Genomic DNA, 461,373 nt, shown 5'->3' on the forward strand with positions numbered 1-461,373 from the left:
TACGTGGTATAAACCAAGGGCTATGCGCAATGAAGCAGATGCTAAAGCTTATGAACTCGAAACGATGGCTTATGCACAAGCGAAGGCTGACATAATCAAGAGCAACGCAGAGATTGAAATGGCTGATAGGGCACGACAGCGGCTGTATCAACAAGAAATGCAAAGACAACGAAATATTGAAAATATTCTTGATGAAACAGAAAATCAATTAAATGAAACTGTCTCTGATACTCCAGTTGATGAAGAGTGGAGAACAAGGTTTTTTAATAAAGCGCAAGATATTTCATCGAAGGATTTGCAGGCAGTTTGGGCAAAAATACTTGCTGGCGAAATAACCCAACCCGGCGGGGTCAGTTTAAGAACATTGGATGTTTTAAATAATCTCAGTAAGGAGGAGGCCCAAATCTTTGAAAAGGTATCCGATTTAGCAACATTTCATGGAGCCGTATATAAGATTTCAGAGTTTCGAAACGATTTAACAAAGTTTGGCGTCACATTTGGTGACATACAACTCCTCAGATCTGCGGGATTGATGGAAGGAAGTGATAACGCCGCTGTTAGATTTGATGAAGTTGATTTTATAAAGTTAGAAGAGTTTTACGTCGTAGATTTACACTATGGAAATCATCGGTTATTAGTTGGCAAAAAAGATGATCATCCCTTTGAACTATTAAATTTTAATTTGAACCAGTCTGGCAAGGAATTATTACGTGTTATTAGCCATAAATCAAATGAGATTTATCTCAAAGCCTTTTCTGATAGTTTAGCTACACAAGGATTTTCCACACGAATTGAAATTTTAAATCCGTAATTATTCATTGTCATTAGTTGTACCGCTTAGCTCACAATAATATTATTATATGCAACAAATAAGTTGCTATTTTACAATTATAAACGTGAACATTTGGACTGTTATAGGGGCAGAATATTATTTAGCAAACGCCCCAAAATGCCAAAGTATCCCACTTGGGTCGTGCACAAAACATTCCCTGCCCCAAGGTTCGGTTCTGATGGGGGTTATGCGTGCACCTTTGTATTTATCGGGTAGGTTTAAGGTGACAAGTTCTGTCCAAAACCTGTCCACATCATCAACTTCCATAAAAAGCATAGTGTTATCTACCCAATCTTTAACGTAGCTGTTTTGCAGGTAAAAGCTGAGTATGCCGCTTCTAAAAACGGACATGTCGGGAGATAATACCGTTTCTTCAAAACCAAGGTCGAGGTAAAAACTGCGCGAAACGTCAAAATCTTTAGCGCCTATAAACGGGCGGATGGAGATGCCTTTGTGTTCCATAATTTATTTAATGTTATTGATTTATTGAAGTTTAGTCTGGAAAACATTGTGTACCAACCGCACCGCCTTCGAAAAGCAAAACAATATTTTGCTTGTAAAAAATATTACCGCACCCATCGGTATATGCTTTTATTTGTTTAGGAGATAAGTCGTTATCGAATATAAGATATGAATATTTGCCCATACCACTTCTTGCAAAACCTACAGTTGTTATTTCGTCATTTTCAATGGAAACACATTTTGCGTTGGTAAGTAATTTCTTTATTGTTTTGAGTGTTTCTAAATTCCATTTAAGTAATGCAAGCATTTTATTAAGTTTAGGGCTATTATAAGTCAAATTCCAATCTTGGGTTACCTGTCTGTTTCCATCTTTTTGTACCTCCAGTATCATTATATCAATATCTTCCTTAGTGCTTACAATATTATTGGCAGGGTTAAACTCGATCCTAACGTTGAAATTTTTAGGGACTAATTTTGTATACTCACTTTTAAGCGTGTAAATGTTGCCGTAATTACTGTCGATATTTGCAATTAACTCTTTTTTACTACTTCTGGGCATTGATAATACAAATAGCAAAAACTCTTTATCTTTTTCACTGCCCGTGTGATATGCTTTAATAAAATCATCCTTTTTATCATTAGGTATGTTTTTTACCAATATTGTTAAAAGAGAATCTTTGTTGATCGATTTATTAAATTCTTGTGCCGATGCTTTTAGGGTGAGTAAAGCGCAAAAAAATATTATTGACTTAATTATTTTCATTAAAACTAGTTATTAAACTATCGTTATACATTCTTCTTCTATCAAAGCTTCGCCGCGGTACCTACGGATGAGTTGAGCGGTGGCTATCACATCTTTTTGGCAGTAGGTGCAAATGCGGGGAAGGTCGTCTTCCACCCAATAAACGTGGCCAACCTGGCTGCCGTCTATATCGTCTTTAGAGGTTGGGATATTAAATATTGCGGTGAGCAAACTAAGCGAGGTGTAGTTTTTATAATCGCCAAATTTCCAGAGCTCCATGGTATCCAGGTGGGGGATCTCCCAGGGTTTCTTACCCTGTATCTGCAAATGCGGCGGGAACTGTACGCCATTGATAAGCATGCGGCGGCAGATGTACGGTAGATCGAACTCCTTGCCGTTATGCGCGCAAAGGATCATACTCAGGGGCTGGCTGCTCAGCATCTTGCTGAAATCTTCCAGCAATTCTTTTTCCTCGTGCCCGGCAAATGATTTTACCCGCAGCCCGGCGCGTTTACCATTCAAAAATATCCCAACCGAGATACAGATTATCTTACCAAACTCGGCCCAGATGCCGGCACGTTCGTAAAACTCTTTGGGCGTTTCGTCCTTACGCTGGTATTGCGATTTATGCGCCCAAAGTTCCTGCAGGCTATCGGGCACCTCGTCGTAATTACTGTATTGTGGCACGGTCTCTATATCCAGCACCATCAGGTTGCCCAGGTCGTATTGTTCAAGCATAATTTAAAACATCTTCATTTAAAGCTATTTTCAAGATAAATTTCAGTTCCCTTAAGGCAGTACATTTGCAGCTGCCGTGTTTATCCCGTATCTTTGTATATCTTATCTCGCGCTGAAATTATTTAACTAAGTTATTTATTCTTATCCAGCACCTCAAAATTTATTTGCAGGGTATTGCCGTTGGCATCAACCAATGTAAGTTTATGTTTACCCGGCGATGGATTTAAAGCCATCTGGTGGTAGGCGCTGCTTTCGCCAATGTACTTATCGTCCAGGTGCCAAAAGATCTTTACACCGCTTTGTCGGTGTGCCGCGTTACAGATCAGCCTGCCACGCTTACCGTCGGCCTCCAGCGGAACGTAGATCTTAGCGCCATCTTTAGGGTAAATGAGTTCCATCGGGTTAGCCTCGGCCTGTTCGCATCCAGGCGCAAAAGGCGGCAGGGTACGGTACTGGTAGTTTTTGGTTTTATAATAGTATTCCATGGATGGTGGCAGCACAAACCAGGCCCTGTTAACGATGTTATCCGGCGAAGTGCAATTCCCCGTCACCTGGAATTTTTGATCTGCCGACAGGTGTACTAACTTATGCCACGGACAAACAGGCGCTTTCAACCCGCTTTTTGGCACCAATTGCTCAACAGCATGCTCACAGTTTGGCCCGGCGCGATAGCCGCTTTCTTTACACACGTTTATTTTCACCATTTCGCCGGTAGGAACATCAAACCATTCGCGGGCGGAAGGCAACAGGCGGAAGATATCAAACAGCACAGGCGCAGCCGTATGGATGCCCGTTAAGCCTGGCCTGCCTTCACCATCGGTATTGCCCACCCAAACACCAACCACATATTTTGGGGTGATGCCGATAGCCCAACCGTCCCTAAAGCCGAAGCTGGTACCCGTTTTCCACGCGATACGCTGGGTGGAGCTGAACTGCTGCCAAAGCATTTCTTCGCCGGGGCGCATCACTTCTTCCATTGCCTGCAGAGTGTAAAATATAGAGCCTGCATCAAGTAATCCGTTTTTTTCAGCCGTTGGTTTTTCCTTCGGCGATAAGGCATACACAGGGGCATGGTAATCTTCAGGATCGTAATTAGCTGTTTTGTTATAATGATTAAGAACCCTTGCCATATCCGCATAAGCGCCCGTAAGTTCCCAAAGGGTATTTTCGCCACCACCTAAAATCAGCGATAAGCCATAATGGTCGGCAGGTTGTTTTAGGGTTGTGATGCCTATCTTTTTTAGCTTATCATAAAAGCGCTCGTACTTGTACTGCTGCAGCATTTTTACCGCGGGCACATTCAGCGAGCGGGAGAGTGCATTTGAGGCAGGCACCGCGCCATCATACCCCAGGTCGAAATTCTCGGGGTGATAACCTGCTATTTGTGTAGGCACATCGGGGATCAAACTATTGGGCAGTATCAAACCATCGTGCAGCATGCTGGCATAAAGCAAAGGCTTCAGCGTACTACCCGGGCTGCGGGGCGCGTTTACTACATCAACATCGCTTTCCATTTCGGGGTCTTCGCGGTGCGCGATGTTGCCGGCGTAAGCGAGGGTGGCACCGGTTTCCACATCCAAAACTACGGCAGCAATGTTGTTAATTTCGTTGGCTTTTAACACCTGATGGTGCTTTTCCAGGATATCCGTAACCTGCCCTTGTAAATTGCTTTTCAAGGTCGTTTTTAGGCGGGTAAAAGGCGTTTTATGGTCGTGGAAATCCGCCTTAAAACGCTGCAATAAATGGGGTGCCATTTGGGGTAGCGGCATAGGTTTTTCGGGCACGGGCTCAAATTTGGCGAGGGCCGCAGTGGTGCTATCTATGGTGCCCCGGTGGTAAAGTTTATCCAGTAATTGGTTGCGCTTCTTTAACAGGATCTGCCTGTTTTTACCGGGATGTACTAATGATGGTGAATTGGGCAATACCGCTAATGCTGCCATTTCTCCCCATGAAAGTTTATCCGGCCCGCGGCCAAAGTATCGCCACGATGCAGCATCCAGCCCAATAACATTACTACCAAAAGGGGCATTGCTGGCATACAGGGCCATTATTTCGCTTTTACTGTAGGTGACTTCCAGTCGCAGAGCCATAAATATCTCACCAAGTTTATTCCATACGGTGCGGTTGTGATGGGTGCTCAAGCGAATCACTTGCATTGTGAGCGTACTGCCGCCACTGGTTACCCGTTTGGCTTTAATGTTTTGTTTAATGGCGCGGCCAAATGCCAGTGGGTCAAACCCCCCGTGGCTGTTAAAGCGCTTGTCCTCAAAGGCAATGATGCACTTGCTGAATTTTTCGGGCACATCCCCATTATAGGGGAAACGCCATTGCCCGTCGGTTGCTATGGATGCGCCTAAAAGCTGGCCTGCATCATCATCAATAACAAAAGAGGTTGGGCTGCTGAATAGTTGCCTGGGTAAACAAAGTGCAAACCACAGCACTAAAGCGAATAAAATAGCCATTAATATCATTACTTTTGGCTTTTTGAGGCTTTGCTTTATTCGCGATAGCATTAATTTGGCATTTTATAATCCATGATGAAAATAGGTAAATTATCAATAATTATCCCGGCTTATAACGAGGGCGGCACCATTCACCTCATTTTGAACAAGATAAAAGCTGTAGAGCTGATTGATGACATCCAAAAAGAGATTATTATTGTGGATGATTGCTCTACCGATAATACCGAACAAGCCGTTGCAGCATACCAGGCAGAACATCCCGACCTGCCAATAAAATACTTTAAGCATCAGTTTAACAGAGGTAAAGGTGCTGCATTGCATACCGGCATAGCGCAGGCTACAGGTGAATATACCATTATCCAGGATGCCGATTTGGAGTATGACCCATCAGAATATAACGACTTATTAAAACCCATTTGTAATGGCTTTGCAGATGTAGTTTATGGCTCTCGTTTTATGGGCAGCAACCCACACCGCATATTGTTTTTTTGGCATACCATAGGTAACCGATGGTTAACTTTCTTATCAAATATGATGAGCAACCTTAACCTGACGGATATGGAAACGTGCTATAAGTTGTTCGATACCAAGCTGATACAATCTATTAAATTAGAAGAACAACGTTTTGGCTTTGAGCCGGAACTTACGATCAAGATCTCCCGCATCCCACGCATCCGTATTTACGAGGTAGGCATTTCGTACTACGGCCGTACCTATGAGGATGGTAAAAAAATAGGTTGGAAGGATGGCGTGCGCGCCATTTACTGCATTATTAAGTATGGCCTGTTTAAATCATAATAGGTGTGGATATATTCAGGTTTAAACAATTTGATGTAGACCAAACCGGTTGCGCCATGAAGGTGAATACCGATGGCGTTTTGCTTGGCGCACTGGCCGAAGCTGATAACCCACAAAGCATTGTTGATATTGGTACAGGTACAGGTGTAATTGCCCTGATGCTTGCTCAGCGTTATGTAATAGCCAAAATAGATGCAGTAGATATTGACAAAGATACCGCTGAAATGGCCGGTGGGAATTTTAAGAACTCGCAATTCAGCAACAGGCTTACCGCCCATTTAAATTCGTTCGAAGACTTTTTTGATAGCCATAAAGGGAATACGTATGACCTTATTGTGTCCAACCCGCCCTTCTTTTTAGATTCGTTAACCTCGGCAAATGATAAGAAGAATTTGGCAAGGCATACGGATGGGGCTTTTTTTGAAAGGTTGCTAAAGTATGTTGCCGAATTTCTTACAGATTACGGGACTTGCCAGTTCATAATACCCTTGCCGACCGCTACGCTGATAAAGGGATTATTGCCGATATATCAGCTACGTCTGCAAAAAATTATTGCTATCAAATCCTTCGCTCATTCCGATCCGCATAGAGAGATTATTACTTTTGGTAAAGAACAAAAGGAAGTTTTGAAGAAAGAATTATTTATTTATGATGAGCCAAAAGTTTATGCCGAAGGATATCAATCGCTTTTAAAAGATTTTTTAACGATATTTTAGGTAAATACCAAATTGGACATTCGAAATCCGAAATTAACATGCGTCGCATAGGCCTAATATCTGATACCCACGGTTACCTCGACGATGCCGTTTTTAAACATTTTGAAAATTGCGACGAGATCTGGCATGCCGGGGATTTTGGAGATATCGAACTGGCCGACAAGCTCGCGGCCTTTAAACCGTTAAAGGGGGTGTACGGAAATATCGACGGCAAAGACATCCGACAGGTATACCCCGAGCACCTGCGTTTTATGTGCGAAAAGGTGGATGTTTGGATGACCCACATAGGCGGCTATCCAGACCGGTACGCTCCGGATGTTAAGCGTGAGATATACACTAAGCCTCCGGGGTTGTTCATTAGCGGGCACTCGCATATTTTAAAAGTTATTTTTGATAAAAAGATAAATTGCCTGCATATAAACCCCGGAGCCGCGGGGAAACAGGGCTGGCATAAGGTGCAAACATTAGTAAGATTTTCTATAACTGACGAAAAAATTCATACCTTAGACGTTATTGAATTGCATAAATAATATGTAATTTATACACTAAGCCATATGAAAGCAGTTAAAACTTTAGGACAATTTATTATAGAAAAGCAGGCCGATTTCCCATATGCCAAAGGGGAGCTATCAAGGCTTTTGCGCGACATAGGCATAGCTGCCAAAATTGTTAACCGCGAGGTGAACAAAGCCGGCCTTGCTGATATTTTAGGCGATGCCGGTACCATCAACATCCAGGGTGAAGGTCAAAAGAAACTGGATGTTTATGCCAACGAGCAATTCATCTCCGCTCTTAAATATGGCGGCGAGTGCTGCATGGTTGCCTCCGAAGAAAACGACGAATGCATCCATATCGAATCCGAGATTTCTAAGGATGCAAAATACGTTGTAGCTATCGACCCTTTGGATGGTTCATCGAATATTGATGTAAACGTGGGGGTGGGGACAATTTTTTCTATTTATCGACGTATCTCTGCCCAGGGCAAAGCCGAATTAAGCGATGTGTTGCAACGTGGTACTGAGCAGGTTGCTGCGGGGTATGTGATCTATGGTTCGTCGACCATGTTAGTTTACACAACAGGCAAGGGTGTTAATGGCTTTACGCTTGATCCATCAATTGGCGAGTTTTGCCTATCGCATCCAAGTATGCGCATCCCCGATGATGGTATTATTTATTCTATAAACGAGGGTTATTATTCGCACTTCCCCGATGGGGTGAAGAAGTATATCAAATATTGCCAGGTAGAGGATGCCAAAACCAACAGGCCTTATACCTCACGCTATATTGGTTCAATGGTGGCCGACCTGCACCGTAATATAATAAAAGGTGGTGTATTCATTTATCCGCTTACTGCGGCCGCGCCCAATGGCAAACTGCGTTTGGTTTACGAATGCAACCCAATGGCGTTTATTATTGAACAGGCAGGTGGTAAAGCCAGCAACGGCTATAGCCGGATCTTGGAATTAGAAGTTAACGAACTGCACCAGCGCTCGGCGATATTTATTGGTTCAAAAAATATGGTGGCAAAGGCCGAAGAAATGATGGCCTGCTTTTCACCGCAACTTACCAAAAAAAGTTTTGAGGGAGAGGTTTGTTTGCAGTAGTGGTGAATAATTGATTAGTTGAGCTATCATTAAAGAACCACTCACCTAATCAACCACTTACTATGCACTACCTTTTGCGGCTTCCACCTCAAAAACCGAATCTATCAGCAGGTCTTTTTGTTTGCCGGCGGCTACAGCAAGTTGGTCGCAACGTTCGTTTTCAGGGTGGCCGTTATGGCCGCGTACCCATACAAATTTAACGTTTTGCACTTTGGCAATATTCAGGTAACGCATCCAAAGATCCTTGTTTTTTTTGCCGACAAAACCCTTAATAACCCAGCCGTGTACCCAGCGTTTTTCTATCGCATCTATAACGTATTTAGAGTCGGAGAAGATGGTAACAGATTGGTTGGGTGATTTGATAGCCTCCAGCCCGGTGATAACAGCAAGCAGCTCCATACGGTTGTTGGTAGTTTTACGAAACCCGGCGCTCAGCTCCTTGTAATGCTGGCCCGACCTCATAATAACCCCATAACCACCCGGGCCGGGGTTACCACTTGATGAACCGTCTGTAAAAATTTCTATCATTTGTTAGTTAATGGTTGATGGTTCATTAGATCATAGCCTGAACCATTAAGTTCAAGCCTCAAAAGTATAAAACTTTATGATACCACAACGGCAAAGCAGCTGCTATGAACTATTATCTATTAACCCTTTTTACTTTCAAACGCAGCGAATTACCTATTACAATAACATCTGAAAATGCCATGGCCAATGCACCAACCATTGGGTTTAAAAAGCCAAGCGCGGCAACGGGTATCGCCACAATATTATAGGCAAAAGCCCAAAAAAGATTTTGCTTAATGGTAAGCAAAGTATGCCTGCTGATCTGTAAAAATTTCACTACAGATTGCAGATCGGTATTCAGCAAAATTACTTTTGCTGATTGAATAGCTATCTGGCTAGCATCGTTCATAGATACGCCCACATCTGCCTGAGTTAGGGCAGGGGCATCGTTTATGCCATCGCCTATCATAATGGTTTTACCTTTTTTGCGGTACATATCAACCAATTTCAGCTTGTCATCAGGCAGCATTTCGGGATGAACCTCATCAATACCCAAAGCGGATGCCACAACTGCGCAACGTGTTTTTTTATCGCCACTCACCAATACCGGGATAATGCCGTCCTTTTTTAACAGGGCTATTAAATTGGCGGCATCTGGCTTAATGGTATCATCAACCGCTATTTGCGCCATGCGTACCTGGTTGCGGTATAGCGTTAAATTGAAATTATCAAGTGTTTTATGCCTGGCTGTACCCAAGAAGTAATTGTTGCCTTCTACATCTTCGGCACGCATACCCAAGCCTTTTTCCTCTTTGGCGTTACGCAATATTACTTTTTGCTGTGGCAGCGATTGCAACTCGGCTACCATCGATTTCGCGATAGGGTGATTAGAACGCTCTTCAATAGCCATAATTACTCCGCGGATCTGCTCTATGGTAAAACCTTCCTCAGATTTAATTTGATGGATACTGAATTTACCCGTTGTAAGCGTGCCTGTTTTATCAAACAGCACATATTTGGTATTGGCTACAGCTTCGATAGTATCGCCACCTTTTATCAGGATACCATTTTTAGCGGCACGGCCTAAACCCACCATAACAGCAGTCGGCGTAGCCAAACCCATAGCGCATGGGCAGGAAATAACCAGTACCGCTATAGCATGTAGCATAGATTGTTGCAGGCCGGCATCGGTAGCGAAGTAAGTTATCACAAAAGTCGCTATTGCTATCAATATCACTACCGGCACAAATATCGAGGCCACTTTATCGCCCAGTTTTTGAACAGGAGGCTTGGCGGCCTGCGCTTTTTTCATAAGGTCGATGATCTGCGACAGCTTGCTGTTAGAACCGACCTTGGTAGCCATAATGCGGATGTTGCCCTGTTGCAGGATAGTACCGCCGATAACTTTATCATACTTGGTTTTAGCAACCGGGATGCTCTCGCCGGTTATCATGGCTTCATTTATCAATGCATCGCCAGATATTATCTCGCCATCCACGGGTACCTGGTCGCCTTCATTAACCAACAGGGTATCGCCCGATAAAACATCTTTAGCGGTTATTACTTCAACGCCGCCGTTAATAACGCGGTTGGCATTCACCTGCTGAAATTTCATCAGGTCTTTTACTGCCGATGTAGTTTGGTTAACCGAGCGTTTCTCAAAAACATTGCCCAATAAAACCAGCGTGATAATGGTAGCGCAGGTTTCATAGAATAGGTAATGCTCGCCAAGGTTTTCTACTGTGCCCACCAGGCTGTAAATAAAGGCCGAGGTTGAGCCGACGAAGATCAGCACATCCATATTGGGTACACCGTTCTTTAACGAACTGTAGGCGCTTTTACCAAAGTGCAGGCACCCAACCGCAAACACGGGCAGGCAAAGTATAAGCTGTACTATCGGGTTATGCAGAAAATGCCACGGGAACACCATGTGCAGCAGGAGTGGGGCGGTAAAAAAAGCGCAGAAGATGAATTTATTCTCCACCTTTTCGAAAAACGGGGTTGGCTGGATGTTTTCTTCATCAACAACTTTAAAGCCCAGGCCTTCGATATCTTTAATGATCTGGGGCAGGATAGATTTATCGGTAGTACTAAATTTCACCTCTTCGGACGCGAAACTAACCAGCACATCATGCAAGCCTTTCTTCTCCAATAACTTATGGATACTCATTGCGCAATTATTGCAATGCATACCGGTAACATTCAACTTCACTAATTGCTCTGCCATAGCTACAAAAATAACTTAAGGGCCTGTTAAACAGGTAAGCAAAGTGTAATTTTAAAAAATGCTTTGCAAATTGGGTTTAGATTTCTATTTTTGCAGCCTCCAATACGGTAGATGTAGCTCAGTTGGTTAGAGCATCGGTTTGTGGTACCGAGGGTCGTGGGTTCGAGCCCCATCATTTACCCTTTTTTATCTCTACTAGAGATAAAAAGCCAAATATCTAATAATTAACAGATTAGATATTTGGCTTCTCTATTATAATCCTAAAAGTACTTGTAAACTATATCAACGTATTTTACACTCAAAGATCTACTGTTACAAATATCTTATAAGATTTTCGGAGCGCTCATAAATATTCCACTGTCAAACTAGTAATGGATTAGGGCTCCAATTGTTGATAAGACGATTGCAATTGACTATAATTCCAAGCCCCTGGCGTTTAGCTGGCCATATCTCTGGCTGATTAAACCTGCTTCTTTCCTAATGAGGTTAATAATAGGCTGGTAGCATTAATACTTCAATATTGTTCGAGTCAGAATAGCTTTTACGACACATAATTTGCACCAATTTAACACACACGCAATTGCTACTGCAGACTTACTTTTTTAATAGTAATGTGCAATACATAGTACCTTATAATGTATATTTGTGGGATTCCAATTTTTCATTACTTATGAGAACTCCGAAGTTTGCTGCAGTTTTTTTTCTTTTATTGATTGGAGTAACAAAACTCAGGTCCCAGTCATTAGGTACACAACCAACAAATAGCTATAAAAATGCGGCTACTATAACGTATGACCTAATCCATACTGTGTTGGATGTTAGTTTTGATTTCCATCAAAGATCATTGATAGGAAAAGAATGGATAACCCTAACACCGCATTTTTATCCGGCAGATACGATAAAGTTGGATGCAAAGGGAATGAAAATCAATGCAGTCAGTATTATTAAAAATAAGAAATTACTCCCGTTGCGATATACTTATGACAGTTTGTATCTTAATATTAAGTTAGATCGTTCATACAATAAGGGGCAAAAAATAACTTTGTTTATAAGTTATAAAACCTTGCCCGACGTTGTTTTAGCAAAAGGAGAGCATGCTTTACATTTCATTAACCCGGACGATCTGAAAAATGGCAAGCCAACGCAAATCTGGAACAACGGAGAACCGGAAAATAATTCCTCATGGTTCCCGACCATCGATAAGCCAAATCAAAAGACAACCCAAGATATATCACTCACTGTGCCGACTAAGTACACAACACTTTCTAACGGCGCTTTAAGATCTCAAAAGATAAATAAAGACGGTACTCGAACAGACAGATGGGTAATGGACCTACCGCATTCTCCTTATCTGTTTATGCTGGCCGTAGGGACGTTTAGTATCATAAAGGATACTTGGCATGGAAAAGAGGTGAATTATTACCTTGATCCGCCTTATGCCAAAAATGCCAGATCTATATTTTTGAATACAGTTGAGGCAATTGATTATTTTTCTAAGCTTACCGGTATACCTTATCCGTGGAATAAATACAGCCAAATTAAATTGCACGATTACAGCGGAGCAATGGAAAATACCACAGCGACAGCTTTCGGCGAAAACGGACAAAACAGTCTTAGAGAATTAGCGGACAGGAATTACGACTCCGGGAATATACATGAATTGTTTCACCAATGGTTTGGAGACTATGTAACCGCGGAAAGTTGGGCCAATATTTCATTGAATGAGTCTTTTGCCGACTTGGGTGAGATTTTATGGGCTGAACACAAGTATGGCGCTGATGTTGCCGACGACCATTTACAGGTAGGTTTGAAAGGATATTTAGTCAATGCGGATGGTTGGAAAAAACCGCTTGTTAGATATTATTACGGTAATGAGCAAGAAGTTTTTGACGGAATTAGTTATCAGAAAGGTGGGCGGATTTTGAATATGCTGCGTCATTATATTGGAAATAATGCTTTTTATAAAGGCGTGCATATTTATTTAAAAACGTATGCTTTCAAAAACGCTGAGGTAGGACAATTAAGGTTAGCTATGGAGGAAGCGAGCGGCCTTGATCTTAATTGGTTTTTTGATCAGTGGTTTTTTGGAGCAGGGCATCCGGTGCTAACTATAAATTATGTTTGGGATGAATCGTTAAAAACAGAACATGTTTACATTCAACAAATGCAGGAAGGCAAATCTTTTGTACTACCAGTAGCCATTGATATCTATGCAGACGGCAAAACCGAACGGCATCGGGTTTGGTTACGTGGCACAGCTGACACTCTTTCTTATAAACTTAACCATAAACCAGATTTGGTAAATGTAGATGCTGAGAAAATACTCGTGGCCGCCAAAACGGATAATAAAACCTTAAAGGAATTTGCTTTTCAATATTTGAATGCCTCGTTATTTATGGATCGTTATGAAGCTATCGACGCTGCTGCTGTACAGCAGAGCGATCCTTATGCCCAGTCAATTTTAAATGCGGCACTAAAAGATAAATATTACGGCATCCGGATGAAGGCCATTATGGCGCTCGATCTTAAAAATAATGACCTTAAAATTTTGACTTTACCTGCCTTAGTTGAAATTGCCACTAATGAAAAGAATAATCTTACCCGTGCCGAAGGTATTAACAAGTTAGGAACCTTAAATGATCATAGCTACGAATCGCTATTCCGGGACGCTATGCAAAGTTCTTCGTATGCTGTCCAGGGTGCTGCTTTAAGCGCTCTGGGTGAGATAAACAAAGATCTTCAATTTAAATTGGCAAAGAAATATGAAGGGGATTGTAAAGGCAAATTAAAGGAAACAATCCTTGATATTTTTACAAGATCAGGAAAGGATCACGAATGGAACTTTGTATATCACAGCTACGCAGATGGAGATTCGCCCGAGCAATATACCTTTACAAGGCAATTTGCCGATTTTATTTCGCGAGTTGATAATTCGCTTTATGTACAGCAGGGAATATCAGCAATTAAAGCCTTGGTGATTGATGAGAGAAAATTTGGAATTGCCCCACGTATTATTGGCATCCTTAATCAAATCAGAGTTCAGCGCAGCAAATTAAATGATGCTGCAAGTGTTAAAGTAATTGATGACGCGATCACGGAAATAAGCGCTAAAACTAAAGTTTATTAGAAGACATATCAAAAACTGGTTAGTACTCAAGATGATTGTCTTTAATTGCAGTTTAACTAACAAATTGATAAGATCAGACATACGTATAACAACAACATAGAATATCCATAGTAGAGATGCTAATTACTCTACTATGATGTTACTTTTTATGATTTAAGCATTGAGCAAATCACCCGAAAAACACGAATTATGGTCTTTAAGAAGAGCATCGTATTCCTTGATTTTTTTTGGTAAATCGGCCAATCGCTTCAAATCAGCGATAAACTTTGAAGATATTTGTACCGTTAGGCACCCCTTATGGGGCAAGGTCTTTAAAAATAGATTTTTGCCCCATTTTTTTTGCCTGTAACTCTTTGTTCTTCAGGTAGATTAATTGGGCACCCTCATTCATTTTGAGAGTTCGACACCCCACCCCATCGAAGGTCAGTTTTTCAGGGTACAACATCCCTACTAGGTATCTTTTACCCTGTATCGTAGCATCATCATACAATTTATCCAGCAATTCAAGGCTTTTTATAGCTGCTTCAGCTATAGGCCTGATGTCTAAAAACGTAGAATTTTGTACCATTACCTCATTCAGTTTGGCTTCCAGTCGCGTAATTTTTTCATTGCATTCTTCTTTGATCCGGCGAAACTCAGCCAATTCTATTTCATCCAGCAACAGTAAATCCCTAGCTTTATCAGTACGTAGGGTCAGTTCATTGATTTGATGAATCAAATCCTTGCGTTCTCCACGAACAGAACTGGTTTGATTATTATAGCAGTCGGTGACCGTTTCGACAAATAATTCTGAATAGCCTTTACGTGGCAAAAATTGGGTTAATTCTTCCATAAATGCGCTGTTTACCAGTCCTGCGGGATAACGTAGCCCACATACAGACCGGCAATAGTAATAGACACGATAGGTCGTTTTTCCTTTTGATGCGCTGCCGGTAAGCATCCGGTGACATTTTGGGTACTTTAAAAAGTTACGTAACTGCAATTCATCCGGCGTGGCAATTGGCAGTCCATATTCTCGTTTTCTACCAACAAAGTCCATATTCTCGTTTTCTACCAACAATAGTAAACAGCGCATAAACTTAGAGATCAAAAATATCGGCGTGGGCAATGCGATCATCCCGGTCAACATTACTGTGTTTGATCAACAGGATTCCATGATCGGCTTATATGCACCTGAAGCGGTGATCACGGACGCGATCAGCGGCGGTGCCGATAATGCTTTGCAAAATATGCAGTTTGTCGGGGGAATGGATCAGTCTTTGGGTTTGCAAGCGGCCGGTGCCGTATCACGGCCGCTAAGGGGCTATTCAGTAAAAAGGTACAGCGCATCAAAGTCAAGCTGGATAATGGCCGGGCGATCCTACTGCGCGACAATACTAAAAAGTATAACCATTAACATATTCAATATGAACAGAACAAATTTAGAAAACTTATGGACGGAACTCAAAGGCCTGAAATTTGATGACAAGTATATTAAACAAATGGAGGAAATGATGGCCAAAGGCTTACCGTCATTCGAGTTAAAAGGCCTGTTTCCGATGGATAAAGGATAAATGGACGTAACCATGCACTTTAAAAAGTCGGGGCAGTCAGATTATTATTTGGTTTCGCCTGGTGATAAGGATAAAACACTAGTACGTAAGTTTGACAGCCCAACCGAGGCTGTTGAATTCTTTAAATCACAAACGGGGAAATCAGAATTGGCCATAGGTAAACACACCGGTAAGGATTTGCAGTTCCGGGACACGGTGGCGACTATGGCCGATGGTAAGGTTGATTATGTTACTATTTTATTTAAAAAAAATATTTGCGTAACCCATAAGTTACCTGTATGTTTGCGTAACTTAAAAGTTACGCATTATGATAGAAATTATTAAACATCAATTTTTCTTCCCTCATCCGGCTGAGACGGTTTGGGAATACCTAACTAAACCTGAGCTAATGGAGCAATGGCTTATGAAAAATAATTTCCAGCCCATCATAGGACTTGACTTCCAATTCAAAACAAATCCAATACCATCTCTAAATTTTGACGGAATCTTCTACTGCAAAGTATTAGAGGTAGTTCCATATAGAAAACTTTCTTATTCATGGAAGAGTGGCCCAGGTGAGGGCAAGATTACGCTTGATTCAGTAGTTATATGGAAACTGGAACAAAAGGATAAAGGCACGGAGCTATTCTTAGAGCATAGCGGGTTCTCGAAAACTGAAAACTTGAACATGTTCAATGCTTTGACTGATGGCTGGCTAAAAAATATGTACATAATTGCTGAACTCATAAACACTGCAAAACATGGCAACACCAACGCTTGACGCATTCCAGGTGATCGGCGATCCTAGTAGGAGAAAGATGCTGATGCTGCTCTCAGCTGATAGTTTGACAATCAATGGCCTGGCAGATAATTTTGGGATGAGCCGTCCCGCTGTTTCAAAGCATATTAAAATATTGGAGACAGCCGGGTTTATTTCGATTCAAAATATGGGGCGGGAACGGTATTGTACGCTAAAACAAGATGGTTTCAAGGAGTTGCAGAATTGGATCTCTTACTTCGACGAGTTCTGGACATTGAAACTGAAAAACTTAGAAACCTTATTAAATAATAAATTACCTAACTAAAAATTAACAAATGACAACATCAGATTTTAACACTACGTTTTCGGTAGATCAAACTCCGAATACAGTATTCAATGCCATAAATAATGTTCGCGGATGGTGGTCAGAAAATATCGAAGGCGGTACAAACCAAATCAACGATGAGTTTATTTACCAGGTAAAGGACTTGCACAAATGTACAATGAAATTAATTGAAGTTATACCAGACAAAAAAGTCATATGGCTGGTTCTGGACAACTATTTTAATTTTACGGAAGATAAAACGGAGTGGATTGGTACAAAAATCGAGTTTGATATCTCCGAAAAGGACAACAAGACGCAAGTTCATTTTACACATTGGGGCCTGGTTCCGGCATATGAATGTTATCATATTTGCTTTAATGCCTGGAGCGGGTATATCAACAATAGTTTGCGTAGCCTGATCACTACAGGTAAAGGCCAGCCGAATCACAAGGATGATGTTAACGTGTAAATAAAACAGGAGCATAATTGCAATATTTATTTATAAATATTGCAATTATTGTTCAGTCGTTTAGGGAAGCTATCTGCAAAGGTACGATCCTGTTAATACCAAAAATTATAAATAGAACACACCCTCCATTGTAATAACCGAAGAACCGCTTATCCATATGCCATCGCTGGTTACTTTAACATATATTGAAGAGGGCTGGTTTAATTCCACACCTTGAAGAATCTGGTAGTCCATGTTCTTTGAATAAACCCCTTTTTGTTCAAAAAACCAGCTAACGGTTAGGAGACATATCAAAACTAATTAGAACTCAAGACGATTGTCTTTAATTGCAATTTAAATAACAAACTGATAATCAGGTACAAGTAGAGCAAAAGCATAAAACATCCATAGTAGAGCTGCCAATTACTCTACTATGGATGTTACTTTTTATGATTTAAGTGTTAAACAAATCACCCGAAAAACATCTTTTTGCTCGTCTAATACTTATCGGTTCTTTACTGATCATTTTAGTCGCATCATAAAGCTCCTTAACCGATGCTGCAAATACCCTCGTGTTCTTACTAAAGGCTCCGGTTGTAGCAGTAGCGCCAAAATTTTCTTTATCGAAAGCAGTACTTGAAATTAGCACCACTAATAGTGTGAATATAGATAAAAATGTAAGCGACTTTTTTTTAATTTATCCACATACAATGGGATTGCTGATCCCGGAGCCAGATCGCTAACTCCGGGATCAATTCCTTAGTTAAGGTTACTTTTTAAATTGAAAAACCAATAATTTAAATGAACCCGGCACGGGGCTTTTGCCCCCTTGCTGGTAATCGGAAACCGGAAAATAGATTTGATGGGTCGCAGCGTCTATTGCCATTGTTTTTGCACGAGGTTGTGTAGTTAACGTTTGCAGTATTGTATAGTTATCAGCACTGTTTTGTTGAAATACATTAGCCGTGCCATCACCATTAGAGGCTATTACCAGTTTATTAACCGGATCATAAACTACTGCGTCCACTCCTGCACCAATTGGAAGTGTTTGTATGATTTTACCATTATTGGCATTAATTACGCTCATACCTTTATTTTCACGACAAACCGTAAACAACCGGTGATTAATTTTGTCCAAAGCCAAGCCAGTTGGCCCGCCGCATGGATCAAGCGGAAAGCTTTTTATTACCTTCAATGTTTTCGTATTGATAACAGCCAGGCGACTTTTATCTTCCAGATTGGTAAATATCAGGCCTTTGCCGTCAGATACTGCAAATTCTGGTGCCCCGCCCGCATCTATAGCGCCAACTTCTGTTAAATCCTGCGGATCTATTACCGCTACAGAACTACTGTGACCTTCAAACGCAAAAATCTTTTTTGAGAATGAATCATAAATAATGCCATCAGGGTTTTTGCCGGTCACAGGGATGGTTTTAATGATCTTTAATGTATTTATATCGAAGGCAATAATTGCGTTAGCCTTACCATCACTTATAAAACCTCTATTTAAATCGTTCGCTATAGCGATACCATGAACTCCCTGCATACTGTCGATTACGCCAATTGTTTTGCCGCTTTCCAGATCTACAACATTTACAATCGTGCCATGGGAAGCATACAAATGGCGGTTGATCTGGTCTATATAAACATAATCATTACTACCGTCCCCAGACAGTGGTATTGTTTTTTCCAATATGTATTGAGGACTTTGCGCAAAAACATTTACGGAACTGATTCCGATACAGAACGCAACACTTAAGAGACGGTAATATATATTTTTCATGAGCATAATTTAAATGTTTAATGTTTAGTTATTAATGCTGGTTGCCTTTTCCATCAGATGTATAGGCGCCCAAGTCGAGGTTATACTTGGGATTGCCTGCACTGAAAGCCGGTGAACTGTTCTTTAAGCGAAAATCATAATTGTTTGGGAAACCGTTTGGTGCTGCTACGGTGCCGTCAAAATTGACAAATAATGGGTCCTTATCGCCTATTTTTTTAGAGATAAGGTCTGAAATCTGTGGTTTACCCGCGGCCCCTGCGGGATAAAAATTATCACGGATGTTGATTTTTTGTGTAGGGACTACCAGGTCAGCATAGGTATCTACTGTTGCATAAAATAAGTTGTTACCATAGGTGGTTTTTGTTATGTCGCCGTCTGTAAATAGCTCGATGCCATGATAGCAGTTCACGATGATATTGTTGTAAATATGGCCAATGGCATTAACGCCTACAGAAACTGCCCGGCCAGGTTCTGCAGACCCCCTTCGCCAGCCATTAGATATAAGCGTGTTATTGTAAACATCAACTTCTGTTTGTGGAAAGGGTATTTTGGAGCTGGTCTCCAGTTTAATACCGGAACCTGCCTGACTAAAGATAACATTATAGGCTACCACGCCCTTAACGCCCGTTTTCAAGTTTATACCTTCACCGTCCGTACTGCCCGATGAACTGATTGTATTTCTTAAGATAGTAACCGTAGCACCGTTACTAATAGCCATTAAATCGTCCTGCCCATTGGTAAACCAGGAATCTTCGATATCTACGTTGATAGCTTTTTTTACTTTAAGTGATCCCCGGGCTTCGCCTTTTGCATCCGGGCCGCCGGTGTTGTCGATATGCGTCCATTTAATGGTGATCGCTTGAGCTGTATCACATTGCAGGCCGCCCCAGGTACCCGGTTTATTACTGTCTGAGTTAAATAAGATGGGCTGATCTTTTGAACCAATTAACATTAAAGCCCCCTGCACATTTATTTGGGCATTATTTTTTACTATCACTATAGTGCCTGGCTGTGCAGACAGCGTGTCTCCCTTTTTTATAGTTATATCGGCCGTAACGGTATAGGTTTGGCCTGTTACCAACGTCCCTTTTACAAACCCGCTGATATTACCCTGCGATATTGGGCTGGAGGTAGGTATTTTTATTTCATTAAAAGTGGTTAACTCGGCTTTTTGACAGGCGCTGAACGTAGCAGCCAGCAGCAAATTTGCTGCAAGTATATAGCTGTATTTTAATTTCATTCTCTTATTTAGTTTAAAGTGCATAACGGAAACCAATATTGAAACTCACATTATAAATATCCTTTGACTGGATGAGATCGTTGATCTTCACTGTTGTAGGTGTGTTAAGTATGTTGTTGACTTTGGTGGTCAGCGTAAAGTGCTTGCTTACCTGTTTCTCGCCCGAAAGTGCCAGGAATGACTGCGGCTGCTGGTAATAATCGTAACCGTAGTTACTGTACACCAAGGTCAGTGTACGGCTACTATAGGTATAAGCTAATTGAACAAAGGCTTTTTGCTTGTCGTTTTTATAAAGCAATGATAAGTTCACTACATTGCCGGTTTGCCCTTGTAGTGGCCTGCTTTGCAGCTTAGGGACCGAAGTGGTTACGCCGCTGGCATCAGTAGATGTATAAATTTTTGTAGTATTTATATTAGAATAAGTGTAGGTATAATTACCTGATACACCAAGATTGCCAAAGTATTTGCTGTAAACTACTTCGGCTCCTGCAACTTTTGCTGTACCAAAGTTTTGAGGTGTAGTACTCAGCTGGCCATTATTTGAACCATTTAAAGCAAATTCTATAGGGTTAACGATGTTTTTGTAAAAAACGCCTATAAAGAGTTGCTCTTCCTTTCTCGGAAAAAGTTCATATCGCAGGTCATAGTTGTCTGCTTTAGTGTGTTGCACTAAGGGGTTACCGGTTACATCAGTGCTTTGACCAAGTGTTGGGGTAGGTACAAGCTCATATAATGCAGGGCGAGAAATAGATTTAAAATACGAAGCCCGTAAATTTGAGGTTTCCGTAAGCTTATATTTTAATTGCAAACTCGGTAAAATGTCTGCGTATGTTTTTTTTGCGTTACTCCTAATATCTAATACAACCGGGTGAGTGTCATAACCTTGCTCAGTATCTTCTACACGAACACCGCCTAATACATCAAGCTTATTCAATGTAAGTTTAAATTCACCGTAACCAGCTGTGATGTTTTCATAGGCCGTATAATTGGCCTTATCGCTAGCCAGTGAGCCGGTAACATTGTAAACTATCCAATCTGCTGAGTATATATCAGTGAATGGGCTTTTCACACCATTTGCTGTTGCAGTAGGCCGTAGTGAATATTCGTTCTGAAGATTATAGCGCGTGGTGTGCCTGTACAATCCCCCGGCCTTTAACTCCAAGGAATTATTGATGCCAATTCCCGTTTTATATCCCAAATTAGCAATTGCACTCAGGTCCTTATTACCATTTTTTTGCCAAATGCGAGATACATTATTAAAGTAATCAGGCGTACTGGTAAAATCAGGATTTACTAAATGATTATATGAAATATCAGCCCGATCAGGCGAAACTTGTGAGGCATTCGAATAAACCCCCGCCCAGTCAAACAGGAAATGTGGAGATAACACATGTTTACCTGATAGTTTGAGATTTTCTACATATTGATTTTGTAGCGTAGAACGGTTGTCATTAAACACCGTACCGGTACCGGGCCCAACCCGCCCGCCATTTCCACCTAAAATAGATGTATCAATACTTAAACGGCTTTGAACAAGGCGGGTGTAAAGGAATACATTGTCGAGACTTAACTTATTATTGTCATCAAACTTATAGTCTAGATGGCCGGATAAACCATTATTCATTTGCTGGGTGGAGTAAGTACGGTTAGCTACATCAGAAATAACCGGCTGAAAACCTTTACCCGGCCTTGTATCCAACTGAGCGTTATTAAATTGTGAATTGGTGCCATAATACTGGTTTTGATAGCTATCCCCAATAATAAAACCTAATTTATTGTTAAAGAAACGACGGCCATAGGTAAAGCCCAACAAAGAAGTAGGCGGGGCGTTCTTTTGAGTAAAATCCAGGTTGGCCCTCGAAAAATAACCCGGCGGGGCTAAGTAAGCCGGGCCGAACCTTTGAACAGGGCTTTTACTTTGAACAGCACCCTGATTAAAGTTGTCATATTTTCGGTTGAAAAAAAGCCCGCTGTAACCGATAGAACCATTAACCTTAAAATATTCGTACTGCGGAGCATCTTTAAATACCAAATTAACAGTGCCGCCAATTGCATCTCCATCCATTTCTGGGGTTAAAGATTTGCTAACCTCTATATTTTCTAACAAATCCGAGGGTACTATGCTCAGTGATATAAACCGCGACACAGGGTCAGGGCTGGTCACCTTCACCCCGTTAATCAGCGTATTGTTGTAACGTGGCTCCATACCCCTGATAATGGCATAGGCATCGTCAGAACCGCTATTGCGCTGTATAGTTACTCCAGAAACTCGGGATAAAGCGTTTGCCGCATTGATATCCGGCGACCGTACCATAGCCTGTGCCGAAATGACATTAGTGATGTTATCTGCGTTTTTTTCTGAGCGGCGCGAGGAAGCTTCTGATTCTTTGTTTGCTTTGCCATAAACCCGCACCAGTTTAAGCGATTGTGCTTTTTCGACAAGTGGAATGTTTAACACTTGATTGCCGGAGATTTGTATTTTTTTTTCGTATTCGGTGTATCCGATATACTTTACCTTTAATTTATTCTGACCCGGATTGATACCGTTTATCGCATAATAACCAAAGGCATCTGTTATAGCCCCTCCCTTTATATCGTCAAAGTGTACATAAGCACCAGTCAGAGGCTCTTTTGTTGTCTCATCAACAACCTGGCCCTTTACCGTAAATTGTTGACCATAAGAAAAAGAAGCTGTAAAAAGAAGTAGCGAAATAAGGTAAATTATTTTCTTCATAAAGTATTTTTTTACAAAGCACCCCGCTAAATCTGTAGAAAAATTGAATAACTAATGAAAATTAAAATATTAACACATTGATAATCAGAAATTAATAAACAAAGGTCTTTATATAGATTATTGTGCTGAATTGGGTAAAAATTTAATTTTAGTTTAACGTAACACGAAGGCTATATACTAAATTCATCCAGTACGAGCAGCTGTATCCTTTCCAGTAAAGTAAGTTCCTTGATATACAAGCCGGCTGCCTTAGCCATCTTCAGTTTAACGATTTTGCCTTAGACATTCTGGCATAAAATACCCGTTAGCCAAACACACAGGCCTGATGGCCAATAGCGGAAGCCACATAGCTTTTACCGATTCCGGGGCTACCCGTAACCAGTATAGACATTAATTTATCATACTTATTTTTTCAGGGTAAAGTGATCTACCGGTTCCCCTCAATGGTTTATAATACTAAAACATTTAGTTGGCTTTACTATTCATTCGAAAGGAAAAAGTAATATAAAGTATAGAATAAGGCGTCTATCAATTGAACCTCAATTCCAGTTTAAAACGTAAATTCCCTTGCACATGTACTGTCCGGATGCGGTGGAGGTTATAAAATGGGGTATTCCACATTTTTAGTATAATAAAGATAACTTGTGTGTGATGGCGTCTTATAAAAGTCATTGCTCTTTCACATTCCTGAAAGACGAAATAATGAGCGATCCGCGTCTAAAAGCAAACAAAGGTTTGAAACCCATCCAAAAGTTTCTGGGAAAGGTCAATAAGCTAGGAAATCTGCCGCCGGACGAGGGATTTACATCTATGCTTGATGAAGCCATGCAGTTAAATGAGAAAGGCATCAAAATAAAACGTAAGATGCCTGTAAATGATAAACCCAAGGTACTTGAGACACCTGATTACCTATTGACCGCTTTAATTGTTAATCCGAAAGCAAAGGATATTTTTGAAAATAAGTCTAATTCGTTCCGCAGGGAGTACATTATTTGGATCAGCGATGCTAGGACTGACGAAACGCGTCAAAAAAGGATAAGTGAAGCTTTGGAATGGATAGGAGAAGGAAAAGGTAGATTTTGGAAGCATCAGAAATAACGGCTATATTGGATAAAACACATCAAAATGCCCCCTTTTGGCCAGTTCAAAAAGGTACCCTTTGCCAGTTGAAAGCCTTATCCCCTCAACCTCATATTATCGGCAATAATTCGTTCTATCAATTGGCTGTGCGATGAACTGTCGTCTGATACATTTACATCAATTGCGCCGTAGTTATTTAGCGCGTCGGCCGCTTCCTGTGCTTCGCGGGTTGATTGGGCATGAACGGTTACAACAGAGCCGTTACGTGCTAATGATGCAAAGTGTTCTGCTTTATTATCATCATCCACTAATTGGCTAAAAAAGTTGCCTATATGGTCGTGCTCATCAGGTTGGCCACCGTGTGTGTGTACATCCACATTTTCGCTTGTTAAACCATTAGCTAATAAATAAGAGCTTACTTCACCAGCAAGTTCTGCACTTTCAAAAATTCCAATTACTGTTATCATAGCTATTAAATAAAACTCGGGCTATAATTGTTTTATGCCATCTGTATGTATTAATTAGCCATATGTTTTTTATAAATAAGAAGAATAGCTAATATTGCGTTGTATTTACTTATGATAAAGATCTTCGTCGGCGGTTTCCCGCTTGATATTACCGAACTGGAACTGGTGCAGCTAATTAGCTGGCACGGTGCTGTTAGCACCATTAAAATTGTGCGCGATAAAAAAACACGTATTTGTAAAGGCTATGCCTTTGTAGAAATGGAAGATCGTATAGGTGCAGAAAATGCTGTAATTGCATTAGATGGCACCATGCTGCAAGGCCGCGAACTTACCCTGAATATCACCGAAGACCAGCCTGTAAAGAAAGCACCAAGCCCAAGGCCTTATACTAAACCATCCGCACCCGCTGATACGGCAGATCGCCCTAAGCGCCCCCGTAGATTATCCTCGTAATTTATGTCAAACATAAATTGTATTTCGCCGTTCAGTGTTAAGCAACTGTTATCGAATCGTTTAATATTATAATAGTTATCTGTTGAAAAAAGTACTTTTTTTAGGTTTGTGGTTTATTGCTTTTGGTGCGGGTGTGCAAACCGTACTGCCGATAATGGTGGATTAAAGCTTTTAGTTGCCGAAGGCGAATCGGTAGCAGGGGAGATCCTGGAGATAGGTAACACCAATAGCCGTTATAAATTCCCTTTAGGTGCCCGTGGTTTTGTAGAGGCCCGGAACTTCCATGCGCCTGTCCATTATTGCGCCATAGGTAAGGGGCATATCACCTCAAAAATTAAAAAACCGGGCCAAATATTAAAGATAGATACGGTTAAGGTTCGCTAAGCAGGCTTTATAATTTTAGCTTAGCACAAGTTTAAAAATGAAGAATTTTCTTAAAATATTAAAGATAGATGAATACTCGCTAACGCCTTATTACAGGCAGTTATGTAACTGTATTTTGCAGGGGATAGACGAAAAACTGATTGACGAGAACGATATCCTGCCATCAATCAATGATCTTAGTATCGCGCTTGATATTTCAAGAAATATTGTAACCAAATCATATAACACACTGAAAAAGAGCGGTATAATAAGTTCGGTACATGGCAAGGGTTACTATGTTTCAAACGTAAACCTCGACAGGCCGGTGAAGGTGCTACTGCTATTTAACAAACTTAGCAGCCATAAAAAGATCATGTATGATACCTTTGCCGAAGCGCTTGGAAATCAGGCGTCCATCGATTTTTATATCTATAATAACAGCTTTAACTTTTTCAAAAAAATACTGTTAGAAAAACAGGATAGCTACGACAAAGTAGTGGTTGTACCGCATTTTATCGATAAAATAGATAACGCCCACGAGGTGATCAACCAAATTCCTAAAGATAAGCTGATACTGCTTGGCAAACTGGTAGAAGGGGTTGAGGGCGATTTTGGCGCGGTTTATGAAGATTTTGAGAACGATATCTTTAATGCCTTAGAACAATTGCTGCCTCAAATAAAACGATACCATTCGTGTACTATTGTTTTCCCAAAAAATAGCTATTTCCCGGTTGATATCCTGATAGGGTTCCTTAGCTTTTGTAAGCAATACAACTGCGAATACGACATTCTATCCGATCTGAACAATCAAAAGATCAGAAAAGACACGCTATACATCACCCTTACCGAAGATGATCTGGTAGCCCTTATAAACCTATTGTTGCTTCAAAATCTGAAACTGAAGGAAGATGTCGGGCTGATATCTTACAATGAAACACCGCTTAAAAAATTCATCCTCAATGGCATCACCACCATATCTACCGATTTTGAATTTATGGGCAAGCACGCCGCCCAACTGGTTCTGAACAGCACCCACAGCCACATCAAAGTACCTTTTAATACCATTATCAGGGAATCGATATAGCTTTAATTGCTTACAAAGGTTTGAAACTTTAAAGTGCGTTTTGGTTCGGCTTTAAATGTTTTGGCACCATCTGTGCTTAATGATGCCCCACCACCAAGGTAAGGTGCGAAGTCGCTATAAGCAAATCCATAGCAGCCTTTAGTCGATGTCGATTTAAGCACAAACACATATCGTCCGCCTTTTACAACCCACAAATCAGGCTTAACAACGAAGTTTTTAGCCGACCAGCCAATTCTATCCGCAGAAATGTTGTGAACGCTTAACGCTTTGCCAACCGGTTGTTTAAGGTTATTGGCTTTGTAAAGCTCAACCACGAGATCAGCATCCGGATAATTATTTTTAAAGACGGTTATATTCAGCTTAGTAAGTTTTCCCGAGCGTTTAGCCGTAAAGGATTGCGCCCTTGCCGTATCGTTTTTAATATCGCCTTTTAAGCTAAAGTCAGTTTGGCCAGAGGTAACATCTAATCCTTTCGGCAAAGGCGCCGTACCTGCTTTCGGCATTTTATACGCTTCAAAACACTTTAACGCATTAATAGAACCATCTGCCGCGAATGTTAAAGGTGCCCAGTAAAAATTGGCAAGCGCTTCGTTTTTGGCGGCCTTGTTCCAAAGGTCGCTGCCGTATAGGTAAACGGTCTCCGAATTTATTTTGATGGTGGATACAAAGGATGGTTGCCCGCCGCAGGAGTTATCGCTTATCTTAGTCGCCTTTGACCATGGGCCAAGCGGCGACGGCGCTGTACGATAGGATGTACCCGTACCCGAGCAATACCCACAATTAGGGTCGGAATACACCACGTAATAAATACCCTTACGTTTAAACAGCCCCGGTGCTTCTGTTTCCCCTTCGGTAATTCCTTTTACAAATTCGCCGGTACCAGTCAGGTAATCGGCGCTTAATTTTTCAATCACGATGGTGCCTTTTGTGCGCCAATCGGTAAAGGCCAGGTATGCTGTGCCATCGTCATCAATAAAAGTATCATGGTCGCCGTTGTTGAGGCCGGCAACAGGCATGTCAGTATTCACGGCTAAATGTGGCTCTGCAACCTCGTTAAAAGGGCCCACAGGCGTTTTGCTGGTAAACACGCGGTAACCAACGCGGTTATCATAAACGTTTATCCACAGCACGTATAATTTAGTTTTTTGGTTATAAATCACATGCGGGCGAAAGCAGCCGTAAGTTTTGCCGTCGCAGCGGGTTTGCCAAACGGTTGTTGTGGCATCAAACAGGTATCCGCGATCCGTCCAGTTGTTCATATGCTTGGACGAATAAACCTTAAACCCGCAGAATGGCGCGCCTTTGTTTCCCCACTGAAAGCCGCAATCGTAGCTGGTGCCATAGAGGTAGTAGGTGCCGTCGAAATATCCGATCTCACCGTCGTGCGCGTCAACAGCGTTTCCAACGGTACTGAAGCGCGTTATCTGCCCGCCGTTCTTATTAAAGTTTTTTATCTGCGCGAGGGCAGTGTTTGCAGTTAAAGCAAGATAAGCAAAGCCCAAAAGCAGAGCGGCGATTTTTTTTTCGGGAAGGTTGTTCATAATTGGCTTATTACAAAACAAACCTAATTAAAAGCGATTTTTTAATGATACACTTTTTGATATATAAGATGTTAAAATTGATACCGTCGGTATTATTTGCGCAGTAAACCAAGCAGGTCGGCTTTGGAAAACGATTGCAGGAACGAAGTATCCGTTTTGATAAGGTCTTTAACAAGCTGTTGTTTAGCAACCTGCATCTCCATAATTTTCTCCTCAACTGTATTAGGGCATATCAACCTTACCGCTACCACATTATTGTTTTGGCCAATGCGGTGCGAGCGGTCTATAGCTTGGTTCTCTACCGCAGGGTTCCACCATGGGTCAACCAGGTAAACGTAATCGGCTTCGGTTAGGTTGAGGCCAACGCCACCTGCTTTAAGGCTGATGAGGAATACCCTGATTCCGGGGTTGTTTTGGAAATTATTTACGGTTGCTTCGCGGTTACGGCTGCTGCCGGTTAACCAACTATACTTGATGTTACGTGCAATCAATTCCTTTTTGATCAACTCCAGCATGGTCACAAACTGCGAGAACACCAGGATCTTATGCTGTGGCGATTTGCTTTCTATCTGCTCTATAAGTATATCGATCTTAGCCGATTCGCCGCCCGGTGGCTTATCGCCGGTAAGCAACATGGGCGAATCGCAGATCTGGCGCAAGCGGGTGAGGCCTTTCAACACATTCATCGGGCTGCGTTTTAGCACATCATCGGTAGTGGCTGAGATGTATTCCCTAAACTCTTTCTCATAAGCATCATAGATGCCGCTCTGCTGTGGCTGCATTTCGCAGTACAACACCATTTCGGTTTTTTCGGGAAGTTCTTCGGCTACCTGCTGCTTGGTACGCCTTAAAATGAATGGTTTTATTTTAGTCTGTAATTCAGCCGCACGCTTGTTGCTCTTGAATTTATCGATAGGCACCGCGTAAATATCTTTAAAGTATTGCTTGGTGCCCAGCAAACCCGGGCAAGCGAATGATAGCTGCCCGTACAGGTCAAAGGTGTTATTCTCAATAGGCGTACCTGTAATAACAATGCGGTTGCGTGTTTTAAGCAATCGCACAGCTTTATATCGTTGTGAATCCGGGTTTTTAATGGCCTGAGATTCATCCAGAAAAATATAATTGAAACGATAGCTTTTCAGGAAATTTACATCGGTTAGCAAAGTACCGTAGGAGGTAAGGATCACCTCGAAAGTATCAAATTCGTCGGTGTTCTTGATGCGGTCGGCACCGTAAGTGGTGTGGATACGGATGGATGGGGCAAACTTTTTCAGCTCCATTTGCCAGTTGAATATCAGAGACGTGGGCACAACCAGCAGGTTGGTGTTATGCTTTACTTTATCGCGTTGCGATAGTATAAAAGCGATAATCTGCAAGGTTTTACCAAGCCCCATATCATCGGCCAGGCATCCGCCAAAGTTAAGGTCATCCAATAAGTTAAGCCAGTTTAAGCCTTGGTGCTGGTAGGGGCGCAGCGTCCCTGTAAAATCGGGCGATATGGGAACTTCTTGCAACGCATCAAAATCCATTACCTTTAGCTGCAGGTTTTGAATATCGATTTTAGCTTCCTCATCCAGCATAGTGTCGTCAAAAAGCTCGGATACGGTCTGGAAGTTTGTTTTGGGGATCTGCAGCATATCATCTACTATCTCGCCAGAGTTAAAGTATTCGGCAAATTTCTCTATCCATTCGGCAGGGAGGATGCCCATAGTGCCATCGTCCAGCTGTACGTACTTGCTTTTATTGCGCACGGCTTTGTTCACCTGTTTCAGGGCGGCACGTTTGCGGCCAAAGCGTACATTAACTTCAGTATTGAACCAGTTGATGCCGCTCAACACCCTGATGGTGATGTTCACCTTGTTGGGGTTAAGCTTATTGCCTTCCAATTCGTTAAAGCCTAAAACGGTAATGTTATTGGCTTTCCAATCCTCAAATACATTCAGGAACCAATCCTCCTGCAAAAAATAGCGCTTGTGCAGGTAAAAGTAGGGCAGGTCGTCGCCCTCCAACTGTTCCGGGAACCATGGGTGCTGTTTGATGAGCAGGGCGGTAAAAGCCAGTTCGGCTTCTTCATTGCGGTCAACCAAAAACTCTTTGCCTTTAGCATCCTTGCCATAGATCATGCGCTTAGTGCGCACCGGGATCTCGGCCTCGCCATAACGCATCACGGGCAACAGCATCACGTGGCTGCCAAAATCCGACAGGTAGATGATCTGCTCGGTTTCCTTTGCGAAGCCCTGCTGCTGTAACTGCACGGGCGTAGCTGGCTTAACATGCTTGTAGGCGATTAATATATTATCCTCCAGCTTCGACAAAAACTCGCTTTTAAATTCCCCGAATTTTGATTGATGGACAAGCAGATTATCCGGCCTTTTTTTGAGCAGGTCTATCAACGCCAACACCTGCAGGTTATCTACCAGGTAAAGCGTGTCGTTTAATAATACAAAATAGTTAAAACGCAGATCGAGATATTTAAGCGGATGATCTGTTTTGCCGATCTTAACTGAGCCCAATATTTCAAAAAACTGCCCTTTACTGTCAACCGTTAACTTCACATCATGAGGGAGCAAGGCCATCTTAACCGGTACTACAGATGTAGCCGTAATATTTTCTGAGAGCGTATTATCGTGGTAGTAAAAAGGATAATCGGGTGTATTTTTAACGATGGCGCGCAGGGCTTTTATATCAGCCTCGGTGCGTTTTGAGTTGAGGTGGTTTTGGAATTTGTTGACGCCCGTATAAAACTTTAGGCGGTGGTTATCTTCCGTTTCCCAGATTAGGTCTAAGGGGTTTACGGCGGCCATCGGGTTCTTGATCTTGCCCTCTTTTGTGGTTTGGGCCAAGTACAATTCAATGAACAGGTACTGGTAATATTTATGCTGTTTGATAACTACACAAATCGTACGCTCATCGTCTTTAACCGGCTGATGTACAGATGGTATGATCAAATCATTTAAACTGGATAAGCTTTCTTTGGTAACCGGCATAAGCGAGGTGCTTACCGGGCTAACACTGATTACTTTATGCTGATAATCAAGCTTAAAATAGCGGTCAAGGTCGGGTTCCTTTTCCAACCCGTAATCATAAGCTGAGCGTTTTAATTTTTCGTGGCGAAGCTTATTATTGAAGAAAATGCCCAGCTCATCCCGGCGGGTAATGGCGCCCAAAACAAGCGACTGGTGCTCGCAAAGTTTGCCCGGTGGTGTATCACAATTGCAGGTGAATAATAAACCATCAGCTTGCTGCAAAACACCTACGGGCGGGAATATTCCGTTGGCTTGGTTGATGAATACCCCTTCGTTTACAGCAATATGCTTTGGGCTGATATCCTTGTATTGGTCGGCATCAGGATAAGCACCGGAAGCCGTATTTTTGGCAATAATAACCTCGGTGATATTTTGAAAGGAGATACCCCTCAAAATAAAAACACGGTCGGTTATATGGTTATCCTGTACGTTGCTCACCTAAATTTCGCCTTTGCCTAAGGTGTTAAATATCCTAAGAATAAAGTAGAGTATGCAATTAAATTATACACAAAAGAGTTGTTAACTCATATAATCCCATGCGCTTTGATAGCCGCCAATTTGCTCGGCATAACTCATCATATCCGCATAAAATGGCAGGCGGGTAATGGTTGCGCTATCGCCGATGATCACCAGCTTTTTGCGCGCACGGGTCATAGCTACATTCATCCGGCGGATATCCGACAGGAAACCAATAATGCCATCTGGGTTACTTCGCGTCATGCTGATATAGACCACATCACGTTCCTGCCCCTGGAAGCTATCGATGGTATTGATAGAGATCTGATCGGCATGCGGCAACAGGGCAGATGCGTCAAACAGCTCTTTTAAGATCCGTATTTGGCTTTTATATGGCGAAATAATAGCTATAGATGGGAATGGCAAACCTTTGGCTTCAATAATATCTGCCAGTTGCTGTAAATGTTTTAGCAGGAACACCGCTTCCTCGGGGTTTACGGAACTTGTGCCATCCGGTTTTTCATCAAAGCCACAGCCTGCGGTATCCACAAAGCTCATCGGTAAATCACCCTCAAAAAGTAAACGGTTAGCAACGGATGTATTCGCTTTTAATCGGTTGCCATAAAATTCCGAAGATGAAAAGCCCATGATAGCCTCGTTCATGCGGTATTGTTCCTCTAACAAAACAACGGCATTAGGATGCAGTACCGCGCATTTTTCCAGCAGGGTAGTGCTCAAACCCTCGTTAGCGGCTTTATTAGATTTTATGGTCGGCGGCAATTGGAAATGGTCGCCTGCCATAACCAATTTTTGCGCTTTTAGTATCGGGATCCAACAGGCAGGTTCAAGCGCCTGGCCGGCTTCATCAATCACAACGGTATTAAATTTTACGTCACGCACGGTGTAGTGGTTGCTGCCCACTAATGTTGCGGTTATGATTTGAGCCTTTGATACCAGATCATCGATAATGAACTGCTCTATCTTGCCCACATCTTTTATCATGCGGTGGGCTTCGTCAAAAAGGGCCTTGCGTTGGTCGCGCTCGGCCTTGCCAAAGCTGCGCTTGTATTTGTGGGCCATGTCTTTATACCCCGCCGCTTGCTTTTTTAGCTGCTTAATGTCCTTGGTATAAGCATGCGCCGCCATCTTACTATCCAAAGTAAGCGACATTAACTTTTCTGATACTTTAGACGGGTTGCCTACGCGCAAAACATTCAGGCCCTCATTTGCCAGTTTTTCGCTTAATAGATCTACAGCGGTGTTGCTTGGTGCTACCACCAATATCTGTTTGCCATCTTGTTTAATGAGGCGTTTAATGGCCTGCACTATGGTGGTGGTTTTACCCGTTCCCGGGGGGCCGTGTACAATGGTAAGGTCCTGCGCGGTCAATACCTTTTGCGCGGCTGAATATTGCGAAACGTTTAGCCCCTCTATAGGTGTCTCGTAGATCTCGTTAAATGATGGCTCTGCTTGTCCTGTTAACACACGGATTAGTTTACCCTCTGGTTTATCCGCTAATGCCGATGCCTGTTTAAGGGCATTCTGCATTTCATCATAGCTGTTATTATCAAAAAGCAGCTCGATGCCCATTTTGCCGTTGCGTGTCCAATCGGGCAGTTCATCGGTAAATAGGGTTATTTTGAGGCGGTCGCCACCTGTATAAGCTACTGTTCCTTCCACGCGGTCGGTGCCGGCATCATGGTTAGAGAACAGTACCGCCGGGGCACCAAACTTAAACTGGTGCGATAGATCTTTATTGGTAGTACGCTCAACTTCTACCGTAAGGTAATCGCCCCGGCTTGGTTCCGAGCCACGGATGGCGATAGGGTACCAGGTGATGCCTGCCGCGCGCCTGTCGGTTACGGATGAAGTTTGCGTGAGTTTTAAATATACGCCCCTGTCTTCCTCGCGTTCGGTTTTAAGCAGCGAAAGCAGGTTTTTAAAATAGTCCATTGCGGCAAAGGTAAGCTAAAGCCTTACCGTAAGGAAACAATTTACCCAAATTACAACACGTAGCCTTTACATATTTTAATATATCAAATGTTAAATGTTTGAGCCGGTTTTGAGCCGATCATCTTGCTATAGATAACCAATGCGCTAATTATCAACACCATTTTAATACAGTAACTTAAATAGCGGTTTAACGTATGTGTTAAAACCTGAAAAATCAGCTGCGTTTGCAGGTAACCGGCGAGAATCTGGGCAATTATAAAAACCCTGGTGCTATAAGCAACCTGCCGGGCACATTGGTTTACGCGGGCGTCACTTACAATTTTAACAAACTATAAAATAAAATACACACTTAACCAAACAACATGAATAAATTTAAAACCCTTGCAGTAGTATTATTTAGCAGTGCTGCTTTATTGGCAACATCTTGTACAAAAGAAAATGACGCTACACCAGAGCCGGTGAAAGCTACAACCCTTAGCGTTAACACCGTTACCGATCTTGATGGTAGTAAAGGTGAGGTATATTACAGCCTTAGCACTAACAAACAAGTTTTAGGTGATGACATCACCGCAGGCAAATGGGACCTAAAATTTTCAACCACCAGCATATTTGTAAATGGCGGCACATCCGGTACAGGCACTACGCAGGCGCAGGTAGTAAGCAGCATATTTGATGATGTGAAAACAGCCCCTGCCGATGGTTTTAAAACCGATGCTACAGGTGCAAATGCTATAACAGGCTGGCACCTATACACCGCGACTAATAGTGTACCAAACCATGCTATACTTGCTGTTCCGGGTAAGATCATCGTAATCAAAACAAGTGATGGTAAATATGCCAAGCTTGAAATGAAAAGCTATTACAAAGGCAACCCGGACACTACCACGCCTGCCTTTGCCGATCTGACTACTAGGCCTGCATCATCATACTACACCTTTAGGTTTGCTTACCAGGCTAATGGAAGCACAACTTTACAATAGCTAAATGAGTAATTAAAAATAATAAGTCCTGTTTTTGCCCGTGGTTTTATAGAGCGTTGGCCACGGGCATGCAGGCACAATTAAATATCACCATTATGTGCGAAACCAAGATCCTAACCCAAAAAGGACAAACAGTAATAAGCCACTGTACCGAATGCGGAATGTTAAACATATGGCACCAAAATTTGATGCTGTGTTTTACGCCCGATCAGTTCATGTCGTTCCACCGCTTTACGCAAGACATGGACTTTGAGGACAGGAGTTTCCCGTTCCCGGTTGGGAGTGAGCGACTGGTACTTTGCACACCAAACCGTGATATCAATTTTGTGTTTACCGATACCGAATGGGAGGATTTTAACGTCGGCATGCTGGAGGCATTATACGTAATGGAAATGTATAATACAATTTACCAAAGCAGATAGGCACAGTTGTTGCAAGGTTTATAACAAAGCTGCAAAGCTTTGTTATAAACTTAAATACATCTGTTATGAAAACCCAGGAAACAAAGAACAACGTAACCGGACAAGGATCATCAAACGCCGACCGCGCGTACGTAGATGCTAAGGAAACACAAAAACAAAAGGGTATAAGCAATGGCGGTGGCCAGCGTTCTGACCAAACATCAAACAAGGATAACACCCGTAAACACGAGAATAAACACTAATACATTTTGATTTAATACCCCTAAACGCCCACGGTGAAAACCAGGGCGTTTTTTATTGTCATGCTGAGCGATAGCGAAGCATCTATAGCCACCCTGTATGAGCGCCTTGCATATTGTACATTAGATAGTTCGCTATCGCTCAGGATAACAAAAAATGTATATGTTTGATATACAATGCCAATAGTACACATCATATTTTCCCTAATTGTACTTGCCGCGAGTTACGCCAGTTATAAAACGGGTAAACTTACACTTGCGGGCGCTGTAACCGGCGGGGTAGTGGCTACGCTTATTTACCTGGGTACGGGGTATATTGGGATAGCTATGCTGGCGATGTTTTTCCTGTTGTCTACGCTTGCGACATCGCATAAGAAAAGCGAGAAACGTAAACTTACCAAGGAACATTCCGAAAAGCGCGATGCGCGGCAGGTGCTGGCTAACGGTGGTTTACCTGCCATATTGGGTTTGCTGGCTTTTATTCTGCCTGAAAATGCTGTACTGGCAACAATCCTTATGGCTGCAGCATTCGCATCGGCAACGGCAGATACTTTATCGTCAGAACTGGGGACGGTTTACGGTAAACGGTTTTATAACATCATCAATTTCCATCCCGATGAAAAGGGCAGGGACGGGGTTATAAGTATAGAAGGTATGCTGATCGGTCTTGCGGGTTCGGTTATTATCGCTGTGATATTCGCCCTTGGTTTTGGGTTGAACAGCGTTTTCCTGAGCATTATCATAGCCGGAACCATCGGCAACCTTATCGATTCCGTTTTAGGCGCTACGCTGGAAAGGCGTGGCTATATGGGCAATAACGAGATCAACTTTCTGAATACATTTTTCGCTGTAATAGCCTGTTCTTTATTGATATTTCTTTAGAAATTACTTCAACACAACCTGCGCGGTATTCCTGCTGGTTTGTTTCATTAACACGGTTTTACCAAGGGTAACTTCATCTACAGCGCTGTTCGTGTAATGCCTTAGGGTTAGCAGCGTGAGTTCATTATTGTATTTTACTTTGAATGATTCCTTTAGTGTTTGTAAAAGCTTCTCAAATTTATCGGCAGCGTAATCGATACAGGCGGTAAAACTTAATGCCGAGGTCTGCATCATATTAACCTTAACATGGTGTTGGGCAAACAAGCCGAATATCTCACTCAAATGACTTTCAGATATAAACGAATAGTCGTTTGCTGAGAGGGATAGCAATACCTGGTTTTGCTTTACAATGATAACCGGTTTTTCAAACTTGTTTACCGCGCCTTCTTTTATAACCGTGCCGGGGGCGTTAGGATCGGTAAACGGTTTTACCAATAGCGGAATCCTGGCATTCTGTAAAGGTTTTATTGTTTTTGGGTGGATAACACTTGCGCCGTAATAAGTCATTTCTATGGCCTCCTGATAGCTTAGTTCGTCAAACTTTATGGTATTGGCAAAATACTTTGGGTCGGCGTTTAAAATGCCGGGGACATCTTTCCACGTAGTAACAGATTCAGCATCAAGGCAGGCCGCAATGATAGATGCCGTATAATCAGACCCTTCGCGGCCAAGTGTTGTGGTAAAGTTCTCTGATGTGCCACCTAAAAAGCCCTGTGTTACCACAACGCCGTTATTGAGCATAGCCGGGATGTCCTTCTGGATAGCAGCGCGGGTTTTATCCCAATCAACCACACCTTCGCGGTAGGTATTATCAGTATGGATATAACCACGCACGTCAAGCCATTTGCTGGTGATGCCGGTATGGTTAAACCAGGCGTTTACAATACGGGTAGATACCAGTTCGCCTATAGATACGATCTGGTCATAAATAAAGTCGTAATCATCGTGCGGGTCGTCTTCAATGGCCCAGTCGATCTCCACAAAGGTATTGGCGATATCATCAAATACCGGGTGGTTCTCGCCAAACAGTTCATGAACGATGTGGTAATGATATTCTTTGATCTCCTCGAAGATCTCGTGCATATCATCCGTGCCATTAAAATATGCGTTGGTCAATCGCTCCAGCGCGTTGGTGGTTTTACCCATGGCCGATACCACAACCAAAATTTGGTTACCCGCGTAACTGCCGACAACGTTCCCTAAATTAATAACACCCTGCGCATCCTTAACCGATGCACCGCCGAACTTAAATACCAGCATTTTTATGTAAATATTGTGAAGCGACAGATTGAGGCCGCATAAGTTTAGAAATTTCTGAATAAGGGATCAGCAACTCGGTTTGGCCGCTCGCGTATGGTTTTATCTCGTATTGGTTATACATAAACCTTAGCGCTATAGGTGTTATTGAGTAATTCTCATTCAGCTTAAAAATGTTCTTGTCGAAAAAGTAATCATCCAATGGTGCTGTTGTTGTTAGTTTTTCATCTTTCCGGAAAATGCGCTCAGCAATTTTGTTCAGCTCGGGTTTGTAGCCGGCTATTAAAATATCATCAAGGGTAACGTTTTTGTTAGTTTTGCCATCCCAGTTTATAAAACCGGTAAAGCTACCTCCATGCGCACCACCCTGGAACGCATAACCGCCATATTCCAAAGCGATCAATGCTGAATCCTGGCCAATAACCTTGGCGTAACTCTTTAGCGTGTAATACATTTCAGACCGTGGGTTGTCCTTTTTAGAATCGGTGTACGATTTTAAGAAAGCCGCGGTCATCATGTTTAAGCTGGTATCCAATTTTTCGCCCAGCATAAACATAGTAAGCAGTTTATGTTTAACGGTGTCGTTTAAAACAGGCTTGCCCTTAAAAACGGGATATTTAATATCCACCACGGTGCAGGTGCTATCGGGTTTGCTGCCGCAATCTGCAGCGCGTTCGTGTATGGCCTGGTAAGTGTAGGCAACTGTGTCCCTGAATATGCCGTCGGTTTCTTTCTTTTTATCGTCGCCCCATTTACATGAGCTAAGGCCTAAAACGGCCAAAAGCAGGATTGATGTAATTTTCATAAGCTTATAAGTTTGCTATCTGTTCTTTAGATAGCGATGCGTTTAACCAACCTGCTTCAATGTTCGAGCCATATTTTTCGTAAAATTTGATAGCAGGTTCGTTCCAGTCCAATACCTGCCAAACCATGCCGCTAAAGCCCAGTTCGCGCACTTCCTGAAATAGCCTGTCGAACAGTAATTTACCAATGCCCTTGCCGCGGTATTCCTCGGTTACGATCAGATCTTCGAGGTATAAACGGTTGCCTTTCCACGTAGAGTAGCGAATATAATATACCGCGAACCCAACGATCATATTGTCGGTTTCCACTACAAAAGCTTTCCAAACAGGTTTTGGGCCAAAGCCGGCATCTTCAAATTCTTCGAGCGATACGGTAACTTCCTCGGGCGCACGTTCAAACAGCGCCAGTTCGTTCACCAGCTCCATCAGGCGCGGGCAATCTGCTTTTACCGCAACGCGGACATTTTGTCCCCCAACCCCCTGAGGGAGGAAATTTTGATCAGTTGAGTTTAATTCACTCATTATATTCTGTTAATTATAAATTTTGTAAATTTTTGGTTCAGACAGTTTTTTTTACCCTGCTGCCAAAAATGGTGCTGCCCAGGCGTACCAGGTTGCTGCCTTGCTCAATGGCTACTTTATAATCCGACGACATGCCCATCGATAGGGTATCAAATGATTCCTCCTTGCGGAAAAAACTAACTTTCATGCCATCAAAAAAGGTCTTCAACTCGTAGTACTCGTCTTTTATCTGCTTTTCGCTGTCGGTATTGGTGGCAATGCCCATCAATCCGCGGATGCGGATGTTCTTTAATGCCGCAAACTCTTCACTGCGTAAAAGTTCAATCACCTCATCAAACCCTAAACCAAATTTGGTTTCCTCATCGGCAATATAGATCTGCAGCAGGCAGTCGATCACGCGTTTGTTCTTCTCCGCATGCTTGTTTATTTCCTGCAGCAGTTTAATACTATCTACAGACTGTATCATGCTCACAAAAGGGGCAATGTACTTTACCTTATTACTTTGCAGGTGGCCAATCAGGTGCCATTCAATATCTTTGGGTAGCTGTTCCTGTTTTTCAACCATTTCCTGCACGGTGTTTTCGCCAAACAGGCGCTGGCCTGCATCGTAAGCTTGCTGGAGGTCTTCTGCCGGTTTCGTTTTAGAAACGGCCAGTAGCTTTACCTTTATTTCGTCGGTTTCTTTTTTTAAGCTTTTGATATTATCTGCAATGCTCATTTATACGTAATTTTGTTTTTTATAAACGCCGCTAAATTACAGAATGCAAAAATATATAAGCTTGTTTTTTTTGGGATTGATTTGTTTGACTGCTTGCGAGCGTAACAGTGTACCCAAAGACATTATCCAGGAGCAGCAAATGATTAGCCTGCTTACCGATATCCACCTAACCGATGGTGCCATTTACAGCGCCCCGCAAGTGCCGGATAGTTTGTACAAATATGGCCGTGCCAAATACGATGCCGTATTTAAAAAGCATCACACAACCGACGCCGAATTTAAAAAGAGCCTTAAATATTATTCGGTACACCCCGAGCAGGTGCAGGACATGTACAACAAGATAGATGCTGTTATCAAGGCCAAAATAGATTCTACCAACAAGGCATCTAAAAAACCTTTAAAGCACTCTAAATAATGCTATATCCACAAAATAGCGCTGATAAACTGGGCTTTACCGAGGTTAAACAATTGATAAAGGCGCACTGCCTGAGTGTTATGGGCCAGGAGATGGTTGATAAGATACAGGTGATGAACAATTACGACCTCATAGCCAAATTCCTGAACCAGGCCAACGAGTTTAAGAACATCCTACAAAACGATGCAGCGCTGCCCATCAATAATTTTTACGACATTAAATCGCTGGCTAACAAAGCCCGGATAGAAGGGGCCTTTTTGTCTGAGGAGGAGTTCTTCCAGGTGCAGGCATCGCTTACTACGGTTTTCGCGGTGATCGCTTATTTTAACGAGCGTGCCGGTGTTTACCCCAACCTCGAAGCCCTATTTGAGCACCTGCAGATAGAAAAGGCCATCCTGAAAAAGATAGATGCCATTATCGACCCGAAAGGAAAGATCCGCCATAATGCATCGCGCGAGCTGATGGAAATAACGTCTGGCATTGCTAAAGCCGAGCAGGAGGCACGCAAAAAAATAGACCAGATCTTTAAAACAGCAACAGGCAACGGGTGGACGGCGGATGGCTCGTTAACCGTGCGCGACGGCAGGATCTGTATCCCATTGCTTGCCGAAAATAAGCGTAAACTGAAAGGTTTTATCCACGATGAATCTGCATCAGGCCAAACGGTTTACATGGAGCCCGAGGAAGTTTTCTCGCTCAATAACCGCATCCGTGATCTGGAATTTGACCGCCGCCGAGAGATCATCAAGATATTAACCGTTTTAACCGACGAATTAAGGCCATATGTGCCGCTTCTGCTCTCCTACCATGGTTTGCTTACCAAACTGGATTTTGTGCGTGCCAAGGCTTTATTCGCCATTGATATCGAGGCTGAAATGCCAAAGGTGGTTAACGAGGCAAAGCTGAGGTTGCTAAATGCCCGCCACCCTTTATTATACCTTAGTTTTAAGAAAGAGCGTAAAACCGTTGTGCCGTTAAATGTGGGCATTGATGAAGGTACGCGCGTGATCGTAGTATCAGGCCCTAACGCGGGTGGTAAATCTGTTTGTATGAAAACCGTTGGCTTGCTGCAAATGATGGTACAGGCCGGTTTATTAATACCTGCCAGTGCAGATAGCGTAGTAGGGGTGTTTAAGCAAATCTTTGTTGATATTGGTGATGACCAGTCGATAGAAAGCGACCTGAGTACTTACAGCGCGCACCTGTCCAAAATGAAAAAGTTTGTGGAAGATGCCAACGGCAAAACCATGATATTGATAGATGAGTTTGGTACCGGTACCGACCCGCAGTTTGGCGGCCCCATTGCCGAAGCGGTGCTGGAAGCGCTAAACCATAAAAAGGTGAGGGGTATGGTTACTACCCACTACTCCAACCTAAAGATCTTCGCCAGCCATACCGAAGGTATCGAGAACGCTTCGATGCTGTTTAACAATACCGAAATGCTGCCCATGTATATGTTGGAGGTTGGTAAACCCGGCAGCTCGTATGCTTTTGAGATAGCACAAAAGATAGGACTGCCGCAAAACGTGCTCAACCTGGCCAAAAACAAAATAAGCAGCGGACAAAAAAAGGTGGATAGTTTACTTATAGACCTTGAACGCGAGAAGAAAGAGATCTTCGATACCAAACTAAAACTGGACAGGCAACAGCGCCGGGTAGATACCCTGCTTGCGGAGAATGAAGAGCTGAAAAGCTTTTTAGACGAGAACCGCAAAACGCTGCTTAAAGAGGCCAAGCAAGAGGCCAAGAACATCATCCTGAACGCTAATAAGCTGGTAGAAAATACCATTGCCGAAATAAAAAGCAGCAATGCCGATAAAGAAGTTACCCGCAATCTGCGCGAAAACCTTAATAACGAGGTTAAGAAGAATACCGTTAAGCAGGATGTGGTGAAACCAAAAGTTGCTGCCGACGAAGACCTTAAAGTTGGCGACTGGGTAAAACTGATTGATGGTGATACCACAGGACAAATTCTTGAACTGATAAAAGACAACGTGGTAATTGCTATGGGCGAATTGCGTACGGTGGTGAAAAGAAAGCGACTTGAAAAAGTAGCAAAATCTACCATCCCGAAAGAGGCCAGGCGCAATACCGTTAGCCAGACCGGAGATATAGCAAGTTTTAGCCCGGAGATAGACGTACGCGGCCAGCGTACGGAGGACGCACTGTTCGCGATTGAAAAACTATTCGACCGGGCATTAATGATGGGATTTGGTACATTAAAAATATTGCATGGTAAGGGTGACGGCATCCTGCGAAAGATGATCCGCCAGTACCTGAAAAAATATGACCAGGTTGACCGCATGGAAGATGAACACCCGGACAGGGGCGGTGACGGGATTACTTATGTTTATTTAAAATAGTTAGGCTTAATGAAACGGTTTAAGATAGTTTTAATCGCGCTTTTATTATCAGTTGCTGTAGGTGCAAACGCTCAAACCATTGTCAACTCTAACAACCTCAAGATCCATTACATGGGGCGCACGCCTATGACAGACAGCACTGCCGAACTATCGTGGACTGCCGCATCTGTCATCATCAATTTTAATGGTACGGCTGTAAAAGCCACCATGAACGATGAGAACGGCATGAATTATTATAATGTAGTGGTTGATGGTAACGTAGCCAAGGTACTGAAGTTAGATAAAGGCAAAAAGGAGTATGAGCTGATATCCGGCTTAGCAAAAGGCCCGCATAAATTGCAACTGTTTAAACGCACCGAGTATGATTGGGGTCGCACCTGGTTTTATGGCTTAAGCATCAACGGCAAGCTGCTTGCGCCGCCAAACTTCAAGCATAAAATAGAATACTACGGCGATTCTATAACCTGCGGCATGGCCGATGAAGATAGCACCGGCAAGGATAGGGGCGATAACGATTACGAAAACGGCTATGCAAGCTACGCGAATGTGGCTGCAAGGCACTTTGATGCGGAATTCAGTTCGATCTCCAAAAGCGGGATAGGTGTATTTATAAGCTGGTTCAACTACGTAATGCCCGATATTTACGACCGTGCCTACGCGCACGATAAGGCCAAATGGAATTTTAACAAGTTTACACCCGAGTTGGTTGTTGTAAACCTGTTCCAGAACGACTCGTGGTTAAGTAAGGCCAAAAGTCACGAACAATTCAAAAAGCTTTTTGGCGATACCCCGCCAACGCCTGAATTTATCATTAGCCATTACCAGACATTCATAAAAAGCATCCGTGCCAAATACCCCAAAGCTAAAATTGTATGCGCCCTCGGCGCCATGGATGCCACGCAACCGGGATCGGCATGGCCGGGTTATATAAAAAAAGCCGTTATCGGCTTAAATGACAAGTGTGTTTATACCCATTTCTTTGTTTATAAGAATACGCCCGGCCACCCAAGTGTTAAAGAGCAGCAAGCTATGGGGGATGATATGATAGCGTATATCGGTAAGACGTTTAACTGGTAGAGGTTAGTGAGTGGTGATTAGTTTGCATTCAGATTAAAACCACTAACCGAGTGGATGTATTGCTTCCGCGTAAGCCAAAAGCGCCTTACAAACTGGTTCACAATCTCGTATTATCACGTTTGCAGGCTTAAAGCTTGTTAAACCATCCCTTGCGCCAAAATACAAACACCTGGAAGGCGCCGATCAAAAACATTCCTATTAACGCATAAACATACCCGTGCTGCACATACAGTTCGGGCATGTTATCGTGTATCACGTGCCCGTGGGCGTCCTCGCGGCTAAAGTTCATGCCGTAGATCCCGGCTATAAAAGTTAACGGGATAAATATTACAGAGATGATGGTTAATACCTTCATGATCTCGTTCATGCGGTTGCTTACCATGCTCAGGTAAAGGTCTATGATGCTGCTGGTTACCTCTTTGTAGCTTTCCACCATGTCCATCGCCTGGATGCAATGGTCGTACGCGTCTCTAAGAAATAGCTTGGTGTCCTTGGTAATTTCAGGGCTTTCGCTGCGGATCATGTCGTTGATCTTATCGCGCTCCGGCCAGCACGATCGGCGGATGATGATAAGCGTCCGTTTCAGTTGCTGCGCGTCAAACATGATGCTTTTATCGGGGCTTTGGTAAAGCTTATCCTCGGTGGCGTCTATCATGTCGCCAATTTTAGAGAGCAGCACAAAATAATTATCCAGGATTGTATCGGTAAGGGCGTAAAATATATAGCCCGGCCCTGCGGTGCGGATAACGCCTTTACCAGCCTTTAAACGGGTGGTAACCACTTCAAAATAATCCAGGTGGCTTTCCTCAAAGCTAATGATGATGTTATCTTTTACGATACCACTAAACTGGCAGTTCACCAGTTCATCTTCCTTATTAAAATATATAATGCGGCTTGTACCGAATACATAACCCTCATATTCGTCAAATTTGGGGCGCTGATGGGTGTTTACCACATCTTCTAACACCAATTGGTTAATGCCCAGGAACGTGCCGATATCTTCTATCAGTTTGGCATCGCCAATGCCGTTAATTTTTATCCAGTGGGTATGGTCTTTACACTTGGCAATTTGTTTGGTGATAGTCTCCATATCCTTGCCCTTGCTGGTCTGCAGGTCATCCTGCATAAAGGAGTATATGGTGATCTTTGGGGGGAGGGCATCATCGGGGATGATGATACTACCGGGGCGCGCACCCACATTAATATGTCGTTTCTCATTTTTATAGTGTACACGCCTGGTAAAAGTTCCCATTATAAATAGTTTAAGGCTTGTGGCCCCTGGTTAAACAACAGGTCTACAATGCTTAAATTTTGCAAAAAGCCCCGTCGTTCTTCAAAAACCTGAAAGTACGGCTTTTGTTGTGTATGGTCTGCATTTTTACCGTTTAGTATGGTACGCAGGTCGGTAAGGTTGGGGTAGGTGGTCTCGTAGGTATCAGTAACCTGTATATCCATCTTTATTTTAAGCAGGCGCAGCAATAAGGCCATCAGTTCGGTGTTATAATCTAACAAAAAGGCAGTTTGCTTTTCGTAGAACGGCGCGAAATCGTCCTCGTAATATTCAAAGTAAGCCGAGTTGCGGTAACAGGTTTGCAAACCCATCCAGTGCGCGCGCTGCCACCTAAAATCGTAGCTTATTTTAACGTCTTTAGTTACTGTATGATTTTTGGAGCCTTTTATCACAGGCACGGTAAGCACCTGTCGGCCATCGGGCGAGTAGATGTTTGCCCGGTTACGGTAGGTTTGTTTTGGGAAATGTTCTTCGCGCTCAAACACCACATCCGGCGTAAATGCAACAAGGTTTGTAAAATAATCTACCGGGGGCAGGTAAAACATCGGCAAAACAGCACCGTTCTCAATCATATATATTTTTTATGTTTGTGGCAAAATTGGTAAAAATGTTAAGAAAAGCGGCTTTAAATACGGGTATATTTTTTTTGTACCTGGTATCGTTGCTGCCTTTTTGGTTTTTATACGGCGTAGCCGATGTTATCTTCCTCGTTTTATACTACGTTATCCGCTATCGCAGGGATGTGGTGAAGACCAATCTTGCCAACTCCTTCCCCGAACGCAGCGGGGCCGAGCGCCACAAAATTGAACGCCGATACTACCGCTACATGGCCGATCTGATGGTAGAAACCATTAAGATGATAAGCGTAAGCGAGAGATCGCTCCGTAAACGGATGAAACCCACCAATCCTGAGCTTGTTCAGCATTACTTTAGCCAGGGCCGAAGCATTATTGCCGCAGCCGGGCATTACTGCAACTGGGAAATGGCTGCGCTGGCTTTTGGGTTACTGACTGAAGAAAAACGCATCATCGTTTACAAGCCACTATCTAACGAAGTTTTTGATGGGTTATTTAACCGCGTAAGGGCACGGTTTGGCGCCATACTGGTTGCCATGAAACAAACCCTGCGCACCATGATCGCCTTTAAAAACGACCTGACGTTTAGCGTACTGGTGAGCGACCAAACCCCCGTTAAGCACGAAATAAACTATTTCACCACATTTTTAAACCAGCCAACCGCTGTTTTTTTGGGGATAGAGAAACTGGCGAAGCTGATTGATGCGGTAGTTATATTTTACCGGATAGACCGTATTAGTCGCGGTTATTATACTTACACGCTGGTGCCGCTGATAGAGCAGCCAAAAGAAACAACCGGTCACGAGATAACCGAGGCGCATGTGCAATACCTCGAAAAACTTATCCGGGAAACGCCCCAATATTGGCTTTGGAGCCACCGCAGGTGGAAATACAAGCCGGAGGATATGAATAAATGATAGATAAACCAAAAGTTGCCGTAGTAATTCTGAACTGGAACGGTATTAAATACCTCCGCGATTTTCTGCCATTTGTACTGTCCTCTACCTGGCCCAACCTGGATATTGTGGTGGGGGATAATGGGTCGACAGACGGTTCGCTGGAGTTTTTGCGCGCTAACTACCCACCTATCCGTATCATCGAAAACAAAGAGAACTTTGGTTTTACCGGTGGTTATAACCGTGTATTAGCACAGGTTGAAGCTGATTATTATATCCTGCTAAATTCTGATGTTGAAGTACAGCCCGGATGGATAGAGCCTGTCATAGCCTTAATGCAAACTGATGTACAAATCGCGGCAGCCGCACCCAAGATTATGTCATACGCGCAGAAGGATCATTTTGAGCACGCAGGGGCTGCAGGAGGCTTTATTGATAAGTTTGGCTATCCTTTTTGCCGCGGGCGGATATTTTACGAGATAGAGCAGGATAAGGGCCAATACGACCAATCGGGCGAGATCTTCTGGGCATCGGGCGCGGCCATGTTCATCAAAAAGAAAAACTGGGACGAAGCCGGTGGTTTCGACGAAAGTTTTTTTGCCCACATGGAAGAGATAGATCTTTGCTGGCGATTAAAAAATATGGGATACAAAGTGATGTATTGCCCGCAATCGGTGATATATCACGTAGGCGGCGGTACGCTTAATGCCGAAAACCCTTTTAAAACATACCTTAACTTCCGTAACAACCTGTTGCTGCTGAAGAACAACCTACCATTCTGGCGTGCATTTTGGACTATCAGCCTTCGCTTTTGGATGGACCTGCTGGCACTTGTACGCTTCTTGATGGAGGGCAAACGCAAGGATGCCTGGGCTATAAGCCGCGCGCACCAAAACTTTGTGAGGCGCTTGTTTCAATCAAAAGTTAAGAGCAATATCATCAAGAAATACCACAAGCAGATCTCGAACGAGAAGTACCATCACGTTACCGGCGTTTACTCGCGCAGTTTGGTGTGGGACTTTTTTGTGAATAAAAAAACCAAGTTTACCGATCTGGAGAAGAAGTATTTGGCTTAGGTTTATAAACCCGCTAACCCTACTGATCCGGCGCAATAAGCCCCGTGCCTGCATCCGGCAGATCGGTATCGGCAGTATCCGCAAGCGGTTCAGTGGGTTCTTCGGTAACCGCTTTTTTCTTCTTCTTTTTAAAGAGTTCTTCCTGTCCGGTTGTCAATCTTAAATGAAGATCGCGTTGTGGGAATGGGATCTTGATGCCTTCTTTGTCGAACGTGGCGTAGATATCCGTTAACACATGGCTTTTAAGCGATAACCAGGTACTGATATCAGCCGCCCAAAACAACAACCTGAAATCGACTGAATTTTCGGTCAGGTTATGTACAAATATCAGCGGGGCAGGGTTGTCCATTATCTCTTCGCGGTTGCAAAGCAGGTCGGTTAAGATGCCTTTGACCCTTTCAATATCCGAACCATAGGCCACGCCAATAATCAGTTCGATACGGCGGTTATTATTACTCAGTGTCCAATTGATTACGTGGTGCGATATCAGGTCGCCGTTAGGGATAATAACTTCAGCGCCATCGCTGGTAGCTATTTTGCTGGAACGGATGCCGATCTCCATGATAGTACCACTACGGTTATCCACCTCAATAATATCACCTATCTGGATAGGTTTCTCAAAGGCCAGTATCAAACCCGACACCAGGTTGTTTACAATATTCTGCAAGCCAAAGCCGATACCGATACCAAAGGCACTGATGATGATGGTGATCTTATCCAACGGGAAGCCCGAAGCGGTTATCGCCAATAAAAAGCCTACGGCAAATACACCCAGTTTAATAAGCAGGGTAGATGTACGGTTCTTCTTTTTCAGCACATCCATATCATTGGCATGTTTACCTGCAACCTCGTACAGGTAGCTGATGATTCTTGCGGCTACGGACGATAACCATATCACTGCTATAAATATGATAATACTCTGAAAGGTAAAACTGGTATTGGTACCGCCAATGCTGCGGCTATCCGTCAGGAATTTACCCAACCAGTTAAACACCGCGTCTTCCACGCTCAGGTTCTGAAACAGCATGATCAGCCAAAGTACGCTTGCCATAATGGTTAAAATGCTTCTGAACTTATTCTGCAGCATCTTAAAATCAATGAACGAACTTAACCCGTTGCTGTTTTTGTTGGCCTCTAATTGCAAGAAAAGGCTCTGCATAATTATCCGCACTAAGTAGTACATCCCCAAAGCAAGCCAAAGGTTATAAATGCTGGTTACCCCAACAATTTTGGCTAAGGTAACCCGCCCAAACACATTAAACAGGAACGAGATAACCTGCAACCCAATAAATACTTTGACAATACTTTTAGTATGCGGCAAGAAATCTTCAGGGGCTTTGCTTACTTTTTGTAAGAAGTAATAGCTTACTACCGCGGTGATGGCCGATAGTATCAGCACAATAACCCTATCGGTGTTTGATACTTCTACAAACAGGTTGCTAAAGCTGTAAACAATAACCAGGCAGTACATGATGCGCAGGTATTTGAACAACTCTTGCGGGCAGGTTTTTTTAACCAGATACAACACAGCGCTTATCAGCACCACAAAAAACAATTCTAATACCACCACCGGCGGATGGTCATAAAAGTTAGGCACAATGGCAAAGGCGATTACAATGGCTGAAGCGATAGGGTATAAGGCCACATATTTTGCCTGGCTAAACACCCCCTGCGGCGATTCTTTTATCTTTAAAACTTTGCGGCGGTTGTTGTAGATCCATACAAAAAACAATATCAGGATCAAAAAGCCACTTAAATGAATCAGCGGATCGCGGGCAAGGAAAAACGTTAGCAATTTGGTGTTCATGCTCACCGTTTTGGTAAGCGCTGTTTTAAAGGTGCTTTGGGTATTCCTGTCCAATTCCCAAATGCTGTTATTCTCGTCGCTTAGGGCCTGGATGCTAAACTCGCGGATCTTGATGTCTATCTGGTCTTTCAGATCAAGCAGGGAAATATACACCGACGAGATCCTATTTTGTAACAAACCAACTTTAAGCAATAGTTTTTTATTGGTAGTATCCAGGCGTTTATGCTTGCTTTCTATCGCTATCTTCTGGATGAGAAAGCTGGTTAATAAACTACTATCGGCAGGTACAATTTTAAGGGTCGAATCCTTATCCATTGAGGCCAGTTCGTTTTGATTTTGTACCAGTTTGGTGTTGATATCGGCGAGTTTATCCTGCCACAAGTCCAGCTGGTCATCGCTGCGGGTTAGGATATCTCGGATAGCGTACAAATAGCGCAGGGTGCTGCTTTGATCGTCGTCTATCAGGTTTTTAATGAGACCGATGCGTTTCTCGAAAGCGGGTAGCTTTTGGCTGACCTCGACCGTATCGATATTGCGCGACAGGCTGGTTTTTATAGAGTTAAAGGATGCGGTGTAATACTCTACCTTTTGCAGCAGGTTGTTGATAGAGGTATCAGATTTTTTGAACGTCCGCATCATCGAATCGCGGCGCAGAATAGCCCTGCGGAGCGAATCGCGCACAGTTTGGGGCTTGCGGTGGCCTTGCGCCGATGCATTCGCCATGAACAAAGTAAACAGGAGTAGCAGAACGGAACTTATTTTGAATACTTTATTCATGATTTGATTTCGGATATCGGATTTACGATTTCGGATTTATCTTTATCGAGTTGACATTTAAACCTTCATTTAGAATTTAGGTTTTAGTGTTTAGAATTTTGAGCCTCAAGCTTAGTATTTCAACAAAAGGCTTTCGATAGCCAACCTATACGAATGCATGCCAAAACCGGCAATAACACCTTTGCAGCTTGCGGCCAGCATAGAGTGGTGCCTAAACTCTTCACGCTTATATACGTTAGAAATGTGCACTTCGATTGTTGGCGATCTTATGGCCGCAATAGCATCGGCAATGGCAACAGACGTATGAGTGTAAGCGCCCGCGTTAAGCACAATTCCATCGCAGGTAAAGCCAACTTCGTGCAGTTTATTTATAATTTCGCCCTCAACATTACTTTGGTAATAATTAATGGTGATGTTTGTAAAATGTTTTTGCAATTCGGCCAGGTAGCTTTCAAAATCGCTGCTGCCGTATATAGATTTTTCGCGTACGCCAAGCAGGTTTAAATTTGGCCCGTTTATAATTTGTATATTCATATGTTCAAACTTAGGTATAAAACATTAAAACTAAAATCAATTGGACTGGCCACGGGCAATAAAAGGGTTTAAAACTTATCTGAAACTGGAACGCTCGCTTGCGGCCAACTCTATTGAGGCCTATACCCGCGACCTGGAGAAGCTATACCAATACGCCGATAGCCTACCTGCGAAGCCATCGCCCATTAAATTTACCCTTACCGATCTTCGTGATTTTATCAATTGGGTAAACGGGTTGGGTATGATCCCGTCTACGCAATCGCGCATCCTCTCGGGCATTAAAGCCTTTTATAAGTATCTGTTGATGGAGGATTTTATAGCCAGTGATCCGTCAGAGTTATTAGAAACCCCCAAGATAACCCGTAAACTTCCCGATACGCTCAGCATCCATGAGATCAACAAAATGATAGCCGCTATTGACCTTTCCAAACCCGAAGGCGGCCGTAATAAAGCCATGCTGGAGGTTTTATACGGCTGTGGCCTACGCGTATCTGAGTTGACAGAGCTACGCCTCTCCAACCTGTACCTCGACCCCGACGTAGAATTTATAAAAGTGACCGGTAAGGGCAGTAAGGAACGATTAGTGCCGATAGGTAGCGAAGCCATAAAAGCGCTGAACATCTGGATCGGGCAGATCCGTGTGCATACGCCCATCCAAAAAGGAGAGGAGGACCTTGTGTTTTTAAACCGCCGCGGTAAAAGGCTTAGCCGGGTTTATGTTTTTTTGCTGATAAAACAATTGGCGGAGTTGACGGGGATCAAAAAAAGTATTAGTCCGCATACCTTTCGCCATTCATTTGCCACGCATTTAGTTGAAGGCGGCGCCGATTTGCGTGCCGTGCAGGAAATGCTTGGACACGAGAGTATCACTACCACGGAGATTTATACTCACCTGGACAGGGAATATTTGAAAAGTACAATTATTGAATTTCATCCAAGGAATTAACATTTCAATCTACTCCACGCGTCATTGCTGTAAGCGTAGTGTGGCAATCTTCGATAGGCTTGTCTGCGGCTCTGTAAGTAGGGGATTGCCATGTCGCTATCGCTCCTCAATGACGTGAGGGCAATCCCGATCACATTTTCCTTTGCGCTTTCTCCCATACTGAGCTTTGCTTTTTGGTGAAATAGCGGATGATGCCTGCTAAAACGGCGTAATTCATCACGCAAAAATAATAGGGGATAAACAGTGCCTTGATGCGGATGTGGCGTTTTTCCATTACGTAACCTAATAACGCAAGCAGGTAAAAAACAACCTGCCCGGCAAATAGCAGGGTGTAAATAAACCCATCGCCGGCAAAGGCTGTAGCAAAATTGGTGATGAATGCCAGTATCAAAAAGAATGGCGTAACCGTCCACCTCAACACACGGTGACTTACATATTGGAATGATAGCACCGGGAACTTAAACGGCAGCAACAAGCTTTGTAACCGCAGGATGGATTGGATACCGCCGGCAGCTATGCGGATCTTGCGTTTTAATTCTTCGGCCACATTTTCTGATGCGGTTTCCAGCGCGTAAGCTTCCGGTTCGTATATAATACGGTAGCCCTGGTTGGCTATCAGCATCGAGATCATAAAATCGTCTAGTACCGTATCGGCGGGAACATCCTGGTACAGGTTGCGGCGTACGCTGAACAACTCACCGGCAGCACCAACAACCGAGTATAGTTCCGAATCCCATTTCTTAAGAGCCGACTCGTACTTCCAGTAAAAACCTTCGCCTGCTGCGCTGGCATCAGCGCTTTCGTTTATCTGTACTCGTTTTTCTCCGGCCACGGCGCCAACAGTTTTATCGCTGTAATGGCGGCAAATGCGGGTAATGGCCTCAGCATTCAAAAAGGTATTGGCATCGGTAAATACAACCACTTCGGTATCCACATACTCCATTGCGCGGTGCACGGCAGCAATTTTACCGGCACGTTCCGGGCGGTGCAATAGTTGGATCTGCGGATGCTGGCATATAATCCCGGCTGTTCTGTCCGACGATCCATCCGTAACAAAAACAAATTTTAGCTTGCCTTCCGGATAATTCAATTGCAGGCTATTGGCTATTTTTTGTGAGATGAAATGCTCCTCGTTATAAGCGGCAACGACCAGGGTACAGGTTGGTAATTCTTCATCGCTCACAATGGGCAATACAGGTTTGCCTTTAAACGCGCGTTTAATTTTGATAATAAAATACAGCAGGAAGCCATAACCTACAAATGTATAGGCAACTATAAAAAGGCTTATCCAAAGGGCTATGATCATGAAACTTTGTTAATGGTGTAGCCTAATTCGGTGCTGTTTTTACTATGCGTAATATTCCACCAAACGGCGCGGAAAAGCAAACCGATAAAATTGTAACGCTTCTCTTTAACATACTTGATGATATTACGCGGAACCACCATCAGCACAAAATAAATATAGAAAACAAAGGCCTTAAAAGCAGGCGCGTTATGGCGGATGAACAGGATGCGGTTGCGGTTCATAAAGTATTCCTTAAATGGGCTGTTCTTGCCAACCGTCATCGATTCTTTATGGTAAATAACAGCATCGCCGCGTACCCAGGCCTGGTAGCCCGATTTATTGATACGCTCGCCCCAGTCAACTTCTTCGTAATAAATAAAGAAGTTATCGGCCATTAATCCGGCCTTTTCGCAGGTTTCCTTTTTAACCATCATGGCGCCGCCGTGGCAATAGCCGGTTTGGCCAAGCAGGTTATCATACTGGCCAAGGTCTTTCTCGTTTTTACCAACGGCCCGGTTGCGGCAGGTGTAGTAATCTACCTGGGTAAAGCCCACGTATTGTATAATACTTCTGTCGAAATCATAAACTAATTTTGGCGATATGATGCCCACCTCGGGGTGCGTATCCAAAATATCTACCAGTTTTTGAACAAGGCCGGGGCTAAACTCGGTATCGTTATTAACCAAAAAATAGTAGTCGCCGGTAGCCTGGGCAATGCCAATGTTGTTGCCACCGGAGAAACCCAGATTGGATTCGCTGCGTATAAACTTAATGCCGGGATATTTGTTTTTCCACAACGGGATGGGGTTTACCGTACTGCCGTTGTCAACTACGATCACTTCCATGTTTTCGTAGGTGTTTGTTTCGGCTATGGATACTAAAAGTTCTTCGGTAATTTTATCCTGGTTAAAATTTATGGTAACAACAGATACTCTTTTCATGTAGTATATTTATGGATAATTTTAATGCCATAATATTAATAAAAGTAAAGCATTATATAAGTATTTAAAACAATGAAGGGTAAACAAGATATTACTGACGCCGAATTATTAGATACAAAAGCGAATGAGCTGGTTGCCTTACTTAAAACCGGGGCGATTAATGCCGACCATGCGAAAATAATTCAGCAAAAAATTAATAAAGCCTTAAAAAAGTACGATAATTTACCATCCAACCTACAAAACGATCTGGAATTACTACTCTCGGCCCACCAATTACAAAAAGCAACCATTAAAGACCGTTTTGATTTTGAGACCATCAAAAAATATCTGCTTGGTATCATAGGAGCAGTGATGATCACCCTTGGCATGGCCATGATAATAATGCCCGCGCCACCGTATTTTGAAATGTTTACCATTTACCATTTCAACGCTAATGATGGCGTAACCCTAATGGACCTGATAGCGCTTGTAATTGTATTTACAGGTGTGTACTTATTTTTTAGCGCTTTGTCTAAAAAGGCTTCAGTTTAATATCCTACCGCCCATTTATCAGTAAAAAAACATTTATTGTTTTTAAAAAATATCTTGGCATGTTTTAAATGCAACTTTGATGCAATAATATATATATTGTTACATTTGTAAATAAATAGTACTAATTAAAGCAATTGGCAAAATTTCAGTGTTGTACAGTACATATTTTACCAATTCTTATTTATAATGAAAGAAACAGAATAGGATGTAATTATAGTAGGCGGCAGCTTTGCAGGGTTGGCCGCAGCTATGGCCTTAGACCGCTCGATGCGAACTGTACTATTGGTAAATAGCTGGGAGCCATGTAACAAAAAGGCTCCTCAATCGCACAATTTTTTAACGCACGATGGCGATACCCCTGCTGCAATAAGTTTTAAAGCCAGGCAAAAGCTTGCATTTTATGATAGCGTTACGCTGATAGCCGGTATTGCAGAAAGTGTGGTACAAAAGCACGGCTATTTTGAAGTAAGCACCGCCACCGCCGAAACCGCCACCGCTAAAAAAATACTTTTTGCTACAGGTTTAAAGGACCTGATGCCTGATATATCCGGCTTTACCGAGTGTTGGGGAAAATCAATTATTCATTGACCATATTACCATGGTTACGAGGTTTACCAGGGAAAATTGGCTGTTTTAGGTAATGGCGAAGAAGGTTTTGAGTTTGCCAAACTGATAAGTAAATGGAGCAACGATGTTACGTTATTTACCAACGGCCTGTCGACATTAAGCCATGGGCAGGAGCAAAAATTGTTTGACCATAATATTCATATAATTGAGGAAAAGATAGCCGCGGTTAATTGTATAGCCGGTAATGTACAAACAATAAATTTAATTGTTGGAAGTGAACAGCGGTACAATCTATATTTGCCCGGGTAGCTTTTGAGCAGCACTGCCTTATTCCGCAGGAGTTGGGTTGCGCAGTTACAAAGCTTGGGCATATACAGGTAGATGATTTTCAGGCAACAACCATTCCCGGTATTTATGCGGCGGAATGCCACACAAATGCGATCTGTAGCGTCTGCAGTGGCTGCGGGTACCGCTGCAGGGGTATTTATCAATAAAGCCCTCATAGAAGAAGAGTTTTAAAAACCATCAGCCATCCTTACTATATTTGTGATATGAATGGGCAAAAATATATCGGACTGCATTTAAGGGCTTTGCTTGATGAAATGGTGACGCATTTACATAAGCAACTGGAGATCGCCGGTTTCCCTGAGATAAAGCCATCGCACGGATATATCTTTCAGCACATTAGTGACGATGGCTCACGAATTACCGAGCTGGCTGCACACGCTAAGATAACCAAGCAAAGTATGAGTGCTTTAGTTTACCAGTTAGAGGATTGGGGCTATGTAAAACGTAGGGCAGACACCCGCGACAAACGGGGCGTACTGTTTTACCTGACGGGCGCTGGAACAATTATACAGCAAACTACACACAAAGTGAACTTTGATTTTGAGCGCAGGTGGGAGAGTAAATTGGGCATAACCAATTATCAAAAATTTAAAGAGAACCTGCAAAAACTTAATAGTATCAAGTAATTAGTATCAAGTATCAAGACTTAAAAATGCTCTCGAATTAATCGAGAGCATTTTATATAATATATCTACTACCATTTATCAAATCCCAATAACTTACTACCAAGGCGAGATAGCTCTGCAACGGGATTTTTCTTTTCGCGTTCCATTGGGTCGCCGGGGAAAGCGTAGCCCTGCATGGCCTCGCGGCTTTGCCAGCTGTTTATGCGCCATTGGCGTAGTTCTTCATTATCTTCTTGCGCGGGCATCATGGAAATGTATTGGGCAACGCGTACTTTATTGCCGCTGGTATTGGCGCGGATGCCGTGAGGCTCCAGGCTGTTAAATATCAGCAGGTCGCCGGCTTCCAGTTTTACTTTTTCAATATCGAAGCCTGTGGTGTCCGGTTTGTAATGGTCGCGGTCATTGGGTTGGGTAAGCTTCCAGGTATCATAAGTGCGGTACAGTTGGGGCACGCATTGAAAGCCGCCCATGGTCTCATCGGTTTGGTCGGCCAATGCCAATACACCTTGTACGTTTTGCGGTTTGGTTTCCGGGTCGTAATCCCAATGGATAAACCCTTTGTATTCAAAGCCCGGGCGCAGCGGGAAGTTGAGGTTAGCTCGGTCAATAGTTACCCAAAGTTTTTCGGTACCCCACACATCGGCAAATGCTTTGTGTATTTTGTCCATCTGGCGGTTATTCCACATAAACTGGTGGTTATATATCTCCACCATTCCTGTATTATTTAATTCCGACATTTGCATCTGGGCGTTGGGCCTGGCGTACCAGGTTTCAATATCGTTTTGATCTTTGCCTTCATACTCCCAAAGGTAATCGGCCAGCTTTTTAACCTGTTCTTTAGGTACCGCGCTTTTGATGACCACGTAACCATTATCCATCCAAAATTGCCAGTCGGCTTCGCTTAAAACCTGCAGCGGTTTGCCGTTGCTGCGGTCGTTTAATTTTATCTGGCTGCTTGTTGCGGTCGACGGGTTGCCAGGGATAACTTTATGCGCCTCGTTAGCTTTAGGGGCGGCGGGGGCCATTGTTGGTGTCATGGTTTCTGTTCTCATAATACTTATTGGTTCTGATAGGACAAATGTAGGTTAGCAATTAAACGCCAATATTCTGCGTAATGACCAGTATTTGCTCTTTATTGATATATTAAGTAGATTTATGAGAATAATTAATGCAACAGGCAGATGAACGAGATCCAATTAGAACGCGTAGACTTTGAACCCGGCAAATCATTTAAGCTGTTCTCGCCACGTTTGCGCAATACTTTCCTGTGGCACTATCATCCGGAAATAGAGTTGGTTTATGTGCAGGCTGATGCAGGTATTCGGCATGTTGGTACTCATATCTCCACCTATACCCAAAGCGACCTGGTGTTCATTGGCAGCAACATCCCGCACCTTAATTTCGATTACCGGTTGCGGAGCGATTACCACCAGATCGTGATCCAGCTCCGCACCGATTTTTTGGGCGAAGCCATCAGTATCTCGCCCGAGTTTTCGGCCATCCGACAGTTGTTTAAAAAGGCCGACCAGGGCATTGCATTTACAGGCGAAACAAAGGCGATTGTTGGTGAAAAATTGGCGAAATTAGGTCAATTAAGTTCATACAAGCAATTAATAGAATTGGTAGATATTTTTAACCTGCTGGCCCATGCATCAGATGTAGAGATACTCAACACCAATCAAAGCAGCAAGGACTTTATCCTGAAAGATAAGATCCGTATGGGGGCTATTTACGAGTACATAGACGCCAACTACCATCAAAAGCCCGATGTGAATGTTGTGGCTGCCAAAGTCCACCTGACCACCGCTGCCTTTTGCCGCTATTTTAAACGCCAAACAAACATGACGTTTACCAACTTTGTGAACCAATACCGAATAGAGCGTGCTAAAAATTTACTGATGCAGGGCAACAATGTTACCGAAACCTGTTACGCCATCGGGTTCGAAAGTTTGTCGTATTTTAATAAGCTGTTCAATAAAATTGTGGGGCAAAACCCGTCGGATTTTAAGCGTAATTATACCGGGAAGGTTTTGTAGTGATCTTTTTTGTAATGTTTTAGTTAATGTTTAAATTTACAGGTAAAATATTGCATTCTCTTGCTCGCTTTTGTAACTTAAACAACTGATAAACGTAAAAAAAAGAAATTATTAACATCCCCCTTAATTCCGATACTCTTGCCACACAAAAAACCATTGATCAACTTTAAAAAGTTAGCCCTGACGTTTGTGTCAGCCTTAACTTTGCTTAGCCACGTAAATGCCCAAACCACGGCCAGAGAGTGGAAAATTTACTCTCCCGACCGGTCCCTGCAAATAAATTTGGCTTTAAAAGATGGAAACATCACATATAAAGTGCTGAATGAAAATGCTGAAGTGATCCGCCAATCTAAATTGGGGGTAGAGAGTACAACAGAGAAATTTACCGGTAATTTGAGTTTTGTGAACGAGTTAACCCGTAAGATAAACGAGATCTATACATTACCTGTTGGGAAATATCATATTTATCATGCCATAGCCAACCAGGCCAGTATAACATTTGCCAATAAAAATAAAAGCCAGTTAACTATAGATTTGCGTGCTTATAACGATGGGGTGGCATTCAGATATCGCTTCCCGGATACTGCCCGTACCTATACGCTAACCAAAGAATTAACCGAGTTTGCCGTACCGCAAGCGTCTGCATGGATGCAACCTTATGACAAGGACCCTTCATATGAGAATATTTTTCAGAACGGTATCCCTGCAGGTACCGCTGCTAAAGAAAGCAGCGGCTGGGCGTTCCCGGCGTTGTTTCATACCAAAGATAATTGGTTGCTGATATCTGAAAGCAACACCACTGCAGATAATGCCGCCATGCACCTGTAGCAAAACTGCGATAACGGTGTTTATAATATGGAGTTCCCGCTGGCTACTGAAGGTTTAGGCCAGGGCAGCCAATATCCGGTAGCTAAAACACCTTTTGCTACCGCATGGCGAATGATAATTGCCGGTAATAGCGCTGCAACCATTGTACAATCGCCTTTGGTTAACCACCTGGCGCAGCCAAACGCAATAGGAGATATCGATTGGGTTGAACCCGGCCGTTCGGCATGGAGCTGGTGGAGCGACCACGCCAGCAGCCGCAACATCACTACCATGAAACGCTTTGTTGACTTTGCCGCGAAAATGAAATTGGAATATTTTTTGGTTGATGCCAATTGGAATATACCTACCGAAGGCGGTACAATAGAAGACCTGGTTAAATATGCCAAAAACAAAAAAGTTGGCCTTACACTTTGGTATAACTCGGGCGGGCCGTATAACAATGTTGGCGAGCAGCCACGCGATAAGATGTTTAACCCCAAAATGCGCCAGACCGAGATGGAAAAGCTGCACGAATGGGGTGTAAAAGCCATTAAAGTAGATTTCTTCCAGAGCGATAAGCAGGAAATCATGAAACAATACATTGATATTTTGAAAGATGCCGCTAAAGAAAAGATAATGGTGATATTCCATGGCAGCACCATGCCACGGGGGTGGGCGCGAACTTATCCAAACTTACTATCGATGGAATCGGTTCGCGGTGCGGAGAACTACGGATGGTCTAACGATTTTGCGAAGGACGCCGCTAAGATGAACACTATTTATGTTTTCACCCGTAATGTTGTCGGGTCTATGGACTATACACCGGTTACTTTTTCAGATTACCAATGCTGCCCGCACACTACAACTAATACCCACGAGTTGGCGCTGAGTGTTATATTTGAATCGGGTATGATGCATTTTGCAGATAGCGATAAATCATACCTAAGCCAGGATAACACCGTAAAGGCATTTCTTACCAATGTGCCAAACACCTGGGACGATACAAAACTGATACAGGGCGAGCCGGGTAAAGATGCCATAATTGCCCGCCGCAAAGGTAAAAACTGGTACATAGCAGGCATCAATGGCGAAAATATCGCCAAGAATTACAACTTCAGCCTACCGTTTTTATATAATAAAAATGTTTACCACGGCACGTTATTCACGGATGGTAACACGCCTCGCACAATAGTGCATAAACACATTGTGCAGGAAAAGGATAATAAGGTTGCCATTACCATGATGCCTAAAGGTGGATTTGTTTTGGAGCTTAGGCCGCAATAATCAATAGTATTTATAAGAAAAGCTTGGCTAAAAATGGACTGCCCCCAATAAGTGTCTAACTTTTTGGGGGCAGTCCAAAATAGCCGGGCTTTTTAATTTACAGATCTGGACTAAAGCCATTATATTTATTGGACTATGTTATAACTGCCGCAGGTTTTCATATTTGGATAATGTTAAACCTTAAAATTTATTAAAATGTCTATTTCAGATGTTGTATTTCAGCGCGAATTGACGCTTGGTGCCGATGAATTTATTGATGTATTAAATCGCAGTACCCTTGCCGGGCGCCGCCCGGTTGATGATGCCGAACGCATACAGGATATGCTGCAAAACGCCAACCTTATTGTAACCGCGCGCATAGATGGTAAACTGGTAGGTGTATCGCGCGCGCTTACTGATTTTGCTTTTTGTACCTATTTGTCAGACTTGGCGGTTGACCAGGCTTATCAAAAGATGGGCATTGGTGTACGCCTAATTGCCGAAACCAAAATCCACTCGCCAAAGGCAAAGCTGATATTGCTGGCAGCGCCTGCAGCGGTTAATTATTACCCAAAAACAGGTATGACCAATTTTACCCATTGTTTTTTACTGGACGATGTGAACAACCTTAAACTGAAAGAATAGGAAGCAAAACCTTCAATATTGGCCTGATATTTCAGTGGGAGATACTTTATATCTAATCACATTTCGCCAGATCGGCATCAACCACATCAACGGGTATAGTGCCCATTTTATTACCAAACGAGTTACCAACATAGGTAAGTACCTTGGCAACATCAATGGCAGGCAGATCTACATTGGCCGGCATAGCGCCTTCATAGGCTTTTCCTTTTATGATTATAATGGTTTCCTTTATCCCGTATTTAACAAAGCAGCTCAGCTGGTTGCGGTTCTTGTTCAGGTAAGCCGAATCTGTAAGTGGTGGGATCAGGCTCGATAAACCTTCGCCGTTAGCGCCATGGCAGTTCTGGCAATTGGTTTTATAGATAGCCGCGCCGCCGGTGTAATAACGTTTAAAATCCTGCTCGGCATCGCTTTGGCAGGATATTACGATCACACAAATTAACAGCGTTAAAAAACCAATTACCTTTAGCTTCATTATTGGGCTATTTCGGTATTAACCTCGGCACGAAGGATCTTGATATCTTCTATCATTTTGGCAACCTGCTTTTCTTCGGTACCATCATAATATCCGCGGATGCGTTTCTGTTTATCAACCAATACAAACCAGCCCTGGTGTACATAACCACCGGGGGTACCGTCGTCTTGCTTTACAGCAACCAGGTAGTTCTTTTGGCCAAGTTCGTAGGTTTTTTCTTTATTGCCCTGTAGCAACCACCAGCTACTACCGCTGATGCCAAGCTTGTCTGCGTACTTTTTCATCACCGCAACGCTATCATGTTTTGGGTCGATGGTGTGGGATATGATCTTAAAATCGGGTACGCTCTTAAATTCGTTGTATACCTTTAACATATTGCGGTGCATTATCGGGCATATAGATGGGCAGGTAGTAAAAAAGAAATCGGCCACATAAATATCACCCTTTAGGTTTTTTTGGGTGATGGTATCGCCATATTGGTTCACAAACTTAAAATCTGGGATGGTTTGGTAAACAGTATCAACCACCTGTTTGCCGTTAACCGTTTTTGTAACCGCATCACGGTTGCCCATAATAGGCAGGGTAGGCTTATTGGAGCTGTTAAATTTACAGGCTGCTAATATTAAAACAATAAGTGCTAATGTCGCTAATTTTCTCATTTGGTGGTTTTGTTTTGCTTGATAAATTTTGCCGCAGCGGCCACAGTGTTATTAAAACTACTGTCAATGGCATCTATCAGTTTCTTTTGGTCGGTAAGGTAGGTCATTATCTCGTCGTGGCTTTTACCCTTATTTTCCGCGTCGAAGTTGTGCATCCAAGTCTCCATACGGGCATCTGTACTATCCAGAGCGATACTGTGTGTTTTGGCAGCGGCGGCGGTTACCTCGGTAGTTGTGCTGTTCCTTATCAAAGTATCCAGCTGCATCTTGTTGGTCATGATGAGTTGTTCTTTACCCATCACACGGTCGTGCACTTTTATTACTTCGTTAAACAGGTCTTTCTCTTGCTTTTTGGTATCGGTACAGCTAAAAATAATAAAGCTTAAAAATAATAAGGCTAATAATCTTTTCATTGTGTTAAATTGAAATGTTATACATTTTGGTTTAAGTTTCTGATGTAAAGTACGTAATCGAGCATGGGTAAGGTTGCCCCGTCCAGTTTTAATAGTGTGCCTATTTGTGCGCGATGATGCGTGCCATGATTTATTAAATGGGTAAGTATATCGGTTATGGTATTTTCGCAATACCCAACAGAGTTTGTGTAGCCTATAATATTTTCAATATCCTGTTCAGGCATTGCTTCTACACAAGCTACAAGCTGTTGGTGGTTATCATTGTTAATTGTAGTCAACGTATCTGCAGACCAGTTGGGCCATAGGTTGGCAGGAGGCGCGGTTGTTTTACTGAGCCGTTTTAACCATGTTTGCTGTGCTGTTAACAGGTGGGCCATCAATTCCACAGGTTTGCCCGTAGTAGCGGTTTGTACGATCAGCTCCGCTATTTTTTGATTAGCAAAATGGTCGTACTTAAGCAGGCGGATAAAATGGCTTTTCATAGCGGTAAAAGTAAACATCATTCGCTAAAATATTTTAATGCGAGGTTGATATTTATTGTCAGCTAATCGCAATTAATTTATATGCTGGTATATTACAGGCTTTAGCTTATCTACGTCAAAATCTCCGGAGTAAATCACAATTCCGGTTTTGTCTATCAGCACAACCTGTGGGAAAGCTGCCACACCGTAATCCTTATTTACCGATGGATCGGCGCCAAATACTACATTATAATTTACCGGGTGTTTTGTTATAAACGAGGTTATAGCGGTTTTGCTATCTTCTAAAGCCGCTTATTACTGCAACTATTGCCAAACACATTACTGCTGCTACGCAGCCATTAAAGATTTTCATGCGATAGGTTTTAAACAAAGATATTTTAAGTTAGCACATTTTCTGTTAACATTATAATAATGATACGCTGATGATAACTACACACTACCACTTTATATTTGAATAAACATAAATATCAGCACCATGAAGATCATCACAAAATTAGCAGCTATAGTAAGCGACCTGCGCGAGTGGTTGTTCCTTAAAAGCATGCGTTCGTCGTTCATACACTAAGTTTTTTAACGTAGCGCTTTATTTATACAATAATAATGTACATTTTGGGCTTCGCATCAGCTCAAATTAATGGATACCGAGAAACTGGATACATCTCTTTCTAAACAACTTTTTGGCGACGGTTTTGCCTGGGGAGTTTCTACTGCCGCGCTTCAAATAGAAGGCTCTTGTGATGCCGATGGTAAAGGCCCGTCTATATGGGATACTTTTAGTAGCCGTAAAGGCAAAATATTAAACGGCGATAAGCCACATACAGCCTGCGATTTTTATAACCGCTATCAAGAGGATGTAGACCTCGTTAAGCAACTCAATATCCCCAATTTCCGGTTTTCTATAGCTTGGAGCCGCATTTTACCAAACGGCACCGGCGAAGTTAACCAGGCCGGGATAGACCATTACAATAACCTGATAGACTACTGCCTGCAAAAGGGCGTAGAACCATGGGTAACCATTTACCATTGGGACCTACCACAGGCGCTTGAAGATAAAGGCGGCTGGACTAACCGCGAAATGGTAAGCTGGTTTAGCGACTTTGCCACCATTTGCGCCAAAGCATTTGGCAACCGCGTAAAAAACTGGATGGTAATGAACGAGCCTGCGGTATTTACCGGCGCCGGATATTTTTTAGGCATCCATGCACCGGGGCGTACCGGTTTACGTAACTTTTTACCGGCCATCCATCATGTTGTTTTAAGTATTGTAGCAGGGGCGAGGATCTTAAGAGAACTTGTGCCCGGTGCCAATATCGGCAACACCTTCTCCTGTTCGCATATCGAGCCATATGCCGATAAGCCAAGGCACATTAAAGCTGCTAAACGGGCCGATGCGCTTATCAACCGCCTATATATCGAGCCATTGTTAGGTTTAGGATACCCTACAGATGAAGTTACCGCTTTAAAAGGCATTAACAAATATATCTTACCCGGCGATGAAGCCAATATGAGTTTTGATTTCGATTTTATCGGTGTGCAAAATTATACCCGCGAGATCGTCAAATATTCCTTCTTCACCCCATACATTGGCGCCAGCTTAATTAAAGCGGAGAACAGGGGGGTAGAACTTACGGATATGAAGTGGGAGGTATTTCCACCGGCCATATATCATATGCTAAAAAAGTTTGATGCTTATTCGCAGATCAAGAAATTGATCGTGACTGAAAACGGTGCTGCATTCCCCGATGTGGTATTTGATAATAAGGTTAATGACCAGCGCCGCGTTATTTACCTGCAAAACCATGTCCAACAGGTTTTAAAAGCTAAACAGGAGGGTGTAAAGGTTGAAGGCTACTTTGTGTGGACGCTTACCGATAACTTTGAATGGGCCGAAGGCTACCAACCAAGGTTTGGTTTAGTTCACGTTGATTTTGACACACAGGAGCGCATTATCAAAGCATCAGGCCATTGGTTCGCTAACCTGCTTAGGTAAGTCGGTAGGTACGCTGCGCGATATGATGGGCAGGCTGATGAAGAATGTGCTGCCGATGTTGCTCTCACTCTCAAACCAGATCTTTCCGTAATGCTTCTCCATGATCTGCCTGCAGATAGATAAACCTAACCCATACGATTTTTCGCCGGATGTGCCCAGCCTTTGCGCGGTGGTAAACATATTGAAAACCTCGTCTTTAAGAGTATCCGGGATGCCTATACCGTGGTCTTGCACGGCAATAATTATCTTGCCATTTACTTCGGCAATCTTCACCTGGATCTCGCCACCGGTAGGGCTAAATTTAATTGCGTTACTAATGAGATTACTGATAACCCGCCAGATCTTCTCACGACTGATGTATAACTCCTGCTGCATGTTCAAGATATCCAGTAAAATCTTCTGGCCCTTTTCGGCGGCTTTAAAACGCAATAATTCTACGCTATTGCTTACTAACGAATTGATCTCAATTTGTTCAAGGTTTAGCGCTATAGCATTCATATTGGTAGCCTCCAATATCTCGTTTATCAGTTCCAGTGAATTGAAAGATGTTTCCTTAAGCAAGTTTATCAGTTCCTTTTGTTCTTCTGTGTAATCATCCTCGGACATCATGGTGGTGAGCGAAGCTATACCACCTATCGGGTTACGCAAATCGTGTGCTACGGTTCGCAAGATGCGGTCTTTCTCCTGGCTGCTGGTATTAAGTTCGTTAAAGGCTTTTTCTAAAACGTGGTTTTGATCGTTTATTTGCCTGTTAAGTAGGTTAACGGTCTCCAAATCCTGTTTAGAGCGCGTCCAGTTACGATAAACCAGAAATACGATTATTAACGCCATCGCCGCGAAAAATACGCTTACGCACAGGTAAATCGCTTGTAGCTTGTTATCGTTACTCAGTATGTTTATTTCGTGTTGTTTCTCGTAATTAGATAGTTGCTGGTTTACATCGGTCTGCATTAAAATGCTGGCGCGCTGTGCTATCGAATCTTTTAAAAGGTTATATTTCTGTATATGTGCTAACGCTTGTTTAAGGTCATTTTTCCGCTCGTAATAGTTTCCAAGTAACCGGTTGTAATCCGCCTCTGCGTCATCGTTTTTAACGGTATCTAACTGTGTGCGAATTTTAGCGAGCAAATTAAGCAGCAAGTCCTTTTGATCCAGATTTAAGTAGATCTGCCCAAGTTTTATCTCGGTTAACTCAGCGTCGTGATTGTCATAACCAGGTTTAAGGTTAATAGCGATACTTTTTTTAAGAAGATCGGCAGCTTGAGCGTATTTTTTTTGTTTGATATAGATATCGGCTATGTTGCCGTAAACCACGCCTTTTGCAGATTCTAAATGAAGTTTCCTATCAGGGTACCTAAAGCCATTCTTATCTATAAAAGCCAAAGCCTTATTAAAATAGGTAAGAGCGCTGTCCGGCTGCCCCATGTGGCGAAAACACAAGCCAACGTTATCCAATAATTCCTGGCGGCGATAGAATAAAACAAAGCCATCGCCCGAGTTTTTGAAGTTTTTATAAGTATCCTTAAAGTAGCTAAGGGCAAGTGGGTATTGGCCTTTTTTATACATGATCATGCCCATACGGTAGGTGTAATCGCCCAGGGCTTCAGCATTAATATTGGAACGGTTGCGGCCTATGTAGTAACCACGGTAATATGACTCGTAAGCTTCTGAGTATTGTTTTAGTTCAAAAAGCGCGTCGCCACGCGCAAAACTAACTTCGGCAACGTTACGGGAATGTGCTTTTGTATTGGTGATTTTATTGTTTATAGCAATCATGCTATCGGTGTAGGCCAGGCTTCGTTCAAACTGGCTTACCGTTTTTTGATAGTAAACAAAATGAAAACCATAAAAACGGTAACGGTCGTTAAGGGTAGGGTTGGGCAACTTGTTAAAAGCCGAATCCAAATAATCAAGGCCGGGTTTTACTTTACCTTGCGACCAGAGCCTCTCGGTGTTTTTTGCAATTGCCTGGAACTCTTCAGAAAATTCGCCGTCGTTGACTTTTTTTTGCGTGCAGGATGCAAAAATGAACAGAATTATATATACACAAGTATTCCTTGTTAAAATATAGGCATATCTATCTTTTAAAAAAATCAAAGCAATAGTGTATTAAGGGTACACGAATATAATATTTGCGAAGCAATCTTACTACTTATAGCTATATTTTCTTATAAGTTATTTGAATGCGTTTTCGCCTGTTACATCCATACCTGTAATTAACAAGTGGATGTCATGTGTACCTTCATACGTAATAACCGATTCAAGGTTCATCATATGTCGCATAATTGGGTACTCGCCGGTAATACCCATGCCGCCAAGCATCTGGCGTGCCTCGCGGGCTATATTTATAGCTATTTCCACACTGTTACGCTTAGCCATCGAAATCTGCGCGGCGGTGGCACGGCCTTCATTTTTAAGTGTAGCCAGGCGCCAAACTAACAGCTGCCCTTTAGTTATTTCGGTGATCATTTCGGCCAGTTTTTTCTGTTGAAGCTGGAAACCACCAATTGGTCGGCCAAACTGCACGCGCTCTTTTGAATAGCGCAGAGCAGTATCATAACAATCCATAGCGGCACCTAAAGCGCCCCATGCAATACCGTAACGCGCCTGGTTAAGGCAACCCAACGGGCCGTTTAAACCGGATACATTGGGCAATATGTTTTCTTTTGGAATTTTTACATTATCAAAAACTAACTCGCCGGTAGCGGAGGCACGCAACGACCATTTATTATGCGTTTCCGGTGTGGTAAAACCTTCCATACCACGCTCTGCAATTAAGCCACGGATCTTCCCTGCTTCGTCTTTAGCCCAAACAATGGCAATATCTGCAAAAGGGGAGTTGGAGATCCACATTTTGGCACCGTTTAATATGTAGTGATCGCCGGCATCTTTGATATTGGTAACCATGCCGCCCGGGTTAGAGCCATGGTCAGGTTCGGTCAATCCGAAACAGCCCATCAATTCGCCGCTGGCCAATTTGGGCAGATATTTATGCTTTTGCTCTTCGCTGCCGTAAGCCAATATTGGGTACATCACCAATGAGCCCTGCACCGAAGCGGTTGACCGGATACCCGAATCGCCACGCTCAATTTCCTGCATAATTATACCATAGGCCATATAGTCCAACCCAGCACCGCCGTATTCTTCGGGAACGGTTGGCCCGAATGCGCCAACCTCGGCCAAACCTTTTAACAAATGCTTAGGGAATTCCGCGCGTTGGGCATAGTCTTCAATCACGGGGCTTACTTCTTTCTTCACCCACTCGCGTACGCTGGCGCGAATTAGTTTATGTTCTTCGGTTAAAAGTTCATCTAAAAGATAGTAATCCGGTGCTTCGTACAGGTCGGTCTTAGCCATGGCATTATAAATTGGTTGTTCAAATATAGGGCATTAAATATGAGTTAAACAAAGCCAAAATCGTTGTTTTTGAATACCAAAAGGCACTTTATGCCAAAAAGCAGGTTTAAACCGTTTAAACATATTTTTTGGGTGAAAATCTTTTTTGAGAAAAACAACAAGCCTCATGCCGGCCCTCTCCAAAAGAGAGGGGCAAAACTTTTATCCGTTGGCTTCAGCCAACGGATAAGGATATGGGTACTTCCTGGCTTTAGCCAAACATATTTGCTTGTTTCTGCTAAAGCCATCTTTACCTACTTACCATCCCTTGAAAGGGACGGCAATGAATTATGCAGGGAGCTAACTCACCGCCCTACAAATTTAAAACCCGTTTCATTCCACAAATCAAATATTCCCTTACTTTTGAAATATGATAAAAGTAGCTTTAGAAGGCGCCGAGTTTTTTGCTTACCATGGTTTTTACCCCGAAGAGCAGGTGATAGGTACGCGTTTTTTGGTTGATGTACAGGTTGGGTTCTATGCCGATATTTATGTGGACGAGGATAACCTGCATAATACCGTAAATTACGAGGTTCTGTATAATATCATCGATGAAGAAATGCAGCATACCCGCAAAGTGATAGAAACTGTTGCGCAAAGCATACTTAACCGCATTAAAACCGAGTTTACTTTTATTGAGACTGCCGAGGTAACCATCCGCAAGCAAAGGCCACCGTTCCGCGGGCCGCTTAAACAATCGGTTATTACGCTTTTTTATACTAAATAATATGAGTTACCATAAAATTACTGTAGAGATCCTTAGTCAGCTAACCGCTATTGTTGGCGAAGAAAATATACTGACGGCCAAAGCCGAAATAGAGAACTACAGCCACGATGAAACCGAGGACCTGGTTTATTACCCCGAGGTAGTAGCCAAACCACAAACCGTAGAGCAGGTTTCGTTTTTAATGAAGGTTTGTAACGAGAACCTCATCCCTGTTACCCCGCGTGGTGCAGGTACGGGTTTAGCAGGCGGTGCGTTAGCTGTGCAAGGCGGCTTAATGATCTCCATGGAACGCTTCAACAAGCTTTTAGATATCGACGAGCAAAACCTGCAGGCTACTGTAGAGCCGGGGGTAATTACAGAGCTATTCATTAATGCTGTGGCCGAAAAAGGGCTGCTTTACCCGGTAGACCCGGCAAGTAAAGGCAGTTGCTTTATAGGCGGTAATGTGGCCAATTGCAGCGGCGGGCCAAGGGTTGTAAAATACGGTACCATCCGTGAATATGTATTGAATCTGGAAGTGGTGTTGCCAAACGGCGATATCATCTGGACTGGCGCAAATACGCTAAAATATGCATCAGGTTATAACCTAACCCAATTGCTGATAGGAAGCGAAGGTACGTTAGGCATTGTTACCAAAATAGTAACCAAGCTTATCCCAAAACCAACGCTGGATGCTTTGATGCTGGCTTCATTCGCTACTAACGAGGATGCCTGCGCGGCGGTATCAGCGATATTTAGGGCAGGGGTAGTGCCATCTGCACTGGAGTTTATGGAACGCCGTGGCATTGAATGGGTGATAGAACATGACGGCATCGCGTTCGACCTGAAAGATGGGATAGGGGCTTTCCTGCTGATAGAAGCCGACGGCACCAACCAGGACGTGATATTTGCCGATTGCGAGAAAATAAACGAAGTTTTAGAACAGCATAATTGCCAGGATGTACTGTTTGCAGATACATCGGCACAAAAGGAAGAACTATGGCGCATCAGGCGTACCATGGCAGTTTCGGTTAAATCAAACTCGATATATAAAGAGGAAGATACCGTTGTGCCTCGCGCAGCGTTGCCTCAACTGATAAAAGGCATAAAAGAGATTGGCGCTAAATATGGTTTCGAATCTGTTTGTTACGGCCATGCCGGCGACGGTAACCTGCACGTTAATATTGTTAAAGCAGGGATGAGCGATGTCGATTGGAACAGCAAACTAAAAGATGGCATCACAGAAGTTTTCGAGCTTACCGTTGCACTTGGCGGCACATTATCCGGCGAGCACGGCATAGGCCTGGTGCAAAAAGACTATATGGCCTTGAAATATACGCCCATGCACTTCGCTATCTGGAAAGGTATCAAAAACGTATTTGACCCGAACGGGATCTTGAACCCGGGGAAGATATTTTAGCGGATATATAAGCTACACGGTATAACAATTCGTTCAGTTATAATTTTATTGTGTATGAGGATTTAGACCTGCGGACAATGCTTTTACCTCCGATACTCATCCAGCCCATAATAGAAAACGCTATTTTACACGGCTTAATTGTAGACACTAAACCCGACGCACATTTGGAAGTACGGCTGGCAAAAAATAGCTACAGGCGTCTGTATCGCCGTATCAGACAACGGACTTGGCATAAATTACACATCCAAACAACCCAGAAAACCGGCGGCATTAAAGAGTAGTCGATAGGCATCATGCCATTAAAGAACGCATCCGGGCTATCAACCTTCAAAATAAAACAACTAAAGCTAAATTTGAAATCAATAGGGGAGAAGGCGGGAAAGGAACGGTAGTGGCGGTTTTTTTGCCGATGTTTGAGGCGGAAACGACGGTTGTATAGCCAGAAACATCATTGCGTTACGAAGCAATCTCTTTAGGACAATTATACACCTTGCATAATGGATTTACTTAAAGAGATTGCTTCAGCAATGAGGCGCGAAGAGAAGCTCCTCATTAAATCAATTTGTATTCAAAATTAACCTCGGTTCATCATAGTCTATCATATTCTTGCGGCCATCTTTATCAATGGCGGTAGATTTATTTGTATCATAATCATAACTAATACATACCGTTTTACAAGTGGTGCAGATCTCTTCGCCTTTATCGGTATGCTTGGTTAGTACATGCATTACATCAAAACTGCTGTTGCCTATGCGGGTAACGCGTACATAGCAATTAAGGGTATCATCAATAGTAACGGGCTTAAGGTAATGAATCTCCGAGCGGCCTACTACGATGCCGATCTCTTTTAAATTCCAACGGGCAACATCGCGCCAGTAGTTAAAACGAGCCACTTCAAAATAGGTGAGGTACACGGCATTGTTCACATGGCCGCGTGCGTCGATATCCGAAAAGCGGATGGCTATATCGGTTTTGTACTTGTAATCGGTAAGTTTTTCAGTCATTATAAGACATTTTGTCGGTAAAAAACGAAAATGCAAGACATTTTGTCTTGATATATTAGGTTTATACTATTGGTATAACAGTTGATTGATTGGTTACGAAGTTAATAAAAACAAAAACTTAAATATCTATAAGACCATGACATTAATAAAATTTAATAACGGACTTAAAAATAATGCACATCCATTCTTTAACGATGTTTTCGATTCTTTATTGAACGATTCATACATCGGCGACAAATTAGTTGCACGTGTGCCTGCGGTTAACATTGCCGAAAACGATAACGAGTTCCACATTGAATTAGCGGTGCCGGGCTTAAAGAAAGACGATTTTAAGATCAACCTGGATAAAAATATCCTGACCGTATCTGCCGAAAAGAAAACGGAAGCAAACGCCGAAGCTAAAAAATACAGCAAACGCGAGTATAGCTACAATTCATTCGAACGGTCGTTCACCTTGCCGGATTCTGTAGATCACTCAAAAATTGAAGCTGATTATGCCGATGGGATCTTAAAATTAACCGTAGCAAAAAGAGAAGAAGCTAAATTTCAAACCAGAGAGATAGCGATTAAATAAGTATTAGTATGTCGGATTAACTCCGTTGAGGGCTACGCCGTTTTCAATTTCGAATTTTAATTTAACAAATCCGAAATTGAACATTCGAAATTCGAAATTTCAAAGAGTGTTTTCATAAGTTGGTTTTAGTAAAAAGGCCGTTTCCTTTATTAGGAGCGGCCTTTTGTTGTGTATGTTCAGTTATTAAGTGCTAATTATCCAGCAACCGGCGATGGTAATTTACCTGTCCTAAATGATAGCTGAGGTGCATAGCCAGGTGCACAAAAAAGTATTCGTTAGTAATATCTTTTACTGTATTTTCAAATTTAGAAATCTCGTTCAATTGTTCTTTAGAGATCATATCGAAAGCTTTACCGATCATGGATACTGTTTTTCCTATTTTATCTACCAATTCCGCTCTCGGTATATTTTTTAGCGCGAATTCATCAGGACGGTTTCTTATATATCCGGTGTGCCCAAATTCAGCGCCGAAATAGGTATTAAGGTTACCAATCAAATGCAAGCAAAGGTTGCCTGCCGAATTCAATATCCCTTTTTCGATATACCAGAGTTTTTCCTCGTTTTGATAAGCCAGTATCTCCTGCTTTAACGTTCCAAGGTCGCGTATGATGAGGTTTTTCAGCGTATCTGTAATCATAAACCAGCCCGCTGTTAATTCCTCATATTAATATACTGTAGCGGCTGGCCAAAATCTTCGGTGCGGCACAGGGTGATAACAGCCTGCAGGTCGTCTATCTTTTTGGCGGTAACGCGCACCTGGTCGTCCATAATGGCTGCTTGTACTTTTAGGGCACTGTCTTTAATTTTTTTGACAACTTTCTTCGCAGCTTCTTTATCAAGCCCTTCTTTAATTTTGATCTCCTTGCGGATCATGTTGCCGGATGCGTATTGGTCTTTACCAAAATCAAGCGCTTTAGAGTCGAGGCCTTGCTTAACCATACGGCTTATGATAGCATCGGTGATGGCTTTAAGGCGCATATCATCTTCGGTAACAATGGTGATCTCGTTGGTTTTCTTATCCAGGTCGATGGTGCTTTTTGATCCGTTAAAATCGTATCGGTTAAGTATTTCTTTTTTGGCAACGTTAATGGCGTTATCTAAAGTTTGTCCGTCTATCTTGCTTACTATATCAAATGAAGGCATAATAATAGTTTTTTATAATTAATGCAAAGCTAAGGTAAGAAATGTATCTGCTGTATATATTGCCGCCGAATATTAAATTTAATATTGAAAACATGTTTATATACAAATAAGTTAATACTAACTTAACAAATAAATGAGCAGTTTTGTTGCTATCACAATATGGATACTAAGAACATTCCGTTAATTAACAGAGAAATAAGCTGGTTATACTTTAACGACAGGGTGCTGCAGGAAGCTGCCGACCCTACCGTGCCGCTTATTGAAAGGATAAAGTTCCTGGCCATATTTTCATCAAACCTGGATGAGTTTTACAGGGTACGAGTGGCTACGCTAACACGCCTGGCAAACCTCAACGAAAAAGCAAAGGAGATACTGGGTTACAACCCCAAAAAGATTCTCAGCCAGATAAAAACTACGGTTGTAAAGCAGGAAAAGAAATTCAACAACCTTTACGAGAACATCATTGTAAAGCAGCTTGCCGAAGAAAAGATCTTTATCCTGAACGATAAGCAGCTTAACGTAACCCGCGGCGAGTTCGTAAAAAGCTTTTTCAGGGACAGGTTGCTATCTACCCTTGTACCTATTATGCTGGATGACAGCCTGCCGCTACCCGAACTTCGCGACCGTGCTATCTACTTTTTTGTAAGGCTTACCAAAAATAAAAAATCGCGCTACGCGCTGATAGAGTTTCCAGACAACCTGTCGAGGTTTTTAGTACTGCCGGAAACTAATAACCTGAAGTTTATTATTCTTTTAGATGATATTATCCGCTATAGTTTAGAGGATATCTTCTTCATATTCGACCATGATTCGATAGAAGCTTACTCGCTGCAGCTAACCCGTGATGCAGAGCTTGACCTGGATAAGGAAGTAAGCGTAAAGTTTGTGGATGCGTTAAGCAAAAGCCTGCTTAAACGCCGTAAGGGCAAGCCGATGCGTTTATTGTATGATAGCGAAATGCCGCTGGATATGATAAGCTATTTGGTTAAAAAAATGAAACTGGATAAGGGCAGCCTTATCCCGGGAAACCGTTACCATAATTTTAAGAATTTTATCTCGTTCCCCAACGTTGGGCGGCCCGACCTGGAGTACAAGAAGAACATACCATTACCTGTCGCCGATCTTTCCTTCGGGAAAAGTTTGATGGGGCTGATCGCCAAGAAAGATTTCCTGATCAGCACGCCATACCAGTCGTTTGATTATATCATTCACTTTTTGCGCGAGGCCGCTATTGACCCAAAAGTAAAGGAGATCAGCATCACCGTTTATCGCCTTGCGGAAAACTCTAAAATAGTGCATGCGCTGATAAACGCCGCCAAAAACGGTAAAAAAGTAACCTGCTTGGTGGAGCTGCGCGCCCGTTTTGATGAGCAGAATAACATTTACTGGAGCAACAAACTGGAAGAGGAGGGCGTAAACGTACTTTACGGCATCGATGGTTACAAGGTACACTCTAAGATCTGCCTCGTAACCCGTATGGAAAAGGGTAAACCGTTCCATTACGCGTGTTTATCAACCGGTAATTTTAACGAGAAAACGGCCAGCATTTACGCCGACCATACCATACTTACTGCCGATAAAAAGATAACTACCGATTTGGTGGCCATATTTAAATCGTTAAGCAGGAATGTACTGCCTAAAGGGTTAAAAACACTGATTGTATCGCCAATAGATTCGCGTTCGGCCATTTACAAGCTGATAGATAACGAGGTAAAGTTTGCCAAAGCGGGTAAAAAGGCCTATATGATCTTCAAGATGAACAGCCTTGCCGATGAGCAGCTGATCAACAAGCTTTACCAGGCCAGTAACGCGGGAGTGAAGATAAAACTCATCGTGCGTGGGATGTGCTGCCTGATCCCGGGGGTAAAGGGTTATAGCGAGAACATCGAAGTAATTAGTATTGTAGATAAATACCTGGAGCATGCCCGTGTGCACATATACGGCAACGGCGGTAAGGAATTGATTTACCTTACCAGTGCCGATTTCATGACCCGTAACATCGATAACCGCGTAGAAGTTGGCTTCCCGGTGTTGGATGACGACCTGCGCCGCGAGGTGAGGGACATTATCAAGATCCAGCTGGAAGATAACACCAAGGCACGGGATATTACCGGCAGCGCCATTAACAGGTACCACAAAACAAAGTCGGAGGTATTAACCCGTGCACAGATAGATATTTACACCTACCTAAAAAATAAAAACACAAATTGAGATACGCCGCCATAGATGTTGGGTCTAACGCCGTCAGAATGCTGATTGCCGAGATCATCGAGAATAACGAATCGATATCCTTTAAAAAAATTACGCTCATCCGTGTGCCGGTAAGGCTTGGGGATGATGCCTTTTTGAACAAAGAAATTTCTGAGAAAAAGGCTATCGACCTCATCAAATCTATGCAGGCGTTCCGCAACCTGATGGATGTTTACAAGGTTGCCGATTATATGGCCTGTGCTACATCGGCCATGCGCGAGGCTTTAAACGGCCCTGAGGTTGTGGCGAGAATAAAAACCGAGGCTAATATCGATCTGCAAATTGTGCATGGCGAAAGCGAAGCCAAGATCATTTACAACAGCCACGCCGAGATCAACATCGACAAAAGTAAAAACTACCTGTACATTGATGTAGGTGGCGGTAGTACCGAACTTTCATTATTCAGCGAAGGGCAGATCATCGCCTCACAATCATTCAACCTGGGTACTATCCGCATCCTGGATAACCAGGACAAGGACGAAACCTGGACAGAAATGAAGGATTTTATCCGCGAGCATACCAAAGGGTTAAAGAATATTTACGGTATTGGTACAGGTGGTAATATTAACAAACTATACAAATTATCGCAGGAAAAAGATGGCGCGGCTTTAAGCTATTTAAAGCTGAGGGCGCTGTACAATTATTTGGATAGCTTCTCCCTTAAAGACCGTATAAACGTGCTGGGCTTAAACCACGACAGGGCAGACGTAATTATCCCCGCCTGCGAAATTTATTTAACCGTGCTAAAATGTGCCAATATCAAGAGCATTTATGTGCCAACGGTGGGTATGGTTGATGGAATTATACAAACTTTAATTGAAAAGAACTATACAACAGCGCGTTAAATTTATTTTAACAAATTATTTAATAATTAAGAAACTGTTGTTATATTTGTAATGCCCGCTCAAAGGGCATGTTTTTCATAGGTAGATGTAGGGTCGAGTACGAGTTATTCGACCCTTTTTTGTGCCTGTAACTTTTCTTCCGTTTATTTGTACCTATATCATGATCAAAAAGAAAATTATTGTCGCGGTTACCGGTGCAAGCGGATCCATTTACGCTAAGTTATTGCTTGATAAATTACAAGTATTGCAAAACCAGATAGAAGAGGTGGGAATTGTAATGAGCGACAACGCCAAACAAGTTTGGGAGTTTGAGCTGGACGACAAAGCGCACGGCAATTATCCGTTTACATATTACGCCAAAAACGATTTTATGGCGCCATTTGCATCAGGCTCGGCCAGGTTTGATACCATGGTGGTGGTGCCATGCTCTATGGGTACACTTGGCCGCATAGCGGCCGGTGTATCTGATGACCTGATCACCCGCGCTGCTGATGTGATCCTGAAAGAGCGCCGCAGGTTGATCCTGGTCGCAAGGGACACTCCGCTCAACCTCATCCACATACGCAACATGCAAACCGTTACCGAAGCCGGCGGTATCATTTGCCCCGCCATACCATCATACTACAGCAAACCCAAAACCATCGAAGAATTGGCTATGACAGTAGTAAACCGTGTGATTGACCTGATTGGGTTGGAAAATGAGAGTTATAGGTGGGAGGGGATATAATACAGGGATTAAGCGGATTTTAAGGATTAAAAGATTGCCTGTCATGGTGAGCCTGTCGAACCATTTACCGGGCACAAATGTCTTTAAAGTTCAGACTTACAAAAACACCAATGCCATTTTCCGTCATCTGAATTATACGCACTGCATTAGCCAGTTAATACTTTTTTTGTCTATTAATTAGGCCCTCAAAACAGTCAAAAAAAAAATTCAATTTCACTTGATAATTTAAATAAAACTAAATATTTTAGCACAAATTTAAACCTTATTATATGAGTTTCATTGAGAAAAACTTAAGCAACAACGAACTTGTTCTTTACAAAGCTAAATTACATTGGATAATTTATCTCCGCGGCGTATTTTGGGCGGTTTTAGGATTGTTGATTGGTAGCGCTTCATATGCCGCCTGTGGCTTATTGTTTATAGTTGGTGTCATTAGCTTTATAATGGCCATTATAACAGATCAATCGTCAGAATTTGTGGTGACTAATAAACGCGTAATTCTAAAAACCGGATTAATAAAAAGGAAATTTTGCGAAATCCAGCTTAACAAATCAGAAGGCCTTCAAATCGAAGAAGGTATGTTAGGCAGAGTTTTGAGTTTCGGAAAAGTAAGAATAACGTCTGGAGGTGTAGTTGAAGTTTTTTCACCCATTGCCAAACCTTTTGACTTTAAAAAACAAATTAACAATGCAATCGAGGGTTCTTTCAATATTAATCCTGTTAATGTTTAACTAAAATGATTTTTAGTTAGCTCACCGTTGTTACAGCGGTGAGCTTTTACTTTATATCGTAATCCTGAACTTGTTTCAGGATCCCACAGCACAGGCTGACCACTTAGCATGTGAGATGCCGAAACAAGTTCGGCATTACGCTTGGGTGCTGTTCTCACCCAATTTTACACTCCCGTTAATAACCAATCTCTAACCACTAATCAACTAATCTCTAAAAATCTTATCTTTGCGGCTTACAAATGAATAAGAAAGTAGCTTTTTATACACTTGGCTGTAAGCTTAATTACTCGGAGACCTCCTCAATTGGTCGCCTGTTTAATAACGCCGGTTTTGATACGGTCGATTTTACAGACACGCCGGACGTATATGTGGTAAACACCTGTTCGGTAACAGATAATGCCGATAAAAAGTGTAAAAAGATAGTGAAAGAGGCCCTCAGGATCAATCCAAACGCCTTTGTTACCATTGTAGGATGCTATGCGCAGCTTAAGCCAAAGGAGATCGCTGAGATTCCTGGTGTTGATATGGTTTTAGGCGCTGCCGAGAAATTCCAACTGGTAGATCACATTACCGATCTCACCAAAAAACCAAAAACAGTTATCTTAAACCAGCCCGTTAGTCACGCTAACGAGTTTGTGCCCTCATATTCCTTTGGCGACCGTACCCGCACATTTTTAAAAGTGCAGGATGGCTGCGATTACTCCTGTACCTTTTGCACCATACCGCTTGCACGCGGCAGCAGCAGGAGCGATACCATTGAAAACGTTATTGCGCAGGCAAAAGACATCGCTGCATCGGGCGTAAAAGAAATTGTATTAACAGGGGTAAACCTTGGCGATTTCGGTATCCGCGATGGTAAACGCGAAGACCGATTCTTAGACCTTATTATGGCGCTTGACGGGGTTGAAGGCATCGAACGTATCAGAATATCATCTATTGAACCAAACCTACTTAACGACCAGGTAATAGCCTTTGTGGCTACCTCAAAAAGGTTTGTCCCGCATTTCCATATCCCGCTGCAATCGGGGTCAGATAAAATTTTGGGGCTGATGCGCCGCAGGTATAAAAGAGAACTGTACGCCAATCGCGTAGCAAAAATAAAACAGCTGATGCCCAATTGCTGCATTGGCGTGGATGTTATTGTAGGCTTCCCCGGCGAAACCCGCGAGGATTTTGTAGATACATACAATTTCCTGAATAATCTTGATGTTTCTTACCTGCATGTGTTCACCTATTCGGAACGGGAGAATACCCCGGCAGCCGAAATGAGTGGGGTAGTGCCCGGCAGTACCCGTGCAGATAGGAGCAAGATGCTACACATCCTTTCCGATAAAAAACGCCGTGCCTTTTACGAAAGCCAGATAGGCAAAACCTACGAGGTATTATTTGAGGCCGATTTAAAAGATGGCATTATGCACGGTTTTACCCGCAATTACGTTAAAGTAAAAACCAAGTACGACCCTATACTGGTTAACGAATTACGCACCGTTCAATTAACAGCAATTTCACCGGATGGTGATGTTGAAATAACAGAAAGCGAAGAAATATTAGTGCATTAACTATTATATTCGCAACAAACTTAACATTTACCAATGTTTCCAAATCTCTATTACCTTATCCAATATTTTACCGGTGCCAATATTGAATTTTTTAAGATCATTCAAACTTTTGGCTTTTTTGTGGCGATAGCTTTTATGGCCGCATACTGGGCGTTTACACAGGAGTTTAAGCGCAGAGAGAAACTTGGGTACATTCACCCGTTCGAAAAAAACATCACCATTGGCGCACAAATTTCATTGGTTGAGTTACTGAGCAACGGCCTGTTTGGTTTTGTGCTTTTCTACAAATTGGTATATGCAGCAATGCATTTTGCCGAACTTACCGATAATACCCAAACGGTACTATTATCAACCAATGGCAACTGGCCTGCGGGTATTTTAGGTGCCATTATCTTCGCTTACTGGGCTTATTACGAAAACAAAAAACAGGTTTTACCAAAACCCGAGCAGCGCCGTGTAACCGTGCATACGCACGAATTAATGGGCACAATATTATTGTGGGCGGCCGTTTTTGGCTTTGCCGGTGCCAAACTATTTAATGCATTAGAGAACTGGGGCGATTTTATGCGCGACCCGGTAGGCATGCTTATAGGCTTTAGCGGACTTACCTTTTACGGTGGTTTAATTTGTGGTGGCGCGGCAGTGCTTTACATTGCTCATAAGCATAAAATTAAGCCATTAACCATGCTGGATATTGGCGGGCCGGGTATTATGCTTGCTTATGGGGTTGGCCGCGTTGGCTGCCAGATGAGCGGCGACGGCGACTGGGGCATCCCAAACCTAAACCCAAAACCAGGTATCATTAGCTGGGTGCCCGATTGGATGTGGAGCTTCAAATTCCCGCATAATGTGGACATGAGTGACCGTGACAACATCATCCCTAACTGCGTTGGTAAATTTTGTAACGAATTAAAATTACCTGTATACCCCACGTCTTTTTATGAGTCGGTGATTTGTATCCTGTTATTCCTGGTATTATGGCAATTGCGCCATAAATTTAAAGCGCCGGGCATTTTGTTCGGCACCTACATGATCATGGCGGGTGTAGAACGTTTCTGCATCGAGTTGATCCGTGTAAATACCAAATACAATGTTGCAGGTATCTCTTTCACACAAGCCGAAATGATCTCGGTGATCATGGTATTGGGTGGCGCGGCATTGGTTTACTTTGGCAACGCGCGTTATAAAAAAACAGGCGCTACAAACGCTTAATTAATCTTCTTAAAGCTTACAGCTAATGCAGTTAAACCAGATAATAGGGCAGGTAGTTGATGTTTCTAAAGAAGCCGGCCAGTTTATCCGCCAGGAGCGTAAAACCTTTAATGCCGATAAAATAGAATACAAAGGCCTTAACGACCTGGTATCCTACGTTGACAAAACCGCCGAGCGGAAGATAGTAGCCGGCCTGGAAATGATACTGCCCGAAGCAGGCTTTATTACCGAAGAAAAAACAAGCACCAAAATAGGGGAGCGTTACAACTGGATCATCGATCCGCTGGATGGCACTACCAACTTTATTCACGGCCTGCCAACTTACTCGGTAAGTATTGCCCTACAGGATGGCGAAGACCTGGTTTTAGGCGTAGTTTACGAAGTGAACCAGGACGAATGCTTTTATGCCCATAAAGATGCACCTGCCTACCTGAACGGCGCTGAAATAACGGTGAGCAATAAACCCACCATTGCCGATAGCTTGATAGCAACCGGTTTCCCATATTACGATTTTAGCTACCAGGAACGCTATATTAAACTGTTTACCGAACTGATGCGCAACTGCCATGGCCTGCGCCGCATTGGCTCTGCCGCCGTCGATCTGGCGTATACTGCCGCGGGGCGTTTCGAGGCCTTTTACGAGTACAATTTAAATCCCTGGGATATTGCCGCGGGTATCGTAATTGTACAACAAGCCGGGGGCGAAATAAGGAATTTCAAGGGCGGTTTAGAGGTGCTAAAAACCCGCGAATTGCTCGCCACAAATGGCAAAATAACCGCGGAAATGCTAGAGTATATTGAGAAGTATTTTAATGTTTAGGATATTTAACATCTTATCATGGAAAACAATAAAAAGCTGATTAAATATATTTTAATAGGAAGTTCATTCTTATTAATAGCGATGGCGCTAAATAAATGGGCTGATTTTAAACAGCGTAATTATGAATTCAAAGGTGTAATTGAAAAGATTAGTTTTAATGAAAAGAAAACACCTACAATAACTGTAAATCATTCTGAATATGCCTTAGGCTCCGGTTGGAGATTTAATGAAAAATTGGGTGTCGGCGATTCAATATTAAAAGCAAAAAACTCATTAATCTACACGTTAATCAAGAAAAAAACCGGCGAAATCGTGTTGTCTGAATAGTATTTCTATTCTCGCTGTGTTGCCCTAAAACAAGTGTCCCATTCCGTCCCATTCAGAAACGAGTGGGACACCCATTATAAAATATATAAGTACTTTATTTAAAATTAGTTAAGTTAACTATTACAAAGTATTACTTTAGTTAAAATTGAATTTTAATTAATTGCAATACATTGATAAATAGTTAGTTATGCCAATCTTGTAATTGTGTAATATTTAGTGGGACACCTGAGTTTTAGGCACAAAAAAACCGGCCCAAATTGCTTCGGGCCGGCGTAATATCTAATCGATGAAATCGAAGTTAAAGGGCTTCAGAAACTACCTCTGTAACTTCGGGGACCATACGTTTAAGTAAGTTCTCGATACCTGATTTTAGGGTTACTGTTGAAGACGGGCAACCACTGCATGAACCGCGAAGCTCAACAGTAACCACACCTGCATTAAACGAGCGGTAGCTGATAGCACCGCCATCCTGCTCAACAGCCGGTCGAACGTAATCATTCAAGATCTGCTGGATCTTTATTTCTGTCTCGGTACCTTCAAAAGCAACGTCAGTTTCCTGCTCCACTTCCTGTAATTTAAGTTCAGATTCTACAGCACCTTTAACAAACTCTTTCAATATCGGCTGGATATCATCCCAGTCGCTGCCTTCGGTTTTAGTAACCGTTACAAAGTTGCTGGCGAAGAACACGCCGTTAACAAAGCTGAATTTGTATAATTCCTTTGCAAATGGCGATTTTTCGGCACTTTCCCTTGTGGCATAATCCACGCTTCCGTTAATAAGCAACTTGTTTACAATAAACTTCATTGTTGCCGGGTTAGGAGTGGCCTCAGTATATACGCTGATATTCATGGATGTCAAAATTTTATTATAGTTAACAAATGTAATCAGGTTTTTGGTTGTTTAGCCCTGATATCTTTAGTTTTACCCCACACTGACAGTGCGAATGATGTGGAGATATGCACATCTGCCTTAAATCCCCGTATAATTTTGCGGTGTTATCGCTTTTATTTCATTTTTAACACTATCGTTCACCTGCAATCCATCTACAAACTCCGCGATGGTTTGGGCGTTAACCTGCGTATTGGTGCGTGTAAGCTCTTTTAACGCCTCGTAAGGGTTTGGATATGCTTCGCGACGTAAAATGGTTTGGATAGCCTCTGCAACTACCGCCCAATTAGCCTCAAGGCTTGCGTTGATAGCAGCCTCGTTAAGTAACAATTTATTCAAGCCTTTAACGGTTGATTTTATAGCGATCAGCGTATGTGCTATCGGTACGCCAATGTTACGGAGAACGGTAGAATCGGTTAAATCGCGTTGTAAGCGTGAGATAGGTAATTTAGCGGCCAGGTGCTCAAATAAAGCGTTTGCTATACCCAGATTACCTTCGCTGTTCTCAAAATCAATCGGGTTTACCTTATGCGGCATAGCCGATGAACCAATCTCGCCCGCCTTGATCTTCTGCTTAAAAAAGTTCATAGATATGTAGGTCCACATATCACGGTCAAGGTCTATCAGGATGTTATTGATACGTTTCAAGGCATCGCACTGGGCTGCAAAATTATCGTAATGCTCTATCTGGGTAGTGAATTGAGAACGTTTAAGTCCTAATATATTATCTACAAATTGATTTCCGAATGCTTTCCAGTCAATTTGCGGGTAAGCAACATGGTGCGCGTTAAAGTTACCGGTAGCGCCACCAAATTTAGCAGAATAAGGCACAGTTTTGAGCAATGCCAATTGATTTTGCAAGCGCTCTACAAATACGCTGATCTCTTTACCCAAACGGGTGGGAGATGCCGGTTGCCCGTGGGTATGTGCCAACATTGGGATAGCATCCCATTCTGTAGCAAAGTTTTTTAACTGCTCAACAAGCTTAGTTATCTCGGGATAGTAAACTTCGGTTAAAGCAAGTTTAAAAGTAAGGGGTATAGCAGTATTATTAATATCCTGGCTGGTTAAACCAAAGTGGATGAACTCTTTATAATCTTCTAATCCGCCTAAAGCGTCAAATTGCTTTTTGATGAAATATTCAACCGCCTTAACATCGTGATTGGTGGTTTTTTCAATCTCTTTAATACTTGCGGCATCAGCCTCGGTAAAATTTCTATAGATATCGCGTAACTTTTCTGTCGCATTTTTATCAAAAGTACTTAGCTGGGGCAGTGGGTATTCGCAAAGTGCTATAAAATATTCTATCTCTACATATACCCGGTATTTAATAAGGGCATATTCAGAAAAGTAAGCAGCTAATGGCGCTGTTGTATTACGGTAACGACCGTCGATAGGGGAAATGGCAGTTAGGGAATTTAATTCCATTGAAAGATTTTTTTTGCAAAGATAGACAATTGTGGAAAACGAGTGATTGTCAGGGCGAAGTAATTTAAGACGGAAACTTTTAAATCTAAAAATGTTTCCTTAGTTTTGACCAATAATGTCAAACAGTCAAATAGATAGAATAATTACAGGCGCTGAGGAGCTGTTTTTAACAGCCGGTATCAAAAGCGTTACGATGGATGATATTGCCAAACATTTGGGCATGTCAAAAAAAACCATCTATCATTTTTTTAGCGATAAAAACGAATTGGTGACCGCGCTGGTAGATAAAAAGTTGAAACAGGATGAATGCCAGATAGTAGATATCATCAACATGTCGTCGAACGTAATGGAAGAGATGATCAACATGATGAAATGTTCTGAAGAGATTTTTGGGCGGATCAATCCTATTGTGATACATGATATGCAAAAATATCACCCGGATGCCTGGGGGTTATTTCAATCGTTTAAAGCGGATGTGATCACAAAAACGTTGGAAGATCTACTTACAAAGGGCATTACTCAAGGTTTCATCAGGCCCGAGGTTGATGTGAAGATATTGGCCAAAATGAGGGTTAACCAAGTGGAAATGGGCTTTAATACCCATATTTTTCCGGTTGCACAATTCAACACCTGGAAAGTGCAATACCAACTTTTAGAACATTTTAACTATGGCATATGCACCATTAAAGGGCACGAGCTACTTAATCAATACAAAAACATATATACCTAACAATTAAATTAAGCAATCGCTACTGACATACTGCTGTCAATGGAAACAGTTGCTTTGCATATAACTATACCTGGAAACAAAAAAATAATCTATCATATATCACTCACAAATGAAACGAATACTCACCCTACTAATCTGTGTAACGGGGGCCTTACCAGGGTTCGCGCAAATGCAGACACCCCCGCAAACCTATAGCTTTTCGGTACAGGAAGCTGTAGACTACGCTATTGCCCATAAAGACTCGGTTGTAAACGCCGGGCTTGATGTAAAAAGCGCCGATTACCGTATTAAAGAAATCATCGGCCAGGGTTTTCCACAGATTGATGGTACCGCTTCTTTTCAGGATTACTTAAAGATACCCACCACATTGTTACCCGGCGAATTTTTTGGAGCCCCGGCCGGTACCTTTATTCCTGTAAAGTTTGGTGTTAAATATCAATCTAACCTGGGCGTAAATGTTAGCCAGCTCTTATTTGACCCAAGTTATATTATTGGCTTACAAGGGCGCAAAACTTACAAAGAATTATATAGCCGCGGTTATACCAGTTCAAAAATTGATGTTACTACAAAGGTTACTAAAGCTTATTACCAGGTATTGGTAAGCAACGAGCAAATTAAATTATTAGATGCTAATATAGCGCAGCTAAAACAACAGGTTGACCAAACAACTGCCCAAAATAAGCAAGGGTTTGTTGAAAAGATTGATGTTGACCGTATTGCTGTACAATACAATAACCTTATTACCAATCGCGAAAATACATTACGCCTGCTGGCACTTAACTATCAATTGTTGAAATTCCAGATAGGTATGCCAATTGAAAATGGCCTTACCTTAAAAAATGGTTTAAATGCTATTAAGCTCGACGAAAATATTGTTGAAACTGTTGCAGATACCGCAGCATATAAAAACAGGATAGAGTACAAGTTTTTTGAAACGAATCTTAAACTTACCGAATTTGATCTGAAACGTACCAAAGCCCAATTTTTGCCAACGTTAAAAGCTAACGCCGCATATACGGCATCTTATCAAAATAATAACTTTAAAGACCTGTACAGCACCAGTTTCCCGTCAAGCTATATAGGCCTTACTTTAAACGTACCAATTTTTAGCGGTGGCCAGCGCACAAACAGGGTAAGGCAATCAGAAATCACACTTTTAAAAGGTAAAAATAGCTTAGCCGGATTGCGTAATGGATTAAACCTGCAAGCAGCACAGGCTAAAATAATTTACATGAACAGTTTACAATCTTTAAATAACCAAAAACGAAACCAGGAATTGGCAAGGGATGTTTTAAGAGTTTCGAAGATTAAGTACCAGCAGGGGGTTGGCTCAAGCATAGAGGTAACACAGGCTCAAACCGCCCTTGAAAATGCCGATAACTCATTTGTACAAAGCCTTTACGATGCCTTAGTAAGTAGGGTAGATCTTGACAGGGCCTACGGAAATATTCAATAAAACAAACTTAAACTACACATATATAATCACTCAAATGAAAAAGTTAATATACATACCCGCATTGTTGTTACTGGCAGCATGCTCAAGCAAACCAAAAGATAAAAAAGCCGAGCTGGCCGACCTGCAAAAACAGCAGCAGGACATTAACGCTAAAATAACCAAGCTGCAAAGCGAGGTTGGTACCGGCGATTCTACAAAGGCCGTTGAAGTAAGCGTTGCCGAAGTAAAAAGCGGGGCATTTACAAACTACGTACAAATACAGGGTAAAATTGATGCGCAGAATAACGTTACCGCGTATCCGCAATCGGCAGGTACTATTACCAATATTTATGTAAAACCCGGCCAGCATGTAAACAAAGGCCAGGTACTTGTTCAGTTAGATAATAGCGTATTGCAACAAAACATTGCACAATCACAAGCGCAGGTAGAGCTGAACCAGCAGTTGTATAGCCGCCAAAAAAATCTTTGGGATCAAAAAATTGGTACCGAGGTGCAATTCTTACAAGCGAAAACTAACCTGCAGGCAAGTAAAAAAGCTTTATCGGGTTTACGCCAGCAGGCAAATTTATACCGCATTGTATCGCCAATAAATGGCACTATTGACCAAATGGACCTTAAATTGGGCCAGGTTACCCAACCGGGTACAAATGGAATCCGTATTGTTAACGCCGATGTTTTGAAAGTGAAAGCTGACGTACCTGAAAGCTATGCAGGTAGTGTAGGCACAGGTAACGAAGTTTTGATTTTAGTACCTGATGCTAAAGACTCGTTAAAAACCAAGGTAACATTTGCAGCCAAAGCTATCGACCCAACATCACGTAGTTTCGCGGTAGAGATCAAATTGCCGGCCCGTAAAACGCTTCGCCCAAATATGACAGCTATTATCAAGATAGCCGATTACTCGAAAGCTAATACTATTTCTATCCCTGTTAAAGCGGTACAACGCTCAGAGAATGGTGATTATGTATATGTTAACGAGAATGGAATAGCTAAACGTAAAACTGTTAAAGTTGGCGTAACCTACGGCGGCCAGTCAGAAATATTATCGGGCTTAAAAGCAGGTGAGCAGTTAGTTACAGAGGGTGCTGCTGATATTGAAGATGGCGATAAAATAAAGGTTTTACAGCCTGCTAATTAATTAATAACCTTGATCTATTACATATATGAAAGATCTTAAAAAAGAATTTGGCCCCTCAAGCTGGGCCATCGATAATAAAACCGCCATATACGTGCTCATATTTTTGATCACAGTATTAGGGCTTATAAGCTACAACAGCTTACCAAAAGAGAATTTCCCTGATATTGCGCAATCTAAAGTGTTTGTTACAACAGCCTGGGGTGGCCAATCCGCGCAAAACGTAGAAAATTTAGTAACCAGGCAACTCGAAAAACAATTAAAATCGTTAAAGGGGTTAAAGAAGGTTACTTCAAACTCAGTGCAAAATGTATCTATTATTACGGCGGAGTTCCAGGCTAATATAAAAATTAAGGATGCTAAAATAGACGTAAAAGATGCTGTTGATAAAGCCAAACAAGATTTGCCGCAGGGCGATGTCAACTTAAAAGAATCGGTAATATCCGACATTAACGTTGCCGATCTTCCGATCCTGTATATCAACATCTCTGGTGATTATGATCTTAAGAAACTAAAGGAATATGCCGATCTGTTAAAAGATGAAATAGAAGGATACAAAGAAATTTCGAAAGTTGATGAGGTTGGTGCTTTGACACCCGAAATTCAGATAAATGTAGACTTGAATAAGATGACAGCCGCGCAATTGTCATTCAGGGATATTACCGATGCTATTGGTAACGAAAACATTTTATCATCTGCAGGTACTATTAAAACGGACGGTATTCGCAGGAGCATTGATATTAAACAGGATTTTAAAAATGCTGACGAAGTATCTGCAATGGTTATTCGTAACCCAAAAGGCCAGGCAGTTTACTTAAGAGATATCGCGGAAATTAAAGACGCGTTTTTAGAGCAGGAAAGTTACGCGCGTTTAAAGACGCCTAACAGCAATGTGTTTAAAAATGTAATTACACTAAACGTTAGTAAAAGGGCCGGTGAAAACCTTATTGAGGCATCAGACAAGATAAACGAGCTGATAAAGGTTAAACAAAAAACAGTTTTCCCTAAAGGTTTAAATATTACTGTAACGGGAGATCAGTCTGATAAAACCCGAACAACCCTTAATGACCTGATCAATACCATCATAATTGGTTTTATACTGGTAACGGTTATCCTGATGTTTTTCATGGGGACTACCAACGCCATATTTGTGGCGCTATCGGTACCGTTATCATGTTTTATCGCCTTCCTGATAATGCCTGCAATAGGCTTTACACTTAATATGATCGTGCTCTTCTCGTTCTTGTTAGCATTAGGTATTGTGGTGGATGATGCCATTGTGGTAATAGAAAACACGCACCGTATTTTCGCTAACGGAAAAGTACCTATTAAAGAGGCTGCTAAAATAGCTGCGGGTGAGGTATTCCTGCCAGTATTTTCCGGTACCATGACAACCCTTGCGCCATTTGTGCCATTGGCTTTCTGGAACAGTTTGATAGGGCACTTTATGTTCTTCCTGCCTATCACGCTAATTATAACATTATTGGCCTCATTGGTTGTAGCGTATATCATGAACCCGGTATTTGCGGTTGATTTTATGAAACCCCATGTAGAAGGAGAGCACGATAATCCAAAACTTGATAAACCTACCAAACGTGCTTTGATTTACCTGGCCGGTGCAACTGTAATTGGCTACCTTATCAATTTTGGTATTGGTAATTTTATGGCGCTAATTATTGTGTTGTACCTGATAAACCACTTTTTCCTGCTAAAGGTGATAGACAAGTTCCAGTCAAACATTTGGCCACGTTTCCAAAATTGGTATGCCAGATTATTAGAAAAAGCTGTAAAACGGCCGGGTATTATGCTATTTGGCACGTTTATATTATTTGCTATTGCAATTGTATTAACAGCCACAATAGGTAAAACGCCCGAGTTTTTCCCGGCCGGCGATCCAAACTTTGCATACGTATACATCACTATGCCTATTGGTACAGACCAAGCTACTACAAACGAAGTAACCAAACAGCTTGAAAAACGCGTTGCTAAGGTGGTAGAAGGCGATAAAAACGTTGTATCGTCAATTATATCAAACGTTACCAAAGGCGTAACAGACCCAACCGATGAAGACCAGGGCGATTACCAGAACAAGGGTAAGATCACGGTTGCTTTTGTTGAGTTTGGTAAACGCGAGGGTAAGGATACTAAAGAGATCTTGAAGAAGATCCGCAGTTCGGTACAAGGTGTACCAGGCGCCAAAATATCTGTAGCACAAGAAAACAGCGGGCCGCCGGTTCAAAAAGATATCAGTATCGAGTTGATAGGTGATAACCTGGATTCGTTAGTGAAAACAAGTAATCGTTTAAAAGCTTACTTGGCAAAACAAAACATTGCCGGTATTGAGAACCTTGTTGCCGATGTGCAGAATGACAAACCGGAAATTGTGTTTGATGTAAACCGCGAGCGTGCAAACCGCGAGGGTATAAACAGCGGGCAAATAACCGACGCATTATTCACTTCGATATTTGGTAAAAAGGCGGGCGATTACCGTAACACTAAAGAGGATGATTACAAAATAATGGTTAGGGCCAACGAGCAGCAACGTGGTAATATTGATGAGTTGCGAAACTTAAAGATCACTTATCGCGATTTAGCTACCGGTGGTGCAATACGCCAGGTGCCTATATCAGCCTTTACAGATGTTAGGTATACTAATACCTATAGTAACATTAAGCGTAAACAACAACGGAGGGTATTAACCCTGGGTTCGAGTGTTATAAAACCATATAACGCCAATGATGTAAACGCCAGTATTTTGAAAGCGATAGGCAATTTCAAAAAATCTGACGATATTATAATCCGACAGGGTGGTGGTCAGGAAGATCAGAAGGAGGCAGTAACATTTCTCGTAGGTGCAATGGCAACATCATTCGGTTTGATCCTAATTATCCTGATGATCCAGTTTAACTCAGTAGGTAAAACGTTCATCATTATTAGCGAGATCCTGTTCAGTATTATTGGTGTATTACTGGGCACGGCAATATTTGGTATGACCATGGCCATCGTAATGACAGGTGTAGGGATCATAGCCCTTGCGGGTGTAGTGGTGCGAAACGGTATATTACTGGTAGAATTTACCGATATGCTGATAGAACAGGGCGCTAACCTGCACGATGCAGTTGTAGAAGCAGGCCATACACGTATGACGCCTGTATTATTAACCGCGACAGCAGCTATACTTGGTTTGATACCATTGGCTGTAGGTTTCAATATCGATTTTGTGGGTCTGTTTACGCATGGTAAACCACACATTCACTTTGGTGGTGACAACGTAGCCTTCTGGGGCCCGTTAGCATGGACAATGATCTTCGGCCTTGGTTTTGCAACTGTAATTACCCTGATCCTGGTTCCATGTATGTACATCATTCGTGTAAACATGAAAAACTACTTCTTTGGTAATAAAAAAGATAAAGTTGAAAAACCAAAAATGGAAATAACCGAAGCATAATTCAAAACATCAATAAATGCAAAGGGCCGTATAGTTTAACTATGCGGCCCTTTTGTTATATACGTTTATTACTTTAAACAGTATTTAAGGCCTTTTAAGGAAGCTAATATTTTCCTTACTTTTCGTTCACGCCTGCTGCCGGCGTCAAGTGCGTCATAAACCAGTCCGGCGGTTATAGCATATACGCCATGGTGTAAAACATCAATAGCTATTTCCTGTGGTTTTTGTTCGTTAATTGGTTTGGCGGCATTGTGCTTAGGCAGCATAATCAAAGCCGTCCCCCATACCGCACCAAAGTGTACCAATGTAGCAGGCAGGCCTTTTAAACCTGTTAAACCAATTATACCGCGGGCAACTCCCCAGGCAGTGCCGTAACTCCAGTGCAGTTCCTGCGATAATTTTTGCTCGTCTTCCTTAGTTGCCGGTTTAATGCCTGCTGTGTCTTCAGCTACTTTAACAGTTGCATTGCTGGGTTCGCGTTTGGTGATTTTCATTTCTATCATCTGTGATAGCGTCATGGCGGCGGTAGCGGCAATACCGGCCAGCAGGCCTTTACCTATGGCGGCACCTAATGCGCCCAATGAATTATCTTCGTGTAGTTTCATGTTTAGTTAGTTTTGTTAAGATTATTAACAACCTTTTTTAATTATTGATTCGCATTTTTTAACTTAAACTACACTTAATGGGTGATTTATATTTAGGAATGGTTATTGCACATCTATCATAAAAATAAATAAACTATGGACCTTAAACATATAAGGGCATTTGGCCAGGCAGCAGCACTTGGTGTACTTGCAGGCATGCGTACCTTTGCGGCACCTGTTGTGCTCAGTCATGTATATAGCCGGCATCCCTCAAAATATTTAAAAAAAACGCCCTATGCTTTTATGCAGAATATTACTACATCAAAAGTTTTTAAGGTTTTGGGGGCAGGGGAGTTGGTAGGCGATAAAATGCCATTTGCGCCTAAACGCACAGCAGCGGGTGGATTAATAGGCCGTATTGCGTCAGGGGCATTATGTGGAGCAATTGTTTTTAAAGCTAATCACAGGCAGCCTTTTATTGGCGCAATAATAGGCGGAGCAGCAGCAATTGGCTCGGCATTTGGCTGTATGTTTTTACGCTTAAGCCTTGGCAAACGCACAGGGATACCAGATACGGCAATTGGTGCTTTAGAGGATGCAATTGTAATAAGCGCGGGTATAGCCCTGGCAAAACAACTATAACAATTTCATGTAAATTTCATCTTTTTTAATGATTGTGCTGTTTTGGCTGGCAATTTGATATTTTTGTTAAAAAAGTCAGGACAACTTTAAACAAATGAGCGCAGCTAACGATCAGCAAGACATAAAACGCGAAAAAATATTAGAGGCTTCGCACCAGCGTTTTCTTCATTACGGCTATTCAAAAACCACTATGAACGAAATTGCAGGTGATCTTTCCATGTCTAAAGCATTGCTTTATTATTACTTCCCCGATAAGAGTGAATTGTACATGGCTGTTATGCGTAAATTGGCCTCAGACTACCTGAAACAGCTGGAAGATAAGTTTGGCCATTTTGATGACCTGCGTGATGCGTTTCTTTTTCAGGTGAACACCCATCACAATTTTATCGTGAATAACTATAACTTCTTCGACTATTTCCGCTTGAACGAACAAAACCTGCCCGATACCATTTGGGAAACCGTAGGCCACATCAGGAATGCCGAAATAAAGCTTTTGGCCAACGCCATACAATCTGAAACCGAAAAAGGTAATATTGCATCTATAACTAACCCAATAGAAGTGGTGGAGGTATTTTTAGATGCCTTACACGGCATTAAAGTAGGTGGCGCGCTTCCACAAAAAAAATTAAACTTTCCCCATCGCGAAGATTTAGAAGAGATCCACAACAAGCGCCTACTGCTGATAGATATATTTGTTAAAGGCTTACGTTAGGCTTCTTTCAAACTTGTGTTTATTGCAATATTGCCAACCAGTATTTTATGGATGGGGCAGGCATCTGCAATTGTTATTAAGCGCTTACGCTGTTCATCGTTTAGTTCACCTTTAAAAGTTAGCTTACTTTCTACCGTTATCCCGCTTTGATTTTTAAACAGATCAAGATCAACTGTTATCTCATCCACTACCCACATTTTACGGTTGATATACATCCGCAAAGTTATTGCGGTACAACTGGCCAGGCTGGCAAGCAATAAATTATATGGAGACATACCAGTGTTTGTACCCCCAATATCCACGGGCTCATCAGCAATTATCGTATGGTTATCGCTTGTAACAATAGTTTGGTATTGCGTATGAGCAATGCGGGCCTGTCCGCTAAGTACAAATTCGTTTTCGGCTTCCATACCAATAAATTTTATGCTGATTTTACCTACTATCCTGGTTCAAATTAATTAATGACCAGTTGACCTTTCTTGCACCTGCACCACCATTGTATTTAAGTTCGATAGTAAAATCGGTTCGTAAACTTTCACCGTCGCTGTCTTTAATTGTGTAAAAGGACTTTATCACGTAAACCGAGTCGGATTTTTTGGCAAATTTATAATTGGAATCTGAAAAGTTAACATTTCTTGAAAGCGTTGTAGGTAGTATATATTGCTTGGCAACGTTATAAGCCAGGTCGCTGTCAGGTAAACCGCTAAAATTGTTTACAGTACCAGACAATGCGAATTTAGCCAGCAAAGCGGCAAAAACCAACACAAAAACCACAATTAACCACCCTGCCTTAGTAGCCGATTTTTTCTTAACTACTTTGTCCTTTAGGTAATTTTTAGCCATTAGATATTAGATCGTATAAAAATGCAAAAAATAATGGATCAATAAAAATCATAACAACGGCTTGCGCCAAAAAATTTATGTTCGCCGCCAGACCGTGAGGGCAGGGTAGTTTCATACCCAATGCTACCCTCTGTTGTGCCGCTGGTATTGCTGTAATTTAAACCTCCGGCAGGTACATCATGGCTTACGCCGAAGCGTACTTTTTCGCCACCTTCTTTATTAATAAACAGGTCAAAAATTAGCGATACCACAAATGCGCTTGGCCCGCCCGAACCGCCGCTGCGGTACCACGCGCCTACATTTATACTGCGGCGTTTGTATTGCATACCCGCGCTGATAGATTGCGCCTGCGCCTGTTTATAAAATACTACCGATGGGATGATGTACGATTTATCATCATCGTCCATATTATCATCGCGTGTGAGGTTATATCTAAAACTGGCATGTAACGTTTCTCTCATTGGTAATTTTGATGGCGTACCGGTAAATGACTCGTTAGGGCGGTTAATGTGCTGTACTGCACCGCCTATGTTAAAGTTTTTTAATGTTAAATTGATGCCTGCGCCCGAATCAAAAAAGAACTTGTTATTAAACTCGGGCCTGTCTGCGCCGGTAGGTACACCTGGGTCGTAACCTAAGCGTGGGTCTATCTGGTCGCCAAAGGCAAGCTTGCTAAAATCCACCGAACGGTTGGTTACCCCCGCCTGCAAACCAAACGACAGTACAAAGTCTTCGGATCCTACACTGTAGGAATATATCCCGGCGATATTGTTCTTATTTAGATAAGCCGAGCCTTCGCTGTTGCGGGTAAATATTAAACCCAGGCCCCCGCCAAACTCGGGTACTTTATAATCGATAGAGGCAGATAAATAGGAGAGGGCACCCGGTATGGAGGTATATTGGTTACGGTAAATCAGGTTCATGCGCAGATCGCCCTGGAACTGGCCGTTCAAAGCCGGGTTAAGGTAAATAGGCGAATTAAAAAATTGCGAGTACATATGATCTTGTGCCGATGCCGTAAAGCACAAAAGCAACGCCACTATTAAAAGTAAAAGGTAATATTTAGCCGCTCCCATCATGCTCACTTATCTAATTAAATGTATATAGCCGCTCCGTTTAGGCAGCGAACCGTTGTACGACATTCCCTTCCACTCGGTGCCGTTAATAAATGTGGCTGAAGCCTGCCATATATAAACGCCCTGCTGCACAGGCGCGCCTTTAAATGCCCCGTCCCAACCTTCTACAGGTTGCCCGTTACCGCCCAGGGTAGTGGTTTGCCATATTAGCTGGCCCCAATTGTTAAATATTTGCAGCTGCCATTTGGCAATGCCCGATCCTTTAGCCGTAAACTTTTGCAGGTCTGTTGCCCCATTACTTGGCTGAAATGCATTTGGGAGGTATAAAAAGCCGGGTATACCGGTAATTTCTACTTGATGTTTAATAGTGCTGGTACAACCGTTTTCATCAGTAATATTTAATGTTACATCAAATTTACCTACGTCGCCATAAGTATGACTAACGTTGCGGCCGGTAGCTGTTTGTCCATCGCCGAAGGTCCAGTTCCATTGTACAGATTTGCTAAATTTAGTTGCATCCGTAAACGTAAAGCGGTAGTTAGGTATTGCAGTAGTAAAGCCCGGGCTTGCAGTAAAGTCTGCTTCGGGTTTAGCAAATACGGTTATCCAATCCTTTAAAACCTTCACATCTTTACAACCGGTATTAGGGTTGGTAACGGTTAATGTTACTGTATACGGCGTGTTACGTGTTGCATAGGTGTGTTTTACATTAGTATATTCGGTTGAATGTACTGTGCCATCACCAAAATCCCAATCGTAAGAAAGGTCGCTTGCCTGCGATGCCGCATCAGAAACGGTGGTATTTGTAAATGTAAACTCAAGATCATCACATTTACCTATTGTTTTGTCGGGTTGAAAATTCGCTGTTGGCACATCATATACCACTATGCGGTTAATTTCTGTCGATTCTACCTCTCCGACTCCGCACGAACTGCTGGAGGCTATTATGGTAATATCATAAATACCGGGTTTTGGGGGTGAATAGAGTTTGTTTCCACCTAATATGACATCGTTATATGTATTTAAACCATCGGTGCTTTTAATGTGAAACCTAAAGCTTTGCCCACCCGATGATAAATTAACAAGATCGAGCTGCAATGGGAAACATCCTTTTTTTACATTGTCTTTGATATACATCTTAGCAACAATATCTATCGGTGCTACCGAAATAGGTATAGGCCCGAATGTCCCCGTATTACCGCAAAAATCCTCTACGGTCATGGTTATTGTATAAGTTTGAGGGTTTACCGGTGATACGATATTAAACTCGGGCGCTGCTATAGGATCGAGAATTGTTTTTATAGGCACGCCATTTTCATCACGCAACACATAAGTGTATTTTTTATATGCAGCCTTAGAGGTATTTAATAACGTTACAGAAAATTTACCGCAACCACTTGTTGTACTTGGGGTAAAACTTGGTGCAGGCGTAGCCGGATGAACTGTGATTACTGTTTCAAATGGAGGCCTTGCAGTACAATTTATAGTGGTGGTTAATTTAACAATATATTTTATATCAGCACCTGATGGATCTGGTTTGAAATGATGTAAAGGACTTATTTCAATACTCGGAGATGAGCCATCGCCAAAATCCCATAAAAATATTACTCCCAGGTATTGCGGCGAGGTATTAGTAAATTGTACATCGTACTCACCGCAGTCTTCGGTTTTAGTTTGTGTAAAGCTTGGCGGTACATCCGGCAAATCGGTAATAGTGACAGTAGCAAATGGGCTATTACAAGGCAGCGCACCGTTTATCGTCCAGCGGAAGATGTAATTAGTACCACCTATCAATCCGGTAACCCTTGTTTGTGGGTTTGATGGGTCGGCAATTACTACACCCGGTATAGGTGGGCCTTCTAATATCCAGGTACCAGTAAACGGCAACGGGCTATTAGCATGTAAATTTACAAAGGTTACATTACACGGTGTTTGAGGCGGGCCGGCATCGGGCATTACAGGCGGTTGGTTTACTGTAATAGTAGTTGCAGTTGATGCAAGTGGGGGCACACATAAACCGCTTTGCACTATAGCCCTGTATTGTGTGGTTCGCGTTAAATTTGAATAAGTTTGGGTAGATGCTGTGTTATTAGGATTAGTTGTTGTCCAATTTACACCCCCATCTATCGACTGTTCCCATCTTAAAATATTACCCACATATCCCTGTAAAAGAACAGTACCACTGTTACTTCCTGCACATACAGCCGTTGCACCGGTAGTTATACCCGGCACGGTTTGCAAATCATTTGTTATCGTTACAAAAGCTTCATTTGACGGGCAGGTAGCGGCAGCTGTGATAGCCCAGCCGAAGGTATAGGTTTGGCCCGGTACTAAGCCCCGCGCAGTTGTATTTGGTTTTGTATCATCATCAAATGTAACCCCTGTTTGAGGCGAGGTTAACCGCCATTTACCCATCCCGGGTGATGGGTCGTTAGCATTGAATTTGTAAAAAGTTTGCGCACAAATACGGTCATCGGGGCCGGGCAATGATGGTTTTGGTAATGGTTTTACAGTTATAACCACTTGCTTGGATACACCCGGGCAAGTTCCGTTGTAGGGTGTAATTGTATAAGTAACCGTGCCAGGTAATGCAGAATTGTTAACCAATACATCTTGTATACTTGTCGCCGAAAAAGGTATTGTCTGGTCAATGTTCCCGGTAATGCCCGTATCAGCAGTACTTTTCCAGGTGTAAGTTGTACCCGGGATGCTACCGGAAAGTGAAATATTTGCCGGCTGGTTGCTGCAGATCTCGGTGCTAACTGCAGTTGCGGTAACTATTGACAGTGGCCCAACCGTAAGTGTTAACTGGAATGGCGTACCCGGGCAACCATTAAGCGTTGGCGTAATGGTGTACGTTACAACCGCGTTGGCATTGGTATTATTGGTAATAATGTCATTTATGGTAGCACCGCTGCCTGTTGCGTTAAAGCCGCTTGCTGTACCAGATGTTAAGGATGCCGCCCAGCTGAAAGTTGTTGTCGGGTTAGCCGACGTAATATTATAAGTGAATTGCGCCCCGCTACAAACCGATTGTGTATTTACACTGGTTACTGTGGCTTTTTTAACAAGGGTAATTAATACCGTACTTGTTATTTGATTACAAGGATTTGCAAGCGATGTAGTTGCTGTATAAGTTAATAGCACCTGCCCTGCATTTATATCGGCGATGTTTGGGGTGTAAGTTGTATTTGGCGAATTTGGTGATGAGAAAACTCCCCCGGTCGGGCTTGTCCATTTAACAGCCGTTACCAGTCCGCCAACTCCTGGTGTGCCGGTTAAAATTACAGGGGTGCCCTCACAGATATTATTTTGAGGAGGCCCGGCCGATACAGTTGGCGCGGCTACAAAAGTTAGCTTTTGTGAATTGCTCGCCGGGGCGCCGCAACCATTGGTATGTGTTGCAGTAACCGTATATACATCGTAATCGTTAAAGGTGATGCTTGGATATTGGCTATTTGCTGTAGTGCCGTTTGCAAAAGCAAAAGTACCACCGGCTGCGCTTGTAACTGTCCATACATAAGTTGTGGCTGAAGGCTGGGCAGTGCCGGTTAAAGTTGCTTTGGTAGACCCGGCTGTGGGGTCAAAACTTAAGGTTACGCCTTTACCGCACTGGTTGGCATCTGGTGATAAAACTGCCGTGGGGGCATCGTTAACTACAATGGTTTGAGTAGGACCGGTAACCGTTCCGCAGCTAAGGGTGGTTATATCAAGCCTAAACTTGTAAACACCAATCTGGGTAAAATTAAAATTAGGTGTTTTGGCATTAGCGGTAAAGCTAACCCCGGTAGCGGGGCCACCAACCAGGTTCCAGGTGTAAGTTGTGTTTGTATTACAAACTTCATCAACAACAGATGTATTCACCGGCGTTAACGGGCCGGTAGCAAGGCAGTATGTTAGCGGGATGGTGAAATTTGGCGTTGGTGACTTCTGGACACAAACCTGCTTAGTGAGGTCATTAGCATCACATAAACCGTTATTATTCTCGAACCTAAGCGTTACATCGTGATTGCCGCTGCTTGTAAAAGTATATACAAACGGAGTTGAAAATGGCCTGCCGGTTGCAATGATTACGCCATCTACCAGCCATGTGTAAGTTGCAGCAATGTTCCTGCAATCGGTAGTGGTGCTGTTAGGGTCATCACCAGGCACCGAGTTATTGGTGAATATTACTGGGCTGCCTAAACACGCTGCAATAGGGGCAACAAACCTATTTTGTGGTTGCGCTAAAACTTTGGCATAAGTAGTTACAGGTTGGGTGATATTTGTACAATAAGGGCTTGTAGGTTGTATATCTATCTGGAAAACATTTTTTTGGTTATTTGCCACATTACCACATGATGATGATGTATAAGCATGTCCAACCTTACCATTTGCAGCTACAATCTCGCAAAGGGTGTAAGTGCTCGTCGAGTTATCGCCCCATTTAATATTATAACGTAAGCCCGGATAATTGTTTTGGATCCCATTATTACCTGTGATGACAACATTGTATTCGAGTACATTACCGGCTCCCAAACACACACTGCCGTTACCGGTAATGGTAAAGCTGTTATTGGCTACGTTATTTATCAACTGATATGATTTTGTACCTACAATGCCCGCAAGAATAGTTTTTACGGTAACTGTGTAGTTAGCTGTTTTCGCTGCAAATGTTCCATTTATAGGAATAGTACCCTCGCTGGCTTGAGTTAGTTCGTTAAAAAAAGTAGCTGTTGCCGGGTTTCCGCCATCAGATGTATTAGTAAAAATATAATTACGGTTTGCTCCATTACAAAATCCAAAAACTTCGGGGTCTATAGCCGGGTTTATCTGATTTGAGGATGCACCTGATTTTATACCTGCAACTGCATTTATTGTAAATGATGCAGATACAGAACTTAACAAAACAGGGATACTTGAAACAACACGAACCTTATAGTTTGCACTGGCAGTTACCGAATTAGGAATAACACCATTTACAAATGTGGCATAAAACCCGGTATACGTACCAATATTAGTAGGTGAACCAAAGTTGCCCGCGGCGTCAGATAATTGAAGGGTATAAACATTAGATGAAGCAGTAATGCACCCGGTTACATTGAATGGTACGCTAATGCTCGATCCCTGCCCGTATGGCCCCGGGTCAACAGCACCCACAGTAATAGTTTGTGCCGAAGCTGTACCTATTACCAATAGGTAAAATATAACAAGAAATAAACGTTTAGTAAAACTTTTACCCATCAATCACTATTCAAAACCAATTAATACAGACCACCCAAGTAACCGAAATGTTGCAAATCTAAATGCTTCTATGCCTATAAACTCTCGTCTATTGCACCTTTATACGGATTAAAATCTGCTGTGTTACAACAGAATCGAATATAATGTAAACCCGAAGTGGGCTTCCGGGTATTGTTTAGCCAAAAAACAAATACGATATAAATATAGCCGCGATAACGCCTGCAAAATCGGCCAGTAAGCCTGCCGGGATAGCATAACGCGACCGTTTAATGCCTACCGAACCAAAGTATAAAGCTACGATGTAAAATGTAGTATCGGCAGAGCCGTTGAACACAGAACCTAAGCGGCCCGCAAAGCTATCAGGCCCGTAAGTTTGCATTACGTTTATCATCATGGCTTTTGAGCCAGAACCACTTAATGGCTTCATATAAGCTACCGGCATGGCATCAACAAAACGTGTATCTAAATGGGCTTGCGTTGCTGCCCAGCGTACACCGCTGTTCAGGTACTCTAATGCACCACTGTTACGGAAAACGCTGATGGCAACTAACATGGCAACAAGGTAGGGGATTATCTTAACCGATACCTCAAAGCCGCCTTTGGCACCATCTATAAAACTTTCAAATACGTTTACCTTTTTATAAAGCGCCCCTAAAATAAAAACGGTAGGGATCAAAAAGATAAGCAGATTGCTGGATACTTTAGATACGGTTGTGATCTGTTCTTTATCCAGATATTGGGTAAAGTACCAAACCAATGCAAGTATAAAAGCCGTCATCCCGCCAATCCATGTTAATATCACCCTATCAAACAGGTTTATTTTTTGCTTGATGGCCACGGCAATCATCCCAACAATTGTGGCTACATATGTGGCTATTATACAGGGTATCAATACATCGGCAGGGTCCTTTGCATGCAATATAAAACGCTGCGCAATAATAGTTACCGGCAGCAATTGCAATCCCGATGTATGCAGCACCAGAAACATGATCTGCGCATTAGAGGCGGTTTCTTTATTGGGGTTAAGTTCCTGCAAACTGTTCATGGCTTTTAAGCCAAGCGGGGTAGCGGCATTGTCCAACCCTAACAGATTAGCCGAAAAATTCATCATCATTTGCCCGGTTGCAGGGTGTTTTTTGGGCACTTCGGGGAACAAGCGGCTCAGGAAAGGGCCTACAATACGCGCCAGGAAATTCATGGCACCGGCCCTTTCGCCAATGTTTAGGATGCCCAGCCACAGAACCATATTACCTGCAAGGGGTAGGGCAATGTCCATTACCGAGGCTTTAGAGCTATCGAACATGCCATCAACCAAAAGCTTAAAAGCTTCTGTATCACCCAGGAAAACCAGTTTGCAAAATGCAATTACAAATGCAATAAGGAAAAAGGCTATCCAGATATAGTTTAAGGCCATAGAATGTGATTAACGGCATGAAGTTAATTTTTTTTGAATAATTTACCACGCTGAAATCCATTTAAAATCAAATGTTTGCTTCGCGATAAAAAAAGCATTCTATCTAAAACACAGCGCTGTCTAAAACCAGCTGCATTAATTGTAAGCTGTGATACCCTTATCGGCCACTATTCTTAGCGTGTATTCGCGGCGGGTGGGGTTGTAGGGTACAGCATCGTTTACCATAATGTAGATGGTGCCAAGGTCTTTCACCACAATGGTTTGTACATCGGGCGTGCTGCTTTCTTTGTTGATGTATTGCGATACCGAATTGTAGATCATATTATACTGCCCCAGCTCATTGGTTTCCATCTCAATATACATCCGCCTGCCATCCACACGTATGCTGTTTGTAACATAAGTGCCTCCGGAGATCTTTAGTTCGTATTTGCGGGTGCTCTTTTTATCGTCCTTTTTGGTAAGGGTATAACCTTTGGCTACAAAAAGGTATCGGCCTTGTTAATGTTATTATGGAGCAGGTAACTCAGGTCGTCGTACGAGATCAGGTTGGTTTGCGAATAGCCTGTTGTCGCGAAGCAAAAGAACATAATGGATAACAATAGCTTTTTCATGTTAGCACTTTATGTAATAAACGTGAATATATGGCTTTGGTATTTTAATATTCTGCCAAAAGCCTAACTTAGCATAATTAATACATTACTATGCCTACTATAAAACTATCCCGCGTTAGCGGCGAATACGGCTTTGAAGCCACAGACGAATATGGCCATACTGTACGTATGGACAGCAGTGCCGAAAGTGGCGGCCAAAACTTTGGCGTGCGCCCTATGCAAATGCTTTTAATGGGTTTAGGCGGATGCTCGGCCATTGATGTTATTGCTATCCTAAAAAAACAGCGCCAGGATGTTACCGATTATAAAATGGTGATTATTGGTGAACGCGAAGCAGGTAAAGAACCTTCGCTTTGGCAAAACATCATGCTTGAGTTTCATATTTATGGCGATGTGGATGAGGATAAGGCTAAAAAGGCTGTTGAGTTATCGCTTAATAAATATTGCTCTGTAGCTGCTACGCTTTATAAGGCTGCTGCCGATATTCAATGGAAGGTAATAATCCATCCATCAGAATAACCAAATAAATGGGGCAGGCGATACCTATACCAACCTTGCACTTATTCCCGGTACTGGATAAGTTGCTGATAGACCTGCTTTTTTCCTTATCTCCGGAAGAATGGAACAAACCCACTGTTGCACGCCTGTGGACGGTTAAAGATATTGCAGCGCACCTGCTTGATGGCAGCGTGCGCTGCATTGCCCTTTTAATACCCAACTACCTTCGCCACACCTTAAACCAATAAACAACTACCCAAAACCGGGGCACTAACTGTATTTAATACCATAGCGGTTATGGCTTAAATAAGCCCGCATTGTATATTTTTGGGGTCACTTGTATATCTCCTATAAACTTTATCGACGATCATCTTGACCTTTTTATTTAAACAGTCAAAGTTTCGGTATAATCTGCTATTACATAGCATTTTATTCGTGTTTTATATAAATCAAGTTCATTTTTTAATTATAGCGTATAATACTAAAAGTACTTAGTGGCATTAATGTTGGTATGTGCCATGTGTCCGGTTATCCAGTTTAGCGGACATACAAATTTTAACAACATGAAAATAAATTTAAAAAAAGCATCCCTACTGCTTACCGGTTTACTTGCAGGTAGCTCTCTTTTCGCACAAACCGATTCGGTTAATACACAAAACTATGTAAAGCCATTTTCTGGCGGCCCTGTTAAAACGTGGTCTATAGGTATCCACGGTGGTTTGTTAACACCTTTCACAATTTTTGGCGCGAATGGCCGTCAGGATTTTCGCCAGCCACAATCTGAGTTTGGTTACGGTGCTTACATTAAGAAACAATTTACGCCAACATTTGGCTTACAGGCTGATTTCCTTCGTGGTGAAGTTAGCGGTCAAAGGGGCCAGGACGGTGTAGGTACACCAACAAGCTTTAACACTAAAATGAACTGGTCTGGTGCTTTAAGCACAAATATTACTTTAGGTAATATCAGTTGGTTTCATGCTAAATCATCTATCCAGCCTTACTTAACTGCAGGTGCGGGCTATATGAACTATAAAACCACTACTACTAATGTTGCCGGTGTTACAACCGCATATACGAACGGCGCAGGCGAAAATTCAATCAACGAATTTTTTATACCGGTAGGTTTAGGTTTCAAAATCAACTTAGGTAGCAACATAAACTTAGATCTTGGTTATCAGGTTAACTTTGTACAGTCAGATAACTTTGATGGTTACAATGTAGGTAATACAAATGACAGGTTCTCTTACGCTCACGCAGGTTTAGAGTTCTTATTAGGAAGCTCTAAAACACCTAACATGGCTACTTACAACCCGGTTAACTCAATGCGTACCGAGTATGTATGGCAGAATGCACAAACAAAAGCTTTATTACAAGCACAAATTGATGCAGAAAAAGCTAAAAACGATCAGTTACGTAATGACCTGAACACTACTAACGCCAACTTAGCTAAGTTAACTGTTGATAGCGATGGTGACGGTGTATTAGACATTAACGATAAATGCCCTAACACACCAGCAGGTACTAAGGTAGATGGTTCTGGTTGCCCATTGGCTAAACCGGTTGTTTACATCACCGAAGAAGACAAACGTGTTGTTAAAGACGCGATCAACAACCTTGAATTTGATTTGGGTAAATCAACTATCCGCAATAAATCATTCCCAAGCTTAGACCGTGTTGCACGCTTATTAACTGATAAAAACTTCAGCTTGAAATTAGCAGGCCACACAGATAATACCGGTTCTGATGCCTTAAACTTGAGGTTATCTAAAGACCGTTCAGAATCTATCAAAACTTATCTTGTAAGCAAAGGTGCTAACGCATCACGCATCGAGGCTACTGGTTACGGTGAAAGCCAGCCAATTGCTACTAACAAAACAGCAGCAGGCCGTCAGCAAAACCGTCGTGTAGAGTTCACTTTATACTAAGGGATAGATTCAAGACCACAAGAGTCGGGAATCAAGACACCTTAAAGTAAAAAAAGCCGCTCCATTTGGGGCGGCTCTTTTGTTGTTATATGCTGTTTAGTTTACTTCTTAATTTTTGACTCTTTCTATCTTGCATCTCTCAATTATCCTACAGCAAAAAAATCTGCCAGGTTACCAAAGTAGCTGTCGTTCCAGCCTTCGGTAATGTCGTTGTAATCATCATCAGGGATGTTGGTGTGCCTAAGTTCAATAGATGAGCCATGTTTATCCGGGTGGATCTTGATGGTAACTATAGACTCATCACTCTGGCCGTCGAAATACCATTGCTGTACTATTTTCTTTCCCTCTTCAAACTCAATGTTTTTACCTACAATGCTGCCTTCCCACAAGGAAAACTCAGAACCGGGCTCGGTAGACATTTCCGCTTTTTCGCCCGTCCATAATTCCATCGTTAGGGGGTTGGTAAGTGCCGTGTACACCTCCTCGGGTGTGGCCGGTAACAGGTAATATTTTTTTAGATCTTTCACCCGTGCAATTTAGCAGAAATATTTGAGAGCCTCACCTAATCTTTTTTAACTCCCTTTCCTTTGGAGAAAGTTGGGGAGAGGCTAAACAGTGCCGATCGGCAATACTTCTTTCCCGTAAACTTCATTCAGCACCCCTGCAATACCAGCGTATATTGCAGATAATCCGCAGATAATACCTTCGTATCCCGCAAGGTGTTTAACACTCTCGTTGCCTGTAGCATCGCCCCAAACCAATAGGCCGAACAATATGGTTAACGATCCGAATACGAATTGCAGCGCGCGGTTTAATTTAAGTGTACCAAAGAACAAACAAAAGGTAAAGAAACCCCACATGGCTAAATAAGCACACATAGCACCTTCGCTTGCCTTTGGCGCCCAGCCCAGTTTAGGCATTACTATTAGCCCAACCAGCGATAGCCAAAAGAAGCCGTATGATGTAAAAGCGGTAAGCCCGAATGTATTATTCTTTTTCGCTTCGATAACACCGGCAATAACCTGGGCCAATCCGCCATAAAAGATGCCCATGGCAAGTATCATGGCGTTCATTTCAAAAAAGCCGGCGTTGTGGATGTTTAACAAAACGGTTGTCATGCCGAAAGCGCAAAGGCCGAGCGGTGCAGGGTTGGCAATGCCATCCTTAACAACCACCGGTGCAGGAGTGGTAGGTATCATAATAAAGTTTAAATTTGGTTTATAATATGCAATCTAATTTAAATAAAACGAATTAGCAATAGTTTTTAAACTCAAACACAGCTTGCGTGTTAAACTATCAGTTATGCAGAAATTAGTTTTGATACGCCACGGCGAGAGTATTTGGAACCTGGAGAACCGCTTTACGGGCTGGACGGACGTAGACCTGTCTGAAGGGGGCCTTCAGCAAGCCATCCGCGCCGGTAAGCTGCTTGCCGAAAATGGTTATACCTTTGATATTGGTTTTACCTCCGTTTTGAAACGCAGCATAAAAACCATGCATTTTGCGTTGGAGCAGATGGATGCGCTATGGATCCCGGTGCATAAATCCTGGCGGTTGAACGAACGTTTTTACGGGGCGTTACAGGGGCTAAACAAAGCTGAAACCATTGAGAAATATGGCGAAGAGCAAGTACAAAAATGGCGCCGCGACCCTCACGAAAAGCCACCTGCTATAACCGAGCAGGACGAGCGTTTCCCCGGCCATTATTTAAGGTATAATGACCTTACTTATCGCGAACTTCCGCTAACAGAAAATTTAAGCGAAACCATGAACAGGGCGTTACCATTCTGGCACGAGAGCATTGTGCCCGCCATCCGCGAAAACAAAAAGGTGATCATTTGCGCGCATGGCAACAGCCTGCGTGCCCTTATCCAATACATAGAAAACTTAAGCGACGAAGATGTTGCCAAGTTGGATATCCCCACCGCAACACCCTGGGTTTATGAGTTGGATGACAGGTTGAATTGTATTAGGCATTATTACCTCAAATAATACTACGTAATTGCGAAGAACATAGCAACGTGGCAATCTCAAAGGACAAGTGGATATGCTGAGATTGCCACGCTATCGCTCGCAATGACATAGTTTGTTTACTGCCAACTCATCTCGAACCCCCAATCCTTGCCTTTATCCACTGCGGGTACACCTTTATCCAACCATACCGGCATTGGTGCGCCCTTCAGGAAATGGTCAAAAAATTGTGCTTCGCGGATGCTGATGTCTTTGCGGTTCTGGCGTTTAACCAGGTTATGGGCTTCGTCGTTATATTGAAGCAGCCAAACAGGCTTGCCTAACCTGCGTAGTGCGGTAAACATCTCTATACCCTGGTACCATGGCACGGCACCATCGGCATCATTACTCATAATTACCACCGGGGTTTTTACTTTTGGCAATTGAAACAGGGGAGAGTTCTCGATATATAAATTCGGTTTATCCCAAAGGGTAGCCCCAATGCGGCTCTGTGTTTTTTCGTATTGCGACTGTCGGTTGATGCCGCTTTCCCAACGGATACCACCATAGGCGGAAGTCATGTTAGCAACCGGCGCGCCCGCCCAGGCAGCAGCGTACATATTAGTTTGGGTAATAAGGTAAGCCACCTGGTAACCGCCCCAACTTTGGCCCTGGATGCCGATATGCTGCCCATCAACCCAAGGGTTTTTCTTTAAAGCTTCCACGCCCGAGTTTACAAATTCAACGGCAGAAGCCCCCGGGTGGCCTGTTTCGTAACTAATATCCGGCGCAAATACCAAATAGCCATTACTTACAAACCACGAAATTGGTAGGCGCGATGGTGTAGGGGAAGGGGGCAGGTAATTGTACAAACCGTCAGATAGTTTCTCGTAAAAATAAGCGATCATCGGGTATTTCTTTGTTGGATCAAAATCCTCGGGCTTGTACAGGATGCCTTTTGATTTATATCCTTTCGGGGTTGTCCATTGCACCAATTCGGCAGTGCCCCAGTTGTATTGAGGTTGTTGCGGATTGATAGCGCTAAGCTTGGTTTCCTTTATCAGATCAATTGATACATACAAGTCAGGCGATTTTGTATAGCTGTATTTGGTGTAAATAAATTCATTTGCATCCTTTGCTTTTTGCAAGCCGCTGTAGCCCATTGGCGCCATAGTCACCTTTTTAGGCGCATAATCACTGGCCAACTCTTTTTTATAATAACCCCATTGTTTATTCTCGTCGTTTTGTACGATCATCCAAAGTGTTTTTTTGGATGGAATGAATTTCTCCTCGGGGTCGGTAGCGTTATAACGGAACTCCAGTTTATACCTGCGGCCCATGCCGTTTGTAAAATTGGTGTATTTACCTGTCGCAGGGTCAACCGCCCAAATATCGTAACGGTCGTAGATCAGCACACGCTTATCACTCTCTTCCCAGCCAGCAATGCCGTATGGCGACGGGTCATCGGGTACGTCATTATCCTCGGCACCCATTTTTACGTGCGTACCTGCGGTTATATTAAGTTTTCTGCCGGTGGCGATGTTATAGCTATGCCAGTTCTGATCTTTTGAATCGAACCAAACCACGTAGTTAGCACCGGATGAAATACTGTAACGCGCTTTTAATCGGTCGTTTATACGTTTGCGCTCACCTGTTTTGGTGTTGATAAGATGTGCCGATTGTTGGGATCCACCTTCCCATTGGGCTTGTACACGTGCGCCTGTATCGGTCAAACCTAATACAAATGGCGCGTCGTTATTATCTGATATGGAGATCTCGCGAATGGAAAGGTCGCCCAACTGAACTAATCTCTTTGTCCCGTCTGCAGGGCGGATAACCGCCTGGTAGCTGCGTTTCAATTCACGCTGCAGGTTTTTTAGCTGTTGCGGTTGCAGGTAATCGTCTTTATAATTCCAGATATCTACACGGGCATTCTCAAAATCCACCAAAGTAGTATCGGCAGGTTTTGGGATGGGAGCTGTGCCAAAGAACAAATTGTTACCGCTTTTACTAAACGTTACTTTACCATCGCCACTAACCGCCCATTTTACAGGCATGCCATTAGATCCTGGTTCGGCAATAACGGTAGCGCTATCTTTAGATGCGGTGTAGTAATACAGCTTAAATGGTTTTACCAATGCCTTCTCCGTATTCTTTTCGGCAGTAAATGCCAGTTGTTTGCCTGCATCGTCAAAAGTTATATTTTTATAATTACCGCGGCCGGTACTTACTGCTTTAAGCGAATCCTTTTCTACATCGTAAATAAACAATCCCGACTTAACCGTATTGTTCTTCTTTGGCGCAGTTACAGAAAAGGCAAGCCATTTACCATTTTTGGTCAGCTGGTAATCGCTCACATAATTAAAGCTGCGGGTTTTACCGTTTGCTAATTGCTGTATAGTGAGTTCGGCACCGTCTTTTGTTGGCGGGGCAATGGTTGTTGCAATGGCTTTTTTAGAAGTATCTGATGCTTCAGGTTTTTTCAATGTATCAGCGGGAGAGATGTAGGCTATAACAGATGCTTTATCTGCTACTTTAAATGAACGGATAGCCGGGATCTTTTTGATGAAGTTTTTACCGAGGGTGATGATGCCCAGGGTGTCTTTCGGAAATTCCGACTGCTTTTTCTTTTTGATCTTAGCCTGGCGGATGTCCATATAAAACGGCCTGATGAGAAACAAAGCGTATTTAGAATCGGGCGTGAACCGCACCGTATCTGCCCTTGGGATGTTTATTTGGTTTTTACCTTTTGCATCCAATACAACAAGGTTTGCATCACCTTCCTGTGGTTTTACTACATAAGCTATCCATTTGCCATCGTTGCTGATGCGTTCGTTAGCTATGTTTTGCCAGCCGTCGTAAACCGTTTGGTCAAGCGGCTTTTTAGAAACCCTTTGGGCAGTCGCATAAATGCTTAACAACAGTAAAACAGGTAGTAAAAATCTTTTCATAAAAGGGCAGTAAAAGTATGCAGCCCTAATATCTTAAATTTAATGCGTTGTGATGGAATTAAATGAAAAAGTTACAACCGATGCCGGTTTAATAATTACCGGTGGGTTGCAAACGGGTAGCAGTAAAATTGTGGAACAGCTTGTTTAAAAACGACTTCAACTTATCGATAAAGCTTTGATGGGTTTGTAGAGGTTGCTTCATCATATCCTGTATATCAACATCATTGTTCGGGTTCTCTTCGCCTGCCATTTCTTCTAAAACAAACTGGCGCACAACTGCATCACGATTGATGATCTCGTCCATTTCGGTGAGGTCGCGTAGGGTTGCCTGTCCGTTACTGCGCTTTTTCCAAAGTATTTCAAAGCGCTCCTGCGAAAGGGTACGCCTGATGATGAATTTGTTGTCTTTGCTCATAACTTTGCAATTGGCATAATATACCTCAAAGCAAATGCCACTAATTTAATTAACTGATTATTAGATATATAAAACAGGCCATTTAAATCAGTTTGATCGATATTATTACAGGAAGTGTACGGAGACGTGCAGTTAAGACTTTAACGTATCGCCCTTAAAACCCTGTTCCACCTAACTTGGTTTAATGCACTTTGGGTGCTATCGATGCTCATCCAGGTTATCATGGCTTTGCCTACAATATGGTCTTCGGGCACAAAGCCCCAAAAGCGCGAATCTTCTGAATTGTGGCGGTTATCGCCCATCATCCAATAGTAGTTCATTTTAAACGTGTATTTATCAGCTTTTCTACCATTGATGATAACATTAGCGCCATTACGAGTAACTTTATTATGCTCGTAAACTTCTATAGAACGGCCATACAATGCCATGGTAGAATCGTTCAGCAGAATTGTGGCACCGCGTTTAGGGATCAGCAGCGGGCCGAAGTTATCCTCGTTCCATTTAAATTTTTCGTTATGCGGGAAAATCTGCGGGCTGTATTCGCCTTTGGGCTCAATAACCTCTTTTACAGCTACAATGTTAGAATAACCTTTAAACTCACTCAGGCTGGCCGGAGGGATGATCATCTCGTAACTGTTAGGCGCGTACTGGTAACGCACATCAATTTTAAGGTTGCTGATCATTTCGGGGTTTAGGTCGGCACCGGTGGTGGTCACCAAATACGATGCCTGGGCTTTGGGCGCATTTGCAACCTGTTTACCGTTCGCGTAAACCTTAGCATCCTTGATCTCAATGATATCACCCGGTGTACCTACGCAGCGTTTTATAAAATGGGTGCGCATATCTACAGGGCGGTCAACGGCTTCGGCAGGGTAATTGAACACAACAGCGTCGCCTTTTTGTACTTCGCCTAAGCCCGGCAGGCGGTAGTATGGCAATTGCAAGCCTTCCCAATAGGTTTTGATCTTGGCACCGGTAACGGTCGATTCTAAAAACGGAATTGATATTGGCGTAACAGGCATTCGAGGGCCATAAGCTATTTTACTAACAAATAAATAATCGCCGGTTAGCAGGCTGCCTTCCATTGATGCGGATGGGATAGCATACGCCGAAAACAATAAACCACGGATAATAGTAGATGCTATCAGCGCGAACAAAATAGCATCAAGCCATTCGCGTACTGCGCTTTTTTTGGGTTTGTTCTCGTCTTTCTTTTTACGTGATAAAAATTTCCAGTTCATATTCATTTGAGATTTATGTTTAACTGTGCCTTTGTGTTTGACTAAACGCAAAGGCATTTGTTACAAAAAAATCAACATACTTGCTTAAATTTACCTATCATTTTATACCAATTTTATGGCAAGCAACATATTATCCGCACAGCAGCTGAGCGATTATCATCGCGACGGTTATATTGTAGTAAAGAATTTTTGTTCGGCACAAGAAATTGAGCGGCTTTACAGCACGGCCTTAAATGACGATGCCATGCGTAAGAACGCGCTCGATCTTAACGACCAGAACGGCAAAAAGACCCGCCTGTCTTTATGGTTTACGCCCGGTAACGATGTATTTGGCTATTTAACCCGGAGCGAAAAGATGATAAACCCGGTTGGGCAATTGCTTGATGGCGATGCGCCTGTTTGCCATTTCCACTCTAAATTAATGCAGAAAGAGCCCAAGGTTGGCGGCGCTTGGGAGTGGCATCAGGATTACGGTTATTGGTACAAAAACCAATTTATGTTCCCAAATCAATTAATGAGTGTTATGGTAGCGCTTACTAAAGCCAACAAAGAGAACGGCTGCCTGCAGGTGATAAAAGGCTCGCACAAACTGGGCCGGGTAAACCACGGTTTCTCGGGCGAGCAGGTTGGGGCAGATATGACTATGGTGAACAACGCCCTGCAAACTATGGAACTGGTGTATTGCGAAATAGAGCCGGGCGATGCCCTGTTTTTCCATAGTAACCTGCTGCATCGATCGGAAGGTAATTTATCTGATAAACCGCGCTGGAGTATCATTTCCTGCTACTCGTTGCAAAGCAACTTGGCATATAACGAAACCTCAACCTCGTGGAAAACACCTGTGGATGTGGTGCCAAATGAAGCTATCCTTGAATGGGATGCAGGCTCATTATCAAATAACGATTTCCTGGCTAAAGAAAACGACCCGGCATTAAAGGAAACGGGTTGGGAGAAGTGATAGGATGTTTTTTCTCACTAATATTACTCCACCGTTATCTCATCCGCAAAAATATAAGAAGGGCTGCCTTTGCTTTCATGCCATCCGGGTAAAGCGCCAAACTGTTTAGCTATTACTTTAATATACCGAGTTTTTTTGTTGATGGGCGCGGTATATTCCTGGGTTTGCGGCTCAAGTTCTTTAATAGCTATCTTGCTATTAATTGTAGCAGCAAGCTTGTAATTCTTACCATCATCAGACAGCCAATATTCTACTTTCGGCGGGAATATTATCCAGGAGCGGGTATCCTGCAAAGCGCCAAAACTAACCTGTTTAACCAGTTTTACCTGGCCTAAGTCGAGTATGGCTTCAAGGTCATTGCCCTGGTAGCCCTGCCAGTTGCCAAGGCGCCAGTTTGCCGTTCCGTGGACGCCGTTTATCAGTGTTTCATCGCCCTGTGCCGAATAATTTGGTAGGTATTTATTGATAAGCGACAGTTTTATGTCACCACGGATCTTAGTGAATTTGGCTACATTTACAAAACTGCTTTTGCCATTGCTGATAGCTATCGCTTTTACGACGGTATTCACCAATATGCTAATGGGTTTATTATATTGGGTAGACGAAGCGGTAGGCGTGCTGCCATCTAAAGTATAATAGACCTTTGCAGCGTTATCGGCACAGCCTATCTCAACGGTAATAGCATTTTTAAATGTTTTGGTACCCGATGTGATGTATGGGTTAGGTACGATCAGTTCATCTGTAATTTTAGAGGTTGGTTTCTCCAACTCCTGCATAAGCAGTTTATTGGCCAAAGATCCTGTAAACACTTCAAAATCTCCGCCTTTGGCTAAATCCTCATAATTTAGGAACAGCTTATTGTAGGGCTTTTTATCGAGGTTCATGCCCTGTATATAAAAGTTACCGCGACCAACAGTAGCACCCGGGTTGCTGATGGTGAACTTTTTACCATTTTCCAGGTTGATAACCATTTTGGCAAACTGCGGGGCGGTTATCTGGTATTGCTGCTGCCCCGGCGCGATGTTATATAGACCAAGCGAGCTCATGACATACCAGGCCGACATCTGCCCGCAATCTTCATTACCCGATAAGCCATCGGGTTTGGCGCTGTATTGTTCCCGCAATATCTTGTTCACATAATACTGCGTTTTATCGGGCGAGTTGGTAAAGTTGTACAGGTACGCAATGTGATGGCTCGGCTCGTTACCATGGGCGTACTGGCCAATCAAACCGGTTACATCATCCTGCTGGCGGCCGCTTAGTTTGGCGTTTGTGCTGAATAGTTCGTCAAGTTTAGTTTCAAGGGCTTGCTTACCACCAAGGCTGTTCGCCAATCCCTCAACATCCTGGGGGACAAGAAAACTGTATTGCCAGGCGTTACCTTCGGTGTAGTTATTGTTGATCTCGGTAGGTTCAAAGGGCGTGTACCAACCGCCATTATCGCGGGCCTGCATAAAGCCATTTTTATTATTATGGACGTTCTTCCAGTATTGGGCGCGTTTGATATACTCGGCATATTCCTGTGGCTTGTTAAGCATTTTAGCCATTTGGGCGATGCACCAGTCATCAATGGCATAATCCAAAGTCTTGGCTACCGACTCATGCTCTACATCGGCATTTACAGCCCCGGTAGCACGGTAATTATCTAACCCGAACTGGTTGCGGTTAACGGCAGCCTTCATAGCTGCAAAAGCTTCTTCAGCATCAAAATCGCGGATGCCTTTTGCATAAGCATCTACAATAACCGGTATAGAATGATTGCCTACCATACAATAGGTTTCGGTAGTAGCCAGCGGCCAAATGGGTAGCAAGCCGCCCTGTTCATAGATAGCAAGAAAAGTTTTTATAAAGTCGAGCGTGCGTTTGCGGTCGATGATGTTGAGCAGCGGGTTTTCGGCACGGTAGGTATCCCACAAGGAGAATGCCGTGTAATAGTTAAACCCTTTGGCGGTATGGATCTTTTGGTCCATGCCGCGGTATTGGCCGTCCACATCACTATAGATACTTGGTGCAACCATACAATGGTATAAGGCCGAGTAAAACATGATCTGCTTTTGTTTGGCATAGTCAGGCGCCTCAACTTTTTTGCCGCCTTTTCCGCGTGCTGACGGAGGGTTATAACCGTAAGGGTTGTAAACTGAATTGGCTTCCTGTTGTTGCGAAAGGGCAGGGGCGCCACCTTCTACCTGGATCTTCGAAAGTTCTTCGTTCCAGGCCAGTTTTGTGCTTTTTACGGTCTTTTTAAAGTCGAAATCGGGCGTTTCAGAGTCGATATTTTTTAGTGCACCATCGGCACTTACCGATGATATCCCAACCTTCGAAATGACTACCCCAGGGTCATTAAATTGGATATACATCTTTACATTTTTCCCCCTAACTTTCTTTTCCCCTTGTTGAACCTGGTCGTTCAACGCTATGCCATAGCTTTTAAATGGCTTGGAGAATTTGGCGTAAAAAAACAAATGCTGGTCAGTAGCCCATGATTTTGAACGACGAAAGCCTCTGATCTCATGATCGTTAATAACTTCTATCCAGCTATCCAGCACCTCATCACGATGTTGCAGGTCTATAATGATATTGCCTTGTTTGGCATCCTTATAATCATATTTGTGAATACCTACACGGGTAGTTGCGGTAAGCTCCACGCCAATGTTGTATTTATCAAGAAAAGTGCTGTACAGGCCCGGAGAGGCCGTTTCGTTCTTCTTTTGGAAGCCTGATCGGTAATCGGCATTCTTTAACTGGGGTTCGCCGGTTGTGGGCATAAATAGTACATCGCAAAGGTCGGCTATGCCGGTGCCACTTAGGTGAGTATGCGAAAATCCATAGACAACCGTATCGGTATAATGGTAGCCAGAAGCGCCATCCCAACCCTCTAAACGGGTATCCGGACTTAACTGCACCATGCCAAAAGGGGCAACCGCACCGGGATAAGTATGGCCGTGGCCACCCGTACCTATAAAGGGGTCAACAAACTGGGTAAGATCCTTCTTTTTCTTTTGTGCTGATGCATTAAACACAGCAAACAGGGCAAGTACTATTACAACACCACGAACAATCAATCTCATTTACAAAGGGATTTAACTTACCGCAAAATAGTAAGATTAGTATGTAAATGAAAGGGGAAAGCGAGAGATTATTCCTCTATGCTAAACCTATCCGCATCCTTTAAAAATGGCAGGGATCGGCGGGCTTTTTTCACTTCATCGCCTATGATGGAGAAGGTGTAGACGTCCTCTTCGTCGCGTTTGTAGTAAACCACTTTGCCGTTGGGGTCGATACAGGTGGAGTCGCCGGAGTGATAAACCTCGTTACCATCATGGCCTACACGGTTAACACCAATAACATAAGCCTGGTTCTCTACCGCGCGGGCAGGGATAAGCGTACGCCAGTGAAGGGCGCGTTTTTCGGGCCAGTTTGCTACGATCATTAGCAGGTCGTAATCTTCATCCACATTGCGTAACCATACTGGGAAGCGCAGATCGTAACATATTGCAGGACAGATTTTCCAGCCCTTTAATTCAACAATAAGCTTTTTAGTGCCGGGGGTATAAACCGTATGTTCTTTACCTAAGGCGAAAAGGTGGCGTTTGTCGTAATGTTCGTGGCTGCCATCGGGGCGTACCCAAAGCAGGCGGTTGTAATACTTGCCGTCTTCTTTAATTATAATACTGCCGGTTACCACCGCATCGTACTTTTGAGCGGTTTTTTGCATCCACTGCATGGTTTTGCCATCCATGGTTTCGCCAAGCGCTTCGGCATTCATGGTGAAGCCGGTATTGAACATCTCGGGCAGGATAATCAGGTTGGTTTTTTCGCGAATGCCGGATAATCGCAACGAAATATTTTGCAGGTTTTTATCAGTGTTTTCCCAAAATAAATATCCCTGGTATACCGTAATTTTCAGATTATCCATATGTGCTTGCTTTTTTTAAGGTAGCGGCAAATAAATTAGTGTAAATATTGCTGTAGGGTTAAACCTTCATCAATCTATCAACGGCTTTATCCAAGGTTTCTTGCTTTTTAGCGAAACAAAATCTTAACACGTGCCTATCGGTTCCTTTGCGATAAAAGGCTGAAACAGGTATTGCAGCAACCCCAGTTTCTTTTGTTAAACGTATTGCAAAGTCGCTGTCCTTTTCATCTGTAATGGCATCATAAGTAACCGACTGAAAGTATGAACCCGAACAAGGCAGCAACTCAAACCGGCTTTGCTCCAAACCTTTGCGGAAATGGTCGCGCTTCTCTTGGAAAAACTCCGGCAGGTTAAGGTAGGTGTTTTCGTCCTTTAGATATTCGGCAATGGCGTATTGTAACGGGGTATTTACGCTAAATACCAAAAACTGGTGTATTTTCCTAAACTCGGCCATTAAATAAGCGGGGGCGAGGCAATAACCCATTTTCCACCCTGTGGCATGAAATGTTTTTCCGAATGATGCCACGATCATGCTGCGTTGCTGCAACTCCGGGTAACGGGCCATGCTGTGATGTTCCTGTCCGTCAAAAACCAAGTGCTCATAAACTTCGTCGCTCAGTATGAGTATATCCTGGTTTTTAACCAGCGCGCTTAACTCGTCAATATCCTCACGGCTCAAAATAGTAGCGGTAGGGTTATGTGGCGAATTAAGGATGATCATCTTCGTTTTATTGTTGATGAGCCTTTTTACCATATCCCACGCAATGCGGTAATCGGGCGGTTCCAACTCTAAAGATTTTACCACGCCGCCCATTAATTTAATAGCAGGGGCGTAGCAATCATAAGCCGGCTCGAACATGATCACCTCATCATTTGGGTGGATTACCGCGCTGATGGCTGTAAACACGGCTTGTGTGCCGCCGGCGGTAATGGTTATTTCGCTTTCCGGGTCGTATTGTGCACCGTAAATTTTCTCTGTTTTAATAGCAATTTGCTCACGCAGGGCCATCACACCAGCCATTGGGGCGTATTGGTTTTGGCCATTTTGCATAGCCTTGTGTGCAAGCTCTATTAATTTGGGCGAGCAATCGTAATCCGGGAAACCTTGCGACAAATTTATTGCACCGTGTTCGGTAGCCAAGGCCGACATGGTGGTAAATATCGTAGTTCCGGTTTGGGGTAATTTCGAAATAACAGGTATCATTCAGGGGCTAAATTAACCAATTAACGGCACTATCCTTAAAATGTTTAAAAATGAACGACCTTAATTACTTGCCAACTTTCCAAAAAGTATCGACATTATTGGTGCAGTAACGCTCTATGGTTATAATCGCCAACAGAGCGCATGCCCCCGGCTATCTGTTTAAATTTTTGTTCATTTTTGATTTTAGCGAAATCGCTATCTTCCAACAGGTGGCTGTAGTTAATATAGCCATAATGTACAGCGCTATCCAGCATGCTTAATGCTTCAGGCTCTTTATTGATGAGCGAATAAAGGCAGCTTACGTTGTACCAGTTATTGGTTAAGTAACCTTTAGATGTTCGTTTATCATCGGCATTAAGCTGATTGTATTTGGTCATCAACTCCGTCATTAGCTTCAGGGCTTCGGCATCGTCGCGCCTGTCGTAAGCCTTTTGGATCAGTCCGCTTTGATTATTGGCGAATTTATCAAATGGGTTGGTGGATGCGTTTTGGGCAAACAGGTTGCATGCCGAAAAAAGGAAAATTGCGAAGATTGAAAGTTTAAGTTTCATAAAGGGTGCTAGGATAGCAAATATAAGCGGATAAGGTATTTAAGACGGTTTTGCGTATCAAAACGTTGCACTTTTATGATTTTCTTTTTTGAGTTGATTATCTACCTTAGTACCATGAAATTTCTGCGGATCTTATCTGTACTTGTATCAATTACCATTATCGCATCCTGCTCATCATCAATCAAAAACAATGTACCTGTAGTAGGCTTTGTTGATGCGTTTGAAGACGCCACCATATCGCAAGCAAAAGATGGTTTTATTGAGGCCCTGAAAAAGAACGGCTTTAGCGAAGATCAAAAAACCGTAAAAATAGAATACCGAAACGCGCAGGGTAGTATCCCAACGCTTACCCAAATCGTTAATTATTTTGTATCAGAAAAGGTCGACTTGTTGGCAACTTCAACCACGCTGGCAACCGTAGCGGCTATCCAAAAAACAAAAAACATCCCCATCTTCCAGATGGTATCGCCCACACCCGAAAGGATGAAGGTGGCCGATGCTACAGGTAAAGGTCCCGCTAACCTGTATGGTACTATGGAAGAGTTGAATTATATAGACACTTCTTTCGCCATTATCCCCAAACTGCTAAAACCGAAAGGGGCGCAGTTGACTATCGGGATGATCTATAACCAATCCGAACCGCAGTCGGCCGATGCCTTGCAACGGATTCAGGAATTGGCAGCTAAATTAAATATAAAGGTTATAGCCTTACCGCTAAATTCATCTACGGATGCCCAATTGGTGACACAGGCATTATTAAATAAAGGTATCGACGCATTTTTTGCCAACCCGGATAATACCGTATTCTCTGCTTTTGAAACCATCCGTAAAAGCTGCGACCAAAAGAATGTGCCTGTCTTCACCAGCGAAGCAGGACTTGTACAGCGTGGCGCCGTAGCTGCCTTTGGTGCCGATATCTATCAATGGGGTTACCAATCGGGCCTGCAGGCTGCACAGTATCTTAAAACGCATAAAACAGACGGCCTGAAATTGGAAATGGTGAAAATTCGCAAGCGTGTTTACAACCCGGCTGTGGCCAAAAAATATAACATCCGCATCCCTGCCGATTTTGAAACTGTAAAATAATGGATTTTTACCTGACCGCTTTCTTACAGGGACTTTGCTTTGCGGGGATAGCCTTCGGGATCTACATCTCCATGAAGATCTTTAACATCCCGGATATCACTACCGGTGGAAGTTACACCCTTGGCGGTGTAGTAACCGGGGCAATGCTTACGCATAACCAACCGGGATACATTATTTTACCTGCTGTACTTGTAGCAGGGGCATTGGCAGGCGCATTAACAGGCATTATCCACACCAAACTAAAAATTCATGCACTGCTGGCAGGCATTTTGATAACAACTGCACTTTACTCAGTAAACCTCACTATTCTTGGCCGTTCAAACATGCCACTGCTAAATTTGCCGACGTTATTTTCTGTAGTTACCTTAATAAAAGACATCAATCAAAATTCATTACTGATTTTATTAGGCTTTGTATTGATCGTCACGCTCATTATTGGCTACCTCTTAAAAACAGATTTTGGTTTAGCTATGCGCGCTACAGGTAATAGCGAGCCTATGATCCGCGCCCTCGGAGTAAACACCGACAGGATGAAAATTGCAGGATTAGCAATCGCAAACGGATTAACTGCTTTAAGTGGATATCTCTTTGTTCAGCTACAGGGATTTGCAGATATTAGCATGGGCATAGGAATTATGATAGTGGGTTTAGGCTCGGTTATTATCGGCGAAACGATTATTAACTGGCTGCGCATCACATCCGTTTGGCTGAGTTTGATTTTAGTGATGGCAGGCACGGTGATCTTCCAGTTTGTGCTGGCCTTTACATTAAGTATCGGGGTTGATGCTAATTTGCTTCAATTGGTTACGGCTGTTTTCGTTTTGATCATCGTTGGCTTGCCAAGATTAACGGGGAGGACTGCATGATCCATTTAAACAACATCCATAAAACATTTAATACTGGTAAGCCAAACGAGGTTATTGCCATCAAAAATGTTAACCTGGAAATAAAAGCAGGCGAGTTTGTAGTAATTGTAGGTTCTAATGGTTCGGGCAAAACCACCTTGCTCAATTTAGTCGCGGGTAATATCCTGCCGGATGTAGGGATAATAACTATAGATAGCAACACCGTTACCCGCCTGCCCGAACACAAGCGCAGCAAATGGATAGCCCGCATTTTTCAAAATCCGCTGTTAGGCACTGCCGGCGATTTGAGCATTATAGATAACTTCCGTTTAGCAGCCTTGCGTACACAAAACAAAGGACTAACCATTGGCAAAAACGACCAGTTTAAAGCTGTGGTACGCGATAAGATAACCACATTAGGTATGGGGCTGGAGGATAAGATAGAACAGCCCATCGGCACTTTATCAGGCGGCCAACGGCAGGCACTTACTTTGCTGATGAGCGTAATGGACACCTGCAAGATCCTGCTGCTTGATGAACCCACCGCCGCACTGGACCCACGCTCGGCAGAGAATGTTTTGCGCATTGCAAACGACTTGATCAAAGAGTATAAGCTCACCGCTATACTGGTAACGCATAATTTAAAGGACGCCGGTAACTATGGTTCGCGCATTATACAGATGGGCGAGGGGGCTATTTTGAAGGATGTAGCGGGTGCCGAAAAACAAAATTTGAAGCAGAATGAACTTTATGATTGGTTTGGCTAAATAAATGGCAAAGAAATTGTATTGCCATTTGTACCATGAAGAACACAATATTTAAAAATATATTCGACGCCTATCAACTTGTAGCCGGCGCAAAAATGAAAGCTAAAAATTTCGACGAAATTTATGATCTGGGCCAATACGATGAAAAAGCGCTGAACTGGATTTGTTGTTGTTGAGCTAACATCTAAAAGGCCTCCTAATACATCTTTTAAACACAAAAAAAGGAGCAGAAAATCTTAATTCTCCTGCTCCTTTTTTAACGGCCTCTTTTAAAGGACTTTTTAGTGACCTCCTAATTAGTCGGCCTTTTTTGTTTGCGTTATGTTGCTTATTTCTTGTAACTGATCTTATAAATAGTCCCTTTAGAATCATCGGTTACGTAAAGTGAACCATCCGGGCCTTGCGCTAAGCCACATGGGCGACGAACTGCACTGCCTTTAGCAGTATTTTCTGCAGATCCGGAGAAGCCATCAGCAAATACTTCCCATTTACCATCGGGCTTGCCGTTTTTAAACGGCTGGAAAACCACAAAGTAACCTGCCTGAGGCTCAGGTGCGCGGTTCCATGAACCGTGAAAAGCTATAAAAGCGCCGTTCTTATACTTTTCTGGAAACTGATCGCCGGTGTAAAACAACAAACCATCCGGTGCCAGGTGGGCGGGGTATGCGGCAGCCGGGCTGATGTATTTATTAGTCGGGTCGCCATCCTTTTTTCCATCGCCGCCATATTCAGGGGATAAGATCTTTTTGTTTACGTCTTGGTTAAAATAAATGTAAGGCCAGCCTGCGTTATCGCCTTTTTTAATGGCATACATACACTCGGCAGGTAAATTAGCCGACTCTTTGGTAGTGAACATGTCCGGAAATATATCGTGCAGTGCATCACGGCCATGCTGCATTACAAATAGCTGGTTGTTCTGTTTGTTCCAATCTAACCCAACCACGTTGCGCAAGCCTGTTGCATATCTAACGCCATCTTTATAGGTTTGGTTTAGCTTATCAGCCTTAAACTGCCAGATACCACCTGCCGAATCAAGGATAGGACAACCCGGCTGACCCATCGAACCTTTCTCGCGGTCTTTAACCTGGCAGGAGTTTGAATATGCACCGATGTTAACGTAAAGATTACCGGCATCGTCCAACACAATTGCTTTGGCTTCGTGCTCATTACGGCTGATCAGGCCTTTAACAACCGTTTCCGGCTTTGATTGATCGATAACTTCATTCTTATCATTCAGTTTATAACGGAATACGCCTTCATCTGATGAAGCATATAAGTAGCCGCTTTTAATGTAGATACCTGTCCCGCCGAAATCGCCAAAACTAGTTTTAACTTCAGCTTTGCCATTGTTTTCGTGCAGTACTAAAATGCCTTTACCATCTTTAGTTTTACCAAGTTTTACAAAAATATCGCCCTGCGGCGATACGGCAATATGGCGTGTACCGCCAAGGTTTTTGGCAAGTACATTAGCACTAAATCCTGAAGGAAGGGTTAAGCCTGAACCAGCTTTGGCTGAGGTATCCGCTGTTGCGGCAGTATTATCTGCGCTGCTTTTTTTACTATTGCTATTACAGGCAGCAAATAATACCGACCCGGCTAATGCCGTAGCGGCTAATACAAAGTTGAATCTGTTTTTCATTTTGTGTGAGTGTTATCGATAATTTGTAATGGCAGGAGTAAGATGTTATTATTGGTAAGCGAATTTAACTTAATATACCTTAAATACCGAAATCTGTTTTGCAGAAATGCAATATGGCCTACTAATTGGATTTTTGTTATCACAATTCAAATATCCAAAACGGTACTATATTCTGTTAAATTACTTAATTTAAGTATATTATTCTTATTTAATATAGGTGGTAAATATTATCTGTAAACAAATTAAACTTTCATAATCAGTTGTCGTCATATGTATAAATTTTAAGGGTATGAAAAAGTCAGTTATACTATCAGCAATATTATTCGGCGGCTTGGTTTACAATAGTGCCCAGGCACAAATTTCAGTATATATCGGGTTCAATGTTCCTGCCCGCAGGGTGTATGTACCTGCACCGCCGCCACAACCCATTATGGTTTATGATAACGACGATTTTGACGACAGCGACGACTATTATTACCTGCCCGAAGTGGAGGCTTACTATAGCATCCCGCGCCATTGCTACTATTACCAGGACGGCGGCCGATGGATCTCTGCAGCTTACCTGCCCGGTGCATACCGTAACTACGATTGGCAAACTTCACAACGTTATGAGATAAGAGGCCGCAGGCCATATATGAACCACAACCAATACCGTAACCAATGGGGCGGTAACTACAACCGCAACGATTGGAATTGGAACCGCAGGGATAATAATTATGCCGGCAGAAACAACAGCCGTAATGACTGGAACAGAAGTAATGATTGGAACCGCAACGACAGGCCGCAAGGCGGATTCAATCAACCCGGTCACGACCGTGGTAACCAGGGTGGGTGGGCACAACCCCAACAACCAAATCGTAACGATGATAACAGAGGAGGCGGGCGTGGTAATCAAAGCAACTGGGGCCAAAGACCATTAGGAAACGACAGACCGCAAGGTGGTTTTAACCAGCCAACCCGCGACCGTGGTAACTGGGGCGGAAATGGTGGAGGCCAACAACCACAACAGCCAAACCGTAACGATAATAACGGCGGTGGCGGGCGTGGCCGTGATAATCAACCATCACAATCAAACAGGAATGATAACAACGGCGGTGGACGTGGCGGAAACGACAATACACAAATTGCACAAAACAGAGGTGGCTTTGGTGGTGGATCTCACCGCCAGGCAAGGTTCTAAAAATCACCTCCTCAACATTTATCAATAAAAAAGCCATCCCGATTTTACATCGGGATGGCTTTTAGTTTTTAGAACGATATTAATAGTTACTTGCTGTGGTTAATAGCTCTACAGCTTCGCCGCTTAAGTTGAGTTGCGCGGCTTTAGCCAGGTCGTTTGTTTGTTGTACGCTGGTTGCACTGGCAATAGGCGCTGTTATGCCCGGCCTTGCCATCACCCATGCCAACGATACTGCCGCAGGTGTTGCATCATATTTTTCTGCGACTTTATCTAAAGTAGCCAAAATTTTATAGCCACGTCCGTTAAGGTATTTTTTAACACCACCGCCACGCTGGCTTTTGTTAAGATCGGCTTCTGACCTGTATTTGCCAGTAAGGAAACCGCTGGCTAAAGAGTAATAAGTGATCACCCCGATATTGCTTTCGCGGCAAAGGGATTCATACTTGTACTCGTAATCTTCGCGGTCGTATAAATTATACTCAGGCTGCAGGGTTTCATAGCGGGCAAAGCCATTTTCCTTGCTTACCTGTAAGGCTTCTTTAAACCTATCGGCAGCGTAATTGGATGCACCAATGGCGCGTACTTTACCTTGTTTGATCAAATCATCAAAGGTTTCTAATGATTCGGCAAGGGGCGTGTCCTGATCGTCGTCGTGCGATTGGTACAGGTCGATATAATCGGTTTGTAAGCGCTTTAATGACGCTTCAACGGCCTGCGTGATGTAAGCTTTTGATAATCCTTTTTTATCATCGCCCATTGGTTTACCAACCTTGGTAGCCAGGATTATTTTATCGCGTTTGCCGCCTTGCTTAAGCCATTTGCCGATGATGGTTTCAGATTCGCCGCCGGTATTGCCGGGCACCCATTTGCTGTAAACATCTGCAGTATCTACAAAATCGAAACCTGCGTCAACAAAAGCATCCAACAGGGTGAAGGATGTTTTTTGATCAGCCGTCCATCCGAATACGTTTCCGCCGAAGCAAAACGGGTGTACGGCTATACCTGATTTTCCTAATTCGCGCTTTTCCATTATGGTAAGAGGTTATTGGAAGTTTGAATTTGCTCTGCTAATTCATCCACCCAGCCCGAGAGATAAGGCTCCGATCCGGCAAGGCGTTCCCAACGCCCCTCGCTATTGCGCCCAATGGTTAGCTGCAGACTTTCGTCGAGCGCGTTAAATTCATAAACGCCATTATTCTCTCTCACTATTCCGGTAACCGGGGTATCTGTTCCGGTAAGTACCGCTTCAAATTGCTGTTCCATAATGTTATTATTTCATTTCTAACAAGGGGATAGCCTTTGTGTTTCAATTGTACGGTCATTAACCAGTTAAACAGGTTCGGGAACGCAACTGTTAGAAGTATGTTTATTCGTAAAGCGGGAAAACCGACCTCCATATTAAATACGTTAGTTGTAAGTATAAACCCCACAAACCAACGCTACCATGATACAAATAGGAAAAACACTTGCACTGGCTATCCGCCAAAAAAGAACTCAATTGCACTACTCACAAGAGTTTATGGCATTTAAGTTAAAGCAAACCCAAAATGCTTACTGCAAAGTGGAATTAGGGCAAACCAAAGTTACCCTTGTAAAACTGATAGATATTTGTGAGGTATTTGAAGTGGATATCAACGATTTTTTAAAGCCTGTGATCGAGCCGCAGTTAAGGGTAGCGTAGATTTTCCATACCGCAGGGAACGCCCAAATACAGTTTGCAGTTTTAATTTGAGTAAGCGGCTTTTACAAATCACTAACTCAATATCCCGAAAGCTATCGGGATACTAATTCACTTTCCACTAAAACTATTAGCCTTACCTAACTGTTAAATATACAACCACTTAGTTAAGTAATGAGTGTAAAATATCCCAGGTGGCGCAGGGTGTTTGGGGCATGCGCCTGTATTTTGTAAATGTGTATATGACTGCTAACCGCCGCGTGGCCGCGAATTATCTACCGCATTAAACTTTTTTTGCAAACCGGTTTGAGAGTATTGCTGTGCCGCAAGAGGCAGGTAGGTTGGGCATGGAGCCATATCCGACTAGAATGGCGTACGCTACATCCTGCCATACAAAGGCACCATGAAACGTACAGCAACTATTGCCTTGGCGGCATCGGTAGTGATTTTTTTATTGGTAAGGCAGGTTGGGAAGGTGTGGGACTAAACATAATTCCACTACATTTACAACGTGGAAAATATAGTACCCGACCCGCAGGTTTTAATTGATTGCGTAAACACGCGCATGCCCTTTGGCAAATATAAGGACACACTTATTTGCGATATGCCCATCAGCTACCTGGAATGGATGCACAATAAAGGAGGCTTCCCCGCCGGTAAACTGGGTATGTTGCTGAGTACTGTGTTCGAGATAAAAAGCAACGGGGTAGACCAATTACTGAGGCAGATAAAGTTTAAGTACGGTAAATAGTTCATGGTAGATAGATCATGGTTCATAGAGCTACTATGAACTATTAACCATCAACTTCCTTACCCTCCAATGACCATCCGCCTACACACCATTTGCGTAAATGATATCAAACAGATCTAATTATGAAAATTGCAATAATATATCTCGCATCGGTGATGTTGTTCTTTGGTTGCGCCAACGGGCAAACTGGCAACCGTAACGCTATGGCGCCAGTACCTAAATCCGCGGTAGGCGAGGCTGTGGCCACTTTTGGCGGCGGCTGTTTCTGGAGCATGAGCGAGGCCATGATCGAGCTGAAAGGCGTAAGCAAAGTGGTATCCGGCTATGCAGGTGGCAAAACCAAGAACCCAACCTACGAGGAAGTGAGCGACCGCACCACCGGCCATGCCGAAGTTACCCAGATCTATTACAACCCCAAAGAGATCAGCTTTGCCACGCTGGCCGAGGCTTTCTTTTTTGCGCACGACCCAACCACGCTAAACCGCCAGGGCCCGGACGTAGGTACAGATTACCGCTCAATTGCATTCTACCGTACCCCGGAAGAAAAAGAAACCCTGATAAGCGTTATTAAAAAAGTGAACGATACCAAACATTACACTAACCCGATAGTGACGCAGGTAGTGCCGTTTAGCGCGTTTTATGCTGCGGAGAATTACCACCAGGGCTACTACCGAACCAATGGCGATAATCCATATATCAGCAGCGTATCCGAACCTAAAGTGATGAAGTTCCGCAAGGCGATGAAGGCAGAATTGAAGCAGGAGTTTTTGAAATAATTTTTAACGCCAAACTAACCGCCATGTCATCCTATACAAAACATAGGATGACATAGGGTTTATATGTGGAATTTTCAACCATTCACCACTCTCTGCTCACCACTCACCAAGCATTACTCCCCAACTTTTTGCTGGTCTGGCGTTTCATTAGGGCCGGGGATGTTCACATTATCATTACCATCGGCAGTACCTTCCTGGTAACTTTGCTGCGATTCGTTGCGGTTTGCCTCGGTGTCATTCTCGGGCGTTTTTTGGTCGCTTTCTGAACCTTCCTTTCCCTCATTAGACTGCCCGTTTGGCGCTGCGCCGCTGGCTGCAGTATAGTTAGATTGGCCTAATTGGTTTGGGTCTTTAAAGTTGTTGTTCTCCGGGTGCTCTTCAGATGGCTCTGTCCGGCGGAAGTACTCGTTGCTGTAACCCGCGTTTTGCGATGGGTTGTTCTTATCATCGCCCGATGGGGTATTGGCATTCTTGCCAAAGCGTTGTCCGCCTGCGCCATTAGCCTCCATACCTGGTTCCTCACCGCTTTTTTCCTCGCTGCCAAACATAAATGCGGTGCGGCGCAGGTCTTTTTCTTCTAAATTATCATCGTCTTTTATCTCGTAAGCATGTGGTTTATTTTGCTCGTTGTTATCGTTATAAGTTTCCATTTTGTTTATAGATTGATGTATATTATAAAGGATCGGATTTTCTAATTGTTTGCATCTTTTAATTGGAAGTTAATAAAATATTATGCGTGCATAGCATTAGGCTTCGATCAAAATGCCTAATTTTACCGCAACCAATTATACACCATGAATAAAGTTGTGAGCGGCGCCGACGAGGCCATACGCGATATTGAAGACGGCAGTATGCTGATGCTTGGCGGTTTCGGCATGTGCGGCCTTCCCGAAAAATGCATCCTTGCACTGGTTAAAAAGGGGGTTAAAAACCTTACCTGTATCTCTAACAATGCCGGGGTTGATGATTTCGGCATCGGCTTGTTGCTGCATCAGCACCAGGTTAAAAAAATGATCTCCTCATATGTAGGCGAAAACGCCGAATTTGAACGCCAGCTGCTAAGCGGCGAACTAGAAGTGGAACTCATCCCGCAGGGTACATTAGCTACCCGATGCATGGCGGCAGGTTATGGTATGCCCGCCATATTTACGCCAGCAGGCATCGGTACCGAAGTTGCTATTGGCAAAGAAGTACGGAATTTTAACGGTAAAGATTACCTGATGGAAATGGCCTTTGATGCCGATTTTGCCATTGTAAAAGCATGGAAAGGGGATAGGCTGGGTAACCTGGTTTACCGCTCAACCGCCCGTAATTTTAACCCGGTTATGGCTATGGCAGGCAAAGTAACCATTGCCGAAGTGGAAGAACTGGTAGAACCCGGCGAACTCGACCCGGATAACATCCATACCCCCGGCATCTACGTGCACCGCATTTTCCAGGGAGAGAATTATGAGAAAAGGATAGAACAAAGGACGGTAAGAAAGAAGCCCCTCTAAATCTCCCCGGTAGGGAGACTTTATTAAGAGATTTTATAAGCCCCCCTTTCGGGGAGGGCTGGTTGGGGCTAATTAATTTAAGATAAAAAACATGTTAGATAAAGAAGGAATCGCTAAAAGAATAGCTAAAGAAATAAAAGACGGTTACTACGTTAACCTGGGTATCGGCATCCCAACGCTGGTGGCTAACTATATTCCCGATGATGTGGACGTGATCCTGCAATCGGAGAACGGCTTGCTGGGTATGGGGCCGTTCCCGTTCGAGGGGGAGGAAGACCCGGATACCATTAACGCGGGCAAACAAACCATTACTAAACTGGCTGGCTCGGCGGTGTTCGATTCGGCCATGAGTTTTGGGATGATAAGGGCTAAAAAGGTTAATTTGACCATCCTCGGCGCTATGGAAGTATCCGAGAACGGCGATATAGCCAACTGGAAGATCCCGGGTAAAATGGTAAAAGGCATGGGCGGCGCTATGGACCTGGTGGCTTCCGCAGAAAACATTATTGTTGCCATGCAGCACGTAAACAAAGCCGGCGAATCTAAGCTGTTGCCCAATTGCACCCTGCCGCTAACCGGCATCAACTGCGTTAAAAAAATAGTAACCGAACTGGCCGTGCTTGATGTGTTACCCGAGGGAGGATTTAGACTATTAGAACGTGCCCCTGGCGTTACGGTTGAAGAAATTATAAAAGCCACAGCAGGCAAGTTAATTATTGATGGCGATGTACCGGAGATGATTGTCTGAAGTCGAATTAAAGAATTTATTGAATTAAAAGAATGCCCGGAGAATTACAGTATTCTGTAAATTGTTCATTTCTATAAATTCTGGTTCATACAATTCCACTATATTTACCGCTATGAACCACCTGATAGCACCTTCTATATTATCTGCCGATTTTGCAAACCTGCAGCGCGATGTTGAAATGATCAATAACAGCGAGGCCGACTGGTTTCATGTGGATGTGATGGATGGGATGTTTGTGCCCAATATCTCCTTTGGTTTCCCGGTGGTAAAGGCCACCAAACAGCACGCCACCAAACCGCTGGATGTGCACCTGATGATCGTAGACCCTGACCGTTACTTAAAAGATTTTGCCGATGCAGGTGCCGACAGCATTACCGTACATTACGAGGCCTGCCCGCATTTGCACCGCACCGTGCAGGCCATAAAACAATTGGGCTGCAGGGCAGGGGTGGCCATAAACCCGGCTACGCCAACCGCTTTACTAAAGGATATTATTGCCGATCTTGACCTGGTTTTGGTGATGTCGGTAAATCCCGGCTTTGGCGGGCAAAAATTCATTGAGCATACCTACACCAAGGTTGCGGAAGTTAAAGCCATGTGCGCTTACACCAATCCAAACCTTTTTATAGAAGTTGATGGCGGGGTAGGGAACCAGAATATCGCGAAGCTAATCGAGGCCGGTGCAAACGTTTTTGTGGCAGGTAATTCGGTGTTCTCGGCAGCAGATCAGCCGAAGGCTATATCAATGCTAAAACATCCATAATTATCAATCTGATAATTTATTTCTCCTATTAAAACCTTTTTGTTATTTTAAAGTCCTTTTTTATAAAATTATAAAAAATAGTCTATAAAAGTTGTCGGATTTATTATCTTCGGCCTTCCTAAATATAAAGTTGATAATTAGTTATTAGTCAAATATATAGTTTAATCATTATTATGAAATACAATTTCGGTGCCGGCCCCGGCATACTACCTCACGAAGTTTTAAAACAGGCTGCAGAAGCAGTAATTGATTTTAACGGAACCGGTTTATCCCTGCTTGAGATTTCGCACCGTTCGCCCGAGTTTGAAGCCGTATTAGATGAGGCCGTTAGCCTGGTAAAAGAACTGTTCGGCGTGCCGGAGGGTTACTCTGTTTTATTTTTACAAGGTGGTGCAAGTACACAGTTTGCATTAGCCCCTTACAACCTTTTACCTGAGGGTGGCAAAGCCGCTTATCTGGAGAGTGGCGTGTGGGCAAATAAGGCTTTAAAAGAAGCGAAATTCTTTGGCGATGTTGAGGTTGTTGCCACTTCAAAAGAAAGCAACTTTACTTATATCCCTAAAGATTATACCATCCCCGCGGATGCGGCTTATTTCCACATAACATCAAACAATACCATTTATGGTACGCAGATGCAGGAATTCCCTAAATCGCCAATTCCGTTGGTTTGCGATATGTCGTCAGATATATTCAGCCGCACGGTTAACGTTGCCGATTTTGGTTTGATATACGCAGGCGCCCAAAAAAATATGGGCCCGGCAGGTGTTACTTTGGTTATTGTTAAAGATGACCTATTAGGCAAAACCGGCCGTAAAATACCGGCTATGCTTAACTACCAGGTACAGATAGAAGGTGGATCTATGTATAACACGCCTCCTTGTTTTGCTATCTACGTATCTATGCTTACCCTTAAATGGTTAAAAGCTAAAGGTGGTGTACCTGCTATCGAAGTTGAGAATAACGAGAAAGCAAAGGCATTGTACGCGGAAATTGACAGCAACCCTTTGTTTAAAGCTGTTGCTAAAGATGAAGACCGTTCACGCATGAACGTTTGCTTTGTTGCCGAAAACCCCGAGCACGAAAAACCATTCCTTAAACTTTGCGACGAAAAAGGCATTGTTGGCTTAAAAGGCCACAGGAGTGTAGGCGGTTTCCGCGCGTCAATTTACAATGCATTGCCAATAAGCAGCGTTAATGTGCTGATCGAGACCATGCAGGAATTTGCTGAGAAAAATAAATAGGTTGGTTTATTGGTTCACTGGTTCATTTGTTTATTAGTAACAAAGCGCACCAATGAACTAATGAGCAAATAAACTAATGAACATACAAAATCATGATCAAAATATTAGCTAACGATGGTATCGACCCAATAGGTAAAAAAATGTTGGAAGATGCCGGTTTTTTTGTAGAAACAAATAATATCCCGCAGGATGAGTTGCCTGTGCGTTTACAGGAGTTTGATGCCATAACCGTACGTAGCGCTACTAAAGTGCGCGCTGCTTTAATTGATGCCTGCCCTAACCTTAAGCTTATTGGCCGCGGTGGTGTTGGTGTTGATAATATAGATGTAGATTACGCTAAAGGCAAAGGCATCGGCGTGTATAACACACCTGCTTCATCATCATTATCTGTTGCCGAACTGGTATTTGCACAACTATTTACAGGCGTACGTTTCCTGCATGATAGTAACCGCAAAATGCAGGTTGATGGCGGTACCAAATTTAACGACCTTAAAAAAGCTTATGCTAAAGGTGTTGAGCTGCGTGGCAAAACATTAGGTATTGTAGGCTTTGGCCGCATTGGCCGCGAGGTTGCCAAAATAGCCATTGGTGTTGGTATGGATGTTATCGCCTATGATCTTTTCCCTTTTAACCCCGAGGTTGAAATTGTGTTAGGTAGCGGCGGTACAAAGGTTAACGTAAATGTTAAAACTTCTACCCTTGACGAGATCATTAAAACTGCTGATTTTATTACCCTGCACACACCCTTTATCGACAAAGCCTTAATTGGTGCCGAAGAATTAGCGCAGATGAAAAAAGGTGTTCAGCTGATCAACATCTCCCGTGGTGGGTTGATCGATGAACTTGCCTTGATAGAAGCCCTAAACAGCGGCCAGGTATCATACGCGGCATTAGACGTGTTTGATAACGAGCCAACCCCTCGTGCTGAGATCCTTTCTCATCCAAAAATTTCATTAACACCGCACATCGGCGCCGCCACAAACGAAGCCCAGGAGCGGATAGGTGTTGAACTGGCAAGTTTGATAATTGGTCACTTTAATAAGTAAGAGCATCAATATAAATAGAAAAGGCCTTTTGCAATTTGCAAAAGGCCTTTTCTATTTAAACCCGTCATTGCTGTAAGGCGCGATAGCGCCGTGGCAATCCTCGATATGCTTGTCGTCGACTTTTCTATCGAAGATTGCCACGCTATCGCTCGCAATTACGCGCGGTTTAATCGTGCCATACCTCAAGTCCATTAATCCCGGTCCATGCCACCCGTCAGCGGCTCCGCCGCCGGCGAATCATTGATCAGGATCAGCAGCTGGAACATCTCGTCCACATTGGCATAATGGTCTTTATCCATCAAAAAGCTTTTTTGCCCTTTAAACGGAGTGCCTGTGGCGGTAAGGTTAAAAAGTACCGCCTTGCCGCTTTTATTATATTTATCCAGCAGATAGCCATAGGTGAAGCTACCCGTAAAGTAATCGTAGGTATTGGCAACGCGTTTGTATTTGTTGCTTGTATTTGTGGTATCGCTTTTGCCTTTTGGCATCATAATATAGCCCGCGTTATAATAAGTGCCGTTATATTTTTCAAAAGCGGCTGTATAAGTTGCGTCATCGCCTGTTCTCAGGTATTCGTTCAGGACGATGCCATCAAGATACCCAAGTTCCATAAACAGGTATTTTACGCCGGCTTTTTGTCGCAGGTAGTTCACCCGGTCGTACCGGATGTTGTAAGAATATGCGATCCCATGCCCTTCGTCGATCATAAAATGCTGGTTCTTTAAAATTTCGGGAGTGAACACGCGGTCGATATTCTTAAAGTTGTCATTCCAGGTTGCCGAGTTTTTAGCAAGATAATCGGCTTTTGCTTTGTTATCCTGAGCGAAGCCAATAGTTGTATTCAATAAAAACATTACGGCAAGTAAAATTTTGCTTCTCATTTAAAATAGATATTTTTATGAAAGACAATCAACCTATTAAAAAGGTTGTATAGGTAGTTCATTATTTTATTAACAGGTTAAAGCTATCTAAAAATGAGAATAATAACACCACCCAAACCCGGCGATTATCCCGAATACGCCAACATGTATATGAAACTGATCCCAACGGACGGCTTGCTGTTAAAATATCTGCAAAACAACTTTTACCGGGTAAAGGAGCTTATTTATTCCCTGCCGGAGATTACTTTGTTGCGCCGGTATGCGCCGGGCAAATGGAGTATTAAAGAGGTACTGGTGCATATTATCGATGATGAACGGATCTTCGCTTATCGTGCCCTGCGCTTTGCCCGTAACGAGCAGCAAAACCTGATAGGGTTTGATCAGGATAGCTACGCCAAATACTCGGGCGCCGATGCCCGAGACCTGGATAATATATTTGAAGAATATGAAGCAGTAAGGCGAGCCACCATCGCTTTATTCAACGGCCTGCCCGAAGAATCATTCGATAGGATGGGGCATGGCACCGGCACGGCTAATGATGCCACGGTGCGTGCACTGGCTTACCACATAGCGGGGCACGAAATGCACCATTACAATTTAATAAGGGCTAAGTATTTGACGTTATAGTTTATTTTTCAATATCAAGAATCTTTTCTTCTTTATTCATATCCAAAAGATCAGCCACAGTTAGGGTGTCCTCTGTTATAGAATAGCCTTTATCTTTCAAATCGTTAATGCTTGTTGCCTTATCTGTTTGATAGGTAAATTTGGGCAAGGCTCAGCGATGTATTCGGTTTTAATAGCTTTAGATACTATGCGTTAAACTGAAGAGGTTACAACTCGTAAGCCACCGCTTTTTCCGGTATTGTTACCTTGTAACCATCTTCTTCTAAAGAATCAGCCATGGCCTGCATGCTGGTAGCCTCTCCGTGCACTAAATAAACGCCTTTAAGCTTGTTTGGGTCTTGCGACTTGATGTTGTCCACCAAGTCTTCATGATCGCCGTGGGCGCTTAAAACATCGGTTTGCTTGATGGTAGCGTAAACGGACAGGTCGCGGTCTTTGATGTGGACGATAGGGTCGCCGCGTAATAAGCGAAAACCCAAAGTGCCTTTGGCACAGTAGCCTATGAATAAAATGGTGCAGTAGTAGTTTTGAATGTTATAAAAAAGGTGATCCTGGATGCGGCCACCCTCCAGCATTCCTGCTGATGAAATAATGATGCAGGGCTCGTAATAATTGGACACCTGGCGGCTGTCTTTAAGCGTTTCTACATAGGTGAGGTGTTCAAATTCAAACTCGTCGCCTTGCTTGTTGTAAAACTCCTGCGCTTCGGCATTAACCAGGTCGTGGTGCTTGCGGTAAAGGCTGGTTGCGCGGGTAGCCATGGGGCTATCCACAAAAACCTTAACAGGAGGGAGCAAACCCGCATTAAAGATCTTATTCAATGCAAATACCAGTGACTGCGTGCGGCCAATACTAAACGCCGGGATAATTAACCGCCCTTGTTCAACCACACAAACCTTCTCTATTGTTTCTATCAGCGTTTCCTGTACCGATTTGCCCTTGGTATGCATCCTGCCACCATAAGTGGATTCGGACACAATGTAATCCACAGGAGGCAGCGGATCAGGATCGTTTAATACCGGGTAATTCTTACGGCCAATATCGCCGGTAAAGGCAATGGATTTTTCTTCTCCGTTATCATTTATCTTCAATGTCGCCGCGGCAGCGCCAAGTAAGTGACCTGCCGGGATAAAAGTTAACTCAATATCGCCCGTTATGCGGAATGGCTTATTATAAGATATCGTAACAAAGCGCTCTACCGTATCCATTACATGCTTATGCAGGTATAATGGCTGCGGGCCGCCGCTACTATGTTTATGCTTGCGGCCACGGCTGCGGCCTTTTTGCGCCTTAGCTAAAAATATATTTACCGAATCTAACAACAGCAGTTCGGTCAGGTCAGCAGTGGGAGGAGTGCACAAGATCTGCCCGTTAAAACCAAGGCGGACTAAAGTAGGCAGGTTACCCGAGTGGTCGATATGTGCATGGGTAAGGATCACCACGTCGATTTCTTCAGGGCGGAAGCCGAAATCTTCATTCACCATCACATTATGGTCTTTCTCGTAATCCAGCCCGCAGTCTATCAGTATTTTGTATTGACCCACTTGCAGCAGGTGCATGCTGCCGGTAACCTGGCGGGCAGCGCCGTGTATAGTTAATTTCATTTATGTAGTTCGCAGGCCGTTAACTAGGGTGTTGGCCTAATGCAATAATAGCGATTTAAAGTCGATTTTGGGGCGGAAAAAAGTGGTAAAAGAGGTGTCCCATTCCGTCCCATTCATAAACGAGTGGGACACCTAACGTTAAAATTATAAAATATTAATATACAAATAGTTATATATTGATATGTAAATTTTTTATTGATATAAATTGGAATGTCAAATTAATGCAAATACCTTATTATCAATTAATTAAATATACATCCCGCATTGTGTAATAAATAGTGGGACACCCGGTAAATTAACTCTGCGCGGTTTCGAATTGTAGCTGGCTAAGGTAACGGTACAAGCCCTGTTCGTTTGCTATCAGTTCCTGGTGGTTACCGGTTTCAATGATGTTACCTTTCTCCAGTACGATGATCTTATCTGCCTCGCGGATGGTTGATAAACGGTGGGCTATAATGATGGACGTGCGGCCTTTCATAAGTACTTCCAAAGCCTCCTGTACCAAACGTTCAGATTCCGAATCAAGGGAAGAGGTAGCCTCATCCAGTATCAATATAGCAGGGTTTTTAAGCAGCGCACGTGCAATAGCGATCCGCTGACGCTGGCCTCCTGATAACTTTACACCACGTTCACCAACAATAGTATCATAACCTTCAGGGAAAGAACTGATGAATTGATCTGCATTGGCCTTTTTAGCTGCCGCGATGATCTCGTCTTTATCTGAACCCAGTTTACCGTAGGCGATGTTCTCTAAAATAGTGCCGCCAAACAGCAACACATCCTGAGGAACAATAGCTACCTGATTGCGGATATCGGTTAAAGCATATTCATCGACATCCAATCCGTCGAAATAAATGCTCCCGCTCTGCGGATGGTAAAATTGCAGGATAAGCGCTGCCATGGTAGATTTACCCGACCCACTTGGCCCAACGATGGCCACTTTTTGACCTGCATTCGCCGTAAATGAAATATCTTTTAATACAGTTAACTCCGAACGCGACGGATATGCAAACACGACATTGTTAAACGCCAGGTTGCCGCTAATTTTTTGCTTAATGACGTTATCCTCTGCATTGATAGATACATCCTCGCCCTTTTCGTCCAGGATCTCTAAAACACGTTCGCTGGCACCAACAGCTTTTTGCAGATTGGCATATAGCTCAGGGAAGCTGCCCATAGCAGCGCCTACAAAAATGGAATATAATATAAAGGTTGTTAAGCTACCAACCGAAAGCTCGTGCTGGTGAACCAATATGGAACCGTACCAAATTACGCCCACAATCGATCCGAATAAACAGAATACGATGAAAGATGCAAAAATCCCGCGGAAAACAGCGCCCTTCACAGCTATTTTAACCACCTCGCGCAGGTTCTTATTGTAGCGGCCGGCTTCAAAGGCTTCGTTCACAAACGCCTTTACATTAGCTATACCTTGTAGTGTTTCTTCGATAATTGTATTTGATTCTGCCAGTTTATCTTGTGCCTGCCTTGACAAGTTACGGATGAATTTACCGAAGAATACTGCAACTACTACCAATACCGGCAGCATCAGCAATAAAGCTAACGTTAGTTTAAATGATACGATGGTAAGCAGGGTAATACCGCCAACCAATAAAACCAGTTGCCTTATCATTTCTGCAAAGGTAGTGGTCATGGTATCCTGTATCTGCGATAGATCGGCAGAGATGCGGCTATTTAGTTCGCCAACCCTGCGGTTAGCGAAAAAATTCATGGGTAGGGTGATCAGCCTAAAATAGGTATCGCGGCGGATATCGGCAAGTGCCTTCTCGGCAACCTGCACAAACCAAACAACCCTAAAAAATGATACAAAGGCTTGTACAAATAGTATCCCAAAGGCCAATAGCCCAATGGCATTTATGGTAGGTGGTAAAAAAGCGTATTTTTGTTTGCCTTGCGAGGCATCTATCAATGCACCTAACAGCGAAGGGAATGCCAACCCTGTTAAACTCGACAGGAATAAAAAGACCATACCGGCTATAAATTTGCCTTTGTATGGTTTTATGTAGGATATTAGTTTGCTGATGCGCCTAACGCTATCCAGGTTTAACTTTGCTTTGGGTAATTCTGCTTCTGCTTTGCTGCCACTGTTCAGTCTGCCTCGTGCCATTTATATTTTTTGGGTTATCAACCTGTAAAACTAAGTGTTTAAAGTTTGTATTTAACGCCCGTGTGTAAAATTGACGTTAGGATGAATGGAAAAGTAATCAGTGTTACTGAAAATCAATAATTACGCTATCGCCAAGGTTTAGGCCTAACAGACCGCTGGCATTGCCTTTATTTATGGCGATTTCGAGGTGGTCGCTAATACCGAAGAGACAAAGTTTTTCGCCTTCTGGCACTTCATTGTAGTGCCAGCTCAACTGGTTTATGGTTTCGTTACGTTTAAAGTAAAGCACAAACCGGCGACCTTGCTGCACGCGGTTAAAAAATTCTTTGGTAACGTTGGTTATCACGTTTTGGAACGAGTCGATATAGATTACCGCGCCCTTGATGAGGTTCTTTTCGATAACAGGTTGCAGGGTCATTTTATTTTCTACACTGGTAACCGGCAGGCCAATTTCGGCAAGGGTACCGCCGTTGGCTAAATGGCATGCAGCCTTCACAAAAATATCCGCCAGCGGGAAATGCAGGAACTTCAGATCCTGCATAATATTTATTTCCACAATCTCATCCGGCTCCTCGTTAAACATTAACGAAAATATGCCATTATCGGCCCCAACAAAGTAGTGGTTTTTGTAACGTACGGCAAGGTAGCGGGTTTGCGTATTGTACACAGTATCAATACCTATTAGGTGTACAGTATTGTCTGGGAAATAGTAAAAACTGTTCTTTAAAATAAAGGCGGCTTGCTGCACATTAAAGGCGGCAACATTGTTAGTAATATCTACAATATTTACTGTTGGGAGCAATTTATAAATACTACCTTTAAGGGCAGCCTGATAAATATCTTTATCGCCCAGGTCAGTAGTTAAAGTTATAATTGCCATTAATTTTGTAAATATTTATTGCTAATCTTGTAGAGTATTAAAGGTGCAAATATTCAATTTTTAATTCATAAAAATTCGTAAACTGTCAAAAATCAATTCCTATTGAACGAGCTAAAGTTAACAATTGAGCAGATAAACCCCGCCGTATTATGGGGCCCGAATAACGACCATTTCGAGATCATTAAAAAGCAATTCCCTAAGCTTAAAATAGTTGCGCGTGGCAGCGATGTTAAAGTTTTGGGTGATGAACACGAACTAAGCGTTTTCCAGGAGAAGTTTGACCACCTGGTACAGCATGTAGAAAAATTTGAGGGACTTACCGTAATTGATGTGGAGCGCATATTGGGCAGCAAGCCTACAGCCAAACCCGCAGCAGCCGGCGAAAGTACTCCCGACAAATTTGCAAGCGGCGAAGTACTGGTTTTTGGCCCCAATGGCATTATGGTAAGGGCGCGCACGCCAAACCAGCACCGCATGGTGGATAGCCTTGCCAAAAACGACATCCTTTTCGCTATTGGCCCTGCCGGTACGGGTAAAACCTATACCGCGGTTGCACTGGCAGTAAGGGCATTAAAAAACAAAGAGATCAAACGTATCATCCTTACCCGCCCCGCAGTTGAGGCAGGGGAGAACCTGGGGTTTTTGCCCGGCGATCTAAAGGAAAAGATCGACCCATATTTGCGCCCTTTATATGATGCGCTTGATGATATGATCCCGGCCGAGAAGTTGAAGCTTTACCTGGAGAACCGCACCATCGAGATCGCCCCGCTGGCATTTATGCGCGGCCGTACACTTGATAACTGTTTTGTGATTTTGGATGAGGCGCAGAATGCTACAGACATGCAGCTAAAAATGTTCCTGACACGCATGGGTCCATCAGCCAAATTCATCGTAACGGGTGATGTTACACAAATTGATTTACCAAAGAAACAGCAATCGGGCTTATATACGGCCCTGCGCATATTAACTGACATAAGCGGTATCGAAATTGTTTACCTGAGCGGAGAAGATGTTGTACGCCACAAACTGGTAAAACGCATTTTGGAAGCTTACGGGGATATACAATAACAGATGCAAGACTTTTAGAGTCAGGAATATAAGACAGGAATTTTTCTTGTGTCTTAATTCTTGACTCTTGATTCTAATATAACATGGACGCAATAAAAGAAACACATTTTAATTTTGACGGACAAACCAATTATTACAAAGGTAAGGTCCGCGATGTTTATACAATAAAAGATAAATACCTTGCCATGGTGGTTACCGACCGCATCTCCGCGTTCGACGTGGTACTGCCCGAGGCTATCCCTTACAAGGGGCAGGTGCTAAACCAAATAGCTGCCAAGTTTTTACAAGCAACTTCAGATATAGTTCCTAACTGGGTGATCAATGTACCTGACCCATCTGTTACCATAGGCCGCATTTGCGAGCCGTTTAAGGTAGAGATGGTGATTCGCGGGTATCTAGCTGGGCATGCCGCACGCGAGTACGCAGCGGGCCGCAAACAGGTTTGTGGCGTTGCCCTTGCCGATGGTTTAAAGGAGAACGATAAATTACCTGAGCCCATCATTACCCCAACTACAAAAGCATCGGTAGGCCATGACGAGGATATCTCCCGTGAAGAGATCCTGAAACAAGGTATTGTAGGCGAAGCTGATTATATTCAGTTAGAAAATTATACGCGCCAACTATTTCATCGCGGTACCGAGATCGCTGCTAAGCAAGGCCTGATCTTGGTTGATACCAAGTACGAGTTTGGCAAGGTAGGAGACACCATTTACCTGATAGATGAGATCCACACACCTGATTCGTCAAGGTACTTCTACAGCGAGGGATATGCTGAAAGGCAGGAGAGCGGCGAAGCTCAAAAACAACTTTCAAAAGAGTTTGTTAGAAAGTGGCTTATTGATAATGGTTTCCAGGGCAAGGACGGACAAACAGTGCCTGTGATGACCCCGGAAATCGTAAGTTCGATATCTGAACGATACATTGAACTATATGAGCAAATTACCGGCGAAACCTTTGTTAAACCGGAGATCGCAGATGTGGTAAAACGACTAGAAAACGCGATAAATAGAGCATTAGCCTCTATGTAAGTTTTTTATTATAAGATAAATTAATTATATCTTAGCTTCTTAATTATAACAAAATGAAATTCACGGTTGACAAGCACGAGAAATATATTCTTATTAAGCTTAACGAGTCAAAATTAAACTCGTTGATCACACCTCAGCTAAAATCCGAGTTGATACTGATCAATACCGAAGGACAAAGGAACATCATCCTTGATCTTTCGCAGGTTAAATTTGCAGATTCATCGGGCTTAAGCAGTTTATTGGTGGGACATCGCTTATGTAAAAACGCAACTGGTTCATTCATCCTTTGCGGGCTCAATGAGGCAGTTTCACGCTTAATAACCATCTCACAATTAGATAACGTTCTTTCAATAGTACCTACCTGCGAAGAAGGCATCGACCTTATCTTCATGGAAGAAATAGAAAAAGAACTGAAAAGAGAAATCAGATAATAACCTTTCCCCCCGGTATGAAATTTGAAGTCACAATACTGGGCAGCAGCTCTGCAACCCCCATTTTTAACCGGAACCCCACAGCGCAGGTACTTAACATAAACGAAAAGCTTTATTTGGTTGACTGTGCCGAAGGTACACAGCAGCAAATGCTGCGTTTTGATGTTAAAGCAAGCCGCATAGACTATATTTTTATTAGCCACCTGCACGGCGACCATTACCTTGGCTTGGTTGGCCTTCTCTCGTCAATGCACCTTAACGGCCGTAAAAAAGAACTTAAGTTATTTTGCCCCGCGCCTTTAAAAGAGATCATCGATCTACAATTAAAGTATTCTGAAACAACACTGAATTATCCTATTGAGTATGTATTTACCGATGCTACACAAAAAGGTATCATATTAGAGAACCAGGATGTTTTTGTAGAGACCATTCCGCTCGATCATCGGATCCCTTGTACGGGTTTTTTGTTCCGCCAGAAAAAGCGTTTGCGTAAATTGATCAAAGAGAAGATCGAAAATCTTGATGTGCCGGTATCTGAGTATAGTTACCTGAAAAAAGGCGGTGATTACACAGCACCGAACGGAACAATCTACAAAAACGAAACACTTACAACTTCGCCACAAGAGCCTAAATCATACGCCTACGTATCTGATACATTATATACTGAAAAATACCTGCAACAGATAAACTCGGCCACGTTGTTGTACCACGAGGCTACATTTTTACATGACATGCTGGATAGGGCCAACCAAACGCACCACACAACCGCGTTACAGGCAGGGGAGGTAGCAGTAAGGGTTAATGCCGAAAAGCTGGTTATAGGACATTTCTCGGCCCGCTATAAAACACTTAACGAATTGCTTGACGAAGCCCAAAGCGCTTTCCCCAACACAGAACTTGCTGTAGAGGGAAAAACGTTTGTTATAAGTGAATAATCAATTACTTAAGAAAGCAATTGAGCTTCAGCAAGCTTCGTACCTTCGATACGTGCTTTGATCTTTGCAAAAGCGGTTTCACGCGTGGTAGACACATCGTCGCAGAACGGAGAAAATCCGCAATCATCTGTAGTGCCCAACTGGCTTAACGGTATATATTCCGCGGCTTCAATAATCCTGTCTTTTACTTGTTCACTGGTTTCAACTACCGGGTTCAGCACATTAATTACACCAACGAAAACAGTTTGGTTAGGTTTAAGATATTGTTTGATGATCTTCAAAACCTTAACCCTGTCCGGTTCGCTTGCCAATTGCAAATAAAAGCTGCCAACATTTAAATCAAATAAAGAGGGTAAAAAATCCGCGTAATCAATATCGGCGCTGTGTGTAGAATTATGATCGCCACCCGGGCATACATGTACCCCAAGCTTTTTTTGATCTTGTTGACTAAAGCGATCAAATACCTGATTATTAACGGCTATAAAATGCTTTAAAACACCTCCTGAGGGGTCGAGTTTTAACGACAAGCGTCCTTCAGTAAAATCCATTTGCACTTTGTAAGCACCCTTCTCCAAACATAAGCGGATGTCTTTCTCACATTCGTTTAGCAGGTCATCCATAAACTCGGCCTGGGTATAACCCTCTATGCCATCTTGAGGATAGATCAAACTAAGGGCCGATGCCGAAATGATGGCTTGTTTTACAGGTAACTGTGTTTGTTGCTGCGCAGCTTTAAGATATTCTACAGCATACTTGCCGTACTTGAACGGGCCGCTGTTTAACAATGGCAGTTGCCTGTGATGCCCATCTTTAAAATCTATCCTCATCCCTTCGGGGGATAAATTTGTAAGCCCTTCAAGAGGGTAGGTGGCAAAGCTCGATTTGGTTTGTTCGCCATCGCTAATAACGGGCGAGCCGGTATCTTCAAGGGCTTTTATGGTTTCTTTTATAGCGTTGTCGTATAGTTTTTGTAAGTCGGCCCTGTTAGTATTTGGCGAAATAATAGCAGCTATTAATTCAGGAGATCTTGGAATGCTCCCTATTGGTTCTGAAAGAATTTTCATTTTGATAATTGGATTTTAGGTGATCGTTAAAACAAAACTGGTTTCTGAACGGAAGGTAGATTGTGAGATTTCATCCGAAACAGAAACGCCGGTTTTAACTCCCTAAGATAATTAAAATCGGCGTTCGTATTAATTTTATTTAAAGCTATCCTAAAAACTTAGTCACCCTTTTTACCAAATACAGAGAAGTGTATGTAACGGCTTGGGTGTGCTTTAATATCAATAAACAAGTTGTTAAGGTTACCCGATGCTGTGTTTAAGTTATCGTACATCTTAGTATCGTTCATCAGTAAACCTAATGATCCCTGTCCGCTGTTTATTTTATCGATAGTGGTTTGCAAGCCACCCATGGCTTTGTTAGCATTGTCTAAAGTCCCTTTAATATTAGAGTTAGCCAGATCGGTGCTAAACTTTTCAAAGTTGGCAGATATACCGTTAAGGTTACCGGTGCTGGTTTTTAAATTACTTGATGCAGCATCGGCGTTAGCCATAATACTGTTGATATGTGTGCTTTGCGCTCCTACAATGGCATCTATCTTTTTGGTAGTGCTTTCTAAAGTTTGCAGTGAATTGGCAATGCTTGCAAAACTCCTATCTACATTGGCCTGGAAACGTGGGTTCATTATTTTATTGATCGAACTCAAGGCCGAATCTACTTTGGTTATTAAAACCTCGGCCTTTTTCTGGATTGGCTGTAAGCTTTCAGCAAGGCTGCCTTGTATATCGGCACGCAGTGTATCCTGGTCTTGCGCATATTTCATGCTGGCGCCCAGTTGAAAAACAATAGCTTTACCGCCCAAAAGGTCGGTACTTTCTAATTTAGCCAAGGTATTATCGGGTACGTTGTATTGTTTATCTACTTTAAATTCAACAATGGTGCGGCCATCTCCTTGTAATGCCATTTTAGATACACGGCCAATTTGGAAACCGTTTACCAGTACCGGTTTTGAGATGGTTAATCCCTCTACACTGCGGTAAATGGCATAAAATTTATTGGCCGATGAGAAAACATCATTTCCGCGGAGAAAGCTGTATCCCAATATTAACACGGTGATGGCAACAGCTGTAAGTGCCCCAATTTTTGTTTCGTTAGATATTTTCATAAAGGTGTGTAGATGTATGTATATTTTTTGTGTTTTAGTTTGCTGTAACTTGTTCCATTTGCACTTTATACTTATTAATAGCCCGTACTATCGAATTAACTATCTCTGTTTGCCCTTCTTCGGAGTTTAAATACTCTTCATCTTCGGGGTTATTAATGTAGCCTGTTTCAAACAGTACAGACGGCATTGCACTGTGGCAAAGCACGTAAAGGCCCTGTTCGCGCAACCCTTCGCTTCGTCTTCCGTTTGTCCCAACAATCTCTTCATTAATTAAGTTTGCAATTTTTATACTTTGTTTACGAAATTTACGCATATAGGCGTCGGTAAGTATAACAACTATAGGGTCGTTAGGGTCTAAAGCGCCACCTTCAATGCCAGCTTCATCTTCAACTTGGTTATTTTTAATGGCATTTTGTTCTTCACGCGACCGATGCAAACCGTAAACCAACATTAAAGCCCCTTTACCGGAACGATCCGGCACCCGTACCGACTTATAAACTGCCTTACCACGCTTTGTACCCACACGCTCACGAACCACCCTGTCTGACAAGGAATTACAGTGAATGGAAATAAATAAATTCCCCTTGTTTTGATTGGCTATTTCGGCACGCCTTTCAAAGGAAACATCCTCTTCGGTTGTGCGGGTTAAAACGGCTTTTACACCCTCAACATCTTTTTCAACTGCCTTCTGCAATTTTAGTGCGATGGCAAGCGTTACATTCCTTTCGTTAGAAAAAGAGCCGCCTGCACCGGGCGAGTAATGGCCGGGTGGGGGATTGGTTGGCTTAACACCATGGCCTGCATCTATGATAACTGTTTTAAGTTTAAAACTGTTTACAACGGTGTCCTTTTTTACGAGATCTGTTGGAGTAAACGAAAATAATGAGAAGCAAATTAATATTGCGGCAAAGCCACAAATCGTTCTTTTCAACCTGTTCAATATTTTATTTTTCATTAGCTTTGAACGCTGTTAACTGTACCTGCAAAAATACTATTCATAATCAACTTTGAAATTAGTTAAGCCTTTTTTTACAATTTTAATAATATTAACGGTTAACATAGTAGCCTCTGCAAAAACGGGATTCCACTATATAACTGTTAAAGATACCATTATAAAAGCCGATTCTACAAAGGGCCGCAAAATCATCCAGCCTAAATCGACAATAAAAGTAAATAACACCAAAACAAAAGGCCGTAATTTTACCGCTCCCAATACGGCAACATTAAACACTAAAAGAGATACCACACCAAGCGCGGGTGGGCTAAAATCAATTTTAAAAGCCACTGCCGAAGATTCATCCTTTATTGATAACGATTCTAAGATCAAATACTTATATGGTCGTGCACGTGTAACCTATGAAGACTTTGAGCTTGATGCCGAATACATCCGCGTTGATGAAAACAAGCACCAGATATTTGCGCGTGGCGCAATCGACCCTAAAACAAGGCGATATGTGGGGCGGCCTTTATCTAAATCAGGTAAAGAAAAGCCGGTAGCATCAGATTCATTATTATTTGATTATAAAACCAAAAAAGGAAAGATCTGGAACCCGGCATCAGAGCAGGAGGGTAACTTTATATCCGGCGGCCAGGCAAAACGCTTAAACGAAACCGAGGTAGCTTACCGTAATGTAATATTCAGCACATGTGATCTCCCGTATCCCGAAACTCACTTTGGTATTGTTATTACAAAGGGTATCGGCCAAAAAAACCGGATCATATCCGGCCCCGCATATTTAGAAATCGCGGGAGTACCGTTGCCATTAGGTATACCGTTCGGCTTTTTTCCCAAGCCGGACTCGCGTACATCCGGCCTTATATTGCCAACATTTGGTGAGGATCAAAAACTGGGTTTTTACCTGCGTAACATTGGTTATTACCTTGCGTTGAGCGATTATATCGACCTTACTACTATGGCTACCTTGTATTCAAAAGGATCTTACGAGATAAATACAAACGCACGTTACCTGAAAAAATATAAATACGGCGGTAGCTTAACTTTAAGCTATGGCTCGCACAATTACGGTCTTGCCGGCGACCCGGCCATTAAAGATTTTAATATAGCCTGGACACACTCGCAAGACCCTAACGCTAACCCGGGTACAACCTTTAGTGCATCGGTTAACGCAGGTACATCAAGCTTCTACAGAAACAGCCCGGGCCAAAACAACTATAACTTAACACAGTTAACACAAAACAACTTACGTTCAAGTATATCATATGGTAAAACATGGGCGGGCACACCTTTCAACTTAAATGTAAGTTTAGGCCACAGCCAGGACCTTACCGCTAAAACGGTAACGCTGGAATTGCCTACTTTTAGCTTTAACATGGCTACATTAAGCCCTTTTGATTCTAAAAATCGTGTGGGCGAGCAAAAATGGTATCAGCGCATTACCGTTGGTTATAGCCTGGTAGGTACAAACAAATTGAACGCGATACCGGAGGCCGAGTTATTTAAATCGAGTACTTTTACCAAGCGTTTGCAAAACGGTGTACAACATACTATCCCTGTTGCCTTTAATGCCACGTTTCTTAAATACTTTCAGTTTAATACGGGTATTAACTATTCCGAACGCTGGTATATGCAAAGCATCCGCAGGAGGTTTGACAGAGGTACTGTAGCAGGCCAGATCTTACCGGTTACCGATACCGTACAAGGCTTTACCCGTAACTATCAATATAGCTTAAATGCAGGTGTGTCTACCAAGGTATATGGTACTATACCGTTTAGAAAAGGTAATTTAATAGCAATAAGGCACGTAACCACCCCATCTATCAGCTTTAACTATCAACCCGATTTTGGTGACCCAAGTTATGGTTATTACCGCACCGCAGTAAGCGCGGCAACTGTTCCCTACCCATACTATGCGCAACGTTACTCTATATATGAGCAATCGGTTTACGGAGGGCCGCCAATAGGTAAACAGGCAGGGATAGGTTTTTCGTTAGATAATACTATTGAGGCCAAGGTGAAACCAAAAAGCACCGACACGTCGGGCGTGGCCAGGAAAATCCCGATCCTACAAGGCTTAACTTTTTCTACGTTTTATAACTTCGCGGCCGATTCACTTAAACTTGCCAATATCAATTTCTCGGGCCACACGGCAATATTAAATCAAAAGATCAATATCAACTTTAGCGGTTCGTTTGACCCCTACACTACACAGGTTCGCGATTCTATTTCCGGCAACCAAGTTCAGAAATATATTAGGCGCGTAAACCGCTACAGCTGGCAGGATGGTAAATTTCCTTTACTGCAAAGCTTTAGCTTATCAATGAGTGGGGCCTTAAACCCGGCCACATTCAAGCCTAAAACTGTGCAGCCTGTCGGTAATACTCTGGCCACTATGGATCCTAACCAAGCGCAACGGCTTGCCATGATCAATAGCGACCCCGGCGCATATATTGATTTTAATATCCCATGGAACATATCTATTAACTACAGCTATACTTATTCAAACCAGGTTATAAACAGCTCTGTAAGTAATACCATAATGGTAAGTGGCGATATAAGCCTTACCCAAAAATGGAAGATACAGTATAACAGCAGTTACGATATTAAGGCAAGGCAGCTAAGCAGTGCTACCTCTTTTGCTATCTATCGCGATCTGCATTGCTGGGACTTATCGGTGCAGTGGCTGCCATTTGGTTTCTATAAATCATACAACGTAACTCTAAAAGTTAAGGCATCAATATTGCAGGATCTGAAACTGAGTAAACGAAGCGATTACACCAACAATCAAAACTTTAACTAAATTATGCTGGCAGAGATCATAACCATTGGCGACGAGATACTAATTGGACAAATAGTAGATACCAATTCGGCATGGATGGCTCAAAAACTAAATGAAGAGGGTATAAGAGTTAAACAGATCTCATCTATCTCAGACGATAAGCAACATATTCTTAAAGCCCTTGCCGAAGCCGCACAACGTGCAGATATTATATTGGTAACCGGTGGCCTTGGCCCCACAAAGGATGACATTACCAAATTAACTATAGCAGAATATTTTGGTGTTGGCCTTGTTTTAAATAACGAGGCTTTACAAAACGTTGAAAATATTTTTAAAAAGTATAACCGACCGCTGCTTGAGGTTAACCGCAAACAAGCAGAGGTACCCCAAAATTGCGAGATCATATTGAACAACAACGGTACTGCACCGGGTATGTGGTTTAATGTAGATGGGAAGATATATGTATCGATGCCCGGCGTGCCCTTCGAGATGAAATACATGATGGAGGAAGCTGTGATACCCAGGCTAAAGCAAACGTTAAAGTTGCCGGTCATCATCCATAAAACCATATTGACGGTAGGTGAGGGGGAGTCATTCCTTGCTGAAAAGATAGCCGATATAGAGAACGATCTGCCATCAAACATAAAGCTTGCCTATCTACCAAAAATGGGGCAGGTGCGTTTGAGGTTAAGTGCCTACGGCGATGGCGAGGCATCACTACAAAATAACTTAGAGGAATTTACAGCGAGGATAGTTGAACGGGTTGGCATTAATGTAGTTGCCCAGGAAGATATCCCGCTGGAAAAAGTGATCCTGAATTATATGGCAGAGCGCGGGCTTACGCTATCTGTAGCCGAAAGCTGTACCGGTGGTTATGTATCACACCTGATAACACAGCACGAGGGATCATCGCAGGTATTTTTGGGTGGGGCAGTAACCTATTCAAACGGCCTGAAGGAAAATATTTTGGGTGTAAAAAACGAAACACTTTATCAGTTTGGAGCTGTAAGCGAACAAACGGTTACTGAAATGGCCGAAGGTGCTTTGCGGCGGTTTAAGTCGGATTTTTCGGTAGCAATAACTGGCATTGCAGGGCCGGGGGGCGGCAGCGACGATAAGCCCTTGGGCACCGTATGGATAGCGGCGGCAAAAACCGGCAAAACCGTGGTAAAGAAATTCACATTCGGTAACAAGCGCGCGCAAAACATCGAAAGGAGCGCTGTAGCGGCCTTTTTTATGTTGATTACTTTACTTAAAGAAAATTAGCGGACCCGGTTTAATTCTATATTTTTGAACCAAGAACTATTGTTTCGTTATGGCCAAATACCAATTATTACTGCCAAAAATGGGGGAGAGCGTTGCGGAAGCAACGATAATCAAGTGGACTAAAAAACCGGGCGATTATATAGAAGCAGATGAGGCAGTTATGGAAATTGCTACCGACAAAGTAGATTCGGAAGTCCCGTCACCGGTTTCAGGAAAATTAATTGAACAGCTTTTTAAAGAGGATGAGGTAGTACAGGTAGGTTCTGTAATAGCCATCATAGAAACTGAAGAAGCCGACAGTAATGATGCACCGCCGCCTGTTCCGCAACCCGAACCGGGAGCCAAACCATCACCTGAGCCTGAAGTTACCCAAACGCCCGAACCTACACCGCGGCCAGTTGCAGAACAAGCACCACAATTTTTAGCGCAGCCAACTCCTCAGCCCGTAGCTGAAGCACCTGCAACTGTACCAGGTGCTGATATTCCCGGCATCAATCAAATTGAACAAAGAGAAAATACACCGGTTGACGGCGTAAATTATAGTAATCGCTTTTACTCGCCATTGGTAAAAAACATAGCCAACCAGGAAGGTATTAGCAATAACGAACTTGACCAGATCCCCGGTACAGGCGCCGAAGGCCGTTTAACAAAAGATGACCTGCTGGAGTATATCCAAAAACGTGGTTCTGGTGTATTTACACAACAACCAGGCTATACCGCACCGCAACATGCTGAGCAACCGCAGGTACAACAACCAGCCGTAACTACACAGCCGGTAGCTGAGCCTGCATACATTGCAACAACGCCGAAAATAGAAATACCTCAACCTACGCAGCAGCAGCAGTCTGCACCGGCACAAACTGCCGTACCACAAGCCAAAGCCCTTAAAGATGCTCCGCAACCTGCTGCAACATCTGTATCAGGCGGGCAGGAGATTATAGAAATGGACCGTATGCGTAAGCTTATAGCCGAGCATATGGTATACAGCAAGCACACTTCGCCGCATGTAACCTCGTTTGTTGAGGCCGATGTTACCGAACTTGTACTATGGCGAGAAAAAATTAAAAACTCATTCGAGAAACGTGAAGGCGAAAAAATAACCTTCACCCCGATATTTATTGAGGCGGTTGTAAAAGCAATAAAAGATTTCCCGATGATCAACGTATCTGTTAACGGTACCCAGATCATAAAGAAAAAGGATATCAACATCAGTATGGCAACTGCTTTGCCAAGTGGAAACTTAATTGTACCGGTTATTAAAAAAGCCGATGAATTAAGCCTGATAGGCATAACCAAAGCTGTTAACAACTTGGCAAACCGTGCCCGTAACAATAAGCTACAGCCCGATGATGTACGCGATGGTACGTTTACCATCACTAACGTAGGTTCGTTTGGTAACATAATGGGTACACCCATTATTAACCAGCCACAGGTAGCCATATTAGCAGTTGGCGCCATTAAAAAGAAACCAGCCGTTATAGAAACACCAAAAGGTGATGCAATAGCAATCAGGCACATGATGTTCTTGTCATTATCGTATGACCACCGCGTTGTTGATGGTGCGCTGGGCGGACAATTTGTAAGCAGGGTAGCCCATTACCTGGAAAACTGGGACACTAACAGGAGTTTATAGTTACAGAAATATATAGTTAATTTAATTTGTGAGTTCTACAACAACAAAGGCTTCTATTACGGAAGCCTTTGTTGTTTATCGTTATTCGGTAACCGTGCTTATATGTAAGACTTTTCCATGCTTATCAAAATCCCGGGTAAGCATTTCATAGATTATTTTTAGCCACAATATTAAGCAAGGGAAGGCCATCAAAGCATAGGGTATTATATAATTGACCCGTATATATCTCGGCACTACATCCGAAGTTGAAAAGCTTGTAAAGACAACCGCAAATACAATAAGTAAACGTTCGAAACTGGTAATTGGCCGGTCTAAATTAACAAACCAGATACCTACACCTATAAATGCAATAATATAGGTTGGCGGTTCGGACCCGGTACTAAATATCACCGTAAATATTAATGTAGATGCCAGTAGCAGTAGTTGATATTTGGAGTTGCGCCAATGTTTTATACGCAGCATTGATGCGCCAAATAGCAGTATACCCGGCACCAATGTAAATAAGTTAGCCAAGTTTTTAACCATAAATATTTTAGTGACCATCCCCATTACACTTACATTACCTCTGGTAGAAACTAGGTTGGCAGCGTTTTTTGCAAGCAGGTCTGGATACCAGTCGCGATAGGTTTTTAAAATATAATGTGGTGATGACACCAGCATTGGCAATGCAAATAACACTACCGACCAAAACATAAGGCTCAAAATAAACTTAACCTTATTATCTGAGAAGAAGAAGAACGCCAAACCAACAACGCCGTATAATTTAATTGCAGTACCCAGAATGATCATCAGGGCAGCCCAAAAATCCTGCTTATTCCTAATAAATATAAAGCTAAAAATTACCAGCGCTGCTATTAGGGGATTTACCTGTACGTTACCCGACGAGCCCATCATACTATTTATATTAAGTAACAGTATAACCAGCTTTTGCGAATTATTTAAAGGCAGTTTAGATACAGCATAATACAGTATAAAAGTTAAAAACATCACCCAAAGTATTACGCCAATTTGGTTTGGCAATATGGCAAAAGGTGCTATAACCAATCCAAATACCGGCCCGTAATGGTTTAGGTCGAAATAGTATTGTGGTTCGGGGCCAAACAAGCTTTGCTCATGTATAAGATTTAAAAAGTTATGTTTATAAATAATATAATTATTATGTGTGGTAAGCTTGTTCTCGGGATGTGTAATAATATCTTTCGCTACAGCAAAAAAACTTAAGCCAAACCAAAGCGTAAGTATAAAACGTTTATCGAACAGGATGCTTTTTAGCTTTTGCATAACAGGGTTTAAGATTTTTGCAATGATACGTAATGACAGGTAAATACAGAAATGAGAAACCCTAAACAAAAAAGAGATTGCCCGGCATTACCGATCCAATCTCTTTATAATATTATGTGTGCCCGTTGCTATGCCTCGGCTACCTGTAGTTTTTCTGCAGCTAAGGTAATACCGGTTAACTGATCGGCGAAGGCCACGAAGGCTTTTGTATCTGCTATGCGCTGCTGGTTATCAATAAGCTTTTGCAGGTTTATTTTACCTATCACAAACTTATAGCTGCCCGAGTAAAAACGTTCGTGGATGTGCTCAAACTCTAAAGCTTCAACCAAACCTTCATCCTCGTAACGCAGGTATATGTTAACTTCTACATTGTTGGTGAATTGCAGGTTATTTACACCCTTAGCTTTTTTGTATTCGTATTGATAATCGTAACGCAAGGCTGCTATATCTGATAGTACTGCAGAACCGGTTGGATGGCCGCCTGCACCTTTACCAAAAAAGAATTGTTGATCGGCAAAGGCTGCCTGTACGGTTACACCATTATATTCATACTCCACGTTATATAAAAACTCGGTTTCATTCACAAACTTAGGTAAAACAAAAAGAGTAACGTGCTTATCGTCAAGTTCCTTAGCAACCGGTACAAGCTTTATCTTTAATTTCTTCTCGCGGGCGTATTGCAGATCATTTGGTGACAAGTTTTGGATCCCTATGTTCAATACATCCTCAGGGTTGATCACAACACCATAGGCATGTGCTGCCGCGATGATCAGTTTATACTTAGCATCGTAGCCGCCAACATCCATTGTCGGGTCGGTTTCGGCAAAGCCAAGGTCCTGTGCTTGTTTAAGTGCAGTATCGTAATCAAGGTTCTCTAAATAACCTTTAGAAAGAATGTAGTTTGATGACCCATTAAAGATACCGCTGATAGAGTGGAGCAATTCGTTGTCATAATACTCCTCCAGGTTACGGATGATAGGGATACTGCCACAAACCGCACCTTCGTATAATAAAGACGTTCCGTGGATCTGTTGAAGTTCTATCAACTCATTCAGGTAAGTAGCTATCATTTTTTTACTGGCCGATACCACGTTTTTACCTGTGCTTAACGCACGTGATACAATTTCGAAAGCAGCCTCGGTATCGTTTATCAGTTCAACCACGGTATTGATTTCCGGGTTGTTCAGAATCTCGTCTCTATCGGTTGTGAAAAGTTCTTTCGGTAACGAACGTTCTTTGCTCGGGTTTTTGATGGCAATTTTAACGATCTCGATGTTCAGGTCTTTTGTTTTGATGATATCGTACAACCCCTGGCCCACAACTCCAAATCCGAAGAGGCCTATATTCAGTTTCTTGCTCATTAAGCTATTTTTTGTAGTTCTATTATTTTTCCTTTTACATCGGTTTTAAAAAACGATGTGATGATGTTTGTTAAGTCTTCTGTTTCAATTAGAAATCCATCGTGTCCATAAAACGAATCCAATTCGGCAAAGGCCGATTTTGGGATATGCCTGAACAGGTATTGCTGCTCTTCGATAGGAAATAGCACATCCGATTTGATGCCGATAACCAATGTACGTGCCTTTATCAAACTCAATGCTTTATCAACCCCATGCCTGCCGCGGCCTACGTTATGCGAATCCATCGCTTTAGATAGATACCAGTAACTGTAGGCGTTAAAACGGTTTACTAATTTTTCGCCCTGGTAACCTTGGTAAGTTGATGCTTTAAAATTATCAGTAGTACCATCACCATCTTCCTGCTGTGTGATGCCGTAAGTTTTATAACTACGGTAGGATAGGAGCGCTATGCTTCGCGCCGCTTTTAAGCCTTTACTGCCACCATCTGGCGCACCGGCGTAAAAGGTACGGTCGGCCGTGATAGCCAAACGTTGCGACTCATTAAAGGCAATGCCCCATGGTGAATGATTCGCATTTGTTGCTATCAATATCAGGTTTTTGATGCGTTCCGGCTCAATAATGCTCCACTCTATAGCCTGCTGGCCACCTAATGATCCACCTAATAAAATTTCGATATGATTGATATCTAAATGATCAGCCAATAATGTATGCGCCTTTACAATATCACGAATGGTAAACTCCGGGAAAGCCAGGTAATATGGCTGGCCTGTATTCGGATTAGTGTCAAGAGGGCTAACTGTACCATAAGACGAGCCTAACACATTAGCACAAACAATAAAATGTTCGTCGGGATTGAAGTGGTCTTCGGGGCCGAAAAGCCCTTTCCACCAGTCAAAAACATCAGAATTTGCAGTTAGGGCATGGCATACCCATACCACATTATCCCGGTTTTTATTGAGGCTTCCATAGGTAGTAAAGCCAATTGTAAGTCCTTGCAGTTTCTGGCCGGATTCCAGTTCAAACGTTCCGGTATATGTAAAACTCTGTGTGCTCATTTGTTATTCTTCGTTATTGGGGAGCAGTTGGCTAAAACAACCGCCCCCATAATAACATCACTTAAAAAACTAAAAAACTCTTATGCTAATTCAAGCTGCTGTATTTTGGCAAATGCCTGTGCAAAATCAGCTTTAATATCATCTATATGTTCAATACCAACCGCCACGCGTAATACGCCCGGCAGTACTCCTGCAGAGATCTGCTCAATGTCTGATAATTGCTGATGCGTAGTAGCCGATGGTTGTATAATTAATGTTTTTGCATCGCCAACGTTGGCTAAATGGCTAACTAATTGCAGGTTGTCAATCAAGTTATTCGCCAATTCCTTGTCACCCTTTATCTTGAACGACAATACCGCGCCAAAGCCATTTTTTAGATATTTTTTGGCAAGCGTGTGATATGCAGACGATTCTAACCCCGGATAGTTAACCGATTCTACCTGCGGGTGTTTTTCCAGCCACTTGGCCAATTCAAGCGTGTTATCTACATGGCGCTGTACTCGCAGGGATAAGGTTTCCAATCCCTGGATATTTAGCCATGAATTGAATGGTGATTGCGAAGGGCCGAAATCTCTCAAACCTTCTACACGGGCACGAATAATAAAGTTGATATTGCCAAACGGACCGTTAACACCAAATACATCATTAAATACTAATCCATGGTAACCTTCGCTTGGCTCGGTAAATTGCGGGAATTTGCCGTTACCCCAATTATAAGTACCGCCATCAACAATAACACCGCCAATGCTTGTGCCATGTCCGTTGATCCATTTGGTAGTAGATTCCACAACCACATGCGCGCCATGTTGTAATGGGCGGAACAGGTACCCACCTGCTGCGAATGTATTATCAACTATCAACGGCAGATCGTGCTTTTTGGCTAATGCCGCCAATTTTTCAAAATCGGGAATACTGAAACCGGGGTTACCAATAGTTTCTGTATAAATAGCTTTGGTTTTATTGTCGATATGTTTTTCAATATTCTCTGCTGTATCGTCCTGGGCGAAACGTACTTCGATACCCAAACGTTTAAAAGCTACTTTGAATTGATTGTATGTACCGCCATATAGGAAAGGGGAAGTAACAAAGTTATCGCCGGCCTGTAAAATGTTGTTTAACGCGATGAACTGCGCTGCCTGTCCGGATGCTGTTGCCAAAGCCGCTATACCACCTTCAAGAGCAGCAATGCGCTTCTCAAAAACATCGGTGGTGGGGTTCATTAAACGGGTATAGATGTTGCCAAATTCCTTTAGCGCGAAAAGGTTTGCGCCATGCTCGGCATTTTTAAATACGTATGAAGAGGTTTGAAATAATGGTACTGCACGGGCACCTGTGGTAGTATCAACTTCCTGACCGGCATGTAGTTGCAGTGTTTCAAATTTTAAGTTAGACATGTTCTGTAGATTAAGAGTTTTTAATTGGAAATGTTAAGATTACGGCAGGATAAAACTATCCCATTCGGCAGATCACGTATTTTCAGGAAAACAGAAAAGGGAACGTGTTAGCGAATTAACAGCAGCAACAACACATACAAATACAGCCTTGAGATTGGTTGTATGCTAAAGTTTGGGCCGATGGGGCCTGCGATGTATTTTGCTGTAGGTAAGTTAAACTTTTCATGATTAAAAATTTATATCCCCCGGTTAACTATTCTCCGGGACAGGAATTGGCACCTTCTACACCTTGTAGGGTTGCCAGCGGTTCTCTGAGCCTGATCTCTCGCCGCTTCTTTATAAACCAAAATCCGTGTGAGGGAAAATTGATCGTAGTATTGCTACCAAATAATGTTTCAAATATAGGGTAATAGGAATTTATAATCCAAATTAAATGTTTAATAAATTATCATTTCGATGTAAAAGAGCTGTGTTCGTCTATAAATATTATACCATTGCCTGTTCCAGATCAGCTATCAGATCATCGATATGTTCTAACCCAACCGAAACTCTTAGCAAATTCAATGGTGTTTTGGTATCCGTTCCTTCAACGCTGGCGCGATGTTCAATCAAACTTTCTACCCCGCCAAGGCTGGTGGCCTGGGTAAAAATTTTAAGGGAATTAACTACTTTCTTCGCTTCCGCTTCGCCACCCTTTAGTGTGAACGACATCATGGCGCCTGGAAGGCTCATCTGCGCTTTAACAATATCATACTGTGGATGCGAAGGGAGGCCGGGATACATTACTTGCTCTATACGTAGGTGTTTCTCTAAAAACGCGGCCAGTAATTGCGCATTGTGTACATGGCCTTTAACACGGTAAGGCAGGGTTTTAATACTGCGCACCAAGTAGTAGCAATCCATAGGGGAGGGCACCGCTCCACCCATGGTTTGCACATTGCGGATCTTTTCCCACCAGTCGCTTTTTTTGGCGGTAATTAACGCGCCACCCATCAAATCGCTGTGGCCGCCAAAGTATTTGGTTGATGAATGCATTACAAGATTGGCGCCCAAAGCAAGCGGGTTTTGACAAACAGGTGTGGCGAAGGTATTATCACACACTACTTTTATATTGTGCTGACGGGCTATCGCCACTACCTTTTTAATGTCGGTAATTTTTAATAATGGGTTAGATGGTGTTTCTATCCATATCACTCCGGTGTTGGGTTTGATATGTGCCTGTAAAACATCACTATCATTCACATCTACAAAATCAAACTCCAATATCCCCGCAAAAAGTGCCTTTAGCTGGTTACGTAAGCCATGATACATATCATCCGGCGCAATGATATGCGTACCCGGCTCCAATGATTGGAAAACCGACATGCCTGCTGCGTTACCGGATGAAAAAGCCGCAGCCTCAACACCGCCCTCTAATTGTGCCAGCACATTTTCTAACGAGGTTCGGTTAGGGTTGGCCGAACGGCTGTATTGATAGCCCGCAGAAAACCCGCCATCAGCATCGCGCTCAAACGTAGTTGCCATAACAATGGGTTGTACAACTGCTTTTGTTGAGGCATCGGTATGGTTACCTGCATGGATGGCTATAGTTTCTATTTTCATAATGCTGCTAATTTATAAATTGATTTTTTTTTAACGTGTAAAGTGTAGCACTTTATTTACTTTCTGCGTAATTATATAAAACCTAATCCATGAAAAAAGCCTTTATGTTGATTATTGCCGCATTAATATGCTTGTCGGCTTGTAAAAAAGTTGAGTTTAGCGATAAGTTGAATGACAGCCATAACAAATGGCTTACCTTTAGAAATCAAAGTAATAACTCTTATTCGTACACTGCTTATACAGGGTCGGTATTGGGGAATCACATCGAAACGAAAATTACGGTAACAAATGGCAAGGTTACCGCACGTGAATATATTGCAGGTACCTACAAGCCCAATACCGCTGATTTAGTTATTAGTGAAACATGGATAGAAAATGAATCTTCTTTAAATACCCATACCAACAGCGGCGCTTTCAAAATGCGTACATTGGATCAAGTTTATACTAAAGCCAAAAGTATATAGTTAAAGGCGGATCCTAAACAAAATGACATTTACTTTGAGACCGCTAACGAAGGGATGATCTCATCGGCAGGATATGTACCCAAAGGTTGTCAGGACGATTGTTTCAACGGAGTGCATATTAAAGATATCAGAAAAATGTGATTGACTTTCCATCTGTAACCACACTGTCATAGTTGGGTGTTCAAACACTCATTATAATGATACTTCCATTTTAAAACTAATGCAAATTGTTACATTTGCTCAAATATTTTTATAATGGAAGTATCAGATAATTTTCTGGTTTTGCTAAATAATCCTCAGCTTTTACCGGCACTAAAACAGATTGCTGAGAAGGTACTCCATAACCAGCGCATCACATTTGATGAAGGCGTCCTGCTTTACGAAAAGGCCGAGCTGGGTTATCTGGGAGTACTTGCCAATTACATACGCGAACAAAAACACGGTGATAAAACATACTTTAACCGTAATTTCCACATCGAGCCCACTAACCTTTGTGTTTACGATTGTAAATTCTGTTCTTACTCGCGCCTCATAAAACAACGTGCCGACGGATGGGAGTATACCATGGACGAGATGCTGGATATTGTTAAAAAATATGACGACCAGCCCGTTACCGAAGTGCACATTGTAGGCGGTGTATTGCCACAGTACGATGTTGCTTTTTATTCGGAATTATTTAGCAGGATAAAAGCACACAGGCCCGATCTGCACGTTAAAGCATTAACACCTGTCGAGTATCATTACATCTTTAAAAAAGCTAAAATAGATTACGCTACAGGCATGAAGTTGATGAAAGACGCAGGTCTGGAATCTATGCCGGGCGGAGGTGCGGAAATCTTCCATCCTGAAGTACGCGACCTGATAGCCAAAGATAAATGTACCGGTGACCAGTGGCTGGCCATCCATGAGGAATGGCACAAACTGGGTATGCGCTCAAACGCAACCATGCTTTACGGACATATCGAGAAGTTCCATCATCGGGTTGACCACATGGAACAATTGCGCCAACTGCAGGATAAAACAGGCGGTTTCCAAACGTTTATTCCGTTGAAGTTCCGTAACCAGGATAACCAAATGAGTAATGTGCCGGAATCGACTGTAGTTGAAGATTTGCGTAATTACGCTATCGCACGTATCTACCTGGATAATTTTGACCATATAAAAGCTTACTGGGCCATGATCAGCCGTACCACCGCGCAACTATCACTTAACTTTGGGGTGGATGATATCGACGGTACGCTTGATGATACTACGAAGATATACTCGATGGCGGGCGCAGAAGAGCAAAAACCGGCCATGAGTACTAAAGAATTAGTAGAGCTTATCAAAAATGCAGGGCGCTACCCAATAGAGCGCGATACGCTTTATAACGTGGTGACCGATTACAATGATTACCAGTTTCCTGATGAAGTAAAACCGCGCTTTTACAAACTGCCGGTTATAAATTAGTTTACTGGTTCATTTGTTCATTAGGTAATTGGTGTTAACCAATTGACCGATGGTTTATAATGAACATACGGACCAATGAACAAATGAACTATTGAACAAATGAACAAAGTAGAAAAGACATTATATATAGTACGCCACGGGCAAACAGATCTTAATAAGCAAGGCATTGTACAGGGCCGCGGCCGCGATACCGATTTAAACGACGAAGGCCGCTACCAGGCCGACTTATTTTACCAGGCTTACAAGGAAGTACCTTTCGATAAGATCTACATATCCGAACTAAAGCGCACGCAGCAAAGCATCCAGCAGTTTATAGACCTTGGCTTGCCATACGAAAAGCTGGAAGGTTTGGATGAGCTTGCCTGGGGCATCCACGAAGGACAACCCGCCACGCCCGAAACCAAAGCCGCGTTTTTAGACCTGATGCGCAATTGGTTAGACGGTAAGCTCAATACTAAGTTTGAAGGTGGCGAAAGCCCTAATGAAGTAAAGGCAAGGCAACTACAGGCGCTCGATATTATCATGAGTCACCCTGAAGAGAAAAATGTATTGGTATGTATGCACGGCCGTGCATTACGTTTGCTGATGTGTATTTTAACAGATCTGCCGCTTACGCAGATGGATACCTTTCCGCACCAAAACCTTGTGCTTTACAAGGTAACTTATGATGGCAGTCGTTTCCGCATTGTAGAAGCCAATAACGCATTGCATTTGAAAATTTATAGAGAACGATAAGTGAATAAGATAAGAATATCTGCCGTTAGTTATACTAACACCAAACCCTTTTTATACGGCCTGCAACATTTCGATATCAAAGATAAGATAGACCTAAGTCTTGATATGCCATCAGACTGTGCCCAAAAACTAATAGATGATAAGGCTGATATAGGTTTAATACCTGTGGCCGCTACTTTAAGCCTGCCCAAATGGGAGATTATATCTAACTATTGCATTGGCGCCGTTGGCGCAGTAAACTCCGTATTTGTATTCAGCAATTGCGATATAAAGGATGTGAAGCACCTACAACTCGACCCGGAATCGCGCAGCTCAAATAACCTGGCTAAGGTACTGTTAAAAAACTTTTGGAAAATACAGCCCGAGTTGATTACAGGTGCCGATGACTATTCCACTTCGCAAGATGAGCAAACTGCCTTTGTACAAATTGGCGACCGTACATTCGGTAAAAAAGATCAGTACAAATATGTTTATGACCTTTCTGAAGAATGGCAAAAATTCACCGGGCTACCATTTGTATTTGCCGCGTGGATAGCTAATAAACCCATCTCCGAGGAGTTCATCAAAGAATTTAACCAGGCGCTTCGCCATGGCCTTGCCCACAGGCACGAGCTTTTAAAAACCCTGCCTCAACGCGCAGATTTTGACCTGGAAGATTACTTGATGCACAAACTCGATTTTGATTTAACCGAGGATAAGAAGAAAGCGTTGTATCTGTTTTTGGATTATATAAAAGCGTTGTAAATTACATTTGTCATGGTGGGTCTGTCGAACTACTTATCTATAGTATAAGTCTTCGACAGGCTCAGACTGACATTTTTTTTATCTAAAATCCTGTCCCATTAAAACCTTATTATGTTATTAGCCTTGCATATAGCATAATATAACACGATATGGATCCTCAAAAACTTAACGGACAAATTGCATTAGTAACAGGCGCTGATAGTGGTATTGGTAAAGGCGTAGCAATAGCCATTGCCAAAGCAGGGGCAAAGGTATTGATAAACTACGTGCATAATGCAAATGCAGCTAATGAGGTTGTTGCCGAAATAAATACCGCAGGCGGAGAAGAATTTGCCTATAAAGCTGATGTGAGTAAGGAAGGGGAGGTACAAGCTATGTTTGCCGCCATCATCCAAAAATATGGCGCGCTAGATATACTGGTTAATAATGCGGGCCTACAAAAAGATTCCAAATTTGTAGACATGACCCTGGACGAGTGGAATACAGTCATCAATATTAACCTTACGGGGCAATTCCTTTGCTCGCGCGAGGCTGCCAAACTATTTATTAAGAGGGGAGTGGTAGAAGGCGTTAGTCGCGCTGCGGGTAAGATCATCTGCATGAGCAGCGTACACGAGATAATCCCATGGGCGGGGCATGTAAATTACGCGGCCAGCAAGGGGGGCATTAATATGTTTATGAAAAGTATTGCGCAGGAATTGGCGCCGCATAAAATCCGAGTGGTAGGCATAGGCCCGGGCGCTATTCAAACTCCAATTAATAAAGAAGCCTGGGAAACGCCGGAGGCTTTGAACAAGCTTTTAACCCTTATTCCATACAATCGCATCGGCCAGCCCGATGATATAGGGAAATTAGCTGTTTTTTTAGCTTCTGACGATGCAGATTATATAACAGGTACTACCATTTTTGCTGATGGTGGCATGACGCTATACCCCGGATTCGACGGCAACGGATAGCAAATACCTGTATAGAAATGCACAAATGTCATTTTAAAGTCACAAATAACGAATCGGTTTACATTAATTTAACTTAGTGTACTTTATACAATAAGATATTAAGCGTTTTGTTGACATATTTTTAAATGTACACTATGTAACAGCATGATTTTTTAAATTGCAATCAAAAACGCTCATTAATTATTAAATATTCATAAAAATTAGCAATAATTATGAATATTATCAATACGAATGTACATTTGTTATATAATTAAAAACAACAAGATCATGAAAAAATTATTTATATCTACCGCTATCGCAGCATTGTTCACAGTAAATGTTTTTGCTGCTAACACACTTACTAAAGCAGAAGGTGATGCTGATGCAGTACCATACGCAGTTTCTTCGAAATTCAACAGCGATTTTGTTAGGGCTGAAAATGTAACTTGGAAGGTTAATTCAAAATTCCAGAAAGCAACCTTTACACTTGATGGTGTAAAAAAATCAGCTTTCTACAATCTTAAAGGTGAATTGATTGGTATTACCGAAAATGTACAATTTAAAGAATTGCCTGCAAAAGCTAAAAAAGAGATCGCAGCTAAATACGAAGGTTACTTCGCAAACGAAGTTATCAAATTAGATAACGACGATAACGGCTTCGATTCAGTTGTGTATTTTGTTGATCTAAAAAACGACAAAGAAGAAGTTTTGTTAAGAGTTACACCAAGTGCCGGTGTTTATTTCTTTCAGCAGGTAAAATAATCACCTAAAACTTATATCGTAATGAAAGTCATTGGTTTACACCAGTGACTTTTTTGTTTTTAAATTTATTTGGTTATATAATAATTTTATATATTTGGTAAGGATAGTTGTACATTCTATATTGATTATTAAGCCATTTTTATAATTCAGTTGAATTACCTACTGATCTTAACACACAATTATTAATACAATTATTTATTATTATGAAAACTGGAAAAGTAAAATGGTTTAACACACAAAAAGGTTACGGATTTATTATTACCGATGATGGTAAAGACTTGTTTGTACACTTTAAAGATGTACAAGGCGGCGTAAACGCAATTAAAGACAACGATAACGTTGAATACGAAGAAGAAGAAGGACGTAAAGGATTACAGGCAGTAAACGTAAAAAAAGTTTAATTAGCTGCTATAAAATATATAGCCCCTGTTTTAATAAGCAGGGGTTTTTTTATGCATTTTAATTTGTTTTTTGCATCCATTTTATACCTTAGCCAAACCAATTATTACAACCCTGATCTATGACCGACACTGCTTCAGCAAAAGTTTCGCGGAATGTTATATTCCTGGTACTTGTGGCCTCCCTGGGCTATTTCGTTGACATATACGATCTTTTAGTTTTCTCAATAGTACGCAAGGCCAGCTTACATGATATTGGCGTAGCCGATGCCGATATATTATCTAAAGGGCAGTTTATTATCAACGTGCAAATGTTTGGCTTGTTACTCGGCGGTTTACTGTGGGGCATTATAGGCGATAAGCTTGGCCGTATTAAGGTGTTATTTGGGTCGATACTGTTATACTCCATAGCTAACTTTGCAAATGCCTTTGTAACCGATGTTAATACTTATGCCATAATACGATTTATAGCAGGTGTAGGCCTTGCCGGGGAGCTCGGGGCCGGCATCACGCTGGTAACCGAAACTTTGAGTAAAGAGAAACGAGGCTACGGCACTATGATCGTTGCAGTAATTGGCCTTTTTGGCGCTGCGGCAGCATACGAAGCTGCAAAATTTGGCTGGCAACATGCTTACATGGTAGGTGGCGGCCTGGGTATAATATTGCTGCTATTACGTGTAGGTACATTCGAGTCGGGTATGTTTAATAAGGTTAAGGACAGCGGTGTATCAAAAGGCAACTTTTTTATGCTATTCACCAATGCAGCAAGATTTAAGAAATACCTGTATTGTATACTAATTGGCGCGCCGCTTTGGTACGTAGTAGGAGTGCTTGTAACCCTATCGCCCGAATTTGGTAAGGCCTTGGGCTCAACCGTACCGCTTAGCGCAGGCGAGGGGGTGCTTTATACTTATATCGGTATTTCCATAGGCGATATATTTGCGGGCCTACTGGCACAGGTTACTAAATCGCGTAAGTTAACCATGGCTGTATTCCTGCTATTGTCTTTGGTAAGCGCATTTAGTTATTTAAGTTCAAAAGGCATCACGCACGATAAGTTTGTTTGGACCTGTTTCGCCATGGGTTGCACCGTTGGTTATTGGGCAACCTTTGTAACCATAGCCGCCGAGCAATTTGGTACAAACATCCGCTCAACCGTTACCACTACAGTTCCAAACTTTGTACGCGGTTCATTGATCCCTATCAATATTGCATTTAATGCCTTTGTGGTGCATTATGGTATGGTTACAAGTGGTTATATTATGATGGTGTTACTTACACTCATCTCGCTATTTTCGCTTAGCCAGCTAAAAGAAACCTTTGGTAAGGATTTGAATTATATTGAGGAAGAAGCGGGAATTAGTTAGGGATTTAATTAGTAATTTAGTGAGTAAATGAATTAGTGATTGAAAATTGCTAACCCCAACCAATAGTTTGTTTAGTTTTGCAGCATATTAATCACTAATTCACTAATTCAGTCATTCACTAATTAATGATTACGAAGGAACAAATAGCCGCAAATTATAAAGAGATACAGGACGAGATATGCGCAGCACTTGAAGCCACTGATGGCAAAAGCACGTTTGAAGAAGAGTTGTGGGAACGCGAAGGAGGAGGCGGAGGACGTACCCGAATCATCCAGAACGGTAGCATATTTGAAAAAGGCGGCGTAAATTTTTCAGCTGTGTATGGCCAGTTGCCGCACACCGTAAAAAAAGCACTTAACGTAGAGCAGGACGACTTTTTCGCCACCGGTATCTCTATCGTTATCCACCCAAATCATCCTTGGGTGCCAATTATCCACATGAACATCAGGTACTTCGAGATGCCTTCGTCATTTAATAATGATACACCACCGGTACGCTGGTTTGGTGGCGGGATTGATCTTACGCCTCATTACGTGGTTGAAGATGACGCACGTTTTTTCCACCAGCAATTAAAAACCGTTTGCGACCAGTTTAACACCGATTTTTATGAGCGCTTTAAGACTTGGGCCGATAATTACTTCTACATAAAACACCGTGATGAGACCCGTGGCATTGGCGGTATTTTCTATGACCGCTTAACCGCTACGGATGACATCACCTGGGAAACCGTTTTTGAGTTCTCCAAAGCTTTAGGCCGGTCTTTTATCCCAACCTACACCGAATTGGTAAACCGCAGCCGCGATAAGCAGTTTACAGATGAGCAGCAGCAGTGGCAGTATCAGCGCCGCAGCCGTTACACCGAGTTTAATTTGGTTTACGATGCAGGCACCAAGTTCGGACTGGAAACTAATGGGCGTATCGAATCGATACTGATGAGTTTGCCGCCCACGGCCAAATGGGTTTATAACTACCAGGCACAGCCGGGCAGCGAGGAAGAGAAAACTTTATCGCTGTTAAAAAAAGGTATTAACTGGGTTTAGATATGTTAAAAAGGATTTTTCCTGCTTGCGCTTTGTGTATTTCGTATACAAGATACATTCGAGGGCAAATGGCAATACAGCGGGGGCATATACAATGGCAAAGCAGAGCAGCCATCCAAAAGACTATACCCTGAAACGAAATTACGATGCAGCGCATTATAATGCCCTTTTTATCGAAAATGGGCAGGAGCCAATAACCTACGAGCGCGGTGGCTACACACTAAAACAAGATACCTGCCTGGAAACCCAAACCTTTAGTGCAGAGCCTTCTAAGTTACTTAACGTCACCATAAAATATCGTTATCGCATCAGTAAGGACACCTTAACTTTTAACAGCGTTCTACCCAATGGAACAGTTGTTAAAGAATACTGGAAAAAGGTAAACTAAGGGTTCGTATTCCACATTGTAACTTTACTGTTGGTTTACGTTAAAAAAGGTGGAAAACAAGTATAAATGTTAGTAAAAAACACAGTATTTTGAGTATATTTTCTTAAATTCGCACGGTGTATAAAATCACTTTTTATACACGCATTTACTGTTAAGATTTTCCACTAAGAAAAACCAATGGCTGAAGAAACCGAAAACGAGAATTCGCACCAAGAAGACAGAATAATTTCGATAAATATTGATGAAGAGATGCGGGCCGCTTACATTGATTATTCAATGTCGGTTATTGTATCAAGGGCACTGCCCGATGTACGCGACGGTTTAAAACCCGTTCACAGGCGTGTATTGTACGGGATGCTTGACTTGGGTTTGGCAAATAACAAACCTTATAAAAAATCGGCCCGTATTGTGGGCGAGGTACTGGGTAAATATCACCCCCATGGCGATACATCGGTATACGATGCCATGGTACGTATGGCGCAGGACTGGAGCTTACGTTACCCATTTGTTGAAGGACAGGGCAACTATGGTTCAATCGATGGTGACCAACCCGCAGCAATGCGTTATACCGAGGCTAAACTGCAAAAAATAGCTGAAGAGATGCTGGCCGATATCAATAAGGATACTATCGATTTCCAGCTTAACTTTGACGACTCGTTACAAGAGCCAACCGTATTGCCTGCAAAATTCCCTAACCTGCTGGTTAACGGTGCATCAGGTATCGCGGTGGGTATGGCAACCAACATGGCACCACACAACTTAACTGAGATCGTTAATGCTACTATCGCATTAATTGATAATCGCCAAATAGACATAGCAGAGTTAATGACCTATGTTAAAGGTCCCGATTTTCCTACAGGTGGTATCATTTACGGTTACGAAGGCCCGCGCCAGGCTTTGGAAACAGGCCGTGGCCGTATTGTAATACGTTCAAGGGCCGAGATTGAAACTTACGGCAGTGACCGCGAGCGTATTATTGTTAGCGAGATACCTTACCAGGTAAATAAAGCTCTGATGATTGAGCGTACTGCCGAATTGGTTAACGATAAAAAAATTGAAGGTATATCTGCTATTCGCGATGAAAGTAACCGCGAAGGTATCCGTGTGGTTTATGAGATAAAACGCGACTCAAATGCGGCTATCGTGTTAAACAATCTTTATAAATATACCGCGCTGCAAACATCGTTCAGTGTAAATAACATTGCGTTGGTACATGGCCGCCCAATGCTACTTAACCTGAGGGATCTTATCCATCACTTTGTTGAGCACAGACATGAGGTGGTTATCCGCCGTACCAAATACGAATTGGCCGAGGCTGAGAAACGCGCGCACATATTAGAAGGTTTGCTGATTGCGCTCGATCATATCGAGGAAGTTATTAAGCTGATCCGCGCGTCATCAACACCAGACGAAGCCCGTGAAGGTTTGATAAGTACGTTTGGCTTGAGTGATATCCAGGCACGTGCCATATTGGATATGACCTTAAGGCGTTTAACCGGACTGGAACGCGATAAGATTCGCGATGAGTTTGATGCCTTAATGAAAACTATCGATTACTTAAAATCTATCCTTGCTGATGAAGGCTTGCGGATGCAGATCATCAAAGACGAGTTGATAGACATACGTGAGAAATATGGTGATGAGCGTAAAACTGAAATGGTACACTCATCTGCAGAAATGCAAACCGAAGACTTTATTGAGGATGAAGATGTAGTAATCACCATCTCTCGCGAAGGTTACATCAAACGAACTTCACTTACCGAGTACCGCCGCCAGGGCAGGGGTGGTAAAGGAGCTATAGGCAGCAACAGCCGCGATGCGGATTTTATTGAGCACTTATTAATAGCGAGTAACCACAACTACATGCTGTTCTTTACGGAGAGCGGGCAATGTTTCTGGTTACGTGTATTCGAGATACCGGAAGGTACGCGTACTTCTAAGGGCCGCGCCATCCAAAACATCATCAATATCCCTAAAGAGGAAAATATTAAAGCTTACATCAAGCTTAAATCGCTTAAGGATAAAGAATACCTGGAGAACAACTTTATTATTATGTGTACCCGTAGAGGTGTTATTAAAAAAACATCTTTAGAGGCATACTCTCGTCCGCGTGCAAACGGTATCAACGCAATCAATATTAACGAAGGCGATTCTTTACTGGAAGCAACATTAACAACCGGCAGCAGCGAAATTGTTATGGCACTACAATCTGGCCGTGCAATCCGCTTCAACGAAAGTACCGTTAGGCCAATGGGCCGTACCGCTACAGGTGTGCGGGGTATCAGTTTGGATAGCGAGAAAGACGAAGTTATTGGTATGATAGCCATTGATGATAAAGAAACAACTGTACTGGTTGTATCTGAAAAAGGATATGGTAAACGTACCGATATTGAAGATTATCGTGTTACTAACCGTGGTGGTAAAGGTGTTAAAACCTTAAACATTACTGAAAAAACCGGAAACCTTGTTGCCATTAAAGGTGTTACTGATAAAGAGGATCTAATGATCATCAACAAATCTGGTATCATTATCCGCATGGCCATAGCAGAATTACGTACTATGGGCCGTGCTACTCAAGGGGTGAGGTTAATTACCCTTAAGGGTAACGATGCAATTGCATCGGTTGCAAAAGTTGAGCACGAAGAGGATGAAGAAGTGATTGAAAGTGCTGAATTAGCAGAAAGCGCAGAGCAAACCGGTGAAGCAAAAAGTACTATTACTGACACCGACGAAAGCAAAGGGGAGGAGCCCGCTGCCGAAGACGATAAAACTGAATAATTAATGCAAAGCGGAAAAATCAGTTTATTGATTTTAGCGTTGTTTACCACATCTTTCGCCTTTGGCCAGTCCGAAGCGTTAAAGATTGTGGTTAACAACCTTGCTTTTTATAAGCAAAAGGGTGATCTTAAATATTTAAGTAACGCCAAAAAATCTGCCGATAGTTTAGTGGTAACACGTAAAGATTCTGCCGATTTGGAAAAAAATGTTTACCGCATTATTGTAAACTCCAGTATCCTTTACACTGATTCGCTTAATAAGCTAAACCAGCCGGAAACATTCCTGCCTCAAACAGCTGCTCTACTTGATAAGTTCCAGGAAAAAGGCAAGATCTATAAATATCAGCCGGAGTTGGATTATGCAAAACGTTGCCTGGCAAATGTTTATATCCGCAAAGGTTTTGCCTTGTCCAAAAGTGGCGATTTCAAGAACGCAGTGGATGTTTTTCAAAAGGCTAAAAGGTATGCACCCGCCCATAAACAAATAAATGCATATATAGCTTACGCCAGCAATAAACTGGGCAACCTGCAGGAAGCGGCCAACTACTATTCAAACCTAATAAATACAGATAGCACAAAGCTTGAGTATCTGGAAACCGCATCAACCATTTATAAGTCATTGGGCGATACTGCAAAGGCTTTACAAATAGTAAAAAAGGGAAGGAGACTATTACCTCAAAACAAGCAACTATTGCAGGACGAAGCTAATATCTATAATAACAAAAGGGACTACAAATCGTTAGAACCTTTAATAATATCATTGATAGATAACAACGCTAATAATTCCGAAATAACTTTTGTAGCCGCAAATTGCTATGATAATTTAAACCAGTATGACAAGGCGGAGTCTTTATACCTGCGAGCTATAGAGTTAAACGGTGTTGCTTATGAGCCAGTGTTTAATTTAGGTTTACTTTACTTTAAGAAAAGCACACTTAAGGGTAATAATGATGATAAAAACATTACAAGTGCTATATTGTGGCTCGAAAAAGCGAATGAAATGGTTCCAAAAAATAAAAAATGCCTGGAGTTATTGCAGTTAGCCTATACAAAAACAGGCAATCAAAACCAGTTAGAGAGGGTTAACAACCGATTAGAACAATTAAACTAATACACTATATATTATAGCTAAATCAGTTAAAGGCTATATTAACATTACCAATTTAAAACACTGTAGAATGAAAATTAAATTTCTAATGCTTGGCCTTTTGAGCCTTATTACCGCAACAACTTTTGCACAAAAAGGAGAGTTGAACACCGCACAAACAGAATATGAAAAATTTGAAGCTTTAAGGCAAGCACAGCCCATCATGGCTATACCAAGTTTAAAAAAGGCGAAAGAATCTATCGATAAAGCATCTGCAAATGAAAAAACAGCAGCATTGCCACAAACCTATGCTGTAAAAGCTAATATTTATGGTACACTTGCCGAATTGGATTCAATTGCTACAACATCCTTACCATTGTTTACAACTGCTGCTGAGGCAGCCGCCAAAGCCAAAGAATTAGATACAAAAGGGGAAAACAAAAAACTTATTGATAATGCCTACCTCGTTTTAGCACGTTACCAGTTAAACAAAGGCGTAAAAGAATACGAAACCGGCAAATATGACCTTGCTTACAAAGCATTTGATTTTTACCGCACCGTAATGCCCGAAGATACAAACGCTATACTTTACACAGGTTTAGCAGCATTAAATGCAAAAAACTATCCGGCGGCTATTACTAATTACAATAAACTGGTAACTACAAAATATTCTAAAGTAGAAACAGCTTATAGCGAACTTGCAGGCATATATTTAGAAAGCAAAGATACTGTTGGGGCTGTAAAAGCCGTTGGCGAAGGCTTGGCAAAATACCCTAATAATGCTGCGCTTAGAAGAACTGAAATTGAAATAAGCCTGCAACAAGGCAAACAAAAAGAAGTGCTTGATAAAATTTTAAGCGCACAGGCAAATGATCCAAAAAACAAAAGCCTTTATTATTATGCAGGTTTAGTTTATTCTAACTTAGGAGATGCTGCGGGCCAAAAAGTTGCTAAAGCCCCTGTTACAGGCAAAGCAGCTTTACAAGCTACAAGAGACCAAAACTTTGCTAAAGCGACTGAAATGTACAAAAAAGCGCTGGAGATTGATCCAAATTATTTTGAAGCTAACTTAAATATGGGTTACATTATTATATCTCCGGCTATTGATATTTACAATAATGCTAACAAATTGCCAACCAACCAGCAAAAAGCATATGATGCAGCCATGGCAAAAGCAAACGCACAATTTGAATTGGCTAAACCATATTTGTTAAAAGCGGTAGAATTACAACCAACTTCGTATGATGCATTAAACAACCTGCGTACATACTACCAGGGTAAAAAGGATAGTGCTAACTCTGCTAAAGTAACAGCACAGATAAACGCGTTACAGAAGAAATAAGACTCAATATAGAAGCCCTAATTAAAGCCCGTAAAAAAATACGGCTTTAATTAATATTATTACTTAACATAATAACTGTTACATATCTGATAATTAACAGTATGGTAACTGTAAATTTAAAAAGACTTAGTGTAGAGAACACCGATTGAAACTATTATATCTCCGTCATTTTGGCAGTAGGTAAGTAGATTATAAAATCAGTAACCAGTAGCAAAACCGAGACTTGCAAGTAGGTATGTTATCGCAACACCCTTACTTGCAGTAAATATAATATCTTGAAAGGAGAAATAAAATAGTAAATTCATAACTGACTGATTGTCAGTTAAATAATTTTTATTTAGTGTAAAAACCTCGCCCCCACTCTATCGCATTTTAAAAAGTTATTTTAATTGAATTTGCGATTTAAGGAACTTTAAAGGATAGAAGATACATTTTACTGTCTATAATTAAAGTCGCCTTAAGGGGGCTTATTTGAGGCTTAAAGCATATGAAGCAAAAGAGATAAAAATCCTTTTACTTCCTGCTTAGATTGATATTGATTTTGCTTTACCACAATCAAACTATCATTCGAATAAAGGTTTTTTTGGTTAAGCTGCAATAATTCAATATTCCGTTCCATTTTGTTTAGACCATCCGTATTATGGTTTATTTCAGAAACACGATTTTCTAATTTAGAAATCTGATTATTTAGCGAAATGTTCCAAACTAAAACGGCAAGGAAAAGAAGAGAGAATAATTTATTTATTTTAGACATAAAATTTATTTTAGGCCAAATTAATAAATTATTTTAAGTGATGGTGTCCAAAGTAATGCTGATAATCTGAATAGTCAAGAAAAGGTATTGCCATATCAGTAATGCGATTATTTGAAGTTATACCGAGTTCTTTTAATTTTTTTTGATAAACAAAAAAAGAAGAACGACCAAAGAGGCCGGAACGGCGAAGTTCATCAAGAGTGGTATGTTCAGTCAAAAGAGTTAAGGCCATAAGCATATTATTATTATATGAAAGCTTGCCGCGCAAGCCCTTGCTTGTGGCCGTATCTCTTTTATTATTGAGTTCAATAATTTTGTCCTTTACCTCACCCAGAGAAGTTTTTCTATCAAGTTGATATTTCTTTACTATATCCCAAAAGAAATTAAACATAACAGCAAAAATAGTGCTATCAAAAGCAACCGTTTGTTTTTCGATTGCGTCATGTTGGGAAACATGGGCAAAAACAAAATGCTTGCTTTGTTCGCAAAATGTAATACACTTATCATAGAAAATACGGTTTGTTAACCTGAATGATTTTCGTGCATTTTCATTTTTTAAAAATGAAACATATTTTGTATGTAATTCATTTTTTTCAAAAAGGTAATCAATTTGCGCCTTTCTAAAAGTAACCTCATATCGTAGTACTTTATCGGCTATCTCTTGTAAATCTTTCAAAGAATGACCCGTTGGGTTTTTCTTTGCAAGTTCCTTGCGATCATGGATTTTAAATTCCTCACCCTTGTGATAGATTTTAAACGAGTACCGTTTAGTTGTGTAAATAAAGCTACTATCATAGCAGCGATATTTATTTTTAGAAGACATTGCAAATTTTTGCAATAATTCTTTTTGCTCACCTAAGTATCGTAAAGCATCAACTTTTGAATTAAAAAATTGATTATAACACAAATCGAGCCTCAATAACTCAACATCGGCCATATTGATTATATCATACGTGTGTTTTATAAAAAAGCCTTTTACAAAGTCTAAAAGGTAATTATAAATAGTTACGCTATCCTGTTTAAAGTATTTTATAAACTGTAAAATATTAGTACCGAACATATATTTCGGTATGCTAAATTCAAAAGTTATGAAATCCTGCGTAATATTATAGAAATAGGATAAATTATAATTACTGGAAGGAATATGCAACTTAGCACGCTTGCTAAGTGGAATAATACTATCACTATCATGATGAAGTATAGCGCGAACCTTGTGATTTTCAAAGCATTCGCCAGTATCTTTGTCAACCATGAAGTTGGTTTCTCCTGTTCGTGTCGTGTGTTCGAACTTAGTAAGCGTAAGAGGATATTTTGAAACATTGTTTAGTTTAAATAAAATTGTGTCAATCATTAGGGTTAATACTAAAAACGTGATTCTAGCGGGGTTAAATTGTTTAAGAAGTAATGTAAACGGTGAGAACGTTGGGGAAGTGATAGAATATACCTATGAAACGATGTTCGCATAGAATAAAAATCGACAAAACCACGGGTAAATTGTTTCTTTTTTAAAAATCTGATTAATAAGATTTTTCTTTCGTTTTTTGTTAAACGTTCCATTGATGTAAGGTCTAAGGTTTAGTGTTAAACATATCTGATATAGAAATTATCAGTATTCGGGGAAGCCTAAGCACTATTATAGCAGAGGCAGTAACGCCAAGCAATAGCGCAGTTTGATGTAAAAATTGTAACATGATTAAAGGTTTAATTATTAGTCAATAGGGAAATCCAAAAAAATTTGTTTAGGTGTAATACCGTTTTTTTCGCAATGTTCAATATTCCTATCATGCTGTAAAGCACGACCGAGGCGAAAATCCTTTTCGCAGGAGGCACCAAGTTTTTTTTGATAATCCCATTTTAAAGCGTTAGCAAGAGGTAAGCAAACATCTTTAGGAACGTTGTACAGGTTAAAATCAACCGTGCCATTATCTACAGTGATTTCAATAGTAAGAGTTTGCGAGATTAGTAAATTTTCCATCTTGTGGGGGTTTTAAATCAAATACATAGAGTGAGTTTAAAAAATAAGTTTGGTCTCGATTAGCAGGAATGCTAATATTAATTTTCAGGTTACCAGTTTCAGACCTGAAATAAAATTTTGTGAATACCAAATGATATTGTATATCATAGCATAAAAATTTCATAATTATTTTAGATAAATATAGACAGTACCGTGTTTCCTAAAGAGCAAGCGTAGTTTATCAGTACGCATTTTTGAAGCCTTTAAAAGCACTGTATTAGCGTTAGTAGAGCCTAAGTAAATATGTAGCTGATTGGGAGAAACTTTAAAAGCTTTTCTTTTTTTCCCAAACCGAGCAAGGGGATAAATTACCATATGGTAATCCTTATTATAGGTGGAGTTAAAAAGTGACATTTTTAAAATAATAAACCCGCCCCTTATTAGGGGGCGGGAGTTTAAGAATAGTATTAAGAATTTGGTTAATACGGCAACGTATAGTTACGGTCATTATAACCATTCCGAGAACGTCGGAAATCTTTAAACCCATACGGTATTTTATTACCTAATTTTCGCCAAGTACGAACATTGTTACGATAACGAAAAAACGTACGAACTACAGGTATAAAGAAAATGAAAGGCAAAAAGAATAACCAATAAATTGGTTTCATTATTTACCCTTAATAAAGAAGAACCAAACGGCGGCCGCAGCAGCACCGATTAACGCAATGTTTTTCATTTTGTCGTTTGTTAAAAGATTAGTTAATAATTGGTTTTTGGGCGCATCCTTTCGGAAATCCCATGTTTTTGCATCCTTAGTATAACCAATGTGCAAACCCCATGAATAAACACCATACTCACCAATTTTAGTATCTGACTGAACAGCGTTCAATAAGGGTTCTACAAAATCGGGGGGAACGCCTATAGATAAAGCGTTTCCAGTAGTGTACAGGTCACTATCATGAAAACCAAATGATAGTAAATGATATTCAGGGGAGTGATAAGAAGCACGAATAGTAAAAGGGCAGTCTACCGTTTCCCGTAATGTATTAAGGGAAAGAAGAACGCCTTTACTTAATCGTGTTTTACTCAAAGGATTAGAAGTAAGTAACACCTTTAGTGTAAAATGGGGTATTACTTCATAATTGAGATTTGATTTTTTATCAAATACAATGTAATCACCGTCAATAAGAAATTTATTGTCGGTTGCATCATTTTTTAAACGAGCATCTAAATCTGATTTAGTCATTATAATGATTGCATTTTATTAAATTGTACAAAGTATGGATAGTTGACTGTTGAAATATCCACATGACCAAATTCCGTTTGACCTTCACCGCCCGAAGAACCGACAATTAGCGTATTATCAAAAGGGATACGCATAGTACGGGTAAAGAAAGGCGTTGCAGAAAAATGAACTTTATAACCTATATAATTTTGTGGTTTAGTACTGTAAGGAGTACACCAAAGTTCATTTGGTAAAATTTCCTGAGGAGTATTAGAAACTAAAACTCCGTTGGCATCGTACCAATCCAAAAAAATAGAAATGTCACTATTATTTTGAAGCACGAAAGCAGCTAAATTTTGCGGAATTATAGGGGGGTTCGCAGAAATATAAGCGTTAACAGCTTCCTGTTTAACCACACCTAACTGTTCAGCAGTTAATGTGATAGGTATACCAAATATAATGGACATAATTTTTAATTAGTAGGTGAAGTAGTTGGCATTACAGAAATATCAATCGGAACGCTTACATTTTCAAAATGAAATAAAGAACCGTTATTAGTAATTCGTGTAACACCGTTAATATTACATTGCATGTGCAATGTAGGACCGTTAACAGGGGGTGTAAATTCGGCCCGAATAGTAACATCATAAAGACCTGGAGGCAGGTTTTCGCTTATTGATGCCGAGGAATTAACATCCCTGTTTTGGTAATCGGTTGTACCCTCTATAAAGAAAGACACCACCATCGGCCTGTTAGTATTGTTACGAGCGTAGAGAGTGCCAGTAACAACAGGTAATGGGCATGTATTGGTGCTTACATAATCAGGTATGTAATTAATGTCCGAGGGAACATTAGGCTTTGTTATACCTGTTACTATGCCTGTGTCAATTGCAAACTGTTCGAGGGTTATGATATGAATATAACCATTGTTTGCACCGTCAACCTTAACACAAGGATCGAGGGGAACTTGACCACGCCAAGAAGTAACAGCACCCGACACAGGGTCGGAAGTAACAGTTTCGTCACAACATCTAATGTCATGAAGCGAAGATTTAATTATAGACCTAAAGCGCATTATAAGATAATTGCGACGTAGCCCGATACACCGATTTCAAATTCTATTGAAGGTGTAAACGAACCTGTTCCAGTTGAGATAATTGTAAATGTACCGTCAGGGTCAATAACAGCATTGCCGCCACTAATTTCAATATCTGTAATATAGTGTAAGGCAGAACGGTTAAAGACAAAACCAGACGGGTCACCTTTAGGGTATTTTTTCAAGATAAAATCTTTGAAAGAAAGCCCGCCGTGTGATGTTAAACCCGATGATATTTGAACAAATTGACGTTTAACACCGTCAAGATTAAATGATAATAGGGTATAAGCTAACCCCACATCGACGAAAGCGTCAAGAGGGGGCAACAGAAAATCCATATATCCCAAGTAGGTACTATTTTGAAATTGTACCGTCTTGTGATATTCTAAATTTGTTTGTAAAAACATATCGGAGGGATACAAAAGCACACCAACAAAAGGGTTAATATTTTCGAGTGAACGAGAAGAATTAACTTTTGTTAGTAATGTTTTTGCGTACTCCTCCGTTCCGTAATCGATATATTTTACAATGAGGTTGTTTAAAGTTTCATTCATTAGGGTAATACGTTAATAATGGATGCAATTGATTTTTCTTTAAGTTCACTATCTGATAGTATCATTTTAATAGCATCTTTAAAAGTGTATCCTTTCTTATTGTCTGTAAACAAACCGTCCTGAATACTCCAATAAGTAAAACCATCTATAGGACGAGTTCCGTAAACAGAAGCTACAAGTCTAAGTGTTTGTATATTGGATTTTTTTAAATTTGCTATGATAGATGAGTGATTAGGAAACATTCTATCAAACATTTCATGCCAGTTAAGTGCTAACTGAATGTGCTGATTTGATATAGAAAGCCCTTTAGTACTAAGTGAAGAGGCAGTGTTTTTTAAACTATCGGCTTTAGACTGTTCGGTACTTACAAATGTTCCTGCAAGGGCTTTCTCGCCCCTGTCTTGGGTATTGCTGATAATATTTGAAGCACCGCCAAAAAACATGTTATAAAGTTTAAAACCTGCAATGCCGACAGCACCAAGAATTGCAAGATTAATAACAGCACCAATATTGATATTAGGCATGTTAAATTTTGGCATCTTGAAGGATGCTGTAGGTTTTTGTTGCACGTAGTTAGGTTTTGAAGTTTGTGGACGCCTCAATGGGTGAGGTGGCAAATCACTTTTGCGGGTATTGGAATATTCAGAACCACTTTGTTTATTCAAATAATCCGTAAGCTTAATTTTACCACTTGACCAGTCGGCAAAGTCCTTATCGAATGACATTAGTCTGTATTGTGTAATTCGGTCGGGTCATCCGCTGGGTTCATCAAATCTTGAATAAAGCGGAGAATAAAAAAGTAAGACATTGCCAAAATTAGACGGCCATACCAACTATCAAGTTGCTGGAAACCCATTTCAAAAATGGATGGTTTTTCGCCATTGGCAATTTTGTCTTTTATTTTTTTTGCTAAGGTTTCATACCACAGCTTGCAATCGTCATCAATTCGGGCATTTTCCATTGCAGTAGTGGGCGCAGCCTTGCGAAGTAATTGATTAATAAGTGAAGGAAGTTCCATGTTATTTTTAACTGATTTTAAATACAAGCCACTTTATTATTAAATGGTACAAGTATTTGGTTTAATTAATAAGGTTGATTAGAAAGGTTAAAAAGACTGTTTAAAGGTATGCCCATTTAAGGGCATACTTTTAATAACGGCGGGAAGAACCGCTTTTTGAAAGAAACAAAATAGCGATACCGCCGAGGGCAACAGGTAATAACCAACGTGGTAAACCACTTGTTGTGTTATAACCGTCAGAAGCGCGACCACCAGTACCAACGTTTACGTCAAGTTGGGCATGTGACCTACCCTGAAGAAAATCAGTAATAGAATCAAACATTCCAACAATTGTAGAACCGAGAGATTTGCCACCATAATTAGAATTTGGGGGAGTACCAATATTCAAAGAGGGGGCAACCATAGCGGGGGCGGGTATGGCATTAGAAGTTGTTTTTTTATCAAAAACATTTGAAAGGCCTGAAAGACCGATTGAAGAACCAACAACACCAAGTGCAGCTTTTCCAATCAGTTTTGCGCCCTTACCAAGAAAAGAAAAAATAGACATTTTTTTTAGATATTAAAAACGGGCTGCATAGCGCAACCCGTTTTGTAAAAAAACTACCTAAGAAATTACTTTTTTAAGGTCGTTGCCTGATCAAGTTTTTTCTTAGTTTGTTCATCGAAAGAGGCAACTTTTGCGTTTGCTTTTTCGATGATAGTCCAATCAGTATCGTAATTCCAAGTAACAATATAATTGGTTGCGGCTGTAACGTTTGGAGCGTTAAAGGAAATGTCGAGGGTAACAGCATCAAATTCCTGATTGAAATCAGTTAAAAGGAAACTTTGGTCGTTTTGGATTAACGCCGCAATGTCGTTTGCCGAATTTGAAATTAATTGGTTCCCAAATTGTGATTGCTTTTTGGCAATCAAATCCGAAAAATTAAATGTGTCATCCAATCGGTCAGATGAAAAAACAACATTGTTTACAACGTTATTTTTAAAATCTGTCTTGTCAAAGTTGAGCAATGCCAGGCGAATAAGATTATCGCCTACCATATACTGATTTGAAGCCTCATTCTGTTGAATAACCATTGCACGGATGCGAGGTATCATTTTTTCAACACCGTAACACTTCATTGGTTTTACTTCTAGATAACTTGCAGCCTCTAAAGAGGGGTTAAGAAATAAGCCTGAATTTGTTTGAACCTCGACGTAAATAGTATCACCTCCATGCAAGTCAATAACACCGCCTAAAGGGATATTAAAAGAAATCATAGATGACTGCCCATTCACAAGCTGTTCAGCTATAGGCGCACCAGTAGCAAAAGCAGCCTGATTTAACGTATTAAGAGTTGAGGCCAATCCTAAAATCTTTAAGTTAGATTGCATGATAACATGAGGTTTGTTATCACGGTTTAAAATAACCTGAATGTTAGCTTTGGAAAAATCAACTTGTTGCGAGCCGGCGTCACCAACACCGTTCAACATAGCTTTTACTGAAATCGCATCGAACTTGATATTTTGTAAAGTCTGATTTTTAATTTCTAAGTGTTTAATTTGCATTGTTATGAATTTAAGTTTAAAGTCTGTACGCTTCGCACAGACTAATTGAAAAGTTTAATTAATTAATTTATTTATAATGCTAAGATTGTTAAATCTTATTTTTTTGTAAAGCGGTCAATCATTGGTTTGATGTAATCTTTACCAAAAAACATACCACCGCCTATTACGGCAATCCATATCAAAATGGAGGGCATACGAAAACCGAGTAAGGGTACACGGCGAGAAAAACCACCGCCACCAGAACGGCGTTGCCTAAAAGATGAACGGCCACGAAATGGAGAACGGAATGAACGGGATGAACGATTGTTAAAACGCATAGTTTTGGTTTTTTTTGAAGTTTTACGTTTCGCGCTTAAAGCACGAATTTTTGCACGTAATCGCATAACCATGGAAGGTTTCTTTTTGCGGGTTGTTAGTGCCATAAGAAATAATGAATTAATTGGATAATAGTCCAGTCGACTGGACTGTATGTACCGTGTTACTAACTTGGTACATTAATTGAGAGCAGGAGTAGCTAAGCGAAGACCGCTTATAGGGTCGTTACTTACTTTGTGAAGCTCTATAATGCCCCGTAACGCTTCATCCCAAGTAACACCAAGGTGAACGCCAATGGCGTTAAGAAAGGTGATTGTATCAGGTGTAACGTACAATCGGGCAGCATACGGAGAGCCAGTTATTTCACGCCGTTTCAGGCGTAAATGGCCGATTTTCATAGTGGAAACCTTTCCGTAATCTTTAAGTTCGCTTGTAATGGCCTTATCAGGCGTTTTAAGCGACTTTTTAGTTTTGTGGGGTTGTGGCCTTATCAACATTGTATTTTTTGTTTACGAACGTTAAAACAACCTGCGAAAGAGCAGACAACAGAAAAGGAACAATAAGGGTAATTACAGTTCCTATAAAGGAATGTTGTTCCAATGGCGAGGCCAATTGAGTAGGAACGGAAGCGACAACACCACCCGCAAGAACACGGGCAGTATCGCTTGTGAGGGAATCAAGCATTTAATTAGGGGGTTAAGGATTTGATAAATAGTTAATTAGAAAGTAGCAGCAGGAAACGCCAATCTTAAAGGCTTAGCAAAGGCCGACACTTTTTGACCAATGTCCGCTTATATTGCATATTTTACTACCATTTTAAAAGGGTAGCCAATGCTTTAAAGCCAATAAGAAAGGGGTTTCTCTTGCAGCGTTTTTTGATGAAATGTCAGGTAAATGTATTAAAAGGAAGTAGGGCGATTGTTTTTTGTAAAAGAACCTACTTGTTTTCTGTAATAAAAGACATTACCATAACACCATTGAGGGTGTTTTTTGTCGAGCCATATATATAGCCTGCGAAAAGATGCAGGAGCGACAAGCCCATGAAATTTAGTAAATTTTTCAGCATCCCGAGTGGGAGCGGGGGATAGCTTGATTATAACGTTGTAAGTTTTTGATTTAGGCATTATGACAGCAGCATATAACCAACAACGAGGCCGGCCGCCGCGATCATAGCACCCTTAGCGACAGGTGACTGAAATAAATCAGCCTCATCCGAGCGGCGGGAAGAAAGGGAGGTAGATACATAAAGTTGCCCGTCATTGTTAGACCGTGTTTTATTGTACAACTTCATATTATCAGTAACCGCAACCATATTATGTGGATTGCTGTTATAAGTGGATATGACCTTATTTAATGCACCCTCACCACAATTATAACCAAAATCAACAAGCGCATCAAATTGGTTTTGATTAGGCTTTATTCTGCATTTAGAGTTGATTAAATTTTCAAGAGGGGCAAGGTCAGAAGCAAATAGCTGTTCAGCTTTAGCAATAGAAATATCCGCAGAAAGGAGGGAATTTTCATTATTCTGTATTTGATGGCCGTAGCCAATAGAATAAAGTTGTTTTCCAGTTATTGGATTTTTACTGTCTTTATATGCTTTAGGACGAAAAGCTTCAGTACCGCGTATTGCTTTTTGTTGTTTAATAGATGTTCTAAGCATAATGGCGGGGGGTAAAAGGACGGCGAGGATTAACAGTCTTTAAACCGAGTTCAGAATATTTTGACAACTCTTTAAGAGGTATGTAAATATCAGACTGGAAAGCGGTTAATACCTTGCCGTCATTACGTAATGGGAAAACAAAATAAACAAGACCGTTAGAACAGGAAATTATCTCAATTATCAACAGGTTTGAGTTCACCTTGAATAAGCCCGCTTGACCTGGCATTAAGTTCAGAGGTTTTTCGAGAATTTGGCTTGACATTTTTCATAAAGTTAGAACCAAGTGAATACAAAATCAATTCAATTGCTTTGACCTCCAATCTAAAACGCCGATTATAATTTTCGGCTATAGTTTTGTTTGGGGATTTGTAAGTTTTTAAATTGTAATTGTACTGATTTAGTTTTGTGATATAATAAGTTTCTAAAGAAGCAAGCAGACGTTTACGGTCTGCATTTGTAAAGAATGTAACCAAAGGTTTTTCTTTTGTCATAATGTAAGTAGTTAGGTATCTGTTAAATACCTACTAAGATGAATTTTAATTAGCATAGTTTAAAGGGGTTTAAAAAAATTTACAATAGATTGAAAAAGAAATAAACTAACCATAAACAGAAGCCTCCGAAAAGGGCACCTGCTAAAAGTTCAATCAGGGTTAGGTAAGTAATGAATTTGTTGTTTGGCCAATGGCCATACTTTTGGAAATACCAAACGTAGAAGTCTGAAATCATAAAAGTTAATTTGAGGGTTTATAGATTATAAGCGACTTATGATAGTGCCGTAGCACTTTGTCGACTGGAATTTAAAGAGCGTTTAGAACGCTTGAAAACGGTTGCAGCGCAAGCCACAACCGTTTTTACATTAAACCTGTAAAACATGCTGTTAACGTATCGTAATACTAAGCACGTTCAATGGGTTAGTGTATAGGGATTTAGACAGAAAAAAATAGTATTTATTTTTTCGTCTAAAGAAATAATAGTTTTATTGTAATTCGCATAATGTCAAAGAGTTAGCTTCGATAATTTCAAAAGTCTGATAATTAACATTATGTTAAACAGTTATTATCATGCAAATAACGTATCAAATAGCTATTTTCCATAGTGCACCATCTTTGTATTGGTGATGTTATAAGGGTTATAAATATTATCTAAACTTGCTTCACAAAAACAATTAATACACAATAATGGATTTACAACTAAAAAATAAAATAGCATTGGTGACTGGCTCCACAGCCGGTATTGGTTACGGTATAGCAAAGTCATTAGCAACCGAAGGCGCTGTAGTTTATATAAACGGACGCGATTAAAATAAAATTAATTCAGTTGCACAGAAATTTTTTTTGCAGAAACCGGCAACGAGAATATTAAACGCATTGCTGCTGATTTTTCCGACAAACAACAAATAGAAAATTTAATTTCACAATTGCCCGAGGTTGATATCCTAATAAACAAAATGGACTGCCCCCAATAAGTGGCCAACTTTTCGGGGGCAGTCCAGCAATTTCCCGGGCTTCTTTGTAGATATAAAGAACCAATTACATTGATTTCTTAGTAGTAGCTTTTACAGTAGTGTCTTTCTTAACTGTATCTGGTATAGTAGTTGTAGGTGCTACGGCTGTGGCAGAATCTGTGCTTGCACTATAGCTACCGCCGGTTTTTTTCTCAGAATTAAGTTTGTTTAATAAACTTGATCTTATTATGCAAAGGTTGCGCCAAATGGCAAGGTTTCAGGTACTTTAAATGTCAAAATAATACATAGTTAACTCAATACTTTTAACGATATTTTTCTGATATTTAACGGTAATGGTTATATCAGAAAATGCCTTTAAATGGATCATGCGCCTCTATCCTCCCCTTTTATTTCAGCGGATTTGTGTGGTTGGTTTTGATAAAGGCTTTAAGGGCGTAAGAGTTAAAGTTTTTAAGAGTTTATTTAACAAAAATTATAACGGATCGATATTCGGCGGGACAATTTTTGCCGCGGCTGATCCTTTTTACCCGGTACTGTTTGACAGAATTCTGAAAGCGCCGGGTAGCAGGTTTCGGATCTGGTCTAAATCCTCCAGGATAGATTTTTTAAAGCCCGCCCTCTCCTCTTTATCGTTTCATATAATATTAACTGATGCTGATATTGAACAGGCCTTACATGCGTTAAATACAACGGGGAAATATGAAAATGCTTTCCCGGTAGAGATATATAACACCAGTAATGAAGTTTGCGCACAATTAATGAACGAGGTTTACATACGCGACCTTAATTTCACACTAGCCGACACCTAATAAGATGCCAGTATTTATGAACGATGAGGCCTTCATCAAAAAAGGCTACCAAATATCAACAGATAAAACATTACTGGATTTTGACGCGATATTTAATTATCTTGACGGTCAATCATATTGGGCAAAAGGGATGCCACCTGAGAAGTTAAAAAAAGCCATAGCGCATTCATTATGCTTTGGGATATATAGAGACGGCATACAAGCCGGGTTTGCGCGTGTAGTGACAGATATGGCAACATTTGGTTACCTATGCGATGTGTTTGTACTACCGGCACATCAAGGAGTTGGTTTATCAAAATGGCTAATGCAAACCATTATGGCCCATCCCGGTTTGCAGGGCTTGCGCCGGTGGTCGTTAGCTACACTTGATGCACACGGGTTGTATAAACAGTTTGGTTTTACGCCTATTACCAACGCCGAAAGATGGATGCAGATTTTCACGCCTTATATAGCAGATTAAAGGGGATTTGATATGAATTTAAAGCGACAGATTTTTGAGGGTGAAGGCGTATCACTTGATTTTAAAAAAACCATTACTAGCTGCGAAAAGATTGCAAAAACAATGGTATCGTTCGCTAACAACGTTGGTGGCAGGTTGCTTATCGGCGTGCTCGATGATGGTACTATTAAAGGCGTAAAGGCTGAGGATGAAGAACGCTATATGATTACTAAAGCAGCACACTTTTTTGCACGCCCTGCTTTGGAACCTTTATTTGAAGAAGTATATTTTGATGGGAAACTGATACTTGTAGTAGATATTCCTGAAAGCCCAGATAAACCACACTATTCACTTGCCGAAGATGGCAAATGGTGGGTATACATCCGTGTTAAAGATAAAAGCGTATTGGCCAGCAAAGTAGTGGTTGATGTGTTAAAGCGTTCTGCTGATGATAACGGTGTACTGATAGAATACTCATCTAAAGAAAAAGCTCTTTTAGAACACCTCGATAAAGAAGAACGCATCACCGTAAAGGAGTTTTGTACTTTGCTAAATATAGGCAGGAGACGCGCGCAACGCATCCTTGTCGATCTGGTATTGAGCGGCATACTTCGAGTTCACACAACCGAAAAAGAAGAGTTTTACACAGCTTCCTGATTTACGGGGCTATTCGCTACTTTTGCTCCCCGCAAATAAATGAAAGCCCTCTACCAAAAATATCAATTTTACTATCGCGACAGTTTAAAACTGGCTATACCTATTGTGTTATCTCAAATTGGGCATACGCTGGTACATTTTTCAGATACCATCATTATCGGGCAATTTGCAGGCACAATCGCTTTGGCAGCTGTTTCTTTATCCATCAGCCTGTTTATAGTACCTTTTGTAATGGCATTAGGTATAAGTTATGGCATCACTCCATTAATTGCACAACACAATGGCCGGAAGAATTATAGCGAATGCGGCAGACTACTCAGCAACAGTTTGGTGCTAAACGTTATTACTGGCATAGTCCTTTTTCTAATATTTTACCTGGGAGTAGCGTTTTTCATCGGCAAGCTTCACCAATCCCCGGATGTAGTGGTACAGGCAAAGCCATTTTTAATATTGCTTTTATCATCGTTAATGCCCTTAATGGTGTTTAATACCTTTAAGCAATTTGCCGAAGGTTTAGGTTTAACCCGGCAGGCCATGTATATTACCATCATCGGTAATGTGATCAACATTGTGGTTGGGATAGTTTTGGTAAAAGGGATGTTTGGGATTGTACCAATGGGCATCAAAGGTGTTGGCTATAGTACGCTGATTGACCGTTGCCTGATGGCTATTGCTATGTGCATCTACGTTTTTAGGTCGCCAAATTTCAAGAGATATTTAAGCGATTTTGCTTTTAAGAATATTGACAAAAATAGAATAAAGCAGCTGTTAAAAATAGGTATGCCGGTTGCTATGCAATCGACATTTGAAGTAAGTGCATTTGGTGGGGCATCTATTATTATTGGCACCATCGGATCGGTACCGCAGGCGGCGCACCAAATAGCGTTGAATTTGGCCAGCATGACTTATATGATTGCCGCCGGTGTTTCATCAGCCTCGGCCATACGATCCGGTAATTACTTTGGCTCGGGCGATCATTATAAGCTTAGACTTTCGGCTATATCCAACTACCATATCGTAATTGTGTTTATGTGTTGTACGGCTATCATATTTACGATGTTAAACCAGGTTTTACCCTTGATGTACACCTCGGATAAAAGCGTGATACACATTGCAGAACAGCTACTTATAGTTGCAGCTTTCTTCCAGTTATTTGATGGTACGCAAGTTGTTGGCTTAGGCATATTGCGTGGTATGGGCGATGTTAAGATCCCAACCTTTTTGACGTTTTTATCTTACTGGGTAATTGGTTTACCGGTAGGTTACCTATTAGGAATTGTACTTGGCATTGGCGTTGTCGGCGTTTGGTTTGGTTTGGTTGCCGGGCTGGCATCTGCCTCGTTAATGTTGTTCCTTAGATTTCAAAAGATAAGCAAGAATAACAACCTTATCATCATTAACGACCTAAAAGTATAGATCATTGGCTACGCAATAGGTATTGCAATGCGCATCCACAATATCTTTTATCTGCGGCGAATAACCTCCACCCATGCTAACCTGCACTGGTATGCTTCTAGACTTGCATTGCTCAAACACAAACCTATCGCGCTCTTTGCAAGCTTCTTTAGATAGGGCAAGCTTACCCAGTTTATCGGTTTCCAAAATATCTACTCCGGCTAAATAAAATATAAAATCGGGGTTATGCGAATTGATTAGTCCTGGTACAGTATTATACAATAATTTTAAATAATCGTTATCTCCTATCCCATCATCCAACGGGATATCAAGATCAGACCGCTCTTTTCTAAATGGGAAATTCTTATCGCCATGCATAGAAAACGTGAATACCCGTGATTCATTTTCAAAGATCTGAGCGGTTCCGTTACCCTGGTGTACATCTAAATCAACAATTAAGATGCTTTTAGCTAAATTTTTATTTAATAGGTAGTTAGCCCCTATCGCCTGATCGTTCAGCATACAAAAACCTTCGCCCCAATTGGTACCGGCATGGTGGGTACCACCGGCTACGTTAAACGCTACACCATACTCAAAAGCATAGTGGCAGCCATCAATAGTGCCTTGTGCAATCCGGAGTTCACGCTCTACTAATTGCGAAGATAAAGGGAAACCAATGCGCCTTTGCTCTTTTGTGGTAAAGTTAGATCACGGAGCTGACACCAGTAATCCTTATCATGAGTTAACAGGATTGTTCCTTCTTCAACAGCTTTTGGTGAAAATAAATTGTCTTGAGTGATTATTCCCTCGTGCAGCAGTTGCCCTGGTATCAATTCATATTTAAGCATCGGGAACCGGTGCCCGGTCGGCAGCGGGTGCGCATATATCGGGTCGTAAGCTATCTTGAGCATGTGTGCTATTCGGCAAATATCTCGTCGACATGCTTTTCGATATTCTCGCAGATATTATCCAGCGGCAAGTCGTTCGCATCATAACCAAACGGGTCTTCTATCTCCTCAGCAATCAGCTCGATACTGGCGAATACAAAAAGGATAAACCCGATGATTGGCATAATAAAATACTTCAGGTCAAACGCCCAGGTTAAGGGCAAAGTCATGATATAAGTGAAGATAAACTTTTTAATGAATACACTATACGAGAACGGAATTGGCGTTTTACGGATACGCTCGCAACCGCCACAAATATCTGTAAATGAAGTTATTTCAGTAGTTATACTAATCAATTGCTCCGGGTTTATCTGGCCTTCTTTATTTAAACGGTAAACCTGTTTAATTATGGCTGATGCTATTTGGTTGGGCACATGTTTGCTGCCATCGGTAACTAATATGGTTTGGTCGCCGGGCACGTATTCATCACGCAAATGCTCTTTAAGCGAACGCGCATAAAGCGGGATGGCATAGTTGAAAAAGGCTGCATCTTTATCACTGACCAAATGTTTTAATTTTATAGCCAGGTTACGGCTATTGTTGGTAAGGCTGCCCCAGATCTTGCGGCCTTCCCACCATCTATCGTATGCCGAATTGATACGGAATGCCAGCAATAATGAAAACACAAACCCGATTGTCTGGTGCACATAGATCACTTTACGTAGCATGCTGGTCTCTTCAAGCTTCCATACATCAATCAGTAAAAAAGTAACCACACCGGCATATAGGCTAACACATAGCATCAGTGGAAACAATTCGCGTAATGTATCAGCCTTGTTAAACCTGAAGATAAGCGAGAACCATTGTTTAGGGTTATAGTATATCATACAATGTTATTTAACGGCTTCAAGCGCCTCAAAAAGACTTTCAGACGCCCTAAAAACGTCCGTAAATGAATTATAAAGCGGAACGGGGCTTAAACGGATCACATCCGGCTCGCGCCAGTCACCAATTACACCGTTTTCTGCGAGGTAATTGAAAATTGCTTTGGCATCGCGTTTACAAATTACAGAAAGCTGGCAACCGCGCTGACTTTTATCCGTCGGGGTGATGATCTGGTAAACTTCTTCACCGGACTTTTTATTCACTTCACCTATCAGGTACTCCAGGTAACCGGTAAGCGTTTCGCTTTTGGCGCGTAAGGCTTGCAAGCCCCCTGCTTTTTCAAAAATATCCAGCGATGAACGGTGCAGGGCCATTAGTAAGATGGGGCTGGTACTTACGTTCCACCCCTCTGCCCCGTTCTCTGCCTCGAAGCCCGGAGCCATTAAAAATTGTTTATCCTTACGGTAGCCCCACCATCCGGCAAAGCGGTTGAGTGTATTATCATCGAAATGCTTTTCATGAACAAATACCCCACTGATACCACCCGGGCCCGAATTCATGTACTTGTATGAGCACCAGCAGGCAAAGTCGGCATCCCAGTCGTGCAGTTTTAGGGGCACATTACCCGCAGCGTGCGCCAAATCAAAACCGACTATAGCCCCCGCCTCATGACCGGCTTTGCTTATAGCTTCCAAATCGAAGAACTGACCCGTGTAGTAATTTATGCCGCTGAACATTACCAGCGCCAATTCATCGGCGTTATCGGCGATCTGGTGCAGGATATCTTCGGTTCGTAATGTGGTTTCACCTGCACGTGGAGCAACCTCAACAATTGCATCTTTAGGATCGAATCCGTGGAAACGCACCTGGCTTTCCATGGCATATTGATCTGACGGGAACGCCCCTGCTTCCATCAGTATTTTATATCGTTTACTTGTTGGCTTATAGAAACTTACCATCAGTAAGTGAAGATTCACTGTAAGTGAATTCATCACCGTAATTTCCGTTTCCTTGGCGCCTAAAATATTGGCTAATGGCAGAAGTAATGCCTTATGATATTTGAGCCAGGGTTCATCCCCCATAAACCAGCCTTCTACCGCGTTATCTTCCCATGCGTTCAGCTGATCCTGGATATATTTTTTTGCTGACCGCGGTTGAAGCCCTAAAGAGTTCCCGCAAAGGTAAACAGCCGGTTCGCCGTTATGTTTAGGGATCAAAAACTCTTCGCGAAAGCTTTTTAAGACATCCTGCTCATCCAGTTTTTGGGCAAATTGTAAAGTGTCCTGGTAAATCATCAGCCAATATTACAAAAAAGCTATTTCTTAAAACCAATTATATTAAATAACAAGGCCACAAATAAATCTTTGCGGCCTTAAATAAAGATTGATTCCCTTTAGAAAATTATAATTCTATCTTCCCGTGTTTGCCTTCGTCGTACTGCTTGCCGGTTAGCCTTGCTTTTAGCATATTGAATAAGACAACCATACTACTGCTGCTGCTATCCCAGTATTCAGCGTCTGTTGGTGCTATTTTTAGCAAAGTAAGTTTAGGATCATCTAATCCTTCGGGAAAGAATGCCTCAATAAAAGGGTTCCATAATTCTTTCATTTTCGCTTTATCATCAACCAGGGATGCTTCGGCTACAATACTAAGGTAGGTATGCGCTTTAACATCAGAATAGGTTAATGAAACGGTGTTCTCAACCGAGATCTCGCTTACCTTTGGCGAATATTCATTGGTAAAGAACCAGATGTTGCCTTCATCATCAATATCGGCAGTGCCCATTGGCCTGCTGTTAAAACCTTTTTCTTCATTATAGGTGGTAAGCATCGCTGTTCTTACCTCGTTCACTTTGTCCTGTAAATATTTCAGGCTTTCTGTTTTTGACCAATCTCTGCTCATCGTATGTCTTTAGTGTTGATTTCGTATGAACATTAACCAACAAAAAAATTATTTGTTGGGCTTGCTCACATAAATATTTCCTTTTACATAAAAACGGTACGGCAGCAGCGCGTCATTACCGGCATAACCAACCCCAATGCGCGGGCCTGCAGCAACCTCTTCGTCCGAAATGGTTAACCCCCTGTCCTCGATCCAGATCACATCACTTTGCAGGCTAACCGCGTTTATTTTACGGGAGATGCCCAAAGCTTTAGCAACCGAACCCGGGCCTTTGGTGATGTTAGGCTTTACATTTTCCATATTTCGTCTCAACATCATAACATCCAATCCGTCAGTAGGTTGTATAGCCCTAATTAAAATGGCGTGGGGATGCCCTTCTTCTGATACTACCACGTTAAACATCTCGTGAATACCGTAGCATAGATACACGTACGATACCCCGCCCTGCATGTACATGGTTTGGGTACGCGGGGTTAAACGCCCGCCGTATGAATGCGCGGCCTTATCGTTAACTCCTGCGTAAGCTTCTGTTTCCACAATGTATCCGCCGGTAAGGTCGCCATCGATATTGGTGAAAAGGTATTTGCCTATCAGGTCGCGACTAAGCGCAACTACGTCTGGGTTATGGTAATAGCTTTCGGGTAATTTCATCCGAACAATTAGTGAATTAGTGATTTCCTTGTTACTTGAAAATCCCTATGCGAGTTTAATGTTTATTTCAGAATATCGGCCAGCAGGGCGTTTATTTCATCTGCCCTGTCAAACACCATAATGTGCGTACCGCCCTTTATAACCGCTGTGGGGTTTTTAATGTTTTGGTGAGGAAAAACAAGGTCTTTGTCGCCGATGATATGATACAGATTTGCAACCTCAACATCATTTCTCCAATACAGCACTACCCGCATCGCCCATTTCATAAACACAGGCGACGAGTTACGCAACATACTTTTGAATAGCGCCAAGTCATTGGTATTCATCTTACCAAACATTCCCTTTATTAAGAACCCTAAATGTGTCATCAATTTACCGGGTATGGCTTTATAAACCGGCAGGCTACTGAAGAACTTAAAGTACCATGGCGCTTCGCTATCCGTTTTAATACTTGATATTAGTATTACCTTATTAAGCTTTACCTGTTTGGCAATCTCAACCGAGATCATCCCGCCAAGGGAAACGCCAATTATTATTGAATTTTCTTCGATACCATATTGATTGATAATACTTTGCGCATAAGTGATTAAAGTATCATCCGGCTTTGGGACAAACCAGTCAACCAAAATAACTTCATACGCTTCGGGTAATATAATGTCCTTAAATAAACGGCTATCAGCCCCAAGTCCGGCTATCAAATAAACCTTAGGCATTGAATTTTATTAAGCCGATTACCTCATTAAGATACTTAGCATCCATTTCATCAAATTCATTCAATTCCGAACTATCCACATCAAGCACGCCAATTACTTGTTCACGGTGGATAAGCGGCAGTACGATCTCTGAACGTGATAATGAACTACAGGCAATATGCCCCGGGAATTCTTCCACATCGGGCACTATCAGCGTTTTGGCTTTTGCCCACGAGGTACCGCAAACGCCACGACCTTTGGCAATGCGCGTACACGCTACGGGTCCCTGGAATGGGCCTAAAACCAATTCATCCTGCTTCACCAAGTAAAAACCAACCCAAAACCATTTAAACTGTTCTTTTAACGCTGCCGCGATGTTTGCCAGGTTTGCCACCAGGTCAGTTTCACCTTCCAGTAATGCCGCTATCTGCGGGATAAGCGCCCTGTACTGCTCTTCTTTATTAGCTGATGCTGTGATTTGTAAATCCTCTGCCATAAAGCAAATGTAATATGCCTGTGTTGAAAGTAAATAAGCTAAATCTCATATTTAATATTTTATTTTCGTAACAAGATGATCGTAAGCCTCACTATAATACGTTACCGCAAAGCTTTTGTGCCATTTGCCCTGTTGGCCATGGCCGTACACCGCCTGCCCATGATGTTACAGGATGGCTGTAGTTTTTGGAAGTTGTTGGGCAGCGGCCGCAACGGCACTTTCGATTTGCAACCCGACTGGCAGCAATGGGGACTTTTGGCAGTATGGAATGAACGGGAAGATTATGAACGCTTTGCCAAAACTTCCTTCGTAAGCAAATGGTGGAAAACTATCGGCACCGAAAGCTGGACACTTTTATGCGAACCGGTGGTAAGCCACGGCAAATGGGACGGCAAAGAACCCTTTGGCAAACCCGATGGCAAAGTCGAAGGCGGGCCAATGGCGGTACTTACCCGCGCTACTGTTAAAATGAGCAGACTGAAAAACTTTTGGTCGCATGTGGATGAGGTGGCCAACCTGATGGTTGACGCGCCGGGATACATCACTTCATTTGGTGTGGGTGAAGCACCAATTTACCGCCAGGCTACCTTTTCGGTTTGGGAAAGTATGGAGCACATGAAGTCCTTTGCCTACGGCAGTAAACAGCATGCTGAAGTGATCAAAAAAACGCGTAGCGAAGGCTGGTACAGCGAAGAGCTTTTCGCCCGTTTCCGCATCATTGAAACCACGGGAACTGTTAATGGGAAAAACCCTTTGGACGGGTTGTTAAAACAAGATTTTACAACATGAGAATAATAGCAGAATTACCACACCCCGATTTTAAAATATCTATCCTTAGCATGAACCAAAAGTTTATTGTAAAGATAGAAAAAGGCACATTGGAGCAGACCTACAAGATCCCGGATATGGATTTGACTGAGGGCGTTAACAGCGTTTTTGAATTGCTTGATGAACCCTTTTTGAAGACCGTTTCGGCACGCTTTGTAGAAATGGGCAAAGACTTTAGGGAAAGTTACTACAGGTATAACTATTAGTAGATATAGAATTCATAAGTATTTGTAAAATAGATGATTATATTTTACAAATCTCAATCACAGAATTTTATTTTGCAGTGGTTTTAGTATAATTCGAACATTTCAAATTTATTAGATTAATTTATTGCGAATTTAAAACACATATAAATTGTTTAAAATACTGAAAATTAATAAGTTATGTTAATTAAAAACACATCAACCAAATTATATTTGGTAGCATTTTGAAGCTTATTTTAGTAATTATATACGCCAATAACCCTTTTGCTAATACAATTTGGCAAAACAAGCTAAATGATATTTAATCAATAAAAAAGCTTTTTTTTTGTGACCGTTTTATTGGGCATTTTTAATGAGCTCATCTACCAGCACGGGCACCCCTACCGTGGCTTTATAAGGCATCTCTACAATTCGTTTATTGCTTACTGTTGGGATGTTTGGGTCGATGATATATTTGGTTACATCGCGCGAAACATAGTTGATCAATCCCGCTGCCGGGTATACTGCAAGTGATGTACCCACCAGAATAAATAGCTCGGCTTCTGAACAAATTTTTGCGGCTGTTTCAATCATTGGTACAGCTTCGCCAAACCATACTACGTGCGCACGTAATTGCGAACCTAACTCACACTTCTCCCCCATCTTCAATTCCCAGCCATTTATCGGATAAGTCAGGTTAGCATTCATACTCGATTGCGACCTAATAATAATGCCGTGCAGGTGCACCACATTAGTTGAGCCCGCCCGCTCGTGAAGGTCGTCAATATTTTGGGTAATAATGGTGACATGATATTGCGCTTCCAATTTTGCCAGCGCATAATGAGCGGCGTTAGGTTCGGCTTCTAAAACGGATCTGCGGCGTTGGTTATAAAAATCCTGAACCAACGCGGGGTCGCGCTCCCAGGCCTCAGGCGTGGCTACGTCCTCAATGTTATATCCCTCCCAAAGCCCATCGCTGTCCCTGAAGGTTTTTAAGCCACTCTCAGCGCTTATTCCCGCGCCGGTGAGCACTACTATTCTTTTCATAATTAATGGTTATTAAGGCGAGAAGTATCGCGCCTCTACAATAAAAAAACATGTAGATACGCAATACTTCGCGTATCTGTCCGCGCACACTAACAAAAAAAGCGGTTAACCAAAGGCCAACCGCTTTCTAAATAATATTATCAGCTTACAAAGCCAGTTGCCTTTTGCCTTGCAAAGCAGTGAATTTGCTTTTTGCCAGCTCGAACCCGCCGAACAGGATTGCGCCATAAACGGCATCAGCTATCAGCATATTGGTTTCAAACGGATAGACCGCTTTAACTAACAGCGTACCATAGTTAGCCCAAGTATTTGGCATGCCGTAAACAAACGGCAGGTCCATTATAAGCCAGTGGATCAAAACAGCTACTACAGATGCTGCCGCTACGTTTAGCATTGTCACTTTTTTTATGAAGGTACCCACAAATGTCATCAGCATAAAACAGCCGTACATAAATAACGAACTGGTGTAAAACGTAAACTTACCCGCGTAAATGTAGTTGATAACCACATCGCTTATTACAAGTGCCATCAAAGGCACCAGGTAAGCCTTCCATTTATCGGCAAAGTAAGCACCGCCAAATAAGGCAACTGCACCCACAGGTGTAAAATTGCTTAAGGCAGGTACTTGCGTATTTACAATGCGCATGGCTATGGCAGCAAGCACCATTACTATAAGTACGGTTGTACGGGTATTCGTTTTTTGTAAAGACATATTCGGGTTATCTACCGCAAATTTATTGATAATACACTATAAAATAAAATGCTATTTATTAACGAAAACTATCGCGCCCGGGTTGATACCTGTGGCAATGTCATACTCGTATTTACCTGTTTTATCGTATGCGAATAGCTTACCATTGCTGCTAAAATCTTTTGCATCGGTCACAAAAACCTCGCCTGTCGTAGGGTCAACAGCTAAAGAATAAGGTGCATTAAGAGTTGTACCGCCTATAGTAAAGTTTTCATTTATAACCAATTGGGTTTTTAAGTTGTAAACTTTAATCTTACCGGCATCAGAATAATAATACGCTATATCTCCACTCACAAAAAACGGAGTGCCGTAACCTGCATCGATATCTTTTGTGGTTTTAACCACATCTGTGTTATTGTCGATAATTGTGATCTTAGGAACAGATGGATACGTACCGTAAGCTATAACATATACATCGCCTAAGGCATCTGCAGATATAGTTGTTGGGTTTAATGCTACCTCAATTTTCTTGATTTCTGTTAAGGTATTCAGGTCAATAACAGAAACGGTTTTATCTGGCGTTGAACTTAATCCACCTGAGTTGGCAACATATAATTTACCATTAGAAATAACCATCTGCTCGGGGTTGCGGCCTACTTTGATGTATTTTTCGATATTTAACGTAGCGGTATCTAACACAGCTACCGTACCGTCGTAAGAAGATATAAAAGCTTTGTTCTTGTTAAACACTACGTAGCGCGGCTGGCGGTCGGTAGCGCCATCAACCATTTTTATTTGCTTGATAGATTTTGCGGTTTTAGCGTTTACAATTTCTAATGTACTCGAGTAATTCACAGTGATGTACATTTTAGAGCCGTAAATTTTAGCATCCTGCCCGGTATCACCAAGTCCGCGACCGTTAGCTGCTGTAAAAATATCGGCGGTGGCAGTTTTGGTAGTGTAGTTATAAAAGCTAAGCGAACTGTTGTTGTGAGTGATATTGCCCTGGTTCACTATATAAATGCCTGCGCGCTGTTCTGAGGCAGGCAGTTCTGGTGTTTGTGTGATCTTGTCTTTATTACAAGCCGACAATACAGATGCTAATGCCGCGGCAATCATTAATGTTTTGAGTTGAAATTGTTTCATGATGATATATTAAATTGTTATTTGAATAGATAAACGATAAGAGCGGCCCGGCATGGGGTAACTCCTGATGATAGCATAATTTGTATTAAAAAGATTATTTACCTCGAACGAGGTTTGCAAAGGCATTTTACCGCTAATGAATTTATAAATAGCCGATGCATCTGTTACTGAATAACCGGGCACGAGGTATTCCGGCAAATTGTTGCCCGTATAATACCTGCCCGATGACATGATATGGTTAAAGTAAACCCCTGCATCTTTATAATTTACCCCGGCGTTTATTGCAAGCGTATGCTTTGGCGTATATGGGATCTGCTCCAGGTATTTGGAACTTGTAGGGTCGCTAACATCAATAGCCTGCTGATAAGTGTAATTGGTATTGAGCGAAGCGCTCCAGCCATTATGCTGTTTGGTTTGTGTTTTAAAACCAAGATCGATTCCCTTAATATCAACTTTACCCAAATTACTGAACGAGAATATTGCCGGGTTGCTGTTTGGGACAGCCAGGATCTTGTTCTTAACATAGTTGTAATAAGCATCGGCAGTAATAGCTATGTATTCAAATATGCCATCTACGTTTTTAGAATATGTGGCTCCCAAATCATACTGATATACAAATTCGGGTTTTATAACCCGCTCTACAAACGCATAATAATACAACTCATCTAAAGTTGGCGCGCGGAAAACGTTTTTGTAAAATGCCCGTATTTTAAGATTCGGATTGGAGAAAGGCTGCACCGTTGCCATCAGTGTTGGCGACAAAACCGACTTTTGCTGAAAGGCCGTACCCTTTTGCACTGTTTCGTGAATATTGGTTTGCAGCAGATTTCCCTGTAGTTGCCACTTACCCAGTTTTAGGCTACTGGCAATAACGTTTAAAAGCGTAAACCTTGCAGGGTAAGCGTACTTATCAATATCAGCATCTACTTTAGTATAGGATGCATCGATAGCGTAGGAGATATCCCAATTATTGGTTAAATGATATGAGAGGGCTACCGATTGATAAGCTTCGCGTTGTTTGTAATTTTCAAGAACAAATCCCTGGATGTTATTGTAAGGCGAATCGAGGTAACGGGTTTTTAGTTGGGAGAGTTTGCTGTTAAGTAATAGCGAAAGTCCGTTTTTAAATAGGCGTTCGTATCCTGTTTGTACAAATACATCGTCATTATTCAGGTGCTGCCCATGTCCTTCGGTATAAGATACTACCGCCCCCGGCAATCCACGTTTAGCGTTGTAGTAATTAAGGTGAATATTAAATTTACTACTATCATTTTTATTATAGTACAGCGCGGCATCTGTTTGTATTGATTCCACATCGCCGTGATGCCGGGTAGATACCGTGTCAGAACCATCGTTATCTACCTCATATTTATACCGGCCGTTGGCTTTTATATAATTGCCGTTTATAACAAATTGCCAGTTATTATTAGCCCGCTGTTGCCATTGGAGGTAAGGATTGATCAACCCAAAACTCCCCCCCTTTGCCCCCACCTGGATCTGGTATATTTTTTTGGCCGTCAAAGTTGGGCGGATAGTTTTAATGCTCAACACGCTTGCAGACGCGAAAGACCGTGCTGATTGCAACAGGTCACCGGGTTGGCCATTATACAGGGTGATCTCCTGAACATTATTGAGGTTGAATTTACTCAGATCTATTTGTCCGCTTTGGGCATCATTCAGCTGCACACCGTCGTATAACACAGCGGTATGGTTTGTGCCCAGGCTCCGTACCGATATGGTTTTTAATCCACCAATGCCGCCGTAATCTTTAATGTTAACGCCTGCAAAATTGCGCACGGCATCGGCCACATTAAAAGCACTGTAATGTGCAAAATCTTTTTGGGTGATTTGTTGAGCGGGTGTTAACGTTTGTAGCCTGAGTGCAGTCGATGCCTTTATCGGTACCTCTTTGAGATGTTTTGTAGTATCGCGCTGCGCGAAAACAACAGTTGAAGTTAATAGGAAAACGCCCGCAATACAAAACGTCTTGCTTATAAATGGGGGTTTTGCTAACCTGAAAATACTATCGTAACCGTGCCTCATGCTGATGTTAAAACATCATAGCGTACAAAAATGGAAAATACAAGAATGGAAATACACCGCCTTATGAAGAGCATTCACACCCAAGCTTCAATCCCCGAAAGCTATGAATAATATAATGCTGAGGCAGGTATTCTGACTTGCTCCCCTTTGCCCTGCCTTCCCATCCCGAAATACTCGGCACAGTGGCAATTTTGAACGGACATTGGTTAACGGAGCTTACAGCTGCGGGACAGTTACAGATTTACACTGTATTCCCTTTTAATCCTGCTGTGAATTTGCTTCGTGGCAGGAACCTAAAGCGCTGCAAATGTAGCATTAGAAATGCTAACGGCAAATGCAATTATCAGCGCCGGTTAAATTAATTTCAATTAACGAAAACCCGCTGTAATTTAAGGTGTTTAATAAATACAAACGCAACATACCATGACATCATTAGCATTGCAAAATAGATACCGTGGCCCGGCGGAAAGCCAGGAACCAAGTTTAAACCTTTCTACCGCCGAGCGCACCATTTCTATCGCAAGTGGTATTAAACTAGCATTATCCGGTTTTAGAGGATTATTCAAAAGCCCTTTCGCCAGCATTATCAAGCTTGGCGCTGGTGGCTACCTTCTTAACCGCGGGCTTACCGGCCATTGCGAACTATACTCGCGCATGGGCCGTAACAATACCAAGCCGGTAAACATAAATATCCGTTCATCATACCATATTGATAAACCACGCCAGGAAGTTTATGACTTTTGGCGCAAGCTGGATAACCTGCCCCTTTTCATGAAACACCTCGAGAGTGTGGAGGTCATAGATAATAAACGCTCACATTGGGTGTTAAAACTACCTATCGGCACAGCCAAAGTAAGCTGGGATGGCGAGATCGTTCGTGATGAGCCGGGTTACAGCATCGGCTGGAGTTCAATACCCGGGTCATTAATCGATAACGCTGGTAAAGTACGTTTCCAGGATAGCCTTAATGGCAGCGGCACCTTGGTAGATATCATCATCAGCTACCGCCCGCCTGCCGGTGGTTTTGGAGGTGGCATCGCCCATATCTTAAACCCTGTATTTAAAAACATGGTCGATAAGGATGTACGCAACTTTAAACAGTATATGGATATTGATGGCGGCATCGCTTCATATACATCACAGGTAAATGATAACTACTATGCAGAACCCATAGCAATTGTAATTGAAGAAAAAAATTGTTGAAGATAGTTCGCTCGGAGATGATACCTCCCGCTTCCGTTCACATATTGAGCCTATTGATAGCAGGCAAACACCGGGTGCCGAGAGTTCGGTGTTGTAAGAGACGCTTGTCATGGTGAGCCAGTCGAACCATTAGCGAATTGTACAATCTTTCGACAAGTTCAAGATGACAATGTTATAAACAAAAAAGGCTTTCTGAATAAACAGAAAGCCTTTTCTTATAAATATGCGCTGATTATTTTACAGCGTCAATGATCGCTTTGAAAGCATCAGGGTGATTCATCGCTAAATCAGCTAATACCTTACGGTTTAAACCAATTTCTTTAGCGGCTAACTTACCTATTAATTGAGAGTAAGAAATGCCGTGCTGGCGTGCACCTGCGTTGATACGTTGGATCCATAAAGCCCTAAACTCGCGTTTTTTGGTCTTACGGTCACGGTATGCATACTGTAAACCTTTTTCTACTGTGTTTTTAGCAACGGTGTAAACCTTGCTTCTTGAACCCCAATAACCTTTGGCGAGGTTCATGATCCTTTTCCGGCGTCTTCTCGACGCGACTGCGTTAACTGAACGTGGCATGTTGTGTTGTTTTTGGTAGTGAGTGTCCTTTTCAGGAGCTTCTGTACTCTAATACCTGGTTAAAAAATTTGTTTGATTACTTGCCTATGCAAAGCATACGTTTTACGTTGCCTAAGTCAGCTTTAGATACCAAGCTGGTGTGACTAAGGTTACGCTTACGTTTAGTCGACATCTTTGTTAAGATGTGGCTTTTGAATGCGTTTTTTCTGGCAATTTTACCGGTTCCAGTAAGCCTAAAGCGCTTTTTTGCACTGGAATTGGTTTTCATTTTTGGCATAACTCTATTTATTTGTTTTTAGATGATTTACGTTATCTCAACGTTTTATTTTAATTGCAGCTGCATACCAACGCACCTGCCTTAATTATTACTTTTTCTGCGCTTTTGAAGCAACCGTTAAAAACATACGTTTACCTTCCAGCTTTGGTAATTGCTCTACTTTACCTAAATCTTCTAATGCCTGTGCAAAACGCAGCAATAGTATCTCGCCTTGTTCTTTATATACAATTGCACGGCCTTTAAAGTGTACGTAAGCCCTTACTTTTTCGCCGGCTTCCAAAAACTTTTGCGCATGCTTTAATTTAAATTCAAAGTCATGGTCATCAGTATTCGGCCCGAAACGGATCTCTTTAATAACGGTTTGCTTGGCATTGCTTTTTATCTCTTTTAGTTTCTTCTTTTGCTCGTAAACGAATTTATTATAATCGGTTACTTTACAAACGGGAGGTACTGCGTTTGGAGATATCTCAACCAGGTCAAGTTCTTGTTCCTGAGCGATGGCAAGTGCATCTCTTAACGAGAATATACCCTGCTCAACGTTGTCACCTACAAGGCGCACTTCTTGTGCCCTAATAAACTGGTTGATATTATGTTCGGCTTCTTTTTTCTTAAATGGAAGCCTTGGTCCTCTGTTGAAAGGTTTGTTTAAAGCCAAGTTATACTGTTATTTCTTTAATTATTTGTTGTTTAAAATTCTCAATGCTCATGCTACCCAAATCGCCTGTGCCGTGTTTGCGGACAGAAACCAACCCTTCGGTTGCCTCTTTTTCGCCTACAATAAGCATATAGGGGATCTTTTTAACTTCAGCGTCACGTATTTTACGCCCGATTTTCTCGTCTCTAAAGTCAATCAGCCCGCAAATATCGGAATCTTTTAACTCATCTGAAAGTTTTTTTGCATATTCTTCATATTTTTCAGATATGGGCAGGATAATAAATTGCTCTGGCGACAACCAAAGCGGGAAATTACCGGCACAATGCTCAATTAATACGGCAACAAAACGTTCCAACGAGCCAAACGGTGCACGGTGGATCATTACCGGGCGGTGTTTTTGGTTATCGCTACCTGTATATTCCAGCTCAAAACGCTCCGGCAGATTGTAATCTACCTGGATAGTTCCTAACTGCCATTTACGGCCAAGGGCGTCCTTCACCATAAAATCCAGCTTAGGGCCATAAAAGGCCGCTTCGCCGTATTCTACTACGGTGGTCAGGTTTTTCTCAGCAGCAGCTTCGATGATAGCGCTTTCAGCTAAAGCCCAATTCTCATCAGTGCCAATATATTTGGTTTTGTTGTTAGAGTCGCGTAGCGATACCTGTGCGGTATAACTATCAAAACCCAGGGCAGCAAATACATAAAGTACCAAGTCAATAACCTTTTTAAATTCTTCTTTTACCTGGTCGGGACGGCAGAATAAGTGCGCGTCATCCTGTGTAAAACCACGTACACGGGTTAAGCCGTGCAGCTCGCCGCTTTGCTCGTAACGGTAAACAGTACCAAACTCTGCCAAACGCACCGGAAGGTCCTTGTAAGAGCGTGGTTTTGTTTTATAGATCTCGCAATGGTGCGGGCAGTTCATCGGTTTCAAGAAAAACTCCTCTCCCTCCTGCGGGGTTTTTATCGGTTGGAACGCATCGGCACCATATTTTTCGTAGTGACCAGATGTTACATAAAGGTTTTTGTGACCGATATGCGGTGTAATTACCTGCTCGTAACCGGATTTAGCCTGTGCTTTTTGCAGGAAATTAGTCAGGCGTTCGCGCAAAGCAGTACCTTTGGGCAACCACAATGGCAGGCCCATACCTACTTTTTCGCTAAAAGCAAACAGTTCCAATTCCTTACCTAATTTACGGTGGTCGCGTTTTTTGGCTTCCTCTATCAGGTGCAGGTAATCAGCCAACTCACTCGCCTTAGGGAAAGTAACCCCATAGATACGTGTAAGCTGTTTGCGGCTTTCATCGCCACGCCAGTATGCACCGGCAACGCTCATTAGCTTTACTGCTTTGATGCTACCTGTGTTAGGGATGTGCGGGCCACGGCACAAGTCGGTAAAGTTACCTTGTGTGTAAAAAGTAATGGCGCCATCCGGCAGGTCCTTCAAAAGGTCAAGCTTGTACTCATCCCCTTTCTCGGTAAAATATTCAATAGCATCGGCTTTGCTAACCGGTTTGCGAATGTATTCGCTTTTGGTTTTTGCAAGTTCGATAACTTTGTCTTCAATTTTCTTGAAATCATCTGATGAGAATGGCTCGTCGCCAAAGTCAACATCATAATAAAAACCGGTTTCGATAGCCGGGCCGATACCAAATTTGGTACCCGGGTATAAAGCCTCTAAAGCTTCGGCCAGTAAGTGGGCGGATGAGTGCCAATAGGTTGATTTACCTTTTGCATCGTTCCAGGTTAAAAGCTTAACTGCCGAATTTTCTTCGATAGGGCGGCTTGCATCCCAAATCTCGCCGTTTATTTCGGCAGCCAATACGTTACGTGCTAAACCTTCGGAGATAGACAAGGCTATCTGCATAGAAGTGATCCCTTTATCGTATTCACGAACGGAACCATCTGGAAGTGTAATACTAATCATCTACAACTATGATTTAAATTTTAAATAAATAAGTGAATTATAACCAATCGCATACTAACGCGATCTATACTTAGCGCAAAAATAGGATTTTATTTATACAGCGAAAGTAAATGTTTAAATAAGCGGCTTACACATTCCCCCACCCATGTGCAAGAACATCTGCTATGTGGATGGTTTTGATGGGCAAGCTGTTTTTATCGATATAACCTTGCAGGTGCAGCAGGCAGGAAGCGTCGGTAGAGATGATATATTCGGCACCGGCGGCAAGGGCGTTATCAACCTTTTGCTGTGCCATGGCAGTGGCTATGCCATCAAACTTAACGGCAAATGTGCCGCCGAAACCGCAGCAGGTTTCGTTATCTTTCAGGTCGACGAGTTCCAGGCCTAATACTTTAGAAAGCAGCTGGCGTGGCTCGTCTTTAATTTTGCATTCGCGCAGGCCGGCGCAGCTATCGTGATAAACGGCTCGGCCTTCCAGTTCGGCACCAAAATAATCAACGTTCAGGATGTTCACCAAAAAATCGCTTAGCTCGTAAATGTTGCTTTGGATGTTGCGGCATTTATTATGTAACGCGGTATTGGTAAATAGGTCGTTATAATAATTACGAACCATACAGGTGCAGGATGCTGATGGCGAAACAATAATGCTATCCTCGCGAAAATCATTCAGGAATTTACTACCCACAGCTTTGGCATCATCCCAAAAACCGGCATTGAATGCGGGCTGACCGCAGCAGGTTTGTTTGGGATTGTAGTTTACCTTGCATCCGGCTTTCTCAAGCACTTTAACGGTATTAAAAGCAGTGGCCGGATACAACTGATCTATAAAACACGGGATAAATAACTCAATTGTCATTAGTACGGGTAAATGTTAACGGGCGCTAAATTCGGCATTTTTCTTCGCTTTGTTCTCGGCTGCTAATAATGAAAACAGCAAAAACAAACCTACAACAAAGAATATGCCTAATACCAGTGTGGAGTTACGCATGCTGCCCGTCCACTCCTCAATAAAGCCAAAACTGAATAAACCGCCTACAATGGCAAGCTTTTCGGTAACGTCGTAAAAGCTAAAGAACGATGCGGTGTCAGTGATATCTTGCGGTAAATATTTAGAGTAGGTAGAACGTGATAACGACTGGATCCCGCCCATTACCAGGCCCACAAATATGGCTACAATATAAAAATGCGTTGCTGTTTTGGTGAAGTATGCAGCAATACAAATGCCTATCCATAGTAATACCACAAATATCAGCACCCGTACGTTACCATATTTATCAGATAGGCGCGACATTAGCGTAGCACCCGCAATGGCAACCACTTGTATGATGAGGATAATCTTGATCAAATCTTCGGTTGACATGCCCAATATTTTAGCGGCAAAGCTGGTGGCAACCAGCATAATGGTTTGTACGCCCATGGAGTAAAAAAAGAATGCCGACAAAAACCATTTAAGTAGCGGCATGCTTTTGATTTTAACCCAAACGCTGCCTAATTCTATAAAGCCGCCTTTGATAATATTTTTGTGGTGCGATTGCGCGTTAGGGCTGCCCTTAGGCAATATTTTGAATGGAATTAAAGCGAAACCTATCCACCAAATGCCTACTAACAGGAATGACAAGCGTGAAGCCGAGCCTTTTGTTAACCCGAAAGTATCGGGCATTAATATAAATACGAAGCAAATAAGCTGGAGCAAAACGCTGCCTATGTAGCCGTAAGTGAAACCTTTTGCGCTCACTTTATCCTGCATATCAAGAGTGGCAATCTCGGGCAGGTAGGAATTATAGAATACAAAACCACCGGCATAACCTATGGCTGCTATAGCGAAGGCCACAATGCCCCACTCAATATTTTGCTCATCCACAAAAAACAAACTGCAACAGGCAAGCGAGCCTAGTGCAGTAAAGAATTGCATAAATACTTTTTTGTTACCGCGGTAATCGGCAATGGAACTTAATATTGGAAGTAAAAGCACCATTACCAGGTAAGCGGCAGCAAGGGCATAATCTTGCAGAGCAGTATTAATAACGCTGAAGCCAAAAAAGTTTACCCGGTTACCGTTTGCCGCGTTGGCGGTAATAGCCACGTAATAGGCCGGGAAAACGGTTGTGGTGATCACCAGGTTGTAAGCCGAGTTAGCCCAATCGAACATAGCCCATGCCCGGATGGTTCTTTCGTTATTCTTTTCTTCCATTGCACATAAAAGTATGCAATTTTTGGAGTTTAAGAAATGTTTGAAAAAATCGACGTTTTCCTTACCCCAAAGCAAACTCAACCGCTGCTGCCGAATGTATCTGCGTGGTATCAAACTGCATTACATTGGTATCTTCGGGTTTTATCAGCAAAGGTATTTCGGTACAACCTAAAATAATGGCTTGCGCGCCGTTTTGTACTAAGTCTTCCATAATTTTCAGGTAACGGGCTTTGGTTTCGGGCAGTAAAATACCTTTGCCCAATTCGTCCATAAGCGTTTGGTGGATGTAATCGCGGTCGGCCTGGTTGGGTGTTATGGCTTCGATGCCCGCGGCAGTAAGCTTATCGGTAAAAAAAGTTTTCTCCATGGTGAACTTGGTGCCTAACAAAGCTACCTTGGTTAAGCCGTGCTGGTTTATAACTTTAGCAGTTGCTATCGCGATATTGATGACAGGTAGGCCAATGCCCTGTTCGGCTTCTTCGGCAACCAAATGCAACGTATTGGCACAAAGGATAATGGCTTCGGCACCAGCGTTTTTTAATCCGATTCCCGCGTCGATGATCATTTGAGTTGTTTTATCCCAATTGTTTTCAGCATGGTTTTTAACGATATCGGCGTAATTAAAAGAATGCAACAATAATTGCGCGGCATTTACGCCACCCAGTTTATCGTTAATGCCCTGGTTAATAAAGCGGTAATAATCTATGGTAGATACCCAACTGGTACCGCCGATAAGTCCTAAAGTTTTCATGTGGTAAAACTATCATAAATCATACAGGTTACCTATAAAGCCCAACAAAATCGACATTTTTTACATTATGCTTACGCGGGCTTTAAATGTTTCGCAATCGTTACCCTACAAAGCCTTAGCATTTCGTACCTTAGCAACAAACATCAATAAATGTCAAAAAAGAATAAACACAACTCTACCATAGACCAGGTGCTAACGCAAATGGTACTGGATATATTTGAACAAAACGGCAATACGCCGCTAAACCACAAACAAGTTTCTGCCAAGCTAAACGTACGCGACCCCGATGCCCGCGGCGTAATCCTTGACATACTAAAGAACGAAGCCTTTAAAGGCGTAATGAAAGAAGTAACGCCCGGCAAATTCCAACTGCTCGAGCTTAAAACTTTTGTTGAAGGCAAGGTTGACCTCACCAACGATGGCTCGGCCTTTATTGTTACCGACGACCCATCTGAAACCGATATTTTTGTAGCACCCCGTAAACTGCGGAACGCCCTTAACGGCGACCGTGTAAAGGTTTACGTGTACGCCAAAAGCCGAGGCAAACACCAGGAAGGCGAGATCATAGAGATATTGCAGCGTAACAAAATGGAGTTTACCGGTGTGGTGAAATTATCTGAGCGTTTCGCGTTCTTTATCCCCGATGATCGCAAGATGATGCACGATATTTTTATACCCATCAGCGATCTAAACGGTGCCAAGAATGGTATTAAAGCCGTAGCCGAAATTACCGACTGGCCTGCAAGTGCTAAAAACCCGATAGGCCGTATCAAACATATTTTGGGCGAGCAGGGCGAGAACGATACCGAAATGAACGCCATCCTGGCCGAGTACGGGTTCCCCCTTTCCTTCCCTGCCGAGGTTGAACGCGATGCCGAAGAGATCCCAAGCGAAATAAGCGCCGAAGAGGTTGCCAAGCGACGCGATTTTCGTGATGTGCTTACCTTTACCATCGACCCATTTGACGCAAAGGATTTTGATGATGCGCTATCGTTCAAAAAACTGGATAATGGAAATTACGAGGTTGGTGTACACATTGCTGATGTGTCGCACTATATAATTCCTGACTCGGCTTTGGATAAGGAAGCTTACGAACGTGGCACGTCAGTTTATCTGGTAGACAGGGTGATCCCGATGCTTCCGGAGCGGTTGTCTAATGGACTTTGTTCGCTTCGCCCGCATGAGGATAAGCTTTGCTTTGCCGCTGTATTTGAGCTGGATGAGGATGCCAATATCCAGACAGAATGGTACGGCAAAACCGTTATTCACTCCGACAGGCGCTTTACCTACGAAGAAGTACAGGACGTTATCGAAACAAAAACCGGTGATTACGTTGAGGAAATAGAAAAACTAAACGCCTTGGCCTACAAGCTTCGCGACCGCAAGTTTAAAGCAGGCGCCATCAGCTTTGAAACCACCGAGGTTAAATTTAAGCTGGATGAAACCGGCAAACCTACCGGCGTTTATGTAAAAGAACGTAAAGATGCCCACAAACTGATTGAAGACTTTATGCTTTTAGCTAACCGCAAGGTAGCCGAGCATGTAAGCAAAATGGGCAAAGGCAAGCATAAATATACCTTTGTATACCGCGTGCACGATACGCCAAAGCCCGATGCGCTGGCCAACTTCGCGCAATTTGCGGCAAGGTTTGGATATAAGATCAATACCAAGTCTGATAAGGAAACCGCCAAGTCACTCAATTTTTTAATGGAGGATGTGGAAGGTAAAAAAGAACAGAACGTGCTTACCCAGCTGGCTATCCGCTCGATGGCTAAAGCTATCTACACCACCAAAAGCAGCAGCCATTATGGTTTAGCATTTGACCATTACACGCACTTTACCTCGCCTATCCGTAGGTACCCGGATGTGATGGTGCACCGCTTGTTACAACATTACCTAAACGGCGGCCAAAGCGCCAACGCCGACCATTACGAAGAGCTTTGTAAGCACAGTTCGCAAATGGAGAAAAAGGCTGCGGATGCAGAGCGCTCATCTGTTAAATACAAACAGGCCGAGTACCTGAAAGACCAAGTGGGCAACATATTTACCGGCATAATCTCGGGCGTTACCGAATGGGGAATGTATGTAGAGATCGTACAGAACAAATGTGAGGGTATGATCCGCCTGCGCGATATAAGCGACGATTTTTATACTTTGGATGAGAAGAACTATGCCATCATTGGCCAGCGTAAAAAGAAGGTTTACCAGCTTGGCGATGAGGTGCAAATAAGAGTGAAGAACGTAGACCTTACCAAGAAACAAATAGACTTTTCATTAGTAAATAATTAATATGTGATTAGTGCAGGATATGAGTGTGAAGCGCGTTTACTATGCTCTTCACTCCTCGCCTCCGGCACTTTAACACACTCAAAAACATGAGAAAACTTGAAGACCTGCAGTCGCTGATTGCAAGCTCCGTAGCCGAACTTAAATACCCGGAATACCCGGCCGAATTATACGAACCCATCAAATACATATTGGCTTTGGGTGGCAAACGTATGCGCCCTGCCCTGCTCCTGATGGCTTGCGATTTGTTTGGCGGTGATGTAGAAGCTGCACTTCCCCCTGCACTGGCTATCGAGGTATTCCACAACTTCACGCTGATGCATGACGATATTATGGATAATGCCCCCAAAAGGCGTGGCAAAACCACCGTTCACGAAAAGTGGAACAATAACGTGGCTATCTTGTCGGGCGATGTGATGCTGATAGAGGGTTATAAGCTGATGATGCAGGTGCGCGACAACCTCCTGCGCAAGGTGCTCGATATCTTTAACGACACCGCAATCGGCGTTTGCGAAGGCCAGCAACTGGATATGACCTTCGAGACCAGCAACAACATCACCATTAAGGAATACATCAACATGATCCGCCTGAAAACGGCTGTGGTGCTTGGCGGCGCTTTAAAGATAGGCGCGCTTATCGGCGAAGCTGATGAGAAAGACGCTAATTTACTTTCGGAGTTTGGCATTAACCTGGGCATAGCTTTCCAGCTACAGGATGATATTTTGGACGTTTACGGCAACCCCGAAAAATTCGGCAAACAGGTTGGCGGGGATATCATCTCCAACAAAAAAACCTACCTGCTCATCAAAGCCCTGGAACTGGTTAAAGATACCAATGCCGAGAAACTGACCCGCTGGATCACCTTTCCAACTTTCGATGCCCCTGAAAAGGTTAAGGCTGTTACCGAGATTTATAACAGCGTAAACATCCGTCAGTTTGCCGAAGCCGAAATGCAGGCCTACGCCGAAAAAGCTTTTGAAGCATTAGACCAGATAACCCTGCCCGAAGAAAATAAACAATATCTGCGCGATTTTGCAGACGGGTTGTTGGTGAGGGAATATTAAATTTGATATGAAAAAACTATTACGAATATCGCTTAGATTAGGATAATTAAAAATCATGATACACAAAACCTACCTCCTCGCATCACTTTTACTTACGTGCTTTTTCGCAACAAAAGCCCAAACCTCCGGTGGCAAGCTTAAACCTGAGCAGGCTATAATGGATGTGCGCCATTACACCATCGCGCTAAATATGGATTTCGCTACCAAATCGGTAAGCGGTTCTACCGTTATCGATGTTATTATGGCGCAGCCGACTAAAGTGTTGATATTGGATTTATTGGATTCCCTGCATGTGAGCGCGGTATTAGTAAACGGCAAAAGCGCGCCATTCAATCATAAAAACGGTTTGATCACCATTAACCTGGCAAAGCAGTTAGCCGCCGGTAAGGCAAGTATTAAAGTGCTCTATGCCGGCCAGCCGCGCATCGCCAAAAATCCACCTTGGGACGATGGCTTCACCTGGACTCAGGATTCTACCGGCCACAAATGGCTTGCAGTAACTGCCGAAGCTACCGGTGGCAAGATCTTCTTCCCTTGCAAAGACCACCCAAGTGACGAGCCGAATGAAGGTGCCGATATGTTTATTACTGTGCCAAAGGATTTGGTTGTTGCAGGCCCCGGCTTGTTAAAAGGTGTGAGCAAAAAAGGTACTACAGCAACTTACCATTGGCAAACTAAATACAGCATCAATAACTATAGTATTGTATTTAACGCGGGCGATTACGAGGTGGTAAAAGGTAGTTACAAGTCGGTTTTAGGTAATGTTGTATCGGTGCAGTTCTATGTATTAAAATACCATGCCGCGCAGGCACCACATTTTATTGATATGGTGATCAAAGCCGCGCAATCAAAAGAAAGGTACTTTGGCGAATACCCATGGGCTAAAGAGAAACTGGGCATTGCCGAAACCCCTCACCTGGGTATGGAGCACCAAAGCATGAACGCTTATGGTAACAAATTCAGGTATAGCAAAGTTGGCGGGCAGGATTTCGACTGGCTGATGTTCCACGAGTTTGGGCACGAGTGGTGGGGTAATAAAGTAACCGCCCGCGATTGGGCCGATTACTGGATCCATGAAGGTATTGATACTTATGCCGATGCATTACCCTATCTTGATCTGGAAGGTAAAGCTTCTTACATCAAACACTTTAAACAATCTGCTTTTGGTATTGCAAACAAACAGCCTATTGTGTTAGGTAAAGATATTGACGAAGCATCAGCCTATAACAATGATATATATGTAAAGGGTGCCTACTTTATGCACACATTGCATTACGTAATGGGCGATAGCCTTTTCTTCCCAACACTAAAGGGTTTTGCAACTGATGCCCGGTTCACTTACGACCATCAGAACGTTACTGATGATGCCGAGCAATACTTTAGCAAGGCCTACGGCAAATCACTAAAACCTTTATTCGATTTTTATCTGCGTACCACTAACAAGCTGGAAGTTAGCGTAAAAGCAAGGCCAAGAGACAAATACCTCATCACGTTGCTAAATATTGACACCGAGTTGCCTGTTGATATTACTACCGATGCGGGTACTAAGCGAATGACGCTAACCCCAAAAGGGATAACCATTGAAAGTAAAATCACCCCGGTTATTGATGCCGATGGCTGGTATTTGAAAAAAGTTATATTGGAGTAGGTATGTTCCGAAACGTCATTGGAGGTACGAAGCAATCTCTTCGCTATACAGAGCCACTCGTCCTAAAGAGATTGCTTCGTACGCAATGACGGGTTATAACCCCCCCCCAATAAAAAGCCCTTATCAAATTGATAAGGGCTTTTTATATTATATGAGCTTCTGCTTAATTATTCAGCAGCTGCTTCTTCAGCATCAGTTGCTGATTCTTTTTTTGCTTTTGGTGCTGCTGCTTTCTTAGCTTTTGGAGCCTCTTCAGCTACTTCTTCAACTGCAATAGGCGCTTCAACTTCTTTCGCTTTTGGCTCAGCTTTAACAGCTGGTACCGGTGCTGCAACTGGTGCTACTTCAAAAGGGATAACAGAAACGTATGAACGGTTGTCTGCTTTCTTTTTGAATACTACGTTACCTGCTTTTAAAGCAAATAATGTATGATCTTTACCGATACCTACGTTAAGGCCCGGATTATGTTTGGTACCACGTTGGCGAACGATGATATTACCTGCAATTGCTGGCTGACCACCGAAAATTTTGATACCTAAACGCTTGCTATGTGATTCGCGGCCGTTTCTTGAACTACCGGCCCCTTTTTTGTGTGCCATTTCTTAATTTCTTTTGTGACCCTGTGACCGAGTCGGTTAAAATTTAATTATAATGTTATACCGGTGATCTCGATCTTGGTAAATTGCTGACGGTGACCATTTTTCTTCTGGTAACCTTTTCTGCGTTTCTTTTTGAAGATAATTACTTTATCACCCTTTAAATGAGACACGATCTTAGCTGATACTTTAGCGCTTTTCAAATCAGAACCTAATTTGAAGCTACCTTCGTTTTCTGCTAACAACACATTGTCAAATTCAATATTAGCGCCCTCATCCCCTTGTAAACGGTGTACAAAGATCTGCTGGTCTTTCACAACTTTAAACTGTTGCCCGGCTATACTTACTATTGCGTACATTGTTGATTAATTATTGTTTTAAATTTTGAGGTGCAAATATATGGATTAACAAATTAATATGCAAGGCACTATTTACTATTTCTTTGGCGTGCTTCTGCTTCAGATAATACATTTTGAATTTCTTTGATCAGCCTTTCATTCGCATCCTTTAGCTTATCGTGCCCATTAAAGGATGCATCGTACATCACCTTCTTAGTTTTGCGCAGGTAATTAAACTGTATTACAAACCTTGGTACATGCCCCTTTACATCGGGATTAAGCTCGTTTGCCGGAAAATCCCAGAAACCCAGGTCGGCAGCTTTGCGATGCAGGTATAAAAGGTCGTCTTTGCTTAATTTAAGCTTCACCTTCACCAATGAATCGCGCCTGTTAACAAACTGGTACTCCCCCGTTTTTGAATCGAAAATGTTGTTTAGCGTATCGCCATAACCATACTCGAAACGTATGGATTGAAACTCAGAGAACTTATAAGGCGCGTTTTTGATCATCATACCGTAGTAGTAAAAACAATAGAGTAAAAACGGCACGATGATACTTGCAACGAGGAATATTTTTTTAGATTTAGTAACCATTATAGGTATTTATTGAATTATTGATTTAGAGATTAAACTTAGTTATTCGAAATTCATTATTCAATGTTCGATATTTCATTTCCACCGCTCAGTTCCCCTTCCCATTTGCTTACCACCGCTGTTGCCATAGCGTTACCTAAAACGTTTGTAGCAGAACGGCCCATATCAAGTAGTGGATCAATACCGATTAAAAGCGCAAGGCCTGCCTCGGGAATATTGAACATGGAAATAGTACCGGCAATAACAACAAGCGATGCGCGTGGCACACCGGCAATACCTTTACTGGTAATCATCAGCACCAGCAGCATAGATAATTGCTGCACAAACGATAGATGGATATTATAAGATTGCGCCAGGAATAGCGACGCGAAGGTCATGTACATCATAGATCCATCGAGGTTAAACGAATAACCTAAAGGCAGCACAAAGCTTACAATTTTGTTATTACAGCCAAAGCGCTCCAGCTCCAACAATACTTTTGGATAGGCGGCCTCACTGGTAGAGGTACTGAACGCGATAAGCATCGCATCCTTAATACGGCCTACCAAACTAAATGCTCTTCCCTGCAATACTACCGATGCTGCAAGGATGATCACCAGCCATAACACCAACAAGGAGAAATAAAACTCACCTATGAATATAGCATAGGTGGACAGGATACTTAACCCCTGCTTCGCGATTATTGCTGTAATAGCACCAAATACGGCTAATGGTGCAAGCTGCATTACATAGCCGGTTATCTTTAATATAACATGTGCAATAGCATCCATGGCTTTGATAACTACTTCGCCTTTTTCGCCGATGGCGGCAGTACCCACACCAAAAAATAGCGAGAAGATCACAATCTGCAAAATCTCGTTATTAGCCATCGCCTCTATAAAACTCTTAGGAAATACGTGCCCAATAAAATCGCGCAGCGAAAGTGCGGTCTTTTGTATTCCTGTAGATAAGTGGCTATCCGGTAATGGCAAGTGCATAGCCTCGCCGGGCTTGAAAAAGTTAACCAATAGCATACCCAAAGCCAGGGACACCAGCGTTGCGCTTAAAAACCAAAGCAATGTTTTACCACCAATACGGCCAACTGCGCTAATATCGCCCACTTTAGCCACACCAACTACGAGGGTGGTAAATACCAATGGCGCTACAATCATTTTTATTAGTCTTAGAAAGATGTCGCTTAACACCGTAAAGCCGACCAACTTGTCTTCGCGGCTGGTATCGGCAGCTTTGCGTAGAGTTACCTGAGCGGAACGGTCACCTTTAAGGGATTTGTAAACGGCAGTTGTGGTATCTTTGCTCGCCTCTAATTGCTGGTCTATTGTTTTTATATTTACCTCGGCGGCGCTTATTTTGGTATTAATATTGTTTATAACCGTAGCATTGTAAATGTATCCGGCTATAACGCCTAATACTAAGGCCACAAAAATGTACAGGGTTAGTTTGCTTTTCTGCATACGTTAATTTGGTGCCGTAAAACTACAAAAATTAAAACTATTAGCCTCACCACAACCCCTCTCCGAGAGAGAGGCTTTGAAAACTTTATATATGAGTATTACTGTCTACGGGTTACAACAAATAAAGAAGGAAGTTCAGCATTTATCGCAAGAGCAGCTTGCCGAACTATGCCTGCGACTGGTACGTTATAAAAAAGAAAATAAGGAATTGTTAGCTTACCTCCTTTTTGAAGCTAACAACGAAAATGATTTCGTAGAAAGCATAAAAGCAGAGGCTGGGTTTATGTTTAGTCAGCTGCCTGCCCAAAGTTACTTTACCGCTAAAGGCCTGCGCAAGATATTGAAGATGCTTACCAAATACACCAAATTCATCGGCTCGAAACCCTCGGAGATTGAATTATTAATAAACTTTTGCCAGAATTACCTGCAATATGTAATTCGCCAAACATCCTATAAACCTATTAGGTTGATACTAATAAGGCAAATTGAGAAGGTAAAAACATCCATCAGCAAATTACATGAAGACCTGCAATTCGATTACAGCCAGGACTATAACAAACTTTTAGAAGATGCCGAAGGCAAATTGCCCTGGTTTAATAAAAAAAGTTACTTGTTGTAACATTAATGGTGTTAATTTGTCCAACTAAAAATTAACTAATCAGGTGGCCGACAGAGAAGACGCTTTCAGGAAAATATACGAAGCCAATTCGAAGAAAATTTACCATTTGTGCTATGGTTATACCGGCGATGATGATGCTGCTAACGACCTACTGCAGGAAACCTTTTTAAAGGTTTGGCAAAATCTGCACAAGTTTCGTAACCAGGCGCTCATCTCTACCTGGATCTATCGAATAGCGGTAAACACCTGCCTAACTTATTTACGATCAGAAAAACGACAAGCCAAAGATGAGCTGACACCGGCAATTGCCGATAATAAACCAGAAGTATTTTCGGAAAAGAACGAGCAGGTTACTTTGCTGTACATGTGTATCTCCAAACTGGAAGAGTCGGAAAGAATTATCATAACATTGGTGCTTGATGAAGTGCCGTACCCCGAAATTGCAGAAGTTTCGGGTATATCAGAGGGGAATTTGAGGGTGAAGATCTATCGCATTAAACAAAAATTGACAGAGTTATACAATCAGCATGAAAGACTTTGATCATTTAATGTCGGTTTGGCAGGCGCAGCCAAAAAAAGAGCATTTATCTGTTGATGAAGTGCTTAAGCAGGTGAAGAACGGCGTGCGCAGTTTAACAAACCGTATATATTGGAGTATTGTGGCCATGGTTATAATAATTGCATTTGCATTTATTATAACATTGTTTGGCGCGTTTAACTCTTGGGTTACCACCGTGGGTATTATTATTGTGTTGGTTACTATGCTGATGTACCTGACATTAATTATAAGGCACTACCACATCCTGAGCAAGCGTGATGCTACAGTTAACCCTACCGAATATCTCCACAGTTTAAAAGAGTATCAGCGTAACCGCAGCAAAGTTATTGGCTGGTTCTATTACATCTACACATTACTAATAAGCGGAGGCCTTGCGCTCTATTTTGTAGAGGTATTGCAAAACGCCTCAGCTACTTTTAAAGGAGTTACTTATGGTTCTATTATTATATGGTTTTTGTTTACAACATTCTATCTAAAACCAAGGATGTTTAAAAACGAGGAAGAGAAACTAAACCTGATGATAGACCGCCTTGTTCGCCTGCAGGAGCAATTTGATTAATTAATGACCCATCCTATCCAAATAAAATCGGTAAGCATTAATGATGCCGCTACCCTACTTGAGCTAAGCCGAAAAACATTTTTCGACGCATTTCTGCACCGCAATAATGCGGCAGATATGGCGGCCTACTCCTTAACAGCCTTTACCCTGCCAAAATTTGAGAACGAATTAAGTAACCCAAATTCGCAATTCTACTTTGTTTGGGTTGATAATGCAATTGTGGGGTATCTCAAACTCAATTACAACTTTGCCCAAACCGAATTTCAAGACCCTGAAGCGCTGGAGATAGAGCGCATTTATGTGCTAAGTAATTTTCAAGGCCAGCAAATTGGGAAACTATTGATAGAATTTGCAATCCAAATCGCTATAGATCAAAGCCTAAAATACATCTGGCTTGGCGTTTGGGAACACAATACCAAAGCCATCAGCTTTTATAAAAACAAAGGCTTTGAGCAATTCGGCAGCCACCTGTTTATGCTAGGGAATGATGAGCAGACGGATATTTTGATGAGGCTTGACCTTTATTAAAGAGCCTTTTCTCCGCGCGTAATTGCGAGATTCTGTGTATATCAACACAGAATCTCGCAATTACGCGGGTTTTAATTAGCATTTGTATACCCCTTCTAAAACGGATTAAACGTCCTCGCCCCAATCTCCATCCCGGCTGCACGGCAAACTGTTTTATCGCCAAACCTGAAATTGATATCATCCATAGCCTTGTAAAGTTTTATTCGCTCCTCGTTATCTTCAAACAGGTTTATCTGGTAGCTGCCGGTGCAGAGGTTGCTTAGCTTAACACCTATCAGTCGGATGGGCCGGTGCTGGTTCCAAGCCTTATAAAGCAGGTTTTTAATACCGGGGATAAGGATATGCTCGGCAGCGGTAAGGGCGATCTTAGTTTGTTGGGTATGTGTTTCAAAGTTGGCGTAACGGATCTTAATAGCCAGGCAAGATGATACCTTATTCTCGCGGCGTAGCTTTCCGGCCAGTTCCTCCGTCATGCTTACCAGTACGTTTTCTAATGTACGCTTGTCATTAACGTCATTATGGAAAGTAGTTTCGGTCGAGATCGATTTGCGGTCGCTGTGTGGGATGATCTCGCTGTCGTCTATTCCGTTAGCTTTGTTGTAAATATATAAACCCATTTTACCGAATACCGCTTCGAGGAATTTCAGGTTAACCCGCTGCAGGTCGCCTATTTTTTCGATGCCGTACTGGTAAAGCTTTTGGCAGGCACTTTCACCAAGTCCGGGGATCTTGCCAATATTTAGCGGCGCTAAAAAAGCTTTCTCCTCGCCATGTTTTATCCAAAGCTGCCCGTTTGGCTTTGCCTGGTTGGTTGCCATTTTGGCTATTGTTTTGCCCGATGCCATACCGAAAGAAATAGGCAGCCCTGTTTCGCGGATAACCTTTTGCCTTAACTCGCAGGCCAACTTGAACGGATCATGAAAACGCTCCATCCCGCTCAGGTCTATATAGAACTCATCTACCGACGATTTTTGGTAAAGCGGCACCATATCATGGATAATTTGCGTAACCTCTCGCGAAGCCTCCGAATAACGCCCATGCGTGCCGTGGATCACTATAGCTTGCGGGCAAAGCTTTAACGCTTGCCTTGTAGGCATAGCCGAATGCACGCCAAACTTACGCGCCTCGTAACTGCACGAAGCCACCACACCTCTATCTGCCGAGCCGCCTATAATAACGGGCTTGCCGATGAGTGAAGGATTGAATTTTCGCTCTACAGATACGAAGAATGAATCGAGGTCGATATGTACAATATGCCGCTTAGCATCCATGCACAAATATGAAAATATAATTTGAATTGCTAAAATAATTAGTAAAATTTGCATCGATAATTGACCGATATATGACCAGCTATTCCGACTATCTTTTTCTCCTCTCACCACCCGAACCTGTTAAAGAGCTTATCGGCAAATACAAAAAAGCATCGGCAAAGCACATTGGTAATTTCAAAAGCATGGATGCGCCCGCCCATATCTCGGTAATACATATGGAACGCCAAAAGCCGTATTATGCCGATCATACCGTATCTCAAATTGAACGGGCCATTAACATCATGCCGCCGGTTTTGCTTCATATCGACGGGTTTAAATATTTTAGTCACCTGCATAGCCAATACACTATTTATGCGCACATCCGCATTACCCCTGCGGTGGATGCCTGGTTTACCCTGCTCAAGAAAAACCTGAGCATCCGCAAAACGCTGGTGCCGCATGTAACCGTAGTTCGGAATGTTTCTGAGGCTGATTTCAAAACGCTGTGGCCGCATTTTAAACATAAAAAAGTTATTGAGCCATTTTGGATCAAAGAACTAAAAATAGTAAAGCGTGAAACGTTTGGCGGCTCACTAAAATGGGAGGCATTTAAAACTTTCGGGGTTAGAGGGATGAGAAATTTAGAGGTGGTAAATAATAAGGAAGTACGGAAGCAAATAAACTTATTTTAGATTTTTTGTCATCCTGAGCGATAGCGAAGTATCTAATGTACAACATGCATATCGGCGAGTAGATGCTTCACTATCGTTCAGCATGACAAGTGGTTTAATTTTACCCACTGATTATCAACACCTCCACTCTTCAATTTCCTTTTTTAATAATTTTTTAACCTAAAATGCATCCTTTTTCTATCTTTGCAGCGGGATAAGTCTTTTACGGCCAGCTCCTCTTGAACTCCCCCAGGGTGGGAACACAGCAAGGGTAGAGAGTTGAGCGGCGCGATAAAAGTAGCTTATCCCATTTTTTTTTCTTTTTTTTCTGAAAGGCAGTCTATCCGCAACAACTTCGAAATTTTACATTCGGCATTCATTATTCGATATTACTTAGCCGTAATCTGCCTATCTTCGCCTTATGCTCGATATATTCATTATTGGCGGTGGCCCCATTGGTTTAGCATGCGGACTTGCAGCACAAAAAGCCGGTTTAAGTTTTGTTATTGTGGAGAAAGGCTGCCTGGTAAATTCACTTTACAACTACCCTTCTACCATGACTTTCTTCTCCACTTCGGAGAAACTGGAGATTGGCGGTGTGCCGTTTGTTACCGTGCACAACAAACCCACCCGTAATGATGCTTTAGAGTATTATCGCCGTGTAGCGTTATCAAATAATCTTCCGCTTAATTTATTTGAAGAAGTTACCAATGTAAAATCAATTCATAGTGGTTACGAGATAGTGACGAGCAAAACCACATACCGGGCTAAAAAAGTGATCCTGTCGACCGGGTTTTATGATATAGCCGTTAACCTTGATATCCCCGGCGAAGACCTACCTAAAGTAAAACACTACTACCAGGATCCGCATTATTACACCTCGCAAAAGGTGGTGGTTGTGGGCAGTAGTAATTCGGCTATTGACGTAGCTTTAGAAACCTACCGCAAAGGTGCTGAAGTTACTCTAGTTGTTCGTGGTGCCGAGGTAAGCAGCCGGGTTAAATATTGGGTTAGGCCTGATATTATTAACCGCATTGCAGAAGGAAGCATCAAGGCCTACTTTAATTCGAGCCTTGCAGCCGTTCGCCAAACCGAGGTTGATATTGACACGCCTGAAGGCAAGGTAACCATCCCCAATGATTTTGTTATGGCGATGACAGGTTACAAACCTAATTTCGATTTCCTGGCGAAGATAGGGATCCAGCTAACCGAAGATAAATTTATCCCAACCTATAACCCTGATACAATGGAAACCAACCAACCGGGCCTTTACCTTGCAGGTGTTGTGGTTGGTGGATTGGATACGCATCTTTGGTTTATCGAGAACTCGCGCATCCATGCAGACATGATCATAGCGGATATTTTGGCTAAACGGTGTTAACCTTTAAAATTAAAGGTTTCAATAAACTTCCACGGCCCGCCCTGGTATTCCCAAAGGCTTAGGCCGGTCGCTTGTATTTCAAAGGGTTTAAACTTGTCGGAAAGTTCTTGTAGCAATTGTTTAGCTTTTTCGGGGCTAACCTTGTTTTGTATGGTAATGTGCGGCCATAATTTATTATTGTCCTGCGGGATGAGCCATTGCTGCCACTTGGTTTGCAAATGTTTATGTAATTGTTGTAACAGGTCACTCTCTATTTTATAAGCAACACCGTTACCGATGCTCGATATGCCAGATACCTGCAAAGGCATGTTTTGATACTCTTTTACAATAGCTTTGATGTCTTCCACAATCCCTTTCCCGTTTGGCGGCAATTGGTGAAATAGCATCAGGTGGGCATCTAAAAAGTTCCGTTCGGCGGGGAAATGCTGTTTGCGTAACACATCAAAAAATAATTGTGCCTCGGGCATAATGTTAAGCGTAAGTAAAAGTGGGTTGGTTGTATTCATTAATAAATCTTAACCTCAGTATCATATTAAAAGTTTTTCTTGCATAAGTAAATTATTATGCAATAATTTGCACAAAATTTAAAAGCATAACACTTTACACATAATGATCAAACAAAACATAAACAGAATGGATACCGAGGCGTTTTTTGCTATGGTTACCACTGCTTTATTTTATTTTGTTTTATTTTTCTCTCCCACCCGACGAAGACTGTTCATCCCAAGGGTCTTAATCAGGCTTTAGTCTACCCTTTCAAAACAAAGAAGGATTATTAAACTTCTTTAAACAATGTCCCTCTAATTATTATGGCTTAAACGCCAATAATTTAACGGTAACTTTTCTATTATAATGACCATACAAGATTTTGACATAACCGTAGCCACTGCACAACATGCAGATTTTGCGGCTACGATATGTGATGAAATGGCAGAATCGGCCAAGGCACGCGGTACGGGTATTGCCCAGCGTTCGCCAGAGTATGTCGCCAATAAAATGCTGGAAGGCAAAGCTGTGATAGCATTGCATAAAGATGGTACCTGGGCGGGCTTTTGTTATATAGAAACCTGGAGCCACGGTGATTTTGTGGCCAACTCGGGTTTGATCGTAAATCCAATCTATCGTAAAGCAGGTTTGGCTAAGGCTATCAAACATAAAATATTTGAACTTTCGCGCAGTAAATACCCTCATGCTAAACTGTTTGGTTTAACAACAGGCCTTGCTGTAATGAAGATAAACTCGGAAATAGGTTACGAACCCGTTACCTACTCAGAGCTTACCCAGGACGAAGAATTTTGGAAAGGCTGCCGCAGCTGCGTTAACTACGATATTTTGATGAGTAAGGACCGCAAGAACTGTATGTGTACCGCCATGCTTTTCGACCCGGAAGTTGTTCAAAAACAATACGAAGAAAAGATGAAAAAGATTACGCATAAAGCGACACTGCTTGAGCGAATCGAAGCAGCAATCAAACGGCGGATAGAGAAAATAATTCTGTAAGGTAAAAGGTAATGAGAGATTATAAAAAACTTGATATTTGGAAAAAAGCCCACTTGTTTACAAATCAGGTGTATCAGGAAATATTACCTGTTATGCCGCCCGAAGAAAAATTTGCCTTAACCAACCAATTACGTCGATCAGTATATTCTATTCCTATGAATATTGTTGAGGGATGTGGAAAGAATACTGATAAAGATTTTACGCATTATCTTGATAATGCTTTAGGTTCGGCCCTTGAAGTAGAATACACATGTTTGTTAATTTTCGATTTAGGATATATTTCACAAGAACAACACGATTTAGTTTACCAACCCATAAACGAGATTAAAGCAATGCTTATCTCATTCATTGAATTTTTAAGAGATGGAAAATAACCTTTCACCTTTTACCTTTTACCTTTTACCATGAAAAAGAAAGTAGTACTGGCTTACAGCGGCGGATTAGATACATCATTTTGCTGCATTTATTTAACACGCGATCTGGGTTACGAGGTTCACTCAGTAATTGTAAATACAGGTGGTTTTAGCGACGAAGAGCTTAAAGGCGTTGAAGAACGAGCTTACCAAATGGGCGTTACATCTCACCACGTGGTTGATGAGACCACTAACTTCTACAATACCTGTGTGCGCTTTTTGATATACGGTAACGTTTTAAAGAACAATACCTACCCTCTTTCGGTAAGTGCCGAACGTGTTAGCCAGGCCACTGCCATTGCCAACTATGCCAAAGAAATTGGTGCTGAATATGTTGCCCATGGCAGTACAGGTGCCGGTAACGACCAGGTGCGTTTCGATATGATATTTAACATATTGGTACCCGAGGTAAAGATCATCACCCCTATTCGCGACCTTAAATTAAGTCGCGAAGCGGAAATTGAATACCTAAAGAAACACGGCGTTGAAATGAACTTCGAAAAAGCTAAGTATTCTATTAATAAAGGTATCTGGGGTACATCGGTTGGCGGTAAAGAAACTTTGACCTCCAACTTAGGTCTGCCGGAAGATGCATGGCCTACCCAGGTTACCGCATCTGAACCAAGAACTTTAGAACTGGTTTTTGAGCAAGGCGAACTGGTTGGCATCGATAACGAAAAATACGACCATCCAACAAGGGCTATACAGGCACTACAAGCCATTGCACAACCTTACGGTATTGGTCGCGATATCCACGTAGGCGATACCATCATTGGTATTAAAGGCCGTGTAGGTTTTGAGGCTGCCGCGCCGATGGTGATCATCAAAGCGCACCACACCTTAGAAAAACACGTGCTTACCAAATGGCAGCTATCATGGAAAGATCAGCTATCTGCATTTTATGGCAACTGGCTTCACGAAGGGCAGTTCCACGACCCTATTATGCGTAATATGGAGGCCTTTTTGGCTGATACACAAAAGAACGTTAGTGGTAAAGTATTTATCGAGCTGCACCCATACCGCTTCCAGGTGATCGGTATCGAATCGAAACATGACCTGATGAGCAACAAATTTGGAAGTTACGGCGAAATGAATAATTCATGGAGCGGCGAAGACGTTAAAGGGTTCTCCAAAATATTTGGTAACCAAGTAATGATATATCACAAAGTAAACGGACAGGATTAATTATGGCAAACCCCATCTTTTCGAGAAGCGAATGCTTAAGTACCTATAAATGGGGCGATGACTGCTACGGCTGGAACTATGTTGACACCGAAGCGTTATCAATAAAGCAAGAATTAATGCCGCCCGATACAGCGGAGCATTTACATTATCACGAGAAAGCCTCGCAGTTCTTTTTTATACTGAAAGGCAGGGCAACTTTTACCATCGACGGGGAGATAAGTGTTTTAAAACCCGAGCAGGGCATAGAAATTAAAGCGGGCCAAAAACACTTTGTAAGTAACAAAGAAAGCAGCGACCTGGAATTTATCCTCTACTCATCACCATCTACAAAAAATGATAGAATTAACCTCTAAAATAAAGGCAGGTATTGTTGGCGGCGCCGGTTATACAGGTGGCGAAATGCTGCGGATACTCATAAACCACCCAAATGTGGAGATCGTGTTTGTGCACAGCAACAGCAACGCGGGCAACTACGTTTACGATGTGCATACCGACTTATTTGGCGATACCGCTTTGCAATTTACCGACCAATTGGCTTACAACATTGATGTTCTTTTCCTTTGTGTTGGTCATGGTGACGCTAAGAAGTTTTTAGAGGCTAACGAAATTCCTGAACATATTAAGGTGATTGACCTGAGCCAGGATTTTAGGTTAAACCAAAATGCTGAATTTAAGAATAAAAAGTTCGTATATGGCTTGCCTGAGTTAAACCGTGAGGCTATTAAAACCGCGGCCAATATAGCCAATCCCGGTTGTTTTGCTACTTGTCTACAATTGGGTTTGTTACCGCTTGCAAGCAAAGGTTTGCTGAATAACAAGGTACACATCACGGCAACAACAGGTTCTACCGGTGCCGGGCAAAGCCTTTCTTCTACTTCTCACTTTACCTGGAGGAACGATAACCTGTCGGTTTATAAAGTTTTTAACCATCAGCATTTGGGCGAGATCGGTCAATCGCTAAGGCAATTACAAGCAGGTTTTGATAAGGAACTCAATTTTGTGCCTTATCGTGGTGGCTTTACCCGTGGTATCATTGCATCGATCTATACGGAGAGCGATTTGAGCGAAGCGGAGGTTTTAAACCTTTATAAGGAATACTATGCAGGCCACCCATTTACGCATGTAACCAATAAGGATATCGACCTCAAACAAATTGTGAATACAAATAAATGTTTCATTCAGGTTAAGAGACATGATAATAAGATCTTTATAATGAGCATAATGGATAATTTACTTAAAGGCGCGAGCGGCCAGGCAGTACAAAACATGAACATCATGTTTGGTCTGGATGAACGCGCCGGATTACGACTTAAGGCGACCGGTTTTTAAGCCGCGTTCGCCACTTTAGCGTTAGTCCATTAAGTATTAATTTATTTCAGTATTAAAATGAAATTATTCGACGTATATCCAATCAATCCAATTAATATCGTAAAAGGCGTTGGCAGCCTTGTTTATGACGACAAAGGCACCGAATATCTTGACCTTTACGGTGGGCACGCTGTTATCTCAATCGGCCACACCAACCCGTATTATGTAAAACGGTTAGCAGACCAGTTGCACCAGATAGGTTTCTATTCCAACTCGATAGAAATTCCATTACAAACCCAACTGGCAGAAAAACTGGGCCATATTTCAGGTAAGGAAGATTACCAACTATTCCTTTGTAATTCTGGTGCTGAAGCAAATGAAAATGCTTTAAAACTGGCTTCTTTCTACAACGGAAAAAGGAAAATAATCGCCTTTAAAAAGGCTTTTCACGGCCGTACTTCGCTTGCAGTTGCGGCTACCGATAATCCTAAAATTATTGCCCCGGTTAACGAAACTGATAACGTAATATTTTTGCCATGGAATGATGAGACGGCTTTGGAAGATGCTTTCAAAAACAATGAGGTGTCCTCAGTAATTATCGAAGGCATCCAGGGTGTTGGTGGGATACAAGTTGCCCCTGTTAGCTTCCTGCAAAAGATAAGGTCGCTTTGCGATGAATATAACGCCGTTTTTATTGCGGATTCCGTGCAATGTGGTTATGGCCGTACAGGCAAATTTTTCTCGCACGATTTCGCTGGTATAAATGCCGATATTTATTCCATGGCAAAAGGTATGGCTAATGGTTTCCCTATCGGCGGTATTATTATATCCCCTAAAATTGCACCTGCTTATGGTATGCTGGGCACAACGTTCGGTGGTAACCATTTGGCTTGTGCCGCGGGTTTAGCTGTGTTAGAAGTTATAGAACGCGACAACCTGATGCAAAACGCAGCAGAGGTTGGTGCTTATTTGATAGAGGAGTTAAAGAAATTCAATAAAGTAAAAGAAGTTCGCGGCCGTGGCCTGATGATCGGTATTGATCTGCCCGAAGAACTAGGCAATATTAAAAAAGACTTACTGTTTAAACACAAGATATTCACCGGCGAAGCCAAACCAAACGTGGTTAGGTTGCTGCCTGCATTGAATTTAACAAAAGCTCATGCGGATAGGTTCCTGGAAGCTTTTGCTACAACTTTACGCCCCCTCTAAATCTCCCCCGGTTGGGGAGACTTGATATTGAGTGGGTTAGAATTTAATTATATTTTTACAGAAATAAAATAAAGTCCCTCTCCCCCGGAGAGGGACTTAGGGTGAGGCTATTATGAATCTATTCTCTTCGGTAAATGATGTTAAAGATGTTAAGGCGCTGATTGCCGAAGCATTACAATTAAAACAAAACCCATACGCGCATCAGCATTTGGGCAAAAACAAAACCCTGAGCCTTGTTTTCCTGAACCCAAGCCTGCGTACCCGCATGAGCACCCAAAAGGCGGGCGCGAATTTGGGCATGAATGTTATTGTGTTGAACATCGATAAAGAAGGTTGGGCACTTGAACTGCGCGACAACGTGATCATGAACGGTACAACCGTAGAGCATATTCGCGAAGCTGCCGGTGTTATGGGCGAATACTCTGACATTATTGGCGTGCGCTCTTTTCCTGGTTTAAAAGACCGTGAGGAAGATTACAGCGAAACCATTTTTAACAAATTTGTAGAGTTTTGTAAAGTACCTGTGGTGAGTTTGGAATCTGCCACACGCCACCCATTGCAAAGCCTTGCCGACCTGGTAACCATCGAAGAATTAAAAACAACAGCACGCCCTAAGGTGGTATTAACTTGGGCGCCGCATATAAAGGCCCTGCCACAGGCTGTACCAAACTCTTTTGCCGAATGGATGTGCAAGGCTGATGTTGATTTTACAATTGCCCACCCGGCAGGATATGAGCTTTCTGCCGATTTTACCTACGGCGCTACCATCACCTACAAGCAGGATGAAGCCATAAAAGATGCGGATTTTATCTATGTAAAAAACTGGTCGGCTTATGAGCCTTATGGCGCAGTAACAGGTGGTAACGAAGACTGGATGTTAACCAATGCCAAACTGGATGCTGTAGCGCCAAACGCTAAAGTGATGCACTGCCTACCCGTACGCCGGGATCTGGAGCTATCATCCGAGATATTGGATGGCCCAAAATCCATCGTGATCCATGAAGCGGGTAATCGTGTTTGGGCTGCGCAGGCTGTATTGAAACAAATGCTGGAAGCGTTGTAATATATCAGCTTTTTGAGTTGTCTTGTCTCTTAATTCTTCAAATCCTGAATCACTTTCAATATGTATACGCCTAAACACTTTCAATTGCCTGACCATCAGGAGGCTGTCTCTTTTATGCAGAAGTATAGCTTTGCAACGATAATAACGGTGATGAATGGTGTCCCCGAGGCTACACACCTGCCCTTTATAGTTGAACAACGCGGCGATGAAATTGTATTGATCTCTCACTTCGCCAAAGCAAACCCGCAAGTGGCATCTGTATTCAATGAAACCTCACTGGTGATCTTCACCGAGCCGCATGCGTACATCTCTCCTACCAATTACGAAAAAGAGCAAAATGTACCTACATGGAATTACCTGTCGGTACATGCTTATGGTAAAGCCACTATAATTGAAGATAAAAAGGATATTGCAGCTTTGCTAGAAAAGATGATAGGATTTTACGAGGCTGGTTATCGCAAGCAGTGGGACAACCTGCCCGATGACTATAAATCTAAAATGATGAACGGCATCACGGCGTTTGAAATGATAGTGACCGATCTGCAGGGCAAAAAGAAACTCAGCCAACTCCGCACGGAGTTAGAGCGTGAAAATATCATCGAATCACTAAGTAAATCTACAGATTCGGCAGAGCGCGAAATTGCGAACTACATGAAAAAGGAAAACTAATCTTTTTTGTACGACGCGTTGATAAGCCTGTTAAGCGATAAGCCCTGCACCACGATAGAAAATATCACAATAAAATAGCTTCCCGATAGGATCATATGCCTGTACGGCGATATGGGTAAAGCCAATGCTAACGCGATAGAAATTCCTCCTCTTAAACCTGCCCAAGTAAGTATATTTATACTATTGTAATTCACATTCAGCGATTTCCTTAAAAAAGTTAGTGGCAGCATTATACTCATCCATCTTGCCCCAAGAATAATTACAATAGCTATACCACCAGTGATCCAGTAGTTGCTGATGAACGGTACGTTAACCATTTGCAGGCCTATCATCACGAAAAGTACCGCATTGAGGATCTCGTCTATCAGTAGCCAAAAATCCTCCAGTGCCTCATGCGATTTTTCTTTATTAGTAGCGTTTATAGACCTGCCGCCTACAAATAAGCCAGCGGTAACCACTGCAAGCGGGATGGATAAATGTAAATACGAAGCCAATACCGAATCTAACATTACCAGCGCTAAAGAAACCAGCACAATGGTTTGGAAATCGTTTATGGATTTCATTAACTTGAACGCCAGCCATCCGGTAACAGCCCCTAAAATTATCCCTCCAAAAACTTCCTGGATAAAAAGTAATATAGCTTTGGCAATATCCAAATTATTTACCCCCGACTGCGTAACCTCCAATATCAACAGGAACAACACCAACCCTACGCCATCGTTAAATAGCGATTCCCCCGAAATAATTGTTTCCAGGTTTGCAGGTAATTTGGAGCCTTTTATCACGGCCGCCACTGCAACCGGATCGGTAGGAGAAACCAATGCTCCAAAAAGCAAGCAGTATACAAAGGGGACCTTAATATCAATAAGCCCGGTTATCCAGTAAAATAAAGCGCCAAATACAGTGGTGGAAATAATAACGCCTAAGGTGCTCAATATCAATACTGGGCGCATTTCTCTTTTAAGTTTTCGGGTATCTAAGTTAAAGGCTGTTGCAAACAGTAAAAAGCCCAGCATAACGTTTAGCACAGTAGTAGAAAAGTTAATGTGCTTGGCTAAAACGGTAAGGTATTTGGCTATGCCGGGGTCAAGATTCTCGATAACTATTGTTAAAATAGAGCCCAATATTGCTAGTGTGACTATTCCTATTGTACCCGGTAGTTTTAAAAATCGGGCATTAATGTAAGAATAAACGGCGCTCACAATAATTATTAGCGCTATAATGAGGAACATATCCATGGGGTACGTGTTCTGATAATTTACCGGGCAACCGGGTCCATCGTCATGGTATCTGTTTTAAAATAATGAATAATCAGCCGGTTATCGCTGTTGCGGGTTAGGTAGTTAACCGCCCAATTAAAAAATACGATTGCCTTATTGCTGAAACCGGCCAGCGACATTAGGTGCACGAACATCCACAACAACCATGCAAAAAAGCCATGGAAACGCAGTTTATGCAAATCGACAACGGCTTTGTTACGGCCAATGGTTGCCATAGTGCCCAAATCTGCGTAAGTAAAAGCAATCGTTGGCTTGTCGTTAACCAGATTAATGATGTTCTTAGCCAGCTGCTTGCCCTGCTGCAATGCAACCTGCGCCACACCGGGGAAGCCTACGGGATTTTTCTCTGTAATTACTGCCGATACATCGCCAATGGCAAAAACGTTGGTAAAACCTTTAACTCGGTTTATTCCGTTGGTTATTAAGCGGCCGCCTTTCATAACGCTTTCTTCGGGCATGCCGGTGGGCACCTCGCCCCTAACGCCTGCCGCCCAAAATACGTTCCGGGTATTGATGGTGGTGCCGTCGTCTATCTTCAACAGCATGCCGTTATAACTTTCTACATGCACGCTGTTAAATATGGTGATATCCATATCAGTTAAAAACTTTTTTGCTTTGATGGATGCCTGCGGCGACATGGCAGCTAATAGTTCGGCTTTGCCCTCTACCAAAAACACCTTCATATCGGCATTACAAAGCCCGGGATAATCTTTACACAAGATAAATTTGCGCAGTTCAGATATAGACCCTGCCAACTCTACACCTGTTGGCCCGCCACCAACAATAACGAAGGTCAGTAACGCGTCGCGTTCAATCTTATCGGTGGTAACTAAAGCTTTTTCCAAATTTTGGAGGATGAGGCTACGGATATTCAGCGCCTCGGCCACGTTCTTCATGGGCATGGTGTTGCGTTCAAGCTCCTTATTGCCAAAGTAATTGGTGTTGGCACCGGTGGCAATCACCAGGTAATCGTATTTTAAGTCGCCTATGTTGGCAGTAACAATTTGTTTTTCCGTGTCGATGCTTTGCACCTCAGCCAAATGAAAAGTAAAGTTTTTTTGTTTATTAAAGATGCGCCTGATGGGAAACCCAATAGAATCGCCTTCGATAGCGCCAGTTGCCACCTGGTAAAGCAGAGGCTGAAAAGTATGGTAATTATGTTTATCCAGCAACAGGACTTCTACAGGTGCGTGCTTTAATTTTTTAGCCAGTTGTACGCCGCCAAAGCCACCGCCAATAATGATAACGCGGGGCATAGCGCTTGTTTGTTTATCCATATGTTAGTTAACCGGCTGCAAATTAATGAATAAACAACCGCTGGGTTTATTACCTAACAGGATAAAGCGGATATGTGTTTTAACAAGGGTTATTTTTGTAGTGATCAAACAAAAAAAAGCGACAGGTGTCCCCATAACCTTTCTTAATTAACTGATTTTAGGTTAATTATATTTTTTCGTAGAATTTGTGAAAGAAGTCGGGGTTTTTAACGCCATAAAACTTGTTATCGTTACTAATAGCTACCCAATCATCAACTGTATAATCTTTTTCGCCGGTTTTAACTTCGTGCACAAAGCGGAAGGTTACATTATCGCCCTGTTTAATGTTAGTAAATTCCGGAGCTGATAGTTTAATATTAAAATTGATGTTAAAACCGTTCGACTCCATTACTTCGCTTTTCCATTTACCATTAGGGTATTTTTTGATGTTTGTTACCAAGCCATTTGCGTAGCGCACTCTGTTAACTTCGTATAAAAATGCGCTTTTACGCAATGTGTTTTTTGTTGATTGAAATATTATCTGCTCATCCTTTTTTATCAATGCCGGCTCAATAATTAATGGGAACTCTTTTGTCCACATCGCACCCGATGATTGTAATTGGATTTCATCGCCAACTTTAAACAATCCTTGGATAGATTTTGTCAATCTATATCTGTATCTAAGTGCAAATTCATCTTCGCCTTGTGTTAGTTTGTACCCGGTAAAATGGTATAATTTAACTGTGCTATCAATTATCCCTACAACTTTATAGGTAAGCAATTTCATTTGCACACGCTTGGCCAGTTCATTTTTATACTTGCTATCTGCCGATTTTGTGTAAGTCCTAAATTCTGCTGTAGACCTATCATCTGCTATTTTTTGGGCGGGCGTACGTTTAATTTTCTGGCGATATTTTTTTACAGTATCCATCAAAACCGTATCCGTCTTAGTTGATGCATTAAAAAATTGTCTTTTAACCGGATTTTTACTTTCCAAATTGGCAAAGGCCAGGCAGCTTATTGCTACTATCGGTAGCACAAGCGCGTAAATTGCTTTTTTCATATTTGAGGTGGGTTTGTTAAATAACATGGCTATGCGGCTTTTTAGCGGCACTTTACTAAATCTATGCATCAGGTAACTCTGGCCCGATACCGATAATTTGAACAGCAGCGTAGCATACATGCTTTTGTCTGCCTCGCCTGCGGCTATACGGTCTACTTCAAACTCGTGGTTCTCCTCTATCGACCTGATGTAGCAATAAGTGAACGGGTTAAACCAAAGTACAATAAGCACCACCCTCGCCAAAAGCCTGTCGGCACTGTGCATCAGCTTTACATGAAGTAATTCGTGAGTGATGATCTGTTTGATTTCATGCGGCTCCAGTTCATCGTCATTGATAAATAGCACGTTGAAAAATGAGCTGTTGCCAAGCGTTTTGCTGCCTCGCAAAACTTTAACGTTGCCTATCTGCATCAACTCCTTATTTTTCATCCGCCTTGCGAAAACTAATAATGTGAACAACAGATGAACAACCGACATTATAGCAATAGCTAAATAAGCGGTTTGGATGAGTTTAACCCAATCAATACGGTGCTCAATAGCCTGCCGCGAGGCAAATTGAATTGCCTGGATGGGCTCCTCTACCAACTGCATTTTGTTCACAAAAACCACAGGCTGCATAATGGCAGGTGGATGCGTAGCATCTACAGGCAGGTTTATTGCCGGTATGATAAAACTTAGTAATAATGTACCCACCAAATACCAGCGGTTAAGCTTAAAGAAGGTCATCCTGCGCAGCAGCAGGAAATAAAAAGCATAAAAAATACCGGTACATGCCGACACCTGCAGTAGATAAATTATGGTCTTCATCGTTTTGAGTTTTTATCGATCATGTCCTGAATTTTTTTGATATCACCTTCCCCCAGTTTTTGCTCTTTCACCATAAAGGATAAAAGGCTGTCTACCGAGTTGTCAAAATACCCCGTAAACATCTTTTTAAAAGATGCCTTACGATAATCTACTTTGCTGATGGCCGGGAAGTATTCGTAAGTTTTGCCATAAGCTTTATAGTCTACATACCCCTTTTTCTCCAGCAGCCTAACTACCGATGATATGGTATTGTACGGCGGCTTGGGGTCATCGGGCATGGCTTTGATGATGTCTTTCACAAAAGCCTTTTTCAGGTCCCAAAGTACCTGCATTACGCGCTCTTCTGTTTTTGTTAACTCGTCCATAAACCAAACCTACAACTTATATTTCAGTTGTACAACTATATTTTAAGTTAAATAACTTATTTATCAGTTTTTAAAAAAAACAATTGATTTTCAAGTTAGTATTTTTAAACCAAGTGGTTCACAAAGAAAAAAAACACGAAGTTAACTAAGGTTTAATTGATAGATCGGTGCTCTCTGCGAAAAAACTATGTGCCTTTTGTGGTTAAAAAACCTACGCCATCCCCAAAAAATAACTATAATTGCCATCGAACTTATATATAATACCCTATGCAAGCCCTGCACATCATTAAAATTGGCGGTAACGTAATAGATAACTCAGAAAACCTGCACCGTTTCCTGAAGGATTTTACCGCACTTGATGGGTTTAAGATCCTTGTGCATGGAGGCGGCAAAGTTGCCACACAGATCTCGGAAAGTATGGGCATCGAAGCCAAACTGGTTGATGGCCGCAGGATAACCGATATTGATACCCTGCGCGTGGTTACGATGGTTTATGGCGGATTGATCAACAAAAACGTTGTAGCACAATTGCAGCGTTACGGCAATAACGCCATTGGCCTCACCGGTGCAGATGGCGACTTTATCCGAGCCAAAAGACGGCCTGTCAAAACGATAGATTATGGTTTTGCGGGCGACCTGTTCGATGGTTCTATCGATCCCAAAAATGTAAGCAAGTTGCTTGATGGCGGCTTCACACCTGTTTTTTGTGCCTTAACGCACGATGGTGAAGGCCAGCTATTAAACACAAATGCCGATACTATTGCATCGGCACTGGCGGTTGCATTATCAAAGCTGTACGAAACCACGCTTATCTATTGCTTTGAGAAAAAAGGCGTATTACAGGATATTAATGATGAGGATTCGCTTATCAGGGATATAAACCCCGAGCGATACGAGAGATTGAAGAAGGAAAAGATCATCCACAGCGGGATGCTTCCCAAGCTGAATAATGCCTTTACCGCAATTTCATGCGGTGTAAAGGCGGTTATTATAGGCCACTCAGATGATTTGGGGAAGTTAAAGAAAAAAGAGGGTTTTGGTACCCGTTTAAGTAAGTAAAATGGAAACACAACAACATATAGCCATATTAGGCAGCGGTAATATAGGGCTCGCATTAGCCAAAGGATTGGTAAAAGCAGGCATTTTTACCCCGCAGCAAATCACTCTTACCCGCCGTAATGTACCCACGCTGTCTGCTCTGGCAGATGAAGGCTACAATGTAACCGCCAGCAATGCAGATGCTGTTACCAAAGCAGATATTGTGGTATTAGCCATCCTTCCGCAGCAATTGAATAAGTTGCTGGACGAGATAAAACCCGCCGCTAATCAAACCAAGCATTTGTTAATTTCGGTAGTATCGGGCGTGAGCTGTCAGGATATACGGAAACAGCTGGATTTGGATGTGCAGGTGATCCGCGCGATGCCCAACACCGCCATTGCCATAGGCCAAAGCATGACTTGTATTGCTACCGATAATGCATCCGCCGCAAACGTGAGTTTAGTGCTATCCTTATTTGATACGGTTGGTGTAAGCATCCAGATCAATGAAGAATTGATGACCTCTGCCACCGCGCTTTGTGCATGTGGTATAGCGTTCTTTTTGCGCTCTATCCGCGCGGCATCACAAGGTGGTACCGAAATTGGTTTCCACGCGCATGATGCCCTTAAAATGGCTGCGCAAACCGCTAAAGGCGCTGCCGACCTGTTATTGCAACTGTCATCACACCCCGAGCAGGAAATTGATAAGGTTACCTCGCCCAAGGGCTGTACTATTGCCGGCCTAAATGAGATGGAGCATAATGGTTTTAGCTCGGCTATGATAAAAGGTATTAAAGTATCGGCCGAGAAAGCCGGTGCACTTTATAAAAGCGAATAGTTTTATACAAAAACGTGTTTATTAAGCATATCAAATTATCCTGTGTGTTTCACCAAGAGATTTGATTGTTTAATAATAATGTGTATGCACTTAATGGCTGCGTATATTTACTACGCTTAACAGAAAGGCGCTGCCCTTTTAGGAGAATATTGGGGCAAGGCCATCTACAAATATCTCTGACGGGGTTATTCGTCGTCAGTTTGGGTTTTCTTCTCGGGTGGGGTTGATACGATCTCGCCAAATTCGTTAACGTAAGCCATCATGCCGTCTAAGTCGCCGCCGGTAGAACTTTCCTGGCGCTCTTGTTTGCGCTGTGCTTTATCTTCTTTCTTTTTTGCTCTGTTTTTTTCGAGCTGCTTTTTCATGAACGTTGCCTGGGATTTAGCCATAGTTTTTATCGGGGTTAGTGAATAAAAAAAGCACCTGCTTTAAAAGCGGATGCTTCGTAAGCGTACAATATAGGTATTTCAAACGGATTTTCCTATAAATAAAATCTTTTAAGCTTTGTTTAAACGGATAGCGTGCTGTAAATCAGCCCATAATATTTCGAGCTTTTTATAGTTATTTAAGTACTATTTTATTAAAAATGCGAAACCTGCTCATTTACAATAAATAAAGGTTAGCTTTAAGAAATTCCTATCTGTACACAATCATTTTAATAAGGCATTGCAGGTAGTTTCAAGCTGCATTAGCTGCAGGCGCGATTATCGCATTTTGTTAAACATCAAATATCTAACACCATGAGTAAAGACAGAAAAACGGTTAAGGAAGTTAAAAAACAGCCTACCGTAAACGTGAACAAAAAACAATCAGCATATCAATCAGGTAAAGGCTCGGCTTCCTCCGATTTAGGCAAAAAATAATTAAATGAGCGAACAAAGCATCGAGACACAAACAAAAATGTACCTGTATGAGCTAAACAACCTTTCGAAAGAACATGGTTTTAAAGCCGACGATAATTGGGAATTTAGCATGGCATCCAATGCCGACAGGATCAAGATACAACGTAACTTTTTCCCAACCAATGCTACTAAAATGGGCCCCGAAATATTGTTGCAGGTTTTAAATCTTGTAAAAGCAGGGCTTAAGCAATCGTACACGCGCGATGACAGCCAGGTTGACAAACGCACCATCATAGCCGATGAATTGGATTACTTGGTGGCGTTTAACCCAAAAAGACCAAGGACGTAAAACAAGCCGTCATGCCGAATTTATTTTGTTATGACGGCTTGCAAAGCAATTGCATACTTAGCCCAAGAGATCCTGAAACAAATTCAGGATCTCTTGGGCTTTTTTACAACCTCTCCGTAGCTAAATTAGCCAGTTCGCTCCTCTCCCCTTTTTGCAGGGTAATGTGTGCGTAAAGCGGGTGCCCTTTGGCCTTGTCTATCAGGTACGATAACCCGTTACTTTCCGCATCTAAGTAAGGCGTATCAATCTGGTAAATATCTCCCGTAAATACAAACTTGCTGTTTTCGCCTGCGCGGGATATAATGGTTTTTACCTCGTGAGGCGTCAAATTCTGCGCCTCATCCACTATAAAAAAAATCTTACTCAGCGTACGCCCGCGGATAAATGCCAGCGGTGTGATAGAGATCTTATCATTTGCCACCAGTTCGTCCAACTTGGCCTGCATTTTCTCATCCTCGGCAAACTGGTCTTTAATAAACTTCAGGTTATCCCATATCGGGGCCATGTAAGGGTCTATCTTTGATTTTACATCGCCGGGTAAAAAGCCTATATCCTTATTGCTAAGCGGTACAATGGGGCGCGTTACGAAGATCTGCCGGTAATGCTTGCGCTGCTCCAGCGCGCTGGCAAGGGCTAATAGGGTTTTACCAGTACCGGCGTTGCCTTGTATGGTTACCAATTTAATATCGGGGTGCAATAAAGCGTGTATGGCATAAGCTTGTTCCGCATTACGTGGGTATATGTTCAGTACGGGTTGCTCGGTTACTTTCTCCAACAATTCGCTTTGCGAATTATAGAAACTTGATGTTGAGCCATTTTTGCTATTTAATATATAAAATTGGTTGCCGGCTTTTGGGTCGATGTCAAGGTCAAGGTCATCAATGGGCAGGCTATCATTCTTGTTGAGCTTACCTAAAAGTTTCTCGGTGATCTTGTTCAGCGTGGTTTTACCGCTGTAAAGCTCTTCGAGGTTTTTTACTTTGCCGGTTTCGTAATCTTCGGCATAAAGGTTAAGGGATTTGGCTTTCAGCCGCAGGCAGATATCTTTTGATACCAGGATTACCTTTTTATCAGGGTTCTCGAATTGCACACCCAGTGCGGCGTTCAGTATGCGGTGGTCTATCTTATCCGATCCAAAAACAACCTCGGCATCGGCACTGCTGTTTTTGGCATCCATAATAACCTTAAAGCTACCCTTGCTTTTGCCATTAAGCGGAATCCACTGGTTTATGAGGCGGCTTTTCGACATATCGTCCATCAGCCTTATAAAGCTGCGGGCTTCAAAGTTGCGGGTATCGTTACCACTCTTCATATTATCCAGCTCTTCTAATACCTGTATAGGTATGGCTACGTCGTGTTCCTGGAAGCTCTCAAAGGCGTTGTGGTCATAAAGTATAACCGAGGTATCCAGCACAAATATTTTCTTCTTTCCGTCCGTTTTTCCTGTAGATTCCTTCATCAATGCAAAATAGGCATTTTGGTTGGTGACTTGCAGCAGATGTTGAAAATGTTGTAATTGTTGGGAAAGGTGTGCGGCAGGTCCAAAATTTATCTTTGCTTTGTGAAATAAAAGCGATGCGTAAACAGAAGCAGCCTATTCCGGTAAACAATATGATAGATGACCGGGATCCGGGTATCACAATCGAAAGGCTTTACATGAAAGATCTGCTTCTGCTTATAGCCGAAACGCTGGAGGTAGATAAAGCGGTTCACCGGCACGACGGGCACTCTTTTTTCCTGTTAGAGACCGGGCAGGTAAAACTTGAGATCGATTTCGAACATCACATTATTAATAGCCCATCTATCATTTACGTAAACCCCGATCAGGTGCATTCTACAGCGGCATCCGATGACGTAATTATCGTAAGCTGGGCGTTAAGTAATGATAATATTAACCCGGAATACCTGAAATTATTAGCCGACATCACCCCAGCAATACCGCTGACTTTAGATGATGATACATTTGCCATCTTCTCTGACGCGGTAAATTTTTGTTTAAACCTGTACGAATGTAAAGGCAATAAGCTATACCATTCCTTACTAAAAAATAGCTGTAATGCGTTGGTTGCTTTAGTTATATCGCAATATTTAGAATTGGCTAAGCCGGCAGATAAGCTATCCCGATTTGATAATGTCACAAAAGCTTTCAAAGATTTATTAGAGCAAAATTATACTACGATAAAACGACCGGCAGATTATGCGGAGAAGCTAAATATCTCTACTCCCTACCTCAACGAGTGTGTTAAAAACACCACCGGCCATTCGGTTTCCCATCAAATACAACAACGGGTAATTTTAGAGGCTAAGCGTCTGCTGTACCATTCCGATAAAACAGTAAAAGAAATAGCCGGGGCTTTAGGTTATGATGATTACCCCTATTTTTCACGGTTATTTACTAAGATTACAGGAATGTCTGCTCTAACGTTCCGTAATAAAAACAACGATTAATCCAATACTTACTTTGTATTGCCATTTTTTTTGATTGCTGCGCGATGTTCCTTTGTGCTGTTAATTAAATAATGAAAAATGGAGTCGATCAAAAATAAAAAAGTGCTTATTTCGGGCGCGAGTATAGCCGGGTTTTCTGCCGCCTGGTGGATGAATAATTTAGGTTATGAAGTAACTGTAGTTGAACTTGCCGGCGAACCACGCGTTGCCGGCGGGGCTGTTAATATAGAAGATGCCGCTTTAGATGCAGTTAAACGCATGGGTATTTTTGAGCAATTAAAATCAAACAGATTAAATGTTGAATTGATCGAGTTTAAAGATGCCGGTGATGTTACGGTAGGTTCGATGCCGATAATAACCGGTACAGCCGAACTTTCTGATAATGAGATAGAAATTGAAAGGGATAAATTTATTGGCATCTTATACGACGACCTAAAAAACGATATTAATTTTATTTTTAATAACCGTATTGCCGCGTTAACGGAAACTGAAGACGATATAAAAGTTGCTTTTAAAAATGGCGGGGAACAATCTTTCCATCTGGTGTTTGGCTGTGATGGTTCACACTCTGGCGTACGAAAACTTTGGTTTGGGCCCGAGCAGGATTACGAGCATTTTTTACAGGCCTATTTTTCTATCACCATCGTCAATAAATTGCTGATTAAGCAAAAAACGATGCAGATGTATAATGTGCCTGATATAGGTATGATGCTTAATTCCTATAAAAACAAAACGGATATCATCTTTTGTTTCTATTCGGAGGAGCAGATCCAATACGATTACCGCAATATCGCGCAGCAACGAAAAATCATTTTAGACCAGTTTGCAGATGAAAGCTGGCGATCGGCTGAATTACTGACAGAGATTCAAAATTCCCCGGATTTTTACTTCGATAAGTTTTGCCAGATAAAAATGCCCACCTGGACAAAAGGCCGGGTTGCCCTGGTAGGTGATGCCGGTTATTGCGCTTCGCCGGCCGCAGGCAAAGGTGCCTCATTATCGGTTATCGGCGCCGAGGCATTAGCCGATGCTTTGCAGAAGCATAACGGTAATTATGAGTTAGCCTTTGCGGATTATAATAAAGAGCTGCGACCGTTTATAGAAGAAGTGCAGGCCACTGCCGAATTTAATGTAAGGGAAAATTTTATTCCAAGAACGGAAGAAGCAATTCAGAAAAGGAATAAAAATGGATTTTAGTATCGCCCATTTAAGCGTTTACGCTATTGTCAGCAACTCGGCGTGGGCGCTGAAAATAATATAAAGTTAGGCATGGATGTTTGACCTGGCTAATAAAAAACCCCTTAAAATAGGAAAACGGAAGCCTCTTCTTGCGAAATGACCTCCGTTTTTCCTGACCTCATGAATGACCATAGCCATCATGAAGCACCAAGTTTTGTGTAAAATTAACCGACCTGCTACCCTCTTTGTTATTGCGAACGCTGATGTCTCTTTATTCTCTGCGAATGCCTATGTCTCAAATGTTAACACTGATGCTGATCTTATCTGTCTCCTTGCGGATGGTGACGCCTCCAGATCTGTTCCGTATGTGTCCTTCGTTCCTCTTGCGAGTGCTGATGGATCATCTCATTTACCGATGCTGATCTTGTCACTTCTCCCGAGGGGAAGTCGACTCCTTCGTTATCCGTGCAACTTTGATACTTCTTTATTCGTTTGAATGCCGATGTCTCATTGTTACGCAAACGCCGATTCCTTCAAGGTCATTACTTTGTTTGCTGCTGCCCATAGGCTCTGGCAAAATCTGTAATACCTCGTTAATCATTTCCAGGGTAAATTACTTTCGTATCCTATTCCCTTCAAATGACTCAGGCACTTCCCTTATCTTTAGTTCACCCTGAGGTTAACCCGATTAAGTTTCTGTATTCCTGTAAGGCTGTCAAAGTACGTCGTTCTTGATGATTACAATATAGGGACATGGAAGCCCTTTTCGCAAATTTTTTTTATTTTTCTTATTAACACGTTTTCAACAATTATTTAAGGTTTATCCACATGGCTTTGGCATTATCATATAGTAATTTACGCCATCAACTGTAAGGTTATAAACATCGCCCTTTACCCACATGTATCAGCTAAATCCGCACGTCTATCTAAAATAAAAAATGCTTAAAATGGGTAATTTTAGATTTTTTCCGTCAAATGCTTCCAGTATCTTTTGGGTATATGGCGTACATGTAACTTGGTATTTTTGCGGGATGGGATGTTTACGCTGGTAAAATAGTTCTTCCAAAGATGCTGGTAAATCTCCTCATCCTCAGTATAGGCGGCAACCACATCGCCGGGCTTACTGTCGTTTGCAAAATCAAGTGAAATATATTCACAATTATGCAGGTTGTAATATATACCATATTTGCGCCTAATATCATAAATAATCCATTTTTGATCGGCATAACGGCTTTTAAAATGGCGGATGAGTAAGGGCAGCACATTAAAGTCCGGCTCTACTGCGGCATAAAAAATACCATCCTTCAATTTCTGAAAACGGACGAAGGCTTCCATCCTATGTTTTTCGCGCCTCACCATGCGTACCATTTCGGAGACGCGCATCACAAATTTATTCCCGTAATCTTCCTCAATATTTTGCCCGGCATCAAAAGCATAGCGGATGTAACCCAATAAATTATTATCCTCGCCATCCATCTCCGCCAAATGCGCTGAGTAAAGGCGCTGTACCCCCATCGACGAGATCTTTTGCTTTAAACCTTTCAACACCCGGTTGGCGCGGCCATCATCCGTTATTACATTCAGCTTATCTTCAAACAGGGCGTTGCTATCCAACCGCGTCTTTTGCAAATTAACGCTGTTCAGCTTACGGTCATAAACCTCAAAAACCGAGGTAAGCAACCCTTCAAAAGTGCCGTCGTAAACTAAAGTAGTCATCATTAAAAGAGGCTTAATTGTACTTGGGTATTCTTTAAATATTTGCTTTGCGATGTTGCCAATATAAATTGCTTAATGTTGCTGCCCGTTAAATCCCTCCGTTCAAATTCATTGCTATTACAGGTAACAAAATACTTGGCGCGGTTTAGGGCTACCCCCATCTTCTTCAACTGATCCCAGTTAAGCTTACCAAACTTACGCGCACTCACAATTTTTTGTGCCGATAATAGGCCTATGCCGGGCACGCGCAAGATCATCTGCAGATCGGCCTTATTAATATTTACCGGAAACGCCTGCATATTGCGGATAGCCCAGCCCAATTTTGGGTCGATATCCAGGTCAAGATGTGGCTGGCTGTCATTTACAATCTCGTTCACTTTAAAACCGTAAAAGCGCATGAGCCAGTCGGCCTGGTAAAGGCGATTCTCGCGCACCATGGGCACGCTGGTATTTAAAGCAGGCAAACGGCTATCGGCCAATACCGGCACATAACCCGAATAGTAAACCCGCTTTAAGTTAAAATTCTTGTAAAAGTAATTGGCAGACCGTAGCACTTCGTTATCATTTTCTGGCGTGGCGCCAATAATTACCTGTGTACTTTGCCCGGCGGGTGCAAATATGGGCGCTTTTTTAAACAGTTTCTTTTCTTCCGTTCGCTGGATGATGGCATTCCTTAGGTAGCCCATCGGTTTGATCATATCTGCCTGATTCTTGTCCGGTGCTAAAAGTTTGAGGCCTGCTTCTGTTGGCATTTCTAGGTTAACGCTGAGGCGGTCGGCGTATAAGCCGGCCTCATTCATCAATTCATCGCTTGCACCGGGGATAGATTTGAGATGAATATAGCCATTGAACTTATGCTCGGTGCGGAGTTTTTTAGCGATTCGGACAAGGCGTTCCATTGTATAGTCGGCATCTTTAAAAATCCCTGAGCTGAGGAACAAACCCTCGATGTAGTTGCGGCGGTAAAAGTTAATGGTGAGATCCACAACCTCCTGCACAGTAAACGCAGCCCGCTGGATATCATTATTCTTACGCGATACACAATAAGCACAATCAAAAATGCAATGATTGGTAAGCAGGATCTTTAGTAACGACACACAACGACCGTCCTCGGTATAAGAATGACAAATACCATTACTAGCATTGCCCAAACCCTTATTTTCGTTTTTGCGCTTACTGCCGCTACTTGCGCACGATACATCATATTTGGCGGCATCTGCCAATATGTTCAACTTCTCTGTTATCCGTTCTACATTCATATCAATTCAAAAATACTAATATAATTAGCAATCCATGTGTCGATATAGAATTTTTTTTCAGATGTTATGGGAGTATAGCCATTTTTATCCCTTTAAAATTAAAGATTTTAATTGCAACTTTATTGCGAATAAAGCATTATATAATATATATGGATAAAAGTGATCAATCTGAATTTTGGGAGAAAAGCTTTATTAAAAACCAGGAGATGTGGGGTTTTGAACCAGCTAACTCCGCTATTTTGACAAAGGACCTTTTTGTTAAGCAATTGGTAACAAGTGTCCTTGTTCCTGGCATAGGTTATGGGCGCAATGCGGAAATTTTTAGAGATAATGGGATGATTGTAACCGGTATCGAGATTTCGGAAACGGCCATCGCGTAAGCAAGAAAACACTATGGCGACTATATAGCCATTTATCATGAATCGGTGTGCGATATGCCGTTTGACACGCGCTTATATGATGGGATCTTTTGTTATGCCTTAATTCATTTACTGGATACTGATGAGCGGGCTAAACTCATCCGTGATTGTTATACTTAGTTATCTGATGGTGGCTACATGGTTTTTACGGCCATTTCAAAACAGGCAGATACTTATGTTGAAGGCAATTTTATCAGCCCAGACCGATACGAGATATTTGAAGGGGTGAAAATCTATTTTTATGACAAAGAATCGGTTACTGCGGAGTTTAGCGATGCCGGATTATATGAAGTTGCCGAAATAGATGAGTCCTATCCCTTCTTCCTTATCAAATGTAGAAAGACCGCAAATAAATAATTTCCCTTTGCTATCTTAGCATGTCAATACATCACCAATGCCAGATTTAGATCCTGGCTTTTGCCAGCATTTGCAAGCCATAAAAGAAATTAAATTAAGCGACGACCAGGTTTGCGTGGAATGTGTAAAACAAGGCACCGAGTGGTTTCACCTACGTACTTGCCAAACCTGCGGCGTTACCCTATGCTGCGACCAAAGCGACGAGCAACACATGACCAAACATTATCATGCCGAGCATCACCCCGTTATAGCATCTGCCCAGCCGGGCGAACGTTGGCTTTGGTGTTACACTGATTAGCAATTTGCGGAGTATTGATATAAAATCACTCCGAAGCCTCTTCGCCTTTTCGCCCAATTCAACGATGTCGCCTTCTTTAAACAATATGGCTTTCAAGGTTTTACGCCAAACGGGTTTCTTGCGCAGCAGGGACTCAAGGTCCATACCAAAGTGTTTAAACTCCTCGTGCTGGGCGTTTTGCAAATAGCCTTTGCTTGTTTGTCTTGCTCTACCGAGATGCGTTGCTCGTACCAGTTAATGGCCTCGGCTTCTTCGCCAGGGGATACGATCATGCGTATAAAAGTGCGGGTTTCCTGTGATAGTTCTTCAGGTGGTTCGTGGTATTGGTCAAATGCCATAGCGTTTTTCTTTTTTGTATAAAAGAAGCGCTATGGCATTTTTGTTTTATCAGTAAAGATGATTTTTATATCACCTCGTTAATGCTCATTTCCCTGATCTCTTTAGAGACATTAGGGCGGCCATTTTTAAAGGCTTTACGCGGGGTTAAACCTAATAACTGGAACATCGCCATGTCCTCATCAAATGATGGATTTGGGGTGGTTAACAGTTTCTCGCCGGCGAAGATAGAATTGGCGCCTGCCATAAAACACATGGCCTGCTCCACAGTGCTCATTTCGGTACGGCCTGCAGAAAGCCTTACCACGGTTTTAGGCATAATGATACGGGTGGTGGCTATCATCCTTACCATATCCCAAACAGATACGCGTGGCTGATCTGCCAATGGCGTGCCTTGTACCGGTACCAAAGCATTGATCGGTACAGATTCGGGATGCTTTGGCATATTGGATAATGTTTTCAGCATCGAGATCCGGTCTTGCGCGGTTTCGCCAAGGCCAATGATACCGCCGCTACAAACCGAGATTTTTGCTTTACGCACATGGTCTAAGGTTTGTAAGCGGTCATCATAAGTACGGGTGGTGATGATGCGCTTATAATCTTCTTCAGACGTATCTAAGTTGTGATTGTAGGCGTAGAGGCCTGCATCTGCCAAACGTTGCGCCTGGCTCTCGGTAAGCATGCCCAGGGTACAGCAAACTTCCATATCCAACTCATTTACGGCTTTCACCATATCTATCACCTTGTCAAAATCACGATTGTCGCGTACCTCGCGCCATGCAGCACCCATGCAAAGCCTTGAAGCGCCGCCGTTTTTAGCTTTTTGCGCTACCGCGATTACTTCTTCTTTAGGCATAATGGCGTGTACATCTACACCCGTATTGTAACGTGCCGCTTGCGGGCAATAAGCGCAATCCTCCGGGCAACCGCCTGTTTTTATAGAGATAAGCGAGCTTATCTGCACCTCTGCATAATCTTTATTTTCGCGGTGAATGGTTCCCGCGCGAAAGATCAGGTCAAGCAATGGTGAGTGGTATGTTTTTGAAATTTCTTCTTGTGTCCAGTTGTATCTAACTTCGGTCATATTCGTGTTCGTTTTGATGGGTCAAAATTATAATAAAAGTTGGCTTGCAAGCCACAAAGGCAGCAAAAATCCAATACAGTCTGTAAATGTGGTGATGATGATAGATGATGCCACTGCCGGGTCTATCCCTACCCTTTTCAGTATCAGCGGTATGCCCGCGCCTGTTAAACCGGCCACAATTAAATTACCGGTCATCGCCAAAAATAATACTACACCCAACATTGGGTTTTTATCATAAAAAATAGCGAACGCCAACACAATAAGGCCGTTAGCCGCGCCATTTATTAAGCCTACCGAAAGTTCTTTTATAACCGTACTGTACGTTTGCCTGTCGGTAAGGTCACTTAACGAAATACGCCTAACGGTTACAGCAAGCGCCTGGGTAGCGGCATTACCACCCATACCGCCAATAATAGTTACATAAGCTACAATAATGGGCAGTTCTTCTTCTACATGGGTAAACTGCCTAATTACAGAGGCAGCCAAAAAAGCGGTTCCGAGGTTAATGATGAGCCATGGCAAACGGCTTTTTACCGCGTCCTGCCAGTTACCGCTCAATTCCTCATCTTCGGATACACCCGATATCTTCAGGATATCCTCGGTATTCTCGGCCTCCATAACGTCGATGATATCATCAACCGTAATGCGGCCCAGCAGTTTCATATTATCGTCAACAACGGGGATGGTGGTTAGGTTATATTGCGAGATCAACTTGGCAACCTCTTCCTGGTCAAGCTCGGCTTTTACGTAAACGTAATCAGTTTGCACCAGGTCGCGTACTTTGGCCTCGCCGCGGGCTTTTATAATGTCTTTAATAGAAACAATGCCCTGCAAGATCTTAGTATCATTCACCACGTAAATGGTGTAAAACTCCTCCATCTCTTCGCTTTGGCGGATAATCTCTTCCAGCGCTTCTTTTTTATCCAGATTGATGTTTACGCAGATCACCTGCGAGTTCATCAAACCACCGGCGGTGTCTTCATCGTAATTTAATAGCGCGCGGATGCTGGTGGCATCTTCGTGGTCAATATCCTCTAAAATTTCCTGCTGGTCTTCCTTGTCTAGCTGTGAGATAATGTCCGTCGCAACGTCATAGTCCATTTCTTCTACGATCTCGGTACGCTTCCCGGGGTGCAGGCCTATCAACAGCTCTTCCGGGTGGTCTTCCTCGTTCATTTCAGAGATTACCTCGGTAGCTATCTCGGTAGAAAGAAGATTGATGATGCGTTCTTTTGCCTCCTGGGGCAATCGCTCAAACAATATGGCAATCTCCGAAGAGTGGTACTCTTTCAGAACCGCCTGTAATTCAGCATCGTCGCCCTCGAGAGCGGTTTTGATGCGGAGCAGGTCGGTTTTATCTATTTCAAAAGATTGCATATGCATGCAAAATAAACAATTTTACTGAGAAGGCGAACCGGAATTGAGTGGATTTTTACGATTGGCTGGATTTTAATTTGCTTACCCGCTATAGTTATAAACTGCCTTTACGCCGATTACTTTGTTAAGCTTACTCATTACCTGCTCCACTTGCGTTTTGCGGATGGAAAGTTTTATCCGGCAGTTCAATTCAGATACCTGCTCTAATATCTGCAATTGCTCATCTTTAATAATACGCATTACGTCGTTCATCTGCACGTAATCGAAGGTAATGGTATAGATGTCGTTAACGGTTTTTTCGATAACCTCAGCCACATCCAGCACCATTTCGGTAGCGATTTTGTAGGCATTGATGAGGCCGGGTACACCCAATAAAGTGCCGCCAAAATAGCGAACAACCACCACCAGCACATTAGTGATATTGCGCGATAACAAGGTATTAAGTATCGGCCTCCCTGCTGTACCGGATGGTTCGCCATCATCGTTAACGCGGAACACAGAGCGGTCGATCCCTAATCTGATTGCCCAGCAATGGTGATTTGCTTTTGGGTGCTCCGCCTTTAGCTTGGCAATGATGGGTTTGATATCACTATCTGAGGTAACCGGGTAAGCATACGCCAGGAACTTGCTCCCTCGGTCGCGGAAGACATTTTCGATAGGCGCGCTAATGGTTTTGTAGGTATCGTCGAACAGCACGCGTTAGTTGTTTGAAAGGGTTATTACAACAATGGCTACAACGGCTAAGGCTACGCCTATCTTATTAAGCACACTCAGGCGCTCGTTAAATACAACCAAACCTACAAGGGTACCTAATGCTATAACACCAATATTCATGGCCGAAAATACGGTTGACGGCGTGCCGGATAATTCCTTATGCGCTTTTAAGTAAAATAAAATATTGCCAAAATTGGCCACACCCAGCAACCATCCAAAACCAATGTGCGGCCAGGAAAATTTGGTTTGTTTGGTAAATATCCTGATGCCAAGGATAATAAGCGCTATCACAAACGACAAAATATAGATCACAAAAAGCGAACTGGTATAAGGCACGGCTGTAAAAGCGGCCACCTGTTTAAACAGGATATCAATAATACCTATCCCGAAGAATACGATAAGCAGATACATCCACGCGTTAGAAACCACCTTGCGGTTGGCCGTTTTCTTTTGCCATGGTATAGAACATAATATGGCTATGAAACCAATAATTAACCCCACAACTTTCAGCGTATTCAGCTTATCGCCAAACAGCAGGAATGAAGCCAGTAACGGGATAAACAGCGACAACCGTTGCGCAACATCCGTACGTACAATACCCGCTACCCTTACCGATACGGCCATCACCATAAAAATTACCGGCAACAAAAAACCCACAGCCAAATAAATACTTATTGGTGCACTTTGCAGATTGGGTACGCTGGGTTTAAAAAAGAACCATGTTAGCAATATGGCCATGCTATAGTTCCACGTAATGGCTTGGAAAACGTCTATCTGGTAGCGTTTAGCCAGTTTCAGCATAACGGAAACAATTACGCTGCAGCAAATACTTAAAAAAACGTATAACATGTTTTTATAAATTAGGTAGGTGTATTTGTAATGATCTGTAAGTTATCGGCACCGATAGTTTGTTCGGAAATTTTAATAACGGTAACCATAGGTGCTTTAATGCCGGTTTGTAATACAGATGCGCCAGTAAAAATACGTGCTTCGTCCCATAAACCCGCATCAATAAACGAGTTTAATGTATGCGCGCCACCCTCAATTATCACCGATTGGATATCCTGTAGGTATAATTGGAACAGAATATACTGCGGCACATAACGGTCAAAGTCTTCCAGAGCGATGTATTTATTCTTGCCGTCTATATCAAACTTCACCTCGTTAAATATCAATGTTTCAACCGATTGGTCAAATACGTTCAACGTATTACTTAACTCCAACCTGCGGTCTATCACCACCCGTTTTGGCGACCTGCCTTCCGCGTAGCGAACGTTTAGCTGCGGGTTATCCGCCAGTATGGTGTTCTTACCAACAAGTATGGCATCCTCTTCGGCGCGCCATTGGTGAACCAGTTTACGGCTTTCAAGGCCGGTTATCCAGTGCTGGCTACCATCTGTGGGGGCAAAAAAGCCATCCGCTGTTTGCGCCCATTTCAGGATGATGTAAGGCCTTTGCTTTTGTACCCTGGTAAAAAAGCGGCGGTTTAGCCATTGGCATTCTTTTTCTAAAACACCAACTATAACGGCTACACCTGCCGCCTGCAATTTTTCGATGCCTTTGCCATCTACCTGCGCAAATGGGTCGCGGCAGCCTATTACTACATTGGGGATGTGGTGTTTAATGATGAGATCGGCACAGGGTGGCGTTTTGCCATAGTGCGCGCAAGGCTCTAAAGAAACGTAAATGGTGCTTTGCTGCAACAGGTCAAAATAGTTATCATACCTGTCTGTCAACATTTTAATGGCATTTACTTCAGCATGAGCTTCGCCGTATTTCTGGTGGTAGCCTTCACCTATTATTTTGCCCTCACATACTATCACAGCGCCAACCATCGGGTTCGGACTAACCTTACCCGCGCCCAATGCGGCCAGTTCAAGGCAGCGCTGCATATAAATATCATGTAATGCCATTGTGCAAAAGTAGGTTTTATGTTACTTTGTTGCATGAAAACTATTAAGGATGTATTTCTTTCCTTTCAGCAGGGTTTAAATCAGGTTTATGATAACCGTGAAATACAGTCGGTTGCATTGTTGGTACTGGAGGAAATTACCGGTATGTCCCGCGCAAAAATAAAGGCATTCCCGGAGGATAATATTCCCAGTGAAGCTGCTGAAAAGATCCAAAGCATCCTTGATGAGCTTAAAACCGGTAAACCGGTACAGTATATTTTAGGAAGTACGGAATTTTACGGACTGAACTTTTTAGTGACCCCTGCTACGCTAATACCAAGGCCGGAGACAGAGGAGTTGGTGGAATGGGTTCTTGAAAGTCAAAAGTTAAAAGTTAAAAGTCTAAAGCCGGTTTCGATATTAGATATTGGTACGGGCAGTGGTTGCATTGCCATCAGCATCAAAAAGAACCTGCCCGGCGCGTTGGTTACCGCTATAGATATTTCTGCGGATGCTTTACATACGGCTAAGCAAAATGCGGTAATAAATGAAGTTGAAGTGAACTTTGTTCATGACGATATCCTCAACACAAAATTCGAAATTAAAAATCCGAAATTCGATATCATCATATCTAATCCTCCTTATGTTACGCTGGAAGATAAACTCCAAATGCACCAAAACGTAACCGGTTTTGAACCACATAGCGCTTTGTTTGTACCCGAGCATGATCCGCTGATATTCTACAAAGCCATTGCCGATTTTGCGGTTGAACACCTGTTAGAAAACGGCTTGCTTTTCTTCGAGATCAACGAAAATCTTGGTAAAGAGACGGTTGAGCTATTATCTCATAAGGGGTTTACTAACATAGAATTACGCAAAGACATGAGTAGTCGGGATAGGATGGTAAAGACTGAAAAAAGCTAAATCTACTCCGCACGTCATTGCGTACGAAGCATGGTTTTAACTAAGATTTACTCCACCCCTTTAACACTCATTTTCAACACATAAATAGCTTTAGAAGCCGTTACAAATAACATATCTCTGTTCTTCCCACCAAAACAAACATTGGCACTCCATGGCTCGGGGATATCGATATGGGCTATCTGAATACCCCGAGGGTTTACAATAGTAATGCCTTTGCCTGCCAGGTAGAGGTTGCCTTGCTCATCAAGCGTTATGCCATCCGCGCCCTGCGCAAAAAACAGTTCGCGGTTGCTAATCAAGCCATTTGGGTTTATAGTGTATTTATATACCTTTCCATCACCAATATCGGCTACAAAAAGGTGTTTACCATCGGGCGTGCCCACAATGCCATTGGGGCGTACCATGCTATCTAATTCAATTGGTTTGGTTTGGCCTTTTAGCAGCAGAAATACCTTTTGACTGCTCATATCGGGTTTGGTGCGGGTCCAGTAATAGCGCTGGTAATATGGGTCGGTAAAATAGATATTATCCTTTTTATCTATCCAAAGATCATTAGGGCCGTTGAATAACTTGCCTTTGAAGTCTTTCAACAGCACTTTCACCTTCTTATCCTTACTGATCTGCCAAAGCTGATTGTGTTCATCAGCACAGGCAATAAGGTTCCCTTTACTATCGAAATAGGTGCCGTTTGCCCTACCCGCACCATCCATAAAAACAGAAAGTTTACCATTAATATCATACTTCCAGATCTTATTATTGGGTTGATCGGTAAAGAAGATATTGCCCGCTTTGTCCACCGCCGGCCCTTCGGTAAAGGCAAATTGATTAGAGATCAATTTTGGCTTCCTGTCAGCGTTAAACAGCGGCTTTTGTTGACCAAAAACCGACGTTGAAACGCCAAAAATGATACAATAAACACTTACTGTTAACCTACACTTCATCTTGCAATTTTTTATCTTTTTTAGGCAGGTTGCGCAAAAGTAAAATGCGAAACCGATATCGTAATTATGAAATCTGCGAAATGCTAATGTAAATGTTTAGGCAGAAATATTTGAGCCGCGGCTAATTTATTTTTAAGTTTAAAGCCTCTTTGAAACACGCTTATGAAAGTCCGCCATTTTTTGTTCCTGCTTCTATTTATGCCGATGAATTCCATCACGAAGCAAAACATTATCTACAAAATGGCAATTTGGTTTATATAATACATCTATGTACTCAAAAGATCAGGCATCACAGTTAAAGCAGGCATTCTGGACGGCGTTTGGGCAATACATGGGCCCGGTGTTATCCGCCGAAGGCCTGCGCACCAACTGGATCAATTATAAAACGGGCGTTAAGCATATCTTTTTCAGGATGCAGGCCGATAACAAAACGGCAAGCATCGCCATAGAAATAGCCCACCCCGACCCGGAACTGCAACAACTCTTCTTCGAGCAATTCGAAACCTACAAAACCATGCTGCACAGTGCCCTTGGCGAGGAATGGCAATGGGATTTGCACACTGCCGACGATTACGGCAAAACCATCAGCCGAATATATACCGAGATCTCGCCCGTAAGCATTTTCCAACAGCAAGATTGGCCTAAACTGATCTCCTTCTTCAAGCCTCGCATCATTGCTTTGGATGAGTTTTGGAGTGATGTAAAGGTGGCGTTTGAGGTGTGACACTCCTCCCCTAAACGCGCGTCATTGCTGTAAGGTACGAAGCAATCTCTTTAAGACAATTATACACCTCGCAAGTTCAGGCTTGCCTAAAGACATTGCTTTGTCGCTATCGCTCCGCGCAATGACGCCCCGGGGTGTACGCCTTTTATTTTGAAAATTCTTAAATCCTGATTCAGACAATATTTTTGCTAACTTTGTTAGTATGAAGCGTTCCGGAAGTGCCGATATGCCTTTACATTATGGCTACGTGCCTGTTTGGCTTGCCGAGCGGATGGCCAAGCTTGGCCTCGCTGTAATGGAAACCATTGTGATGGATTACGGTAAGGATGAAGTGCTGCGCCGACTTAGCGACCCGTTCTGGTTCCAGAGCCTGGGCGCTGTTATGGGTATGGACTGGCATTCATCGGGCATTACTACTTCGGTAATGGGTGCCTTAAAACGGGCTATCAACCCGCATAGCCGTGATTTGGGTATTTACATTTGCGGTGGCAAGGGCAAGCACTCTACCAAAACCCCGCAGGAACTGATGGCCGTTTGCAACAGCATCGGGCTTAATGGCGATCACCTCGTAAAATGCAGCAAGCTGAGCGCTAAGGTAGATAATACGGCTATACAGGATGGTTTCCAGTTGTATACCCACAATTTTATTTTGAGCGATACCGGCAAATGGGCCGTTGTACAACAAGGTATGAGCGACGCCAGCAGCACCGCCCGCCGCTACCACTGGCACTCGGAACAGCTGACTTCGTTTGTGGAAGACCCGCATACCGGCATCCACGGTAAAAACAACGGTTTGATATTGAATATGGCCGACAAGCTTGCGGATTCATCCCGCGCCGGCGTAATGCAAATTGCCGCCGAGCATCCCGACAGGATGCTGAAAGAAATAAGCCACCTGGTGATGCCCAACCACCACGATGTAAAAGCAAAAGATGTAGACCTAAAACGCCTTGGCGCGGTACTATGGCTGGCACACGAAAAGCAGCCGAAGGATTTTGAAGAATTATTATTACTGCAAGGCCTTGGCCCGCGTACACTGCAGTCGCTAGCATTGGTGAGCGAGGTAATTCACGGCACCCCTTCGCGGTTTAAAGACCCTGCAAGGTTCTCTTTCGCGCATGGCGGTAAAGATGGGCACCCCTTCCCTGTCCCCATAAAGGTTTACGATGAAACTATTGGCGTCCTCCAAACCGCCATTCATAAGGCCAAACTGGGTAATGGCGAAAAAAACGAAGCCATTAAACGCCTCACCAACATAGCGCAAGCTGCCGAAAAGAATTTTACGCCTAACGCCAACTTCGATAAGGTGATCGAAAAAGAAAGAAATGATTCCTGGAAATATGGCGGCCGCACAGTGTTTGGCAAAGCCAAACAACCTGTAGAGCACCAGTTAAAGCTATTTTAACCCAGCACAGATCTCATTAGCATGGGTTAAAAGCAGTACAAGCTTAGGCGTGCTTTTGATAGCAAACTCTTTAAGCTTTTTATCACTGTTAGTTTCTCCTGCTTTAAAAACTTTGATCACGTTCTCATGATCAATAACCATCGCCTGAATATACATTTCATCAAACGCTTCGCCTGTTTTTTTGGTAAGGCTGTCTACCTGGGTTTGATGAATGGCGGTCAGTGTATCTGTATTGCCTTTACTGCCCGATACCATTTTTAATTCGGCATCCATAAAGGCATGGTCGGCAATTACCTTCTTGGCATATTCCAGCATCTGTGGGTTTTTAGAATTGGTTAAAGCCAGTTGCGAGAGTTTTATTTCGGCTGCGCCGGATTCAAGCGCGTTTTTTACGAAGGAGATCCCTTCTTCGTTAGATTGCTTTATGTTGTTGTAGTTTTTTGCTTTTCGGTTATTACAAGCTTGTGTAAAAATCAGAGTGGCAAGTGCCAATACAATACAAAATGTTCTTTTCATCATAAAATATTAAGCTTATATACTTACGTAACAAGTTTTATTACATTCTGTTTACAAAAATCCAGCAATTGCGCAGGAATATAAAACCATGTCATCGCGAGCGATAGCGTGGCAATCTCAGCATATCCGCTTGTCCTCTGAAATTGCCACGTCGCTACGCTCCTCACTGACATTTAGGGGATCTTACGCCAAATTCCTACCCGCATTTACAATACCGTAAACCGTACGGATCACCAGTTTATTGTAAATGCCTATCAATTCTTCGTCATCGGTATTGTTAAGGCACTGCAGGGCATAATGCTGAATGATCACCAGTGGTAAAACGATCTTCTCGCGGATGGCGATAGAGAGGCGGTCAACAGGGAATTCTTCCATGAGTACCGTGGTACGGGTAAGTTCGAGCAGCATATCGCGGGTTAGTTCAAACTCGGCTTTAAGGCCTTTCCAGAACGCACCGAATTTTTTATCTTTCTCCATATAAGCCGTAACCCTAAAATCAGATTTGGTCATGGACATCATACAGTTATCCAGCATCGTTTTAAAGAAGCCCGAGTTTTGGTAAAGCTCCTGTACTTCTTTCCAGCTGCCGTTATCCTTCATTTTTTTAAGCGCAGTACCAACACCGTAAAAGCCCGGTATGTTCTGTTTAAGCTGGCTCCAGGAGGTTACAAAACTGATGGCGCGCAGGTCTTCCAATTTTAGTTTGGCACCCGCGTTACGTTTGGTTGGGCGGCTACTGATATTGATCTGCGACAGCAATTTCAACGGACTAAATTTCTCCAAGTAATCTACAAACAATGGGTGTTCGCGCAGCGCCAGGAATAAACCGTGGCTTTCTTCGGCCATTTCCGCGATCAAGGCTTTATGCTTTTCATCAAGCAGATCGTGGTGGTTTGGATGCAGGGCGCTGGTAATACCCGCATTAATTAACTGCTCGGTGTTAAACCTTGCCGTTTCTACAGAGCCGTATTGCGAACTAACGGTTTGCCCCTGTATGGTCAACTGGATGTGGTCGTTAGCTATTTCTTTACCCATCGACGCATAAAAACGGTGTGTTTTACCACCACCACGTGCCGGCGGGCCACCCCTGCCATCAAAAAACGCAAGGGTAATGTTATGTTTGCGGGCTATAGCGGTCAATTCCACTTTGGCTTTATATATGCTCCAGTTTGCCATCAGGTAACCGCCATCTTTAGTACTATCGCTAAAACCAAGCATAATGGCCTGCCTGTTGCCACGCTTTTTCAAATGCGATTTATAGAATGGATGCGTATATAACTTCTCCATAATATCGCCGGCCTGTTTCAAATCGTTAACGGTTTCAAACAACGGCATAAAATCAACACTCAGTTTATCTTTTTCCCAACCGCTCCACAAGAACAGCGCTATCAGCTGTAAAATATCTGATGCCTGCTGGCAATTGCTGATGATGAAACGCTGGCAGCCTTTTTCGCCATTGCTGTGTTGAATCTGCTTCATCAGCCTGATAGTATCCAACGTATCGCTTATCAACGGATCGGCATTGGCGGGGCATTTAAAATCGGCCTGGTTAAACGGAAGGCTTTTAATTTTCGACTCCTCGTTCATCTCCGCGTAGTTCTTAGGCACGCCGGTATAAACTTTCTCGGTGGTATATTTAAACACATCGCGCAGCACACGGCTATCCTGGCGAATATCGAGCGTAGCGAAGTATGAACCAAACAGATTCACCTTTTGGATCAGGTTATCTACGATGCCTACAAACAGGCTGTCGTGCTCGTTAACCAAAGTCTCGCGCATCGATCTTAGCAATTTCAACAATTCCGGCTGCAGGTCTTTAGGGCTTTCCTGCGGATTGAAGGCATTATCGTAAAGCAGGGTTTCCAGCTTGCTGATGGTATCGGCAAAGCCACGGAAAGTGATCCGGCGTTTCAGGTTCCTAAAATCGCGGTAGTAACACCGGTAAATTACCTGCCTTAATAATGACGATACCGATCGCGTGGTTTCCATATGAACGTTCGGGTTACCGTCGCGGTCGCCGCCCGGCCAAAAGCCTAGTTCTAATACCTGCTGGTTACCTTCAATATCAAACTCATCTTCCAGTTTAGCCTGGATGCCCGATAGCGCGTGGTAAAATATATTCTCCAGGAACCACACCAAACTTACGGCCTCATCAACCGGGGTTGGCGAAGTTTTATTAAAGAATGGCGTTTTACCTAATTGCTGTAACAAGCCATCTATTGATGGGATATCATTCGTTTTTAACGCTTCGATCAGGTCCGTCATGATCCCCAAAACGGTACCCGGGTAAAACTGGGTTGGGTGGGCGGTAAGTACTAATCGTAACGAAAAATCTTTCAGCTGCTTACTGATGTTCGCCCTCGCCTGCTCGCTTTGCGATGCCTGCTGTATTAAGCTTTGCAGCGTACCGGTATCATCCACACGGCCCACTTTAGCGAAGGATGAATCCTCAATCGCGTCAAACAAAACAACCTGTCGCTCGATGTATTGTATAAACCTGAATAAACGATTTATTTGCTCGCGGTGATCAATATTTGGCACGTACTTTTTAAAGAACGATTCGATTATCTCTGTAGGTGATGCCTGGTCTGCCGCGCCCTTATCGCAATGCGAACTAAAGAACGGCAGCAAAATACCTGTATCCTTAACCTGGTAAAAAGGCAGCGTTTGAAACAGGCTGTTGTATAACTCAAAACGTTTTACAACTTCGTGGTTAAAAATAGATTCTTTTTGACTGAGCCTTAAGGTTGATGGCATGGTAGAACAGGTTTACAAAGATTTATAAGAATAATATCGCCGTGAATTTAAGTATCTAAAATTAAAATACGCTAAAAACTAAAAATTAATAACATTAAGTACATTTTAATGCAATAATTGTTATTAGCCCACCCAACCCTCCCCAATAGGAAGGACTTAAAATCCTCCTCTTTCGGGGGAGATTTAGAGGGGGCTACGTTTTATTTGTTTAATTTTGCACAACAAATACCGCACCCAATAAATAGTAAATGCAAAGCCACAAAAGAGAAATAAAAAGCTTTTTTTATAGTCAGTATTTTTCTGACGGGTTGCGCATGACCATTGGGATCATCACCCCAGCGCTGGTACTGATGTACTTAGGCCATTTCGACCTTGGCCTTACCCTATCACTTGGCGCGCTTTGTATATGTACTATTGACGGGCCGGGGCCAGTTTCGCACAAGCGCAATGCCATGGCAGCAGGCAACGGCATATTGTTGGCAGTAGCCATAATTACAGGCTACGCACGTTTCAATGTGTTCACATTAGGGTTGGAGATCACGGCATTTTCGTTCCTGTTCTCAATGCTTACGGTTTATGGCAACCGGGCGGCATCTGTAGGTACATCGGCATTACTGGTGATGATATTTATGATGGATAAAGCGGTGCCCCCGCCAGAAATTCCCTACTTTTCCCTAACTATTTTGGCCGGCGGGCTTTGGTACATGGTCTTCAGCCTGATATTTTTTGGCATAAGGCCCTACCGTGCCGCGCAGCAGATCTTGGGCGAGAATGTTGCAGATATAGCCCGCTTCCTGCGGATAAAAGCCGATTTTTACCTCACCCGGACGGATGTTGACGAGAATTACCGCAAATTGGTAATGCAGCAGATCCAGGTAAGCAACCACCAGGACGCGGTAAGGGAGATACTGTTTAAAAGCCGTTTGATGGTCAAAGAATCTACCGCGGCCAGCAGGATCCTCGTAATCACTTTTAACGACCTGGTGGATATGTTTGAACAGATCATGGCTACCCACTACGATTATAACTACATCCGCGAAAAGTTTGAAAGTACAGGTGTGTTATCAGAAATCGCAGATTTCCTTCACCATGTCGCCGACGACCTGGACAACATCGGCTATGCCATTTTGGCCAACAACCGCCCCGAAAAATTGAGCAACCTTGAACTGCGTTTGGAGCATTTGAAACGACGCATAGATACCATTGGCGCCGATGACAAGGAAACCAGCAATTTGGTGTTAAAGAAAATCCTGATCAACCTGCGCGACCTGACTAAAAGCATCTCCAATATTTATAAATACTATCACTCCAAAGCATCAGACAGTTTGGTACAAAGCCCTAACCAGGTAGAATACTCCAAATTTGTAACCCATCAGGATTTTGCACCGCATATATTTTGGGACAACTTAACTTTTAAATCGGGTGCTTTTAAACATGCCTTAAGAGTATCATTGGTTTGTTTGGTTGGTTTTATCACGGCAAAGAATGTATCCCTTGGGGGGCATAGTTACTGGGTGCTACTTACTATTATTGTGATACTGAAACCGGGTTTCAGCCTGTCTAAACAGCGTAATTACCAAAGGCTGATCGGTACTATAGCGGGTGGCGCAATCGGCATACTGATCCTGAATTTCATTCCCGATAAAACAGCCCAATTTATTATATTACTTGTGCTGATGATAGGCACCTACAGTTTTTTAAGGGTAAATTATATTGTGTCGGTAATATTTATGACGCCGTACGTGCTTATTCTGTTCAAGTTTTTGGGGCTGGGTACTATCAATATTTTCCAGGAAAGGGTTATTGATACGCTTATTGGCTCGGGCATCGCGTTTATGGCCAGTTATGTGCTGTTTCCTACCTGGGAGTTTCAGCAATTGAACGAAACGCTCAAATCGGTTGTTACGGCGAACATCAACTACCTGCAAAAGATCCTAGAAAGTATCTCGGGCAAAGTAGTGGGCATTACAGAATATAAGCTTGCCCGTAAAGATTTATATGTAAACTCGGCCAATTTATCGGCCATGTTCGAACGAATGACTTCCGAACCAAAAAGCAAACAGAAGAGCGTAAAGGATGTGCACAAATTTGTAGTGCTAAACCATATCCTGGCCTCCTATTCGGCCAATATCGCATCAGCACTTATTCGCTCGGAACAGGTAACGCCTCATAAGGATATGCTGAAACTGGTCAAGAAAAGTATTGCTGTATTAAAGGATACCGACAGAAAGCTAAGCGGTGAAAGTGTTACCCCGGTTGAGGCAACGCCAAAAACAGATTTTGTACCAATGCCCGAAGCACAGCCCATCCCGCTAACTGCAGACGATGTATTTATGAAAGACCAATTAGGGTTTATCAATAAAATGGCTGTGGATATCGCCAAGATCACCGATAATATTTTGAGGTAGTCTTTAACAAACCCGGACTGACAGTTATCATGCTGAACTTGTCGAACCAATCGCAAAAATGCCCGTGCTCGTCCTTCGACAGACTCAGGATGACCCCGCGCTTATTAGGTGTTACAACCCCTCATTATCATCACCTGCTATAAAACCCTCTTGACGCTTCTCGTAAAACTTGGTTTTACCAATATTTAATGACCCGGGTGGGATAGGCGCGCCGGCCTCTGCTTTGTCTAAAGCCCGTTCAATGTCAAGGTCGGTGCCCTGATTAATAATGCGGCCTTTCTCGTAAAGGGGCAATGCCAGCAGGTTAGTAACACTAACACCCGGCATCCTCACTTCGTCGTTCTCCAGGTCAAATTCTACTTTTTCAATAGGAATTAGCACGCGGCCTTCTTCCAGGTTAACATCATTGCTTTCCATATCGATGACGATGTAGCGTACTTTTAAAGTCTCCTCATCAAACAGTAGTTCGTACACCTCACCAACTTTATTTTTGTGCGTGTCTTTTACGTCCCATCCAAAAATTTCTGGTTGATCGTCAACTATTTCAAAATCGCTTTCGCTTAACTCGTACAGATCGTAATCTGTGTTATTATCAGATGCCATGATACTTAGATTTTATGTTATTATTTCTCTCCTTCGGCATACGCCACAATCTCCACACTGCGGTTTTGCGCGCGGCCTTTCTCGGTCGCGTTTGTCGCTAAAGGTTTTTGTTCCCCTAAAGAATGTATAGAAATTTTATCCGGAACGATGTCTGCTTTGGTTGATAACCAGTTTTTAACGACGTTTGCCCTGTCCTCACCAAGTTGTTTATTAGCGCCGGCAGTACCAGCAGAATCGGTATGCCCATAAACGGCTATCTCGGCCATTTTGTAACGCCTTGCCAGCGATTCGGCTATCTGTTTCAGTTTAGCTTCTGCAGCTGGCTGCAAGGTGCTTTTATCGGCGGCAAATAATACATTTTCGCCAAGGCTGTAGATGGTATATTTATCATTGCCTTTTACAACAATGGCCGTATCGGTAACCTCATCGTATTTTAATCTGGGGATAGTAAAGTCGATAGCGTTCCAGTCAGGTTCTGTGGTTACAATAACATTACTGTCCATTTTAGCAGTATCCTTTTTGGTGGTATCGCTGGTGTTCAACTTTAGCGGAGCCGATTTATTGCATCCGCGGAACAGTAAAACTGCCACCGCGATAGCGATGATCGCGAATATGATCCATATGAATACCGAGCCTTTGCGCTTCCGCTGAACGTCTAACTGTGCCATTTTATTATTGCTTGTTTATTTGCATTTGATAAGCATTAATCAGGCCAATTAGTGCTGTGCTACTTTAATCACGTAATTCAACTTTAACAAACTTGTTACACCGACGGTCAGAATCTGATTTAAGCCCTGTATTTTATACATTCGTTGCTTAAACTAACTAAGCCCTATATCAAACGATATGAAAAACTTAACTAAAATATTTGTTGCTTCCGCCCTTCTTGCGGGCAGCACTGCCTACGCGCAAACCAAAAACGCGGTGGTGGCTAATATTGTAAAAGAAGGAACTGATAACTCGCAACTAGAGAAACTTGCCCACGAGCTTTTCGATGGCGTTGGGCCCCGTTTAGTGGGTACACCACAATTTGACAAGGCCGGTAAATGGGCTTTGGACAAGTACAAAGGCTGGGGCATCACCGCCAAACAAGAAAAATGGGGCGAATGGCGCGGCTGGGAACGCGGCATCTCTCACATCGATATGGTTTATCCTCGTGTAAAATCATTGGAAGGCACCCAACTGGCCTGGAGCCCGGGTATGAAAAAAGCGGTTACTGCTGAACTGATCATCCTGCCTGAATTGGCCGATTCTGTAGCATTCCAAAAATGGCTGCCATCTGTTAAAGGAAAATTTGTAATGATATCTATGAACCAGCCGACAGGCCGGCCGGATGATAACTGGAAGGAATTTGCCTTGACCAGTTCATTCGATAAAATGAAAGCCGCCCGTGCCGAGCAAACCGCTGCATGGCGCAAGCGCATCAGCAACACCGGTTTAACTAACCGCACCTTACCTGTTACCCTTGAAAAAGCCGGCGCTGTGGGGATCATTACCTCTAACTGGTCTGCCGGTTTTGGGGTTGATAAAATCTTTAGCGCATACACCAAAGTTGTACCTACTGTTGACATCGCCTTAGAAGATTACGGGATGCTTTACCGTTTGACCGAAAGCGGCGACAAACCAAAGATCACCATCCAAACCGAATCAAAAGAAATTGGCGTGGTGCCAACTTTTAACGTAGTAGGCGAGATAAAAGGCACCGAAAAACCAAACGAATACGTAATGCTTTCGGCCCACTTCGACTCTTGGGACGGCGGTACAGGCGCTACCGACAACGGTACGGGCACCATTACCATGATGGAGGCTATGCGCATCCTGAAGAAAGTTTATCCTCACCCAAAACGTACCATTTTAGTTGGCCATTGGGCAAGCGAAGAGCAGGGATTGAACGGTTCACGCGCGTTTGTAGAAGACCATCCCGAGATTGTAGCCAACCTGCAGGCTTTGTTTAACCAGGATAACGGTACGGGCCGCATTGTTAATATTGGCGGACAAGGCTACGAAAAATCGGGCGATTTTATTAACCGCTGGTTAGAAGCCGTGCCGGATACCATTCGTCACCAAATAAAAACCAACTTCCCTGGTTCACCGGGTGGTGGCGGGTCAGATTTTGCATCGTTTGTTGCAGTTGGCGCACCGGGCTTCTCATTGGGTTCAAACAGCTGGTCGTACGGTAACTACACCTGGCACACCAACCGCGATACTTACGACAAATTGGTTTTTGACGATGTACGCAGCAACTCCATCTTAACCGCCATCCTTATTTACATGGCCAGCGAAGACCCTGCAAAATTCCCACGCGATAAAGCAGCGCTTCCGGCAAGCAGCAACGGCCAACCCGCCAAATGGCCTGAGCCTGTTAAAGCAAACCGCCGCGGTGGGTTAGATTAATAGAGAGGTTTCTCATAAGAAAGGCCCGCTTCAAGTTGAAGCGGGCCTTTCTTGATTTCTCATACTAAACGATATTGAAGTATCTAAACGCCGAGAGTAATTTGCGATTACATAGTTCAATATTAGATCCTTTGCTATCGCTCAGGATGACAATAGAAACAAATCTACTTCTTCCCTATCGCATATTGTATGCCGCCCAGCAAATGCTTTAAATAAAGCGGATCAGCGTAAGACGCATCGGTATGGCCAAGGGCGGTATAAAATGCGCGACCACCATCGTAATTGTGGTACCAGCTCATCGGGTGGTTATCACCGTTCTCGCCGCCGGTATAGCTTTTTTCGTCTATTTTAATAAGCACATGCAAGTCCGGTGCTATCCATTTGAAGTTGTACCATTCATCAAGTCTGCGCCATGTGGCGGGTAAATGATTAGTTGCCGGAAAATCTCGGTCTACCACATCCAAATTCGCTTCCTGCTGTTTAGCGGGGTGGCTTTTAAAGTAAGCGCCAACCAGGTTACCATACCATGGCCAGTCATACTCGGTATCGGTAGCGGCATGGATGCCTACAAATCCCTTTCCCGATTTAATGTATTGCTCAAAAGCGGTTTGCTGCTCGTTGTTTAATACATCGCCTGTAGTGCTCAGAAATATTACTGCGGCGTACTGCTTTAAATTAGCAGTAGTGAACTTCACAGAGTTGGTAGTTGTGTCCACATCAAAATTATTCTCCTTACCCAACTTAATTATCGCAGGGATACCCACCGCGATCGACTCATGATGAAAGCCTGCGGTTTTACAAAAAACAAGCACTTTGGGTTTAGCCTTGGCAAAGCTTACACTTATAATAAGGCATGTAAGTAGTAAGGTGGTTAATATATTTTTGATCTTCATAATTTCTATTGTCTTATATCTTGATTCTTAAACTCTTGATTCCCCTAAAGGGTTCCTTTTTTCAATTCATCTACCGCGAAATTCGCAGCACGGGCAGTTAACGCCATGTAGGTTAACGACGGGTTTTGACAGGCAGACGAAGTCATGCAAGCGCCATCCGTTACAAAAACATTCTTGGCATCCCAAACCTGGTTGTGGGCGTTTAGTACCGACGTTTTAGGGTCGCGGCCCATACGTGCGGTACCCATTTCATGGATGCCGTCGCCAATATTGTGGCCGCTATCATGCGTTTCTACATTTTTAACACCCGCTGCTTCCAGCATGGCTTTGGCCTCTTTTACAATGTCGATACGCATTTTTTTCTCGTTATCCCTTATCTCGGCATCCATAGAAAGTACCGGTAAACCCCATTTATCTTTCACCGTTTTATCAAGGGTAATCTTATTCTCGTGGTATGGCAGTAGTTCGCCAAAACCACCAATGCCTATGCGCCAGCCTCCCGGTTCTGCAAGGGCATCTTTGTACGCACCGCCAATATTCAGTTCCGCAATTTCGCGGCTCCAGCCATTACGGCTTGCGCCACCCTGGTAGCCAAAACCACGCAGGTAATCGCGTTTATCATCACCCACGTTTGCAAAGCGCACCACGTACGGGCCGTTTGGCCTGCGGCCGTAGTAATATTTATCTTCGTAACCCTCCACATCGCCGCTGGCGCCAAGGTTGTAGTGATGATCCATAATATTATGGCCCAATTCGCCGCTGCTGCTACCCAGGCCACCTTGCCAAATATCGGTTGCAGAGTTCATCAGCACCCAGGCACTATTTAAAGCCGAAGCATTCACAAAAACGATCTTGGCGTAATATTCATACGTTTGATTGGTAACGGCATCCAATACCTCTACACCTTTCGCCTTTTGGGTATCCTTATCGTATAGTATTTTAGTAACGATAGATTGCGGCCTAACGGTTAGGTTACCCGTTTTTAAAGCAGCCGGTAAGGTGGACGACTGTGTGCTGAAATACCCGCCAAACGGGCAACCCTCCCAACACCTGTTCCTGAACTGGCAGGCCGTACGGTATGGGATAGCCTTAGTAAGGTTAGCCACACGACCGATGATCATGTGCCTGCCAAAATGTTTTTTGATGCTTGCGGCCACGTCCTTCTCTACCCAATTCAAGTCCATAGGCGGCAAAAACTGGCCGTCGGGCAGGTTGGGGATGCCCTCGATAGATCCGCTGATGCCTGCGAATTTCTCCACATGGTCATACCACGGTGCAATGTCTTTATAACGGATGGGCCAGTCAATCGCCCATCCGTCTTTGTCGTTAGCTTCAAAGTCGAGATCGCTCCAGCGGTAGCTTTGGCGCCCCCATAAAATAGAGCGGCCACCCAAGCGGTAAGATCGCCACCAATTAAAAGGTTTTACCTCGGTATACGGCGCGTCATGTTCATTTGTCCAGGCATCCATAATGGCTTCCTGCGCGCCCCAGTTACGGGAAATTACAGGGCGTTCTTTACGTTGTTTTTGAGTTGCGTTGCCGCGATGCTCAAAATCCCATGGGTTATAATTAGCTGTTTTATAATCTTTTATATGTTCGTAATTAGAGCCGCGCTCCAGCATAATGGTTTTAAGGCCGCGTTCGGTAAGCTCTTTGGCAGCCCAGCCGCCGCTAATGCCCGATCCTATTACAATTGCATCATAAGTGTTATTAGCCGTGGCCTTGCCATTAATGTTAGGAGCGTTTACTGACATATTTTTACAGGTTTAAACCGGTTTAGGGAACCGGATTGATAATTTGGTTTAACAATACTATTAAATAATAGCCAATAAATCAACTGTATTACAAACAATTATAATTGTTTGTAATTTGACAGACCAATGCCTTACATTTGTTTATGCTTAGCGTTAGTCAGCTACTTATTTACCCTATAAAATCCCTGGGAGGCATTGCCTTGAGCACTGCCCAACTGACCGACCGCGGCCTGGAGTATGACCGCCGCTGGATGCTGATAGACGAGAACAACCGTTTCCTTTCGCAACGCGAACATGCACAATTAGCTTTATTTAAAATTGAAATTTTAAGTGATGGATTGAAGGTTATTTATACTGCCGATAGCACGTTTGTCAACATTCCTTTTATCCCGCTAAAACAGGATTTACTTGATGTAACGATATGGGACGACACATGCGCCGGGCAATTGGTAAGTGATGCGGTTGATGCCTGGTTTACGGTAAAGCTGAGCAGCCCCACCCGCCTGGTTTACATGCCCGATGAAACTCATCGCGCTACCGACCCGCGTTATACAACATCAGGTTCAATCGCTTCTTTTGCCGATGCTTATCCTGCTTTATTGATCGGGCAGGCATCATTGGACGATCTGAACAATCGATTGGCGCAGCCATTACCTATAAACCGCTTTCGCCCGAATATTGTGTTTGAGGGTGGCGAACCATACAGCGAAGACCAGATGAATCACATCCGTATAAATGGTATTGATATGTACGGTGTAAAACTTTGCGCCCGCTGTGTGATGACCACCATCGACCAGGAAACGACGGCTAAAAGCAAAGAACCGCTGAAAACATTGGCAGGTTATCGCCGTAAAGGAGCTAAGATCCTATTCGGGCAAAATCTGGCTTTTAATAGCTCAGGAACTATCAGTGTGGGCGATGAGCTTAACTTATTATCCACCCATACCGAAGAACGTTTTTTTATAAACGTCCCGGCTACTTCTGCAGTTTAAACTCCTAACACTATTTTCTAAAACCGCTGTGCACTCTATGGTAATAAGCAAAATATATCCTGTAAAATATTTCTCTCCCTAAATATCTTAACTTAAAATTTACTCATTAAAATTGCGTTCTTAACTTTTGTCAATTGCCCGCTATGATTTGGGCGCTTAATTTTACATCTTTACCCAATGTTCAGAGAAATAAAGAACCGGTACCTAAGATATTTCACCATCTTCATATATGCTATAATTGTTTTTTTCTGCGCTATCGAAATTAACTTTCTTTGGTTGTTCGGCTATTCGCCCGATATGCAGGATATTAAACAACCCACCATGTCGGTGTCATCAGAGGTTTATACCGCCGATGGTAAGCTGATCGGTCGTTTTTACAAAGAGAACCGCTCTCCTGTCGAATATAAAGCCATCTCCCTTAACCTGATCCACGCTTTGGTTGCTACCGAGGACGTACGTTTTTACAAACATGGCGGTGTAGATTTTCTGGGTTTTATGGGCAGTTTGGTTTCTACGGCAACAGGCGAACGCCGGGGTGGCAGTACCATTACGCAGCAGCTGGCGAAAAACTTGTTCAGCACCCGTAAGCGTAAATCGCAGGGATTGATAAAACATATACCCCTATTGCGCACCGTAGTTTTTAAATGTAAAGAGTGGATCACCGCTTATAAAATAGAACACCAATACAGTAAGGAGCAGATCCTGACCATGTACCTGAACACTGTTCCGTTTGGGAATAACTCCTTCGGGATAAAAACGGCTACTTTAAAGTATTTCAACAAAATGCCCGATGCCGTTAACCCTGCCGAAGCAGCAACGCTGATAGGCATGTTAAAAGCGACATCAACCTATAACCCAAAAACAAACCCCACACGCTCGGTTGAACGCCGTAACGTGGTGCTTAGCCAGATGTTGAAGTATAACTACATCGATAAACCGGCTTATGCTGCTAATGTAGCCCTACCGCTAAATCTTGATCTGAGTTATGTTGATCGTACCGGACAAGGCGACTCTTACATCCGCCGCGCGGTTGAAAAATGGTTGGACAAATGGTGTAAGCAAAACGATTACGACCTTTACGAAGATGGTTTAAAGATCTATACCACCATCGATTCAAAATTGCAGCAATACGCCGAAGAAGCCGTTGCAACCAAAATGAAGATGCTGCAAAAACGCTTCAATAATTTGTGGGGCAATAAAAATCCATGGAGAGACAGTAAGGGCGTAGAGATTAAAGACTTTTTACTAAAAGCCGAGCAAAGATTGCCAATCTACAAATTACTAAGCAAAAAACACAAAGGCGATACCACACAGATCAACAACTATTTTGAGAAAAAGAAACGCATGAGCGTGTTTACCTGGAATGGCGATAAGGATACTACCTTCTCCAGCGTTGATTCGATTAAATACTACACCAAGATCCTCAATACGGGTATGATGACCATGGAACCATCTACCGGGAAGATCAAAGTTTGGGTTGGCGGCATCGACCATAAATATTTTAATTACGACCACGTAAACCAGGCCAAGCGCCAGGCGGGTTCTACTTTTAAGCCTTTTGCTTACGTAACCGCTTTAGATAACGGCTTTACCCCCTGCGATAAGTTTACCGATAAACCGGTGACCATTAAATTTAAGGATAACGGTAAGGACGATGTTTGGCAGCCAAATAATGCCGATTTCCACTTCTCGTACCGCGAAATGTCGCTGCGCTGGGCTATGGGCAAATCGGTAAATTCCATTACCGCGCAGGTAACCGAGCATGTTGGCTGGGATAAAATTGTAGAATACGCGCACAAAATTGGGATCGAGAGCCCGCTAAAATCGGTACCGTCGGTATCGTTAGGATCTAACGATGTTTCGGTTTATGAAATGGTGCGTGCATACAGCACTTTCCTTAACAAAGGCGAAAAGGTTGACCCATTATTAGTTACTAAAATAACCGACCAGAAAGGTAATGTGATCGAGGAATTTACGCTGAAGGCCGAGCGCGTTTTAAGCGAAGAAACCGCTTGGTTGATGCTTTATATGTTCCGCGGCGGTATGGAAGAACCGGGCGGTACTTCGCAAGCCCTGTGGGAATATCCAAGCCTTTGGAAAAAGAACAACCAGATAGGTGGTAAAACAGGTACATCAAGCGACTACGTGGATGGCTGGTATATGGGTATTACTAAGGACCTTGTAACAGGCATTTGGGTTGGTGCCGATGACCGTAGCGTACACTTCACTAATTCTGAAACCGGTGAAGGATCGCATACCGCGCTGCCAATATTCGGCGCGTTTATGGAAAAGGTTTATGCTGATCCTAATTCGGGCTACACGTACGGGCCATTCCCTAAGCCCTGGGTAAAAATAACCAAGGAATACATGTGCCCGTCGCCGCAGATCCGCGAGGATACAACATCTACCGATAGCCTAATGGAAATGCCGATGGATACCACGGCCGCGCCTGTTAGTGTACCGGCAACCGAAGAAAAGAAAGAGGAAATGCCGGAAAATAAACCGCCTGCCACGAAATAATTAAGGCAACCCTGCTTGATTGGGGAACGTATATTATATAAATTAGCCATATCGTATAAACCGCTATGTATGTATAAACGTTACCCCTGTAATTTATCCATCAAGTATCCTTTTATATTATTTTGCCTTGTATTCGCGCTGTTATTTAACCAACAGGCTAAAGCCCAGTATTTTGGGCAAAACAAGGTGCGCTATAAAAACCTAAAGTTTAAGGTTTACAAAACCCCGCATTTCGAGATCTATTACTATCTAAAAAACGATAGCCTAATAAAACGTTTCGCACAAGAGAGTGAGTTGTGGTACACGCTGCACCAGCAGGTATTCCGAGATACGTTTAACAAGCCCAACCCTATTATCCTTTACACCAATCACCCTGATTTTCAGCAGACAACAGCTATCGACGGCGAGATAAGCGTGGGTACCGGTGGTATTACCGAAGGTTTAAAAAACCGCGTGGTAATGCCCATTATGGAAACCAATCAAACTACCCGCCACGTTTTGGGGCACGAGTTGGTTCACGCGTTTCAATACCATATGCTGCTTAGCCGCGATTCTTCTAACTTCGAAAATATTGGCAACATCCCGCTTTGGATGGTGGAGGGTATGGCCGAATACCTATCCTTAGGCAAAAAAGACGCCTATACCGCCATGTGGATGCGTGACGCTTATCTGAATCACGACATACCTACCATACGAGCTCTTACCCAAAGCAATAAATATTTCCCGTACCGATATGGCGAGGCGTTCTGGTCGTTCCTTGGGTCAACCTATGGTGACACTATCATAGTGCCTTTCTTTAAAAATACGGCACGTTTCGGGTTAGAATACGGAATCCGCCGGACTTTAGGTTATGACGATAAAACCCTCTCCCGCCTGTGGCAAAACTCCATCGAAAACACTTATAAGCCCTATTTAAAAGATACCGTGCAAACGCCGGTTGGCAAACGCCTTATCGATGCTAAGTTGGGCGGCGATTTGACCGTTGCCCCTTGTATTAGTCCGGATGGAAAGTATTTGGCATTTCTATCCTCAAAAAGTTTGTTCAGCATCGATCTATACCTGGCGGATGCTAAAACGGGCAGGGTGATAAAACAGTTAACCAGCAAAGTATCTAACACGCATATCGATGAGTTTAACTTTATCGAATCAGCGGGCACATGGTCGCCGGATAGCCGGAAGTTCGCGTTTAGCATATTTAGCAAAGGGCGTAACAGGATGCTGGTTGTTGATGTGCCGGATGGAAGGATCGTAAATGATGTTTCGATGGGGAAGGCCGAGCAGTTTGGCAACCTTACCTGGTCGCCTGACGGTAAAAATGTAGCTTTCCAGGGAATGTCTGAAGGCCAGGGCGACCTTTATATGTATAACTTTGAATCTAAAAAAGTTGTTCAGCTCACCAACGATAAGTTTTCAGATTATCAGCCAAACTTCTCAGAGGATGGCAAACACATCATCTTCTCGAGCGACAGGGCAACTTATGACAAAAAGCTATCCCAGGATATCACTTTTAACTTAGCTGAACTGGATATCACCACCGGTAAAATAACTAATATAAAAGTATTCGACGGGGCTAACAACCTTAACCCGCAGTATTCTTCGGACGGTAAGCAGGTATATTTCCTGTCTAACAAAGATGGCTTCCGCAATATGTACCGGTATACTTTTGCAGGCGCTAAGGTGGAGCAAATGACCGATCTGTTTACCGGCATCTGCGGTATTACCGAGTATTCGCCGGCATTGAGTTTATCCAATAACGATGATGTGGTTTACTCCTACTATCGCGCCCAAAAATACGCGATCTATAATGCCAAAGTATCCGACTTTAAACCAGTTGTGGTTGACGCCGGGACAACAAACTTTACAGCGGCTATGCTGCCGCCATTGCGCGCTGTGGGTGTCGACCTGATCAATTATAACCTGAATAATTATCTCGCTTACAGCAAGATCCCTTTAGATTCGATCCATGCAATCCCATATAAACCCAAGTTTAAGTTAGATGCCTTGGGCAGTACAGGTGTAGGAGTTTCGGTTAGTTCGTTTGGAACAGGATTGGCAAGTGGTGTACAGGGTGTGTTCAGCGATATTTTGGGCAGGAACCAGATCTATGCGGGTGTTGCCGTAAATGGCGCGATCTATGATTTTGGGGGATCAATATTATACATCAATCAACAAGGTCGCTGGAATTTTGGCTTGGGTATATCACATATCCCTTACCAATCCGGCACTTATGGGTACAACTTTACCAATATTGAGGTTAGTGGTAAATCGACACCTGTTTACGAAGAAAAAACGGATATCATCCGCACTTTTGAAGACCAAATACAGGCTTTTGCGTCTTACCCCCTATCCCGCACTTTACGTACCGAAATAGGGACAACAGCTTCGCGATACTCTTACCGGGTGGACAGGTACAGCAGTTACTATTCATACACCAATACGCCCGATGCAAATGGTGTAAACCAATTGGCTGTAGGCAACCTGCTTGATTACAAGAAACATAAAATTTCGCGCACGCAATTCCTTGCTGAAAACGGCATCGACTTAAAACCATTCAATATCTATGGCTTAAGCGCCGCATTGGTTGGTGACGATTCCTACTTTGGCATTGCCGCTCCTTTGAACGGACACCGTTTCCGCATCGAGGCGGAGTATAATGTGGGTACTTACAACTTCTTCTCTCCTACTATCGATCTGCGCAAATATGTACGTGCTGCTCCGTTGACCTTTGCTGCAAGGCTTTATGGTTACGGCCGCTTTGGTAATAATGTCAGCGGTCTATATCCGCTATATGTGGGTTATCCATTCTTGATCCGTGGTTACGAGGCGCAAACATTTTATAACTCCAAAACAGCAAATAAAAATGGCTTTACTATCGATCAGCTTTCGGGCAGCCGCATCGCGGTAGCAAACTTCGAGATCCGTTTACCATTTACCGGGCCGGAGAAACTGGCGGTTATCAAATCAAAATTTCTTTTCACCGATCTTAACCTGTTTTTTGATGCCGGTTTAGCCTGGAACAAAGGCAACGACATCAGGTTCCAGAAAGCACCCGATGCCATAGGCCAAACGCCTGTGTTAGATAATAATGGTAACCCTGTACTTGATGGCAACGGCAACCCGCAAACGCAAACCACTTATAATACCAACCAGCGTGTGCCGTCACTAAGCGCGGGGTTCTCGTTAAGGGTAAACTTTTTTGGCGCTTTTATACTGGAACCTTACTTTGCCGTTCCGTTTAACCGTACGGATGTTAAAAAACCTGTATTTGGTTTAACGTTTGCACCGGGATGGTAGGTTGACTTAGGATTTGAGAATTACGATTTTAGATTTAGCACTTGCAATTTGCGAGCGCTTTTTTGCCTCTTATAATCAGACTTAGCGATGACAACTGAACAGGCAAGATATTCGTAATTAGATATTATGAAAAGATCGATCTTAGCGATACTGATAGTTAGCATGTTATCCACCTTTGGGTGTGACAATAGCAACGGACAAAATAAAAAAACACAGGAGAATAGGCCGATGGCTAAGCCTGCATCTGGGTGGAAACAAAAGCTTACGGCTAACCAGTACGAGATAATGGTGAACCGTGGTACCGAACCACCTTTCCAGAACGCCTATCATGATAATCACCAAAAAGGTGTTTACCTAAGTGCGGCTACCGGCGAAGTATTGTTCAGCTCGGAAGATAAATTTGACAGTGGTACCGGCTGGCCAAGCTTTGTAAAGGCTGTTGACCCTAACAAAGTAGAAATTGTACACGACAGTAGCTTTGGCATGAGCCGCGATGAGGTTATTGAAAAAAGCACGGGCCTGCACCTTGGCCACGTATTTGATGACGGCCCTAAAAACAGGGGCGGCAAAAGATACTGCATGAACTCGGGCGCATTGGTGTTTGTTAAAAAGTAACCGCCCTGCGTACCGCTTGTATAGAAGGCCTGCCGTAAATGGCGGGCCTTACTCTTACACCACTTTCGTATTTAAGGCCTGCAGTAAGGTCAACCCAATCCGGATTTACGGGACGGATCATTTTTTCTTTTTGAGGGCGTGTATATGTGCTTACCATTTTAAAGCGTTCCATAGCCTGTTCCTCGGTATTTATCTCTTCAAAATAAACCAAGCGGTTTAATTGCTGCGCGCTGTCAAAAAACAAGGTAGGCATCTCACCATAAAACTTAAGGGTTTTAAGCAAGTCTGTGCACATACCTACGTGTAAATTTTTCCTGTTCCTGTCTGTGATTATATATACGAACCTTTTCATTTGATAAAAAAATTTGCTTGTTAAAAAATAATTACTAATTTTATGAGCATAAAAATACTAACAATTTTAGCAATTCCAAATTTTTATGGCAAATATTTCACAAAATATTAAATTCCTTCGCAAAAAGAAGGGCCTAACCCAGCAGCAATTCGCCAATCAGGTAGGCATAAAACGTTCATTAGTAGGCGCATATGAAGAAGAACGCGCCGAACCCAAATATGAACTACTAAAACAATTAGCAATATTTTTTGACATATCTATTGATGATTTCATCAACGAAACCATCGACGAGAAGTGGGCGCCGAAGCCAAAAGGCAACCCCGCAAACCTCAGGGTGCTAAGCATTTCGGTAGATAAGGAAGATAATGAGAACATTGAGATGGTACCATTAAAGGCCAGCGCCGGTTATTTAAATGGCTATGCTGATCCTGAATATGTGGGCCAGTTACCAAAGCTTTATTTGCCTATGTTTAAACAGGGTACTTATCGTGGGTTCGAAATAAAAGGAGATTCGATGCTGCCGCTACAATCCGGTACTACTATAATAGGCGAATACCTGGAGAACTGGGCCGACGTTAAAATTGGCGAAACTTATATTATTATCTCTAAAAGCGATGGCGTGGTTTATAAACGTGCCGGCAATAAATATAAAGAAGGCCGCAACCTTAAACTGGTATCAGACAATCCCGTTTACGACCCTTACGAAATAAGCGCGGACGATGTGCTGGAAGTTTGGAAAGCAAAGGCATACATATCTACCCACATGCCGATGCCTACCCCCGAGCCTACTATGGAAAGCCTTACCACGATGATGGCCCAGATGCAGCGCTCGATAGCTAATTTGAATAATAAGGAAGTAAATTAAATACGGCAACATTTAAGTTACACTTAAGCCATAACTCATAACAATTAAGTTACATAGCATCAGGTTAAACTAATCACCATTATCTTTTTCTATAACATCAGTTAAACTAAAAACAAGAGATGAAAAAGATTATGATGATTTGCTTATTCGTATTAGGAATATCAGCAGTTAGCTATGCACAAGGTGGAGGTCGCCAGAGAATGACTACAGCCTACAGGGTTAAAGCCATGAAAGATTACTTAAAAATCACTAACGACCAGGCAGCAAAAATTACAGTTATTTACGATGCTCAAATAAAATCAATGGATAGCTTGCGTAATGCAGGCGGCGATATGCGTACACAGATGCGCCCGATGATGCAGGCTACTACTGATAAAGTTAAGGCCGTATTAACTCCAGAGCAGGCAGCTGCATGGCAAAAAGAAATGGACGAAGCACGCGCTCAACGCCAAAATGGCAGTGGCGGCGGTGCACCATCTAACAAGTAATAACATTATTGCTAAAATAAAATAAGCGGCTATAGTCCGCTTTTTTTATTTTAGCGGAAATTTAAAAGTGTGGCATCATCAGAAAAATACATCCAAAACAGACTTGATGAACGCAAAGTGCTGGGCACCTACCGCAGCCTTAGTACGGAAAGTGACCTGGTTGATTTTTGCTCAAACGATTACCTTGGCTTTGCACGCTCCCCTGCTTTAAAAGCCAGCATCCAACAGGAAATTGATGCACATCCACTAAGTTTAAACGGGGCAACCGGATCGCGCCTGATCTCCGGTAACATCACCTACACCGAAGAACTGGAACAGCAGATAGCTGCGTTTCATAAAAACGAAGCGGGTTTGCTATTTAACTCGGGTTATGATGCTAATGTGGGCTTGTTCTCATCGCTCCCACAAAAGGGTGATACTGTTATTCACGATGATCTGATACATGCCTCTATTATCGACGGTGCGCGCCTAAGTCATGCCAACCGCTATATATTCAGCCATAATAATTTGGACAGCCTGGAGAGCAAGCTAAAGCAGGCCAAAGGCATTTGCTATGTGGTGATTGAAAGCGTGTATTCGATGGATGGCGATACCCCGCCTATTGCAGATATATTGAAACTGACCGAACAGTACGGTGCGAACTTAATTGTAGACGAAGCCCACGCTGTTGGCTTATATCCCTCAGGGTTAATATCTCATTTAGGTTTACAGGATAAAATATTTGCCCGGGTGGTAACCTTCGGAAAAGCATTAGGCTGCCACGGTGCAATTGTTTTGGGCAGTAATTTGCTTCGCCAATACTTGATCAACTTTTCGCGTGCGTTTATTTATACTACAGCGGCATCATTCCAACAAATAGCTACTGTGAAGATGGCTTATGAACTGTTGAGCAAGTCATCAACAGAAATAGAAAAACTTCATTATAACATCAACCTTTTTAAACAGGGAATTAAGCAAAGTGAAACCTATCCTTTATTACAAAGCGATAGCGCTATCCAATGTATCATATTAAACAATAACGAAAGGGCTAAGCATGCGGCTCAAACTTTGCAAAACGCCGGATTGGACATAAGGGCAATATTAAGTCCTACGGTTGCCAAAGGTGCCGAGCGCATCCGCATTTGCATTCACTCCTATAATACTGCGGAAGATATCAATCTGCTTACCTCAACTATTAATAACATCATCCATGCATAAACCGCTATTTGTAACCGGTATTGGTACCGATATTGGCAAAACCCTCATCTCGGCCATATTGGTAGAAAAACTTAAATGCGATTACTGGAAACCCGTGCAAGCCGGCGAACTGGATAATAGTGATACGATGAAAGTGCAACGGTTGATCTCAAATGACCAATCTGTTTTTCACCCCGAGGCTTATCGTTTAACACAACCCTACTCGCCCCATAAATCAGCGGCGCTGGATGGTGTTACCATAGAAGAGCAAACCATCATTGCTCCAAAAACTGGTATCCAATTATTGATTGAAGGGGCTGGTGGCCTGATGGTGCCGTTAAATGATCATTGCCTGGTTATTGACCTGGTCAAACAATTGGGTGCAGAAGTGATACTGGTATCACAAAATTACCTGGGCAGCATTAACCATACGCTATTATCTATCGAAGCTTTAAAACAGCGCTGCATACCCCTTAAAGGAATTATATTTAATGGCGACGAGAACACTTCTACAGAGGATTATATTACCACTTACACACAGGTAGCTCATTTAGGAAGAATCCCTAAACTTGACGCGGTTAACAAAGAAACCATAGCCAATGCGGGCAGATATATTAGCTTATAGACTCGCTGATAACACCTGTTTGTTTTTTGCCAAACCTGTTTGCCTGCACCCGGTCGTAATCTTTCACATAATCGGGGTGCTCGGTTTTTAGCAGCCTGTCCCAAAGCCTAAAATACAAGCCATAATTACCTTTAAATTTGCTATGGTGCATATTATGGTAAACTGATGTGCTGATGATCTCAAAAAAGAAAGAATTTCGCAGCCATTTAGGTGCTATCTCGTACCCCAAGTGCCCGTAAACATTGATAATGAACCCTACAATGGTAAACCACACCGCCATTAACGGGTGAATAGGGATAACCATCACAATTACCAACAGCACCATACCCTCCGTCAAGGCCTCCCCGAAATGGAACGAATACGACGCCCACGGCGATGGGTTGGTAGACTGGTGATGCACCAGATGCGTTAGTTTAAAAAGCCTTTTATGATGCAGTAACCGGTGCATCCAGTAAAAATAAGTATCGTGGATAACGAGGCTCAGCACCAAACTTACGGGCAGGTACCACAGCGGAAAATCGGTTAAATTGGTGTACAACTGGGTGTGATCTTTAAGCGGCGTATACAATACCACATAAGCAATCACCGCGAAGACCGCCGTTGTTTGCATAGATTGAAGGATCTCTCGTTTAAAATCTATAAGGTCGGCGGCGCGGTTCTGTATTTTCGATTTGCTGTACCAATTGGCGAGTACCTTATAGAATAAAAAAAAAGGCACCCCCGCAAGTATAAAATACCTGACGGCTATAATGCTGAATATGGTGACCAATGCGTGCAGTAACTTTTCCATACTTTGTTAATTTATTACAGCACAAATGTAGCCGCGCGCATGTCGCAAAAAATTAACAAAAGATAATTAACGCTTTTTGGGCGATGCAATCCGTTTACGGATGCGGCTTAACGATACAGGGGTAACACCCAGCAAGGTAGCCAGGTATTTATTGGGCACACGGTTTACGATATCGGGCTTATCGTGCACAAGCTTCATATACCGCTCCTCAGTCGATAAAAGCACAAACGACTCCACCCTTTCCATGGATTCGGCAAGCATACCCAAAATGAAGGTATTACGTTGGGCCGATAAACGTGGGTTATTATCAATAATGGGCTGTGCTTTTTTAAAGTCGAGTTCCATTATCACGGTATCTTCCAGCGCCTGGTAAATAAAACGCGACGGCTTTTCAAAAACGATTGTATCTACTGCTGCAATAAACTGGTTCTCCCACCTAAGTAGCAAGGTGCGTTCTTCACCATTTTCCTTCAGGTGATAGCCTCTTATTAAACCGCTTTTTATGAAAGCTACTTTATGGCAAATTGTATCTATATCGATGTAAACCTCACCTGCCGCTATCTTCCGGGTTTTAGCGAGGGTAACCAGCTCATACATATCTTTTAAGCTAAGCTCTTTAAAAATGGAAAGGTAAAAGCTGATCTCGTCGGTGGTAAGCATTGCTGCAATTTAGCTAATTTATCAGCTGCTATAAAAAAACAATTTAGGCAAGTTTCAATTGTATAATTCCTAATTTGCAATTGTTTTTACGACTGCCCAAAAGGCACAACCAATTATACCATGAAGAATATTACAGTTATAGGATCGGGCACTATGGGGAACGGCATTGCCCATACCTTTGCGCAGAATGGGTTTAACGTGTCGCTTGTTGACATCAGCGATGCCGCCCTGCAAAAAGCACTGCAAACCATAGCCGGCAACCTGGACCGACAGATTAAAAAAGGCGCTATTAACGACGCTGCCAAAACCACTACCCTTAGCAATATAAAAACTTATACTGATGTAAGCGAAGGTGCAGCCAATGCCGATCTGGTGGTTGAGGCCGCTACCGAAAATAAAGAGATCAAACTGAAACTGTTTAAACAGTTAAGCGAGGTATGCCAACCGGGGGTTATCCTGGCATCAAATACATCCTCCATATCCATTACAGAAATAGCTGCAACGACCAGTAACCCTGCTAATGTGATAGGAATGCACTTTATGAACCCTGTACCTGTTATGAAACTGGTTGAAGTCATCCGCGGGTATGCCACTACCGACGAGGTTACTAATACCATTATGGAACTATCGCGCCAGCTGGGTAAAGACCCTGTTGAGGTGAATGATTATCCCGGTTTTGTTGCTAACCGCATCCTGATGCCGATGATAAACGAGGCCGTTTACACATTATTTGAAGGCGTGGCAGGCGTACACGAAATTGATACCGTTATGAAACTGGGGATGGCCCACCCTATGGGCCCGCTGCAACTGGCCGATTTTATCGGCCTTGATGTTTGCCTGGCGATACTAAAAGTGCTGCATAACGGTTTCGGCAACCCTAAGTATGCACCATGCCCGCTATTGGTAAATATGGTAATAGCCGGACACCTTGGCGTTAAAAGTGGCAGGGGTTTTTATAAGTATACCGCAGGCAGTAAAGATCTGGTTGTGGCTGATAAATTCGCATAAAGATGTCATGGTGAGCCTGTCGAACCATTTGCGCTTGAATAGGTCTTCGACTGGCTCATACTGGCAAATGTTTGTACAAAAAAAGCACCGCCAAATAGCGGTGCTTTTCAATATCAAATAATTTTGAAACTTAGGTGGTGTAACCCAAAATTTTCAATACCTGTTTACTATTTTGTTCTTCGCCAAATACCTCAAAGTTAAATGTCTCATCGCGGTTTCTGCGGATGATAACATGTTTTGGTGATGGCAGCAGGCAATGGTGTATACCACCGTAACCGCTTAATACTTCCTGGTAAGCACCTGTGTTAAAGAAACCCATATACTGCACTTTACGCGTTTTAGGCATAAACACGCTGTTCATGTGGGCTTCCTGGTTGTAGTAATCCTGCCCGTCGCAAGTGATACCACCAAGGTTAACACGTTCGTATTCACTATCCCAGTTGTTTACCGGTAATAACACATATTTTTGGTTCAATGCCCAAACATCCGGCAGGTTGGTAATAAATGATCCATCAAGCATCAGCCATTTCTCACGGTCATTCTGTTGCTTTCGGCCTAATACTTTGTACAATATGCCCGATGCTTCGGCCACGGTGTATTTACCAAACTCGGTAATAATATCCGGTTCCATGGTATCATGCTCTGCGCAGATCTCTTTGATACGGCTCACAATCTCGTTGATCATGTACTCGTAATCAAAATCAAACACCAGCGAATCTTTAAACGGCATACCGCCGCCGATATCTAATGTATCAAGCGCAGGGTTTATCTTTTTAAACTTGCAGTAAAGCGTAACGTATTTCTCCAGCTCGTTCCAATAATATGGTGTATCAGAGATACCCGAATTGATGAAAAAGTGTAAAAGCTTAACGTTAAAGTTAGGGTTGTTCTCAATTTTATTGTGGTAAAAATCGATGATATCCTCCATACGGATCCCAAGGCGCGAGGTATAAAACTGCGAATCGGGTTGTTCCTCTGCCGCTATACGGATGCCAAGGTTACAAGGCTCATCCATCTCTACCTCGTCATCGTACAGGTTAAATTCCTCTTTATTGTCCAGTACCGGGATAATGTTCTTGTAACCATCGTGCAGCATATCAATAATGTACTGCTTGTACTGAAAGGTTTTAAAACCATTGCAAATCACAGTGATGTCCTTGCTTACTGCACCTTTTTTCTCCAGGGCATCAATCATCGGCATATCAAAAGCTGACGATGTTTCCAGGTGGATCTCGTTCTTAAGTGCTTCTTCTACAATGTGCTTAAAATGCGAGCTTTTGGTACAATAGCAATATTTATAGCTACCGCGATAATTAGTTTTAATAATAGCCTGCTGAAAAAGCAGTTTAGCCTGCTGTATTTTCTTGCTGATGATGGGCAAATAAGTGAAGCGTAAGGGCGTGCCATACGTCTCGATCATTTCCATTAAATTAAGATCGTGGAAGTATAATTCATCCTCTATTATCTCGTAACCTTCCTGTGGGAAACCAACGCTTAGGTCAAGAAATTCCTGGTAACTCTGCATCTATTAAAATTTTGGCAAATGTATATTTTATACGGATGAATTTATTATTTGTTGGATGGATTTTTTATAGTAGGAATGTAATTTGTTTGCGAGGTGAATTTATTTATATAAGAGCCCTATACATCAATGTATTGCCAGATAAAAACCAAATCGATTTTTCATGGCCATCCTGAACTTAGTTTAGCGCCTCAAGGAGTGTGTTTAAATCATATAGTTATCTAAGGCCCCAAACGGTTAGCTAGCGAACGGTATACGCAGCTAGCTCTAATACAGTTCAAGAGGCCAATGCGGTATGGGTGCGTCAGTAGAAAGAAATAGCCGTCCGCCTAAAGGCTTGACGATAGAAAGTCTTATGGCAAATACAGTCTTTGCTCAAAAAAAACATTCATTAGCTTAGCGTATGCAATTATCACTATCTGAACAAAATAACATATTCTACTATTAGAATAGAGTGCGATAATGGAACCGGAACTGGTTTCTTTTTTAGTTTTTTGCTTGACGATGCAACTGGAAATCATAATCCAGTTGTAATTACTAATAAACATGTTGTTGTAGGCCCACAAACGGGGAAATTAATTTTCACCAAAGCATCTGAAACAAGAGAGCCGTTGGATACTGAGCATTATGAGTTAGTTCTAAATGATTTCGAATCGCTTTGGGTGATGCATCCAGATAATAGTGTTGATTTGTGCGCAATGCCAATTACTTCTTATCAAATTGAAGCTGAAGAAAATGGAATCAAATTATTCCACAAATCGCTCGGCAATAAATCAATACCAAGTGTGGCACAACTTACTGATATTTAAGTGCTTGAAGAAATATTAATGGTAGGTTATCCAAATGGTATATGGGATCAAATAAATAACAAACCTATTTTAAGAAGGGGAATAACTGCAACTCATCCCAATTTCGATTATAATGGGCAAAAAGAGGTTATGATAGACACTGCTTGTTTCCCTGGTTCAAGCGGCTCTCTAGTATTTATATTTAACGAGCATGGTTATCAAGATAAAAAAGGTAACATAACCTTAGGATCGTCGCGCGTCTATTTATTAGGAGTTTTATTTGCCCGCCCTTAACAAATGCTTACGGGCGATATTAGAGTAGTCAATATTCCGACGAGTTTAAAACAGATTTCAGTTTCCAGTATTCCAATTAATTTAGGTTTAATAATTAAGACAGAGCGTATATTAGAACTCGAAGCTGCGTTTAAAAAAAAATTCCTTTTCTCTAACTCCCAAATGCACCTCTGCCATCATGCAACGCGCACTGCCCCCACCGTTAGTTTCGATGGTGTTAATATCGGCATAAACCAAGTTGCCATATTTTTCTAAAGTGCTTTTTTGCCCTACGCTAAGCGAATTATATGCCGTTTGTGACATTACCACCAAAGTTTCATCGTCAGCATTCTTTACCTCCAACATATTACCGGCAAAACGGTTCATTTGGTCGAAAGTGATATCAATGATCTCTTTATTGGTTGATTTTAGTGAAGCAATAACTATTTCCTTCTCTCCGGCATCCATAATACTGTCCAAACAGATCACCGCGAATTTGCTGCCGATGGCCATCAATACGTTGGTATGATAAATGGCCTGTCCGTTTTGGTCGAAGGCATCAAAGGTTATGGTTTGGTAGCCGGTATAATCGCAAAAGGCTTTCAGCACTTCGGCATTAGTACGGGGCGAGATGCAGGCGTAAACTATCTTGTTTACCCTATCCAGCACCATGCTGCCGGTACCTTCTAAGAATTGCTCCTGAGCCTCGTATCGGCTCAGGTCGATGACATGGTTGGCCTTAAAATTCTCTTCCAGTTGACGGATGATGTCTTCCCTCCGCTCCAATCTCCGGTTCTCGGCCTGCATGGGGTACAGGAAAATATCGCCATTATCATGAAATGACACCCAGTTATTAGGGAAGATAGAATCGGGGGTATGTGGTTCAATGGTATCATTTACCACGGTAATATTTACCCCGTTGTTGCGAAGCACATTTACAAAACCATCAAATTCCTGCTGTGCTTTTTGCTGCACGGCCTGTTGGTCGGCGTCTTGTTTTTGGAAGGCGTTGCTTTCGGCCGTTTGCACATTAAAGCCAAACGCCACCGGGCGGATCATTAATAGGTTATTGGTGCTTTGTTGGGTCATTGTCTGAACTCGAATTCAACGAATTGTTTTAATTGACAGAATTTAATAATGGATTGTCGACCTCAGAATTTTTAAAATTCATTAATTCTATAAATTCGAGTTCAGACAGCGCCCCGCTCCAACGGCATACTCATACAATGGAAACCGCCTCGGGCACGGGATAATTCGGCGCTTGGCATCAGTATCAACGTATCTTCCATCTTTTGCGGATCGATCTCGCCGTTTTCCATTTTCGGCAACAGGTCGGTTACGTGAATCACCTCGAAACCGCTTTGTTTGAATGCCTCTACGGTTTTATTGTTACGGTCGTAGCCTACCACTACCCCATCTTTTAGGGCCAGCAAGTTGCAGCTATCCGTCCATTGCTCGCGGGCATCAAACGGGAATACATCATTACCCGAGTAAATGAATTTGGTCGGCTCAGTGCTTTGCAGGTCCTTTTGGCTGATGTTATCCAGCAGGTCTTCCAGCGTATTAAAAGTCTTTGGTTTCTTATCTTTCCTGAACTGTACTATCTCGGGCTTGTCCTTATTCTTTTTATCGGCAAACCAGGCAATAGGTTCACTTTGCGATTGCTCGGTTTCCGTTATGGTTAACGACCGCAACAGCACCCATACGTTCCGCTTTACCTGGGTAAAAACGGTATCAATGTGCATGTAGTCGCGCTTATGTGGTATTTTTACAATGGTAATTTTGCTTACCACATCATTTTCAAAAAGCAGCTTTATGGCCTCATTTGCACCGCTAATGGACGTACGTTCGCTGCAGCCAATGATCAAATGCTGCGGACTAACCATCATCACATCACCACCCTCAATAGTGGTTTTCTCCTCATTTACCTCGCCGGGGCGCAGGAAATGCTGTTTGTTTTCTGAGATCTCGATCACATTATCTTTATATGAAGCAAATAAAGGGTGATTAAAAAAGATATAACGCATCAGCAAAGTCTCGCGTGAGCGGGCCTTTTTGGCCGGTTTGTTTAGCAGGATATGGTTGTTAATGGCAATCCCCAGATCGCGCGAAAAGATCAGGTTAGGTATCGGCGCGAAGATCATGGTATCATCTGTCAGCGAACCCGAAATAAAGATCTTAGCCAACTCTACCGGGTCAGTATCTATCAGTTGCAGTTGCAATTTGTAATTACAGCTTTCTATAGCGCAAACGGCTGCTACCAGTTTCTTGCGAATATCATTTTGCTGCAGTATATCGCTCAGCAAAGTCTGGATCTCTATAACCCTGGTAGAATTATGGAAAGCAGCATTATCCGGCTTAAAAAAATCGCGGTTAGCTGTATCGCTGTCAATATCGGCCAGCTTGCCTTTTATTTTAGCAGGATCAAGAAAATACATCAGCAGTTTAATGTAGTAATCGTACTCCTTACGGCGCATGGTATCCAAGTGCACAATGTCCTCAAAAAGCCAATCCTGCGCTTTAGAGGGAACAACTTTGCCCAAACCACTGTCGGGGCTATGCACCAAAAGCGAGCGCAGGTTGCCTATTTCAGACGTTACATCTATCTTAAAATCTTGGTCATTAAGTGTCATAAATGGTTATAAAGAAGAAACAAAGCTATTGTTTTTTAGCATGGGTTCATAGTTGATAGTTCATGGATGATGGTTTGCCTTACCATGCTTTAAAAAAAGGCTATGATTTATAGAGCTGTCCCACTAAATATTACACAACACGGGACAAAATCGCAAACAATTAATATTCAATTAGATATGAAATAATAAAATTCAATTTTAATTAAAGTAATACTTTTAAATATTAAATTTAACCAATTATAAATTAATGCTTTATATATTTCACGTGGGGTATCCCACTGCTTTCTGAATGGGACATAATGGGACACCCAATTTTTATCACGTTTATAATTGCAATTATCAAATTAACCGCAAAGGGCACTAAGATTTGCGTGGCTTTTAACACAAAGCTCACAAAGAAAATCTGTGTGGCCTTTGTGCTTTTCTCTCTGCGTGCTCTGTAGTTAAAAACGCATAGTTTAATCTATCAACCATGAACTTATTTATTAATTTTGCGCGATGGATTTTATTATTGAGGCTGTTGTTAAGGCCGTTAAAGATTTATACCAAACCGATATTGCCGCCAAAGATGTAAACCTGCAGGAAACCCGCAAGGATTTTGAAGGGCAGGTTACGCTGGTTACCTTCCCATACACCAAAGTATCCCGAAAAGGACCCGAGCAAACCGGCATCGAAATTGGCGAATATCTGCAAAAAAACCGCCCCGAAATCGCCTCTTTTAACGTTTTAAAAGGCTTCTTAAATATCGTAATTGCCGATAATTACTGGCTGAACTCGCTGCATACCGACATCCTTACGGATAACTTCGCGGCAGCAAAACCAAATGGCAAACGTGTAATGGTAGAATATTCATCACCTAACACCAACAAGCCTTTACACCTTGGGCACATCCGTAACAACCTGTTAGGTTTTTCGCTGTCAGAAATACTGAGCGCGGCCGGGTACGATGTCATTAAAGCCAATCTGGTAAATGACCGTGGCATCCACATCTGTAAAAGCATGGTGGCCTGGCGCGAGTTTGGCCAGGGCGAAACCCCCGAAAGCAGCGGCTTAAAAGGCGACCACCTTGCGGGCAAATACTACGTTTGGTTTGACAAAGCTTATAAGCAACAGATACAGGAACTGGTTGAAGAAGGCCAGACCGAAGATGAAGCTAAGAAAAATGCCCCGCTGATTAAAGAAGCACAGCAAATGCTTTTAGAATGGGAAGCCGGCGACGAAGCGGTTATTAACCTATGGAAAACCATGAACGGCTGGGTTTACGAAGGTTTTGATGTTACCTACAAAACCCTTGGCGTAAACTTTGATAAATACTATTACGAAAGCAACACCTATTTATTAGGTAAAGATATTGTGGAAGAAGGCCTTACAAAAGGCGTGTTCTTCAAAAAAGAAGATGGCTCGGTTTGGATAGACCTTACCGAGGATGGCCTCGACCAAAAATTGGTTCTGCGTGGTGATGGCACTTCGGTATACATTACCCAGGATTTGGGTACAGCCCAATTAAAGTACGACGATTACAAGATGGACGAGTCCATTTATGTAGTAGGTAACGAGCAGGACTATCACTTTAAAGTACTGTTCCTCATCCTGCAAAAGCTTGGTAAAACCTGGGCGCAGGGCTTGTATCACCTGTCATACGGCATGGTCGATCTTCCATCCGGTAAAATGAAAAGCCGTGAAGGTACCGTAGTAGATGCCGACGACCTAATGGCCGATATGTTTGGCACCGCCAAAGAAACTACCGAGGCTATGGGCAAGGTGGATGGCTTTAGCGAGGATGATAAAAACAAATTATACCGAACTATCGGCATGGGTGCTTTAAAATACTTTTTATTAAAAGTTGACCCTAAAAAGCGCCTTTTATTCGACCCTAAAGAGTCTATAGACTTCCAGGGACATACGGGGCCGTTCATCCAATACACCCATGCCCGGATCAAATCGGTACTAAACAGGGCCGGTTACGCTGCCGAAAACAGCACCCACGATGTCACCGAACTGGATGGCGTGGAGCGCGATCTGATCGTGACCCTAACCAAATTCCCGGAAACGATTCGGGAGGCTGCCGCGAATCATAGTCCGGCTTTGATTGCAAATTACGTTTATGAACTGGCTAAAAACTACAACAAGTTTTACCACGAAAAATCCATTATGCAGGCCGAAACGGAAAACTTAAAACAATTCCGTTTGCAGCTGTCTGCCGCGTCAGCAAAAGTCATCAGCAAAGCCATGGGTTTGTTGGGGATCGATGTACCGGAACGCATGTAGTTTGGAGAAAAGCAAGAAAACAAGACATAATGAATCAAGATAAAAGCCCTTTGCATTTTGCCAAGGGCTTTTTTTAAGTCTTGTTTCTAATCATCTTGTCTCTTTTAAAGATTATCTCCAGCGCCCTCTTCTCCACATATAACCTCTTGAGCCGCGTATCCAGTTACCTTGCACATATACACGGTTGGCGCGTGGGCGCACATAGTAACCGTTGCGGTAAACGTAACGTCGGCCGCTGTAAACCCATTCGCCGGGTACCCAATAAGCGTTAGCGTATGGTGCCACCGGTCGAACGTAAACATGTTCTACCGGCTGTTCATTCACATAACCCCCTGTAGCACATGATACCAGGAATAAGGAGCCTGCTATAGCCCCGATCATCCCGATTTTTGATAGTGTTTTCATCTGTAATATGTTTTAATGATAGGTAAGACTATTGGGAATTGGAAAGGTTTATTTGTGGGAGAGGTGAAAGGTAAAGGCTGAAAGGTAAACGGCGCGGATGTACTACGTTTTCATGTCGTCGCAGGATTCTTTACAATTTGTAATCCTGAGCGATAGCGAAGAATCTATTCTACAACATACAAGTCGACGAATGCATTATGCTATTTAGATGCTTCACTATCGTTCGGCATGACAAAAAATATGATATTTAAGTCTGAGCTTGTCGAAGACCTACGCCTGGCTAATGGTTCGACAGGCTCTCACCATGACACATACATTCCGTCATCCCAATATCAAATCCTATCTATTTTCAAATAAATGCTACTATTCCCCTATACTATATATATATTTGGAACATAATAATGAAACAAATAGGATTTACATATCATAACAACCTGATTAACTGCTGTATGTGGGCGGATAGATTATGGCTGTAAATGTGTAAATAGATAATATTCGCCTCTTCAGCCAAAGCAGAAGGGGTTTTTTTTTGAGATAACTAAATTACGTACCGAATATGCAGAGCTTCAGAACCGAACTGGAGAACCCGATAGTGGAACAGGACATCATCGACCTGGAAAGGAAGATCCGCGCGTTCCGCGAGGGCAAAATACACGACGAGAAATTCCGCAGCCTGCGCCTTGCGCGTGGCGTTTATGGCCAAAGGCAGCCGGGCGTACAAATGGTGCGCATTAAACTGCCATTCGGTAAAGTAACCTTTAAGCAGCTTTTAAAAATTGCCGATATATCTGACGAGTACGGCAGCGGCAACCTACACCTAACCACCCGCCAGGATATCCAGATCCATTATGTGAGCCTGGACCGTACCCCGCAATTATGGGCCGAACTGGAACAAGACGATATTACACTTCGCGAAGCTTGTGGCAATACCGTAAGGAATGTAACCTCTTCCCCTACTTCGGGCATCGACCCCCTGGAGCCGTTTGATGTTTCGCCTTATGCGCAGGCTACGTTCGAATATTTTCTGCGGAACCCTATCTGCCAGGAAATGGGGCGTAAGTTTAAAATTTCGTTTTCATCAAGCGAGGCAGATACCGCTTACTCTTATATTCACGATCTTGGGTTTATCCCGAAACTAAAAGAGAACGGCGAGCGTGGTTTTAAAGTGCTTTTAGGCGGCGGACTTGGCGCACAGCCTTTTTTGGCAAGCCCGGTAGAAGATTTCCTGCCGGAAGATCAGCTGATCCCTTACATCGAAGCTATCATCCGTGTATTCGACCGCCATGGCGAGCGTAACAACCGCAATAAAGCGCGTTTAAAATACCTCATCCAAAAGATCGGGTTAGATGAAGTGCTTCGCCTTGCAAAAGAGGAGCGCACCGCCCTTAAGGTTAAAACCTGGAAAATAAACCGCGATACCGTTCCGCAGCCTCAGCTACCTGAGGATAATGTTTATAGCGATGTAGAAATTGCCAACCCCTACCGTTACGAGCAATGGCTGGCTACCAACGTATTCGAGCAAAAGCAAAAGGATTTTTACGGCGTATTTATAAAAGTGCCTGTTGGCGATATCCCTACCGATACCGCGCGCAAACTGGTTGCTGCTATCAAGCCTTATGTGGGCGACGAGATCCGCATTACACAAAACCAAGGCTTACTGTTAAAATTTATCCGTAAAGAATCATTACCCGCCCTATACGTTGGTCTGCACAATTTAGACCTTGCCGCGCCGGGCTTTGATAGTTTGGCTGATGTTACCACTTGCCCCGGTACAGATACCTGTAACCTGGGCATCAGCAACAGCATGACCATGGCTAAGGTGCTGGAGGATGTGATCTACAACGAGTACGAAGATTTTATCTACAACCGCGAGATCAAAATAAAGATCAGCGGCTGTATGAACAGCTGCGGTCAGCATGGTTTGGCGCATATTGGTTTTCACGGCAGTTCGCTTAAAGCGGGCACCAAAGTATTGCCATCTGTACAGGTGATGCTTGGCGGTGGCACTGTAGGCAACGGCGAAGGCCGCGCTGCAGAACGTGTGATAAAAGTGCCCTCTAAACGCGCTACACATGCTTTACGCTACGTGCTGGATGACTATAAAACATTGTCTACAGAAGAGGAAACATTCCATGCCTATTACGACAGGCAGGGTAAAGATTATTTCTACCGCCTGCTAAAACCTTTGGCCGACCTGACCACCCTTACAGATGATGAGTTTGTAGACTGGGGTCATCAGGAAACTTATGTTTCTGCCATTGGTGTAGGCGAGTGTGCAGGTGTAATTATCGACCTGGTAGCTACGCTGTTGTTCGAGAGCGAAGAGAAACTGGGCTGGGCAAACGGCGCTTACGCTAAAGGTTTATGGGCCGATGCCATTTACCATTCCTACAACACCATGGTTAGCGCGGCTAAGGCGTTATTGCTTGATAAAAGCGTTAACAGCAGCACCCAAACCGGGGTGATAAAAGAATTTGATAACAATTATGTAGCCACCGGCGAATTTGCCCTTGAGGGTACTTTTAGCGACCTGGTGCTGCAAATAAATAAAAACGAGCCATCTGAAGAATTTGCCACTGCTTACAAACAACAGGCAACAGACTTTTTAGAAGCCGTAAAAACGAAGAGAGAGGCAGTGTTGCAATCATGATACAAAACGAACCCAATAATATAAAAGAGCCACGCATTACCCTTGTTGGCGCAGGACCTGGCGATGCGGAGCTGATAACGCTAAAAGGCATTAAAGCCCTGCAAACTGCCGATGTGGTTTTGTACGATGCTTTGGTGAACGATGAGATCTTAGATTTTGCCCCGGCCAATGCAGTGAAGGTTTACGTGGGCAAACGCTCGGGAGATCATTCTTTCTCGCAAGACAATATCAACCGATTGATGGTTGATTACGCTTTAAACTACGGCCATGTGGTACGTTTAAAAGGCGGCGACCCGTTTGTTTTTGGCCGAGGACACGAGGAATTGGATTTTGCCGCGGAATATAAGATCCCTACACAGGTTGTACCGGGGATCTCAAGTTCTATAGGCGTACCGGGTTTGCAAGGCATCCCTGTTACACACCGCGGGTTAAGCGAAAGCTTTTGGGTGATAACCGGCACCACTACCGATGGTAAAATATCTGCCGACCTGTACGATGCCGCCAAAACTAACGCCACCATTGTGGTGCTGATGGGTATCCACAAACTGGCAAAAATTGCAGAGATCTTTAAAAACGAAGGCAAAGGCCAATTACCTGTTGCCGTGATACAAAGCGGCACTACTGTTAATGAAAAAGTTGTTGTTGGCGTTGCCGATACCATTGTGGCTTTGGCTGCAGAGCAGGGCATCACCTCTCCGGCGCTGATCATACTGGGCGAAGTGGTTTCCTTACACCCGACATTTAAATTGGTAAAAGAAGTTTATGACGTTGTTGCCAAAGGATAATAGTTTAACAGACGTTCGGCCGGCAGAGGCACAGGGTAACCAATTGTTCCCCGTGTTTTTAAAGCTGAACAACCTGCACACCGTGCTGGTTGGCGCGGGCAATGTTGGCCTGGAAAAGCTGACCGCCCTGCTCAACAACAGCCCGGCTGCCGCTGTTACCATTATTTCTAAGGATTTTTTACCGGAGGTACATGCGCTTGTCGCCCAGTATCTGCAGGTAACTATCAAACAAAAATCTTTTGCCGATACCGACCTTGATGCCGCCGATATTGTTATTGCTGCAACCAACGACAGCGAACTGAACAAATACGTACGCCAATCTGCACACGACCGTAAGCTGCTGATAAACGTTGCGGATAAACCCGAGTTGTGCGATTTCTACCTTGGTTCTATCGTACAAAAAGGCGACCTCAAGATTGCTATCTCTACAAACGGTAAATCGCCAACCATAGCCAAGCGTTTAAAAGAAGTTTTAAGCCAGTCGATACCCGGCGAGCTGGACATTACCCTGCAGCAAATGGCAGAGGTGCGCAACACCTTGTCAGGGGATTTTACGCATAAGGTAAAAGAACTTAACCGCGTTACCGAGATATTACTTGGCCCTAAAAAAGCGCCGAGTAATAACAATATTAAACTATTGGTTTGGGGAACCTTTGTAGGTTTCCTGGCAACAACCATTATAGCACTCTGGATAAAAGACCCGTCATTTAAAAACTACGTGGAGAACATCTCGCCTATGTTTTACTACTTTTTGGGTGCAGGTTTTGTTTTCGCGCTGATAGACGGCGCCATCGGCATGTCATACGGGGTAACCTCTACTACATTCTCGCTTTCTATGGGCATCCCGCCTGCTTCGGCAAGTATGGGTGTGCACTTGTCCGAGATCATGAGCAACGGCATTGCCGGCTGGATGCATTACCGCATGGGCAACGTAAACTGGAAACTGTTTAAACTGCTGTTACTACCCGGCATCATCGGTGCGGTAACGGGTGCGTATTTATTATCCTCATTAGAGCATTATGCCCAATACACCAAACCGTTAGTATCGGTTTACACATTGATATTGGGCATCGTTATCTTTAAAAAAGGTTTAGACCTTAGAAAGAAACGCACTACAGCCAAAATCAAACACATACCGTTGTTAGGGCTTGGTGGTGGTTTTATTGATGCTGTTGGCGGCGGTGGCTGGGGTTCTATCGTATTATCTACTTTGATAGCGGGTGGCCGTCATCCAAGGTTCTCCTTGGGTACAGTAAAACTATCCCGCTTTTTTATCGCGCTGATGGGTTCGTTAACGTTCATTACCATGCTTAATAGCTCGCATTGGGATGCTGTGGCGGGTTTGGTTATCGGCAGTGCATTGGCATCGCCTGTAGCAGCACGCATTTCCAATAAAATTTCGGCAAAGGCCATTATGATGGCTGTCTCGGTTATCGTTATCCTCATCAGTATCCGTAGCATTTTTAATTTTTTAACCCACCTACCTTTCTAATGGCCGATACTATTTACATATCGCAATTGGTGAGCGGGAAAGACCCTGTTGCTGCCCTACAGGCGCTTGCAGAGCAGTTTCCCGGCGAGATCGTGTTCTCTACCAGTTTTGGTTGGGAAGACCAGGTGATCTCGCATATGATCTTCGCTAACAATATTCCTATAAAAGTTTTCACCTTAGAGACCGGCCGCCTTTTCCCCGAAACCTATTACGTATGGAACCGCACCATGGAGATCTACGGGCAGCCCATCCACGCCTATTATCCGGACAATAACAGGTTGGAGCAAATGGTAAACGCCAAAGGGCCCAACAGCTTCTACGAATCGGTTGATAATCGCAAGGAGTGTTGCGGTATCCGCAAGATAGAGCCTTTGCACCGCGCGCTGGCAGGCAACCAATGCTGGATAACCGGCATCCGTGCCGAGCAATCGCCAAACCGCGAGGATATGAACAATGTGGAATGGGACGAGGGCAATCAGCTGATCAAGTTCCACCCTGTTTTTAATTTTAGTTTAGATGATGTAAAAGCTTACATCAAACAATACAATATACCCTACAATACATTGCATGATAAGGGTTTCCCAAGCATAGGCTGCCTGCCCTGTACAAGGGCGGTACAACCCGGCGAAGATTTTAGGGCCGGCCGCTGGTGGTGGGAAGACCAAAGTAAAAAAGAGTGTGGTTTACATGCAGCAGTAACGTTAAATGATTTAAAAGAATGAGTAAATACCGGTTAGATTACCTGGACGAGTTAGAGGCAGAGGCCATATATATTCTGCGCGAAGTAGCTGGGCAGTTCGAAAAACCCGCGCTATTATTCAGCGGTGGTAAGGATTCTATCACCCTGGTGCATTTGGCGTTAAAGGCCTTTCGCCCGGGCAAGTTCCCGTTCCCGCTGGTACATATCGATACCGGGCACAACTTTGAAGAAACCATCACCTACCGCGATGATATGATAGCCCGCATCGGCGAAAAACTAATTGTAGGCCATGTACAGGATAGCATCAACGAAGGCAAAGTAATTGAGCAGAAAGGCAAAAACGCCAGTCGGAACCCTTTGCAAACCACTACTCTTTTAGATACTATTGCCAAACATGGCTTTGATGCCTGTATCGGTGGTGCCCGCCGCGATGAAGAAAAAGCAAGAGCTAAGGAACGCATATTTTCGGTACGCGATGAATTTGGCCAGTGGGACCCAAAACGCCAGCGCCCCGAACTTTGGGATATTTACAATGGCAAAATTCACAAAGGCGAGAACGTACGCGTGTTCCCGATAAGCAACTGGACGGAGCTTGATGTGTGGAACTACATCCGCCGCGAAAACATCCCTTTGCCAACCATATACTTTGCCCACCAGCGCGAGTGTATCACCCGTAACGGGCAGCTGATGGCAGCATCGCCGTTCCTGAATATGGATGCGGATGATGTGATAGAGCATAAGAACGTACGTTTCCGCACCGTTGGTGATATGACCTGTACAGCGGCAGTTGAATCGTATGCGTTTGAGATAGACGACATCATCGATGAGATAGCATCCTCCAAGATCAGCGAACGCGGCGCCCGAATAGATGATAAAGTAAGTGAAGCCGCCATGGAAGACAGAAAAAAAGGGGGATACTTTTAATTTCGGATTGACGATTTTCGAATTTATGCAATGCGCAAAATCAAAATCTAACCGAATAAAAAGATCCAAAATCGTAATTCTAAAATCTAAAATCCAACAATGGATATACTAAAATTTATAACCGCAGGCAGTGTAGACGATGGCAAAAGTACATTGATAGGCCGCCTGTTGTACGATAGTGAGGCTATCCTGGCCGATCAACTGGAGGCCCTTCATGCATCTAACCGTAAAAACGACGACGGCACCATAGACCTTGCCATATTGACCGACGGCCTAAAAGCCGAGCGCGAACAGGGGATTACCATTGATGTGGCCTACAAATACTTTGAGACCGATAAACGCAAATTTATTATTGCTGATGCACCCGGCCATATCCAGTACACCCGTAACATGGTTACCGGTGCAAGCAATGCAGCCTTAGCTATCATTTTGATAGATGCCCGCAAAGGGGTTATCGAACAAACTACGCGTCACTCCTTCCTGGTTTCGTTATTGCAGATCTCTAAAGTGGTGGTTGCGGTAAACAAGATGGATATGGTTGATTACAACGAAGAAGTATTCAACAACATTGTTGCCGACTTTAAAAAATTAGCCGCCAAAGTTGATCTGGATAATGTGACCTACATCCCCGTGAGCGCACTTAAGGGCGATAACATTGTTTACCAATCATCAAACATCAGCTGGTATACCGGCGACAGCTTACTGCAGCATTTAGAGAACGTGGAGATCGTTATCGACGATTCATCGGCTCATGCGCGCCTGCCGGTGCAATGGGTTATACGGCCACAAACAGACGAACTGCACGATTACCGCGGCTATGCAGGTCGCGTTTCAAGCGGCTCGTTTAAAGTGAATGATAAGGTTACGATTTTGCCATCGGGCTTCAGCTCTACCATATCAAAAATTGAGCTTTACGACAAAAATTTAGAAGAAGCTTTAGCCGGCACATCGGTAACCGTTCACCTGTCGGACAATATCGACATCAGCCGTGGCGATATTATCGTGAACAGCGCCGGGCAACCGCAGCTATCAAACGTAATTGAAGCCGACCTGTGCTGGATGGATACCCGTCCATTAGATACGACCATGACCTACCTGGTGCAGCACAATACCAAAACCATACGTTGCAAAATCCAGGAAGTGATCTACAAAGTGAACATCAACACCCTGGAAAAAGAACACGACGAAGATTTTAAACTGAACGACATTGGTCGCATCGTGATAAAAACGGCCGAGCCTTTAGCCTTTGATCCATACCAGGTAAACAAAGCAAACGGCGGTGCCATCATTATAGATAGCCGCACCAATGTAACCGTAGGCGCGCTGATGCTGCGCCAGTCGGTAGAATAAACTGAATAATTTTAACCAATTATTATATACTGTTAAGTGAGGTAAGAAAACCCTGTGCGAAGTGCAACTCGTACAGGGTTCTTGCGTTTTAGGGATGTTAGTTAACAGAGAGGAGAAAAATATTATTGGACGTCTATTAGAATTAGAAACAAAAATTAAAAGGCTATAAACTGAACCTAATATCTTATCATTTTCATGAAACCTTCTAATAAATGAGGGGCCTGTGTTTTTAACAATTCAATAATACAAGGTCGAAGCTGAGCAAATATTTCATCTGCGACTTTGTTTCCAGCGTAACTGCCAATGGTACCTAATATAAGTTTATAGACGCGTTTCTTTCCTAAAGGTTGATCTGATTTTAAAGCCTCAAAATCAGCCTTAATTTTAGCTGTAAGTTCTTCAAACTCATTGTAGAGAATTTCTTCACCAACTTTTAATTCGTCAAGTTTATAAAGAATATCATCTAGCTTATTGTTTAAATCAATAAACTCTTCGGTTGAAAATGTGTTTTTATCAAATTTATAATTAAAAGAAGATGCAAGATTATATAGAAAAAATTGCAGATCTTCTATTGTCTCGTAATAATCTTCATCACGTACCTTTACCGACCTTGCCTCGCCGATATTTGAAACAAACTTATGGGTAAACTTCTCCTTACTTTTTAATTGTACTAAGTGTAGTAATAATTCACTTAAAAGAACGAGTTTATAATCAAGTTCATCATATTCATATATTTTGCCGCGGACGATATTTTTAACAAGTTCTATGTTTTCCTCGTAACCTTTTGAGAACATATCGATGCTACCTTCGTCCAAATAGGTATTAATTATTGTTTTGGCTTCTTTTATAACGTAATTGCTCAAGCTGAAATCTGGTACAGGGATTTTTATAAATTCCATTATATAGTCTTGTTTAATCAGTATTAAAGATACTAATAATTAATTAATACTAATTTATTTAGTATTAATGTGCCCTTTGATTGGTTGGAAATTTATCCACAAAAAAAGCGGGCAGCTCGCCCGCCCGCTTTTTGAAAAACTAAATTATACCTAAAAAAACAAATAGGATCTTTGAGATAGCGTTTGGTTCATGGTTGATAGTTCATGGTAAAAATCCGTCTATGAACCATCAACTATGAACTAAAACAACTATTTGCCACCACTCAACAAACCGTCCAGCGTAACCGATGCGTAATATAAACCACCAATTGTTGGGCCGCCTGCATATTGGATGTATCTTTTATTAAATATATCTGTTGCACCAATTTTAAACGTTGCATAGTAAACCGGAACCCTGAAAGTTACCTGCGCATCAACCGTGTGGATGGCCGGTATATTACCCGTTACCAACGGGCTTTCCCAAAGGTATTTCTGCTGCCATTTGTAAACCACGTTAAAGCCTACATTTTTCACCACTTCGCGGTTACCGAACGAGAAGTTACCGCTCCACTCAGGCGTGTTGAAGCCCGTCACGAAGATATCCGAGGTTTGCGGTGCCTTCAGTTTGTTAAAGCTTACGTTGCCCGATACGGTATACCTGCGGTAAAAATTATAGCTTAACCCTGCAGATGAACCATAGTTATTGTAAACGTTTTTAGCGTTGGTATAAACCCGGTAACGGCTTTGGCCGGCGCTTGCAGCGTTATTAGCTGTAGCGGTTGTTGGGTCGCGGTTAATGTCCAGCATGGCTAATACGGCTGCGTCTGAGCCTACCGTCGAGCTGTTTGGCGTAAATACTTGCACCTGGCCTAAAAAGCCGTTATAGCGGTTGGCATAGGCATCTATATCCAAAAATACTTTGTCATCAAAGAAAATCCCTTTGTAACCAACCTCAAAAGAGGTTATCTGCTCCGGGCGGGCTTTTGGAAGATTGGCCACTTGCAGCAAACTCTTGTTTTTAAGAGCTGTCGCGTCATCGCCCGTTGTAGATTGCGATTTTACCGCGGCATTAAATGCGGTAACCGATTGTTGGGTGTAGCTATTGGTCAGGTAACCCAAGCCGTCGTTAATAAACTCTAAACTACCTACGCGTTTAACACGGCCGTTGTTTACGTATGACAAAGCCTCAAACAGCGACGGGAAACGGTAACCATTCTGGAAGGTGAACCTAAAGTTGTGGTTTTGAGTTGGCGAATAAACCGCGGCTAAACGTGGAGTAAATTTAGGGGAGAAATAAGGGTTACGGTCCCAACGGACAGAACCGAATAACTTTAACTTTTCCTCAAAAAAGGTTTTAGTAACCTGCGAGAAGGCGCCATATTTTTTATAGATAATGTTATCGCCAAAGCTGCCGTCAGGCAACACGGTATTTCTGTCGGCAATGGAACGGCTAAAGTCTACAAAGTTATTACCATCCGGGGTGATAGAATAAACACGCACATCGGCACCAACCAACAGGTCAATAAATTTTACGTGTTTGGTTAAATCCCATTGGGCTTCGGCATTGTACATTTTACTTTTTTGCACCAACGCTGCACCACCCGTTGCAGGGGCATTGGGGATCAGGCTCGACTTAAAATCCCAGTTATTGATACCAATGATAGTTTGTCGCAGATCGTTAAAGGCCTGCGTACCCGGCTCCACTCTGCCCGCATCGGCAGCAGCACGTGCGGCATCATTGGCAGCGGCAAGGTTGGCAGATGTTAAAGCACCGCCATGCGTATTGGCATAAGCCGTTAACGCATTTTTATAAGTGGTACCCCATACCGAATTACTGGCGTGGTTAAGGTCAAGATTATCGGCCAGTGGTTTTACATTGAATGATTTACCGGTGTTTTCGATAGACTCGTAAGCGCGTATCAGGAAATCGGTTCCTTTTAATTCTATTTTGTGGTTTTGTACAGATGCACCATTCAATGATATTTTATTACCGCGTTGAAAAACACCATCTATGTTGCCATAGCGGTAAGTATATGATAATTGTGTGTTAGGGGTTATTTTGTAAGCCAGTGTAGCATCCAGTTTTAGGTTGGTCACTTTAGGATCTACCAAATCAACTTCGTTATAACCGGTACGGGCAACGGTTAAGGCCGGCCTTGCCACACCATCAACCGTGATACCTTTAATAGATACCGTGTTGCTACCAGCAAGGGCGTCATCGCCATACTTGTTCCAGCCGTCATAAGCGGCATTGCTTGTGCCCGTAAGTTCCGGATATACAGGGTTAGCCGTTTTAAGGTTGCCGGGGTTTTGATCAAGGCGGGTGTTTGATTGCCAATCTGTACCGGTTAAATAACTGGCGTTCACTTTAAAGGCAAACTTGTTGTTCCAGGCTTTCGCGAAGCGGATGGCCGTTTCGTTGATGGCGCTTGGGCTAACGCCTATCCCATCCACGTGGTTTATACCGGTGCGGTGGTAAAAGCTAAGTCCCTGCGTTTTAAAGGGGTCTTTTGTAAACAAGTTTGATAAACCGTTGATAGCGTTGGTACCGTACAAGGCGGCGGCGGCGCCGGGGGTCAGCTCTATGCTCGCAATATCCAGTTCGGTGGGCCCAATGGCATTACCAAGCGGTACACCAAGCGTTGCCGACTGCATATCCACACCGTCTGCAAGCTGCATAAACCTAAAGTTGTTGGGGCTGTTAAAGCCGCGGGTGTTTGGCACTTTAAGTGTGATACTGGTGGTGGTCATCTGCACACCTTTAACATTCTCAAGCGCGTCATAAAAGCTGGGGCCGGGCGATTGCTTAAGTGCGGTTATGCTCAATTTTTCAATAGCCACAGGTGAGCGTAAGAGTTTTTCTTCCCTGCGGGATGCTGTAACTACCACCTCATTTATTAATAGTGCCTGTGTAGATAGCTGCACATTTACCGAACTGTTGGCGTTGCGGATCACAAATTCTTGTGTTTGGAAACCCACCCCGGTAAATACAAGTGTAAAAGGCAGCCTTGCATTTGTTTGCAGGGTAAATTTACCGGTAGTATCTGTTGCGGTACGGTTCTGGGTACCTTTTATGGTTACGGTTATGCCTATTAATGGTTGGCCGTGGTCGTCGTTTACTTTACCGCTAAGGGCGTAATTACCATTCAGTTGGGCCGAAGCCAAACCCGGGACAAGGGCTAAAAAGAGCACAAAAAGTTTAAAGAAAGTTCTAAAAGATTTCATTGAAAGAAGATTGAAAGAAAATTGTGAATAAGCTTGTTACGTGTCGTTATCCGGGCGGATTTAACAACAACAGCATGCAGTTAGGCGCTGCATTGATGGCATTAAAACTGATGTAGAAGCAATTAAATAATACATTATCTATAGAATAAGTAGACAAATGTATCAAATCTTTTACAACGTCCAAAAAAATTCGTGCTATTTTGTAAATAATATTTAGATAAACGGCTTAAAAGCCGCCATTTACACAAGAAAATCGTATTATTGTCGACCAAACTGCTATACATTAAATGTCATTCAACTACCGCCGCGTTATTGTCAAAATAGGTTCAAACGTTATAACCCGTGCCGACGGCCTCCCCGATGTGGAACGTATTGCACATTTGGTTGACCAGATTGCGGCTATTAAAAGGCAGGGAATAGAGGTAATATTGGTATCATCCGGCGCGGTAGCATCCGGCAGGAGTTTGATCTCAGTTTCCGAAAAATCCGACGCGGTGGCTATCCGCCAGTTGCTGGCATCCATAGGGCAGGTAAAATTGATCAATACGTATTCTAACCTATTCGAGAAGTTCGACATCCTTTGTTCGCAGGTATTGGTTACTAAAGAAGATTTCCGAGACAGGCTTCATTATTTGAACATGCGCAACTGTTTGGAGATTTTGCTGCAGCACCAGGTTATCCCCGTAATAAACGAGAATGATGTGGTATCGGTTACCGAACTGATGTTTACCGATAATGATGAACTGGCGGGGTTGATAGCATCTATGCTGAACGCGCAGGCTTTAATAGTTTTAAGCAATGTGGATGGCATCTACACCGGCGACCCAAAACTGGAAACTTCATCGGTAATTGAGGAAGTAAGCGACGCAGGATTAGATTTTGCATCTTTCGTAAGTTCGGGCCGGTCGCAATTTGGCCGTGGGGGGATGATCACCAAATCCACTATCGCGCAAAAAACAGCTAAGCTGGGTATTGCAGTACACATCGCCAACGGCACTAAAGAAAATATCCTAACGGATGTACTTGCTAATAAAACCATCCATACCCGCTTTACCCCTACCAAAAAAGCATCGGGCAAAAAGAAATGGATAGCCTATTCAGAAACTGCCGCCACCGGTGTGGTACAGGTGAACGAGGGTGCCAAAACGGTACTGGTATCTAACAAGGCATCAAGCCTATTGCCGGTGGGCATTATTAGTATTGTATCAGATTTTAAAAAGGGCGAGATCATCAAGATAGTAGACGAACACAATAAAACCATAGGCCTTGGCCTTGCCGAGTACGGCTCTGAAAAAGCCCGTGAATTAATAGGCCAAAAGAACCAAAAAGCACTGGTACATTACGATTACCTTTATTTGCAGGGATAACATGAGCTACAAACACTACTTCGAGAACGCGCTGATTGCCGGCAGAAATGCCGCCATGGCCCCTGATGTAATAAATAAGGTATTGCTTGATGTTGCCAAAGCGGCTATCGACCAAACGGATTACCTGCTCCAGGAAAACCAAAAAGACCTGGCCCGCATGGACAGCGCCGACTCAAAATACGACCGCCTTACCCTTACCGCCGACAGGATAAAAGCTATTGCAGACGACATCGAGAACATTGCGGGATTGGATAGTCCGTTAGGAAAAGTATTGTCTGATAAAACCCTGCCGAATGGCTTGCAGATAAAAAAGGTGCGCGTACCGCTTGGTGTGGTGGGTGTAATTTACGAAGCACGGCCAAATGTTACGTTTGATGTATTTGCCTTATGTTTTAAAACCGGCAACATCAGCATTTTAAAAGGTGGCAGCGACGCAGATAACTCTAACCGGGCCATTATGAAAGTGATCCACGGGGTTTTATCGGCACATCAAATCGATAATAATTTCGCTACCCTGCTACCTGTAGAACGCGAAGCCACCGAAGCTTTGCTAAACGCGGTTGGTTATGTAGATGTATTGATCCCAAGAGGCAGCCAAAGCCTGATAAATTACGTACGCGAAAGCAGCAAAGTGCCCGTGATAGAAACCGGCGCAGGCATTGTACACACCTACTTCGATGAAACCGGCGACCTGGAGAAAGCCATCGCCATTATTGATAATGCCAAAACTCGCCGTGTAAGTGTCTGCAATGCGCTGGATTGCCTCATCATCAACAGCAAACGCCTTGGCGACCTGGTACACATCACCGAGCCACTTGCCGCCAAGCAGGTGCAGCTTTATGCCGATAAAAAAGCCTTCGAGGTATTGAATGGCCTTTACCCTGCCGAACTTTTGGAAGAAGCCAAACCCGAGCATTTTGGTACAGAATTTTTGTCGATGAAGATGGCTATCAAAACTGTTAGTAACCTCCAGCAGGCTTTGGAACATATCGCTATTAACAGCTCTAAACACAGCGAGGCCATTATATCTGAGGATGAACTGAATATCGAAACTTTCCTGAACCGTGTTGATGCCGCCGCGGTGTATGTAAACGCTTCCACCGCCTTTACCGATGGCGCCCAGTTTGGCCTCGGTGCAGAAATTGGCATCAGTACCCAAAAGCTCCACGCCCGCGGCCCAATGGGGCTGGAAGAGCTAACGAGTTATAAATGGATTATTAAAGGGAATGGGCAGGTGAGGAAGGGGTAAAATATCGAACACTGAATTTCAAATATAGAATATCGAAGTGCCTGGCATTTCTTACTTCATCATTCGACGTTCATCATTCATCATTCGATATTCCATCCCCAACTCATTTTACCCTCCCCTGACCCAAGCTATAAACACCATAAAGGGTAAAACCATATCTTTGCAGCCAATATGAGTAAGCACGGTAGGATCTTAGTGGCAATGAGTGGTGGCGTTGATAGTTCTGTAGCGGCAGTGATGCTGCATGAACAGGGCTACGAAGTTATTGGCCTTACCATGAAAACCTGGGACTACGCCGCAAGCGGTGGCAGCTCTAAAGAAACCGGCTGCTGCAGTCTAGATAGCATCAATGATGCGCGTGCCTTGGCCGTTGGCTATGGTTTCCCGCATTACATATTGGATATCCGCAACGAGTTTGGCGATTTTGTGATCGATAACTTTGTTGACGAATACCTTGCCGGCCGTACCCCTAACCCATGCGTGCTGTGCAACACCCACATTAAATGGGAAGCCCTTTTAAAACGTGCCGATAAACTGGATTGTGAATTTATAGCAACAGGCCACTATGCCAACATCCGCGAGCAGGATAACGGCCGTTACGTAATATCAAAAGGTAAAGACGAAAATAAAGACCAATCATACGTGCTTTGGGGCGTGTCGCAGCAAAACCTTGCGCGTACCAAATTCCCTTTGGGCAGTTTCTCTAAGCCGGAGATCAGACAGATGGCCGTTGATATGGGCCAGCTGGAACTGGCAGGCAAAAGCGAAAGCTACGAAATCTGCTTTGTGCCGGATAATGATTACCGCGCATTCCTGCGTCATAAAGTTGAAGACCTCGACGTGCGTGTTGGCCCAGGTAATTTTATTTTAACTAACGGAACTGTTGTTGGTAAACACTTGGGGTATCCTTATTATACCATAGGCCAGCGTAAAGGCCTGGGTATTGCTTTGGGTGTGCCGATGTTCGTGACTAAAATTCAGCCGGAAACTAATACGGTTGTTTTGGGTACCATAGAAGAACTGGAAAAGAAAGAAGCTTGGGTACGTAACCTTAACCTGGTTAAATACGAAAGCATAAAAGAACCTATCGATGCCGTTACCAAGATCCGTTACAAGGATACAGGTACCGAAAGCAAGATCGTACAAATTGGCGACCACATGAAAGTATCTTTCGACCACATGGTATCGGGCATCGCGCCGGGCCAGTCGGCAGTATTTTATGAAGGCAACGACTTGTTGGGCGGAGGGTTTTTGATATAGAATTATTGTAAAAGATTGCTTTGTCATTGCGAGGTACGAAGCAATCTCTTTGCTCTACAGAGCGGCTCTGCCTATGTAGAGATTGCTTCGTACCTCGCAATGACGGGTATTTTTTAAATAGCAGATAGTCCACATTAAAACATTTTCACCACTACTTTATTTACTACAATAATTCCATCACAAAAAAACAAATTTGCGTTTCTAACGCATTTTATGTTTTCTTTGCAAAAAAACACCCGCTTAAATGGCTAAAAATTTACTCATAGTTGAATCACCGGCGAAAGCCAAAACCATTGAAGGTTACCTGGGCAAGGACTTTACCGTAAAATCAAGTTACGGCCATATCCGCGACCTAGTGAAGTCTGAAGATGCCATTGATATCAACAACAACTTCAGTCAGCGATACGAAGTACCTGCCGATAAGAAGCAGATAGTGAGCGAATTAAAGAAATTAGCTAAAGAGGCAGACATTGTATGGCTCGCGTCCGATGAGGACCGCGAGGGAGAGGCCATATCATGGCATTTGTTTGAAACTTTAGGATTAAAAGAGCCCGATACCCGCCGTATTGTTTTCCATGAGATCACAAAACCGGCTATTATGAAGGCCATTGAAAATCCTCGTAAAATAGATTATAACCTGGTAAATGCCCAACAAGCTCGCCGCGTTTTAGACCGTTTGGTAGGTTTTGAGCTTTCGCCCGTGTTATGGAAAAAGGTTAAACCGTCACTTTCCGCCGGCCGTGTACAGTCGGTAGCCGTAAGGTTGATTGTTGACCGCGAACGCGAGGTAAATAAATTTACTGCCGAGGCCGCTTTTAAAATTGTAGCCCTATTTGGTAAAGGCCGTGATGCTTTTAAAGCTGAACTGCCCGAGCGTTTTACCAAGCAGGAAAATGCAGAGAAGTTTTTACAGGATTGTATCCAGGCCATCTTCGAGATTAAATCTTTAGAGACCAGGCCAACCAAACGTTCACCTGCCGCGCCATTCACTACATCTACCCTACAACAGGAAGCCAGCCGTAAGTTGGGTTATTCTGTGGCGCGTACGATGCAGGTTGCACAACGTTTATACGAATCTGGTTACATTACCTATATGCGTACCGATTCAGTAAACCTGAGCGATACCGCTTTGAACGCCGCGCAACAGGAGATCACATCTGCTTATGGTGATAAATACCATCAGCACCGTAAATATAAAACTAAGAACGCCAGCGCACAGGAGGCTCACGAGGCCATCCGCCCTACGTACTTTAATAACCATACTATTGACGGTGAAAGTAACGAGAAGCGCCTATATGAGCTGATCTGGAAACGTGCCATAGCATCGCAAATGAGCGAAGCACAGTTTGAAAAAACCGTTGCCAAGATCAGTATCTCAACCAGGAACGAAGACCTGGTTGCTAATGGTGAAGTAATGAAGTTTGATGGATTCCTGAAAGTTTACCTGGAAAGCAGCGACGAAGACGAAGACAACCAAACAGCAGATGGCGAGAACGCCATATTGCCACCACTAACCAAAGGCCAGAAACTGGATCTGCAGGAACTATCGGCTACCGAAAGATATTCGCGCCCCCCTGCACGTTACACCGAGGCAAGTTTGGTGAAAAAATTAGAAGAATTAGGTATAGGCCGACCGTCGACCTACGCCCCTACCATATCTACCATACAAAACCGCGGTTACGTAGTTAAGGAAGAACGTGAAGGCCGTCAGCGTAACTTCCGTGTGTTGACGCTTAAAGGCGATAACATCAGTAAGGAAACTAAAACGGAAAATACCGGTGCCGAGCGTAATAAACTGTTCCCTACCGATATTGGCGCAGTAGTGAACGACTTTTTGGTACAACATTTTAAAGGTATTGTTGATTTTAACTTTACCGCCGGTGTTGAGAAACAATTTGATGAGATTGCCCAGGGATTACAGGACTGGACAAAAATGATCCGTACGTTTTATGACCCGTTCCACAAGGATGTACAAAACACCATTGAAACGGCAGATAAAGCCACCGGCGAACGCGAATTAGGCGTACACCCCGAGAGTGGCAAAAAAATGTCGGTACGGATTGGCCGTTACGGCCCGTTTGTGCAGGTTGGCGAAAACCCAAGCGACGAGAGTGAAGAAAAACCTTTGTACGCGAGCTTGCGCACAGGTCAAAGTATAGAAACCATCAGCCTCGAAGAAGCGCTTGAACTTTTCAAGTTACCAAAGATACTGGGCGATTACGAAGGCAAAGTGATGAAGGTAGCTATAGGCCGTTTTGGCCCGTACATTAGCCATAACAGCGCGTTTGTATCGGTACCGAAAGAAATCGACCCGCTTGACGTTACCGAAGAGCAGGCTATTGAACTGATAGAAGCCAAACGTAAAAAAGATGCCGAAAGGTTGATTAAGTCGTTCCCTGAGGATGAAACCGTAAAAGTTTTGAATGGGCGTTGGGGCCCATATATTGAATTTGGCAAACTAAACGTTAAAATACCTAAAGACATTACCGACCCAACCACGCTTACCTATGAGCAGTGCAAGGCTTTGGCCGATGCCATGCCTAAGGAGGCTAAAAAGGGGCGTTTCGGTAAAGCTGCGCCGGCTGCTAAGCCCGCGGCTAAAAAAGCACCGGCCAAGAAAAAAGCTGTAGCTAAGAAAAAATAAGTAATTGGTTGATTGAGTGAGTGGAAAGTGGTTAGATATTTAAGAACTATTCACAACTCACTTAATCAACCACTCACCATAATACAAAATGATAAAAGATCTTCCTCCTAACGTGGTAAAAGATATAGCGGTTGCTGTTGCCCTTGAAGGCGAAAATCCTGAAAGTAAGATCTGGTATGTGTACCTTATTAATCTTAAAAAGGTGCCGTTAGAGAATGTGCTAATAACCTCGAAAGGTTATGGCGAAAAGGATGGCGAACTGGTTAAAACTTCTGTACTCCGCCATTCGTTCACACTTGTAGAAGCCAACTCTTTTAAACTTATCGAACCGATAGACGAACAGACTTTTGGACTAAACAATGAGTACTGGTTAAGCTATTATATCGGCCGCGAGATCTTCGACAAAAAGTTCATCTTTTTGCCGGAAAGTATTGTAGATGATAACTTTATTAAATTACCAGTGGTGAACAAACCAGGAGTAATGATCCTTTAATTATTCAGATCGTGCAGTTGATGTACGGATGATTTTAAGTCGCTGTACAGCTTTTTATATATCGGGAAGATCTTACTGTAGATAGCATGCGCTTCTGCGTTAGGTTCAATCTCTACCCTATCCTGCGCCTCTTTATTTATAACAGGGTTTATGTCAATCCCCAAAGCCTCCATCGCTAAATAAATCGCCCCTACGGATGATGAATCTCCGCCTTGTAGCAGCACTAGTTTTTTACCGGTAATATCTGCCAGTATCTGCACCCAGGTTGCCGATGTGATAAATCCACCACCTATCACGATCTCTTTAATGGGCTCTTCCGGGTTTTCAACCGCGTCAAGCACATCATTCAGTGCTAAGCAGACACCTTCTAAGGCAGCCCTTAAAAAGTGTTGCTGCTGATGCTTAAAGTTAATATTTATGAACGCCCCCGAGCTTTTGGCATCCCAAACAGGTGCACGTTCGCCATACAGGTAGGGTAAAAAGACCAGCCCCTCGCTGCCGGGCTTTACAGTATCGATAGTTTTGAAAAGGTATTTATAGTTCTCATCAGATACATGCTCCAGTTTCAGGAAATCTTTCAGTAGCCAGTCTACCGCCCCCCCTCCGTTGTTGACCGCACCACCGCAGATGAAGGTATCGGCGTTAAGCAGGTAATTAAAGGTCATCGCCTCGTAATTATAAACCGGGGCCTTGCTACCCACCCTAACCGCACCGCTGGTACCAATAGTTAACGCCCCTATCCCGGGCCTAACGGCATTGCCACCAAGGTTTGCACAGCAACCATCGCTGGCGCCGATAATAAACGCGGTCTGAGTATCGATGCCCGGGAGAATATCTACGGTAGCAACATATCGTTTATGATCTGTATTAACAGGCGTTGATAGTTTAGCAGAACTGATGCCGGCCAAATCAAGGGCTTTATCGTACCATTTCAATTGCAGCACATCAAACATCCCCATGGCGGATGCTATGGAGTAATCTACTTCAAAAACATCAAATAATTTGAACCAAACGTATTCTTTTATGGATATAAACTTAAAAGCCTTGTTAAAAAATTCTTTGTCATTTTCGCGTAACCACATCAATTTGCACAATGGCGACATGGCGTAAATAGCTGTACCAGTATGCTTATACAAGTCCTCACCATCAGCACTGTCCCGTATCTTTTGCGCTATGTCCCCACTACGCGCATCAGACCATAGCATGGCATCGGTCAGGGCATTTCCCTGCTCATCAACAGGCATAATGCTGTGCATAGCACTACTAAAACTTACAGCGGCAGGCGGCGCGTTTAAGTTGGTGGTTATTTTGCTGATGCAATTGATAAAAGCTCGCCAGATGAGGTCGGGGTTTTGCTCGCTGTAGCCGGGTTGTGGGTTGCTTGTTGGGTAGTAACTTTGGGCAGTAGCAAGTGTGTTACCAAGGGCATCCATAGCTACTGCTTTGCTACTACCTGTGCCTAAATCTATCCCAACAAAATATTTTTGCATAACCTTGAAACCTATTTAAAACTGGTGCGTAAACATAACGGAAGATATTGGAAAATTAATCCACATTGGCAGTATTTGTCAACAAATACTACCCGAATTGGGGAAATTAATTCGGTATCAATTTTTTTACCCTACTTTTAAATAAAAATCTGATTCAATAAAATCAACGTAGTTAGCTGTTATATAAATATTTGATCCGTTTTACAACTGCAAGGGGTATAATTGGCATGATATTTTTTAGTGTATTTTAATATTAAAATGTCATATTTATAACCGAAACCACGATTAATCGGCATGAAAAAAACTTTACTGATTGTTGATGACGATTTGAGTATTTTAAAATTGCTCAACTTTATATTGTCTAAAGATTACGATATTGTTGTTAAAAACAACGGTATTGAAGCCTTTAGCTGGTTGGAAGATGGCAACATGCCCAAACTCATAATTTCTGATCTGCAGATGCCATATTTTGACGGACAATCTTTCCTGAAAAATGTTAAAATAAGCGGTTTTTACCGCGATATTCCTGTTATTATGCTTTCGGCAGCCCATGACCTTGACGAGCAGGTTGCCAACATGCCATTTAAGGTTGATGCTTACATGCACAAGCCCTTTAACCCTACCAGCCTAAAAACCGCTATTAATCAAGCCCTAAAAGTTTATGACGAACAAGACAGCAACTGATTGGAACGAAAATTCTCATTCCCAGATCAGGATTGCATACGCCGGTTTGGAATTAAAGGACTTGATTGCTAATGACCTGGCAAACTTTTCGATTGCTTTTAACGACACCCTCCAGGATCTTGAGAATTACATGGGCGACCAATCTATATTAACCATCCCCGATATTATTTTGGTAGAGGTTGATAAGGACGAGCAATGCTTTGAACTGGTTAACCGCCTTCGTCAAAACTTTTTGATGAACGGTTTGATCATCGTAATGCTATCTACCCGTAAGGATAAAAAATTGGTGCAAAAAGCGATGCAAATGAAACTGCATGATTTTTACACCTACCCTTTCGCTACATCAGACCTTCGCGAACGCCTAAACTTCCTGGTAAAGTTTAAGCTGATAAAACCACGCTTGCAAGAGTTATCTATAAAAGTTGATACCACCTATAAGATGCCATTTGGCAAGCGCTTTCTTGACCTTGCCATGGCGGGCGGCATGTTCGTTTGCCTTATCCCGGTTATGGCAGCCGTTGCTATCGCGATAAAGCTCGATTCGAAAGGGCCCGTATTTTATAAGAGCAAACGTGTGGGTACCGGCTATAAGATCTTCGATTTTTATAAATTTCGCAGTATGCGTACTGATGCCGACCAACTTTTAGCGCAAATGGCTGTTACAGATAACCAGTATGCAGCAGAAGAAGAAGGTGCATCAAAATCGGCGTTCGTAAAAATCAAGAACGACCCGCGCATAACCAAATTGGGTAGTTTCTTAAGAAGTAGTAGTTTAGATGAATTGCCACAGTTGTTTAACATTATCAGGGGCGATATGTCGGTAGTGGGTAACAGGCCTTTACCAGTTTACGAAGCCGAGATGCTAACATCAAACGAATGGTCGATGCGCTTTTTAGGCCCTGCAGGTTTAACAGGTTTGTGGCAGATAAGCAAACGCGGAAAAGAAGATATGAGTGAGCGGGAGCGTAAAAAACTTGATAATTTTTACGCTCAAAAGTACTCGTTATGGCTCGATTTAAAGATCATTGTAGGCACGGTGCCTGCCTTGTTCCAAAAAGAGAAAGTTTAATAAACATCAACACTACCTTGAAAAAACTACAAATATTAATACTCCTCTTACTCAGCACAGTTGCTCTGCACGCACAGGAAAGCTTTGTTAATGAGATAAACTACCCATACCTTGATAAGCTTATTGCCACCGCAAAAAAGAACTACCCCGAGGTAAAAGTACGCCAGGCACAAATAGCCGCTGCCAAGGCAAGCCTTACACAATCAAAGGTATTATGGCTGGATGCGATAACAGCATCGTACATTTATAGTCCAAAAAATTCATTGAATGTTGTAAACCCAACATTTTTCAATGGTTACCAGATAGGTATTTCGGTGAATATTGGCCAGTTGTTATCTAAACCTTTTGCTACACGTGTGGCAAAGGAGAATGTAAACATCGCCGTGTACCAGCAGCAAACCTATAACCTAACTGTTGAGGCTACAGTAAAACGCCTTTACTTCCAATATCTTGAAGCACAGGCAGATCTTCGCAACCGTTCAAGGGCGGTTACCGATGGCGAAATTGCAGTTAAACAATTAAAATACACGTTTCAGAAAGGTGAGACCACCTTTCATGATTATAACGAATCTTTAACAAGTTTATACAATCAAAATTCATTCAAAGTACAAAGCGAACTGTTAATGCTAACGGCTAAAGCCAATCTTGAAGAAATTTTGGGTGTTAAATTAGAAGAGGTTAAATAGGGCATGGAGTTAGGGAACTTTTTTAAACTTTTATGGAAGCACAAGAACCTGCTGATCATTATTCCGCTGGTTACAATCATCGTCTCTTATTTCCTGGTCAAAAACCTGGCAGATAAATACGTATCAACGGCGCAAATAGCCACGGGTATTGTAGATCAATCGCGCCACCTGCTTGATGCTGACCCTACCGGCGCTACTAAAGAGCAATCGATAGCCCACGAGTTTAGCAACCTGATAGAGATAATGAAACTTAAAACCCTCATTAACCAGGTATCTTACAAACTTATCATCCACGATTTTACTGATAGCGTACCTTTTAAACCGCATAGCAAGTTATTTAACAGCATGAACCCTGCTGCGCGTGCACATGCTGTAGAACTGTTCACCAATAAGTTTAAAACCATGCAGCCCTTATCCTACTACAATAAGGATGAAGAAGGTTTGAATGAACTACTGCGTTCGATGAAGTATGATGAGCGATCTTTACGTAAGGACCTCAATATGGTACGTGCCGAGGATAGCGACTTTATAACAGTAAGCTATGAATCTGATAATCCTCAGTTATCGGCATTTATTGTAAATTTGCTATGTACACAATTTATAGATTATTATACCAACACCGTTAGAAAAAACGAAACGGACGCGGTTAATTACCTGGCCAAATTGCTGGATGAAAAACGCGACACGTTAAACAAAAAAACGGCCGAACTAAAGGATTATAAGATCAAAAACGGCATTCTGAACCTCGAGGAGCAGTCAAAATCACTTTTCGACCAGATCATTGTTTATAACGACCGTAAACAGCAGGCCGAAAAAGATGTAGCCTCTTACAACGGTGCTATCCAAAAGATAAACAACAGGTTTAAGCCCGGCGATCGCCAATACATAGAAGCTACCATAAGCAAGTATAACCAGGATGTATTAAACTCGCAAGATCAGCTTCATATACTTACTGACAGATATGTGCGTAGCGGCTTTAACCCTAAACTTAAACTAGGTATCGATTCGTTATCTAACAAGCTTTCAGCCCAAATAAACCAAACGTCGGATAAATACATTGTAAACCCTTTAACTGCAAAGGACGATCTTGTTAAACAAAAGCTTACGCTTGAAGTAACCCGTGATCTGGCTAAATACAGCATACAATCTATAAATCAAGCGGTAAACGAGCTTAACACAAGGTTTAATCGCCTTGTACCGTTTGATGCTACGGTAAAAACCTACAATTTTGATATTGATATAGCCAGTAAGGAATACCTGGACGTACTGAATAAGTATAACCAAACCAACCTACGGTCTACCTTCTCTATAAGGTTGCGCCTTGCAGAATCTGCCACTCCGGATGCTGCCGAGCCATCTAAAAAAATGTTGCTTATCATCCTGAGTGGTGTTATTGCATTCGCATTCTGTGTGATCATCTTATTCGGGATCTTCTTTATGGATGATACCATTAAAGAGCCGGGCGACCTTGTTAAAAGCACCAACCTGCCGCTATTGGGCCACCTGAATACCGTAATGGGTTCGCTTGATCTAAAGAAACTTTGGGATGTGGAGCACCGCGATAAAATGCGCTTATTTAAAGAACTTATCCGCTCTATTCGTTTTGAGGTTGATCAGGAACTGCGCGGCGAAAAAGTATTAGGCGTAACCAGCCTTGCCAACCACGAGGGTAAAACGGTTTTGGCTATCAGTCTGGCTTACTCTTACTCCATGATCAATAAAAAGGTATTATTGATTGATGGTAACTTTGATAACCCAACCATCAGCACTACGGTTAGTCCGCGGGTATACCTGGAAGATTACTTTAAGAACAACCCCGATAATTACGAAAGCTTTAGCAATACCACCAATGTAATGGGCAACAATGGCGGCGATGTTACCCTGCTTGAAATTAGCGACGAAAACTTCATCCGTAGCAAGTTTAACGAGTTGAAGATGAAGTATGATATTATCATTATCGAGACGCCGCCGCTGTCATCACTTAATAAATCAAAAGAATGGTTGTTGTTTGCCAACAAAGTAGTAGCTGTATACGGGGCTAATAAAGGTATTGCCAAATGGCAAAAAGATGATGTAAATTACCTTCGTAACCTGAATGGTAAATTTGCCGGCTGGGTGTTAAATAAAACCGACCCTATAAAGGACAGGTTTTAATAATAAACCCGGCAAAACTTGCCCCTGTAAACCTTTAATTCATTTTACTAATGAGAAAAAAATCGACAGAAAAAAAGGGCGACGTTTTTGAAGACCTTACCCCTCTCGAACAAAAATCGCGCAAGGCAGCCATAGCATTTGCTTTTGTTAGTGTGTTTGTTTGGGCTGCTAAAATTTTATTCTTCTAACCAAAAGCATCAAAATGCTTCATAACCAGGCACAAAATAACTTTATCTTAAACTTTTCCCGCAAGCTATTGTCGGGCCAGGTATCTACGTTAAAGCTTATTCTGATATTGTTGCCTGTGGCAATTGTTATAGCTGTAGCCATTTCCATGTTCGGCATATTGGCTGCCGGTGCTTTGTTAGCTGTATTTATAGGCATACCTGTGGTATTGGGGATTGTGGCCTATCCCATATTTGGTATTGCGATGCTTATGGTGGTATCGTTCTTCCTAAATTACGTATCAGAGTTTTTACCACCCGATACCCCTACCGGCATACTGCTTGATGCCATCACTTACCTGCTTATCTTCGGCTTCCTGCTTAAATTTAAATACGATAAGGATTGGTCGTACTTTAAAAACCCAATCAGTTACCTCATACTGGCCTGGCTGGCGTACAACTTTATAGAAGTGCTTAATCCTGCTTCACCATCAATACTGGCTTGGGTGTATACCGTGCGTACCGTTGGGTTTATTATGCTGATGTACTTTATTTTTGTGTACCAGGTGCGTACCATGGCGCAAATTAAATTCCTGGTGAAGCTGTGGTTGTGGCTTGCATTCCTGTCGGCTATCTCAGGTTTTCAACAGGAGAATTTCGGCCTTTTCCCGTTCGAGAAGGCCTGGTATTATTCAGACCCGTTACGTTTGAGTTTCCTTTACATTAACGGCCACCTGCGTAAGGTTGCTATCTTCCCGGACCCGGTTACGTTCTCGTACAATATGGTGGTTGCGGCAGTTTTGTGTATGTGCATCATCTTCACCAAAATAAAAATGTACAAGAAGGTGCTGCTTGCCTGCGCCATTCCATTCTTCTTTTTGGTGATGCTGTACTCGGGTACTCGTGGCGCATTCGTGTTGCCCCCGGCCGCTTTGGCAATGCTTGCTGTTATCAACTTTAATAAAAAGATATTGATGTTTGTTGTGGGCGCGGCTGTAGTATTGTTGGGGCTGATATTTATGCCCACTTCCAACCAGTTCATCAAACGTTTTCAAACGGCCTTTAAACCATCAGACGATGCCTCGTTTAACGTACGTGCCGAAAACCAGAAGCGCATTAAACCGTATATACTTTCTCACCCTATTGGGGGCGGTTTAGGGTCGGTGGGGATCTGGGGAAGGCGTTTTGCGCCAAACTCGTTCCTGGCAAAGTTCCCGCCCGATAGTGGTTACGTGCGCGTCGCGGTAGAGATGGGTTATGTGGGTTTGATACTTTTTTGCTTTCTGATGTTTGTGATCTTAAAAACGGGGATCAATAATTATTATCTCATCAAAAATCCCGAACTTAAAATTTACTGTTTGGCCATGATATTGATCATATTTGTATTTAATATTGGTAATTATCCGCAGCAGGCATTAGTGCAATACCCGTCAAACATTTTATTTTATCTTGCATGTGCATTACTAAGCGTTATCTTACGGATAGACAAGCAGGAGCAGAAAGAACAAGCAGATAAACAACGCGCCGAATTAAGCGCCTGAAAATATTATAGATGTCGTTACTAACAGTAGTAAAATCAAACCCACGTTTAAAAAGTTTTGTACATTGGATGATCGTGCAATCGAGGCGTTCTGCGCCAAGGTTGTGGGTAAAATGGTTTGTTAACCCGTTTATTCATACGCGTGGTAAAAGATCGATAGTTAGTTTTTATTCCCGATTGGATATTTTTCCTTTTAACCATTTTAAGCTTGGCGCATACAGCGTTATAGAAGATTTTGCCGTAATAAACAACGGTGTTGGCGATATCATTATTGGCGAACATACCGGCATCGGCCTTAGCAATATTTTAATAGGCCCGGTAACTTTAGGCAATTACGTTACTTTGGCTCAGCACATCGTACTATCGGGGCTTAACCATGGTTTTGAGGATGTTACAGTGTCAACCCGCCTTCAAAAAGTGGTCACCAAACAAATTACAGTTTGCGACGATGTTTGGATAGGCGCCAACAGCGTTATTACCGCCGGCGTAACTATTGGTAAGCACTCGGTAATAGGCGCGGGCAGTGTGGTTACCAAGGATATACCCGAATATTGTGTGGCTGTGGGCAACCCGGCAAAAGTTATAAAAAAATATAATTTTGAAACTGCTACTTGGGACCGTGTTTAGCCGTATAAAGCAATATGCCCAACTTAAAAAAACTTGTAAATAAGCATACCATATCTTTAGCGACAAGTGCGGCCATGCCTGTTATAGGAATGCTTGTGCTCTCGTTAATGGCGCATAACCTACCTGCGGCCGATTTTGGTAATTACATATTCCTGCTAATCACCATCTTACTGGCAGATACTTTCAGGAATGGCTTTGTACAAACCTCCCTCATTAAATTTTACGCGGGTACCAGCAAAAAAAAGGGTTTTGAAGTAGCAGGCTCGGCCTGGTACGTGGGCTTGATGCAGGCGGGTATTTTTGTAGCGATTGATGCCATAGTTTACCTTGTTTATCGGAGCAAAAGTATAGATGCCGAAACCACCATACAATGGTTTGGCATTATTTATATGACAACACTCCCTGCCGCCATTGCCTCGTACATTTTACAGGCCGAAGAAAAGTTTGGCCGCATGCTCATCTTACAGGTAATTAACCAAGGGCTGTTCCTTGTGCTGATACTCACACTAATTTTCCTGCATAAGCTATCATTCCAAACAGCGGTTTACGCCTATTTCGCGGGTAGCGCAGTAACATCATTGTTCACCATCTTTAATGGTTGGTCCAAGATCCGTACCCTAAAATATCGAACCAAAGAAACCGTAAGCAAACTTGCCCACTTTGGAAAATTTAGCGTGGGGACATCTATCAGTTCGTACTTATTACGCAGCTCAGATACATTCATTATTAAAATAATGTTTAACCCGGCGTTGCTGGCGGTTTACTACATCCCGCAACGTTTAATGGAGATCTTTGAGATACCTATGCGTGCAGGTGTTGCTACCGCGATGCCCGAGTTATCTGCGGCGGTACACAAAGGCAGTGAAGTTGAGGTAGCCAGAATTATGAAACGTTACGCAGGTATGCTTACGGTTATTCTTATTCCGGTTTCTGTTATTGCTTTTTTATTAGGAGGCTTTGTAATAGACATATTATTTGGTAAGCAATATCGAGACACCGAAGCTGTAAACATCTTCCGCCTGTTTATGTGTTATGTTATGCTGATGCCTATTGACAGGTTTTTTGGGATCACACTGGATATCATCAATAAACCACATTTAAATATGCTGAAAGTTATCTTAATGCTTATTGTAAACGTAGTTGGCGATTTTGTGGGTATTTTTATATTCCATAGCCTTTATGCCGTTGCTATCGCATCACTATTTACTTTCTTATCGGGGGCGATATTTGGTTACTGGGCGTTAAAAAAATATTTACATTTCACCATTAGGGATATATTCAGTTTAGGTTATGCCGAATTAAAAAGCATTGTGAGCCATTTACTGGAAAAAACTAAAACAGAAAAGGCAGAAGTTTAATTATCATTAAAACAGCATGGGTATCATCGCATTTATTCTTTCGCTAATTTTTACACTCATATTTATTTACCTGGGTGTTTACAGTATGTACTTGTTTGTATTTTCGGTTTTAGGGAAACTGGTCAAACAGCGAACCCCTCCTGCCGCTACATCATTCAGCAAATTCGTTATTTATATTTGCGCTTATAAAGAAGATGCTATTATCCTGAGTTCAGCTGCGCAGGCCTTGACTATCGATTACCCAAAAGATAAATTCCACGTTTGCGTTATTGCCGATTCGATGCAACCTGAAACCATCGACCAGCTAAAAACGATGCCTTTACAAGTAGTCGAGGTTGTGTTCGAAAGCAGTACCAAATCTAAAGCTCTGCACGCGGCCATAGCTGCCACGCACGAGGACTTTGATGCCGCCGTAGTATTCGATATAGACAACGTTGCCGCACCCGACTACCTGCACCAGATAAACAATTACCTGCACAATGGTAACCGCGTTATACAAGGCCATCGCGTAGCAAAAAATACTGAAACCCCTGTTGCCATATTGGATGCCATTAGCGAAGAGATCAACAACCATATCTTCCGCAAGGCGCAGCAGGTGTTCAAATTATCGGCAGCCATTATAGGCTCTGGTATGGTGCTGGAGTATAAATTATTTAAGGAAACCATGGCGCAAATTGATGCCGTTGGTGGTTTTGATAAAGAAATGGGCCTTGTGCTTACCCGCCAAAAGATCCACGTTGCTTATGCCGACAAGGCCTTTGTTTACGATGAAAAAGTAAGCAACCCCGAGGTGTTCAAAAAACAACGCCGCCGCTGGTTATCTGCCCAGTTTAACTTGCTTAAAACTTATGGACTAACAGGCTTTACGGAACTATTCGCCCGTGGCAATTTCGACTACTTTAATGAGATATATCAAACCGCCATCCTGCCCCGCATATTAATGTTGGGGTTAATGCCGTTCATGCTATTGGTATCGTTATTAACGCCGGGTATCGGCCCAAACTGGCAAATGTGGCTTACCGCAACAGCTTTGTGTTACATTGGTATATTAGTTGCAGTACCTGGTCAGTTCTTTAACAGTAAATTGCTTGGCGCGGTGCTTAAAATACCGTTGATATTTTTCGCGATGCTGGCCTTGCTGTTCAAATTAAAGGGTGCGAACAAGAAATTTATTCACACCCCGCATAATCCGGGCACAAATTAATTACGTAAGTGTACACGGGTTGCGGAAATAGCAGTATAAAAACGGGAAATTTGCTGCCCGATGCGTTAATTTTAACTAATAGATTTATAAATTCAGTTCCGGGGTTTTAATAAATATGGAAGTAGTATTGAATAATACAACAGTAGATTACCCAAAAGAGAAGCCGCTTCACAGCCTTATCGAGGATAGTGCTGCAAAGCATCCGGATAACGTTGCGTTAAGGTTTCATGATACCTCGCTTACCTATACCCAACTTAATAATACTGCCAACCAGCTGGCTCAGGAACTAATTAATAAAGGCGTTAAAATCGGCGACATCATCGGTATTGCGCTTGACCGTTCAACCGAATTGGTTATTGCACTTTTAGCCGTATTAAAAAGCGGCGTTGCATACGTACCGCTTGATCCTGAGTACCCGAAAGACCGCATCGAGTTTATGCTCGATGACTCAGCAGCAACTATATTAATTACATCCACAAAACACAAAGGCCACTTCGCATCAAACACCACCGAGGTTTTAATTGAAGAGGCACTGTCCGCATCAAAAAACCATCCGGTTGAAAATCCAACAGTAGCTGTTACCGGCCAAAACCTGGCTTACGTGCTGTACACATCAGGCTCTACTGGTAAGCCAAAGGGAGTGCAAATAGCGCATCATAGTTTGGTGAACCTGATGTACAGTTTCCAAAAAACACCGGGCATCACATCAAAAGACATCACATTGGCTGTTGCAACCATTTCGTTTGATATTGCAGGTATAGATATTTACCTGCCTTTATGTAGCGGCGCGCAGATCATCATGGCCGATTCTATTACTGCAAAGGATGGTCGTGCTTTACTGGATATCGTTCGCAACGAAGGCGTTACCATTCTGCAGGCCACTCCTTATACCTGGCGCATGATGCTGGAGGTTGGCTGGACGGAACCACTACCATTGAAAGTATTTTGTGGTGGCGAAGCATTAGCGAAGGACCTGGCCGAAAAGCTGATCCCGCTTTGTAAAGAACTTTGGAACCTTTATGGCCCTACTGAAACTACCATCTACTCCGTAATCAAACACGTTACCGACCCTAATGATATTACCATTGGCTGGCCTGTTAATAATACGCAGATCTACATCCTTGATGAGAAAAAGAACAATCTTACCAATGGCGAAATTGGCGAGATCTTTATTGGTGGCGTGGGCGTAGCATGGGGCTATTTAAACCGCCCCGAATTGACCGCGGAACGCTTTATAAACAACCCCTTTTCGCCCGGTGAAAGCATTTACCGCACCGGTGATTTGGCCAAACTAAAACCCGATGGCGACATCCTATATCTTGGCCGGATAGACCACCAGGTGAAGGTTCGTGGTTACCGTATTGAGCTTGGCGAAATAGAACACAACCTTGGAAAACAGGAAGGCATTAAACAAGCCATTGTTGTTGCCCGCGAAGACACCCCGGGTATCCCCCGCTTGGTGGCTTACATAGTTTTAGAATCGGGCCAAACCGGCATCCCCGAAAAAAGCATCCTTAATAAATGGGACGATGCCTTGCTTGCCGTATTACCTGAGTATATGATGCCCGATGATTATGTGCTGATGGATGTTATCCCATCTACACCAAATGGTAAAATAGACCGCAAAGCCCTGCCAAAGCCAGATTACAGCCATATAAACCGTTCCGATAAATATGTTGCCCCGCGTACCAGTAACGAAAAACTGGTTACTGATATTTGGGAAGAACTAATGGGGCTTAACAAAATAAGCATCTTCGATAATTTCTTCCAGTTAGGTGGCCGCTCGCTAATTGCCGTTAAAATAATGGCCCGTTTAGAGCATGAAACCGGCAAACGCTTACCCCTGGCTACCTTATTTGAATATTCGACCGTTGAAAAACTGGCCGCCCGTTTAGAGATCGATGCCGAGGCTATTACCTGGGATTCGTTAGTCCCGATAAAGCCACAAGGCAACAAAATGCCGCTGTACATAGTACATGGTGCAGGCTTAAATGTGCTTTTATTCAACGCGCTTGCCATGAATATGGACGATGAGCAACCTGTTTACGGCCTACAGGCAAAAGGTTTAAATGGCGTTGATGAACCGCTTGATGTGATGGAAGAGATCGCTGCCAATTATGTGGAAGAGATCATCAACCATGACCCGGTTGGCCCTTATGCAGTCGCGGGATACTCTTTAGGCGGATTGATAGCCTATGAGATGGCCAAGCAAATGCTGGCTATGGGTAAAGAATTGAAGATGCTGGCCATGTTTGATACCTACGCGGATCAAACCCAAAAATTCCACTCGCCGTTAAGGCGTGCCATTGATAACGGCTGGCTGTTTATCAAACAGGTGGCTTATACCCCTGTACTATTTTTACAAGACCCAAAACGCACCGTTGAATATAAAAGCCGCGAGGTTGGACGCCGGGTCCAAAAGATCTTCAAGAAGATCTTCCCCGACAAAATTAAGAAAAAAGAAGGATTTTCAGCCTACACTGATGATATCCACGACAGGAGCCTTACCGCGCAAAAGAATTACCTTTTAGAGCCGGTAGATGTAACCATTGAGCTTTTCCGGGCCAAAAAGAAAACCTTTTACATGAATGATTTTAAATTTTTAGGCTGGAAACCATTCGCCCTAAAAGGAGTAAACGTTCACGACATTCCCGGCGAACACAATACCGTCTTCGCCCCACCAAATGATAAGCAATTCGCCAAGGTTTTGCAGGAATGTTTGGATAAAGCTAACCGGGATTAAGGGGATTTGAAGGATTAAATGGATTTTCTTTGCCATACAATTAGTTGCAGGATTATGAGCCCGTTGAACGGAACGATTACCTCAAAATGCGGCATAGCATAACACACAGGTAGCACTGTAACTGATAAAGCACTAACTTAAACAGGGAGTTACCAAGTCGCGCTTTTCTTTGGTTACCTTCTTTTGAGAGAAAAGAACGGCTAAGCCCTCTTGAGTGCCAAAATAAAATTAAACAGATTACGAAAAACGTGACATCCACTAACGATTGATATTGCTCACTACCACACCTAACGAAGAATTGGTACACGGTTATATGCTTCACTATCGTTACCCATTACAAATTCAAGGCGCAATAACGTGAGCAAATATATTTTCCCGGATATGCTAATCTGCCAAAATTTTTATAAATTCATAGCAATTTACCAGCCTGTCTATGAATTACTTTGCCAACCTTTTCCGTTCACGAAGGGGACAGATCATCGTATCTGTATCATTAATATTAATTGCTTTAGTCATTTTTTTTGCACGCCAACACCAGCGCAACAAGCAGCTAAAGGTTGATGCCGCGTTCAGCAAATATATCGAATCGTACACCACGGGGGTTATCTCCAAACAAAGCACCATTCGCATCAAACTGGCCGGCGAAGTACAGGTTTCGCACGCGCAAAACGAGGAACTGAAAGACGGCATTTTCGATTTTTCGCCATCTGTAAAAGGCAAAGCTTACTGGATAGACGACCGCACCATCGAATTCCGCCCGGCAGCGGCAATGAATATCGACAAAAAATATACCGCCAATTTTAACCTCGGTAAGATCATCAAAGTAGACGGCGATTTCGAGCACTTTAAGTTCGGTTTCCAAACCATTAAGCCAGATTTTAGTATAACGTTCGCCGGCCTGCAAAGCGAGAGCGCCACATCAGGCCAAAACATGAAGCTGATAGGGAATATCCAGACCGCTGATGGGGAAGACCAGTCGGCGGTAGAAAAACTGCTTGACGTAAATTATGCTAGTCCTGTAAAAATAAGCTGGCAGCATAATTCGGTAGCTAAATCTCATCAATTTACCATCACCAAAATAACCCGTACCACTACGGCTAAACCGCTTACCGTAAATTGGGATGGCGATAAATTGGACATTGATAAAAAAGGCAACCAGGAGTTTCGCGTGCCTGCCCTTGGTGAGTTTAAAGTACTAGATATAAAAGCCGTACAGGATAACGACCAGTATGTGTCCGTCCAATTCTCGGACCCTATTATGGTTGGACAGGAATTGAGTGGGTTGATCGGCATTAACAATTCATCCGACCTTGCCTACACTATCGACGGTAGTATTGTAAAAGTTTACGCTCCTGAGCGGATGCAAGGCAACTTCAGCGTTTTTGTAAATGAAGGTGTGCAGGATATTTACCACCGCAAAATAAAAACAGCCTTTACAGCCAACGTATTTTTTGAGAACCGCGAACCGGCTGTTACCATCCCCGGCAAAGGCGTGATCCTGCCAGATTCGGGTAAACTGATGATGCCTTTCGAAGCGGTTAATCTTAACGCCGTTGACGTTACCATCATCAAAATTTATGAAAATAATATTCCGCAATATTTCCAGAATAATGGCTTTGACGGTGGTTACGAATTGCGCCACGTAGGTAAACCCATCGTACAGAAAACTATCCGTTTAGATACCGATAAAGGCCTCAACCTTACCAAAAAGAACCGCTTTATGCTGGATGTTGACCAGCTGATGCGTGCCGAGCCGGGCGCTATTTACCGCGTTATTATAGGGTTCAGAAAAGATTACTCGCTGTACAACTGCAGCGCAGGCAAACTTGTCGCCAAAAGTGGTGACGATGAATACAACAATGAAGGCGGTGAATATGCCGGTGATAACCTAAGTAAAATAAACGACGAGGACGATGCATTTTGGCAGCGTTATGACAACTATTATCCCGAAGGCTACAACTGGCAGGAACGCAACAACCCATGTACCGAATCGTACTTTAGCAAGCAGCGCTGGGCCACGCGTAATATTATCGCTTCAAACATTGGGCTGATAGCAAAACGCGGCAACGATAACATCATGACCATCGCAGTCACTAACATCCTGAGTGCCGAGCCCATGAGCGGCGTTGAACTGGAATTACTGGATTACCAAAAACAGGTGATCTTTAAGACCAAATCTGACGGTAACGGGATGGCTACTTTCAGCATGAAACGGAAACCATACTTATTGGTAGCCAAACAAGGCAAAGAACGTGGTTATTTGAAACTGGATGACGGCAGTTCCCTTCCCCTCTCCCGCTTTAATGTAGGCGGCGAGCAAGTGCAGAATGGTTTAAAAGGTTTCCTTTATGGCGAACGTGGCGTATGGCGTCCCGGCGATTCTATCTTTACGACATTTATTCTGGAAGATAAACTGAAAACCCTGCCGGCAGATCACCCGGTTGAATTTGAATTGTACAATCCTAACGGGCAACTGTACCGAAAGCTTACCCGCACAAGTTCTGTGGATGGTTTCTATAGCTTCCACGTTGCTACGGAAACATCTTCCCCGACAGGTAACTGGAACGCACGAATAAAAGTGGGTGGCGCAACTTTCGAAAAGAAGATAAAGGTGGAAACCATTATGCCGAATCGCCTCAAATTAAAACTTGATTTTGGCGGGGCTACTGAACTGACCAAAGGCAGCGGTGCTAACGGCACATTAAGCGCACAATGGCTCTTTGGTGGTATAGCGCAAAATTTAAATGCCAAGGTTGATGCTTTCCTGTCATCACAAACAACCAGCTTTAAGGGTTACGAAGATTATAATTTTGATGACCCTACCCTCGCCTTCAACACCCAAACACAAACCGTTTTTGAAGGTAAGCTGAACGAAAATGGCGTGGCATCTGTTAAAACCAACATTAATGTAGAAAAGCAAGCGCCGGGGCAATTACGCGCTAATTTTGTGGTAAAAGTATTTGAGCCGGGCGGCAACTTTAGTTTACAGCAGGCAAGTATGCCATACAATGTTTACGAAGGTTATGTGGGCATCAAAACACCAAAGGGCAGCGACATGAGCGGCATGCTGGTGACCGATAAAACCCACGTGATAGAGATTGCTGATGTTGACACCAAAGGCCATGGCTTTGCAGGCAGCCGTAGTGTTGAGCTGGAACTTTACAAAATACAATGGCGCTGGTGGTGGGATGAGACCGGTAACGAACTAAGCAACTTTACGCAGGACCGTTACAACAAACTTATTAAAACCGAAACCGTACAATTACAGAACGGTAAAGGCAAATGGAACCTGAAAATTAACCAGGCAGACTGGGGCCGTTACCTCATCCGTATTAAAGACCCGCAAACCGGTCACAGTACAGGTAAAATAATTTATGCCGATTGGCCAAATTGGTCGGAACGGTTACAAAATACCGACCCTACCGAAGCGGCAATGCTTTCATTTACATCCAACAAAACCAATTACAAAGTTGGTGAAGAAGCAACCCTAACCATCCCTACAGGTGGTGATGGCCGTGCCTTGATCAGTTTTGAGAACGGCAGTAAAGTTTTAAAAACGACTTGGATCGATACCAAAAAAGGCGAAACCCGCTATAGCTTTAATGTAGATGAAACCATGGCGCCAAACGTTTTTGTAAATGTTACGCTATTGCAACGCCATGCCCAAACCGTTAACGATCTGCCAATCCGTATGTATGGCGCTATCCCGCTAAACGTCGACAACCCGGAAACGATCCTGAAACCGGTCATCAGCATGCCGGATAAGATCAGGCCGGAAACAACTTCTGCCATAACGGTATCTGAAGCATCGGGCAAAGAAATGACCTATACCATTGCCATTGTAGATGAAGGATTACTGGATATCACCAACTATAAAACACCAGATCCACATGAATCATTCTACGCTCGCGAAGCATTGGGCGTAAAAACATGGGACTTGTTCGACTACGTGATCGGCGCTTTCGGCGGCGGGCTGGAACGCATCCTAAGTATTGGTGGTGATGGTACAAATGGTACAAATAAGAATGTTACGGTTAACCGTTTTAAACCGGTGGTGAAATTTCTGGGGCCGTTCCATTTGGGTAGCGGCGATAAACAAACGCATCAATTTACCCTGCCGCAATACGTAGGTTCGGTTAAGGCGATGGTTATTGCCGGCCACAACGGCGCTTACGGTACGGCCGAAAAAGCCGTAGCTGTTAAAAAGCCGCTGATGATACTGGCTACCCTGCCGCGCGTACTTGGCCCGTCAGAAAGTGTACAGTTACCGGTTACCGTTTTCGCGATGGAGAACAACATCAAATCTGTAAGTGTACAGGTGCAATCAAACGCGTTCAGCAATTTGGGTGGCAATAATGTTAAGATTGTAAAATTTGCCAAACCGGGCGATCAGCTGGTAACATTCGACCTGAATGTGAAAGATTTTGTGGGCGTCGGCAAGGTGAAGATCATCGCCAAGGCGGGTAATGAAACCGCGGCTTATGATGTGGAGCTGAATGTACGCAACCCTAATCCGCCGGTAACCCGCGTATTTGAGAAAGAACTAAAACCGGGAGAAACCTATGCAACCGCCTACAATGCTATCGGCATAAACGGTACCAACAAAGCATCTCTTGAAGTATCCGGCATTCCGCCCTTAAACCTGGCTAAGCGATTGGGTTACCTGATCGCCTACCCGCATGGATGTGTGGAGCAAACTATATCGGCAGCGTTCCCTCAATTATATTTGGGTCAGCTGCTTGATCTTACACCAAGGCAAAAGGCCGAAAGTGAACGCAACATTAAACTTGCCATAAACCGCCTGAATGGGTTTAGGGTACAAGGCGGCGGGCTTAGTTACTGGCCTGATGGTGGCAATGCCGACGAATGGGGAACCAACTATGCCGGGCACTTCTTATTAGCCGCACAAGCTAAAGGCTATAGCCTGCCATCGGGTTTTATTGATGAGTGGAAAAAATACCAGAAACAAAAAGCCGTAAACTGGTCGCCGGATCCGCGTACCAATATTCATGGTTATTACTATTATACCGATTTGGTGCAGGCATACCGCTTATACTTATTGGCCCTATCAGGCTCACCTGAGTTAGGCGCTATGAACCGCTTGCGCGAATACCAATACATCAGCGTGGAAGCTCGCTGGCGATTGGCAGCAGCGTACAAACTGGCAGGTCAGCCCGAGATCGGTTTACGCATGATAGCAGGTTTGCCAACAACCATCAAACCTTACAGCAGTATGTATGGTACTTATGGATCTGACCTGCGCGACGAGGCCATGATATTAGAAACCCTTACGCAGCTTAATCAGCAGCAAAAAGCATCTGCTATGGTGAGACAGGTAGCAGCCAAACTATCGCAGGACAGCTGGTACAGCACGCAAACTACCGCCTACTCGCTCATCTCGATAGCAGAGTATTGCGGTATAAATAAAAGCGGAGCGAAATTGTCTTTCAATTACAATGCGGGTGCTGCAAAGGGCAATATCAATGCTGCTTCATATTTGTGGCAGCAGGAACTGGCGGCTAACGGCGGTAAGGTTACCATGAAGAATACGGGCACGAATAAACTATATGTCCGACTGATCCAGCAAGGCCAGCCTTCATCCGGGCAGGACGTTAAAACTTACGTTAACCCCGACGTAATGCAAATGCGTGTAGCCTACTTTACCCTTGGTGGCAAAACCATTGATCCAACTTCGCTTAAACAAGGCAGCGATTTTGTAGCGCAGGTAACCATCAAAAACCCGGGCAAACGTGGCCGTTATGATAATTTGGCGCTGACACAGATCTTCCCGTCGGGATGGGAAATTTTGAACAGCCGCATGCTGAATAATGATGAAGCGTTTAAGTCTTCCCCATCCGATTACCGCGACATCCGCGATGATAGGGTGAATACGTATTTCAGCTTAGTAGAGGGCAAAGAGGTAACCTATTATGTAATGCTGAACGCTGCCTATGAAGGTAAATACTACCTGCCGGCCGCCTATTGCGAGGCGATGTATAACCATGATATAAACGCGTTAATAAAAGGGCAATGGGTTGAGGTAGTGAAATAAAACCAACACCTGTCATTGAGAGCGATAGTGTGGCAATCTCAGAGGACAAGCGGATATACTGAGATTGCCACGTCACTACGCTCCTTACAGCAATGACATGAATTAATAAGTCGCTAATGTAGAGATTGCTTCGAATCTCGCAATGACACGTTTTTTATCACTTCTCATATAACTCGAGCGGCAAACCGTCGGGGTCTGTAAAGAAAGTGAAGGGTTTACCGGTGGTTTCGTCTATGCGAATGGGCTCGGTGATCACCTCATATTCATTCAAATGGAATACAGCTTCTTCGATATTATTAACCTCGAAGGCTAAGTGGCGCAGGCCAAGGGCTTCAGGTTGGGAAGGGCGCGCTGGTGGCGGGCCGGGGAACGAAAAAAGCTCGATCTGGTACAGTCCGTTGACTTCCAGATCGAGCTTGTATGATTTTCTGGCTTCGCGGTAAACCTCGCGGATCACCTTAAAACCTAATACTTCGGTATAAAATTGTTTAGACCGCTCATGATCCGAACAGATGATAGCAATGTGATGTATCCTGTTCAGCTTTAGCATATTATTCGCCTAAAATTACGTGCAGTACATTATCGTGTACCATTTTAATATCGGTGATGTTACCAAACAACTCCTCATCGATATTGGTGTTACCAGTGCCGTTTACACTACCTAATAGGCTAAATTCAACCTCGCTGGTGGCCATCATTTCAATGAAACGTTCCTGGTCATCAGGTGCAACACTCACCACTACCCTGCCCTGTGCTTCGCCGAAAAGGAAGGCATCTTTACGGACGCTACTATCGCTTTCGATATCAAAGCCCAAACCGTTTGGCATAGCCGATTCAACCAAAGCAATGTATAAACCGCCATCGGCCACGTCATGTGCCGATTGTACAACTTTATGTTTGATCAGTTCCTTGACTACCTGGTGCATTGCGTATTCCTCATCTATATTAAAATAAGGCGCAGGTGCTTTTGAAATTTTGTGGTACGATGCAAGGTATTGCGACGATGCGATATCATTGTGTGATGCACCAACCATATAAATTAAATCGCCTGGCTGTTTGAAGTCAAGGGTCATTAAGTTCGATTGGTCATCCATCACACCCAGCATGCCAATGGTTGGCGTCGGGAATACCGGGCCTTCATCTGATGACTGGTTGTAGAAACTTACGTTACCACCCGTTACCGGGGTTTCGAATTTTATACAGGCCTCGCCCATACCTTTAATAGCGCCAACAAACTGCCAATAAACCTCGGGTTTGTATGGATTTCCAAAATTCAAACAGTTGGTTATTGCAACCGGCTCACCACCTGCGCAGGTAATGTTACGTGCAGCCTCGGCAACAGCAATGGCCGTACCTTTTTGAGGATCGGCATATACATAGCGCGAGTTACAATCACAGGTTAACACAATAGCTTTGTCGGTATCTTTAACCGCAACAACTGCCGCGTCACTTGGGCGATTGGTGGTCATGGTTGCAGTACCTATCATCGAATCATACTGGTCGGTAACCCAACGTTTTGATGCCAGGTTAGCATGACCTATCAGGTGCTTGGCCACGTCAACTAAGTTGGCAGGCTCGGCAACGTCTTCTATTTTAAATTTCTGGTTTTCGGCAAAGTAAGCAGGCTCGCGGTATTCACGTTCGTAAACCGGGGCGCCACCACCTAATACAAGGTCATCAGCAGGCACATCGGCTACTTTAACACCGTTCATAAAGTACTCCAGGCGTTGGGTATCGGTAACCTCGCCTATAATAGCGCAATTAAGGTCCCATTTATCAAATACAGCTTCAACCAAAGCCTCTTTACCTTTTTCAACTACGATCAGCATACGCTCCTGAGATTCAGAAAGCAGGATCTCGTATGGTTTCATGTTCTCCTGGCGCATGGGCACACGATCAAGGTGAATGATCATACCGTGCTCGCCTTTGGCGCTCATTTCAGAGTTCGAACAGATAATACCTGCCGCACCCATATCCTGCATACCAACAACGGCACCGGTTTTAATAACCTCAAGCGTAGCTTCCAATAATAACTTTTCCTGGAAAGGATCACCTACCTGTACAGCAGGCAAATCGTTTATCGAATCTTCGGTAATATCTTTTGATGCGAAAGCCGCACCATGGATGCCATCTTTACCCGTAGCAGAACCAACAATATAAACCGGGTTACCTACCCCGTAAGATGTGGCAGAAACAGTTTCACCGGCTTTTACAATACCTGCCGAGAAAGCATTTACCAACGGGTTAATGTTGTAGCACTCATCAAAGAAAAGCTCGCCGCCAACGGTAGGGATGCCAAAGGCATTACCATAGTGGCTGATACCTTTTACCACGCCTTTAACCAGCCATTTGGTTTTATCCAGGCTAAGGTCGCCAAAGCGTAACGAGTTCATTTGCGCGATGGGCCTTGCACCCATCGTAAATATATCGCGGTTTATACCGCCCACGCCAGTTGCGGCACCCTGGTAAGGCTCCAATGCAGACGGGTGGTTATGTGATTCGATTTTAAAGGCACATCCTATGCCATCGCCAAGATCAACCAGGCCGGCATTTTCCTCGCCTGCTTTAGCCAGCATTCGCGGGCTATCTTTAGGAAGGGTTTTTAGCCAGGTGATAGAATTTTTGTATGAGCAGTGCTCGCTCCACATTACCGCGAAAATTGATAGCTCGGTAAAGTTGGGTACGCGGCCCATTATCTCTTGTATACGTGTATATTCTTCGGGTAAAAGCCCCAGATCGCGGGCGGTTTCAACGGTGGTTAATTCCTGGTTCTCCAATGTGTTGTTGTTTATGTTGAAAGGATGCGCAAAATTAGCAAAAAAGCGGAAAGGTTAAAGGGAAAAAGGAGTTAAAAGAGGTTAAAGGTAAAAGGCGAAAGCAATTTTGCTATATAAAAAATGGCGATGAATTACTCCATCGCCATAAACACATCTACCACAAATCACTTATCTTTCTCATCGCGTATTCTTTTTATTCCTCGTTCAACTGGAAATTTAACGGGATGGTATACCTAACTCTTACCGCCGACTTGTTTTGCATGCCGGGTTTCCATGGTTTGGACAATTTTAAAACGCGTAAAGCTTCCTCGTCCATACCGTAGCCCGCTCCTTTCAAAATAGTGATATCAGACAGGTGGCCGTCTTTTTCAATCACAAAGCTCACGATAACCCTACCACCTTTACCGGCCTCCTGTGCCTGTGATGGAAACCGTAAATTTTTGCTCAGGAATTTGCTCCATGCGGCATTACCACCTACAGGCTCCGGCATAAACTCAAGTCCAAAGGGTTCATGGACAGTTTTATCTTCTGCAGGCGCAACGCCTGTACCACCTGTAGTTGGCTCAGGGTCTTCAATTGGCGCAACCGTACCTGTACCGGTTGTTGTTTTTGGGCCGATCTCACCTGTAAGGTCAACGTTTTTTGGCGGGTTTGTAGTAACAGGTTCATTAGTAACCTTCATTGTTAAAAACTGCTTGGTTGGGGCGGCGGGTAAAAGTTTTGCAGGCGGACTTGCCTTTACCTGTGGTTCAACTTTTTTTGGCTGGTTTACAACTAACGGAGGTAAATCAGGCAAAACAACTACTGTTTCCTTTATAATTTTACCCGGGGTTTTACCCACCACGAAAGTATAAGCGGCTGCAGCGGTAATAATGGTGGTAAACGCTATCAACATAGCTTTTACCATTGTACTTCCATAATGTTGCCTTAGTTCAAAGGCGCCGTAAGATTTGTTCCTGCCGGCGAATACAAGCTCGATCCAATCGGGATTGTATAAATTAAGTTTTGTGTTTAGCATAGTGTTTAAAATTTTATTTTATCAATTAACGAATTTGCCAAACAATATATTGTATAAATTTGAATTTTTACGAAATAATGAATTGAATATCAAATTAAATACAATTTTTATATTGCAAATAATAGTTTATTACAAATTATATTTGGTTAAGAAAAGTATTTTTGATGACAGATATCTACCAGTTTTGGGTCGAGATCTTCTTTACGGGCTCTGTTTTCACTGTCGCAGGCAGTTTGTCCATGGCTATTTTAAGTTTAGCGTCTGCGTTTATGCTAAATGCAGCAACCTGGTCCAGGTAATTATCGGTATTTTTTTTGCCGTATTTGGCTTCCATTTTCTCTAACGGAACTTCTACCCCGGGGATGGGTATCATATTACCAAAGCGGTCGCGCTGGTAGGGTTTAAATACAAAGTTGCTAATGCGGTAGCGATAACGGTTCTCTTTAGTTTGGATGTTTAGCGTATAGCTTATTTCCCCGCCTTCTTTACGCATTAAAGATACGCCGGTATATACCAAAAGCTTTCCGGATGTATTCAGCGTATTTTCGCCCTGCCCCTTTGCGGGTTTGGCCGATCTATCAAAGGCAGCTGCAAAAGCCCATGCCCTTTTATATAAAGTGTCGGCATTTAGTGCCGGTTTATCAATAACCCGGTAATAGATATAATTGTTGCCTTCGTCAAAAGCTAAAGAATCTTTTTGTGCCGATGCTACCTGCACGCAAAACAAACAAACCAGGCTAAAGAATATTTTTTTCATACTATAAAGATAAGGCATCCGTATTTGATACGGATGCCTTATAAAAAAAACAGATTGTTTAAATCTTAAAATTAGAACGCGTATACCGCTGCAACTAAAATTTGAGATGCTTTTTTAGTAGCTAAACCACTGCTTGTAGTAAAACCATCGTTAACATCTTTATTGTTGTCAAACCTAAACTCCGGTATCAAAGTTAAAGGGCCTGCTTTAATGTTTGCAGTAAGTGTGCCCGCAACAACTGAACTACCCGGTGCAGGGCCTGCAGTTAAATAAGTACCATTTTTAGTTTTAAAGTACTCGCCCCTTAAACCTAATGTTACATCTTTAGATACTGCAATTTGTGGGTATAAAGCTACACCTGTAAAACCACCTGTACCAACAACGGCAGCCGGTTTAAAATCAGCAGCGTTTAAGCCCAGTTTAAAGGCATCGGTAATTTGGTAAGAAGTGGTCAGGTCAAACTCGGTACCGGATACTTTGCCGCTTAATACATTTAGGTAAGCCGTCCAGCCTTTAACCGGCGACACCATTAACTGCGCGCCAAAGGTGTTCATTTTACCGGCAGAGTTATAAGAATTCCAGGTATCGTTAAAAATACCGGCCATTAAGCTAACGGTGCTTGCAAAAGCATAAGTTGCTTTAAAGCCAGGGTTTTGGAACGGACCGTTTGTGAACAGGTACGAAGTTGAGTAGTTAAAGTTACCAACCGGGCTTATCACCTCGTAACCCATAAATGTAGCCATATAACCACCTGTTAAGTTAAACTTATCAGTTACATCATACGATACATAAAGGTTTTGGATATGGAAGCTGTTATTGGCATTTAAAGCAGCACCATCTCCGTTTGGAACTGATTGGTACTGGCCACGCGGGCCAAATGATAACTCGCCTACAAACGCGGCTTTACCTACCTTTTTCTTCAAACCAAGATCTATCATACCAATCGAGATCGAATTTTGATCTGAAGCGAAGCTGGTAGGGATATTACTGCGTTTAGAAAAATCGTACTTGTAATAAGTATCAACAGAACCCGAGATAATTAAAGGCGGATCGGACTTGGTAGTGTCCTGCGCACTGGCTGCTAATGCTGAAGCAGCAAAGAAAGATAAAAGTAAAAGTCTTTTTTTCATCGATAAGGGATTTAGTTTGTTTTTAAGTAATTATTGTTAGTTAATTGTTTATTATTTAATAAGTATGGCAATTATCTCAATAACCATAACTTATAACACCTATACAACTACTATACTTTTTGCATTTATTTAAAAAGTATGTAAATAAATTAACGAAACTTTATAAATTTTAACAATTAAATACGTTTCTATTAATTATTTGCTAAATACACAATAAAAAACTACAAAAACAAACATTTTTTTAATAAAAAACCAATATAGTTGATATTTTATTAACATTATTGTGTTTTTAACTATAAAAACGCAATAAAAAGTTTACTTTTATTTATTTACAAATTAAAACAGATTTAAAATTCAATTTTTAGTGCTTATTAAACTAGTAAAGAGATAATAATGGTTAAATATTTTATTTAATATTTAACCATCGCTCAATATTACTTTTCGACAGTTTATTTAAGCCTAAAACCTATTTTAAAAGCTTAAAACATAAATCTTTATAAAAGCCTTGCTATTTTAAATGATTTCCTAATTTTGAGCTGAACCAATAATAATTACCATGCCCAACATTCGCTTTCAGGCCCTAACAACTGTTCAAAATCGTGAGATACCTGAAATTAAGCTGCCATCATCCAAAATATCCGACTATTTTGGGGCAAATGTTTTTGATAAGCAAAAAATGAAAGAGTTTCTTTCAAAAGATGCCTATACTGTGATTATCGATTCAATAGATAATGGTGTTCCTATCCCCCGCGATATGGCCGAGCAGGTAGCGTCTTCCATGCGCTCATGGGCTATGGGTAAGGGCGCAACACACTACACCCATTGGTTTCAGCCGTTAACCGGCACCACCGCCGAAAAACACGACGCCTTTTTTGAGCCTACCGGCGATGGTGGCGCAATAGAACGCTTTAGTGGCGATGCCCTTGCACAACAAGAGCCCGATGCGTCAAGCTTCCCGAGTGGTGGTATCCGTAATACCTTTGAGGCCCGCGGTTATACCGCCTGGGACCCATCCTCCCCCGCGTTTATTATAGGCCGCACGCTTTGTATCCCAACAGTATTTGTATCGTACACGGGCGAAGCATTAGATTATAAAGTACCATTACTTAAAGCGCTAAGCGCATTAGATAAAGCCGCTGTTGATGTTTGCCACTATTTTGATAAAAGCATCGAGAAGGTAAACGCATCCTTAGGTATAGAGCAGGAATATTTTTTGGTGGATACCGCATTGTTTAATGCTCGTCCCGATCTTTCTTTAACAGGAAGAACTTTGTTCGGCCATATGTCGGCAAAAAACCAGCAATTAGAAGATCATTACTTTGGGTCGATTCCGGCCCGTGTGTATGCCTTTATGCAGGATATGGAAACCGAAGCACTGCAATTAGGCATCCCGCTTAAAACCCGCCATAACGAGGTTGCACCATCGCAGTTTGAGTGCGCCCCGGTTTATGAAGAAATAAACCTGGCTATTGATCATAACCAATTATTGATGGATATTATGGACCGTGTTGCCAACCGCCATCATTTTAAGGTATTATTACACGAGAAACCTTACGCCGGCATCAACGGTTCGGGTAAACATAATAACTGGTCGCTGATAACCAATACAGGCAAAAACCTATTATCGCCGGGAAAAACGCCAAAGAACAACCTAATGTTCCTGACGTTTTTTGTGAATACCATTAAAGCGGTACATGACCATGCCGATCTGCTTCGCGCATCTATCGCATCGGTAAATAACGATCACCGCCTGGGTGCCAATGAGGCCCCGCCTGCTATTATATCTATATTTTTAGGAAGCCAGTTAAGCGAGCTATTAGATGACATAGATACATCGCGCTTGAGCAAAAAAATAAAAGAGGAGAACTCGCTGTGGCAGGGTATCCCAAAGATCCCGCAGATATTGAAGGATAATACCGACCGTAACCGTACCTCTCCTTTCGCGTTTACAGGTAATAAATTTGAGTTACGCGCGGTAGGCTCGTCTGCAAATTCAGCCAGTCCTATGACGGTGCTTAACCTCATCATGGCCGACCAACTGAAGAAATTTAAGATGGACGTTGATAAGCTGCTGAAAAAAGGCGAGAAAAAAGATGTGGCCTTAATGACAACCATTAAACGTTACATCAAAGAATCGAGAAATATCCGCTTTGAGGGCAACGGTTATAGCGAGGAATGGGAAAAAGAAGCCGAAGCACGTGGCTTAGCCAATATCAAAACCACACCAAAAGCGCTTGATGCCTTTATATCCGAAAAAGCTGAGATACTTTTTGCTGAAACAGGCGTATTCACTAAACGCGAGGCACATGCACGACATGAGATCTTGTTAGACAGCTTTTACAAAAAACTACAGATTGAAGCCCGTGTAATTGGCGAACTGGTAATGAATATCATCATTCCGGCCGCTATAGAATATCAGTCGAAACTGATAACAAACGTAAAAGGTTTAAAAGATATTGGCATGGAGCCGGGCACCTACGAAGCTCAGATGGATATTATTACCCAAATAGCCGGGCACATCAACTTCATTAAAACCAATGTGGAACAAATGATAAATGAACGCAAAACGGCCAACAAAATTGAAGACCTGCGCCAGCGTGCTATCGATTATGACGAGAAGGTAAAAAGTTATTTCCAACCTATCCGTTACCATGTAGATAAACTGGAACAACTGGTAGATGATTCATTATGGCCGTTACCTAAGTTTAGGGAGTTGTTGTTTATAAAGTAATTAAACAGCACCAAGATCAACCCTGTCATCCTATGTTTGCAATCTCATCACAAACCTAGGATGACATTTTTTATTTTTAAATTATCACTTCGCAAAAAGATCCGCCTGTTTATGCTGGCTGATAATTACCTCCCGGTATTTATTTAGCAAGGCAGATTTAGATACGAATCCTATAAACTTCTCGTCTTTTACAACAGGTAATTGCCAAACATCCAGCCCGTCGAACAGATCCATAACGCCACTTACCGGCTCATCGAAATTTATTGTAGCTGGTGGGGCAACCATAATATCAGCTACGGTATCTTCTTTTTGTACAGTCTCAAACAGATGCTTGCGAATCTCGTCCATCCAAACTACACCTTCAAGATGCCCGTCATCGGTCAATACAGCGAAAATATTGGCTTTGCTATTTGATAGTATTGCATAAAAATCTGTTACAGGCATCTCTTTGCTGATCACCTTAAAGTCGTGGTTAATGATGCTGTCGAGCGTTATTTCATTTAACATCCCATAATCCTGTCCGGGATGAATATTCTTTTCGTGGATCAGATCATGCCAGTACATATTGTGCTTGCTAAACATCCGCGAGATGATATAGGATATGGCTGATACGATCATGAGTGGGATAAACAGCACGTACCCGCCCGTTATTTCGGCAATTAAAAAAATTGATGTTAACGGTGCATGCATCACCCCGCTTAGTGCCCCGGCCATACCTACCGCTATAAAGTTGCTTGTATTTAAGTGCACCAGCCCGGTTTGGTTTACAGCAAATGCCACAAACAAACCCAGGAATGCGCCGGTAAACATGGTAGGCGCAAATGTACCGCCATTACCGCCCGAACCAATGGTGATACCTGCAGCTACTATCTTCATGAGGATAAGGGCGGCAATAAATAACAGCATCAACCATGGATTTGATAACCACTGGCTAAAAAAGGACTCCTCTTTTAGCGCATCGATATTGCCATTTAAGATCTCTTGCAGATAATGATAGCCCTCGCCGAATAGAGCGGGGAAGATCATCAGGATAAAGCCTAAGATCAATCCGCCACCGATAGCGCGTATATACCGGTTTTGACCGGTAAAAATACCCTTCTCCAGTTTGCCGGCAACTTTGGTAATGTAAACGGCTGTCCATCCGCAAAGCAAACCTAAAATAACATAAAATGGAAGGGCGGTCATCACCCAGCCATCGGTTACCAAATGGAACAGCTGGCGTGAGTATAATACCTTAGCTACCACCACCCCAGTTGCGGAAGCTATCAATAACGGGATAAAGGTTGGGATAGTGATCTCACCGATCAGGATTTCCAATGCGAACAACACGCCCGCGATTGGGCTGTTAAACACCGCCGCGATACCCGCGGATGCGCCCGCCGCTATCAATACCGTTTTTTCGTACGGGCTCAGGTTGAATAACTTACCAAAGTTAGACCCAATAGCTGCGCCGGTACAAACAATGGGCGCTTCCAATCCAGATGAACCACCAAAACCAACAGTAAGCGAGCTGGTGATCAAATGCGAATAGATATTATTGGAGCGGATGTTGGATCGGTTCTTTTTAATATTGATGAGCACGTTGCCTATCCCCTTTTGTATTTTGTCACGATTGATAAGATGCTGCCAGGCCACGGTGAGCAAAATACCGAACGCCGGCAAGAACACATATATAATGTGGTAAGGTAGGTGTGTGGAAATGTTGCGGCTCAACTCCTCCATCAGGTGTACTAAATACTTTAAAGCCACGGCAGCAAGGCCGCCAATAAGGCCTACAACTACACTGCAATAAATTAAAAAGTTGCGTTGGGTGTTCTTTTTTAATCGCCAGCGGGCAATTTTGTAACTGATAGATTTTAACATAGGAGTGCGAAGAAGTGGCAATGTAATAATTTTAACGCTTAAAATATTTGTAAGCAGTATATTTGCCCATGACTTCTCCGCAAAGATATGATCAACGGGGCGTTTCTGCATCAAAAGATGATGTACATAATGCCATTAAAAATATTGATAAAGGGATTTTCCCAAAGGCTTTCTGCAAAATTGTACCCGATATTTTAACCAACGACCCCGAGTATTGCAACATTATGCATGCTGATGGCGCGGGCACAAAATCGTCATTAGCGTATACCTACTGGAAAGAAACCGGCGACATATCTGTATGGCGGGGCATTGCGCAGGATGCCATTATTATGAACCTTGACGACCTGCTTTGTGTGGGCGCTACTGATAACATCCTGCTATCGTCAACCATCGGTCGTAATAAAAACCTGATCACCGGCGAAGTTATTGCAGCCATCATCAACGGCACCGAAGAAATTTTGGCCGAACTGCGTGATGCAGGCATAGGCATCTACTCTACCGGTGGTGAAACTGCTGACGTAGGCGATCTGGTGCGTACCATTATTGTAGACAGCACCGTTACCTGCCGTATGAAACGTGCCGACGTAATATCAAACGACCGCATTAAACCCGGCGACGTGATAGTAGGTCTTGCATCATATGGGCAAGCCACTTACGAGAAAGAGTATAACGGCGGCATGGGCTCAAACGGCCTTACCTCTGCCCGCCACGATGTGTTTAACAAAACCATCGCCAATAAATACAGCGAAAGCTTTGATCCTGCCGTACCGCAAGATTTGGTATTTAGCGGAAGCAAAATGCTTACGGATAAAATAGATATCGGCAACGGCGAAACTATGACTGCCGGAAAATTGGTTTTATCGGCAACGCGCACGTACGCCCCTATCATCAAAACTATTTTAGATAAATACCGCGCGCAGGTAAACGGCATGGTACATTGCAGCGGCGGCGCGCAAACCAAGGTGCTGCATTTTATTGACAACCTGCACATTATTAAAGACAACCTGTTTCCTATCCCACCGCTGTTTAAACTGATCCAGGAAGAATCAAATACCAACTGGCAGGAAATGTACAAGGTGTTTAACATGGGCCACCGTATGGAATTATACGTGCCGCAGAAGATCTCTGAGGACATTATTGCCATCTCAAAAAGCTTTGGTGTGGATGCCCAGATCATTGGCCGTGTAGAAGCTGCCGATAAAAAGCAGGTAACGGTAACATCACCTTACGGCGAGTTTATTTATAATTAAGCCAAAAAATAGTTATAACAAACAATAACGGCCTCCCAAATTGGGAGGCCGTTATTGTTTGTTACAGATTTGAAATCTGCATCACAAAAAAAGCCTCCCGGTTTCGGGAGGCTTTTAAAATAGCGATATGCTGTATTATTTAACTTTTTGGATATTGTTACCCAACGAGCTAGCTACATATACAGTTGTACCTGCTGCATCAACTGCAACAGCTACCGGTGCATTAAACGGAGTAATAAGGCTCAAGTAACCGCTACCCGCTAATGAAGTAACTACACCCGCAGGTGTAATTTTACGGATAAGGTTGTTGTTAGTATCAGCAACGTAAACATTCCCTGCAGCATCAACCGCCACACCAGCCGGGTGATTGAAGGAAGCGGCAGTACCCGTACCATCGGCATTACCAATAGCACCACTACCTGCAAATGTTGTTACAACACCTGCTGCAGTAATTTTACGGATAACGTTGTTATTCGCATCAGCAACGTAAAGGTCGCCTGCACTGTTTATAGCTATACCTCTTGGGCCGTTAAATTTAGCAGCAGTGCCTGTACCATCTACATTACCTGCGCCGTTACCGGCTACGGTTGTAACAACACCGGCAGCAGTTACTTTACGGATAACATGATTGTTGAAATCAGCTACGTAAATATCGCCTGTTGTTGCGTTAACTGCAATACCCGCCGGGCCACTAAACCTGGCAGTAGTACCGGTTGCATCTACTTTACCAGAAGCTGTTGCACCGGCTAAAGTAGTAACTGCACCAGTTGAAGCTATTTTGCGGATTTGGTTGTTACCAAAATCTGCAACATAAACATTACCTGTAGCATCAACAGCAACACCGCTTGGGTTGTTAAATGAAGCGATAGTACCAATAGCTGTAGCATTTGAGCTACCCGATGCTAAAGTACCTGCTAAAGTTGATGCTGTAACGGTTACAACGCCGGTAGTGGCATTTGTAGTAGTTACAATTTTACGGATCTGGTTGTTAAACTGATCAGCTACTAACAGGTTACCGGCAGCATCCAAAGTAATACCTGTTGGGTAACTAAATAAAGCTACACTAGCTGCGCCATTAGCAAAACCTGCATTACCCAAACCGGATACGGCAGACACCGTACCGGTTGTAGTAACCGGTGTAGGTGGGTTTGCAACAACATCATCTTTTTTGCAAGAAGAGAACATAATTGCAGGTAAACCTGCTAATAATGCAATTTTTGCTATATAAGTTAATTTATTTTTTTTCATATATAATTTTTTATATCTGATTGTAATTCAGCGTTTGATTAATTGAAAATGTATCTAAGACCAATTTGTGCCTGCCATCTTGATGCTTGCGAAACGCCATTACCAAATGAGTTGGTAAGAGGTGCCTGGTTAGCATTATCAAAGTAAGGGAAAGAGTAAGTTGGTTTACCTGTAGCAGCATCAATACCTTTGTAAGCCAATAAGCCTGTACGGTTAACAAACTTAAAGTTACCCCATGCACTGTTCAGGAAGTTACCTAAATTAATGATGTTAAACTCAAACTGAACAGTGTTTTTGATTTTACCGCTTGTTTGGTATAGATCTTGGGTGAAGTTAAAGTTAACCAAATGGAAGTAAGGAAGGATCAAGCCGTTACGCTCAGCATATTTACCTTTACGTTTGCTTAGGTAAGGATCCTGGTTGATGTAAGCGCTTAACTGCGCGTAAGTTTGCGAAACCGAACGTGGATCGGCAGCGTTATCCTTAACAAGCACAATGTCATTAGCATCTTTAGGAACGTAGACCAAATCATTTGAAGTTTGTCCGTCACCATTAACATCACCGTTATAAACGTAAGATGCAACACCAGTGTTAGCAGCTTCGTAAGTTAAACCAACAGATGTAGTTAAGTGGTTTAAGTATTGCTTGCGGTATGATGCAGAAGCAATGATACGATTTGGCTGATAAAAGTTAGCGTAAGAAGTTACGTCAGCATTCGGATCGCCCGATACTGAACGGTCTCTCCAGGTTGATTGCGCGATAGAACCACCGTCGTTAACAGTACGTGCATCAGAACGGGTGTAAGCGATGTTAAAATAGAACTCTTTAAAGGTTCTTTGTAATTGCGCAGTAATGCTGTATGTGTAACCCTTATTAGTGTTTTTGAGCAAAATAGCATCAGTGATATTAGGGTTTGCAGCAGTATTGCCGGCACCACCAGCACCTATTGAAGGATAAACTGTTGTATTACTGTAACGGATGCGGTTATCGCTACCCACTAAAGCAGTACCGGTTGATGGTAAAGCAACGTTTTGGTAGTAAGCGGCATTGATATCTTTAGAGTAAATACCTTCTAATGTACCAATAAAGCCGAATGGTAATTTTTGGTCAACCGCTAAGTTACCCCTAAAATTAGACGGGAATTTGAAGTCTTTATCAGTGATAGCAAGGTTGTAAGATGTGTTAGCAGCAGCGCCAACAGGCCTGTTTGCATTAACATCCGGTTTAAACACCAAACGTTGGTCGGTTGGTGATATACCACCTGTACCCGGTACAAGGCTGTATGAACCAAACTGAACACCGTTGTTACTTGCCTGGTTAGATATGTAAACATAAGGAACAGGGCCGGTAAATATACCTGCACCACCACGTACCTGTGTATTACCATTACCATTAACATCCCAGTTAAAGCCTACCCTTGGCGATACCTGGATCCTTGTTTTTGGATATTGCGAGGTATTTACCTGGTAACCACCTCTAAAGCCTGTTAAAGCAGAAGCAGCCGTGTTATCTTCACCTTTGGTGTCATAAACCGGCACATCTGCACGTACACCGTAAGTTAATTTAAAGTTGTCGTTAACCTGCCATTTATCCTGTGCAAAAATACCCACTGTGTATGCTTTGATATATGCAAACGGGAAAGCACCGCTTGGCAAAGCAGAATAACGGAAATCGTAACGTACAGCTGTAGAAGCACCGTTAGAGGCTGAGTTGTAAAAATCATCAAAGCTATTGAAACGGTAACCACCATTGTAGTTAGGGGCAAAACCGTTCTTAAATTTATTAAGCTCGTAAGATGCACCAAGGTTAATTTCGTGTTTACCTGCAAATATGGTAAACTGATCGCTTAACTGGTAGGTATCAGTATTTAAAACGTTGTTGGCAGTAAATGGCTCATAACCAAAAGTGGTTTGAGTGTTACCTGCTGCGTTTAAGATATCAACCAGCGGGAAGTTACCACCACCCGGTGATGTACGATAATCACGTAAAGCCTGGTAACCTACAGTAAGTTTGTTTGCATAGTTGGTGCCAATACGGGTATTCAACTCGGCTATACCAATGTTAAAGTTGTTGTTGATGGTATAGTAAGATGAAAAGAATGGTAAGGTTGTTAAGCTTGGGCTACGGCTACCTTGCGCGCCTGAACCACTTGGAGGTATGTTCTTAGATGATTTCAAGTAAAAATACTTAACCGATAAGGTGTTATTTTTATCGATGTTCCAGTCTAATTTTGCGGCTATCTTATCAGATTTTGTAGCTAACTGATAGTTATCAAAGGCACCGGCATCATACTGGTAGTTTGTTTTCAAAAAGTCTCTAAGCTTAGTCAGATCGGCACTGGTAACTTGCGATACACTACCGCCGGAAGTTTGGCCGGGCTGTGCTGCTGTAAAAGCCGTAGCAGGGTCGTTAATTCTTTCCTGCTCACCAGATAAGAAAAAGAATAACTTATTTTTAATGATAGGGCCACCTATACTTATACCGCGTTGGTTGTAATCAATTTTTGGTTTTAACACTTCGGCTGTCATGGCTTTTAAACCCACTAAACCTGCGCTGCGTTTGTATAAATAAGCGCTTCCCTTAAATGTGTTGGTACCAGATTTAGTAACGGTATTAACACCGGTACCCGCAAACCTGCCCTGAGTAACGTCGAAAGGAGAAACAGAAACCTGGATCTGCTCGATCGCATCTAACGAAATTGGCTGTGAACCTGTTTGGCCACCCAATGAACTTGATAAACCAAAAGAGTTGTTAAACAAAGCACCATCAACAGTTAAGTTGTTACCTTTTTCGCTACGGCCACCGAATGAATTACCGTTTGCTGTAGGCGTAAGTTTGGTGTAATCGCTAATAGACCTGTTGATTGTTGGCAAACGGTCAATTTGTGAACGGGTAATGATCTCTTGTGAACCTGTACGAGAGTTGTTGATTACCTTGTTTTGTGTGCCTGTAATTTGCACTTCGTTTAGCAATGTGCTTGTTGGCGATAACTTGGCATTGATCTTAAATTCCTGTCCTAATGATAATGAAACGTCGCTTTGTACGTTATTATTAAAACCAATAAATTTAAATGTTACTGTGTAAGGGCCACCTACACGTAAGTTTGGAAGGTTATACCTACCATCGGCACGGGTTCCGGTTGTGTAATTAGTTCCGGTTGGCCCGTGTAAGGCAATGATGGTTACACCGGGCAAGGGTAAGCCCTTTTCGTCTACCACCGTACCCGACAAGCTACTTGTGGTTACCTGTGCAAAGGTAGCCGCAGCTGTTACGAGAGAAAAAAATAATAAGAGTAAATACTTCCTCATACGTTGTTTTTTTAGTTTAACTGTTAAGTGAATTAATAATTAATTGAATTAATAGGGCAAAGATATATATTAGCCCTATTTGGTATATTAAGTTAATGTTAACAATAATTATATATTTTTCAACACTTTACACGTAATTTAAGTAACAATGAAATTTTGATGAATTGTTAGTGTAATATTTACATTACAACTGTCATTCCCGTTAATAAACTTTTTGATTATTAGCTATTTGTGTTAAATTATCTGCTCTGTTTCTAAATCACTCCCCAATTTTTCATTTCCACTGCTTTTTAATTAGCTTTGGCATTCCAAAAATCATAAAAGATACATAATATATGGATTACGATTTAATTGTTATTGGTTCTGGCCCGGGCGGCTATGTTGCTGCTATCCGTGCATCGCAATTGGGTTTAAAAACCGCCATTGTCGAAAAAGAATCGCTTGGGGGCATTTGCCTTAACTGGGGTTGTATCCCAACAAAAGCTTTATTAAAAAGCGCCCAGGTTTTTGAATATTTAAACCACGCTGCCGATTACGGTATTAAAGTAGACGGTGGCGAAATTGATTTTGAAGCCGTTGTAAAACGTAGCCGTGGCGTTGCCGATGGCATGAGCAAGGGTGTTCAGTTTTTGATGAAGAAAAACAAGATCGACGTTATTATAGGTTACGGCTCACTTAAATCAAAAGGTACCGTTTCTGTTAAATTAAGCGATGGTGCTACAAAAGATTTTACCACTACCAGCATTATCCTGGCAACAGGTGGCCGCGCGCGCGAGTTGCCTAACCTTAAACAGGATGGTAAAAAAGTAATTGGTTACCGCCAGGCTATGATATTACCTCAGCAACCTAAATCGATTGTTGTGGTTGGTTCTGGAGCTATCGGTATCGAGTTTGCATACTTCTACAATGCCATAGGTACAAAAGTTACCGTGGTTGAGTTTTTAGATAACATTATTCCTTTAGAGGACGAGGAGATCTCGAAAGGCTTATTACGCATACTTAAAAAACAAGGTATCAACATCATGACCAGTTCTACCGTTGAATCTGTTGATACCAATGGCGAAGGCTGCCGTGTTAACGTTAAAACCGCTAACGGCAACCAGATATTGGAGGCTGATGTAGTATTATCTGCTATCGGTATCTCTACCAACATCGAAGGTATTGGCCTTGAAGAAAACGGCGTAAAAACAGATAAAGGCAAAGTATTGGTTGATGATTTTTACAAAACCAACGTTGAAGGTGTTTACGCAATTGGTGATATTGTTAAAGGACAGGCACTGGCACACGTTGCATCTGCCGAGGGTATCATCTGCGTAGAAAAAATCGCGGGTAAAAACCCCGAGCCTTTAGATTATAACAACATCCCGGGCTGTACTTATTGCTCACCCGAGGTTGCCTCTGTAGGATATACTGAAAAAGCGGCTAAAGAAGCAGGTTACGAAGTTAAGATCGGTAAATTTCCGTTCTCGGCATCGGGTAAGGCAAGTGCCGCCGGCGCTAAAGATGGTTTTGTTAAACTGATCTTTGATGCTAAATACGGCGAGTTCCTTGGCGCGCACATGCTGGGCCTGAACGTTACCGAAATGATAGCCGAAGTGGTTACCGCGCGTAAGCTGGAAACTACTGGTCACGATATCATCAAATCGGTACACCCTCACCCTACCATGAGCGAGGCTGTAATGGAAGCCGCTGCTGATGCCTACGGCGAAGTAATACACTTATAATAATAAGTACTCATAAAAAAGCCGCTTTGGAAAATTCCAAAGCGGCTTTTTGTTACCCGGATATTCCTATTTCAAATATTGTTTATCCAAAAATTTATACCGATCGCTAAGATTGCTACTCTCTTTTTGTAAAACAGTTTTTACATCGATATTAATGAATGACACCGCGCCATCTTTTAAGTTTGCACCCCATTTTGGCAGGCCTGCACCATTGGGGTTACCTGTTTTAATAAAGTTAGCAAAGTAGCTTTCCATGGTGGCAGATACCTTGTAATCTTCGGGCGTCCAGGCATAAGTAGTATTTGTGGCAAGGTTACCCATGGCATATTCAATCTCTGAAGCGTGGGCTGCCCCCGCGTACGGCTCGGGTGCTTTATTTGCATCTGGCTTGGCTTTATCATCACCTTTTATAATGCCGCCTGCTAGCCCGGCTTTGGCGTTTCCCATTTTAGCCGTAATTGGCGGGCGTGGTTTCGAGAAAAGGTAGCGATAAACCGGCTTACCGCTTGTAGCCGCATGCACATCAGCCCATTTCCAGGTGCTATAGCTAATAAACCTGTCGCTGGCCAGTTCTGTGGCCGATTTAATTACTTCTGTTTTTGTATTGCCGGGATACAATTTTAAAACTTCGTCCGCTTTCTCGCCGTAAAGCATTTTAACCTGGGCGGTGTAATTCTCGGGAGTTGGCGCTTTGCCATACATTACGGCTTGGTACGGTATCTCTGCAGAGTTCCATCCTACCAGCAATGGCACTTTTGCCTGTTCACCGGCCATAAATGATTCTACCGGTTTCTTGGTAAGGAAATAACCATCAATGGTAGCCGATTGCATTGACGGCGTGCCCGGTTTAGCGGCCTCGTCCAATAATTTATCGGCAGGCATCTCACGTAATTCCTTAAGCGATTTTACTCCTGCGCTTTCCGCAAACTTCACTCCGTTGGTTTCGCTTTCTGCCAAAGTAACTGGCGCAAGTGTTGGTTTTATCATGGCACCGCTTTCGCCAATAGCGCCTGCAATCAGGCCTTTCGATAATGGCGATACCATTTGTGCCGATACCGCTATTGAACCAGCAGACTCCCCTGCTATGGTTATACGGTTTGGGTCGCCGCCAAAGGCCGCTATATTCTTTTTCACCCAACGCAGGGCAGCGTTCTGGTCAAGCAAACCATAATTACCTGATGATTGATGTGCCGATTCTTTTGTCAATTCCGGATGCGACATAAAACCAAACACTCCTAATCTATAGTTCACCGTTAAAGCAATAATACCGAGTTTAGCCATGCTCTCCCCATCGTAACGGGCTTCAGATCCATCGCCCGCAACAAAGCCACCACCGTAGAAGTAAACCAGCACAGGCAGTTTAGCTTTAGATGCTTTTGCAGGTACCCAAACGTTCAGGTACAGGCAATCCTCGCTCATGCCCGGCGTACGGAAAGCCATATCGCCAAAAACCTTCTTTTGCATGGGGTTGTACCCAAATGCATCGCATTTGCGAACACCTGTCCAATTATTAACAGTCTTTGGTTCTTTCCAGCGCAGTTCGCCAATGGGCGGCTGTGCAAACGGGATGCCTTTAAAGCTATTTACGCCCGACTTTTCAGTCACGCTTTCCACAATGCCATTCTCGATTTTTACCTCTACGCCTTTTTGCGCGAACAAGGGCACGCAGGCAACTTGCATCAGCAGAAAAAATATTATTTTTTTCATGAAATATGTTTTATAATTGGTTGGTGTTTGGATGTTGAAATTACAAAAAATATCCGGCAACCAACTATTGTGTCTGCCAGACATATTGAACACAAGCTTGTTACATGACCACACCCGTTATGAAACCAACCATCACCATAGAATATTGCCCCAAATGCAACTGGCTGTTACGTGCGGCATATATGGCGCAAGAGTTACTAACCACATTTGTGGATGATATTTACGGCGTTACCTTACAACCCAGTGAAACCTCTGGTATATACAACATTAGGGTAAATGAATTAGTAATATTCGACCGTAAAGAGCAGGGCCGTTTCCCCGAAATTAAGGAGTTAAAACAACTGGTGCGTGATGTGGTTAGCCCCGATAAAAGCCTTGGGCATTCGGATAGATCTGCTACTTAATTTACTATGCATACATATTATGTAGTATAAATTTGTTTATGTAATTTTGAACGTTATATTTATAGATGCTATCCAAAAAAACTAAATACGCGATAAAGGCGCTGGTTGTCATGGGCAAAAACATGGACAAGCCGCCTATGCAGATCTCAAAGATCGCCGAGCTGGAAAAAATTCCAAAAAAATTCCTGGAGCAGATCCTGCTCGACCTTAGAAACGCGGGTTACCTCTATAGCAAAAAAGGTGCAGGCGGTGGCTACAGCCTCAACAAGGACCCTAAAGAAATTTTTCTGGTTAGCATTATGCGTATTACCGATGGCCCTATTGCCATGGTACCCTGCGCCAGCTTAAACTTCTATCATCGTTGCGATGAATGCCACCAAGAACATACCTGCGGCATCCGCGATGTGTTTATTGAAGTGCGCGATGCTACGCTAAAAATCCTGTCTGAAACGAGTGTTGCTGATATCATAGGCCGGGAAACTACTTTGATAAGTTTAGATTAAGCCCTGACGGGAAATCCTAAAATCTAATTTCTAAATTCTAAAGAGGAAATTCTAAACGAGAAATGCTAAATTCTAAAAAAAGAACATTTACTAACCTTTTATAATTTAGTTTTTAGGATTTGGGCAAAGCTCCTACTCATCATTTAATTTTTCCGAGATATTTTTAATCGATTCATCCAGCAATGATGCTGATTTATGCAGGTACTCTTCTACCTGCTGATATTCTTCCAATTTATTATCGCTGTGTTTAAGGATATCTATTATCCCCAAAATATTGGTGAGGTATTTACGTACCTCGTGCGAGTTGATGAACGCCAATTCTTTGCGTTTTGATGCAAAAAGCAACTTTTCGTAATGTCTTTTTTGTTTTCCATTTCGATACATCAGCGCTATCGCCGCAATTATTAGTGCGGCCACTATCACGGTGAATATCAACCAAAGGCGTTCGCGTTTATAAGCCTCGGTGCGTTGTATATAGGAGCTTTCAGTTTCGTCAATTTTTATTTGCGAGGAGATATCCCCTACCTGTGTTATTCGCGCATTGTTCTCCTTTGCTTCTTTTAACGCCATTTTATAATTATTGGCTGCTGCTTTTGCATCGCCTTTTTTGTCTGCTATCTGGGCCAGCAATTCATATAAATGGAACCTTATCTCGGGGTGGTTATCATTTGTAGTATTAACCAGCAGATCATTCACCAATAGTTTTGCAGAATCTAACTGGTTATTCCTGAAATAAGCATCCGCCAAATGCTGGTTCTCCAACTCGTTGGATACATATTTCGCATCAGCCTTTAAAGCCTTTATCTGTTTGATAGCATCGGGATAGTTGCCCTTAAGCAAACTTAAATAATAGGCCGTACGCAACCTGTAGATATGTATTTTATACGATCTGTTGCTTGTATTGCCTAATTTATCATGGTAAACTTTCAGCGAATCGTAGTTTCGCATCCTAAAATAATTTTCAGATTTATTATACCTGATGATAGTATTAAGCTGCTCCTTGCGGCCGGCAGTTTCGCTCCGCAATAGTTCCTGCGCCTGATCAAGATAGTTGATGGATTGATTATATAAACTGGCTTTGTAGTAAAGGTCGGATATGTTAATATCAAGTAAGGTCTGAAAGTAGTCATCATTTAAACTTAGTGCCTCTTTTTTTGCCATGCGATAACTGTAAATGGCACCGGTAAAATTCCCCTGGTCAGTTGTATAAAGCTAAGATGACTTAAAAATTGATAAAGCAGATAACTATTATTTTGCTTACGTGCAAGGTCTATAGACCTAAGCATTTGTGTTTCGGCATTTTTAAGGTTATGTATTTTGTTAGCAGATATACTTTGGGTGAAATTTGTGAACGAATTTTTCTCGGGCAAATCATACTTATTGAATAAACCAATAAGGGTATCCTTTCCGCAAATCGCGCCATCGGGCTTTACATTCTGAAAATATGATTTAATAAACCTGATGAGCCGTTTTTGCTGGGTGCGCCTGTCTTTTTGTTGAATAATATCAATAAGTGTATCCTTATTAATACTTATCTCTTGCGCATGCAAAGCACATGTAATTAAGTGTATAAAAGCTATAGTGAGATAAAGCTTCCTGCGCATGCAATTCATTTTCCTATAAATTTACTATATGGAGGCGTAAATGCAAGCAATTGTGTAATATATATACGGGTTTAAACGGCTTTTTTAGCTGTCAAACTTTTCTAAAAGCTTAAGCAGCGTTTCAAAATCCTTTGGATAAGGGGCGTGTACCGTAATATCCTCGCCTGACGGCAGCTTAAAACTAACTTCATAAGCGTGCAAAGCAAAACGTTTCATGATGGGCAATTCCTCCTGGTCTTTACCTAAAATGTATTTACGTTTTATCTTTGAAAGAAAAACAGGCTGGCCTTTATACATTTCATCGCCTGCAATTGAAGCCCGCTGCGTAGCCAGGTGGATCCTGATCTGGTGCATACGGCCTGTAACCGGGCGGCACTCTACTAATGTATAATGTTTAAAGTATTTTAGTGACTGGAACCAGGTTTCGGCTCGTTTACCTTCCTGGCGGCTAATAGTTACGTTTCCTTTCCCCACGTTAAGAATAGGCAGATCGATCAATAAGCTTTCGAAAACATGCGTACCATCGATTACCGCGTGATAAACCTTTTTCACCTTACGCCTTTCAAACTGCATGGATACCGTACGGTAAGCTTCCGGGTTTTTGGCTACAATGAGCGCCCCTGAGGTTTCTTTATCCAGGCGGTGGCAGATCTGTGCATCATCGGTATATTGCTTAGCCAGGCGCAGCATATTTATCTCGCCACCCTCGCGCTCATCCAACGAACTGATGAACGGCGGCTTGTTAACCACAATAACATCATCGTCTTCAAATAGTATCAGGTCGGCAAACTTTGGAAACTTCATAGCCGGTAAAAATACGGTTAATTAAATTAATTGTGGTATAGGTGTTAAACATCGCTTTGCAAGTTTACTCACCCCGACTACGCTGCGCTGGTCAACCTTCTCTGCTTCGCAAAGAGCGTAAAAACAACGGTTGCCGATTTCCACTTATAGACTAAAATATATTCTTCACTCTCTTTGCGAAGCAGAGAGGGTCGCGCACAAAGTACCGCGGGGTGAGTTACCTAGGCGTGTTTATTACCCCTTCTCCTTCGGAGAGAGCTGGGATGAGGCTGAAACAAATTTTATTCAACAATGTTAATCACCTAATATTCATCATCTACCTAAAACAAAACATCATGAGCACAAAAAAAACACAGCCCGATGAAAAAGGCTTTTTCGAAAAGATAAAAGAAACCATTGAAGAATTTTGGGATGGCACCAAAGAAACTGCCGAAGACCTTAAAGACAAAGCGGAACACAAATTTGAAGATATCAAAGAATCGGTAACGGCTAAAAAAGCGACGGACACCAAAAAATTTGCCTCAGCTAAAATCACTGTCGTAAAAAAAGCTACCGCAGCTAAAGCAACCGTAGCCAAGAAAGTTACCGACACTACCGATAAAGCTAAAAAAGAAGCAACCGCTGTAAAAACTACTGCCGCTACCAAAGCAAAAGCAACTACCGCTTCTGCTACAAAAACTGGTACCGATGTAAAAGCCAAAGCTGGTATAAAAGCTAAAGGAGTTACTACTGAGGCCAAAACCAAAGTTGATGCTATTAAAAAAGCGGCTGCGCAAAAAATTGCCGCTGCTAAAACTGCCGCTACAAAAGCGACAACTACAGCAAAAAAAAGTAGCCGTGGTTAAATAAGTGGTACGGGTTATAAAACAAAAAAGCCTCCGTTAGTGTTAACGAAGGCTTTTTTTATCCTTCGAATTTGTAACCAACCCCTTTAACGGTAGATACACAATCGTCTCCAAGTTTTTCGCGCAATTTGCGTACGTGCACGTCAATAGTACGGTTGGTAACCACTACCGAGTCTTCCCAGATGTTTTTAAGGATCACCTCGCGGGTATATACCTTGCCGGGTTTTGAAGCCAGCAGGTACAGTAACTCAAATTCTTTTTTTGCTAATACTACCTTAGCGCCTTTTTTGTAAACCAAGTATGCTTCGCGATCAATTACAAGATCGCCAATTTCCAGTTTATTGTCGGTAACTTCTTCCGGCGGTGCGTTACGGCGAAGGATAGCGTTGATACGGCTAACCAGTGCACGTGGCTTAATAGGTTTAGCGATATAGTCATCGGCACCTACGTTAAAGCCTGCAATTTCCGAATATTCTTCGCTGCGGGCGGTAAGGAACACCATAAAGGTATTTTTAAATTCGGGCATGGTGCGCATAATGCGACACGCTTCGATGCCATCCATTTTGGGCATCATTATATCTAAAACGATCAGATCGGGCTGGGTGCGTTTGGCTTCGGCAACAGCTTCCTGGCCGTTACGTGCCGAATATACCTGATAACCTTCTTTTTTAAGGTTATACTCAATCAGCTCTAAAATATCCGGTTCATCGTCAACAATTAATATCTTCTGTTTGCTGGTGCTCATGTATATTTAATTTTGCATAAATGTATAAGCTTAATAGAAGCTAACGGTTAAGCCAATATTAACAAATTGTTAAATAGCACCATAAGTTAACCTTTAATTCAGGTTATTTAAATGTTTTCTTTAAAAACCCTTCAAGGTCGGATCCTGTAACATTTTTTGCAACAATATTTCCTTGCGGGTCAATGATGAAGTTTGATGGGATAGCTTCGATGTGGTAAAGCTTTTCTGTTGGGCCGTCAAAGCGCTGTAAGTCTGATACATGCGTCCAGCTTAAGCCATCGGCATTAATAGCTTGTTTCCAGTCTTTTTTCTCGATATCTAAAGAGATGCCCAGGATGTTAAAGCCCTTTTCTTTGTAAATTTTGTATTGCTTAACCACGTTAGGGTTTTCCTGGCGACAAGGGCCGCACCATGATGCCCAAAAATCAAGCATCACATACTTGCCTTTATAGTCGGATAGTTTTACCTCTTTGTCATCAATGCTCTTAATGGTAAAGTCGGGTGCTTTGTGGCCTACCGAGATAGGTTTTACAGCGGCCATCTGGCGTAAAAAGGTTTGCACGGCAGGGTTATCTTTAAATTCATCCTTAATATCATCAGCGTAAGCAACCATTTGCTGCTCGTACTTGTATTGATCTAATGATGTTGCGGCGTAGAAACCTGCAAGCGATTTTTTGTTATCGCCCACAAATTTTAAAACCTCGGTGCTGTAGTCGGCAATGTTTTTCTGGAATTGCGGGATATAGATCTTCAATAACGAATCGGACTCTTTACCCAACGCCGCCGATTTGTTAGTATACTCGTCAGACAGCTTGCTGTTCTTAGCACCGTAAATGTTGCTTATTTTATTGAACTCCTTAATTTTTTCAGAAGTTTCAGAACCACTAATCTCGTAATCGTGGTTAACGTTAGCGATGTCTGTTTTGAAGGTGATGGCGTCACCATTCTTTGCCACAAAATCGTAGATATTGCCGCCGATGCGCAGTTTGTACAAATTAGCGTATGGCGCCGAATGTTTAAAGGTAAAATCTTTACCGGCGCTAACGTCCGTTGAATCTATTATACTCACCTGGGCGCTATCTGCAGCTAAAAGGTAAACTTTTTTAATGCTGACGGGGTTTTCCAACTTACCCGAAATGGTAAATGTGGTAGCCTGCTTGCAAGACGAAATAGCGAACACTGCCACAAATGTCAGGCAGGTAACAATACGGTTTTTCATGATCTTTATTTAGATTCTAATTCTTTTATTAAAAGCTGATTGGTTTTTTGCGGGTCTATCTTTCCTTTCGATAGCTTCATCACTTCGCCCATAAACAAGCCTAAAACGCCCTTTTTACCCTTTTGGTATTCTACAACCTTGTCGGGATATTTTGCTAAGGCCGCGCGGATAAATTCGTCAACCTCATTGGTGTCTTCGCTGATCAGCAAATTTAGTTCTTTAGCCAGTTGGTCGGCAGTTTTGTTATTTCCTTTCAACATTTCGGGAAATAATTTTTGCGCGGCTACCGAATTGTTCACTTTAGCCTCATCAACCAGTTTAATTAACCCGGCTAAGTTTTGTGCCGATAACTTAAATTCGGCTATGCTGATGCTATTATCATTAATGTAAGATCTTACCGCACCCATCACCCAGTTAGCGGCAGATTTATAGTTGGCAGTGTGTTTTATTAACGCTTCAAAGTAGGCGGCAAATTCTTTATCGGCAATGATAACCCCGGCATCGTAATCCGACAGGCCAAGTTTTGCAGTGTATTTTTCAAACAGCTCATTTGGCAATGCCGGCATTTTATTGCGGATGTCTGCCAGTTGGGTTTCAGTTATTTGAACAGGCAATAAGTCCGGCTCGGGGAAATAGCGGTAATCGTTCGCCATTTCTTTGGAACGCAGTACGGATGTTTCGCCGGTATCTGCATTAAAGTTCAATGTATTTTGGTCAATGTGGCCACCTGCTTCTATCACTTCTACCTGGCGTGCAAACTCATGCTCGATGGCACGCTGCACGTTACGTATAGAGTTAAGGTTCTTCACCTCGCAACGGTTGCCATATTCAGCAGCGCCTCGTAAGCGTACAGATATATTGGCATCGCAACGCATGCTGCCTTCCTCCATATTACCATCGCAAATATCAAGGTAACGCAATAAACGGCGTACCTCGGTCAGGAACTGGCCGGCCTCTTCGGCACTGCGCAGATCGGGCTCGGATACAATTTCGATAAGTGGTACCCCTGCCCTGTTCAGGTCAATAAGCGAATAATGGTCGTGCTGATCGTGCGAACTTTTGCCGGCATCATCCTCCATGTGAATGTGATGGATGGCGATGGTTTTTGAAGTACCGTTAGCCAACTTTACAGTTACACTACCGCCCAGGCAGATCGGCTGCTGATCTTGCGTGGTTTGAAAACCTTTGGGCAGATCGGCATAAAAGTAATTTTTACGGGCAAAGGTGTTTTGCAGGTTGATGCTGCAATTACAGGCCAGGCCCATTTTTACGGCATACTCTACCATGCGTTTATTAATGCGCGGCAACGTGCCGGGGTGCCCCAGTGAAACCGGACTAACATGATGGTTTGGTTCGGCGCCAAATGCTGCCGAATCTGATGAAAAAGCCTTACTTAAAGTGGATAACTGCGCGTGAACCTCTAACCCAACAACCAACTCGTATTTATCACTCACGCCGCTTTCTAGAACTGCCATATTATATATTCAGCTGTTATTCAGCATTGATGAAACATGCCAAATATAGTTTATATATCTATTTTTCATAGCTATTTTTTGAAATGGATTTGCACGGCGAAAACAATTTGTTAAACCTTTTATTTAATGAGGTGTCTGTTACTTTAATCGTTACAGAATTCCATGCACTTACAACACATATTATGAAAAGAACAGTTTTGGGAATGCTTGCCGGGATGTTCATCCTTGCAGCATCAGTAACCCCTTCAAAAGCGCAGGTGAGCGTTAGCCTTAACATAGGCACCTGGAGCCCGCCTGTAGAATATGCCGATGCCAATTATTATTACCTGCCGGATGTGAATAGCTATTATTATGCACCAACACATCAATACATTTATTTGAATGGCAACAACTGGATCTGGAGAAACACCTTACCGCCCCGCTATAATTATTACAACATCAATAATGGTTATAAAGTGGCTGTATATAGGCCCAACCCATACCACTATTACAGCAGCGACCGCGTTAGATATGCACGATACCGCGGCGTAAGGGGTGGCATTATCCGCGACAGGTATTACCGCCCGCATAAAACCATTGTGAACCGCACACGCTATGTAAACCGTGGCCCAGGTAGAGGACCCGGACGTGACTGGAACCGTGGACCGGGAAGAGGACAAGAACATGGCGGTGGCCGCGGAAATGGCGGCAGTAAACATGGCGGTGACCGTGGACCGGGTGGACACGGTGGTGGCAATGGACGACACTAACTGATAAAAGCAGAACGACCGCCTAATAAGGCGATCGTTCTGCTTAAAGTATGTAGTAAGTTGATTACTTAGCTTACAAAGCTTTTGGCTTTAGCCAGCGCATTATCAATACCACTTAAATCGCTGCCGCCCGCTGTAGCGAAGAATGGCTGACCACCGCCACCGCCTTTAACTTCTTTAGCAAGCTCTTTTACGATGTTACCGGCATGCAGGCCTTTATCTTTTACTAAAGTTTCATCTATCATTACGGTAATGCTTGGTTTGCCGTTGATATCGGCAGCCAATACCAGGAACAGGTTTGGAACAATATCTTTCAAATGATAAGCCAAAGTTTTAACCGCATCGGCATTTGGCAGCTCCACCCTTTGGGCGATGAAGTTGATACCGTTGATCTCTTCCGCAGTTATAGCCAGCTGATCTTTTAAACCGGATGCTTTCATCAGGACTGCTTTCTCCAGTTCCTTTTTCATGCGGTTGTTGTCCTCTATCAGGCTTTCGATGCTTTTTGAAAGGTCATTCGGGTTCTTTAAAAGGTCTTTTAAGGCTTTTATTTGGCGTGCCTGGTTTTGGATATAATCTTGCGAGTGGTAACTGGTAATAGCCTCGATACGGCGCACACCTGCGGCTACAGCGCTTTCGCCTGTTATTTTGAAGAAGCCTATTTCGGCGGTGTTTTGTACGTGGGTACCACCACAAAGTTCCTTGCTGAATTTATCATCAAAGGTTATTACGCGTACATAATCGCCATATTTTTCACCGAACAGGGCTGTAACGCCGCTTGCTATGGCATCGTCGTAACGTACACTGCGCTCTTCTTTTAAAGGGATAGCCTCGCGCACTTTTTGGTTAACGATGCGTTCTAATACTTCTATATCATCATCCGTAACCTTGCTGAAATGTGAAAAATCGAAACGCAACTGATCCGGGTTTACTAATGAGCCTTTTTGGTTTACGTGCTCGCCCAGGGTTTCTTTTAACGCGGCATGCAGCAAGTGTGTTGCCGAATGGTTAGCATTGGTCATGATGCGGTTACCCATGTTGATGGCCGCCTGGAAACGGGTTGGCATAGGGTTTGGTAATTCCCATACTTTTTGCTCGCCTGTTTCCATGTTATAATATGGCGAAAGGTTAGCGTAATGAATAATCAAGCCATTCTCTTTCTTGGTATCAGTAACCTCAAAATTCAGGTTGCCTTTGGTTTCATCGTACCATTCGCTCATTAAGTTACCGGTATCGCCCACCTGGCCGCCACCTTCCGCGTAGAAGGGTGTGCGGTTCAGTACGATCTGGTATTGCTCTTTACCTTGTGTGGTTACCTTGCGGTATTTTAAGATTTCGGCCTGCGTATATAATTCATCGTAACCCACAAACTCGGTACTATCGCCACCTCGAAGTACTACCCAGTCGCCAGCGCTAACAGCGGTTGCAGCGCGTGAACGGAGTTTTTGGGTTTGAAGAGCTTGTTCAAAGCCTTCCATGTCAACTGCAAAACCTTGTTCTCGAGCCATTAATTCGGTTAAGTCAATTGGAAAACCGTAGGTATCAGACAGTTCAAAAGCATGCTCTCCTTTAATTTTTCGACCGGTGGGTATATCTTTTATTGTGCCCTCAGGATATTCCACACTTGTTATAGAGGCAAAAACAGAGGTCAACTCATTAAACCTTCTAATACCAGCAGATAAAGTTCTAAGAAAAGCAACCTCCTCCTCCAAAATCACCTTCTGCACAAAATCTTTTTGTGAGTATAACTCATCAAACACACCTTTAAACTGTTCGGCCAGTAATGGCACTAACTCATTAAAGAATGGTTCTTTAAAATTTAAGGTTTGGTAGCTATAACGTACCGCACGGCGTAAAATCCTGCGGATAACGTAACCTGCTTTATTACTTGCAGGCAATTGTCCATCGGCAATAGCAAAGCTAATGGCACGGATATGATCTGCCAGTACGCGCATGGCCACAGCATCAGCCCAATCCGCATCGCCGGGTTTAGCGGCACTGTTATATTTTTTACCGCTTTTCTCTGCAATGAATTGGATCATCGGTTGGAAAACGTCGGTATCGTAATTTGAACTTTTGCCTTGCAACACACGCACCAAACGCTCGAACCCCATCCCGGTATCCACGTGCTTGGCCGGCAACGGGTGCAACGAACCATCTTTAATACGATTAAACTGCATGAATACATTGTTCCAGATCTCTATCACCTGGTCGTGATCGGCGTTAACTAAAGTAGCACCGCTAACCTCCGCACGCTCATTATCCGGGCGACTGTCAAAATGGATCTCCGAACAAGGTCCGCAGGGGCCGGTTTCGCCCATTTCCCAAAAGTTATCTTTTTTATTGCCGGGCAAAATATTCGCTTCATCTACATATTGTTTCCACAGTTCGTAGGTTTCGGTATCTTTTTCAAGTCCTTCTTTCTCGTCGCCTTCAAAATAAGTTACGTAGAGGCGGCTCTTATCCAATTTGTAAACTTCGGTCAATAACTCCCAACTCCAGTCAACAGCTTCTTTTTTAAAGTAGTCGCCAAAGCTCCAGTTACCCAGCATCTCAAACATAGTGTGGTGATAGGTATCAATACCCACCTCTTCCAAATCGTTATGTTTACCGCTAACGCGAAGGCAGCGTTGGGTATCGGCCACGCGTGGGGCTTTTGCAGGGGCTTCGCCCAAAAACACATCTTTAAACTGGTTCATCCCTGCGTTGGTGAACATGAGTGTGGGGTCGTTTTTTACAACAATAGGTGCGCTTGGCACAATTATGTGGCCTTTAGAAGCGAAAAAATCAAGAAAAGCCTGGCGTATTTCTTTAGCGGTCATAGTGTGCAAAGGTAGAAAATTGTCTGAACCTGAATTAATAGAATTTTGGAATTAACTGAATTGATCATACATGCAAAAGGCGGAGAATAAATCACCGCCTTTTATATGTATAACCGCAATGATTATTTCTCAAGAAGGATCTTTTGGTTGTTAAACGCAAAGGCGGCGTCAACCAGTTCGGTAACCAAGGGCCAGTCGGCGGCTTTTTCGAAATTACCAGCATAAACACGGCTAACTATAATACTTAACACATTACCCTTAACTGTGGCCGAAGAGGTAAAAGAACCTGTTTTATTAGCTTTTTTGGTATTTAATTCTTCCACTCCCTTTGCCTGGTATCCTTGCGGTATGGCCAGGTTTATTTTAAAAGTAAGGCTGCGTGCGGCAGGCATATAAATATCAAGCGTACGCTTCCTGTCATTTTCATCTAACTGAACAAAACTGCCTGTAAGTTTACCAGCATCTAGTATATAGCTGTTACCGGCTTTTTTAACGAGGTTATTAAGTATCACCGTTGATGAAAACTCAAACACCGGTTTGTTATTTTCGAGGGCGGGATTTATCACTTTATAGTCGCTTATTTGCACGGGCTCCTGCCCAAACTGCTCTTGCGCTTCGTCCATAAAGCTTTTACGGACCTCTACCTGTGATTTGCCCATACCACCTAAAAAGGCATCTGCAGATTTTTTGGTTTCGTAATTTTTTGAAAGTCGTTTGGCAAGCGGGGCCCCTTTTACCAGTTCCATCAGGCCATTATCGATATCCATTGCGCTCAGCAGGCTTTTCTGGCCATCGTGGCGCATGTAGCCGGTTTGCTTTACTAATCGCTGCACTTTTAACTTTTGCATATCGGCTAGTAAAGATACTTCAACTTTTACCTCAACATGGTTTTTGTCGGCACTTACCATTGGGATGGTTGTGTTCATTTCATCAAACACATACTTGGTGGCGCTTTTACGCTTAGGCACAAGGCTAATAGCCTTTTCGCCCTGGAACTTCGCCGGTATCTCGTTAAAATGGGTTACAGCATCGTCAAAGCACATATATAATGGCTTGTTACCGTTGCTTATGCGAATCACAGCATCAAGGTCAGAAAAATTGAAAACGTTATCCAGACTACTGGTATTTCGCGAGCAAACCAACAGCACTTCATGTACAATATCCATATCTGTTAAAAGGCGGCTCATATTTATGGTAGCTATGGTGCCTTTTGCTGTACGATAGTTTAACGCTTTTAAATCATCCACGTCATCCTTATCAAAATTGCCAAATAAGCGCAGCTTCCAGGCGTCATATAAAATCTTCATTGAACTATCAAGCGGCGCTGCCTTCAGGTTTTTCTTACTGTCAAAATAATCTTTCATGATCTTTTTAGGCTCTTCATCAATGGGGTTATTTACCTCGTGAAAAAAAGTTTGGAAAAGCTCTTTGTTAGCGGTAAGGCCGCCGGCCTTTGCAGTGGGGTTACCCATGCTCATCATTTTTGATTTGGCAGCGCTGCTTATCTCGATATAAGGGTATTGGCGATATACCGAAACCCATTTTTGGCTTTGATATTTAGGCAGTTCCTTCTTGCTCAGTTTATAAACCAGGTCGCCATTAGGCAGGGTGCTTTCCTCAAGTTTGGGCGCACCATTAGCAGCTATGTAGTAAACTGAAGTTTTACTGTTAAATTGAAAATAAAGCGAATAGTTAAGTATGGGGTATTCATCTGCCAATACATAAACCTGGTCATTCTTTTTGTAAGAATCTTCCATGGCATTTTCCGACAGATCGTTATTGCTGATGTAATAATCTAATATATCACCAACCTGCAGGCCGGGTATTGCAAGCTTTCCTTTCTGATCTTTTCCGGTATTTTTCAACAACACCTCTTCTCCGGTATTCACTACGGTTTCCTGCCCGCCCGGTTTAATTATTTTAGCGCCAATGTAGGTGTTATGCACATCATTGATTTTAGCGATAAGGAACGACATGCTTTTGTCCAGCTTTTTTTGATACTCAAGAGTTGAGTAGCGTTCCAATGCAGACTTATCGTTTATTTTAACGCGTTCGTGCAGGGTTGATACCCTGGTAACCCGATTGGCAATACTAGCCGTTACAATCAGGAATTTAAACTTTAAATTAGATGTACGCTGTATGTTATACGATTGCGCTAATATTACAGCACTTTCGTTAGCATATTTAGCCGGCACCTCTTTTAAACTAAATTCAGGCGTGGCGTTACCCCACACCGTTTTTTGTATCTCGGCGGCTTTTTCGTTATAGCTTTGCGCATAAACTGCGCTACAGGTAGTTATTAAAAAGGATAATAAGAGTAAAGGTTTTTTCATTCAGAAATAGGTTTTATAGTTAGTGCGTCGTTATATGTTTTGACCAATTGTTCAATATCCGCATTCCACTGAGCAAAGCCGGTTTTGGGCAAATGCGTGTTTTTTATGATAATGCTTTTTTTGTAGGTGACCTTATCGCCTGCGGGCACATACTGCACATGAAACTCGTAATTGGGGTTCACAATTTTTAAAGCTGCCGGCAACGAAGCAACTTTATAACCTTGGGGTATAGCCAGTTCTGCATTGCGTGTTAGGTTTTGCCTGTGGCTAAACCAGTAATCGTGCCGGCGCTCGTCGGTTTTGATTGCACCATTTATAAATTCCTTAGTGTTATCCAAATCGATATAGTAGGTTTTGCCAAACAATGAAATGCCATTTTTGGTGGTTAAAGCGTAAGTAGCTGTTAAATCTTTATCGGGGTTACTTGTACCTGATAGTGCGAGGTTGGTTACCTTATAATCGTTGTTATCGCCCGACAGGTATCTGACCATGGCGTCTTCGGTCTTTTCGCGTTTTATGCTGTTTATACCTGTAAGTATCTCTTCTTTATCCTCGCCTTTCCAAACGTAATTAACCGTACCTGTTATAGCACCGGCTGTAATAGATAGTTTTGATATTTGTGCGTTAGCGTTTTGCCCTGCAAGCGCAACGGGCACTTTAGTAAGTTGATATTTTTCGCCATCTTCTATCAGGATCTGTCTTCCCTGGATACGTTCTGCATATTCATCAAACCCAAGGTAGCTTTCGGTTGCATCCAAAAAATAGGTTTTGCCTTCATAATTAAGGGCGCATATCATGTGGTTATCAACCGCCAGCGATGGGGTTTGATAATCATAAGCTATATGTTTAGTACCCAGCCAGCAAAGCCGGGCATCATAACCGGCTGCTGTTAGCAAAGCCTTGGTAAGGTTTGCCATTCCTTTACAATCGCCATATTTTTTGCGTAATACTTCGTCGGCATTCTCGGGTTTAAAACCGGCCATACCATCTTCAAAAGCAATGTATCTGATGTTGTCCTGCACGTAGTAAAATATCGCTTTTATTTTTTCGATATCGTTAGTTTGCCCGCCGGTAAGCTCTTTAGCCTTGGCTGTTATTGCGCCCTGATCTGCAATGGTGTTTTTAATGAGACTATGATACCACTTATACTGATCGTCGAGCGTGTTAAAGTAAGTAAAGGTTTTGCCGCCAACCGTTGCCGATTTGCACAGCACCATTAAATGCGGGTACAGGTACGTTGGGCCGGGGCTGTTGCTTTCTTGCTTGGTAGCCGGCAAATTTTTAATAGTAAAAGTAATTACATCGGCATCTTCGCCGCTAATGTATTGTGTACTTTTGGTGATATTAAAACCGTTAAAGTTGTACTCTTTAAGTTCCACTTTCATCCAGCGGGGCACCTTTACAACAATTTGTTTTTGGTTTACAACATAACTTTCAGAAAAACCAATATTGGTAAAGTAACGCGGGTCATCAACCGTTTCGGCAAAAGTAACTACACCAAGCCCACCCTTTTTAGGAATAATTAGGGGGAAATAACAGATCTTTTGATCGGAGTAGAAAATATCATCGCTGCCATAGTAAGTGTAGGTTGGCTTAAAGCCCCAGGGGATGCGTCCATCAACCTTACATTCAACATTAGTTATGGTAAAGTGGTTATTATAGCCTTGTACCACCGGCACGCTGGCCTGGAAGTTATTGGCAATATAAGTAGTGGTGAGCTTTTGCTTTATCTCTACCGATGCGGTTTTTGTGTTATAAACAAATTGGTAGTTTTCTATTGCCGAACTAATAGTTACAACAGAATCTGCCGTATTACTAAAAGCAATTTTGACAAATAATATGCCTATGGCACAAAAGGTAAAGGTTTTAATCATAACTTAATTAAGTTACTAAAATAATACATTTTATAGTTTTGTTGAAATAGAATTTGATCCCTGCCATTATGAATAGGTATTTGTAGCTTTATGATTAATTGTTTTACGCTTTAAGCACTTGCACACTTACTTACTAAAATACTACATTTGTACATGCCTTACAAAGACCGCGAGATCAACAAAATGTATTATACCATGGGCGAAGTATCGGCCATGTTTGATGTTAACCAGTCGTTGATACGTTTTTACGAGAAAGAATTTGATGTATTGCAGCCAAAAAAAAACAAAAAGGGCAATAGGTATTTCACCCCCGAGGACCTGGAGAACTTTAAAATCATCTTTCATCTGATTAACGACAAAGGCTACACCCTGCAAGGCGCTAAAGACCACTTGAAAACCAACATGGGCGATACCCGCGATAGCCAGCGCGTGATAGATTCGTTGGAAAGCATGAAAAAATTCCTGTTGGAAGTGCGCGACCAGTTGTAATTATTCTATTTTTATGCAGCCCCACCCAAACCCTCCCCGGAAGGGAAGGCTTAAATAAAAAAGTCTCCCCCGCTTGGGGAGATTGAGAGGGAGCTGAATACTAAACCTATGATTGCTAAGCACAAGGGCGAAATACCCGTTGTAGTATTACTACTCCCCTTTTTAGCAGGCATCACCGGCGCGCTTTTCTGTTTAAATACATCTGATGGTATTGTTTTAGCAGGGCTGATAGTACTAACACTATTATTCGTCGGGCTGAACTTGGCTTACAGCCAACTGCGCGTTTATAAAGCACGCTGGCTTGGCGGGGTACTGCTTTATTCCATTTTGTTTTTACTGGGTTGGTTGATTACGTTTGAACATAATGAACTAAATAAAACTAATCACTTCAGTAAAATATCAGCCCGAAAGCTTGTTGCCTTTATCACATCAGAACCTAAAGTAAAAGACGACCTGGTGCGCTTTACGGCTGATGTTAAACAAGTAATAAACGGTAACCAGGCAAGCAAAGCCAGCGGCACTTTACTTATTACCATTAAAGATGAGTTGGCTAAAAATATGTTCTATGGCGAGCAGTTACTTATCCCCGCAAATTACTCGGCAGTCGACCCGTCTTTTAACCCAGGCGAGTTTAATTATAAGCAATACCTGGCCAATAAAAATGTTCATTACCAGGCGTTCTTGTATCCAAAGCAATATAAAATCATCTCCACGGGGAATGGCAATCCTGTTATTGCTTATGCGCTTAAGACCAGGCAAAACCTGGTAGACAAATTCAAGCGTAATATGCAGGATACTACAGCCATCGCGGTAGCATCCACTCTGATACTGGGCTACAAGGCCGATCTGAATAACGATGTGTTGCAGGCCTATTCTAAAACGGGCACAATCCATATTCTATCGGTATCGGGTGGGCATGTGGCTATTATTTATTTACTATTGGGTTGGATGCTTGGCTTTCTGGATACATCCAAACGTGGCAAGATCATCAAGGCTGTTGTAATTGTCATCTTGATATGGGTTTACGCATTGCTCACAGGCTTTTCGCCGGCGGTTTGCAGGGCCGCGGTGATGATCAGTTTGGTTATCACCGGTAAAACTTACAGCAGGTACATTAATACGTTAAACTTACTGGCGGCTTCAGCTTTTGGCCTGTTACTATATGATCCGTTTTTACTGACGGATGTAGGTTTCCAACTGTCGTACCTTGCAGTTGCCGGGCTGGTTGTTTTCCAGCCAATAGTTTATGAGTGGTTTAGCGTTAAGAATAAATGGATAGATAAGATCTGGCTGGCCTGCTCTGTTTCTATTGCCGCGCAGGTAATTACGTTTCCGTTGAGTGCTTATTACTTTCATCAGTTCCCGGTTTACTTTTTGGTGAGCAATTTATTGATAACCATTCCTATCATCATCGTCATGTACAGTGGCTTGCTTTTGTTGCTGCTGCCGCAATTGCCTTATGTATCTAAAGCCCTAGGATATGTGTTGGAGCAAAGCATATTGCTAATAAACAAAGCCCTCGCTTTTATAGAACATTCGCCCTATGCCAGTATTGGCAAAATATGGTTAACAAAGTTTGAACACCTGTTGTTGTACGCGATCATCATCCTCCTGTTTTATTACTTATATGACAAAAAAAAATGGCTGATAAAAGTGACTTTGGTTTGTGTGCTTATATTGTGCATAAGCATCAGCCTTAAAAAACTTAAAGCCGATACATCCAGCACCATTACCTTTTTAAACCTGCGAAAACATGCCGGCATCGTATTTAAGAACGGTAACCAGGGCGTGGTCATAAGCGATCTGCCTGAAATGGACAAATACTTTAAATATGCTATACAGCCGGGGCTTGATAGCAACCGAATAACGGATTATAAGGTTTATAATACAGCCGATAATATTCGTAAGCCTTATTTAATAAAGCAAGGCAACTTCATTAGCTTCCAAAATAAAAAACTACTATTGTTAAACGATAGCAGTAAAATAAAGTCTATCCCCCAGCAATTGGGTATCAATTATTTATTTGTGAGCGGTAACGCATTTTTAGATACAGCTTTAATGAAGAATAAAACAGTTATTATTAATGCTGATAATTCAAACAGCTACATTACCGAATTTAAAGACAGGGTAAAGCCGATACAAGTGAATTATAATATATTAAAACGTAACAAATCGGTCTGTATCGTATCTAATCCACATAAATAATTAAAAAATATCTTAAAAAAGTTTGCACACGAATTAATTACACACTAAATTGTATCCATCAAATTAAAACTATGAAGAATAAATTATTTACTGTTGCCATGGGTATAGCCCTAACCGCAACAGCTATTAGCGCCAGCGCGCAAAAAGTTTATAAAGAGGGCATTGCTACCATAAGCATGAACGCTATGGGCCAGTCTATCGAAGCAAAAAATTACTTCAGGACCGACTCATCTGCAGTTGCTTTTAACTCGGGGCCTGCTGCTATTAAGGTTTTAACAGACGCTAAAGGCACTTACATGGCTATTATGGTTGACGTACCTGTAGCTTCCATAAAAAAAGCGGCTATTGCTACGCCTGCCGAAGTTGAAGAACAAATGTCAAAAATACCCGTACTTGATTTTAAACCGGGTACCGAAACTAAAGTTATCAATGGTTTTAACTGCAAAAAAGTTATTGCTACAGATCCTAAAACAAGCAAATCTTACGACATTTGGGTAACTAACGATGTTTCGTTGCCTGTAAACTCAGCATCTAAATTTTATGCTAAAGCAGGTGGTTTCCCTATCCAGTACGTAACTTTCCAAAACGGACAGGCATCTGAGGTTACTATCAAAAGTATTGTAGAGCAAAAAGTGCCTGCAGGTACATTCAGCGTTCCGGCGGATTTTGATAAGATCTCAATGGACGACCTAAAATCTATGGGCGGCGGCGGCAACTAAGCCAACCCGTTATAGTGTTAAAGCCCGGTAGTTTTTAATTACCGGGCTTTGTTTTTTAAGCAGATTACAAAGATATTCTGCAAATTCATTAATTCAGGAAATTTTTGTTCAGACTAATTCTGACGATAAACTGTTAACCCATTGTCCAAACAAGCGGGTTTCCATATCAACGGCCTTTTGCGCGTGGCCCTCCCAATCTGGCGAGAACTTTTGCAACTGGTTTATCATTTCTTCCAGGTGGCCTTCTTCTTCCAAGATAATCGATTTTACGTTCACCTTGCTGCCAACGGCATCAAGCGCGTTTTGGTAAATTGGATAAAGTTCATCGGCACGTACCTCTATAGCGTAGGTAACCAACAGGTATGCCGCAAAACGTAGTTCGGAGCCGGTTAAATGCATTTCCTTTTTAAGGTAACGGCAAACATCAATATCCAATTGGTTCAAGTAATACTTGCTGAAAGCAGGTGCTATCAGGTATTCGGCAGAATAGGTTGGCAATTCTTTACCTGTTTTTTCTATCTGTTTTTTTAGGTAGAACGCGTGGCGATGCTCTTCTGCAGCATGCTTTAATATGATGTAAGTAACCGTTGCAGGGTCTTCACTTGCGGAGATCTTACGGGCTCCGGTGTTCTCCATTAACGATAGCGTATTTAACCAACGCGCGTGCAGCTGGTTATCGGCAATTATTTGGGGTAATATTGTATTTAGTTCCATAGTTTAGATCTCATCGAGGGCTTGCCTGATGGTGGTGTAAATGTAATCGAGTTCGGTATCAGTAATGCAATATGGGGGTAAAATGTAAATTATATTCCCAAGGGGCCTTAAAATTATGCCCTTATCTAAAAAGTAGTGATACAATTTATCGCGCAGGCCGCTAAAATATGACGTATTATTCCCCGTTTCCCATTCCAGCGCCAGGATTGTACCTGTTTGGCGGGTGGTTTTTATGGATTTATGCCCTTTAACTTTTTCGGCAAAGGCTGTGTGTTTGGCAGTAATACGGTCAATATTTTGTTGGGTTGATGGCTCAAGGAACAGATCCAGACTGGCCAAAGCTGCAGAACATGCTATTGGATTAGCCGTGTATGAATGCCCGTGGAACAGCGTCTTCATTTTATCGTCAGACAAAAACGCATCGTAAATTTCCTGCGTACAGGTTGTCAACCCAAAAGCCATGGTGCCGCCTGTAAGGCCTTTAGAGAAACACATAATATCGGGTTGTGTTTGTACATGTTCGCAGGCGAAAGACTTGCCAGTGCGGCCGAAACCGGTGAACACTTCATCGGCTATCAGCAAAACACCTTCCTTTTGGCAATGCGCCATCAGTTCATCCAGATACTTTGCCTCGTACATGATCATCCCGGCAGAGCCTTGCACCAATGGCTCGAAAATAAAAGATGAGATCTGAGATTTGAGACTTGAGATTTGAGATTTAAGAGCGTCGATATTACTCATATTCGGCAGGTCAATAAACTCCACCTCAAACAATAGGCTATCAAAAGCAGCTGTAAAGGCGCTACGCCCACTTACCGACATGGCGCCGAATGTATCGCCGTGGTAAGCATTCTTAAACGCGATTATCTTGGTGCGCTGCTCGCCTTTGTTGTGCCAGTATTGCAGGCACATTTTTATAGCAACCTCTATAGCGGTAGAGCCATTATCAGAGTAGAATGCTTTGGCTTGATTATTTGGTAGGATAGCAAGTAAACGCTCGGCCAGTTCAACTGCTCCGGGATGTGTAAAGCCTGCGAAGATAGCATGCTCCAGAACCGTTAACTGTTCGGCAATTTTTTTGGCGATGTATGGGTGCGAATGCCCGTGGATGTTAACCCACCACGATGATATGGCATCTATATATTTTGTACCGTCTTCGGCATACAGGCAGGTGCCCTCGCCCCTAACAATAGGGATTGGCGGCTGCGCCGTTTTCATTTGCGTATAGGGGTGCCAGATAACTTTTAGATCGCGTTCGGCTAAGTTCATATTGTTTTTAATAATAGATCGGCAACATACTGGTCGGTTGGGAAGGTAAAAGCATCAACGTTAAGCTCACTCAGCTTTACCCAGCGGAAAGATTGTAAGATATCGCCTTCGCCCTCAAAGTCGAACACCTCAATTTTGGTGGTAAACCTTAAGTCGGATACTGCCTTCACCAGGTAATAAACGCTGATGATCTGCGAATCGTTAAAGGCCGATTTTACAAAGAAATCGGTAGTATAAAAATGACTGGTCACTTCTACCTCTGTATTGCATTCTTCAACAAACTCGCGTTTAAGGCCTTCTATCAACCCCTCACCATACTCTAACCCACCACCGGGGAACTTAGTAAAGCGGAAGCCATACTCCTGCTCATCGCTTATCAAAACCTCATTGGTTGCGTTTATGAGCAGGCCGTAAACACGTACGTTGAAAAACATGTTATTCATAGTGCTTTTTGTTGCGCATTACTTTATCCATCGTCCAGGGGATATCCTCTGTTTTGGCCTCGCTCCTTATGGGGCAATTTGGCATGCTGCAGTAGTGGCAGCAATCCGGCAGGCATGGGTCGGTATGAATAAAAAATTCGGTCAGGATATCTGCATTTTTATTCACCAGTTGTTCTACCAGTTTCACTTCCTCGTGCACCCGGTTAAGGTCGAAATAGTTTGGTAAAGTAAGGTGGCAATCTATGTGCAGTTCGTTGCCGTATTTTTGAGCGCGCAGGTTGTGAATGTCTATCCATTCTTCGCGGCGTTGTTCGCCTAAAACAGTAACCACATCGCTTACGATGTTAAAATCGGTTTCGTCCATTAACCCGGCAACAGAACGGCGGATCAATTTGTACCCGGTAAATAATATATAAAAACCAACAAGGATAGACAGCACACTATCCAGCCATAATATCTTAGTAAAATATATCAGCAGCAAGCCTATGACAAGACCGCAACTGGTAACGGTATCTGTTAATAAATGATGCCCGTCGGCTTCAATAGTAATAGAACGTAACAATTTCCCCTTACGGATCATATAATAACCTAACCCGCCGTTGATAGTGCCGGTTACACCTATAATAATGGCACCCAACAAAAGATCATGAATAACCTCGGGATAAAATATGCTATAAGTTGATTTCGCGATGATGATGACACCCGCAATACCTATCAAAGCACCCTCTATAAATACGGAAAAATATTCGACCTTACCATGGCCGTAGGGATGGTTTTCATCGCGCGGTTGCGATGCCAGGTAGATGCTGAAGAACGCGAAAGAACTTGCCACTACGTTTACAATACTTTCGGCAGCGTCGGTTAGTACAAAGTTGGAGTTTGTTAAAAAATACGCGCCAAATTTCATCACCATCAGCACAACACCGGTGATTAGCGACATTAAAATTATCCTTTTATGTTCCTTCAAAACCCAACCTTTTTAGAGAGGCCAAACTTACGGAAATTTCACCTTGCCGTTCGGTTAAAATTGCAACATGTTTAGTTTAGAATGGTTCTGATACAGTTTATTTATTGCAACACATTTCGCAATTCGCCCATAACTAAACATTTTAGGTATAGTTTATAGATATCGCAAAAGGTGTGTAAACTAATTTTCTATATTTGCCGCAGTAACAAAAACAACAATATGAGCGCATTAAGTAACAGGATAAACAACCTGTCAGAATCCCAAACCATTAAGATGGCTAAAATGGGCCGCGAATTGGCTGCTAAAGGTGTAGATGTAATAAGCCTTAGCTTTGGCGAGCCCGATTTTCATACCCCCGAGCATATTAAGGAGGCCGCTAAAACGGCAATGGATAAAAACTTTACTTATTATACACCTGTAGCCGGTTACCCGGACCTGCGCAAGGCCGTGGTTGGTAAGTTAAAGACAGAGAACAACCTGGATTATACCGATACGCAAATTGTAGTTTCTACCGGCGCTAAACAGGCCCTTGCCAACACCGTATTGTGTTTGGTTAACCCCGGCGAAGAAGTTATTATCCCTACCCCTTACTGGGTTTCGTATTCTGAAATTGTAAAGCTTGCCGAAGGCGTAAGCGTTTTTATTGAAACCACAGTTGAAAGCAATTTTAAAATTACTGCAGAGCAATTAGAGGCGGCTATTACGCCTAAAACTAAATTGTTCATGTTCTCGTCTCCTTGTAACCCTACCGGCAGTGTTTACAGTAGAGAAGAGTTGGCGAGCCTGGCTAAAGTATTTGAAAAATATCCGGAGATCTATATCCTGAGCGATGAGATCTACGAACATATTAACTTTATTGGCGGCCACGAGTCGATTGCCCAGTTTGAGAGTATTAAAGACCGCGTGGTGATCGTAAACGGATGGTCGAAAGCTTTTGCCATGACCGGCTGGAGGATTGGTTATACCGCCTCAAACAGTGAAATTGCTGCCGCATGTGATAAGATCCAAGGCCAGATAACATCAGGTACATGCTCTATCACCCAAAAAGCCGGCGTTGCCGCTTACACTGGTGGTTTAGAAACCGTTCATCAAATGCGCGAGCAGTTCCAGAAACGCCGCGACCTTGTTTATGGTTTGCTAAAAGACATTCCGGGAGTTACCGTGAACTTGCCCGATGGCGCGTTTTACTTCTTCCCTAACGTCACCTCATTTTTTGGTAAAAGCTTTAACGGCAAAACCATTAACGATGCTGATGAATTGAGCATTTTCTTATTAGAAGAAGCACATGTTGCTACCGTAGGTGGTGATTCGTTCGGCGATAAAAAATCTATCCGCATTTCTTACGCAGCTGCCGAAGATAAATTGGTAGAAGCTGTAAATAGGATAAGGACAGCGCTGGCTAAATTAGTGTAGTATTCTGAATCGGAATTTACTGGACTAAAGGATTTTCAGAATGCTGTAAATTCTGAAAGTTTGGACAATCCTGATTCAAACCAAATAAAAAAGCCCCTCGCCAAATTGACGAGGGGCTTTTTGTTAAGTAGAATTTCGGCAATATTATAAACCGAAACCGTAAGCTATACGTAAACCAACTGTACCAAAGTTATTACTCTGGCCTGAATAATTCTCGTAACGAACACCTACATCCCATTTTTGAGAAGCGTAACCAATTCCAGGTGACGCAATTAATTTTGTATTTTTACTTAACCCTTCTGTGTCTTGACCTTCAAGTGCTCCAAAAGTTTTAGTTTCAAAACCCGCACCAACTTCAGCACCAAAATAAAGATTTTGAGTAAAAAATGCCTTAACACCCAATTTTATAGGTATCATACCATACGAAGCTGTTTTAATATTGGTATTACCAAGTTCTTTACCAAAAAAGTTGTAGTAACCTGATGTTAAAGTTAAAGCCAAATTATCAGCTAATCCATATTGTAAACGTGCGGTACCACCTACACCAACATTAGAGATATCATGTAGATTACCCGTTGGTAGTAAACCTTCCACACCTAAACCTAATCGGAAGGCACTTTTTGGAGTAGATTGTGCAATAACATTTGTGCCGATAAATAAAGCTGCTGCTGTAAAAGCAACGGCTATAATTTTTGTCATTTTTTTCATTGTCGTGTTTTTTAGTAATACAATTATTAATTGTGATACACGGCAATAATCAAATACTCTGCCAATTGGCACAATTTAACGGTTAAATGATTTTGGAGTGACACATAAAAACACTTCATTATAGCTAATTTAAAGCCTTATGTGTTGATAATCAATATAATTTTGACTTTTAAACCGCCGTGGTCAAATAATGTTAAAAAAAGTTATTTAACATTTGTGAACAACTTTAAAAAGTGTCGGTTATTTGCTAAAAGTGTAGTTTTTATGGATTTTAGGACGATTTTTTCAAAGCAAATTGCGGCTGGTGTTCAGATTTGGCATCATAAAATTATTCCATACATGAAAAAGCCCCCGTTGTAACGGAGGCTTTGTAATATTATGATTCGGGATCTATTTCAGGATCGGGTTTGTAGTTCTTTTCCATTTCGGCGAGTTTAGCATCTCCGTAAGCGAATTTAGTAATGATGTAATACAACACCGGCACTATAAAAATAGCCAGCGATGTAGCCATCAACATCCCACCGAAAACTGTCCAGCCAATGGTCTTTCTTGACTCGGCACCGGCACCTGATGCAAATAGCAATGGTAACACACCCAATATAAATGCCATCGATGTCATGATGATCGGTCGTAAACGAAGCCTTACCGCTTCCAGGGTCGCTTTCTCGAGGTTCATCCCCCTATCCACACGCTCCTTGGCAAACTCTACGATCAGGATGGCATTTTTGGCTGCCAAACCTATCAACGTTATCAAACCAATTTGCGCGTAAACGTTGTTGGTTAAGCTTGGTTTAAACATCAGGAACAGGATCGCACCAAACGCACCCAGTGGCACAGCCAACAGCACCGAGAACGGTACCGACCAGCTTTCATACAGCGCAGCCAGGAACAAGAACACAAAGCCTATCGAAAGTGCAAATATGTAAATGGTTTTTGAACCCGATAACAACTCCTCGCGGCTTAAGCCCGAAAACTCGTAACCATAACCCTGCGGTAGGGTTTGCGCAGCCACTTCTTTTAAGGCTGTAATAGCATCTCCGCTACTAAAGCCGGGCTTAGTGCTACCGTTTATCTCCGCAGAGCGGAAAAGGTTGTAATGCGATATTAAGGGGGCGTTCTCAATAACCTTGTAACTGGTTAATGTGCTTAATGGCACCATTGCACCCGCATCGTTACGTACAAAGTACTGGCCTATGTTTGCAATATTGGTACGATAGTTTGTATCGGCTTGTGCCACCACCCTAAAGTTACGGCCGTATACGGTAAAGTCGTTTACATAAGCACTACCCATGTAGGTTTGAAGGGTAGCATTCACATCAGAGATCTTCACACCTAATTTCTTAGCTTTTTCCCTGTCAATAGTTAACTGGTAAGCCGGTGTATGCGCACCAAAGAAAGTAAATGCTTTCGCAATTTCGGGGCGTTTATTAACTGCGGCCACAAACGTGTTCAATACCTTTTCAAACTTCTTGATGTCGCCGCCTGCCTCTTTTTCCTGTAATATGAACGAGAAACCACCCGTGTTACCTAAACCCGGAATTGCAGGCGGAGAGATAACAACTACATTGGCCTCTTTAAACTTAGACAGTTTTTTCTGTATGGTTGCGATAACACCGTTTAGCTTGTCTTCGTCTTTTGTACGTTCTTCCCACGGTTTAAGCTGCACAAATATGGTTGCACTGTTGCTTTTTGTTGCAAAGTTAACCGCATTTAACCCACCCAACGCGGCGTAGTGGTTAATAGCATGTACGGTTTTAAGCGTATCCATCATTTCGTGCAATACGGCTACGGTACGCTCTGTTGATGAACCTTCAGGCAAATCGTAAGTTACATAGATACGGCCTTCATCCTCCAGCGGTAAAAAACCCGATGGTTTCTTTCTGAACAGCAATACCGTGCCTATAACAATACATAGCAATATAATTACCACAAATTTGGAGTTTTTTATCCCCTTATCTACCGCGTTACGGTAGCGGCCGGTAATCCTGTCAAACCACTGGTTAAATTTGTAGAACAGTTTATTTAATCCTGTCGATTTCTCATCAATTTTATGCGGGCGTAATAATATGGTACACAATGCAGGTGTAAGCGATAAGGCTACAAATGCCGAGATCAATACCGAAATAGCAATAGTGATCGCGAACTGTTGGTACAAACGGCCAACAATACCCGGCACAAAACCCACCGGTACAAACACCGCAGCAAGGATCAATGCGATAGCGATAACCGGCGCCGATATATCTTTCATGGCGTGGTGGGTTGCCTCTTGCGGGCTCATTCCTTTCTCATCCATGTAATGCTGCACGGCCTCTACCACTACAATGGCATCATCCACCACGATACCAATGGCCAGTACAAAACCGAATAGCGTAAGTGTATTAATAGTAAAGCCTAACGGCACAAAGAAGATGAAAGTACCCACTATAGATACCGGGATAGCCAGTACCGGGATAAGCGTTGTACGCCAGTTTTGCAGGAATAAGAATACCACCACAATCACCAGGAACAAAGCTATAACCAAAGTTTCTATAACCTCTTTAAGGGACACTTTTACCACCGTAACCGATTCAAACGGAACCACGTAATCAATATCCGCAGGGAACGATTTTTTAAGTTCATTCATGGTAGCGGTTACATTATCAGCAGTTTCGATAGCGTTACTGCCCGGTGCCTGGTATATTAACAGATAGGATGCCCTTTTACCATCAACAAACGAGTTACCCGCATAATTAAATTTACCAAGTTCTACACGTGCAATATCTTTCAAATGCACTACAGCGCCAGTTTTCGGGATGGTCTTCACCACAACATTCTCAAATTCCGCCTTATCTGTTAAACGGCCTTTAACCAGTACACTGTACTCAAAGGTTTGCCCCTTCATTTGCGGTGTTGCACCTACCGTACCGGCAGCTACCTGTGCATTCTGTTCAGCCAAAGCAGCCGTAACATCTGCCGATGTCATGTTCAGGGCAGCCAGTTTATCCGGCTTAAGCCAGATACGCATACTAAAGTCATCGGCACGTGTAAACACGTCACCCACACCTTTGGTACGCAGTAGTGCATCCTTTATAAATACGTTGGTATAGTTATCTGTAAAGGTAACATCGTGCGATCCTTTTGGCGAGTACATGGCCACCAGCATCAAAATACTTGGGTTACGTTTACGTACTATCATACCCAAGCGCTGTACCTCTTGCGGCAGGGTTGGCAGGGCTATACCTACACGGTTTTGCACATCAAGCGCGGCGTTATTAATATCGGTACCAACTTCAAAGTTAACGGTCATGCTCATGGCGCCGTTACCTGTGCTGTTACTTTGCAGGTAGGTCATACCGGGGGTACCATTCACCTGCACTTCTACAGGTGTGGCAACGGTTTGCTCAACCGTTAAGGCATCAGCACCGGTATAGGTACCTGTTACCTGCACGGTAGGCGGTGTAATTTCGGGGTATTGCCCTATCGGGAGGCTCGACATGGCCAGCAACCCAACGATCAGTATAACAAGTGATATTACTATAGCGGTTACCGGGCGTTTTATGAAAGTATCTGCGATCATTATATATGTCTTTTGCTTAAAATATTCGGGATATGCCCCATTAAGTAGCTATCGTAAAAACGCGTTTATTATTTAGCAGCCGGGGCTCCACCTGCACCAGCCGGCGGGCCAAGCGTTATTTTACCACCATCGCGTAAGCGCTGGAAACCTTCGGTTATAATTTTATCACCCGGTTTAACGCCGTCCATAATAACCACATTGCTTTGGATGCGGGGACCCAATTGCACTTTCACCTGCTTCGCGATGGTATCTTGCGACACAAATACAAAAAACTCGCCCATTTGCTCGGTAATGGCTTTATATGGGATCTGCACGCGGTCGCCCGAATTATCGTTCAACACCTGCAACACACAGCTCATGCCATCCTTCAATTGATCGTCAGCATTAGGGAACTGGATCCGTACTTTAATGGTACCTGTCTGGTCGCTAACGCCACGGTCAATAGCGAATACTTTACCCGGTTTATTAAATATAGTACCATCTGCAGTTTGCAATAGGAAGGTAATATCGGTACTTGCTTTTTGCAATTTGTAAAAGCGGTTTATGTCCTGCTCGTTTATCACCACGTCAACACCAATTGGGTTGCCTGTTGATATCGTGTTTAATAAGGTAGTACCCGGTGAAACCTGTGCACCTAATTTAACCTGCGAAATACCAATACGGCCCGTAAACGGCGCCCTAATGGTAGCGTAAGAAAGATCGGTAGCGGCCGACTCAACCCCTGCCTGCGCTACAGCAACCTGGCTGCGGCTGATTTCGTAAGAGGCAGTAGCCTGGTCAACCGTTTGGCGGGCCACAGCGTCGTTCTTCAACAGCATGTTATAGCGGTCAATATCTTTTTGTGCTTTGCTTAGGTTTGCATTGGCACTAAGCAGGTTTGCTTTGGCTTGCTCATAAGCGGCAACATATTTACGGCGGTCTATTTCATATAAAGGCTTGCCTTTTTGTACCACATCACCTTCTTTAAAAAAGATGCCGGTTATAAAACCACCAACCTGGCTGCGCAGCTCAACAGAGTTAAGTGCGGTAACAGTGCCCTGGTATTTATCATAGTAAATCGCGTCGGCTTTTTTAGCCTCTACAACATTTACAGGTGTAGGCGGCTGGGCAGCGGCGGCATCCTTTGATTTTTTGTCACCGCATGACGATATGGTTATTAATGCGATGGCGGCGATGGTATAGGTATATCTATTTTTCATTATAAGTGAGTGTCGGGTGATTTCGTGATTATCTTATTAATTTCTGTACGGCTATATATTATTGTATGGTTTCGGGTTGTAATGTACCCAGTGATCTTTGCAGGTCTATCTTACTTGATAACAGCTGGAACAGCGCGTTATAGTAGTTTAGCTCGGCTGTGCGGAGGTCTGCCTGTGATACAATTACATCCAGATAGGTTTTTATCCCCTCGCGGTATTGCAGGTCAACTACTTTATATACATCCTTGGCTAAGGTTACGTTCTCGTTTAATATCAACCAGTTATTGTAATTGCTTTTGTAATTGGCTAATGCCTGTGCATATTCGGTATTGATAGTATTACGGCTGTTGATCAGGTCAAGGTCGCTGCGCTCTACCTGTAAACGCGCTTTGGCTAAATTTTGCAAACGCTTACCGCCCGTAAAAATCGGGAAAGTTAACGACAGGCCTGCAAATGATGTTGGGTAACCGTTATTATACAGCTTAGAAAAACTGTCGTTAAAATAAGCAAGGCTGTAACCGCCGGTGGCTGACAGCGACGGCAGGAAACCCCATTTATAATAAGATATATTTAAGTTAAGCAGATTTTTTTGAGTTTGCAGCAAGCGGTACTCTACCCGGTTGGTATAGTTCAACATCTGGTTGGTATCAACAACCGCCTCTGATGTTAAACGAGCCGAATCATAAGAAAGGGCCAATCCTTTTTCGGGGTTAAAGCCCATTATTTGCTTTAGCAAAGCGGTTTTACTTTTAATAGCCTCCTGTGTTTGCTTTTGCGATGCAAGTGAATTGTTTAGGGCGATGGTGGCCTGTTTATAGTCCGTTTTATCAACCACACCGGCCTGGTAGCGCGAATATGCATCCTTTAAACTACGGCGAAGCCTCACAATATCTTCTTTTATAATATCCAACTGGCGTTGCGATAGCAATACGTCATAAAATGCCTTGCTTACGTAAGATACTACATCTATTTTACTGCTTTCGGTGTTTTGTTTATAATATTGCCTCGAGTATTTAGATGCGCGCGATGCCTGCAGCACATCATTATTGTAAATAATCTGGCTGGCATTTACACCTATAGTAGATACATTGTGCGCTATGGCAAAGTTCTGCTGGCCGGTTCCCGGACCTACTCCAAGCTGCGCAGGCCTTTGAATGAAATGCTGAAAAGAGTTGCTGCTGTTTAGCTGTGGCAACCATGCCGATAACGCTATCCTTATATCGCGTTCGTTAATTTGCTCATCAATATTGGCCTGCTTTAACTGCGGCTGGTTGCGCAAGGCAAAATCAATACTTTGCTTTAAGTTAACTACAGCTGTTGTGGTATCGGCTGGGGATTGTGCAAATAATACTACCGGCAAAAAAAGCAGTATATTGGGAATGAATAAGTAACGTAGTTTTTTCATAAAATGCTTAGATGCAAAAAATCGGAAATAATGAAGAATAGTTTTCTTATTATTTCCAGAATTGTTAATAAGGACTGCGAATATGATATTATTATAAACTTATTTAAAATCATCCACAGGAATATTACGTAATTAGGAGACTACAATGATAATTGGCACGATTTTGAACATTTTTAAAACAAATGTAAAATAATGGTAGTAATTAAATAAAAAATTTAATTAATTTGCCTGTTGGAAGTATATTACCATACTATTAAGGTAGTGTGTAAAAAATTTACATTCTCCATGCAAGTTATAAGCTTATTCATGGTATTTTTACAAAAAATTTAAGCAGCGTTTATAAATGGTTAAAAAGTTACACGAGAAGATTGCCCAGTTCCAGGATGCAAATATGATCAGGGCACAGGGACTGTATCCTTTTTTCAGACCTATTGAGTCTGCCCAGGATACTGAGGTAATTATCGATAAAAAAAGAGTTTTAATGTTTGGCTCTAATTCTTATTTGGGGCTAACTAACCATCCCCTTATAAAAGAAGCTTCAAAACAGGCTATTGACAAATACGGAACAGGCTGCGCAGGTTCCCGGTTTTTAAATGGCACACTGGATATCCACATTGAGTTAGAGAATAGGCTTGCCCAGTATGTTGGTAAAGAGGCTACCGTATTATTCAGTACAGGTTACCAGGTAAATCTTGGCGTACTGTCATGCATTACCGGCCGTAACGATTATTTAATATTAGACGAATATGACCATGCCTGCATCATAGATGGCAGCCGTTTGTCTTTTTCTAAAGTTATTAAATATGCCCATAATGACATGGATGACCTGGCCCGCAAGCTGAGTATCCTGCCAGAAGAAGCGGTGAAGGTGATTGCCGTGGATGGTATATTTAGCATGGAGGGTGATATTGTTAAACTACCACAGATAGTTAAGCTTGCCGAAAAGTTTGGTGCTAACATTATGGTAGATGACGCACATAGCCTGGGTGTAATAGGCCATAAAGGTGCCGGTACAGCATCTCACTTTAACGTTACCGATGATGTAGACCTTATTATGGGTACATTCAGCAAGTCTTTAGCATCGTTAGGTGGTTTTATCGCTGCTGATGCCGAGACTATCGATTACATTAAACACCGTGCACGTTCTTTAATGTTTAGCGCAAGTATGCCTCCGGGCTCTGTAGCGAGTGTTATTGCTGCTTTAAATATCATTGAATCTGAACCTGAAAGGATCCAGAAACTTTGGGACAATACGAATTATGCCATGAAGCTTTTACTTGACGAAGGTTTTGACCTTGGCCCTACTGAAAGCCCTATATTACCTATCTACGTACGTGATAATGGGAAAACTTTCGCGGTTACCAAACACTTGCAGTCTGCAGGGGTTTTTGTAAACCCTGTTGTATCCCCAGCCGTACCGTCAGATTCGTCACTGTTACGTTTCTCACTAATGGCCACGCATACATTTGACCAGATAGACGAAGCGGTTGACAAACTTGTTGCCGCGTTTAAAGCGGTAGGTGTTGATAACAATACTGTTAAAGAAAACATATAGTCTCTTTAAAATTATAGCGGTACTACGACTGCATAGTACCGCTATTAACCCACCCCACCCAAATGAAAAAAATTGTACCGGTACAGTCGAAAAAAGAACTTGCTGCTTTTATTGACTTCCCGCATGACCTGTATAAGAACGACCCGCTTTACGTACCCGAATTATTTATTGCCCAAAAGGACCTGCTAACCACGCACCCGTTCCACAAGCACTCATCATTGCAAACCTTTTTGGCTTACGATGGCGATAAAATAGTTGGCCGTATAGCAGCCATTTACAACACAAACCATAATAGCTTTAACAAAGTGAACGATGGTTTTTTTGGTTTTTTTGATTGTGTGAACGACCAGGAAACCGCTAACCTGCTTTTTGAAACCGCTACTAAATGGGTTAAAGAAAAAGGCGCGCAAAACATTATTGGCCCGGTAAACCCTTCAACAAATGAAACATGCGGTTTGCTGATCAAGGGGTTTGATAAATCGCCGGTGGTGATGATGACCTACAACCCGGAGTATTACATTACCTTGTTAGAGAATGCCGGTTTCAAAAAACAAACCGACTTACTTGCATGGTACTGGGATGGCGCAAACTACAACGATAAATCGTTAAGGATGCTGGATATGCTTTCAGAGCGTTTAAAACGCAACAGCAATGTAGTAATCCGTAAAATAAACTTAAAGAATTTTAAGCAGGAGGCCGATGCCCTGCGCGATGTATATAATAAAGCCTGGGATAAAAACCTTGGCTTTTTCCCGATGACTAACGAGGAGTTTGATTATACCGCTAAAGATCTTAAAATGATACTTGACCCCGATTTTGCTTTTGTGGCAGAACAGGACGGTAAAATTGTAGGCTTTGGTGTAGCCATCCCCGATATTAACCAGATCCTAAAAACTATTAAAAAAGGCCGCCTATTGCCTACAGGTATCTTTAAATTATTATTAAACAAAAAGAAGGTAACCGGCATCCGCATTATGCTTTTAGGCGTAATTGATGGGTACCGTAAACTGGGTATAGAGGCATCGCTATATGGCAGCATTATTAAAGAGTACAGGCGCAAAGGCTTAAAATATGCCGAAGCATCATGGACACTTGAAAACAACGACATGGTAAACCGTGCCATTGAAGCAATTGGCGGCGAACAGTACAAAACTTACAGGATATACGAAAAGGCTATATAGTTATAGCCAATCTTTACCTGCCTGTAACATTTATAAATTTCCAAACAAAAATTTATATTCTTTTACCCCACAATTAAGGCGAACCCTAACGGTTTTTAATTGTGATATACTGATAGTACCCGTGAGCGATCACTACTATATAAAGCAACAATAAACTAAATAACCTATCACAAACAAGCCTTAAAACTGTTTGTGGCAGGTAGCATTATCCTTTAAAACAACAGTAAGTAATGAAAATTAACATTAAACCTGCAGAAGGTAAATTAGGTATATTAATACCTGGTTTAGGCGCAGTAGCTACTACACTAATTGCCGGTGTTGAAGCTGTAAAAAAAGGCATTTCTAAGCCTATAGGCTCATTAACCCAAATGGGTAGCATCCGCTTAGGCAAACGTACCGAAGCACGTCATCCAAAAATTAAAGATTTTGTACCATTGGCTAACCTTAACGACATTGTTTTCGGTGGCTGGGATGTGTATGAAGATAACGTTTACCAGGCAGCTGTAAACGCTAAAGTACTTGAGCGCGACCTGTTAGATTCAGTTAGAGAAGGTTTAGAATCCATTAAACCGATGAAAGCTGCGTTTGATAAAAACTACGCAAAAAACCTTGATGGTACTTACGTTAAAACCGGTACCCGTCACGAACTTGCACAGCAGATTATGGAAGACATCAAAAACTTCCAGAAAGATAACGGTTTAGACCGCGTTGTATTGGTATGGTGTGGTTCTACGGAGGTTTACTTCGAAGGATCTGAGATTCACCAAACACTTGCTGCATTTGAGCAGGCTTTGTTAGATGATGACAAACGCATCGCGCCAAGCATGATCTACGCTTACGCGGCTTTAAAACTTGGTGTACCGTTTGCTAATGGCGCCCCTAATTTAACGGTTGATATCCCTGCCATGATAGAATTGGCTAAGATCACCAAAACACCAATTGCAGGTAAAGATTTTAAAACCGGACAAACTTTAATGAAAACTGTATTGGCACCAGGCCTTGCAGCACGTTCATTAGGTGTACACGGTTGGTTCTCTACCAACATTTTGGGTAACCGCGATGGTTTGGTGTTAGACGATCCGGATAACTTTAAAACTAAGGAAGTATCTAAATTAGGTGTGTTAGAAGATATTCTTCGCCCCGAAGATAACCCGGAACTTTACGGCGAGATCTTTCACAAGATCCGTATCAACTACTACCCGCCACATGGCGATAACAAAGAGAGCTGGGATAACATCGACATTTTTGGCTGGTTAGGCTACAAAATGCAGATCAAGATCAACTTCCTTTGCCGCGACTCTATCCTGGCAGCACCTATCGCTTTAGACTTAGCTTTATTTTGCGATATGGCTAAACGTGCTAATATGAGCGGTATCCAGGAGTGGTTATCATTCTACCTTAAATCGCCGCAAACTGCGCCGGGTTTACATCCCGAGAATGATATCTTCAAACAACTTATCAAACTGGAAAACACCTTACGTTACTTAATGGGCGAAGACCTGATCACGCATCTGGGCCTCGACTATTATGACGATATGTTCGCAGGTCAGTAATTTATAACAAATTACATAAAAACTGGTTATTGCCCTAACGGGTGCTAACCAGTTTTTTATTTTGCGGGGTTTTTAGGTTTAAAATACCGACATTTGCAGCAAAGCACAAACCTCCCCCCGAGGGTATTTTTGTTTCAGTTAAACTAATTGTAGTATTTTTTACGTAGATGGAAACAAAGTATTCACTATAGTCTACTACGATATACCACAAATTAGGTTAACTAATAACCTTACGGCAAGGTTAAAACGTATTAGCCGGATTATTTAAAACATGAATGGCAACATTTGTTAAGGCGCAAGCCTCGTCCTTTATAGCATCACTAATTGACTTTCTGACTACGATAGTATGTAAGGAGGTTTTTTTAATTTGGTATGTTACGGCAAGCTTTATAGGGACAGTTGCCGGCGGCTTTACCAATTTTGCTTTAGGTAGGGCCTGGGTGTTTAGAAAACGCAAAGAGAAGACCATACCGCTACAGGCGTTTAAATACCTTTTGGTGTGGTGTGGTAATTTGGCATTAAATACATTAGGCGTATTTTTAGTTACGCACTATATAAAGTTAGATTACAAGATCTCAAAGATCGTTGTATCATTTACTGTAGGGATTACATACAATTATTTCCTGCAAAAGAAGTTTGTATTTGCATAACTGAATAAATTTTAATGAATTTTAAATATCCCATTAAATACATATTTCTTGTATCTTTTTTACTAATAGGCTTTGCGGCGACAGCGCAAACCACCATTGTAACGGGCAAGGTGACCGATGGCAGCAACCGCGACGGCTTACCTTTTGTATCCGTAGCATTTGTTGGCAGCAATGTAGGCACGGTTACAAATAGTACAGGCCATTATACTATCCGCATAACCGGCAGTTATAACCAAATAAAAGTTAGCTACGTTGGTTTTAAAGAGGCTACCTACAATGTAGCCCCTGGTAAAGAGCAGGTCATAAATGTAAAGATGATACCTTCCGCTACCGCACTTAGCGAGGTAAACATCAAATCTGCAAAAAAAAACAAGTATGTAAATGAGAACCCTGCCGTGGCGCTGATCCATAAGGTTATTGAGAATAAAGAGAAGAACCGCCCAAGTGCCTATAACTACGTGGAGTACAAAGAGTATGATAAGATGCAGTTCTCGCTCAGCAATATCTCTGATAAAGTTAAAGAAAGAAGGCTTTTCCGTAAGTATAAGTTTGTGTTTGAAAATAAGGATAGCACAAGTTATCCGGGCAAAACGCTATTGCCTATATATTTAAAAGAGAGCCTGTCAAAAGTGTATTACCGTAAAGCGCCAGAGGCTACCCGTAATGTGATACTTGGTGAAAAATCGGTTGATTTTGGGCCCGGTTTTGATGCCGAAGGTATAGGCCAATACTTTAAACACCTTTACGAAAAGGTTGATATTTACGATAACAGCACGTTATTGTTAGGCCGCGAATTTTTAAGCCCTATAGCTAACACCGCGCCAAACTTTTACAAATACTTTATAACTGATACCATTACGCTCCAAAGCGGTAAAAAGCTGGTACAGCTTAGCTTTACCCCGCGCAATACCAACGATATTTTATTTGAGGGCGATATCTACATCACACTTGATGGTAACTACGCCGTGCAAAAGGCCGGCTTAACCATCAACAAAAACATCAACGTAAATTTTGTGCGCACCATGCACGTAGACCAGGATTTTGAACTAAGTACCGACGGCCGTTACCACCTGAGCAAAAGCAACACCTTTGCCGATTTTGGTATAACCGCCAAGCGAAAAAGCGGGCTTTTTGGTACACGAACGCTTACTATCAAAAATTTCGAGATCAATAAACCTCACCAGGATACCCTATACAAAGCACAGGCCGAACTGGGGGATGAAGAATTGCGCAGCCGCCCCGAAAGTTTTTGGACAGAAAACCGTTTAGATACCCTGACCACTGCCGAATCTAAAGTTTACAAAAACATCGATAGCCTGGTGCATATGCCGTCCTTCAGGCGTACAGCGGATATCGTTAACTTATTATTTGCCGGTTTTAAAAACTTTGGCAAATTTGAAATAGGCCCGGCCAGTACATTCTACAGTTTCAACCCGATAGAGGGTTTCAGGCTGCGCGTTGGTGGCCGTACCACTGCCGATTTTAGTAAAAAGATCTTTTTTGAAAGCTATGGCGCCTACGGTTTTAAAGACCAAAAATGGAAGTATCTTTTCGCCACAACCTACTCGTTAAATGGCAAAAGCGTTTACAGGTTTCCGCAACATTATATTCGCGGTAGTTTCCAGCGCGATACCAAAATACCGGGCCAGGAACTTCAGTTTGTTCAGGAGGATAACTTTTTGCTATCCTTTAAGCGTGGCCGGAACGATAAGTATTACTACAACGATATTTACAAAATAGATTACCAAAGCGAATACGAAAACCATTTCTCGTACCACATAGGCTTAAAAAAACTGATGCAAACACCTGCTGGTAGCCTGTTCCCGTTCATCAATACACAGGGAACAAGTACCTTTACCAACCTAACCACATCTGAGGTTAACGTTGGGATACGCTATGCGCCAAACGAACAGTTTTACCAGGGTAAATTATTCCGTGCGCCCATCATCAACCAGTACCCTAAATTATCGCTCGATTATACAAAGGGATTAAGAAACGTTTTAGGAGGCGAGTACGGTTACGACAAAATAGACTTTAGGGGTGATAAGCGTTTTTACCTGGCGCCGTTCGGCTTCTCGGATGTGATAGTTGAAGGGTCAAAAACCTTCGGGCAGATCCCTTACCCGTTATTAAACATCCACCGCGCCAACCAGACATTCTCTTACGTTATCGACTCGTATAACCTGATGAACTTTTTGGAGTTTGTGAGCGATAAATCTGCCAGCGTTATCATCGACCATCACTTTGGGGGTTACTTTTTTAACAAGATCCCGTTGCTTAAAAAACTAAAATGGCGCGAAACCTTGTCCGGTAAAGCGTTATGGGGTGGCTTAAGCGCGCAAAACACACCATCCTTACACCCCAATTTATACCAGTTCCCTGTTGATGAGAACGGCAACCCTATAAGCTACGGCTTAGGAAAAACACCATATATTGAAGGAAGTATCGGTATCGAAAACATCTTCAAGTTTGTGCGTGTTGACTACGTCAAACGATTTACTTACCTGGACCACCCCGACATTGCAAAATGGGGCATCCGTGTAAAAATCAAATTTGACTTTTAATCAATAATAGTTAATTTAGGTTTATATACATTTAGCATCGAAATGGAATCACAAACATCAGTACGCACAAGCCTTCAACTGGGGATATATAAGGTTATCGACCCATTTGTTAAGCTTCTGATCAAGATAGGTTTAACACCTAATGCCGTTACATCTATTGGTTTTGTTTTAAATGTGGGCGTGGCGGCAATATTTATTATTGGTGCCGAGGATGGCAACCGTGGCGATCTTAGCTACGTTGGCTGGGCCGGTGGCCTTATCCTGTTTGCAGGTCTTTTTGATATGCTCGACGGGCAGGTAGCCCGTTTGGGTAATATGAAATCGGTTTTCGGCGCTTTGTACGATTCTGTTTTAGACCGCTACAGCGAACTGATCATGTTTCTGGGCATTTGTTATTACCTTGTTGCCCATCATTATTTCTTAAGCTCAATATTCGCCTTCATCGCCCTTATAGGTTCCATGATGGTTAGCTATGTGCGTGCCCGTGCCGAAGGTTTAGGCGTTGATGCAAAAGGCGGCCTGATGCAACGCCCAGAGCGTGTGGTTACCATTGGTTTGTTTGCAATATTTTGTGGCATTGCTTCTTCATACCTCCCGGCCGATTATAAATTATATATCCCGGGCATCAAATGGCATGTTTTCGAAACCATGACCATCTTTACATTCCCTATCGCAGTACTTGCCGTATTAACTAATTTAACAGCCTTTAAAAGATTGGTGAATGCAAAAAAAGCACTGGACGAGAAAGAAGAGAATGAATAAAACGCTTTTGAAGTATTTTGCTGTATTTTTTTTAGTGTTTGCAATGGCTGTGTTTCACGCCGCTGCTAAACACGGCAAAGTATACCAAACAGATACTACAAAACGCACAGACGATAAAGAACGTGCTTACCCTACCCCGCCGCCAAATCCTCAACGTTTATTTTACCTGCAGCGTTCGCAAAATATCAACGCGCTATCGTACGATATTATCATAGATAAAGCTACAGGCAAACCCGATGAAGACTCGCCCATACATGTATATTGGTTAAGATATGCAGAGGGCCATGGCGAACCATCGGAATTAACTTATTTACAGCGTAAATTTGCGTATGGTGTAACTTCTAAAGCCTTGGGCAACGATAAGTATGATATCAGAATTATGTCATACAATCAATTTCCGCTTACTTTAATGAAGGCTGCCGACGGAAAATATCATATCTTCGCAATTGTATCCAAAAAACAAATGTTACTCCAAAATCTTTTTATAAAGATAGAGGGTGGCACTTTTTGGGCACCAAATGTTATTTTTGTAGAAATGAAAGGTACAGACCCCGTTACAGGAAAAGAGGTTACCCAACGTTTTAAACCCTGATTACTATGGCAAAGAATTTTGTATCGAACTCGCAGGAATCTGTGAGGATGTTTAAAAGCAGTTTTTTAGAAAGCTTATCAAAAGTGCACTACTTTGTGCCTGTTATAATTTTTTTACCGGTTATTTTAGTAACCAGTTATTTGGCTTACGATAGAAATATCGGTGTGGTTAACTACATTTGGTTATTTATAGGCGGCCTGTTTGTTTGGACACTTACCGAATACATTATGCACCGCTTTGTGTTCCACTTTGTGCCAAAACAACCGTGGGCTTTGCGTTTGCACTTTATATTCCACGGTGTACACCACGATTACCCCAGCGATGCGAAACGCTTAGTGATGCCACCATCGGCAAGTATCCCCTTGGCTACCGGTTTTTACCTTTTGTTTAACGCCTTTTTGCCTGCCAACTATATTTTGGGGTTTTTCCCGGGCTTTATTTTAGGTTACCTGTTTTATGATATATCGCACTATGCCATACATCACTTTAACTTTAAAGGCAACTTTTGGAAACGCATTAAGCAACACCACATGCTTCACCATTACCAGGACCCTACCAAAGGTTACGGCGTAAGCTCACCCCTGTGGGATAAGATATTCAGTTCAGATTTCATTAAAAAGCAGAATGGCTAATGCTGCTGGCGATGCTATCCGGATCAATGCGAAAAGTATAAGCATTGTTACCGGCGTATCCATTGCGTACCTTATCTTATCGTATTTTTTAGTTGGCTTTAAAACAGATCAACTTGTTTTGCTTGGCATATTTAACGTTTTGTTTTATGCATCGGTAATTACCCGCAAGTTTATACTGGGTTTTACCATCTTTATCGTTTACTGGATCATTTTTGATTATATGAAGGCATTCCCTAATTATAACTATAATGATGTGGCCGTAGGCGGTTTATATGATGCCGAAAAATATGTTTTCGGCATCACTTATCACGGAAAATCCCTAACCCCTAATGAATACCTGCGCATGCAGGGTACCGATTTTTTAGATACCATGGCCGGACTGTTTTACCTGTGCTGGATACCCGTGCCGCTGGCTTTTGCAGCTTACTTGTTTTTTAAGAACAAACGCCAGTTCCTTTACTTTTCGCTAACATTTGTGCTGGTGAACATGCTGGGCTTTATCGTTTACTATTTATACCCCGCCGCACCACCATGGTATATCCAGTTCCATGGCTTTAATTTTCACCCGCTTACACGAGGCAACACTGCCGGTTTGGCCAGGTTTGATAAGCTATTTCATGTAAACTTGTTTAAATCGATCTACGCTAAAGGCTCCAATGTATTCGCTGCTATGCCGTCGCTGCACTCGTCCTACCCGGTTATAGTGGTTTATTATGGCATTAAGAACCGCCTGGGGCTCATCAATTGGTTTTTTGGTATTGTGATGCTTGGCATATGGTTTACCGCCGTGTACGCTAGCCACCACTACGTGCTTGATGTACTTGCGGGGATTGCTTGCGCCACATTAGGTATATTGATCTTCAATTTGGTAAGATCAAGATCGGCCAGGTTTAACACTTTCCTGGACAAGTACGAAAGCTTAATACAGTAACTATATCAATTTGCTGATACTGTACACTTTTATGTACTCCCACTATTTAACTGTTAATAAATTTTATTACTGTTGATATCTATTTATTAACCCATAAGTAGCTATAAATCAAACTAATTGTAAAATTAGGGTAGTTTATTGTACCTTGCCCGCCCCGCCGTTAAATAATGGCAATAACGGGCATTAAATTTGAACATGGTATAACATCTCACATTTTGAGATCTTAAGCAGATGAAAAAACTTTTTATACTTTTCACATTTATATTAGCCGCTACTACATTTGCCGCGCATGCCGATGACGTTGACAAAAACAACATTGACAGCCTTAAACAAAAACTGCAGCTTACCACCAACGATACACTTAAAGGTGTGATCTACACCCAGATCGCGTCCGAATATTTGAAATTCGACAAGCAGCCCAACCGTAATTTAAAAGCTTACTACCAAACAGAAGCTATCCACTATACTTTATTGGCCCTGCATAACTATAGCTATTACGAAGATACTACAGGCATCCGCGCCAGCTTTGATGACCTTGCACGAGTGTATTTGGCACAACGCAAATTCAGCGAAGCCAAATGGTTCACCCTGCAATCAAACAAGATCTCGCGCCAGGTAAAAGATATCCCGAATATCATTAGCTCCCTGGTAAAACTATCAGCCATTAAAATGGAACTCAAAGAATACAAAATGGCCATGCGCGATTTGAATGAGGCCTTAAGATGGTCTATCAACATGCCCGCTTTGGAAGCCGTTGTTCAACAGAATTACGCTTATCTTTACAATCGTTTAAAAGACTACGAAAAAGGAGATGCCGCCGAAAAACGCGCTACCGAACTTACCGCACAGGCCGCACGCGACGCGGATAAACCTGTTCTTATAAGTTTTGATAATTCACCTTCAAAACCTGTGGTAATTAAAAAGAAAAAGGTACTTGTTACCACTAAAAAACCTGCAAAGGCGATAGCTGTTGGTAAACTGGCCTCGTTATAATACCCTCTTATCTTCACAAAAATTATTGCTTTGGTTTATATATAATTTAAACCATAACACGTTAATAGTGTCATAATTGGCAATATGAAGAAATACATTTTCGGCGCAACACTTTCCCTTTCGATCCTTGCATTTAGCTCGTTTATTTTTCTAAACCAGGCTAATGATTATACCTCATTCAAGCAAGAATTTTTAGACCTGATAAACGAAACGCGTGGTAAAGGCTGTAAATGCGGCAGTAAATGGTACCCGCCTGCCCCACCAATGGTTTGGAACAACGATCTGGAAGAGGCAGCCAAAGGCCACGCGAAAGATATGGCCAAACAAAACTATTTTAGCCACGAAAGCAAAGATGGCCGCACCATGAATACCCGCATTGTTACCGCCGGCTATGTATTTAAAGGATGGAAAAGTTTTGCCATTGGCGAGAATATAGCCTTTGGGCAAACCAACATACCAGAAGTGATGGCCGGGTGGTTTAAAAGCGAAGGCCATTGTAAAAACTTAATGAACCCCGGCTATAAAGAAGTTGGCGTTGCCGAGAATAACAAATACTGGGTGCAGGATTTTGGCGGCCGCGAGGCCTTTAGCGAAGAACAGCAAAAACTGATTAAAAGCGGCAAGTACCGGTTGATACAGAAGTACTAAGTTTGAAGTATTAAGTCTATACTCAGAATACTTAATACTACCTACTATAGACTTAAGACTCTGTGGGCTTCTCTACTTTAGGGCCGCGCAGGTGCAATACTAAACCATTCAGGAAATTACGCAACAACTGGTCTTTACAGGGCTGAAAGTTTGGATGATCTTCGTTACGGAAGATAGCGCTCAACTCCGTCTTTGTGGTACGAAAATTGGCCAGTTTTAGTATCTCGACGATCTGGTCATCGCGCAGCTGAAGGGCCACACGAAGCTTTTTCATGATATCGTTATTGCTCATACTGCAAATATAAGTTATTGTTAGCATTTTGGGCTAAAGCCACGTGCTTGTTTCGCTATCCGCCCCATAAATGGCCGGCAATGAATTTTCAAATTAAAGTCTCTTCAAAATCATTGCCGTTTGCTAAAGCCAACGGACTACAAATAAGCTCAATCGCTTTAGCCTAATAAAATGTCGGTTTTTTATCCACCCCATAAGTGGGACAATGAATTAAAACTAAAATTTCAACATTTATCATTGCCGTTGGCTTCAGCCAACGGTTTATAAATTAAGCTTAGATGGCTTTAGCCAAAAGAATTTTAAAGTTATTTAATAGCCGGGGATAACTCCGCCCAGCCCATCAACTCCATTACCCGCTTAAACTCGTCATGCAATGGTGCATTAATAGTTATTTCCGCCCCCGTAACCGGATGCATGAATGTTAATTGCGACGCGTGCAGCAGCATGGTTTCCATTTCCCAGGTTTCTTTAAAAAATTTATTCTGCTTGTTACAACCATGCGTACGGTCGCCAATAATGGGGTGAAATATATGGGCGAAGTGTTTACGTAACTGGTGCATCCTTCCTGTTTCAGGCGATGCTTCAATTAACGAATACCTTGATGTTGGATGGCTGCCAAAAGGCACATCCAACTCCGCCCGTTGCAGGGTTACATATTTAGTTAACGCTTCCTGTAAGTTGCCGTTCTCTTTACGCAGCGGGTAGTCTATCTCTTCGGCATCGGGCGTGTAACCACGCAAAACGGCCAGGTATTTCTTTTTCACCCGGTTCTCCATAAAGGCCTGCTGCATGGCTATCTCGGTAGGCTTATCAAACGCAAAGAGCAATACCCCTCCTGTCTTCCTGTCTATACGGTGCGCGGGGTTTACTTTTTTCCCTATCTGGTCACGCAGTAATTGCAGGGCAAATTCCTCGGCATCGGCGGCGATGGATGAGCGGTGAACTAACAGTCCGTGCGGTTTGTTAATGGCTATTAAATGGTCGTCCTGATGAAGTATCTCGAGCATATGGAGGGCGAAAAAAGGTCTTTTAAAGGCGGTGTTGATGGGTGTCTCACTCCGTCCCATTTAGAAACAAGTGGGACACCCCTCATAAAATATATAAATAACTTATTTTAAATTAGTTAGCTTATTTTTGATAAGTATTTTTTCAACTAAAATTGCAAAATAGCCTTTTGTAATGTATTGATTATTAAATATTTGTACTTTAGTCCCACGTTGTGTAATATTTAGTGAGACACCCTGTTTTATTAACCTATTGCAAATTGAAACTGCCCGGTAATTTGGTTGAGTACATTGCTTTCGCCCGGTGCAAGCGGCTGTGGGTCTATCACAAAAACAGGGCTTTCCTCGTATCGCGAAGCAACACAAACGTGCGTATCGCCGGCATGCTCGGTAAACATTTTAAGGGCAAGGTCGGGGCAGTTATTATCTTTTGATAAATGCGCCAGCAAAACATGGCTCAAGTAATTGGGTTTATGATCGATGAACATATCCAGCGCCTGTTTATTGGATAAGTGGCCTTTGCCGCCGCAGATGCGGCGTTTTAAAAAGAACGGATACCTACCCTGTTCCATCATGTCCTCGTCGTAATTTGCTTCCAGGAAAACGGCATGGCATTGCGCAAAATGGCGGATCAGGTGCTCGCAGGGCGCGCCAATATCTGTAAATACACCAATGCGGGTATCGCCATCACTGATCATAAAGCTATGTGGTTCCACAGCATCGTGGTGTTTTGGGAACGGCATTACCTCAAGGCTACCTATCCTCACCGACTCGTAAGATCTTAAGCTGATGCAAAGTTCTTTAGGCACATCACCGCAATGATGAACGGTGCCATCGGTAACATAAACGGGCAGGCGGTATTTCTTAGCCAGTACGGCAAGGCCCTTAATGTGGTCAGAATGTTCGTGTGAAATAAAGATGGCTTTCACCTTTTGCATGGAAAGCCCGAGGCGCAGCATTCGCTTTTCTGTTTCGCGGCAGGATATGCCGGCATCAACCAGCACCGCTTCGTGCTCGTTACCAACGTAATAGCAATTGCCGTTACTCCCCGAATTCAATGACGCTATAAACACCGGCATAATTACAAAGTAAACCATTTTAGGCAAATACTAAAAGCTTTAGCGCGGTTAATTTTCAACAGTCAGAATTGTCATGGTGAGCCTGTCAAACCATTAGCAAACCGTAAAAGTCTTTGACAGGCTCAGACTGACAATCTCATTTGTCACACTATCCCCAAACAATTTTTACATACACAACATTAACACTAATGCCCGCGGATATTAACTATTATTGTATTGAAAAACGTTTATACCGATGCTATCTGAACCCACCTACCTCCCGGCCCGTATAGTTGCCCCCGAAATTGAGGCGCATTTTAAGAAGCACCAGTCGGAGGCGCAAAATATCCCCGATAGTAACGTGGCTACAGCACCCGATGAACACATCATTGAAGTAGTTATTGATACCGCGTTTTGGGCCAGCATGAGGCGCGAGGAAGGGCGTTCACCAAATATTTCGTTGGCATTATTACAGCCCTCACAATCCGACAAGCCATTAATTTTTGGCGAGAAATTAAGACTCACCACACAAAACCTCATCAAACTTGCACCAGCTGTTGAACAGCCGGGCATCCACCTGGGTGTTTGGCCTGATGGCGACGACCTGTTTATTTGGGGAACCACGCACAGTGTGCCTGCTATTTGTTTTGTACTGGAAGTGATAGAACCGGGACTGTTAGTGATCAAACACCGCCGTGTTGATGGCTTTGGTAAGTTTGTTAACGTAGCAGTTTTACAAGGCGACCAGATAAAAGTTTTAGATGAAGCCACCATGGGCGTAGCCGATTGCCCGCAGTTGCTTAAATCGCTTGCCAATATGCCGCTGCCATCTTATATGGGCGAATCGTTTAACGTGTTGGTACAACTGGCAGCATCTATGCGCCAGCATAAACGTGGTGGGTTGGTATTAATGGTACCTGCAGGCACAAGCAAGTGGAAGGAATCTATCGTACAACCCGTTAAATACCCGGTAATACCCGCATACGGATCTATAGATGAGTTAATGGCATTAACCGAACAGGAGCGCAAAAAACTGGAGTGGCAGGAATCGTTACTGGAAGCTATTGACCTGATAGGCGGTTTTACCGCTGTGGATGGCGCAACCATTATTACAGATAAATATGATCTGCTGGCCTTTGGCGCAAAGGCCGCGCGGTCTGAACGTAGCGAACCTGTAGGGCAAATTATTATGACAGAGCCTATTGCTGATGGCAAAGCCGTTAAAATGCACCCTGCCCAAAGTGGTGGCAGCCGCCATTTGGCAGCCGCCCAGTTTGTAAGCGATCAGCATGATGCAGTGGCGCTGGTAGCATCTCAAGACGGGCAGTTTACAGTTTTCGCCTGGTCGGTAGAATTGAATATGGTGCATGCACACCGCATAGATGTGCTGCTGCTTTAAAAGATGATAAAAAGCGAGCTCCGCTCCTTTTGCTCCAGGTTACTGCTGCGGTGGCCTTTGCCTGTAGTATCTTCCATTAACAGTATTTCGCCTTGCTGAAATAACCTTTTCTCACCCGTAGAAGTTTCTATCTGCACACCACCATCCAACAAAACTACGTATTGCTTTTGCGGGGCGTTATGCAGATCGTTATATCCCGCCGGCACTTTTCTAAATTGGACTTGCTTAACCGCTACATTATCGGATAAATGGCCTATCGCCCCGGCATCAGTTAATGGGTATTCCAATTCATCAAAACGGCTTTCGCCATCTGCATCGGCGTATACGCGGGTTAATTTAAATTTTTCCATGCAGGGCTAAAATTCTATCCCATTCGGGATGGCGTTTTAAATACGATTGTACATAACTACACAGCGGCACAAGCTTTAAATCCTTTTCTTCGATGTATTTAAAAGCCTTTTCAACCATTACTCCAGCAATACCACAACGTTCCAGCTCGGCAGGTACTTCGGTATGTACCAGGTAGATCTTGTCGCCCTTTGTTTTATAATCAATGAACGAGCGGTGCCCGCCTACCACAAACTCAAAGTTGTGGATGGCTTCGTTATTAGTGATCCCGATATCCTCGTAATTCATTTTCTTACTTTTTTAAACTGGCGCGATGTCCATAGCGCCAGTAAATAATCGATCAGTTTCTTCATTTAAATACAAGTTGGTTTGCTAATGCAATCTCGTCAAAACTTATGGTATGCTGGCGGCCTTTATATATTTTCAAGGTCACGTTCGCATTCATGCCTTTCAACACTTCCACGCTTTCCTGCACCCTGCTTACCGGCACATGCGGGTCGGGATCCCCGGTGGTGATCAATACAGGTGTGCATGCAAAATCTCCTTTGTAATTGGCGATATTTAACTCCTCACCAATTAACCCACCTGTAAAAGCTACCGCGCCGCCGTATTGTTTGGCGTTGCGGGTAATATATTCCAGCGTTAAACACGCCCCTTGTGAAAACCCTGCAAAGTAAATTTCATCGGCAGTAAAGCCATCGGCCAAAGCCTGTTCTACTACTTCATCTATTATAGAAAGTGCAGAGCTTAAAGCCGGTTCATTTTCCTCTACAGGCGCTAAAAAACTGTAGGGGTACCAACTATTATTGGTTGCCTGCGGCGCGTAAATGGCGATATCCTTAGCATTAAACTCGCCGGCAAGCCGCATGATATCTAAAGCAGAAGCGCCCCTGCCATGTAACATAATGAGGGCTGCTTTTGCATTGGCGGCGGGTGCGCCGCCAATGCTTATTTGTTTGCTGTGTGTGTACATTACTTAGTCTAATTTTGGTAACGATTTTTCTAAATGGCTGCGTAAACGTTCGTGTTGTTCAGGCAATTTTAGATTTTGGCCTAACTCTTCAACAGATTCGTCAGCGCTAAAGCCCGGGTTATCGGTCGCTATCTCAAACAATACTCCTCCCGGTTCGCGGAAGTATAGTGAGTAGAAGTAGTTACGGTCTATCTTATCAGTGATATTCAACCCTAAAGCGGCAATCTTATCACGGTACTGCATCAATACTTCCTCATTTTTAACCCTGAACGCTACATGGTGAACAGAGCCACCTGCAACATGCCCGGCAACTTCGCCCTGCACTTCTACCAGGTCGACTATATTAGCACCCTCGACCGCATCGGTTACAAAACGGTAACGGTTTACGTGTTGTTCTAATAATTTGTAGCCAAATACATTGGTTAAAATATCAGCTGTTGGCTGCATTTTGTTGGTAGTGATGGTTACGTTATGGAACCCTTTAGTAGCGTTATCAGCCTTGATCTCGTCGGTTTCCCACGGCAAACGGGTGTCTAAAAATTTTGAGGATATCAATTCCAGTTTTAAACCATCGGGGTCTAAGAAGGTAAGGTACTGTTCGCCAAATTTTTCGGCTACTTTGTTATAGGTTACGTTATGTTTTTCGAAGCGTTTTAACCAAAAATCAAAGCTGCCTTCGGGTACGGAGTAACCAATTTCAGTTGCCTGCCTTGCGCCTCTCCTGCCTGTTTGTACACCTTCCCAGGGGAAGAAAGTAAGGATAGTGCCGGGCGTACCTTGTTTATCACCGTAGTATAAGTGGTAGGTTTCGGGGTCGTCAAAGTTCACGGTTTTTTTAACCATGAGCTGGCCCAATACTTTGGTATAAAAATCGTAATTGCGTTTGGCATTCCCTGCTATTGCTGTGATGTGGTGGATGCCGTTGATTGTATTTTCCATGATCGTGTGTGTTTTATATTTAATGTTTAAGTTTCTTTTTAAAATTCAAGTGTGCCGAATAAACCGTTCTTGTAGTCCTCAATGGCTTGGTTGGTTTCTTCGGCGGTGTTCATTACAAAATTGTCTTTAGCAGCAACCGGCTCATCAATGGGCTCGGCGCTCAGGAACAGGATCTGCGTATCTTCTTCGGCGGTGAGGATGATCTCTTCGTTATCCTTTTCAAACACCACCAAATTGTACTGGCCTACCGTTTCCTGGTTTACATTTACGCTGCCTTTGGCTATGTAAAGCAATGTCCAGTAACCCGGGGTTGCCATCATTTGTACCTTTTTGCCTTTCGCTATCTCGCCAACAACAGACACCACCGGTGTAATACTTTTTATCGGGCCTGTTTGGCCGTCATACGTACCGCTTGCCAATCTCAGGTTTACACCCTCCTGCTGCAACACATTTGGCTGCTGCGTTTTGGTAGCCGATTGATAGGTTGGCTCATCCCATTTATTGGCTTTGGGTACATTGATCCATAATTGGATCAGTTCCTGTGTGCCGCCATTTTTCAACAGTTTGGCCGTGGGGCCTTCGCTGTGCAGAACGCCTTTGCCTGCAAACATCCATTGTACATTGCCTGCGTTGATAATGCCATTGTGGCCTGCGCTATCCTTATGGTAACCTTCGCCTTGCAGCTGAAAGGTAACCGGTGCAAACCCACGGTGCGGATGCGGGTGGATCCTCGACTCCTGCCCCGGGGTAATTTGCTTTGGCCCCATATGATGTAGCACTATGAACGGATTAGCAAACCTGAAATCCATGTGTGGCAATGGCTGCCTTACACTTACTTCTTTGGTTATTTGCTTTTCGCGCCCTGCAAGTATGTGTTGGATCTTCTTTTTCATATCTCTTTCGATTTGATATAACAAAGATAGCCTGCACACGCACGCAGCCCAATAATATAGGTTAACGCCAATACTTATGGCATGTTAAGAAGAAAACTTAATGTAGATTAAGAGGATGAGCAGGTTTGTTATTGGAGCGAGGTGTGGGGTGTGAGGAGCGTTCAATTTTCATTTTATTATATGATCCTAAATTGACTGGCGATCATAGGCACAGAGGCTACTATTCGCTCCCGCTCCCTCCTCGCAACCTATTTCACTATCTGCGTATTCAGCATTTTACTTAAAAACTCAGGAGTAACACCAATATATGATGCCACCTGTTTTTGGGGAAGGGTTTTGATAAGCGATGGGTAAAGCTGACAAAAATTAGCATAACGCTCCATCGCCGCGAAGATGGCGTTGTCTATTTGCCTGTGCTGATAGGTGGCAATAGCGTTTTGCCCAATAATGCGGTTAAAGCGTTCAAACTTGGGTACTTTAAGGTTCAGTTCCTCAAAATCGTTCTTGTTAATGAAAATGTATTCGCTATCGTCAATAGCGTCAATATTGAGGCGGGCAGGCTCGGAGGTGATGTAGCTGCGCATATCGGTGATCCACCAACCGGCGGGGGCAAATTGCAGTACATGTTCGGTGCCATTCTTATCAACCGCGTAACTGCGCAGGCATCCGTTGGTAACAAAAATTATTTTGGAGCTGATGTCGCCTTCTTCCAGCACAAACTGTTTGCGTTTGGCTTTTTTATAGTGGAGGATGGATAACAGCATCTGCTCTTCCTGCTCATCGAGCGTTACGTATTTGGCAATACTGCTAAGCAAAAGGCTGTTATCCATCGGCATAAATATATTAAAAATAGCTTATACCTTTTTAAACAGTGCTATACCGTTGTGGCCGCCAAAGCCAAACGTATTACTTAAAGCCACATCAACTTTTTTGTTGATAGCTTCTTTTATTACAATATGCAAATTAGAAGGAACCTCAGGGTCGATGGTTTGCGTATTAATTGTCGGCGGGATAATACCATCTGTGATCGCTTTTATAGCAATGATGGATTCTATCGCACCGGCAGCACCCAACAGGTGGCCCGTCATAGATTTTGTCGCGCTTACTGCAAGGTTGTTGTTACCCCCAAACACCGCGCTTATCGCTTTGGATTCGCTTAGGTCGCCAACCGGGGTCGAGGTAGCGTGTGCGTTCACATAATCCACTTGATCAGCGTTTAAACCGGCATCATGCAGGGCATATTTCATCCCCTGGATAGCGCCTTTACCTTCAGGGTGGGTAGCAGTAATGTGGTACGCATCAGATGTCATTGCAGCACCGGCAACCTCGGCATAAATTTTTGCGCCACGGGCTACGGCGTGTTCGTATTCTTCAAATACCAAAACACCGGCACCCTCGCCCATCAAAAAGCCATCCCGATCTACATCAAACGGGCGGGAAGCGGTCTCCGGCGAATCGTTACGGTTTGATAAAGCTTTTAAAGCGTTATAACCACCAATAGATGCTTCGCTGATAGGCGCATCGGCACCACCGGTTATAATAATTTTTGCTTTACCCCAACGGATGTAGTTAAGGGCATCCATTATGGCAGTATTAGCAGATGCACAAGCCGATACGGCAGAGAAGTTGATCCCCATGTAACCGTACTTGATAGAAATAAGGCCCGAAGCCATGTTCACCAAAGTTTTAGGGATAAAGAAGGGGTTAAAATGCGGTTGAAAGCCGTTAGCGGCATAATCACGCACCTGTTGTTCAAAAGTCTCGAACCCTCCCTGTGCCGAACCCATAATAACGCCCACATCAAACGGCGACATCTTATCCAGCTCAAAACCCGAATCTTCAATAGCTTCTTTGGCAGCAACCAAGGCATATTGGGTGTAAAGATCGTTACGTTTTATCTCATTACGATCGAGGTGATCAAGCATTGTAAAATCTTTTATCTCGGCGGCAAAATGGGTTTTAAAACCGCTCGCGTCGAAACGGGTTATTTTAGCAGCGTTACTACGGCCTGCTACAATGTTTGTCCAAAAACTTTTAATATCGTTCCCCGCAGGCGATACTACACCAAGGCCCGTAATAACAACTCTTTTCATGCTTATTATACTGCTAAAAATCGGCCAAAGTTTTAATACCCGGGCCGCTGCAATTGTGGGCGCAAATGTAAATGAATATGCGCTTAAATAAGCAATCAATGGGTAAACTTTTCTCTATCTTTTAAAGCGGTATTTGTAAAAATGGTAAATTGCGCCCTTTATTATATACTATGCAAGAGTTACAAGAACCATTTGATGTATTGGTAAGCGGAGTTGTTTACGCTGTTTTCCCCGAAGAAGATAACGTTTACACCATATTTAAGGCCGGAACCGAGTTTGGCAAAATAGAAAAGGACACCGATAATGTTTGGCTAAAACTAAACCCGGAAACCGATACCCCCATGTTTGATAACGACCCCGAAGTTGATGCCATTGGCCAGGCAATTACCAACTACGTGCCCGAACCAGAGGATGAAGACGACGAGAATTTTGAATAAGATAATATCCTTATATTAGGCCTACCAATCCCTAAATAAAATGCAAAGACGCTCGTTCGTAAAAGGATCATTAATAAGTGGCGCCGCCGCCGCTATTGCACCTATAGCAACCATGGCACAATCCAAACCTTTAAAAGATAAGATCCCCTATGTAGAACACTACGAACTAAGGGTTTACACTTTTAAAGACGAGCGCCAGCAAAAAATTACCGAAGATTTTTACAAGGATGTTTTTGTGCCGCTTATTAAACAGCAACGATACGAAACCGTAGGTGTTTTTACGGAATTAAATCCCGCGGGGCAAACAAAACTTTATGTATTGATCCCTTTTAACACTTATGTGCATGCAGAAGGCCTGTATTATTTTTTAGAAGATAATAAGGATTACTGGACACGCGGCGCAGCCTACCTGAACGCCCCGGCGGATAACCCGGCATTTGAGCACCTGGAAACTTCGATGATGAAGGCGTTTAAGCACATGCCTTCAAAACAACTCCCTCCGCGCGACCAGCGCATCTTTGAACTTCGCCAGTATAAAAGCGCGAGCGAAGCTGCCGGTAAAAAAAAGATAGAGATGTTTAACGACCAGGGCGAAATTGATATTTTTAAACGCCTTGGCTTTAAGCCGGTATTCTTCGGTGAAACCATTATTGGTAACGACAGGCCGAACCTAACCTACATGGTTACTTTTAAGGATATGGAGAACAAAGCCGCCCACTGGAAAAGTTTTGTGGATGACGCACAATGGAAAAAGATAAGCGTAGTACCGGGTTATGCCGATGCTTTGCTGGTATCTAAAATAACATCAACCATGTTGGTGCCAACGGCATATTCGGGGATCTGATCAAATATTACACACATATCCCAAAATATCTGTTCGGTTTTTAAACCCCACACGTTGGTAAACCCTAATAGCCGGGTTATCGGCCAGTACATGCAGAAAGGGGGTCTTCCCTGCTGCCATAATACGTTTGATCTGCTCGTTCAATAAGATGCCCGCATAACCTTTACCCAGGTGATCGGGATGGGTGCAAACTGCGCTGATCTCTACATACGGCAGTGGCTGCATGCGTTGGCCTGCCATGGCTACCAATTTGCCCTCGGCAAAAATACCGGTGTATTCGCCAAATTCTATAGTGCGCTGCAGGAACGGGCCGGGTGCGGTAAGCTCGGTTAAGGCAAGCATTTCGGGGATATGCCCCTCGCCCAGATCAGTAATATTTTGTGCCGATTGGTGTGCCGGGACTGGCCCATCGTAAACCATTTGCTTCATTTCAAAAGTCTTAACAACCTGCCATTGTTCGGGGAATTTAATTTCATCCGTACTAAAGAAAACGTAAGGCCCATTATCAGGCACCATGTCGCGTAAAGCAGCAAAATTATCTTCGGTAACACCCGCTAAACCCGCAAACGGCGCAACATCCCTTTGGAAATAAGTAGCATCGCTGTCGCCAACATCAAGATGTTTGCTACCGGTTACAAGGGCATTATAGATGGGGTTATCGAGTACGTGCTGCATATATAGGTTTAACGCGCAAACTTAAAAGTTAATGACAAAATAAACATCATATGCAGATAATTCTTCGACAATAAAAAAGCCCGCGTCATCTCAACCGCGGGCTTAAATCAAATATAAAAATTAATAAATAATTTTTATTGCACTAATACCATGTGCTGGTAAGGCTGCAGGTATAGGCTACTGCCTAAAGTTACCTCAGCATTTGTGAAAGCGTTTTTCCAGCCTGCGCCTGCCAATGCGGGAGGCACGGTATAAGTGGCGTTGTTGCCACGGATGTTAGCTATCACCAAAACCTTTTGTTTATCGTTCGATTTTGTGAACGCGGCCACATTATCGCTGCTGTAAACGGTCAGGTCGCCGGTTTTAACGGCTTCACTGCCGGCGCGGAAGTTTAGGATGCTCTTGTACTCGGCCGTCATATCCGGGTTGGTTGTCCAGTCGATAGGTGTATTATAAAAGAAATCTATCTTTTGTGTGGTGCCTACTTCCTGTCCGTTGTAGATCATCGGTACACCTTTCATATAAGCCGTTACCAGGAATGCTGCCATTGAGCCTGTTTTGCCGCCATAAATATTTACAGGGCTGCCATCGCTCAGGTAAACATCGTGGTTGGTAGTGTACCTAACCACCTGCGAACCCGGCAATGCCGAGGCATATTCGGCAGTGTTAGTGTTTTGCAAAACACTTAATGAGCTGGCTGCATCAAAAACTTTATTCTTCAGGTCTGAGTAATAACCCATCCCATAAACCATTTGGAAACCGGCCTTAAAATGATCGGCGCGGGTACCTTCTGCAAGCATCAGTAGCTTGTGGGTGGTGATGCTTTTCATGGCATCATTGGCTTCTTTCCAAAAATCAAGCGGTACAAAATCGGCGGCATCGCAACGGTAACCATCGATATTGGCGTTGTAAACCCAGTATTTCATGGCGTCTATCATCGCGGCACGCATATCTTTATTGGTATAATCGAGCGCAATTACGTCCGACCAATTGGTGCCTGTGGGAGGGATAAAGTTACCGTTCGCATCCTGCTTGTACCAGCTTTTGTTAGCTGTCCAGGCGTTATCCCAAGAGGTATGGTTTGCAACCCAATCGAGCATTACGGCCATACCCTTCGCGTGCGCGGCATCAACTAAAGCACGCAGGTCATCCAGTGTGCCAAATTCGGTATTTACAGCCTTGTAGTCCTTAACTGAGTAAGGCGAGCCTAAGCCACCTGCAGACTTTACTACCCCTACCGGGTAAATTGGCATCAGGTAAACTACGTTTATACCAAGGGCTTTGATGTTATCAAGCTTGGCGGTTATGCTTTTAAAATCGTGATTTTGGCTGAATGCACGCAGGTTTACCTGGTAAATTGCGGCATCGGTTGTGGCGGGCACACCGGCAAATGGCGTACCGTACTGCGCGTAAGCCGGATCAGTTTTAACGTTGTTATTGCTATCCTTTTTACAAAAACTAAAAATGGTTACGAGCGATAAAAGCAGCAGTTTCATTAGTGTTGGTTTGAATTTCATGATATCAAATTAAATAGGGCGATGGCAGGCACCGCCCCATGAATTAATTTTTCTTTATAGTGTAATTGTAGTTTGACGGATCGTGCAGATCAAGCGTAAGGGTGTAATTACCATCAGACGGTACGGTGATGTTATTGATGCCCGATACATTCCCATAAACAGGGCTATCAGCATAAGTAAGTTTACCATCTGCGTCAATACCAAAATCAATTTTCCACTCGTTATTAGCGCGGAATTTGAACGAACCCGACTTTTTCATGTCGCAGGTTACGCTCCATACTTTTTTTGCAGGGTCGTAAGCAAGCTGGGTATCGGTATCCCATCCCCCCGGTGAGGCATCGCCCAATATTGACCAGGTGGTTTTCACTGCCAACCAGGTATTGGTATTGAGGTTGATGGATAACTGCATGTAGCCGGGCCCAGGCGCTACCAAACCACCTGCTAAACCATCTCCGGTAACTGCACCGTTGCCGCCGTCACCATAGTTAATATGGCTCCAATCCTGCGCGGTGGTAAATTTGTAGTAATAGTTATCCGTAGCAGGCATATAAATGTACGCCTCGTAAATTTTGGGTTTTAACGCTGCCGCGGTTGGTGCTTCGCCCGGGTTCCATCCCTGGTAGTTGCCGGGGATATACAATAACGGGTATACCGCAACTGGCTGGTAAGGTGTTACCTTTAAAGTAAGCGCCCTGGTGTAAGCGTACTGATCCTGGTAAGATTGGATCCTTACTACCAGCGCACCTTGCGCACCGGGTGTTAAACCCAGGTTGAGCGCCATGGTGTTCAGATCTTTACCTAAGTAAGATTTGCTTAGCACATCCTTACCTACCACAACCGTTTTGGCGTTTGCCCAGGCGTTGTTGCCCACAGTATCTGCAGGAACATCTATTTGTAAGGTATAAGTTACCGATGCCTTAACCGGGTACTTAACCGCCGGCCATGCAAACGTTACAACGGATGATGTATCGTTAGACTTAGCAAGGGTTACCGCGCTTTTAGACACGGTTGGCTCCGAAACAAATGACACGGTTGTCATCTTGGTTATCTCCGCCTCCTTTTTACAAGCCGCCAAGCCTGCAAAAAGTACAATTGAAAGGTATATTAATTTTTTCATGTCTATTAATTGATTAATAACCGGGATTTTGTTTTAATGTAGGGTTGGCATCAAGCGCGCCCGTAGGTATCGGGAATATTTGCTTGTAGGCTGGTGATGTTGGTACAAAACCATGCGCTAAAGTAAATTTACCAAACCTGATCATGTCCTGCCTGCGATGGCCTTCCATGTTCAGCTCAAAGCCGCGCTCATCATAAATATTGTTAAGCGTTGGGCCGGCGATTGCGCCTAAACCTGCCCTTGTCCTTATCTGGTTAATGAAAGGTGCAGCAGCACCGGGGTTGCCTAAGCGTACGTTACACTCTGCCTGCATCAGCAATACATCGGCATACCTGTACACCGGGAAATCGTTTGAAGCGCCACTGGCATCAACAGGTGCGGCAGGGAAGAATTTAACATCCCTGATACCTTCATCTGGTGCAGCACCCGGGTCGATCAGTGATGATACATCTCTGGTGTAGGTAACGCTACCCGCTTGGGCACCAACAAGGAATTGCTTTTTACGAACGTCCTTATCATCAAACTTATCGTAAAACTCTGATGGGATAACCGTACCGTTCCAGCCCGAATAACCGATGAGGGCTTTACCATTGGCACTGTTTAAACTGCGGATGCCTATTATATTACCACTGATAACATTTTCGGTTATAAACAAAGCCAGGATGGTTTCGTCGTTAGGGCAAACGTCGCCAAATAACTCATAGTACTGCGAGCCAAGCGGGCTACTTGCGTTTAACGCGCCGCTATGTAAGGTAAAGCCACCTGTTGCTACTTTATTAGCCGCGGCAAGTGCATCGGCCCAACGCGGTGTACCGGTATAAACCTCCGCATTTAGGTAAAGCTTTGCCAACACCATATAACCTGCCCATTTGTTAAAACGGCCATAGTACTGCGTGCCGCGGGTTTCAGATAATTGGTCTACATTTTCCTTTAATTCTGTCTCAATAAATTTGAAAACCTCGGCGCGTTTAGCCTGTGGTATCTTAGATACATCGGTATTGTTATCGGTATAGAATGGCACATCGCCAAAATCATCTATAGCCAAATAATACAACCATGCCCTTATCACCTTTGCTTCGGCAATTTTTGCCGGGTCGGCCTTTGCCGCGGTAAGCTGGGCAATTGCAAGGTTAGCGCTGTAAACAGATGAGTAGATCCAGTTCCAGGTGTTATTGATAATACTGAGATTTGTTTGGGCAGTACGGGTGTAAAGCTGCGCAAAATCAAGCTGCCAGTCGCCGGTGTTACGGTGAGGTATCACCTGCTCGTCGCTCGAGTACGAGTTCAGATCGTACCAGCAATTATCGCGGCCTGCGTAGTTGCTTCCCCAGCTGCCGGTTACTTTGCTATAAACGTTGGCCAAAGCAACATTGGCACCTGCCGGCGAAGCATAAAACTCGTTGGTACCGTATTTATCGTAAACGTTTTCGTTAACCTTGGTACAACTTTGGGTAACCAGGCCAACAATTGCGGTAATTAGTAATATTTTTTTCATGATTGGTTATTTTAAAACAACATTTAAACCTACAGAGAAGGTACGGGTACGCGGGTAGATCCCGTTATCTACACCTGATGAGCTGCCGCCGCTTGCATCCAGTTCAGGATCTAAACCGCTGTAGCCTGTAATTAATGCCAGGTTTTGGCCGGTTAACGATACACGGAACGCGCTGATGTATTTGGCCTTAACATTTATCTTGTATCCAAACGACAGGTTTTCCCATCTTAAATAAGAACCATTCTCTAACCAAAGGTCAGACCCGTACTCTGTAGAGGCAATTCCCAACGGGACAGCACTTTGCAGCAGGTTTGATTTACCCAGGTTTTCTAACAGGCTAAATTTTTGCCTGATAGCATTATAGATCTTGTTACCGCCGGAACCACGCCATACCATAGATACATCAAAGTTTTTGTAGCTAAAGCTTGGTGTAAACGCGTAGTTATATTTAGGTAACGATTGGCCTTCTTCTATCCTATCCGCGCTTTGCACGCTGGTATCAAACTTGCCATCCTTGTTTTGATCTACCACAGTTTCGGCATTGTTGGCATTCTTGCCATCGTGCTGCAAGATCAGGTAAGTGCCAATTGGCTTGCCCTGGATCAGGTATGCATTTGCACCCCATGATACATAGTTGGTAGGGATATCGTAACCCTGGATGTTACCGCCAAGGCTTGTTACCTTATTCTTCATGATAGACCCGTTACCTGCAAGGGTCAAGGTCATTTTGCTGTTCCGGATAACGGCGTAGCTTAAAGCAAACTCTAAACCCTGCCTTTTTAAACTACCCACGTTTGCAAGTATATTACCTGTTAAAAACGGCCCAACAAGTGGCACGGTGTAGTTAAATAAAAGGTTGTCTGTATTTGATGAATAGGCATCAACACTACCGTAAAGCCTGTCGTTAAACAGCGAAAAATCTAAACCTAAGTTGGTTTGCTTAACCGTTTCCCACTTTAAATTTGGGTTTGAGTTTTGTGTTGCCGCATAGTTAGGGATAATGGCACCACCAAAATAAACCGAACCTGCCTGGCCCACTAACGGGATAGAGTTGTAAGGCGTAATACCTTGCTGGTTACCTGTAACACCATAACCGCCACGTAGCTTTAATGAGCTAAAGATGCTTTGGTTTTTCATGAAATCTTCCTGATCTATACGCCATGCCAATGATGCCGATGGGAAGTTGGCCCATTTGTTATTCACACCAAACACGGTTGAACCATCGCGCCTGAAACTTGCGGTTAACAAGTATTTATTGTTGTACGAATAATTGAACCTGCCTAAGAACGATACCAGCCTTCTCTCATTTTTGTATGATGAAATATCGCCAACGGTAGCTCTTGAAATATCGCCTAATTGCAATGCGTTGTAGGTAGCAATATCATTAATAAAACCTTTGGCCTGGGCAAAATTGCCATTGTAGGTTTGGGCCTGCCACTCGTAAACGGCTGTAGCATCAATATGGTGCAAACCAAAATCGTGCTTGTAGCTCAGGTTAATGTCCATCAGTTTCTCATCGGTATGCTTGTTGTTCACGTTAGCAACACCTTTAAAATCAATAGCTGATTGGATGGTTGATGAAACCGGTGCGTAGTAGCCCGAATTTTCGTCAACCTTTCTCCAGCTGCCAAACCACCCTGCCGATAACCCTTTATAGATATCGAGGTTAGCGTTTAAGCTGCCAAAAAGATTGTTAATGTTGTTATCGTTTTTGATTGTAGTAGCCACCGCGTATGGGTTGGTGTACTGGAACACGTTGGGGTCGCGGTAAAAAGTACCGTCGGCATTTAATACCGGGTCGGTAGGCCTTGCTACGTACGCCTGGCTTATCAGGTTGGAGTTGAAGGCAACGTTACCTACCCCTGTTGGGCTGTAAGTGGTTTTGTTGATGCCACTGTTCAGGTTCATGGTAAGGGTAAGCCTGTTATCTAAAGCTTTTTGGGTTGCTATGATACGGCCTATGTATTTTTTATAGCCCGAATTGATAACGATACCAGTTTGATCTATAGCGGTTACCGATGCGCGGTAGTTGAAATCATTAGCGCCGCCGCCAAATGCCAGCGTATGGTTTTGCGTAATACCGTTTTTGGTAAGGATGTTGTACCAATCGGTATTGGAACCGTGGTTTGCAGATGCATCTACACCTTGTGCAGAAGCTTGCGCTGACCAACCCGCGGCATCCAAAAACTTCAGTTTTTTAGCGATCACGTCTATTGAAGTATTCTCGGTGATTTCTACACTGGTTTTACCTGCTATACCTTTTTTTGTGGTAACCAAAATAACACCCGGCGCACCACGTGAACCGTAGATAGCTGTCGCAGACGCGTCTTTCAGGATGTCTACCGATGCTATCTCGCTTGGCGGCACCTGGTTTAACAGATCAAGGTTACCCTGGATGCCATCAACCACCACTAAGGGGTCGTTACCGCCCTGCAGCGACGTTATACCACGGATGCGCACACTTGGCGATACACCCGGCTCGCTGCCTACCTGCGAAATATTAACACCTGCCGCTTTACCTGCCAGCTGTTGCAGCGGGTTGGTAATTGGGCCGGGGTTTAGGTCCTTAGCACCAATGTTAGATACCGAACCGGTAATGTCTGATTTACGGCTGGTGCCGTAACCCACAACCACCACTTCTGACAGTGATTTTGAGTTTTGCGCCATCTGGACGGTAAGTGACTGGTTAGCCACCATCGTTTTTTCGGTTACATCATAACCAACAAAGGTTATGCTTACCACAATAGCTTGCTGCGCACTTTTGATCTCAAAGGCACCGTTTACATCTGTAGCGGTAGCTATCTCGGTACCTTTTACGCGAACTACGGCGCCCGGTAAAGGTTGGTTGTTTTCGTCAACCACTTTACCTTTAAAGGTTGCATTTTGCGCAAAAGTTAGCGTAGCACAAAGTAGGAAAAGCACGGTCAAGCCGTACTTGAATAAGGAAATGTGTTTCATTTAAAACGGTTTAATTTGGTTTAATAATTGGGCTGCCGTTATGAGAGCGGCAACAGGATCAAAGTAAAAGAGCTTTACGCGTGTATACAATATGTATAGAAGCTGATATTAAAAAAACCAAGACGGTATAACTATCAATTATTTGATAATGAGGTATTTATTAAAAAAAAACAGGGAGGCTGATATAGATAATCACAAGTGTAATATCTAAAATAAAGGGATTTAGCACATTATGCAACAGAGTTTTCGGGAGAAAATGGAGCGTAATTCTGCCCATAACATCGGGCTTGTAGACAAAACATAAAATTAAATTATTACCGGAAGATCTTTAACGGCTTTAATGCCCATCACTTTATCCTCAAATACATCATTGGGTACAAAGGACCGGTTCTTTACTTTGGTTTTGTAAGTGTAGATGGTGTTTACCGAATAGTTGAGGATCTTGGCGATGGTTTCGTTCTCATCTATCCCTAACCTTATCAGCGCGAAGATGCGCAGCTCGTTGTTCAACAAATGCCCCTCGAACAGGTTGGTTTGGTGGTCGGAATCAAACAGCAGGTTAAAATCCTCCACAAAATTCGGGAAGATATTGAGGAACACCTTATCAAAACTGTGCGACAAGTTCTCGCGCTCAAAATTGGTATTGAGGCGGTTTAGCACAAGCTGTACCTCATCGTAGCGTTTCTCTTTTACGATCTTTTCTATCGAGCGTTTGAGGCGGTCGATCTTTTCGATATAATCCGAGTGGATGTTAAAGAAGTTGCCGATGTACTCATCCTTGATCATGTTGGCCTCATCCAGCTTAATATTGGTATGGGTAAGCGAGCGATTGGCTTGATCAAGCGTATTATTAACCTTGGTGAGCGACGCGTTGGCCGTATTCAGGTCGTTGTTCTTTTTAACGATGATCTCATCTGCAATGCGCAGTTTCTTTAGCTGGCGCGATGTGATCACCGAGAAGATGATGACCACTACAATGAGCAGCGTAATAATAGAAGCATACATCATCAGCGAGCGCTTTTGTTTCTCTATCCCGTTGATCTTCTCGTTCTCTATAATGGGCAATATGCTGCTTATTTGTGCTTCGCGATGGCGGGCGCCGTAAAAGGTAGCGTCGTTTATAGCATTATGAATGTAGAGAAATGCATTTTTTGTGTCACCACTTTCATACAATCTTGTTGCTAAATTTGTAAGTGCTACAGATTCTTTGGTGGAGTGCATGTTATCGATAATAGCCGCCTGCATTAAATGCTGCATCCCCAGATCGTTATTCTTGTTTAAAAAGTAAATATAACTAAGGCAGCTTAAGTTAACCGCGCTGTCCTGATAGGTTTGCGGCAGTTTCATAATAGCCAGGTAAGGTGCTAAAGCCGCTTTGTAGTCCGCGCTGCGCAAAGCCTTCAACCCAGCCGCCGACAGGTACTCGTAAGTGTTTGGTTTGTGCGTATTCAGTATCGAATCGCAATACTTTAGGCCAATGGCGCTGTAGTGATAGTAATAATCGTCTATCTTATCAAAATCGCCAATATCAAAGTGGCTGCGGGCCTGCAGGAACAGGTATTGAAATTTCTGCTGATCGTTTAAGTAGCGGGTGTTTACCTTGCTCAACGTATCCAGCCCTTCTTTGAACATCCCGGCAGATATCAGCACAAAGCCCATATCAACCTTGGCGTAGTTTATCTTGTTTTGATCTTTAAGCTGGTAGGCACATACGTTCAGCTTTTTGCTGTATACGTAGGCGGAATCGTGCACAAAGGATTTATAGGCATCAAACAATTTTTGGTAATACCCATACCTCGCGTTTAGCGACGAGTAGTTTAACTTAAGCTCCAGTTTGATCTTATCAATCGCCACTACCCTCGCCTGGTCGTTCTGCTTTTTATTATCAAGGATGGTATTGAGCACTTTTTGCAGGCTGTCAATTTTATCCGAGGCCTTCACATTTCCTGCGTGCAACAACAGCACAAATAATGCGCTGCAACAAATCAGTATAAATTTATATAGGCCACCGGTTCTCATTCACTAAACTTTACAATAATTGGTACTGCAAAATAAGTAATTTATGTGATGAAATTTAGTCATAAACAAACGCATCTATTCCGATACCATATACGTCGAAAAAAAGGCGTTTGAAAGTCGTTTTCAGGACGGAAAAATGTCATAAAAATGCTTGATTTTACCAACAATAATTTAAATGGGGATGTGCTAAAACGCATCCTTTTTTTTGTGATTTTATTGTATTTTCGTTTATGAACTACCTTATAGTTCAGCTTACCTGCCTGCTCGCTATCATTGTGCGCTATTTGAACGAACGCTTTTCGGTGGGTGCTGTCCGCTCCTTTACCCCGAGTGCGTTTATTCAGAATAGGAAAAAGATAGATCCGGAAGTTTTCAACCATCTATCAAGGGTAACCGCGCACTCATGAAACTGATTATGGATAAATACCTGGTTAACTAAATAGCCACAAAAAAGCCCGGATAAGTTATCCAGGCTCCAATATATTATGGTGTGATATTATTTAACGCGCTCAACGTATTCGCCGGTGCGGGTATCAACTTTAATTCTATCGCCCTGGTTTACAAACAAAGGCACTTTAACTTCCACGCCGTTTTCGGTAGTAGCGGCTTTTAACGCGCCCGATGAAGTATCGCCTTTAACAGCAGGTTCGCTGTAGGTAATTTCTAACTCCACAAAGTTAGGGGCTTGTGCCATAATAGGCTCTTCGCTTTCAAAAGATACAATTACGTTCATACCTTCTTTAAGGAACTTAACCGCGGGGCCAAATAAAGCCTTGGGGATGTTATGCTGGTCGTAAGTAACGTTATCCATGATCACCATAGATTCGCCATCTTCGTACAGGTATTGAAAATCGTTGGTTTCTACGCGGCAAATCTCCACCTGCTCATCTGTTGCTAAACGGGCTTCAACAATTTTACCGGTTTTAATATTGCGGAATTTATCCAGGTAAAACGCCCCTCCCTTACCAGGTGTGCGGTGTAAAACTTCGGTAACAGTTACCAACTCGCCGTTAAAGCGTAATATATTTCCTACTTTAATTTCAGATGCCTTTGCCATGTAAATTGCTATTGTAAATTTAAGCCCCAAAGATAAATTAAGTTCTGATAAACCACGCTTAAAAATTCGGCACTTTTAATTGTATACTTACAGTAATACTTAGGATACTGATACTGCCCTTTTCAAGGCAGGTTACGAATGGCCGCTTATACCGGCTTAAGCATCGTTTTGCCGGATTGTAATAATTCTTGCGTAATAGTTCGGGTATAGGTTTTAATCTCTTCCTGGAAATCAGCTACCGAAGCACCGCCGCGAATTTCCTCCAATCGTTTTTCCCAGTTGCCCGTTAGTTCAGCTTGCGCAATACGCTGGTGTTTCACGATCTCGTATACCGACAGGCCTGTTTCGGTGGGTACAAGGTTTTTCTTTTCCCGGAGGATGTATTTTCGCGTTAGTAAAGTTTCTATAATAGCCGCCCGGGTGGCCGGTGTACCTAAGCCGCTTTCTTTCATTGCTTCCCGTAGTTCTTCATCTTCAATTTCCTTACCGGCAGTTTCCAGGGCTTTTAGCAAACTGGCTTCATTATACAACGGCTTGGGCTTGGTTTGCTTTTCAAGTACGGCCTTATTCAGGATAGGCAGGTCTTCCCCCTGTATCACTTTAGGCAGCGTAGGGTTCTCTTCATCTTTTTTCTCCTCATCCTTATCGTTGAACACCGCGCGCCATCCCGGTGTTTGGATAACGGTACCGCTGGCCATAAACTTCGAGCCCGAGAGTATAGTAATTTTGGTGATTTCCTTAATACAATCCTTGTGAAAAGCTTCCAGCATCCGTCCTGCCACCATATCATAAATAGCTTGCTGATCGGGCATGAGCTGGTACGGCGTTACGCCGGTAGTTAATACGGCATGGTGATCGGTTACCTTTTTGGCATTAACACTTCGTTTACTCAATTTTGCACCTGTTAGTAAGGTGGCTTGCTTGCCAAAAGCCTGATGATCTGCCAATTTACTGATCAAATCCGGCACTTGAGCAAAAACATCATCGCCTATGTAGCGGCTACCGGTACGCGGATAAGTAACTAATTTACCTTCATATAAATTCTGCAACAATCCCAGTGTCTGATCCGCGGTAAAGCCCTTGCGTTTATTGGCTTCCTGCTGCAGGCTGCTCAAATCGTGCAACAAAGGCGGCGGTTCTTTACGGGGCTTAGCTTCCACCGCTAAAATATTACCGGTAGTTTCAACAGCGTCTAATATGGCTTGCGCTTCTTCTTTTGTTTTATAATTCTTCTCTGAAATGGCACGGAATGCCTGGCCATTTTTATCCGGCTGAATAGCTACCTGGTAATAAAGCTGCGGTACAAAATCCTTGTTTTCCAGGTAACGGGCGCAGATCATTGCCAGCGTTGGTGTTTGCACCCTACCCAATGATAAAACCCCTTTATTACCCGAAGCCAAACTCAAAGCCTGCGTCGCATTCATTCCTACCAGCCAATCGGACTGCGAACGGCAATGCGCCGAACTAAACAAAGTGTCGTAATCTGAACCCGGCTTCAGGTTCCGAAAACCATCTTTAATAGCTTCATCTGTTTGTGATGAGATCCATAACCGCTTGAAGGGCTTTTTGCATTTAAGAAAGTAATAGATATAGCGGAAGATAAGCTCACCCTCGCGCCCCGCATCCGTTGCTACAATGATCTCAGTCGCCTCGTCAAATAGCTTTTTGATAATATCCAGTTGCTTTTTAGCACCCGCATCCTCTTTACCATCCTTTTTACGAAGCGTTAATTTAAATTTAGCTGGCAGCATAGGCAAGTTTTGTACGTTCCAGCCATAATAGCCATACTCCTGCGGCGTGGCCAGTTGTAACAAGTGCCCAAAAGCCCAGGTAAACGTATAACCTTTACCTTCCAGGTAACCGTCGTGCTTGTTTGTAGCACCAAATACTTTGGCTATCTCTCGCCCTACGGATGGTTTCTCGGCTATAATTACTTTCATATCTGGTTGTGGCGAAAGTAAGCAACCCGGCCCCGGCCTGCAAGCTATGTGGATAAATCCCATCGGCCGTTGCTTACTTTGTTGCCCGAAAGTTCAAAGGGTTTTATTGAAAGCCCTAATTTCGTTCCTAAACTATTTTTTTCTACTTTCGCCGCCTTTCAATTTTAAGGAATGAAGCAATACTTATACGGAATTGATTTTGGTACGACCAACTCGGCCCTGGCTATTTTTGACGAGGAAAGCCGCGAAATAACCCATACGATCATTATTCCTTCGCTAATTTATTTTCATCAAAATGTGGCCGAAGGACATGTGGTTGGTGAAGCGGCCGTTGCAGCTTACCTCAGCGACAATATGAAAGGGCGTTTCATCAAATCGGTAAAGCAGGTCCTATCGCGCAGCAGTTTTACTGAGACCCGGATCCATAATAAACGCTACAATGCGTCAGACCTCGTTGCCATCATTCTAAAAGAGCTTAAAGACCGTGCAGATCAATTGACTGGCCAGTATTGTCAAAAAGCGGTGATAGGCAGACCGGTGTTCTTTGATGATGACGACGTACAAAAGGATACCTTAGCACAAACCAGGCTTCAGAAAGCTGCCGTGCTTGCCGGTTTCACAAATGTACGGTTTCAGTTTGAGCCAATTGGAGCGGCCTTCGCATATGAAAAAAGCCTTGTTAAAAAGGAAAAGGTATTGGTAGCCGATTTGGGCGGCGGCACCACAGATTTCACCTACCTGGTGCTGGACCCTGAAAAAGCGAACAGTAATGACCGTAAAAGTGACATGATGGCAAATGGTGGCATTTACATAGGTGGCGACAGTTTCGATTCGACTTTTATGTGGGAAAAGGGCACACCCTATTTTGGCAAGAATTCCAAATATGAAGCAACACCGGGGAAAGTCTTAACCGTACCGGTCTCCCTGTTCGCCAATATTTGTTCCTGGGAACAAATGAATTTTTTTAACGGCCTGCGTATTAAAAAAGACATTGAAGATTATTACTATTTTTCGGGCAACGACCGAAAGTTCAAGAACCTGATTACTTTGATCGACAATAACTTGGGTTATTCGGTTTTTCAATCCATCGAACAAATGAAAATCAGGCTGACCGAAAAAAACGAAGCATCGTTTCGCTATCATCAGTCGGGAATAGATATAGACGAGAATATCAGCCTGGCTGAATATGAAAATATCATATCCAAGGATATTGAACGGATCGCAAACTACCTTGAAAGTTTCTTGCAAAAAAACAATATCGACCCCAAGGATATCGACAGTCTTTTCCTTACCGGGGGTACATCAATGGTTAGCAGTATTCAAAGTCTGTTCAGGAAAAAGTTCCCGCATGTCAAACTTAATTCAGGAGATAATTTTAAAAGCGTAGCCAAGGGCTTGGCTTATAGCGGTTATCTTTTCGAAAACTAAGGCTTTGATTAGGCCGGTATGACTTCCGATGCTATTTTTTTAAGGTCTTCTTTGTTCAGTATCGTCTTCTTTTCGTAATGTTCCAAATGAAAGCTTTCAAGCTTCTGTAGAAGATATTGTAAGGTGAATTTTTCAGCAACCGTTAGTTTTCCGGTAATGATCTTACCCACATAACTGGTATGTTCAAATACGCTGTATAATAACCCTTTCCCTTCGGCAGTAATAGCGATATGCTTACTTCTTTTATCCTTTACATCGTCCCATTGCCTTACGAGCCCAGAAGCAATCAACCGCCTGATCACTTCTGTACCGGATGTTTTTTCCTGCAAATTATGGCTGATCAGTTCACTCTTCGATAAATGGTTATGCGTAAGCAAAATTGCCAACGCCGTAAAATCTTCTGTAGTTTGCAAAGGCGTTCCTTCCAAAGCTTTTTTAATATAAGATTTCGCGTAACGGCTCATAAAAACAAACATCCGGCTAATATTATTATCCAATTGATAGGCAATATCCAATGCTGTGGTATCACTGTTGCCAAACCTCACTTCATTATTAATATTGTTCCCGCTAGGGTCGCCAACTTTATTCAGCAAAAAACCTGTAAAATCCTGAATGGAAACTTCACGCGCATGGTTCTCAGCTTCCAGTTCCTCTACAAGGCTAATCAATTGGTGAATAAGTTGGTATGATTTCATAGTTCTTTAAAATTAAAAGGTATCGGCCGGGTGTTCAAATTTAGTTCCTTTTACTTACTTCCGGGTTTTGCATTTTGAATGCAGCGTAAGCCTTATAGTAGCTTTGCTTACTATCGCCCTGCGGTTTAAAGCTTTTTAGCAAGTTCAATGTTTTTATGAGCGTAAGCTTATAAGCGGGTAATTCAGGCGCGTCAATTGCCAGCATGTCAGCAATTTCCTTTCCAAGAAGATAGCGCATCAGGCCTAATATATCATTTGCAGTTGCCTTGCTTTTATTTACAGCTAAGATATGATTGGTTAAGGACTGAGTCAATTCCTGCCCATGTTTAGAAACTTGAAATTGCCGTTGTTTAATAATAGAATCCAGTTGATGCGCTCTTTTAGAATTTTCAGGAATAAGGTCTTGGTCCAATCCCGACAAAGATCCAACTACCGCCCAAATATGCATAAACGCTGCCTGATCTTCGTGGCTTACATTGTACCCCAGCATCCGAAGCCCGCGAATAACTATAAGTGAAAAAGAAAGGTTGGTCCCCGCCATGTCCTCCTCATTGATTGGCACTCCCCAGCTGTTATCCCACTTATCGCTTTGAAGCGTGTAATATCGAACCGCAGCGTGCATGATACGTACTTTTAAGATCTCGTCATAAGCTTTTCCATCCTTACTAAAAGCATCAGGCCCCATCACTTCCCAAACAAAAATGGCGGTATCATAAAGCCTCTTGGTAGTTTGCTTGCGTATCAATTCAGATAAATACAACACCATAGCACCATTAGCGGCGGTATAGCAATAAGGTAATGATAACAAGCCCAATAAGCTCATTATGATCTCGGAATGCCGGCTATAAAAAGAGGCTCCGGCCTTCATTAATCTTGGTTGCGCCCATTTAGGTAAACTGTTAGCCTTATCTATAAAATCAAAACCAGGGAAAGCATCCTTTAATGACTTCAAATGTTCAAATCCTGATTTGCCAACCATCCACTGCTGTAACTGCTTTTTTTTGCTTCATCCGCAAAAACGAGCCTAATAAATTCATCAGCCTGCCGATCGCCCGACAACCGTTTTTTATTTAGCAGCTCATTGTTATATGGTGTGTTACTATTCATTTATGGGTATTGCTTGTATAATAGCTTCAGCAGCAAGCCTGCCACTTTTCATAGCTGCATTAATTGATCCATTCATCAAATAATCACCGCAAACAAGGCATTGGGCATTTAAGCGAATGTCTTTATAATCCGGCAGGTTCCGCACATGCTCATCATTCGGCAATGCATAATCGATATGATATGTTTTTAAATGCTTCCAGTTGATAGCATCGGGATACCAGAATTTAAGCTCATTAATAACATTTTCCTGAAGTTCTTTTTGATTGGCTTTGATATGGTTGCCAATTAGCGATAGTGAAATTAAAGCATCACCACTTTTTGAATAAGCAGGTGATATACTATCCATAATTGCTATATTGTTAACGAGTTTACTAGGCAAAGTATTCAAAGCAATGAGTGGCATTTTAAAAGGCTTTTTTACCGATGTAAAGTACATATTGCTCACAGAATGGTAAGCAACAGGCATTGTTGCAATTGGCGCCGGCGAATTTAACTCATCTGTTGCATTGAGCACGAAGTTGCCTTTGTAAATTTCCCCGTTTGTTGTTGTTACAGAATTAGATTCTATAATCCATACTCTCTGTTTAAATATGATCTCTTCAGGTAACAATCCTTCGGCCAGCTGTTTGGGAATCATCCCCATTCCTCCCTCCGGTATTGCCGCATCGCCTTCGCTGAACATTTTAAACACAAACTCGAACATCCGGCTTGATGTAGTTAACTGATCCTCCAGAAATATCCCCGTCATAAAAGGCCGGAAAAACTGATTCATGATCCTTCCGCTAAAACCCTTACGTTTCAAATACTCCGTGGTCGTAATCTCCGGCGCGGCAAATATTTCCTCTATACTTTTTCGGCCAAGTACTAATTTGAGCTTTAACATCCGCATTTTATCCACAAATGTTGCTGCCGGAGACAGTAGTGTACTTATAAGAGAACTAGGTTGCCTGATAGGATCGCCCATATTAGTAATCCCTTTTCTATTGAGTATCAAAGCGCCCGGGTCAAATTTACAAAGCTTTAATGCGTCATAATCTAAAAAACGCTTTGCTTCAGGGTAGGCGGTTAAAAACACTTGGAACCCCCTGTCGAGGAGGAAACCATTAACCTCATCTGTACGTACCCTGCCGCCTACTGCATCAGAACCTTCCAGTATGAGTACTGATTTGCCTGCTTCCTTTAATACTTTGGCAGCGGTTAAACCGGCTAAACCGGCTCCAATAATAATTACCTCAGCGTCGTTTTTCATGCCTTTATGATAAGATCGCTATCCTCTGATAACAAATAAGGTTTTACACCGGGTTTTGCATAACCCAATTGCCCCACAAGTTGCGGAAGATAATAAGTATCTAAGCCGGCGACAGTCATTGTTCCTGCATTAATGTGATCAATAGTTCCGTCTGCTTTTATCAAAGCATCTTCGGTTAAAATATGAACAACTTCGCCGATGACTATAGTAGTGCCATTAATTTCCATATCAATAACTTCACGAAGTTCCAGCCCGATACGAATGTTGGACTGGCCTACAAAAGGCGCTTTAAAGCCTTTAATATATTGTTTTTTAAAACCGCATGCGTCAAATTCAGAAACGCCGGATGGATAACTGGCGCTGGTTTGGTGTGCTTGCATATACCAATCGGGTAACACGTTATTAAGTGTGTACTCCCCTGTTGATGTAATATTAATAAGGGTATCGTTATGCTCGCGCTCCGGCCGAAGCACCAAACCAATAAGCGGAGGATTTGCCCCCAGGTGAAAAACAGAACTTATAATGCATAAATTGGTTATGCCATCTGTGCTGCTTGTACCCAACAAATTTAAAGCCCGGTAACCAATTAAGCTATTGATAAGGCTTATCCGGTAATGCTTTTCTAACTCATATATCTCGTCACTTTTAAAGTTTGTCATCTCAAATTGTTTTTTAATTGCCTAAACCATTTCTACACTAAAATCCATTTACCCGATATATTTTAAAAATTCATTCTTTGTTTCTGCATTTAAAAACTGCCCGCAGTATTCGGCCGTAAGCGTGGTACTGCCTGCATCCCTTATGCCCCGGCTGGATACACAATGATGATGTGCATCAATAATAACCGCTACATCATCTGTACCTAAAGCTTCTTTCAACATATTGGCAATTTGCATGGTCAATCTTTCCTGCACCTGTGGCCGTTGAGAACAATACTGAACAATCCTGTTTAATTTTGATAAGCCGATTACCTGCCCGTTACTGATGTAAGCCACGTGAGCTTTGCCTACTATTGGTACAAAATGATGTTCACAGTTACTGAACACCGCAATATTGCGTTCCACCAGCATTTGCTTATATTGAAATGGATTATTAAATAATGTCGGCTTAGGCTTATTAGCCGGATTAAGGCCGCTGAATATTTCCTTTACATACATTTTAGCCACCCGCTTCGGCGTATCTTTTAAACTATCATCATCCAGGTCCATCCCTAAAACCTGCATAATACCGGTAAAATATTTGGCTATCAGTTCCATTTTGGTATCATCATCCATCTCAAATGCATCAGGCCTTAATGGGGTATCAAAAGCAGAACTGTAATGTTCTTGTTCAAGGTCGGTTATTACCTGCTCTACCATTATGTTATTTATGCTGTCGTTATTTATCATGAAATTATGTTAGCATTAGTATAAATTATTCTTTTATCTGGTATAACACTTCCTTCTTGTTTCTGCAGTGTTGGCTATGTGCTGTTGTGAAGTATTAATTCGCATCAAATTTAATTCAATTTTGTACTATAATATATAAAATAGTATAACAATGTATTAATTAAGAAAGATTATAAATTAACATTTCTGCATTTTTTTCCAATTTCATCTGGATCATTTCTTTTTTAGCCATAGCAGGTGTTAATATTCGCCCTTTTTTAAATAATAGAATCCCTATACCTAAATTATCACAGGGCGGCAAAAACTGCTTTAATAGGCATTGGTGTTACAGCAATTATTTTATTGGTAGCTTCGAGCGTTAGACGTTCAGTTGGGCCTACCCACAGCTATTATTGGAATATTGACTTCAATAGTCGTAATTATTCGTGCTAAAAAGAATCCAATAAAGATCGTTAAGGCGTATCGTGGGCAATATTGCCGCTTGTTGCAGGCCTGTTTGTTATTGTAGAAGCACTTAACAAAACAGGATTAATCCAAACTTTGACCCACCTCCTCCATCAACAGGCATCACATTCTGTAGTGGCAACAGCCTGGGGAAGCGTTGTAATTGTAGCATTTATCTGTAACCTCATGAATAATTTACCAGCGGGTTTAATTGCGGGTAATGTAGTACAGGGCCGGGTTTCCGAATTGATAACAAGTGCAGTTCTAATAGGTGTTGACCTTGGCCCTAGCCTATCTATTACCGGCTCGCTTGCAACCATATTGTAGCTGGTTGCATTAAAGCGCGAAGGCCAGACAGTTAGTGCCTAGGCAATTCTGAAACTTGGCGCTGTAGTTATGACAGTCGCGCTATTATTTTCTTTAGGGTCGCTATGGCTTTTATAGCTAAAAATAATAAACCAACTTTTACAAGAAATTTAAAAAGCTATTTTTTATCGATTTAACTAAATTTATTTAGCTTAGTTAAATTATAAACCTGCTTTTGTATAGCCTCCCCGGGTGCAAAATGCAAAACATCTGTTTATTGCATGTATAAAGTTTACCCCGGCTTTTTATGCCTTGTTTTTTTATTGGGTTGCAGTTTAACCCTGGTAAAAGCACAGGTAATAGTACCTGTAACCGATACCGCCAAACAGCATGTTTTCAGGTATGGCGAAATACAATATTACGTAGAAGATGGCAACAGATTAAACATTTCGCAAATTAGCAACCCTGCGTTTAGCGGCAAGTTTAAACCAAACCTAAATCCTACTCCTCAGTTAAAAAATATTAATGCTACCTGCTGGTACCGCATTACGCTCAACCAATCCATCGCCACAAAGAACAATTGGATCCTGGAGTTTTTTGACCAAACCATCGATAGCATAACCGTTTATTCACCGACAGCCTACAACAGGTATACCGTTACGCAATTAGGTAGCAACCGCCCCTTCGCAGATCGTTTATACAGCCATAAAAACTTTGGCCTTAACCTCAGTAATGATCTGAAGAAACAGAATGTATATTACTTCCGCCTGCGCTCCAACCAGTCGGCTAATGTTATAATCGTACTACGGTCTGTAAACTGGTTTATTAGCTACGCGCTCGATGAGTATTTTTTCTTCGGGATATTCTACGGTATGATACTGGTTTTTGGCCTTTATAACTTCATGATGTTTATTGCCATGAGGCAAAGGCAATACCTATATTACATTGTTTACAACCTCAGCATAGGCCTTTATGAAATGTGTACCGATGGCATCGCCTACCAATACCTGTGGCAAATGGCCCCCGCCTGGAACCATTATGCCTATGGGATAGCACTTTTTTTGGCCAGCATATTCGCCACCCTTTTTGCGCAAAGCCTGCTCAATTTAAAAGACAACGCCCCCCGCTTTAATAAGATAGTCAATGGCATCCTTATAAGCCGCTGCATATTTTTCCTGGCGTGCCTGTTTATCAACAGGGCCTGGTTCGAGTATAAAATAATAGAGTTTATTCCTTTATCTTTTTCATATGCCGCCGGTTGCTACATATTATATAAAGGCTACAGGCCTGCTCGGTTCTTTTTAATTGGGTATAGCTTTCTGTTTTTTGGTTTTGTTATTAAAACGCTTATTGCTTTAAACATATGGTGGCTGCCGGTTACAGCCCTTAATTTTTACAGCCTTAGCTTTTGCTTTATAATGGAGATGCTGTTCATCACATTTGCTATTGGTGACCGCCTTCGCCTGTTTAAGCGCGAAAAAGACCAGGCACAGGAGCGCATGATAAAGCAACTGCAAAAGAATGAGGAATTAAAGGACATGCTTAATAAAAGACTGGAAGAACAGGTGGCAGTACGTACAGAGGAGATAATGGCACAATCATCAGTTATCGCGATACAGAACACCGAGCTTATCCAGGTAAATAAGCTGCTTCAGCAGCAAGCTGAAGAGATTTCGCGGATGAATGTCTTACTGGAAAAGGACAACCTTTTACTGCATAACGATATTGAAAAAGTAACACATGATCGGGTTATGCTTACGGATGTTGATTTTGAGGAGTTTAGCCGGATCTACCCCGATAAGGAAACCTGTTTTAAATTCATGGCAGAGATCAAATGGGTGAATGGGTACACCTGCAAAAAATGCGCTAACGATCATTATGGTAACGGGCACCAGCCTTACAGCCGCCGATGTTCTAAATGTGGGTATGAGGAATCTGTTATTGCTTACACTATTTTGCAAAATACCCGCATACCCATCAACAAAGCTTTTTATATAATCTTTTTGATGTATTCTACAAAAGGCCAGATATCATCACATAAGTTATCCGAGATCTTATCCATCCGTCAAAGCACCTGTTGGGCTTACAGTACCCGTATCAGGAAGATAATGGAGGGTATGAAAAAAGGACTACGCAATGCCGGTAGCAAAGGCTGGAGTAAACTGGTTATGGAAACTACGTCAACAAAATAGCTACAAAAAACAAGTTCGTTGATGATTTATTGCTTTTGATTTTTCATCAATTGTTACTACTTCTTTTAATAAATTAAAAAGCCCCTACCACTTTATTTATATAATAATTAAAGTTGGTCTGATATTTACACCCTTTAATGCTTTTTCGCTAAAATTAAATTGCGACGAAAGCGTATCATCATTTTTTTTTATTTTTTTTCAATGATGGTTTAAACAGTTCAAACCCACTTACCTGTAAAAATACAATGTGATACAAGCGTATCAAATAATATACAATTAATTAATTATCAGGCATTTATAAACTTTATAGTTGTTTATAACGTAGAAATTACCTTAAATTTGTTTTAACCAATTTATAACGGCATCTGCTATTTTCCTGAAAAACTAAAAGCTCAAGGCTCCCTCTTTCGGATCGCTTACGCTAACCTTTTTAAACAACAGTTAATTAGTTATTGTGCCTGCTGAAATCAAAAAATGCAAACCAATTACTCAAACCAAATAACTATTATGAAAATTAATCACAGTTTAAAGATGATGGCAGCAAGCCTTATTGCTTTTGTGCTGCTAAATTATGCATGCAAAAAGGATATTCGGCCGCCGGCCTCAGATGTTCCCGGAGCAACGGGCACTACAGCACGTGCCGCAACCGGGCCGGTAAATGTATTTTTAACTAAAGGGGACAAAAGTGCGCTATTGGCCCAGAGTACGGTGAGTTTTGCCGCCGATTCAGGTACAAATACAAACACCATTACCGTTGACGAAGGTGTGACTTACCAAGGCATTGACGGTTTTGGATTTACCCTTACCGGCGGTAGTGCAAGCCTGCTGAATGGATTAGGCGGCAATAAAGCCGCCGTGCTAAACGAACTATTTGGTACTGGCAATGGGCAAATAGGTATCAGCTACCTGCGTATCAGCATAGGTGCGTCTGACCTTAGCTCGTCCGATTTTACCTATAACCAAACCTCGGGCGATGTTAACATGAATAACTTTAGCCTCGCCCAGGAAAACACCGATTTCCTGCCTATCCTGAAAGCGATCCTGGCTATCAACCCAAATATTAAAATACTGGCTACACCGTGGACCGCCCCTACCTGGATGAAGGTTAATACTACCGGCAACAATGGCTATACCGGCGGCAGCCTAAACACCGCTTATTATGACGCCTACGCCCGTTATTTTGTAAAATACATACAAGCCATGCAAGCGCAGGGCATTACCATTGATGCCATTACCCCCCAAAACGAACCACTTAACCCATACAATAACCCAAGTATGGTAATGCAGGCCAACGAGGAGGTAAATTTCATCAATAATAACCTTGGCCCGCAATTGCGCAACGCCGGGTTAAATACCAAGATCATCGCTTATGATCATAATACCGATGTGCCAAGTTATGCTACCACCGTGGTTGGTAACGCTGGCCAGTATGTAGATGGCTCTGCCTTTCACTTATATGCAGGCAACATTAGTACACTTACCGATGTGCACAATGCTTATCCAAGCAAAAACGTGTACTTCACCGAGCAATGGGTTGGCGCGCCAAGCAACTTTGGCGGCGACCTGGGCTGGCATATCAATACCCTCATCATTGGCGCAACCCGTAACTGGAGCCGCAATGTTTTGGAGTGGAATTTAGCTGCCGATCCTAACAACAACCCGCATACCAACGGAGGTTGCAGCACCTGTTTAGGTGGCATTACGGTTAGCGGTACATCTATCACCCGTAATGTCGGCTATTACATTGTAGCCCATGCTTCCAAATTTGTAAGGCCGGGCGCGGTCCGCATTAGCTCAAACATTGCGGGCAGTATCCAAAACGTTGCCTTTAAAAACAGCGATGATTCCAAAGTGCTTATCGCTTCAAACAGCGGCAACGGTGATGTGAATTTCAAAGTAAAATGGGGCAACCAATCGTTCAGTTATACTTTAGCGGCAGGTGCGGTGGCAACCTTTAAATGGACAGGCACGCCGGGCAGCGGCGGTAGTGGCGCACCAATTGGCTCTACCATCACCCTTAAAGGTTTTAATAACCAGTACGTAAATAGCCAGAACGGCACACAGGCCATGACCTGTAGCAGCGCGACTGCCTCTACCTGGGAACAATTTACGGTAGTTGATGCCGGTGCTGGTAAAATTGCCTTGCGCGCCATGAATAAATACGTTTCATCAGAGAACGGCACACAAGCTATAACCTGTAGCCGCACTACCATTGGCGACTGGGAAAAATTTGACTGGGTGCCTACTGCAGATGGTAAAATAACTTTTAGGGGCAATAATGGTAAGTTTATTTCCAGCGAAAATGGTACACAGGCCATGACCTGCACAAGAGCTACAGCATCTGGATGGGAAGCATTTGGCATTAACCAATAAACCAAACTTATATGAAAAAGCAATTATTAAAATTATTAAAAGGCGCCGGCATAGTCCTGGTGGCGGGAATCGTTATTATATCCTGTAAAAAAGATATCAACCAGTCTGGCGATGCTAAAGCGGACGCCAAAAACACCACCACACCGAGGGCACTAACATTGGTGTGGTCTGACGAGTTTAACGGCAGCGGCTTAGACGGCAGCAAATGGAACATAGATAACGGCAACCCCAACGTAAATAACGAGAAAGAGTATTACTCGTCGGCCAATGTTGCCGTAACCGGGGGCAACCTGGTTATTACTGCCAAAAATGAAAGCATGGGCGGTCAGCCATATACATCGGGTAAAATAAACACCGCAGGTAAATTTACGGTAAAGTATGGCCGGATAGAGGCGCGCATTAAACTGCCTGCTTTCCAGGGGAGCTGGCCGGCTTTTTGGATGCTGGGTGCCAATATAGGCCAAGTGAACTGGCCGCAATGTGGCGAAATTGATGTTATGGAGCAAACTAATACCAGCAATACTATATTGGGCACCATGCACTGGAACAATAACGGGCACGTTTATTATGGCGGCAACACCCAGGTTAATAACGTTACGGATTACCACCTGTACGCGGTTGAATGGGATGCAAATAGCATTAAATGGTTTGTAGATGGCACGTTATTCAATACCGGCAATATCCAAAACAACATTAATAGTACCGAGGAGTTTCAGTTACCGTTCTTCCTGATCCTGAACCTTGCCGTAGGCGGCGATCTGCCGGGCAATACCATTAACAACAGTGCGTTGCCTGCCAATATGCTGGTAGATTATGTACGTGTTTACAACATAACCGGCGGCACAGGCACCACTGCACCAATTGGCCAAACAGTTACGCTGAAAGGCTTTAACAACCAGTATGTAAATAGCCAGAACGGCACGCAAGCCATGACCTGTACAAGTGTAGCAGCGCAGGCATGGGAGCAATTCACGATAATTGATGCAGGCAATGGCAAGGTTGCTTTACGCGCCATGAATAAATACGTATCATCAGAAAACGGCACGCAAGCCATAACCTGTAGCCGAACTACTATAGGCGACTGGGAAAAATTCGACTGGGTACCTGCCGCCGATGGTAAAATAACTTTTAGGGGCAATAATGGTAAGTTTATTTCCAGCGAAAATGGTACACAGGCCATGACCTGCACAAGAGCTACAGCATCTGGATGGGAAGCATTTGGCATTAACCAATAAATACATAAGTTTAAGCCTGCCCTTAAAAAGGCAGGCTTTTATATACCAATGAAAAGACTTTTATTTACCTGCCTGATTATAATTACCTGCATAAGTATGAGTTACGGGCAAGCCAAGCCTCAAAAATTATCGCTTAGCCTAACTACAGGCTACTCCCAACAGGATTTGAAATGGTCTATTGCGGGTAACATTGCCGGCAAAAACCCAAATGTATATTCAGAATTGCAATGGACGAAGGTTGGCGGGCAATCCGTTGCAGCGGCATTGAATTGGAATATTTGGGGTAAGCTGTTATTAGCCGCCAATTATTCACACGTATATATTAGATCGGGGACGGTTACAGATAATGACTACAACGGTGATAACCGTACCAATATGGTGTATAACGAACGTTTTAACGCCGACAAGGGATATTCAAGAGATTGGTCGGCATCGGCGGGTTACAAACTGATCGACAACGCCAAATTTAATTTAAGTGCAAATGCAGGCTATGGCATTAGCACCCAATCGCTTTACATTTTAGATCGGACTGGTAACTTCCCTGACCTGAACAGTACTTATAAAGCCAACTGGAAAGGCCCTTTTATCAGGGCTTCATCAACGTTTGGCATCAGCAATAAATTTAGCTTATCCGCCGCTATAACCTACAACCAGGTAAACTACAACGCTATCGCGGATTGGAACCTGATCCAAACTTTTCAGCACCCGGTTAGCTACCGTCATACCGCCAAGGGTTTTGGTATCGACGGGGAACTTCGATTGAGATATACACTTTACGAAAACATTGCGCTACAAGCCGACGGCGGTTATTATACCTGGCAAACAGGTAAAGGCATAGATGAATTGTTTTTAAATAGCGGCGAAATTGATAAAACCCAACTAAACATAGTGGAGCGTAACGGCTATAGGCTAACTATCGGCTTGTTAATTACGATCTAAACTAAGTTTGACACGGTCATTATAAAAGATTAGCATTTGCCACAAAAAAAAATAATTTTTAATACAAATGAAATATTATTTAAATAACATAGGAATATTACTTTCTAAAAAAGTAATTATATATATGATAATCAATTATTTACAATAACTATTTGCCTTCTAATAAAGTATTTATATTCTGATTATAAATTATTTATAAGTTTTCAGAAACAAAAAATTCGCGTATTTTTCAGGATAAATTTACCGTTTAGGGTGTGGAAAACTTGTCTTTTCAGATTGCCTTTACGAAGATAAAATAATAGCTGCAATTTTCAGTCCAATTTATATCTGTTTTGTAATAAAGTAAGCCCAATTTTAATTGTATTTCGTAATAAAATAAAGGCAATTAATATATAGAGTCATCACGATTTTAAATGCCACTCATTTATAGTCCGTCTCTATTTAATGGCTTTAAGTATTTCATTATCATACAGTTAGCATTGTTATTAAAATTACGAGGGTTAGCCTATAGCCCTTGTGCTTAGCTGCTTACGTCCCACTGCCGGTGACCAATTAGACATATAGTGCAAAGTCACATATTCTAAGTTCGAAATTAACTATTTGTAATTACAACATCGTTCTCTTCCGCTTTTCTCAATATTGATTTCAAAAGCCCCGTTTAAACATGCATATGAGCTTTTCCTTACTTATAATATTAAGACAAAAAATTTCCCATAATAGTCAGATAGCCAAAAATGTTAAATTTGTATCATAATTATCAATGTATGTCTAATATTGTCATGCGTGAAACAACGCCCCTTACCGCTAACGATTGTTTCATGATTTTCTCGCGGGTGAAAAACAACTTCAACTTCCCGCTGCACTATCATGAAGAGTTTGAGCTGAACCTCATTTTGAATGCTGCGGGCGCAAAACGCATCGTTGGCGGTAGTATAGAAGAGATCAGTGAACTGGAACTGGTATTCGTGGGCTCTAACCTGTACCATACCTGGTATACTCATAATTGCACAAGTAAAAAAATAACCGAGGTAACCATTCAATTTCATAAAGATCTGTTTGACGACAAATTCCTACAACGCAACCAGCTGAGTTTTATAAAAACCCTGCTCGAGCGGTCGCAATTGGGTATCTCCTTTTCTCAGGAAACTATCACGGCACTAAAAGACAGGTTATTATCATTAGACAAAAAAACGGGCTTCGATTCTGTACTCGAATTGATCTCTATCCTGCATGTGCTGTCTGTTTCACCAAACATGAAGCTACTGTCTGATGCCGGCTTTTCTGCACAAAAATTACATTATAACAGCCGCCGAATCGAAAAAGCATTTGCTTATATGAGCGCAAATTACCACAGCCAGGTAACCCTTGCCGAAGTAGCGCGCATCGCCAACATGCCCGAAGCGTCTTTTAGCCGGTTTATCAAAAAACGTACTGGGAAGACGTTTGTAGATAGTTTGACCGAGATAAGACTTGGCCACGCATCACGTATGCTTATAGAAACTACTAACACTATTGCAGAAATTGCTTATAGGTGCGGATTTAATAACATATCTAATTTTAATAGGATTTTTAAGCGTAAGAAAGCTTGCGTTCCAAAAGAATTTAGGGAAACCTATAACGGTAACCGTATTTTTATTTAATATGTTATGTATTTTTAACTAAAAAATGTTAAAATAGTATTATATCAACGCAGATTAACCTTCTAATTTAGCGGCAACCAATTTGAACTAATTTCTTAAAGATGAAATTGTCGCTAATCGATATTGCAATTATTGTGATATACCTGTTAAGTACCGTGTTTATCGGGCTTTGGTATCGTAAAAAAGCCCGCGAAACGAAGGACAGCTATATGCTAGGCGGCAAATCGTTACCCTGGTATAAACTGGGGCTGAGCGACGCCTCGGATATGTTCGATATCAGCGGCACCATGTGGATGGTGAGCCTCTGTTTTGTGTACGGTATGAAAAGTATATGGATTCCCTGGTTATGGCCGGTATTTAATCAGGTATTCCTAATGATGTACTTGTCGCGCTGGCTGCGGCGCTCTAATGCGGCAACTGGTGCCGAATGGCTGGCTACGCGTTTTGGCAAAACAGGTGTAGGCGTAACTAGTTCGCACCTGGTAGTCATTGCTTTCGCTTTATTAAGCTGCCTCGGCTTTATGGCTTATGGCTTTATCGGCCTAGGAAAGTTTATCGAAATATTTATTCCATGGGGGGTTGTTAAAGATTTCGTCCCTTTTAACGTGGCGCCGCAATATGTGCCGCACGTATATGGTATAGTTTTTACGCTGTTCGCCATGTTCTACTCTATACTAGGGGGTATGCACAGCATTGTAACGGGCGATATAATCAAATACGGCATCATGACCATTGCCTGTGTCTGGATTGGCTTTATTGCTGCAGATCAATTGAACGGCCATCATTTAAACGTACCGCAGGGCTGGTATAATCCATTCTTTGGAAAACATTTAGCACTTAACTGGACGGGTATTATCACCGAGGTGAATCAAAAGATTCAGAGCGATGGCTACTCGCTGTTTGCCTATTTCTTTATGATGATGACCTTTAAGGGATTTTTTGCAGCACTCGCTGGCCCGGCCCCAAATTACGATATGCAAAAGATCCTTTCTACACGCTCGCCCGAGGAGGCCAGCAAGATGAATGGTTTTGTAAGTGTTATCCTGTTGCCTATTCGTTATACACTCATCATCAGCTTAACTATTTTAGGCCTAATATATTATCGCCAGATGAACCTGGCAGATGGTACAGGCGCTATAGATTTTGAACGGATACTGCCTGCAGTTATCAATAATTTTTTGCCGGTGGGCCTGGTAGGTTTACTGCTTGCCGGTTTACTTGGTGCATTTATGAGCACATTTAGCGGCACTATGAATGCTGCACAGGCTTACATTGTAAACGACATTTATCTCAAGTACGTTGATCCGGCTGCCTCCAATAAAAAAATCATCACCATGAATTATTTGGTAGGTATTGTAGTGGTGGCGATAGGCGTGATACTGGGCTTTTTTGTAAAAGATATCAACAGCGTACTGCAATGGATCGTATCTGCACTATACGGTGGCTATATAGCAGCCAACGTACTTAAATGGCATTGGTGGCGCTTTAACGCAAATGGCTTTTTCTGGGGGATGCTTTCAGGTATCCTGGCGGCTATGGCATTATCATTACTGGTAAGCTTTGGTTACATCCCTGAAGGGCAGTTATTGTACTGGTTCCCCGTATTATTTAGCGTATCACTGGCGGGTTCTGTATTTGGCTCATACGCAACTCCGGCTACAGATATGGCTGTGCTGCAATCCTTTTATATCAACGTACGCCCTTGGGGCTTTTGGGAACCTGTTAAAGAAATAGCGTTAGCCAACGACCCATCCTTTCAGCCTAATAAAAACTTTAAAATAAACATGTTTAATGTGGTAGTGGGAACAATTGCGCAATGCTGCTTAACCATACTGCCCATGTACCTCATATTATGGCAAAAAGTACCGCTACTGGTTACAATAGCCATTTTAGCAGTGATGATGGTGATACTGAAAAGAACCTGGTGGAATAAATTAAAAGAATATTAATAGATAAAAATGACTCAGCAATTTAAAGATAGACTGGCCAAATTAAAGCAAGCGTATACACAGCTTATCCATATGAATAACCAGACAGATGGCTTGGGCAACGGTGTTTTTGACCGTTACGTAAACCCCGTGCTTACTGCGCAACATGCCCCTATCAACTGGAAATATGACCTTGATCCGCAAACCAACCCGTACCTGATGGAACGTTTTGGCATTAACGCTGCCTTTAACGCAGGTGCCATAAAATTCAACGGCAAATATATAATGGTTGTCAGGGTTGAAGGGGCCGACCGCAAGTCTTTCTTCGCGGTTGCCGAAAGCCCGAATGGTATAGATCACTTTACTTTTTGGGAACATCCTGTTACCATGCCCGAAACCAGCGAGCCTGATACCAACCTTTATGATATGCGCTTAACCGAACATGAGGATGGCTGGATCTATGGCTTATTTTGCACCGAAAGGCGCGACCCCGAAGCGCCTATCCACGATCAAAGCATGGCAACAGCGGCTTGTGGGATAGCCCGCACGAAAGACCTGCTTACCTGGGAGCGCCTAACCGACCTGCAAACGCCATCTCCGCAGCAGCGTAACGTAGTATTGCATCCGGAATTTGTGGATGGTAAATACGCGCTTTATACCCGCCCGCAGGATAGTTTTATTAGCGCAGGCAAAGGCGGCGGCATTGGTTTTGGCCTTTGCGATAATATGGAACACGCGGTTATTAAGGAAGAAATCATCATTGATAACAAACAGTATCATACCGTTTACGAAGCCAAAAATGGCCAGGGGCCCGCTCCTATTAAAACGGAAAAGGGCTGGCTGCACCTTGCCCATGGCGTACGTAACACCGCAGCAGGCTTACGCTATACTTTATACATGTTTATGACCGACCTGAACGATCTGACCAAAGTAACTCACAAACCGGCCGGCTATTTTCTAGCGCCCGAAGGTATTGAGCGGGTTGGCGATGTAAGTAACGTGGCTTTTTGTAATGGCTGGATTAAAGATGAAGACGGCAAGATATTTGTCTACTATGCATCGTCAGACACGCGTATGCATGTAGCAACAACTACCGTTGATAAATTGATAGATTATGTGATCCATACACCGGCAGATGGTTTGCGTTCGGCATTATCGGTGCAAGCAATTAACAGTATTGTTGATAAAAATAAAGAGCTGCAACAATTAGCTTAATCTATAAGATTGATGAGAGAGCGGTTGAATAACTACAAAAACGAACTTGCAGCAGAGTTGCACAACATCCTGAATTATTGGATAGATAATACGGTTGATGAGGAAGATGGCGGTTTCTATGGCAAAATAGATAACGATAACCAGCTAATCCCGGAATCGCCAAAGGGTTCTGTACTCAACGCACGTATTTTGTGGAGTTTTTCTGCCGCTTATAATCATCAGCCTAACAAAAAATATTTGGAACTGGCCAACAGGGCATATACGTATATTACGTATTACTTTATAGACGCGGAGTATGGCGGTGTGTACTGGTCGGTAGACCACTTAGGTAACCCGCTGGATACTAAAAAACAGGTTTATGCATCGGCATTTACTATTTATGCTTTAAGTGAATTTTACAAAGCGACAGGTTTGGAGGATGCCAAACAGCAGGCTATTCATCTTTATCAGTTATTGGTAGATAAAAGCTATGATAACCTAAACACCGGTTACCTGGAGGCCTTTACCCGCGAATGGCAACCGATCAAAGATCTTCGGTTGAGTGCTAAAGACGCCAACGAAAAGAAAAGCATGAACACACACCTACATGTTCTGGAGGCGTATACTGCACTGTACACCATTTGGCCGGATGAGAATTTAAAATCACAGATCGAAATCCTGCTGAACAATTTCTTTGATCATATCATTGATCACAAAACCAATCATCTGGTGCTATTTTTTGATGAGGTGTGGAATAAAAGGTCGGACACGGTATCATACGGACACGATATTGAAGCCACTTGGTTGTTACTCGAAGCCGCAGAAGCAATCCATCATGAGGAATTTATAAATAAAGTAAAAGCGGTCTGCATTGAAATATCACAAGTCACGCTTGAAGGTTTAGATAGCGATGGCGGCCTTTGGTATGAATACGAAACTACAAGTCCCCATCTCATTAAAGAAAAGCACTGGTGGCCGCAGGCCGAGGCCATGGTAGGTTTTTTTAATAGCTGGGAAATCAATGGCGATGATAATTGGCTGCAATTATCAATAGCGAACTGGCAATTCGTAAATCAACGTATCCTCGATAAAAAAAATGGCGAATGGTTTTGGGGCATTTACGCCAACGGCGACGTAATGCGCACTGAAGACAAAGCCGGCTTATGGAAATGCCCTTATCACAACAGCAGGGCTTGTTTAGAAATCATCAAGCGTATTAATCGAACTTCGTAGCTTAAACTCTGGCTTAAATCGGGCACCTCCAGGTTTCTTGTTGTTTAAATTGTGTACTAAAAGGAAACTTTTGTGTACTTAATTAAAGTACAGGTAATATAGCTTTGATCAATTAAAAACCAATAAAACCAAATTTTATGAGAAAAATTGATCAACTAACCGTTGGCGGCGCAATGCTGTTAGCGCTTGCTTTTGGCTGTGCTAAAGATGCCAACAAACCATCACCAACTACCAATGATTCTAAAACCACGGTAGCCCGTGCAGCCCTACCGCAAAGCGCCTTTAACCTTTGGAAAACCTGTAATGGTACGCCTTATAACATTTCGGGCACCAATGGTATTTGTATCCCGGTAGGTAATTGCAGTACAGATATTGATGCTGCACAGCAAAATACAGGGCAAATTGCAAATGGCATGCAATTTAACGGTGCCTTTAAAGGCGGCAGCAATGCCAACAGCGGCGCCAGCGAGCAGGCCGTGTTTGTATGCGACAATGTTACCCAGTGGAACGGCAACGAGATGGGCTTCGTAAAAACGTTGGAAAACAACGATCTGAAAGCTTACCTGCAAGGTGGCGGCCAATACATTACCTACCTACTATCTGACAATGATAATGGCTACCATACTTACAAATGCCAGGCACGTGCAGATAACACACATATGGTAGATTTTTATGTGGATGGTGCCTATAAATGTACCTTAACAAACAATAGCGGCAGCTATTACAACAATTTTTACTACTTTGTTGGTACTAACCACTGGTACGGCGGATCAAACCCTGCAGGCCAGCAGATCGAAATGTACAACATGGTAACATACTAAGCTTACTTTTTTATTAGAAGGCGACTAAATAGCCGCCTTCTAATAACTTAATACAATCCCACCAAGTAACCGGTAAGCTGCACTGTTTATGCCGTTCAGCTGTGTTTTTTCTGACCCTCCGGAGGATAAGTAAAGTTCATCGATACCGGTACCTGTTGTCGCTGCTAAATAACCTCCGCCAATATTTATAGCTACATTTTTAGCTACGCTATAAGAAAGCGATGCATTTGTATTAATACGATATCCATTAGCCGTATGCCGGTAACTTACCGGGTGTTCAAATGTCTGAATCACGTTCCAATCTGCAGTAGCGGTATAGCGCGACTGGTTATAACTTACATCAGCTATAATTTTGAAAGCACTGTTTAACCGTACCTGTGCCAGGCACTTTATAAACAAGCCCTTCCATAGCGGCACGTAATTACTGTTCAGCTCGGGGAAGTCGCCGGTAAGGTCAAGGATTGATAGTAATTGCCTGCTTGTTTCATACCCTGCAAAAGGCACGAGGCTAAACTTTTCGTTATTGATCAACTCAAATCCCAGCCCTACATTCCACTGATACATATTGCCCCTGTTTGAATTAAATGTTTCGTCGTATGTCGGGTTGGTGCGGTTGTCACCATTGTAATCGTTATCTGTTACCCGGCCCGTTCTTATAAAGAGGCGCGAATAAGACGCCATTCCCGCAAATTTTTTCCAGAAAGTGTATTGCACGGTGGCAGACACGGCAGGGCCGCTTATCCCTTTCCATTTAAGTTCCGAATATACATTTGGGCTTTGCCCGCTAACATTACCTGCTATAGACCAATCAAAATTGTGACGCTCATATCCTGATGATACGCCAATTTGCAATGGCCGGGAGATATTTTGAGCAAGCACGATATCGGCACAAAACAGTAACGACAGGCACGCCATGGTAATTTTCATGATCAGGCACACACTAATTTGATTTGGAGGCTTTAACGTTTGGCAGCCTGTTTTGCACCCTGAACTCATTAGGGGAGCAGTTGAATATCCGTTTAAACTCCCTGAAAAAGTAAGTTTTGTTATTAAAGCCAGTACGGTAAAAGATCTCAGAAACCGTTAGGTTTGAACTGGTAAGCAGTGCTGCCGCTTTTTGCACACGGATATTCCTGATCAGTTCTGTTGGTGTCATGTCTGACAACGACTTGATCTTCCTGTACAATTGGATCTTACTTAAATGGAGCGCATTCTCTAAAAAGGCGCCATCAAGCTCCTGATCAATATTTTCTTCGATAACCCTGGTCACCTTCTCAATAAATTTTTTATCGCTTTCGCTTACATCCTTACTATCCAATTGCGCGGCCACATTGCCATTATTAAATAACTGGTGCAGCCTGCTGCGATATTCCAAAAGTTTTTGGATCCTCACCAGTAAATGTTCTGTTTGGAATGGCTTGGGGATATAAGCATCGGCACCGCAACTGTAACCTTCCGTCATGTGCTGGATGGTTGCACGGGCAGACAATAGCACAAATGGTATGTGGCAAGTTTCGGACGTGTCTTTGATCAAGTTACAAAGTTCTAGTCCGTTCATATCCGGCATCATAATATCACTCACGATGAGGTCTGGTGTTGCCCTGTGGATCACCTCCAGCGCCTCTTTGCCTGTAGAAGCTTCATAAATAATATAAGTATCGCTAAGGATATCCTTAAGCAGGTACCTGATGAATTTTTCGTCATCTACGATCAGGATCACCTTTTTTTCTTCCTGCTCCAGGCTTTTGATCATTGATCTTTTATTGTTATCGCCAACCGTTACCGTATTGATCTGCGGGGCGGCCGTAAGCGAATTAAAGATGTATGATGAACTTTCAGCCTTGTCTGTATCCGTTAGCTGCTCATCTGCCTGCGGAACATACTTCAGCGGTAAATTAACATGGAACGACACCCAGTTATTTTCACATTTTACATGAATGCTGCCGTGCAGCAGTTGCACCAGTTGGCGCGTAAAGGCTAGGCCAATACCTGAGCTTACTTTATTACGCTGGCTGCCATCCACCACAAAAAACTTATCGAATAAGCGGTTCACTTCTTCTGCCGTTAGCTTGCAGCCGGAATTTGCCACTACAACTTCCAACTGGCCGACCTCCTTCGCTTTGTGTACCGAAAAGATGACATATTGGTCATGATCACAATGTTTAAAGGCATTTGATAAAAGATTAAATACAATCTTTTCAAGCTTATCCTTATCCATCCACATGCTGATGCCCGGCTCGATGTGTATCGAGTAATCCAATCCTTTTTGCTCCACCAAAGCATTAAACAGGCCTGCACGGTTGGTTAGCAGATCAGAAATATCAATATGAGTATAGTGATTCTTCAATTGCCCCGATTCCGCCTTGCGGAATTCAAGTAACTGGTGCACCAAATAGTGCAGACGAGATGCCTCCTGCTTCACAATAGAGAGGAAGTTTCCCCCTTGTTTTGGCTGATCACTTGTTTTGGTTTTGAAGAGGTAGCGCTCTAAAGAACCCAGGATAAGCGTCAATGGCGTTTGCAGTTCATGTGCTATATTGGTGAAAAAGTTGATCTGGTCCTGATGCAGGTTCTCCTCTCTTTCGCGTAGCATGTGTTCCATTTTCAATTCCTGCTCCATCACAAACTTATTTTTACGATAGCGCACAAACAGGAATCCTGATATCAAGATCAAAGCAGTATAACCTATAAACGCCCATCCGGTTAACCACCAGTATTGCTTTACTGTTACGGTAAACGCAGTGATGCCGCGCGTCCAAGCTCCTTCGCCGTTCGACCATTTGATGCGCAGCGTATAATCGCCGGGAGGCAGGTTATTGTAAATAATTTTTTCGTGTTTACCAATGTAATGCCAACCTTTGTCAGAGCCTTCTAAAAAATATGCATACTGGCATTTTTGCGAATTAACGTAGGTTATGGGTTGCAGGTTCAGCTCAAAATAATTATCCTGTGGTTTTAAAATATAGTGCTGGTTAACGACAGAGCCATCCTTGGTCAGCACCTTAAGGCCGCGCTCGGGTTGGTTTTTGCCGGCAAACTGCATATCAGATATCAGCAAATGCGGCTGCTCGTTACTCACATGGATGTTTTGCGGCATAAAGTAGTTAAAGCCGTAAATACCGCCAAAGTACATCACGCCGGCACGGTCTTTCCAAACAGCATTATCGCTAAACTCGTCGCTTTGTAACCCGTCAGATTCTTTGTAATGCACTATCTTTAAACTCAGCGGATTAATCTTGGCCAGGCCCTTGTTGGTACTGATCCAGATATTGTTTCTTTCATCCTCGCTGATGGCGTGAATAGTATTGTTAGGCAGGCCGTTGTCCACATGCAACTTATTAAAGACAGGCGTGGCTGTTTTTGCCGCGGCAGCCTCATCTATCCAGTTTAACCCGAAACTGGTGCCTACCCACAGGCGCCTGGCTTTATCCAAGTATAATGATAGTACATCATTATTAGACAAACTTCCTTCATAAGCGTAAGCCTTTAGCGTAGTGAATCTTTGCTGTTTTTTATCAAAGTAACTAAGTCCGCCGTACCGGCAGCCTATCCAAAGCCTGTCATTATTACCGCTAACAATGGTATAAATCACGTCCCCTCCGGGCCCGTTGAGATTGCCCGTATAGTGGTATGTTTTTAAATAACTGATCTTTACCTGCCCGGTGGCCTTTTTTTCCAGTTTCAGGTGTACCAGGCCACTCTCGTTTAGGCCCAGCCAAACGGAGCCATCTTTATCCGGCAGGATGCAATGTACAGAGCCAAAAGCGGGGTAATCTTTACTGTTGCTGATATCCTCCCATTTTATAAATTGCTTTGATTTAAGGTTATAAAGGGTAACACCAGGTGCATCAGAGCCAATATAGGCCAAGCCATCACCCCCTTTTTCGATAGCGTAAACACAGTTATCCAGCAGATCGACACTCGTGTGGAACGACTTGATGGCAGAAAAGGTGACATTCTTTTTGCCCCAGTCTTTTATGGTGATGATACCGTTCCCCTTGGTACCTATCCAAAGTTCGTCGTTAATGTCAGAGAAAGCCCTTACCGGGATATGGAACGATTGCCCGTTAGGCTGCTTTTGTACGATACCAAAGTAATTTTCTTTTTTTACAATCTTTAAAATACCGTTACCATCTGTACCGAACCATAACAAGTTGGTAGCATCGCTCATCAAGGAGGTGACGCGTACGTTTTGCAATACCGGGATCTGCGTTGCAATAGTGCTGACCGGTCTAAACTGTTCATCATACTCACCTATGCCCTTTGATGACCAGGCGAAAACATAATGCTGCTTAAAAAAGTCCATCGAGCGCACTTCGTGAGGCAGTTTAAGTAACTCTTGCCTTTCGAAATCATTAGTGATCTTAACCAGGTTGCCATTATGGGTGGTGTAAAATACCTGGTGATTAGCCATGAAAATATTGTCCACATCTTCTACTGCATTAAATCGCGACTGCAGTGTAAAGCCGTTTGCGGTATTCTGATAGGCTTCCAGTTTGCCTTTATCTTTTAATAACCAAAGTGTGCCCTGCTCGTCAAATAAGATCCGGAGCAGCATGAACTCGCCGGTACCATTCATCTTTATTTCTTCGAAAACATCTTTTACCGGGTTGTATTTCAGAATTTCGGAACTGTTGCGCCGGGCGGCGTACACATTATCACGGTTATCAACCACAACGGTGTACCCGTTAGATATTACTTTTTGGCGGTTGTAAAAGTAGTTGGTAAAATCGCCTGTATTTTTATTGAACTTAGATAGGCCCTGTACAGTCCCTATCCAAATATTACGCTTTTTATCGCCGGTTATTTGGTAAATAACGTTGCTGGCTATGGCACGCTTGTTATCATCCTTTTCGTAATTAAAAACGTGGATATTGTTGCCATCGTAAAAATTAAGCCCATCCCAGGTGCCAAACCAAATGATATTGTCAGAGTCTTGGTAAATGGTATTGATGCAGCTGTTGGATAAGCCCGTACTGTTATCAATTTGCTGATAAGTGTATTGCGCCAGGCAGGTATTGCCGTAAAGCATAGTTACAAAGGCAAACAGGGCAGCGTATAAATATTTCATATGCGGTCATATAAACAGATATAAACAAACCCCTGCTTTTAAAACAGTATTGTATTTTATGAAAGGAACAAGAAGATATATTTATAACTGGTATACAAAGCTAACGATAGGTACCGTATATCGATAATACTATTTTAACATTTATTAATGTTAACCGCATCACAAAACATGCCTTACCTGCATAAGAGAAGATTATCATTCACTTAACCATGTACTAAATAAACACATATAATAGCTTGTCCCCTAATTTACCGACAGAATTAGTATGGTTTCCTGTCCTGCATCAAGTTTAATTTCGGGCAAGCTGATAATCTTATTCGCTAAGGTAAAACCGGCTATGTTTGCCATTTCCAATGTGGATGGATTAAATTGTTGTGCCGATGGCTTTCCTGAATTTATAAACGGCACCGATATAGGGGAACTGATGCTCGCACCAGTATTATTTAACAGGTAAATAAAATATTGGTTGTCGCATTTTACTGCCTGCGCGTGCAGCTTGCTTGCCTTTACATCAACCTGCTCAAATTTGCCCTTGCCTGCTTTGAGCATCATATCGCTTATCATTCGTACGCCTTTAAAATATGGTGCCATTTTTTGATCGTCGAACAATTCCCACCACCAGCTCATGGGCAATACCGGCGTAGGGCTAAACATTCCATACCAAAGCCCGCGTTTAAAGTCGTAATTGGCTTCTTTGGCATATTTGGGGTCATCATCTTCCCAACGCAGGCCAAACTCGCCTACGATGTAGGGTTTATGGTAAGCCTCAATATAATCCGGGTAAATGGCGGGGATCTTTTCAGTGTGTTTGTAAATGTGTTTTTGATTAATATCCAGGTAGACCAAGGCATTCATACCTGCTATATCCCGATGGGATACACTGGTGGTAACTAAATGCTGATAAGGGTCGATATCTTTTAAATATCTGCTCATATCATCATGCCATTGGGTAACATACTGGTGCGCGATCAATATACTGTCCTGCTTATTAAATACCGCGTTATCCACCTCATTAAAAAACTCGATGGCCGCAATATTGGTACTATATCCCCAACGGGCAATAACATATCGCAACTTGTTTTTGTACTTATTTTTTGCCGCCGTCATGCTAAAAAAATCCGAAGGTTTTTTAGCCGGGCCGCCATTCACCTGGTTATATGGGCTGTTCTTCCAGCCGCCATCTTCCATCAGGTGACCATGCCAATCCAGCGTTAGCATAAAGTATAGGCCCAATGAATCTGTCAGGCGCACCAGGTGGTCCATCTTTTGCAGTGCTCCGGGGTTAAAGTACTCGTCGGTATTGTTATAGCGCATGGTAGACCGCACCTTTTGCCATTCCAGCGGCATGTTCCAGTAACACATCCACGTGCGGAAAAAATTGGCCCCGTTTCTCGACAAGGTTGGTAGCAGGTAATCGTAATTAAACTTTTGATTTTCGAACGACCGCGCCTCCCAGGCAACGTTTTCCCCTATTCCACGGAACAGTTCGCCGTTATCAAATTTGAAAGTCCACAGATCATTTTTATGCAAAAACCCTTTTCGGGTGGATGCCAGTACGGTAAATTTTGCTTTTTCGCTTTCCTCGCTCAGGCCTTTTGCTTTGAGACTGAAGTAATAACTATAGGTACCTGTTTCCTGCGCGGCAAACCTCGCCTTCCACGCGGATGCCTTCGTACCGCCCTTTTCAAAATAACACGGCAGCACCAATGGCTTACCGGAAGGGCTGGTGATCACCATATCCAAGCTGATATCCTGCTGATCGAAAGGGTTTGAGTACGGAGCAGATAAATTAATATCCCACTCCGCTTTCTCAAACTCAACTGTTTTTTGATTAAGCAACCGGTAACTGATACTTTTTCGTTGTGCCCCTGCGGGGCTAAAAAGCAAAGTAAAACACAACAATAAGGGAATCCGATAAAAAACTATCATTCAGCAATTTAAAATATTTCAGCACAATTATATTTAGTTCCAGCCGGGCATTCCATCTAACGATACTACGTTTGGTGCACTGTAAAGTGCCTTGATCTGTGCATCGGTATTTTTATCATAGGTTAGCTCGCTCCAACTCATAAAGAAGGCCCATTTAGGCTGGGTGTATAAAATATCTGATGTTGGCAGCTTATCACATTCGCCTATGGCAATGGGTTTACCTTTCGCCATATTCACCATAATATCATACTTTGCTTTAGTATAGCTGTTGCCGTCATATATGTCAAGTGCGGCAATATCCCAATACGCATCACCGGGGTTATAGCTATTTACATCATCGCCAAGGCTGCCAAAATCCTGCACATCCCAAACCCAAATCAAGTTGGTCAGCTTTTTAGTATTGGTCATATAATCATGCAGCATTTGGTATAACTTGCGGGTACCGGCGGCACCGGGCCTGCCTCCCCACCAAAAGCTACCCTGGTTCATTTCGTGATAAGGGCGCCAAAGCACTTCTACATTCTGGTCTTTTAACTGCTGCAGGTAAACGCAAACTTCATCAACCAAGGCTTTCCATTTGATATTGATGGGTGTACCATCGGTGGTTAGTTCGGCCCATTGCGCATCGGTAAGTTTGCTTAATACACCATTGCTGTCAAAGCCGCAAGGCTGTGCAAGCGCCGGGTTGCAAGAGTGCCACATAATGTTCACCATTACGCCTTTTTTATATTGTTTGGCCGCTTCATTGATCATCAATTGGCGGTTATTAATATTATCTGCCTGAAACAGGAAATCACCACTCCACATGCCCGGATATTTACCGGTTGTGGTAAAGATCTTGTCCGTCCATACCGCCGGGGTAACGTTTGGTTCGCGGTTGTGGATACCCGACATCGTTTTTGTACCCGCTATGCTGTATAAATACTTCAGCGTTTTAAACGGCGTTTGGGGGACGGTAACAACTGGGTCGGTTTTTGGCGGATCAACAGCCGGCGGGGCTGTTTCGCCACCTTTGCTGCATCTTACAATTGTAAATAAAATAATGGCCGCAAATAGGCATATAACAGGGAAATATCTCTTTTTCATAAGGTCTGCAATGAATAATGTCAACACTTTTAATTTTTTCAAAACACTATAATCTTTATTAATAGCTTGTATCATTTAAAAAGCAGCGGGCACCACACCGGGGGCCCGCTGCTTTTTAACTATTGCTTTTTAACATCCACCCAAAGTTTGTAAGGCCTTTTAACGATCTTATCAAAATCTGAATAGATATTACCATAGTCATCTGCACCTGCCAGTGTAAATACAAAGGCATTATCTGTTATGGCTTTGGTTAAACCGTTACCCAAAGCTGTTGTGCCGGCAGCATCATATGTACAGGTCGTGGTAGTACCATTCGGGAAGGTGAACACAATGGTGTTGTTGCTGTAGTTGTGCAGCCATTTGCCCTCACCTTTCGGGATAACACGGTACTTCGCATTCACATCGGTAACCGGGTTTTTCGAGTACACAAAATCGGCATATAAACCATCGGCACCTGCGGAGTTCACAACAGTACCTTGTGTATTACCATCGGCTGTTACACCTGTGTAAGTAAAGGTTAAGGTGTTATCATACTCCTGCGCCGGGCCGGCAGCCGGCCAAACCGACTTGGATGCTATGTTAAATACCGAGCCGCCGCCATATTGCGGGCCGGTACCGCCATACACGGTATAATCCTGTATTTTGAAAGTGCCTAAAAGCGCCTCGTTAAACGGCTGGATGACGACCGTCCATTCACGGGTCTCGCCGGTTTCGGACGTCACGGTGTATTTCGCCTCGTTATTTGACGATGCAAAGTTGATAGCATCGCCGGATGCCGGGGATACCGTTGCTTTATAAGATGTTTGGATAGTGGGCTTTACCGCATCAAAGGCAGTACCGGTTTGCACCAGCACCCTAACAATTACTTTAGCGTTTGCCCTGTCAACCACGGCAGGGCCAACCTGCACAAGGCCGTCACCAAGCGATACGGCCTCAATAGCCCGCTCATGGCTTCTGACGCCGGCGGCAGGGTCTTTCTTACAGGCCGCAAGAAAAAGAATTGCGATGATGAATATATAATTTATACGTTTCATGTCAGTTGATTTATTAGTTGTTTAAATTAGGGTTCCGGTCAACCTCTGATTGCGGAATAGGGAAAAAGTAGCCGTCGCCGGTGATGGTTTTGCCATACTTTTGTACCAGTATTTTTTCCATACTATTGGTCCTGCGCAGGTCAAACAGGCGCTGGCCTTCAAAGCAAAGCTCCCAGGAACGTTCTTGTAACACGGCATCCCTAAACTGCTGAACAGATAATCCCGGAGGAAGATCGCCCAGGCCGGCACGGGTGCGAATGGCCTTAACCGCTGCATAACCCTCTGCAGTTGGGCCGCTGGCCTCTGCGTAAACCAATAACACGTCAGAATACCTTAGTATTGGCGTATTACAGCTGGTTTGATCGCCAGCCTGCCATCCCGAGTCATTAAACTTATTACTGAACGGGCGGGTATAAGCATCAGTAATGCTTAGATTTTGCGTTGGGCCAGTGCCCGAGTTACCGCCATTTACATCTTTAATTGTTGATATGATCAGTAAGTTCTTACGATTATCATTCGCATCAAAGCTGTTATATAAAGCAGCCTCGGTCAAAAACTCGTTAAACCCACCCGGTACGAAAACGTTGTTCGGCAGTCTAAAATTCAGGTTCGGCATAAACATTTTTGGCAATTTGGAATATAAGCCTTCATTGGTACCTGTACGGTCCGTTGAGGCATCCCATAAATGCTCGGGACCAGCTTTCTTGTTTACATCATATATTGATACCAAATCGGGATCTAAACCGTATGCCGATTGTTTATTGATAACCATACTCGAGTATTCTTTAGCTTTGGCATACATTTCATCGGCATTGGCCACAAAATCATAACCAGGGGCGTTGGAAGATTTACCGGATGCTAAAGTTAAATACACTTTTGATAATAAACCCCAGGCACCAACCTGATTTACACGGCCCAAACGCCTTACCTGGTCTGTCTTGGCTGTAGCTTTGGTCAAATCGTCTATGATCTGATCATAAATAACTTTCATCGATGATTTTGGCAAATTAGTTTTGCTTGGGTCATCAACGGGCTCCAGGTGCATAGGCACTGCACCAAATAACCTAACCAGGTTAAAATAATGCAGGGCACGTAAGGCGTAAGCCTCGCCTACTACTTCGTTACGTGAGGTCTCGCTCATGGTGGCAATGGCAGGCACGTAAGTAATAACCAGGTTAGCCCTGTTAATGCCTACATAAGGCAATTGAAAACCGGGGCGCAAGCTTGCATTTACCGGGGATACAGATAATTTATCCAACAAAACATTGTCGGCACTTTTACCGGCCGCTATCTCAATATCCTCTGTCGGTGCCTCTGTCAGGGTAATAAAATTGCGCGCGTAATAATCCAGATCGGGCAATATTGAGTAGGCATATATCAAGGCAGAATTTGCATCAGCCTCCGTTTTGTAAAAATTTGCTGTGGAAAGGAAACCGTAAGGTTTTTCTTCCAGCTGCTTTTTGCAGGCAGTGAAAGAAGTGGCTGCCACGATCAGCGCTATATATTTTAAATTTTTCATGTTTGATCTCATCTTTAAAAATTAGAAACTAACGTTCAGGCCAAGTGAAAACGCCCTTGGTTTACGGTAATTACCGTCAAATTGGCCGTTTTCCTGCACTTCAGGGTCAAAACTTGGGTTAAACTTGGTAAAAGTGTACAGGTTGTTGCCAGAAAAATAAATCCGCAGGTTTGAGATACCCTTAATGGTATTTGGCTTAAAGGTGTAACCCAGGTTAACATTCTGGATCCGCAGAAATGAACCATCTTCTACGTACCAATCTGATGCGTAATTAACCCTTGTTGAATTAACACTTGGGTAGGTTGTGCTTGGATTATCGGGTGTCCAGCGTTGTAATTGCGCGCTTGGCGTAAATTTTGAGAAGTTGAACACATCGTTACCCTTTACACCGTATACCTGTGCCGACAGATCAAAGCCGGCATATTTTAGCGAGGTGTTAAAGCTGTACGTAAAATCAGGATTAGGGTTACCGATAATATATTTACCGTTTTGGCCAACAGGAAGCGGGCCACCGGCAATATACCGAATATCGCCTGCACGTTGTACCGTACCATCAACCGGTGATACACCACCTGTTTGTTGAATAATGCCACCATAATGGTAACCTGCAAATACCAATGCCGGCTGGCCGTTGATGTAGTAGTTAAGCGGTGCACGGATGGCTTCGATATCGCCACCGGCCGCCTCTACAGAATTACCGCCGCCAATTTGCAACACTTTATTACGGTTAAGACTGAAAATACCGCCTAAACTCCACTGTAATTTACCGGTCAGGACCTGTGCGTTGGCACCTAATTCAAAACCTTTATTATCTATCACACCATCGTTGATCTGGATTACGCTATAGCCAGACGATAACGCGATCTGGTTCAGTCGAAGCAAGTCGGTAGTATGTTTGTAGTAATAATCGGCAGTGATAGTAAAGCGCTGGTCAAATAAACCTAAGTCTATACCTAAGTCCATCTGGCGCGTTGTTTCCCATTTTAGGCTATTATTACCCAAGCCATTAAAAACTTTCCCGTTTACATTAGATCCGTCGTTGAAGAACGGCGGGCCGTAACCGGTTTGAAAGCCGCCATCGGTAAAGTACTTATAGCTACCTAACAATGATAATGACTGGTATGGAGAGATCCCCTGGTTACCAACAATACCATAACTACCGCGCAGTTTTAATTCAGACACCTGCGGAATGGCTTTCATAAAAGCTTCTTCGTTAACCTTCCAGGCAACGGCACCACTCGGGAAAAATGCGTATTTATTATTTGCACCAAACTTTGATGAACCATCCGTTCTGCCGGTAAAGGTGAACAGGTAACGGTTTAAAAATGTATAGTTGAAACGTCCGTAATATGACTCTAACACCGTGCGGGTGGCATTATTATTAACCACGTAAGTAGTAGCGCCTGCAATGTTCTCATTTTTCAGGATATCGTTTACAAAGCCCTGGCCTTGTATGTTTGATGTACGTACCGTGGTATTTTCATAACTGGTACCTGCCACAAAATTAACGTGGTGTTTGGTGCCCAGGTCGCGGTCATAGGTCAGGAAGTTTTCAACGATCATATGGTTGGCACTGTAATTATCAACCACACCAAACCCCTGGAACTGGTAACCTGTGCCTGTAGCATCACGCGGCTGGTAATTATCACCTATCGAGTTACCATAGGTGTTGCTGATGCGGCTACGCAGGTTTAACCCTTTGATGATATCCCAGCTGATAAAAGCCGAAGATAAAATGTCGATAGTTTTGCTTTGGTTAAGCACCTCGTTAGCAATTTGTAACGGGTTGCCGTAATCATTAGAACCTATATGGAAGTAAGTACCATCCGGGTTTAGCGCCGGAAAAATGATATTACGATCAACCGATAGGCCTTGCCCATAGTTTTTTGCCCAGGTAGAAATAATGTTGACACCCAGGGTCACATTCCTTTTTAACTTTTGCTCCAAGTTAACGCGGCCCACATATTTTTCGTAGCCGTTTTTGATAGCCAGACCCTGCTCATTATAGTAATTACCTGATACCGAGTATTTGGTAGTTTCTGTACCGCCATCGGCAGATAAGGTATAGCTTTGCGATACCGGGTTACGGTAAACAAGATCTGCCCAGTTGGTATTGTAAGGCCATGGTTTTTTGCTTGGGTCAATGCCCCTTAGTTCTGCAACCGATGGGTAGTAAGTACCACCAATGTTTTGGCCTACATACTGTGAGGCCTCGCCACCATTCAAGCGCGACTCGTTATTTAACGTGGCTACATCAACCGGGTCATGAAAAACATCCAGTTTATTTCCTAATGTAGATACTGTAGTTAAAGCGTTTAAGGTAATACGCGCCTGGCCTGTTTTGCCCCTGCGTGTTGTGATCAAGATAACCCCGTTTGCACCACGAGAACCGTAGATAGACGCCGATGATGCATCTTTCAATACTTCTATCGATTCAATATCATCCGGATTAACTTGCTTGATGTTACCGGCATCGCCTAACGGGATCCCGTCGACAACCACCAATGCATTGGCACCACTACGCGAGCCTAAACCTCTTACGCGGATTGTTGCACCCGCGCCCGGTTGGCCCGATGGCGCAATAACCTGCACACCCGGAATTTTACCTTGCAGCAGTTGGTCAACACTACCTGATGGGGTGCGGTTAAGGTCGCTCCCTTTAATGGAACCTACCGAACCGGTAACATCGCTCTTTTTGGTTGTACCATAACCCACCACTACAACCTCGTTAAGGTCGCGCGAGGCATTTTGCATGGTTACCTGTAATTTTGTTTGATTAGGGCCTGCAGCTATTTCCAGCGTTTGCATCCCGATGAACGAGAATACCAAGGTGTTGTTACCTGCTGTTAAGTCCAGTTTAAATTCGCCCTTAACATTAGTAACGGCATTTACCGTTGTGCCCTTCAGCTTTACGGTAACGCCGGGTAGCGTAATGCCTTGCTGATCGGCCACTACCCCTGTGATCTGCCTTTGCTGGGCTAATGCAGTTACAGCATTAAACAGCAAAAACATCATACACACAAATGTTGTGTAAAAATATTTCTTCATAATTTTGATAATTGGTTTATGAGGACAATAATAGGCGCTTAAGGGCCGTACTATAATCCACTATTGTATCATTTAAGTACACAAGAACAGTGTATAAGTGATTTAAAGGCCGTTTTGTTAAAAAAGTGGTATACAGGTGTACCTTCGAGCGATTCTTTGTTACAATTTTTCTTAAAAACTATAATTTTTTTTCAATTCGTTACTGCCCTCATGGTAAAGGCCATTTAAGTAAGAGATGGATTAACGCACGATCCTGATCCATGAAAGATTCTCCGTAACAAAAATATTTGGCGCGCCCCATACCTGGTTCCATTGACTAAGTACAGAAGTTTGGGATCATAACCCATGCGTGCCGAACCCATCTCATGAGTATCAAATCGAAAAAATTCTTGGTAGAACCAAAATACTTTTTATTTATATATTGTTTAATCTGCCTAAGGTGCTTCAGTAAATTTGGTCTAATAAACTTTTACTGAACTTTCCTGTTGATAAAACATTGCAGAATTACCAGATTTAACCGTTTTTTCGCGCATCTTAAACCGTAAATACTCTGGCAAAAAAGTCCGGACGCTAGAAATCACAGTGCCGAAAAAACTCAACGTCAGTGAAGCAGCGCTTAAATCAGCTTTGGAAGGGCAGGAATTGATCCGTGTGCGACGTGAGTAAAAAACCCTGCAATTGGATTTTTCAGGAGATCAGGTACTCATAAGGTGCTATAAGAGGAAATTAGCGACGTAATTCCTCCATTTTGATTTTAAGATGTGATGAAAAATTTCCGAGTAACAAATGCCGGAAAAATAGCGTAAAATTACACTAACTAAAGACCAAAAATTTATCATAAATTACTAACAATGAGTATATTAAATGGCGTTAATTGTCAATATTAGTCGTTGTTTTTAAGGCCTACTTTCCGATACAGAAAGTAATTAGATTCTGATTATCAGGAATTTATGCGTTTTTAGTAACAAATTAGCAACAAAAAATTCGTCATTTTTTTAGGTCATTTTTGGTACCATCTTGTTTCCGGGGTGTGGAGAACTTTGCGAGGTTAGGCAATACTTTTCGATTATGTTGTATAAGTTTTAGAAAGATACCCCCAATTGTAAGCCTGTACCTATGGAGGCAGGCAGACCATTACCAAACCTTACCGGGAACGGAACCGAGACAAAAAGACTGGCATCCTTCCCTTTTTTAATAACCTGATTAAATACAGGAGTAACCCCGAAGCGACCGCTGGTTTCAAAAGCCATACGCCCTATAAAAGTAAACCCATGTTTAAAACGGAACATTGCACCGGGATGAAAAAGAACCGAGTTTACCTTAGAAATGTTCTTTTCAGTTCTGATAGCAGGTGCGACCTCGAAGCTGATACCGAAACTGTCGCTCTTAATTAGATTAACCCCAAAAGGAAAAGCAATAACATACACATTTCCGAAATTGCTGGTAAAGCTCCCGTCTTTGTAAGTGGTTAATGGTTGAAGTATGCTAAAGTAGCCTGTTACTTTTGGATAAATAGCAGTTTGTTGCGCAAATCCCACTTTTAAGATTAACAATAATAATAAGGTTGTGGTAATGTATTTTATCATATTCATAGCGTTTTGATGAGGATACCGATTATGGCCGCGATCCCGATGATATAGGGTTCTTGTAATTTCTTAATATAAATAAGTGCAAATACAGCAGCGACGGCAATCAAAGTTGTCGGAATATCAATGATAGACCGCAAACCGATAATGATAACCGAACCAACCAACGCGCCTATGACGGATGCGGTAATGCCTTCCACAAAAGCTTTTATACTGGCGTTCTTAGCAATCTTCTTAAAAGATGGTGCCAAGGCTACGGTAAATAGATAGCATGGCAGGAAGGTGGCTAATGACGCTACACAAGCACCGGGAAAGCCTGCAACCAGGTAACCAATAAAGCCAACGGTAATCACCACCGGGCCGGGTGTAATCATGGCTACAGCAACCGCGTCAACAAACTGATGTTCGTTCAGCCAGCCAAATTCGGTAACCACGCCTCCATGCAAAAAAGGAACGATAGCCAAGCCGCTGCCGAAAACGAATGCCCCTGCTTTAGCAAAAAACCAGGCGATCTGTTCCAACGTTTTACCCTCGTATTTCCAAAACCCGGTACTGATCAATATGCCCGCAGGTAATACGGTAGGTTTTTTGATCCATTGGGGCGGCGCTTTGAGCAGCATATACCCGATACCGCAAGCCAGGAATAAAAGTATTTCTTCCCTTTCGGTAATTACTGTAACCACGATACCGGCAATATAAAAAAGCCATAATAACCATTTGGACTTCATAGCAGTAATTTCAAACTTGCTGATGGATTTAACGGTAAGTTTATAGGCGCTCATCGCGATAATACCAATTACCGCAGCACCTACACCATAGAAGACCGCCTGCATCCAGGGTAAGCCACCGTATAGCTTGTAAGCCATCCCTAATAGTACCACCATAATAAAGGAAGGGATCACAAAGGCCAGACCCGTTAAGGTAGCACCGATCAGCCCATAATGTACAAAGCCGATATAGATACCCAATTGGGCGGCTAAAGGCCCCGGCGCGAGCTGTGCTAAAGCTAATCCCTCTTTGTATTCTTCTTCGGTCAGCCAGCCTTTATTTTCCACGAGGTCACGCTGCATATATCCAACCAGGGCAACCGGCCCACCAAAGCCCCAGGTGCCGAGTTTGAGGTAATAGAGGGTAATCTCCCCTAAAGAATAAATAGGTTTGCTCTTGGTCAATTGTTCTTCCATGTGTGGGTTTCTGTTTGTACATATTTTGCCCAGCTATACAAGGCATCGTAAAGGATTAAGCCAAAGGCCAATTGTTCGTGGTCGTCTATAAAATTATAGGATAGCCCGGCGGAGATCGCCCAAAGCCCTGCCGCCTGTTGTGCCAGGTCAAAGCGTGATGTATCAGCACCCCGAACAATATCGGCAAGTACTAACAGCGCCGGGTCGGTCAAGCCATGTCTTTTGATGATATAATCGAAGGTGCAACGTTCGGCCTCGTGGGTATATTCCACGCCGGTAATATCATAAGGTATCGCATTCAATACTTTTGCCTGCACAACAACCTCTGCCGAAGGCACAAAAATAAACTGTGCTTTCGGGTCAACGAAGTTTTTTATAAGCCAGGGACAGGCGATACGGTCAATTTTTGGCCGTTCACGGGTGATCCATTTCATAAGAAAAGGGGTTTAATTTATTACATTTTCATACCGCCCATTTTTTCGGGTTTTTGACCTAATATATCTAAGGCAGCCCGGAAACCTTTTGCAAGCGTAGCGGCATTACCACGGCCATAGTAATGCAGGAATATCATGTGCGGATCGTCACCCAGCATGTGGTTGTGTACAGCCACTACTTCCAGGTTATTGGCACGAAGTATTTTTATCACACTATTTACCTCGCTTTGCAGCATGGCAATATCTCCCGCGATATGTGCGTCATCCTGTTTACCGGCGAATGAAGCCCAGGAGTTTAAACCAATATTGGTCGTCATTTCCACGCCCATCGCCATGACCTTCAGATCAGCCCTACCGATGGTGTATTTGTAAGTTGGCCCGTTCACCGTGCCGGTATATTTAACAATTGCATCCAGTGCCGGAAGGTCGAAGTTTTCTTTACCGGTAACCGGGTTTGGTGCTGATGGTGCAGGTTGATTGGCCGGGAATATTTTGCTATCCCTGATCGTAGCAGCATACTTTTTTGCCAAGTCGGCAATACTGCCCATCCCGTGAATGTGCATATAGAAAATGCGTGGTTCTTCGTAAAAGAAATGGTTGTGTATGGCCGCAATCTCCAATCCGTTGGCATGGGCGGCAGAGATCAAAGGGTTAACTTCTTCCATCTGCAATACCGTATCACTCATCACCATTGCCGATTTACCGTCGGCAGTTTTTTTGAAGGACACCCAACCGCCAAATCCAAACGGGATCGGGACAGGTTCGCCTTTGATCTTCATTTTAAGATCGTTGCGGGGCAGCGGCGTAGTATATACCTGTTCGGCATCTTTATAGCTGCCTTTCTTACCTAAAGCAGCATCAATTGCCGCTATTTCTTCCGGGGTTATTGGCGGGGTTTTAGCAGCCGGTAAGGCCGATGCGCTGATCTTTTCAAGCGGTAACAGCAAAGCTGTTCCTAATAAGGCAGTTGCCTGTAGCGCCTGCCTGCGGTTGATCTGGTTGTCTTTCATATTTAGTTCTGATAGTAATGGTGATACAATACTACCATTAGAAAAACAAATAAAATTGTACAGATTTAACTACTTGTATCCTTTTTACCTTTTAGGACATTTTTCTTATAAAAAGATGGATTTTGTCTGGTCTGTTTTTTGAAGATACGGTTAAAGTGGCTCTGGTCGGAAAAGCCGGTGAGATAAGCGATTTCGGTCAGCGAGTAGTCGGTCGTTTCAATCAGGGTAATGGCCTTTTCTATCCTTAGTTTGCGGATATAATCCCCAAAAGACAAGTTATCAAAATACTTGGAAAACTCTCTTGACAGGTAAGCCGGGTTGATCTCCAGTTCGTCAGATGCCTGCTGCAAACTCAAACCCATATTGGTATCCATTTGGTCCTGGATCATGTTTTTAAGTTCCTTTGCCCAGGCAGGCGCTTTTTTCCCTTTAGTATCTTGCAGGTACTTGGTAAATACATCTAACAGCATCTGTTCTACCGGGCCAGCCTGTGTATGTTTTTTCTGGTACAGGTGCTGTGCCCAGCTATACAAGCCGTCATAGATGCGCATTCCGAAGGCTAACAATTCCTGGTCATCGGTACTGTTATAGGCCAGCCCTGAAAAGATAGCTTCCAAACCCGCTGATTGCGGCGCTAATTCGTGGTGGTCGGTATCTGCTCCGCGAACGATAGCAGCGATTCTGTCAAGTGCCGGGTCTTTTAACTGGTGTTTCCAAAGAAAAAAATCAAAGGTACATTGATCCTGGTAATGTGAATACTCTACTTTTGGTATATCAAACGGGATAGCGAGCAAAGCCTTGGCCTGCGTTAATACTTCTTCATAAGGAACGTAAATGATCTCCGCTTCTTTATCAACGAACCGCTTGATTAGCCAGGGACAGGCGATGCGGTCAATTTTCGGGCGTTCACGGGTGATCCATTTCATTTGGTAAATATAAACGGAGATTCACAAAAAAAACAGAACTTGGTGGAATGAAAAGCATTACGACTTTTATGAGTTTACTTTCGCTGATGCTTTTAAGTTGTCAGGCACAGACAAACAAGGGCAAGCAGTTGCTCACTTTGGAAAAAGAAATCGCACTGCCGGGCGTAAAAGGCCGGATAGACCATATAGATATTAACCTCCAGGATCAGATAGCCTATATCGCTGCTTTAGGCAATAACACGCTGGAAATAGTTGACCTGAAAAAAGGTAAAGTAACGGGCAGTATTAAAGGTTTTGATGAGCCGCAGGGTGTTACTTATATTCCAAAACATCAGGAAATATTTGTCGCCAATGGAGGTACGGGCGAGTGTGGTTTTTACAATGCAATAACACTTAAAAAGACGGGAAGCATCAAATTGGCAGATGATGCGGATGATGTGCGGTATGATGCCGAAACTGATAAAATATATGTTGGCTATGGTAGTGGCGGTATTGCCATTATTGAGAGTGCTACCCATAAACTGGTTGGCGATATTCCATTACCTGCGCATCCGGAATCTTTTCAATTGAATACCAAAACGAATAAATTGTGGGTTAACCTGCCCGGTTCGAGCGTGGTGGGAGTGTGTGACCTAAAACAATTAAAGCTAATTGCTAAATGGTCAAAGCTATTACCCCGTGCCAACTTTCCAATGGCTTATGATGAAGCGCAGCACCGGATCATTGTCGGTTACCGGTTACCTGCTAAACTGATCGTTTATGACAGTGAAACAGGCAAAGAGATTTTTAGCGCGCCGATGGTAGGCGATGTGGACGACCTGTATTGGGATAAAGAAAGTAAGCAGATCTTTATCAGTGGCGGCGGTGGAGAAGTCAATATTTTTAAGCAGGCCGGAGATAAGGATTACCAAAAAATAGCCAGTATCAAAACCCGTAATGGTGCCCGTACTTCGCTGTTAGTTCCTGAATTGAGTTTGTTTTTGATCGCTGCGAGGGCGGACGGGGACAAAGAAGCAAGCCTTTTAGTTTATCGCACGAAATGAAGTTAAAACCTGGTTTAGTTTTGAAGGTCAATCATGACGATGCCAATCATTACGTACAAATTATCAATATCCAATATGTCAATGAAATCTTACAGGTACAGATCCTTTGCGGCAAAACGGTCAATATCTGTAAAGTACCAGCGATCCGGTGGTATTATGAAAATCCAAAAAACGTATTAGCCGATGGCCTGCTCGAAAAGATCGGCGAAGCCATCGACAAATGCCAGCCTGCTTAGGCTGCGCTGCGTTTACCCTTTTTCATAAAGAACAAGGCCACACCCAAAAGCGCCAGTGACAGTATTCCGCCATACAAGAAATCCTTTCCTGCAAAATGGCTACCTGTGTAACCCGCTATTGGGTAAGCAATAGCCCACCATAAATGAGAGAATGCGAAATGTGAACCGTAAACTTTGCCCTGTTCATTTTCCGCAATATTTTCACCGATCAAAGTTTCGGAAGGCATTTCGGCAAGACTTTGGCCTAATCCGGCAAATACCCATAACACCATCATAATAGAGATCATCGTATTTGTCAAAAACTATAGTGAAGAGCATGACCTGGCGATACTGCAGACAAAGACCCACCAGGCGTCTGCAAAGGCCAGGCTATGTAACGAAGCGCCTGTGCTTGGTACGGAATGGGCTGCACACGGACATCCAAAAACCGAGGAAGGCCTGTCGGTAGGATCGAAACTGGACGGGCAGGTGAAAGATATATTAATTGTTGACCACGAGCACGACGTCGTCCTGGATTCCGGCTCGACGACGATCACGGCGCAATGCCGAGGTTACTCCGGTTGCGGCGTAATCAATCCGAAGGAGCAGGTGACCTCCATATTAAGATACCGGGATACCAATGCGTTCTGCTCCGTCAGTGTCCGCAAAGCAGAGGCTTTTTTACGTAGCAACGGTGTATATGTCCATGAAGACGAGCTGGACAACTTTGAGGCTTACAAACCGGAGGCCTTTCAAACGATCTCCAACCCTTTTAAGGATATTTGTACCAGCCACATGGAAAGGGTTGCGGTCGCCAGCAGCCCCCAACAGATCGCTTCAGGCCTTCAAGGCGGGCTTTTCTTTCCCACAAAAAGTCAGTCATTAACAGATATCATCGCTTATCTGAAGAAGAATATTGATCTGAATAATCATTTATGGGTAGGCTGGCTGGAGTTCTTATCGTATATCCAGATGCTGAAGGGCGCTAATACCGATGTCAATTCCATTTATATAGAGATCAAAGGCGCCGACCTTTCGAAGCTTGCCGAAGGGATAGAGACTAAGATTAAACAGGATGTTAAGCTGACTTTACAATTTTTCTTCACGGAAGAGAAAGAATATTTTACGATCGCGAGAAAATACCTGCTTAGAAAACAGGTCGAGGGAACGCTGGAGAATCTTTCAGTTTATGCCCTGCCTTTTGCCGTTAACATTTAATGATTGCTGGCTAACTCACGGGCTATCCGGGCGGTAAGCGTGCGAATTTGTATGGCTTTAGCAACATTAAGACAAGAAGATCCATGTATTACTAGGTGTTCAAGTCATAAGTAGGCCTCAACCTTTCGACTATCCAAATACTTTTACCGCCAATCAAAGGAATAGTAGTTATACTTAGTTTAGTGTAGATTTACAGACGATTATTTTACATTTCTATTACATATAAATTTAAAGACTCTCACTTTCTTCAATATTTTTGTTACACCAAGCGATGGATAATCCTCCTGCTGCAAATTAACCAATTTTTTAAAACTAAACTATTTACGATGTACAACATTCTAATGACGGTCTTACCGATCTCGAACAACAACTACGTTGCTTTTACTTTTTTTGTTGGTTGCATGGCTATGCTTGCCGCCTCCGTTTTTTTCTTTTTTGAAGTTTCAAATACCGACAAAAGATGGAGGACGTCGGTGTTAGTTTCAGGCCTAATTACTTTTATAGCCGCTGTTCATTACTACTACATGCGCGATTATTATTTGGCGACAAATACATCGCCTACTTTCTTTCGGTATGTAGATTGGATATTAACGGTTCCTTTAATGTGTGTGGAATTTTATCTCATTACCAAAAAGGCCGGAGCTAAAATTGGTTTATTGTGGAAGTTGATAACAGCCTCAGTTTTTATGTTAGTAACCGGCTACATAGGGGAAGCTATCTATGGAGCGGAAACTCAAAGTTGGGTTTGGGGTACATTAAGTAGTGTTGGTTATTTCTACATAGTTTACTTAATATGGTTTGGTGAGGTAGCACAACTCGCTAATAATGCTGGTACAGCAGTGGCAACTGCTAACAAAACCCTAGCATGGTTTGTTTTGGTAGGATGGGCTATTTATCCAATTGGTTACATTGCAGGAACACATGGTGGTTTATTTGGAATGGATGTATTTCATGGTCTCTCTTTAGATATCGTGTACAACATTGGTGATGCAATTAATAAAATAGGGTTTGGCCTTGTTATTTATTCCTTAGCACAGTCTGATAAACCGACATTAGCATAATTTTCTGCTTATTAGGTTGTTTTGAAAGATTAGCACCTGTTTATATATTAGGGTGTTAATTTTTCAAAATAACTTCTAATATTAGTTGCTTTAACTATTTATACAGTTGCTCCGATTAATTTTCTTCTTAAATTGTAAGCTATTATGTTGAGGACATCACTAATAATAACCGGGTTACTCGTAGCTATCAATCAACTTTTTTTTTTCCCTCTTTCTGAAAGTATTCAAACATATGTTTTTATAGCTGGTATAATATTATTAGGTATTCCGCATGGTGCTGCAGACCTTTTAATTTCGATGAAAAGCGCAAACGATAAAAAAAGTCTGTTTTCGTATTATAAATTTTTTTTTCTCTATTTAGGGCGATTAGGTGCATTTCTTTTACTCCTTTTATTTTTACCTTCTGTTGGTATCATAATATTCATAATATTCGCATCTTTTCATTTTGGAGAAACTGACCTATATAAATTTGACACCCATACATTTAAAGGAAAGCTTATGTCCTTCGGCTATGGGCTTGCAATTGTAAGCGTGATTGTTTTAGTGCATTTTGACAAAGCCAGTTCCCTATTGATATTGTTTAAATCCGGCAGAGATAACATTAATCTTATTAGCTATGTCAAAAATTACAAGCTTATAATCTTATCGTTTTCGCTTCTCTTTTTCTTTATCACTGCTTTGAGTTACTCTTCTATCACTCGTGCAAATACGATTTTTACCTGGAATTTTATCTTTACGTTTACCTCAACTGTAATAATTCTTTATACCCTGCCGCTATTCCTAGGGTTTACTTTTTACTTTATTTTATGGCATTCGGCAACATCTTTACGAAATATTACCATCTACCTTCAAACTGATTGTAATTTTTCAATGAACAATTTTATTAAGCAAATTAGTTTATATAGCATAATTGCAATTATAGGTATTATGTTGTTCGGCATGGCTGGCTTTATGTTCTTAAGCCATGATACCTTAATAATTTATATAATTTTAAGTCTCGCTGTTTTAACAGCACCGCATATTCAGGTCATGCATAGCATGTATTATGATATAAGGATCAATGATAGGTTAGACACAATAAACAAGGTAAATTAATACCGTCCGAAGAAAAATCAATATTGCATTTAAGTCGAAAGACGTTATCGATTTTGCACAAAGCAAACTCCCATTAGATTGTAACTTTGGCCTATGATCAAGCCGTTTTTTAAGTGCTAAGGGACTTAGAACTTAGGTTTTTTTTATTTTGGCTCATCACCGTATAAATTGTAATGTTCATAAGGATAAGCGCCATGCCATAGAACATATCTTCAACTGGAATTGTAGAAATACGCAAACCAGTATAAGTGGATTTATTATACCAAACTACGGGCTCATTCAGCCCAGTCCCTGTCAACAAACCATTAACAACGAAAAATGGAAAAAGAAGTATTGCATAAGTAATGTAAAAACGGACTAACCACCTTACTTTCAGCACATATTTTGCTATCGATAATAAAACAATTAATAAGGTAAATGCAAATAAGGGATAGGTTTTATTATGGTATATAATTGACAATGTAATTAAAAAACCGATAAATATTGGAGTTAAAAGACGATCATTATATGGCGTTCGAGCATTAAAGTATAGGATGTTCAGACAGTGGAAAGTAAATACGCAAGCGTAAGGGATACAAAAAAAGAATAATACCTCTTCAATCGGTAAGTTAACAAAGGTAGGTCCCATTACGTATTTGAAGTTGAATCCCCATATTTTTAAATTTGTAAATAAAATATCGTTGGATATAAAAAAAAATGATGTAATTACCAAAGCAGGGAGAAATACAGGCCAAATTTTAACAAAACCAAATCTGGAGTGGAAAGAAAAGCATAATGGAAAAAGTATCGTAAAAAAATCGATGAGAAGATAAGTAAACTTTATATGCATTTTTATATCATTCCAATTAAGACTAAATAACCTAGATAATTCAAAATTTACCTCCCAATTCAATCAAATTTTTTGCGCTTTATCAAAATAAATTATTATTCAACGAAACGGTTGTAAGTACAAAATTAAGTTTGGTACTTTGTAGTTCAGAGAACGATTTATGTACATAAAAAAAATTGTCTGACCCCCGATTTAACGTGCATCACTTTTTGAAATTTAATTGATGTGGTATAACGGGATATTTTTTCGCTAATTGGCTATAACGTAAAAATAACTATCAATTCGTCAACGTTTATTCATCTACGTGTCATGTTCTAAAAATAAAGACGGTTTTGATATAATTTATTATCTAGGCTGTAGCAGCCCTCTTTTTGCTATGCATACAAATTTCATCAACCTATTTTGAAAAGCATAGTATTTTTTGTTAGTAAGCAGTAACTAAAATCTTACCTGGACTCAAATCCTTACCACCGAGTCAAAAGCTTATTTCAAGCAAATAGAATAAATAACACCTACAATAATGAATTACTGTACTCAAAATTTATTACCTCACAGGTTTGTAGCGGAATCGGTGTCATTGCTGTTGCATAAATTTAATAAATGACAACAACGGAAAATATAAATTCAGCAAAAGGTATTAATTCGCTGCTTTATCGGGTCGAATAAGCGGTGGCGATGACGCACCCATTGCAGCCATTGTTCGAATGCGGCGCTCCGGGGAACCTCTTGGCGAAGTGCATCTAAATATTTATCCAGTATTTGCAAACCGTAAATTTCAAAAATGACAAAAGACTCTGAATTCTAGCTGGAATGATTTTGTCGAGATATAAATTCGTCGGTTTGATCTGTCTTGTCCTGATATAGCTTGTCACTAAAGACAAGAAAATGAAAGCAGTATCAGTAAAAAAGAAGAAAGTCGCAATTGTTGTTAGGCGGAAGCCATTTGATAAGGTCGATGAGCAGACCAAAATAAAGATTGTCGAAGAAATAAAAACTGGGATGATCAGTTGCCTTGGGGCAAGCCGAAAATACCGGGTTCCAAGAAACACCATAAAGGCATGGGCAGGTAAGCTTAATTTGACTACTTTGCTGAATGTCAACAATTCCTCAGCGCTTCCCGGGATGACCCAAAGTCAGGAATCAAAGTTACTCGTAAAGAAGATACATGAGCTTACTAAGGCATTAGAGCTATCTCAATTAAAGAACCTTGCCTTGGAAACGATGATCGAGGTAGCTGAAAGTGACCTACATATCAAGATCCGAAAAAAGCGTGGTACCAAACAGTCTTAAGAATGCGGCAAAAGCGGCCAGAGTATACCCTGGTAGCTATTTGTGCACTGTTTGGTGTAAGCCGTCAGGCTTACTATTTAGCTCATCATAAGGCTGCAAGGACAAGCATAGCACATATGGTTGTGTTAACATTGGTTGGTGAGTTCCGTGCTGCTGTTCCTATGCTTGGAACCAGAAAACTATTACATATGCTCATTCCGGAGATGGAAAAACATGATATAAAGATGGGCCGGGACCTGCTGTATGACCTGCTACGTTTCCACGGCTTATTGATTCGCAGAAGAAGACGCATGGTGAAAACAACAGATTCTCATCACTGGTTAAGAAAATATCCTAACCTGATCACGCACCTAACCGTATCAGCACCAGAGCAGCTCTGGGTAAGTGATATAACTTATATCCGTACGTTGGAAGGCTTCAGCTACCTGAGCCTGATCACAGATGCCTATTCCAGAAAAATCGTTGGATATGCCCTGCATCCCAGCCTGGAAGCAGTTGGATGTATTGGAGCCCTGGAAATGGCAGTAGACGGAAGGAAACGGCTATCTCCATTTATCCTGATACATCATTCTGACCGAGGAATACAATACTGCTCCCAGAATTATACAGCACTGCTAAACCAGGATAGGATCGCCATTAGTATGACTCAAAGCGGCAGTCCTTATGAAAATGCACTTGCCGAGCGCGTTAACGGAATTATCAAGAATGAGTTCTTTCCTAAAAAGGTTTATCAGAACCACAAGGAAGCAAAGAAATGCATTGTAGCAATCATTGGTCATTATAACGATAGGCGTCCACACGCAAGCTTAAATTACCATACACCGGAGCAGGCTCATGGCATGTCCGGTGAAATCAAAAAGCGTTGGAAGGGATATCCACGCCCCAAAAAAGGAAAGGAGGAAAATCAGGTTACTGGCATTTAAGACCGTGCTGGCAAAAAGAAAAAAAGAAGCAAAAAAGAAAAACGCATTAGGATATGGAAAACTGAAGGAGTTTCCCACATCCTAACACGCTAATAATAACAATAAGAGGTAAGCTTTCAGCTATTAAGAAAATAAAAGGCGTACCCTTGTAAAGTAAAAGCAGGACTAATGAAATATCGGTGTAAACCGATTCCAGTATTACTACTCAAAAACGACAAGTAAAACCAGGACGAGACAATCTGTAAACCTATAGACGTATAAGACCCCTCATTCCGAAAACTACAGACAGGCATTTCCAGAACACTTTGACCACATCAACTTCTTGAGTGTTAATTGCTATTTCCCTTCTTATCAACACAACTAGATGCTCTAAAGCGCACGGAATAGCCTGATCAAGCATGCCGGAATATCCAACGTATTACCGATATCGAAGTGAAAAAATTAATACATATCGCAATGGCACCTAATAAAGAAATGCTGACCAACTTAGCCGAAGGTAAATTATACCTGTTATCTACCCATTATGCCAACATCGTAAATAATGTGTATGAATACGCTTTAGCAAGCTATACCCAGCAATTAGAAACTACCGCTGGAATAGTGTTTTATCTTTTAAAGAATAACGATTGATAAGCCATTCAGGAAAAACAGAAATTTGTTCTTCGGTAGAACTTATTTTTTTACCGGCAAGAAAGTAGCTCAACCTTTGGCTTTGTACACCACTGCATCGAGTTTCATTTGTTTTATAATACTCTCAAGTCCACCAGCACGTTTCATCGAAAGCATACTCTTAAATCCTATCTTTTCAATAAAATTAAGTGGGGCACTGATAATTTCATCAGCAGTATGTCCTGAAAGTACATAAATCATCATCGCTACAAGTCCTTTCGCATAGTCTGCGTTCGCATCTGCTTGAAAAAAAACTTTTCCGTCCTTGAATTCACTGTACAGCCAAACATGTGCCTGGCACCCCTTAATCATACGGTTATTTGTTTTCAAGAAATCATCTAATGGTTTTATATTTTTACCCAAATCAATCAAGTATCCAAATTTATCAAAAATATCCTCAAACACTTTAAACTCTTCCACGAGTTCCTGCTCTGTATTTTCTATTGTTTTCATCTCTGTCATTTTTTGCTTATCCGTTTAATTTATTTATAAATTTACTGCCTGAGCAATTAGCTCAGCCACATCCATTACTTTAACTGATTGTTCTTTATTGAAATATTTTACACCACCCGTCATCATTGTGTTACAAAACGGACAACCAACAGCAATAACGTCAGGATTCAATGCCAAGGCTTCTTCTATGCGCTCAACATTTACTTCTTTGTTACCTTTTCAGCTTCTTTAAATATTTGCCCTCCACCTGCTCCACAGCACAATCTCTTTGCTTTACTGTGTTTCATTTCAGCAAGTTAAACATCTGAATTTAAAATAACTTCACCTGCGGTTTGGTACACATCGTTGCCACGACCCAAATAACAAGGGTCATGAAATGTTATTTTTTTACCTTCAAAACTGCCCCTTTCAACTTTTATTCTAATATGGTTTAATAAATCTTGTAATAGTTGCATAAGATAAATCGCTTCGTAATTTCCACCAAGAGAAGGATATTCGTTTTTCAATGTGTTAAAAAATCCGGACAGTCGTTTAATTTTTTTTCACATTGTAACCATTCAACACCGTAATATTATTCATTGCCTACAGTTGAAATAAAACTCGTTACCTGCACTTTTTGCAGGGTTTTCAGTACAACTTTCTTCTATACCCAAACTTGCAAATTTTACATTAGTATGATTTAAAATTTTAACTAAAGCTTTGGTAACTTTCTTTACTTTGTCATCAAAAATTACGGCACAGCCAACCCAAAATAAAATTTCCGGTATCTCCCTGGCTGTCATGTACTCAGCCATTGTAGTTACTTTTAATGGTTCGCTCATTTTTTAAATAGTTTAGCTTTTTATTACTAATTTACCTACACAAATACAAAAAGGTTGGGTGGCGAAAACTTTTCTCTAAGCTTGTCTTATTTGTTTTATCCAGTCAAGACCTTGTTTATAAAGTTCTATTGCAAGCGCTATTCTGCAATCAAAATCCAAGTTTCCTGTTTTACCTTCAGCAATATATTGGTTTATGTATTCTATATTCTGCTCTATGGAAAGATTTTCAATTATAGCATCGGCATCCGACCTATATTGTGCGAAATCGTTGTTATTTACCTCTATTGTTTTTGTTATAAAAGTTCCATCCCACATTTTAGCAGCGCAGAAAACGCCGGTAGCTTTTGCCAAGGAAGGAGCCAGAGTGCCTTCCAGTCCTCGCTTTAAAACAATAACACCATCAAACCCTGTCATATTCCCAAGCTCTGCCATCTTTTCCAAATAGGGTATATGAAATACCGAAGTGATAAGAATGTTTGCTTTCACCGGATTCAAAACTTTTTCAAGTGTAGACAAAAAAGGCCTTTTCATAATGATCTTCCTTCTTTCGACCCATTTATCAAGGATGGGATAAAATATTTTCTGATCTAATCCCCAGCCAAATGGATGTTTCGATTCAGTTACACGCATTTGAGTATTTAAAAATTCAGCATTTAAACCTTTATACAAATCCCATGTATTCAACGTTATTTTTGGCCCGGATGTACGCCCACAAATAACAACAACATTGTAATCTTGTTTTTGCAGTTCATGAGCAATGATTGGGGTTATCATATATGAATGTTCTACTCCATCAAATGGTTCGGCTAATTGAATAATCGGGGCCTCTGTAAATGCGATGGTGTTATTGATTACTGAGTTTTGAATGGCATTATATAAACCCTCATATTCTTCGTCAGATTCATAGCGTATCCTCAATATACTTACCGCCATGCCGCGAAAGGATTCTCCGGGCTCTTCCGAAAATAAAAATGAGCCTAATGCAGTAGCTTCTTCAAGTGTTAGCGTTTGTTTTTGTATCAATTTCACGCCTATACTTTTCATTTTAGCGGGAGCATCGAAACATAATTTATTCCACATTATTGAAGCATCGGATAAACTGCCTTTCTCTATATATTCTTCTAATAACAAATAAGCAGGCGCTATCTCTTTCATCATTAAAGCACCAAAAAAAGCGCCTATTAATATTGGACTTGCTTTTCCTTCCCCCAGCTCTTCATTAATTTCAATAATCAATTCGTCGGGGAGCTTTTTGCTTCCATGCTTACCGATACCAATTAGTTTAACACCTCTTTGAAGTGGTGAAAATGTTGTTTCTTGAGTGGTTTTCATACTTAATAGATCAATATTTACAGTACACACCTCCACACAAGCATTGCCCGATGTGCAGCCCCATAACGCCTCATTAGTTATGCAAGAACATAACGATTTGCCATCATCTATAGTCCTTATTTGCTTATCCGTTTAATTGATTTAATGATTGCATTTACGAAAACATCAATTTCCTCTTTTGTATTATAAAATGAAAAACTTGCACGCACAGTGCCCGGAATCTGATAGTGTGCCACCAGCGGTTGGGTGCAATGATGCCCTGTTCGCACGGCTATTCCTTGCGCATCCAGGAGCATGCCTATGTCAAGCGGGTGAATGCCTTTCACCACAAACGAAAGTACGCTTACTTTTTCTTTTGCCGTGCCGATAATTCGCAAACCCTCAATGGCAGAAATTTTTTCTGTAGCGTAGGCAAGCAGTTCCTCTTCATAAGCTGCAATATTTTCAAGGCCAAGGTCGTTGATGTAATCCAACGCCACGGCAAGCCCAATTCCGCCTTCAATATTTGGGGTGCCGGCCTCAAACCTTAGCGGAGACCCTTCGTATTCTGTCTTATCGAAACATACCGTTTTGATGGTTCCGCCTCCCACTTGATAGTTCGGAAGTTTTTTCAGCCACGCTTCTTTGCCGTAAAGAATCCCTACCCCTGTTGGCGCATAAACCTTATGTCCACTGAAGCAATAAAAATCCGCATCTAAATCCTGCACATCCACCATCATGTGAGAGATTGATTGGGCACCGTCCACCAGCACTGGAATATTTTTTGCGTGAGCCATGGAAATGATGTCCTTTACGGGGTTCACCGTGCCGAGCGTATTTGACACATGCACAATGGCAACCAATTTTGTTTTTGCCGAAAGCAGTTTTTTGTATTCGTCCATCCGCAACTCTCCGTTGTCCGTCATTGGGATAACTTTCAGTACGGCATTTTTTTCTTCGCACAACTGTTGCCATGGAAGAATATTACTGTGATGCTCCATCTCGCTAACTATAATCTCGTCCCCGGCATTAACAAAGTTTTTGCCAAACGCAGTGGCTACCAAGTTGATGCTCTCGGTAGTTCCGCGGGTAAAGATTATTTCGTGCTCATGTTTTGCGCCGATGTGTTTTTGAATAGTAACACGGGCATTCTCGTATTCATCGGTAGCATCCTGGCTCAAACGGTGAACCCCGCGATGGATATTGGCATTCTGCCCGGTGTAATATTTTACGATGGCATCAATAACTTGTTTCGGCTTTTGTGTAGTAGCGCCGTTATCAAAATAAATTAGCGGCTTACCATTCATAGTCCGCAAAAGGATTGGAAAGTCTTTTCGGATTTTCTGCACATCGAAAAGCGCTTTTTTTTCTATATGTTTTTTTTGTGTCATTAGTTCAATTTCTTATTTTCATTTTCTTTTTTTATCGAATCTTGTTATATTATATTGACCAACTACGTTTACGTAATCCGGCACTTTTAAACAATTATATTCCTTAACTATGGCTGCCTCCTCCATCAAATCTTTCAGAGCCATGCCTTCCTGAATTAGTTTTTGTATTTCTTTAACCCTTTCAATTTTTACAGGTATTAAGTTGCTATCATTTGTATAACTAAACCACATTATTCTTTTTTCTATATCTGTTTTTTGAAGTCTTGCAGTACCTTTGATGGTTTTTATGCTATTAATATCCTGATGCTTTAATGAAGCCTTATAGTTTTGGGGATCTTTCGTCAAACAGCATTTAAATTCTGTCCATCGCCTATCTTTTTTTTTGGTGGATAAGGTAGGGCTTTGTTTAAAATCGGTTAACCATGTAGAATAACAGAATTCTCTTCCACAAGGGCCAATTCCACCTAAACGACTGGCTTCCTCCAACACACTAATCTGTCGCATTACTATTTTTACACGAAACGTTTTAGCAAGTAACAAAATGAGTTCCCTAAAATCTACTCGGCCTTCAGCCGTATAATAGAATGTCGCTTTGGTTTGATCCCCTTGATAATCAACATCACATATTTTCATCTTTAAGTTCAACCCTTTAGCTAAAACACGTGATTTATACATTGTTTCAGATTCTAAACTTTTGGCTATTTCCCATTTTTCAATATCCCTGGGTATTGCTTTTCGATAGATATTTTTGACCACGTCTTCTGGCCGAACAGCATACTTTTTTAGTTGTAAACGAACTAATTCTCCAGTTAATGAAACATGGCCTATATCATACCCTCCATTGGCTGAAACAACCACTATATCTGCTTTTTTGAGGTGAATTTTTTCAGGATTTAGATAAAAATCTTTACGTCCTCCTTTAAATTTTATTTCAATAATATTAAATGTTTGATAATTGGATGGCATCGGTATGTTGGCAAGCCAATCATATACATTTAATTTACTACCTCCATCAGCAATGTAGGATACATTATTTCTGTATTCTGAAGGAGAATCCTCGTCTGTTACACAACTTTCGTGTTTCATATTTGCCAATTATATAGATTGTTCCTTTTGAGGAGCATATTAAATTTATTTTTTTACTAGAAAAAATATTCACCCTCCTCCATTATTTTAATACACCGGCTCAATAATTATCTCAGTTAAAACCGAATTGGCAATAAAACATTCTTGGTGGGCAAGGTGGTGCATTTCATTTATTATTGTATTGTCCGGTATGTTATTTCCTTTAAAGGTGATATGCGGCCTTAGATACACGGTTGTTACCGCCATTCTCAATTTTTCATTTTTGCCCAGTATGGCTACTGCATTATCTTCATACGTTGCTACCGTATATTTTTTCATGGAAGCAATAGCAAGAAATGTGAGCAAATGGCAACTTGCCAACGATGCGGCAAAGGCTTCTTCCGGGTTTACCAACTCTGCCTTGCCTAGGTAATCGGGAGCAGCAGAAGCTTTTATTAAAGTTCCTCCTTCAAATTCCCACAAGTGGCTGCGGTCATACGTTTTGTAAGAGAAATCTCCTCCTTTATTTTCCCATCTTAAATAAACTTTATGTTCCGACATGTTTTTTGATATTTTTATTTTTTTACACTATTTTATTTTTTTCACAAGAACTTAAGATGAACAGGAAACGATATAATTTTTCTTCTCTGTAGGAGTTGGTTTTGAATAAGACTCATATTCCGAATGTTCGGCAAATGGCGAATACAAAATTTCTAACCAATTTTTTAATTTTTCCTTTCCTCCTCTTTGCACATCCTCGATTACTTCCTGAGCGATATAGTTTCTTAATACATACTTTGGATTTACACTTTTCATTTCCACCGATCGTTTCAAGTCATCAGATAATTCTCTTTTCAGTCTTTGGTCATAAAGGGAAAGCCATAAGATAAGTCCGTCACTTTTTTCATAGTAGTTCCAAAGTTCAGAAAGTGAATCAACCTGATTAATTTTATAGTTACTCAATTGTCTGAAGAATTAGGTATAATCTATTGCAAGGTTAGACAGCGTTTGTAAAAGAGAAACGAATAATTGATAGTCTTCCGATTCCAGCGTAGTAAGCCCGATTTTACGCTGACAAAGTTTTTGATAATGGGTGTGAAATAATTCCGAAAACGTATTAAGTAAATTGCTTAAACTTGCTTCGGAGAGATAATCACTAAAACAAAGTAATAATTTTTCCAGGTTCCACGCGGCAACGGAAGGCTGGTTATCATAAGCGTATCTGCCTTCATGATCAGAGTGATTGCACACATGAGATAAGGCTGTATCTTCCAAAAACCCAAAAGGCCCATAATCAATAGTAATTCCCATGATAGACATATTATCTGTATTCATCACTCCGTGACAGAATCCTACGGTTTGCCAATGTGCCATGAGCATTGCAGTTTTATCTATAATTTGCCCAAGCATTTCCTCAACGGAAACCCCTTCAAAAAAAGTATGACGAGTGTATTCAATCAAATCGTTTAATACATCTTTACGATTAAAATGATAGCACATTTCAAAATGCCCGAAGCGGATATTCGTAGGAAAAACTCTCGCAATAATGGCCGCATTTTCTGTTATTTCCCGATAAACTTTATCTTCACCAATAATAATAGCCAAAACTCTTGAAGTAGGGATTTTTAGGCCATGCATAGCTTCTGAGCAAAGATATTCTCTTACCGATGAACGAATGACGGCTTTGCCATCTCCCATTCTGGAAAAAGGAGTTTTGCCTGATCCTTTAGTCTGGATTTCCAATCGCCTTCCATCTGAAGTCAAAATTTCCCCTAAAGAAATTGCCCTGCCATCACCTAACTGTCCAGCAAAGACACCAAATTGATGCCCGGCATAGCGTGTCGCAACGGTTTGATCATTACTAAGCCTAATTTCTCCATTTAGCCACTTTTTCAAAACAAGATGACCAAGTGATTCAAGCCCAAGTTCTTTTTCTAACTCCGTTACATGAATAAGTATAGGCTCCTTTAATGGGGTTGGCGCACTATCTTCATGTAGAAATAAAGGAAGATTTTGAAAAGAATTATCAAATTTAATATCAACGTCAGTCATGATTCTTGTTTATTTCACTAATTATTTGTTGTTTGTTAAAAAATATTTTTCATTCCTTACACTTCTACCTTCACAATTTCGATAGCATCAACAGGGCATCCCGCCTCTGCGAGCAGATTTACTTTAAGGTCTTTTTCATTCAGTTCTACTGCCTTAAGTTCCCATATATTGGTTTTCTTATTGTAAACAGCACGAATAAGATCTATTTTTCCGTCCTCTGCCTCTATCCAAAAACCAGGTGCTTCGGCAGCACAATTATGTGTGCATATACAGGTCTCCCTGTCCAATGATATTTTATATTTTCCCATCATTAATTAAAAATTATTTTCACTTAACTTCGGTTTCCCATGAATGCTAAATGATTCTATTTTTTGAATTCACCCTAAAATAATTTAATGCTCCTCCCGATAAAATAATTTTAATTTCACGCAGGCTAAGGTCATGTTTTAAGAAATATTTATTTTTTTTTGTTTTATTAATCGCAAAAAAAGGGGTTCCTTCCTCGAAGCTTTTTCTTATGTTTTCAAGTCTTATGAAATCATTTACATCAATAGTATCGTAATCGTCTTTATTCAAAAACTCAAACGGCACTATACCAAAATTGACCATGTTTTGCCAGCCGATCCTTGCATAACTTTTTGCAATAACTGCAATCTGTCCCAAATATCTTGGTGCAATTGCCGCATGTTCCCGGCTCGAACCCTGAGCATAATTTTCGCCTGCAACTACTATATGCCCGCCAAATTCTTCTCTTGTCGCAAGTGCTTTGGAATAGTAATTTTTATCTATAACGACGTAACACGATTTACTTATTTCGGGAATATTACTTCTGAAAGAAAGCGAATGAACACCTGCTTTTAATATTTCGTCTGTTGAAATATTGTCATTTAGTTTAAGCAATACCGGTACGCTACACTCATTTATCAACTCGGTAAATCCAGGTAGCAATTTTATATTAGGGCCTTTTTCTAATACAAGGTGAGCTCTATTGAGTGGGGGAGGAAGTAGTAAGTTTTTGTTTATAATTTGTTTTTTTAGTTCTATAAATTGTGGGTAATTCATTTTGTAAATCTTTTCTAAATCTCTGGGGTCGGTAATCTTTCCTGTTAATGCAGAAGCAGCCGCAGTTTCCGGACTGCATAAATAAACAAGATCGCCAACTGTTCCCGAGCGCCCCGGAAAATTACGAGGCATCGTTCTTAAACTTATTTTGTTTGTTGCCGGGGCTTGCCCCATACCTATACAACCAAGGCAACCTGCCTGGTGAAATCTACCTCCTGATTTTATCATGGATGCAAACGAAGATGTAGAAATAAGGTTTTCTATAATTTGTCTTGACGTAGGATTTATATCAAAAGAAACGTCTTGATGAATTAATTTACCTTTAAGTATTTCTCCTACAATCCAGAAGTCTCTGAATCCGGGGTTGGCAGAAGAGCCTACTACGGCTTGTCCTATAGGTTTCCCTTCTACCTCTCTTACTTTTACTACATTTCCAGGACTACTTGGGCATGCTATCATAGGTTC

At 42.6% G+C, this 461,373-nt stretch carries 422 protein-coding genes, 1 tRNA gene, 1 other RNA gene, 2 pseudogenes and 2 riboswitches (2 of these 428 only partly in view); of the genes and pseudogenes, 212 read left to right on the forward strand and 214 right to left on the reverse strand.

Annotated elements, in window-relative coordinates; genetic code table 11:
* On the forward strand, window positions 1–811 hold the 3' portion of the coding sequence (locus RHM67_RS11870; RefSeq protein WP_322226949.1) for a DUF2806 domain-containing protein. The gene continues 98 nt to the left of window position 1, outside the view; 811 of the gene's 909 nt are visible here — the last part of the coding sequence; its start codon lies beyond the left edge, outside the window; it ends in the stop codon at window positions 809–811.
* 117 nt (window positions 812–928) lie between these two features.
* Here RHM67_RS11870 and RHM67_RS11875 read toward each other — a convergent pair whose 3' ends face one another.
* The 4 genes from RHM67_RS11875 to pbpC form a co-directional block, all read right to left on the reverse strand.
* On the reverse strand, window positions 929–1,294 hold the full coding sequence (locus RHM67_RS11875) for a glyoxalase (protein ID WP_322226950.1): 366 nt from the start codon (window positions 1,292–1,294) through the stop codon (window positions 929–931).
* 31 nt (window positions 1,295–1,325) lie between these two features.
* Entirely contained in the window at window positions 1,326–2,057 is a 732-nt protein-coding gene (locus tag RHM67_RS11880) for a hypothetical protein (protein WP_322226951.1), read from the reverse strand.
* 12 nt (window positions 2,058–2,069) lie between these two features.
* The gene (locus RHM67_RS11885) at window positions 2,070–2,774 is read right to left on the reverse strand and encodes a 3'-5' exonuclease (RefSeq protein WP_322226953.1); all 705 of its coding nucleotides are present in this window, start codon (window positions 2,772–2,774) and stop codon (window positions 2,070–2,072) included.
* Window positions 2,775–2,905: 131 nt separating this feature from the next.
* Complete coding sequence (gene pbpC, locus RHM67_RS11890; RefSeq protein WP_322226954.1) at window positions 2,906–5,287, reverse strand: penicillin-binding protein 1C; 2,382 nt, start codon at window positions 5,285–5,287, stop codon at window positions 2,906–2,908.
* Between the two features lie 21 nt (window positions 5,288–5,308).
* Between pbpC and RHM67_RS11895 the strand changes: the two genes are divergently transcribed.
* Genes RHM67_RS11895 through fbp form a run of 4 tightly spaced genes read left to right on the forward strand, consistent with a single transcriptional unit; the run spans window position 5,309 to window position 8,354 of the window.
* Window positions 5,309–6,034: a glycosyltransferase family 2 protein gene (locus RHM67_RS11895; protein WP_322226955.1), complete on the forward strand. Its 726-nt coding sequence runs from the start codon at window positions 5,309–5,311 to the stop codon at window positions 6,032–6,034.
* A gap of 5 nt (window positions 6,035–6,039) precedes the next feature.
* Entirely contained in the window at window positions 6,040–6,750 is a 711-nt protein-coding gene (locus RHM67_RS11900; protein ID WP_322226956.1) for a tRNA1(Val) (adenine(37)-N6)-methyltransferase, read from the forward strand.
* Window positions 6,751–6,788: 38 nt separating this feature from the next.
* Entirely contained in the window at window positions 6,789–7,280 is a 492-nt protein-coding gene (locus tag RHM67_RS11905) for a metallophosphoesterase family protein (protein WP_322226957.1), read from the forward strand.
* 24 nt (window positions 7,281–7,304) lie between these two features.
* Window positions 7,305–8,354: a class 1 fructose-bisphosphatase gene (gene fbp / locus RHM67_RS11910; protein ID WP_322226959.1), complete on the forward strand. Its 1,050-nt coding sequence runs from the start codon at window positions 7,305–7,307 to the stop codon at window positions 8,352–8,354.
* A 60-nt stretch (window positions 8,355–8,414) separates the two neighbouring features.
* On the opposite strand, the gene rnhA is transcribed toward fbp, so the two are convergent.
* A complete protein-coding gene (gene rnhA, locus RHM67_RS11915) occupies window positions 8,415–8,882 on the reverse strand; it encodes a ribonuclease HI (RefSeq protein ID WP_322226961.1) in 468 nt (155 codons plus the stop codon).
* A gap of 112 nt (window positions 8,883–8,994) precedes the next feature.
* The gene (locus tag RHM67_RS11920; RefSeq protein WP_322226962.1) at window positions 8,995–11,088 is read right to left on the reverse strand and encodes a cation-translocating P-type ATPase; all 2,094 of its coding nucleotides are present in this window, start codon (window positions 11,086–11,088) and stop codon (window positions 8,995–8,997) included.
* 107 nt (window positions 11,089–11,195) lie between these two features.
* Here RHM67_RS11920 and RHM67_RS11925 point away from each other — a divergent pair.
* Both RHM67_RS11925 and RHM67_RS11930 read left to right on the forward strand, forming a co-directional pair.
* A tRNA-His gene (locus RHM67_RS11925) sits at window positions 11,196–11,269 on the forward strand.
* A 489-nt stretch (window positions 11,270–11,758) separates the two neighbouring features.
* Window positions 11,759–14,215 (forward strand): M1 family metallopeptidase, encoded by a 2,457-nt coding sequence (locus tag RHM67_RS11930; RefSeq protein WP_322226963.1) that lies wholly within the window; start codon window positions 11,759–11,761, stop codon window positions 14,213–14,215.
* Between the two features lie 295 nt (window positions 14,216–14,510).
* Here the strand turns inward: RHM67_RS11930 and RHM67_RS11935 are convergent, their stop codons facing one another.
* Complete coding sequence (locus RHM67_RS11935) at window positions 14,511–15,254, reverse strand: hypothetical protein (RefSeq protein ID WP_322232212.1); 744 nt, start codon at window positions 15,252–15,254, stop codon at window positions 14,511–14,513.
* On the opposite strand from RHM67_RS11935, the gene traM reads away from it, so the two are divergent.
* From traM to RHM67_RS11960, 5 genes are read left to right on the forward strand one after another with little or no spacing between them, the layout of a single operon-like run.
* Window positions 15,208–15,768 carry a conjugative transposon protein TraM gene (traM, locus tag RHM67_RS11940; protein WP_322226964.1) on the forward strand — a complete coding sequence of 187 codons (561 nt, stop codon included), beginning with the start codon at window positions 15,208–15,210 and terminating at the stop codon, window positions 15,766–15,768. The genes RHM67_RS11935 and traM overlap by 47 nt on opposite strands.
* Complete coding sequence (locus RHM67_RS11945) at window positions 15,769–16,092, forward strand: hypothetical protein (RefSeq protein WP_322226965.1); 324 nt, start codon at window positions 15,769–15,771, stop codon at window positions 16,090–16,092.
* Window positions 16,076–16,528 (forward strand): SRPBCC domain-containing protein, encoded by a 453-nt coding sequence (locus RHM67_RS11950; protein WP_322226966.1) that lies wholly within the window; start codon window positions 16,076–16,078, stop codon window positions 16,526–16,528. Before RHM67_RS11945 ends, RHM67_RS11950 begins: the two co-directional genes overlap by 17 nt.
* Window positions 16,509–16,832, forward strand: a complete 324-nt coding sequence (locus tag RHM67_RS11955; RefSeq protein ID WP_322226967.1) for a metalloregulator ArsR/SmtB family transcription factor — start codon at window positions 16,509–16,511, stop codon at window positions 16,830–16,832. The genes RHM67_RS11950 and RHM67_RS11955 overlap by 20 nt, the downstream gene beginning before the upstream one ends.
* A gap of 10 nt (window positions 16,833–16,842) precedes the next feature.
* The gene (locus RHM67_RS11960; protein WP_322226969.1) at window positions 16,843–17,301 is read left to right on the forward strand and encodes an SRPBCC domain-containing protein; all 459 of its coding nucleotides are present in this window, start codon (window positions 16,843–16,845) and stop codon (window positions 17,299–17,301) included.
* A gap of 748 nt (window positions 17,302–18,049) precedes the next feature.
* On the opposite strand, the gene RHM67_RS11965 is transcribed toward RHM67_RS11960, so the two are convergent.
* From RHM67_RS11965 to RHM67_RS11975, 3 genes are read right to left on the reverse strand one after another with little or no spacing between them, the layout of a single operon-like run.
* Window positions 18,050–19,063 (reverse strand): hypothetical protein, encoded by a 1,014-nt coding sequence (locus tag RHM67_RS11965; RefSeq protein ID WP_322226970.1) that lies wholly within the window; start codon window positions 19,061–19,063, stop codon window positions 18,050–18,052.
* 31 nt (window positions 19,064–19,094) lie between these two features.
* Window positions 19,095–20,303, reverse strand: a complete 1,209-nt coding sequence (locus RHM67_RS11970; protein ID WP_322226971.1) for a right-handed parallel beta-helix repeat-containing protein — start codon at window positions 20,301–20,303, stop codon at window positions 19,095–19,097.
* A 13-nt stretch (window positions 20,304–20,316) separates the two neighbouring features.
* A complete protein-coding gene (locus tag RHM67_RS11975) occupies window positions 20,317–23,037 on the reverse strand; it encodes a TonB-dependent receptor (RefSeq protein ID WP_322226973.1) in 2,721 nt (906 codons plus the stop codon).
* A 702-nt stretch (window positions 23,038–23,739) separates the two neighbouring features.
* Between RHM67_RS11975 and RHM67_RS11980 the strand changes: the two genes are divergently transcribed.
* Entirely contained in the window at window positions 23,740–24,135 is a 396-nt protein-coding gene (locus RHM67_RS11980) for a YdeI/OmpD-associated family protein (RefSeq protein ID WP_322226975.1), read from the forward strand.
* 77 nt (window positions 24,136–24,212) lie between these two features.
* On the opposite strand, the gene RHM67_RS11985 is transcribed toward RHM67_RS11980, so the two are convergent.
* Window positions 24,213–24,584: a hypothetical protein gene (locus RHM67_RS11985; protein ID WP_322226976.1), complete on the reverse strand. Its 372-nt coding sequence runs from the start codon at window positions 24,582–24,584 to the stop codon at window positions 24,213–24,215.
* Between the two features lie 111 nt (window positions 24,585–24,695).
* Between RHM67_RS11985 and RHM67_RS11990 the strand changes: the two genes are divergently transcribed.
* The 3 genes from RHM67_RS11990 to RHM67_RS12000 all read left to right on the forward strand — a co-directional run bounded on the left by RHM67_RS11990 (window position 24,696) and on the right by RHM67_RS12000 (window position 26,484).
* Complete coding sequence (locus RHM67_RS11990; protein ID WP_322226977.1) at window positions 24,696–25,037, forward strand: RNA-binding protein; 342 nt, start codon at window positions 24,696–24,698, stop codon at window positions 25,035–25,037.
* Window positions 25,038–25,145: 108 nt separating this feature from the next.
* Window positions 25,146–25,421: a hypothetical protein gene (locus RHM67_RS11995; RefSeq protein WP_322226978.1), complete on the forward strand. Its 276-nt coding sequence runs from the start codon at window positions 25,146–25,148 to the stop codon at window positions 25,419–25,421.
* A gap of 37 nt (window positions 25,422–25,458) precedes the next feature.
* The gene (locus RHM67_RS12000; protein ID WP_322226979.1) at window positions 25,459–26,484 is read left to right on the forward strand and encodes a GntR family transcriptional regulator; all 1,026 of its coding nucleotides are present in this window, start codon (window positions 25,459–25,461) and stop codon (window positions 26,482–26,484) included.
* A 2-nt stretch (window positions 26,485–26,486) separates the two neighbouring features.
* Here RHM67_RS12000 and RHM67_RS12005 read toward each other — a convergent pair whose 3' ends face one another.
* The 3 genes from RHM67_RS12005 to RHM67_RS12015 all read right to left on the reverse strand — a co-directional run bounded on the left by RHM67_RS12005 (window position 26,487) and on the right by RHM67_RS12015 (window position 33,460).
* Window positions 26,487–28,025: a family 43 glycosylhydrolase gene (locus RHM67_RS12005; protein ID WP_322226980.1), complete on the reverse strand. Its 1,539-nt coding sequence runs from the start codon at window positions 28,023–28,025 to the stop codon at window positions 26,487–26,489.
* Window positions 28,026–28,117: 92 nt separating this feature from the next.
* Complete coding sequence (locus RHM67_RS12010; RefSeq protein ID WP_322226981.1) at window positions 28,118–31,489, reverse strand: DEAD/DEAH box helicase; 3,372 nt, start codon at window positions 31,487–31,489, stop codon at window positions 28,118–28,120.
* An 81-nt stretch (window positions 31,490–31,570) separates the two neighbouring features.
* Window positions 31,571–33,460, reverse strand: a complete 1,890-nt coding sequence (locus RHM67_RS12015; protein ID WP_322226982.1) for an AAA domain-containing protein — start codon at window positions 33,458–33,460, stop codon at window positions 31,571–31,573.
* A gap of 362 nt (window positions 33,461–33,822) precedes the next feature.
* On the opposite strand from RHM67_RS12015, the gene RHM67_RS12020 reads away from it, so the two are divergent.
* The 3 genes from RHM67_RS12020 (at window position 33,823) to RHM67_RS12030 (ending at window position 35,104) form a co-directional block, all read left to right on the forward strand.
* The gene (locus RHM67_RS12020) at window positions 33,823–34,440 is read left to right on the forward strand and encodes an HmuY family protein (RefSeq protein WP_322226983.1); all 618 of its coding nucleotides are present in this window, start codon (window positions 33,823–33,825) and stop codon (window positions 34,438–34,440) included.
* Between the two features lie 68 nt (window positions 34,441–34,508).
* Window positions 34,509–34,862 (forward strand): DUF6686 family protein, encoded by a 354-nt coding sequence (locus RHM67_RS12025; protein WP_322226984.1) that lies wholly within the window; start codon window positions 34,509–34,511, stop codon window positions 34,860–34,862.
* A 65-nt stretch (window positions 34,863–34,927) separates the two neighbouring features.
* The gene (locus RHM67_RS12030; RefSeq protein WP_322226985.1) at window positions 34,928–35,104 is read left to right on the forward strand and encodes a hypothetical protein; all 177 of its coding nucleotides are present in this window, start codon (window positions 34,928–34,930) and stop codon (window positions 35,102–35,104) included.
* Window positions 35,105–35,124: 20 nt separating this feature from the next.
* Here RHM67_RS12030 and RHM67_RS12035 read toward each other — a convergent pair whose 3' ends face one another.
* On the reverse strand, window positions 35,125–35,298 hold the full coding sequence (locus tag RHM67_RS12035; protein WP_322226986.1) for a hypothetical protein: 174 nt from the start codon (window positions 35,296–35,298) through the stop codon (window positions 35,125–35,127).
* On the opposite strand from RHM67_RS12035, the gene RHM67_RS12040 reads away from it, so the two are divergent.
* Window positions 35,279–35,983: a DUF92 domain-containing protein gene (locus RHM67_RS12040; RefSeq protein ID WP_322226987.1), complete on the forward strand. Its 705-nt coding sequence runs from the start codon at window positions 35,279–35,281 to the stop codon at window positions 35,981–35,983. The genes RHM67_RS12035 and RHM67_RS12040 overlap by 20 nt on opposite strands.
* 3 nt (window positions 35,984–35,986) lie before the next feature.
* Here RHM67_RS12040 and RHM67_RS12045 read toward each other — a convergent pair whose 3' ends face one another.
* The 4 genes from RHM67_RS12045 to RHM67_RS12060 are packed head-to-tail and all read right to left on the reverse strand — an operon-like array spanning window position 35,987 to window position 39,283.
* Window positions 35,987–37,243 carry an aspartate kinase gene (locus RHM67_RS12045; RefSeq protein ID WP_322226989.1) on the reverse strand — a complete coding sequence of 419 codons (1,257 nt, stop codon included), beginning with the start codon at window positions 37,241–37,243 and terminating at the stop codon, window positions 35,987–35,989.
* Window positions 37,230–38,045: a DUF3298 and DUF4163 domain-containing protein gene (locus RHM67_RS12050; protein WP_322226990.1), complete on the reverse strand. Its 816-nt coding sequence runs from the start codon at window positions 38,043–38,045 to the stop codon at window positions 37,230–37,232. The genes RHM67_RS12045 and RHM67_RS12050 overlap by 14 nt, the downstream gene beginning before the upstream one ends.
* 4 nt (window positions 38,046–38,049) lie before the next feature.
* Window positions 38,050–38,565, reverse strand: coding sequence for a GNAT family N-acetyltransferase (locus RHM67_RS12055; protein ID WP_322226991.1), 516 nt, complete (start codon window positions 38,563–38,565; stop codon window positions 38,050–38,052).
* Between the two features lie 37 nt (window positions 38,566–38,602).
* Window positions 38,603–39,283 (reverse strand): YggS family pyridoxal phosphate-dependent enzyme, encoded by a 681-nt coding sequence (locus tag RHM67_RS12060; RefSeq protein ID WP_322226992.1) that lies wholly within the window; start codon window positions 39,281–39,283, stop codon window positions 38,603–38,605.
* 43 nt (window positions 39,284–39,326) lie between these two features.
* Between RHM67_RS12060 and RHM67_RS12065 the strand changes: the two genes are divergently transcribed.
* Genes RHM67_RS12065 through RHM67_RS12075 form a run of 3 tightly spaced genes read left to right on the forward strand, consistent with a single transcriptional unit; the run spans window position 39,327 to window position 43,138 of the window.
* Window positions 39,327–39,698, forward strand: a complete 372-nt coding sequence (locus tag RHM67_RS12065; protein ID WP_322226993.1) for a DUF4296 domain-containing protein — start codon at window positions 39,327–39,329, stop codon at window positions 39,696–39,698.
* A complete protein-coding gene (locus RHM67_RS12070) occupies window positions 39,698–42,061 on the forward strand; it encodes an endonuclease MutS2 (protein ID WP_322226994.1) in 2,364 nt (787 codons plus the stop codon). Before RHM67_RS12065 ends, RHM67_RS12070 begins: the two co-directional genes overlap by 1 nt.
* Before the next feature lie 9 nt (window positions 42,062–42,070).
* Entirely contained in the window at window positions 42,071–43,138 is a 1,068-nt protein-coding gene (locus RHM67_RS12075; RefSeq protein WP_322226995.1) for a GDSL-type esterase/lipase family protein, read from the forward strand.
* Between the two features lie 127 nt (window positions 43,139–43,265).
* Here RHM67_RS12075 and corA read toward each other — a convergent pair whose 3' ends face one another.
* Window positions 43,266–44,390: a magnesium/cobalt transporter CorA gene (corA, locus tag RHM67_RS12080; RefSeq protein ID WP_322226996.1), complete on the reverse strand. Its 1,125-nt coding sequence runs from the start codon at window positions 44,388–44,390 to the stop codon at window positions 43,266–43,268.
* A complete protein-coding gene (locus tag RHM67_RS12085; RefSeq protein WP_322226997.1) occupies window positions 44,390–45,001 on the reverse strand; it encodes a WbqC family protein in 612 nt (203 codons plus the stop codon). Before RHM67_RS12085 ends, corA begins: the two co-directional genes overlap by 1 nt.
* Before the next feature lie 35 nt (window positions 45,002–45,036).
* Between RHM67_RS12085 and RHM67_RS12090 the strand changes: the two genes are divergently transcribed.
* Window positions 45,037–45,921 (forward strand): lysophospholipid acyltransferase family protein, encoded by an 885-nt coding sequence (locus RHM67_RS12090; RefSeq protein ID WP_322226998.1) that lies wholly within the window; start codon window positions 45,037–45,039, stop codon window positions 45,919–45,921.
* Window positions 45,918–46,976 (forward strand): glycosyltransferase family 2 protein, encoded by a 1,059-nt coding sequence (locus RHM67_RS12095; RefSeq protein ID WP_322227000.1) that lies wholly within the window; start codon window positions 45,918–45,920, stop codon window positions 46,974–46,976. Before RHM67_RS12090 ends, RHM67_RS12095 begins: the two co-directional genes overlap by 4 nt.
* Window positions 46,977–46,995: 19 nt before the next feature.
* Here RHM67_RS12095 and RHM67_RS12100 read toward each other — a convergent pair whose 3' ends face one another.
* Entirely contained in the window at window positions 46,996–49,560 is a 2,565-nt protein-coding gene (locus tag RHM67_RS12100; RefSeq protein ID WP_322227001.1) for a mechanosensitive ion channel family protein, read from the reverse strand.
* A gap of 111 nt (window positions 49,561–49,671) precedes the next feature.
* On the reverse strand, window positions 49,672–50,094 hold the full coding sequence (gene aroQ, locus RHM67_RS12105; protein ID WP_252756961.1) for a type II 3-dehydroquinate dehydratase: 423 nt from the start codon (window positions 50,092–50,094) through the stop codon (window positions 49,672–49,674).
* Window positions 50,095–50,134: 40 nt separating this feature from the next.
* Here aroQ and xerD point away from each other — a divergent pair, with 40 nt between their 5' ends.
* A complete protein-coding gene (gene xerD / locus RHM67_RS12110) occupies window positions 50,135–51,040 on the forward strand; it encodes a site-specific tyrosine recombinase XerD (protein WP_322227003.1) in 906 nt (301 codons plus the stop codon).
* A 130-nt stretch (window positions 51,041–51,170) separates the two neighbouring features.
* Here xerD and RHM67_RS12115 read toward each other — a convergent pair whose 3' ends face one another.
* Both RHM67_RS12115 and RHM67_RS12120 read right to left on the reverse strand, forming a co-directional pair.
* Window positions 51,171–52,346: a glycosyltransferase family 2 protein gene (locus RHM67_RS12115; protein ID WP_322227004.1), complete on the reverse strand. Its 1,176-nt coding sequence runs from the start codon at window positions 52,344–52,346 to the stop codon at window positions 51,171–51,173.
* The gene (locus RHM67_RS12120) at window positions 52,343–53,266 is read right to left on the reverse strand and encodes a glycosyltransferase family 2 protein (RefSeq protein ID WP_322227005.1); all 924 of its coding nucleotides are present in this window, start codon (window positions 53,264–53,266) and stop codon (window positions 52,343–52,345) included. Before RHM67_RS12120 ends, RHM67_RS12115 begins: the two co-directional genes overlap by 4 nt.
* A 72-nt stretch (window positions 53,267–53,338) precedes the next feature.
* Here RHM67_RS12120 and RHM67_RS12125 point away from each other — a divergent pair, with 72 nt between their 5' ends.
* From RHM67_RS12125 to RHM67_RS12145, 5 genes are all read left to right on the forward strand, one after another.
* Window positions 53,339–53,797, forward strand: a complete 459-nt coding sequence (locus RHM67_RS12125; RefSeq protein ID WP_322227006.1) for a hypothetical protein — start codon at window positions 53,339–53,341, stop codon at window positions 53,795–53,797.
* A gap of 213 nt (window positions 53,798–54,010) precedes the next feature.
* Window positions 54,011–54,385 carry an FAD-dependent oxidoreductase gene (locus RHM67_RS12130; protein WP_322232191.1) on the forward strand — a complete coding sequence of 125 codons (375 nt, stop codon included), beginning with the start codon at window positions 54,011–54,013 and terminating at the stop codon, window positions 54,383–54,385.
* A gap of 36 nt (window positions 54,386–54,421) precedes the next feature.
* Window positions 54,422–54,673, forward strand: a complete 252-nt coding sequence (locus tag RHM67_RS12135) for a hypothetical protein (protein WP_322227007.1) — start codon at window positions 54,422–54,424, stop codon at window positions 54,671–54,673.
* Between the two features lie 72 nt (window positions 54,674–54,745).
* On the forward strand, window positions 54,746–54,883 hold the full coding sequence (locus RHM67_RS12140) for a hypothetical protein (protein WP_322227008.1): 138 nt from the start codon (window positions 54,746–54,748) through the stop codon (window positions 54,881–54,883).
* A gap of 32 nt (window positions 54,884–54,915) precedes the next feature.
* Window positions 54,916–55,338 carry a helix-turn-helix domain-containing protein gene (locus tag RHM67_RS12145; RefSeq protein WP_322227009.1) on the forward strand — a complete coding sequence of 141 codons (423 nt, stop codon included), beginning with the start codon at window positions 54,916–54,918 and terminating at the stop codon, window positions 55,336–55,338.
* A 68-nt stretch (window positions 55,339–55,406) separates the two neighbouring features.
* On the opposite strand, the gene RHM67_RS12150 is transcribed toward RHM67_RS12145, so the two are convergent.
* Window positions 55,407–56,390, reverse strand: a complete 984-nt coding sequence (locus tag RHM67_RS12150) for a phytanoyl-CoA dioxygenase family protein (protein ID WP_322227010.1) — start codon at window positions 56,388–56,390, stop codon at window positions 55,407–55,409.
* 129 nt (window positions 56,391–56,519) lie between these two features.
* Between RHM67_RS12150 and RHM67_RS12155 the strand changes: the two genes are divergently transcribed.
* The 4 genes from RHM67_RS12155 (at window position 56,520) to RHM67_RS12170 (ending at window position 60,089) form a co-directional block, all read left to right on the forward strand.
* A complete protein-coding gene (locus tag RHM67_RS12155; RefSeq protein ID WP_322227011.1) occupies window positions 56,520–57,374 on the forward strand; it encodes an AraC family transcriptional regulator in 855 nt (284 codons plus the stop codon).
* 138 nt (window positions 57,375–57,512) lie between these two features.
* Window positions 57,513–58,202, forward strand: coding sequence for a glycoside hydrolase family 97 N-terminal domain-containing protein (locus RHM67_RS12160; RefSeq protein ID WP_322227012.1), 690 nt, complete (start codon window positions 57,513–57,515; stop codon window positions 58,200–58,202).
* A gap of 27 nt (window positions 58,203–58,229) precedes the next feature.
* Window positions 58,230–59,465 carry a glycoside hydrolase family 97 catalytic domain-containing protein gene (locus RHM67_RS12165; protein WP_322227013.1) on the forward strand — a complete coding sequence of 412 codons (1,236 nt, stop codon included), beginning with the start codon at window positions 58,230–58,232 and terminating at the stop codon, window positions 59,463–59,465.
* A 195-nt stretch (window positions 59,466–59,660) separates the two neighbouring features.
* Window positions 59,661–60,089, forward strand: a complete 429-nt coding sequence (locus RHM67_RS12170) for a GNAT family N-acetyltransferase (RefSeq protein ID WP_322227014.1) — start codon at window positions 59,661–59,663, stop codon at window positions 60,087–60,089.
* Window positions 60,090–60,141: 52 nt separating this feature from the next.
* Here the strand turns inward: RHM67_RS12170 and RHM67_RS12175 are convergent, their stop codons facing one another.
* Genes RHM67_RS12175 through RHM67_RS12190 form a run of 4 tightly spaced genes read right to left on the reverse strand, consistent with a single transcriptional unit; the run spans window position 60,142 to window position 62,118 of the window.
* Window positions 60,142–60,564, reverse strand: a complete 423-nt coding sequence (locus RHM67_RS12175; RefSeq protein ID WP_322227015.1) for a cytochrome c — start codon at window positions 60,562–60,564, stop codon at window positions 60,142–60,144.
* Window positions 60,564–61,223, reverse strand: coding sequence for an SCO family protein (locus RHM67_RS12180; RefSeq protein ID WP_322227016.1), 660 nt, complete (start codon window positions 61,221–61,223; stop codon window positions 60,564–60,566). The genes RHM67_RS12175 and RHM67_RS12180 overlap by 1 nt, the downstream gene beginning before the upstream one ends.
* A complete protein-coding gene (locus tag RHM67_RS12185; protein ID WP_322227018.1) occupies window positions 61,220–61,636 on the reverse strand; it encodes a hypothetical protein in 417 nt (138 codons plus the stop codon). The genes RHM67_RS12180 and RHM67_RS12185 overlap by 4 nt, the downstream gene beginning before the upstream one ends.
* Window positions 61,637–61,653: 17 nt before the next feature.
* Window positions 61,654–62,118 carry a DinB family protein gene (locus RHM67_RS12190; protein WP_322227020.1) on the reverse strand — a complete coding sequence of 155 codons (465 nt, stop codon included), beginning with the start codon at window positions 62,116–62,118 and terminating at the stop codon, window positions 61,654–61,656.
* A 634-nt stretch (window positions 62,119–62,752) separates the two neighbouring features.
* Between RHM67_RS12190 and RHM67_RS12195 the strand changes: the two genes are divergently transcribed.
* Window positions 62,753–64,108 (forward strand): GH1 family beta-glucosidase, encoded by a 1,356-nt coding sequence (locus tag RHM67_RS12195; RefSeq protein ID WP_322227021.1) that lies wholly within the window; start codon window positions 62,753–62,755, stop codon window positions 64,106–64,108.
* Here the strand turns inward: RHM67_RS12195 and RHM67_RS12200 are convergent.
* Window positions 64,076–66,205, reverse strand: coding sequence for a tetratricopeptide repeat-containing sensor histidine kinase (locus tag RHM67_RS12200; RefSeq protein ID WP_322227022.1), 2,130 nt, complete (start codon window positions 66,203–66,205; stop codon window positions 64,076–64,078). The two genes, RHM67_RS12195 and RHM67_RS12200, sit on opposite strands and share 33 nt — an antisense overlap.
* A gap of 78 nt (window positions 66,206–66,283) precedes the next feature.
* Window positions 66,284–67,465, reverse strand: a complete 1,182-nt coding sequence (locus RHM67_RS12205) for an acyl-CoA dehydrogenase family protein (protein WP_322227023.1) — start codon at window positions 67,463–67,465, stop codon at window positions 66,284–66,286.
* Between the two features lie 409 nt (window positions 67,466–67,874).
* On the opposite strand from RHM67_RS12205, the gene folB reads away from it, so the two are divergent.
* Both folB and RHM67_RS12215 read left to right on the forward strand, forming a co-directional pair.
* Window positions 67,875–68,231 (forward strand): dihydroneopterin aldolase, encoded by a 357-nt coding sequence (gene folB, locus RHM67_RS12210; RefSeq protein WP_322227025.1) that lies wholly within the window; start codon window positions 67,875–67,877, stop codon window positions 68,229–68,231.
* A gap of 1 nt (window position 68,232) precedes the next feature.
* A complete protein-coding gene (locus RHM67_RS12215) occupies window positions 68,233–69,630 on the forward strand; it encodes an FAD-binding oxidoreductase (RefSeq protein WP_322227027.1) in 1,398 nt (465 codons plus the stop codon).
* A 557-nt stretch (window positions 69,631–70,187) separates the two neighbouring features.
* On the opposite strand, the gene RHM67_RS12220 is transcribed toward RHM67_RS12215, so the two are convergent.
* Window positions 70,188–70,634, reverse strand: coding sequence for a thioesterase family protein (locus RHM67_RS12220; protein ID WP_322227028.1), 447 nt, complete (start codon window positions 70,632–70,634; stop codon window positions 70,188–70,190).
* Window positions 70,635–70,770: 136 nt separating this feature from the next.
* On the opposite strand from RHM67_RS12220, the gene RHM67_RS12225 reads away from it, so the two are divergent.
* Entirely contained in the window at window positions 70,771–71,208 is a 438-nt protein-coding gene (locus RHM67_RS12225; RefSeq protein WP_322227029.1) for an Hsp20/alpha crystallin family protein, read from the forward strand.
* A 190-nt stretch (window positions 71,209–71,398) separates the two neighbouring features.
* Here the strand turns inward: RHM67_RS12225 and RHM67_RS12230 are convergent, their stop codons facing one another.
* Window positions 71,399–71,845, reverse strand: a complete 447-nt coding sequence (locus RHM67_RS12230; protein ID WP_322227030.1) for a DUF1572 family protein — start codon at window positions 71,843–71,845, stop codon at window positions 71,399–71,401.
* A 14-nt stretch (window positions 71,846–71,859) separates the two neighbouring features.
* On the reverse strand, window positions 71,860–72,351 hold the full coding sequence (locus RHM67_RS12235) for a YajQ family cyclic di-GMP-binding protein (RefSeq protein WP_252757116.1): 492 nt from the start codon (window positions 72,349–72,351) through the stop codon (window positions 71,860–71,862).
* Between the two features lie 159 nt (window positions 72,352–72,510).
* Here RHM67_RS12235 and ppk1 point away from each other — a divergent pair, with 159 nt between their 5' ends.
* The 8 genes from ppk1 to RHM67_RS12275 all read left to right on the forward strand — a co-directional run bounded on the left by ppk1 (window position 72,511) and on the right by RHM67_RS12275 (window position 80,822).
* A complete protein-coding gene (gene ppk1, locus RHM67_RS12240; protein ID WP_322227031.1) occupies window positions 72,511–74,562 on the forward strand; it encodes a polyphosphate kinase 1 in 2,052 nt (683 codons plus the stop codon).
* Entirely contained in the window at window positions 74,559–75,446 is an 888-nt protein-coding gene (locus RHM67_RS12245) for an exopolyphosphatase (protein WP_322227033.1), read from the forward strand. The genes ppk1 and RHM67_RS12245 overlap by 4 nt, the downstream gene beginning before the upstream one ends.
* 160 nt (window positions 75,447–75,606) lie before the next feature.
* A complete protein-coding gene (locus RHM67_RS12250; protein ID WP_322227034.1) occupies window positions 75,607–76,173 on the forward strand; it encodes a UbiX family flavin prenyltransferase in 567 nt (188 codons plus the stop codon).
* Window positions 76,174–76,442: 269 nt separating this feature from the next.
* On the forward strand, window positions 76,443–76,904 hold the full coding sequence (locus tag RHM67_RS12255) for a PH domain-containing protein (RefSeq protein WP_322227035.1): 462 nt from the start codon (window positions 76,443–76,445) through the stop codon (window positions 76,902–76,904).
* Window positions 76,905–77,143: 239 nt separating this feature from the next.
* Window positions 77,144–78,463 carry a tRNA (N(6)-L-threonylcarbamoyladenosine(37)-C(2))-methylthiotransferase MtaB gene (gene mtaB / locus RHM67_RS12260; protein ID WP_322227036.1) on the forward strand — a complete coding sequence of 440 codons (1,320 nt, stop codon included), beginning with the start codon at window positions 77,144–77,146 and terminating at the stop codon, window positions 78,461–78,463.
* Between the two features lie 33 nt (window positions 78,464–78,496).
* Complete coding sequence (locus RHM67_RS12265; RefSeq protein ID WP_322227037.1) at window positions 78,497–79,675, forward strand: prolipoprotein diacylglyceryl transferase; 1,179 nt, start codon at window positions 78,497–78,499, stop codon at window positions 79,673–79,675.
* Window positions 79,676–79,700: 25 nt separating this feature from the next.
* Window positions 79,701–80,495: an inositol monophosphatase family protein gene (locus tag RHM67_RS12270; RefSeq protein WP_322227038.1), complete on the forward strand. Its 795-nt coding sequence runs from the start codon at window positions 79,701–79,703 to the stop codon at window positions 80,493–80,495.
* Window positions 80,496–80,513: 18 nt separating this feature from the next.
* The gene (locus RHM67_RS12275) at window positions 80,514–80,822 is read left to right on the forward strand and encodes a hypothetical protein (protein ID WP_322227039.1); all 309 of its coding nucleotides are present in this window, start codon (window positions 80,514–80,516) and stop codon (window positions 80,820–80,822) included.
* A 298-nt stretch (window positions 80,823–81,120) separates the two neighbouring features.
* Here the strand turns inward: RHM67_RS12275 and RHM67_RS12280 are convergent, their stop codons facing one another.
* A complete protein-coding gene (locus tag RHM67_RS12280; RefSeq protein ID WP_322227040.1) occupies window positions 81,121–81,672 on the reverse strand; it encodes a NifU family protein in 552 nt (183 codons plus the stop codon).
* 120 nt (window positions 81,673–81,792) lie between these two features.
* The gene (gene purB / locus RHM67_RS12285; protein WP_322227041.1) at window positions 81,793–83,139 is read right to left on the reverse strand and encodes an adenylosuccinate lyase; all 1,347 of its coding nucleotides are present in this window, start codon (window positions 83,137–83,139) and stop codon (window positions 81,793–81,795) included.
* A gap of 115 nt (window positions 83,140–83,254) precedes the next feature.
* Here purB and RHM67_RS12290 point away from each other — a divergent pair, with 115 nt between their 5' ends.
* From RHM67_RS12290 to RHM67_RS12305, 4 genes are all read left to right on the forward strand, one after another.
* Window positions 83,255–83,869, forward strand: coding sequence for a TetR/AcrR family transcriptional regulator (locus RHM67_RS12290; RefSeq protein ID WP_322227042.1), 615 nt, complete (start codon window positions 83,255–83,257; stop codon window positions 83,867–83,869).
* Window positions 83,870–83,978: 109 nt separating this feature from the next.
* Window positions 83,979–85,325: a TolC family protein gene (locus tag RHM67_RS12295; RefSeq protein ID WP_322227043.1), complete on the forward strand. Its 1,347-nt coding sequence runs from the start codon at window positions 83,979–83,981 to the stop codon at window positions 85,323–85,325.
* A 34-nt stretch (window positions 85,326–85,359) separates the two neighbouring features.
* Complete coding sequence (locus RHM67_RS12300; protein WP_322227044.1) at window positions 85,360–86,463, forward strand: efflux RND transporter periplasmic adaptor subunit; 1,104 nt, start codon at window positions 85,360–85,362, stop codon at window positions 86,461–86,463.
* 25 nt (window positions 86,464–86,488) lie between these two features.
* Complete coding sequence (locus tag RHM67_RS12305; protein WP_322227045.1) at window positions 86,489–89,908, forward strand: efflux RND transporter permease subunit; 3,420 nt, start codon at window positions 86,489–86,491, stop codon at window positions 89,906–89,908.
* A 68-nt stretch (window positions 89,909–89,976) separates the two neighbouring features.
* Here the strand turns inward: RHM67_RS12305 and RHM67_RS12310 are convergent, their stop codons facing one another.
* Window positions 89,977–90,513 carry a hypothetical protein gene (locus tag RHM67_RS12310; RefSeq protein ID WP_322227046.1) on the reverse strand — a complete coding sequence of 179 codons (537 nt, stop codon included), beginning with the start codon at window positions 90,511–90,513 and terminating at the stop codon, window positions 89,977–89,979.
* A 135-nt stretch (window positions 90,514–90,648) separates the two neighbouring features.
* On the opposite strand from RHM67_RS12310, the gene RHM67_RS12315 reads away from it, so the two are divergent.
* The gene (locus RHM67_RS12315; RefSeq protein WP_322227047.1) at window positions 90,649–91,134 is read left to right on the forward strand and encodes a DUF4126 family protein; all 486 of its coding nucleotides are present in this window, start codon (window positions 90,649–90,651) and stop codon (window positions 91,132–91,134) included.
* Between the two features lie 94 nt (window positions 91,135–91,228).
* Window positions 91,229–91,846, forward strand: a complete 618-nt coding sequence (locus RHM67_RS12320) for a TetR/AcrR family transcriptional regulator (RefSeq protein ID WP_322227048.1) — start codon at window positions 91,229–91,231, stop codon at window positions 91,844–91,846.
* On the opposite strand, the gene RHM67_RS12325 is transcribed toward RHM67_RS12320, so the two are convergent.
* From RHM67_RS12325 to RHM67_RS12355, 7 genes are all read right to left on the reverse strand, one after another.
* The gene (locus RHM67_RS12325) at window positions 91,843–92,256 is read right to left on the reverse strand and encodes an OsmC family protein (RefSeq protein ID WP_322227049.1); all 414 of its coding nucleotides are present in this window, start codon (window positions 92,254–92,256) and stop codon (window positions 91,843–91,845) included. The two genes, RHM67_RS12320 and RHM67_RS12325, sit on opposite strands and share 4 nt — an antisense overlap.
* A gap of 22 nt (window positions 92,257–92,278) precedes the next feature.
* On the reverse strand, window positions 92,279–92,689 hold the full coding sequence (locus RHM67_RS12330; protein WP_322227050.1) for a hypothetical protein: 411 nt from the start codon (window positions 92,687–92,689) through the stop codon (window positions 92,279–92,281).
* A 38-nt stretch (window positions 92,690–92,727) separates the two neighbouring features.
* Complete coding sequence (locus tag RHM67_RS12335) at window positions 92,728–93,768, reverse strand: PorP/SprF family type IX secretion system membrane protein (protein ID WP_322227051.1); 1,041 nt, start codon at window positions 93,766–93,768, stop codon at window positions 92,728–92,730.
* Between the two features lie 6 nt (window positions 93,769–93,774).
* Window positions 93,775–98,988, reverse strand: a complete 5,214-nt coding sequence (locus tag RHM67_RS12340; protein ID WP_322227052.1) for a PKD domain-containing protein — start codon at window positions 98,986–98,988, stop codon at window positions 93,775–93,777.
* 175 nt (window positions 98,989–99,163) lie between these two features.
* Window positions 99,164–100,402 (reverse strand): nucleoside recognition domain-containing protein, encoded by a 1,239-nt coding sequence (locus tag RHM67_RS12345; RefSeq protein ID WP_322227053.1) that lies wholly within the window; start codon window positions 100,400–100,402, stop codon window positions 99,164–99,166.
* Between the two features lie 135 nt (window positions 100,403–100,537).
* The gene (locus RHM67_RS12350) at window positions 100,538–100,753 is read right to left on the reverse strand and encodes a hypothetical protein (RefSeq protein WP_322227054.1); all 216 of its coding nucleotides are present in this window, start codon (window positions 100,751–100,753) and stop codon (window positions 100,538–100,540) included.
* Window positions 100,754–100,878: 125 nt separating this feature from the next.
* Window positions 100,879–101,013, reverse strand: a complete 135-nt coding sequence (locus RHM67_RS12355) for a hypothetical protein (RefSeq protein WP_322227055.1) — start codon at window positions 101,011–101,013, stop codon at window positions 100,879–100,881.
* A gap of 90 nt (window positions 101,014–101,103) precedes the next feature.
* On the opposite strand from RHM67_RS12355, the gene RHM67_RS12360 reads away from it, so the two are divergent.
* The 3 genes from RHM67_RS12360 to RHM67_RS12370 all read left to right on the forward strand — a co-directional run bounded on the left by RHM67_RS12360 (window position 101,104) and on the right by RHM67_RS12370 (window position 103,436).
* Window positions 101,104–101,532: an OsmC family protein gene (locus tag RHM67_RS12360; RefSeq protein ID WP_322227056.1), complete on the forward strand. Its 429-nt coding sequence runs from the start codon at window positions 101,104–101,106 to the stop codon at window positions 101,530–101,532.
* A gap of 8 nt (window positions 101,533–101,540) precedes the next feature.
* Complete coding sequence (locus RHM67_RS12365; RefSeq protein ID WP_322227057.1) at window positions 101,541–101,759, forward strand: maleylpyruvate isomerase N-terminal domain-containing protein; 219 nt, start codon at window positions 101,541–101,543, stop codon at window positions 101,757–101,759.
* A gap of 315 nt (window positions 101,760–102,074) precedes the next feature.
* Window positions 102,075–103,436 carry an OmpA family protein gene (locus RHM67_RS12370; RefSeq protein WP_322227058.1) on the forward strand — a complete coding sequence of 454 codons (1,362 nt, stop codon included), beginning with the start codon at window positions 102,075–102,077 and terminating at the stop codon, window positions 103,434–103,436.
* A gap of 143 nt (window positions 103,437–103,579) precedes the next feature.
* Here the strand turns inward: RHM67_RS12370 and RHM67_RS12375 are convergent, their stop codons facing one another.
* Window positions 103,580–103,963, reverse strand: a complete 384-nt coding sequence (locus RHM67_RS12375) for an SRPBCC domain-containing protein (protein ID WP_322227059.1) — start codon at window positions 103,961–103,963, stop codon at window positions 103,580–103,582.
* An 81-nt stretch (window positions 103,964–104,044) separates the two neighbouring features.
* Window positions 104,045–104,635, reverse strand: a complete 591-nt coding sequence (locus tag RHM67_RS12380) for an acetate uptake transporter (protein ID WP_322227060.1) — start codon at window positions 104,633–104,635, stop codon at window positions 104,045–104,047.
* A 103-nt stretch (window positions 104,636–104,738) separates the two neighbouring features.
* Here RHM67_RS12380 and gpmA point away from each other — a divergent pair, with 103 nt between their 5' ends.
* Window positions 104,739–105,428: a 2,3-diphosphoglycerate-dependent phosphoglycerate mutase gene (gpmA, locus tag RHM67_RS12385; RefSeq protein ID WP_322227061.1), complete on the forward strand. Its 690-nt coding sequence runs from the start codon at window positions 104,739–104,741 to the stop codon at window positions 105,426–105,428.
* Between the two features lie 98 nt (window positions 105,429–105,526).
* Here gpmA and RHM67_RS12390 read toward each other — a convergent pair whose 3' ends face one another.
* From RHM67_RS12390 to lepB, 3 genes are all read right to left on the reverse strand, one after another.
* The gene (locus tag RHM67_RS12390) at window positions 105,527–108,337 is read right to left on the reverse strand and encodes a prolyl oligopeptidase family serine peptidase (RefSeq protein ID WP_322227062.1); all 2,811 of its coding nucleotides are present in this window, start codon (window positions 108,335–108,337) and stop codon (window positions 105,527–105,529) included.
* 88 nt (window positions 108,338–108,425) lie between these two features.
* A complete protein-coding gene (locus RHM67_RS12395; protein WP_322227063.1) occupies window positions 108,426–108,752 on the reverse strand; it encodes a hypothetical protein in 327 nt (108 codons plus the stop codon).
* Between the two features lie 140 nt (window positions 108,753–108,892).
* Window positions 108,893–109,993, reverse strand: coding sequence for a signal peptidase I (gene lepB, locus RHM67_RS12400; protein ID WP_322227064.1), 1,101 nt, complete (start codon window positions 109,991–109,993; stop codon window positions 108,893–108,895).
* Window positions 109,994–110,108: 115 nt separating this feature from the next.
* On the opposite strand from lepB, the gene RHM67_RS12405 reads away from it, so the two are divergent.
* A complete protein-coding gene (locus tag RHM67_RS12405) occupies window positions 110,109–110,951 on the forward strand; it encodes a phytanoyl-CoA dioxygenase family protein (RefSeq protein ID WP_322227065.1) in 843 nt (280 codons plus the stop codon).
* 23 nt (window positions 110,952–110,974) lie between these two features.
* Here RHM67_RS12405 and RHM67_RS12410 read toward each other — a convergent pair whose 3' ends face one another.
* From RHM67_RS12410 to RHM67_RS12425, 4 genes are all read right to left on the reverse strand, one after another.
* Entirely contained in the window at window positions 110,975–114,019 is a 3,045-nt protein-coding gene (locus tag RHM67_RS12410) for a GH92 family glycosyl hydrolase (RefSeq protein WP_322227066.1), read from the reverse strand.
* Between the two features lie 68 nt (window positions 114,020–114,087).
* Window positions 114,088–114,867 carry an amidohydrolase gene (locus RHM67_RS12415; protein WP_322227067.1) on the reverse strand — a complete coding sequence of 260 codons (780 nt, stop codon included), beginning with the start codon at window positions 114,865–114,867 and terminating at the stop codon, window positions 114,088–114,090.
* A gap of 58 nt (window positions 114,868–114,925) precedes the next feature.
* A complete protein-coding gene (locus RHM67_RS12420; RefSeq protein ID WP_322227068.1) occupies window positions 114,926–116,071 on the reverse strand; it encodes a methionine aminotransferase in 1,146 nt (381 codons plus the stop codon).
* A gap of 95 nt (window positions 116,072–116,166) precedes the next feature.
* Window positions 116,167–116,622 carry a TPR end-of-group domain-containing protein gene (locus tag RHM67_RS12425; RefSeq protein WP_322227069.1) on the reverse strand — a complete coding sequence of 152 codons (456 nt, stop codon included), beginning with the start codon at window positions 116,620–116,622 and terminating at the stop codon, window positions 116,167–116,169.
* Between the two features lie 114 nt (window positions 116,623–116,736).
* On the opposite strand from RHM67_RS12425, the gene RHM67_RS12430 reads away from it, so the two are divergent.
* The 4 genes from RHM67_RS12430 to RHM67_RS12445 are packed head-to-tail and all read left to right on the forward strand — an operon-like array spanning window position 116,737 to window position 119,496.
* Window positions 116,737–117,708, forward strand: coding sequence for an ABC transporter substrate-binding protein (locus tag RHM67_RS12430; protein WP_322227070.1), 972 nt, complete (start codon window positions 116,737–116,739; stop codon window positions 117,706–117,708).
* Window positions 117,708–118,574, forward strand: coding sequence for an ABC transporter permease (locus RHM67_RS12435; protein ID WP_322227071.1), 867 nt, complete (start codon window positions 117,708–117,710; stop codon window positions 118,572–118,574). The genes RHM67_RS12430 and RHM67_RS12435 overlap by 1 nt, the downstream gene beginning before the upstream one ends.
* The gene (locus tag RHM67_RS12440; RefSeq protein ID WP_322227072.1) at window positions 118,571–119,320 is read left to right on the forward strand and encodes an ABC transporter ATP-binding protein; all 750 of its coding nucleotides are present in this window, start codon (window positions 118,571–118,573) and stop codon (window positions 119,318–119,320) included. Before RHM67_RS12435 ends, RHM67_RS12440 begins: the two co-directional genes overlap by 4 nt.
* A 35-nt stretch (window positions 119,321–119,355) precedes the next feature.
* Window positions 119,356–119,496 carry a hypothetical protein gene (locus RHM67_RS12445; RefSeq protein ID WP_322227073.1) on the forward strand — a complete coding sequence of 47 codons (141 nt, stop codon included), beginning with the start codon at window positions 119,356–119,358 and terminating at the stop codon, window positions 119,494–119,496.
* A 152-nt stretch (window positions 119,497–119,648) separates the two neighbouring features.
* Here the strand turns inward: RHM67_RS12445 and RHM67_RS12450 are convergent, their stop codons facing one another.
* Entirely contained in the window at window positions 119,649–120,959 is a 1,311-nt protein-coding gene (locus RHM67_RS12450) for a PQQ-dependent sugar dehydrogenase (protein WP_322227074.1), read from the reverse strand.
* A gap of 289 nt (window positions 120,960–121,248) precedes the next feature.
* Between RHM67_RS12450 and RHM67_RS12455 the strand changes: the two genes are divergently transcribed.
* A complete protein-coding gene (locus RHM67_RS12455; RefSeq protein ID WP_322227075.1) occupies window positions 121,249–122,139 on the forward strand; it encodes a hypothetical protein in 891 nt (296 codons plus the stop codon).
* A 79-nt stretch (window positions 122,140–122,218) separates the two neighbouring features.
* Here RHM67_RS12455 and RHM67_RS12460 read toward each other — a convergent pair whose 3' ends face one another.
* On the reverse strand, window positions 122,219–123,169 hold the full coding sequence (locus RHM67_RS12460) for an aldo/keto reductase (protein WP_322227076.1): 951 nt from the start codon (window positions 123,167–123,169) through the stop codon (window positions 122,219–122,221).
* Complete coding sequence (locus tag RHM67_RS12465; protein WP_322227077.1) at window positions 123,169–123,402, reverse strand: hypothetical protein; 234 nt, start codon at window positions 123,400–123,402, stop codon at window positions 123,169–123,171. Before RHM67_RS12465 ends, RHM67_RS12460 begins: the two co-directional genes overlap by 1 nt.
* A 181-nt stretch (window positions 123,403–123,583) precedes the next feature.
* Between RHM67_RS12465 and RHM67_RS12470 the strand changes: the two genes are divergently transcribed.
* The 3 genes from RHM67_RS12470 to msrA all read left to right on the forward strand — a co-directional run bounded on the left by RHM67_RS12470 (window position 123,584) and on the right by msrA (window position 125,344).
* The gene (locus RHM67_RS12470) at window positions 123,584–123,820 is read left to right on the forward strand and encodes a helix-turn-helix domain-containing protein (RefSeq protein WP_252757073.1); all 237 of its coding nucleotides are present in this window, start codon (window positions 123,584–123,586) and stop codon (window positions 123,818–123,820) included.
* 508 nt (window positions 123,821–124,328) lie between these two features.
* The gene (locus tag RHM67_RS12475) at window positions 124,329–124,568 is read left to right on the forward strand and encodes a DUF3820 family protein (RefSeq protein ID WP_322227078.1); all 240 of its coding nucleotides are present in this window, start codon (window positions 124,329–124,331) and stop codon (window positions 124,566–124,568) included.
* A gap of 122 nt (window positions 124,569–124,690) precedes the next feature.
* The gene (msrA, locus tag RHM67_RS12480; protein WP_322227079.1) at window positions 124,691–125,344 is read left to right on the forward strand and encodes a peptide-methionine (S)-S-oxide reductase MsrA; all 654 of its coding nucleotides are present in this window, start codon (window positions 124,691–124,693) and stop codon (window positions 125,342–125,344) included.
* A 113-nt stretch (window positions 125,345–125,457) separates the two neighbouring features.
* Here msrA and RHM67_RS12485 read toward each other — a convergent pair whose 3' ends face one another.
* Window positions 125,458–125,994: a hypothetical protein gene (locus RHM67_RS12485; RefSeq protein WP_322227080.1), complete on the reverse strand. Its 537-nt coding sequence runs from the start codon at window positions 125,992–125,994 to the stop codon at window positions 125,458–125,460.
* A 144-nt stretch (window positions 125,995–126,138) separates the two neighbouring features.
* On the opposite strand from RHM67_RS12485, the gene RHM67_RS12490 reads away from it, so the two are divergent.
* From RHM67_RS12490 to RHM67_RS12510, 5 genes are all read left to right on the forward strand, one after another.
* Window positions 126,139–126,840 carry a CoA transferase subunit A gene (locus RHM67_RS12490; RefSeq protein ID WP_252757069.1) on the forward strand — a complete coding sequence of 234 codons (702 nt, stop codon included), beginning with the start codon at window positions 126,139–126,141 and terminating at the stop codon, window positions 126,838–126,840.
* Between the two features lie 91 nt (window positions 126,841–126,931).
* The gene (locus tag RHM67_RS12495) at window positions 126,932–127,588 is read left to right on the forward strand and encodes a 3-oxoacid CoA-transferase subunit B (protein WP_252757068.1); all 657 of its coding nucleotides are present in this window, start codon (window positions 126,932–126,934) and stop codon (window positions 127,586–127,588) included.
* 112 nt (window positions 127,589–127,700) lie between these two features.
* A complete protein-coding gene (gene rpe / locus RHM67_RS12500; protein WP_252757067.1) occupies window positions 127,701–128,351 on the forward strand; it encodes a ribulose-phosphate 3-epimerase in 651 nt (216 codons plus the stop codon).
* A 173-nt stretch (window positions 128,352–128,524) separates the two neighbouring features.
* Window positions 128,525–129,592: a 3-phosphoserine/phosphohydroxythreonine transaminase gene (gene serC, locus RHM67_RS12505; RefSeq protein WP_322227081.1), complete on the forward strand. Its 1,068-nt coding sequence runs from the start codon at window positions 128,525–128,527 to the stop codon at window positions 129,590–129,592.
* Between the two features lie 92 nt (window positions 129,593–129,684).
* On the forward strand, window positions 129,685–130,638 hold the full coding sequence (locus RHM67_RS12510; protein ID WP_322227082.1) for a D-2-hydroxyacid dehydrogenase: 954 nt from the start codon (window positions 129,685–129,687) through the stop codon (window positions 130,636–130,638).
* 191 nt (window positions 130,639–130,829) lie between these two features.
* On the opposite strand, the gene RHM67_RS12515 is transcribed toward RHM67_RS12510, so the two are convergent.
* On the reverse strand, window positions 130,830–131,519 hold the full coding sequence (locus tag RHM67_RS12515) for a hypothetical protein (protein WP_322227083.1): 690 nt from the start codon (window positions 131,517–131,519) through the stop codon (window positions 130,830–130,832).
* Between the two features lie 93 nt (window positions 131,520–131,612).
* On the opposite strand from RHM67_RS12515, the gene RHM67_RS12520 reads away from it, so the two are divergent.
* Window positions 131,613–132,146 (forward strand): DinB family protein, encoded by a 534-nt coding sequence (locus RHM67_RS12520; protein ID WP_322227084.1) that lies wholly within the window; start codon window positions 131,613–131,615, stop codon window positions 132,144–132,146.
* 206 nt (window positions 132,147–132,352) lie between these two features.
* On the opposite strand, the gene RHM67_RS12525 is transcribed toward RHM67_RS12520, so the two are convergent.
* The 3 genes from RHM67_RS12525 to RHM67_RS12535 all read right to left on the reverse strand — a co-directional run bounded on the left by RHM67_RS12525 (window position 132,353) and on the right by RHM67_RS12535 (window position 136,758).
* Window positions 132,353–133,750, reverse strand: a complete 1,398-nt coding sequence (locus RHM67_RS12525; protein ID WP_322227085.1) for an MBL fold metallo-hydrolase — start codon at window positions 133,748–133,750, stop codon at window positions 132,353–132,355.
* Window positions 133,751–134,045: 295 nt separating this feature from the next.
* Window positions 134,046–135,878: an ABC transporter ATP-binding protein gene (locus RHM67_RS12530; protein WP_322227086.1), complete on the reverse strand. Its 1,833-nt coding sequence runs from the start codon at window positions 135,876–135,878 to the stop codon at window positions 134,046–134,048.
* Between the two features lie 103 nt (window positions 135,879–135,981).
* On the reverse strand, window positions 135,982–136,758 hold the full coding sequence (locus tag RHM67_RS12535; protein ID WP_322227087.1) for an SAM-dependent chlorinase/fluorinase: 777 nt from the start codon (window positions 136,756–136,758) through the stop codon (window positions 135,982–135,984).
* A 102-nt stretch (window positions 136,759–136,860) separates the two neighbouring features.
* Here RHM67_RS12535 and RHM67_RS12540 point away from each other — a divergent pair, with 102 nt between their 5' ends.
* The 4 genes from RHM67_RS12540 to RHM67_RS12555 all read left to right on the forward strand — a co-directional run bounded on the left by RHM67_RS12540 (window position 136,861) and on the right by RHM67_RS12555 (window position 140,220).
* Complete coding sequence (locus RHM67_RS12540; protein WP_252757059.1) at window positions 136,861–137,826, forward strand: PhoH family protein; 966 nt, start codon at window positions 136,861–136,863, stop codon at window positions 137,824–137,826.
* 83 nt (window positions 137,827–137,909) lie between these two features.
* Window positions 137,910–138,854 (forward strand): phosphoribosylaminoimidazolesuccinocarboxamide synthase, encoded by a 945-nt coding sequence (locus tag RHM67_RS12545; protein WP_322227088.1) that lies wholly within the window; start codon window positions 137,910–137,912, stop codon window positions 138,852–138,854.
* 53 nt (window positions 138,855–138,907) lie between these two features.
* Window positions 138,908–139,285, forward strand: a complete 378-nt coding sequence (locus tag RHM67_RS12550) for an STAS domain-containing protein (protein ID WP_322227089.1) — start codon at window positions 138,908–138,910, stop codon at window positions 139,283–139,285.
* Between the two features lie 17 nt (window positions 139,286–139,302).
* Window positions 139,303–140,220, forward strand: coding sequence for a ribonuclease Z (locus tag RHM67_RS12555; protein ID WP_322227090.1), 918 nt, complete (start codon window positions 139,303–139,305; stop codon window positions 140,218–140,220).
* A gap of 8 nt (window positions 140,221–140,228) precedes the next feature.
* Here RHM67_RS12555 and RHM67_RS12560 read toward each other — a convergent pair whose 3' ends face one another.
* From RHM67_RS12560 to RHM67_RS12570, 3 genes are all read right to left on the reverse strand, one after another.
* On the reverse strand, window positions 140,229–141,284 hold the full coding sequence (locus RHM67_RS12560) for a cobalamin-independent methionine synthase II family protein (RefSeq protein WP_322227091.1): 1,056 nt from the start codon (window positions 141,282–141,284) through the stop codon (window positions 140,229–140,231).
* 158 nt (window positions 141,285–141,442) lie between these two features.
* The gene (locus RHM67_RS12565; protein WP_322227093.1) at window positions 141,443–142,387 is read right to left on the reverse strand and encodes an MlaD family protein; all 945 of its coding nucleotides are present in this window, start codon (window positions 142,385–142,387) and stop codon (window positions 141,443–141,445) included.
* A gap of 34 nt (window positions 142,388–142,421) precedes the next feature.
* Window positions 142,422–143,342, reverse strand: a complete 921-nt coding sequence (locus tag RHM67_RS12570) for an N-acetylmuramoyl-L-alanine amidase (RefSeq protein ID WP_322227095.1) — start codon at window positions 143,340–143,342, stop codon at window positions 142,422–142,424.
* A gap of 52 nt (window positions 143,343–143,394) precedes the next feature.
* On the opposite strand from RHM67_RS12570, the gene RHM67_RS12575 reads away from it, so the two are divergent.
* Genes RHM67_RS12575 through RHM67_RS12585 form a run of 3 tightly spaced genes read left to right on the forward strand, consistent with a single transcriptional unit; the run spans window position 143,395 to window position 149,023 of the window.
* Window positions 143,395–146,145 (forward strand): putative LPS assembly protein LptD, encoded by a 2,751-nt coding sequence (locus RHM67_RS12575; protein ID WP_322227097.1) that lies wholly within the window; start codon window positions 143,395–143,397, stop codon window positions 146,143–146,145.
* Window positions 146,146–146,148: 3 nt separating this feature from the next.
* On the forward strand, window positions 146,149–147,390 hold the full coding sequence (locus tag RHM67_RS12580; RefSeq protein WP_322227098.1) for a competence/damage-inducible protein A: 1,242 nt from the start codon (window positions 146,149–146,151) through the stop codon (window positions 147,388–147,390).
* A gap of 49 nt (window positions 147,391–147,439) precedes the next feature.
* The gene (locus RHM67_RS12585) at window positions 147,440–149,023 is read left to right on the forward strand and encodes a 2-oxo acid dehydrogenase subunit E2 (protein ID WP_322227099.1); all 1,584 of its coding nucleotides are present in this window, start codon (window positions 147,440–147,442) and stop codon (window positions 149,021–149,023) included.
* 81 nt (window positions 149,024–149,104) lie between these two features.
* On the opposite strand, the gene RHM67_RS12590 is transcribed toward RHM67_RS12585, so the two are convergent.
* The 5 genes from RHM67_RS12590 to RHM67_RS12610 all read right to left on the reverse strand — a co-directional run bounded on the left by RHM67_RS12590 (window position 149,105) and on the right by RHM67_RS12610 (window position 155,716).
* Window positions 149,105–150,304: a glycosyltransferase family 87 protein gene (locus RHM67_RS12590; RefSeq protein ID WP_322227100.1), complete on the reverse strand. Its 1,200-nt coding sequence runs from the start codon at window positions 150,302–150,304 to the stop codon at window positions 149,105–149,107.
* 128 nt (window positions 150,305–150,432) lie between these two features.
* Window positions 150,433–151,665, reverse strand: a complete 1,233-nt coding sequence (locus tag RHM67_RS12595) for a homoserine dehydrogenase (protein ID WP_322227101.1) — start codon at window positions 151,663–151,665, stop codon at window positions 150,433–150,435.
* Window positions 151,665–152,720 (reverse strand): alpha/beta fold hydrolase, encoded by a 1,056-nt coding sequence (locus tag RHM67_RS12600; protein ID WP_322227103.1) that lies wholly within the window; start codon window positions 152,718–152,720, stop codon window positions 151,665–151,667. The genes RHM67_RS12595 and RHM67_RS12600 overlap by 1 nt, the downstream gene beginning before the upstream one ends.
* An 80-nt stretch (window positions 152,721–152,800) precedes the next feature.
* Window positions 152,801–154,114 (reverse strand): O-acetylhomoserine aminocarboxypropyltransferase/cysteine synthase, encoded by a 1,314-nt coding sequence (locus tag RHM67_RS12605; RefSeq protein ID WP_322227104.1) that lies wholly within the window; start codon window positions 154,112–154,114, stop codon window positions 152,801–152,803.
* A 233-nt stretch (window positions 154,115–154,347) separates the two neighbouring features.
* A riboswitch (SAM riboswitch) is annotated at window positions 154,348–154,459 on the reverse strand.
* 141 nt (window positions 154,460–154,600) lie between these two features.
* Complete coding sequence (locus RHM67_RS12610) at window positions 154,601–155,716, reverse strand: trans-sulfuration enzyme family protein (RefSeq protein ID WP_322227105.1); 1,116 nt, start codon at window positions 155,714–155,716, stop codon at window positions 154,601–154,603.
* Between the two features lie 89 nt (window positions 155,717–155,805).
* Between RHM67_RS12610 and RHM67_RS12615 the strand changes: the two genes are divergently transcribed.
* From RHM67_RS12615 to RHM67_RS12675, 13 genes are all read left to right on the forward strand, one after another.
* On the forward strand, window positions 155,806–156,180 hold the full coding sequence (locus RHM67_RS12615) for a hypothetical protein (RefSeq protein WP_322227106.1): 375 nt from the start codon (window positions 155,806–155,808) through the stop codon (window positions 156,178–156,180).
* 255 nt (window positions 156,181–156,435) lie between these two features.
* A complete protein-coding gene (mqnE, locus tag RHM67_RS12620) occupies window positions 156,436–157,629 on the forward strand; it encodes an aminofutalosine synthase MqnE (RefSeq protein WP_322227108.1) in 1,194 nt (397 codons plus the stop codon).
* Window positions 157,630–157,728: 99 nt separating this feature from the next.
* The gene (locus tag RHM67_RS12625) at window positions 157,729–158,364 is read left to right on the forward strand and encodes a histidine phosphatase family protein (protein WP_322227109.1); all 636 of its coding nucleotides are present in this window, start codon (window positions 157,729–157,731) and stop codon (window positions 158,362–158,364) included.
* On the forward strand, window positions 158,365–159,108 hold the full coding sequence (locus RHM67_RS12630; RefSeq protein WP_322227110.1) for a menaquinone biosynthesis protein: 744 nt from the start codon (window positions 158,365–158,367) through the stop codon (window positions 159,106–159,108). It begins immediately after the preceding gene.
* A gap of 149 nt (window positions 159,109–159,257) precedes the next feature.
* Entirely contained in the window at window positions 159,258–160,064 is an 807-nt protein-coding gene (locus tag RHM67_RS12635) for an SDR family oxidoreductase (protein ID WP_322227111.1), read from the forward strand.
* A 267-nt stretch (window positions 160,065–160,331) separates the two neighbouring features.
* Window positions 160,332–160,805, forward strand: a complete 474-nt coding sequence (locus RHM67_RS12640) for a hypothetical protein (RefSeq protein ID WP_322227112.1) — start codon at window positions 160,332–160,334, stop codon at window positions 160,803–160,805.
* A 203-nt stretch (window positions 160,806–161,008) separates the two neighbouring features.
* Window positions 161,009–161,206, forward strand: coding sequence for a cold-shock protein (locus RHM67_RS12645; RefSeq protein ID WP_067061679.1), 198 nt, complete (start codon window positions 161,009–161,011; stop codon window positions 161,204–161,206).
* Window positions 161,207–161,325: 119 nt separating this feature from the next.
* Entirely contained in the window at window positions 161,326–162,570 is a 1,245-nt protein-coding gene (locus RHM67_RS12650) for an MFS transporter (protein ID WP_322227114.1), read from the forward strand.
* Window positions 162,571–162,695: 125 nt separating this feature from the next.
* Window positions 162,696–163,610 carry an oxygen-dependent coproporphyrinogen oxidase gene (gene hemF / locus RHM67_RS12655; protein ID WP_322227115.1) on the forward strand — a complete coding sequence of 305 codons (915 nt, stop codon included), beginning with the start codon at window positions 162,696–162,698 and terminating at the stop codon, window positions 163,608–163,610.
* Between the two features lie 94 nt (window positions 163,611–163,704).
* Complete coding sequence (locus RHM67_RS12660) at window positions 163,705–163,998, forward strand: hypothetical protein (RefSeq protein WP_322227116.1); 294 nt, start codon at window positions 163,705–163,707, stop codon at window positions 163,996–163,998.
* A gap of 177 nt (window positions 163,999–164,175) precedes the next feature.
* The gene (gene gyrA, locus RHM67_RS12665) at window positions 164,176–166,776 is read left to right on the forward strand and encodes a DNA gyrase subunit A (RefSeq protein ID WP_322227117.1); all 2,601 of its coding nucleotides are present in this window, start codon (window positions 164,176–164,178) and stop codon (window positions 166,774–166,776) included.
* Window positions 166,777–166,779: 3 nt separating this feature from the next.
* The gene (locus tag RHM67_RS12670) at window positions 166,780–167,886 is read left to right on the forward strand and encodes a tetratricopeptide repeat protein (RefSeq protein ID WP_322227118.1); all 1,107 of its coding nucleotides are present in this window, start codon (window positions 166,780–166,782) and stop codon (window positions 167,884–167,886) included.
* Between the two features lie 67 nt (window positions 167,887–167,953).
* Complete coding sequence (locus RHM67_RS12675; protein ID WP_322227119.1) at window positions 167,954–169,204, forward strand: hypothetical protein; 1,251 nt, start codon at window positions 167,954–167,956, stop codon at window positions 169,202–169,204.
* Window positions 169,205–169,682: 478 nt separating this feature from the next.
* Here RHM67_RS12675 and RHM67_RS12680 read toward each other — a convergent pair whose 3' ends face one another.
* The 15 genes from RHM67_RS12680 to RHM67_RS12750 form a co-directional block, all read right to left on the reverse strand.
* A complete protein-coding gene (locus RHM67_RS12680) occupies window positions 169,683–169,958 on the reverse strand; it encodes a hypothetical protein (RefSeq protein ID WP_322227120.1) in 276 nt (91 codons plus the stop codon).
* 28 nt (window positions 169,959–169,986) lie between these two features.
* Window positions 169,987–171,210 carry a phage/plasmid replication domain-containing protein gene (locus tag RHM67_RS12685; RefSeq protein ID WP_322227121.1) on the reverse strand — a complete coding sequence of 408 codons (1,224 nt, stop codon included), beginning with the start codon at window positions 171,208–171,210 and terminating at the stop codon, window positions 169,987–169,989.
* 456 nt (window positions 171,211–171,666) lie between these two features.
* Window positions 171,667–171,933 (reverse strand): hypothetical protein, encoded by a 267-nt coding sequence (locus tag RHM67_RS12690; RefSeq protein ID WP_322227122.1) that lies wholly within the window; start codon window positions 171,931–171,933, stop codon window positions 171,667–171,669.
* 646 nt (window positions 171,934–172,579) lie between these two features.
* Window positions 172,580–173,158, reverse strand: coding sequence for a hypothetical protein (locus RHM67_RS12695; protein WP_322227124.1), 579 nt, complete (start codon window positions 173,156–173,158; stop codon window positions 172,580–172,582).
* A complete protein-coding gene (locus RHM67_RS12700) occupies window positions 173,158–173,604 on the reverse strand; it encodes a hypothetical protein (protein WP_322227125.1) in 447 nt (148 codons plus the stop codon). Before RHM67_RS12700 ends, RHM67_RS12695 begins: the two co-directional genes overlap by 1 nt.
* A 5-nt stretch (window positions 173,605–173,609) precedes the next feature.
* On the reverse strand, window positions 173,610–174,137 hold the full coding sequence (locus RHM67_RS12705; RefSeq protein WP_322227126.1) for a hypothetical protein: 528 nt from the start codon (window positions 174,135–174,137) through the stop codon (window positions 173,610–173,612).
* Window positions 174,138–174,211: 74 nt separating this feature from the next.
* On the reverse strand, window positions 174,212–174,787 hold the full coding sequence (locus tag RHM67_RS12710) for a hypothetical protein (RefSeq protein WP_322227127.1): 576 nt from the start codon (window positions 174,785–174,787) through the stop codon (window positions 174,212–174,214).
* Window positions 174,787–175,512, reverse strand: coding sequence for a hypothetical protein (locus RHM67_RS12715; RefSeq protein WP_322227129.1), 726 nt, complete (start codon window positions 175,510–175,512; stop codon window positions 174,787–174,789). Before RHM67_RS12715 ends, RHM67_RS12710 begins: the two co-directional genes overlap by 1 nt.
* A complete protein-coding gene (locus tag RHM67_RS12720) occupies window positions 175,512–175,805 on the reverse strand; it encodes a hypothetical protein (RefSeq protein WP_322227131.1) in 294 nt (97 codons plus the stop codon). Before RHM67_RS12720 ends, RHM67_RS12715 begins: the two co-directional genes overlap by 1 nt.
* 130 nt (window positions 175,806–175,935) lie before the next feature.
* The gene (locus RHM67_RS12725; protein WP_322227132.1) at window positions 175,936–176,352 is read right to left on the reverse strand and encodes a hypothetical protein; all 417 of its coding nucleotides are present in this window, start codon (window positions 176,350–176,352) and stop codon (window positions 175,936–175,938) included.
* Between the two features lie 65 nt (window positions 176,353–176,417).
* Window positions 176,418–177,350: a hypothetical protein gene (locus RHM67_RS12730; protein ID WP_322227134.1), complete on the reverse strand. Its 933-nt coding sequence runs from the start codon at window positions 177,348–177,350 to the stop codon at window positions 176,418–176,420.
* A gap of 95 nt (window positions 177,351–177,445) precedes the next feature.
* The gene (locus RHM67_RS12735) at window positions 177,446–177,772 is read right to left on the reverse strand and encodes a hypothetical protein (protein ID WP_322227135.1); all 327 of its coding nucleotides are present in this window, start codon (window positions 177,770–177,772) and stop codon (window positions 177,446–177,448) included.
* Window positions 177,773–178,130: 358 nt separating this feature from the next.
* Complete coding sequence (locus RHM67_RS12740; RefSeq protein ID WP_322227137.1) at window positions 178,131–178,349, reverse strand: hypothetical protein; 219 nt, start codon at window positions 178,347–178,349, stop codon at window positions 178,131–178,133.
* A gap of 439 nt (window positions 178,350–178,788) precedes the next feature.
* Entirely contained in the window at window positions 178,789–179,328 is a 540-nt protein-coding gene (locus tag RHM67_RS12745) for a lysozyme (protein WP_322227138.1), read from the reverse strand.
* Window positions 179,329–179,501: 173 nt separating this feature from the next.
* The gene (locus RHM67_RS12750) at window positions 179,502–179,819 is read right to left on the reverse strand and encodes a hypothetical protein (protein ID WP_322227140.1); all 318 of its coding nucleotides are present in this window, start codon (window positions 179,817–179,819) and stop codon (window positions 179,502–179,504) included.
* A gap of 687 nt (window positions 179,820–180,506) precedes the next feature.
* Here RHM67_RS12750 and RHM67_RS12755 point away from each other — a divergent pair.
* The 5 genes from RHM67_RS12755 to RHM67_RS12775 all read left to right on the forward strand — a co-directional run bounded on the left by RHM67_RS12755 (window position 180,507) and on the right by RHM67_RS12775 (window position 184,114).
* Window positions 180,507–180,629, forward strand: a complete 123-nt coding sequence (locus RHM67_RS12755; protein WP_322227141.1) for an SDR family NAD(P)-dependent oxidoreductase — start codon at window positions 180,507–180,509, stop codon at window positions 180,627–180,629.
* A gap of 496 nt (window positions 180,630–181,125) precedes the next feature.
* The gene (locus tag RHM67_RS12760; protein ID WP_322227142.1) at window positions 181,126–181,602 is read left to right on the forward strand and encodes a DUF4442 domain-containing protein; all 477 of its coding nucleotides are present in this window, start codon (window positions 181,126–181,128) and stop codon (window positions 181,600–181,602) included.
* Window positions 181,603–181,606: 4 nt separating this feature from the next.
* Window positions 181,607–182,062: a GNAT family N-acetyltransferase gene (locus tag RHM67_RS12765; RefSeq protein WP_322227144.1), complete on the forward strand. Its 456-nt coding sequence runs from the start codon at window positions 181,607–181,609 to the stop codon at window positions 182,060–182,062.
* 12 nt (window positions 182,063–182,074) lie between these two features.
* Window positions 182,075–182,698 (forward strand): ATP-binding protein, encoded by a 624-nt coding sequence (locus tag RHM67_RS12770; protein WP_322227146.1) that lies wholly within the window; start codon window positions 182,075–182,077, stop codon window positions 182,696–182,698.
* Window positions 182,699–182,737: 39 nt separating this feature from the next.
* Window positions 182,738–184,114, forward strand: a complete 1,377-nt coding sequence (locus RHM67_RS12775) for an MATE family efflux transporter (RefSeq protein ID WP_322227148.1) — start codon at window positions 182,738–182,740, stop codon at window positions 184,112–184,114.
* Here RHM67_RS12775 and RHM67_RS12780 read toward each other — a convergent pair.
* The 7 genes and pseudogenes from RHM67_RS12780 to RHM67_RS12810 form a co-directional block, all read right to left on the reverse strand.
* Window positions 184,103–185,004: pseudogene (locus tag RHM67_RS12780) on the reverse strand (histone deacetylase). The gene RHM67_RS12775 and the pseudogene RHM67_RS12780 overlap by 12 nt on opposite strands.
* A 5-nt stretch (window positions 185,005–185,009) precedes the next feature.
* Window positions 185,010–185,867, reverse strand: coding sequence for a bestrophin family protein (locus tag RHM67_RS12785; RefSeq protein WP_322227149.1), 858 nt, complete (start codon window positions 185,865–185,867; stop codon window positions 185,010–185,012).
* Between the two features lie 6 nt (window positions 185,868–185,873).
* The gene (gene kynU / locus RHM67_RS12790) at window positions 185,874–187,160 is read right to left on the reverse strand and encodes a kynureninase (protein ID WP_322227150.1); all 1,287 of its coding nucleotides are present in this window, start codon (window positions 187,158–187,160) and stop codon (window positions 185,874–185,876) included.
* A gap of 106 nt (window positions 187,161–187,266) precedes the next feature.
* Window positions 187,267–187,767: a pyridoxamine 5'-phosphate oxidase family protein gene (locus RHM67_RS12795; protein ID WP_322227151.1), complete on the reverse strand. Its 501-nt coding sequence runs from the start codon at window positions 187,765–187,767 to the stop codon at window positions 187,267–187,269.
* A gap of 48 nt (window positions 187,768–187,815) precedes the next feature.
* Window positions 187,816–188,418: a DNA-3-methyladenine glycosylase gene (locus RHM67_RS12800; protein ID WP_322227152.1), complete on the reverse strand. Its 603-nt coding sequence runs from the start codon at window positions 188,416–188,418 to the stop codon at window positions 187,816–187,818.
* Between the two features lie 62 nt (window positions 188,419–188,480).
* Window positions 188,481–189,131, reverse strand: coding sequence for an alpha/beta hydrolase (locus tag RHM67_RS12805; protein ID WP_322227153.1), 651 nt, complete (start codon window positions 189,129–189,131; stop codon window positions 188,481–188,483).
* A complete protein-coding gene (locus RHM67_RS12810) occupies window positions 189,124–189,606 on the reverse strand; it encodes a GAF domain-containing protein (RefSeq protein WP_322227154.1) in 483 nt (160 codons plus the stop codon). Before RHM67_RS12810 ends, RHM67_RS12805 begins: the two co-directional genes overlap by 8 nt.
* A 75-nt stretch (window positions 189,607–189,681) precedes the next feature.
* Here RHM67_RS12810 and RHM67_RS12815 point away from each other — a divergent pair, with 75 nt between their 5' ends.
* Together RHM67_RS12815 and RHM67_RS12820 are read left to right on the forward strand one after the other, a co-directional pair.
* Window positions 189,682–190,395 (forward strand): DUF3291 domain-containing protein, encoded by a 714-nt coding sequence (locus RHM67_RS12815; protein WP_322227155.1) that lies wholly within the window; start codon window positions 189,682–189,684, stop codon window positions 190,393–190,395.
* Window positions 190,392–190,640, forward strand: a complete 249-nt coding sequence (locus RHM67_RS12820) for a hypothetical protein (RefSeq protein WP_322227156.1) — start codon at window positions 190,392–190,394, stop codon at window positions 190,638–190,640. The genes RHM67_RS12815 and RHM67_RS12820 overlap by 4 nt, the downstream gene beginning before the upstream one ends.
* 333 nt (window positions 190,641–190,973) lie before the next feature.
* Here the strand turns inward: RHM67_RS12820 and RHM67_RS12825 are convergent, their stop codons facing one another.
* The 4 genes from RHM67_RS12825 to RHM67_RS12840 form a co-directional block, all read right to left on the reverse strand.
* The gene (locus tag RHM67_RS12825) at window positions 190,974–191,663 is read right to left on the reverse strand and encodes an NAD-dependent deacylase (protein ID WP_322227157.1); all 690 of its coding nucleotides are present in this window, start codon (window positions 191,661–191,663) and stop codon (window positions 190,974–190,976) included.
* Between the two features lie 145 nt (window positions 191,664–191,808).
* Window positions 191,809–192,375, reverse strand: coding sequence for a DUF6580 family putative transport protein (locus RHM67_RS12830; RefSeq protein WP_322227158.1), 567 nt, complete (start codon window positions 192,373–192,375; stop codon window positions 191,809–191,811).
* A 51-nt stretch (window positions 192,376–192,426) separates the two neighbouring features.
* Complete coding sequence (locus RHM67_RS12835; RefSeq protein WP_322227160.1) at window positions 192,427–193,500, reverse strand: DUF5074 domain-containing protein; 1,074 nt, start codon at window positions 193,498–193,500, stop codon at window positions 192,427–192,429.
* A gap of 9 nt (window positions 193,501–193,509) precedes the next feature.
* Window positions 193,510–195,543: a TonB-dependent receptor plug domain-containing protein gene (locus RHM67_RS12840; protein ID WP_322227161.1), complete on the reverse strand. Its 2,034-nt coding sequence runs from the start codon at window positions 195,541–195,543 to the stop codon at window positions 193,510–193,512.
* Window positions 195,544–195,647: 104 nt separating this feature from the next.
* A riboswitch (cobalamin riboswitch) is annotated at window positions 195,648–195,855 on the reverse strand.
* Window positions 195,856–195,966: 111 nt separating this feature from the next.
* Between RHM67_RS12840 and RHM67_RS12845 the strand changes: the two genes are divergently transcribed.
* Entirely contained in the window at window positions 195,967–196,746 is a 780-nt protein-coding gene (locus RHM67_RS12845) for an SRPBCC family protein (protein ID WP_322227162.1), read from the forward strand.
* A 232-nt stretch (window positions 196,747–196,978) separates the two neighbouring features.
* Here RHM67_RS12845 and rplT read toward each other — a convergent pair whose 3' ends face one another.
* The 7 genes from rplT to RHM67_RS12880 all read right to left on the reverse strand — a co-directional run bounded on the left by rplT (window position 196,979) and on the right by RHM67_RS12880 (window position 203,124).
* Window positions 196,979–197,323 (reverse strand): 50S ribosomal protein L20, encoded by a 345-nt coding sequence (rplT, locus tag RHM67_RS12850; protein ID WP_067059791.1) that lies wholly within the window; start codon window positions 197,321–197,323, stop codon window positions 196,979–196,981.
* Between the two features lie 76 nt (window positions 197,324–197,399).
* Window positions 197,400–197,600, reverse strand: coding sequence for a 50S ribosomal protein L35 (rpmI, locus tag RHM67_RS12855; protein WP_067059792.1), 201 nt, complete (start codon window positions 197,598–197,600; stop codon window positions 197,400–197,402).
* Between the two features lie 88 nt (window positions 197,601–197,688).
* On the reverse strand, window positions 197,689–198,255 hold the full coding sequence (gene infC, locus RHM67_RS12860) for a translation initiation factor IF-3 (RefSeq protein WP_134337813.1): 567 nt from the start codon (window positions 198,253–198,255) through the stop codon (window positions 197,689–197,691).
* A 1-nt stretch (window position 198,256) separates the two neighbouring features.
* Entirely contained in the window at window positions 198,257–200,182 is a 1,926-nt protein-coding gene (gene thrS, locus RHM67_RS12865) for a threonine--tRNA ligase (RefSeq protein ID WP_322227164.1), read from the reverse strand.
* Between the two features lie 127 nt (window positions 200,183–200,309).
* A complete protein-coding gene (locus RHM67_RS12870) occupies window positions 200,310–201,038 on the reverse strand; it encodes a (Fe-S)-binding protein (RefSeq protein WP_322227165.1) in 729 nt (242 codons plus the stop codon).
* A gap of 15 nt (window positions 201,039–201,053) precedes the next feature.
* Window positions 201,054–202,373, reverse strand: coding sequence for an MFS transporter (locus RHM67_RS12875; protein WP_322227166.1), 1,320 nt, complete (start codon window positions 202,371–202,373; stop codon window positions 201,054–201,056).
* A gap of 61 nt (window positions 202,374–202,434) precedes the next feature.
* Window positions 202,435–203,124 carry an aspartate/glutamate racemase family protein gene (locus RHM67_RS12880; RefSeq protein WP_322227167.1) on the reverse strand — a complete coding sequence of 230 codons (690 nt, stop codon included), beginning with the start codon at window positions 203,122–203,124 and terminating at the stop codon, window positions 202,435–202,437.
* 150 nt (window positions 203,125–203,274) lie between these two features.
* Here RHM67_RS12880 and rnr point away from each other — a divergent pair, with 150 nt between their 5' ends.
* From rnr to RHM67_RS12895, 3 genes are all read left to right on the forward strand, one after another.
* Window positions 203,275–205,413 (forward strand): ribonuclease R, encoded by a 2,139-nt coding sequence (rnr, locus tag RHM67_RS12885; RefSeq protein WP_322227168.1) that lies wholly within the window; start codon window positions 203,275–203,277, stop codon window positions 205,411–205,413.
* 86 nt (window positions 205,414–205,499) lie between these two features.
* Window positions 205,500–206,474: a polyprenyl synthetase family protein gene (locus RHM67_RS12890; RefSeq protein ID WP_322227169.1), complete on the forward strand. Its 975-nt coding sequence runs from the start codon at window positions 205,500–205,502 to the stop codon at window positions 206,472–206,474.
* 55 nt (window positions 206,475–206,529) lie between these two features.
* Window positions 206,530–208,122 (forward strand): M1 family metallopeptidase, encoded by a 1,593-nt coding sequence (locus RHM67_RS12895; RefSeq protein WP_322227170.1) that lies wholly within the window; start codon window positions 206,530–206,532, stop codon window positions 208,120–208,122.
* Window positions 208,123–208,289: 167 nt separating this feature from the next.
* On the opposite strand, the gene rpmA is transcribed toward RHM67_RS12895, so the two are convergent.
* The 4 genes from rpmA to RHM67_RS12915 form a co-directional block, all read right to left on the reverse strand.
* Entirely contained in the window at window positions 208,290–208,721 is a 432-nt protein-coding gene (gene rpmA, locus RHM67_RS12900; protein WP_322227172.1) for a 50S ribosomal protein L27, read from the reverse strand.
* Window positions 208,722–208,768: 47 nt separating this feature from the next.
* Complete coding sequence (gene rplU / locus RHM67_RS12905) at window positions 208,769–209,077, reverse strand: 50S ribosomal protein L21 (protein WP_252757007.1); 309 nt, start codon at window positions 209,075–209,077, stop codon at window positions 208,769–208,771.
* A 68-nt stretch (window positions 209,078–209,145) separates the two neighbouring features.
* Complete coding sequence (locus tag RHM67_RS12910; RefSeq protein WP_322227173.1) at window positions 209,146–209,649, reverse strand: hypothetical protein; 504 nt, start codon at window positions 209,647–209,649, stop codon at window positions 209,146–209,148.
* 56 nt (window positions 209,650–209,705) lie between these two features.
* Window positions 209,706–211,103, reverse strand: a complete 1,398-nt coding sequence (locus RHM67_RS12915) for a dicarboxylate/amino acid:cation symporter (RefSeq protein ID WP_322227174.1) — start codon at window positions 211,101–211,103, stop codon at window positions 209,706–209,708.
* A 91-nt stretch (window positions 211,104–211,194) separates the two neighbouring features.
* Between RHM67_RS12915 and RHM67_RS12920 the strand changes: the two genes are divergently transcribed.
* From RHM67_RS12920 to RHM67_RS12935, 4 genes are read left to right on the forward strand one after another with little or no spacing between them, the layout of a single operon-like run.
* Complete coding sequence (locus RHM67_RS12920) at window positions 211,195–211,722, forward strand: hypothetical protein (protein WP_322227176.1); 528 nt, start codon at window positions 211,195–211,197, stop codon at window positions 211,720–211,722.
* Between the two features lie 43 nt (window positions 211,723–211,765).
* Window positions 211,766–212,263 carry an RNA polymerase sigma factor gene (locus RHM67_RS12925; protein ID WP_322227177.1) on the forward strand — a complete coding sequence of 166 codons (498 nt, stop codon included), beginning with the start codon at window positions 211,766–211,768 and terminating at the stop codon, window positions 212,261–212,263.
* Window positions 212,250–212,840 carry a hypothetical protein gene (locus RHM67_RS12930; protein WP_322227178.1) on the forward strand — a complete coding sequence of 197 codons (591 nt, stop codon included), beginning with the start codon at window positions 212,250–212,252 and terminating at the stop codon, window positions 212,838–212,840. The genes RHM67_RS12925 and RHM67_RS12930 overlap by 14 nt, the downstream gene beginning before the upstream one ends.
* A gap of 3 nt (window positions 212,841–212,843) precedes the next feature.
* Window positions 212,844–213,368, forward strand: a complete 525-nt coding sequence (locus tag RHM67_RS12935; RefSeq protein WP_322227180.1) for a GNAT family N-acetyltransferase — start codon at window positions 212,844–212,846, stop codon at window positions 213,366–213,368.
* A 95-nt stretch (window positions 213,369–213,463) separates the two neighbouring features.
* Here the strand turns inward: RHM67_RS12935 and dinB are convergent, their stop codons facing one another.
* Window positions 213,464–214,639, reverse strand: a complete 1,176-nt coding sequence (dinB, locus tag RHM67_RS12940) for a DNA polymerase IV (RefSeq protein ID WP_322227181.1) — start codon at window positions 214,637–214,639, stop codon at window positions 213,464–213,466.
* Window positions 214,640–214,710: 71 nt separating this feature from the next.
* Between dinB and RHM67_RS12945 the strand changes: the two genes are divergently transcribed.
* From RHM67_RS12945 to RHM67_RS12955, 3 genes are all read left to right on the forward strand, one after another.
* Window positions 214,711–215,310 (forward strand): 2'-5' RNA ligase family protein, encoded by a 600-nt coding sequence (locus RHM67_RS12945; RefSeq protein WP_322227182.1) that lies wholly within the window; start codon window positions 214,711–214,713, stop codon window positions 215,308–215,310.
* A 191-nt stretch (window positions 215,311–215,501) separates the two neighbouring features.
* An RNA gene (gene ffs / locus RHM67_RS12950) (signal recognition particle sRNA small type) lies at window positions 215,502–215,600 on the forward strand.
* Window positions 215,601–215,710: 110 nt separating this feature from the next.
* Window positions 215,711–216,670, forward strand: a complete 960-nt coding sequence (locus RHM67_RS12955; protein WP_322227183.1) for a YpdA family putative bacillithiol disulfide reductase — start codon at window positions 215,711–215,713, stop codon at window positions 216,668–216,670.
* Here RHM67_RS12955 and RHM67_RS12960 read toward each other — a convergent pair.
* The gene (locus RHM67_RS12960) at window positions 216,667–217,176 is read right to left on the reverse strand and encodes a 2'-5' RNA ligase family protein (protein WP_322227184.1); all 510 of its coding nucleotides are present in this window, start codon (window positions 217,174–217,176) and stop codon (window positions 216,667–216,669) included. The genes RHM67_RS12955 and RHM67_RS12960 overlap by 4 nt on opposite strands.
* Before the next feature lie 346 nt (window positions 217,177–217,522).
* Between RHM67_RS12960 and RHM67_RS12965 the strand changes: the two genes are divergently transcribed.
* The 8 genes from RHM67_RS12965 (at window position 217,523) to RHM67_RS13000 (ending at window position 224,017) form a co-directional block, all read left to right on the forward strand.
* The gene (locus RHM67_RS12965; protein WP_322227185.1) at window positions 217,523–218,170 is read left to right on the forward strand and encodes a GNAT family N-acetyltransferase; all 648 of its coding nucleotides are present in this window, start codon (window positions 217,523–217,525) and stop codon (window positions 218,168–218,170) included.
* An 11-nt stretch (window positions 218,171–218,181) separates the two neighbouring features.
* Window positions 218,182–218,544 carry a four helix bundle protein gene (locus RHM67_RS12970; RefSeq protein ID WP_322227186.1) on the forward strand — a complete coding sequence of 121 codons (363 nt, stop codon included), beginning with the start codon at window positions 218,182–218,184 and terminating at the stop codon, window positions 218,542–218,544.
* Window positions 218,545–218,574: 30 nt separating this feature from the next.
* Window positions 218,575–219,768: an argininosuccinate synthase gene (gene argG, locus RHM67_RS12975; protein ID WP_322227187.1), complete on the forward strand. Its 1,194-nt coding sequence runs from the start codon at window positions 218,575–218,577 to the stop codon at window positions 219,766–219,768.
* Window positions 219,769–219,770: 2 nt separating this feature from the next.
* Window positions 219,771–220,121, forward strand: a complete 351-nt coding sequence (locus RHM67_RS12980) for a cupin domain-containing protein (protein ID WP_322227188.1) — start codon at window positions 219,771–219,773, stop codon at window positions 220,119–220,121.
* Window positions 220,102–221,097: an N-acetyl-gamma-glutamyl-phosphate reductase gene (gene argC, locus RHM67_RS12985; protein ID WP_322227189.1), complete on the forward strand. Its 996-nt coding sequence runs from the start codon at window positions 220,102–220,104 to the stop codon at window positions 221,095–221,097. The genes RHM67_RS12980 and argC overlap by 20 nt, the downstream gene beginning before the upstream one ends.
* Before the next feature lie 57 nt (window positions 221,098–221,154).
* Window positions 221,155–222,285: an aspartate aminotransferase family protein gene (locus RHM67_RS12990; protein WP_322227190.1), complete on the forward strand. Its 1,131-nt coding sequence runs from the start codon at window positions 221,155–221,157 to the stop codon at window positions 222,283–222,285.
* Between the two features lie 112 nt (window positions 222,286–222,397).
* Complete coding sequence (locus RHM67_RS12995; RefSeq protein ID WP_322227191.1) at window positions 222,398–223,348, forward strand: acetylornithine carbamoyltransferase; 951 nt, start codon at window positions 222,398–222,400, stop codon at window positions 223,346–223,348.
* A 60-nt stretch (window positions 223,349–223,408) separates the two neighbouring features.
* On the forward strand, window positions 223,409–224,017 hold the full coding sequence (locus RHM67_RS13000) for an FMN-binding negative transcriptional regulator (protein WP_322227193.1): 609 nt from the start codon (window positions 223,409–223,411) through the stop codon (window positions 224,015–224,017).
* Here the strand turns inward: RHM67_RS13000 and RHM67_RS13005 are convergent.
* The 4 genes from RHM67_RS13005 to RHM67_RS13020 form a co-directional block, all read right to left on the reverse strand.
* Complete coding sequence (locus RHM67_RS13005) at window positions 224,014–225,255, reverse strand: sodium:proton antiporter (protein ID WP_322227194.1); 1,242 nt, start codon at window positions 225,253–225,255, stop codon at window positions 224,014–224,016. The two genes, RHM67_RS13000 and RHM67_RS13005, sit on opposite strands and share 4 nt — an antisense overlap.
* A 20-nt stretch (window positions 225,256–225,275) precedes the next feature.
* Window positions 225,276–226,574 carry an NAD(P)/FAD-dependent oxidoreductase gene (locus RHM67_RS13010; protein WP_322227195.1) on the reverse strand — a complete coding sequence of 433 codons (1,299 nt, stop codon included), beginning with the start codon at window positions 226,572–226,574 and terminating at the stop codon, window positions 225,276–225,278.
* Window positions 226,575–226,740: 166 nt separating this feature from the next.
* Window positions 226,741–228,423, reverse strand: coding sequence for a M56 family metallopeptidase (locus RHM67_RS13015; protein WP_322227196.1), 1,683 nt, complete (start codon window positions 228,421–228,423; stop codon window positions 226,741–226,743).
* Window positions 228,420–228,788, reverse strand: coding sequence for a BlaI/MecI/CopY family transcriptional regulator (locus RHM67_RS13020; protein WP_322227197.1), 369 nt, complete (start codon window positions 228,786–228,788; stop codon window positions 228,420–228,422). Before RHM67_RS13020 ends, RHM67_RS13015 begins: the two co-directional genes overlap by 4 nt.
* A 267-nt stretch (window positions 228,789–229,055) precedes the next feature.
* Between RHM67_RS13020 and argB the strand changes: the two genes are divergently transcribed.
* Window positions 229,056–229,847, forward strand: coding sequence for an acetylglutamate kinase (argB, locus tag RHM67_RS13025; protein ID WP_322227199.1), 792 nt, complete (start codon window positions 229,056–229,058; stop codon window positions 229,845–229,847).
* 1 nt (window position 229,848) lies between these two features.
* Window positions 229,849–230,664: a pyrroline-5-carboxylate reductase gene (gene proC / locus RHM67_RS13030; RefSeq protein ID WP_322227200.1), complete on the forward strand. Its 816-nt coding sequence runs from the start codon at window positions 229,849–229,851 to the stop codon at window positions 230,662–230,664.
* A 185-nt stretch (window positions 230,665–230,849) separates the two neighbouring features.
* Here the strand turns inward: proC and RHM67_RS13035 are convergent, their stop codons facing one another.
* Entirely contained in the window at window positions 230,850–231,053 is a 204-nt protein-coding gene (locus RHM67_RS13035) for a hypothetical protein (RefSeq protein WP_252756979.1), read from the reverse strand.
* A gap of 351 nt (window positions 231,054–231,404) precedes the next feature.
* On the opposite strand from RHM67_RS13035, the gene RHM67_RS13040 reads away from it, so the two are divergent.
* Both RHM67_RS13040 and RHM67_RS13045 read left to right on the forward strand, forming a co-directional pair.
* Complete coding sequence (locus tag RHM67_RS13040) at window positions 231,405–231,527, forward strand: hypothetical protein (protein WP_256474428.1); 123 nt, start codon at window positions 231,405–231,407, stop codon at window positions 231,525–231,527.
* A gap of 4 nt (window positions 231,528–231,531) precedes the next feature.
* Complete coding sequence (locus RHM67_RS13045; RefSeq protein WP_252756978.1) at window positions 231,532–231,855, forward strand: hypothetical protein; 324 nt, start codon at window positions 231,532–231,534, stop codon at window positions 231,853–231,855.
* Between the two features lie 103 nt (window positions 231,856–231,958).
* Here RHM67_RS13045 and RHM67_RS13050 read toward each other — a convergent pair whose 3' ends face one another.
* Window positions 231,959–233,314 (reverse strand): PhoH family protein, encoded by a 1,356-nt coding sequence (locus RHM67_RS13050; RefSeq protein ID WP_322227202.1) that lies wholly within the window; start codon window positions 233,312–233,314, stop codon window positions 231,959–231,961.
* A 116-nt stretch (window positions 233,315–233,430) separates the two neighbouring features.
* Here RHM67_RS13050 and RHM67_RS13055 point away from each other — a divergent pair, with 116 nt between their 5' ends.
* Window positions 233,431–234,303, forward strand: coding sequence for a helix-turn-helix transcriptional regulator (locus tag RHM67_RS13055; protein ID WP_322227203.1), 873 nt, complete (start codon window positions 233,431–233,433; stop codon window positions 234,301–234,303).
* Window positions 234,304–234,381: 78 nt separating this feature from the next.
* Window positions 234,382–235,500, forward strand: coding sequence for an FAD-dependent monooxygenase (locus RHM67_RS13060; RefSeq protein ID WP_322227204.1), 1,119 nt, complete (start codon window positions 234,382–234,384; stop codon window positions 235,498–235,500).
* A gap of 939 nt (window positions 235,501–236,439) precedes the next feature.
* Here the strand turns inward: RHM67_RS13060 and RHM67_RS13065 are convergent.
* Window positions 236,440–237,201 carry a TIGR03915 family putative DNA repair protein gene (locus RHM67_RS13065; RefSeq protein ID WP_322227205.1) on the reverse strand — a complete coding sequence of 254 codons (762 nt, stop codon included), beginning with the start codon at window positions 237,199–237,201 and terminating at the stop codon, window positions 236,440–236,442.
* Entirely contained in the window at window positions 237,201–238,457 is a 1,257-nt protein-coding gene (locus tag RHM67_RS13070) for a putative DNA modification/repair radical SAM protein (RefSeq protein ID WP_322227206.1), read from the reverse strand. The genes RHM67_RS13065 and RHM67_RS13070 overlap by 1 nt, the downstream gene beginning before the upstream one ends.
* 149 nt (window positions 238,458–238,606) lie before the next feature.
* On the opposite strand from RHM67_RS13070, the gene RHM67_RS13075 reads away from it, so the two are divergent.
* The 3 genes from RHM67_RS13075 (at window position 238,607) to RHM67_RS13085 (ending at window position 239,531) form a co-directional block, all read left to right on the forward strand.
* The gene (locus RHM67_RS13075) at window positions 238,607–238,837 is read left to right on the forward strand and encodes a hypothetical protein (RefSeq protein ID WP_322227207.1); all 231 of its coding nucleotides are present in this window, start codon (window positions 238,607–238,609) and stop codon (window positions 238,835–238,837) included.
* Window positions 238,838–239,014: 177 nt separating this feature from the next.
* Window positions 239,015–239,233 carry a hypothetical protein gene (locus RHM67_RS13080; RefSeq protein ID WP_322227209.1) on the forward strand — a complete coding sequence of 73 codons (219 nt, stop codon included), beginning with the start codon at window positions 239,015–239,017 and terminating at the stop codon, window positions 239,231–239,233.
* A 37-nt stretch (window positions 239,234–239,270) separates the two neighbouring features.
* The gene (locus RHM67_RS13085; protein WP_322227210.1) at window positions 239,271–239,531 is read left to right on the forward strand and encodes a UBP-type zinc finger domain-containing protein; all 261 of its coding nucleotides are present in this window, start codon (window positions 239,271–239,273) and stop codon (window positions 239,529–239,531) included.
* Window positions 239,532–239,623: 92 nt separating this feature from the next.
* Here RHM67_RS13085 and RHM67_RS13090 read toward each other — a convergent pair whose 3' ends face one another.
* The 6 genes from RHM67_RS13090 to ribD all read right to left on the reverse strand — a co-directional run bounded on the left by RHM67_RS13090 (window position 239,624) and on the right by ribD (window position 244,955).
* Complete coding sequence (locus RHM67_RS13090) at window positions 239,624–239,869, reverse strand: hypothetical protein (protein ID WP_322227211.1); 246 nt, start codon at window positions 239,867–239,869, stop codon at window positions 239,624–239,626.
* A gap of 65 nt (window positions 239,870–239,934) precedes the next feature.
* Entirely contained in the window at window positions 239,935–240,951 is a 1,017-nt protein-coding gene (bioB, locus tag RHM67_RS13095) for a biotin synthase BioB (protein ID WP_322227213.1), read from the reverse strand.
* A 27-nt stretch (window positions 240,952–240,978) separates the two neighbouring features.
* Complete coding sequence (gene mgtE, locus RHM67_RS13100; protein WP_322227214.1) at window positions 240,979–242,328, reverse strand: magnesium transporter; 1,350 nt, start codon at window positions 242,326–242,328, stop codon at window positions 240,979–240,981.
* 81 nt (window positions 242,329–242,409) lie between these two features.
* A complete protein-coding gene (locus RHM67_RS13105; protein ID WP_322227215.1) occupies window positions 242,410–243,024 on the reverse strand; it encodes a YigZ family protein in 615 nt (204 codons plus the stop codon).
* Window positions 243,025–243,027: 3 nt separating this feature from the next.
* Window positions 243,028–243,891, reverse strand: coding sequence for an EamA/RhaT family transporter (locus tag RHM67_RS13110; protein ID WP_322227217.1), 864 nt, complete (start codon window positions 243,889–243,891; stop codon window positions 243,028–243,030).
* Window positions 243,892–243,902: 11 nt separating this feature from the next.
* Window positions 243,903–244,955 carry a bifunctional diaminohydroxyphosphoribosylaminopyrimidine deaminase/5-amino-6-(5-phosphoribosylamino)uracil reductase RibD gene (gene ribD / locus RHM67_RS13115; protein WP_322227218.1) on the reverse strand — a complete coding sequence of 351 codons (1,053 nt, stop codon included), beginning with the start codon at window positions 244,953–244,955 and terminating at the stop codon, window positions 243,903–243,905.
* Window positions 244,956–244,988: 33 nt separating this feature from the next.
* Here ribD and prmC point away from each other — a divergent pair, with 33 nt between their 5' ends.
* Window positions 244,989–245,858, forward strand: coding sequence for a peptide chain release factor N(5)-glutamine methyltransferase (prmC, locus tag RHM67_RS13120; protein WP_322227219.1), 870 nt, complete (start codon window positions 244,989–244,991; stop codon window positions 245,856–245,858).
* A gap of 47 nt (window positions 245,859–245,905) precedes the next feature.
* On the opposite strand, the gene RHM67_RS13125 is transcribed toward prmC, so the two are convergent.
* Window positions 245,906–246,799, reverse strand: a complete 894-nt coding sequence (locus RHM67_RS13125; RefSeq protein ID WP_322227220.1) for an SMP-30/gluconolactonase/LRE family protein — start codon at window positions 246,797–246,799, stop codon at window positions 245,906–245,908.
* 268 nt (window positions 246,800–247,067) lie between these two features.
* Between RHM67_RS13125 and RHM67_RS13130 the strand changes: the two genes are divergently transcribed.
* Together RHM67_RS13130 and RHM67_RS13135 are read left to right on the forward strand one after the other, a co-directional pair.
* Window positions 247,068–247,523: a DUF4268 domain-containing protein gene (locus tag RHM67_RS13130; protein ID WP_322227221.1), complete on the forward strand. Its 456-nt coding sequence runs from the start codon at window positions 247,068–247,070 to the stop codon at window positions 247,521–247,523.
* Window positions 247,524–247,725: 202 nt separating this feature from the next.
* The gene (locus tag RHM67_RS13135; RefSeq protein WP_322227222.1) at window positions 247,726–248,928 is read left to right on the forward strand and encodes a DUF763 domain-containing protein; all 1,203 of its coding nucleotides are present in this window, start codon (window positions 247,726–247,728) and stop codon (window positions 248,926–248,928) included.
* Here the strand turns inward: RHM67_RS13135 and RHM67_RS13140 are convergent.
* Together RHM67_RS13140 and RHM67_RS13145 are read right to left on the reverse strand one after the other, a co-directional pair.
* The gene (locus RHM67_RS13140; RefSeq protein WP_322227223.1) at window positions 248,920–249,447 is read right to left on the reverse strand and encodes a DUF4142 domain-containing protein; all 528 of its coding nucleotides are present in this window, start codon (window positions 249,445–249,447) and stop codon (window positions 248,920–248,922) included. The two genes, RHM67_RS13135 and RHM67_RS13140, sit on opposite strands and share 9 nt — an antisense overlap.
* A 180-nt stretch (window positions 249,448–249,627) precedes the next feature.
* Complete coding sequence (locus RHM67_RS13145; protein ID WP_322227224.1) at window positions 249,628–252,201, reverse strand: phosphoenolpyruvate carboxylase; 2,574 nt, start codon at window positions 252,199–252,201, stop codon at window positions 249,628–249,630.
* 248 nt (window positions 252,202–252,449) lie between these two features.
* Here RHM67_RS13145 and RHM67_RS13150 point away from each other — a divergent pair, with 248 nt between their 5' ends.
* Entirely contained in the window at window positions 252,450–254,609 is a 2,160-nt protein-coding gene (locus RHM67_RS13150; RefSeq protein ID WP_322227225.1) for an FUSC family membrane protein, read from the forward strand.
* A gap of 111 nt (window positions 254,610–254,720) precedes the next feature.
* On the opposite strand, the gene RHM67_RS13155 is transcribed toward RHM67_RS13150, so the two are convergent.
* On the reverse strand, window positions 254,721–255,212 hold the full coding sequence (locus RHM67_RS13155) for a PRC-barrel domain-containing protein (RefSeq protein ID WP_322227226.1): 492 nt from the start codon (window positions 255,210–255,212) through the stop codon (window positions 254,721–254,723).
* 20 nt (window positions 255,213–255,232) lie between these two features.
* Window positions 255,233–255,880, reverse strand: a complete 648-nt coding sequence (locus RHM67_RS13160; protein WP_322227227.1) for an OmpA family protein — start codon at window positions 255,878–255,880, stop codon at window positions 255,233–255,235.
* Between the two features lie 178 nt (window positions 255,881–256,058).
* Here RHM67_RS13160 and RHM67_RS13165 point away from each other — a divergent pair, with 178 nt between their 5' ends.
* Window positions 256,059–257,606 (forward strand): M20/M25/M40 family metallo-hydrolase, encoded by a 1,548-nt coding sequence (locus RHM67_RS13165; RefSeq protein WP_322227229.1) that lies wholly within the window; start codon window positions 256,059–256,061, stop codon window positions 257,604–257,606.
* Between the two features lie 164 nt (window positions 257,607–257,770).
* Here the strand turns inward: RHM67_RS13165 and RHM67_RS13170 are convergent, their stop codons facing one another.
* Both RHM67_RS13170 and RHM67_RS13175 read right to left on the reverse strand, forming a co-directional pair.
* Window positions 257,771–258,499, reverse strand: coding sequence for a ThuA domain-containing protein (locus RHM67_RS13170; RefSeq protein WP_322227230.1), 729 nt, complete (start codon window positions 258,497–258,499; stop codon window positions 257,771–257,773).
* A gap of 44 nt (window positions 258,500–258,543) precedes the next feature.
* Window positions 258,544–260,253: a GMC family oxidoreductase gene (locus tag RHM67_RS13175; protein WP_322227231.1), complete on the reverse strand. Its 1,710-nt coding sequence runs from the start codon at window positions 260,251–260,253 to the stop codon at window positions 258,544–258,546.
* Window positions 260,254–260,396: 143 nt separating this feature from the next.
* Between RHM67_RS13175 and RHM67_RS13180 the strand changes: the two genes are divergently transcribed.
* The 4 genes from RHM67_RS13180 (at window position 260,397) to msrB (ending at window position 267,674) form a co-directional block, all read left to right on the forward strand.
* Window positions 260,397–261,245, forward strand: a complete 849-nt coding sequence (locus RHM67_RS13180) for an MOSC domain-containing protein (protein WP_322227232.1) — start codon at window positions 260,397–260,399, stop codon at window positions 261,243–261,245.
* Between the two features lie 177 nt (window positions 261,246–261,422).
* Window positions 261,423–263,765: a transglycosylase domain-containing protein gene (locus RHM67_RS13185; RefSeq protein ID WP_322227233.1), complete on the forward strand. Its 2,343-nt coding sequence runs from the start codon at window positions 261,423–261,425 to the stop codon at window positions 263,763–263,765.
* Between the two features lie 69 nt (window positions 263,766–263,834).
* Window positions 263,835–267,059 carry an eIF2A-related protein gene (locus RHM67_RS13190; RefSeq protein ID WP_322227234.1) on the forward strand — a complete coding sequence of 1,075 codons (3,225 nt, stop codon included), beginning with the start codon at window positions 263,835–263,837 and terminating at the stop codon, window positions 267,057–267,059.
* A 126-nt stretch (window positions 267,060–267,185) separates the two neighbouring features.
* Window positions 267,186–267,674: a peptide-methionine (R)-S-oxide reductase MsrB gene (gene msrB, locus RHM67_RS13195; protein ID WP_322227235.1), complete on the forward strand. Its 489-nt coding sequence runs from the start codon at window positions 267,186–267,188 to the stop codon at window positions 267,672–267,674.
* On the opposite strand, the gene RHM67_RS13200 is transcribed toward msrB, so the two are convergent.
* Window positions 267,664–268,026, reverse strand: coding sequence for a GIY-YIG nuclease family protein (locus RHM67_RS13200; protein ID WP_322227236.1), 363 nt, complete (start codon window positions 268,024–268,026; stop codon window positions 267,664–267,666). The two genes, msrB and RHM67_RS13200, sit on opposite strands and share 11 nt — an antisense overlap.
* Before the next feature lie 85 nt (window positions 268,027–268,111).
* Between RHM67_RS13200 and RHM67_RS13205 the strand changes: the two genes are divergently transcribed.
* From RHM67_RS13205 to bioD, 4 genes are all read left to right on the forward strand, one after another.
* Entirely contained in the window at window positions 268,112–268,891 is a 780-nt protein-coding gene (locus tag RHM67_RS13205) for an XRE family transcriptional regulator (RefSeq protein ID WP_322227238.1), read from the forward strand.
* 119 nt (window positions 268,892–269,010) lie between these two features.
* Window positions 269,011–269,379 carry a hypothetical protein gene (locus RHM67_RS13210; protein ID WP_322227239.1) on the forward strand — a complete coding sequence of 123 codons (369 nt, stop codon included), beginning with the start codon at window positions 269,011–269,013 and terminating at the stop codon, window positions 269,377–269,379.
* 69 nt (window positions 269,380–269,448) lie between these two features.
* Window positions 269,449–270,576 carry an 8-amino-7-oxononanoate synthase gene (locus RHM67_RS13215; RefSeq protein ID WP_322227240.1) on the forward strand — a complete coding sequence of 376 codons (1,128 nt, stop codon included), beginning with the start codon at window positions 269,449–269,451 and terminating at the stop codon, window positions 270,574–270,576.
* Window positions 270,569–271,180, forward strand: coding sequence for a dethiobiotin synthase (bioD, locus tag RHM67_RS13220; RefSeq protein ID WP_322227241.1), 612 nt, complete (start codon window positions 270,569–270,571; stop codon window positions 271,178–271,180). Before RHM67_RS13215 ends, bioD begins: the two co-directional genes overlap by 8 nt.
* On the opposite strand, the gene RHM67_RS13225 is transcribed toward bioD, so the two are convergent.
* Both RHM67_RS13225 and RHM67_RS13230 read right to left on the reverse strand, forming a co-directional pair.
* The gene (locus RHM67_RS13225; protein WP_322227242.1) at window positions 271,170–271,970 is read right to left on the reverse strand and encodes a sterol desaturase family protein; all 801 of its coding nucleotides are present in this window, start codon (window positions 271,968–271,970) and stop codon (window positions 271,170–271,172) included. The genes bioD and RHM67_RS13225 overlap by 11 nt on opposite strands.
* A 66-nt stretch (window positions 271,971–272,036) precedes the next feature.
* The gene (locus RHM67_RS13230; RefSeq protein WP_322227243.1) at window positions 272,037–272,630 is read right to left on the reverse strand and encodes a Crp/Fnr family transcriptional regulator; all 594 of its coding nucleotides are present in this window, start codon (window positions 272,628–272,630) and stop codon (window positions 272,037–272,039) included.
* A gap of 120 nt (window positions 272,631–272,750) precedes the next feature.
* Between RHM67_RS13230 and RHM67_RS13235 the strand changes: the two genes are divergently transcribed.
* Window positions 272,751–273,638: a 3-hydroxybutyryl-CoA dehydrogenase gene (locus tag RHM67_RS13235; protein ID WP_322227244.1), complete on the forward strand. Its 888-nt coding sequence runs from the start codon at window positions 272,751–272,753 to the stop codon at window positions 273,636–273,638.
* 130 nt (window positions 273,639–273,768) lie between these two features.
* Here the strand turns inward: RHM67_RS13235 and RHM67_RS13240 are convergent, their stop codons facing one another.
* Window positions 273,769–275,163: an arginine decarboxylase gene (locus RHM67_RS13240; RefSeq protein ID WP_322227246.1), complete on the reverse strand. Its 1,395-nt coding sequence runs from the start codon at window positions 275,161–275,163 to the stop codon at window positions 273,769–273,771.
* Between the two features lie 491 nt (window positions 275,164–275,654).
* On the opposite strand from RHM67_RS13240, the gene RHM67_RS13245 reads away from it, so the two are divergent.
* Together RHM67_RS13245 and RHM67_RS13250 are read left to right on the forward strand one after the other, a co-directional pair.
* Window positions 275,655–275,969 carry a hypothetical protein gene (locus RHM67_RS13245; protein ID WP_322227248.1) on the forward strand — a complete coding sequence of 105 codons (315 nt, stop codon included), beginning with the start codon at window positions 275,655–275,657 and terminating at the stop codon, window positions 275,967–275,969.
* A complete protein-coding gene (locus RHM67_RS13250) occupies window positions 275,970–276,242 on the forward strand; it encodes a hypothetical protein (RefSeq protein WP_322227250.1) in 273 nt (90 codons plus the stop codon).
* Between the two features lie 111 nt (window positions 276,243–276,353).
* Here RHM67_RS13250 and ctlX read toward each other — a convergent pair whose 3' ends face one another.
* Both ctlX and RHM67_RS13260 read right to left on the reverse strand, forming a co-directional pair.
* Window positions 276,354–277,310, reverse strand: coding sequence for a citrulline utilization hydrolase CtlX (gene ctlX, locus RHM67_RS13255; protein ID WP_322227251.1), 957 nt, complete (start codon window positions 277,308–277,310; stop codon window positions 276,354–276,356).
* A gap of 101 nt (window positions 277,311–277,411) precedes the next feature.
* The gene (locus RHM67_RS13260) at window positions 277,412–278,854 is read right to left on the reverse strand and encodes an arginine deiminase family protein (protein ID WP_322227252.1); all 1,443 of its coding nucleotides are present in this window, start codon (window positions 278,852–278,854) and stop codon (window positions 277,412–277,414) included.
* Window positions 278,855–279,352: 498 nt separating this feature from the next.
* Here RHM67_RS13260 and argS point away from each other — a divergent pair, with 498 nt between their 5' ends.
* Window positions 279,353–281,122 (forward strand): arginine--tRNA ligase, encoded by a 1,770-nt coding sequence (gene argS / locus RHM67_RS13265; protein ID WP_322227253.1) that lies wholly within the window; start codon window positions 279,353–279,355, stop codon window positions 281,120–281,122.
* A 111-nt stretch (window positions 281,123–281,233) separates the two neighbouring features.
* Here the strand turns inward: argS and RHM67_RS13270 are convergent, their stop codons facing one another.
* The gene (locus RHM67_RS13270) at window positions 281,234–281,527 is read right to left on the reverse strand and encodes a hypothetical protein (RefSeq protein ID WP_322227255.1); all 294 of its coding nucleotides are present in this window, start codon (window positions 281,525–281,527) and stop codon (window positions 281,234–281,236) included.
* Between the two features lie 556 nt (window positions 281,528–282,083).
* Between RHM67_RS13270 and RHM67_RS13275 the strand changes: the two genes are divergently transcribed.
* From RHM67_RS13275 to RHM67_RS13300, 6 genes are all read left to right on the forward strand, one after another.
* Window positions 282,084–284,177, forward strand: a complete 2,094-nt coding sequence (locus tag RHM67_RS13275) for a nitrite reductase (protein ID WP_322227256.1) — start codon at window positions 282,084–282,086, stop codon at window positions 284,175–284,177.
* Entirely contained in the window at window positions 284,174–284,962 is a 789-nt protein-coding gene (gene cobA / locus RHM67_RS13280; protein ID WP_322227257.1) for a uroporphyrinogen-III C-methyltransferase, read from the forward strand. Before RHM67_RS13275 ends, cobA begins: the two co-directional genes overlap by 4 nt.
* Window positions 284,940–286,454 carry a TSUP family transporter gene (locus RHM67_RS13285; RefSeq protein ID WP_322227258.1) on the forward strand — a complete coding sequence of 505 codons (1,515 nt, stop codon included), beginning with the start codon at window positions 284,940–284,942 and terminating at the stop codon, window positions 286,452–286,454. The genes cobA and RHM67_RS13285 overlap by 23 nt, the downstream gene beginning before the upstream one ends.
* Window positions 286,454–287,176, forward strand: coding sequence for a phosphoadenylyl-sulfate reductase (locus tag RHM67_RS13290; protein ID WP_322227259.1), 723 nt, complete (start codon window positions 286,454–286,456; stop codon window positions 287,174–287,176). Before RHM67_RS13285 ends, RHM67_RS13290 begins: the two co-directional genes overlap by 1 nt.
* Window positions 287,173–288,078, forward strand: a complete 906-nt coding sequence (cysD, locus tag RHM67_RS13295) for a sulfate adenylyltransferase subunit CysD (protein ID WP_322227260.1) — start codon at window positions 287,173–287,175, stop codon at window positions 288,076–288,078. The genes RHM67_RS13290 and cysD overlap by 4 nt, the downstream gene beginning before the upstream one ends.
* A gap of 99 nt (window positions 288,079–288,177) precedes the next feature.
* Complete coding sequence (locus RHM67_RS13300) at window positions 288,178–289,428, forward strand: sulfate adenylyltransferase subunit 1 (RefSeq protein WP_322227261.1); 1,251 nt, start codon at window positions 288,178–288,180, stop codon at window positions 289,426–289,428.
* Window positions 289,429–289,604: 176 nt separating this feature from the next.
* On the opposite strand, the gene RHM67_RS13305 is transcribed toward RHM67_RS13300, so the two are convergent.
* Together RHM67_RS13305 and RHM67_RS13310 are read right to left on the reverse strand one after the other, a co-directional pair.
* Window positions 289,605–290,327: a hypothetical protein gene (locus RHM67_RS13305; RefSeq protein ID WP_322227262.1), complete on the reverse strand. Its 723-nt coding sequence runs from the start codon at window positions 290,325–290,327 to the stop codon at window positions 289,605–289,607.
* Between the two features lie 249 nt (window positions 290,328–290,576).
* Complete coding sequence (locus RHM67_RS13310; RefSeq protein WP_322227263.1) at window positions 290,577–293,531, reverse strand: TonB-dependent receptor; 2,955 nt, start codon at window positions 293,529–293,531, stop codon at window positions 290,577–290,579.
* 287 nt (window positions 293,532–293,818) lie between these two features.
* Between RHM67_RS13310 and proB the strand changes: the two genes are divergently transcribed.
* The 5 genes from proB to RHM67_RS13335 all read left to right on the forward strand — a co-directional run bounded on the left by proB (window position 293,819) and on the right by RHM67_RS13335 (window position 300,544).
* Window positions 293,819–294,898 (forward strand): glutamate 5-kinase, encoded by a 1,080-nt coding sequence (proB, locus tag RHM67_RS13315; protein WP_322227264.1) that lies wholly within the window; start codon window positions 293,819–293,821, stop codon window positions 294,896–294,898.
* 1 nt (window position 294,899) lies between these two features.
* Window positions 294,900–296,147 carry a glutamate-5-semialdehyde dehydrogenase gene (locus tag RHM67_RS13320; RefSeq protein ID WP_322227266.1) on the forward strand — a complete coding sequence of 416 codons (1,248 nt, stop codon included), beginning with the start codon at window positions 294,900–294,902 and terminating at the stop codon, window positions 296,145–296,147.
* Between the two features lie 171 nt (window positions 296,148–296,318).
* Window positions 296,319–297,407, forward strand: a complete 1,089-nt coding sequence (mnmA, locus tag RHM67_RS13325; protein ID WP_322227267.1) for a tRNA 2-thiouridine(34) synthase MnmA — start codon at window positions 296,319–296,321, stop codon at window positions 297,405–297,407.
* Window positions 297,408–297,651: 244 nt separating this feature from the next.
* Entirely contained in the window at window positions 297,652–300,051 is a 2,400-nt protein-coding gene (gene topA, locus RHM67_RS13330) for a type I DNA topoisomerase (protein WP_322227268.1), read from the forward strand.
* 88 nt (window positions 300,052–300,139) lie between these two features.
* Window positions 300,140–300,544 carry a hypothetical protein gene (locus RHM67_RS13335; protein ID WP_322227269.1) on the forward strand — a complete coding sequence of 135 codons (405 nt, stop codon included), beginning with the start codon at window positions 300,140–300,142 and terminating at the stop codon, window positions 300,542–300,544.
* Here RHM67_RS13335 and RHM67_RS13340 read toward each other — a convergent pair.
* Window positions 300,541–302,034, reverse strand: coding sequence for a gluconokinase (locus RHM67_RS13340; protein WP_322227271.1), 1,494 nt, complete (start codon window positions 302,032–302,034; stop codon window positions 300,541–300,543). The two genes, RHM67_RS13335 and RHM67_RS13340, sit on opposite strands and share 4 nt — an antisense overlap.
* 294 nt (window positions 302,035–302,328) lie before the next feature.
* Between RHM67_RS13340 and RHM67_RS13345 the strand changes: the two genes are divergently transcribed.
* The 11 genes from RHM67_RS13345 to RHM67_RS13395 all read left to right on the forward strand — a co-directional run bounded on the left by RHM67_RS13345 (window position 302,329) and on the right by RHM67_RS13395 (window position 320,315).
* Window positions 302,329–302,718 carry a response regulator gene (locus tag RHM67_RS13345; protein WP_322227272.1) on the forward strand — a complete coding sequence of 130 codons (390 nt, stop codon included), beginning with the start codon at window positions 302,329–302,331 and terminating at the stop codon, window positions 302,716–302,718.
* Complete coding sequence (locus RHM67_RS13350; protein ID WP_322227274.1) at window positions 302,696–303,787, forward strand: sugar transferase; 1,092 nt, start codon at window positions 302,696–302,698, stop codon at window positions 303,785–303,787. Before RHM67_RS13345 ends, RHM67_RS13350 begins: the two co-directional genes overlap by 23 nt.
* Before the next feature lie 17 nt (window positions 303,788–303,804).
* Window positions 303,805–304,473 carry a TolC family protein gene (locus RHM67_RS13355; protein WP_322227275.1) on the forward strand — a complete coding sequence of 223 codons (669 nt, stop codon included), beginning with the start codon at window positions 303,805–303,807 and terminating at the stop codon, window positions 304,471–304,473.
* Window positions 304,474–304,476: 3 nt separating this feature from the next.
* Window positions 304,477–306,627, forward strand: a complete 2,151-nt coding sequence (locus tag RHM67_RS13360) for an exopolysaccharide transport family protein (protein ID WP_322227276.1) — start codon at window positions 304,477–304,479, stop codon at window positions 306,625–306,627.
* 50 nt (window positions 306,628–306,677) lie between these two features.
* A complete protein-coding gene (locus tag RHM67_RS13365) occupies window positions 306,678–306,815 on the forward strand; it encodes a hypothetical protein (protein ID WP_322227277.1) in 138 nt (45 codons plus the stop codon).
* Window positions 306,816–306,829: 14 nt separating this feature from the next.
* Complete coding sequence (locus RHM67_RS13370; RefSeq protein WP_322227278.1) at window positions 306,830–308,332, forward strand: O-antigen ligase family protein; 1,503 nt, start codon at window positions 306,830–306,832, stop codon at window positions 308,330–308,332.
* Between the two features lie 11 nt (window positions 308,333–308,343).
* Window positions 308,344–308,958, forward strand: a complete 615-nt coding sequence (locus RHM67_RS13375; RefSeq protein ID WP_322227279.1) for an acyltransferase — start codon at window positions 308,344–308,346, stop codon at window positions 308,956–308,958.
* Window positions 308,959–308,972: 14 nt separating this feature from the next.
* Entirely contained in the window at window positions 308,973–310,316 is a 1,344-nt protein-coding gene (locus RHM67_RS13380) for an oligosaccharide flippase family protein (RefSeq protein WP_322227280.1), read from the forward strand.
* A 16-nt stretch (window positions 310,317–310,332) separates the two neighbouring features.
* A complete protein-coding gene (locus RHM67_RS13385; RefSeq protein WP_322227281.1) occupies window positions 310,333–311,520 on the forward strand; it encodes a glycosyltransferase family 2 protein in 1,188 nt (395 codons plus the stop codon).
* A gap of 115 nt (window positions 311,521–311,635) precedes the next feature.
* Window positions 311,636–314,263: an amino acid adenylation domain-containing protein gene (locus RHM67_RS13390; RefSeq protein WP_322227282.1), complete on the forward strand. Its 2,628-nt coding sequence runs from the start codon at window positions 311,636–311,638 to the stop codon at window positions 314,261–314,263.
* Between the two features lie 433 nt (window positions 314,264–314,696).
* A complete protein-coding gene (locus RHM67_RS13395) occupies window positions 314,697–320,315 on the forward strand; it encodes an alpha-2-macroglobulin family protein (protein WP_322227284.1) in 5,619 nt (1,872 codons plus the stop codon).
* Window positions 320,316–320,472: 157 nt separating this feature from the next.
* On the opposite strand, the gene RHM67_RS13400 is transcribed toward RHM67_RS13395, so the two are convergent.
* From RHM67_RS13400 to RHM67_RS13420, 5 genes are all read right to left on the reverse strand, one after another.
* Window positions 320,473–320,865 (reverse strand): VOC family protein, encoded by a 393-nt coding sequence (locus RHM67_RS13400; RefSeq protein WP_322227285.1) that lies wholly within the window; start codon window positions 320,863–320,865, stop codon window positions 320,473–320,475.
* A 1-nt stretch (window position 320,866) separates the two neighbouring features.
* Window positions 320,867–323,092, reverse strand: a complete 2,226-nt coding sequence (gene purL, locus RHM67_RS13405) for a phosphoribosylformylglycinamidine synthase subunit PurL (RefSeq protein WP_322227287.1) — start codon at window positions 323,090–323,092, stop codon at window positions 320,867–320,869.
* Between the two features lie 193 nt (window positions 323,093–323,285).
* The gene (locus RHM67_RS13410) at window positions 323,286–324,110 is read right to left on the reverse strand and encodes a TonB family protein (protein WP_322227288.1); all 825 of its coding nucleotides are present in this window, start codon (window positions 324,108–324,110) and stop codon (window positions 323,286–323,288) included.
* Window positions 324,111–324,285: 175 nt separating this feature from the next.
* The gene (locus RHM67_RS13415; RefSeq protein WP_322227289.1) at window positions 324,286–324,867 is read right to left on the reverse strand and encodes a DUF4468 domain-containing protein; all 582 of its coding nucleotides are present in this window, start codon (window positions 324,865–324,867) and stop codon (window positions 324,286–324,288) included.
* Between the two features lie 71 nt (window positions 324,868–324,938).
* On the reverse strand, window positions 324,939–325,997 hold the full coding sequence (locus tag RHM67_RS13420; protein WP_322227290.1) for a porin: 1,059 nt from the start codon (window positions 325,995–325,997) through the stop codon (window positions 324,939–324,941).
* A 556-nt stretch (window positions 325,998–326,553) separates the two neighbouring features.
* Between RHM67_RS13420 and RHM67_RS13425 the strand changes: the two genes are divergently transcribed.
* Window positions 326,554–328,728, forward strand: a complete 2,175-nt coding sequence (locus RHM67_RS13425) for a glutamine synthetase III (protein ID WP_322227291.1) — start codon at window positions 326,554–326,556, stop codon at window positions 328,726–328,728.
* Window positions 328,729–328,812: 84 nt separating this feature from the next.
* Here RHM67_RS13425 and RHM67_RS13430 read toward each other — a convergent pair whose 3' ends face one another.
* On the reverse strand, window positions 328,813–330,591 hold the full coding sequence (locus RHM67_RS13430) for a chloride channel protein (protein WP_322227292.1): 1,779 nt from the start codon (window positions 330,589–330,591) through the stop codon (window positions 328,813–328,815).
* Window positions 330,592–330,659: 68 nt separating this feature from the next.
* Between RHM67_RS13430 and RHM67_RS13435 the strand changes: the two genes are divergently transcribed.
* A complete protein-coding gene (locus RHM67_RS13435) occupies window positions 330,660–331,841 on the forward strand; it encodes an AIR synthase related protein (RefSeq protein WP_322227293.1) in 1,182 nt (393 codons plus the stop codon).
* A gap of 135 nt (window positions 331,842–331,976) precedes the next feature.
* Here RHM67_RS13435 and RHM67_RS13440 read toward each other — a convergent pair whose 3' ends face one another.
* Window positions 331,977–333,089: a hypothetical protein gene (locus RHM67_RS13440; protein ID WP_322227294.1), complete on the reverse strand. Its 1,113-nt coding sequence runs from the start codon at window positions 333,087–333,089 to the stop codon at window positions 331,977–331,979.
* 38 nt (window positions 333,090–333,127) lie between these two features.
* On the reverse strand, window positions 333,128–336,397 hold the full coding sequence (locus RHM67_RS13445; protein ID WP_322227295.1) for a TonB-dependent receptor: 3,270 nt from the start codon (window positions 336,395–336,397) through the stop codon (window positions 333,128–333,130).
* A gap of 335 nt (window positions 336,398–336,732) precedes the next feature.
* Here RHM67_RS13445 and lpdA point away from each other — a divergent pair, with 335 nt between their 5' ends.
* On the forward strand, window positions 336,733–338,121 hold the full coding sequence (gene lpdA, locus RHM67_RS13450; protein ID WP_322227296.1) for a dihydrolipoyl dehydrogenase: 1,389 nt from the start codon (window positions 336,733–336,735) through the stop codon (window positions 338,119–338,121).
* A gap of 66 nt (window positions 338,122–338,187) precedes the next feature.
* Here lpdA and RHM67_RS13455 read toward each other — a convergent pair whose 3' ends face one another.
* Window positions 338,188–339,828: a carboxylesterase/lipase family protein gene (locus tag RHM67_RS13455; protein WP_322227297.1), complete on the reverse strand. Its 1,641-nt coding sequence runs from the start codon at window positions 339,826–339,828 to the stop codon at window positions 338,188–338,190.
* A gap of 119 nt (window positions 339,829–339,947) precedes the next feature.
* Between RHM67_RS13455 and RHM67_RS13460 the strand changes: the two genes are divergently transcribed.
* Window positions 339,948–340,232 (forward strand): SelT/SelW/SelH family protein, encoded by a 285-nt coding sequence (locus RHM67_RS13460; protein ID WP_369124787.1) that lies wholly within the window; start codon window positions 339,948–339,950, stop codon window positions 340,230–340,232.
* Window positions 340,233–340,297: 65 nt separating this feature from the next.
* Window positions 340,298–340,735, forward strand: a complete 438-nt coding sequence (locus RHM67_RS13465) for an RrF2 family transcriptional regulator (protein WP_252757206.1) — start codon at window positions 340,298–340,300, stop codon at window positions 340,733–340,735.
* A gap of 132 nt (window positions 340,736–340,867) precedes the next feature.
* Here RHM67_RS13465 and RHM67_RS13470 read toward each other — a convergent pair whose 3' ends face one another.
* The 3 genes from RHM67_RS13470 to RHM67_RS13480 all read right to left on the reverse strand — a co-directional run bounded on the left by RHM67_RS13470 (window position 340,868) and on the right by RHM67_RS13480 (window position 343,143).
* Window positions 340,868–341,896 carry a hypothetical protein gene (locus RHM67_RS13470; RefSeq protein WP_322227299.1) on the reverse strand — a complete coding sequence of 343 codons (1,029 nt, stop codon included), beginning with the start codon at window positions 341,894–341,896 and terminating at the stop codon, window positions 340,868–340,870.
* Window positions 341,875–342,339 (reverse strand): hypothetical protein, encoded by a 465-nt coding sequence (locus RHM67_RS13475; RefSeq protein WP_322227300.1) that lies wholly within the window; start codon window positions 342,337–342,339, stop codon window positions 341,875–341,877. Before RHM67_RS13475 ends, RHM67_RS13470 begins: the two co-directional genes overlap by 22 nt.
* Before the next feature lie 84 nt (window positions 342,340–342,423).
* Window positions 342,424–343,143, reverse strand: coding sequence for an RluA family pseudouridine synthase (locus tag RHM67_RS13480; RefSeq protein WP_322227301.1), 720 nt, complete (start codon window positions 343,141–343,143; stop codon window positions 342,424–342,426).
* Between the two features lie 335 nt (window positions 343,144–343,478).
* Between RHM67_RS13480 and RHM67_RS13485 the strand changes: the two genes are divergently transcribed.
* The gene (locus RHM67_RS13485) at window positions 343,479–343,988 is read left to right on the forward strand and encodes a hypothetical protein (RefSeq protein ID WP_322227303.1); all 510 of its coding nucleotides are present in this window, start codon (window positions 343,479–343,481) and stop codon (window positions 343,986–343,988) included.
* Between the two features lie 58 nt (window positions 343,989–344,046).
* Here RHM67_RS13485 and RHM67_RS13490 read toward each other — a convergent pair whose 3' ends face one another.
* The 3 genes from RHM67_RS13490 to gatB all read right to left on the reverse strand — a co-directional run bounded on the left by RHM67_RS13490 (window position 344,047) and on the right by gatB (window position 347,427).
* The gene (locus tag RHM67_RS13490; protein WP_322227305.1) at window positions 344,047–344,733 is read right to left on the reverse strand and encodes a response regulator transcription factor; all 687 of its coding nucleotides are present in this window, start codon (window positions 344,731–344,733) and stop codon (window positions 344,047–344,049) included.
* 103 nt (window positions 344,734–344,836) lie between these two features.
* Window positions 344,837–345,952 carry a TlpA disulfide reductase family protein gene (locus RHM67_RS13495; RefSeq protein WP_322227306.1) on the reverse strand — a complete coding sequence of 372 codons (1,116 nt, stop codon included), beginning with the start codon at window positions 345,950–345,952 and terminating at the stop codon, window positions 344,837–344,839.
* 5 nt (window positions 345,953–345,957) lie between these two features.
* On the reverse strand, window positions 345,958–347,427 hold the full coding sequence (gene gatB / locus RHM67_RS13500) for an Asp-tRNA(Asn)/Glu-tRNA(Gln) amidotransferase subunit GatB (RefSeq protein WP_322227307.1): 1,470 nt from the start codon (window positions 347,425–347,427) through the stop codon (window positions 345,958–345,960).
* 182 nt (window positions 347,428–347,609) lie between these two features.
* Here gatB and RHM67_RS13505 point away from each other — a divergent pair, with 182 nt between their 5' ends.
* Window positions 347,610–348,176: a hypothetical protein gene (locus tag RHM67_RS13505; protein ID WP_322227308.1), complete on the forward strand. Its 567-nt coding sequence runs from the start codon at window positions 347,610–347,612 to the stop codon at window positions 348,174–348,176.
* A gap of 68 nt (window positions 348,177–348,244) precedes the next feature.
* On the opposite strand, the gene alaS is transcribed toward RHM67_RS13505, so the two are convergent.
* The 3 genes from alaS to RHM67_RS13520 form a co-directional block, all read right to left on the reverse strand.
* Window positions 348,245–350,998, reverse strand: coding sequence for an alanine--tRNA ligase (gene alaS, locus RHM67_RS13510; protein ID WP_322227309.1), 2,754 nt, complete (start codon window positions 350,996–350,998; stop codon window positions 348,245–348,247).
* A gap of 122 nt (window positions 350,999–351,120) precedes the next feature.
* Window positions 351,121–353,331, reverse strand: coding sequence for a hypothetical protein (locus RHM67_RS13515; protein ID WP_322227311.1), 2,211 nt, complete (start codon window positions 353,329–353,331; stop codon window positions 351,121–351,123).
* Window positions 353,328–355,205 carry a transglutaminase-like domain-containing protein gene (locus RHM67_RS13520; protein WP_322227313.1) on the reverse strand — a complete coding sequence of 626 codons (1,878 nt, stop codon included), beginning with the start codon at window positions 355,203–355,205 and terminating at the stop codon, window positions 353,328–353,330. Before RHM67_RS13520 ends, RHM67_RS13515 begins: the two co-directional genes overlap by 4 nt.
* A gap of 153 nt (window positions 355,206–355,358) precedes the next feature.
* On the opposite strand from RHM67_RS13520, the gene RHM67_RS13525 reads away from it, so the two are divergent.
* From RHM67_RS13525 to RHM67_RS13535, 3 genes are all read left to right on the forward strand, one after another.
* Window positions 355,359–355,694 carry a MerR family transcriptional regulator gene (locus tag RHM67_RS13525; RefSeq protein WP_252757217.1) on the forward strand — a complete coding sequence of 112 codons (336 nt, stop codon included), beginning with the start codon at window positions 355,359–355,361 and terminating at the stop codon, window positions 355,692–355,694.
* 108 nt (window positions 355,695–355,802) lie between these two features.
* Window positions 355,803–357,899, forward strand: a complete 2,097-nt coding sequence (locus RHM67_RS13530; protein WP_322227314.1) for a ComEC/Rec2 family competence protein — start codon at window positions 355,803–355,805, stop codon at window positions 357,897–357,899.
* Between the two features lie 71 nt (window positions 357,900–357,970).
* Window positions 357,971–358,618, forward strand: a complete 648-nt coding sequence (locus tag RHM67_RS13535; protein ID WP_322227315.1) for a DUF4412 domain-containing protein — start codon at window positions 357,971–357,973, stop codon at window positions 358,616–358,618.
* 108 nt (window positions 358,619–358,726) lie between these two features.
* Here the strand turns inward: RHM67_RS13535 and RHM67_RS13540 are convergent, their stop codons facing one another.
* The 4 genes from RHM67_RS13540 to RHM67_RS13555 are packed head-to-tail and all read right to left on the reverse strand — an operon-like array spanning window position 358,727 to window position 362,011.
* Window positions 358,727–359,332, reverse strand: a complete 606-nt coding sequence (locus tag RHM67_RS13540) for a hypothetical protein (protein ID WP_322227316.1) — start codon at window positions 359,330–359,332, stop codon at window positions 358,727–358,729.
* A 3-nt stretch (window positions 359,333–359,335) separates the two neighbouring features.
* The gene (gene bioA / locus RHM67_RS13545) at window positions 359,336–360,601 is read right to left on the reverse strand and encodes an adenosylmethionine--8-amino-7-oxononanoate transaminase (RefSeq protein WP_322227317.1); all 1,266 of its coding nucleotides are present in this window, start codon (window positions 360,599–360,601) and stop codon (window positions 359,336–359,338) included.
* Complete coding sequence (locus tag RHM67_RS13550) at window positions 360,598–361,044, reverse strand: NUDIX domain-containing protein (protein WP_322227318.1); 447 nt, start codon at window positions 361,042–361,044, stop codon at window positions 360,598–360,600. Before RHM67_RS13550 ends, bioA begins: the two co-directional genes overlap by 4 nt.
* On the reverse strand, window positions 361,037–362,011 hold the full coding sequence (locus RHM67_RS13555) for a cation diffusion facilitator family transporter (protein WP_322227319.1): 975 nt from the start codon (window positions 362,009–362,011) through the stop codon (window positions 361,037–361,039). Before RHM67_RS13555 ends, RHM67_RS13550 begins: the two co-directional genes overlap by 8 nt.
* A gap of 219 nt (window positions 362,012–362,230) precedes the next feature.
* Between RHM67_RS13555 and RHM67_RS13560 the strand changes: the two genes are divergently transcribed.
* A complete protein-coding gene (locus tag RHM67_RS13560; RefSeq protein WP_322227320.1) occupies window positions 362,231–363,424 on the forward strand; it encodes a pyridoxal phosphate-dependent aminotransferase in 1,194 nt (397 codons plus the stop codon).
* Between the two features lie 144 nt (window positions 363,425–363,568).
* Here RHM67_RS13560 and RHM67_RS13565 read toward each other — a convergent pair whose 3' ends face one another.
* The 4 genes from RHM67_RS13565 to RHM67_RS13580 form a co-directional block, all read right to left on the reverse strand.
* Complete coding sequence (locus tag RHM67_RS13565) at window positions 363,569–364,132, reverse strand: hypothetical protein (protein ID WP_322227321.1); 564 nt, start codon at window positions 364,130–364,132, stop codon at window positions 363,569–363,571.
* Window positions 364,133–364,508: 376 nt separating this feature from the next.
* Complete coding sequence (locus tag RHM67_RS13570; RefSeq protein ID WP_322227322.1) at window positions 364,509–367,688, reverse strand: multidrug efflux RND transporter permease subunit; 3,180 nt, start codon at window positions 367,686–367,688, stop codon at window positions 364,509–364,511.
* Window positions 367,689–367,756: 68 nt separating this feature from the next.
* Complete coding sequence (locus RHM67_RS13575) at window positions 367,757–368,887, reverse strand: efflux RND transporter periplasmic adaptor subunit (RefSeq protein ID WP_322227323.1); 1,131 nt, start codon at window positions 368,885–368,887, stop codon at window positions 367,757–367,759.
* Between the two features lie 58 nt (window positions 368,888–368,945).
* Window positions 368,946–370,292 (reverse strand): TolC family protein, encoded by a 1,347-nt coding sequence (locus tag RHM67_RS13580; RefSeq protein ID WP_322227324.1) that lies wholly within the window; start codon window positions 370,290–370,292, stop codon window positions 368,946–368,948.
* A gap of 343 nt (window positions 370,293–370,635) precedes the next feature.
* On the opposite strand from RHM67_RS13580, the gene spt reads away from it, so the two are divergent.
* From spt to RHM67_RS13635, 11 genes are all read left to right on the forward strand, one after another.
* A complete protein-coding gene (gene spt, locus RHM67_RS13585) occupies window positions 370,636–371,847 on the forward strand; it encodes a serine palmitoyltransferase (protein ID WP_322227325.1) in 1,212 nt (403 codons plus the stop codon).
* Between the two features lie 62 nt (window positions 371,848–371,909).
* Window positions 371,910–373,028 (forward strand): GNAT family N-acetyltransferase, encoded by a 1,119-nt coding sequence (locus RHM67_RS13590; protein WP_252757230.1) that lies wholly within the window; start codon window positions 371,910–371,912, stop codon window positions 373,026–373,028.
* A 230-nt stretch (window positions 373,029–373,258) separates the two neighbouring features.
* Window positions 373,259–374,581: an inositol-3-phosphate synthase gene (locus RHM67_RS13595; protein ID WP_322227326.1), complete on the forward strand. Its 1,323-nt coding sequence runs from the start codon at window positions 373,259–373,261 to the stop codon at window positions 374,579–374,581.
* 275 nt (window positions 374,582–374,856) lie between these two features.
* Window positions 374,857–375,231 carry a GtrA family protein gene (locus tag RHM67_RS13600; protein WP_322227327.1) on the forward strand — a complete coding sequence of 125 codons (375 nt, stop codon included), beginning with the start codon at window positions 374,857–374,859 and terminating at the stop codon, window positions 375,229–375,231.
* Window positions 375,232–375,245: 14 nt separating this feature from the next.
* Window positions 375,246–377,795, forward strand: coding sequence for a DUF5686 and carboxypeptidase-like regulatory domain-containing protein (locus tag RHM67_RS13605; protein ID WP_322227329.1), 2,550 nt, complete (start codon window positions 375,246–375,248; stop codon window positions 377,793–377,795).
* A 42-nt stretch (window positions 377,796–377,837) separates the two neighbouring features.
* On the forward strand, window positions 377,838–378,557 hold the full coding sequence (locus RHM67_RS13610; RefSeq protein WP_322227330.1) for a CDP-alcohol phosphatidyltransferase family protein: 720 nt from the start codon (window positions 377,838–377,840) through the stop codon (window positions 378,555–378,557).
* 43 nt (window positions 378,558–378,600) lie between these two features.
* Window positions 378,601–379,149: a DUF4833 domain-containing protein gene (locus tag RHM67_RS13615; protein WP_322227331.1), complete on the forward strand. Its 549-nt coding sequence runs from the start codon at window positions 378,601–378,603 to the stop codon at window positions 379,147–379,149.
* A gap of 5 nt (window positions 379,150–379,154) precedes the next feature.
* Window positions 379,155–379,781 (forward strand): sterol desaturase family protein, encoded by a 627-nt coding sequence (locus tag RHM67_RS13620; RefSeq protein ID WP_322227333.1) that lies wholly within the window; start codon window positions 379,155–379,157, stop codon window positions 379,779–379,781.
* Window positions 379,774–380,712, forward strand: a complete 939-nt coding sequence (locus RHM67_RS13625) for a phosphatase PAP2 family protein (RefSeq protein ID WP_322227334.1) — start codon at window positions 379,774–379,776, stop codon at window positions 380,710–380,712. Before RHM67_RS13620 ends, RHM67_RS13625 begins: the two co-directional genes overlap by 8 nt.
* Before the next feature lie 231 nt (window positions 380,713–380,943).
* Window positions 380,944–381,705 carry a hypothetical protein gene (locus tag RHM67_RS13630; protein WP_322227335.1) on the forward strand — a complete coding sequence of 254 codons (762 nt, stop codon included), beginning with the start codon at window positions 380,944–380,946 and terminating at the stop codon, window positions 381,703–381,705.
* Between the two features lie 84 nt (window positions 381,706–381,789).
* Window positions 381,790–382,353 carry a CAP domain-containing protein gene (locus RHM67_RS13635; RefSeq protein WP_322227336.1) on the forward strand — a complete coding sequence of 188 codons (564 nt, stop codon included), beginning with the start codon at window positions 381,790–381,792 and terminating at the stop codon, window positions 382,351–382,353.
* Window positions 382,354–382,405: 52 nt separating this feature from the next.
* Here RHM67_RS13635 and RHM67_RS13640 read toward each other — a convergent pair whose 3' ends face one another.
* From RHM67_RS13640 to RHM67_RS13650, 3 genes are all read right to left on the reverse strand, one after another.
* Window positions 382,406–382,645 carry a DUF1456 family protein gene (locus RHM67_RS13640; protein ID WP_252757240.1) on the reverse strand — a complete coding sequence of 80 codons (240 nt, stop codon included), beginning with the start codon at window positions 382,643–382,645 and terminating at the stop codon, window positions 382,406–382,408.
* Between the two features lie 305 nt (window positions 382,646–382,950).
* Window positions 382,951–383,652, reverse strand: coding sequence for a pseudouridine synthase (locus RHM67_RS13645; RefSeq protein ID WP_322227337.1), 702 nt, complete (start codon window positions 383,650–383,652; stop codon window positions 382,951–382,953).
* A 242-nt stretch (window positions 383,653–383,894) separates the two neighbouring features.
* A complete protein-coding gene (locus RHM67_RS13650; RefSeq protein ID WP_322227338.1) occupies window positions 383,895–384,746 on the reverse strand; it encodes an MBL fold metallo-hydrolase in 852 nt (283 codons plus the stop codon).
* Window positions 384,747–384,963: 217 nt separating this feature from the next.
* Here RHM67_RS13650 and RHM67_RS13655 point away from each other — a divergent pair, with 217 nt between their 5' ends.
* Window positions 384,964–386,106, forward strand: coding sequence for a putative sensor domain DACNV-containing protein (locus RHM67_RS13655; RefSeq protein WP_322227339.1), 1,143 nt, complete (start codon window positions 384,964–384,966; stop codon window positions 386,104–386,106).
* Here the strand turns inward: RHM67_RS13655 and RHM67_RS13660 are convergent.
* From RHM67_RS13660 to fabF, 7 genes are all read right to left on the reverse strand, one after another.
* Complete coding sequence (locus RHM67_RS13660) at window positions 386,103–386,456, reverse strand: hypothetical protein (protein ID WP_322227340.1); 354 nt, start codon at window positions 386,454–386,456, stop codon at window positions 386,103–386,105. The two genes, RHM67_RS13655 and RHM67_RS13660, sit on opposite strands and share 4 nt — an antisense overlap.
* Entirely contained in the window at window positions 386,443–386,742 is a 300-nt protein-coding gene (locus RHM67_RS13665) for a GNAT family N-acetyltransferase (RefSeq protein WP_322227341.1), read from the reverse strand. Before RHM67_RS13665 ends, RHM67_RS13660 begins: the two co-directional genes overlap by 14 nt.
* Before the next feature lie 61 nt (window positions 386,743–386,803).
* The gene (locus RHM67_RS13670; protein WP_322227342.1) at window positions 386,804–387,427 is read right to left on the reverse strand and encodes an alpha/beta hydrolase; all 624 of its coding nucleotides are present in this window, start codon (window positions 387,425–387,427) and stop codon (window positions 386,804–386,806) included.
* Between the two features lie 3 nt (window positions 387,428–387,430).
* Complete coding sequence (locus RHM67_RS13675) at window positions 387,431–388,366, reverse strand: ring-cleaving dioxygenase (protein ID WP_322227343.1); 936 nt, start codon at window positions 388,364–388,366, stop codon at window positions 387,431–387,433.
* A 38-nt stretch (window positions 388,367–388,404) separates the two neighbouring features.
* The gene (locus RHM67_RS13680; protein WP_322227344.1) at window positions 388,405–389,259 is read right to left on the reverse strand and encodes a pirin family protein; all 855 of its coding nucleotides are present in this window, start codon (window positions 389,257–389,259) and stop codon (window positions 388,405–388,407) included.
* 248 nt (window positions 389,260–389,507) lie between these two features.
* Window positions 389,508–390,089 (reverse strand): Crp/Fnr family transcriptional regulator, encoded by a 582-nt coding sequence (locus RHM67_RS13685; RefSeq protein WP_322227345.1) that lies wholly within the window; start codon window positions 390,087–390,089, stop codon window positions 389,508–389,510.
* Between the two features lie 24 nt (window positions 390,090–390,113).
* Window positions 390,114–391,352 carry a beta-ketoacyl-ACP synthase II gene (fabF, locus tag RHM67_RS13690; RefSeq protein ID WP_322227346.1) on the reverse strand — a complete coding sequence of 413 codons (1,239 nt, stop codon included), beginning with the start codon at window positions 391,350–391,352 and terminating at the stop codon, window positions 390,114–390,116.
* Between the two features lie 170 nt (window positions 391,353–391,522).
* Between fabF and RHM67_RS13695 the strand changes: the two genes are divergently transcribed.
* Window positions 391,523–391,789 (forward strand): hypothetical protein, encoded by a 267-nt coding sequence (locus RHM67_RS13695; protein ID WP_322227347.1) that lies wholly within the window; start codon window positions 391,523–391,525, stop codon window positions 391,787–391,789.
* A gap of 40 nt (window positions 391,790–391,829) precedes the next feature.
* Window positions 391,830–392,633, forward strand: a complete 804-nt coding sequence (locus tag RHM67_RS13700; protein ID WP_322227348.1) for an NIPSNAP family protein — start codon at window positions 391,830–391,832, stop codon at window positions 392,631–392,633.
* Here RHM67_RS13700 and RHM67_RS13705 read toward each other — a convergent pair whose 3' ends face one another.
* The 6 genes from RHM67_RS13705 to RHM67_RS13730 form a co-directional block, all read right to left on the reverse strand.
* Window positions 392,634–393,308 (reverse strand): GNAT family N-acetyltransferase, encoded by a 675-nt coding sequence (locus RHM67_RS13705; RefSeq protein WP_322227349.1) that lies wholly within the window; start codon window positions 393,306–393,308, stop codon window positions 392,634–392,636.
* Window positions 393,309–393,442: 134 nt separating this feature from the next.
* A complete protein-coding gene (locus tag RHM67_RS13710) occupies window positions 393,443–394,825 on the reverse strand; it encodes an alpha-amylase family glycosyl hydrolase (RefSeq protein ID WP_322227350.1) in 1,383 nt (460 codons plus the stop codon).
* A gap of 43 nt (window positions 394,826–394,868) precedes the next feature.
* Complete coding sequence (locus RHM67_RS13715) at window positions 394,869–395,942, reverse strand: SusE domain-containing protein (protein ID WP_322227351.1); 1,074 nt, start codon at window positions 395,940–395,942, stop codon at window positions 394,869–394,871.
* A gap of 13 nt (window positions 395,943–395,955) precedes the next feature.
* Window positions 395,956–397,437, reverse strand: coding sequence for a RagB/SusD family nutrient uptake outer membrane protein (locus RHM67_RS13720; protein WP_322227352.1), 1,482 nt, complete (start codon window positions 397,435–397,437; stop codon window positions 395,956–395,958).
* A gap of 6 nt (window positions 397,438–397,443) precedes the next feature.
* Window positions 397,444–400,395 carry a TonB-dependent receptor gene (locus tag RHM67_RS13725; RefSeq protein ID WP_322227353.1) on the reverse strand — a complete coding sequence of 984 codons (2,952 nt, stop codon included), beginning with the start codon at window positions 400,393–400,395 and terminating at the stop codon, window positions 397,444–397,446.
* A gap of 306 nt (window positions 400,396–400,701) precedes the next feature.
* Window positions 400,702–402,414 (reverse strand): DUF6377 domain-containing protein, encoded by a 1,713-nt coding sequence (locus tag RHM67_RS13730; protein ID WP_322227354.1) that lies wholly within the window; start codon window positions 402,412–402,414, stop codon window positions 400,702–400,704.
* Window positions 402,415–402,644: 230 nt separating this feature from the next.
* On the opposite strand from RHM67_RS13730, the gene RHM67_RS13735 reads away from it, so the two are divergent.
* A complete protein-coding gene (locus tag RHM67_RS13735) occupies window positions 402,645–402,821 on the forward strand; it encodes a hypothetical protein (protein ID WP_322227355.1) in 177 nt (58 codons plus the stop codon).
* Between the two features lie 89 nt (window positions 402,822–402,910).
* Here the strand turns inward: RHM67_RS13735 and efp are convergent, their stop codons facing one another.
* Both efp and topB read right to left on the reverse strand, forming a co-directional pair.
* Window positions 402,911–403,471 carry an elongation factor P gene (gene efp, locus RHM67_RS13740; RefSeq protein WP_322227356.1) on the reverse strand — a complete coding sequence of 187 codons (561 nt, stop codon included), beginning with the start codon at window positions 403,469–403,471 and terminating at the stop codon, window positions 402,911–402,913.
* A gap of 146 nt (window positions 403,472–403,617) precedes the next feature.
* Window positions 403,618–405,411: a DNA topoisomerase III gene (topB, locus tag RHM67_RS13745; RefSeq protein ID WP_322227357.1), complete on the reverse strand. Its 1,794-nt coding sequence runs from the start codon at window positions 405,409–405,411 to the stop codon at window positions 403,618–403,620.
* A gap of 171 nt (window positions 405,412–405,582) precedes the next feature.
* On the opposite strand from topB, the gene RHM67_RS13750 reads away from it, so the two are divergent.
* Window positions 405,583–406,839: an Hsp70 family protein gene (locus RHM67_RS13750; RefSeq protein ID WP_322227359.1), complete on the forward strand. Its 1,257-nt coding sequence runs from the start codon at window positions 405,583–405,585 to the stop codon at window positions 406,837–406,839.
* 8 nt (window positions 406,840–406,847) lie between these two features.
* Here the strand turns inward: RHM67_RS13750 and RHM67_RS13755 are convergent, their stop codons facing one another.
* From RHM67_RS13755 to folE, 5 genes are all read right to left on the reverse strand, one after another.
* On the reverse strand, window positions 406,848–407,534 hold the full coding sequence (locus RHM67_RS13755) for a MarR family winged helix-turn-helix transcriptional regulator (protein WP_322227360.1): 687 nt from the start codon (window positions 407,532–407,534) through the stop codon (window positions 406,848–406,850).
* 40 nt (window positions 407,535–407,574) lie between these two features.
* Window positions 407,575–408,513, reverse strand: a complete 939-nt coding sequence (locus RHM67_RS13760) for an oxygenase MpaB family protein (RefSeq protein WP_322227362.1) — start codon at window positions 408,511–408,513, stop codon at window positions 407,575–407,577.
* A 120-nt stretch (window positions 408,514–408,633) separates the two neighbouring features.
* The gene (locus RHM67_RS13765) at window positions 408,634–409,890 is read right to left on the reverse strand and encodes an NAD(P)/FAD-dependent oxidoreductase (protein WP_322227363.1); all 1,257 of its coding nucleotides are present in this window, start codon (window positions 409,888–409,890) and stop codon (window positions 408,634–408,636) included.
* Entirely contained in the window at window positions 409,887–410,549 is a 663-nt protein-coding gene (locus tag RHM67_RS13770; RefSeq protein WP_322227364.1) for a flavin reductase family protein, read from the reverse strand. The genes RHM67_RS13765 and RHM67_RS13770 overlap by 4 nt, the downstream gene beginning before the upstream one ends.
* A gap of 48 nt (window positions 410,550–410,597) precedes the next feature.
* Complete coding sequence (folE, locus tag RHM67_RS13775) at window positions 410,598–411,278, reverse strand: GTP cyclohydrolase I FolE (protein WP_322227365.1); 681 nt, start codon at window positions 411,276–411,278, stop codon at window positions 410,598–410,600.
* A 474-nt stretch (window positions 411,279–411,752) separates the two neighbouring features.
* Between folE and RHM67_RS13780 the strand changes: the two genes are divergently transcribed.
* The 10 genes from RHM67_RS13780 (at window position 411,753) to RHM67_RS13825 (ending at window position 425,583) form a co-directional block, all read left to right on the forward strand.
* The gene (locus RHM67_RS13780; protein ID WP_322227366.1) at window positions 411,753–412,049 is read left to right on the forward strand and encodes an ArsB/NhaD family transporter; all 297 of its coding nucleotides are present in this window, start codon (window positions 411,753–411,755) and stop codon (window positions 412,047–412,049) included.
* A 260-nt stretch (window positions 412,050–412,309) separates the two neighbouring features.
* Entirely contained in the window at window positions 412,310–414,220 is a 1,911-nt protein-coding gene (locus tag RHM67_RS13785) for a 7TM diverse intracellular signaling domain-containing protein (RefSeq protein ID WP_322227367.1), read from the forward strand.
* A gap of 507 nt (window positions 414,221–414,727) precedes the next feature.
* The gene (locus tag RHM67_RS13790; protein WP_322227369.1) at window positions 414,728–416,593 is read left to right on the forward strand and encodes a glycoside hydrolase family 30 beta sandwich domain-containing protein; all 1,866 of its coding nucleotides are present in this window, start codon (window positions 414,728–414,730) and stop codon (window positions 416,591–416,593) included.
* Window positions 416,594–416,604: 11 nt separating this feature from the next.
* Window positions 416,605–417,828 (forward strand): family 16 glycosylhydrolase, encoded by a 1,224-nt coding sequence (locus tag RHM67_RS13795; RefSeq protein ID WP_322227370.1) that lies wholly within the window; start codon window positions 416,605–416,607, stop codon window positions 417,826–417,828.
* 48 nt (window positions 417,829–417,876) lie between these two features.
* Window positions 417,877–418,767 carry a hypothetical protein gene (locus RHM67_RS13800; protein ID WP_322227371.1) on the forward strand — a complete coding sequence of 297 codons (891 nt, stop codon included), beginning with the start codon at window positions 417,877–417,879 and terminating at the stop codon, window positions 418,765–418,767.
* A gap of 764 nt (window positions 418,768–419,531) precedes the next feature.
* On the forward strand, window positions 419,532–420,407 hold the full coding sequence (locus RHM67_RS13805) for an AraC family transcriptional regulator (RefSeq protein ID WP_322227373.1): 876 nt from the start codon (window positions 419,532–419,534) through the stop codon (window positions 420,405–420,407).
* A 101-nt stretch (window positions 420,408–420,508) separates the two neighbouring features.
* Window positions 420,509–422,356 carry a sodium:solute symporter family protein gene (locus RHM67_RS13810; protein WP_322227374.1) on the forward strand — a complete coding sequence of 616 codons (1,848 nt, stop codon included), beginning with the start codon at window positions 420,509–420,511 and terminating at the stop codon, window positions 422,354–422,356.
* Window positions 422,357–422,428: 72 nt separating this feature from the next.
* A complete protein-coding gene (locus RHM67_RS13815) occupies window positions 422,429–423,550 on the forward strand; it encodes a glycosidase (RefSeq protein ID WP_416182857.1) in 1,122 nt (373 codons plus the stop codon).
* 12 nt (window positions 423,551–423,562) lie between these two features.
* Window positions 423,563–424,762 carry an AGE family epimerase/isomerase gene (locus tag RHM67_RS13820; protein WP_322227376.1) on the forward strand — a complete coding sequence of 400 codons (1,200 nt, stop codon included), beginning with the start codon at window positions 423,563–423,565 and terminating at the stop codon, window positions 424,760–424,762.
* 137 nt (window positions 424,763–424,899) lie between these two features.
* Window positions 424,900–425,583 carry a hypothetical protein gene (locus RHM67_RS13825; protein WP_322227377.1) on the forward strand — a complete coding sequence of 228 codons (684 nt, stop codon included), beginning with the start codon at window positions 424,900–424,902 and terminating at the stop codon, window positions 425,581–425,583.
* Between the two features lie 39 nt (window positions 425,584–425,622).
* Here the strand turns inward: RHM67_RS13825 and RHM67_RS13830 are convergent, their stop codons facing one another.
* The 7 genes from RHM67_RS13830 to RHM67_RS13860 form a co-directional block, all read right to left on the reverse strand.
* Window positions 425,623–426,510 carry a hypothetical protein gene (locus RHM67_RS13830; RefSeq protein ID WP_322227378.1) on the reverse strand — a complete coding sequence of 296 codons (888 nt, stop codon included), beginning with the start codon at window positions 426,508–426,510 and terminating at the stop codon, window positions 425,623–425,625.
* Window positions 426,511–426,523: 13 nt separating this feature from the next.
* Window positions 426,524–430,654, reverse strand: coding sequence for a two-component regulator propeller domain-containing protein (locus RHM67_RS13835; protein WP_322227379.1), 4,131 nt, complete (start codon window positions 430,652–430,654; stop codon window positions 426,524–426,526).
* Window positions 430,655–430,897: 243 nt separating this feature from the next.
* Window positions 430,898–432,493, reverse strand: a complete 1,596-nt coding sequence (locus tag RHM67_RS13840) for a DUF5060 domain-containing protein (RefSeq protein ID WP_322227380.1) — start codon at window positions 432,491–432,493, stop codon at window positions 430,898–430,900.
* Between the two features lie 123 nt (window positions 432,494–432,616).
* The gene (locus tag RHM67_RS13845; protein WP_322227381.1) at window positions 432,617–433,669 is read right to left on the reverse strand and encodes a glycoside hydrolase family 26 protein; all 1,053 of its coding nucleotides are present in this window, start codon (window positions 433,667–433,669) and stop codon (window positions 432,617–432,619) included.
* Window positions 433,670–433,788: 119 nt separating this feature from the next.
* The gene (locus tag RHM67_RS13850; RefSeq protein WP_322227382.1) at window positions 433,789–434,703 is read right to left on the reverse strand and encodes a hypothetical protein; all 915 of its coding nucleotides are present in this window, start codon (window positions 434,701–434,703) and stop codon (window positions 433,789–433,791) included.
* A 13-nt stretch (window positions 434,704–434,716) separates the two neighbouring features.
* Entirely contained in the window at window positions 434,717–436,222 is a 1,506-nt protein-coding gene (locus RHM67_RS13855) for a RagB/SusD family nutrient uptake outer membrane protein (protein WP_322227383.1), read from the reverse strand.
* 21 nt (window positions 436,223–436,243) lie between these two features.
* Window positions 436,244–439,270, reverse strand: coding sequence for a TonB-dependent receptor (locus tag RHM67_RS13860; RefSeq protein ID WP_322227384.1), 3,027 nt, complete (start codon window positions 439,268–439,270; stop codon window positions 436,244–436,246).
* A gap of 495 nt (window positions 439,271–439,765) precedes the next feature.
* Between RHM67_RS13860 and RHM67_RS20640 the strand changes: the two genes are divergently transcribed.
* Window positions 439,766–439,936, forward strand: coding sequence for a DNA-formamidopyrimidine glycosylase family protein (locus RHM67_RS20640; protein ID WP_369124763.1), 171 nt, complete (start codon window positions 439,766–439,768; stop codon window positions 439,934–439,936).
* 416 nt (window positions 439,937–440,352) lie between these two features.
* Here RHM67_RS20640 and RHM67_RS13865 read toward each other — a convergent pair whose 3' ends face one another.
* From RHM67_RS13865 to RHM67_RS13885, 5 genes are all read right to left on the reverse strand, one after another.
* Window positions 440,353–440,862: a hypothetical protein gene (locus RHM67_RS13865; RefSeq protein ID WP_322227385.1), complete on the reverse strand. Its 510-nt coding sequence runs from the start codon at window positions 440,860–440,862 to the stop codon at window positions 440,353–440,355.
* Window positions 440,859–442,040, reverse strand: coding sequence for a chromate transporter (locus RHM67_RS13870; protein ID WP_322227387.1), 1,182 nt, complete (start codon window positions 442,038–442,040; stop codon window positions 440,859–440,861). The genes RHM67_RS13865 and RHM67_RS13870 overlap by 4 nt, the downstream gene beginning before the upstream one ends.
* On the reverse strand, window positions 442,025–442,474 hold the full coding sequence (locus RHM67_RS13875; RefSeq protein WP_322227388.1) for a chromate resistance protein ChrB domain-containing protein: 450 nt from the start codon (window positions 442,472–442,474) through the stop codon (window positions 442,025–442,027). Before RHM67_RS13875 ends, RHM67_RS13870 begins: the two co-directional genes overlap by 16 nt.
* A gap of 20 nt (window positions 442,475–442,494) precedes the next feature.
* Window positions 442,495–443,484, reverse strand: coding sequence for a DUF1259 domain-containing protein (locus tag RHM67_RS13880; RefSeq protein WP_322227389.1), 990 nt, complete (start codon window positions 443,482–443,484; stop codon window positions 442,495–442,497).
* Window positions 443,485–443,549: 65 nt separating this feature from the next.
* On the reverse strand, window positions 443,550–444,410 hold the full coding sequence (locus RHM67_RS13885) for a chromate resistance protein ChrB domain-containing protein (RefSeq protein ID WP_322227390.1): 861 nt from the start codon (window positions 444,408–444,410) through the stop codon (window positions 443,550–443,552).
* 47 nt (window positions 444,411–444,457) lie between these two features.
* Here RHM67_RS13885 and RHM67_RS13890 point away from each other — a divergent pair, with 47 nt between their 5' ends.
* Window positions 444,458–445,453 carry a hypothetical protein gene (locus tag RHM67_RS13890; RefSeq protein WP_322227391.1) on the forward strand — a complete coding sequence of 332 codons (996 nt, stop codon included), beginning with the start codon at window positions 444,458–444,460 and terminating at the stop codon, window positions 445,451–445,453.
* On the forward strand, window positions 445,450–445,689 hold the full coding sequence (locus RHM67_RS13895) for a hypothetical protein (protein WP_322227392.1): 240 nt from the start codon (window positions 445,450–445,452) through the stop codon (window positions 445,687–445,689). Before RHM67_RS13890 ends, RHM67_RS13895 begins: the two co-directional genes overlap by 4 nt.
* On the opposite strand, the gene RHM67_RS13900 is transcribed toward RHM67_RS13895, so the two are convergent.
* On the reverse strand, window positions 445,686–445,976 hold the full coding sequence (locus RHM67_RS13900) for a hypothetical protein (protein ID WP_322227393.1): 291 nt from the start codon (window positions 445,974–445,976) through the stop codon (window positions 445,686–445,688). The two genes, RHM67_RS13895 and RHM67_RS13900, sit on opposite strands and share 4 nt — an antisense overlap.
* 100 nt (window positions 445,977–446,076) lie before the next feature.
* Here RHM67_RS13900 and RHM67_RS13905 point away from each other — a divergent pair, with 100 nt between their 5' ends.
* The 3 genes from RHM67_RS13905 to RHM67_RS13915 all read left to right on the forward strand — a co-directional run bounded on the left by RHM67_RS13905 (window position 446,077) and on the right by RHM67_RS13915 (window position 449,042).
* Window positions 446,077–446,886 (forward strand): hypothetical protein, encoded by an 810-nt coding sequence (locus tag RHM67_RS13905; protein WP_322227394.1) that lies wholly within the window; start codon window positions 446,077–446,079, stop codon window positions 446,884–446,886.
* A gap of 326 nt (window positions 446,887–447,212) precedes the next feature.
* Window positions 447,213–447,947, forward strand: a complete 735-nt coding sequence (locus RHM67_RS13910) for a bacteriorhodopsin-like (RefSeq protein ID WP_322227395.1) — start codon at window positions 447,213–447,215, stop codon at window positions 447,945–447,947.
* Window positions 447,948–448,091: 144 nt separating this feature from the next.
* Entirely contained in the window at window positions 448,092–449,042 is a 951-nt protein-coding gene (locus RHM67_RS13915) for a Brp/Blh family beta-carotene 15,15'-dioxygenase (protein ID WP_322227396.1), read from the forward strand.
* 109 nt (window positions 449,043–449,151) lie between these two features.
* Here the strand turns inward: RHM67_RS13915 and RHM67_RS13920 are convergent, their stop codons facing one another.
* A complete protein-coding gene (locus tag RHM67_RS13920; RefSeq protein ID WP_322227397.1) occupies window positions 449,152–449,871 on the reverse strand; it encodes a lycopene cyclase domain-containing protein in 720 nt (239 codons plus the stop codon).
* 885 nt (window positions 449,872–450,756) lie between these two features.
* On the opposite strand from RHM67_RS13920, the gene RHM67_RS13925 reads away from it, so the two are divergent.
* The 3 genes from RHM67_RS13925 to RHM67_RS13935 all read left to right on the forward strand — a co-directional run bounded on the left by RHM67_RS13925 (window position 450,757) and on the right by RHM67_RS13935 (window position 452,714).
* Window positions 450,757–451,161: a hypothetical protein gene (locus RHM67_RS13925; RefSeq protein WP_322227398.1), complete on the forward strand. Its 405-nt coding sequence runs from the start codon at window positions 450,757–450,759 to the stop codon at window positions 451,159–451,161.
* A 2-nt stretch (window positions 451,162–451,163) separates the two neighbouring features.
* The gene (locus RHM67_RS13930; RefSeq protein ID WP_322227400.1) at window positions 451,164–452,084 is read left to right on the forward strand and encodes an IS3 family transposase; all 921 of its coding nucleotides are present in this window, start codon (window positions 451,164–451,166) and stop codon (window positions 452,082–452,084) included.
* 456 nt (window positions 452,085–452,540) lie between these two features.
* A complete protein-coding gene (locus RHM67_RS13935) occupies window positions 452,541–452,714 on the forward strand; it encodes a hypothetical protein (protein WP_322227401.1) in 174 nt (57 codons plus the stop codon).
* Window positions 452,715–452,783: 69 nt separating this feature from the next.
* On the opposite strand, the gene RHM67_RS13940 is transcribed toward RHM67_RS13935, so the two are convergent.
* From RHM67_RS13940 to RHM67_RS13990, 11 genes and pseudogenes are all read right to left on the reverse strand, one after another.
* Window positions 452,784–453,206, reverse strand: coding sequence for a SufE family protein (locus RHM67_RS13940; protein WP_322227402.1), 423 nt, complete (start codon window positions 453,204–453,206; stop codon window positions 452,784–452,786).
* 33 nt (window positions 453,207–453,239) lie between these two features.
* Window positions 453,240–453,383, reverse strand: coding sequence for a hypothetical protein (locus RHM67_RS13945; RefSeq protein ID WP_322227403.1), 144 nt, complete (start codon window positions 453,381–453,383; stop codon window positions 453,240–453,242).
* Between the two features lie 119 nt (window positions 453,384–453,502).
* Window positions 453,503–453,712 carry a (Fe-S)-binding protein gene (locus RHM67_RS13950; RefSeq protein ID WP_322227405.1) on the reverse strand — a complete coding sequence of 70 codons (210 nt, stop codon included), beginning with the start codon at window positions 453,710–453,712 and terminating at the stop codon, window positions 453,503–453,505.
* 69 nt (window positions 453,713–453,781) lie between these two features.
* Complete coding sequence (locus RHM67_RS13955) at window positions 453,782–454,027, reverse strand: heterodisulfide reductase-related iron-sulfur binding cluster (RefSeq protein WP_322227407.1); 246 nt, start codon at window positions 454,025–454,027, stop codon at window positions 453,782–453,784.
* A 75-nt stretch (window positions 454,028–454,102) separates the two neighbouring features.
* Window positions 454,103–455,359 carry a hypothetical protein gene (locus RHM67_RS13960; RefSeq protein ID WP_322227408.1) on the reverse strand — a complete coding sequence of 419 codons (1,257 nt, stop codon included), beginning with the start codon at window positions 455,357–455,359 and terminating at the stop codon, window positions 454,103–454,105.
* A gap of 116 nt (window positions 455,360–455,475) precedes the next feature.
* Window positions 455,476–456,729, reverse strand: a complete 1,254-nt coding sequence (locus RHM67_RS13965; RefSeq protein WP_322227409.1) for a cysteine desulfurase — start codon at window positions 456,727–456,729, stop codon at window positions 455,476–455,478.
* Window positions 456,730–456,747: 18 nt separating this feature from the next.
* On the reverse strand, window positions 456,748–457,815 hold the full coding sequence (locus RHM67_RS13970) for a PSP1 domain-containing protein (protein ID WP_322227410.1): 1,068 nt from the start codon (window positions 457,813–457,815) through the stop codon (window positions 456,748–456,750).
* An 87-nt stretch (window positions 457,816–457,902) separates the two neighbouring features.
* A complete protein-coding gene (locus RHM67_RS13975) occupies window positions 457,903–458,355 on the reverse strand; it encodes an OsmC family protein (protein ID WP_322227411.1) in 453 nt (150 codons plus the stop codon).
* A 51-nt stretch (window positions 458,356–458,406) separates the two neighbouring features.
* Window positions 458,407–459,846, reverse strand: a pseudogene (locus RHM67_RS13980) (protein adenylyltransferase SelO).
* A 56-nt stretch (window positions 459,847–459,902) separates the two neighbouring features.
* Window positions 459,903–460,157, reverse strand: a complete 255-nt coding sequence (locus RHM67_RS13985) for a ferredoxin (protein WP_322227412.1) — start codon at window positions 460,155–460,157, stop codon at window positions 459,903–459,905.
* A 43-nt stretch (window positions 460,158–460,200) separates the two neighbouring features.
* Window positions 460,201–461,373 carry the 3' portion of an aconitate hydratase gene (locus RHM67_RS13990; RefSeq protein ID WP_322227413.1) on the reverse strand. It continues 801 nt past the right edge of the window, so 1,173 of the gene's 1,974 nt are visible here — the last part of the coding sequence; the start codon falls outside the window, past its right edge; the stop codon is at window positions 460,201–460,203.

This window comes from Mucilaginibacter sp. 5C4 (genome assembly GCF_034345625.1).
GTDB classification, from domain to species: domain Bacteria; phylum Bacteroidota; class Bacteroidia; order Sphingobacteriales; family Sphingobacteriaceae; genus Mucilaginibacter; species Mucilaginibacter aurantiaciroseus.

Coding starts and splice junctions, on each gene's coding strand:
- RHM67_RS11875 (WP_322226950.1), bottom strand. CDS start 1,294: ATGGAACACAAAGGCATCTCCATCCGCCCGTTTATAGGCGCTAAAGAT.
- RHM67_RS11880 (WP_322226951.1), bottom strand. CDS start 2,057: ATGAAAATAATTAAGTCAATAATATTTTTTTGCGCTTTACTCACCCTA.
- RHM67_RS11885 (WP_322226953.1), bottom strand. CDS start 2,774: ATGCTTGAACAATACGACCTGGGCAACCTGATGGTGCTGGATATAGAG.
- pbpC (WP_322226954.1), bottom strand. CDS start 5,287: ATGCTATCGCGAATAAAGCAAAGCCTCAAAAAGCCAAAAGTAATGATA.
- RHM67_RS11895 (WP_322226955.1), top strand. CDS start 5,309: ATGATGAAAATAGGTAAATTATCAATAATTATCCCGGCTTATAACGAG.
- RHM67_RS11905 (WP_322226957.1), top strand. CDS start 6,789: ATGCGTCGCATAGGCCTAATATCTGATACCCACGGTTACCTCGACGAT.
- fbp (WP_322226959.1), top strand. CDS start 7,305: ATGAAAGCAGTTAAAACTTTAGGACAATTTATTATAGAAAAGCAGGCC.
- rnhA (WP_322226961.1), bottom strand. CDS start 8,882: ATGATAGAAATTTTTACAGACGGTTCATCAAGTGGTAACCCCGGCCCG.
- RHM67_RS11920 (WP_322226962.1), bottom strand. CDS start 11,088: ATGGCAGAGCAATTAGTGAAGTTGAATGTTACCGGTATGCATTGCAAT.
- RHM67_RS11930 (WP_322226963.1), top strand. CDS start 11,759: ATGAGAACTCCGAAGTTTGCTGCAGTTTTTTTTCTTTTATTGATTGGA.
- RHM67_RS11935 (WP_322232212.1), bottom strand. CDS start 15,254: ATGGACTTTGTTGGTAGAAAACGAGAATATGGACTGCCAATTGCCACG.
- RHM67_RS11945 (WP_322226965.1), top strand. CDS start 15,769: ATGGACGTAACCATGCACTTTAAAAAGTCGGGGCAGTCAGATTATTAT.
- RHM67_RS11950 (WP_322226966.1), top strand. CDS start 16,076: ATGATAGAAATTATTAAACATCAATTTTTCTTCCCTCATCCGGCTGAG.
- RHM67_RS11955 (WP_322226967.1), top strand. CDS start 16,509: ATGGCAACACCAACGCTTGACGCATTCCAGGTGATCGGCGATCCTAGT.
- RHM67_RS11960 (WP_322226969.1), top strand. CDS start 16,843: ATGACAACATCAGATTTTAACACTACGTTTTCGGTAGATCAAACTCCG.
- RHM67_RS11965 (WP_322226970.1), bottom strand. CDS start 19,063: ATGAAAAATATATATTACCGTCTCTTAAGTGTTGCGTTCTGTATCGGA.
- RHM67_RS11970 (WP_322226971.1), bottom strand. CDS start 20,303: ATGAAATTAAAATACAGCTATATACTTGCAGCAAATTTGCTGCTGGCT.
- RHM67_RS11975 (WP_322226973.1), bottom strand. CDS start 23,037: ATGAAGAAAATAATTTACCTTATTTCGCTACTTCTTTTTACAGCTTCT.
- RHM67_RS11980 (WP_322226975.1), top strand. CDS start 23,740: ATGAGCGATCCGCGTCTAAAAGCAAACAAAGGTTTGAAACCCATCCAA.
- RHM67_RS11985 (WP_322226976.1), bottom strand. CDS start 24,584: ATGATAACAGTAATTGGAATTTTTGAAAGTGCAGAACTTGCTGGTGAA.
- RHM67_RS11990 (WP_322226977.1), top strand. CDS start 24,696: ATGATAAAGATCTTCGTCGGCGGTTTCCCGCTTGATATTACCGAACTG.
- RHM67_RS12000 (WP_322226979.1), top strand. CDS start 25,459: ATGAAGAATTTTCTTAAAATATTAAAGATAGATGAATACTCGCTAACG.
- RHM67_RS12005 (WP_322226980.1), bottom strand. CDS start 28,025: ATGAACAACCTTCCCGAAAAAAAAATCGCCGCTCTGCTTTTGGGCTTT.
- RHM67_RS12015 (WP_322226982.1), bottom strand. CDS start 33,460: ATGGACTATTTTAAAAACCTGCTTTCGCTGCTTAAAACCGAACGCGAG.
- RHM67_RS12020 (WP_322226983.1), top strand. CDS start 33,823: ATGAATAAATTTAAAACCCTTGCAGTAGTATTATTTAGCAGTGCTGCT.
- RHM67_RS12025 (WP_322226984.1), top strand. CDS start 34,509: ATGCAGGCACAATTAAATATCACCATTATGTGCGAAACCAAGATCCTA.
- RHM67_RS12030 (WP_322226985.1), top strand. CDS start 34,928: ATGAAAACCCAGGAAACAAAGAACAACGTAACCGGACAAGGATCATCA.
- RHM67_RS12040 (WP_322226987.1), top strand. CDS start 35,279: ATGCCAATAGTACACATCATATTTTCCCTAATTGTACTTGCCGCGAGT.
- RHM67_RS12035 (WP_322226986.1), bottom strand. CDS start 35,298: ATGATGTGTACTATTGGCATTGTATATCAAACATATACATTTTTTGTT.
- RHM67_RS12045 (WP_322226989.1), bottom strand. CDS start 37,243: ATGCTGGTATTTAAGTTCGGCGGTGCATCGGTTAAGGATGCGCAGGGT.
- RHM67_RS12050 (WP_322226990.1), bottom strand. CDS start 38,045: ATGAAAATTACATCAATCCTGCTTTTGGCCGTTTTAGGCCTTAGCTCA.
- RHM67_RS12055 (WP_322226991.1), bottom strand. CDS start 38,565: ATGAGTGAATTAAACTCAACTGATCAAAATTTCCTCCCTCAGGGGGTT.
- RHM67_RS12060 (WP_322226992.1), bottom strand. CDS start 39,283: ATGAGCATTGCAGATAATATCAAAAGCTTAAAAAAAGAAACCGACGAA.
- RHM67_RS12065 (WP_322226993.1), top strand. CDS start 39,327: ATGCAAAAATATATAAGCTTGTTTTTTTTGGGATTGATTTGTTTGACT.
- RHM67_RS12070 (WP_322226994.1), top strand. CDS start 39,698: ATGCTATATCCACAAAATAGCGCTGATAAACTGGGCTTTACCGAGGTT.
- RHM67_RS12075 (WP_322226995.1), top strand. CDS start 42,071: ATGAAACGGTTTAAGATAGTTTTAATCGCGCTTTTATTATCAGTTGCT.
- corA (WP_322226996.1), bottom strand. CDS start 44,390: ATGGGAACTTTTACCAGGCGTGTACACTATAAAAATGAGAAACGACAT.
- RHM67_RS12085 (WP_322226997.1), bottom strand. CDS start 45,001: ATGATTGAGAACGGTGCTGTTTTGCCGATGTTTTACCTGCCCCCGGTA.
- RHM67_RS12090 (WP_322226998.1), top strand. CDS start 45,037: ATGTTAAGAAAAGCGGCTTTAAATACGGGTATATTTTTTTTGTACCTG.
- RHM67_RS12095 (WP_322227000.1), top strand. CDS start 45,918: ATGATAGATAAACCAAAAGTTGCCGTAGTAATTCTGAACTGGAACGGT.
- RHM67_RS12100 (WP_322227001.1), bottom strand. CDS start 49,560: ATGAATAAAGTATTCAAAATAAGTTCCGTTCTGCTACTCCTGTTTACT.
- aroQ (WP_252756961.1), bottom strand. CDS start 50,094: ATGAATATACAAATTATAAACGGGCCAAATTTAAACCTGCTTGGCGTA.
- RHM67_RS12115 (WP_322227004.1), bottom strand. CDS start 52,346: ATGATCATAGCCCTTTGGATAAGCCTTTTTATAGTTGCCTATACATTT.
- RHM67_RS12120 (WP_322227005.1), bottom strand. CDS start 53,266: ATGAAAAGAGTATCTGTTGTTACCATAAATTTTAACCAGGATAAAATT.
- RHM67_RS12125 (WP_322227006.1), top strand. CDS start 53,339: ATGAAGGGTAAACAAGATATTACTGACGCCGAATTATTAGATACAAAA.
- RHM67_RS12140 (WP_322227008.1), top strand. CDS start 54,746: ATGATTTTCAGGCAACAACCATTCCCGGTATTTATGCGGCGGAATGCC.
- RHM67_RS12145 (WP_322227009.1), top strand. CDS start 54,916: ATGAATGGGCAAAAATATATCGGACTGCATTTAAGGGCTTTGCTTGAT.
- RHM67_RS12150 (WP_322227010.1), bottom strand. CDS start 56,390: ATGAGAACAGAAACCATGACACCAACAATGGCCCCCGCCGCCCCTAAA.
- RHM67_RS12155 (WP_322227011.1), top strand. CDS start 56,520: ATGAACGAGATCCAATTAGAACGCGTAGACTTTGAACCCGGCAAATCA.
- RHM67_RS12165 (WP_322227013.1), top strand. CDS start 58,230: ATGGAGTTCCCGCTGGCTACTGAAGGTTTAGGCCAGGGCAGCCAATAT.
- RHM67_RS12170 (WP_322227014.1), top strand. CDS start 59,661: ATGTCTATTTCAGATGTTGTATTTCAGCGCGAATTGACGCTTGGTGCC.
- RHM67_RS12175 (WP_322227015.1), bottom strand. CDS start 60,564: ATGAAGCTAAAGGTAATTGGTTTTTTAACGCTGTTAATTTGTGTGATC.
- RHM67_RS12180 (WP_322227016.1), bottom strand. CDS start 61,223: ATGAGAAAATTAGCGACATTAGCACTTATTGTTTTAATATTAGCAGCC.
- RHM67_RS12185 (WP_322227018.1), bottom strand. CDS start 61,636: ATGAAAAGATTATTAGCCTTATTATTTTTAAGCTTTATTATTTTTAGC.
- RHM67_RS12190 (WP_322227020.1), bottom strand. CDS start 62,118: ATGAAAAGCCATTTTATCCGCCTGCTTAAGTACGACCATTTTGCTAAT.
- RHM67_RS12195 (WP_322227021.1), top strand. CDS start 62,753: ATGGATACCGAGAAACTGGATACATCTCTTTCTAAACAACTTTTTGGC.
- RHM67_RS12205 (WP_322227023.1), bottom strand. CDS start 67,465: ATGGCTAAGACCGACCTGTACGAAGCACCGGATTACTATCTTTTAGAT.
- folB (WP_322227025.1), top strand. CDS start 67,875: ATGATAAAAGTAGCTTTAGAAGGCGCCGAGTTTTTTGCTTACCATGGT.
- RHM67_RS12215 (WP_322227027.1), top strand. CDS start 68,233: ATGAGTTACCATAAAATTACTGTAGAGATCCTTAGTCAGCTAACCGCT.
- RHM67_RS12220 (WP_322227028.1), bottom strand. CDS start 70,634: ATGACTGAAAAACTTACCGATTACAAGTACAAAACCGATATAGCCATC.
- RHM67_RS12225 (WP_322227029.1), top strand. CDS start 70,771: ATGACATTAATAAAATTTAATAACGGACTTAAAAATAATGCACATCCA.
- RHM67_RS12230 (WP_322227030.1), bottom strand. CDS start 71,845: ATGATTACAGATACGCTGAAAAACCTCATCATACGCGACCTTGGAACG.
- RHM67_RS12235 (WP_252757116.1), bottom strand. CDS start 72,351: ATGCCTTCATTTGATATAGTAAGCAAGATAGACGGACAAACTTTAGAT.
- ppk1 (WP_322227031.1), top strand. CDS start 72,511: ATGGATACTAAGAACATTCCGTTAATTAACAGAGAAATAAGCTGGTTA.
- RHM67_RS12250 (WP_322227034.1), top strand. CDS start 75,607: ATGATCAAAAAGAAAATTATTGTCGCGGTTACCGGTGCAAGCGGATCC.
- RHM67_RS12255 (WP_322227035.1), top strand. CDS start 76,443: ATGAGTTTCATTGAGAAAAACTTAAGCAACAACGAACTTGTTCTTTAC.
- mtaB (WP_322227036.1), top strand. CDS start 77,144: ATGAATAAGAAAGTAGCTTTTTATACACTTGGCTGTAAGCTTAATTAC.
- RHM67_RS12265 (WP_322227037.1), top strand. CDS start 78,497: ATGTTTCCAAATCTCTATTACCTTATCCAATATTTTACCGGTGCCAAT.
- RHM67_RS12270 (WP_322227038.1), top strand. CDS start 79,701: ATGCAGTTAAACCAGATAATAGGGCAGGTAGTTGATGTTTCTAAAGAA.
- RHM67_RS12275 (WP_322227039.1), top strand. CDS start 80,514: ATGGAAAACAATAAAAAGCTGATTAAATATATTTTAATAGGAAGTTCA.
- RHM67_RS12280 (WP_322227040.1), bottom strand. CDS start 81,672: ATGAATATCAGCGTATATACTGAGGCCACTCCTAACCCGGCAACAATG.
- purB (WP_322227041.1), bottom strand. CDS start 83,139: ATGGAATTAAATTCCCTAACTGCCATTTCCCCTATCGACGGTCGTTAC.
- RHM67_RS12290 (WP_322227042.1), top strand. CDS start 83,255: ATGTCAAACAGTCAAATAGATAGAATAATTACAGGCGCTGAGGAGCTG.
- RHM67_RS12295 (WP_322227043.1), top strand. CDS start 83,979: ATGAAACGAATACTCACCCTACTAATCTGTGTAACGGGGGCCTTACCA.
- RHM67_RS12300 (WP_322227044.1), top strand. CDS start 85,360: ATGAAAAAGTTAATATACATACCCGCATTGTTGTTACTGGCAGCATGC.
- RHM67_RS12305 (WP_322227045.1), top strand. CDS start 86,489: ATGAAAGATCTTAAAAAAGAATTTGGCCCCTCAAGCTGGGCCATCGAT.
- RHM67_RS12310 (WP_322227046.1), bottom strand. CDS start 90,513: ATGAAACTACACGAAGATAATTCATTGGGCGCATTAGGTGCCGCCATA.
- RHM67_RS12315 (WP_322227047.1), top strand. CDS start 90,649: ATGGACCTTAAACATATAAGGGCATTTGGCCAGGCAGCAGCACTTGGT.
- RHM67_RS12320 (WP_322227048.1), top strand. CDS start 91,229: ATGAGCGCAGCTAACGATCAGCAAGACATAAAACGCGAAAAAATATTA.
- RHM67_RS12325 (WP_322227049.1), bottom strand. CDS start 92,256: ATGGAAGCCGAAAACGAATTTGTACTTAGCGGACAGGCCCGCATTGCT.
- RHM67_RS12330 (WP_322227050.1), bottom strand. CDS start 92,689: ATGGCTAAAAATTACCTAAAGGACAAAGTAGTTAAGAAAAAATCGGCT.
- RHM67_RS12335 (WP_322227051.1), bottom strand. CDS start 93,768: ATGATGGGAGCGGCTAAATATTACCTTTTACTTTTAATAGTGGCGTTG.
- RHM67_RS12340 (WP_322227052.1), bottom strand. CDS start 98,988: ATGGGTAAAAGTTTTACTAAACGTTTATTTCTTGTTATATTTTACCTA.
- RHM67_RS12345 (WP_322227053.1), bottom strand. CDS start 100,402: ATGGCCTTAAACTATATCTGGATAGCCTTTTTCCTTATTGCATTTGTA.
- RHM67_RS12350 (WP_322227054.1), bottom strand. CDS start 100,753: ATGGAAACCAATGAGCTGGGGCAGTATAATATGATCTACAATTCGGTA.
- RHM67_RS12355 (WP_322227055.1), bottom strand. CDS start 101,013: ATGAAAAAGCTATTGTTATCCATTATGTTCTTTTGCTTCGCGACAACA.
- RHM67_RS12360 (WP_322227056.1), top strand. CDS start 101,104: ATGCCTACTATAAAACTATCCCGCGTTAGCGGCGAATACGGCTTTGAA.
- RHM67_RS12365 (WP_322227057.1), top strand. CDS start 101,541: ATGGGGCAGGCGATACCTATACCAACCTTGCACTTATTCCCGGTACTG.
- RHM67_RS12370 (WP_322227058.1), top strand. CDS start 102,075: ATGAAAATAAATTTAAAAAAAGCATCCCTACTGCTTACCGGTTTACTT.
- RHM67_RS12380 (WP_322227060.1), bottom strand. CDS start 104,635: ATGATACCTACCACTCCTGCACCGGTGGTTGTTAAGGATGGCATTGCC.
- gpmA (WP_322227061.1), top strand. CDS start 104,739: ATGCAGAAATTAGTTTTGATACGCCACGGCGAGAGTATTTGGAACCTG.
- RHM67_RS12390 (WP_322227062.1), bottom strand. CDS start 108,337: ATGAAAAGATTTTTACTACCTGTTTTACTGTTGTTAAGCATTTATGCG.
- RHM67_RS12395 (WP_322227063.1), bottom strand. CDS start 108,752: ATGAGCAAAGACAACAAATTCATCATCAGGCGTACCCTTTCGCAGGAG.
- lepB (WP_322227064.1), bottom strand. CDS start 109,993: ATGAACTGGAAATTTTTATCACGTAAAAAGAAAGACGAGAACAAACCC.
- RHM67_RS12405 (WP_322227065.1), top strand. CDS start 110,109: ATGGCAAGCAACATATTATCCGCACAGCAGCTGAGCGATTATCATCGC.
- RHM67_RS12410 (WP_322227066.1), bottom strand. CDS start 114,019: ATGAGATTGATTGTTCGTGGTGTTGTAATAGTACTTGCCCTGTTTGCT.
- RHM67_RS12415 (WP_322227067.1), bottom strand. CDS start 114,867: ATGGATAATCTGAAAATTACGGTATACCAGGGATATTTATTTTGGGAA.
- RHM67_RS12420 (WP_322227068.1), bottom strand. CDS start 116,071: ATGATACCTGTTATTTCGAAATTACCCCAAACCGGAACTACGATATTT.
- RHM67_RS12425 (WP_322227069.1), bottom strand. CDS start 116,622: ATGAAACTTAAACTTTCAATCTTCGCAATTTTCCTTTTTTCGGCATGC.
- RHM67_RS12430 (WP_322227070.1), top strand. CDS start 116,737: ATGAAATTTCTGCGGATCTTATCTGTACTTGTATCAATTACCATTATC.
- RHM67_RS12435 (WP_322227071.1), top strand. CDS start 117,708: ATGGATTTTTACCTGACCGCTTTCTTACAGGGACTTTGCTTTGCGGGG.
- RHM67_RS12440 (WP_322227072.1), top strand. CDS start 118,571: ATGATCCATTTAAACAACATCCATAAAACATTTAATACTGGTAAGCCA.
- RHM67_RS12445 (WP_322227073.1), top strand. CDS start 119,356: ATGAAGAACACAATATTTAAAAATATATTCGACGCCTATCAACTTGTA.
- RHM67_RS12450 (WP_322227074.1), bottom strand. CDS start 120,959: ATGAAAAACAGATTCAACTTTGTATTAGCCGCTACGGCATTAGCCGGG.
- RHM67_RS12455 (WP_322227075.1), top strand. CDS start 121,249: ATGAAAAAGTCAGTTATACTATCAGCAATATTATTCGGCGGCTTGGTT.
- RHM67_RS12460 (WP_322227076.1), bottom strand. CDS start 123,169: ATGGAAAAGCGCGAATTAGGAAAATCAGGTATAGCCGTACACCCGTTT.
- RHM67_RS12465 (WP_322227077.1), bottom strand. CDS start 123,402: ATGGAACAGCAATTTGAAGCGGTACTTACCGGAACAGATACCCCGGTT.
- RHM67_RS12470 (WP_252757073.1), top strand. CDS start 123,584: ATGATACAAATAGGAAAAACACTTGCACTGGCTATCCGCCAAAAAAGA.
- msrA (WP_322227079.1), top strand. CDS start 124,691: ATGAAAATTGCAATAATATATCTCGCATCGGTGATGTTGTTCTTTGGT.
- RHM67_RS12485 (WP_322227080.1), bottom strand. CDS start 125,994: ATGGAAACTTATAACGATAACAACGAGCAAAATAAACCACATGCTTAC.
- RHM67_RS12490 (WP_252757069.1), top strand. CDS start 126,139: ATGAATAAAGTTGTGAGCGGCGCCGACGAGGCCATACGCGATATTGAA.
- RHM67_RS12495 (WP_252757068.1), top strand. CDS start 126,932: ATGTTAGATAAAGAAGGAATCGCTAAAAGAATAGCTAAAGAAATAAAA.
- rpe (WP_252757067.1), top strand. CDS start 127,701: ATGAACCACCTGATAGCACCTTCTATATTATCTGCCGATTTTGCAAAC.
- serC (WP_322227081.1), top strand. CDS start 128,525: ATGAAATACAATTTCGGTGCCGGCCCCGGCATACTACCTCACGAAGTT.
- RHM67_RS12510 (WP_322227082.1), top strand. CDS start 129,685: ATGATCAAAATATTAGCTAACGATGGTATCGACCCAATAGGTAAAAAA.
- RHM67_RS12515 (WP_322227083.1), bottom strand. CDS start 131,519: ATGAGAAGCAAAATTTTACTTGCCGTAATGTTTTTATTGAATACAACT.
- RHM67_RS12520 (WP_322227084.1), top strand. CDS start 131,613: ATGAGAATAATAACACCACCCAAACCCGGCGATTATCCCGAATACGCC.
- RHM67_RS12525 (WP_322227085.1), bottom strand. CDS start 133,750: ATGAAATTAACTATACACGGCGCTGCCCGCCAGGTTACCGGCAGCATG.
- RHM67_RS12530 (WP_322227086.1), bottom strand. CDS start 135,878: ATGGCACGAGGCAGACTGAACAGTGGCAGCAAAGCAGAAGCAGAATTA.
- RHM67_RS12535 (WP_322227087.1), bottom strand. CDS start 136,758: ATGGCAATTATAACTTTAACTACTGACCTGGGCGATAAAGATATTTAT.
- RHM67_RS12545 (WP_322227088.1), top strand. CDS start 137,910: ATGGACGCAATAAAAGAAACACATTTTAATTTTGACGGACAAACCAAT.
- RHM67_RS12550 (WP_322227089.1), top strand. CDS start 138,908: ATGAAATTCACGGTTGACAAGCACGAGAAATATATTCTTATTAAGCTT.
- RHM67_RS12555 (WP_322227090.1), top strand. CDS start 139,303: ATGAAATTTGAAGTCACAATACTGGGCAGCAGCTCTGCAACCCCCATT.
- RHM67_RS12560 (WP_322227091.1), bottom strand. CDS start 141,284: ATGAAAATTCTTTCAGAACCAATAGGGAGCATTCCAAGATCTCCTGAA.
- RHM67_RS12565 (WP_322227093.1), bottom strand. CDS start 142,387: ATGAAAATATCTAACGAAACAAAAATTGGGGCACTTACAGCTGTTGCC.
- RHM67_RS12570 (WP_322227095.1), bottom strand. CDS start 143,342: ATGAAAAATAAAATATTGAACAGGTTGAAAAGAACGATTTGTGGCTTT.
- RHM67_RS12580 (WP_322227098.1), top strand. CDS start 146,149: ATGCTGGCAGAGATCATAACCATTGGCGACGAGATACTAATTGGACAA.
- RHM67_RS12585 (WP_322227099.1), top strand. CDS start 147,440: ATGGCCAAATACCAATTATTACTGCCAAAAATGGGGGAGAGCGTTGCG.
- RHM67_RS12590 (WP_322227100.1), bottom strand. CDS start 150,304: ATGCAAAAGCTAAAAAGCATCCTGTTCGATAAACGTTTTATACTTACG.
- RHM67_RS12595 (WP_322227101.1), bottom strand. CDS start 151,665: ATGAGCAAGAAACTGAATATAGGCCTCTTCGGATTTGGAGTTGTGGGC.
- RHM67_RS12600 (WP_322227103.1), bottom strand. CDS start 152,720: ATGAGCACACAGAGTTTTACATATACCGGAACGTTTGAACTGGAATCC.
- RHM67_RS12605 (WP_322227104.1), bottom strand. CDS start 154,114: ATGTCTAACTTAAAATTTGAAACACTGCAACTACATGCCGGTCAGGAA.
- RHM67_RS12610 (WP_322227105.1), bottom strand. CDS start 155,716: ATGAAAATAGAAACTATAGCCATCCATGCAGGTAACCATACCGATGCC.
- RHM67_RS12615 (WP_322227106.1), top strand. CDS start 155,806: ATGAAAAAAGCCTTTATGTTGATTATTGCCGCATTAATATGCTTGTCG.
- mqnE (WP_322227108.1), top strand. CDS start 156,436: ATGGAAGTATCAGATAATTTTCTGGTTTTGCTAAATAATCCTCAGCTT.
- RHM67_RS12625 (WP_322227109.1), top strand. CDS start 157,729: ATGAACAAAGTAGAAAAGACATTATATATAGTACGCCACGGGCAAACA.
- RHM67_RS12635 (WP_322227111.1), top strand. CDS start 159,258: ATGGATCCTCAAAAACTTAACGGACAAATTGCATTAGTAACAGGCGCT.
- RHM67_RS12640 (WP_322227112.1), top strand. CDS start 160,332: ATGAAAAAATTATTTATATCTACCGCTATCGCAGCATTGTTCACAGTA.
- RHM67_RS12645 (WP_067061679.1), top strand. CDS start 161,009: ATGAAAACTGGAAAAGTAAAATGGTTTAACACACAAAAAGGTTACGGA.
- RHM67_RS12650 (WP_322227114.1), top strand. CDS start 161,326: ATGACCGACACTGCTTCAGCAAAAGTTTCGCGGAATGTTATATTCCTG.
- hemF (WP_322227115.1), top strand. CDS start 162,696: ATGATTACGAAGGAACAAATAGCCGCAAATTATAAAGAGATACAGGAC.
- RHM67_RS12660 (WP_322227116.1), top strand. CDS start 163,705: ATGGCAAAGCAGAGCAGCCATCCAAAAGACTATACCCTGAAACGAAAT.
- gyrA (WP_322227117.1), top strand. CDS start 164,176: ATGGCTGAAGAAACCGAAAACGAGAATTCGCACCAAGAAGACAGAATA.
- RHM67_RS12670 (WP_322227118.1), top strand. CDS start 166,780: ATGCAAAGCGGAAAAATCAGTTTATTGATTTTAGCGTTGTTTACCACA.
- RHM67_RS12675 (WP_322227119.1), top strand. CDS start 167,954: ATGAAAATTAAATTTCTAATGCTTGGCCTTTTGAGCCTTATTACCGCA.
- RHM67_RS12680 (WP_322227120.1), bottom strand. CDS start 169,958: ATGTCTAAAATAAATAAATTATTCTCTCTTCTTTTCCTTGCCGTTTTA.
- RHM67_RS12685 (WP_322227121.1), bottom strand. CDS start 171,210: ATGGTTGACAAAGATACTGGCGAATGCTTTGAAAATCACAAGGTTCGC.
- RHM67_RS12690 (WP_322227122.1), bottom strand. CDS start 171,933: ATGGAAAATTTACTAATCTCGCAAACTCTTACTATTGAAATCACTGTA.
- RHM67_RS12695 (WP_322227124.1), bottom strand. CDS start 173,158: ATGACTAAATCAGATTTAGATGCTCGTTTAAAAAATGATGCAACCGAC.
- RHM67_RS12700 (WP_322227125.1), bottom strand. CDS start 173,604: ATGTCCATTATATTTGGTATACCTATCACATTAACTGCTGAACAGTTA.
- RHM67_RS12710 (WP_322227127.1), bottom strand. CDS start 174,787: ATGAATGAAACTTTAAACAACCTCATTGTAAAATATATCGATTACGGA.
- RHM67_RS12715 (WP_322227129.1), bottom strand. CDS start 175,512: ATGTCATTCGATAAGGACTTTGCCGACTGGTCAAGTGGTAAAATTAAG.
- RHM67_RS12720 (WP_322227131.1), bottom strand. CDS start 175,805: ATGGAACTTCCTTCACTTATTAATCAATTACTTCGCAAGGCTGCGCCC.
- RHM67_RS12725 (WP_322227132.1), bottom strand. CDS start 176,352: ATGTCTATTTTTTCTTTTCTTGGTAAGGGCGCAAAACTGATTGGAAAA.
- RHM67_RS12730 (WP_322227134.1), bottom strand. CDS start 177,350: ATGCAAATTAAACACTTAGAAATTAAAAATCAGACTTTACAAAATATC.
- RHM67_RS12735 (WP_322227135.1), bottom strand. CDS start 177,772: ATGGCACTAACAACCCGCAAAAAGAAACCTTCCATGGTTATGCGATTA.
- RHM67_RS12740 (WP_322227137.1), bottom strand. CDS start 178,349: ATGCTTGATTCCCTCACAAGCGATACTGCCCGTGTTCTTGCGGGTGGT.
- RHM67_RS12745 (WP_322227138.1), bottom strand. CDS start 179,328: ATGCTTAGAACATCTATTAAACAACAAAAAGCAATACGCGGTACTGAA.
- RHM67_RS12750 (WP_322227140.1), bottom strand. CDS start 179,819: ATGACAAAAGAAAAACCTTTGGTTACATTCTTTACAAATGCAGACCGT.
- RHM67_RS12755 (WP_322227141.1), top strand. CDS start 180,507: ATGGATTTACAACTAAAAAATAAAATAGCATTGGTGACTGGCTCCACA.
- RHM67_RS12760 (WP_322227142.1), top strand. CDS start 181,126: ATGGTTATATCAGAAAATGCCTTTAAATGGATCATGCGCCTCTATCCT.
- RHM67_RS12765 (WP_322227144.1), top strand. CDS start 181,607: ATGCCAGTATTTATGAACGATGAGGCCTTCATCAAAAAAGGCTACCAA.
- RHM67_RS12770 (WP_322227146.1), top strand. CDS start 182,075: ATGAATTTAAAGCGACAGATTTTTGAGGGTGAAGGCGTATCACTTGAT.
- RHM67_RS12775 (WP_322227148.1), top strand. CDS start 182,738: ATGAAAGCCCTCTACCAAAAATATCAATTTTACTATCGCGACAGTTTA.
- RHM67_RS12785 (WP_322227149.1), bottom strand. CDS start 185,867: ATGATATACTATAACCCTAAACAATGGTTCTCGCTTATCTTCAGGTTT.
- kynU (WP_322227150.1), bottom strand. CDS start 187,160: ATGATTTACCAGGACACTTTACAATTTGCCCAAAAACTGGATGAGCAG.
- RHM67_RS12795 (WP_322227151.1), bottom strand. CDS start 187,767: ATGAGCAGAGATTGGTCAAAAACAGAAAGCCTGAAATATTTACAGGAC.
- RHM67_RS12800 (WP_322227152.1), bottom strand. CDS start 188,418: ATGAAATTACCCGAAAGCTATTACCATAACCCAGACGTAGTTGCGCTT.
- RHM67_RS12805 (WP_322227153.1), bottom strand. CDS start 189,131: ATGCCTAAGGTTTATTTGATAGCCGGACTTGGGGCTGATAGCCGTTTA.
- RHM67_RS12810 (WP_322227154.1), bottom strand. CDS start 189,606: ATGGCAGAGGATTTACAAATCACAGCATCAGCTAATAAAGAAGAGCAG.
- RHM67_RS12815 (WP_322227155.1), top strand. CDS start 189,682: ATGATCGTAAGCCTCACTATAATACGTTACCGCAAAGCTTTTGTGCCA.
- RHM67_RS12820 (WP_322227156.1), top strand. CDS start 190,392: ATGAGAATAATAGCAGAATTACCACACCCCGATTTTAAAATATCTATC.
- RHM67_RS12825 (WP_322227157.1), bottom strand. CDS start 191,663: ATGAAAAGAATAGTAGTGCTCACCGGCGCGGGAATAAGCGCTGAGAGT.
- RHM67_RS12830 (WP_322227158.1), bottom strand. CDS start 192,375: ATGTCTTTACAAAAAACGAATACCCGTACAACCGTACTTATAGTAATG.
- RHM67_RS12835 (WP_322227160.1), bottom strand. CDS start 193,500: ATGAAACAATTTCAACTCAAAACATTAATGATTGCCGCGGCATTAGCA.
- RHM67_RS12840 (WP_322227161.1), bottom strand. CDS start 195,543: ATGAGGCACGGTTACGATAGTATTTTCAGGTTAGCAAAACCCCCATTT.
- RHM67_RS12845 (WP_322227162.1), top strand. CDS start 195,967: ATGACATCATTAGCATTGCAAAATAGATACCGTGGCCCGGCGGAAAGC.
- rplT (WP_067059791.1), bottom strand. CDS start 197,323: ATGCCACGTTCAGTTAACGCAGTCGCGTCGAGAAGACGCCGGAAAAGG.
- rpmI (WP_067059792.1), bottom strand. CDS start 197,600: ATGCCAAAAATGAAAACCAATTCCAGTGCAAAAAAGCGCTTTAGGCTT.
- thrS (WP_322227164.1), bottom strand. CDS start 200,182: ATGATTAGTATTACACTTCCAGATGGTTCCGTTCGTGAATACGATAAA.
- RHM67_RS12870 (WP_322227165.1), bottom strand. CDS start 201,038: ATGACAATTGAGTTATTTATCCCGTGTTTTATAGATCAGTTGTATCCG.
- RHM67_RS12875 (WP_322227166.1), bottom strand. CDS start 202,373: ATGGAAGAAAAGAATAACGAAAGAACCATCCGGGCATGGGCTATGTTC.
- RHM67_RS12880 (WP_322227167.1), bottom strand. CDS start 203,124: ATGAAAACTTTAGGACTTATCGGCGGTACCAGTTGGGTATCTACCATA.
- rnr (WP_322227168.1), top strand. CDS start 203,275: ATGTCAAAAAAGAATAAACACAACTCTACCATAGACCAGGTGCTAACG.
- RHM67_RS12890 (WP_322227169.1), top strand. CDS start 205,500: ATGAGAAAACTTGAAGACCTGCAGTCGCTGATTGCAAGCTCCGTAGCC.
- RHM67_RS12895 (WP_322227170.1), top strand. CDS start 206,530: ATGATACACAAAACCTACCTCCTCGCATCACTTTTACTTACGTGCTTT.
- rpmA (WP_322227172.1), bottom strand. CDS start 208,721: ATGGCACACAAAAAAGGGGCCGGTAGTTCAAGAAACGGCCGCGAATCA.
- rplU (WP_252757007.1), bottom strand. CDS start 209,077: ATGTACGCAATAGTAAGTATAGCCGGGCAACAGTTTAAAGTTGTGAAA.
- RHM67_RS12910 (WP_322227173.1), bottom strand. CDS start 209,649: ATGGTTACTAAATCTAAAAAAATATTCCTCGTTGCAAGTATCATCGTG.
- RHM67_RS12915 (WP_322227174.1), bottom strand. CDS start 211,103: ATGCAGAAAAGCAAACTAACCCTGTACATTTTTGTGGCCTTAGTATTA.
- RHM67_RS12920 (WP_322227176.1), top strand. CDS start 211,195: ATGAGTATTACTGTCTACGGGTTACAACAAATAAAGAAGGAAGTTCAG.
- RHM67_RS12930 (WP_322227178.1), top strand. CDS start 212,250: ATGAAAGACTTTGATCATTTAATGTCGGTTTGGCAGGCGCAGCCAAAA.
- RHM67_RS12935 (WP_322227180.1), top strand. CDS start 212,844: ATGACCCATCCTATCCAAATAAAATCGGTAAGCATTAATGATGCCGCT.
- dinB (WP_322227181.1), bottom strand. CDS start 214,639: ATGGATGCTAAGCGGCATATTGTACATATCGACCTCGATTCATTCTTC.
- RHM67_RS12945 (WP_322227182.1), top strand. CDS start 214,711: ATGACCAGCTATTCCGACTATCTTTTTCTCCTCTCACCACCCGAACCT.
- RHM67_RS12955 (WP_322227183.1), top strand. CDS start 215,711: ATGCTCGATATATTCATTATTGGCGGTGGCCCCATTGGTTTAGCATGC.
- RHM67_RS12960 (WP_322227184.1), bottom strand. CDS start 217,176: ATGAATACAACCAACCCACTTTTACTTACGCTTAACATTATGCCCGAG.
- RHM67_RS12965 (WP_322227185.1), top strand. CDS start 217,523: ATGACCATACAAGATTTTGACATAACCGTAGCCACTGCACAACATGCA.
- RHM67_RS12970 (WP_322227186.1), top strand. CDS start 218,182: ATGAGAGATTATAAAAAACTTGATATTTGGAAAAAAGCCCACTTGTTT.
- argG (WP_322227187.1), top strand. CDS start 218,575: ATGAAAAAGAAAGTAGTACTGGCTTACAGCGGCGGATTAGATACATCA.
- RHM67_RS12980 (WP_322227188.1), top strand. CDS start 219,771: ATGGCAAACCCCATCTTTTCGAGAAGCGAATGCTTAAGTACCTATAAA.
- argC (WP_322227189.1), top strand. CDS start 220,102: ATGATAGAATTAACCTCTAAAATAAAGGCAGGTATTGTTGGCGGCGCC.
- RHM67_RS12990 (WP_322227190.1), top strand. CDS start 221,155: ATGAAATTATTCGACGTATATCCAATCAATCCAATTAATATCGTAAAA.
- RHM67_RS12995 (WP_322227191.1), top strand. CDS start 222,398: ATGAATCTATTCTCTTCGGTAAATGATGTTAAAGATGTTAAGGCGCTG.
- RHM67_RS13000 (WP_322227193.1), top strand. CDS start 223,409: ATGTATACGCCTAAACACTTTCAATTGCCTGACCATCAGGAGGCTGTC.
- RHM67_RS13005 (WP_322227194.1), bottom strand. CDS start 225,255: ATGGATATGTTCCTCATTATAGCGCTAATAATTATTGTGAGCGCCGTT.
- RHM67_RS13010 (WP_322227195.1), bottom strand. CDS start 226,574: ATGGATAAACAAACAAGCGCTATGCCCCGCGTTATCATTATTGGCGGT.
- RHM67_RS13015 (WP_322227196.1), bottom strand. CDS start 228,423: ATGAAGACCATAATTTATCTACTGCAGGTGTCGGCATGTACCGGTATT.
- RHM67_RS13020 (WP_322227197.1), bottom strand. CDS start 228,788: ATGGACGAGTTAACAAAAACAGAAGAGCGCGTAATGCAGGTACTTTGG.
- argB (WP_322227199.1), top strand. CDS start 229,056: ATGCAAGCCCTGCACATCATTAAAATTGGCGGTAACGTAATAGATAAC.
- proC (WP_322227200.1), top strand. CDS start 229,849: ATGGAAACACAACAACATATAGCCATATTAGGCAGCGGTAATATAGGG.
- RHM67_RS13035 (WP_252756979.1), bottom strand. CDS start 231,053: ATGGCTAAATCCCAGGCAACGTTCATGAAAAAGCAGCTCGAAAAAAAC.
- RHM67_RS13040 (WP_256474428.1), top strand. CDS start 231,405: ATGAGTAAAGACAGAAAAACGGTTAAGGAAGTTAAAAAACAGCCTACC.
- RHM67_RS13045 (WP_252756978.1), top strand. CDS start 231,532: ATGAGCGAACAAAGCATCGAGACACAAACAAAAATGTACCTGTATGAG.
- RHM67_RS13050 (WP_322227202.1), bottom strand. CDS start 233,314: ATGAAGGAATCTACAGGAAAAACGGACGGAAAGAAGAAAATATTTGTG.
- RHM67_RS13055 (WP_322227203.1), top strand. CDS start 233,431: ATGCGTAAACAGAAGCAGCCTATTCCGGTAAACAATATGATAGATGAC.
- RHM67_RS13060 (WP_322227204.1), top strand. CDS start 234,382: ATGGAGTCGATCAAAAATAAAAAAGTGCTTATTTCGGGCGCGAGTATA.
- RHM67_RS13065 (WP_322227205.1), bottom strand. CDS start 237,201: ATGATGACTACTTTAGTTTACGACGGCACTTTTGAAGGGTTGCTTACC.
- RHM67_RS13070 (WP_322227206.1), bottom strand. CDS start 238,457: ATGAATGTAGAACGGATAACAGAGAAGTTGAACATATTGGCAGATGCC.
- RHM67_RS13075 (WP_322227207.1), top strand. CDS start 238,607: ATGGATAAAAGTGATCAATCTGAATTTTGGGAGAAAAGCTTTATTAAA.
- RHM67_RS13080 (WP_322227209.1), top strand. CDS start 239,015: ATGGTTTTTACGGCCATTTCAAAACAGGCAGATACTTATGTTGAAGGC.
- RHM67_RS13085 (WP_322227210.1), top strand. CDS start 239,271: ATGCCAGATTTAGATCCTGGCTTTTGCCAGCATTTGCAAGCCATAAAA.
- RHM67_RS13090 (WP_322227211.1), bottom strand. CDS start 239,869: ATGGCATTTGACCAATACCACGAACCACCTGAAGAACTATCACAGGAA.
- bioB (WP_322227213.1), bottom strand. CDS start 240,951: ATGACCGAAGTTAGATACAACTGGACACAAGAAGAAATTTCAAAAACA.
- mgtE (WP_322227214.1), bottom strand. CDS start 242,328: ATGCAATCTTTTGAAATAGATAAAACCGACCTGCTCCGCATCAAAACC.
- RHM67_RS13110 (WP_322227217.1), bottom strand. CDS start 243,891: ATGTTATACGTTTTTTTAAGTATTTGCTGCAGCGTAATTGTTTCCGTT.
- ribD (WP_322227218.1), bottom strand. CDS start 244,955: ATGGCATTACATGATATTTATATGCAGCGCTGCCTTGAACTGGCCGCA.
- prmC (WP_322227219.1), top strand. CDS start 244,989: ATGAAAACTATTAAGGATGTATTTCTTTCCTTTCAGCAGGGTTTAAAT.
- RHM67_RS13125 (WP_322227220.1), bottom strand. CDS start 246,799: ATGAAGTGTAGGTTAACAGTAAGTGTTTATTGTATCATTTTTGGCGTT.
- RHM67_RS13130 (WP_322227221.1), top strand. CDS start 247,068: ATGTACTCAAAAGATCAGGCATCACAGTTAAAGCAGGCATTCTGGACG.
- RHM67_RS13135 (WP_322227222.1), top strand. CDS start 247,726: ATGAAGCGTTCCGGAAGTGCCGATATGCCTTTACATTATGGCTACGTG.
- RHM67_RS13140 (WP_322227223.1), bottom strand. CDS start 249,447: ATGATGAAAAGAACATTTTGTATTGTATTGGCACTTGCCACTCTGATT.
- RHM67_RS13145 (WP_322227224.1), bottom strand. CDS start 252,201: ATGCCATCAACCTTAAGGCTCAGTCAAAAAGAATCTATTTTTAACCAC.
- RHM67_RS13150 (WP_322227225.1), top strand. CDS start 252,450: ATGCAAAGCCACAAAAGAGAAATAAAAAGCTTTTTTTATAGTCAGTAT.
- RHM67_RS13155 (WP_322227226.1), bottom strand. CDS start 255,212: ATGGCATCTGATAATAACACAGATTACGATCTGTACGAGTTAAGCGAA.
- RHM67_RS13160 (WP_322227227.1), bottom strand. CDS start 255,880: ATGGCACAGTTAGACGTTCAGCGGAAGCGCAAAGGCTCGGTATTCATA.
- RHM67_RS13165 (WP_322227229.1), top strand. CDS start 256,059: ATGAAAAACTTAACTAAAATATTTGTTGCTTCCGCCCTTCTTGCGGGC.
- RHM67_RS13170 (WP_322227230.1), bottom strand. CDS start 258,499: ATGAAGATCAAAAATATATTAACCACCTTACTACTTACATGCCTTATT.
- RHM67_RS13175 (WP_322227231.1), bottom strand. CDS start 260,253: ATGTCAGTAAACGCTCCTAACATTAATGGCAAGGCCACGGCTAATAAC.
- RHM67_RS13180 (WP_322227232.1), top strand. CDS start 260,397: ATGCTTAGCGTTAGTCAGCTACTTATTTACCCTATAAAATCCCTGGGA.
- RHM67_RS13185 (WP_322227233.1), top strand. CDS start 261,423: ATGTTCAGAGAAATAAAGAACCGGTACCTAAGATATTTCACCATCTTC.
- RHM67_RS13190 (WP_322227234.1), top strand. CDS start 263,835: ATGTATAAACGTTACCCCTGTAATTTATCCATCAAGTATCCTTTTATA.
- msrB (WP_322227235.1), top strand. CDS start 267,186: ATGAAAAGATCGATCTTAGCGATACTGATAGTTAGCATGTTATCCACC.
- RHM67_RS13200 (WP_322227236.1), bottom strand. CDS start 268,026: ATGAAAAGGTTCGTATATATAATCACAGACAGGAACAGGAAAAATTTA.
- RHM67_RS13205 (WP_322227238.1), top strand. CDS start 268,112: ATGGCAAATATTTCACAAAATATTAAATTCCTTCGCAAAAAGAAGGGC.
- RHM67_RS13210 (WP_322227239.1), top strand. CDS start 269,011: ATGAAAAAGATTATGATGATTTGCTTATTCGTATTAGGAATATCAGCA.
- bioD (WP_322227241.1), top strand. CDS start 270,569: ATGCATAAACCGCTATTTGTAACCGGTATTGGTACCGATATTGGCAAA.
- RHM67_RS13225 (WP_322227242.1), bottom strand. CDS start 271,970: ATGGAAAAGTTACTGCACGCATTGGTCACCATATTCAGCATTATAGCC.
- RHM67_RS13230 (WP_322227243.1), bottom strand. CDS start 272,630: ATGCTTACCACCGACGAGATCAGCTTTTACCTTTCCATTTTTAAAGAG.
- RHM67_RS13235 (WP_322227244.1), top strand. CDS start 272,751: ATGAAGAATATTACAGTTATAGGATCGGGCACTATGGGGAACGGCATT.
- RHM67_RS13240 (WP_322227246.1), bottom strand. CDS start 275,163: ATGCAGAGTTACCAGGAATTTCTTGACCTAAGCGTTGGTTTCCCACAG.
- ctlX (WP_322227251.1), bottom strand. CDS start 277,310: ATGACCCAACAAAGCACCAATAACCTATTAATGATCCGCCCGGTGGCG.
- RHM67_RS13260 (WP_322227252.1), bottom strand. CDS start 278,854: ATGACACTTAATGACCAAGATTTTAAGATAGATGTAACGTCTGAAATA.
- argS (WP_322227253.1), top strand. CDS start 279,353: ATGGATTTTATTATTGAGGCTGTTGTTAAGGCCGTTAAAGATTTATAC.
- RHM67_RS13270 (WP_322227255.1), bottom strand. CDS start 281,527: ATGAAAACACTATCAAAAATCGGGATGATCGGGGCTATAGCAGGCTCC.
- RHM67_RS13275 (WP_322227256.1), top strand. CDS start 282,084: ATGCAGAGCTTCAGAACCGAACTGGAGAACCCGATAGTGGAACAGGAC.
- cobA (WP_322227257.1), top strand. CDS start 284,174: ATGATACAAAACGAACCCAATAATATAAAAGAGCCACGCATTACCCTT.
- RHM67_RS13285 (WP_322227258.1), top strand. CDS start 284,940: ATGACGTTGTTGCCAAAGGATAATAGTTTAACAGACGTTCGGCCGGCA.
- RHM67_RS13290 (WP_322227259.1), top strand. CDS start 286,454: ATGGCCGATACTATTTACATATCGCAATTGGTGAGCGGGAAAGACCCT.
- cysD (WP_322227260.1), top strand. CDS start 287,173: ATGAGTAAATACCGGTTAGATTACCTGGACGAGTTAGAGGCAGAGGCC.
- RHM67_RS13300 (WP_322227261.1), top strand. CDS start 288,178: ATGGATATACTAAAATTTATAACCGCAGGCAGTGTAGACGATGGCAAA.
- RHM67_RS13305 (WP_322227262.1), bottom strand. CDS start 290,327: ATGGAATTTATAAAAATCCCTGTACCAGATTTCAGCTTGAGCAATTAC.
- RHM67_RS13310 (WP_322227263.1), bottom strand. CDS start 293,531: ATGAAATCTTTTAGAACTTTCTTTAAACTTTTTGTGCTCTTTTTAGCC.
- proB (WP_322227264.1), top strand. CDS start 293,819: ATGTCATTCAACTACCGCCGCGTTATTGTCAAAATAGGTTCAAACGTT.
- RHM67_RS13320 (WP_322227266.1), top strand. CDS start 294,900: ATGAGCTACAAACACTACTTCGAGAACGCGCTGATTGCCGGCAGAAAT.
- mnmA (WP_322227267.1), top strand. CDS start 296,319: ATGAGTAAGCACGGTAGGATCTTAGTGGCAATGAGTGGTGGCGTTGAT.
- topA (WP_322227268.1), top strand. CDS start 297,652: ATGGCTAAAAATTTACTCATAGTTGAATCACCGGCGAAAGCCAAAACC.
- RHM67_RS13335 (WP_322227269.1), top strand. CDS start 300,140: ATGATAAAAGATCTTCCTCCTAACGTGGTAAAAGATATAGCGGTTGCT.
- RHM67_RS13340 (WP_322227271.1), bottom strand. CDS start 302,034: ATGCAAAAATATTTTGTTGGGATAGATTTAGGCACAGGTAGTAGCAAA.
- RHM67_RS13345 (WP_322227272.1), top strand. CDS start 302,329: ATGAAAAAAACTTTACTGATTGTTGATGACGATTTGAGTATTTTAAAA.
- RHM67_RS13350 (WP_322227274.1), top strand. CDS start 302,696: ATGACGAACAAGACAGCAACTGATTGGAACGAAAATTCTCATTCCCAG.
- RHM67_RS13360 (WP_322227276.1), top strand. CDS start 304,477: ATGGAGTTAGGGAACTTTTTTAAACTTTTATGGAAGCACAAGAACCTG.
- RHM67_RS13365 (WP_322227277.1), top strand. CDS start 306,678: ATGAGAAAAAAATCGACAGAAAAAAAGGGCGACGTTTTTGAAGACCTT.
- RHM67_RS13370 (WP_322227278.1), top strand. CDS start 306,830: ATGCTTCATAACCAGGCACAAAATAACTTTATCTTAAACTTTTCCCGC.
- RHM67_RS13375 (WP_322227279.1), top strand. CDS start 308,344: ATGTCGTTACTAACAGTAGTAAAATCAAACCCACGTTTAAAAAGTTTT.
- RHM67_RS13380 (WP_322227280.1), top strand. CDS start 308,973: ATGCCCAACTTAAAAAAACTTGTAAATAAGCATACCATATCTTTAGCG.
- RHM67_RS13385 (WP_322227281.1), top strand. CDS start 310,333: ATGGGTATCATCGCATTTATTCTTTCGCTAATTTTTACACTCATATTT.
- RHM67_RS13390 (WP_322227282.1), top strand. CDS start 311,636: ATGGAAGTAGTATTGAATAATACAACAGTAGATTACCCAAAAGAGAAG.
- RHM67_RS13395 (WP_322227284.1), top strand. CDS start 314,697: ATGAATTACTTTGCCAACCTTTTCCGTTCACGAAGGGGACAGATCATC.
- RHM67_RS13400 (WP_322227285.1), bottom strand. CDS start 320,865: ATGCTAAAGCTGAACAGGATACATCACATTGCTATCATCTGTTCGGAT.
- RHM67_RS13410 (WP_322227288.1), bottom strand. CDS start 324,110: ATGCTAAACACAAAACTTAATTTATACAATCCCGATTGGATCGAGCTT.
- RHM67_RS13415 (WP_322227289.1), bottom strand. CDS start 324,867: ATGAAAAAAATATTCTTTAGCCTGGTTTGTTTGTTTTGCGTGCAGGTA.
- RHM67_RS13420 (WP_322227290.1), bottom strand. CDS start 325,997: ATGAAAAAAAGACTTTTACTTTTATCTTTCTTTGCTGCTTCAGCATTA.
- RHM67_RS13425 (WP_322227291.1), top strand. CDS start 326,554: ATGCCCAACATTCGCTTTCAGGCCCTAACAACTGTTCAAAATCGTGAG.
- RHM67_RS13430 (WP_322227292.1), bottom strand. CDS start 330,591: ATGTTAAAATCTATCAGTTACAAAATTGCCCGCTGGCGATTAAAAAAG.
- RHM67_RS13435 (WP_322227293.1), top strand. CDS start 330,660: ATGACTTCTCCGCAAAGATATGATCAACGGGGCGTTTCTGCATCAAAA.
- RHM67_RS13440 (WP_322227294.1), bottom strand. CDS start 333,089: ATGAAAAAAAATAAATTAACTTATATAGCAAAAATTGCATTATTAGCA.
- RHM67_RS13445 (WP_322227295.1), bottom strand. CDS start 336,397: ATGAGGAAGTATTTACTCTTATTATTTTTTTCTCTCGTAACAGCTGCG.
- lpdA (WP_322227296.1), top strand. CDS start 336,733: ATGGATTACGATTTAATTGTTATTGGTTCTGGCCCGGGCGGCTATGTT.
- RHM67_RS13455 (WP_322227297.1), bottom strand. CDS start 339,828: ATGAAAAAAATAATATTTTTTCTGCTGATGCAAGTTGCCTGCGTGCCC.
- RHM67_RS13460 (WP_369124787.1), top strand. CDS start 339,948: ATGAAACCAACCATCACCATAGAATATTGCCCCAAATGCAACTGGCTG.
- RHM67_RS13465 (WP_252757206.1), top strand. CDS start 340,298: ATGCTATCCAAAAAAACTAAATACGCGATAAAGGCGCTGGTTGTCATG.
- RHM67_RS13470 (WP_322227299.1), bottom strand. CDS start 341,896: ATGGCAAAAAAAGAGGCACTAAGTTTAAATGATGACTACTTTCAGACC.
- RHM67_RS13475 (WP_322227300.1), bottom strand. CDS start 342,339: ATGCGCAGGAAGCTTTATCTCACTATAGCTTTTATACACTTAATTACA.
- RHM67_RS13480 (WP_322227301.1), bottom strand. CDS start 343,143: ATGAAGTTTCCAAAGTTTGCCGACCTGATACTATTTGAAGACGATGAT.
- RHM67_RS13485 (WP_322227303.1), top strand. CDS start 343,479: ATGAGCACAAAAAAAACACAGCCCGATGAAAAAGGCTTTTTCGAAAAG.
- RHM67_RS13490 (WP_322227305.1), bottom strand. CDS start 344,733: ATGAGCACCAGCAAACAGAAGATATTAATTGTTGACGATGAACCGGAT.
- RHM67_RS13495 (WP_322227306.1), bottom strand. CDS start 345,952: ATGAAAAACCGTATTGTTACCTGCCTGACATTTGTGGCAGTGTTCGCT.
- gatB (WP_322227307.1), bottom strand. CDS start 347,427: ATGGCAGTTCTAGAAAGCGGCGTGAGTGATAAATACGAGTTGGTTGTT.
- RHM67_RS13505 (WP_322227308.1), top strand. CDS start 347,610: ATGAAAAGAACAGTTTTGGGAATGCTTGCCGGGATGTTCATCCTTGCA.
- alaS (WP_322227309.1), bottom strand. CDS start 350,998: ATGACCGCTAAAGAAATACGCCAGGCTTTTCTTGATTTTTTCGCTTCT.
- RHM67_RS13515 (WP_322227311.1), bottom strand. CDS start 353,331: ATGAAAAAACCTTTACTCTTATTATCCTTTTTAATAACTACCTGTAGC.
- RHM67_RS13520 (WP_322227313.1), bottom strand. CDS start 355,205: ATGATTAAAACCTTTACCTTTTGTGCCATAGGCATATTATTTGTCAAA.
- RHM67_RS13525 (WP_252757217.1), top strand. CDS start 355,359: ATGCCTTACAAAGACCGCGAGATCAACAAAATGTATTATACCATGGGC.
- RHM67_RS13530 (WP_322227314.1), top strand. CDS start 355,803: ATGATTGCTAAGCACAAGGGCGAAATACCCGTTGTAGTATTACTACTC.
- RHM67_RS13535 (WP_322227315.1), top strand. CDS start 357,971: ATGAAGAATAAATTATTTACTGTTGCCATGGGTATAGCCCTAACCGCA.
- RHM67_RS13540 (WP_322227316.1), bottom strand. CDS start 359,332: ATGGAACTAAATACAATATTACCCCAAATAATTGCCGATAACCAGCTG.
- bioA (WP_322227317.1), bottom strand. CDS start 360,601: ATGAACTTAGCCGAACGCGATCTAAAAGTTATCTGGCACCCCTATACG.
- RHM67_RS13550 (WP_322227318.1), bottom strand. CDS start 361,044: ATGAATAACATGTTTTTCAACGTACGTGTTTACGGCCTGCTCATAAAC.
- RHM67_RS13560 (WP_322227320.1), top strand. CDS start 362,231: ATGAGCGCATTAAGTAACAGGATAAACAACCTGTCAGAATCCCAAACC.
- RHM67_RS13565 (WP_322227321.1), bottom strand. CDS start 364,132: ATGAAAAAAATGACAAAAATTATAGCCGTTGCTTTTACAGCAGCAGCT.
- RHM67_RS13570 (WP_322227322.1), bottom strand. CDS start 367,688: ATGATCGCAGATACTTTCATAAAACGCCCGGTAACCGCTATAGTAATA.
- RHM67_RS13575 (WP_322227323.1), bottom strand. CDS start 368,887: ATGAAAAATAGATATACCTATACCATCGCCGCCATCGCATTAATAACC.
- RHM67_RS13580 (WP_322227324.1), bottom strand. CDS start 370,292: ATGAAAAAACTACGTTACTTATTCATTCCCAATATACTGCTTTTTTTG.
- spt (WP_322227325.1), top strand. CDS start 370,636: ATGGTTAAAAAGTTACACGAGAAGATTGCCCAGTTCCAGGATGCAAAT.
- RHM67_RS13590 (WP_252757230.1), top strand. CDS start 371,910: ATGAAAAAAATTGTACCGGTACAGTCGAAAAAAGAACTTGCTGCTTTT.
- RHM67_RS13595 (WP_322227326.1), top strand. CDS start 373,259: ATGAAAATTAACATTAAACCTGCAGAAGGTAAATTAGGTATATTAATA.
- RHM67_RS13600 (WP_322227327.1), top strand. CDS start 374,857: ATGGCAACATTTGTTAAGGCGCAAGCCTCGTCCTTTATAGCATCACTA.
- RHM67_RS13605 (WP_322227329.1), top strand. CDS start 375,246: ATGAATTTTAAATATCCCATTAAATACATATTTCTTGTATCTTTTTTA.
- RHM67_RS13610 (WP_322227330.1), top strand. CDS start 377,838: ATGGAATCACAAACATCAGTACGCACAAGCCTTCAACTGGGGATATAT.
- RHM67_RS13615 (WP_322227331.1), top strand. CDS start 378,601: ATGGCTGTGTTTCACGCCGCTGCTAAACACGGCAAAGTATACCAAACA.
- RHM67_RS13620 (WP_322227333.1), top strand. CDS start 379,155: ATGGCAAAGAATTTTGTATCGAACTCGCAGGAATCTGTGAGGATGTTT.
- RHM67_RS13625 (WP_322227334.1), top strand. CDS start 379,774: ATGGCTAATGCTGCTGGCGATGCTATCCGGATCAATGCGAAAAGTATA.
- RHM67_RS13630 (WP_322227335.1), top strand. CDS start 380,944: ATGAAAAAACTTTTTATACTTTTCACATTTATATTAGCCGCTACTACA.
- RHM67_RS13635 (WP_322227336.1), top strand. CDS start 381,790: ATGAAGAAATACATTTTCGGCGCAACACTTTCCCTTTCGATCCTTGCA.
- RHM67_RS13640 (WP_252757240.1), bottom strand. CDS start 382,645: ATGAGCAATAACGATATCATGAAAAAGCTTCGTGTGGCCCTTCAGCTG.
- RHM67_RS13645 (WP_322227337.1), bottom strand. CDS start 383,652: ATGCTCGAGATACTTCATCAGGACGACCATTTAATAGCCATTAACAAA.
- RHM67_RS13650 (WP_322227338.1), bottom strand. CDS start 384,746: ATGGTTTACTTTGTAATTATGCCGGTGTTTATAGCGTCATTGAATTCG.
- RHM67_RS13655 (WP_322227339.1), top strand. CDS start 384,964: ATGCTATCTGAACCCACCTACCTCCCGGCCCGTATAGTTGCCCCCGAA.
- RHM67_RS13660 (WP_322227340.1), bottom strand. CDS start 386,456: ATGGAAAAATTTAAATTAACCCGCGTATACGCCGATGCAGATGGCGAA.
- RHM67_RS13665 (WP_322227341.1), bottom strand. CDS start 386,742: ATGAATTACGAGGATATCGGGATCACTAATAACGAAGCCATCCACAAC.
- RHM67_RS13670 (WP_322227342.1), bottom strand. CDS start 387,427: ATGTACACACACAGCAAACAAATAAGCATTGGCGGCGCACCCGCCGCC.
- RHM67_RS13675 (WP_322227343.1), bottom strand. CDS start 388,366: ATGGAAAATACAATCAACGGCATCCACCACATCACAGCAATAGCAGGG.
- RHM67_RS13680 (WP_322227344.1), bottom strand. CDS start 389,259: ATGAAAAAGAAGATCCAACACATACTTGCAGGGCGCGAAAAGCAAATA.
- RHM67_RS13685 (WP_322227345.1), bottom strand. CDS start 390,089: ATGGATAACAGCCTTTTGCTTAGCAGTATTGCCAAATACGTAACGCTC.
- fabF (WP_322227346.1), bottom strand. CDS start 391,352: ATGAAAAGAGTTGTTATTACGGGCCTTGGTGTAGTATCGCCTGCGGGG.
- RHM67_RS13695 (WP_322227347.1), top strand. CDS start 391,523: ATGCAAGAGTTACAAGAACCATTTGATGTATTGGTAAGCGGAGTTGTT.
- RHM67_RS13700 (WP_322227348.1), top strand. CDS start 391,830: ATGCAAAGACGCTCGTTCGTAAAAGGATCATTAATAAGTGGCGCCGCC.
- RHM67_RS13705 (WP_322227349.1), bottom strand. CDS start 393,308: ATGCAGCACGTACTCGATAACCCCATCTATAATGCCCTTGTAACCGGT.
- RHM67_RS13710 (WP_322227350.1), bottom strand. CDS start 394,825: ATGAAATTCAAACCAACACTAATGAAACTGCTGCTTTTATCGCTCGTA.
- RHM67_RS13715 (WP_322227351.1), bottom strand. CDS start 395,942: ATGAAAAAATTAATATACCTTTCAATTGTACTTTTTGCAGGCTTGGCG.
- RHM67_RS13720 (WP_322227352.1), bottom strand. CDS start 397,437: ATGAAAAAAATATTACTAATTACCGCAATTGTTGGCCTGGTTACCCAA.
- RHM67_RS13725 (WP_322227353.1), bottom strand. CDS start 400,395: ATGAAACACATTTCCTTATTCAAGTACGGCTTGACCGTGCTTTTCCTA.
- RHM67_RS13730 (WP_322227354.1), bottom strand. CDS start 402,414: ATGAGAACCGGTGGCCTATATAAATTTATACTGATTTGTTGCAGCGCA.
- RHM67_RS13735 (WP_322227355.1), top strand. CDS start 402,645: ATGAACTACCTTATAGTTCAGCTTACCTGCCTGCTCGCTATCATTGTG.
- efp (WP_322227356.1), bottom strand. CDS start 403,471: ATGGCAAAGGCATCTGAAATTAAAGTAGGAAATATATTACGCTTTAAC.
- topB (WP_322227357.1), bottom strand. CDS start 405,411: ATGAAAGTAATTATAGCCGAGAAACCATCCGTAGGGCGAGAGATAGCC.
- RHM67_RS13750 (WP_322227359.1), top strand. CDS start 405,583: ATGAAGCAATACTTATACGGAATTGATTTTGGTACGACCAACTCGGCC.
- RHM67_RS13755 (WP_322227360.1), bottom strand. CDS start 407,534: ATGAAATCATACCAACTTATTCACCAATTGATTAGCCTTGTAGAGGAA.
- RHM67_RS13760 (WP_322227362.1), bottom strand. CDS start 408,513: ATGGTTGGCAAATCAGGATTTGAACATTTGAAGTCATTAAAGGATGCT.
- RHM67_RS13765 (WP_322227363.1), bottom strand. CDS start 409,890: ATGAAAAACGACGCTGAGGTAATTATTATTGGAGCCGGTTTAGCCGGT.
- RHM67_RS13770 (WP_322227364.1), bottom strand. CDS start 410,549: ATGACAAACTTTAAAAGTGACGAGATATATGAGTTAGAAAAGCATTAC.
- folE (WP_322227365.1), bottom strand. CDS start 411,278: ATGATAAATAACGACAGCATAAATAACATAATGGTAGAGCAGGTAATA.
- RHM67_RS13785 (WP_322227367.1), top strand. CDS start 412,310: ATGTATAAAGTTTACCCCGGCTTTTTATGCCTTGTTTTTTTATTGGGT.
- RHM67_RS13790 (WP_322227369.1), top strand. CDS start 414,728: ATGAAAATTAATCACAGTTTAAAGATGATGGCAGCAAGCCTTATTGCT.
- RHM67_RS13795 (WP_322227370.1), top strand. CDS start 416,605: ATGAAAAAGCAATTATTAAAATTATTAAAAGGCGCCGGCATAGTCCTG.
- RHM67_RS13800 (WP_322227371.1), top strand. CDS start 417,877: ATGAAAAGACTTTTATTTACCTGCCTGATTATAATTACCTGCATAAGT.
- RHM67_RS13805 (WP_322227373.1), top strand. CDS start 419,532: ATGTCTAATATTGTCATGCGTGAAACAACGCCCCTTACCGCTAACGAT.
- RHM67_RS13810 (WP_322227374.1), top strand. CDS start 420,509: ATGAAATTGTCGCTAATCGATATTGCAATTATTGTGATATACCTGTTA.
- RHM67_RS13815 (WP_416182857.1), top strand. CDS start 422,429: ATGAATAACCAGACAGATGGCTTGGGCAACGGTGTTTTTGACCGTTAC.
- RHM67_RS13820 (WP_322227376.1), top strand. CDS start 423,563: ATGAGAGAGCGGTTGAATAACTACAAAAACGAACTTGCAGCAGAGTTG.
- RHM67_RS13825 (WP_322227377.1), top strand. CDS start 424,900: ATGAGAAAAATTGATCAACTAACCGTTGGCGGCGCAATGCTGTTAGCG.
- RHM67_RS13830 (WP_322227378.1), bottom strand. CDS start 426,510: ATGAAAATTACCATGGCGTGCCTGTCGTTACTGTTTTGTGCCGATATC.
- RHM67_RS13835 (WP_322227379.1), bottom strand. CDS start 430,654: ATGAAATATTTATACGCTGCCCTGTTTGCCTTTGTAACTATGCTTTAC.
- RHM67_RS13845 (WP_322227381.1), bottom strand. CDS start 433,669: ATGAAAAAGAGATATTTCCCTGTTATATGCCTATTTGCGGCCATTATT.
- RHM67_RS13850 (WP_322227382.1), bottom strand. CDS start 434,703: ATGAAACGTATAAATTATATATTCATCATCGCAATTCTTTTTCTTGCG.
- RHM67_RS13855 (WP_322227383.1), bottom strand. CDS start 436,222: ATGAAAAATTTAAAATATATAGCGCTGATCGTGGCAGCCACTTCTTTC.
- RHM67_RS13860 (WP_322227384.1), bottom strand. CDS start 439,270: ATGAAGAAATATTTTTACACAACATTTGTGTGTATGATGTTTTTGCTG.
- RHM67_RS13865 (WP_322227385.1), bottom strand. CDS start 440,862: ATGAATATGATAAAATACATTACCACAACCTTATTATTATTGTTAATC.
- RHM67_RS13870 (WP_322227387.1), bottom strand. CDS start 442,040: ATGGAAGAACAATTGACCAAGAGCAAACCTATTTATTCTTTAGGGGAG.
- RHM67_RS13875 (WP_322227388.1), bottom strand. CDS start 442,474: ATGAAATGGATCACCCGTGAACGGCCAAAAATTGACCGTATCGCCTGT.
- RHM67_RS13880 (WP_322227389.1), bottom strand. CDS start 443,484: ATGAAAGACAACCAGATCAACCGCAGGCAGGCGCTACAGGCAACTGCC.
- RHM67_RS13885 (WP_322227390.1), bottom strand. CDS start 444,410: ATGAAATGGATCACCCGTGAACGCCCGAAAATTGACCGCATCGCCTGT.
- RHM67_RS13890 (WP_322227391.1), top strand. CDS start 444,458: ATGAAAAGCATTACGACTTTTATGAGTTTACTTTCGCTGATGCTTTTA.
- RHM67_RS13895 (WP_322227392.1), top strand. CDS start 445,450: ATGAAGTTAAAACCTGGTTTAGTTTTGAAGGTCAATCATGACGATGCC.
- RHM67_RS13900 (WP_322227393.1), bottom strand. CDS start 445,976: ATGATCTCTATTATGATGGTGTTATGGGTATTTGCCGGATTAGGCCAA.
- RHM67_RS13910 (WP_322227395.1), top strand. CDS start 447,213: ATGTACAACATTCTAATGACGGTCTTACCGATCTCGAACAACAACTAC.
- RHM67_RS13915 (WP_322227396.1), top strand. CDS start 448,092: ATGTTGAGGACATCACTAATAATAACCGGGTTACTCGTAGCTATCAAT.
- RHM67_RS13920 (WP_322227397.1), bottom strand. CDS start 449,871: ATGCATATAAAGTTTACTTATCTTCTCATCGATTTTTTTACGATACTT.
- RHM67_RS13925 (WP_322227398.1), top strand. CDS start 450,757: ATGAAAGCAGTATCAGTAAAAAAGAAGAAAGTCGCAATTGTTGTTAGG.
- RHM67_RS13930 (WP_322227400.1), top strand. CDS start 451,164: ATGCGGCAAAAGCGGCCAGAGTATACCCTGGTAGCTATTTGTGCACTG.
- RHM67_RS13935 (WP_322227401.1), top strand. CDS start 452,541: ATGGCACCTAATAAAGAAATGCTGACCAACTTAGCCGAAGGTAAATTA.
- RHM67_RS13940 (WP_322227402.1), bottom strand. CDS start 453,206: ATGAAAACAATAGAAAATACAGAGCAGGAACTCGTGGAAGAGTTTAAA.
- RHM67_RS13955 (WP_322227407.1), bottom strand. CDS start 454,027: ATGAGCGAACCATTAAAAGTAACTACAATGGCTGAGTACATGACAGCC.
- RHM67_RS13960 (WP_322227408.1), bottom strand. CDS start 455,359: ATGAAAACCACTCAAGAAACAACATTTTCACCACTTCAAAGAGGTGTT.
- RHM67_RS13965 (WP_322227409.1), bottom strand. CDS start 456,729: ATGACACAAAAAAAACATATAGAAAAAAAAGCGCTTTTCGATGTGCAG.
- RHM67_RS13970 (WP_322227410.1), bottom strand. CDS start 457,815: ATGAAACACGAAAGTTGTGTAACAGACGAGGATTCTCCTTCAGAATAC.
- RHM67_RS13975 (WP_322227411.1), bottom strand. CDS start 458,355: ATGTCGGAACATAAAGTTTATTTAAGATGGGAAAATAAAGGAGGAGAT.
- RHM67_RS13985 (WP_322227412.1), bottom strand. CDS start 460,157: ATGATGGGAAAATATAAAATATCATTGGACAGGGAGACCTGTATATGC.